Annotated in this window: 436 protein-coding genes, 3 tRNA genes, 1 other RNA gene, 5 pseudogenes and 1 riboswitch; of the genes and pseudogenes, 261 read left to right on the forward strand and 184 right to left on the reverse strand. The window is 68.4% G+C overall.

Annotation, left to right across the window (positions count from 1 at the left end):
• Window positions 1-16 precede the first annotated feature (16 nt).
• Together K8940_RS06275 and K8940_RS06280 are read left to right on the forward strand one after the other, a co-directional pair.
• The gene (locus K8940_RS06275; RefSeq protein WP_223393841.1) at window positions 17-433 is read left to right on the forward strand and encodes a host attachment protein; all 417 of its coding nucleotides are present in this window, start codon (window positions 17-19) and stop codon (window positions 431-433) included.
• Between the two features lie 108 nt (window positions 434-541).
• Complete coding sequence (locus K8940_RS06280; protein WP_223393843.1) at window positions 542-1,825, forward strand: DUF1254 domain-containing protein; 1,284 nt, start codon at window positions 542-544, stop codon at window positions 1,823-1,825.
• Here K8940_RS06280 and K8940_RS06285 read toward each other — a convergent pair.
• A complete protein-coding gene (locus K8940_RS06285) occupies window positions 1,822-2,712 on the reverse strand; it encodes a LysR family transcriptional regulator (RefSeq protein ID WP_223393845.1) in 891 nt (296 codons plus the stop codon). The genes K8940_RS06280 and K8940_RS06285 overlap by 4 nt on opposite strands.
• A gap of 116 nt (window positions 2,713-2,828) precedes the next feature.
• On the opposite strand from K8940_RS06285, the gene K8940_RS06290 reads away from it, so the two are divergent.
• The 4 genes from K8940_RS06290 to rpsD all read left to right on the forward strand — a co-directional run bounded on the left by K8940_RS06290 (window position 2,829) and on the right by rpsD (window position 5,850).
• Complete coding sequence (locus K8940_RS06290) at window positions 2,829-3,938, forward strand: S-(hydroxymethyl)glutathione dehydrogenase/class III alcohol dehydrogenase (RefSeq protein ID WP_223393847.1); 1,110 nt, start codon at window positions 2,829-2,831, stop codon at window positions 3,936-3,938.
• 4 nt (window positions 3,939-3,942) lie between these two features.
• Window positions 3,943-4,776, forward strand: a complete 834-nt coding sequence (gene fghA, locus K8940_RS06295) for an S-formylglutathione hydrolase (protein ID WP_223393849.1) — start codon at window positions 3,943-3,945, stop codon at window positions 4,774-4,776.
• The gene (locus K8940_RS06300) at window positions 4,773-5,081 is read left to right on the forward strand and encodes a hypothetical protein (protein WP_223393851.1); all 309 of its coding nucleotides are present in this window, start codon (window positions 4,773-4,775) and stop codon (window positions 5,079-5,081) included. Before fghA ends, K8940_RS06300 begins: the two co-directional genes overlap by 4 nt.
• A 151-nt stretch (window positions 5,082-5,232) precedes the next feature.
• Complete coding sequence (gene rpsD, locus K8940_RS06305) at window positions 5,233-5,850, forward strand: 30S ribosomal protein S4 (RefSeq protein WP_223393853.1); 618 nt, start codon at window positions 5,233-5,235, stop codon at window positions 5,848-5,850.
• A gap of 95 nt (window positions 5,851-5,945) precedes the next feature.
• Here the strand turns inward: rpsD and K8940_RS06310 are convergent, their stop codons facing one another.
• Window positions 5,946-6,251, reverse strand: coding sequence for a TM2 domain-containing protein (locus tag K8940_RS06310; protein WP_223393855.1), 306 nt, complete (start codon window positions 6,249-6,251; stop codon window positions 5,946-5,948).
• 362 nt (window positions 6,252-6,613) lie between these two features.
• Between K8940_RS06310 and K8940_RS06315 the strand changes: the two genes are divergently transcribed.
• Both K8940_RS06315 and htpX read left to right on the forward strand, forming a co-directional pair.
• Complete coding sequence (locus K8940_RS06315; RefSeq protein WP_223393857.1) at window positions 6,614-6,934, forward strand: zf-TFIIB domain-containing protein; 321 nt, start codon at window positions 6,614-6,616, stop codon at window positions 6,932-6,934.
• 11 nt (window positions 6,935-6,945) lie between these two features.
• The gene (gene htpX, locus K8940_RS06320; protein WP_223393859.1) at window positions 6,946-7,899 is read left to right on the forward strand and encodes a zinc metalloprotease HtpX; all 954 of its coding nucleotides are present in this window, start codon (window positions 6,946-6,948) and stop codon (window positions 7,897-7,899) included.
• Window position 7,900: 1 nt separating this feature from the next.
• Here the strand turns inward: htpX and K8940_RS06325 are convergent, their stop codons facing one another.
• Window positions 7,901-9,040 carry a serine hydrolase domain-containing protein gene (locus K8940_RS06325; protein ID WP_223393861.1) on the reverse strand — a complete coding sequence of 380 codons (1,140 nt, stop codon included), beginning with the start codon at window positions 9,038-9,040 and terminating at the stop codon, window positions 7,901-7,903.
• A gap of 93 nt (window positions 9,041-9,133) precedes the next feature.
• Between K8940_RS06325 and K8940_RS06330 the strand changes: the two genes are divergently transcribed.
• A complete protein-coding gene (locus tag K8940_RS06330) occupies window positions 9,134-9,511 on the forward strand; it encodes a hypothetical protein (protein ID WP_223393863.1) in 378 nt (125 codons plus the stop codon).
• On the opposite strand, the gene K8940_RS06335 is transcribed toward K8940_RS06330, so the two are convergent.
• The 4 genes from K8940_RS06335 to K8940_RS06350 all read right to left on the reverse strand — a co-directional run bounded on the left by K8940_RS06335 (window position 9,495) and on the right by K8940_RS06350 (window position 11,515).
• A complete protein-coding gene (locus K8940_RS06335) occupies window positions 9,495-9,914 on the reverse strand; it encodes an acyl-CoA thioesterase (protein WP_223393865.1) in 420 nt (139 codons plus the stop codon). The two genes, K8940_RS06330 and K8940_RS06335, sit on opposite strands and share 17 nt — an antisense overlap.
• Before the next feature lie 73 nt (window positions 9,915-9,987).
• Window positions 9,988-10,329, reverse strand: a complete 342-nt coding sequence (grxD, locus tag K8940_RS06340; RefSeq protein ID WP_223393867.1) for a Grx4 family monothiol glutaredoxin — start codon at window positions 10,327-10,329, stop codon at window positions 9,988-9,990.
• 50 nt (window positions 10,330-10,379) lie between these two features.
• Window positions 10,380-11,270: a hypothetical protein gene (locus tag K8940_RS06345; RefSeq protein ID WP_223393869.1), complete on the reverse strand. Its 891-nt coding sequence runs from the start codon at window positions 11,268-11,270 to the stop codon at window positions 10,380-10,382.
• A gap of 8 nt (window positions 11,271-11,278) precedes the next feature.
• Window positions 11,279-11,515: a BolA/IbaG family iron-sulfur metabolism protein gene (locus tag K8940_RS06350; protein WP_223393871.1), complete on the reverse strand. Its 237-nt coding sequence runs from the start codon at window positions 11,513-11,515 to the stop codon at window positions 11,279-11,281.
• A gap of 142 nt (window positions 11,516-11,657) precedes the next feature.
• On the opposite strand from K8940_RS06350, the gene K8940_RS06355 reads away from it, so the two are divergent.
• Both K8940_RS06355 and K8940_RS06360 read left to right on the forward strand, forming a co-directional pair.
• A complete protein-coding gene (locus K8940_RS06355) occupies window positions 11,658-12,590 on the forward strand; it encodes a M20/M25/M40 family metallo-hydrolase (RefSeq protein ID WP_223393873.1) in 933 nt (310 codons plus the stop codon).
• Window positions 12,591-12,711: 121 nt separating this feature from the next.
• Window positions 12,712-14,529 carry a PAS domain-containing hybrid sensor histidine kinase/response regulator gene (locus tag K8940_RS06360; protein ID WP_223395786.1) on the forward strand — a complete coding sequence of 606 codons (1,818 nt, stop codon included), beginning with the start codon at window positions 12,712-12,714 and terminating at the stop codon, window positions 14,527-14,529.
• A 10-nt stretch (window positions 14,530-14,539) separates the two neighbouring features.
• Here K8940_RS06360 and K8940_RS06365 read toward each other — a convergent pair whose 3' ends face one another.
• The 3 genes from K8940_RS06365 to purL form a co-directional block, all read right to left on the reverse strand.
• Complete coding sequence (locus K8940_RS06365; protein WP_223393875.1) at window positions 14,540-16,027, reverse strand: hypothetical protein; 1,488 nt, start codon at window positions 16,025-16,027, stop codon at window positions 14,540-14,542.
• 103 nt (window positions 16,028-16,130) lie between these two features.
• Window positions 16,131-16,475, reverse strand: coding sequence for a hypothetical protein (locus K8940_RS06370; protein WP_223393877.1), 345 nt, complete (start codon window positions 16,473-16,475; stop codon window positions 16,131-16,133).
• A 17-nt stretch (window positions 16,476-16,492) separates the two neighbouring features.
• Window positions 16,493-18,700 carry a phosphoribosylformylglycinamidine synthase subunit PurL gene (purL, locus tag K8940_RS06375; protein WP_223393879.1) on the reverse strand — a complete coding sequence of 736 codons (2,208 nt, stop codon included), beginning with the start codon at window positions 18,698-18,700 and terminating at the stop codon, window positions 16,493-16,495.
• 65 nt (window positions 18,701-18,765) lie between these two features.
• Between purL and K8940_RS06380 the strand changes: the two genes are divergently transcribed.
• Window positions 18,766-19,380, forward strand: coding sequence for a peptidylprolyl isomerase (locus tag K8940_RS06380; RefSeq protein WP_223393881.1), 615 nt, complete (start codon window positions 18,766-18,768; stop codon window positions 19,378-19,380).
• 87 nt (window positions 19,381-19,467) lie between these two features.
• Window positions 19,468-19,635: a hypothetical protein gene (locus tag K8940_RS06385; protein ID WP_223393884.1), complete on the forward strand. Its 168-nt coding sequence runs from the start codon at window positions 19,468-19,470 to the stop codon at window positions 19,633-19,635.
• A gap of 66 nt (window positions 19,636-19,701) precedes the next feature.
• On the opposite strand, the gene K8940_RS06390 is transcribed toward K8940_RS06385, so the two are convergent.
• A complete protein-coding gene (locus K8940_RS06390) occupies window positions 19,702-21,633 on the reverse strand; it encodes a CocE/NonD family hydrolase (protein ID WP_223393886.1) in 1,932 nt (643 codons plus the stop codon).
• Window positions 21,634-21,739: 106 nt separating this feature from the next.
• Between K8940_RS06390 and K8940_RS06395 the strand changes: the two genes are divergently transcribed.
• Both K8940_RS06395 and K8940_RS06400 read left to right on the forward strand, forming a co-directional pair.
• Window positions 21,740-22,000: a type II toxin-antitoxin system VapB family antitoxin gene (locus tag K8940_RS06395; protein WP_223393888.1), complete on the forward strand. Its 261-nt coding sequence runs from the start codon at window positions 21,740-21,742 to the stop codon at window positions 21,998-22,000.
• Window positions 22,000-22,395, forward strand: a complete 396-nt coding sequence (locus K8940_RS06400; protein ID WP_223393890.1) for a type II toxin-antitoxin system VapC family toxin — start codon at window positions 22,000-22,002, stop codon at window positions 22,393-22,395. Before K8940_RS06395 ends, K8940_RS06400 begins: the two co-directional genes overlap by 1 nt.
• Here the strand turns inward: K8940_RS06400 and purQ are convergent.
• The 4 genes from purQ to K8940_RS06420 form a co-directional block, all read right to left on the reverse strand.
• A complete protein-coding gene (gene purQ / locus K8940_RS06405) occupies window positions 22,392-23,054 on the reverse strand; it encodes a phosphoribosylformylglycinamidine synthase subunit PurQ (RefSeq protein ID WP_223393892.1) in 663 nt (220 codons plus the stop codon). The genes K8940_RS06400 and purQ overlap by 4 nt on opposite strands.
• Before the next feature lie 56 nt (window positions 23,055-23,110).
• Window positions 23,111-23,596, reverse strand: a complete 486-nt coding sequence (locus K8940_RS06410; protein WP_223393894.1) for a DUF3291 domain-containing protein — start codon at window positions 23,594-23,596, stop codon at window positions 23,111-23,113.
• Between the two features lie 85 nt (window positions 23,597-23,681).
• A complete protein-coding gene (locus K8940_RS06415; RefSeq protein ID WP_223393896.1) occupies window positions 23,682-23,861 on the reverse strand; it encodes a rubredoxin in 180 nt (59 codons plus the stop codon).
• A gap of 7 nt (window positions 23,862-23,868) precedes the next feature.
• Window positions 23,869-25,143, reverse strand: coding sequence for a cytochrome P450 (locus tag K8940_RS06420; protein ID WP_223393899.1), 1,275 nt, complete (start codon window positions 25,141-25,143; stop codon window positions 23,869-23,871).
• A gap of 83 nt (window positions 25,144-25,226) precedes the next feature.
• Between K8940_RS06420 and K8940_RS06425 the strand changes: the two genes are divergently transcribed.
• Entirely contained in the window at window positions 25,227-25,850 is a 624-nt protein-coding gene (locus K8940_RS06425) for a TetR/AcrR family transcriptional regulator (RefSeq protein ID WP_223393900.1), read from the forward strand.
• Window positions 25,851-25,858: 8 nt separating this feature from the next.
• On the opposite strand, the gene purS is transcribed toward K8940_RS06425, so the two are convergent.
• Window positions 25,859-26,098 carry a phosphoribosylformylglycinamidine synthase subunit PurS gene (purS, locus tag K8940_RS06430; RefSeq protein ID WP_223393902.1) on the reverse strand — a complete coding sequence of 80 codons (240 nt, stop codon included), beginning with the start codon at window positions 26,096-26,098 and terminating at the stop codon, window positions 25,859-25,861.
• Window positions 26,099-26,151: 53 nt separating this feature from the next.
• Window positions 26,152-26,910, reverse strand: coding sequence for a phosphoribosylaminoimidazolesuccinocarboxamide synthase (purC, locus tag K8940_RS06435; protein ID WP_223393904.1), 759 nt, complete (start codon window positions 26,908-26,910; stop codon window positions 26,152-26,154).
• A gap of 298 nt (window positions 26,911-27,208) precedes the next feature.
• On the opposite strand from purC, the gene K8940_RS06440 reads away from it, so the two are divergent.
• A complete protein-coding gene (locus K8940_RS06440; RefSeq protein WP_223393906.1) occupies window positions 27,209-27,526 on the forward strand; it encodes a DUF1476 domain-containing protein in 318 nt (105 codons plus the stop codon).
• Between the two features lie 69 nt (window positions 27,527-27,595).
• Here the strand turns inward: K8940_RS06440 and K8940_RS06445 are convergent, their stop codons facing one another.
• From K8940_RS06445 to K8940_RS06460, 4 genes are all read right to left on the reverse strand, one after another.
• Window positions 27,596-29,086 (reverse strand): amino acid permease, encoded by a 1,491-nt coding sequence (locus K8940_RS06445; protein WP_223393908.1) that lies wholly within the window; start codon window positions 29,084-29,086, stop codon window positions 27,596-27,598.
• 112 nt (window positions 29,087-29,198) lie between these two features.
• Window positions 29,199-30,005 carry an ethanolamine ammonia-lyase subunit EutC gene (gene eutC / locus K8940_RS06450; RefSeq protein WP_223393910.1) on the reverse strand — a complete coding sequence of 269 codons (807 nt, stop codon included), beginning with the start codon at window positions 30,003-30,005 and terminating at the stop codon, window positions 29,199-29,201.
• Window positions 30,002-31,375, reverse strand: a complete 1,374-nt coding sequence (locus tag K8940_RS06455; protein ID WP_223393912.1) for an ethanolamine ammonia-lyase subunit EutB — start codon at window positions 31,373-31,375, stop codon at window positions 30,002-30,004. Before K8940_RS06455 ends, eutC begins: the two co-directional genes overlap by 4 nt.
• A gap of 111 nt (window positions 31,376-31,486) precedes the next feature.
• Window positions 31,487-33,481: a M13 family metallopeptidase gene (locus K8940_RS06460; RefSeq protein WP_223393914.1), complete on the reverse strand. Its 1,995-nt coding sequence runs from the start codon at window positions 33,479-33,481 to the stop codon at window positions 31,487-31,489.
• 209 nt (window positions 33,482-33,690) lie between these two features.
• On the opposite strand from K8940_RS06460, the gene K8940_RS06465 reads away from it, so the two are divergent.
• Genes K8940_RS06465 through K8940_RS06475 form a run of 3 tightly spaced genes read left to right on the forward strand, consistent with a single transcriptional unit; the run spans window position 33,691 to window position 36,652 of the window.
• On the forward strand, window positions 33,691-34,839 hold the full coding sequence (locus tag K8940_RS06465; protein WP_223393916.1) for a Gfo/Idh/MocA family protein: 1,149 nt from the start codon (window positions 33,691-33,693) through the stop codon (window positions 34,837-34,839).
• A 9-nt stretch (window positions 34,840-34,848) separates the two neighbouring features.
• Window positions 34,849-36,201, forward strand: coding sequence for a Gfo/Idh/MocA family protein (locus K8940_RS06470; RefSeq protein WP_223393918.1), 1,353 nt, complete (start codon window positions 34,849-34,851; stop codon window positions 36,199-36,201).
• A gap of 10 nt (window positions 36,202-36,211) precedes the next feature.
• Window positions 36,212-36,652: a cupin domain-containing protein gene (locus K8940_RS06475; protein ID WP_223393920.1), complete on the forward strand. Its 441-nt coding sequence runs from the start codon at window positions 36,212-36,214 to the stop codon at window positions 36,650-36,652.
• 12 nt (window positions 36,653-36,664) lie between these two features.
• On the opposite strand, the gene K8940_RS06480 is transcribed toward K8940_RS06475, so the two are convergent.
• From K8940_RS06480 to K8940_RS06495, 4 genes are all read right to left on the reverse strand, one after another.
• On the reverse strand, window positions 36,665-37,153 hold the full coding sequence (locus K8940_RS06480) for a DNA-deoxyinosine glycosylase (protein WP_223393923.1): 489 nt from the start codon (window positions 37,151-37,153) through the stop codon (window positions 36,665-36,667).
• A gap of 7 nt (window positions 37,154-37,160) precedes the next feature.
• The gene (purB, locus tag K8940_RS06485; RefSeq protein ID WP_223393925.1) at window positions 37,161-38,471 is read right to left on the reverse strand and encodes an adenylosuccinate lyase; all 1,311 of its coding nucleotides are present in this window, start codon (window positions 38,469-38,471) and stop codon (window positions 37,161-37,163) included.
• Window positions 38,472-38,525: 54 nt separating this feature from the next.
• A complete protein-coding gene (locus tag K8940_RS06490; protein ID WP_223393927.1) occupies window positions 38,526-40,028 on the reverse strand; it encodes a spinster family MFS transporter in 1,503 nt (500 codons plus the stop codon).
• 108 nt (window positions 40,029-40,136) lie between these two features.
• Window positions 40,137-41,471 (reverse strand): spinster family MFS transporter, encoded by a 1,335-nt coding sequence (locus K8940_RS06495; RefSeq protein WP_223393929.1) that lies wholly within the window; start codon window positions 41,469-41,471, stop codon window positions 40,137-40,139.
• A gap of 104 nt (window positions 41,472-41,575) precedes the next feature.
• Here K8940_RS06495 and K8940_RS06500 point away from each other — a divergent pair, with 104 nt between their 5' ends.
• The gene (locus tag K8940_RS06500) at window positions 41,576-42,202 is read left to right on the forward strand and encodes a glutathione S-transferase family protein (protein WP_223393931.1); all 627 of its coding nucleotides are present in this window, start codon (window positions 41,576-41,578) and stop codon (window positions 42,200-42,202) included.
• Here the strand turns inward: K8940_RS06500 and K8940_RS06505 are convergent.
• From K8940_RS06505 to K8940_RS06520, 4 genes are all read right to left on the reverse strand, one after another.
• On the reverse strand, window positions 42,199-42,804 hold the full coding sequence (locus K8940_RS06505) for a VOC family protein (protein ID WP_223393933.1): 606 nt from the start codon (window positions 42,802-42,804) through the stop codon (window positions 42,199-42,201). The genes K8940_RS06500 and K8940_RS06505 overlap by 4 nt on opposite strands.
• Before the next feature lie 112 nt (window positions 42,805-42,916).
• On the reverse strand, window positions 42,917-43,375 hold the full coding sequence (locus K8940_RS06510; protein WP_223393935.1) for a hypothetical protein: 459 nt from the start codon (window positions 43,373-43,375) through the stop codon (window positions 42,917-42,919).
• Between the two features lie 21 nt (window positions 43,376-43,396).
• Window positions 43,397-43,879, reverse strand: a complete 483-nt coding sequence (locus K8940_RS06515; protein WP_223393937.1) for a hypothetical protein — start codon at window positions 43,877-43,879, stop codon at window positions 43,397-43,399.
• Between the two features lie 72 nt (window positions 43,880-43,951).
• A complete protein-coding gene (locus K8940_RS06520) occupies window positions 43,952-45,553 on the reverse strand; it encodes a winged helix-turn-helix domain-containing protein (protein ID WP_223393939.1) in 1,602 nt (533 codons plus the stop codon).
• Window positions 45,554-45,631: 78 nt separating this feature from the next.
• Here K8940_RS06520 and K8940_RS06525 point away from each other — a divergent pair, with 78 nt between their 5' ends.
• The 4 genes from K8940_RS06525 to K8940_RS06540 all read left to right on the forward strand — a co-directional run bounded on the left by K8940_RS06525 (window position 45,632) and on the right by K8940_RS06540 (window position 50,342).
• A complete protein-coding gene (locus K8940_RS06525) occupies window positions 45,632-46,375 on the forward strand; it encodes a hypothetical protein (RefSeq protein WP_223393941.1) in 744 nt (247 codons plus the stop codon).
• A gap of 129 nt (window positions 46,376-46,504) precedes the next feature.
• A complete protein-coding gene (locus K8940_RS06530) occupies window positions 46,505-48,007 on the forward strand; it encodes an NAD(P)/FAD-dependent oxidoreductase (protein WP_223393943.1) in 1,503 nt (500 codons plus the stop codon).
• A gap of 29 nt (window positions 48,008-48,036) precedes the next feature.
• Window positions 48,037-48,444 carry a GtrA family protein gene (locus K8940_RS06535; RefSeq protein ID WP_223393945.1) on the forward strand — a complete coding sequence of 136 codons (408 nt, stop codon included), beginning with the start codon at window positions 48,037-48,039 and terminating at the stop codon, window positions 48,442-48,444.
• Window positions 48,441-50,342 (forward strand): hypothetical protein, encoded by a 1,902-nt coding sequence (locus K8940_RS06540; protein ID WP_223393947.1) that lies wholly within the window; start codon window positions 48,441-48,443, stop codon window positions 50,340-50,342. Before K8940_RS06535 ends, K8940_RS06540 begins: the two co-directional genes overlap by 4 nt.
• Here the strand turns inward: K8940_RS06540 and K8940_RS06545 are convergent.
• A complete protein-coding gene (locus K8940_RS06545) occupies window positions 50,312-50,479 on the reverse strand; it encodes a hypothetical protein (protein WP_223393949.1) in 168 nt (55 codons plus the stop codon). The two genes, K8940_RS06540 and K8940_RS06545, sit on opposite strands and share 31 nt — an antisense overlap.
• Window positions 50,480-50,691: 212 nt before the next feature.
• Between K8940_RS06545 and K8940_RS06550 the strand changes: the two genes are divergently transcribed.
• The gene (locus K8940_RS06550) at window positions 50,692-52,047 is read left to right on the forward strand and encodes a sugar MFS transporter (protein WP_223393951.1); all 1,356 of its coding nucleotides are present in this window, start codon (window positions 50,692-50,694) and stop codon (window positions 52,045-52,047) included.
• 89 nt (window positions 52,048-52,136) lie between these two features.
• Here the strand turns inward: K8940_RS06550 and K8940_RS06555 are convergent, their stop codons facing one another.
• Complete coding sequence (locus K8940_RS06555; protein ID WP_223393953.1) at window positions 52,137-53,717, reverse strand: DHA2 family efflux MFS transporter permease subunit; 1,581 nt, start codon at window positions 53,715-53,717, stop codon at window positions 52,137-52,139.
• Window positions 53,718-53,780: 63 nt separating this feature from the next.
• Here K8940_RS06555 and K8940_RS06560 point away from each other — a divergent pair, with 63 nt between their 5' ends.
• The gene (locus K8940_RS06560) at window positions 53,781-54,374 is read left to right on the forward strand and encodes a TetR/AcrR family transcriptional regulator (protein ID WP_223393955.1); all 594 of its coding nucleotides are present in this window, start codon (window positions 53,781-53,783) and stop codon (window positions 54,372-54,374) included.
• Window positions 54,371-55,495 carry an HlyD family secretion protein gene (locus K8940_RS06565; protein WP_223393957.1) on the forward strand — a complete coding sequence of 375 codons (1,125 nt, stop codon included), beginning with the start codon at window positions 54,371-54,373 and terminating at the stop codon, window positions 55,493-55,495. Before K8940_RS06560 ends, K8940_RS06565 begins: the two co-directional genes overlap by 4 nt.
• Here the strand turns inward: K8940_RS06565 and K8940_RS06570 are convergent.
• Window positions 55,492-56,505 (reverse strand): AraC family transcriptional regulator, encoded by a 1,014-nt coding sequence (locus K8940_RS06570; RefSeq protein WP_223393959.1) that lies wholly within the window; start codon window positions 56,503-56,505, stop codon window positions 55,492-55,494. The two genes, K8940_RS06565 and K8940_RS06570, sit on opposite strands and share 4 nt — an antisense overlap.
• Before the next feature lie 122 nt (window positions 56,506-56,627).
• Here K8940_RS06570 and K8940_RS06575 point away from each other — a divergent pair, with 122 nt between their 5' ends.
• From K8940_RS06575 to K8940_RS06600, 6 genes are all read left to right on the forward strand, one after another.
• Window positions 56,628-57,422, forward strand: a complete 795-nt coding sequence (locus K8940_RS06575; protein WP_223393961.1) for a DUF2306 domain-containing protein — start codon at window positions 56,628-56,630, stop codon at window positions 57,420-57,422.
• 107 nt (window positions 57,423-57,529) lie between these two features.
• The gene (locus K8940_RS06580; RefSeq protein ID WP_223393963.1) at window positions 57,530-58,876 is read left to right on the forward strand and encodes a dicarboxylate/amino acid:cation symporter; all 1,347 of its coding nucleotides are present in this window, start codon (window positions 57,530-57,532) and stop codon (window positions 58,874-58,876) included.
• Between the two features lie 87 nt (window positions 58,877-58,963).
• On the forward strand, window positions 58,964-61,276 hold the full coding sequence (locus K8940_RS06585) for a glycoside hydrolase family 3 N-terminal domain-containing protein (RefSeq protein ID WP_223393965.1): 2,313 nt from the start codon (window positions 58,964-58,966) through the stop codon (window positions 61,274-61,276).
• 380 nt (window positions 61,277-61,656) lie between these two features.
• Window positions 61,657-69,066 carry an ice nucleation protein gene (locus K8940_RS06590; protein ID WP_223393967.1) on the forward strand — a complete coding sequence of 2,470 codons (7,410 nt, stop codon included), beginning with the start codon at window positions 61,657-61,659 and terminating at the stop codon, window positions 69,064-69,066.
• A 188-nt stretch (window positions 69,067-69,254) separates the two neighbouring features.
• Window positions 69,255-71,273, forward strand: coding sequence for an N-acetylglucosamine transferase (locus K8940_RS06595; protein ID WP_223393969.1), 2,019 nt, complete (start codon window positions 69,255-69,257; stop codon window positions 71,271-71,273).
• Window positions 71,252-73,687 carry an FkbM family methyltransferase gene (locus K8940_RS06600; RefSeq protein WP_223395787.1) on the forward strand — a complete coding sequence of 812 codons (2,436 nt, stop codon included), beginning with the start codon at window positions 71,252-71,254 and terminating at the stop codon, window positions 73,685-73,687. Before K8940_RS06595 ends, K8940_RS06600 begins: the two co-directional genes overlap by 22 nt.
• 7 nt (window positions 73,688-73,694) lie before the next feature.
• On the opposite strand, the gene K8940_RS06605 is transcribed toward K8940_RS06600, so the two are convergent.
• From K8940_RS06605 to K8940_RS06640, 8 genes are all read right to left on the reverse strand, one after another.
• Complete coding sequence (locus K8940_RS06605) at window positions 73,695-74,495, reverse strand: hypothetical protein (RefSeq protein WP_223393971.1); 801 nt, start codon at window positions 74,493-74,495, stop codon at window positions 73,695-73,697.
• Window positions 74,495-75,658, reverse strand: coding sequence for an acyl-CoA dehydrogenase family protein (locus K8940_RS06610; RefSeq protein ID WP_223393973.1), 1,164 nt, complete (start codon window positions 75,656-75,658; stop codon window positions 74,495-74,497). The genes K8940_RS06605 and K8940_RS06610 overlap by 1 nt, the downstream gene beginning before the upstream one ends.
• The gene (gene pcaF, locus K8940_RS06615; protein ID WP_223393975.1) at window positions 75,658-76,857 is read right to left on the reverse strand and encodes a 3-oxoadipyl-CoA thiolase; all 1,200 of its coding nucleotides are present in this window, start codon (window positions 76,855-76,857) and stop codon (window positions 75,658-75,660) included. The genes K8940_RS06610 and pcaF overlap by 1 nt, the downstream gene beginning before the upstream one ends.
• Window positions 76,858-76,922: 65 nt before the next feature.
• Window positions 76,923-78,353, reverse strand: a complete 1,431-nt coding sequence (locus K8940_RS06620; protein ID WP_223393977.1) for an efflux transporter outer membrane subunit — start codon at window positions 78,351-78,353, stop codon at window positions 76,923-76,925.
• The gene (locus K8940_RS06625; protein ID WP_223393979.1) at window positions 78,350-81,553 is read right to left on the reverse strand and encodes an efflux RND transporter permease subunit; all 3,204 of its coding nucleotides are present in this window, start codon (window positions 81,551-81,553) and stop codon (window positions 78,350-78,352) included. The genes K8940_RS06620 and K8940_RS06625 overlap by 4 nt, the downstream gene beginning before the upstream one ends.
• On the reverse strand, window positions 81,550-84,681 hold the full coding sequence (locus K8940_RS06630) for a multidrug efflux RND transporter permease subunit (RefSeq protein WP_223393981.1): 3,132 nt from the start codon (window positions 84,679-84,681) through the stop codon (window positions 81,550-81,552). Before K8940_RS06630 ends, K8940_RS06625 begins: the two co-directional genes overlap by 4 nt.
• A 15-nt stretch (window positions 84,682-84,696) precedes the next feature.
• Window positions 84,697-85,962 (reverse strand): MdtA/MuxA family multidrug efflux RND transporter periplasmic adaptor subunit, encoded by a 1,266-nt coding sequence (locus K8940_RS06635; RefSeq protein ID WP_223393983.1) that lies wholly within the window; start codon window positions 85,960-85,962, stop codon window positions 84,697-84,699.
• 276 nt (window positions 85,963-86,238) lie between these two features.
• A tRNA-Lys gene (locus K8940_RS06640) sits at window positions 86,239-86,314 on the reverse strand.
• Between the two features lie 84 nt (window positions 86,315-86,398).
• Between K8940_RS06640 and K8940_RS06645 the strand changes: the two genes are divergently transcribed.
• Window positions 86,399-86,737: an Hpt domain-containing protein gene (locus K8940_RS06645; protein ID WP_223393985.1), complete on the forward strand. Its 339-nt coding sequence runs from the start codon at window positions 86,399-86,401 to the stop codon at window positions 86,735-86,737.
• Between the two features lie 63 nt (window positions 86,738-86,800).
• On the opposite strand, the gene K8940_RS06650 is transcribed toward K8940_RS06645, so the two are convergent.
• Window positions 86,801-89,905 (reverse strand): TonB-dependent receptor, encoded by a 3,105-nt coding sequence (locus K8940_RS06650; RefSeq protein WP_223393987.1) that lies wholly within the window; start codon window positions 89,903-89,905, stop codon window positions 86,801-86,803.
• Between the two features lie 401 nt (window positions 89,906-90,306).
• Here K8940_RS06650 and K8940_RS06655 point away from each other — a divergent pair, with 401 nt between their 5' ends.
• Window positions 90,307-91,134 (forward strand): TIGR00266 family protein, encoded by an 828-nt coding sequence (locus K8940_RS06655; RefSeq protein ID WP_223393989.1) that lies wholly within the window; start codon window positions 90,307-90,309, stop codon window positions 91,132-91,134.
• A 34-nt stretch (window positions 91,135-91,168) separates the two neighbouring features.
• Here the strand turns inward: K8940_RS06655 and K8940_RS06660 are convergent, their stop codons facing one another.
• Together K8940_RS06660 and gcvA are read right to left on the reverse strand one after the other, a co-directional pair.
• Entirely contained in the window at window positions 91,169-91,498 is a 330-nt protein-coding gene (locus K8940_RS06660) for a chorismate mutase (protein WP_223393991.1), read from the reverse strand.
• A gap of 48 nt (window positions 91,499-91,546) precedes the next feature.
• A complete protein-coding gene (gcvA, locus tag K8940_RS06665) occupies window positions 91,547-92,503 on the reverse strand; it encodes a transcriptional regulator GcvA (protein ID WP_223393993.1) in 957 nt (318 codons plus the stop codon).
• 210 nt (window positions 92,504-92,713) lie between these two features.
• Here gcvA and cobA point away from each other — a divergent pair, with 210 nt between their 5' ends.
• Genes cobA through K8940_RS06690 form a run of 5 tightly spaced genes read left to right on the forward strand, consistent with a single transcriptional unit; the run spans window position 92,714 to window position 96,855 of the window.
• Window positions 92,714-93,598 carry a uroporphyrinogen-III C-methyltransferase gene (gene cobA / locus K8940_RS06670; RefSeq protein WP_223393996.1) on the forward strand — a complete coding sequence of 295 codons (885 nt, stop codon included), beginning with the start codon at window positions 92,714-92,716 and terminating at the stop codon, window positions 93,596-93,598.
• Window positions 93,595-93,960: a DUF2849 domain-containing protein gene (locus K8940_RS06675; protein WP_223393997.1), complete on the forward strand. Its 366-nt coding sequence runs from the start codon at window positions 93,595-93,597 to the stop codon at window positions 93,958-93,960. The genes cobA and K8940_RS06675 overlap by 4 nt, the downstream gene beginning before the upstream one ends.
• 12 nt (window positions 93,961-93,972) lie before the next feature.
• Window positions 93,973-95,631, forward strand: coding sequence for a nitrite/sulfite reductase (locus K8940_RS06680; protein WP_223393999.1), 1,659 nt, complete (start codon window positions 93,973-93,975; stop codon window positions 95,629-95,631).
• Window positions 95,615-96,121 (forward strand): DUF934 domain-containing protein, encoded by a 507-nt coding sequence (locus tag K8940_RS06685; protein WP_223394001.1) that lies wholly within the window; start codon window positions 95,615-95,617, stop codon window positions 96,119-96,121. Before K8940_RS06680 ends, K8940_RS06685 begins: the two co-directional genes overlap by 17 nt.
• A complete protein-coding gene (locus K8940_RS06690; protein WP_223394004.1) occupies window positions 96,121-96,855 on the forward strand; it encodes a phosphoadenylyl-sulfate reductase in 735 nt (244 codons plus the stop codon). Before K8940_RS06685 ends, K8940_RS06690 begins: the two co-directional genes overlap by 1 nt.
• 131 nt (window positions 96,856-96,986) lie before the next feature.
• On the opposite strand, the gene K8940_RS06695 is transcribed toward K8940_RS06690, so the two are convergent.
• Window positions 96,987-99,158 carry an acylase gene (locus tag K8940_RS06695; RefSeq protein ID WP_411675584.1) on the reverse strand — a complete coding sequence of 724 codons (2,172 nt, stop codon included), beginning with the start codon at window positions 99,156-99,158 and terminating at the stop codon, window positions 96,987-96,989.
• Window positions 99,159-99,318: 160 nt separating this feature from the next.
• Window positions 99,319-99,840 carry a 3D domain-containing protein gene (locus K8940_RS06700; RefSeq protein WP_223394006.1) on the reverse strand — a complete coding sequence of 174 codons (522 nt, stop codon included), beginning with the start codon at window positions 99,838-99,840 and terminating at the stop codon, window positions 99,319-99,321.
• Window positions 99,841-100,040: 200 nt separating this feature from the next.
• On the opposite strand from K8940_RS06700, the gene K8940_RS06705 reads away from it, so the two are divergent.
• From K8940_RS06705 to K8940_RS06715, 3 genes are read left to right on the forward strand one after another with little or no spacing between them, the layout of a single operon-like run.
• Window positions 100,041-100,628 carry a glutathione S-transferase family protein gene (locus K8940_RS06705; RefSeq protein WP_223394008.1) on the forward strand — a complete coding sequence of 196 codons (588 nt, stop codon included), beginning with the start codon at window positions 100,041-100,043 and terminating at the stop codon, window positions 100,626-100,628.
• 32 nt (window positions 100,629-100,660) lie between these two features.
• A complete protein-coding gene (locus tag K8940_RS06710; RefSeq protein WP_223395789.1) occupies window positions 100,661-101,689 on the forward strand; it encodes a S1/P1 Nuclease in 1,029 nt (342 codons plus the stop codon).
• Window positions 101,690-101,696: 7 nt separating this feature from the next.
• Complete coding sequence (locus tag K8940_RS06715) at window positions 101,697-102,143, forward strand: NUDIX domain-containing protein (protein ID WP_223394011.1); 447 nt, start codon at window positions 101,697-101,699, stop codon at window positions 102,141-102,143.
• Here K8940_RS06715 and K8940_RS06720 read toward each other — a convergent pair.
• From K8940_RS06720 to K8940_RS06735, 4 genes are all read right to left on the reverse strand, one after another.
• The gene (locus K8940_RS06720; protein WP_223394012.1) at window positions 102,140-102,487 is read right to left on the reverse strand and encodes a UrcA family protein; all 348 of its coding nucleotides are present in this window, start codon (window positions 102,485-102,487) and stop codon (window positions 102,140-102,142) included. The two genes, K8940_RS06715 and K8940_RS06720, sit on opposite strands and share 4 nt — an antisense overlap.
• Before the next feature lie 357 nt (window positions 102,488-102,844).
• Window positions 102,845-105,376 carry an ATP-binding protein gene (locus K8940_RS06725; RefSeq protein ID WP_223394014.1) on the reverse strand — a complete coding sequence of 844 codons (2,532 nt, stop codon included), beginning with the start codon at window positions 105,374-105,376 and terminating at the stop codon, window positions 102,845-102,847.
• Between the two features lie 225 nt (window positions 105,377-105,601).
• Window positions 105,602-108,193, reverse strand: a complete 2,592-nt coding sequence (gene pepN / locus K8940_RS06730; protein ID WP_223394016.1) for an aminopeptidase N — start codon at window positions 108,191-108,193, stop codon at window positions 105,602-105,604.
• A 48-nt stretch (window positions 108,194-108,241) separates the two neighbouring features.
• The gene (locus K8940_RS06735; protein WP_317847027.1) at window positions 108,242-108,943 is read right to left on the reverse strand and encodes a hypothetical protein; all 702 of its coding nucleotides are present in this window, start codon (window positions 108,941-108,943) and stop codon (window positions 108,242-108,244) included.
• Window positions 108,944-109,265: 322 nt separating this feature from the next.
• Between K8940_RS06735 and K8940_RS06740 the strand changes: the two genes are divergently transcribed.
• The 3 genes from K8940_RS06740 to K8940_RS06750 all read left to right on the forward strand — a co-directional run bounded on the left by K8940_RS06740 (window position 109,266) and on the right by K8940_RS06750 (window position 112,683).
• A complete protein-coding gene (locus K8940_RS06740) occupies window positions 109,266-110,195 on the forward strand; it encodes a CPBP family intramembrane glutamic endopeptidase (RefSeq protein WP_223394018.1) in 930 nt (309 codons plus the stop codon).
• Between the two features lie 133 nt (window positions 110,196-110,328).
• A complete protein-coding gene (locus tag K8940_RS06745; RefSeq protein ID WP_223394020.1) occupies window positions 110,329-111,444 on the forward strand; it encodes an acyl-CoA dehydrogenase family protein in 1,116 nt (371 codons plus the stop codon).
• 15 nt (window positions 111,445-111,459) lie between these two features.
• Window positions 111,460-112,683 (forward strand): acyl-CoA dehydrogenase family protein, encoded by a 1,224-nt coding sequence (locus tag K8940_RS06750; protein WP_223394023.1) that lies wholly within the window; start codon window positions 111,460-111,462, stop codon window positions 112,681-112,683.
• A 5-nt stretch (window positions 112,684-112,688) separates the two neighbouring features.
• Here K8940_RS06750 and K8940_RS06755 read toward each other — a convergent pair whose 3' ends face one another.
• From K8940_RS06755 to K8940_RS06770, 4 genes and pseudogenes are all read right to left on the reverse strand, one after another.
• Window positions 112,689-114,458 (reverse strand): vWA domain-containing protein, encoded by a 1,770-nt coding sequence (locus tag K8940_RS06755; RefSeq protein ID WP_223394025.1) that lies wholly within the window; start codon window positions 114,456-114,458, stop codon window positions 112,689-112,691.
• A gap of 98 nt (window positions 114,459-114,556) precedes the next feature.
• A pseudogene (locus tag K8940_RS06760) lies at window positions 114,557-116,102 on the reverse strand (amidase).
• A gap of 51 nt (window positions 116,103-116,153) precedes the next feature.
• Entirely contained in the window at window positions 116,154-116,945 is a 792-nt protein-coding gene (locus K8940_RS06765) for a thioesterase family protein (protein ID WP_223394027.1), read from the reverse strand.
• Between the two features lie 58 nt (window positions 116,946-117,003).
• Window positions 117,004-117,885, reverse strand: coding sequence for a LysR substrate-binding domain-containing protein (locus K8940_RS06770; protein WP_223395791.1), 882 nt, complete (start codon window positions 117,883-117,885; stop codon window positions 117,004-117,006).
• Between the two features lie 147 nt (window positions 117,886-118,032).
• On the opposite strand from K8940_RS06770, the gene K8940_RS23845 reads away from it, so the two are divergent.
• Window positions 118,033-118,161 (forward strand): hypothetical protein, encoded by a 129-nt coding sequence (locus K8940_RS23845; RefSeq protein WP_263285793.1) that lies wholly within the window; start codon window positions 118,033-118,035, stop codon window positions 118,159-118,161.
• 75 nt (window positions 118,162-118,236) lie between these two features.
• Here the strand turns inward: K8940_RS23845 and K8940_RS06775 are convergent, their stop codons facing one another.
• Window positions 118,237-119,178, reverse strand: coding sequence for an electron transfer flavoprotein subunit alpha/FixB family protein (locus tag K8940_RS06775; protein ID WP_223394029.1), 942 nt, complete (start codon window positions 119,176-119,178; stop codon window positions 118,237-118,239).
• Window positions 119,178-119,924, reverse strand: a complete 747-nt coding sequence (locus K8940_RS06780; protein WP_223394031.1) for an electron transfer flavoprotein subunit beta/FixA family protein — start codon at window positions 119,922-119,924, stop codon at window positions 119,178-119,180. The genes K8940_RS06775 and K8940_RS06780 overlap by 1 nt, the downstream gene beginning before the upstream one ends.
• Window positions 119,925-120,142: 218 nt before the next feature.
• Between K8940_RS06780 and K8940_RS06785 the strand changes: the two genes are divergently transcribed.
• The gene (locus tag K8940_RS06785; RefSeq protein WP_223394033.1) at window positions 120,143-120,421 is read left to right on the forward strand and encodes a hypothetical protein; all 279 of its coding nucleotides are present in this window, start codon (window positions 120,143-120,145) and stop codon (window positions 120,419-120,421) included.
• Window positions 120,422-120,424: 3 nt separating this feature from the next.
• On the opposite strand, the gene K8940_RS06790 is transcribed toward K8940_RS06785, so the two are convergent.
• Together K8940_RS06790 and K8940_RS06795 are read right to left on the reverse strand one after the other, a co-directional pair.
• Complete coding sequence (locus K8940_RS06790) at window positions 120,425-121,003, reverse strand: cob(I)yrinic acid a,c-diamide adenosyltransferase (protein WP_223394035.1); 579 nt, start codon at window positions 121,001-121,003, stop codon at window positions 120,425-120,427.
• 39 nt (window positions 121,004-121,042) lie between these two features.
• On the reverse strand, window positions 121,043-121,246 hold the full coding sequence (locus K8940_RS06795; RefSeq protein WP_223394037.1) for a twin transmembrane helix small protein: 204 nt from the start codon (window positions 121,244-121,246) through the stop codon (window positions 121,043-121,045).
• 399 nt (window positions 121,247-121,645) lie between these two features.
• On the opposite strand from K8940_RS06795, the gene K8940_RS06800 reads away from it, so the two are divergent.
• From K8940_RS06800 to K8940_RS06810, 3 genes are all read left to right on the forward strand, one after another.
• A complete protein-coding gene (locus K8940_RS06800) occupies window positions 121,646-121,870 on the forward strand; it encodes a hypothetical protein (RefSeq protein ID WP_223394039.1) in 225 nt (74 codons plus the stop codon).
• Window positions 121,867-122,514, forward strand: a complete 648-nt coding sequence (locus K8940_RS06805) for a TetR/AcrR family transcriptional regulator (protein ID WP_223394041.1) — start codon at window positions 121,867-121,869, stop codon at window positions 122,512-122,514. The genes K8940_RS06800 and K8940_RS06805 overlap by 4 nt, the downstream gene beginning before the upstream one ends.
• 82 nt (window positions 122,515-122,596) lie before the next feature.
• The gene (locus tag K8940_RS06810; protein WP_223394043.1) at window positions 122,597-123,205 is read left to right on the forward strand and encodes a TetR/AcrR family transcriptional regulator; all 609 of its coding nucleotides are present in this window, start codon (window positions 122,597-122,599) and stop codon (window positions 123,203-123,205) included.
• 91 nt (window positions 123,206-123,296) lie between these two features.
• On the opposite strand, the gene K8940_RS06815 is transcribed toward K8940_RS06810, so the two are convergent.
• From K8940_RS06815 to K8940_RS06825, 3 genes are all read right to left on the reverse strand, one after another.
• Window positions 123,297-123,794: an SRPBCC domain-containing protein gene (locus K8940_RS06815; protein WP_223394045.1), complete on the reverse strand. Its 498-nt coding sequence runs from the start codon at window positions 123,792-123,794 to the stop codon at window positions 123,297-123,299.
• Window positions 123,791-124,129 (reverse strand): ArsR/SmtB family transcription factor, encoded by a 339-nt coding sequence (locus K8940_RS06820; protein WP_223394047.1) that lies wholly within the window; start codon window positions 124,127-124,129, stop codon window positions 123,791-123,793. Before K8940_RS06820 ends, K8940_RS06815 begins: the two co-directional genes overlap by 4 nt.
• A 97-nt stretch (window positions 124,130-124,226) precedes the next feature.
• Window positions 124,227-125,270, reverse strand: a complete 1,044-nt coding sequence (locus K8940_RS06825) for an NAD(P)-dependent alcohol dehydrogenase (RefSeq protein ID WP_223394049.1) — start codon at window positions 125,268-125,270, stop codon at window positions 124,227-124,229.
• A 210-nt stretch (window positions 125,271-125,480) separates the two neighbouring features.
• On the opposite strand from K8940_RS06825, the gene K8940_RS06830 reads away from it, so the two are divergent.
• On the forward strand, window positions 125,481-126,389 hold the full coding sequence (locus tag K8940_RS06830; RefSeq protein ID WP_223394051.1) for an AraC family transcriptional regulator: 909 nt from the start codon (window positions 125,481-125,483) through the stop codon (window positions 126,387-126,389).
• Between the two features lie 10 nt (window positions 126,390-126,399).
• On the opposite strand, the gene K8940_RS06835 is transcribed toward K8940_RS06830, so the two are convergent.
• The 6 genes and pseudogenes from K8940_RS06835 to K8940_RS06860 all read right to left on the reverse strand — a co-directional run bounded on the left by K8940_RS06835 (window position 126,400) and on the right by K8940_RS06860 (window position 133,224).
• Entirely contained in the window at window positions 126,400-126,606 is a 207-nt protein-coding gene (locus tag K8940_RS06835) for a hypothetical protein (RefSeq protein WP_223394053.1), read from the reverse strand.
• Between the two features lie 118 nt (window positions 126,607-126,724).
• Entirely contained in the window at window positions 126,725-128,941 is a 2,217-nt protein-coding gene (locus tag K8940_RS06840) for a S9 family peptidase (protein WP_223394055.1), read from the reverse strand.
• A gap of 73 nt (window positions 128,942-129,014) precedes the next feature.
• Window positions 129,015-129,917 carry a polysaccharide deacetylase family protein gene (locus tag K8940_RS06845; RefSeq protein ID WP_223394057.1) on the reverse strand — a complete coding sequence of 301 codons (903 nt, stop codon included), beginning with the start codon at window positions 129,915-129,917 and terminating at the stop codon, window positions 129,015-129,017.
• Window positions 129,918-129,920: 3 nt separating this feature from the next.
• Window positions 129,921-131,078: pseudogene (locus tag K8940_RS06850) on the reverse strand (SGNH/GDSL hydrolase family protein); the annotation flags it as partial.
• 326 nt (window positions 131,079-131,404) lie between these two features.
• Complete coding sequence (locus K8940_RS06855; RefSeq protein ID WP_223394061.1) at window positions 131,405-132,619, reverse strand: CynX/NimT family MFS transporter; 1,215 nt, start codon at window positions 132,617-132,619, stop codon at window positions 131,405-131,407.
• A gap of 56 nt (window positions 132,620-132,675) precedes the next feature.
• Complete coding sequence (locus tag K8940_RS06860) at window positions 132,676-133,224, reverse strand: helix-turn-helix domain-containing protein (RefSeq protein ID WP_223394063.1); 549 nt, start codon at window positions 133,222-133,224, stop codon at window positions 132,676-132,678.
• A gap of 118 nt (window positions 133,225-133,342) precedes the next feature.
• Here K8940_RS06860 and K8940_RS06865 point away from each other — a divergent pair, with 118 nt between their 5' ends.
• From K8940_RS06865 to K8940_RS06875, 3 genes are read left to right on the forward strand one after another with little or no spacing between them, the layout of a single operon-like run.
• On the forward strand, window positions 133,343-135,499 hold the full coding sequence (locus tag K8940_RS06865) for a TonB-dependent receptor (protein WP_223394065.1): 2,157 nt from the start codon (window positions 133,343-133,345) through the stop codon (window positions 135,497-135,499).
• Entirely contained in the window at window positions 135,499-136,617 is a 1,119-nt protein-coding gene (locus K8940_RS06870) for a PepSY-associated TM helix domain-containing protein (RefSeq protein WP_223394067.1), read from the forward strand. The genes K8940_RS06865 and K8940_RS06870 overlap by 1 nt, the downstream gene beginning before the upstream one ends.
• A 57-nt stretch (window positions 136,618-136,674) precedes the next feature.
• Complete coding sequence (locus K8940_RS06875; protein WP_223394069.1) at window positions 136,675-136,821, forward strand: hypothetical protein; 147 nt, start codon at window positions 136,675-136,677, stop codon at window positions 136,819-136,821.
• A gap of 79 nt (window positions 136,822-136,900) precedes the next feature.
• Here the strand turns inward: K8940_RS06875 and K8940_RS06880 are convergent, their stop codons facing one another.
• The gene (locus K8940_RS06880) at window positions 136,901-139,207 is read right to left on the reverse strand and encodes a TonB-dependent receptor (protein WP_223394071.1); all 2,307 of its coding nucleotides are present in this window, start codon (window positions 139,205-139,207) and stop codon (window positions 136,901-136,903) included.
• Window positions 139,208-139,434: 227 nt separating this feature from the next.
• Here K8940_RS06880 and ettA point away from each other — a divergent pair, with 227 nt between their 5' ends.
• A complete protein-coding gene (ettA, locus tag K8940_RS06885) occupies window positions 139,435-141,102 on the forward strand; it encodes an energy-dependent translational throttle protein EttA (RefSeq protein ID WP_223394073.1) in 1,668 nt (555 codons plus the stop codon).
• A 183-nt stretch (window positions 141,103-141,285) separates the two neighbouring features.
• Window positions 141,286-145,239 (forward strand): hypothetical protein, encoded by a 3,954-nt coding sequence (locus K8940_RS06890; RefSeq protein WP_223394075.1) that lies wholly within the window; start codon window positions 141,286-141,288, stop codon window positions 145,237-145,239.
• A gap of 40 nt (window positions 145,240-145,279) precedes the next feature.
• Here the strand turns inward: K8940_RS06890 and K8940_RS06895 are convergent, their stop codons facing one another.
• Window positions 145,280-145,696, reverse strand: coding sequence for a hypothetical protein (locus K8940_RS06895; protein ID WP_223394077.1), 417 nt, complete (start codon window positions 145,694-145,696; stop codon window positions 145,280-145,282).
• 290 nt (window positions 145,697-145,986) lie between these two features.
• Between K8940_RS06895 and K8940_RS06900 the strand changes: the two genes are divergently transcribed.
• On the forward strand, window positions 145,987-146,949 hold the full coding sequence (locus K8940_RS06900; RefSeq protein WP_223394079.1) for a 2-hydroxyacid dehydrogenase: 963 nt from the start codon (window positions 145,987-145,989) through the stop codon (window positions 146,947-146,949).
• On the opposite strand, the pseudogene K8940_RS06905 reads toward K8940_RS06900, so the two are convergent.
• Together K8940_RS06905 and K8940_RS06910 are read right to left on the reverse strand one after the other, a co-directional pair.
• Window positions 146,946-147,187, reverse strand: a pseudogene (locus tag K8940_RS06905) (hypothetical protein); the annotation flags it as partial. The gene K8940_RS06900 and the pseudogene K8940_RS06905 overlap by 4 nt on opposite strands.
• Before the next feature lie 13 nt (window positions 147,188-147,200).
• Window positions 147,201-147,488 (reverse strand): annotated as a pseudogene (locus tag K8940_RS06910) (carboxymuconolactone decarboxylase family protein); the annotation flags it as partial.
• Between the two features lie 115 nt (window positions 147,489-147,603).
• Between K8940_RS06910 and K8940_RS06915 the strand changes: the two are divergent.
• From K8940_RS06915 to K8940_RS06955, 9 genes are all read left to right on the forward strand, one after another.
• Window positions 147,604-147,873, forward strand: coding sequence for a winged helix-turn-helix transcriptional regulator (locus tag K8940_RS06915; protein ID WP_223394081.1), 270 nt, complete (start codon window positions 147,604-147,606; stop codon window positions 147,871-147,873).
• Window positions 147,874-147,875: 2 nt separating this feature from the next.
• Window positions 147,876-148,250: a VOC family protein gene (locus K8940_RS06920; protein ID WP_223394083.1), complete on the forward strand. Its 375-nt coding sequence runs from the start codon at window positions 147,876-147,878 to the stop codon at window positions 148,248-148,250.
• A 43-nt stretch (window positions 148,251-148,293) separates the two neighbouring features.
• Window positions 148,294-149,271, forward strand: a complete 978-nt coding sequence (locus K8940_RS06925; protein ID WP_223394085.1) for an ArsR/SmtB family transcription factor — start codon at window positions 148,294-148,296, stop codon at window positions 149,269-149,271.
• Window positions 149,268-150,212, forward strand: coding sequence for a methylenetetrahydrofolate reductase [NAD(P)H] (gene metF, locus K8940_RS06930; RefSeq protein WP_223394087.1), 945 nt, complete (start codon window positions 149,268-149,270; stop codon window positions 150,210-150,212). Before K8940_RS06925 ends, metF begins: the two co-directional genes overlap by 4 nt.
• On the forward strand, window positions 150,209-151,081 hold the full coding sequence (blaCAU, locus tag K8940_RS06935; RefSeq protein WP_223394090.1) for a CAU/MBL1b family subclass B3 metallo-beta-lactamase: 873 nt from the start codon (window positions 150,209-150,211) through the stop codon (window positions 151,079-151,081). The genes metF and blaCAU overlap by 4 nt, the downstream gene beginning before the upstream one ends.
• Window positions 151,081-152,157, forward strand: a complete 1,077-nt coding sequence (locus K8940_RS06940; protein WP_223394092.1) for a homocysteine S-methyltransferase family protein — start codon at window positions 151,081-151,083, stop codon at window positions 152,155-152,157. The genes blaCAU and K8940_RS06940 overlap by 1 nt, the downstream gene beginning before the upstream one ends.
• Before the next feature lie 6 nt (window positions 152,158-152,163).
• Window positions 152,164-154,836: a methionine synthase gene (gene metH, locus K8940_RS06945; protein WP_223394094.1), complete on the forward strand. Its 2,673-nt coding sequence runs from the start codon at window positions 152,164-152,166 to the stop codon at window positions 154,834-154,836.
• A gap of 107 nt (window positions 154,837-154,943) precedes the next feature.
• Window positions 154,944-157,115, forward strand: coding sequence for a putative bifunctional diguanylate cyclase/phosphodiesterase (locus K8940_RS06950; protein ID WP_223394096.1), 2,172 nt, complete (start codon window positions 154,944-154,946; stop codon window positions 157,113-157,115).
• 64 nt (window positions 157,116-157,179) lie between these two features.
• A complete protein-coding gene (locus tag K8940_RS06955; RefSeq protein WP_223394098.1) occupies window positions 157,180-158,643 on the forward strand; it encodes a GH1 family beta-glucosidase in 1,464 nt (487 codons plus the stop codon).
• Between the two features lie 21 nt (window positions 158,644-158,664).
• Here the strand turns inward: K8940_RS06955 and K8940_RS06960 are convergent, their stop codons facing one another.
• A complete protein-coding gene (locus tag K8940_RS06960; protein WP_223394100.1) occupies window positions 158,665-159,480 on the reverse strand; it encodes a hypothetical protein in 816 nt (271 codons plus the stop codon).
• A gap of 269 nt (window positions 159,481-159,749) precedes the next feature.
• On the opposite strand from K8940_RS06960, the gene K8940_RS06965 reads away from it, so the two are divergent.
• The 5 genes from K8940_RS06965 to K8940_RS06985 all read left to right on the forward strand — a co-directional run bounded on the left by K8940_RS06965 (window position 159,750) and on the right by K8940_RS06985 (window position 163,726).
• On the forward strand, window positions 159,750-160,445 hold the full coding sequence (locus K8940_RS06965; protein ID WP_223394102.1) for a J domain-containing protein: 696 nt from the start codon (window positions 159,750-159,752) through the stop codon (window positions 160,443-160,445).
• A 115-nt stretch (window positions 160,446-160,560) separates the two neighbouring features.
• Complete coding sequence (locus tag K8940_RS06970; protein ID WP_223394104.1) at window positions 160,561-160,860, forward strand: hypothetical protein; 300 nt, start codon at window positions 160,561-160,563, stop codon at window positions 160,858-160,860.
• 179 nt (window positions 160,861-161,039) lie between these two features.
• A complete protein-coding gene (locus tag K8940_RS06975; protein ID WP_223394106.1) occupies window positions 161,040-161,330 on the forward strand; it encodes a putative quinol monooxygenase in 291 nt (96 codons plus the stop codon).
• A 4-nt stretch (window positions 161,331-161,334) separates the two neighbouring features.
• Entirely contained in the window at window positions 161,335-162,546 is a 1,212-nt protein-coding gene (locus K8940_RS06980; RefSeq protein ID WP_223394108.1) for an acyl-CoA dehydrogenase family protein, read from the forward strand.
• Between the two features lie 88 nt (window positions 162,547-162,634).
• Window positions 162,635-163,726 carry an NADH:flavin oxidoreductase gene (locus K8940_RS06985; RefSeq protein WP_223394110.1) on the forward strand — a complete coding sequence of 364 codons (1,092 nt, stop codon included), beginning with the start codon at window positions 162,635-162,637 and terminating at the stop codon, window positions 163,724-163,726.
• A 44-nt stretch (window positions 163,727-163,770) separates the two neighbouring features.
• On the opposite strand, the gene K8940_RS06990 is transcribed toward K8940_RS06985, so the two are convergent.
• Both K8940_RS06990 and K8940_RS06995 read right to left on the reverse strand, forming a co-directional pair.
• On the reverse strand, window positions 163,771-164,550 hold the full coding sequence (locus K8940_RS06990; protein WP_223394112.1) for an SDR family NAD(P)-dependent oxidoreductase: 780 nt from the start codon (window positions 164,548-164,550) through the stop codon (window positions 163,771-163,773).
• A gap of 95 nt (window positions 164,551-164,645) precedes the next feature.
• Window positions 164,646-165,557: an SMP-30/gluconolactonase/LRE family protein gene (locus K8940_RS06995; RefSeq protein WP_223394114.1), complete on the reverse strand. Its 912-nt coding sequence runs from the start codon at window positions 165,555-165,557 to the stop codon at window positions 164,646-164,648.
• 351 nt (window positions 165,558-165,908) lie between these two features.
• Here K8940_RS06995 and K8940_RS07000 point away from each other — a divergent pair, with 351 nt between their 5' ends.
• A complete protein-coding gene (locus K8940_RS07000; protein WP_223394116.1) occupies window positions 165,909-166,928 on the forward strand; it encodes a hypothetical protein in 1,020 nt (339 codons plus the stop codon).
• 63 nt (window positions 166,929-166,991) lie between these two features.
• The gene (locus K8940_RS07005; RefSeq protein WP_223394118.1) at window positions 166,992-167,474 is read left to right on the forward strand and encodes a hypothetical protein; all 483 of its coding nucleotides are present in this window, start codon (window positions 166,992-166,994) and stop codon (window positions 167,472-167,474) included.
• 22 nt (window positions 167,475-167,496) lie between these two features.
• Here K8940_RS07005 and K8940_RS07010 read toward each other — a convergent pair whose 3' ends face one another.
• Window positions 167,497-168,015 carry a dihydrofolate reductase gene (locus tag K8940_RS07010; protein WP_223394120.1) on the reverse strand — a complete coding sequence of 173 codons (519 nt, stop codon included), beginning with the start codon at window positions 168,013-168,015 and terminating at the stop codon, window positions 167,497-167,499.
• A gap of 105 nt (window positions 168,016-168,120) precedes the next feature.
• Between K8940_RS07010 and K8940_RS07015 the strand changes: the two genes are divergently transcribed.
• Window positions 168,121-169,143: a medium chain dehydrogenase/reductase family protein gene (locus tag K8940_RS07015; RefSeq protein WP_223394122.1), complete on the forward strand. Its 1,023-nt coding sequence runs from the start codon at window positions 168,121-168,123 to the stop codon at window positions 169,141-169,143.
• Here the strand turns inward: K8940_RS07015 and K8940_RS07020 are convergent.
• From K8940_RS07020 to K8940_RS07030, 3 genes are all read right to left on the reverse strand, one after another.
• Complete coding sequence (locus K8940_RS07020) at window positions 169,140-169,979, reverse strand: thymidylate synthase (RefSeq protein WP_223394124.1); 840 nt, start codon at window positions 169,977-169,979, stop codon at window positions 169,140-169,142. The two genes, K8940_RS07015 and K8940_RS07020, sit on opposite strands and share 4 nt — an antisense overlap.
• Before the next feature lie 220 nt (window positions 169,980-170,199).
• Window positions 170,200-171,147: an SH3 domain-containing protein gene (locus K8940_RS07025; protein WP_223394126.1), complete on the reverse strand. Its 948-nt coding sequence runs from the start codon at window positions 171,145-171,147 to the stop codon at window positions 170,200-170,202.
• A gap of 197 nt (window positions 171,148-171,344) precedes the next feature.
• Entirely contained in the window at window positions 171,345-171,905 is a 561-nt protein-coding gene (locus tag K8940_RS07030) for a DUF924 family protein (RefSeq protein ID WP_223394128.1), read from the reverse strand.
• Window positions 171,906-172,018: 113 nt separating this feature from the next.
• Between K8940_RS07030 and K8940_RS07035 the strand changes: the two genes are divergently transcribed.
• From K8940_RS07035 to K8940_RS07045, 3 genes are all read left to right on the forward strand, one after another.
• Window positions 172,019-172,924, forward strand: coding sequence for an RcnB family protein (locus K8940_RS07035; RefSeq protein ID WP_223394130.1), 906 nt, complete (start codon window positions 172,019-172,021; stop codon window positions 172,922-172,924).
• 270 nt (window positions 172,925-173,194) lie between these two features.
• Complete coding sequence (gene ilvC / locus K8940_RS07040) at window positions 173,195-174,214, forward strand: ketol-acid reductoisomerase (RefSeq protein WP_223394132.1); 1,020 nt, start codon at window positions 173,195-173,197, stop codon at window positions 174,212-174,214.
• Window positions 174,215-174,389: 175 nt separating this feature from the next.
• Entirely contained in the window at window positions 174,390-174,665 is a 276-nt protein-coding gene (locus K8940_RS07045; RefSeq protein ID WP_223394134.1) for a hypothetical protein, read from the forward strand.
• 71 nt (window positions 174,666-174,736) lie between these two features.
• Here K8940_RS07045 and K8940_RS07050 read toward each other — a convergent pair whose 3' ends face one another.
• Entirely contained in the window at window positions 174,737-175,546 is an 810-nt protein-coding gene (locus K8940_RS07050; RefSeq protein WP_223394136.1) for a CAP domain-containing protein, read from the reverse strand.
• A gap of 53 nt (window positions 175,547-175,599) precedes the next feature.
• Between K8940_RS07050 and K8940_RS07055 the strand changes: the two genes are divergently transcribed.
• Window positions 175,600-176,160, forward strand: coding sequence for a nucleoside 2-deoxyribosyltransferase (locus tag K8940_RS07055; protein WP_223394138.1), 561 nt, complete (start codon window positions 175,600-175,602; stop codon window positions 176,158-176,160).
• Window positions 176,161-176,174: 14 nt separating this feature from the next.
• Complete coding sequence (locus K8940_RS07060) at window positions 176,175-176,525, forward strand: DUF2200 domain-containing protein (protein ID WP_223394140.1); 351 nt, start codon at window positions 176,175-176,177, stop codon at window positions 176,523-176,525.
• A 500-nt stretch (window positions 176,526-177,025) separates the two neighbouring features.
• Here K8940_RS07060 and K8940_RS07065 read toward each other — a convergent pair whose 3' ends face one another.
• Window positions 177,026-177,769 (reverse strand): tRNA1(Val) (adenine(37)-N6)-methyltransferase, encoded by a 744-nt coding sequence (locus K8940_RS07065; RefSeq protein ID WP_223394142.1) that lies wholly within the window; start codon window positions 177,767-177,769, stop codon window positions 177,026-177,028.
• Between the two features lie 134 nt (window positions 177,770-177,903).
• Between K8940_RS07065 and K8940_RS07070 the strand changes: the two genes are divergently transcribed.
• Window positions 177,904-178,914 carry a polyprenyl synthetase family protein gene (locus K8940_RS07070; protein ID WP_223394144.1) on the forward strand — a complete coding sequence of 337 codons (1,011 nt, stop codon included), beginning with the start codon at window positions 177,904-177,906 and terminating at the stop codon, window positions 178,912-178,914.
• A gap of 126 nt (window positions 178,915-179,040) precedes the next feature.
• Window positions 179,041-179,436, forward strand: coding sequence for a YccF domain-containing protein (locus K8940_RS07075; protein WP_223394146.1), 396 nt, complete (start codon window positions 179,041-179,043; stop codon window positions 179,434-179,436).
• Here the strand turns inward: K8940_RS07075 and K8940_RS07080 are convergent.
• Window positions 179,433-179,879 (reverse strand): GNAT family N-acetyltransferase, encoded by a 447-nt coding sequence (locus K8940_RS07080; RefSeq protein WP_223394148.1) that lies wholly within the window; start codon window positions 179,877-179,879, stop codon window positions 179,433-179,435. The genes K8940_RS07075 and K8940_RS07080 overlap by 4 nt on opposite strands.
• The gene (fumC, locus tag K8940_RS07085) at window positions 179,879-181,270 is read right to left on the reverse strand and encodes a class II fumarate hydratase (RefSeq protein WP_223394151.1); all 1,392 of its coding nucleotides are present in this window, start codon (window positions 181,268-181,270) and stop codon (window positions 179,879-179,881) included. Before fumC ends, K8940_RS07080 begins: the two co-directional genes overlap by 1 nt.
• Before the next feature lie 58 nt (window positions 181,271-181,328).
• On the opposite strand from fumC, the gene K8940_RS07090 reads away from it, so the two are divergent.
• Window positions 181,329-181,895 (forward strand): DUF1697 domain-containing protein, encoded by a 567-nt coding sequence (locus tag K8940_RS07090; protein WP_223394153.1) that lies wholly within the window; start codon window positions 181,329-181,331, stop codon window positions 181,893-181,895.
• On the forward strand, window positions 181,892-182,293 hold the full coding sequence (locus K8940_RS07095; protein ID WP_223394155.1) for a RusA family crossover junction endodeoxyribonuclease: 402 nt from the start codon (window positions 181,892-181,894) through the stop codon (window positions 182,291-182,293). Before K8940_RS07090 ends, K8940_RS07095 begins: the two co-directional genes overlap by 4 nt.
• 15 nt (window positions 182,294-182,308) lie before the next feature.
• Here the strand turns inward: K8940_RS07095 and K8940_RS07100 are convergent, their stop codons facing one another.
• The 7 genes from K8940_RS07100 to K8940_RS07130 form a co-directional block, all read right to left on the reverse strand.
• The gene (locus K8940_RS07100) at window positions 182,309-184,468 is read right to left on the reverse strand and encodes a serine hydrolase domain-containing protein (protein ID WP_223394157.1); all 2,160 of its coding nucleotides are present in this window, start codon (window positions 184,466-184,468) and stop codon (window positions 182,309-182,311) included.
• A 79-nt stretch (window positions 184,469-184,547) separates the two neighbouring features.
• Entirely contained in the window at window positions 184,548-185,321 is a 774-nt protein-coding gene (locus K8940_RS07105) for a C13 family peptidase (protein ID WP_223394159.1), read from the reverse strand.
• Window positions 185,322-185,349: 28 nt separating this feature from the next.
• A complete protein-coding gene (locus K8940_RS07110) occupies window positions 185,350-185,823 on the reverse strand; it encodes a PaaI family thioesterase (protein ID WP_223394161.1) in 474 nt (157 codons plus the stop codon).
• Window positions 185,820-186,305 carry an SspB family protein gene (locus K8940_RS07115; RefSeq protein WP_223394163.1) on the reverse strand — a complete coding sequence of 162 codons (486 nt, stop codon included), beginning with the start codon at window positions 186,303-186,305 and terminating at the stop codon, window positions 185,820-185,822. The genes K8940_RS07110 and K8940_RS07115 overlap by 4 nt, the downstream gene beginning before the upstream one ends.
• A 126-nt stretch (window positions 186,306-186,431) precedes the next feature.
• Window positions 186,432-186,797, reverse strand: a transfer-messenger RNA (tmRNA) gene (gene ssrA, locus K8940_RS07120).
• Window positions 186,761-187,036 (reverse strand): Atu4866 domain-containing protein, encoded by a 276-nt coding sequence (locus K8940_RS07125; protein WP_223394165.1) that lies wholly within the window; start codon window positions 187,034-187,036, stop codon window positions 186,761-186,763. The genes ssrA and K8940_RS07125 overlap by 37 nt, the downstream gene beginning before the upstream one ends.
• A gap of 2 nt (window positions 187,037-187,038) precedes the next feature.
• Window positions 187,039-187,206, reverse strand: coding sequence for a hypothetical protein (locus tag K8940_RS07130; protein WP_223394167.1), 168 nt, complete (start codon window positions 187,204-187,206; stop codon window positions 187,039-187,041).
• A gap of 186 nt (window positions 187,207-187,392) precedes the next feature.
• On the opposite strand from K8940_RS07130, the gene K8940_RS07135 reads away from it, so the two are divergent.
• Entirely contained in the window at window positions 187,393-188,301 is a 909-nt protein-coding gene (locus K8940_RS07135; protein WP_223394169.1) for an AraC family transcriptional regulator, read from the forward strand.
• 3 nt (window positions 188,302-188,304) lie between these two features.
• On the opposite strand, the gene K8940_RS07140 is transcribed toward K8940_RS07135, so the two are convergent.
• The 5 genes from K8940_RS07140 to K8940_RS07160 all read right to left on the reverse strand — a co-directional run bounded on the left by K8940_RS07140 (window position 188,305) and on the right by K8940_RS07160 (window position 192,580).
• Entirely contained in the window at window positions 188,305-189,081 is a 777-nt protein-coding gene (locus K8940_RS07140) for a hypothetical protein (RefSeq protein ID WP_223394171.1), read from the reverse strand.
• Window positions 189,082-189,162: 81 nt separating this feature from the next.
• Window positions 189,163-190,002: a hypothetical protein gene (locus tag K8940_RS07145; protein WP_223394173.1), complete on the reverse strand. Its 840-nt coding sequence runs from the start codon at window positions 190,000-190,002 to the stop codon at window positions 189,163-189,165.
• 12 nt (window positions 190,003-190,014) lie between these two features.
• On the reverse strand, window positions 190,015-190,572 hold the full coding sequence (gene ilvN / locus K8940_RS07150) for an acetolactate synthase small subunit (RefSeq protein ID WP_223394176.1): 558 nt from the start codon (window positions 190,570-190,572) through the stop codon (window positions 190,015-190,017).
• A 41-nt stretch (window positions 190,573-190,613) separates the two neighbouring features.
• On the reverse strand, window positions 190,614-192,419 hold the full coding sequence (locus tag K8940_RS07155; RefSeq protein WP_223394178.1) for an acetolactate synthase 3 large subunit: 1,806 nt from the start codon (window positions 192,417-192,419) through the stop codon (window positions 190,614-190,616).
• 113 nt (window positions 192,420-192,532) lie between these two features.
• A complete protein-coding gene (locus tag K8940_RS07160; RefSeq protein WP_223395793.1) occupies window positions 192,533-192,580 on the reverse strand; it encodes a hypothetical protein in 48 nt (15 codons plus the stop codon).
• A gap of 174 nt (window positions 192,581-192,754) precedes the next feature.
• Between K8940_RS07160 and K8940_RS07165 the strand changes: the two genes are divergently transcribed.
• Window positions 192,755-193,822 (forward strand): serine hydrolase domain-containing protein, encoded by a 1,068-nt coding sequence (locus K8940_RS07165; protein WP_223394180.1) that lies wholly within the window; start codon window positions 192,755-192,757, stop codon window positions 193,820-193,822.
• On the opposite strand, the gene K8940_RS07170 is transcribed toward K8940_RS07165, so the two are convergent.
• Window positions 193,819-194,316: a CinA family protein gene (locus K8940_RS07170; RefSeq protein WP_223394182.1), complete on the reverse strand. Its 498-nt coding sequence runs from the start codon at window positions 194,314-194,316 to the stop codon at window positions 193,819-193,821. The two genes, K8940_RS07165 and K8940_RS07170, sit on opposite strands and share 4 nt — an antisense overlap.
• Before the next feature lie 95 nt (window positions 194,317-194,411).
• Here K8940_RS07170 and K8940_RS07175 point away from each other — a divergent pair, with 95 nt between their 5' ends.
• Window positions 194,412-194,975 (forward strand): hypothetical protein, encoded by a 564-nt coding sequence (locus tag K8940_RS07175; RefSeq protein ID WP_223394184.1) that lies wholly within the window; start codon window positions 194,412-194,414, stop codon window positions 194,973-194,975.
• Here K8940_RS07175 and miaA read toward each other — a convergent pair.
• Window positions 194,962-195,870, reverse strand: coding sequence for a tRNA (adenosine(37)-N6)-dimethylallyltransferase MiaA (gene miaA / locus K8940_RS07180; RefSeq protein WP_223394186.1), 909 nt, complete (start codon window positions 195,868-195,870; stop codon window positions 194,962-194,964). The two genes, K8940_RS07175 and miaA, sit on opposite strands and share 14 nt — an antisense overlap.
• Between miaA and serB the strand changes: the two genes are divergently transcribed.
• From serB to K8940_RS07195, 3 genes are all read left to right on the forward strand, one after another.
• The gene (gene serB, locus K8940_RS07185) at window positions 195,851-196,756 is read left to right on the forward strand and encodes a phosphoserine phosphatase SerB (protein WP_223394188.1); all 906 of its coding nucleotides are present in this window, start codon (window positions 195,851-195,853) and stop codon (window positions 196,754-196,756) included. The genes miaA and serB overlap by 20 nt on opposite strands.
• Window positions 196,753-197,418, forward strand: a complete 666-nt coding sequence (locus K8940_RS07190; protein ID WP_223394190.1) for an HAD family hydrolase — start codon at window positions 196,753-196,755, stop codon at window positions 197,416-197,418. The genes serB and K8940_RS07190 overlap by 4 nt, the downstream gene beginning before the upstream one ends.
• An 82-nt stretch (window positions 197,419-197,500) precedes the next feature.
• A complete protein-coding gene (locus tag K8940_RS07195; RefSeq protein WP_223394192.1) occupies window positions 197,501-198,613 on the forward strand; it encodes an Mrp/NBP35 family ATP-binding protein in 1,113 nt (370 codons plus the stop codon).
• Between the two features lie 58 nt (window positions 198,614-198,671).
• Here the strand turns inward: K8940_RS07195 and K8940_RS07200 are convergent, their stop codons facing one another.
• The 6 genes from K8940_RS07200 to K8940_RS07225 form a co-directional block, all read right to left on the reverse strand.
• Complete coding sequence (locus tag K8940_RS07200; RefSeq protein WP_223394194.1) at window positions 198,672-199,961, reverse strand: outer membrane protein transport protein; 1,290 nt, start codon at window positions 199,959-199,961, stop codon at window positions 198,672-198,674.
• 230 nt (window positions 199,962-200,191) lie between these two features.
• On the reverse strand, window positions 200,192-201,097 hold the full coding sequence (locus tag K8940_RS07205) for an SDR family NAD(P)-dependent oxidoreductase (RefSeq protein ID WP_223394196.1): 906 nt from the start codon (window positions 201,095-201,097) through the stop codon (window positions 200,192-200,194).
• 710 nt (window positions 201,098-201,807) lie between these two features.
• Window positions 201,808-203,835 (reverse strand): DUF3857 domain-containing protein, encoded by a 2,028-nt coding sequence (locus K8940_RS07210; protein ID WP_223394198.1) that lies wholly within the window; start codon window positions 203,833-203,835, stop codon window positions 201,808-201,810.
• Window positions 203,836-203,951: 116 nt separating this feature from the next.
• Window positions 203,952-204,959 carry an HlyD family secretion protein gene (locus K8940_RS07215; RefSeq protein WP_223394200.1) on the reverse strand — a complete coding sequence of 336 codons (1,008 nt, stop codon included), beginning with the start codon at window positions 204,957-204,959 and terminating at the stop codon, window positions 203,952-203,954.
• A 20-nt stretch (window positions 204,960-204,979) separates the two neighbouring features.
• Entirely contained in the window at window positions 204,980-205,729 is a 750-nt protein-coding gene (locus K8940_RS07220; RefSeq protein WP_223394202.1) for an ABC transporter ATP-binding protein, read from the reverse strand.
• Window positions 205,726-206,925, reverse strand: a complete 1,200-nt coding sequence (locus K8940_RS07225; RefSeq protein WP_223394204.1) for an ABC transporter permease — start codon at window positions 206,923-206,925, stop codon at window positions 205,726-205,728. The genes K8940_RS07220 and K8940_RS07225 overlap by 4 nt, the downstream gene beginning before the upstream one ends.
• Before the next feature lie 125 nt (window positions 206,926-207,050).
• Between K8940_RS07225 and K8940_RS07230 the strand changes: the two genes are divergently transcribed.
• The 4 genes from K8940_RS07230 to K8940_RS07245 all read left to right on the forward strand — a co-directional run bounded on the left by K8940_RS07230 (window position 207,051) and on the right by K8940_RS07245 (window position 212,349).
• The gene (locus tag K8940_RS07230; protein WP_317847028.1) at window positions 207,051-209,165 is read left to right on the forward strand and encodes a S46 family peptidase; all 2,115 of its coding nucleotides are present in this window, start codon (window positions 207,051-207,053) and stop codon (window positions 209,163-209,165) included.
• Between the two features lie 99 nt (window positions 209,166-209,264).
• Window positions 209,265-210,176 (forward strand): EF-hand domain-containing protein, encoded by a 912-nt coding sequence (locus K8940_RS07235; RefSeq protein ID WP_223394206.1) that lies wholly within the window; start codon window positions 209,265-209,267, stop codon window positions 210,174-210,176.
• A 208-nt stretch (window positions 210,177-210,384) separates the two neighbouring features.
• The gene (locus tag K8940_RS07240) at window positions 210,385-211,665 is read left to right on the forward strand and encodes a NupC/NupG family nucleoside CNT transporter (RefSeq protein ID WP_223394208.1); all 1,281 of its coding nucleotides are present in this window, start codon (window positions 210,385-210,387) and stop codon (window positions 211,663-211,665) included.
• Window positions 211,666-211,731: 66 nt separating this feature from the next.
• A complete protein-coding gene (locus K8940_RS07245; protein ID WP_223394210.1) occupies window positions 211,732-212,349 on the forward strand; it encodes a glutathione S-transferase family protein in 618 nt (205 codons plus the stop codon).
• A 64-nt stretch (window positions 212,350-212,413) separates the two neighbouring features.
• Here the strand turns inward: K8940_RS07245 and K8940_RS07250 are convergent, their stop codons facing one another.
• Window positions 212,414-212,869 (reverse strand): PaaI family thioesterase, encoded by a 456-nt coding sequence (locus tag K8940_RS07250; protein ID WP_223394212.1) that lies wholly within the window; start codon window positions 212,867-212,869, stop codon window positions 212,414-212,416.
• Window positions 212,870-212,977: 108 nt separating this feature from the next.
• Here K8940_RS07250 and K8940_RS07255 point away from each other — a divergent pair, with 108 nt between their 5' ends.
• From K8940_RS07255 to K8940_RS07275, 5 genes are all read left to right on the forward strand, one after another.
• Window positions 212,978-213,268 carry a DUF3253 domain-containing protein gene (locus tag K8940_RS07255; RefSeq protein ID WP_223394214.1) on the forward strand — a complete coding sequence of 97 codons (291 nt, stop codon included), beginning with the start codon at window positions 212,978-212,980 and terminating at the stop codon, window positions 213,266-213,268.
• Window positions 213,269-213,309: 41 nt separating this feature from the next.
• Window positions 213,310-213,894 (forward strand): uracil-DNA glycosylase family protein, encoded by a 585-nt coding sequence (locus K8940_RS07260; RefSeq protein ID WP_223394216.1) that lies wholly within the window; start codon window positions 213,310-213,312, stop codon window positions 213,892-213,894.
• Window positions 213,891-214,949: an alpha/beta hydrolase gene (locus K8940_RS07265; protein WP_223394218.1), complete on the forward strand. Its 1,059-nt coding sequence runs from the start codon at window positions 213,891-213,893 to the stop codon at window positions 214,947-214,949. The genes K8940_RS07260 and K8940_RS07265 overlap by 4 nt, the downstream gene beginning before the upstream one ends.
• 61 nt (window positions 214,950-215,010) lie before the next feature.
• Entirely contained in the window at window positions 215,011-216,072 is a 1,062-nt protein-coding gene (locus tag K8940_RS07270) for a Leu/Phe/Val dehydrogenase (RefSeq protein WP_223394220.1), read from the forward strand.
• A 48-nt stretch (window positions 216,073-216,120) separates the two neighbouring features.
• The gene (locus tag K8940_RS07275) at window positions 216,121-216,321 is read left to right on the forward strand and encodes a UvrB/UvrC motif-containing protein (protein ID WP_223394222.1); all 201 of its coding nucleotides are present in this window, start codon (window positions 216,121-216,123) and stop codon (window positions 216,319-216,321) included.
• Here the strand turns inward: K8940_RS07275 and K8940_RS07280 are convergent.
• Window positions 216,296-217,717: an MFS transporter gene (locus K8940_RS07280; protein ID WP_223394224.1), complete on the reverse strand. Its 1,422-nt coding sequence runs from the start codon at window positions 217,715-217,717 to the stop codon at window positions 216,296-216,298. The genes K8940_RS07275 and K8940_RS07280 overlap by 26 nt on opposite strands.
• Window positions 217,718-217,812: 95 nt before the next feature.
• On the opposite strand from K8940_RS07280, the gene K8940_RS07285 reads away from it, so the two are divergent.
• On the forward strand, window positions 217,813-218,970 hold the full coding sequence (locus K8940_RS07285; RefSeq protein WP_223394226.1) for a hypothetical protein: 1,158 nt from the start codon (window positions 217,813-217,815) through the stop codon (window positions 218,968-218,970).
• Between the two features lie 12 nt (window positions 218,971-218,982).
• On the opposite strand, the gene K8940_RS07290 is transcribed toward K8940_RS07285, so the two are convergent.
• Genes K8940_RS07290 through K8940_RS07300 form a run of 3 tightly spaced genes read right to left on the reverse strand, consistent with a single transcriptional unit; the run spans window position 218,983 to window position 220,742 of the window.
• Window positions 218,983-219,129 (reverse strand): hypothetical protein, encoded by a 147-nt coding sequence (locus K8940_RS07290; RefSeq protein WP_223394228.1) that lies wholly within the window; start codon window positions 219,127-219,129, stop codon window positions 218,983-218,985.
• Between the two features lie 27 nt (window positions 219,130-219,156).
• Window positions 219,157-220,032, reverse strand: coding sequence for a transglutaminase N-terminal domain-containing protein (locus K8940_RS07295; protein ID WP_223394230.1), 876 nt, complete (start codon window positions 220,030-220,032; stop codon window positions 219,157-219,159).
• 44 nt (window positions 220,033-220,076) lie between these two features.
• Window positions 220,077-220,742: a TetR/AcrR family transcriptional regulator gene (locus K8940_RS07300; RefSeq protein ID WP_223394232.1), complete on the reverse strand. Its 666-nt coding sequence runs from the start codon at window positions 220,740-220,742 to the stop codon at window positions 220,077-220,079.
• A 132-nt stretch (window positions 220,743-220,874) separates the two neighbouring features.
• Between K8940_RS07300 and K8940_RS07305 the strand changes: the two genes are divergently transcribed.
• Window positions 220,875-221,396, forward strand: coding sequence for a surface-adhesin E family protein (locus K8940_RS07305; protein ID WP_223394234.1), 522 nt, complete (start codon window positions 220,875-220,877; stop codon window positions 221,394-221,396).
• Here K8940_RS07305 and K8940_RS07310 read toward each other — a convergent pair.
• Window positions 221,393-221,887, reverse strand: a complete 495-nt coding sequence (locus K8940_RS07310) for a hypothetical protein (protein WP_223394236.1) — start codon at window positions 221,885-221,887, stop codon at window positions 221,393-221,395. The genes K8940_RS07305 and K8940_RS07310 overlap by 4 nt on opposite strands.
• Before the next feature lie 60 nt (window positions 221,888-221,947).
• Window positions 221,948-222,907 (reverse strand): glycosyltransferase family 2 protein, encoded by a 960-nt coding sequence (locus tag K8940_RS07315; protein WP_223394238.1) that lies wholly within the window; start codon window positions 222,905-222,907, stop codon window positions 221,948-221,950.
• Between the two features lie 155 nt (window positions 222,908-223,062).
• On the opposite strand from K8940_RS07315, the gene K8940_RS07320 reads away from it, so the two are divergent.
• Together K8940_RS07320 and K8940_RS07325 are read left to right on the forward strand one after the other, a co-directional pair.
• A complete protein-coding gene (locus K8940_RS07320; protein ID WP_223394240.1) occupies window positions 223,063-223,410 on the forward strand; it encodes a helix-turn-helix domain-containing protein in 348 nt (115 codons plus the stop codon).
• A gap of 11 nt (window positions 223,411-223,421) precedes the next feature.
• On the forward strand, window positions 223,422-224,873 hold the full coding sequence (locus tag K8940_RS07325) for a calcium-binding protein (protein WP_223394242.1): 1,452 nt from the start codon (window positions 223,422-223,424) through the stop codon (window positions 224,871-224,873).
• A gap of 12 nt (window positions 224,874-224,885) precedes the next feature.
• Here K8940_RS07325 and K8940_RS07330 read toward each other — a convergent pair whose 3' ends face one another.
• The 3 genes from K8940_RS07330 to K8940_RS07340 are packed head-to-tail and all read right to left on the reverse strand — an operon-like array spanning window position 224,886 to window position 227,687.
• Window positions 224,886-226,064, reverse strand: coding sequence for a vWA domain-containing protein (locus K8940_RS07330; RefSeq protein WP_223394245.1), 1,179 nt, complete (start codon window positions 226,062-226,064; stop codon window positions 224,886-224,888).
• A 57-nt stretch (window positions 226,065-226,121) separates the two neighbouring features.
• The gene (locus K8940_RS07335; protein ID WP_223394246.1) at window positions 226,122-226,637 is read right to left on the reverse strand and encodes a GNAT family N-acetyltransferase; all 516 of its coding nucleotides are present in this window, start codon (window positions 226,635-226,637) and stop codon (window positions 226,122-226,124) included.
• A 42-nt stretch (window positions 226,638-226,679) separates the two neighbouring features.
• On the reverse strand, window positions 226,680-227,687 hold the full coding sequence (locus K8940_RS07340; protein ID WP_223394248.1) for a zinc-binding alcohol dehydrogenase family protein: 1,008 nt from the start codon (window positions 227,685-227,687) through the stop codon (window positions 226,680-226,682).
• A gap of 120 nt (window positions 227,688-227,807) precedes the next feature.
• Here K8940_RS07340 and K8940_RS07345 point away from each other — a divergent pair, with 120 nt between their 5' ends.
• The 6 genes from K8940_RS07345 to dxs all read left to right on the forward strand — a co-directional run bounded on the left by K8940_RS07345 (window position 227,808) and on the right by dxs (window position 232,956).
• The gene (locus K8940_RS07345; RefSeq protein WP_223394250.1) at window positions 227,808-228,149 is read left to right on the forward strand and encodes a winged helix-turn-helix transcriptional regulator; all 342 of its coding nucleotides are present in this window, start codon (window positions 227,808-227,810) and stop codon (window positions 228,147-228,149) included.
• A gap of 3 nt (window positions 228,150-228,152) precedes the next feature.
• Window positions 228,153-229,073 carry a histone deacetylase family protein gene (locus tag K8940_RS07350; protein WP_223394252.1) on the forward strand — a complete coding sequence of 307 codons (921 nt, stop codon included), beginning with the start codon at window positions 228,153-228,155 and terminating at the stop codon, window positions 229,071-229,073.
• Window positions 229,070-229,738: a histidine phosphatase family protein gene (locus K8940_RS07355; protein ID WP_223394254.1), complete on the forward strand. Its 669-nt coding sequence runs from the start codon at window positions 229,070-229,072 to the stop codon at window positions 229,736-229,738. Before K8940_RS07350 ends, K8940_RS07355 begins: the two co-directional genes overlap by 4 nt.
• An 89-nt stretch (window positions 229,739-229,827) precedes the next feature.
• On the forward strand, window positions 229,828-230,082 hold the full coding sequence (locus tag K8940_RS07360) for an exodeoxyribonuclease VII small subunit (RefSeq protein WP_223394256.1): 255 nt from the start codon (window positions 229,828-229,830) through the stop codon (window positions 230,080-230,082).
• A 34-nt stretch (window positions 230,083-230,116) separates the two neighbouring features.
• Entirely contained in the window at window positions 230,117-231,016 is a 900-nt protein-coding gene (locus K8940_RS07365; protein WP_223394258.1) for a polyprenyl synthetase family protein, read from the forward strand.
• Between the two features lie 17 nt (window positions 231,017-231,033).
• On the forward strand, window positions 231,034-232,956 hold the full coding sequence (gene dxs, locus K8940_RS07370) for a 1-deoxy-D-xylulose-5-phosphate synthase (RefSeq protein ID WP_223394260.1): 1,923 nt from the start codon (window positions 231,034-231,036) through the stop codon (window positions 232,954-232,956).
• Here dxs and K8940_RS07375 read toward each other — a convergent pair.
• The 5 genes from K8940_RS07375 to flgF form a co-directional block, all read right to left on the reverse strand.
• The gene (locus K8940_RS07375; protein WP_223394262.1) at window positions 232,953-233,420 is read right to left on the reverse strand and encodes a hypothetical protein; all 468 of its coding nucleotides are present in this window, start codon (window positions 233,418-233,420) and stop codon (window positions 232,953-232,955) included. The two genes, dxs and K8940_RS07375, sit on opposite strands and share 4 nt — an antisense overlap.
• 116 nt (window positions 233,421-233,536) lie before the next feature.
• A complete protein-coding gene (gene flgH / locus K8940_RS07380; RefSeq protein ID WP_223394264.1) occupies window positions 233,537-234,271 on the reverse strand; it encodes a flagellar basal body L-ring protein FlgH in 735 nt (244 codons plus the stop codon).
• Window positions 234,272-234,286: 15 nt separating this feature from the next.
• Complete coding sequence (flgA, locus tag K8940_RS07385) at window positions 234,287-235,066, reverse strand: flagellar basal body P-ring formation chaperone FlgA (protein ID WP_223394266.1); 780 nt, start codon at window positions 235,064-235,066, stop codon at window positions 234,287-234,289.
• A 4-nt stretch (window positions 235,067-235,070) separates the two neighbouring features.
• Entirely contained in the window at window positions 235,071-235,859 is a 789-nt protein-coding gene (gene flgG, locus K8940_RS07390; RefSeq protein WP_223394269.1) for a flagellar basal-body rod protein FlgG, read from the reverse strand.
• A gap of 13 nt (window positions 235,860-235,872) precedes the next feature.
• On the reverse strand, window positions 235,873-236,610 hold the full coding sequence (gene flgF / locus K8940_RS07395) for a flagellar basal-body rod protein FlgF (RefSeq protein ID WP_223394271.1): 738 nt from the start codon (window positions 236,608-236,610) through the stop codon (window positions 235,873-235,875).
• Window positions 236,611-236,836: 226 nt separating this feature from the next.
• On the opposite strand from flgF, the gene fliL reads away from it, so the two are divergent.
• From fliL to glk, 9 genes are all read left to right on the forward strand, one after another.
• Window positions 236,837-237,460 carry a flagellar basal body-associated protein FliL gene (gene fliL, locus K8940_RS07400; protein WP_223394273.1) on the forward strand — a complete coding sequence of 208 codons (624 nt, stop codon included), beginning with the start codon at window positions 236,837-236,839 and terminating at the stop codon, window positions 237,458-237,460.
• Window positions 237,461-237,487: 27 nt separating this feature from the next.
• A complete protein-coding gene (gene fliM / locus K8940_RS07405) occupies window positions 237,488-238,624 on the forward strand; it encodes a flagellar motor switch protein FliM (RefSeq protein ID WP_223394276.1) in 1,137 nt (378 codons plus the stop codon).
• Window positions 238,621-239,190 carry a DUF6468 domain-containing protein gene (locus tag K8940_RS07410; RefSeq protein WP_223394278.1) on the forward strand — a complete coding sequence of 190 codons (570 nt, stop codon included), beginning with the start codon at window positions 238,621-238,623 and terminating at the stop codon, window positions 239,188-239,190. The genes fliM and K8940_RS07410 overlap by 4 nt, the downstream gene beginning before the upstream one ends.
• Entirely contained in the window at window positions 239,187-239,999 is an 813-nt protein-coding gene (locus K8940_RS07415) for a MotE family protein (protein WP_223394280.1), read from the forward strand. Before K8940_RS07410 ends, K8940_RS07415 begins: the two co-directional genes overlap by 4 nt.
• 9 nt (window positions 240,000-240,008) lie before the next feature.
• Window positions 240,009-242,882 carry a tetratricopeptide repeat protein gene (locus tag K8940_RS07420; protein WP_223394282.1) on the forward strand — a complete coding sequence of 958 codons (2,874 nt, stop codon included), beginning with the start codon at window positions 240,009-240,011 and terminating at the stop codon, window positions 242,880-242,882.
• 233 nt (window positions 242,883-243,115) lie between these two features.
• Window positions 243,116-244,579, forward strand: a complete 1,464-nt coding sequence (gene zwf / locus K8940_RS07425) for a glucose-6-phosphate dehydrogenase (RefSeq protein WP_223394284.1) — start codon at window positions 243,116-243,118, stop codon at window positions 244,577-244,579.
• Window positions 244,580-244,581: 2 nt separating this feature from the next.
• On the forward strand, window positions 244,582-245,280 hold the full coding sequence (pgl, locus tag K8940_RS07430; protein WP_223394286.1) for a 6-phosphogluconolactonase: 699 nt from the start codon (window positions 244,582-244,584) through the stop codon (window positions 245,278-245,280).
• A gap of 6 nt (window positions 245,281-245,286) precedes the next feature.
• Window positions 245,287-247,095: a phosphogluconate dehydratase gene (gene edd, locus K8940_RS07435; protein ID WP_223394288.1), complete on the forward strand. Its 1,809-nt coding sequence runs from the start codon at window positions 245,287-245,289 to the stop codon at window positions 247,093-247,095.
• Window positions 247,096-247,109: 14 nt separating this feature from the next.
• Window positions 247,110-248,105: a glucokinase gene (gene glk / locus K8940_RS07440; protein ID WP_223394290.1), complete on the forward strand. Its 996-nt coding sequence runs from the start codon at window positions 247,110-247,112 to the stop codon at window positions 248,103-248,105.
• Window positions 248,106-248,115: 10 nt separating this feature from the next.
• On the opposite strand, the gene K8940_RS07445 is transcribed toward glk, so the two are convergent.
• The gene (locus K8940_RS07445; protein WP_223394292.1) at window positions 248,116-248,880 is read right to left on the reverse strand and encodes a hypothetical protein; all 765 of its coding nucleotides are present in this window, start codon (window positions 248,878-248,880) and stop codon (window positions 248,116-248,118) included.
• A gap of 106 nt (window positions 248,881-248,986) precedes the next feature.
• A complete protein-coding gene (locus K8940_RS07450; RefSeq protein WP_223394294.1) occupies window positions 248,987-249,748 on the reverse strand; it encodes a hypothetical protein in 762 nt (253 codons plus the stop codon).
• A 178-nt stretch (window positions 249,749-249,926) separates the two neighbouring features.
• Here K8940_RS07450 and K8940_RS07455 point away from each other — a divergent pair, with 178 nt between their 5' ends.
• From K8940_RS07455 to pyk, 3 genes are all read left to right on the forward strand, one after another.
• Window positions 249,927-250,946 (forward strand): LacI family DNA-binding transcriptional regulator, encoded by a 1,020-nt coding sequence (locus K8940_RS07455; protein WP_223394296.1) that lies wholly within the window; start codon window positions 249,927-249,929, stop codon window positions 250,944-250,946.
• Between the two features lie 307 nt (window positions 250,947-251,253).
• On the forward strand, window positions 251,254-253,731 hold the full coding sequence (locus K8940_RS07460; RefSeq protein ID WP_223394298.1) for a glycoside hydrolase family 3 protein: 2,478 nt from the start codon (window positions 251,254-251,256) through the stop codon (window positions 253,729-253,731).
• A gap of 19 nt (window positions 253,732-253,750) precedes the next feature.
• Window positions 253,751-255,181, forward strand: a complete 1,431-nt coding sequence (gene pyk, locus K8940_RS07465; RefSeq protein WP_223394300.1) for a pyruvate kinase — start codon at window positions 253,751-253,753, stop codon at window positions 255,179-255,181.
• On the opposite strand, the gene K8940_RS07470 is transcribed toward pyk, so the two are convergent.
• The 4 genes from K8940_RS07470 to K8940_RS07485 all read right to left on the reverse strand — a co-directional run bounded on the left by K8940_RS07470 (window position 255,182) and on the right by K8940_RS07485 (window position 259,163).
• The gene (locus K8940_RS07470) at window positions 255,182-255,865 is read right to left on the reverse strand and encodes a Crp/Fnr family transcriptional regulator (RefSeq protein ID WP_223394302.1); all 684 of its coding nucleotides are present in this window, start codon (window positions 255,863-255,865) and stop codon (window positions 255,182-255,184) included.
• Window positions 255,866-256,194: 329 nt separating this feature from the next.
• Window positions 256,195-257,343 carry an acyl-CoA dehydrogenase family protein gene (locus K8940_RS07475; RefSeq protein WP_223394304.1) on the reverse strand — a complete coding sequence of 383 codons (1,149 nt, stop codon included), beginning with the start codon at window positions 257,341-257,343 and terminating at the stop codon, window positions 256,195-256,197.
• On the reverse strand, window positions 257,343-257,954 hold the full coding sequence (locus K8940_RS07480; protein ID WP_223394306.1) for a 2-hydroxychromene-2-carboxylate isomerase: 612 nt from the start codon (window positions 257,952-257,954) through the stop codon (window positions 257,343-257,345). The genes K8940_RS07475 and K8940_RS07480 overlap by 1 nt, the downstream gene beginning before the upstream one ends.
• 3 nt (window positions 257,955-257,957) lie before the next feature.
• Window positions 257,958-259,163 carry an acyl-CoA dehydrogenase family protein gene (locus K8940_RS07485; RefSeq protein WP_223394308.1) on the reverse strand — a complete coding sequence of 402 codons (1,206 nt, stop codon included), beginning with the start codon at window positions 259,161-259,163 and terminating at the stop codon, window positions 257,958-257,960.
• A 174-nt stretch (window positions 259,164-259,337) separates the two neighbouring features.
• Here K8940_RS07485 and K8940_RS07490 point away from each other — a divergent pair, with 174 nt between their 5' ends.
• Window positions 259,338-261,002, forward strand: a complete 1,665-nt coding sequence (locus K8940_RS07490) for a bifunctional lysylphosphatidylglycerol flippase/synthetase MprF (protein WP_223394310.1) — start codon at window positions 259,338-259,340, stop codon at window positions 261,000-261,002.
• Here the strand turns inward: K8940_RS07490 and K8940_RS07495 are convergent.
• On the reverse strand, window positions 260,999-261,214 hold the full coding sequence (locus tag K8940_RS07495; protein WP_223394312.1) for a hypothetical protein: 216 nt from the start codon (window positions 261,212-261,214) through the stop codon (window positions 260,999-261,001). The two genes, K8940_RS07490 and K8940_RS07495, sit on opposite strands and share 4 nt — an antisense overlap.
• A gap of 208 nt (window positions 261,215-261,422) precedes the next feature.
• Between K8940_RS07495 and K8940_RS07500 the strand changes: the two genes are divergently transcribed.
• The 4 genes from K8940_RS07500 (at window position 261,423) to K8940_RS07515 (ending at window position 266,592) form a co-directional block, all read left to right on the forward strand.
• The gene (locus K8940_RS07500; RefSeq protein ID WP_223394314.1) at window positions 261,423-264,347 is read left to right on the forward strand and encodes a peptidoglycan-binding protein; all 2,925 of its coding nucleotides are present in this window, start codon (window positions 261,423-261,425) and stop codon (window positions 264,345-264,347) included.
• A gap of 83 nt (window positions 264,348-264,430) precedes the next feature.
• Window positions 264,431-265,354, forward strand: coding sequence for a sulfite exporter TauE/SafE family protein (locus tag K8940_RS07505; RefSeq protein WP_223394315.1), 924 nt, complete (start codon window positions 264,431-264,433; stop codon window positions 265,352-265,354).
• Between the two features lie 23 nt (window positions 265,355-265,377).
• A complete protein-coding gene (locus tag K8940_RS07510; RefSeq protein ID WP_223394316.1) occupies window positions 265,378-266,127 on the forward strand; it encodes a TIGR02186 family protein in 750 nt (249 codons plus the stop codon).
• Between the two features lie 3 nt (window positions 266,128-266,130).
• Window positions 266,131-266,592, forward strand: coding sequence for a DUF3429 domain-containing protein (locus tag K8940_RS07515; RefSeq protein WP_223394317.1), 462 nt, complete (start codon window positions 266,131-266,133; stop codon window positions 266,590-266,592).
• A 16-nt stretch (window positions 266,593-266,608) separates the two neighbouring features.
• On the opposite strand, the gene pdeM is transcribed toward K8940_RS07515, so the two are convergent.
• Both pdeM and K8940_RS07525 read right to left on the reverse strand, forming a co-directional pair.
• On the reverse strand, window positions 266,609-267,316 hold the full coding sequence (gene pdeM, locus K8940_RS07520; RefSeq protein ID WP_223394318.1) for a ligase-associated DNA damage response endonuclease PdeM: 708 nt from the start codon (window positions 267,314-267,316) through the stop codon (window positions 266,609-266,611).
• On the reverse strand, window positions 267,313-269,757 hold the full coding sequence (locus K8940_RS07525; protein ID WP_223394319.1) for a ligase-associated DNA damage response DEXH box helicase: 2,445 nt from the start codon (window positions 269,755-269,757) through the stop codon (window positions 267,313-267,315). Before K8940_RS07525 ends, pdeM begins: the two co-directional genes overlap by 4 nt.
• A gap of 58 nt (window positions 269,758-269,815) precedes the next feature.
• On the opposite strand from K8940_RS07525, the gene K8940_RS07530 reads away from it, so the two are divergent.
• The 4 genes from K8940_RS07530 (at window position 269,816) to K8940_RS07545 (ending at window position 274,435) form a co-directional block, all read left to right on the forward strand.
• Entirely contained in the window at window positions 269,816-272,641 is a 2,826-nt protein-coding gene (locus K8940_RS07530; RefSeq protein ID WP_223394320.1) for an ATP-dependent DNA helicase, read from the forward strand.
• A gap of 32 nt (window positions 272,642-272,673) precedes the next feature.
• Window positions 272,674-273,138, forward strand: a complete 465-nt coding sequence (locus K8940_RS07535; protein ID WP_223394322.1) for a hypothetical protein — start codon at window positions 272,674-272,676, stop codon at window positions 273,136-273,138.
• Window positions 273,139-273,250: 112 nt separating this feature from the next.
• Complete coding sequence (locus tag K8940_RS07540; RefSeq protein WP_223394323.1) at window positions 273,251-273,517, forward strand: helix-turn-helix domain-containing protein; 267 nt, start codon at window positions 273,251-273,253, stop codon at window positions 273,515-273,517.
• 168 nt (window positions 273,518-273,685) lie between these two features.
• Window positions 273,686-274,435 (forward strand): hypothetical protein, encoded by a 750-nt coding sequence (locus K8940_RS07545; RefSeq protein WP_223394326.1) that lies wholly within the window; start codon window positions 273,686-273,688, stop codon window positions 274,433-274,435.
• 4 nt (window positions 274,436-274,439) lie between these two features.
• Here K8940_RS07545 and K8940_RS07550 read toward each other — a convergent pair whose 3' ends face one another.
• Window positions 274,440-276,080 carry a pectate lyase gene (locus tag K8940_RS07550; protein WP_223394328.1) on the reverse strand — a complete coding sequence of 547 codons (1,641 nt, stop codon included), beginning with the start codon at window positions 276,078-276,080 and terminating at the stop codon, window positions 274,440-274,442.
• Window positions 276,081-276,631: 551 nt separating this feature from the next.
• Here K8940_RS07550 and K8940_RS07555 point away from each other — a divergent pair.
• Entirely contained in the window at window positions 276,632-276,814 is a 183-nt protein-coding gene (locus tag K8940_RS07555; RefSeq protein WP_223394330.1) for a hypothetical protein, read from the forward strand.
• On the opposite strand, the gene K8940_RS07560 is transcribed toward K8940_RS07555, so the two are convergent.
• The gene (locus tag K8940_RS07560) at window positions 276,811-277,485 is read right to left on the reverse strand and encodes an aspartate/glutamate racemase family protein (RefSeq protein ID WP_223394332.1); all 675 of its coding nucleotides are present in this window, start codon (window positions 277,483-277,485) and stop codon (window positions 276,811-276,813) included. The two genes, K8940_RS07555 and K8940_RS07560, sit on opposite strands and share 4 nt — an antisense overlap.
• 11 nt (window positions 277,486-277,496) lie before the next feature.
• Window positions 277,497-278,498, reverse strand: coding sequence for a D-cysteine desulfhydrase (locus tag K8940_RS07565; RefSeq protein WP_223394334.1), 1,002 nt, complete (start codon window positions 278,496-278,498; stop codon window positions 277,497-277,499).
• 147 nt (window positions 278,499-278,645) lie between these two features.
• On the opposite strand from K8940_RS07565, the gene K8940_RS07570 reads away from it, so the two are divergent.
• The 3 genes from K8940_RS07570 to K8940_RS07580 are packed head-to-tail and all read left to right on the forward strand — an operon-like array spanning window position 278,646 to window position 280,509.
• On the forward strand, window positions 278,646-279,206 hold the full coding sequence (locus K8940_RS07570; protein WP_223394337.1) for a tetratricopeptide repeat protein: 561 nt from the start codon (window positions 278,646-278,648) through the stop codon (window positions 279,204-279,206).
• Between the two features lie 43 nt (window positions 279,207-279,249).
• Window positions 279,250-279,645, forward strand: coding sequence for a hypothetical protein (locus K8940_RS07575; RefSeq protein ID WP_223394339.1), 396 nt, complete (start codon window positions 279,250-279,252; stop codon window positions 279,643-279,645).
• A gap of 15 nt (window positions 279,646-279,660) precedes the next feature.
• Window positions 279,661-280,509 carry a neutral zinc metallopeptidase gene (locus K8940_RS07580; RefSeq protein ID WP_223394341.1) on the forward strand — a complete coding sequence of 283 codons (849 nt, stop codon included), beginning with the start codon at window positions 279,661-279,663 and terminating at the stop codon, window positions 280,507-280,509.
• A 3-nt stretch (window positions 280,510-280,512) separates the two neighbouring features.
• Here the strand turns inward: K8940_RS07580 and K8940_RS07585 are convergent, their stop codons facing one another.
• The gene (locus tag K8940_RS07585) at window positions 280,513-281,031 is read right to left on the reverse strand and encodes a RidA family protein (protein WP_223394343.1); all 519 of its coding nucleotides are present in this window, start codon (window positions 281,029-281,031) and stop codon (window positions 280,513-280,515) included.
• 124 nt (window positions 281,032-281,155) lie between these two features.
• Window positions 281,156-281,261: riboswitch (TPP riboswitch) on the forward strand.
• A 72-nt stretch (window positions 281,262-281,333) separates the two neighbouring features.
• Between K8940_RS07585 and thiC the strand changes: the two genes are divergently transcribed.
• The 8 genes from thiC to K8940_RS07625 all read left to right on the forward strand — a co-directional run bounded on the left by thiC (window position 281,334) and on the right by K8940_RS07625 (window position 290,709).
• The gene (thiC, locus tag K8940_RS07590) at window positions 281,334-283,172 is read left to right on the forward strand and encodes a phosphomethylpyrimidine synthase ThiC (RefSeq protein ID WP_223394345.1); all 1,839 of its coding nucleotides are present in this window, start codon (window positions 281,334-281,336) and stop codon (window positions 283,170-283,172) included.
• Window positions 283,173-283,240: 68 nt separating this feature from the next.
• Window positions 283,241-284,311, forward strand: a complete 1,071-nt coding sequence (locus K8940_RS07595; RefSeq protein ID WP_223394347.1) for an Acg family FMN-binding oxidoreductase — start codon at window positions 283,241-283,243, stop codon at window positions 284,309-284,311.
• A gap of 46 nt (window positions 284,312-284,357) precedes the next feature.
• On the forward strand, window positions 284,358-285,734 hold the full coding sequence (locus tag K8940_RS07600) for a S41 family peptidase (protein WP_223394349.1): 1,377 nt from the start codon (window positions 284,358-284,360) through the stop codon (window positions 285,732-285,734).
• Between the two features lie 63 nt (window positions 285,735-285,797).
• Complete coding sequence (locus K8940_RS07605; RefSeq protein ID WP_223394351.1) at window positions 285,798-286,151, forward strand: DUF1428 domain-containing protein; 354 nt, start codon at window positions 285,798-285,800, stop codon at window positions 286,149-286,151.
• Between the two features lie 334 nt (window positions 286,152-286,485).
• Window positions 286,486-289,248: a TonB-dependent receptor gene (locus K8940_RS07610; protein WP_223394353.1), complete on the forward strand. Its 2,763-nt coding sequence runs from the start codon at window positions 286,486-286,488 to the stop codon at window positions 289,246-289,248.
• A 104-nt stretch (window positions 289,249-289,352) separates the two neighbouring features.
• Window positions 289,353-289,742: a hypothetical protein gene (locus tag K8940_RS07615; RefSeq protein WP_223394355.1), complete on the forward strand. Its 390-nt coding sequence runs from the start codon at window positions 289,353-289,355 to the stop codon at window positions 289,740-289,742.
• Between the two features lie 74 nt (window positions 289,743-289,816).
• Complete coding sequence (locus K8940_RS07620; RefSeq protein WP_223394357.1) at window positions 289,817-290,152, forward strand: GIY-YIG nuclease family protein; 336 nt, start codon at window positions 289,817-289,819, stop codon at window positions 290,150-290,152.
• Window positions 290,152-290,709 carry a DUF2239 family protein gene (locus K8940_RS07625; RefSeq protein WP_223394359.1) on the forward strand — a complete coding sequence of 186 codons (558 nt, stop codon included), beginning with the start codon at window positions 290,152-290,154 and terminating at the stop codon, window positions 290,707-290,709. The genes K8940_RS07620 and K8940_RS07625 overlap by 1 nt, the downstream gene beginning before the upstream one ends.
• On the opposite strand, the gene K8940_RS07630 is transcribed toward K8940_RS07625, so the two are convergent.
• On the reverse strand, window positions 290,706-291,740 hold the full coding sequence (locus K8940_RS07630; RefSeq protein WP_223394361.1) for a ThuA domain-containing protein: 1,035 nt from the start codon (window positions 291,738-291,740) through the stop codon (window positions 290,706-290,708). The genes K8940_RS07625 and K8940_RS07630 overlap by 4 nt on opposite strands.
• Before the next feature lie 7 nt (window positions 291,741-291,747).
• Window positions 291,748-292,134, reverse strand: a complete 387-nt coding sequence (locus K8940_RS07635; RefSeq protein WP_223394362.1) for a VOC family protein — start codon at window positions 292,132-292,134, stop codon at window positions 291,748-291,750.
• 105 nt (window positions 292,135-292,239) lie between these two features.
• On the opposite strand from K8940_RS07635, the gene K8940_RS07640 reads away from it, so the two are divergent.
• Window positions 292,240-292,743 (forward strand): hypothetical protein, encoded by a 504-nt coding sequence (locus tag K8940_RS07640; protein WP_223394364.1) that lies wholly within the window; start codon window positions 292,240-292,242, stop codon window positions 292,741-292,743.
• Window positions 292,744-292,759: 16 nt separating this feature from the next.
• On the opposite strand, the gene K8940_RS07645 is transcribed toward K8940_RS07640, so the two are convergent.
• Entirely contained in the window at window positions 292,760-293,785 is a 1,026-nt protein-coding gene (locus tag K8940_RS07645) for an SDR family oxidoreductase (protein WP_223394366.1), read from the reverse strand.
• A gap of 112 nt (window positions 293,786-293,897) precedes the next feature.
• Here K8940_RS07645 and K8940_RS07650 point away from each other — a divergent pair, with 112 nt between their 5' ends.
• Complete coding sequence (locus K8940_RS07650; RefSeq protein ID WP_223394368.1) at window positions 293,898-295,313, forward strand: MATE family efflux transporter; 1,416 nt, start codon at window positions 293,898-293,900, stop codon at window positions 295,311-295,313.
• Here K8940_RS07650 and K8940_RS07655 read toward each other — a convergent pair.
• Entirely contained in the window at window positions 295,310-296,206 is an 897-nt protein-coding gene (locus K8940_RS07655) for a cobalamin biosynthesis protein CbiG (RefSeq protein WP_223394370.1), read from the reverse strand. The genes K8940_RS07650 and K8940_RS07655 overlap by 4 nt on opposite strands.
• 89 nt (window positions 296,207-296,295) lie before the next feature.
• The gene (gene mdoH, locus K8940_RS07660) at window positions 296,296-298,287 is read right to left on the reverse strand and encodes a glucans biosynthesis glucosyltransferase MdoH (RefSeq protein ID WP_223394372.1); all 1,992 of its coding nucleotides are present in this window, start codon (window positions 298,285-298,287) and stop codon (window positions 296,296-296,298) included.
• A gap of 287 nt (window positions 298,288-298,574) precedes the next feature.
• On the opposite strand from mdoH, the gene K8940_RS07665 reads away from it, so the two are divergent.
• Entirely contained in the window at window positions 298,575-298,922 is a 348-nt protein-coding gene (locus tag K8940_RS07665; RefSeq protein WP_223394374.1) for a copper-binding protein, read from the forward strand.
• Window positions 298,923-298,928: 6 nt separating this feature from the next.
• Here K8940_RS07665 and K8940_RS07670 read toward each other — a convergent pair whose 3' ends face one another.
• Entirely contained in the window at window positions 298,929-299,954 is a 1,026-nt protein-coding gene (locus K8940_RS07670; RefSeq protein WP_223394376.1) for an NADP-dependent oxidoreductase, read from the reverse strand.
• A gap of 114 nt (window positions 299,955-300,068) precedes the next feature.
• Here K8940_RS07670 and K8940_RS07675 point away from each other — a divergent pair, with 114 nt between their 5' ends.
• Both K8940_RS07675 and K8940_RS07680 read left to right on the forward strand, forming a co-directional pair.
• Window positions 300,069-300,986 carry a Gfo/Idh/MocA family protein gene (locus K8940_RS07675; protein WP_223394378.1) on the forward strand — a complete coding sequence of 306 codons (918 nt, stop codon included), beginning with the start codon at window positions 300,069-300,071 and terminating at the stop codon, window positions 300,984-300,986.
• Window positions 300,987-301,016: 30 nt separating this feature from the next.
• Window positions 301,017-301,661, forward strand: a complete 645-nt coding sequence (locus tag K8940_RS07680) for a LysE family translocator (protein WP_223394380.1) — start codon at window positions 301,017-301,019, stop codon at window positions 301,659-301,661.
• Here K8940_RS07680 and K8940_RS07685 read toward each other — a convergent pair.
• From K8940_RS07685 to xth, 4 genes are all read right to left on the reverse strand, one after another.
• Complete coding sequence (locus K8940_RS07685) at window positions 301,651-303,618, reverse strand: potassium transporter Kup (protein WP_223394382.1); 1,968 nt, start codon at window positions 303,616-303,618, stop codon at window positions 301,651-301,653. The genes K8940_RS07680 and K8940_RS07685 overlap by 11 nt on opposite strands.
• Window positions 303,619-303,732: 114 nt before the next feature.
• Window positions 303,733-304,725, reverse strand: coding sequence for a hypothetical protein (locus tag K8940_RS07690; RefSeq protein WP_223394384.1), 993 nt, complete (start codon window positions 304,723-304,725; stop codon window positions 303,733-303,735).
• Between the two features lie 42 nt (window positions 304,726-304,767).
• Complete coding sequence (locus K8940_RS07695) at window positions 304,768-305,307, reverse strand: hypothetical protein (RefSeq protein WP_223394386.1); 540 nt, start codon at window positions 305,305-305,307, stop codon at window positions 304,768-304,770.
• Between the two features lie 63 nt (window positions 305,308-305,370).
• Window positions 305,371-306,159 carry an exodeoxyribonuclease III gene (xth, locus tag K8940_RS07700; protein WP_223394388.1) on the reverse strand — a complete coding sequence of 263 codons (789 nt, stop codon included), beginning with the start codon at window positions 306,157-306,159 and terminating at the stop codon, window positions 305,371-305,373.
• A 131-nt stretch (window positions 306,160-306,290) separates the two neighbouring features.
• Between xth and K8940_RS07705 the strand changes: the two genes are divergently transcribed.
• Window positions 306,291-306,953, forward strand: coding sequence for a cation transporter (locus K8940_RS07705; protein ID WP_223394390.1), 663 nt, complete (start codon window positions 306,291-306,293; stop codon window positions 306,951-306,953).
• Window positions 306,954-306,962: 9 nt separating this feature from the next.
• Here K8940_RS07705 and erpA read toward each other — a convergent pair whose 3' ends face one another.
• The gene (gene erpA, locus K8940_RS07710) at window positions 306,963-307,295 is read right to left on the reverse strand and encodes an iron-sulfur cluster insertion protein ErpA (RefSeq protein ID WP_223394392.1); all 333 of its coding nucleotides are present in this window, start codon (window positions 307,293-307,295) and stop codon (window positions 306,963-306,965) included.
• 88 nt (window positions 307,296-307,383) lie between these two features.
• On the opposite strand from erpA, the gene K8940_RS07715 reads away from it, so the two are divergent.
• The 5 genes from K8940_RS07715 (at window position 307,384) to scpB (ending at window position 312,059) form a co-directional block, all read left to right on the forward strand.
• Window positions 307,384-308,568 (forward strand): deoxyguanosinetriphosphate triphosphohydrolase, encoded by a 1,185-nt coding sequence (locus K8940_RS07715; protein WP_223394394.1) that lies wholly within the window; start codon window positions 307,384-307,386, stop codon window positions 308,566-308,568.
• Window positions 308,569-308,714: 146 nt separating this feature from the next.
• Complete coding sequence (locus K8940_RS07720) at window positions 308,715-309,530, forward strand: SPOR domain-containing protein (RefSeq protein ID WP_223394396.1); 816 nt, start codon at window positions 308,715-308,717, stop codon at window positions 309,528-309,530.
• Complete coding sequence (gene nagZ, locus K8940_RS07725; RefSeq protein ID WP_223394398.1) at window positions 309,527-310,567, forward strand: beta-N-acetylhexosaminidase; 1,041 nt, start codon at window positions 309,527-309,529, stop codon at window positions 310,565-310,567. The genes K8940_RS07720 and nagZ overlap by 4 nt, the downstream gene beginning before the upstream one ends.
• Window positions 310,564-311,388: a segregation and condensation protein A gene (locus K8940_RS07730; protein WP_223394400.1), complete on the forward strand. Its 825-nt coding sequence runs from the start codon at window positions 310,564-310,566 to the stop codon at window positions 311,386-311,388. The genes nagZ and K8940_RS07730 overlap by 4 nt, the downstream gene beginning before the upstream one ends.
• The gene (scpB, locus tag K8940_RS07735) at window positions 311,385-312,059 is read left to right on the forward strand and encodes an SMC-Scp complex subunit ScpB (RefSeq protein WP_223394402.1); all 675 of its coding nucleotides are present in this window, start codon (window positions 311,385-311,387) and stop codon (window positions 312,057-312,059) included. The genes K8940_RS07730 and scpB overlap by 4 nt, the downstream gene beginning before the upstream one ends.
• A 177-nt stretch (window positions 312,060-312,236) precedes the next feature.
• On the opposite strand, the gene K8940_RS07740 is transcribed toward scpB, so the two are convergent.
• Window positions 312,237-312,548 carry a hypothetical protein gene (locus tag K8940_RS07740; protein ID WP_223394404.1) on the reverse strand — a complete coding sequence of 104 codons (312 nt, stop codon included), beginning with the start codon at window positions 312,546-312,548 and terminating at the stop codon, window positions 312,237-312,239.
• 272 nt (window positions 312,549-312,820) lie between these two features.
• On the opposite strand from K8940_RS07740, the gene tatA reads away from it, so the two are divergent.
• From tatA to tatC, 3 genes are all read left to right on the forward strand, one after another.
• The gene (tatA, locus tag K8940_RS07745; protein ID WP_223394406.1) at window positions 312,821-313,045 is read left to right on the forward strand and encodes a twin-arginine translocase TatA/TatE family subunit; all 225 of its coding nucleotides are present in this window, start codon (window positions 312,821-312,823) and stop codon (window positions 313,043-313,045) included.
• Between the two features lie 89 nt (window positions 313,046-313,134).
• A complete protein-coding gene (gene tatB, locus K8940_RS07750) occupies window positions 313,135-313,755 on the forward strand; it encodes a Sec-independent protein translocase protein TatB (RefSeq protein ID WP_223394407.1) in 621 nt (206 codons plus the stop codon).
• Complete coding sequence (tatC, locus tag K8940_RS07755) at window positions 313,752-314,660, forward strand: twin-arginine translocase subunit TatC (protein ID WP_223394409.1); 909 nt, start codon at window positions 313,752-313,754, stop codon at window positions 314,658-314,660. Before tatB ends, tatC begins: the two co-directional genes overlap by 4 nt.
• A gap of 121 nt (window positions 314,661-314,781) precedes the next feature.
• Here tatC and K8940_RS07760 read toward each other — a convergent pair whose 3' ends face one another.
• Window positions 314,782-315,237: a hypothetical protein gene (locus tag K8940_RS07760; protein WP_223394411.1), complete on the reverse strand. Its 456-nt coding sequence runs from the start codon at window positions 315,235-315,237 to the stop codon at window positions 314,782-314,784.
• A gap of 369 nt (window positions 315,238-315,606) precedes the next feature.
• Here K8940_RS07760 and serS point away from each other — a divergent pair, with 369 nt between their 5' ends.
• The 4 genes from serS (at window position 315,607) to K8940_RS07780 (ending at window position 320,316) form a co-directional block, all read left to right on the forward strand.
• Entirely contained in the window at window positions 315,607-316,902 is a 1,296-nt protein-coding gene (gene serS / locus K8940_RS07765) for a serine--tRNA ligase (protein ID WP_223394413.1), read from the forward strand.
• Entirely contained in the window at window positions 316,899-317,690 is a 792-nt protein-coding gene (gene surE / locus K8940_RS07770; protein WP_223394415.1) for a 5'/3'-nucleotidase SurE, read from the forward strand. The genes serS and surE overlap by 4 nt, the downstream gene beginning before the upstream one ends.
• Complete coding sequence (locus K8940_RS07775) at window positions 317,687-318,355, forward strand: protein-L-isoaspartate(D-aspartate) O-methyltransferase (RefSeq protein WP_223394417.1); 669 nt, start codon at window positions 317,687-317,689, stop codon at window positions 318,353-318,355. Before surE ends, K8940_RS07775 begins: the two co-directional genes overlap by 4 nt.
• Before the next feature lie 92 nt (window positions 318,356-318,447).
• Complete coding sequence (locus K8940_RS07780) at window positions 318,448-320,316, forward strand: LysM peptidoglycan-binding domain-containing protein (RefSeq protein ID WP_223394419.1); 1,869 nt, start codon at window positions 318,448-318,450, stop codon at window positions 320,314-320,316.
• A gap of 59 nt (window positions 320,317-320,375) precedes the next feature.
• On the opposite strand, the gene K8940_RS07785 is transcribed toward K8940_RS07780, so the two are convergent.
• From K8940_RS07785 to K8940_RS07805, 5 genes are all read right to left on the reverse strand, one after another.
• Window positions 320,376-320,840 carry a GNAT family N-acetyltransferase gene (locus K8940_RS07785; protein ID WP_223394421.1) on the reverse strand — a complete coding sequence of 155 codons (465 nt, stop codon included), beginning with the start codon at window positions 320,838-320,840 and terminating at the stop codon, window positions 320,376-320,378.
• Window positions 320,841-320,843: 3 nt separating this feature from the next.
• Window positions 320,844-321,431: a helix-turn-helix domain-containing protein gene (locus K8940_RS07790; RefSeq protein WP_223394423.1), complete on the reverse strand. Its 588-nt coding sequence runs from the start codon at window positions 321,429-321,431 to the stop codon at window positions 320,844-320,846.
• Window positions 321,432-321,470: 39 nt separating this feature from the next.
• Window positions 321,471-322,217 (reverse strand): AraC family transcriptional regulator, encoded by a 747-nt coding sequence (locus tag K8940_RS07795; RefSeq protein WP_223394425.1) that lies wholly within the window; start codon window positions 322,215-322,217, stop codon window positions 321,471-321,473.
• The gene (locus K8940_RS07800) at window positions 322,214-322,591 is read right to left on the reverse strand and encodes a VOC family protein (RefSeq protein WP_223394427.1); all 378 of its coding nucleotides are present in this window, start codon (window positions 322,589-322,591) and stop codon (window positions 322,214-322,216) included. Before K8940_RS07800 ends, K8940_RS07795 begins: the two co-directional genes overlap by 4 nt.
• Before the next feature lie 100 nt (window positions 322,592-322,691).
• Window positions 322,692-323,543, reverse strand: coding sequence for an ATP-binding protein (locus K8940_RS07805; protein WP_223394429.1), 852 nt, complete (start codon window positions 323,541-323,543; stop codon window positions 322,692-322,694).
• A gap of 119 nt (window positions 323,544-323,662) precedes the next feature.
• Here K8940_RS07805 and yajC point away from each other — a divergent pair, with 119 nt between their 5' ends.
• Genes yajC through K8940_RS07825 form a run of 4 tightly spaced genes read left to right on the forward strand, consistent with a single transcriptional unit; the run spans window position 323,663 to window position 326,935 of the window.
• Window positions 323,663-323,968, forward strand: coding sequence for a preprotein translocase subunit YajC (gene yajC, locus K8940_RS07810; RefSeq protein ID WP_223394431.1), 306 nt, complete (start codon window positions 323,663-323,665; stop codon window positions 323,966-323,968).
• 53 nt (window positions 323,969-324,021) lie between these two features.
• A complete protein-coding gene (secD, locus tag K8940_RS07815) occupies window positions 324,022-325,623 on the forward strand; it encodes a protein translocase subunit SecD (RefSeq protein ID WP_223394433.1) in 1,602 nt (533 codons plus the stop codon).
• An 11-nt stretch (window positions 325,624-325,634) separates the two neighbouring features.
• Window positions 325,635-326,582, forward strand: a complete 948-nt coding sequence (secF, locus tag K8940_RS07820; RefSeq protein WP_223394435.1) for a protein translocase subunit SecF — start codon at window positions 325,635-325,637, stop codon at window positions 326,580-326,582.
• Window positions 326,582-326,935 carry an Mth938-like domain-containing protein gene (locus K8940_RS07825; protein WP_223394437.1) on the forward strand — a complete coding sequence of 118 codons (354 nt, stop codon included), beginning with the start codon at window positions 326,582-326,584 and terminating at the stop codon, window positions 326,933-326,935. Before secF ends, K8940_RS07825 begins: the two co-directional genes overlap by 1 nt.
• 2 nt (window positions 326,936-326,937) lie before the next feature.
• Here the strand turns inward: K8940_RS07825 and K8940_RS07830 are convergent, their stop codons facing one another.
• On the reverse strand, window positions 326,938-327,408 hold the full coding sequence (locus tag K8940_RS07830) for an SMI1/KNR4 family protein (protein ID WP_223394439.1): 471 nt from the start codon (window positions 327,406-327,408) through the stop codon (window positions 326,938-326,940).
• 172 nt (window positions 327,409-327,580) lie between these two features.
• On the opposite strand from K8940_RS07830, the gene K8940_RS07835 reads away from it, so the two are divergent.
• On the forward strand, window positions 327,581-328,195 hold the full coding sequence (locus K8940_RS07835; RefSeq protein WP_223394441.1) for a urate hydroxylase PuuD: 615 nt from the start codon (window positions 327,581-327,583) through the stop codon (window positions 328,193-328,195).
• 67 nt (window positions 328,196-328,262) lie between these two features.
• The gene (locus K8940_RS07840; RefSeq protein WP_223394443.1) at window positions 328,263-328,976 is read left to right on the forward strand and encodes a squalene/phytoene synthase family protein; all 714 of its coding nucleotides are present in this window, start codon (window positions 328,263-328,265) and stop codon (window positions 328,974-328,976) included.
• Window positions 328,977-329,121: 145 nt separating this feature from the next.
• On the opposite strand, the gene K8940_RS07845 is transcribed toward K8940_RS07840, so the two are convergent.
• Window positions 329,122-331,215: an alpha/beta hydrolase family protein gene (locus K8940_RS07845; RefSeq protein WP_223394445.1), complete on the reverse strand. Its 2,094-nt coding sequence runs from the start codon at window positions 331,213-331,215 to the stop codon at window positions 329,122-329,124.
• A 286-nt stretch (window positions 331,216-331,501) separates the two neighbouring features.
• Here K8940_RS07845 and lpxC point away from each other — a divergent pair, with 286 nt between their 5' ends.
• The 6 genes from lpxC (at window position 331,502) to K8940_RS07875 (ending at window position 338,784) form a co-directional block, all read left to right on the forward strand.
• Window positions 331,502-332,398: a UDP-3-O-acyl-N-acetylglucosamine deacetylase gene (gene lpxC, locus K8940_RS07850; RefSeq protein WP_223394447.1), complete on the forward strand. Its 897-nt coding sequence runs from the start codon at window positions 331,502-331,504 to the stop codon at window positions 332,396-332,398.
• 97 nt (window positions 332,399-332,495) lie between these two features.
• Window positions 332,496-333,425, forward strand: a complete 930-nt coding sequence (locus K8940_RS07855; RefSeq protein WP_223394449.1) for an outer membrane protein assembly factor BamD — start codon at window positions 332,496-332,498, stop codon at window positions 333,423-333,425.
• A 95-nt stretch (window positions 333,426-333,520) separates the two neighbouring features.
• A complete protein-coding gene (recN, locus tag K8940_RS07860) occupies window positions 333,521-335,215 on the forward strand; it encodes a DNA repair protein RecN (protein ID WP_223394451.1) in 1,695 nt (564 codons plus the stop codon).
• Between the two features lie 70 nt (window positions 335,216-335,285).
• The gene (gene ligA, locus K8940_RS07865) at window positions 335,286-337,637 is read left to right on the forward strand and encodes an NAD-dependent DNA ligase LigA (RefSeq protein WP_223394453.1); all 2,352 of its coding nucleotides are present in this window, start codon (window positions 335,286-335,288) and stop codon (window positions 337,635-337,637) included.
• The gene (locus K8940_RS07870; RefSeq protein ID WP_411675585.1) at window positions 337,613-338,248 is read left to right on the forward strand and encodes a 3'-5' exonuclease; all 636 of its coding nucleotides are present in this window, start codon (window positions 337,613-337,615) and stop codon (window positions 338,246-338,248) included. The genes ligA and K8940_RS07870 overlap by 25 nt, the downstream gene beginning before the upstream one ends.
• 119 nt (window positions 338,249-338,367) lie before the next feature.
• Window positions 338,368-338,784 (forward strand): DUF2147 domain-containing protein, encoded by a 417-nt coding sequence (locus tag K8940_RS07875; protein ID WP_223394457.1) that lies wholly within the window; start codon window positions 338,368-338,370, stop codon window positions 338,782-338,784.
• 137 nt (window positions 338,785-338,921) lie between these two features.
• Here K8940_RS07875 and K8940_RS07880 read toward each other — a convergent pair whose 3' ends face one another.
• From K8940_RS07880 to K8940_RS07895, 4 genes are all read right to left on the reverse strand, one after another.
• Entirely contained in the window at window positions 338,922-340,733 is a 1,812-nt protein-coding gene (locus K8940_RS07880; protein WP_223394459.1) for an aminopeptidase P family protein, read from the reverse strand.
• A gap of 42 nt (window positions 340,734-340,775) precedes the next feature.
• A complete protein-coding gene (locus K8940_RS07885; RefSeq protein WP_223394461.1) occupies window positions 340,776-341,210 on the reverse strand; it encodes a hypothetical protein in 435 nt (144 codons plus the stop codon).
• A 61-nt stretch (window positions 341,211-341,271) separates the two neighbouring features.
• Window positions 341,272-342,138, reverse strand: a complete 867-nt coding sequence (locus K8940_RS07890) for a 50S ribosomal protein L11 methyltransferase (protein ID WP_223394463.1) — start codon at window positions 342,136-342,138, stop codon at window positions 341,272-341,274.
• 39 nt (window positions 342,139-342,177) lie between these two features.
• Window positions 342,178-342,678: a hypothetical protein gene (locus K8940_RS07895; protein ID WP_223394465.1), complete on the reverse strand. Its 501-nt coding sequence runs from the start codon at window positions 342,676-342,678 to the stop codon at window positions 342,178-342,180.
• Between the two features lie 87 nt (window positions 342,679-342,765).
• Between K8940_RS07895 and K8940_RS07900 the strand changes: the two genes are divergently transcribed.
• Window positions 342,766-343,938: a low temperature requirement protein A gene (locus tag K8940_RS07900; RefSeq protein ID WP_223394467.1), complete on the forward strand. Its 1,173-nt coding sequence runs from the start codon at window positions 342,766-342,768 to the stop codon at window positions 343,936-343,938.
• A gap of 116 nt (window positions 343,939-344,054) precedes the next feature.
• Complete coding sequence (gene arr / locus K8940_RS07905; protein WP_223394469.1) at window positions 344,055-344,465, forward strand: NAD(+)--rifampin ADP-ribosyltransferase; 411 nt, start codon at window positions 344,055-344,057, stop codon at window positions 344,463-344,465.
• A 3-nt stretch (window positions 344,466-344,468) separates the two neighbouring features.
• Here arr and K8940_RS07910 read toward each other — a convergent pair whose 3' ends face one another.
• The 3 genes from K8940_RS07910 to K8940_RS07920 all read right to left on the reverse strand — a co-directional run bounded on the left by K8940_RS07910 (window position 344,469) and on the right by K8940_RS07920 (window position 348,071).
• Window positions 344,469-344,735, reverse strand: a complete 267-nt coding sequence (locus K8940_RS07910) for a hypothetical protein (RefSeq protein WP_223394472.1) — start codon at window positions 344,733-344,735, stop codon at window positions 344,469-344,471.
• Window positions 344,736-344,746: 11 nt separating this feature from the next.
• The gene (plsY, locus tag K8940_RS07915; RefSeq protein ID WP_223394474.1) at window positions 344,747-345,430 is read right to left on the reverse strand and encodes a glycerol-3-phosphate 1-O-acyltransferase PlsY; all 684 of its coding nucleotides are present in this window, start codon (window positions 345,428-345,430) and stop codon (window positions 344,747-344,749) included.
• Window positions 345,431-345,650: 220 nt separating this feature from the next.
• A complete protein-coding gene (locus K8940_RS07920) occupies window positions 345,651-348,071 on the reverse strand; it encodes an ATP-dependent helicase (RefSeq protein ID WP_223394476.1) in 2,421 nt (806 codons plus the stop codon).
• A 147-nt stretch (window positions 348,072-348,218) separates the two neighbouring features.
• On the opposite strand from K8940_RS07920, the gene K8940_RS07925 reads away from it, so the two are divergent.
• Window positions 348,219-348,428 carry a hypothetical protein gene (locus tag K8940_RS07925; RefSeq protein ID WP_223394478.1) on the forward strand — a complete coding sequence of 70 codons (210 nt, stop codon included), beginning with the start codon at window positions 348,219-348,221 and terminating at the stop codon, window positions 348,426-348,428.
• 8 nt (window positions 348,429-348,436) lie between these two features.
• On the forward strand, window positions 348,437-348,694 hold the full coding sequence (locus K8940_RS07930; RefSeq protein ID WP_223394480.1) for a hypothetical protein: 258 nt from the start codon (window positions 348,437-348,439) through the stop codon (window positions 348,692-348,694).
• 1 nt (window position 348,695) lies between these two features.
• On the opposite strand, the gene K8940_RS07935 is transcribed toward K8940_RS07930, so the two are convergent.
• The 3 genes from K8940_RS07935 to K8940_RS07945 are packed head-to-tail and all read right to left on the reverse strand — an operon-like array spanning window position 348,696 to window position 349,997.
• Window positions 348,696-348,905, reverse strand: coding sequence for a ribbon-helix-helix domain-containing protein (locus K8940_RS07935; protein WP_223395797.1), 210 nt, complete (start codon window positions 348,903-348,905; stop codon window positions 348,696-348,698).
• A 4-nt stretch (window positions 348,906-348,909) separates the two neighbouring features.
• On the reverse strand, window positions 348,910-349,086 hold the full coding sequence (locus K8940_RS07940) for a DUF4169 family protein (RefSeq protein ID WP_223394482.1): 177 nt from the start codon (window positions 349,084-349,086) through the stop codon (window positions 348,910-348,912).
• Between the two features lie 8 nt (window positions 349,087-349,094).
• Window positions 349,095-349,997 (reverse strand): DUF6807 family protein, encoded by a 903-nt coding sequence (locus K8940_RS07945; RefSeq protein WP_223394485.1) that lies wholly within the window; start codon window positions 349,995-349,997, stop codon window positions 349,095-349,097.
• Between the two features lie 134 nt (window positions 349,998-350,131).
• On the opposite strand from K8940_RS07945, the gene K8940_RS07950 reads away from it, so the two are divergent.
• The 4 genes from K8940_RS07950 (at window position 350,132) to K8940_RS07965 (ending at window position 351,868) form a co-directional block, all read left to right on the forward strand.
• On the forward strand, window positions 350,132-350,368 hold the full coding sequence (locus tag K8940_RS07950; protein ID WP_223394487.1) for a DUF2171 domain-containing protein: 237 nt from the start codon (window positions 350,132-350,134) through the stop codon (window positions 350,366-350,368).
• A gap of 121 nt (window positions 350,369-350,489) precedes the next feature.
• Window positions 350,490-351,125, forward strand: coding sequence for a glutathione S-transferase family protein (locus tag K8940_RS07955; protein WP_223394489.1), 636 nt, complete (start codon window positions 350,490-350,492; stop codon window positions 351,123-351,125).
• Between the two features lie 91 nt (window positions 351,126-351,216).
• A complete protein-coding gene (locus tag K8940_RS07960) occupies window positions 351,217-351,669 on the forward strand; it encodes a hypothetical protein (protein WP_223394491.1) in 453 nt (150 codons plus the stop codon).
• A complete protein-coding gene (locus K8940_RS07965) occupies window positions 351,662-351,868 on the forward strand; it encodes a helix-turn-helix transcriptional regulator (RefSeq protein WP_223394493.1) in 207 nt (68 codons plus the stop codon). The genes K8940_RS07960 and K8940_RS07965 overlap by 8 nt, the downstream gene beginning before the upstream one ends.
• Window positions 351,869-351,932: 64 nt before the next feature.
• On the opposite strand, the gene K8940_RS07970 is transcribed toward K8940_RS07965, so the two are convergent.
• Window positions 351,933-353,135: a pyridoxal phosphate-dependent aminotransferase gene (locus K8940_RS07970; protein WP_223394495.1), complete on the reverse strand. Its 1,203-nt coding sequence runs from the start codon at window positions 353,133-353,135 to the stop codon at window positions 351,933-351,935.
• Window positions 353,136-353,401: 266 nt separating this feature from the next.
• On the opposite strand from K8940_RS07970, the gene K8940_RS07975 reads away from it, so the two are divergent.
• On the forward strand, window positions 353,402-353,992 hold the full coding sequence (locus K8940_RS07975) for a carbohydrate binding domain-containing protein (RefSeq protein ID WP_223394497.1): 591 nt from the start codon (window positions 353,402-353,404) through the stop codon (window positions 353,990-353,992).
• Here K8940_RS07975 and K8940_RS07980 read toward each other — a convergent pair.
• A complete protein-coding gene (locus K8940_RS07980) occupies window positions 353,989-354,528 on the reverse strand; it encodes an NADPH-dependent FMN reductase (protein ID WP_223394499.1) in 540 nt (179 codons plus the stop codon). The genes K8940_RS07975 and K8940_RS07980 overlap by 4 nt on opposite strands.
• A gap of 137 nt (window positions 354,529-354,665) precedes the next feature.
• On the opposite strand from K8940_RS07980, the gene K8940_RS07985 reads away from it, so the two are divergent.
• From K8940_RS07985 to K8940_RS07995, 3 genes are all read left to right on the forward strand, one after another.
• Entirely contained in the window at window positions 354,666-355,385 is a 720-nt protein-coding gene (locus tag K8940_RS07985) for a TVP38/TMEM64 family protein (protein ID WP_223394501.1), read from the forward strand.
• A gap of 176 nt (window positions 355,386-355,561) precedes the next feature.
• Window positions 355,562-355,618 (forward strand): hypothetical protein, encoded by a 57-nt coding sequence (locus K8940_RS07990; protein ID WP_127847010.1) that lies wholly within the window; start codon window positions 355,562-355,564, stop codon window positions 355,616-355,618.
• A gap of 85 nt (window positions 355,619-355,703) precedes the next feature.
• Window positions 355,704-357,278: a 2-isopropylmalate synthase gene (locus K8940_RS07995; RefSeq protein WP_223394503.1), complete on the forward strand. Its 1,575-nt coding sequence runs from the start codon at window positions 355,704-355,706 to the stop codon at window positions 357,276-357,278.
• A gap of 52 nt (window positions 357,279-357,330) precedes the next feature.
• On the opposite strand, the gene K8940_RS08000 is transcribed toward K8940_RS07995, so the two are convergent.
• On the reverse strand, window positions 357,331-357,807 hold the full coding sequence (locus tag K8940_RS08000; protein ID WP_223394505.1) for a hypothetical protein: 477 nt from the start codon (window positions 357,805-357,807) through the stop codon (window positions 357,331-357,333).
• A gap of 131 nt (window positions 357,808-357,938) precedes the next feature.
• Between K8940_RS08000 and K8940_RS08005 the strand changes: the two genes are divergently transcribed.
• The 8 genes from K8940_RS08005 to K8940_RS08040 all read left to right on the forward strand — a co-directional run bounded on the left by K8940_RS08005 (window position 357,939) and on the right by K8940_RS08040 (window position 366,169).
• Window positions 357,939-358,514, forward strand: coding sequence for an O-methyltransferase (locus tag K8940_RS08005; protein ID WP_223394508.1), 576 nt, complete (start codon window positions 357,939-357,941; stop codon window positions 358,512-358,514).
• Complete coding sequence (locus K8940_RS08010) at window positions 358,511-359,389, forward strand: DMT family transporter (RefSeq protein WP_223394510.1); 879 nt, start codon at window positions 358,511-358,513, stop codon at window positions 359,387-359,389. Before K8940_RS08005 ends, K8940_RS08010 begins: the two co-directional genes overlap by 4 nt.
• Window positions 359,390-359,742: 353 nt before the next feature.
• A complete protein-coding gene (locus K8940_RS08015; protein WP_004623009.1) occupies window positions 359,743-360,786 on the forward strand; it encodes a rod shape-determining protein in 1,044 nt (347 codons plus the stop codon).
• 51 nt (window positions 360,787-360,837) lie between these two features.
• Entirely contained in the window at window positions 360,838-361,917 is a 1,080-nt protein-coding gene (mreC, locus tag K8940_RS08020; protein WP_223394512.1) for a rod shape-determining protein MreC, read from the forward strand.
• The gene (locus K8940_RS08025) at window positions 361,914-362,429 is read left to right on the forward strand and encodes a hypothetical protein (protein WP_223394514.1); all 516 of its coding nucleotides are present in this window, start codon (window positions 361,914-361,916) and stop codon (window positions 362,427-362,429) included. Before mreC ends, K8940_RS08025 begins: the two co-directional genes overlap by 4 nt.
• 4 nt (window positions 362,430-362,433) lie before the next feature.
• Window positions 362,434-364,467, forward strand: coding sequence for a penicillin-binding protein 2 (gene mrdA / locus K8940_RS08030; RefSeq protein WP_223394516.1), 2,034 nt, complete (start codon window positions 362,434-362,436; stop codon window positions 364,465-364,467).
• Window positions 364,464-365,621 carry a rod shape-determining protein RodA gene (gene rodA / locus K8940_RS08035; RefSeq protein ID WP_223394518.1) on the forward strand — a complete coding sequence of 386 codons (1,158 nt, stop codon included), beginning with the start codon at window positions 364,464-364,466 and terminating at the stop codon, window positions 365,619-365,621. The genes mrdA and rodA overlap by 4 nt, the downstream gene beginning before the upstream one ends.
• On the forward strand, window positions 365,621-366,169 hold the full coding sequence (locus tag K8940_RS08040; protein WP_223394519.1) for a GNAT family N-acetyltransferase: 549 nt from the start codon (window positions 365,621-365,623) through the stop codon (window positions 366,167-366,169). Before rodA ends, K8940_RS08040 begins: the two co-directional genes overlap by 1 nt.
• Before the next feature lie 7 nt (window positions 366,170-366,176).
• On the opposite strand, the gene pip is transcribed toward K8940_RS08040, so the two are convergent.
• The gene (gene pip, locus K8940_RS08045; RefSeq protein ID WP_223394520.1) at window positions 366,177-367,166 is read right to left on the reverse strand and encodes a prolyl aminopeptidase; all 990 of its coding nucleotides are present in this window, start codon (window positions 367,164-367,166) and stop codon (window positions 366,177-366,179) included.
• A gap of 89 nt (window positions 367,167-367,255) precedes the next feature.
• Between pip and K8940_RS08050 the strand changes: the two genes are divergently transcribed.
• Window positions 367,256-367,519 (forward strand): low temperature requirement protein A, encoded by a 264-nt coding sequence (locus K8940_RS08050; protein ID WP_223394521.1) that lies wholly within the window; start codon window positions 367,256-367,258, stop codon window positions 367,517-367,519.
• Here the strand turns inward: K8940_RS08050 and K8940_RS08055 are convergent.
• Window positions 367,516-368,508, reverse strand: coding sequence for an alpha/beta fold hydrolase (locus K8940_RS08055; RefSeq protein WP_223394522.1), 993 nt, complete (start codon window positions 368,506-368,508; stop codon window positions 367,516-367,518). The genes K8940_RS08050 and K8940_RS08055 overlap by 4 nt on opposite strands.
• 112 nt (window positions 368,509-368,620) lie before the next feature.
• Between K8940_RS08055 and K8940_RS08060 the strand changes: the two genes are divergently transcribed.
• Entirely contained in the window at window positions 368,621-369,838 is a 1,218-nt protein-coding gene (locus tag K8940_RS08060; protein WP_223394523.1) for a multidrug effflux MFS transporter, read from the forward strand.
• Here K8940_RS08060 and K8940_RS08065 read toward each other — a convergent pair.
• Window positions 369,835-370,224, reverse strand: a complete 390-nt coding sequence (locus K8940_RS08065; RefSeq protein WP_223394524.1) for a DUF423 domain-containing protein — start codon at window positions 370,222-370,224, stop codon at window positions 369,835-369,837. The genes K8940_RS08060 and K8940_RS08065 overlap by 4 nt on opposite strands.
• 119 nt (window positions 370,225-370,343) lie before the next feature.
• On the opposite strand from K8940_RS08065, the gene K8940_RS08070 reads away from it, so the two are divergent.
• From K8940_RS08070 to K8940_RS08080, 3 genes are read left to right on the forward strand one after another with little or no spacing between them, the layout of a single operon-like run.
• Window positions 370,344-371,450 (forward strand): hypothetical protein, encoded by a 1,107-nt coding sequence (locus tag K8940_RS08070; protein WP_223394525.1) that lies wholly within the window; start codon window positions 370,344-370,346, stop codon window positions 371,448-371,450.
• A 14-nt stretch (window positions 371,451-371,464) separates the two neighbouring features.
• On the forward strand, window positions 371,465-372,475 hold the full coding sequence (locus K8940_RS08075) for a phosphotransferase family protein (protein WP_223395799.1): 1,011 nt from the start codon (window positions 371,465-371,467) through the stop codon (window positions 372,473-372,475).
• Entirely contained in the window at window positions 372,472-372,897 is a 426-nt protein-coding gene (locus tag K8940_RS08080) for a hypothetical protein (protein ID WP_223394527.1), read from the forward strand. Before K8940_RS08075 ends, K8940_RS08080 begins: the two co-directional genes overlap by 4 nt.
• An 81-nt stretch (window positions 372,898-372,978) precedes the next feature.
• Here K8940_RS08080 and K8940_RS08085 read toward each other — a convergent pair whose 3' ends face one another.
• Together K8940_RS08085 and rlmB are read right to left on the reverse strand one after the other, a co-directional pair.
• Window positions 372,979-373,716 (reverse strand): TerC family protein, encoded by a 738-nt coding sequence (locus tag K8940_RS08085; RefSeq protein WP_223394529.1) that lies wholly within the window; start codon window positions 373,714-373,716, stop codon window positions 372,979-372,981.
• Between the two features lie 118 nt (window positions 373,717-373,834).
• Window positions 373,835-374,671 (reverse strand): 23S rRNA (guanosine(2251)-2'-O)-methyltransferase RlmB, encoded by an 837-nt coding sequence (gene rlmB, locus K8940_RS08090; RefSeq protein WP_223394530.1) that lies wholly within the window; start codon window positions 374,669-374,671, stop codon window positions 373,835-373,837.
• A gap of 174 nt (window positions 374,672-374,845) precedes the next feature.
• On the opposite strand from rlmB, the gene K8940_RS08095 reads away from it, so the two are divergent.
• The 5 genes and pseudogenes from K8940_RS08095 (at window position 374,846) to K8940_RS08115 (ending at window position 379,192) form a co-directional block, all read left to right on the forward strand.
• Window positions 374,846-374,931, forward strand: a tRNA-Tyr gene (locus tag K8940_RS08095).
• A 92-nt stretch (window positions 374,932-375,023) separates the two neighbouring features.
• Window positions 375,024-375,097 (forward strand) — tRNA-Gly (locus tag K8940_RS08100).
• A 53-nt stretch (window positions 375,098-375,150) separates the two neighbouring features.
• Entirely contained in the window at window positions 375,151-376,341 is a 1,191-nt protein-coding gene (tuf, locus tag K8940_RS08105; RefSeq protein ID WP_223394531.1) for an elongation factor Tu, read from the forward strand.
• Between the two features lie 106 nt (window positions 376,342-376,447).
• Window positions 376,448-378,532, forward strand: coding sequence for a DUF3857 domain-containing protein (locus tag K8940_RS08110; protein WP_223394532.1), 2,085 nt, complete (start codon window positions 376,448-376,450; stop codon window positions 378,530-378,532).
• Window positions 378,533-378,565: 33 nt separating this feature from the next.
• Window positions 378,566-379,192 (forward strand): annotated as a pseudogene (locus K8940_RS08115) (YdeI/OmpD-associated family protein).
• Window position 379,193: 1 nt separating this feature from the next.
• Here K8940_RS08115 and K8940_RS08120 read toward each other — a convergent pair.
• Window positions 379,194-379,496, reverse strand: a complete 303-nt coding sequence (locus tag K8940_RS08120; protein WP_223394533.1) for a UBP-type zinc finger domain-containing protein — start codon at window positions 379,494-379,496, stop codon at window positions 379,194-379,196.
• Between the two features lie 10 nt (window positions 379,497-379,506).
• On the reverse strand, window positions 379,507-381,165 hold the full coding sequence (locus K8940_RS08125) for an FAD-dependent oxidoreductase (protein ID WP_223394534.1): 1,659 nt from the start codon (window positions 381,163-381,165) through the stop codon (window positions 379,507-379,509).
• 151 nt (window positions 381,166-381,316) lie between these two features.
• Between K8940_RS08125 and fdhD the strand changes: the two genes are divergently transcribed.
• The 3 genes from fdhD (at window position 381,317) to K8940_RS08140 (ending at window position 385,364) form a co-directional block, all read left to right on the forward strand.
• Window positions 381,317-382,099, forward strand: a complete 783-nt coding sequence (gene fdhD / locus K8940_RS08130) for a formate dehydrogenase accessory sulfurtransferase FdhD (protein ID WP_223394536.1) — start codon at window positions 381,317-381,319, stop codon at window positions 382,097-382,099.
• Window positions 382,099-384,417, forward strand: a complete 2,319-nt coding sequence (locus K8940_RS08135) for an FdhF/YdeP family oxidoreductase (RefSeq protein ID WP_223394537.1) — start codon at window positions 382,099-382,101, stop codon at window positions 384,415-384,417. The genes fdhD and K8940_RS08135 overlap by 1 nt, the downstream gene beginning before the upstream one ends.
• A gap of 92 nt (window positions 384,418-384,509) precedes the next feature.
• Window positions 384,510-385,364 carry a GIN domain-containing protein gene (locus tag K8940_RS08140; protein ID WP_223394538.1) on the forward strand — a complete coding sequence of 285 codons (855 nt, stop codon included), beginning with the start codon at window positions 384,510-384,512 and terminating at the stop codon, window positions 385,362-385,364.
• A 92-nt stretch (window positions 385,365-385,456) separates the two neighbouring features.
• Here K8940_RS08140 and K8940_RS08145 read toward each other — a convergent pair whose 3' ends face one another.
• Entirely contained in the window at window positions 385,457-386,215 is a 759-nt protein-coding gene (locus tag K8940_RS08145) for an outer membrane protein (protein WP_223394539.1), read from the reverse strand.
• Window positions 386,216-386,834: 619 nt separating this feature from the next.
• On the opposite strand from K8940_RS08145, the gene rpsJ reads away from it, so the two are divergent.
• From rpsJ to rplQ, 27 genes are all read left to right on the forward strand, one after another.
• Window positions 386,835-387,143, forward strand: a complete 309-nt coding sequence (gene rpsJ, locus K8940_RS08150) for a 30S ribosomal protein S10 (protein WP_004616952.1) — start codon at window positions 386,835-386,837, stop codon at window positions 387,141-387,143.
• A gap of 13 nt (window positions 387,144-387,156) precedes the next feature.
• Entirely contained in the window at window positions 387,157-387,924 is a 768-nt protein-coding gene (gene rplC, locus K8940_RS08155; RefSeq protein ID WP_223394540.1) for a 50S ribosomal protein L3, read from the forward strand.
• Entirely contained in the window at window positions 387,924-388,562 is a 639-nt protein-coding gene (gene rplD / locus K8940_RS08160; protein WP_223394541.1) for a 50S ribosomal protein L4, read from the forward strand. The genes rplC and rplD overlap by 1 nt, the downstream gene beginning before the upstream one ends.
• A complete protein-coding gene (locus K8940_RS08165; protein WP_004616934.1) occupies window positions 388,562-388,858 on the forward strand; it encodes a 50S ribosomal protein L23 in 297 nt (98 codons plus the stop codon). The genes rplD and K8940_RS08165 overlap by 1 nt, the downstream gene beginning before the upstream one ends.
• Before the next feature lie 3 nt (window positions 388,859-388,861).
• Window positions 388,862-389,701, forward strand: coding sequence for a 50S ribosomal protein L2 (gene rplB, locus K8940_RS08170; RefSeq protein WP_223394542.1), 840 nt, complete (start codon window positions 388,862-388,864; stop codon window positions 389,699-389,701).
• Between the two features lie 3 nt (window positions 389,702-389,704).
• Window positions 389,705-389,983: a 30S ribosomal protein S19 gene (rpsS, locus tag K8940_RS08175; protein ID WP_099442405.1), complete on the forward strand. Its 279-nt coding sequence runs from the start codon at window positions 389,705-389,707 to the stop codon at window positions 389,981-389,983.
• 2 nt (window positions 389,984-389,985) lie between these two features.
• Entirely contained in the window at window positions 389,986-390,366 is a 381-nt protein-coding gene (gene rplV, locus K8940_RS08180; RefSeq protein ID WP_010919132.1) for a 50S ribosomal protein L22, read from the forward strand.
• Window positions 390,366-391,118: a 30S ribosomal protein S3 gene (gene rpsC / locus K8940_RS08185; RefSeq protein WP_223394543.1), complete on the forward strand. Its 753-nt coding sequence runs from the start codon at window positions 390,366-390,368 to the stop codon at window positions 391,116-391,118. Before rplV ends, rpsC begins: the two co-directional genes overlap by 1 nt.
• 13 nt (window positions 391,119-391,131) lie before the next feature.
• Entirely contained in the window at window positions 391,132-391,563 is a 432-nt protein-coding gene (gene rplP / locus K8940_RS08190) for a 50S ribosomal protein L16 (protein WP_223394544.1), read from the forward strand.
• Between the two features lie 5 nt (window positions 391,564-391,568).
• The gene (rpmC, locus tag K8940_RS08195) at window positions 391,569-391,760 is read left to right on the forward strand and encodes a 50S ribosomal protein L29 (RefSeq protein WP_047413099.1); all 192 of its coding nucleotides are present in this window, start codon (window positions 391,569-391,571) and stop codon (window positions 391,758-391,760) included.
• 10 nt (window positions 391,761-391,770) lie between these two features.
• On the forward strand, window positions 391,771-392,010 hold the full coding sequence (gene rpsQ / locus K8940_RS08200) for a 30S ribosomal protein S17 (RefSeq protein WP_172265576.1): 240 nt from the start codon (window positions 391,771-391,773) through the stop codon (window positions 392,008-392,010).
• A 17-nt stretch (window positions 392,011-392,027) separates the two neighbouring features.
• Window positions 392,028-392,396 (forward strand): 50S ribosomal protein L14, encoded by a 369-nt coding sequence (gene rplN, locus K8940_RS08205; RefSeq protein WP_010919137.1) that lies wholly within the window; start codon window positions 392,028-392,030, stop codon window positions 392,394-392,396.
• The gene (gene rplX, locus K8940_RS08210; protein ID WP_223394545.1) at window positions 392,396-392,710 is read left to right on the forward strand and encodes a 50S ribosomal protein L24; all 315 of its coding nucleotides are present in this window, start codon (window positions 392,396-392,398) and stop codon (window positions 392,708-392,710) included. Before rplN ends, rplX begins: the two co-directional genes overlap by 1 nt.
• Window positions 392,703-393,260: a 50S ribosomal protein L5 gene (rplE, locus tag K8940_RS08215; protein ID WP_223394547.1), complete on the forward strand. Its 558-nt coding sequence runs from the start codon at window positions 392,703-392,705 to the stop codon at window positions 393,258-393,260. Before rplX ends, rplE begins: the two co-directional genes overlap by 8 nt.
• 21 nt (window positions 393,261-393,281) lie before the next feature.
• Entirely contained in the window at window positions 393,282-393,587 is a 306-nt protein-coding gene (rpsN, locus tag K8940_RS08220) for a 30S ribosomal protein S14 (protein ID WP_223394549.1), read from the forward strand.
• Between the two features lie 10 nt (window positions 393,588-393,597).
• Window positions 393,598-393,996, forward strand: a complete 399-nt coding sequence (rpsH, locus tag K8940_RS08225) for a 30S ribosomal protein S8 (protein WP_223394551.1) — start codon at window positions 393,598-393,600, stop codon at window positions 393,994-393,996.
• Window positions 393,997-394,014: 18 nt separating this feature from the next.
• Window positions 394,015-394,548 carry a 50S ribosomal protein L6 gene (gene rplF, locus K8940_RS08230; RefSeq protein WP_223394553.1) on the forward strand — a complete coding sequence of 178 codons (534 nt, stop codon included), beginning with the start codon at window positions 394,015-394,017 and terminating at the stop codon, window positions 394,546-394,548.
• Between the two features lie 3 nt (window positions 394,549-394,551).
• Entirely contained in the window at window positions 394,552-394,902 is a 351-nt protein-coding gene (rplR, locus tag K8940_RS08235) for a 50S ribosomal protein L18 (protein ID WP_013078658.1), read from the forward strand.
• Window positions 394,903-394,912: 10 nt separating this feature from the next.
• Window positions 394,913-395,518 (forward strand): 30S ribosomal protein S5, encoded by a 606-nt coding sequence (gene rpsE, locus K8940_RS08240; protein WP_010919144.1) that lies wholly within the window; start codon window positions 394,913-394,915, stop codon window positions 395,516-395,518.
• Between the two features lie 3 nt (window positions 395,519-395,521).
• Window positions 395,522-395,707: a 50S ribosomal protein L30 gene (rpmD, locus tag K8940_RS08245; RefSeq protein ID WP_058348448.1), complete on the forward strand. Its 186-nt coding sequence runs from the start codon at window positions 395,522-395,524 to the stop codon at window positions 395,705-395,707.
• 184 nt (window positions 395,708-395,891) lie between these two features.
• Complete coding sequence (rplO, locus tag K8940_RS08250; protein WP_013078660.1) at window positions 395,892-396,377, forward strand: 50S ribosomal protein L15; 486 nt, start codon at window positions 395,892-395,894, stop codon at window positions 396,375-396,377.
• Between the two features lie 234 nt (window positions 396,378-396,611).
• Window positions 396,612-397,967: a preprotein translocase subunit SecY gene (gene secY / locus K8940_RS08255; RefSeq protein WP_223394555.1), complete on the forward strand. Its 1,356-nt coding sequence runs from the start codon at window positions 396,612-396,614 to the stop codon at window positions 397,965-397,967.
• Between the two features lie 134 nt (window positions 397,968-398,101).
• Entirely contained in the window at window positions 398,102-398,671 is a 570-nt protein-coding gene (locus K8940_RS08260; protein ID WP_223394558.1) for an adenylate kinase, read from the forward strand.
• A 175-nt stretch (window positions 398,672-398,846) separates the two neighbouring features.
• A complete protein-coding gene (rpsM, locus tag K8940_RS08265; protein ID WP_010919149.1) occupies window positions 398,847-399,215 on the forward strand; it encodes a 30S ribosomal protein S13 in 369 nt (122 codons plus the stop codon).
• 13 nt (window positions 399,216-399,228) lie between these two features.
• On the forward strand, window positions 399,229-399,618 hold the full coding sequence (gene rpsK / locus K8940_RS08270; protein WP_013078663.1) for a 30S ribosomal protein S11: 390 nt from the start codon (window positions 399,229-399,231) through the stop codon (window positions 399,616-399,618).
• A gap of 77 nt (window positions 399,619-399,695) precedes the next feature.
• Window positions 399,696-400,712: a DNA-directed RNA polymerase subunit alpha gene (locus K8940_RS08275; RefSeq protein WP_047413138.1), complete on the forward strand. Its 1,017-nt coding sequence runs from the start codon at window positions 399,696-399,698 to the stop codon at window positions 400,710-400,712.
• Between the two features lie 200 nt (window positions 400,713-400,912).
• A complete protein-coding gene (rplQ, locus tag K8940_RS08280) occupies window positions 400,913-401,326 on the forward strand; it encodes a 50S ribosomal protein L17 (protein WP_066684384.1) in 414 nt (137 codons plus the stop codon).
• 274 nt (window positions 401,327-401,600) lie between these two features.
• On the opposite strand, the gene K8940_RS08285 is transcribed toward rplQ, so the two are convergent.
• A complete protein-coding gene (locus K8940_RS08285; protein ID WP_223394560.1) occupies window positions 401,601-403,520 on the reverse strand; it encodes a M61 family metallopeptidase in 1,920 nt (639 codons plus the stop codon).
• A 60-nt stretch (window positions 403,521-403,580) separates the two neighbouring features.
• On the reverse strand, window positions 403,581-406,388 hold the full coding sequence (locus tag K8940_RS08290) for a TonB-dependent receptor plug domain-containing protein (RefSeq protein WP_223394562.1): 2,808 nt from the start codon (window positions 406,386-406,388) through the stop codon (window positions 403,581-403,583).
• A gap of 279 nt (window positions 406,389-406,667) precedes the next feature.
• Here K8940_RS08290 and K8940_RS08295 point away from each other — a divergent pair, with 279 nt between their 5' ends.
• The 6 genes from K8940_RS08295 (at window position 406,668) to K8940_RS08320 (ending at window position 411,689) form a co-directional block, all read left to right on the forward strand.
• A complete protein-coding gene (locus K8940_RS08295; RefSeq protein ID WP_223394564.1) occupies window positions 406,668-407,678 on the forward strand; it encodes a cyanophycinase in 1,011 nt (336 codons plus the stop codon).
• A 37-nt stretch (window positions 407,679-407,715) separates the two neighbouring features.
• A complete protein-coding gene (locus K8940_RS08300) occupies window positions 407,716-408,729 on the forward strand; it encodes an isoaspartyl peptidase/L-asparaginase family protein (RefSeq protein WP_411675586.1) in 1,014 nt (337 codons plus the stop codon).
• A 30-nt stretch (window positions 408,730-408,759) separates the two neighbouring features.
• Window positions 408,760-409,209: an Lrp/AsnC family transcriptional regulator gene (locus K8940_RS08305; RefSeq protein ID WP_223394568.1), complete on the forward strand. Its 450-nt coding sequence runs from the start codon at window positions 408,760-408,762 to the stop codon at window positions 409,207-409,209.
• A 100-nt stretch (window positions 409,210-409,309) separates the two neighbouring features.
• A complete protein-coding gene (locus K8940_RS08310) occupies window positions 409,310-409,663 on the forward strand; it encodes an Lrp/AsnC ligand binding domain-containing protein (RefSeq protein ID WP_223394571.1) in 354 nt (117 codons plus the stop codon).
• A 14-nt stretch (window positions 409,664-409,677) separates the two neighbouring features.
• Window positions 409,678-410,703 (forward strand): DUF1611 domain-containing protein, encoded by a 1,026-nt coding sequence (locus K8940_RS08315; RefSeq protein WP_223394573.1) that lies wholly within the window; start codon window positions 409,678-409,680, stop codon window positions 410,701-410,703.
• Entirely contained in the window at window positions 410,703-411,689 is a 987-nt protein-coding gene (locus tag K8940_RS08320; RefSeq protein WP_223394575.1) for a dipeptide epimerase, read from the forward strand. The genes K8940_RS08315 and K8940_RS08320 overlap by 1 nt, the downstream gene beginning before the upstream one ends.
• On the opposite strand, the gene K8940_RS08325 is transcribed toward K8940_RS08320, so the two are convergent.
• The gene (locus tag K8940_RS08325) at window positions 411,686-412,195 is read right to left on the reverse strand and encodes an Lrp/AsnC family transcriptional regulator (RefSeq protein ID WP_223394577.1); all 510 of its coding nucleotides are present in this window, start codon (window positions 412,193-412,195) and stop codon (window positions 411,686-411,688) included. The genes K8940_RS08320 and K8940_RS08325 overlap by 4 nt on opposite strands.
• 265 nt (window positions 412,196-412,460) lie before the next feature.
• On the opposite strand from K8940_RS08325, the gene K8940_RS08330 reads away from it, so the two are divergent.
• On the forward strand, window positions 412,461-413,903 hold the full coding sequence (locus K8940_RS08330; RefSeq protein WP_223395800.1) for an N-acyl-D-amino-acid deacylase family protein: 1,443 nt from the start codon (window positions 412,461-412,463) through the stop codon (window positions 413,901-413,903).
• A gap of 172 nt (window positions 413,904-414,075) precedes the next feature.
• Window positions 414,076-415,347 carry an alanine racemase gene (gene alr / locus K8940_RS08335; RefSeq protein ID WP_223394579.1) on the forward strand — a complete coding sequence of 424 codons (1,272 nt, stop codon included), beginning with the start codon at window positions 414,076-414,078 and terminating at the stop codon, window positions 415,345-415,347.
• Window positions 415,348-415,439: 92 nt separating this feature from the next.
• Here the strand turns inward: alr and K8940_RS08340 are convergent, their stop codons facing one another.
• The 4 genes from K8940_RS08340 to K8940_RS08355 are packed head-to-tail and all read right to left on the reverse strand — an operon-like array spanning window position 415,440 to window position 420,521.
• A complete protein-coding gene (locus K8940_RS08340) occupies window positions 415,440-416,456 on the reverse strand; it encodes a 2-oxoadipate dioxygenase/decarboxylase family protein (RefSeq protein ID WP_223394581.1) in 1,017 nt (338 codons plus the stop codon).
• 12 nt (window positions 416,457-416,468) lie between these two features.
• Window positions 416,469-417,992 (reverse strand): aldehyde dehydrogenase family protein, encoded by a 1,524-nt coding sequence (locus K8940_RS08345; protein ID WP_223394583.1) that lies wholly within the window; start codon window positions 417,990-417,992, stop codon window positions 416,469-416,471.
• Entirely contained in the window at window positions 417,989-419,434 is a 1,446-nt protein-coding gene (locus K8940_RS08350; RefSeq protein ID WP_223394585.1) for an FAD-binding oxidoreductase, read from the reverse strand. The genes K8940_RS08345 and K8940_RS08350 overlap by 4 nt, the downstream gene beginning before the upstream one ends.
• Complete coding sequence (locus K8940_RS08355; protein ID WP_223394587.1) at window positions 419,421-420,521, reverse strand: saccharopine dehydrogenase family protein; 1,101 nt, start codon at window positions 420,519-420,521, stop codon at window positions 419,421-419,423. The genes K8940_RS08350 and K8940_RS08355 overlap by 14 nt, the downstream gene beginning before the upstream one ends.
• Window positions 420,522-420,641: 120 nt before the next feature.
• Here K8940_RS08355 and K8940_RS08360 point away from each other — a divergent pair, with 120 nt between their 5' ends.
• Window positions 420,642-421,073 (forward strand): Lrp/AsnC family transcriptional regulator, encoded by a 432-nt coding sequence (locus K8940_RS08360; RefSeq protein WP_223394590.1) that lies wholly within the window; start codon window positions 420,642-420,644, stop codon window positions 421,071-421,073.
• A gap of 81 nt (window positions 421,074-421,154) precedes the next feature.
• Here K8940_RS08360 and K8940_RS08365 read toward each other — a convergent pair whose 3' ends face one another.
• From K8940_RS08365 to K8940_RS08375, 3 genes are read right to left on the reverse strand one after another with little or no spacing between them, the layout of a single operon-like run.
• The gene (locus K8940_RS08365) at window positions 421,155-421,703 is read right to left on the reverse strand and encodes a sugar O-acetyltransferase (RefSeq protein WP_317847029.1); all 549 of its coding nucleotides are present in this window, start codon (window positions 421,701-421,703) and stop codon (window positions 421,155-421,157) included.
• A gap of 2 nt (window positions 421,704-421,705) precedes the next feature.
• Entirely contained in the window at window positions 421,706-422,533 is an 828-nt protein-coding gene (locus K8940_RS08370; protein ID WP_223394592.1) for an ABC transporter permease, read from the reverse strand.
• Window positions 422,533-423,429, reverse strand: coding sequence for an ABC transporter ATP-binding protein (locus K8940_RS08375; RefSeq protein ID WP_223394594.1), 897 nt, complete (start codon window positions 423,427-423,429; stop codon window positions 422,533-422,535). The genes K8940_RS08370 and K8940_RS08375 overlap by 1 nt, the downstream gene beginning before the upstream one ends.
• Window positions 423,430-423,595: 166 nt before the next feature.
• Here K8940_RS08375 and K8940_RS08380 point away from each other — a divergent pair, with 166 nt between their 5' ends.
• Window positions 423,596-424,846, forward strand: coding sequence for an ectonucleotide pyrophosphatase/phosphodiesterase (locus tag K8940_RS08380; protein WP_223394596.1), 1,251 nt, complete (start codon window positions 423,596-423,598; stop codon window positions 424,844-424,846).
• Here the strand turns inward: K8940_RS08380 and K8940_RS08385 are convergent.
• Window positions 424,843-425,499 carry a class I SAM-dependent methyltransferase gene (locus tag K8940_RS08385; RefSeq protein WP_223394598.1) on the reverse strand — a complete coding sequence of 219 codons (657 nt, stop codon included), beginning with the start codon at window positions 425,497-425,499 and terminating at the stop codon, window positions 424,843-424,845. The two genes, K8940_RS08380 and K8940_RS08385, sit on opposite strands and share 4 nt — an antisense overlap.
• Window positions 425,500-425,582: 83 nt before the next feature.
• Here K8940_RS08385 and K8940_RS08390 point away from each other — a divergent pair, with 83 nt between their 5' ends.
• The 10 genes from K8940_RS08390 to K8940_RS08435 all read left to right on the forward strand — a co-directional run bounded on the left by K8940_RS08390 (window position 425,583) and on the right by K8940_RS08435 (window position 433,389).
• Window positions 425,583-426,287: a helix-turn-helix domain-containing protein gene (locus tag K8940_RS08390; RefSeq protein WP_223394600.1), complete on the forward strand. Its 705-nt coding sequence runs from the start codon at window positions 425,583-425,585 to the stop codon at window positions 426,285-426,287.
• Window positions 426,288-426,333: 46 nt separating this feature from the next.
• Entirely contained in the window at window positions 426,334-426,792 is a 459-nt protein-coding gene (locus tag K8940_RS08395) for a VOC family protein (RefSeq protein ID WP_223394602.1), read from the forward strand.
• 10 nt (window positions 426,793-426,802) lie between these two features.
• Window positions 426,803-427,138, forward strand: a complete 336-nt coding sequence (locus tag K8940_RS08400) for an MmcQ/YjbR family DNA-binding protein (protein ID WP_223394604.1) — start codon at window positions 426,803-426,805, stop codon at window positions 427,136-427,138.
• Window positions 427,135-427,476 (forward strand): ArsR/SmtB family transcription factor, encoded by a 342-nt coding sequence (locus K8940_RS08405; RefSeq protein WP_223394606.1) that lies wholly within the window; start codon window positions 427,135-427,137, stop codon window positions 427,474-427,476. The genes K8940_RS08400 and K8940_RS08405 overlap by 4 nt, the downstream gene beginning before the upstream one ends.
• Window positions 427,473-427,967, forward strand: a complete 495-nt coding sequence (locus K8940_RS08410) for an SRPBCC domain-containing protein (RefSeq protein WP_223394609.1) — start codon at window positions 427,473-427,475, stop codon at window positions 427,965-427,967. Before K8940_RS08405 ends, K8940_RS08410 begins: the two co-directional genes overlap by 4 nt.
• Window positions 427,964-429,214, forward strand: a complete 1,251-nt coding sequence (locus K8940_RS08415) for a TCR/Tet family MFS transporter (RefSeq protein WP_223394611.1) — start codon at window positions 427,964-427,966, stop codon at window positions 429,212-429,214. Before K8940_RS08410 ends, K8940_RS08415 begins: the two co-directional genes overlap by 4 nt.
• Window positions 429,215-429,292: 78 nt before the next feature.
• Window positions 429,293-430,717: a Do family serine endopeptidase gene (locus K8940_RS08420; RefSeq protein WP_223394613.1), complete on the forward strand. Its 1,425-nt coding sequence runs from the start codon at window positions 429,293-429,295 to the stop codon at window positions 430,715-430,717.
• A gap of 34 nt (window positions 430,718-430,751) precedes the next feature.
• The gene (locus K8940_RS08425) at window positions 430,752-432,053 is read left to right on the forward strand and encodes a replication-associated recombination protein A (protein ID WP_223394615.1); all 1,302 of its coding nucleotides are present in this window, start codon (window positions 430,752-430,754) and stop codon (window positions 432,051-432,053) included.
• On the forward strand, window positions 432,050-432,865 hold the full coding sequence (locus K8940_RS08430) for an RluA family pseudouridine synthase (protein WP_223394617.1): 816 nt from the start codon (window positions 432,050-432,052) through the stop codon (window positions 432,863-432,865). Before K8940_RS08425 ends, K8940_RS08430 begins: the two co-directional genes overlap by 4 nt.
• A gap of 11 nt (window positions 432,866-432,876) precedes the next feature.
• Window positions 432,877-433,389, forward strand: a complete 513-nt coding sequence (locus K8940_RS08435; RefSeq protein ID WP_223394619.1) for a CC0125/CC1285 family lipoprotein — start codon at window positions 432,877-432,879, stop codon at window positions 433,387-433,389.
• A gap of 29 nt (window positions 433,390-433,418) precedes the next feature.
• On the opposite strand, the gene K8940_RS08440 is transcribed toward K8940_RS08435, so the two are convergent.
• Entirely contained in the window at window positions 433,419-434,648 is a 1,230-nt protein-coding gene (locus tag K8940_RS08440; RefSeq protein ID WP_223394621.1) for a hypothetical protein, read from the reverse strand.
• Window positions 434,649-434,811: 163 nt separating this feature from the next.
• On the opposite strand from K8940_RS08440, the gene crcB reads away from it, so the two are divergent.
• The 8 genes from crcB (at window position 434,812) to K8940_RS08480 (ending at window position 443,271) form a co-directional block, all read left to right on the forward strand.
• Window positions 434,812-435,195 (forward strand): fluoride efflux transporter CrcB, encoded by a 384-nt coding sequence (gene crcB, locus K8940_RS08445; protein ID WP_223394622.1) that lies wholly within the window; start codon window positions 434,812-434,814, stop codon window positions 435,193-435,195.
• The gene (locus K8940_RS08450; protein ID WP_223394624.1) at window positions 435,192-436,187 is read left to right on the forward strand and encodes an RluA family pseudouridine synthase; all 996 of its coding nucleotides are present in this window, start codon (window positions 435,192-435,194) and stop codon (window positions 436,185-436,187) included. Before crcB ends, K8940_RS08450 begins: the two co-directional genes overlap by 4 nt.
• A gap of 60 nt (window positions 436,188-436,247) precedes the next feature.
• Window positions 436,248-436,988: an ATP12 family chaperone protein gene (locus K8940_RS08455; protein ID WP_223394626.1), complete on the forward strand. Its 741-nt coding sequence runs from the start codon at window positions 436,248-436,250 to the stop codon at window positions 436,986-436,988.
• 8 nt (window positions 436,989-436,996) lie between these two features.
• Window positions 436,997-437,323 (forward strand): YnfA family protein, encoded by a 327-nt coding sequence (locus K8940_RS08460; RefSeq protein ID WP_223394628.1) that lies wholly within the window; start codon window positions 436,997-436,999, stop codon window positions 437,321-437,323.
• Between the two features lie 120 nt (window positions 437,324-437,443).
• Window positions 437,444-438,976 (forward strand): acyl-CoA carboxylase subunit beta, encoded by a 1,533-nt coding sequence (locus K8940_RS08465; RefSeq protein WP_223394630.1) that lies wholly within the window; start codon window positions 437,444-437,446, stop codon window positions 438,974-438,976.
• Window positions 438,977-438,992: 16 nt separating this feature from the next.
• Complete coding sequence (locus tag K8940_RS08470) at window positions 438,993-440,270, forward strand: MgtC/SapB family protein (RefSeq protein WP_223394632.1); 1,278 nt, start codon at window positions 438,993-438,995, stop codon at window positions 440,268-440,270.
• 90 nt (window positions 440,271-440,360) lie between these two features.
• Window positions 440,361-442,070, forward strand: a complete 1,710-nt coding sequence (gene metG, locus K8940_RS08475) for a methionine--tRNA ligase (protein ID WP_223394634.1) — start codon at window positions 440,361-440,363, stop codon at window positions 442,068-442,070.
• Between the two features lies 1 nt (window position 442,071).
• The gene (locus tag K8940_RS08480) at window positions 442,072-443,271 is read left to right on the forward strand and encodes an MFS transporter (protein WP_223394636.1); all 1,200 of its coding nucleotides are present in this window, start codon (window positions 442,072-442,074) and stop codon (window positions 443,269-443,271) included.
• On the opposite strand, the gene cysN is transcribed toward K8940_RS08480, so the two are convergent.
• Entirely contained in the window at window positions 443,259-445,166 is a 1,908-nt protein-coding gene (cysN, locus tag K8940_RS08485; protein WP_223394638.1) for a sulfate adenylyltransferase subunit CysN, read from the reverse strand. The two genes, K8940_RS08480 and cysN, sit on opposite strands and share 13 nt — an antisense overlap.
• Window position 445,167: 1 nt before the next feature.
• On the reverse strand, window positions 445,168-446,133 hold the full coding sequence (cysD, locus tag K8940_RS08490) for a sulfate adenylyltransferase subunit CysD (protein WP_223394640.1): 966 nt from the start codon (window positions 446,131-446,133) through the stop codon (window positions 445,168-445,170).
• Window positions 446,134-446,182 lie beyond the last annotated feature (49 nt).

Genomic DNA, 446,182 nt, shown 5'->3' on the forward strand with positions numbered 1-446,182 from the left:
GCCAAGGAGCCTCTGCATGACCCCCGATGCAACAACCCTGATCGTCGTCGCCGACGGGCATCGCGCCCGCTTGCTGGAGCAGCCGCGCATCGGCGGCCCGCTGCACGACCGCCCCGAATGGCTGTCCGGCCTGAAGGAGCACCATGAGCATGACGGTCCCAGTCACATCACCCATCCGGGCGACGCGCGCGACCGGGCCGAGAAGGCGTTCCTGCGCGACTTGGCCAAGCGCCTCGACGACCTGAACGCCCGCCACGGCTTCGACCAGGTGATCCTGGTGGCGCCGCCCAGGGCCCTGGGCCACCTGCGCCGGGGCCTGTCGACGGCCGTCGCCCGCAAGGTCATCGGCTCGGACGCTCACGAGCGCGTCGACGCCACCATCATCACCCTGCAGAGCGTGGTCCAGGTCGCGCGCTACGCCAGCGCCGCCTGACCTTGTGGGGGCGGGGAGGGGCGTGGCCCTTCCCCGATCTCCGCCGACTTGCGCCCCGGGCGGTTCGGGCGTTCACTCCTGTCCAAACAAATGTTCGGGGAGGGTGGCGTGAACCGTCGGGAATGGCTGGCGATGGCCGGCGCGCTGGGATTGGTCCCGAGCCTGGCGCGCGCCCAGAACGCCGGCGGCGACGCCACGGCCGCGCGCGACGCCTATCTCTACGCCTTGCCGCTGATCGAGATGGCCACCACCCGCGAGCGGATCCTCAAGATCCCGGGCGGGGCGGTCAACACGCTGCGGCATACCCGCACCCTATCGGACCACACGGCCCGCTGGGTCACGACGCCCAACAACGACACGCTCTATTCGCCGGCCTTCCTGGACCTGAGCAACGGCCCGGCCACCCTGACCATCCCGCCGATGGGCAAGCGCTACTATTCGGTGGCGGTGATGGACATGTTCACCAACAACAATGTCGTGCTGGGCACGCGGACGATCGGCGGCGAGGGCGGGACCTTCACCCTGGTCGGGCCGGGCCAGGCCTCGACCGGACCAAACCCCATCCGCATCGCTACGCCCCACGCCTGGCTGCTGATCCGGATCCTGACCGATGGCGGCGACGACATGCCCTCCACCCACAAGGCCCAGGACGGCTTCATGCTGAAGGGGGCGGCCGGCGAGCCGGTCGCGACCTACGCCCATCGCGACGCCAAGCCGGCCGACTATTTTGCCGCCGCGCGCAGCCTGCTGGCCAGTGACCCGGCCCCCGCCACCGACCAGAAGCTCCTGCGCCGCACGGCCGCCTTCCTGGGTGGCGGCGCGTTCGACGAGGCCGCCGCCGCCGCGGGCGTCGACCAGGCCCGGATGATCGCCGTCTTCGCCAAGGAGCGGATGGTCTATACCGGCGGCTGGTCCTATCCGCGGCCCAACCTGGGCGACTTCGGCCAGGACTATCTGTATCGCGCGGTGGTTGCCCAGCAGGGGCTGGGCGCGCTGCCGGTGGCCGAGGCCATGTACATGAAGGCCGCCGGCGACGACGGGGCCGGGAACTTCACCGGCGATGGCCTCTATCGCCTGAGCCTGCCCGCCCATCTGCCGCTGGACGGTTTCTGGTCGCTGTCGATGTACGAGGCGACGGCCGACGGGCAGTTCTTCTTCACCGACAATCCGATCAAGCGCTACACGATCGGCGATCGCACGCCAGGCCTATCGCGCAAGGCCGATGGTTCGCTGGATCTGTGGATCGGCCGGACCGACCCCGGCGGCGACAAGAGCGCCAACTGGCTGCCCGCGCCCAAGGCGGGACCGTTCGCCCTATACCTGCGCGCCTATCTGCCGAGGGCCGAACTGCTGGACGGCCGTTTCCGTTTTCCGGCGGTGGTCAAGCTCTAGCCCGCCACGGCGAGGCTGCGTTCCAGGTGCTCGACCAGCAGTCGGACCTTGGCCGGCAGCAGCCGCAGGTGCGGATAGACGGCCCAGACGCCCTCGTCGGCGGGGCGGTTGGCTTCCAGTAACGGGACGAGGCGCCCGTCGGCTATGGCGGCGTCGACATAGAAATTCGGCAGCTGGCAGACGCCCAGCCCCTGCAACGCCGCGTCCAGCACGGCCTGGCCGCTGTTGCAGCGCCAGCGGCCCTGCGGCTTGAAGGCGATCTCGCGTTCGCCATCGGGACCTGGGTCGCGGAACGGCCAGGTCTCGGCCGCGCCCAGCACGCAGGCGTGGCTGGCCAGGTCGGCGATCGTGCGCGGCGCGCCGGTGCGGGCCAGATAGGCCGGGGCGGCGACGAGGCGACGGGTGCGCGAGGCGAGGCGCTTGGCGATCAGGCGGCTGTCGGTTAGCCGTCCAAAGCGGATGGCCAGATCGAAGCCCTCGCTGACGATGTCGCGGACCGCGTCGTCCAGGTCGATCTCGATCGACAGCTTGGGGTGGGCAAGGGCGAAGGCGTTGACGGCGGGCGCGACGAACCGCTCGCCATAGGCCGTGGAGCAAGTCATCCGCAGTTGGCCCTTCAGCTCGCCGTCCTCCTCGCCGACCACGGCCAGGGCCTCGTCGCGGTCCAGGATGAGCTGCCGGCAGCGGGCCAGGAAGGCGCGGCCAGCGTCGGTCAGGCTGACCCGGCGTGTGGTGCGGTAGAGCAGGCGGGTCTGCAGCCGCTCCTCCAGCGCCGCCACCGCCCGACTGACGCCCGAGGTCGACAGCCCCAGCCGCCGCGCGGCCTTGGAGAAGCTCTCGGCCTCGGCCGTGGCTGCGAATTCGTCGATCCCGTCCCAACGGCTCATGCGCTCAGCGATGCGCCGATTGTTCAAACTGAGCAACGATGTTTTGCACGGTTCGGGATTATCGACGCGGGCGGCTCGGCGTACCAAGATCACGCAAATCCGCTGGAGACCTGACGATGAAGACCCGCGCCGCCGTCGCTTTCGAAGCCAAGAAGCCGCTGGAGATCGTCGAGGTCGACCTGGAAGGCCCCAAGGCCGGCGAGGTCCTGATCGAGATCAAGGCCACCGGCGTCTGCCATACCGACGCCTACACGCTGGACGGCCTGGACAGCGAGGGCCTGTTCCCCTCGATCTTGGGCCACGAGGGCGCGGGCGTGGTGGTCGAGGTCGGCGCGGGCGTCACCTCGGTGGCGGTCGGCGATCACGTGATCCCGCTGTACACGCCCGAATGTCGCCAGTGCAAAAGCTGCCTCAGCGGCAAGACCAACCTCTGCACGGCGATCCGCGCCACCCAGGGCAAGGGGCTCATGCCCGATGGGACGAGCCGCTTCTCCTACAAGGGTCAGACCATCCACCACTACATGGGCTGCTCGACCTTCTCGAACTACACCGTTCTGCCCGAGATCGCGGTGGCCAAGATCCGCAAGGACGCGCCGTTCAAGACCGCATGTTATTGTGGGTGTGGGGTCACGACGGGGGTTGGAGCCGTGACCAACACCGCCAAGGTCGAGCCGGGCGCCAACGCCATCGTCTTCGGCCTGGGCGGCATCGGCCTGAACGTCATCCAGGGTCTGAAGCTGGTCGGCGCCAACATGATCGTGGGCGTCGATCTCAACCCGGCCCGCGAGGAATGGGGCCGCAAGTTCGGCATGACCCACTTCGTCAATCCGAACGACGTGCAGGGCGATCTGGTCCAGCACCTGGTGGCCCTGACCGACGGCGGCGCGGACTACACCTTCGACGCCACGGGCAACACCGGCGTCATGCGCACGGCGCTGGAGGCCTGCCACCGCGGCTGGGGTGAGAGCATCATCATCGGCGTGGCCGAGGCCGGCAAGGAGATCGCCACCCGCCCGTTCCAGTTGGTCACCGGTCGCGTGTGGCGCGGCACGGCCTTCGGCGGCGCGCGCGGCCGCACCGATACGCCCAAGATCGTCGACTGGTACATGGACGGGAAGATCCAGATCGACCCGATGATCACCCACGTCCTGCCGCTGGAAGACATCAATAAGGCCTTCGACCTGATGCACGCCGGCGAGAGCATCCGCACGGTGGTGACGTTCTAGTCCGATGACCGTCGAAACCCTCGCCACCCATCGCGTCCACGGCGGAACCCTGCGCTACTGCCGGCACGCCAGCACCAGCACCGGCACGCCGATGAAGTTCACGGTGTGGACGCCCGACGGGGACGGGCCGTTCCCCTATCTCGTCTGGCTGTCGGGCCTGACCTGCACCGAGGACAATTTCACGGTGAAGTCGGGTGTCTACGCCTACGCCGCCCAGCACGGGATCGCCATTGTCGCACCCGACACTTCCCCGCGCGGCGAAGGCGTCGCCGACGATCCGGCCTATGACCTGGGGCAGGGGGCGGGCTTCTATGTCGACGCCACCCAGGCCCCGTGGGCGCCGCATTTCATGATGCATTCCTATGTCACCGGCGACCTGCTGGCGGCTGTCGATGGCGCGTTCCCGCTGGATCCGGCCCGGCGGGGGATCTTCGGCCACTCGATGGGCGGCCATGGCGCCCTGACGATCGCCCTGAAGCATCCCGAACTCTTCAAGTCGGTCAGCGCCTTCTCGCCGATCGTATCGCCGCTGAACTGCCCGTGGGGCGACAAGGCCCTGACCGCCTATCTGGGTCCTGATCGCTCGGCCTGGCGCGCCCACGACGCCTGCGCCCTGATCGAGGACGGCGCGGGAGAGAGCTTCGACGAGATCCTGATCGACCAGGGCCTGGCCGACACTTTCCTGGAAAGCCAGCTGAAGCCCGAGCTGATCGAGGCCGCCGCCGCCGAGGCCGGCCGCAAGGTCACGGTCCGCCGCCAGGATGGCTACGACCACAGCTACTTCTTCATCGCGACCTTCATCGGCGATCACTTGGAGTGGCACGCGGCGCGGTTGTGAGCTTTCATGGGCTCATGCGCCAAGACCATTTCGACAGCAACGAAGACCTCATCAATCCGCTGACGCCCTGGCGGTCGATGGCGGTGATCTTTGTCGGCGCTTGTGGCGCGGTCTTGCTGGACGCGCTGGACGTTCCCGGGCGCTATGGCGGGCGGCCGGGCTTCAATCCGATCTTCCTGGCGCTGCCTTTCGTTGCGGTCGTGGCCTATTCGGCCCTCTGGACGGCGTGGCGGCTGGCTCAGCATCGATACCGGCGACAGTCCCGCGAGCGGCGGGGCATGCTCGGGCGCGGCCGCCTGGATTGACTCCCCAGGCCCATTCCCCCATAAACCGCGCCTTCACGCCGCCGGCTCGCCGCGCGGCGCGATGACCTTATGACGGATTGACCCGAAGCCGCCGTTGAGATCGCACCTCTTTCGAGGGGAGCCGGCCCGGATCGATGTGAAAGACTGACCTATGTCGAAGCGCCATAGCGCCAAGTACAAGATCGACCGCCGCATGGGTGAAAACCTGTGGGGCCGTCCGAAGTCCCCGGTCAACTCGCGCTCCTATGGCCCGGGCCAACACGGCCAGCGCCGCAAGAGCAAGGTTTCGGACTTCGGTCTGCAGCTGCGCGCCAAGCAAAAGCTGAAGGGCTACTACGGTAACCTGACCGAGAAGCAATTCTCGCGCACCTACGAGGAAGCCGCCCGCCGCAAGGGCAACACCTCGGAGAACCTGATCGCCCTGCTCGAGTCGCGCCTGGACGCCATCGTCTACCGCGCCAAGTTCGTGCCGACCGTGTTCGCCGCCCGCCAGTTCGTGAACCACGGCCACGTGACCGTGAACGGCAAGCGCGTGAACATCCCGTCGTACCGCTGCAAGCCGGGCGACGTGATCGCGGTCCGCGAAAAGTCGCGCAACATGGCTCTCGTGCTCGAAGCCGTCGCCTCGAACGAGCGTGACTTCGCCGAGTACGTCTCGGTCGACGCCAAGGGCCTGTCGGCCACCTTCGTCCGCGCTCCGGAACTGTCGGAAGTTCCGTATCCGGTGAAGATGGAACCGAACCTGGTCGTCGAATTCTACGCTTCGTAAGCGTCGGATCCGAACTCAGATACGGAAAAGGCCCCGGAGCGATCCGGGGCCTTTTTTGTATCTGGCGCTTGGGCTTTCGCCCGGCGCGGAGCCTGTCAGCCGTACTTCTTGGCGAAGGCCTGGTCGCTCATCGTGATGTAGATGATCGCCTCGACGAAGGCGACGATCGACGGGATGAAGGTCCAGCAGAACAGCAGGTACAGGATGCCCGTGCCGACGCGGCCCAGATAGAACTTGTGGCCGCCGATGCCGCCCAGCAGCAGGGCCAGCACGATGGCGACGACGCGGCTCTTGTTGCCCGCCGGGGCGACATCGGCCTGCGGCGCGCCGCAGTGCGGACAGGTCGGCGCCGACTTGTGCAGGGTCTTGCCGCAGCCCAGGCAATACTTCTGGTCAGTCACGTTCGGCGACGATCCAACATCGGCGCTCGGCTTGGGTACTTCGATAGTGTCTGGTCCGCTCATACAGCCCCCCAATCAAAACAGAGGCGAAGCTTATTCGATCGCTCCACTTAAGCTAGCGTGAATGTGGCGGGAAAGGGGCGCGTCCTTAAGGGACGAGGCCCCCTTGAAACCCTCTTGGACCCATCCCAGGTTAGTTCTGCGGGACCGGGCCCCTCTGGCGAGCGATGCAAGCGCTCGTGATGTCGGACCGCATCGGGTGTTCTCGATGTCACTGGGTCCGGCCGCCTCAGCCCCCCCTCCCAAGGCGCCGCCTCCGACACGAGAACACCCGATCCATCCCTTTGGACCGGAGGTTCCGCATGCCCCTTCTGATGTGCCCCAACTGCGACGGCTCCATGCAGGCCGTGCAGCGCGCCGGCGTCGAGTTCGACATGTGCCCGCGCTGCCGCGGCGTCTGGCTGGACCGTGGCGAGCTGGAGAAGCTGATGGCGTTCGAGCGCGAGGAGACGCAGGCGACCTACAACGCGCCGCGACCCTATACGCGTCCCGACCACCATGCCGACAACCACAAGCGCGAGCATGGACGTCATGGGGACGATGACGACGACCGCTATCGCCGCCATGGCCAGTACGGCCATCACAAGAAGAAGCGTTTCGACCTCTTCGACATCTTCGACTGACGATGAAAGCGATGAACCACTTCAAGACCTACATGCTGCTGGCGGGCCTGACGGCCCTGTTCATGGGCGCGGGCTATCTGATTGGCGGACCGACCGGCATGCTGATCGCCCTGGCGTTCGCCTTGGCCCTGAACGCCTTCTCCTACTGGAACGCCGACAAGATCGTGCTGCGGACCTACGGGGCGCAGGAGGTTGACGAGAGTCACCCCGAGCCGCTGATCCGCAACTACGTCGTCGACGTGGTCGAGATGGCGGTCAAGGCCGGCCTGCCGCGCCCGCGCGTCACGGTCATCCATAGCGACCAGCCCAACGCCTTCGCCACCGGCCGCGACCCGGCCCACGCCGCCGTCGCCGCGACGACGGGCCTGCTGCAGCTGCTGACCCGCGACGAGATCCGCGGCGTGATGGCCCACGAGCTGGCCCACGTGAAGAACCGCGACACCCTGACGATGACCGTGACGGCGACCATCGCCGGCGCGATCTCGGCCCTGGCCAATTTCGCGTTCTTCTTCGGCGGCTCGCGCGACGAGGACGGCAATTCGAACGGCATCGGCGGAATGATCGGCGCGATCGCCATCGCCATCCTGGCCCCGATCGCCGCCATGCTGGTGCAGATGGCCATCAGCCGCGCCCGCGAGTACGAGGCCGACCGTATCGGCGCCCAGATCGGCGGCGATCCGGAAGCCCTGGCCCGCGCTCTGGAGAAGATCGAGGCCTATGCGCGTGGCGGCTATGTGAACTACGACGCCGAGCGCAATCCGGCCACGGCCCACATGTTCATCATCAACCCGCTGAACGGGAAGGGAGCGGACAACCTGTTCTCGACCCACCCGGCGACCCACAACCGCGTCGAGGCGCTGATGCGCCTGGGCGTGGGGCAGGGGACGCAGCGGGCGGCGGTTCCGGTTTCCGAGCCGGCGGTGCGCCCCATCAGCGGCGGACGCGATCTGGGGCCGTGGGGCTGATCTAAGGCGCGATCGGCGGCAGGCGGCCGTATTCCCAGGCCCATGGCGCGCCGGTCTCGCCCAGGGCCGCCTTGACCAGGCGCGGGAAGATCCGCTGTCCGAACCCGCTGTTGGTCAGGATCACCACGCAGCGTCGGCCGGTCTCGACGCAGACCAGGATGTTGTCGGTGATGTCGTTGTGGCCGCCCTTCATGAAGGCGTGGCCCTGCGGGCCATCGAAAGCCACGACGCCGATCCCCGCGCCCAGGCCGATCCTGGCGTTGTCCGGGTTCTCTTCCGTCGCGAAGGGCGGAAACTCGTGGGCGCTGGAGATCGGCAGGCTGACCTTGGCGAACTCGGCTCGCGCCTGGGTCGACAGGCCCCAGCCCGAGGCCATGGCCGCCGCCAGCTTGCCCATGTCGGCGATCGTCGTGTCCAGCGAGCCGGCGGCCTTGACGCTGGAGCGGTCGTCGTGGGCTTCCCACTTGCCGTCCTCGTGCTGGCCGTCGGCGAGGTCACCCGCGAAGTCGTCCCGCCAGACCATGCTGGAGCGGGTCATGCCCAAGGGCTGGAACAGGCGGCGGTTCATCTCTTCGCCGACCTTGAGACCCAGGCCCTGCTCGATGACGAACTGCATCAGATTGATGCCCTCGCCGGAATAGGCGTAGCGGGTCCCGGGATCGAGCTTGATGTCCAGCTTCTCGTCCGGGTTCAGCCAACGGAAGTTGGGAAAGCCCGCCGAGTGGGTCATCAGCATGCGCGGGGTGATCGCGCGCCAGCGCGGGTCGCCGGCCAGGTCGGCATAGGCCTTGTACTCGGGCAGGGGCTTTGGGAGGTACTCGGCGATCGGCCTGTCGAGCTCCAGCTTGCCCTCGTCGACCAGCATCATGACGTAGTAGGCGAAGGTCGCCTTGGTGATCGAGGCGGCGTACATGACGGTCTGGGGCGTCAGCGGATCGCCCTTCTCATTGCGCACGCCCTTGGCGACGACGCGGGCGACCTTGCCGTCCTCGATGAGGGCCACGGCGACGCCGGGGATCTTGCCCGCCGTTCTCAGCCGCTCGATCTCGGCGTCCAGCTTTCGGTCGTTTGGCGCGGCGAGCGCCGGGGTCGCCAGGACGCCGGCCAGGGACGCGGCCAGCAAAGCGGAACGAAGACGCACGGAACACTCCCCAGACGATAGGCTCTCGAGGCTGGTCAGGTCGCCAGCGGTAGGCGATCTTCAGCGCAGTTTGGGCGGTTCGTACAGAGGTCGATGGACGCTGTTCTCTCGCGCAGAGGTTTCGTGCTCGCCGGCGTGGCCCTGGGGCTGGCCGGCTGCGCGACCACGCCCGTCCTGACGGCCGCCGCGCCCGGCGAGACCTTCCCGGAACTGGAGCCGCTGCTGGCGGTCGAGGCGCGGTCCGACGCCCTGGTCATTCGGGTGAGCTCGCGAGGCTGCGCGGCGAAGGCCGACTTCGTGTTTCGCGTCGATCGTGGGCGAGGCCGCGCCGTGGTCGCCTTCGCGCGCCGGCGGCTGGAGACCTGCAAGGGTCCGGCGGGGATCGCGGAGCTGCGGTTCGGCTATGACGAACTTGGCGTGAGGCGCGGCGAGCGCATCGTCATCGCCAATCCCGTCACCCCTTTGGCGTGAAGCGCTCGATCATCCACGGCAGGACGCGGGCGGGGCGCTTGGCGGCGATGTCGATCAGCACCCAGTCGGTGCGGCTCTGGGCGCACATCTCGCCGTCCGGGCCGTCGATGCGGACATAGCGCTCGAAGCGCGGGCCCTTCAGCTCGCCGACCCAGGTGTAGCCCGTGGCGATCTCGCCCGGCAGCAGTTCGCGGCGATAGTCGATCTCGTGGCGGCGCGCGACCCAGCTCCAGGGCGCGCGCTGCTCGTCGCTGGCCCAGGCTTCCCAGTGGGCGATGGCCAAGTCCTGGGCCCAGGCCAGGTAAACCACGTTGTTGACGTGGCCGTTGGCGTCGATGTCCGACGCCTTGGGCTCGAAGGTCAGGGAATAGGCGTCGCTTGGCGGAACGAAGAGCCGACTCACGCGCGTCGCCGCGCGTTCTTTTTAGAGAGTGAGCTCTCCGGGCGGCGAACCGCTACACACTTCGCCTGGGGGCTCACGCGGCGATGAGGCCCTGCTCGACGAAGAGGGTCTTCAGCTCGCCAGACTGGAACATCTCGCGGACGATGTCGCTGCCGCCCAGGAATTCGCCCTTCACGTACAGCTGCGGGATGGTCGGCCAGTCGGTGAAGGTCTTGACGCCCTGGCGCAGGTCGTCGTCCTGCAGCACGTCGACGCCGACGAACTCGACGCCCAGATGGTCGAGGATCTGAACGACGACCGACGAGAAGCCGCAGCGCGGCTGGTCCGGGACGCCCTTCATGAACACCACCACCGGATGCTCGGCGACGGTCTTGGCGATGAAGTCCAGGGCGGGGGAGGAGGCGACGTCGGTCATGGGCATGGTCCTAGGAGGAAGCTTTCAGCTAGGCGCCATGGGGCTTCGGGTCAAGTGCGGGCGGCGGCCTTCTCGCGTTCCTGGGCCGAGAAGCGGGCCATCTCGATCTGCGCGCAGACGCTATTGGGCAGGTCGCGCTCGACCACGGCGGCCAAGCGCTCGACATCGGCGCGAGTGTCGGCGGTGATGCGCACGGTGGCCAGCGAAGGCTCGGTCAGGGCGTAGGCCAGGCAGATGTCCTCATCGCTCCAGCCGGGCGTGTCGCGCAGGAACGCATAGCCGCCGACATCGGCCAGCGGGTCGGTGCGCCGCCGCCACAGCGACGGCCTGGGCGCGGCCAGTTCGCCGCCCTCACGCAGGGCCTGGGGCCAGTAGTCCTCGCCGATCACGGCCAGATCGGCCTGCGCGGCCTGGCGGATGCGATGGCGGTCGACCCAGCCGGAGGACAGGCTGAACGGCGAGGAGATCGCCGTGACCAGGCCGTTCTCGAGCAGGCGCGGATCGATATCGGCGCGGCTGGCGACGCCGAGACCCCGCAGGGCGCGGCTTTCGTGCAGCGATCGCAATCCGGCCTCGAAGGCCGGCGGCAGGGCCGGACCTTGCGGATCGTTGACCAGGATGAGGTCGAGATACGACAGGCCCAGCCCCTCGAAGGCGGCGCCCAGCAGGTTGTCGACAGCCTGCTGGCCCAGGGCTGTGGCGTCGCCGCGCACGTGCCAGGTCAGGAACAGAAGATGGCGTTCGACCGACGCGAACGCTTCGCCGGCGCCGCGCAGCAGTTCGGGGGAGTCGCCCTCGACCTGGAAGCTGTTGATCCCGTTCTCCAGCGCCGTGAAGATCAGGGCGCGCCAATCCTTGGCCCTCAGGCGGGAGCTGTCGGCCAGACGCAAGGTCAGCGCCGAGATCGACATGCCGGATGCGCCGAGGGGCCGATAGCGCAAGGCGTCTCCTATTCGGCCGGGGCGGCGGTTTCGAGGGCCAGGGCGTGCAGGGTTCCGCCCAGCACGTCGGCCAGAGCCTTGTTGACCAGCTGGTGCTGGCGCACGCGGGGCAGGCCCTTGAAGGCGGGCGAAACGATGCGGGCCTTCCAGTGATCGTTGTCGCCGGCCAAGTCGGTCAGCACGATCTCGGAGTCGGGAAAGGCCGCGGTGAGGCGAGCCTCGAGTTCGGCATGGGACATGGGCACGGGAAACGCTCCGATCCTTGGAGGACGATGTGGCCGCGATTCCTTAAGAACGAACGTATTGCGAGAGTGCTCGTCCGAGGTCGCGCAGCGAATGTCGGAGATTTAATTGAATTCGCCACGGGCTGCACGGCATGTAAGCGGGATGAACGCTCTTTCTCGTCCACTGGCGCTGATCGCCGCCGCCGTCCTCTCCATCGCCGCCGCGCCCGCCTTCGCGGGGCCGGGCGACAAGGCCCTGGAGGACGTCCGCATCCTCTCGGCCGACGACATGCAGGGCCGCCTGGTCGGCACGCCGGGTTCGGAGAAGGCGCGGGCCTACATCCTGTCGCGCTTCGCCGAGATCGGCCTCTCGCCCATCGGCGAACGGTTCGAGCAGCCGTTCGAGTTCGCCAAGCGTGACGGGACCAAGGTCCGGGGGACCAATCTGGTCGCCCGTATCAAGGGGACCGAGGGTGGCAAGGCGCTGGTCGTCTCGGCCCACTACGACCACCTCGGCGTCCGCGACGGCCAAATCTACAATGGCGCGGACGACAACGCCTCGGGCGTGGCCGGCTTGCTGGCCGTGGCCGAGGCCTTCCAGGCCAAGCCGCCGAAGCACGACGTGATCCTGGCGGTGGTCGACGCCGAGGAAGGCGGCCTGCGCGGCGCCAGGGCGTTCGCGGCCGCCCCACCGGTCCCGCTGACGACCATCGCCCTGAACGTCAATTTCGACATGCTCAGCAAGAACCCGAAGAACGAGCTCTACGTCGCCGGGACCGCGCCGTTCCCGTATCTGAAGCCGATCCTGGTCAAGGTCGCCACGACCGCGCCGGTAACCTTGAAGCTGGGTCATGACACCGACGCAGACGGCAAGGAGAACAACTGGACCAATCAGTCCGACCACTACGCCTTCGGCGAGAAGGGCGTGCCATGGGTCTATTTCGGGGTCGAGGATCACCCCGAGTACCACAAGCCGACCGACGACTTCGCGACCGTGCCGCAGGACTTCTTCAAGCGCTCGGTGGCCACGGTGGTCCAGGCCAGCCTGGCCCTGGAACGCGAGCTGGACGGCGTGGCCAAGGCGTCGGGGCGCTAAACTCTCGGTTTCATTGTGCATTCACGTCGCGACCAATTGTCGCCGCGACTGGCGGACCGGCGTCACGTCTCCTTAAAGTGAGAGGCGTCACCGTGAGTCTGACAGCCCGAGGAGCCGCGCGATCAACCCGGCCATCGTGAAAGACCGGATCTTCAAGACCGCGCCGACGGTTGCTCTGATCGTGGGCGCGGCCCTGGCGGCTGACTACGTCCTGAACGTGCTCCTCCTGCGCCGTCCCGAGCACTTCACGCCGCTCACCACCCTGGCCATCGCCGCCGTCGTCGCCACGCCCCTGGCCTATTGGCTGACCAGCCAGAGAATGCGGGTCGAGCGGATGCGCGACGACCTGGCCGATAGTGTCCGGGCCAAGCAGAAGGCGATCGAGGATGCCGAGGAGGCTCTGGCCAAATACCGCGAGGCCGACCGCCTCTACCGGCTGCTGGGTGACAACCTGACCGACCATGTGGCGCTTTGGTCGCCGAAGGGCGAGCGCCTCTACAGCTCGCCCAGCATCTATCGGATCACGGGTTACGGGGCCGAGGAGTTCATGGCCCTGCCACCCTCGGCCATGGTCAGCGCGGCCGATTTCAAGCGCGTCCAGGGCATTATCCGGGGCCTGACGCCGGGCGGCCCGCCGGTCAGCGCCGACTACGAGTGCTTCCGCAAGGACGGGACGGCGATCTGGCTCGAAAGCTCGTATTCGCTGCTGGGGGATGGTTCGAAGATCCTGCTGGTCACCTCGCGCGACATCACCGAGCGCAAGCGCCTGGAGCTGGACATCGCCAAGGCCCTGGAACTGGCGGAGGGGGCCTCGGCGGCCAAGTCCGACTTCCTGGCCAACATGACCCACGAGCTGCGCACGCCCCTGACGGCGATCATCGGCTTCGCCGAGGTGCTGCGGCGCTCACGCGGGCTGAACAAGACCGCCGCCCGCCAGGTCGGCCACATCCTGGACGCCAGCCATACCCTGCTCAGCGTCGTCAACGACGTGCTGGACTTCTCGCGGCTGGAGGCGGGCGGGCTGGAGCTGGATCCGGGGCCGTTCGATCCGGCCGCCATGGCCTCGTCCTGCGCGGCCCTGGTGGAGGAACGCGCGACGGCCAAGGGCATCCAGGTGGTCGTCCGGACGAGCGAGTCCCTGCGCCCCATGAACCTGGACGGGCCGCGCCTGTCCCAGGTGCTGCTGAACTTCCTGTCGAACGCGGTGAAGTTCACCGCCCATGGCGCCATCACCGTGGCGCTGAGCCAGGTGGTCGAGGGCGACCAGGCCCTGTTGCGCGGCGAGGTGATCGACACCGGCATCGGCATCTCGCCCGACAATCGCGAGGCCATTTTTGACCGCTTCTCGCAGGCCGACGCGGCGGTTTCGCGCCGGTTCGGGGGCACGGGCCTGGGCCTGGCCATCTCGCGACGGATCATCGAACGGATGGACGGCAGGATCGGCGTCGACAGCGTCGAGGGGGAGGGTTCCACCTTCTGGTTCGAGGTGCGCGGCCCACTGGCCGAATTGCCCACGCTCGAGGCCGAGGCGGTCTCACCCTTGAGCGCCGAGGCGGGCGTGCGCTTGCTGCTGGTCGAGGACAACGCCGTCAATCGCGAGCTGATCCACGTCATGCTGGAGCCATTCGGCGTCGAGGTGGAGACCGCCAACGATGGCGTGGCCGGCGTCGAGGCCATGCGCCAGGGCCACTACGACCTCGTGCTGATGGACGTGCAGATGCCGGTGATGGACGGCTTGACCGCCACCCGCGAGATCCGCGCCATGGAAGGCGCGCGAGGCGCGGCCACCCCGATCGTGGCCATGACCGCCAATGTCCTGCCCGAGCAGATCGCCAATTGCCTGGCGGCCGGCATGGACGACCACCTGGGCAAGCCGATCAACCCGACCAAGCTGCTGGAGGTGGTGGCGCGGTGGTCGGGCCGGGTTCACGCGACCTAGACGGGCTTCCTTACGGCTTCGGAGGCTGTTTAGGGGAGCCGATCTTGGCCAACATCTCGCGCGCCAGCTTGGCCTCGTCGCTCTCGTGCGGACTGTTGGCCAGAGGCGTCAGGATGACGATGGCGTCTCGATCGCGGCCGCGGGCGACCAGCGCGTTGGCGGCCTCGAGCCGCGCGGCGCCGACCTGCGGCGCCAGCTTGACCGTCGTGAGCAGGGCGGTGAGCGTGTTGTCGCTGGGATAGTTGCTCTCGACGATACGACTATGGGCGAAGGCCAGCAGGGTCTGGTAGCGGCCAGGATCCAGCTTGAACGCGGCCGCCAGGACGGAGCCAGCCTGATTATAGTAGTCGATCCTCTTGGGGGGTGTCTTGTCGCCCAACGCCATCAGCAGGCCGGCTTGCAGCGCCAGGGCCTCCACGTCGCGCGGATTGGCCGTGAGCTGCTTGCGCAGGATGGGCGCCGCCGCCATCGGGTCGCCTAGATCGATCTCGGCGCGCGCCAGGGCCAGCTGCGCGAATGGCTCCTCGGGATACTGGCCGGCCTTCTCGCGAATAGCGGCCAGGAGCGGCGCCTTGGCCTCGGCGCCGACGCCCGAACGGACATGCAGATCGTCCAGCAGCAAGGCGGACACGACAGGGGTAAGGCGTGTCACCTCGACCTTTGTCTGGGGGAACTGCGTCTTCTTGAACTGAACATAGGGCGTTTGCCCTTTCAGGTAGGCCAGCAGACGACGCTGCCAGGCGTCGGCCTTGACGCCCGTCGCGGCCTCCATGGCCGCCACGGAGTCTTCGCCCTTGCCGATCGCCGTCAGGTAGGCCTGCAATTGCTGCGCCCGTTTGGGGTCGCTGACCAGATAGTGGGTCAGCAGCCAGGACTGGGCGTAGAAGGTCTCGCGCTGGGCGTAGGGGATCTCGCCGACGCGCTTGGACAGCACGTCCTGCATCGGCAGCCAGGTCTCGAACGTGAGGCCCTCGGCCCGTCCGCTGGCCAGGCCCACCTTGATGTCGGACTCGTCCACGGTGGTGGTCATGAAGTACTCGGCATAGCCCTCGACGAACCAGGCCGGGTAGCCGAACGGGAAGTTCTGGAACGTCAGGTGGTGCACGTACTCGTGCAGCAGGACGTAGTCGTTGCCGCGTCGGGCCAGGGCCATGGCGAAGGTCTCGCCGGCGTCGGCCGAATAGAAGCCCACGGCGGTCCCGAGGAGCTTGGGCGCCACGGTCCGCAGGCCGCTGATGTCGTTGACCAGGTAGATCGGCAGCTTGCGCGGCGGCGGAGGCGGGCGCGGGAGGCCGTACACCTCCCAGAAGGTCGCATCCAGCAGTTCCAGCCGCTCGGCGTAGTCACGCAACGTCTGCTCGCCGCCGTTGCTGTACAGAACAAAGCGTGGCGTTTCCGTGCGAAGCCAAGTCTCGGCGGAGGCGGGCGCGGCGATGGCCAAGCACAGGAATACGATCGTCGAGGCCAACCTCGCACGCAGATCAACAAGCAGGCGCAACTTGAACGGCCTCCCCCGAGAAACGACAAGGTGACGTTTATCGCCCGCTCGCAAGCATGCAAGCCAGGTCCACGCGGTCGGCCTGGGTTTTGACGCTCGGGCGTCAGTCGACGCAGATCGCGCCGGTGGACTTGCCGTTCACCACGCGGGCGTAGCAGCCGAACTGGCGGTTAGTCTTCTGGCAGGTCCCCGTGACGTCGCCCTGGGCTTCCAGATTGCCTTCCAGCACGCACTGGCCCTCGCACTGGCTCTTGTCGGTGCAGGCCTTGCCGGCGTCGGCGTAGGGGATGACGCAGGTCGGGATCTGGGCCTTGCCGACCGGCTGGATCGTCCCGCCCTTGGCCGAGCAGGCAGAGGCCAGGGTTTCCGCCGTCGGCGCGGCCGGCTGAGCGGTGGGGGCGCAGCCGACCAGCAGGGCGGCGACGGCGGCCAAGGCAAGGAGACGCATGCTGTCGAACCTTTCGATCAGGCCTTGGGCGCGTTCATGTAGCCCGGCAGCCAGGCTTCGTGGGCCGTGCGCAGAGCCTCCAGGGAGACGCTGAAAAGGTCCTTCGAGGCGAAGTCGTTCCCGCCGGCGACGCCGGCCACGTTGGCATGGACTCCGGCTTCCTTGGCCGCTTCCAGCACCGCGTCGGGATCGGGCGTGGCGATCAGGTAGCGGGCCTGGTCCTCGCCCAGCAGGTACGGGTGAGCGTGAGCCTGGCTGGTGGCGTTCAGGGTGACGCCGACCTTGCTGGCCAGGGCGATGTCGGCCGCGGCGACCAGCAGGCCGCCATCCGACAGGTCGTGGACGCCAGCCACCAGGCCCGAGCTGATCAGCCCGCGCACGAAGTCGCCGTTCTTGCGCTCCAGCGCCAGGTCGACCGGCGGCGGGGCGCCGTCCTCGCGGCCCAGGATCTCGCGCAGATAGATGGAGGCGCCCAGCTCGCCGTGCGTCTCGCCGATCAGCACCAGGGTGTCGCCCTCGGTGACTCCGCCGAAGCCGGTGCGCAGGTCGTAGTCTTCCAAGAGGCCCAGGGCGCCGACGGTCGGGGTCGGCGGAATGGCGACGCCGTTGGTCTCGTTGTAGAGGCTGACATTGCCGCTCACGACCGGGAAGTCCAGCGCGCGGCAGGCCTCGGCCATGCCGTCGGTGGCGCGCACGATCTGGCCCATGGTCTCGGGCTTCTCGGGGCTGCCGAAGTTCAGGTTGTCGGTGATGGCGATCGGCAGGGCGCCGGCGGCGGTCAGGTTGCGCCAGGCCTCGGCGACGGCTTGCTTGCCGCCCTCGTACGGATCGGCCTGGACGTAGCGCGGGGTGCAGTCGCTGGTCACGGCGATGGCCTTGCCCGAGCCGTGGATGCGGACGATGCCGGCGTCGCAGCCCGTGGCGCTGTCTTCCAGGGTGTCGGCCATCACGTGGCGGTCGTACTGCTCCCACAGCCAGCGCTTGGAGGCCATGTCGGGGCAGCCGACGATCTTCAGGACCGCCTGGTTCCAGTCGATCGGCGCCGGGATCTGGCCGGGGTCGAGGCGGGCGTCCAGCTTGGGCTGGACCCACGGACGGTCATACAGCGGCGCGTCGTCGAACAGCGGGGCCAGCGGCACGTCGCAGACCGTCTCGCCGTGGTGCTTCAACACCAGGCGGCCGGTGTCGGTGGTGTAGCCGATGACGGCGGCGTCCAGGCCCCACTTCTCGAAGATGGCGTGGCCGTCCTGCTCGCGGCCGGGCTTCAGGACCGCCAGCATGCGCTCCTGGCTTTCCGACAGCATCATCTCGTAGGCGCTCATGCCGGTTTCGCGCTGCGGGACCATGTCCATGTTCAGCTCGATGCCGACGCCGCCCTTGCCGGCCATCTCGACCGACGAGGAGGTGAGGCCGGCGGCGCCCATGTCCTGGATGGCGGCGACCGCGCCGGTCGCCATCAGCTCCAGGGTGGCCTCGATCAGCAGCTTCTCGGCGAAGGGGTCGCCGACCTGGACGGTGGGGCGCTTCTCTTCGGAGTCCTCGGTGAACTCGGTCGAGGACATGGTCGCGCCGTGAATGCCGTCGCGGCCGGTCTTGGAGCCGAAATAGACGACCGCCAGGCCCGGGCCGGGGGCGGCCGAGTAGAAGATGCTGTCAGCCTTGGCCAGGCCCACGCACATGGCGTTGACCAGGATGTTGCCGTTGTAGCCCTTGTGGAAATTGGTCTCGCCCGCGACCGTCGGCACGCCCACGCAGTTGCCGTAGCCAGCGATGCCGGCGACCACGCCGTCCACCAGGCGCTTGGTCTTGGGATGTTCCGGATCGCCGAAGCGCAGGGCGTTCAAGAGAGCGATCGGTCGCGCGCCCATCGTGAAGACGTCGCGCATGATGCCGCCCACGCCCGTCGCCGCGCCCTGATAGGGCTCGATGTACGAGGGGTGGTTGTGGCTCTCCATCTTGAAGATGATCGCGTCGCCGTCGCCGATGTCGATGACGCCGGCGTTCTCGCCCGGACCGCAGATCACGCGTGGCCCGTCGATCGGGAACTTCTTCAGCTGGTTCTTCGAGGACTTGTACGAGCAGTGCTCGGACCACATCACCGAGAACACGCCCAGTTCCACGAGGTTGGGCTCGCGGCCCAGTCGCTTCAGGACGACGTCATATTCGGCGGGTTTCAGGCCGAACTCGGCGGCCAGTTCGGCCATGGGCTTTTGGGGCGTGCTCATGGGCGCGCCTTCTAACCCGGTCGGTCAGATTCCGCTACATGGGATGATCATCGCAGGAGAGCCGAATGAACCTCGATCGCCGCACCGTCCTGGCCGGGTTGGGTGTCCTTGGGGCGGCTGCGCCGCTGACGGCCGCCGCTCGCGAGCGGACAGTGCGGGTCCGGCTGGTCACTGAGCGAGGAACGATCATCCTGGCCCTCTATCCCGACCGCGCGCCGATCACCGTGGCCAACTTCCTGGCCTATGCCGACAAGGGCCTGATGAAGGGCGGGAGCTTCTACCGGACCGTTTCGCCGAAGAACGACAATAACCCGGCCACCATTAGCGTCATCCAGGGCGGGCTGGGCGCCGGCGGCGAACGCCTGCCGCCGATCCCGCTGGAGACGACCCGGCGCACCGGTCTGCGGCATACGGACGGCGTGATCTCGATGGCGCGCGACACGCCCGGCTCGGCGACGTCGGAGTTCTTCATCTGCCTGGGCGACAGTCCGGCGCTGGACTTCGGCGGCGCGCGCAACAAGGACGGCCAGGGCTTCGCGGCCTTCGGCAAGGTGGTCGAGGGCATGGACGTGGTCCGGTCCATCCACGACGCCGCCACCGAAGCGCAGGCCGATGATCCCTATATGAAGGGGCAAATGATCGAGAAACCCGTGAGAATCCTTGAGCTTAGCCGGAATTAAGGCGACGCCGCCGTAGGAACGGGGCGAGTCCGGGCCCGTTTTGTCATTGTGCGCCCATCAGAGCGCGCGGTGAAAAGGAGAAGCCCGATGGCTGACAACAACCGGAACCCGCAGCAGCAACAGAACGACCAGCAGCGCCGAGCGCCCGGCCAGCAACAGCAGCAGCAGGGTCAGCCGCGCCAGAACGAGCAGGGCCGCAACCCCGGCGGCCAGGCCAACCCGCAGGAAGAGAACGTCAGGCGCGGCGAACGCTGACCTGACACATTTCCTCTCCGTAGACAGGAAGGGCCGGCGGATGGTCACCGCCGGCCCTTTTCGTCCCTATTTCGCGTCCACCACCGGCAGCTCGATGAAGCTGGCCGTGTCGCCCGCGTGAAACACCCGCTGCGTCGCCTTCACGTAGTCGGTCGGCTTGGCGAAGAAGATGTTCGGCACGAAGGTCTGCGGGTTGCGATCGTAGAGCGGGAACCAGCTGGACTGGACCTGCACCATGATACGGTGCCCCGGCTGGAAGGTGTAATTCGCGGTCGGCAGGATGAACTGGTACTTCAGCGGCTTGTTGGGCGTCAGGGCCTTGGGCTCGCTGAAGCTCTCGCGATAGCGACCCCGGAAGATGTCCATGCCCACGGCCAGCTGATAGCCGCCCAGTTCGGGCTGGCTGGGGACCTCGTCGGGGAAGACGTCGATCAGCTTGACGACCCAGTCGCTGTCCGTGCCGCTGGTCGAGGCGAACAGGTTCACCTTGGGCACGCCGGCGATCTTCAGCGGCTCCTTCAGCGGCTCGGTGACATAGGTCACGACGTCGGTGCGGCTCTCGGCGTGGCGCTGGTCGCTGACCAGCCAGGCCTTCCAGCGGTCGCCATCGGCGAACTGCACCGGGCGCTGCACATAGGGCACGGGCTTGGCCGGGTCCGAGACGTACTCGTCATAGGCCGCCGCGCCCTTGGCCGCCGCCGGCGCGGTGAAGGACAGAGCGCCCTTGGCATCGAGATAAAGGGCCTTGCCGGCCTTGGCCTGGGCGCCGCCCTGCGGCCAGGACGCGTAGCGGTTCCACTTGTTTTGGCCCGGGTCGTAGATCAGCACGGGCGGGGTGTCGGCCTTGGGGCCGTCCTTCAGGTACTGGTCGAAGAAGGGCTTCAGCACGTCGCGGCGGAACTGCAGGGCGGTGTCGCCGTCCCACTTGAACGGACCCAGGTTGTAGCCGTCGTAGTTGACCTGGCTGTGCCGCCAGGGGCCCAGCACCAGGTAGTTCTTGTCGTTGCCCGTGTCCTTGGACTCCAGCGCCGGGTACGAATGCACCGCGCCCCAGATGTCCTCCTGGTCCCACAGGCCCTGGATCCACATGGTCGGCACCTTGAGCGGCGTCTTTTCCATGGTCTTGTCGAGGGCCTGCTCGCTCCAGAAGCTGTCATAGGCCGTATGCTCGGCCAGCTTCTTCCACCAGGGCAGCTGATCCAGACCGTGGTTCTTGGCGTAGTCGCCGGCCGAGCCCTCGCGTAGGAAGTTGGAATAGTCGTCATAGCCCTGGCGCTGGACGCCTTCGCCCGCGCCGCGCACGGTGGTCTGGCGGGCGAAATAGTCGAAGTTGATCTGGCGGAACGCGCCGTACTGGAACCAGTCGTCGCCCATCCAGCCGTCGACCATCGGGCTCATCGGCGCGGCGACCTTCAGGGCCGGGTGCGGGTTCACCAGGGCCATCACCACGGTGAAGCCCTCGTAGGAGCTGCCCAGCATGCCGACCTTGCCGTTGGTCTCGGGCACGTTCTTCACCAGCCAGTCGATGGTGTCGTAGGCGTCGGTGGAGTGATCGACCTCAGAGCTGTTCAGCGGCCCCTTCAGCGGACGCGTCATCACGTACTCGCCTTCCGAGCCGTACTTGCCGCGGATATCCTGGAAGACGCGGATGTAGCCGCCGTCGGCGACGAACGGCTCGTCGCCCTGGGGCATGGCCGCGACCATGCGCGGGCTGTCGGCGCGCGCCGCGCGCTTGGCGGCGTTGTAGGGCGTGCGGGTCAGCATGATCGGCAGGTTCTTGCCGCCCTTGGGGACCACGATGACGGTGTACAGCTTGGTCCCGTCGCGCATCGGCACCATCACCACGCGCTTATCGTAGTCGTAGTTGACCTTGGCGGCGACATACTTGCCGTCGATGTCCGGCGTCATGGCCGTGACTTGCGCGTGGGCGGCGGCGGCGAACGCCGAAACGGCCACGGCGGCCAGCAGGCCGCCGCGCAGCTTGGAAACGAGACTCATGGATGGCCCTCCTACAATGGCGGGCACCTTAGGAGCGGTTGCGAGCTAGTGCTATAGTGTAACGCCCGCAAGGCGTGCTACTGTCTAGAAATTGGGAGTTTTCTGGATGGCCTTCAGCATCAAAGATCCTGGCACCGATCGTATCGTCCGAAACCTGGCTCGCCATACGGGACTCGGTTTGACTGAAACCGTACGCGTCGCGGTGGAGAATGAGCTCAAGCGGCGAGGCGCGGACACTCGCACGATCGATGAGAAGGTCGCCGACTTCGTGCGTCGGCTCGACAGGCGGGACCTTGGGCCAGATACCGGACTTAGCCGCGAAGAGATCGAAGCCGAGATGTACGACGAGTATGGGCTGCCGCGCTGATGGTCATCGACAGTTCGGCGATGATCGCGATCGAGAGCGGGGAACCCGAACGTGAAGCTTTCCTGAGCGCCATTCTGTCGGCGGACACGCGTCTCATCTCAGCCGCGAGTTATGTGGAATGCGTCGCGGTGATGGCGCGTCGCCGTCCAAAGTCGGCGGCCGCGGTGACGGTCGCGGCGACTTTTCGGGATCTCGAACTCGTCATTGTCGAGGTCACCGTGGAGCAATCGCGGATCGCCGCCCAGGCGCTGGAAGATTACGGCCGCACGCGCCATCCCGCCGGCCTGAACTACGGCGACAGCTTCGTCTACGCCCTGGCCAAGGTCACGGGCGAGCCATTGCTGTTCAAGGGTGACGACTTCGCGCTGACCGACGTGGTCGCCGCCGCCTACTAGGCGCTCTGGAAGATGCTCCGGAACAGCACCGCGCCGTCTTCCGAGCCCAGGTCCGCGTCGAAGGCGCGGTCGGGGTGGGGCATCAGGCCCAGGACGTTGCCGCCCGCATTGACGATGCCGGCGATGTTGCGGGCCGAGCCGTTGGGGTTTTCCTGATAGCGGAACACCACCTGGCCCTCGCCCTCGAGGCGGTCCAGGGTCTCCTCGTCGGCGAAGTAGTTGCCCTCGCCGTTGCCGACGGTCATGACCGCTTGGCGCTGCTCGCCGTAGCCGGCGGTGAAGCGGGTCTGGCCGTTGACAATGTCCAGGCCGACGGGCTTGCAGACATACTTCAGGCCGGCGTTGCGCAGCAGGGCTCCGGGCAGCAGGCCGACCTCGGTCAGGACCTGGAAGCCGTTGCAGATGCCGACGACGGCCACGCCCTTGTTCGCGGCCGAGACCACTTCCTTCATCACGGGGCTTTGGGCCGCCATGGCGCCGCAGCGCAGGTAGTCGCCGTAAGAGAAGCCGCCTGGCAGGACGATCAGGTCCAGGTCGTCCGGCAGGGCCGTCTCCTGGTGCCAGACCATCTCGACGCGGGCGCCGGCTGAGCGCTCGATGGCGACCTTGCAGTCGCGGTCACAGTTCGAACCGGGGAAAACGACGACGGCGGCTTTCATGGCGCGGGCCTGTAGCACCGTTCGCGCGCGATGTCAGGCCCGTGCGAACGGGAAACTCAGGCGCATTCGTCCAGTTCGGGTTCGACGGGCTCGCCGGTCGGCGGCGGGAAGGGCGTCTTGAAGGTGAAGGCGGCGGGCGTGGGGCCGTGAGCCTCGATCAGGGCCAGCTTTTCCAGCGCCTCCTCGACGGTCGGCACATGGCCGGCGGGGACCCACCAGAGCGCCATGTAGAGGTCCATCTGCTCGAACCACTCGCGCCGGCGGCGCATGATCTCGACGTGGCCGCTGCGATAGACGTAGGCCCCGAGCGAGGGGATATCCTCCCAGACAGACAGGTTCGGAATGAACAGAGGGTCGCCGTTGATCGCCAGGTCGGTGGCGTTGTTGCCGTCGCCCTTCAGCCGCCAGACAAAGCCTGGCGAGCCTTCGGCCAATGCGTTGATGCGGTCGAGATTGTCGGCGAAGTCCTTGATCATCGGATGATCGATCGCGGCCTTCAGGCGTCCGACATTGACCTCAGCCAGGTGGAACTTCGCGCTCATCGACGGTCTCTCCCTCTCGTCCGTGGCCAACGAACATCGTGCGGCCAAGTTCGATCCGAAAGGGGAGGACGCCGTTACTTTTTCGTCAAATCTCCACCATGTCGAAGTCAGACTTGGGCGTGCCGCACAACGGGCAGATCCAGTCTGCGGGGAGGTCGGCCCAGCGCGTGCCGGGGGCGAGCCCTTCGTTCGGGTCGCCCTGCTCCTCGTCGTAGAGGTAGCCGCACGTACGGCACTGCCAGACCTTGTAGGGCGCCGCGTTCATCGCCGCCTCAATACATCTTGAAGCGGATCGGCACCGATTTGGGGCCGCAGACGAAGTTGGCGACCATGCGCGTGGGCGCGCCGTCCAGCTCGACCTTGTCGAGGCGCGCGAACAGCTCTTCCCACAGCACCCGCATCTCCATCCGCGCCAGGTGCTGGCCCAGGCAGATGTGCGCGCCGTAGCCGAAGGCCACATGCTTGTTGGGCGACCGGTCGACCCGGAAGGCGAAGGGATCGTCGAATACGGCCTCGTCCCGGTTGCCGGAGGGGTAGGACAGCATCATCCAGTCGCCCTTGGCGATCTTGCGGCCCGCCAGTTCGGCGTCGGCGGTGGCCGTGCGCATGAAGTGCTTGACCGGCGTCACCCAGCGGATCGACTCCTCGATCAGGCCGGGGATAAGCGACGGGTCGGCCTTGATCCGGGCGAACTGGTCGGGGTTCTCGGCCAGGGCCCACAGGGCGCCGGCGGTGGTCGAGGACGTGGTGTCGTGGCCGGCCGTGGCGGCGATGATGTAGTAGCTCATCGCCTCCAGGTGACCCATCGGCTCGCCGTTGATCTTGCCGTTGGCGATGATGCTGGCCAGGTCCTCGCGCGGGTGGGCCCGGCGGTCCTCGGTGATGGCGTTGAAGTACATCATGAAGTCCATGACGACCGACTGCAGGCTGTCGATGCCCTCGTTGACGTCGGTGACCGACTTGCCCGACCGGTTCAGCTCGGGGTCGGCGTTGCCGAACAGCTCCTGGGTCAGTTTCAGCATCCGCGGCTCGTCGGCCTCGGGCACGCCCAGCACCTCCATGATGACGTGCAGGGGGTAGAGGAAGGCCACGTCGCGGGCGAAGTCGCACCGGTCGCCGTGCTGGGCCATGCGGTCGATGAAACCGCGCGCGATCTCGCGAATGCGCGCCTCCAGCGCCCGCAGGTTCTGGGGCAGCAGCGCGCCCTGGGTCACCTTGCGATAGGCGAAGTGGTCGGGGTTATCCATCTGGACCAGCGACCGGACCAGGTGAGGCGAGCCGCCCATCATCTCGCGGACCTTCTTGTCGGCCTCGATCGTGGTCACCACCGTGGCGCGGTCGCCGTTGTGGAACAGCTCGGCCTGGCGCTCGACCTCCAGGATGTCGGCGTGGCGTGTGACCACCCAGAACGGATCGAAGCCGTCGGGCTGGGCCATCTCCAGCGGAGCCTCCCGCCGCAGCTGGGCGAAGGCGCGGTCGACGCGGTCGCCGTCGGCATAGGCCGTCGGGTCCACGATGGTGTTGGCGATATCGGTCGAGATCGTCATGGCGCTTCCTCGTTCCTCCCGCAGCGGCTCTTTGTCCGCTCTGTTATTTGCTTGTTGTCCAACAAATAACTATGGTTCGCAAGATGAGCTCGACCCTTAAGGCGCCCGCGCGCCGCACCCAGATCGATCGCCGCCTTCAGTCCGAGAACGAACTGCTGCGCGCCGCCGCCGAGCTGATCGCGGAACACGGCGTGGCGGCGGCGACCTTCGAGAGCATTGGCCTGCGCGCCGGATACAGCCGAGGGCTCGTTACCCAGCGCTTCGGGTCCAAGCATGGGCTGATCGAGGCCCTGATCGCCCGCCTGCAAGCGCGGATGGAGGCGCTGCTGGACGCGCGCCACCTGGACCAACTGGACGGGTTGGAGGCGGTGCTGGGCTTCGTCGACATCTTCCTGCGCAACCTGGTCGAGGACGGGGAGATGCGGGCCTATTTCGTGCTGATGGCCGGGGCGGTGGCCGACGTCTCGGAGCTGCGCGGGCCGTTCGCGGCCGCGCACAAGGAGGTCGAGGTGCGCCTGGAGGCCTTGGTCCTGCGCGGGCAGGCGCAAGGCGTCATCCGCGCCGGGCTGAACGCCGACGCGGTCGCGCTGATGGTAGGGGCGTTGCTGCTGGGCCTGTCGACCCAGCTTCTGGTCGATCCCGGCATGGACCTGGAGCCCATCCGGGAGACCAGCCTGGCGGCGCTGAGAGCCAGCTTCGCCGCCTGAACCGCCTATCAGGCGATGTCGATGCGGTAGCTCTCGATGACCGTGTTGGCCAGCAGCTTGTCGCACATGGTCTTGACCTCGGCCTTGGCGGCTTCGGCGTCCGTGGCGTCGAGGTCGAACTCGATCACGCGGCCCACGCGGGCGTCCTTGACCGACGGCCAGCCCAGGCCGTGCAGGGCGTTTTCGACGGCCTTGCCCTGGACGTCGAGCACGCCGGGCTTCAGGAACACGTGGACGGTGGCTTTCACTTACAGATTCTCCCTCACCGCGCGCGGCGCCGCGATATTCCCTATCCGGAAAGTTAGTGCACGCCGCCTTGGATGACGGTCGGCATTTCCTTCATGATGCCAAGGCGGCGGGCCACCTCGGTATAGCTCTCGATGACGTTGCCCAGGTCCCTACGGAAGCGGTCCTTGTCCAGCTTCTCGTTGGTGGCGACGTCCCAGAGGCGGCAGCTGTCGGGGCTGATCTCGTCGGCCAGGATGATCCGCGAGAAGTCGCCCTCGTAGACGCGGCCGAACTCGACCTTGAAGTCCACCAGCGTGATGCCGACGCCGCTGAACAGGCCCGACAGGTAGTCGTTCACGCGCAGGGCCATGGCCATCATGTCGTCGATCTCCTGGGTGGCGGCCCAGTTGAACGCGGTGATGTGCTCCTCCGAGACCATCGGGTCCCCGAGCTTGTCGTCCTTGTAGTAGAACTCGATGATCGAGCGGGGCAGGGGCTGACCCTCGGTCAGGCCCAGGCGCGTGGCGATCGAGCCGGCGGCGATGTTGCGCACCACGACCTCGAGCGGGACGATCTCGACTTCCTTGATCAGCTGCTCGCGCAGGTTCAGGCGACGGATGAAGTGGTTCTGGACGCCGATCCCGTTCAGTCGAGTCATGATGTACTCGCTGATGCGGTTGTTGATGACGCCCTTGCCTTCGAGGATCGCCTTCTTCTGGGCGTTGAAGGCGGTCGCGTCGTCCTTGAAGTACTGGATCAGAGTGCCGGGCTCGGGGCCCTCGTACAAGATCTTGGCCTTGCCTTCGTAGATCTTCTTGCGACGGGTCGTCATGGCTCTCGTCGAGGCCCTTCTGGAAGCGCGCGCGCCCTTGCCCGGAAAACTCTTCCGGAAAGAAAACTTCCCGGAGAAACGAAAAGCGCGCGCGGCGGATAGCTGCGCGCGGCGTTCGACTCAAGGCCGCTCACTAAAAAATGTCCTGTGGAACCTACCTGAATGAGCGCGACCGCGCAAACAAACCTGGGTCTTTTGGTCTATGGTTGGGCCGGAAACGTCGCCTGCGGCCTATCCGCCGATTGCGGCGGAGACCGCCACGATATATGCAGCCGGCTCAGACGCTTTTGGGGCCTTCATGACCACCTTCGACGAACGCGAGCAGGGTTTCGAACGCAAGTTCGCGCACGACCAGGAAATCGAGTTCAAGGCGACCGCGCGCCGCAACCGCCTGCTGGGCGAGTGGGCCGCCGGCCTGATGGGCCTGGCGACGGTCGAGGAATACGCGCGTGCCGTGGTCAAGTCCGACTTCGAGCAGCCCGGCGACGAGGACGTGCTGCGCAAGGTCTTCGAAGACTTGAAGGGTTCGGGCGTTTCGACGACCGAGGGCGAGGTTCGCATGAAGATGCAGGAACTGCTGGCCGTGGCCCGCGAGCAGATCAAGGCCGGCGAATAAACCCCAACGCCTTAGCGCCTTGAACGAGGCCGCCCCGAGGGGCGGCCTTTTTCATGCCTGCGACGAGCCTTAATGCGTCTCGTAGGCCGTCTTGCCGCCGCTCATGGCGAAGGCTTCTTCCGGCGACAGCACCAGCTTCTTGCGGCCGAAGGCGGCGAAGTAGGCGATGCCGACCGCGAACCAGATGGCCACGCCGATGACGCCGGTCCGATAGACCGGGTCCTTCAGCTGGTAGAAGATCGTCACCAGCGAAATGATCACGGTCAGGGCCGCGCCGCCGACGCCGAACACGCTCTTGTAGGGGCGTTCCATCAGCGGGAACTTCCGGCGTAGCAGGATGTAGGACAGGCCCTGCGCCACGTAGGACAGCATGGCCCCGAACACGGCCATGTTCAGCAGGGTGCCGCCGATCACCGCCGCGCCCTTCTCGGCGCCCAGGGCGAACCAGACGACCAGCATCACGGCCAGGCCGGCCAGCGAGCCGGTGATCAGCGCCACGTCCGGCGTCTTGCGTACGCCGTGGGTCACTGACAGGGCGCGGGGGAAGTAGCCGGCCCGTGACAGCGAATAGATCTGCCGGCCATAGGCGAAGATGATCGCGTGGAAGCTGGCGATCAGGCCGGCCACGGCCACCGCCGACAGAACCTTGGCCAGCGAGCCGCCGTAGATCGCCCGGAAGCCGTCCAGGATCGGCTCGCCCGACTTGGAGAGAGCGAAGGTCCCGGCCGGGATCGAGCTGTTCAGCCACAGCACCAGCAGGGCCGAGACGATCAGGGTCAGCATGCCCAGGATGATGCCCTTGGGCAGGTCGCGCTGCGGCGTGTGGGATTCCTCAGCGGCCAGCGGCAGTTGCTCGATGGCCAGGAACAGCCAGACCGCGAACGGCAACTGGGCCAGGGCCCCGCCGACGCCCGCCGGCAGGAACGGACCGTGGCCGTCCTTCAGCTCGGTCCCGCCGGGGCCGACGTTCAGGGCGTACTTGCCGAAGTCGGCGTGGGGCAGGGCGCTGATCCAGAACACCGCCAGGCAAGCCAGGGCCAGCAGGGTGATGAACACCGTGAAGCGGAACGACATCGCCACCCCGCCGGCGTTCAGCCCCACGAACACCACATAGGCCCCGATCCAGTACAGGGGCTGGGCCCAGCTGGGCGTCTCGAAGATGCCGCCCAGATAGCTGCCGATGAAGAAGCAGACGACCGCAGCGGTCAGCACGTATTCGACGTTCTCGCAGAGGCCGGTGACGAAGCCGCCCCACGGGCCCATCGCCGATCGCGCGAAGGAATAAGCCCCGCCTGTGTGCGGCTGGGCCGCCGCCATCTCGGCGATCGAGAAGGTCAGGCCCAGATACATGACGGTGATGATCAGGGTGGCGACGAACATGCCGCCCCAGCCGCCGGTCCCCATCCCCAGGTTCCAGCCCGAGAACTGGCCCGAAATCACCGCCCCGACCCCCAGCGCCCACAGCGAGAACACCCCCGCATAGCGCTTGAGGCCGCGTTTTTCGAAGTAGCCGTCCTCGACCTTCTCGTAGCTGACGCCGCCGCCCACCGGTTCGCTCATGATCGTCCCTCCGCCATGGCCATGGACGCCAAGGTTGCGCCCCGCGTTCGTCGGGAGACGAGTCCTGGAAGATGTGTTCGAAGCCCGGCCCCGACGGCCGGTCACTATTTCATCACGTCGAACGCGGTTCGTCCAAATCGCGGGCGATCGCCGCGCTGGATGCGGCGTGAGGCAGGACATCGGTGTCGCTCTCGTCCTTCAAGGCCACGCCGGTAATCGACAGGCGCAGCGCCTCGCGCATCAACCAGGCCAGCTTGAAGGCGGCCTGGTCATAGGTCAGGCCCTCGCCGCGGATGTTGGAGACGCAGTTGCGTTCGGCGTCCGTGCGGCCGACGCGCGGCTGGAAGGTCAGATAGGCGCCCAGGCTGTCGGGCGAGGATAGGCCCGGTCGCTCGCCGACCAGCAAAAGGACGAGCCGTGCGCCCAAGAGCTCGCCGACCTCGTCGCCCAGGGCCACCCGCGCCTGGCCGGCGACGGTGACGGGCGCGAGGCTCCATCCCTCGGCGCGCGCGAAGGGCAGCAGGGCCGCGATCAGCGGCGCGGCGTGGGCGTGGACGGCGGTGCTGGACAGGCCGTCGGCGACGACGATGGCCAGGTCGCACGGGCCGCGCCGGGACGCCATGGCGATGCGGCTGGCGTCGCACAGGCGGCGGCCCAGGTCCGGTCGGCGCAGATAGGTGGCGCGATCGCCGGCGGCGCTGTCGACCTGGACGGCGGCGAGGTCCAGCGCCTCGATCGCCTCGGCCACGCCCCGCGCGTCGAACGGCGTGTGGACCGCGTCCCGCGCCTGGGCGTGGGCCAGGGAGAAGGCCAGAACCTCGCGGGTGGGCAGGCTGGCCCCCGAGCGGCCGATGGCGATGCGGGCCGGGGTGCGGGCGCGCAGAGCGCTCCATGGATCGGGTGGGACCGGCTGGCTCATGCGCTGGCCAGCAGCGGGTGGCCGGCGCGCGGCGGGGCCAGGCGGCCGTCGGCGCTGGTGATCTTCAGTCGCTCCAGCCAGGCCTCGAACTCGGGCGCGCGCTTCAGGCCCAGGAGCTCGCGGACATAGAGGGCGTCGTGGAACGAGGTCGACTGGTAGTTCAGCATCACGTCGTCGGCGCCCGGCACGCCCATGACGAAGGTGACGCCCGCCGTGGCCAAGAGGGTCAACAGGCTGTCCATGTCGTCCTGGTCGGCCTCGGCGTGGTTGGTGTAGCAGACGTCCACCCCCAGCGGCGCACCCAGCAGCTTGCCGCAGAAGTGGTCCTCCAGTCCGGCCCGGATGATCTGCTTGCCGTCGTAGAGGTATTCGGGGCCGATGAAGCCGACGACCGAATTGACCAGCAGCGGCTGGAAGGCGCGGGCGACGCCGTAGGCGCGGGCCTCCAGGGTCTGCTGGTCGACGCCGTGGTGCGCGCCCGCCGACAGGGCCGAGCCCTGGCCGGTCTCGAAATACATGACGTTGTCGCCGACCGTCCCGCGCTTCAGTGAGCGGCCGGCGTCGAGGCCCTCTTTCAGCAGGGCCAGGGTGACGCCGAAGCTGGCGTTGGCGGCCTCGGTTCCGGCGATCGACTGGAAGACCAGATCGACTGGCGCGCCGCGCTCGACCAACTCGACGGCGCTGGTCACGTGGGTCAGGACGCACGACTGGGTCGGGATCTGGAACCGCTGGATCAGGTCGTCCATCAGCCGCAGCAGGTCGCCCAGCACCGACAGGTTGTCGCTGGCCGGATTGATGCCGATCACGGCGTCGCCGCACCCGTACAGCAGGCCGTCCAGGATCGAGGCGGTGATCCCGGCCGGGTCGTCAGTGGGATGATTGGGCTGCAGCCGCACGGCCATGGTCCCGGGCAGGCCGATGGTGTTCCTGAAACGGGTCGTCACCCGGCATTTGCTGGCGGCCAGGATCAGATCCTGGTTGCGCATGATCTTGCTGACGGCGGCGGCCATCTCGGGGATCAGGCCAGGCGCCAGCCGGGCGAGGGCGGCGGGGCTGGCGGCCTCCGACAGCAGCCAGTCGCGGAACTCGCCGACGGTCAGGGATGACACCGGCGCGAAGGCCGCCGCGTCGTGTTCGTCCAGGATCAGGCGGGTGACCTCGTCGGTCTCGTAGGGAACCAGGGCTTCGGACAGGAAGGTCTTCAGCGGGACATCGGCCAGGGCCTGCTTGGCGGCGACGTTTTCCTGGGCGCTGGTCGCGGCGATCCCGGCCAGGGCGTCGCCCGAGCGCGGCGGCGAGGCTTTGGCCATCAGATCGGCCAGGCCGTCGAACCGCCACGTCGTCGCGCCGATGGTCGAGGCGAAGCTCATGCTTCCTCCGTGATCACAGGAGGATGCCCCGGAACGACCTGGCCGCAAAGCCGAAGCGGGGACGCCGATGGGACGCCCCCGCCTGTGCTCTCGCGTTGATCAGTCCGTCGCCTACCAGATGCGCGAACGGTTCTCCGGCGGCAGGTAGAACTTGTCGCCCGGCTTGACGCCGAAGGCGGCGTACCAGGCGTCGACATTGCGGGTCGGGCCGATGACCCGGAAGTTCGACGGCGAGTGCGGGTCCGAGGCCATCTGCTGCTTCAGGGAGTCGTCGCGCGACTTGTCCTGCCACGATTGGGCAAAGGCCAGGAAGAAGCGCTGGTCGCCGGTCATGCCGTCGATCACCGGGGCGGGCTTGCCCTTCAGCGCGGCGTGGTAGGCGTCATAGGCCACCTGCAGACCGGCCAGGTCGGCGATGTTCTCGCCCATGGTCAGGGCCGGATTGATTTTCATGCCCGGCACCGGCTCGTAGGTCCCGTATTGGCCGCCCAGCACGGCGGCCTGGGCCTCGAAGCGCTTGGCGTCCTCGGCGGTCCACCAGTCGCGCAGCTTGCCGGTGTCGTCGATCTTGCGGCCCTGGTCGTCGAAGCCGTGGCTGATCTCGTGGCCGATCACCGCGCCGATCGCGCCGTAGTTCACCGCCAGGTCGGCGGCCGGGTCGAAATAGGGCGCCTGCAGGATGCCGGCCGGGAACACGATCTTGTTCTCCAGGCCGCCGTTGTAGGCGTTCACGGTCTGCGGGGTCATACCCCACTTGCCATGGTCGACCGGCTTGCCCAGGTCGTTCAGCTGGTAGGCCCACTCGAAGGCGCCGCTGCGGCGGACGTTGCCGTAGAGGTCGCCGGCGTCGATCTTCAGGCCCGAATAGTCGCGCCACTTGTCGGGATAGCCGACCATCACCGACATCTTCGACAGCTTGGTCAGGGCCGCCTGCTTGGTGGCCGGGGCCATCCACGGGGCCTTGTTGATGCGCTCGGCCATGGCGACCTTCAGATTGGCGATCAGCTCGACCATCTGGGCCTTGGATGACGGCGGAAAGTACTTGGCGACATAGGCCTGGCCGACCAGCTCGCCCAGGCTGCCGTCGACCAGGGTGACGCCGCGCTTCCAGCGGGGACGCAGCTGGGTCTGGCCGCTCAGCACCTTCACGAACTCGAAGCGACTGTCGACGAAGCGCTTGGAGAGATAGGGCGACATCTCCTGCACGCCCTGCACCGCGCGCCAGGCCTTCAGGGTCTCCAGCGGCGTATCGGCGAACAGCTTGGCGATGTCGCGGACGGCGGTCTTCTCGCCCAGCACCACCTGGCTGCGCCCGGTGATCCCGGCGGCGGCCAGGTAGTCCGTCCACGGAATCTCGGGGGCGTAGGCCTGCAGCTCGGCCAGGCTGACGGGATTGTAGATCTTGTCGATGTCGCGGCGGTCGGCCACGGGCCAGCTGACCTTGGCGATGGCGGTCTCGAAGGCGACGACGTCGGCGGCCGACTTGGCCGGATCGGCGTAGCCGGCCATCTTCAGCGCCCGCTCGGCGAAGGCCTTGTAGGCGTCCAGCTGCGGCTTGAAGTCGGCGGTCAGATAGTAGTCGCGATCGGGCAAACCGAGGCCGGACTGGCCGATATAGAGGGTGTTGAGCTCGGGGTTCTTGGCGTCCGGATAGATGTCCAGCGAGAACAGGTCGGGGCCGAATCCCCCGTGGGCCTGGCCCAGGGTCTTGGCCAGTTCGGCCTTGGACGAGACGGCGGCGATGGCGGCCAGGTCGGCTTTCAGCGGCGCGTCATCGATCTGCTCGACCTTGGCCTCGTCGAAGAAGCTCTTGTACAGGCCGCCGATGGGCGTCGAGGCGTCGGCGGTCTCGATCAGGGTGCGTAGCTGGTCCTGCGAGCGGTTGAAGACGTCGTATCCGACGCCGGCCGAGGCCTGGTCGGCGGGGATGGTCGTCTTCTTCTCCCAGGCGCCGTTGGCGAACTTGTTGAAGTCGTCGCCGGGTTTGACGGTCTTGTCGCCGGCCGTCAGGTCGACGCCCCAGGCGCCGTACATCGGCTTGTCGGCGGCGAAGGCCGCGCCCGAGATCGCGGCGACCGAAACGGCGGCCAGCAGGAAGATGCGCATGTGTTGGATCCCAAACCCCTCAGAAGGCGGGGATGCTGCCCCAAGCGCGGGCCGGGCGCAGATGAATTTCCCGTAATGTGAGATGAGGCCGCCGTCGCGACCACCGGTTGGGCGACTACGACTTCGAGAGGTATTCTCATGCCCGGGTTTTGGTGGTCTGATCACCATCAATAAGTGGTCAGGCAAGCTGGCGCGTGGCGGAGGAAACGATGAACGATCTTGCGAGCCGTCGTACATTCATGATGGCGGCCGGTGTGGGCGGCGCGGCCTTGGCCGGCGGCGGGGCGATGGCCCAAACAGCCACCACCGAGGTCGCCGCGCCGGGGCCGGCCCTAACGCCCAAGCACAAGATCAAGTTCGCGGTGATCGGCCTCGACCACTACCACATCATGAGCATGACGGCGGCCGTGAAGCGGGGCGGCGGCGAGTGCGCCTGGGTCTATGCCTATGGCGATGACGCCAAGCAGCTGGCCGACTTCAAGGCTCAGCACGGCGACGTGCCGGTGGCCGCCAGCATCGACCAGATCCTGAACGACAAGTCGATCCAGCTGGTCGCCGCCGCGCCCATCCCCGACCAGCGCACGCCGCTGGGCCTGAAGGTGATGGCCGCCGGCAAGGACTACCTGGCCGACAAGCCGGGCATCATCACCCTGGAGCAGCTGGCTCAGGTCCGCGCGGCGGTGAAGAAGACCGGCCGCAAATACGCGATCATGTACTCCGAACGGCTGGAAGTGCCGTCGGCGATCAAGGCTGGCGAGTTGGTCAATGCCGGCGCGATCGGCAAGGTGGTGCAGACGGTGAACCTGGCGCCGCACCGCATCGGCACGGGACGTCCGGACTGGTTCTGGGACAAGGCCCGTTACGGCGGCATCCTGACCGACATCGGCTCGCACCAGGCCGACCAGTTCCTGTTTTACACCGGCAGCAAGACCGCCAAGGTCGTGGCCAGCCAGGCGGGCAACTTCGCCAACCCCGACCATCCCAATTTCGAGGACTTCGGCGACATGACCTGCGTCGGCGATGGCGGCACGGGCTATGTGCGGGTCGACTGGTACACGCCCGACGGCTTGGGCGTCTGGGGCGACGGGCGGCTCTTCATCCTCGGGACCGAGGGCTATATCGAGCTGCGCAAATATATCGACCCCACGGGCCGCCCCGGCGGCAATCACCTGCTGATCGTCGACAGGAAGCAGGCTCGCCACATCGACTGCAGTCAGGTCCAGATGCCCTTCGGGCCGCAGTTCGTCACCGACATCGTCGAGCGCACTTCCGTCGCCCAGGACCAGGACCAGGCCCTGTTGGCCGCCGAGCTGGTGTTGACGGCGCAGAAGACCGCGACCCGTCCGGTGCTGGGCTAGGAGGGAACGATGAGCAAGCTCACCCGTCGTGGGATTTTGGCCGCCGGCATCGCCTTCCCGACCATCGTACCGGCCACGGTCCTCGGCCAGAGCGCGCCGTCGAACCGCATCAATATCGGCGTCATCGGCGTCGGTCGCATCGCGCGCGGCCACGACATGGTCGAGACGTTCAAGTACGACCACGCCCAGATCCTGGCGGTCTGCGACGTCGACTCCAAGCGCCTGGCCCTGGGCAAGCAGCTGGTCGACGAGACCTATACGAAGAAGTTCGGCCGCTCCTGGGACAGCGCCCGGATTTATGGCGACTATCACGAGTTGCTGGCCGCCAAGGACCTGGACGCGGTGATCATCGCCACGCCCGACCACCAGCACGCCATCCTGGCCGTCCACGCGGTCAGGGCCGGCAAGGACGTCTATCTGCAGAAGCCGGCCTCGCTGACCATCGCCGAGGGCCGGACCATGGCCGACGCCGTCGCCGCCACCGGCCGCATCCTGCAGATCGGCTCGCAGCAGCGCTCGGACAGGCCGTGGCCGCAGTTCCGCCGCGCCTGCGAACTGGTCCGCAACGGCCGCATCGGCCAGCTCAAGCATGTCGAGGTCGGCCTGCCGGGCGATCCCTCGGGTCACCAGGCGCCGGAGCAGCCGATCCCGGCCAATCTGAACTACGACGCCTGGCTGGGCTCGACGCCGGAGGCCTACTACACCGAGATGCGGGTGCATCCGCAGGGCTCCTTCGACCGTCCGGGCTGGCTGCGTTGCGAGCAGTTCGGCGCGGGCATGATCACCGGCTGGGGCGCGCACCATGTCGACACCGCCCACTGGGGCATGGATATGGAGCACTCGGGTCCGGTCGAGATCTGGGGCTCGGCCGAGTTTCCCAAGAGCGGCCTGTGGAACGTCCACGGCAAGTTCCTGACCCATGCCCGCTACGCCAACGGCGTGACCATGGACATCTCGGGCGACTTCCCCAACGGGGTGAAGTTCATCGGGACCGAGGGCTGGATCTTCGTCGCCCGCGACGCCGCCGTGACGTCCAGCGATCCCAGCTTCGGCGGCAAGCCGACTCCAGCCCTGGCCGCCAGCAACCCCAAGATCCTGGACAGCGTGATTGGGCCGAACGAGATCCACCTGCGCAAGTCCGAGGAGCAGCACGGCGACTGGCTGGACTCGATCCGGACGCGCAAGTCGCCGTCGGCCCCGGCCGAGGTCGGCCACCGCGCCTGCACCACCTGTCTGCTGCATCATGCGGCCATGAAGACCGGCCGGCGGCTGCGCTGGGACCCCAAGGCCGAGCGCTTCATCGGCGACGATGAGGCCAACGCGATGATCAGCCGTCCGCAGCGCAAGCCGTACACGTTCTAGGAGCCTGGCGATGATCACCAGACGAGACCTCGCCATCGCCGCCGGGGCGGTGGCGCTGACCTTGGCCGGCGTCGCCGTCGCCCAGGCGCCCAAGCCGGCGTTGCTGGGCCCGTCGGTCTGGCGCTGGGACGAGATCAAGTCCCACGACACCGACGTCGGCGCCTACGCCCAGATCGTCCGCGCGCCGACGGCGACGCTGGAGGAGTTGGAGATGCACGTCACGACGTTGAAGCCGGGACTGAGTTCGCACGCACCGCATACGCATCCGAACGAGGAGCTGGTGATCATCCGCGAAGGCGAGGTCGAGGTGCTGTCGGGCGGGGTCTGGAAGAAGGTCGGCCCGGGCGGGGTGGTGTTCAACGCCAGCAACAGCCCGCATGCGTTGCGGAATGTGGGGACCACGGATGCGGTCTATCACGTGATCAATTTCAAGACGGAGAAGTCGCACTAGAAATCCCTCTCTCTAAGAGAGAGGGTTTTTGAGAGCGGCCCAAGCCTGCGCCTTATGCTCGAACGTCCGCGCCGCATGCGCTGGAGAAGACGAGGGTAGGGCGATCGTCGGGATCCGCCCGCCGATCAGCCGCTCGCCCAGCTTGGCCGCCGTACCGCCATTGAAGGCGACAACCCGAAGCGCCGGCAGCGTCTCCACCAGCGCCAGCAGGTCATTCGCCGCCGGATCGCGGATCGCCGCATCCAGGCTGCCGGGGCGCTCGGCCTCGGCGATGACGTCCCACAGGCCGACGCCGTGGGCGAGCAGCGCCGTCAAGCGCGCCTCGTAGTTCAGCGCCACGAGCGCCACGCCCAGCACGCCTTCCATCAGCCGCCAGAAGGCGTTCCTCGGATTGCCATAGTACTGCTGGACGGCCAGCGAGGCCTCGCCCGGCAGGCTGCCCAGGATCAGGACGCGTGTGTTCGCGTCGACGACCGGAGGGAAGCCCGCCTTGCGGGTCATGGGCGAATTAGGCCTGTTCCCCGAAGACGCGCTTGAAGATCACGTCGACGTTCTTGGTGTGGTAGCCGTAGTCGAACAGCTCCTCGAGCACGCTGTCGGACAGCGCCTTCGAGACCACCGGATCGGCCTTCAGGAAGTCGATGAACCGGCCTTCGCCGCGCCAGACCTTCATGGCGTTGCCCTGGACCGCCGCATAGGCGTCCTCGCGGCTGACGCCTTCCTGGGTCAGGGCCAGCATGACGCGCTGCGAGAAAACGAGGCCTCCCAGCTTGTCCAGGTTCTTGGCCATGTTGTCGGGATAGATGTTGAAGCGCTCGATGACGCCGGCCAGGCGGCGCAGCGCGAAGTCGAGGTGGATGGTGGCGTCGGGGCCGATGCCGCGCTCGACCGACGAGTGGCTGATATCGCGCTCGTGCCAGAGGGCGACGTTCTCCATCGCCGGGACCACGGCCGAACGGACCAGGCGGGCCAGGCCCGTCAGGTTCTCGGTCAGGATCGGGTTGCGCTTGTGCGGCATGGCCGACGAGCCCTTCTGGCCCGGATCGAACGGCTCCTCGGCTTCCAGGACCTCGGTGCGTTGCAGGTGGCGAATCTCGGTGGCCAGGCGCTCGACCGACGAGGCCACGACGCCCAGGGCCGCGAAATAGGCGGCGTGGCGGTCGCGCGGGATCACCTGGGTCGAGACCGGCTCGACGGCCAGGCCCATCTTGTCGGCCACGTGCTGTTCGACGCGCGGGTCGACATTGGCGAAGGTGCCGACGGCGCCCGAGATCGCGCAGGTGGCGATCTCGAACTTGGCCATCGCCAGGCGCTCCTTGGCGCGCTGGAACTCGGCGTAGTAGCCGGCCAGCTTCAAGCCGAAGGTGATCGGTTCGGCGTGGATGCCGTGGCTGCGGCCGACGCAGACGGTCATCTTGTGTTCCATGGCCCGGCGCTTCAGCGCCTTCAGGACCAGGTCGACGTCTTCCAGCAGGAGGTCGGTGGCGCGCGACAGCTGCACGGCGAAGCAGGTGTCCAGCACGTCGCTGCTGGTCATGCCCTGGTGCAGGAAGCGGGCTTCGGGGCCGACGATTTCCGACACGTGGGTCAGGAAGGCGATGACGTCATGCTTGGTGACGCGCTCGATCTCGTCGATGCGGTCGCTGTCCCAGACCGCGTCGCGGCCCTTTTCCCAGATCGTCTCGGCGGCGAGCTTCGGGATGGTCCCGATCTCGGCCATGGCGTCGGCGGCGTGGGCCTCGATCTCGAACCAGATCTTGTACTTGGTCTGGCTGGACCAGATGGCGGCGGCTTCGGGGCGGGCATAGCGGCTGATCATGGGGCGGCCGTTTCGGCCCGACCGCCCCGGGAGTCAAGGGAAGAGGCTTATTACTTATGCTCCAGCCCGTTCCCTCATGTGCTTGGCCAGGCCGATGGCGGCCAGGCCGTAGTGGACGCCGGCCCAGGCGTAGAAGCATAGCGAGACGATGATGCCCTGCTGGGTCGAGCGGGCCATGGCGCCGGCGCAGGCCTTGGCCAGTTCGGGCGCGGAGCCCTTGGGGGCCAAGCCGCCGGGGCAGCTGGCCCCGAAGCTCTGGGCGCCGGGATCGCCGAACGATCCGGCCAGGGCGTGCAGGATGCCGGTCGAGCCGGGGTTGTTGAAGTTGAACTGCGCCAGGTGGTCGATCAGCCAGCCGGTGAAGACCGGCCCGCCGCCCAGGGCGATCAGGTTCAGGAAGAAGAACAGCAGGGCCGTGGCGGTGGCGCGGCGGCGCGGCTCGACCGAGTTCTGGACCACGGCGAAGGTCGGGGCCAGGTAGGTGTAGTGGAAGATGCCGGGGATCAGCAGGATCAGGGCGGTGGTCTGCCAGTGGGTCTGCAGATAGGCGCTGATATAGATCGGCGTGCAAACGATCAGGCCGATGGCCGGGGTCAGGGCGTACCACTTGAAGCTCTTCTTGCCGGCCCAGTCGGTCAGGAAGCCGCCGACCAGGGTACCGATCCCGGCGGAGAACCCGCCGATCAGTCCGACGATCAGTCCCACCTGCGCCAAGCCCAGGCCGTAGGTGCGCACGAAGTAGGGCGGTACGAACGCGCCCGAGCCGTACGAGCCGAACGAGGCGATGGTCACCCCCAGAACCATGTGCAGCACCGGCCACTTGCCGAACAGGATTTTGGTCACGGCCCAGAGTTCGGAGAACTCGTTGGCCATGGAGAAGGCGGGCTTCGGCGCGGGCTCGACCACCAGGTTCTCGGCTTCCAGGGGGCGCTCGATGATCTCGGAGTGACCGCGCGGCGGTTCCTTGATCACCAGCTTGACGATCAGGGCCAGGATTACGCCGGGCAGGCCGACGATCACGAAGGCCACGCGCCAGCTGAACTCCTGGGCCAGCCAGCCGCCGGCCACTGCGCCAAACATGGTGCCCAGCGGGATGCCGAACGAGTAGATCGACAGGGCCGAGGCGCGCTTCTTGGGCTCGTAATAGTCGCTGATCAGAGAATGGCTGGGCGGCGAGCAGCCGGCCTCGCCGACCCCGACGCCGAAGCGGAACAGGGCCAGCTGGGCGAAGCTCGTCGCCGCGCCGCACAGGGCGGTGAAGCCCGACCAGATGACCAGCGACAGCGAGATGATGGTCACGCGGTTCCAGCGCTCGGCCAGGCGGGCGATCGGGATGCCCAGGATCGTGTAGAGCAGGGCGAAGTAGAGGCCGCCCAGCAAACCCAGCTGGGTGTCGGTCAGCTTGAGGTCGACCTTGATGGCCTGACCGATGGTGGCGATGATCGTCCGGTCGATAAAGTTGAAGGTGTAGGCGGCCAGCAGGAGCCCCAGCACTGTCGCCTTATAGCCATTCGAATAAAGCGGCCGATCGCCGCCGGACGCACGCGCGTCGGCCATCCTGACTCTCTCCCTTCAAACATTTGTTCTAATCTTTGAAGGGACTGTGACGGAGCGGAAGGCAAAGCGCCAGGGGCTAAATTTCGAGCCTCCGGCGCGCCCCGGAAACTAGGCGACCATCTCTTCGCGGATGCTGTTGCGGGCCGCCCAGAACAGGCCGAACGCGGCCAGGCCCAGCGTGGCCGAGGCGATCAGCGCCCAGCGCACGCCCTGGGCTTCGCCAAGACCCATGTGGCCAGACAGCACGTCGCTGAGGATGCCTACGGCCAGCGGGCCCAGACCCAGGCCGATCAGGTTGATGATCAGCAGCAGCACGGCCGAGGCCGTGGCTCGCAGGGCCGGATCGACGATGCTCTGGGCGGTGGCGTAGACCGGGCCGTACCACAGGGTTCCCAGCAGGGCGTTGATCGCCAGCAGACCGATGGCGGTCATCGGCGCGTCCAGGCTGACGGCGGTGATGTAGATCGGAATGGTGATTACCGAGGCGATCGCCGGCACGGTCACATAGGCGCGCAGATCCTTGGCCCCGAGGCGGTCGGCGAAGACCCCGCCCAGCCAGGCGCCGATCACCCCAGCCGTGCCGCCAATCAGGCCGAGGGCCAACCCCAAGAACCCCGCCGACTTCAGGCCGAAGGTCGAGGCCAGCTGAGCCAGTTCCGGTCCGTGGTTGCGGAAGAAGAACGAAGCGGTGAACGGCGCGTGGCCATAGCCGATGAAAGCCTTGATCGAGGCGGCCAGGGCCACCAGCCAGAAGGTCTTCTTGGTCGCTAGCACCGCGAGCGCGGCGGCGAAGCTGATCTGCGAACTGGCGCGGGCGGCCATCTCGGCGGCCAGTTTCTTGCGCGGCTCGACCAGGGTGAGGGCCGCGACCAGGGCGAAGAGGACGCCCGGCGCGCCGGCGACCATGAAGGCCGCGCGCCAGCCATAGGCGTCAGCGACCAGCCCGCCCATCGCCATGCCGGCCAGGGTGCCCAGCGGCGTGCCAATCGAATAGAAGGCGATGGCGCTGGCCCGCTTCTCGCGCGGCACGTAGTCGGTGATCAGCGAGTGGGCCGGCGGCGTGCAGCCAGCCTCGCCGACGCCCACGCCGATGCGGGCCAGGATCAATTGCCAGAAGTTCTGGGTGAAGCCGCACAGCACCGTGAAGGCGCTCCAGGCCGCGACGGAGGCGCCGATGATGACGGGCCGGTTCTTCGTCTCGGCGATCCGCGCGATCGGAATGCCCAGCACCGTATAGAAGACCGCGAAGGCCAGGCCCGTCATCATGCCCAGCTGCCAGTCGGCCAGACCCAGGTCGCGCTTGATCGGCTCGGCCAGGATGTTGACCACCTGCCGGTCCAGGAAGTTCAGGGTGTAGATGATCAGCAGGACCCACAGGGCGTAACGACGATAACCCGTCGAGACCGGGTTGATGACCGGCGACGGCGTGGCCGCTTCCGCCATGGGCGCTCTCCCTCGAACAGTTGTTCTAATCGTTGAGGTCACCTTAGACGCAGGCTAAGCCCGATGGCCATCCGGCATTTTCGCCGGGGATGAGGGAGAGCGCCATGGAACTCGTGATCGGCACCAAGGCTTGGTCCACCTGGTCGCTGCGTCCGTGGCTGGCCCTGAAGCGTACGGGGGCGTCGTTCAAGGAGATCGAGATCGCGCTGCGTCGAGGCGACGCCACCACGGCCGACATTGCCGCCTACTCGCCCAGCAGGCTGGCTCCGGCGCTGAAGGACGGCGACCTGGTGGTCTGGGACTCGCTCGCGATCTGCGAGTACCTGGCCGAGAAGTTCCCCGACGCCAAGCTGTGGCCTGACGATCCGGCGCTCCGGGCGCTGGGCCGGTCGGCCGCCGCCGAAATGCACTCGGGCTTCCAGTCGCTGCGCGGCGAATGCCCGATGGCGCTGGAGGAAGCGCCGCGCAAGCTGGACATCTCCGAGGCCACCCAGAAGGACGTGCGCAAGATCGTCGAGCGCTGGAACCAGTTGCTCGAGCGTTCGGGCGGCCCGTTCCTGCTGGGCGAGTGGTCGATCGTCGACGCCTTCTACACGCCGGTGGCGACGCGCTTCCGCGGCTACGAGATTCGCCTGTCGGACTACGGCGACACCGGCGCGGCCGGGGCCTATGCCGAGCGCCTGCTGGAGACGCCGGAGTTCCTGGAGTGGGAGCGCGCCGCGAAGGGCTAGTCGGCGCGCCGCCGAGCCAGCTCGGCGCGGATCAGCGTCTGGATGTCCATGCCGAAGATGGTCAGCCCGTCGATCTTGGCGTCGTCGATCGAGACGCCGCTGAGATTGACGTTGGTCAGGCGCGCGCCGCTCAGGTTGGCGTTGCCGAAGTTCGCGTTCGCCAGGTTCACGTCGTCGAAGATCGCGCCCGCCATGTCGCGGTTCTCGAAGCGCATCGGCTCGGCGGGCGTGAGCGGCTGACCGACGTCGATGCGGTTGCCATCCAGGTCCGCGAAGACGAAGGCCCGCAGGCCGTAGTCCTTGTCGGCCAGCGACTTGATGATCCGGACGCCGGCGGCGACCAGGCGGTCATGCAGGGCGTCGACATCGTCGACCAGCAGGTGGGCGATATTGGTGGTCGAGGACTTGTGGTCCCTGACCAGGCTCAGATGCAGCTCGGCCGCGTCCTTCTCCAGGATCATGAAGCCGACGGGATCGCCGTTCTGGAAGGTTTTCTCAAAGCCCAGGACGTCGCGGTAGAAGGCGCAGGACGCCTGGATGTCGCGCGTGAAGGCGGACGCGGCCAGGCGGCCGAACCTGATGTTCGAGATCGATGCGGTCATCGCTCGTGAAATCCCTGTGGAGGCGGGCAGGGGCGGCGGTGCGCTTGCCCGATGCGGAGCGGCGTCCGGCTCCGACCCTGCCACAGGGAGATGACGAGTCCTAGAGGCCCTCTCAGAGGCCTTCCGGAACCCCGTTCTTGGCCGGCGGCGGGCTGCAGCGGCCGGCGCGGGCCTGGACGACGTAGAACAGGGCGCGGCCCTGGGCGAAGGCGCTGTGCTCGGCCAGCGGGTTGGTCGGCTGGCCGGTGGTCAGGCTCAGCGCCTGCTCGCCGCTGCCGGGCGCGGCCTGGCCCAGCGAGGCCTGGTTCCACTTGCTCAGCTGGGCGGCGCAGGCGGCGACCACGGCGTCGGCCACCACCTCGGCGCCGTCCTTCGAGCCGGCCAGGCTATAGGCCCAGCGGCGCGTGCATTCCTCGACCGGCGTCGACGGGTCGGCCGCGGCGGTGGCGCCGGGATTGGCCTTGAAGTCGGCGCAGATCTTCGGGTTGACCATCGCGTCGTGGCGGTTGTCGCACGCGGCGAGACTCAGGGCGGCGAGGGCCGCGACGGCCATCACGGGTTTGCGGATCATGTTTTTGATTTCCGTCTGTTCTTAGCGGGGGCAGATCTGGACGGCGCGCGAGTTCAAGCGACCGCGGTCGTCGTAGTAGGAAATGTTGGCGTCGCGACAGACGCCGCCGACCGGAGCAGACACCTGCTGGAAGGTCCCGTTCTGGACCTGCCCGCTGGCGACCGGATTGCCCATGTGATCGTAGTAGACTTGGCGAACCGGAGCCGGTTGGGCGGCTTGATAGGAAGCGCCGCGCGAGCCGCCTTCGTAGTAGACGGTGCGGGTGCGATGGCAGCCGCTCTTGCCGATCTGGCGGCCGACCAGCGCGCCGCCGACGCCGCCGATCAGCAGGCCGCCGCCGCCCTTGGAGATCGCGTTGCCGACCAGGGCGCCCCCCAGGCCGCCGATGACGGTCCCGGTGGCCTTGCGGCTGCGGCAGGACGCGGCGTTCGCGTCGGTGGGCGCCATGACGGCGGGAAGAGCCATGGCGCCGACGGCCAGGCCAATGATGATGAGACGGGGCATGTCGATCCTCGCCAGTGAAGGTCCCTCGGCCTCCACAACGCGCCTCGCGCCCAGAAGGATGCGAAATGTCGTCTAGGCGACTTGATAGTCGGGCCGCGTCTGCGTCTCGCGCCAGTAGGCGTCCAGGCCGAGGGCCTCGGTCAGGGATGCGAACGCCGGCTGAGCGCGCAAGGCCGCCGTCGACGGGAGGAACAGGAAATGCGTGCGGCGATTGTTGGCGTGGGTGTAGACCTTCAGGCGCGCCGAGAAGCGCACATCCGCGACCTTGAACCCCTTGCCGAAATAGTAGGCTTCGCAGATCCGGACGGCAGTTTCGGGCCGACCCAGGCCGCAGGCGTACTGGATCGCGTTCTCGGCATGACCCGCGCCTTGTCCGGCGGCGGCCAGCACGTATGCGATGGCGCGATCCACGTCGGCGGGAGCGCCGCCCAGCATGGCTCCGGCGACCAACTGGGCCTGCTTGAAATTATCCTCGTCGACGTTCTCGGGCCGGCTTTCGACATTGTCGGCCTGGGCCAGGGCCTCGCGAATCCGGCCCGTGTAGAGCAGTAGGTGGAAACGGGTGAACCAGACCCCGAAGTGCGTCGGGTAGAGCGAAAAGGCCCTGGTCATGGCGCGGTCGGCCTCTTCCAGCCGACCGGCGGCCCACAAGGCCTGGACGTGACGATGGGCCATGGCGGGCGGTGGCGGATCGACGGCCGTGGCTGAGTCGGCCAGGGTCGCGGCCTCGCGCCAGCGGCCAACGCAGCCCAGGAGATCCGATAGCATTATGTCGACGAAACGGTTCTCGGGATACTTGGCCAGCAGGTCGCGAAGGGCTCGCTCGTTCCGCGCCCACTGGCCCAGGCGCGGGGTCATGAAGATCCGCGCCGCGCGGGCATAGGCCTCGCCGGGCTCCAAGGCCTCGGCGCGCCGAGCGGCTTCGTCGGCGCGGGTGGTGAGGTCGGCCTCGAATTGCGGCGCCCGGCTCTGGGATGCGGCCGCGTAGCAGAAGGCTAGCAGGCCCCAGGCCTCGGCATGGTCGGGGCGCAGCTCGACGGCGCGTTTGAGCAGGCCGATCGCCTGATCGTTGCTTTCGGCGGTGCCCTGCTGCAGGGCGGTGGCGGCCTGGGCGATCAGCGGCGCGATGTCGGGCTTGGCGGGCGCCAGCCAGCGGCGGCCCAGCAGCAGTCCGGCGCCGGGGACGGCGGCGGCCAGGACGGCGGCCCCGACCACCCAGCGGCGGTCGAAGCGGGGAGGGGGTCTTAGCGTCGCGGCCGAAGCGCCTTCGCCTGCGCCTTCGACCAGCAGCCGGTAGCCGACCTTGGTGATGGTCTCGATGCGGAAGGCGCGGGTGTCGTCGGCCAGGCGTCGCAGACGCGAGATCACACGATGGATGGCGTCCTCGCCGACGATCCGGCCCGACCAGCAGGCCGTGATCAGGTCGTCGCGGCTGACGATGGCGCCGTCCGCCCTGGCCAGGGCGACCAGCACCTGCATGACGCGCGGCTCCAGCAAGGTTTCGCGGTCGTCGGCGTCGATCACCTGGCGCAGGGACGGACGAACAAGGACGCGGCCCAGCGCCAGGTCGGGCGCGCGCGCCAGATCGATCGGCTGAATGCTCTCGCCCACGTGGTCGTCCCCGGTCCCCTCGCCAGCCCCATAGCGCGGCTTGATCGGCGTTTCATCAGGCAATCATCGGTTCGACGTCCTGTCCATCAGGCGGCCTCGCTGCGATCCCGACCACCGGCGGCCAACGGTCAGGAGACACGCATGCCCATCGACATCGCTATTCCCTCAGGCAGGGCTTCCACGCGGAAGCTGTCCGGTGAGCAGGTCTTCTTCACCGCCTTGGCCGCCAGCCTGCTTCTGGCGGTGCTGATCGGCTTCGGCCGCACCTACTATTTCCGCGCCCTCCTGCCGTCGCAGGCCACCGTCCTGCCGCCGTCGCCGCTGGTCCATGCGCACGCGATGCTGTTCAGCGCCTGGATCCTGCTGTTCGTCGTCCAGACCAGCTTCGTCGCGGCCGGACGGCGGGACCTGCACATGAGGCTGGGCCTGATCGGCCTGCCGATGGTGCTGTCGATGCTGGTCGTCGGGACTCTCACCGGCCTGAACCTGAGCAAGCGGTTGGCCGGCCTGCCGATCGATCCGTACATGATGATGGCGCTGCCGCTGATCGCCATGGTCGGCTGCGCGATCCTGTTCCTGACCGCTCTGGCCCTGCGCCGCACGCCCGGTGCGCACAAGCGCCTGATGGTCCTGGGCATGGCCGCGATGATCGGCGCGGCCTTCGCCCGCATGCCCTTCATCCCGTTCCTGATCGGGGCGTTCTTCCTTCCGAACATCTACACGGTGGCGCTGATCGCCTGGGACTTGGTTACCGACCGGCGTCCGCATCGCTCCACCCTGCTGGGCGGCGTGGTGGTGCTGAGCGCCACGGTGGGCATCCTGTTCGTCTGGCAAAATCCGGTCTGGCTGGCCTTCGCGCGGTGGGCGTCGGGCCTGGTCGCCTGATCGCCGCGGCCAATCGTCCCGCATTCACGATTAACCGGGATTCACCACGCGCGGGGAGCCAGCCTTAACCATCGCCCCCCATCCTGCGTCGCAACGAGATTTGCCCAGAGCGGGATTGGAGGGGCGCAGATGGCCCAGCACGTGGAAACCCTGGTGATCGGCGCCGGTCCGGCCGGCCTGACGACCGCCTACGCCCTGGCCAAGGCGGGCCGCGAGGTGACCGTGCTGGAGATGGATCCGACCTATTTCGGCGGCATCAGCCGGACCGTCGACTACAAGGGCTTCAAGTTCGACATCGGCGGTCACCGCTTCTTCTCGAAGAGCAAGGAGATCGTCGACCTCTGGAACGAGATCCTGCCCGACGACTTCATCGACCGCCCGCGCCTGTCGCGGATCTATTACCGCGAGAAGTTCTACGCCTATCCGCTGAAGGCCTTCGAGGCCCTGGCCAACCTGGGCGTCTGGACGGCCGCCAAGTGCATGGCCTCGTTCGGCTGGGCCAAGTTCAAGCCGATCGACAATCCGACCACCTTCCACCAGTGGGGCCGCAACCAGTTCGGCGAGAAGCTGTTCTCGATCTTCTTCAAGACCTACACCGAGAAGGTGTGGGGCATGAGCTGCGACGAGATCTCGGCCGACTGGGCCAGTCAGCGCATCAAGGGCCTGGACCTGGGCGCGGCGATCATCGACGGCGTCAAGCGCTCGCTGGGCGTCAAGGCCAAGACGGGGGGAAAGGGCGCGCCCAAGACCCTGATCGAGAGCTTTCGCTATCCCCGCAAGGGCCCCGGCATGATGTGGGAGGCCTGCGCCGAGAAGATCACCGCCCTGGGCGGGCAGGTGCGCATGGGCCGCAAGGTCGATGGCCTGCACTACGACAAGCTGGCCCGGATCTGGACCGTCTCGGTGACCCGCGCCGACGGCGGCAAGGAGATCTACACGGCCGACGACGTGGTCTCGTCCGCGCCGATCCGCGAGCTGATGCAGTCGATCAGCCCGACCCCGATCAGCGTCTTCCATGCCGGCGAACTTATGTACCGCGACTTCCTCACCGTGGTGCTGATCGGCAAGCCGCAGAAGGAGCTGCCGGACAACTGGATCTACATCCATGACCCGTCGGTGAAGGTCGGCCGTGTGCAGAACTTCCGCTCGTGGTCGCCGGAGATGATCCCGGACGGCGTCTCGACCTGCCTGGGCCTGGAGTACTTCTGCTTCGAGGGCGACGGCCTCTGGACCACCTCCGACGAGAATCTGGTCGCCCAGGCCAAGCGCGAGATCGGCAAGATCGGCCTGATGGATCCGGCCGACGTCTACGACGCCTGCGTGGTGCGCCAGCACAAGGCCTATCCGGTCTATGACGACGCCTATGCCGAGCACATCAAGATGATCCGCCTGGATCTGAAGATGCACTTCCCGGGCCTGCACCTTGTGGGCCGCAACGGCATGCACAAGTACAACAACCAGGACCACGCCATGATGACCGGCCTGCTGACGGCCGAGAACATCATCGCCGGAGAGACGGTCCACGACGTGTGGGAGGTCAACGAGGACGCCGAGTACGGCGAGGCCGGCGTCTCGGGCGCCCGCGAGGCCCTGCGCAGCGAACGCGCGGTTCCCAAGAAGGTCGCCGCCTGATCATGCATCGGCTCTGGCGGCGCCTGCCAATGGGGCTTTCTGGGGGGCTGCGCGAGCTCGTGCTCTACGGCATGGCCAGCGCCCTGGCGCTGGGCGTCGACTGGGGCCTGCTGCTGCTCCTGACCCGGTTCGGCGTGAACTATCTGGTCGCCTCGGCGACGGGCTTCGCCAGCGGCATCGGCGTCACCTATCTGCTCTCGGTCTCGGTGGTGTTCCGTCACCGCCCGATCGTCGACCGACGGCGTGAATTCATCGGCTTTTTCGGCGTGGGCCTTGCGGGCCTGGCCCTGACTCAGGGATTGATGGCCCTGTGGGTGGAGATGTTCCGCATGTCGCCGGGCCTGGCCAAGATCCCGACCGCCGGGATCGTCTTCGTGTTCAACTTCGCCGTCCGCCGGGCGCTGCTCTTCCGCGCCCCGACCGCCGTCCAGCCTTGAGCCGGTTGGACCGCTTCGTCGGCGGACGCGGGCTGGGCCTGCTGGCCGCCTTCGGTCTGTTCCTGCTGAGCCGGCCCTATCAGGGCGTGCGCCACGACGGTCGCCTCTATGTCGCCGACGCCCTGGCCAAGCTGGATCCTGGCGGGGTGGGGCGGGACCTGCTGTTCGTGCATGACGGCCAGTTCGGCTTCAGCCTCTACACCCCGATGCTGGCCCGGTTGATACACGCCCTGGGCTTGTCGGCCGGGGCGATGGCGATCGTTGCAGTCACGCTCGTCCTATGGTTCGCGGCCCTGGCCTTGATGATCGAACACCTGCTGGCCGAGCGGCCGCCGGCCGTTCGCTGGACGGCGCTGGTCTTCGCCGCGACGCTGCCGTCGCTGTACGGCCCGCTGGACGTCATCGGCTTCGGCGAGCCTTACGCCACGCCGCGCGCCCTGGCCGAGGCGGCCGGCTTCGCGGGCATGGCGATCTATTTGTCCGGACGCCGGGTGCTGGGCCTGGCGGCCTGCGTACCCGGCATGCTGTTCCATCCGATCATGGGGCTGTGCTCGGCGGCGGCCATCGCCTTCGCACTCTGCCTCGAGGATCGCCGCTGGCTCTGGGCGGGGCTGGCGGCGATCGCGGCGGTCACCGTGGCGGGGCTGCTGCGCCTGCCGCTGGCCGATCGCATCGTCACCGTGATGGACCCCGTCTGGCGGGCGGTGGTCGAGGCGCGCAGTCCGATCCTCTTCCCGTCGCTGTGGCCGGCCGAGACCTGGGGCCGTCTGGCCGTCCACCTCTGCACCCTGGCGGCGGCGGCCTGTCTGCTGAAGGACGCGCCTCGCCGCCTCGCGCTGGGCGCGCTGATCGCCGGTGTCGCGGGCGTCGCGGTCGTGGCGGTGCTGGGCGACTGGCTTTCGCTGCTGCTGTTCCTCCAGGCGCAGAGCTGGCGGATGTTGCAGCCCGTCTCCGTCCTGGCCGTCGCGAGCCTGGCCCTACTGGCTTTCGAGCTGCCCAGGCGCGGGCCCTCGGGCTTGCTGGGCCTGGCCTTTCTGGGCGTGGCCTGGATGTTCCGCGACGTCGCGAACCTGGGCCTGCTGACCGCGCCGGTCGGTCTGCTGTTCGTGCTGGCGGGCGACAAGATCCGCTTCAGCCGTCCGGCGCTGTTCTCCGGCGTGGCGATGGTCCTGCTGGTCGTGGGGGCGGCCGGCGATGGCGCGCTTCGCGGCTTGGCCCTGGCCAGGACGCTGGCGCAGACGTCGCCGGCCTGGGGCTTCAGCCAGAGTGTCATCTGGAGCAGCGAACTGCCCGGCTTGGTCCTGGCCCTGGCGCTCGGAGTCTGGTTGGCGCGCGGCTGGTCGGCGCCGCCCGTCGTCGTCCGTGTGGCGCTGACCGCCGCCGTCGGCCTCGCGGCGGCGCTGTCTTGGGACGACCGTTCCGACTTCGTGAAGGCCCGCGACGCTGGCAGGGATCCGGCGCTGGTGGCCATGACCGCCGCGCGGCAGGGGGAGGTGCTGTGGCTGGTCGGCGATGTCGAGCCCTGGACGCTGCTGGGGCGACCCGGCTGGTCCAGCAAGGTGCAGAGCGCCGGCGTCGTCTTCTCTCGGCCCTTGGCCCTGAAGCTGTGGGATCGCGCCGAGCGCCTGAAGGCCGCGGGGTTGGTCGGCGACGACTGGATGCGAGGCCTGACCCTCGAGCCCAAGCGGCCGGCGCGGCCGCGACCCGATCGCGTCAGGGCCTTCTGCGCCGCGCCGGACGCGCCGGCCTGGATCATCTGGGCGCGCTGGAACGACATGCCGGTCGATCCGGCGCTCGGCGCGCTCGACTGGGTGCCGAAGGCGGCGTTCGTGTATCGTGTCGATGAGGGCTGGCTGACGGCCAGCCGCTACGCGGTGATTCCCTGCGCCGGCGGCTGAACCGGTTCGGCGGCGGCTTCGCGCGCGGTCAGGCGGCCGATGCTCCAGAAGACGAAGTGCACGAAGGCGTCGGCCAGGCCGACCATCGCCGCCAGCACGAAGAAGCTCGAAATCACCAGGATCGCCACAACCGACATCGTCATCTCCTGTTCGTTCGACTTAGCGACGGGGAGGCGTTTCGGTTCCGCTGGCAGCGCTTCCAGACGGCCAAAAGTAATCTAATTGGTTGACAACGTTGTCACGCTTCCGGTGAATGTCGCGTCCGCGCAAAGACGGACTCACGAATATCGTCACTAGGGAGTGGTGCAGTGATTGCGGTGCTGAAGTTCAACCTCGCAGGTGTCGGCCGATGACCGACGCCGCGATCGCGAAATCCACGACCAAGGGCAACGGCGTCAAGCTGGCCGTCGTCTATGTGACCTGCCTGTTCTTCATCTGGGCCCTCGTCACCAACCTGCTCGATCCGCTGCTGAAGACCTTCAAGACGGTCTTCACGCTGACCCCCGTCGAGGCCAGCCTGACCGGCTTCGCCTTCTTCATCGCCTACGGAATCATGTCGCTGCCGTCGGCGGCGTTCCTGTCCAAGTTCGGCTACGCCAAGTCGGTGATGGTGGGGCTGAGCGGCATCGTCGCGGGCTGCTTCATCGCCATCGCGGCCGCCAAGCTGCACGTGTTCGGCGTGTTCCTGGTCGGCCTGTTCGTGATGGCTTCGGGCGTCACCCTGCTGCAGGTGGCCGCCAACCCGCTGATCGCCTCGATGGGCAAGCCCGAGGAGTCCTCGTTCCGCCTGAACCTGTCGCAGGCCTTCAACTCGCTGGGCGCGGCCTGCGGCCTGTGGTTCGGCGCCAACTTCCTGCTGAAGGGCGACATCTTCAAGAAGGACATCGTGATCACCGATGTCCTGCGCGAGCAGGCCCTGGGCTTCGTCTCGAACGTCTATTTCGCCATCGGCGTGGGCCTGGCCCTGTTCATCCTGTTGATCTTCCTGGTCCGCCAGAAGATCACCGACGCCGCGCCGAAGACCGGTCACCTGGTCAATCCTTTCACCGCCCTGACCTCGAAGTGGGCGAACCTGGGCGCGATCGGCATCTTCCTCTATGTCGGCGCCGAGGTGGCGATCTCGCTGCACCTGCTGCTGTTCCTGGAGCAGACCCGCATCCTGGACATCCCGTCGGAGCAGGCGGGCAAGCTGACCACCTTCTACATGGTCTTCGCCATGATCGGCCGCTTCAGCGGCTCGGCCCTGCTGAAGGTGTTCAAGGACTACTTCCTGCTGGCTCTGGTGGCCGTCGGCGCCATCGCCCTGAGCCTGGTGGTGATCCTGACCAAGGACATGACCCCGACCGCGCACGCCGGCACGGTGAACCTGCTGCTGGCCTCGGCCCCGGTGACGACCGGCCTGATACCGGCCTTCGCGGCCCTGCTGATCGGCCTGTTCAACTCGATCATGTTCCCGACCATCTTCACCCTGACCCTGCAACGCTCCTCGGCGCCGACCTCGGCGACCTCGGGCCTGCTGTGCATGGCCATCGTCGGCGGCGCCTTCCTGCCGCTGGCCTTCGCCAAGATCGAGGAGCTGACCGGCTCGATCTCGATGGGCTTCATCGCCCCGCTGGTCTGCTACGTCTACGTCCTGTGGTTCGCGATCGTGGCCAAGAAGGCCCCGACGCACGAGATCGAGGAAGGCGTGGCCGGCGGCCACTAAGCCTTCCCAGGACTTTCAAGGAACTACCTGCAAGCGCCCCCGGGAGGTCCGTCCTCCCGGGGTTTTTTTGTCGTCAGTGCGCGTCCTTTTCAGTGAGCATCCGGCGGCGGCTTGGCGCCGGCCAGGGGCGGGGGCTTGCAGAACGGGGCCATGACCAGGGCCGCCAGGAACAGCACCGCCATCACCCGGAAGACGTCGTTGAAGGCCAGGGTCAGGGCCTCGCGCCCGACCACCTTGGCCAGCTCGCCCTGCATGATCAGCGCCGCCTGGGCCGCGTCGGGCGTGCGCTCGGCGATGCGGGCGGCGAGGGCGGACAACGCCTCCGTCCCGGAGCGGCCGCCCTCGCCCAGGGCCTCGCCGAAGCGGGCGGCGTGGATGCGGGCGTTGTCGCCCAGCCAGGTGTTGACGACCGCAATGCCAATGGCTCCCCCCAGGTTACGCATCAGGTTGAACAGGCCCGAGGCGTAGCGCAGCTCGGCCATCTCGAAGCCGCCCAGGGCCAGGGTCACGCTGGGCACGATGCACAGCATGATGGCGAAGCCGCGCAGAGCCTGCGGGCCCAGCAGGGCCATGAAGCCCCACTCGCTGGTCATGTGCGAGGTCAGCCACAGGGCGGTGGCGAACAGGGTCAGGCCCACGCTGACGACGATGCGCGGATCCACGCGCGTGGACAGGCGCGCGGCGATCACCGTCGACAGGATCTGGGCGATGCCCGTGACGAAGACCGTCGTGCCGATCTCCAGGCTGTCGTAGCCGCGCACCCGGCCCAGGAACACGGGGATCAGATAGGTCGAGGCATAGAGCCCGAAGCCGATCACCAGGTTGAACAGGCAGGCGAAGGCGAAGGTCGGCTTGCGGAATGGCGACAGCCGCACGATCGGTCCGCCCGACCGGAACGAGCGCTCGATGAAGAGGGCGAAGGCCACCAGCGTCACCCAGGCGGCGATGGCGATGCCGGAGTCCTCGAACCACTGCTTTCGCGGACCTTCCTCCAGCACATATTCCAGCCCGCCCAGGGCGACGGCCATGGCCACGAGGTGGGAGTAGTCGATGGTCTTCAGCATCGACAGCTTGGGCCGGTCGACCTTAATGACGCCGATCGCCAACAGGGTGACCAGGGCGCCGGGGACGATGTTGATGTAGAAGATCGAGCGCCAGCCGACGGCGTCGGTCAGCCAGCCGCCGACCGTGGGGCCCAGGGTCGGGGCCAGCACCGAGACCATGCCCAGGATCGCCGGGATCATCGCCCGCTGCGGTCCCGAGAACATGGCGAAGCCCGTGGCGAAGACGGTCGGCACCATCGCCCCGCCGGTGAAGCCCTGCAGCACCCGGAACAGGATCATCGAGTCGATGTCCCAGGCCATGCCGCACAGGGCCGACGACAGGGTGAAGAGCCCGGCCGACAGGGCGAACAGCCACCGCGTCGACATCGCCTGGGCCAGGAAGGCCGCGAACGGGATCATCACCAGCTCGGCCATCAGGTAGCCGGTCTGCACCCAGCTGATCTCGTCCGGTCCGGCCGAGAGGCCCGCCTGCACGCTGTTCAGCGAGGCGGCGACGATCTGGATGTCGATCAGGGCCATGAACTGGCCGAAGGCCATCACCGCGAAGATCAGGAACTTGGTGCGCGTGGGCAGGGCGCCCGGGTCGATCGGCAGCTGGTCCGCCATGGGGCGCCCCTTGAAAGTATGATGGCCATAATATTATATGCGTCATGTAATCGAGGCCGCAAGATGCGCTACGACAACGAGCACAAGGCGCGCACCCGCCAGAAGGTGTTGGACGAGGCCGCCAAGGCCATTCGCGAGGACGGGCCGCACCGTCTGGGCGTGGCCGGGGTCATGGCCCGCGCGGGCCTGACGCACGGCGGCTTCTACGCCCACTTCCCGTCGAAGGAGGCGTTCGTCGCGGAAGCCATCGCCCACATGTTCGAGGGCGGACCGACGGTCATGCTGGAAAAGATCAAGGGCGCGCCGCCGCGCGAGGCCTTGACCGGCTACATCGACTTTTACCTGTCGGCCCGCCACCGTGACACGCGCTCGGGCGGCTGCCCGCTGCCGTACCTGGCGGTGGACGCGCCGCGCCTGTCGGAGACTTCGCGCGAGCGCTATGCCAAGGGCGTGGCCCACCTGACCGGGATCATCGCCACACACCTGGCCGCCCTGGGGCGCGACCACGCCGAGGACGAGGCCAGCTCGACCCTGGCCGAACTGGTCGGGGCCCTGACCCTGGCTCGGGCCGAGCCCGATCCTGGCCGCTCCGACGCCATTCTCGAACGCTCGCGCGCGCATCTGAAGCGCCGCCTCGACCTGGAGGCCGCCCAATGACCGACGCCACGTTCAAGGAGGGGCTCGTCGAGGCCCCCGCCGCCAAGGTCCGCAAGGCGCCATTCTCGCGCAAGACCGTGCTGGCGGTGGGCGGGGCGATCGCCGTGGCCGCCGGCGGCGCGGCGCTGATCGCCATGCCCAAGAGCTCTGTCTCGACCGACGCGGCCTATCTGCAGGCCGACAGCTCCAGCGTCGCCCCCAAGGTGCGGGGCCTCGTCGCCCAGGTGCTGGTCGGGCACAACCAGGTCGTCAGGCGCGGCGACCCGCTGGTCCGCATCGACCCTGAGGAGTTCGACGCCCGCGTCGCCTCGGCCGACGCCGACATCGCCAACGCCGAGGCCGCCGCCGCCAGCGCCCGCGCGGCCCTGATCTCTCTGGACGCCGAGCAGCGTCTGGCCGGTTCCAACATCCGCGCGGCGCGGACCGCCATCGCCGCCGCCGACGCGGAAAACGTCCGCGCCCAGGCCGACCGCAAGCGCTACGAGGACCTCGCCGACAGTGGCGCGGTGGCCCGGCGTGACGTCGAGCGCTTCCGCGCCGCCGCCGTCGGGGCCCAGTCGGCCGCCGAGCGCAGCCGCGCCCAGCTGGCCGTCAGCGAAGACCAGGCCGCCGTCACCGCCGCCAAGCGCGCTACCCTCTCGGCCAACCTGGCCCAGGCCGAGGCCGCGGTGGCCCGCGCACGCGCCGCTTTGGTGCTGGCCCGCCAGGACCAGGCGCATACGGTCATCGTCTCGCCGATCGACGGCGTCGTGGGCGATCGCCAGGCCGAGCCGGGCGACTACGTCCAGCCCGGCACGCGGCTGATGACCATCGTGCCGGTGAAGGCCCTCTACGTGGTCGCCAACTTCAAGGAGACCCAGGTCGAACGGATGCTTCCGGGTCAGACGGCGGCGATCAAGGTCGACGCTCTGGGCGGCAAGGTGCTGAAGGGCCATGTCGAGAGCTTCGCGCCCGGCTCGGGTTCGCAGTTCTCGCTGCTGCCGTTCGAGCCGGGCACGGGCAACTTCACCAAGATCGTCCAGCGCGTGCCGGTGCGCATCCGCATCGACCCGGGTCAAGCCGACGTCGCCCGCCTGCGGCCCGGCCTGTCGACGACCGTGAAGGTGAGGCTGAAAGACTAGCCTTTGCGGCCGCGCGGGCTGGCGCCGGTCCAGCGCTTGAAGGCGCGGGAGAAGGCGCTGGTCTCGGAAAAGCCGACCAGATAGGCGGTCTCGTTGACCGACAGCTTTTCCAGATAGGCCTCGGCCATCCGCTGGCGCAGGGCGTCCAGCACCTGCTCGAAGCTTACGCCCTCGGCCTTCAGGCGGCGATAGAGGGTCTGGCGTGACAGCCCCAGGGCCCGCGCGACATCGTCCATGGCCAGTTCGCCGGTGTGGAGCAGGGGGATCAGCAGCGCCTCGACCCGGCCGCGCGTGGTCTTGGAGTCCTCCAGGCTCTTCAGCAGCGCGTCGGCGTGGCTGTTGAACATGCCGAAGGCGTAGCGGTTGGGCCGGTGGATCGCGAGGTTCAGCCAGGCGGGCTCGATCTTCAGGGCGTTCCAGGCCGCGCCGAAGGTCACCGGCGCGCGCAGGATCGGTTCGTATTCGGCCGCATGGGCCGGGCGCTGGCGCTTGAGGTGCGCCGCCAGCACGAACGTGAACTCCGGATAGTGCCGGGCCATCTCGCAGGTGAAGCGCGCCAGCGCCGCCTCGACCAGTTCGGGGAAGTCCTCCACGGCGCAGCGGTCCTGCAGCCACAGGCCGTCCTCGCGCGGGACCAGCTGGAAGCGCGGGCCGTCCGAGACGCCGTCGACCTCGACCACCAGGCGCGAGAAGCGGTTCAGCTGCTTCAGCGCCCCGCCCATGGTGTCGGCGGACTGGCAGATCAGGCCGACGATCGAGATCTGCTCGAAGCGCGTGGCCTCGGGGAACTTCAGGGGCAGGGCCGGGTCGCCGGTCAGGATCTCGCCCGTCCGATAGAGGGCCTTGTAGGCCGCCAGCGGCACGCGGGCGTCCTGATCGGCGAAAGCGTCCGGCGCGACGCCGGCGCCCGCCAGCAGCGCGTCCCGGTCCGCGCCCAGCGACACGGCGAACTCCAGCAGGGCTCTGAAGAACCCGCCCGACACCGTCGCCTGCGTCTGCACGCTACCCATGCCCGAGCGGTAGCAGCGTGATCGCCAGGGTCAAGTTCGTGGCGCCGCGCGTCATGGCCGATCGGGCGGGCGCGGCCCTAAGCCTTGTGGTCGAGGGATGCGTCGATCGAACGAGTACTGACATGGAAAAGACCGCCGCCCGGGCGCTGAGCGTCTCGGCCGCCGCCTGGTTCGCCGCCCTGGTCGCGGGGCTCTGGGCCTTCGGGATCTATATCGTCGCCCTGTACGGCGTCGGCGCGGCGACTGGCGACTGGGAGCGCTGGAACGTCGTGCTGCCCGCCGGCCACGGCTACAATCCCGGCGACGCGGCCGGCAACCTGGCGCTGGGCGTCCACCTGCTGCTGGCGGTGTTCGTCACCTTCCTGGGCGCGATGCAGCTGGTCCCGGCTATCCGGGCCAGGGCGCCGGCCTTCCATCGCTGGAACGGAAGACTATTCGTCGCCGTGGCCTTCGCCATCGCCGGCTCGGGTCTCTTCATCGCCTTCACGCGCGGGGCGGTGGCCGGGACGTACATGGCGGTCGGCAACACGCTGAACGCGGTGTTGCTGATGGTCTGCGCGGCCCAGGCCCTGCGGTTCGCTCGGAAGCGGCGTTTCGACGTCCATCGGCGCTGGGCGCTGCGGGCCTTCGTGCTGATGCTGGGCGTGTTCTTCTATCGCTTGGGCATGATGCTGTGGTTCGTCGCCAACCGTGGACCCGTCGGGCACACCGATGCGTTCAATGGTCCGTTCGACATCTTCCTGGCCTTCGCCCATGTGCTGGGGCCGCCGGCGATCCTGGAGCTCTATCTGCTGGCCCGTGACCGGGGCGGGACCTTCGCCAAGTTCGCCATGGCCGGCGGCATGGCGGCGGTCGCGCTGGCGACGGCGGCCGGCGGGCTCTTCGCCATCGTCGGGATGTGGCTGCCACGTCTTTAGGCACAGCGGCCGTTTCAGTTTTCCTGAGGGGGTGTTTAGGAAAGTCGCGGTCGTAATTCCCAGCGCGGGACACGACATTAAACGCTCAGTTTTTCGAGGAACCGAGCATGGCCGCCGCACCGTCCAAGAGCAGCCGCTTCATCAGCGGGTTCGGGAGCCAGGTCCTGGTCGCCATGGCCCTTGGTTTGGGCCTGGGCCTCTTGGCGCGCAACCTGGGACCGGCGGAAGGCCAGGCGGGCTACGCCCTGGCCGAGACCCTGCACCAGATCGGTTCGATCTTCGTCCAGTTGCTGCGGGTCCTGGTGCCGCCGCTGGTGTTCACGGCCATCGTCGCCTCGATCGCCAACATCGCCCAGCTGCAGAACGCCGCCCGCCTGGTCTGGCGCACCCTGTTCTGGTTCGCGGTCACCGCCCTGATCGCGGTGCTGATCGGCATCGCGCTGGGCTTGATCCTGCAGCCGGGCCTGCACACCACGGTCGAGGCCGCCGCCGCCAAGGCGCCGAAGACCCACGGTTCCTGGCTGGACTTCCTGACGGGCCTGGTCCCTGGCAACATCCTGGGCCTGGCCGCCTCGACCAAGATCTCGGACGCCGGCGCGGCCTCGACCTCGCTGTCGTTCAACGTGCTGCAGATCGTGGTCATCTCGCTGGTCACCGGCGTCGCGGCCCTCAAGGTCGGCGAGGCGGGCGAGGCCTTCCTGAAGTTCAACGCCTCGGCCCTGGCGATCGTGCGCAAGGTGCTGTGGTGGGTGATCCGCCTGACGCCGATCGGCACGGTCGGCCTGTTCGGCAACGCCGTGGCCCAGTACGGCTGGACCACGCTGGGCCAGCTGGGCGCCTTCACCGGAGCGATCTACATCGGCCTGGCCCTGGTGCTGCTGGTCGTTTACCCGACCATCCTGGCCCTGAACGGCCTGAACCCCGTGAAGTTCTTCCAGGGCGCCTGGCCGGCGATCCAGCTGGGCTTCGTCTCGCGCTCGTCGGTCGGCACCCTGCCGGTGACTGAAGCCGTGACCGAGACCAGCCTGGGCGTGCCGCGCGCCTACGCCGCCTTTGCCGTGCCGTTCGGCGCGACCACCAAGATGGACGGCTGCGCGGCGATCTATCCGGCGATCTCGGCGATCTTCGTGGCCCAGTTCTTCGGCGTGCACCTGGGCTGGTCGGACTATTTCCTGATCGTCTTCGTCTCGGTAATCGGCTCGGCCGCCACCGCGGGCCTGACGGGCGCGACGGTGATGCTGACCCTGACCCTGTCGACCCTGGGCCTGCCGCTGGAGGGCGCGGGCCTGCTGCTGGCCATCGACCCGATCCTGGACATGGGTCGCACCGCCGTGAACGTCGCCGGCCAGGCCCTGGTCCCGACCATCGTGGCCAAGCGGGAAGGGATCCTGGATCTGGACGTCTACAACGCCGCTCGCGTTCCGGCCGAGGCGACCCTGCACCCCGCCGAATAGTCGAGCGCCGTTACGCCTAAGTTGGTTGCCAGGGGGCGCTTTAGCGGCAATTTTGCCGGCCTTGTGAAAGCGTCCCCGGGGGATTCCATGACTTTGAAGACGACGGGCGGCGCCCCCGCCGGGGCCAGCCGACGCGCCTTCCTGTCCGGCGCTGCGGCCTTGGCCGGCCTGGCCGTGGCGACCCCGCGCGCCTTCGCTCGCGCTTCCGATCGCGTCGAGGGCCTGCTGGCCCAGATGACGATCGAGGAGAAGGCCGGCCAGCTGTCGTGCTTCGCCGACATGATCCGTCCGCCGATCGGCGACATGAATCCGCTGGTCAACATCCGCAACGCCCAGACCCTGACCGCCGAGATCAAGGCGGGCCGGATCGGCGTGCTGATGAACGGGGTAGGGGCCCAGGCCGCGCTCGAGACCCAGCGGGCCGCGATCGAGGGTTCGCGCCTGCGGATCCCGCTGCTGTTCGCCGCCGACGTGATCCACGGCTTCCGCACCGTGTTCCCGATCCCGCTGGCCGAGGCCGCCAGCTTCGACCCGCATCTGGCCGAGCGCACCGCCCGGGCCGCCGCGATCGAGGCCACCGCCTCGGGCCTGCACTGGACCTTCGCGCCGATGGTCGACGTCGCCCGTGACCAGCGCTGGGGCCGGGTGGCCGAGGGCTCGGGCGAGGACGTCTTCCTGGGCGAGGTGCTGGCCGCCGCCCGGGTGCGCGGCTTCCAGGGCAAGGATCTCAAGGCCGACGACAGCATGCTGGCCACGCCCAAGCACTTCGCCGCCTATGGCGCGGTGACGGCGGGCCTGGAGTACAATTCGGTCGAACTCTCGGAAGCCACCTTGCGCGAAGTGCACCTGCCGCCGTTCCAGGCCGCGTTCGCCGCCGGGGCCATGACCGTGATGTCGGCCTTCAATGATGTGAACGGCGTCCCGGCCACGGCCAACAAGCGTCTGCTGACCGATCTGCTGCGCGGGGAGTGGGGCTTCAAGGGCGTCGTCATCTCGGACTACACGGCCGACCAGGAACTGGTGGCCCACGGTTTCGCCGCCGACGACCGCGACGCCGCGCGCCTGGCCATCCTGGCCGGGGTCGACATCAGTATGCAGAGCGGCCTCTACATCCGCTACCTGCCGGAACTGGTCGCCTCGGGCGCGGTGCCGGTGGCGGTGGTCGACGCGGCCGTGCGCCGGGTGCTGGCGCTGAAGGAGGCGATCGGCCTCTTCGACAATCCCTACCGCTCGCTGGATCCCAAGGCCGAGGCCTACCACACCGCCACGCCGGCGATGCGGGCCCTGAGCCGCGAGGCGGGCGCGCGCTCGATCGTGCTGCTGAAGAACGACCTACTGAAGAACGGCGGGGCGCTGCTGCCCCTGCCCAAGGCCGGCAAGCGCCTGGCGCTGATCGGTCCATTCGCCGACGACCGCGACAACGTGCTGGGCGCGTGGGGCGGCTTCTTCGCCGACCGCCGCCTGAACGTCGACCTGGCGAGCGGCCTGCGCGCCCAACTGGCCGATCCGGCCAGCCTGATCGTCGAGCGCGGCTGCGATGTCGAGGCCATGATCGCCGGCGGCTTCGAGCGCGCCGTGGCCGCGGCGCAGGGCGCGGATATCGTCCTCCTGGCCATCGGCGAGAGCCAGGACATGACGGGCGAGGCCAAGTCGCGCACCGACATCCGCATCCCCCCGGTCCAGATGCGTCTGGCCGAGGCTGTCGCCGCCACGGGCAAGCCGGTGGTCGTCCTGCTGCGCCACGGCCGCGCCCTCCAGCTGGAGGGCGTCGTCCGCGACGCGCCGGCCATCCTGGCGACCTGGTTCCTGGGCAGCGAGATGGGCAATGCGGTGGCCGACGTGCTGTTCGGGACCGTGAACCCCTCGGGCCGCCTACCGGTCAGCTTCCCGATCGACAGCGGTCAGGAGCCGTTCTTCTACAACGGTCGCACCACGGGTCGCCCGGCGCCCGCCGATCCGAACGGGCAGGAATACAAGGCCCGCTGGCGCTCGATCCGCAATGACGCGCTCTATCCGTTCGGTTTCGGCCTGACCTACACGCGCTTCGACGTCACGGACATGAAGCTGTCCACCTCGCGCCTGGCGTGGAACGAGACGCTGCACGTGACCGCCAAGGTCAGGAACACCGGCGAGCTGCATGGCGAGCACGTCGTGCAGCTCTACATTCGCGACCGCGTCGCCAGCCGCACCCGGCCGGTCCGCGAGCTGAAGGGCTTCCAGCGCGTGTCCCTGGCTCCCGGGAGCGAGCGCGAGGTGCGGTTCGAGCTGAAGCGCGAGAACCTGATGTTCGTCGGCGACAACGACTACTGGCTCGTCGAGCCGGGCGTCTTCGACGTCTGGATCGCCAACTCCTCGGTGGACGGCTTGGCGGCCGAGTTCGAACTGCTCCCGGCTGGGTAGAGAGGGTGTCGCGAATCGCGAGCGCCGCCGCAATCGCCCTCGATCAGCGAAATAAAGCCTTCGAAGACTCTCTGCATTAGTCGCCTATTGGGTGAATCTTGGTTCGGCAGGCATAGGCGCCGTGTCTCTAAAGATTACCAGCCGCCCTTGTCTTGTAACGATTTTTCGGGATTTCAGGTTCCGTAACGTCGGCCCTTCCGGGCGGGCGGGCGCACGCATCTGGTCTGCGGCCGCATGTCTCGTTGAAACGTCTTGGAAAGGAAATAGGGTTACGTCGGTCGGGCCGTAGTGTGGCTAGATTGAGGCGCTCGCGTTTGGGGGGGCGTCTTCATGTTGCTCCGGACGCGCGTAAGGGCGCGTTCATCAGCAAGGATGAATGTATGGCGATCTCGAGTCTCTCCGCCGCGCAGATCACGGCCCTCTCGATCACCGCGATCCAGGGCCTGTCGACGACGGACATCCAGTCCCTGAATGGGACGCAGATCGCCGCGATCAGCGCGACGGGTATCGGCGCGCTCGCCGACACCCAGGTCGCCGCTCTCAGCACGACGCAGGTCAAGGCGCTCACCGCGACCCAGATCCCGAAGTTCGCCACTTCGGTGACCTTCGACGTCACGCAGCTGCAGCAGCTTTCGACTAATCAGGTCTCCGCGCTCACCTCCACCCAGCTGGCGGCGCTCGACACCTCGCACATCGCCGTCCTCAGCTCGACCCAGATCGGGGCGCTGTCGGCGACCAACTTCTCGGGCCTGGTCAATACGCAGGTCGCGACCCTGTCCGAGACCCAGGTCAAGGGCCTGACCGTCGCTCAAGCCAAGGGCCTGACGACCACCGACATCGGCGAGCTCGCCGGCACCCAAGTCGCCGCCCTTTCCGGCGATCGCCTGGCCGCGCTCAGCAACGCCGCGCTCTCGGCGCTGGACGGCACCCAGGTCTCCGCGCTCGGCACGACCCAGATCGCCGCCCTGACCACCAGCCAGATCAAGAGCCTCTCGACCACCGACGTCGGCGAGCTGTCGGCCGCGCAGGTCGGCGCGCTTTCGGCCGCCCAGGTCGGCTCGCTGACGCCGGCCAACTTCTCGGCCCTGGCCGATACGCAGGTCCAAGCCCTGACGACGACCCAGCTGAAGGGCGTCACGGTCGACCAGCTCAAGGGCCTGACGACCACCGACATCGGCGAACTGGCCGGCACGCAGCTTGGCGCGCTGAGCAACTCGCAACTGGCCGCCCTGGCCACGACCCAGACCGCGCAACTTTCGACCACCCAGCTTGGCGCCCTGTCGGCGACGCAGGTGGGCGCGCTGACGACCGCGGCCTTCTCGGCCCTGGACGCCACCCAGGTCGGCTCGCTGACCGAAACCCAGATCAAGGGCCTGACCACCCAGCAGGTGGCCGCCCTGAACGCCACCGACATCGGCGAACTGGCCACCACGCAGGTGGGCGCGCTCAGCGCCGCTCAAGTGGGCGCGCTGAACACCACGGCCTTCTCGGCGCTGAGCACCACGCAGGTGGCGGCGCTGAGCGAAACCCAGGTCAAGGGGATTTCGGCCAGCCAACTGAAGGCCCTGACGAGCACCGACGTCGGTGAACTGGCGACGACCCAGATCTCGGCCTTGACCGGCGCGCAACTGGCCAATGTCAGCTCCGCCAACGTTTCGGCCCTGAGCCAGACCCAGGTCGCGGCCCTGTCGACGACCCAGATCAAGGCCTTGACGGCCGACCAGATCAAGGGTTTGACCACCACCGACATCGGCGAGCTGGCCGATACCCAGATCGCGGCCCTGACGGCCGATCAGGTCAAGAATCTGTCGGCGGCCAACGTTTCGGCCCTGAACCAGACCCAGGTCGGCGTCCTGGCCAATACCCAGATCGCCGCGCTGACCACCGCGCAGGTGAAGGGGCTGTCGACCACCGACATCGGCGAGCTGTCGTCGACCCAGCTGGGCGCTCTGACGACCGCTCAGGTCAACGCCTTGGCCTCGACCCAGGTGCAGCAGCTGTCGACCACCCAGATCGGCGGCCTGACGTCGACCCAGATCGGCGCGATCAGCTCGACCAACGTCACCCTGCTGGACGCCACGCAGACGGGCGCCCTTTCGACGACCCAATTGAAAGGTCTGACCAGCAGCCAGCTGCTTGGCCTGACCACGACGAACATCGGCAACATGGCCGACACTCAGATTGGCGCCCTGTCGGCGAGCCAGCTGGGCGCCCTGTCGACGACCGGCTTCTCGGCCCTGAACCAGACCCAGGTCGCGGCGCTGAGCGAGACCCAGGTCAAGGGTCTGACCGCCAACCAGCTGAAGAGCCTGACGACCACCGACATTGGTGAGCTGTCGACGACCCAGCTTTCCTCGCTGACGACCGCCCAGATCGGCGCTCTGACGGCGGGCAGCGTCTCGGCGCTGAACGCGACCCAGACCGCCGCCCTGACGACGACGCAGGTCAAGGCCCTGACGGCCGACCAACTGAAGAATCTGACGACCACCGACATCGGCGAACTGGCCGATACGCAGGTCCAGGCCCTGACGGCGACCCAGCTGGGTCAGCTGTCGACGACGGGCTTCTCGGCCCTGAGCCAGACCCAGGTCGCGACCCTGACGTCGACCCAGCTGAAGGGCCTGACGACGGTCCAGCTGCAGAATCTGACGACCACCGACATCGGTGAGCTGGCCGCCACCCAGATCGGCTCGCTGGCGACCTCTCAGATCGCCGCGCTGAACCAGACCAACGTCAAGACTCTGTCGACCACGCAGATCGGCGCGCTCACCGCCACGCAGGTGGGGTCGCTCTCGGCGGCCAACTTCTCGGCCCTGGACGCCACCCAGGTCGCCGCCCTGAGCGAGACCCAGGTCAAGGGTCTGACCAGCGCCCAGATCGGCGCGCTGTCGGCCGCCGATGTCGGCGAACTGGCCACGACCCAGATCGCAGCCCTGTCCTCGAGCCAGGTCGGCGCCCTGTCGCAGACGGCCTTCTCGGCGCTTGACGCCACCCAGGTCGGCGCGCTGTCGACGACCCAGGTCAAGGGTCTGACGCAGTCGCAGCTGAAGAACCTGACGACGACGGATATCGGCGAACTGGCCGACACCCAGATCGGCGCGCTGTCGGCCGCCCAGGTCGGCTTCCTGTCGTCGACCGGCCTCTCGGCCTTGAACAGCACCCAGTCGGCGGCTCTTTCGACCACGCAAATCAAGGGTTTGACGGCCGATCAGATCAAGGGTCTGACGACCACCGACATCGGCGAGCTGGCCGACACCCAGGTCGGCGCCCTGACCGCCGACCAGGTCAAGAACCTGTCGGCCGCCAACATTTCGGCCCTGAACCAGACCCAGGTCGCGGCCCTGAGCAACACCCAGATCCAGGCGCTGAACGCGACGCAGGTGAAGGGTCTGTCGACCACCGACATCGACGAGCTGTCGTCGACCCAGATCGGCGCGCTCTCGGCGGGCCAACTGAGCGCCCTGGCCTCGACCCAGGTCCAGGAGCTGTCGACCACCCAGATCGGCGGCCTGACGTCGACCCAGATCAGCGCGATCAGCTCGACCAACATCAGCCTGCTGGACGCCACGCAACTGGGCGCCCTGACGACGACCCAGCTGAAGGGGCTGACCAACAGCCAATTGGCGGGCCTGACGACCACCAACGTCGGCAATCTGGCCGACACCCAGATCGGGGCGCTGTCCGCGACCCAGCTGGGCAATCTGTCCTCGGCCGGCTTCTCGGCCCTGAACCAGACCCAGGTCGCCGCGCTCAGCGAAACCCAGATCAAGGGTGTCTCGACGAGTCAGCTGAAGGCCCTGACGACAACCGACATTGGCGAACTGTCGACGACCCAGCTGTCGGCCCTGTCGACCGCCCAGATCGGCGCGCTGTCGACGACCGGCTTCTCGGCCCTGAGCCAGACCCAAGTCGGCGCCCTGTCGGCGGCCCAGATCAAGGGGGTCACGGCTGACCAGATCAAGAGCCTGACGACCACCGACGTCGCCGAGCTGTCGTCGACCCAGATCGGGGCTCTCAGCGCCGATCAGATCAAGAACCTCTCGGCCACCAACCTGTCGGCCCTGGACGCAACTCAATCGGCGGCTCTGACGGTCACGCAGGTCAAGGCCCTGACCACCCAGCAGATCGCTGGCCTGAGCACGACGGACATCGGCGAATTGGCCGACACCCAGGTGGCCGCGCTGTCGGCGGCCCAGGTGGCCTCGCTGAACGTGCAGGACCTGACCACGACCCAGATCTCGGGTCTGAGCTCGACCCTGATCGGGGCGATCGGCGCGACCAAGTTCTCGGCTTGGGACGCCACCCAGGTCAGCGCGCTGAGCGCGACCCAGATCAAGGGCCTGACGACCGACCAGCTGAAGAGCCTGACGACGACCGACATCGGCGAGCTGGCCGACACCCAGGTCGGGGCCCTGACGGCGACCCAACTGGGCGCGCTGTCGATCACCGGCTTCTCCGCCCTGAACCAGACCCAGGTCGCCGCGCTGAGCGAGACCCAGGTCAAGGGCATGACGGTCACGCAGCTGAAGAACCTGACGACCACCGACGTCGGCGAGCTGTCGACGACGCAGGTCAGCGCCCTCAGCGCCTCGCAGATCGGCGCGCTGTCGACCACGGGCTTCTCGGCCCTGAGCCAGACCCAGGTGGGGTCGCTGTCGACGACCCAGATCAAGGGCCTGTCGGCTGACCAACTGAAGAACCTCACGACGACCGATGTCGGCGAGCTGTCGACGACCCAGATCGGCGCTCTGACGGTCGATCAGGTGAAGAACCTGTCGGCGGCCAGCGTCTCGGCCCTGTCCGAAACCCAGGTTTCGGTTCTCAGCAACACGCAGATCGGCGCCCTGACGGCCACCCAGCTGAAGGGTCTGTCGGTCACCGACATCGACGAGCTGTCGTCGACCCAGATCGGCGGGCTGTCGGCCATCCAGATCGGCGCCCTGGCCTCGACCCAGGTGCAGGAGCTGTCGACCACCCAGATCGGCGGTCTCTCGGCCTCTCAGATCTCGGCGATCTCGACCACCAACCTGCCGCTGCTGAACGCGACGCAGATCGGCGCGCTGTCGACCACCCAGGTCAAGGGCCTGTCGAACGCCCAGGTCCAGGTCCTGTCGACGACCAACATCGGCAACCTGGCGGACACCCAGGTCGGCGCGCTGTCGGCGACCCAGCTGGGCAACCTGTCGACTTCCGCCTTCTCGGCGCTGAACCAGACGCAGGTCGCCGCGCTGAACGAGACCCAGATCAAGGGGGTCACGACCGGCCAGCTGAAGGCTCTGACGACGACCGACGTCGGCGAGCTGTCGACCACCCAGGTCGGCGCTCTGACGGCCGCTCAGGTCGGCGCGCTCTCGACCACGGGCTTCTCGGCGCTTAACGCCACTCAGGTGGGTTCGCTGTCGACGGCCCAGATCAAGGGTCTGACGGCCGACCAGCTGAAGAACCTGACGACGACGGACATCGGCGAACTGGCCGACACCCAGATTGGCGCGCTGACCGCTGATCAGATCAAGAACCTGTCGACGACCAACCTGTCGGCCCTGTCGGGCACGCAGTCGGCCGCGCTGACGGTCACCCAGGTCAAGGGCCTGACGAACGACCAGATCAAGGGTCTGTCGACGACCGACATCGGCGAACTGGCCGACACCCAGATCGGCGCCCTGACGAGCGCCCAGCTGGGCGTGCTGGCCACGACCCAGGCAGCGCAGCTGTCGACCACCCAGATCGGCGCTCTGACGCCGACCCAGGTTGGCGCGCTGACGGCCGGGGCCTTCTCGGCTCTGGACGCCACCCAGGTCGGCGCCCTGTCGGGCGCCCAGATCAAGGGCCTGACGACCTCGCAACTGGTTGCTCTGAGCACGACGGACGTCGGCGAACTGGCCGACACCCAGGTCGGCGCCCTGACGGCGACCCAGCTCGGCGCGCTGAACGCCACGTCCTTCTCGGCGCTGAACGCGACCCAGACCGCCGCGCTGTCGACGACCCAGATGAAGGGTCTGACCGTCAGCCAGCTGAAGAACTTGACGACGACCGACATCGGCGAACTGGCCGACACCCAGGTCGGCGCGTTGGCGGGCACGCAGCTGGCGGCTCTGACCCCGACCGGCTTCTCGGCCTTGAACCAGACCCAGGTGGCGACGCTGACGGCGACGCAGATCAAGGGCCTGGCGACCAGCCAGATCGCCGCGCTGACCACGACTGACGTCGCCGAGTTCTCGGCCACGCAGATCTCGGCCCTGACCGCGGATCAGCTGAAGCAACTGTCGGCGACCAATGTCTCGGCCCTGAACAACACCCAGGTCGCGGCGCTGGCGAACACCCAGATCCAGGCGCTGAACGCCACGCAGCTGAAGGGCCTGTCGGTCACGGATATCGACGAGCTGTCGTCGACCCAGATCGGCGCGCTCTCGGCGGCCCAGATCGGCGCCCTGGCCTCGACCCAGGTGCAGGAACTGTCGACCACCCAGATCGGCGGCCTGACATCGACCCAGCTCGGGGCGATCTCGTCGACCAACATCAGCCTGCTGAACGACACCCAGATCGGCGCGCTGTCGACGACCCAGATCAAGGGTCTGACGGCCAGCCAGATGGCCGGCCTGACCTCCACCAACATCGCCGCCCTGGCGGATACGCAGGTGGGGGCGCTCAGCTCGACCCAGCTGGCGGGCATGACGCCCGCCGGGTTCTCGAACCTGGACGCCACCCAGGTCGCGACGCTGAACGCCACGCAGATCAAGGGTCTGACGGCGGCTCAGCTGAAGGGTCTGACGTCCACGGACATCGGCGAACTGGCCGACACCCAGGTTGGCGCCCTGTCGGCGGCCCAGATCGGCTCGCTGTCGACGACCGGCTTCTCGGCCCTGAGCCAGACCCAGGTCGCGATCCTGTCGGCGACGCAGATCAAGGGCATGTCGACCGATCAGATCAAGGCGCTGACGACGACGGACATCGGTGAGCTGGGCGCGACCCAGATCTCCGCCCTGACCACCGCCCAGCTGAACGCGCTGTCGACGACCAACCTGTCGGCCTTCAGCGCCACGCAGACGGGCGCCCTGACCACCACCCAGGTCAAGGCCCTGACGAGCGACCAGGTTAAGGGTCTGTCGACCACCGACATCGGCGAACTCGCCGACACCCAGGTGGGCGCGCTGACCAACTCGCAGATCACCGCCCTGGCCACGACCCAGGCGGCGCAGCTGTCGACCACCCAGATCGGCGCTCTCAGCGGCGCCCAGCTGGGCGCGCTCTCGACCACGGCGTTCTCGACCCTGGACAGCACCCAGATCGCGGCGCTGAACTCCACCCAGGTCAAGGGCATCGCCACGACCCAGCTGGCGGCGTTGACCGCCGGGGATGTCGGACAGTTCGTCGACACCCAGATCGCGGCGCTGAGCATCCTGCAGCTGGCGGCCCTATCGGCGACCAACCTCTCGAGCCTGGACGCCACCCAGACCGCCGCGCTCTCGACGACCCAGGTCAAGGGTCTGACGGCGACGCAGCTGAAGGGCCTGTCCGCGACCGACGTGGCCGACTTCGCCGACACCCAGATCGCGTCGCTGGCGAGCACCCAGCTCGGCGCGCTCTCGACGACGGTGGTGGCCACGCTGAGCACGACCCAGATCGGCCAACTGCAAGCCTCGCAGCTGTCCGGCCTGACCTCGACCCAGCTGGACTATCTCTCGACCACCAACATCGAGTCGATGTCCACGACCCAGGCCAACGCCCTGACCGCCAGCCAGGTGCAGAGCCTGAGCGACGATCAGATCGCTTCGTACCTGAAGGTGACCTGATCCGGGGCGCGCTCCGGGATCTAGACGCCAGACTCGCCGCTCGCGCTTACCGCGCGGGCGGCGGACCGCTTCTCGGCCATTGGTCGAGGACCCAGCCTCATGCCATCATCGCGCTGCGCTGACTCGCGCCGCTTCCGCGCGCGCCTGTCCGTTGCTTCGCCGAACGCTCCATCGGTTTCAGGAAGACAATGGCCGACGTCGATACGCTGGATCTGCTCAGCAAACTGACCGCCGAAGGGGCTCCGCTCGGCGACGTGATCACCCTTGCTGCGAGCCTGAGCGGGGGAGGGCAGGTCGCCCTGGCGGACCAAGCCTACAAGGTGTGGATCCGCTTCAACGCCGAACATCCCCAGCTGTGCGTGGCCTTGTTCAATCGCTCGATCCTGCAGGCGGTCCTGGGCGATAACGCCGGCGCGGCCGCCTCGCTGGAGCAGGCGATCACGCTGAACGGCGATTTCATGCCGGCCTACGTCAATCTGGGCGGCCTGCAGGAGCGGGCGGGGCTGCATGAGCCGGCCGTCGCCACCTGGGAAGCCGGCGCCAACCGCGCCGTGGTCATCAATGGCGTGGGCGTCGGCTATGCCTTCACCTGCCTCAAGCAGATCGCGCGTCTGCTGGGCGACATGCACCAGCCGGCGCGCGCCGAACTGGCGCTGCAACGTGCCGCCGACATCGATCCCAACGCGATGGACGTGATCGGCCAGCTGGTCGCCAATCGCCTGACGCAATGCAAGTGGCCCGCCGTCCAGCCTACCGAGCGCGTGCCGCGCGAGAAGATGCTGGAGGGCGTCAATCCGCTGTCCATCGCCGCCTATACCGACGATCCGCTGCTGCAGCTGGCCGCCGCCAACCGGTTCATCGAGCGCGAAGCCAAGACCACGCCCGAACAGGTCCGCGCCGACCGCCGCGATGCGCCGATCGACTTGACGGGCCGCCGGCCGCGCATCGGCTACATCTCGTCGGATCTGCGCGACCACGCCGTCGGCTACCTGATGGCCGAGCTGTTCGAGGTGCACGACAAGTCCAAGGTCGAGGTCTTCGCCTACTACTGCGGGCCGGAGTCCAGCGACGGCCTGAACACCCGCATCCGCGCGGGGGTCGAGCACTTCACCGACATTCGTCCGATGACGGACGACGAGGCCGTCCAGCGCATCGTCGACGACGGCATCGACATCCTGGTCGACGTCAACGGCCACACCCGCGACGCCCGTACAGCCGTCTTCGCCCGCCGCCCGGCCCCGATCCTGGTCAATTGGCTGGGCTATCCGGGCTCGATGGGCAGCGACTACCACCACTACATCATCGGCGATCCGTGGGTCATTCCGCCGGAGATGGAGCTCTACTACTCCGAGGCCGTCCGCCGGATTCCTTGCTACCAGCCCAATGACAGCCGGCGGAAGGTCGAGGAGACCAATCCGACGCGGACCGAGGTCGGCCTGCCCGAGGACGCCTTCGTGTTCTGCTGCTTCAACGGCCCGCAGAAGATCACGCCGCACGTGTTCGACCGCTGGATGGAGATCCTGAAGCGCACTCCAGGCAGCGTGCTGTGGCTGCTGGACAGCGTTCCGGAGACCAACGCCCGCCTGCGCGAGGCCGCCGAGGCGCGCGGCGTCGATCGCACGCGCCTGGTCTTCGCCCAGAAGCTCCAGAACTCCCACCACCTGGCGCGCTATCGCCTGGCGGACCTGTTCCTGGACACGACCCCCTACGGCGCCCACACCACCGCGTCGGACGCGCTGTGGATGGCCGTGCCGGTCCTGACCTGGTCGGGCCGCTGCTTCGCCTCGCGTGTCTGCGGCAGCCTGGTGCGCAGCGCCGGGTTGCCCGAGCTGGTGGTCGACAGCGCCGAAGCCTATGTCGAGAAGGCCGTCGAGATCGGCGTCGACCGCGAGAAGGCCAAGGCCCTGCGCGCGACGCTGGAGGCCAATCGCGACACCTGCGTGCTGTTCGACATGGACCTGCTGGCCGGCAAGCTGGAAGAGCTCTACGGCGAGATGATCGCCGAACATCAGGCGGGCCACCGGCCGCGCCCGAACCTGGCCAATCTTTCGGCCTACATGGAGATCGGCCTGTCGCTGGATCGTGACGAGCGCGAGATGCAGGCCGAACCCGACCTGCATGAGCTCTATCGCCAGCAACTGGCCCGGCGAGACACCGTCAAGGCCATCCCCGCCGACGGCCGGCTCTGGGAGGGTGGAGCTTCGTGAACCGCCACCAGCTGGAGCCCCTGAAGCTGGACGGCTACGCGCCGCGCACGGTCCTCGACATCGGCGCGAACGTCGGCGACTTCACCAGGGGCTTCCTGAAGGCGTTCCCCGACTGTGTCCCGACGCTGATCGAGCCCAATCCATTCTGTGAGGACGCGCTGAGCCAGCTGCCGTTCGAGCGGCACATGGTGGCGGCCTCGGACGAGGCGGGCGAGGCTGAGCTGTTTCTCAGCGAGGGCTGGCTGCAGTCGACCGGCGCCTCGCTCTACCGCGAGAATTCGCAGTATTTCACCGACGAGCAGCTGCTCCGACGGACGGTGTCCAAGGTCCGCCTCGACGATCTGTTCGCCGGCCGCCGCTTCGACTTCGTGAAGATCGACACCCAGGGCTCGGAACTGGACGTGCTGCGCGGCGGCGAGACCGTGCTGCGCCAGGCGGACTACATCCTGATCGAGATCTCGGTCGTCGATTTCAACGAAGGGGCGCCGCGGGCCGAAGAGGTGCTCAAGCAGCTGGGCGCCATGGGCTTCGCGCCGGCCGCCGTCACCGACGTCCATCGCTTCGATGATCTGCGCGACGGCGCGGTCCTGCAGATGGACCTTCTGTTCAAGCGCCGCGCCGCGCGGCCCTCGCAGTTCGGCCGCCTGACCGCCCTGAACGATCTGACGGGCATCGTCGGCCACCTGCGCTGGCGCAAGACCCAGAACCCGGCGTGCCGGATATTGCTGATCGGGGGCGGTCCGTCGGGCTGGCCCGAGGACCTGTGCGACGGCGTCCTGGGCGGCGCGACGGGGCCGTTCGCCGGCGATCTCTCCGATCCGGACACCTACCGCGCCATCCTGACCCACGTGGCGCGCGAGGGGCGCTTCGACTACGTGGTCGCGCCGCACGTGTTGCAGACTCTGACGCGGCCCTCGACCCTGCTGGAGCGCCTGCCGCTGGTCGCCGAGGCTGGCTGGATCACCACGCCCTCGCGCTATCTCGAGGTCCTGAAGATCGAGGGCGCGCACCGGGGTTTCGCCCATCACCGCTGGGGCGTCGATCACGTCGGCGACGTGCTGTCGCTGGCGTTCAAGTCGCCGATGATCGAGCATCTGACCTTCCCGCAGGAGGCCGCCTGGGAGCAGGGCGAGCAGCGCTTCGAGCTGCAGGTCGGCTGGCGGGGCGGTCTGCGCTTCGAAGTCCTGGGCGAGGGCGCCTTGCCGGGGCGCGCCGAGACCCTGGCCATGACGAGCCGCTTCTTCGAGGGCGTCGTGCCGGACGCGCCGCGCGACGCCGCGCCGGAAGCGCCCAAGCCGGACATCGCCGCCGAGCTGGCCAAGGCCATCACCACTGCCCGCGATCCACGCTCGGGCCTGCATGCGCTGGGGCGCATGAAGTACTACCACGACGCCGTCAGCCTGATCCTGTGCGAACCCGTGACGCCCGAGCGGCTGGCGCTGTTCGACACCCTGACGGCCGAGGCCCTGGGTATGGACATGGAGTCCCCGGGCGAGGAATGGGACGCCTGGATCAATCACTATCGCGTGGTGCTGGAAGCGCTGCATGGGTCCAACGTGGCCGCTCCGACGCCGCCCGCGCCGGATGACGGTCCGCAGACCTTCCTGACCGGCGACGGCCAGACCCTCGACGCCGAGGGGCTGAAGGCCCACGCCGACGCCCTGGGCGCCCAGGTCGTGTTCTTCGCCGCCGCCGATGAGCGCTACGTCGAGCTCTACGCGCGCTGGCTGGCCCTGTCGGTGATCAAGCACAGCGATGTGCCGTTCCTGGTGGTGATCCACGTGATCGGCGGCGCCGACCGCCTGGCCGAGGCCGCCGCGACCGTCGCGATCGACGATCCGCGCGTGATCTTCACCGGCGACCACTTCGACGCCTCGACGGTGACGACCCTGTGCTACGAGGCCCCGCCCAAGGGTCTTATCGAAATCCCGGTCGCCCACTACCAGTCGGTGCGCTTCCAGCGCTTGGACGGCCTGCTGGATACGCTGCAACGGCCGGTCTTCGTGTCGGACATCGACCTGCTGCTGCAACGCGGCGTCTCCGACCTGCTGGAGCGGTGGGCCGACGCCGATCTCGTGATCAACGAGAATGACCGCAACATCCAGGCCGGCTCGCGCATCACCGCCAACCTGCTGCTGGCCCGCCCGACGGCGGCCACCTCGGTGATGCTGCGCTGGCTACGGGCCTATCTGGACGAGCGATTGTCGCGCGAGACGGTGACCCGCTGGATCGACCAGGTAGCCCTTAACCTGGCTCGCCACCACCTGGCGCTGCACGCGCCCGGCGCGATGGTCGGGACCTTCGACACCTTCAGCGACATCAACAACGTGATGTTCAGCGAGTACGTCCCGGGCCACCCGTTCCGCTTCCTGTCGCTGTACCACGGGTTCGATACGTCGACGCTGGAGGAGTAGGGGGCGGCTAGAAGGCGGCCTTCGCCTTCATCAGCACGTCGCCGCCGCTCTGCGCCCACAGTTCCGCGCCGCCGTCGACCAGGCGGCCCTTGGACATGATCGTCTCGCCGGCGAAGGCGGGCTTCAGCGCGCGGAACGAAAAGCGCGTGAGCGGCCGGGCGGGCATGGCCTCCAGCATCAGCAGGGCGATCAACGGCCCGTGGACGACGAGGCCGGGATAGCCCTCGACCTCCGTCGCATAGGCTTGGTCGTAGTGGATGCGGTGACTGTTCGAGGTCGCGGTGGAGAAGGCGAACAGCAGGACCGGATCGGTCAGTGTTTCTCGGCTCCAGTCGCCCGGCGGTGCGGGGGCTTCGTCCGGTGCGCGCGGCGCGGGCGGGGCGGCGGTGTAGACGATCGTCTGGCGCTCGCTGACGCGCGGTTCGCCGTCCTGGCTGAAGACGCGGTCGAGCGTGACGAAGGTCAGGGGCCCGCTGGCGCCGGCCTTCTCCTCGATGGCGGCGATCGTCTCGATCAGCTCGGTCTCGAGGCCCGTGCGCAAGGGACCGAAGAAGGTCATGTCCGCAGCGGCGAACATCCGTCGGGGCGCCGCGATCGGCGGCAGGAAGAGGCCTCGCTTGGGGTGACCGTCAGGACCGAGGTCCGCCCGCGAGACCGCATCGGCCAGGCACGCCCAATGCCAGGCGGGGGGGACTTCGGCGGGCGGCCCGGGCCGGTCCAGAACCGCCGCCAGCCGCGCCAGATCCGACGCCGCCAGGACCGACACGCGCCGCCGTCGCCGGCCCGTCCAGTCCTTGGCCCAGTCCATCAGTACGACCGGGGCAGGCCGAGCACATGCTCGGCGACGTAGGCCAGGATCAGGTTCGTCGAGATCGGGGCCACCTGGTAGAGGCGCGTCTCGCGGAACTTGCGCTCGATGTCGTACTCCTCGGCGAAGCCGAAGCCGCCATGGGTCTGCAGGCACATGTCGGCCGCCGCCCACGAGGCCTCCGAGGCCAGCATCTTGCCGATATTGGCCTGCTCGCCGCACGGCTGGCCCGCATCGTAGCGGGCGGCGGCGTCATAGATCGTCAGGCGCGCGGCGTGGGCCTGGGCGTAGGCGCGGGCGATCGGGAACTGCACGCCCTGGTTCTGGCCGATCGGGCGACCGAACACGACGCGGCTGTTGGCGTAGTCCCGCGCCTTGCCGATCAGCCAGGCGGCGTCGCCCAGGCACTCGGCCCCGATCAGGATCCGCTCGGCGTTCATGCCGTCCAGGATGTAGCGGAAGCCCTTGCCCGCTTCGCCGATCAGGCTGTCGGCGGGGATCACCAGGTTGTCGAAGAACACCTCGGTCGTGGCGTGGTTCAGCATGGTGGCGATCGGACTGATCGTCAGGCCTCGTCCCTTCGCTTCGCGCATGTCGACCAGGAACACCGACAGGCCGTCGGCCTTGCGGGCGACCTGGTCCTTGGGCGTGGTGCGGGCCAGCAGGACCATCAGGTCGGAATGCTCGGCCCGGCTGGTCCAGACCTTCTGACCGTTGATGACATAGGTGTCGCCCTCGCGGCGGGCGAAGGTCGAGATCGATGTGGTGTCGGTGCCGGCCGTGGGCTCCGTCACGCCGAAGGCCTGCAAGCGGATCGAGCCGTCGGCGATCCTGGGCAGCCAGGTCTCCTTCTGCGCCGTCGAGCCGTGCCGCAGGACCGTGCCCATGGTGTACATCTGAGCGTGCAGGGCCGCGGCGTTGCCGCCGCTGGCGTGGACCTCCTCCAGGATCGCCGCCGCCGCCGTGAGGCCCAAGCCGCCGCCGCCGTACTCTTCCGGGATCAGGACGCCCAGCAGGCCGGCCTTGGTCATGGCGGCCACGAACTCGGTCGGATAGGCCTTCTCGCGATCCAGGGCGCGCCAGTAGGCGGGCGGGAAGTCGCGACACAGGGCCCGCACCGTCTGGCGCAGGGCTTCGATCAGCTCGGGATCGGCCGTCGACACTAGACGCGCTCGAAGGCCAGAGCCGCGCCCTGGCCGACGCCGATGCAGAGGGTGGCCAGGCCGCGCTTGCCGCCGGTCGCCTCCAGCTGGCGCAGGGCGGTCAGCACCAGCCGCGCGCCCGAGGCGCCCAGCGGGTGGCCGAGAGCGATGGCGCCGCCGTTGGGATTCACGTGCGCGCCGTCGTCGGGCAGGCCCAGTTGGCGCAGCACCGCCAGGCCCTGAGCGGCGAAGGCCTCGTTCAGTTCGACAGCATCGAAGTCGCCGATCGAGAGGCCGGTCTTGGCCAGCAGCTTGCGCACCGCCGGGACCGGGCCGATGCCCATCACGCGCGGCGCGACGCCCGCCGTGGCGTAGCCGGTGATGCGCGCGCGCGGCGTCAGGCCGTGACGCTTCACAGCCTCTTCGGAGGCGACGATCAGCGCCACCGCGCCGTCGTTGACGCCCGAGGCGTTGCCGGCGGTGACCGTGCCGCCCTCGCGGACGACGGGCTTCAGCTTGGCCAGGGCTTCAAGAGTGGTCTCGCGCGGATGCTCGTCGCGCTCGACGATCGTCGGGCCGGCCTTGCCGGGAATCTCGACCGGGGTGATCTCGCCGGCCAGGAAGCCGTTAGCCTGCGCGGCCGCCGCCCGCTGCTGGCTGCGCAGGGCGAAGGCGTCCTGGTCCTCGCGGCTGACGCTATGGTCCGTGGCGACGTTCTCGGCCGTCTCGGGCATGGAGTCGACGCCATAGGCCTTGCGCATGGCCGGATTGACGAACCGCCAGCCGATGGTGGTGTCGAAGATCTCGGCGTTGCGTGAGAAGGCGCTGTCGGCCTTGCCCATCACGAACGGGGCGCGGCTCATGCTCTCGACGCCGCCGGCGATGACCAGGTCGTTGTGGCCGGAGAGGATGGCGCGAGCGGCGTAGCCGACGGCCTCCAGACCCGAGGCGCAGAGGCGGTTGACGGTGACGCCCGGGACCTCGACCGGCCAGCCGGCCAGCAGCAGGGCCATGCGGGCGACGTTGCGATTGTCTTCGCCGGCCTGGTTGGCGCAGCCCAGCGCCACCTCGTCGATGGCCGCCAGATCCAGGTCCGGGTTGCGCGCCGCCAGGGCTCTCAGCGGAATCGCCGCCAAGTCGTCGGCCCGCACCTTCGACAGCGCCCCGCCATACCGTCCGAAGGGCGTGCGGATCCCGTCACACAGATAAGCGGTCGTCATGCGAAGGCTCCCATTTAGCGCTCAAACGACTGTTAGAGTCGCTGGGGCGGAGCCTCAACAAGTTTTCAGCGCCAGCCGCCGCCCAGGGCCTGGACCAGGGCCACCGCCGTCGTCTGACGGGAGACCGCCGTCGTCACCAAGGTGCGTCGAGCCGACAGGGCGGAGGCCTGGGCCGTGACCACGTCCGTATAGGCGACCTGGCCGGCCTTGTACTGGTTCAGCAGCATCTGCTCGGTCTGGTCGGCGGCCTGGGAGGCGGTCAGCTGCAGGGCGTACTGCCGCTCCAGGGTGCGGGCGGCGGTCAGCTGGTTTTCGACGTCCTCGAAGGCCTGCAGGGCGGTCAGGCGATAGTTGGCGGCGGCCTGGTCGTAGGCCGCACGGCTCTGGGCGACCTGGGCCCGACGGGCGCCGGCGTCGAACAGGGTCTGGGCGGCGCTCAGGCCCAGCGACCAGGTGTTGGCCGAGGTCGCGAACAGGTCGCCCAGCCGGCTAGCCGTCGAGTTGCCATCGGCGCTGAGGTTGAAGGTCGGGAAGAAGGCGGCGCGGGCTACGCCGATGTCGGTGTTGGCGGCGGCCACGCGGCGCTCGGCGGCGGCGACGTCCGGGCGGCGCTCCAGCAAGGCCGAGGGCACGCCGACCGGGATCTCCGGCACGACCGGCTTCCAGCCGGCGTCGGCCGCCAGGCGGAAGCCGCTGGCTGGCTCACCGACCAGAACGGCGATGGCGTTCTCGAAGGCGGCGCGATCCTGAACCAGGCCTTCCAGGGTCGACTGGGCGTTGGCCAGCTGGCTCTGGGCCTGCAGCACGTCGGACTTAGGCGCGATGGCGGCGTTATAGCGGTTGGTGGTGATCTGCAATGCGCGCTGGTAGCCCTCGACCGTAGCCTGGACCATGGCGATCTCGGCGTCGGCGCGGCGCAGGCCCAGATAGTTGGTCGCCAGCTCGCCTTGCGACGAAAGGCGGGCGGCGGCGAGATCGGCCTCGCTGGCCTCGGCCGAGGCTTTGGCCCCGCTGATCCCAGCGCGAATGCGGCCCCAGACGTCGGGCTCCCAGCTGGCGCCGATGCCGACCTGATAGCGCTGGGTGTCGCCGGCGCTGGTGCTGCCGCCAGCGGAGGTCGTCGTCTTCGTGCCGCCGCCGCCCGACTTGGTCCCCGAGCCCGAGAGGTCGATGGTCGGGAACAAGCTGGAGCGCTGCTCGCGCACCAGAGCGCGGGCCTGGCGATAGGCGGCCTCGGCGGCGGCGATGGTCTGATTGTCCACCTTCACCCGCTCGGCCAGGGCGTTCAGTTGCGGATCGCCCAGCAGCGTCCACCAGTCGCCGCGATCGAGGTGGTCGGACGGCGTGGCGGTCTTCCAGCCTTCCAGGGCCTTGAACTGGGCTGGCGGGGCGGACTTCAGGGCGGGGGTCTCGTAGGCCGGCGTCAGCGAACACGCGCCGAGCAGGACGAGCAGGGAGGCGGCACCGATCAGGCGAGTTTGGCGGGCGAACATCATGCGGGTTCCGGCGTCGTCGGGTGGTGGGCCAGATGCCGCTCGTCCTTGTCGCGCGCCTTGCCGCGCAGACGGTCGAGATAGACATAGACCACGGGGGTGGTGATCAGGGTCAGGAGCTGGCTGGCGATCAGGCCGCCGATGATGGCCACGCCCAGCGGGCGGCGCAGCTCGGCGCCCTCGCCAAAGCCGATGGCCAGGGGCAGGGCGCCCAAGGCGGCGGCCAGGGTGGTCATCAGGATCGGGCGGAAGCGCAGCAAGCTGGCCTCGCGGGCCGCTTCCTGGGCGGACAGGCCCCGGCTGCGCTGGGCGTCCAGGGCGAAGTCGATGATCAGGATGGCGTTCTTCTTGACGATGCCCAACAGCAGGAAGACCCCGATCAGGGCGATGATCGAGAACTCCATCTTGAAGATCAGCAGGGCGATCACCGCCCCGACGCCGGCGGCGGGCAGGGTGGACAGCACCGTGATCGGGTGGACGTAGCTCTCGTAGAGAATGCCCAGCACGATGTAGATCGCCACGATGGCGGCCAGGATCAGCAAGGGCTGCTGGTTGTTCTGTTCGGCGGCCTGGCGGGCCTGGCCTTGGAAACTGCCGCGCACGGTGGTCGGCATGCCGATCTCGGCCTCGGCCTGGGTCACCGCGGCGCGGGCGTCGGCCAGGGTCTTGCCGTCGACCAGGTTGAACGAGACCGTCGTGGCCAGCTCGCCGTTCTGGTGGTTGACCGATGTCGGGGTGGCGTTCTGGGCGACGCTGGCGATGGTCGGCAAGGGCGCCATGGCCGTGGCCGAGGTGTTGAGGGCCGAGCCGGTCGAGGCGTCCCGCAAGGCCGGATTGACGCTGGTCGTGCTGGACGTGGTCTCGGTCGTCGTCGAGCTGGTCGACGTGGTCGGCACATAGACGTCGTTCAGCGCCTCGGGACCCTGGGCGAACTTCTGCTGCCATTCCAGGATCACGGCGTACTGGTTGACGTCCTCGTAGATCGTCGCGACCTGACGCTGGCCAAAGGCGTTGTAGAGCGCATTGTCGACGGCCCGGGGCGTGACGCCCAGGCGGGAGGCGCTATCGCGGTCGATGGTGACCAGGGTCTCGACGCCGTTTTCCTGCTGGTCGGAGTCGACGTCGGTCAGCACGTCGTCGTGCGCCTTCATCGCCTCGGCCAGCTTGGCGGACCATGCCTTGAGGTCGGCGCTGTTATCGCTGGTCAGGGTGTACTGGTAGGTCGAGTTGCTGGATCGGCCGCCCATGCGCAAGTCCTGCACGGGGTTCAGGAAGATCGACACCCCCGTCACCTTCTGCAGTTTCGGGCGCAGGCGAGCGATGACGGCCGAGCCCTTCTCCTTGCGCTCGCCGACGGGCTTGAGGTTGACGAACATGAAGCCGCCGCCGGCGCGATTGCCGCCGGTGAAGCCGACCACGGTGTCGACCGCGGGGTCCTTGCGGATGATGTCGACCACGGACCGGAGCTTCTGCTGCATGGCCTGGGACGAGACGCTCTGGTCGGCGCGGATGCCGGCCATCAACTGCCCGCTGTCCTGCTGAGGGAAGAAGCCCTTGGGGACGGCGATATAGAGCCAGGCGGTCATGGCGATGACGGCGACCAGGATCAGGATCACCAGCGGCTTGGCCGCCAGCGCCCAGTCCAGGCTGTGCTCGTACATCCGGTGGACGAAGGTGAAGGCGCGCTCGAAGAACCGGGCGACGCGCCCCTCCTTCTCCTTGCGCTCGGGACGCAGCAGATAGGCGCACATCATCGGCGTGGTGGTCAGGGAGATGACCAGCGAGATCATCACCGCCGCCGACAGGGTGACGGCGAACTCGCGGAACAGCCGCCCGACCTGGCCGCCCATGAACAGCAACGGGATGAACACCGCGACCAGCGAGATGCTGATCGACAGCACAGTGAAGCCGACCTCCCGCGCGCCCAGCAGGGCGGCCTGGAAGCGGTCCATGCCCTTTTCGATGTGGCGCTGGGTGTTCTCCAGCACAACGATGGCGTCGTCGACCACGAAGCCGGTGGCCACGGTGATGGCCATCAGGCTGAGGTTGTTCAGCGAGAAGCCCATCAGGTACATCACGCCGAACGTGCCCAGCAGCGAGATGATCGTCGCCGTCGCCGGGATGAAGGTCGCCCGGGCGCTGCGCAGGAAGGCGCTGACCACCAGCACCACCAGCACGATGGTGATCAGCAGGGTGATCTCGATCTCGTGCAGCGAGGCGCGGATCGAGTTGGTGCTGTCGCTGGCCACCTGGACGTTGATGTCGCCGGGCAGCTGCGCGCGCAGCTCGGGCAGGGCGGCGCGGACGCTGTCGACGGTCTGGATGATGTTGGCGCCGGGCTGGCGGGTGATCAGCACGATGATCGCCGGCTTGCCGTTGAACAGACCCAGGGTGCGGGTGTCGGCGACGCTGTCGGTGACCTCGGCGACGTCGGACAGCTTGATGCCGGCGTCGCCACGCCAGGCCACGATCAGGCCGGCGTAGTCGGCGGCCTTGCGGCCCGCGCCGCTGGTGTAGATCTGATAGCGCTGGCCGCTGCCCTCCAGCGCGCCCTTGGGGCGGTTGGCGTTGGCCGACTGGATGGCGGCGCGGACGTCTTCCATGCTGACGCCGTACTTGTTCAGCAGGAACGGGTTGGCCGAGATCCGCACCGCCGGCAGCGAGCCGCCGCCGATCTCGACGTCGCCGACGCCGTTCACCTGGGCGATGCGCTGGGCGACGACGTTCGACACCGCGTCATAGATCTGGCCGGGAGTCTTGGTGTCGGAGGTCAGGGCCAGGATGATCACCGGCGCGTCCGACGGGTTCATCTTGCGATAGGTCGGGTTGCTGCGCAGCGTGGCCGGGAGATCGGCGCGGGCGGCGTTGATCGCCGCCTGCACCTCGCGTGCGGCGCCGTCGATCTTGCGGTTCAGGTCGAACTGCAGGGTGACCCGGGTCGAGCCGCTGGAGCTCTGCGAGGTCATCTCGTTGACGCCGGAGATCACGCCCAGCCGGCGCTCCAGCGGCGTGGCGACACTGGAGGCCATGGTCTCGGGGCTGGCCCCCGACAGGCTGGCCGACACCGAGATGGTTGGATAGTCCACCTGCGGCAGGGGCGAGACCGGCAGCACGAAGAAGGCGAAGACGCCGGCCAAGGCCAGGCCGATGGTCAGCAGGACCGTGGCGACCGGCCGCCGGATGAAGGGACCCGACAGGTTCACGACGGCGCCCCCGGGATCGGATCCGGATCGACGCGGTCGGCGTGCGGTTCCTCGTTGGTCCGCCTGTGGCGCGCGGCCGGGGCCAGGCGGTCGAAGGCCAGGTAGACGACCGGGGTCGTGAACATGGTCAGCAGCTGGCTCAGCAGCAGGCCGCCGAAGATGGCGATGCCCAGCGGACGACGCAGCTCGGCGCCTTCGCCGAAGCCCAGCATCAGCGGCACGGCCGCGAACAGGGCCGCCAGGGTGGTCATCAGGATCGGCCGGAAGCGCAGAATGGCCGCCTGGAAGATCGCGTCCCGAGGGCTCTTGCCCTGCTCGCGCTCGGCGTCGATCGCGAAGTCGATCATCATGATCGCGTTCTTCTTGACGATGCCGATCAAGAGGATGATGCCGATGATCCCGATGACGCCCAGGTCGTTGCCGGTGATCCACAGGGCCAGCAGCGCCCCGACCCCGGCCGAGGGCAGGGTCGACAGGATGGTCAGCGGGTGGATGTAGCTCTCGTAGAGCACGCCCAGCACGATGTAGACGCAGACCACGGCCGCCAGGATCAGCCACAGCTGGTTGGACAGCGAGTTCTGATAGGCCCCCGCCGCGCCCAGGTAGGTGGTGGTCACCGAGGCCGGCATATCGATCGCCTTCATGGTCTTGCGCACCTCGTCGACCGCGTGGCCCAGCGAGACGCCCGGCGCGGTGTCGAAGCCGATCGTGGTGGCCGGGAACTGGGCGACGTGGGTGACCTGCAGCGGCGACTGCTGGGTCTTGATGGTCGAGAAGGCCGCCAGCGGGGCGGGCGAGCCGCCGCCGGTCTTGAGGTTCAGGTTGCCCAGGGTGGTCGGGTCGGTCAGGACGCCCGGCTTGGCCTCCAGGATGACGCGGTACTGGTTGGTCTCGGTGAAGATGGTCGAGACGATCCGCTGGCCGAAGGCGCTGTACAACGCGTCGTCGACGTCGGAAGCCGTGATCGACAGGCGCGCGGCGGTGTCGCGGTCGATGTCGACATAGGCCGCCTGGCCGGTCGCCGAGGCGTCGGAATAGACGTTGCGGACCGCTTTGACCTTGGCCAGCTGGGCGGTCAGCTTGCCGGCCCATTCCTTGATCGTGGCGGTGTCGGCGCCTTCCAGCGACAGGCGGTACTGGGTGGGTCCCGTCTCGGCGTCGATGGTCAGGTCCTGGGTGGGCTGGAGATAGAGGGTCACGCCCGGGACGTTGGCCACGCGCTCGCGCAGCCGCTGCATGATCTTGTCCTGCGAACCCGAGCGGTCGGCCTTCAGGTTGATCTGCATCTGGCCGGTGTGGAGCATGGCGTTGTTGGCGCCGTCGACCCCGATGAACGAAGCGACGTTCTCGACGGCCGGGTCGTCCAGGATCGCCTCGGCCGCCCGTTGCTGCAGGTCGGCCATGCGGTCGTAGCTGACCGACTGGGCCATCTCGGTGCGGGCCTGCAGCTGGCCGGTGTCCTGGGTCGGGAACAGGCCCTTGGGGATCACCAAGTACAGCAGGCCGGTCAGAGCCAGGGTGGCGACGGCCACGACCAGGGTCGCGGTCTGGCGCTCCAGCACCCAGGCCAGGGCGCGCTCGTAGCGAGCCTCGACCTTCTCGAACAGGTCCTGAGCCTTCTTGCCGACGCCCTTGGCGTCCTCGCCCTCGTGCGGCTTCAGCCAGCGGGCCGACAGCATCGGCGTCAGGGTGAGGGAGACCACGGCCGAGATCAGGATGGTGATGGCCAGGCTGATGGCGAACTCGCGGAACAGGCGGCCGACCACGTCGCCCATGAACAGCAGCGGGATCAGCACCGCGATCAGCGAGATGGTCAGCGAGATGATCGTGAAGCCGATCTCCTTCGCCCCCTTCAGCGCCGCTTCCATGGGTTTTTCGCCGCGCTCGAGATGGCGGCTGATGTTCTCGATCATGACGATGGCGTCGTCGACGACGAAGCCGGTCGCGATGGTCAGGGCCATCAGGCTCAGATTGTTCAGCGAGAAGTCCAGCAGGTACATCACCCCGCACGAGCCGATCAGCGAGATCGGCACGGCCAGGCTGGCGATCACCGTGGCGCGCAGGCTGTGCAGGAAGAAGAAGATCACCAGCACCACCAGCACCACGGCCAGCAGGAGCTCGATCTCGACGTGGTGCACCGAGGCGCGGATGCCGGTGGTGCGGTCGGCCAGGACCTTGACGTCCAGAGTGGCCGGAAGGCCGGCCTGCAGCTCGGGCAGCTTGGCCTTGATGGCGTCGACGGTCTTGATGACGTTGGCGCCGGGCTGGCGCTGGACGTTGACGATGATGGCCGGGGTCTTGTTGGCCCAGGCGCCCAGACGGGTGTTCTCGGCGCTCTGCACGACCTGGGCGATGTCGCTCAGGCGGACCGGGGCGCCGTCCTTGTAGGTGACGATCAGGTTCTTGTAGTCGTTGACGCTCAGCAGCTGGTCATTGGCGTTGATCGTGTAGCTGCGGGTGGGACCGTCGAAGCTGCCCTTGGCGCTGTTGGCGTTGCTGTTGCTGATCGCCGTCTGCACGTCCGACAGGGTCAGGCCGTAGCTGGACATCGCCTGGGTGTCGGCCTGGATGCGCATGGCCGGGCGCTGCCCGCCCGACAGCGACACGAGGCCGACGCCGGAAACCTGGCTGATCTTCTGGGCCAGGCGCGTGTTGACCAGGTTCTGCACCTCGGTCAGCGGCAGGGTGTCGGAGGTGATGGCCAGGGTCAGGACCGGCGCGTCGGCCGGGTTGACCTTGGCGTAGACCGGCGGAGCGGGCAGGTCGGCCGGCAGCAGGGAGTTGCTGGCGTTGATGGCGGCCTGCACCTCCTGCTCGGCGACGTCCAGGGTCTCGCCCAGATCGAACTGCAGGGTGATCACCGAGGCGCCGGCCGTGCTGACCGAGCTCATCCGCGACAGGCCCGACATCTCGCCCAGCTGGCGTTCCAGCGGAGCGGTGACGGTCTGGCTCATCACCTCGGGACTGGCGCCCGGATAGAGGGTCTGGACCTGGATCGTGGGGTAGTCGACCTGGGGCAGGGCCGACAGCGGCAGCAGCCGGAAGCCGACCAGGCCCGCCAGGACGATGGCGGCCATGAACAGGGCCGTGGCGACCGGCCTCTGGATGAAGGGACGCGAGGGGTTCATCGCGGCTGGGCCCGACTATTCCGGACGCTGCTGGCGCTGGCGACGGGCCTTGCCGTCGCCCTTGCCTTGCCCCGCCGGCTTGGCGCCGGGCAACTGGACCTTGCCGCCGTCGCGCAGGCGGTCGCCGCCCTCGGTGATGACCTTGTCGCCGGCCTTGAGGCCTTGCGTGACCTGCACCTGGACGCCGGTGGCCTGGCCGGTCTTCACCGAAGTCTTCTTGACCGTCTGGTCGCTGTTCAGCAGCCAGACGAAGGAGCCGTCGCTGCTCTGGCGCACGGCGGTGGCGGGCACGACGATCGCGCCCTTGATGGTGTCCAGCTCCATGCGGACATTGACGAACTGGCTGGGGAACAGGGCGGCGCCGGTGTTTGGGAAGCGGGCCTTGGCCTTCACGGTGCCGGTGCCGGTGTCGACCAGGTTATCCAGGGTCGAGAAGCTGCCGCGGTCCAGGGTCTGGGCGCGGGTGCGGTCCAGCGCGGTGACCGGGACGTTGGCGCGGCCCTGGCGGGCGGCGATGCGCGGCACGTCATCCTGTGGGACCGTGAACTCCACGTCGATCGGCGAGAGAGTGGTGATCACCGCCACGCCGTTGGTGTCGCCCGCGCCGATATAGTTGCCGACATCGACGACGCGCAGGCCCACGCGGCCCGAGACCGGCGCGGTGATGCGGGCGAAGCCGAGGTTCAGGCGCGCGGTGCCGACGGCGGCGCGGTCGGCCATCACCGTGCCTTCCAGCTGCTTGACCGTGGCGGCCTGGGTGTCGACCTCCTGGCGGGCGATCGAGTCCTGGGCCAGCAGGGTCTGGTAGCGGGTCAGGGTCAGGCGCGCGGCGGCGAGCTGAGCCTCATCGCGCGTCTGGTTCCCCTGCGCCTGCAGCAAGGCCATCTGGTAGGGACGGGGATCGATCTGGACCAGGGGCTGGCCGCGCTGGACTGTCTGGCCCTCGCGGAACATCACCTCGGTGATCACGCCCGAGACTTGGGGGCGCACCGTGACCGTCGCGGCCGGCTTCACCGTGCCCAGGGCCTCGATGATGATCGGCAGGTCGGTGGCTGTCGCCGTGGCCACCGCCACGGTGCTCGCCGGACCACGCCGCCCGCCGCCGCCCGGGCCTCCGGGACCGCCGGGGCCGCCCATGTCGCCGGCTGCGCTCTTCGTGTCGCCATGCAGCAGCGCCCAGGCCAGCCAGACGACGCCGACCAGCGCGAGGATGGCGATCAGTCCGCCGAGGATCAGCGTCCGGCGGCGCGGGGGCGTACGCGGGGCGTGAAAGTCAGTCATCGTCAGCCTTCGAGCGGGCCGCGACCGGGCGCGGCGTGAGCGGGCGGCGACAGGCCGCCCCTGGAAAAGCCGTCGGGTTAAGCTGACGGTCCTCCGACCCGTAGAGGCCGATCGTGTGCGCCGGTTTTCAGAGCTGAAATGATCTCGCCGCGATATGGCTCCGCTTGCGTGTCGGAAAGCCGTCTTTTCGTGGGCGGAAAGGCGCGCCGATCACGACGCGCAGGCGGTTTCGGCCGCTTGCGCGGCTTCATCCAACCTACTGAATTTTCGAGAGAATGGTGGGTGTAGTAGGATTCGAACCTACGACCCGCTGATTAAGAGTCAGCTGCTCTACCAACTGAGCTATACACCCATTCGCGGTTCCGAAGCACTTGCGAGCCCCGGCGGCGAGGCGCGGAACATACGCAATGATTTTGGCAGCGCAAGAGCTTTTTTCATGGCCAGACGAGATATTAGCGGAGCCGTGGATTTCGCTTACCTGGAAGGGTTCGCGGCGGGAGATTCCGGGGTGATCGACGAGGTGTTGGCGCTGTTTCGCGAACAGGCCGCGCTGTGGACGCCGATGCTGGATCCCACCCATCCCGGCTGGAAGGACGCGGTTCATACTGTGAAGGGTGCCGCGCGCGGCGTGGGGGCCTTTCCGCTGGGCGAGGTCTGCGAGCGCTGCGAAGCGGGGGAGGAGGGGCTGGACGCGGTCAAGACCGCCCTGGACGCCGCGCTGCTGGACATCGCCGCCTACGCCCACGAACAGGCCCTTCGGTCGCTGAAAGGCTGAGCTCAAAAAGAGGGGCCGAAGCGAACTTCGGCCCCATGAGGAGGAGAGGGGGAGCGTGAAGCCCTAGAACTTCGCGCGCAGGGTCAGCTGATAGGTGCGGCCGTCGTAGTCGATGCGGCGGGGCAGCATCGGGTCGTTCTCGTATTCCGAACGGGTCGCGTCGGTCAGGTTGAAGGCGTCGGCCGAGACCGTCAGACTTTCGGTGATCTGGTACGAGGCCGAGGCGTCCAGCTGGCTGCGGGCCTTGACCGTCCGGGCGTCGCCGACGAACGAGTTGCCGGCGGCCAGGTCGTACTTGTCGCGCCAGTTGTAGACCAGGCGAACGCCCCACTTCTTGGCTTCGTAGTAGCCGATGAGGTTGAGGTTGTTCTTCGACACGCTGGGCAGGGTGATCTTGTTGCCCGCTGTGTCCTTGCCGTCGATCTTCGTATACGAATAGTTGAACGCGCCGCCGAAGTTCTTCCAGAAGCCCGGCAGGAAATCCAGGTTCTGCTGGATATTGAACTCGAAGCCAGTGACGGTCATCGGGTTCTGGTTGGTCTTGCCGCTGATGTTGACCTGGGCGTTCTTGAGGACGCCGCCAGCGCCGACGAACTTGTTCGAGCTGACGCAACGCGGTGTGCCGGCCGAGTTGTCGATGCTCAGCGTGCCGAGGTCGACGTCGATCCCGTCGATCTTGCCGCTGGACGGGCAGAGGACCGACTGGTCGGTGATCGGGCCGATATAGCCCTTGATCTCCTTGCGGTAGGCCGCGATCGAGATCAGGCCGCCCGGACGATTGTACCACTCCAGCGACGCGTCATAGGAGTCCGACGTGTAGGGTTTGATGTCCGTAGCGCCCAGCGTGACGGTGTAGACGGGGTCAGTCGGCGGGTTCACGTCGACGGGGACCTGCACGAAGGTGGTCGGCACGTTGTCGCGCGGCTGCGGGCGGACATAGGTGCGGTAGGCGGCGGCGCGGAACACCAGGTCGTCGCGCAGGTCGGCCACCACGATCGCCGAGGGCAGCCAGTAGTCGAAGTCGTTCTTGCGGGTCGAGGTCGTCAGCGTGTGGTTGACCGCGCCGGCCTGGTTCGACAGCGCCGTGGTGCAGTTCTTACAGTTCAGGGCGACGATCTTCTGCTCGGTATACTCGTAGCGCGTCCCCACCGTGCCGCGCACGGGCACGCCCAGCAGCTCGGTCTTGAACTTGGCCGCCAGATACGCAGAGAAGACGTCGTTCTGGTTGCTGAAGTTGTTGTTCCAGTAGTTGCCGTCCGTGTAGTTGTTGACGACGCCGTACGGGGTCAGGAACACGCCAGGCGCGCCCAGCAGGAACTGGTCTGGCAGGCCATTCGGATTGAGCGGCGTGCGCAGGTTGGTGTTGACCGGCGTGATCGCCTTCAGCACTCGGGCGATGTCGACGTTCATCCAGTTCGACGTGGCGCCGGCCGCCTGGCCGCCGAAGAAGTCACGGGCGTACGACAGCTGCGAGGCCATGTCCGGCGTGATGTTCTGGGTGTTGGCGCCCAAGGCGGTGTTGCGCGAGCCGCTGGAGGTGAACTTGTTGTGCTCGGCGCGGCCGCCGAACGTCAGGTTTGTGACGAACCCGCCGTCCAGCGCGCGGTCGAAGTCCAGCTGGAACGCGTCCAGCACGTTGTCGGCTTTGCCGTTGGTGCCTGTGACGCCGAAGCGGTCGGCGGCGACGGTCGCGGCCTGGCCGGGCATGACGGCGCCGGCCTGGGTCGCGGCGGTGGCGGTGGCCGGGATCACGAAGCCGCCCGAGGGCAGGTGGGTGGCGTGCGGCGTGTTGAGGATCGCCGTGTAGTTCGACAGGTCCGAGCCGCCCAGGTTCACCGAGGTGGTGATGCCGTTCAGCCCGGCCGAACCGAGGTTGCGGTAGGGGTTCTGGACGACGTCCAGCTCGATCTGGTTGGCCTGGGCCTTGGCGCGCGAGACGGTCAGATTGGCCGTGGCCTTCCACGTGTCGTTCTTGAATTCCAGGGTCGGGTTGATGGCCCAGGTCTGGTTCGTCGCCGGCTCGGAGCGGATCGAGTCGAACGTGTTGATGTTGGCGGCCGAGAACTTGTTGATGTAGGCGCGGTCGCCGTTCGGGGTCTTGACGATGTAGGGCGTGCCGATGTCGCTGATCACGGCCACGGCCGAGGTCGCCGTCAGGGCGGTGTTCGTGCCCTGGCCGCCGCCGGCGTCGATATAGAGCAGGTTGTTGGTGGCCTCATCCAGCTTGCGCTTGGTGATGAAGCCGTTGGCCCCGAACTTCCATTCGTCGTTGATCCGCCACTCGAAGCCGGTCGCGGCCGACAGGGTCGTGCCGCGGTTGAACTTGACCAGCTGGCGGGTCTGGCTGGGGTAGTAGACGCCGCCCGGATACTTGGCGATCAGCGCGTCGTAGGTCGGGTTGTTGCCCGGCGTGGCCTGGTTGCCGACCTGGATCGAGCCCAGCTTGTTGGCCCACGAGTTCACGGTGATCGAGTCGCGGCGGAACTTCTCGTCCTTCCAGGCCACGACGCCGAACACAGCGAAGTCGTCGGTCAGGTGCTTGTTGTAGCCGATCGAGGCGAGCGGGCTGCCCAGGTCGCCCAGCTCGTTGTACTCGTAGGACAGCTTGGCGAAGCCGCCGTCCTTACGCGCCAGGGCCGGGTTGATGCGCAGGTCGATATTGCCCGACAGGCCGCCGGCCAGGTTCGAGGCGGACGGCGACTTGATGACGTTGATCGCCGTGAAAATGTCGGAGTTGAACGCGCCTAGCGGGGTCGAGCCGTTCAGGATCGGATCGGCGAACGCGCCGCCGTTCAGGGTGGTGCGGGCGAAGGTGCCCGGCAGGCCGCGCAGGCTGATCGTGGCGTTGCGGCTGTCGGCCTCGCGATTGATCTGCACGCCGGGGATCCGTTGGATGGCTTCACCCACGTTCAAGTCGGGGAAGCGGCCCAGGCCGTCCGAGGAGATGCCGTCCGAGATCTCCAGCGTCTCGCGCTTGGTGGCGATGGCGTTGGCGTAGGCCTGGCGGAAACCGGTGACAACAACGGCTTCGACGGTCTCCGTCTCGGGCTTTTGCTCCGTCGGTGCGGGCGCGGCCTGACGGGCGTGGGCGGCCGAGCCGACGGCCAGGGCCGCGCAGGACGCCATCAAGGCGGCGCGAAGAGCAAAGGTGGTGCGTGCATGGATCATGAGAGTGCCTCCCCCGGCGCACTGACTTGGCGCCCTTGGGGTGACTTATCCGACCAGTTCGGATCGTTGTCAAGAATTGGTAATGCCACTTAAGAAGATGTGGCGACCACTTGGTCAGGCCAAACCTAGGGATGCGGATTTACCGCCCTGGAATGGAAGCGCGCTCATCCCGGAAAAGGCGATCGAACTCGAATCGAGCGGGAAAATCCAAGCGTTCAGCCACAACCCGCGTGCGTGTATGGCTGTCCGGTTGATGCTATTTGTCCGACCAATGGTATGACCAGATTGGGCGCCCCACTTTGGCGGCGCTTCGATCGGGCCGGACAATTTTAAGGAAGCGTAATTGGCGGCGCGCGCGCGGCCTCGCTAGAACGGTGTTCTAGACACGAGGAGACGTCCCTATGCCCCCCAGCCCCTGGAGCCACCAACGCAGCGCCGGCGTCGCCGACGACATCGATTTCGAGATCAAGGGCGAGGACCTGCAGTTCGTCGAGATCGAGCTTGATCCCGGCGAGAGCGCCGTGGCCGAGGCCGGCGCCTTCGTGTGGAAGGACGCCAGCGTCCAGATGACCACCATCTTCGGCGACGGCTCGGCCGACCAGGGCGGCGGCTTCATGGGCAAGCTGCTGGGCGCGGGCAAGCGCCTGGTGACCGGCGAGAGCCTGTTCACCACCGTCTTTACCCACACTGGCCAGGGTAAGGCGCGTGTGGCCTTCGCCTCGCCGACGCCGGGCACCATCCTGCCGCTGAACCTGGGCCAGCTGGGCGGGACGCTGATCTGCCAGAAGGACAGCTTCCTGGCGGCCGCGCGTGGCGTGTCGATCGGCATCCACTTCCAGAAGCGGATGATGACCGGCCTGTTCGGCGGCGAGGGCTTCATCATGCAGCGCCTGGAAGGCGACGGCTGGGTGTTCGTCCAGATGGGCGGCACGCTGGTCGAGCGCACCCTGGGCCCCGGTGAGGAGCTGCACGTCGATACGGGCTGTCTGGCGGCCTACACGCCCGGCGTCGACTTCGACCTGGTCATGGCCGGCGGCGTGAAGAGCGTGCTGTTCGGCGGCGAGGGCCTGTTCTTCGCCCGCCTGCGCGGTCCGGGGAAGGTCTGGATCCAGTCGCTACCGTTCGCGCGTCTGGCCGGTCGCATGATGCAGGCCGCGCAAGGCCAGGGCGGCAACCAGGGCGAGGGCTCGATCCTGGGCGGCCTGGGCCGGATGATCGACGGGAACTAGGAGCGGAAGCGCCCCCGTGAGGGGGCGCTTATCCTCAGCCCTTGGTCTTGTCCCAGCTGTCGTATTCGTACGCGATGCAACGGTCGATCAGCGTGCGCCAGACCGGTTCGGCGATGGCTTCGGACAGGCCCGAGGCGCGCGCGGCGGCCTTGACCTTGTCGACCACGTCCTCGATCCGCGCGCGGTCGAACACCTTGGAGCGGTCGGCCTTGATGCGGGCCGCGGCGTCCATGTAGCCCTGACGCTCGGTCAGGAGCTGGACCAGGGCCCGGTCCAGGGCGTCCACGCCCTGGCGCACATCGACCATGGTCTGGCAGTCGACGGGGGCGAGCCGCTCGTCGACCGTGAGAGTCGTCGTTTTCATGGGCCCCTTTAAGCCGGTTCCGCGCCCTAAAACCAGAGGCGTGAGGGCTTAGATTCCCGAGCCGTTGTCCATGGTCTGCAGGGCGGCCTCGTGCGCGTCGGCCTCGGCCTTGAGCCAGGTCACGAAGGCCTTCACCTGGGGCAGGCGGCCCTTGACCTTGGGGTGGACGACGTAATAGGCGAAGTCGACCGCCGTCGACGCTTCGAACGGGATCACCAGGCGACCGGAATCAAGGTCGGCCTGGGCCAGGGTGCGCTTGGCCAGGGCGATGCCGCGGCCGTTGGCGGCGGCCTCGATGACCAGGCTGGACTGGTTGAAGCGCGGACCCCGCGCGCCGTCGACGCCCTTGATGCCCCGCGCGGCCAGCCACATCGCCCAGTCGGGGCAGCTGTCGTCGGCGTCGGGCGAGCCGTCGTGCAGCAGGATGTGGTGGGCGAGGTCCTCGGGACGCTCGAGGGCGTTCTGTTCCAGCAGCTCGGGGCTGGCGACGGGCACCACCGACTCCTGCATCAGGCGGATGACCTCCAGGCCCGGATAGCGGCCCGAGCCGTAGCGGATGGCCATGTCGACCTCGCCCGTGGCGAAGTCCACGACCTCCATGCCGGCCGACAGCCAGACGTCGACCTGCGGATGGGCCTGCTCGAACTTGCCCAGGCGCGGCACCAGCCACTTGGCGGCGAACGAGGGGGCGGCGGTCAGGGTCAGGCGGCGGCCGTCGACGGCGGCGGTCAGCAGGGAGGCGGCCTCGGCCAGACGATCGAAGGCCTCGCGCAGGGCGGGCAGGGCGGTCTGGGCCGCGTCGGTCAGCAGCAGACCCTTGGGCGTGCGCTTGAATAGGGCCGCGCCGACATAGTCCTCGAGGTTCTGGATCTGCTGGCTGACGGCGCCCGGCGTCACCGACAGCTCGTCGGCGGCGCGGCTGAAGTTCAGGTGCCGTGCGGCGGCCTCGAAGGCGCGAAGGGCGTTCAAGGGCGGCAGGCGACGGCGCTCGTTCGGTCTTTCCATGAGTTTTACTGAACGCCCCGGCAGAAGTCCTTGTTTGCGAATTGGACCGCCAGCGCCGAGTTTGCAAGCGTTCGCTGACGGATTGGCCCTTTTCGTCAGCTTGCGCTAACGGGGTGGTTCGCAAGAGCCGCCCCGTATTGCGTTGATAAACTTCAAGGGTCGCGTGGCGGCGGAGACGTCGCTCCGCGCTTTTAGAGGACCTGATCGCCGATGGCCCCTCGCAAGGCGCCGCCTAGCAACTTCGGCCGCAAGCCCGGTCTCGTCGTCGTGGGCGGGACGCGGGCCAAGCGCGCGCTGGGCGCGGTGTGGCTGGTCGGCGCGGGTCCCGGCGATCCGGATCTCCTGACATTCCGCGCCTTCAACGCCCTGCGCGGCGCCGACGTCGTGGTCCATGACGGCCTGGTCTCCGACGAGATCCTGGACCTGGCGCCGAGCCGCGCCCGCCGGATCAATGTCGCCAAGCGCAAGTCGCGCCATACCCTGCCGCAGGATGACATCAACCAGCTGATCGTGGCCCTGGCCCTGGACGGCCTGAACGTGGTGCGCCTGAAGGGCGGCGATCCGTTCCTGTTCGGCCGCGGCGGCGAGGAGCTGCTGGCCTGCCGCGAGGCGGGCGTGGAATGCCGCGTCGTACCGGGGGTCACCGCCGCCCTGGCCGCCAGCGCCGGCGCCGGCGCGCCTCTGACCCATCGCGGCAGCGCCCAGGCCGTCACCTTCGTCACCGGCCACGCGGCGCACGGCGATCCCGACCTGGACTGGGTCGCGCTGGCGCGTCCGAACCAGACCGTCGTCGTCTATATGGGCGTCTCGACCGCGGGGCTGATCGCTGAGCGCCTGACGGCCGCCGGCCGCGCGGGCTCGACCCCGGCCTTGGTCGTCGAGAACGCCAGTCGCGCCGACGAGCGCCGCATCCTCACCACCCTGGCCGACCTGGCCCAGGCCGCCGAGGGCCTGACCGGCCCAGCGCTGCTGATGGTCGGCGAGGCGATGGCGATGGCGCAGGAAAATCCCGCTCATTCCCGTAAAAGCGGGGACCCAGGCGGCGACTCGGAATGGATCCCCGCCCTGGTTGGGATGAGTGGAGTTATTGAGTGAAAGCGATCACCGCCAACCGCCTGATCGACGGTGACGTCGTGTTCTGGAAGTCCGGCCAGTGGGTCGAGCGCTTCGGCGACGCGCAGCTGTTCGACGAGAACGAGGCCTCGGACGTCGAAGCCGCCGTCGCCACGGGCAAGGGGCAGCCGACCGTGGTGGTCGACGTCTATCCGATCGACCTGATCGAGTCGGAAGGCCGCTGGGCTCCTGTCAGCTATCGCGAACGCATCCGGGCCCTGGGCCCTACCAATGAACTCACCCACGGCAAGCAGGCCGAGGGCGGCGATGTCGTCGAGGCCCTGCGCCACGCCTCGGGCGCGGCGCGCTCGACGGGCCGCGTCGACCTGATCCGCAGGAAGTAGGGCGGAAGACCCATGTACCAGTACGACATCATCGACAAAGAATTCCTTGTCGACCGCTCGAACGAGTTCCGGGGCCAGGTCGCCCGCCGCCTCGCCGGCGAGATCACCGAGGACCAGTTCAAGCCGCTGCGCCTGATGAACGGCCTGTATCTGCAGCTGCATGCCTACATGCTGCGGATCGCCGTGCCGTACGGTTCGCTGAACCCGACCCAGGTGCGCCGCCTCGCCGAGATCGCCCGCGACTACGACAAGGGCTACGGCCACTTCACCACGCGTCAGAACATCCAGTTCAACTGGATCAAGCTGAAGGACGCGCCGGACATCCTGGACAAGCTGGCCGAGGTGGACCTGCACGCCATCCAGACCAGCGGCAACTGCATCCGCAACACCACGTCCGACCCCTATGCCGGCGCCACGGCCGAGGAGATCGACGATCCGCGCGTGTGGTCGGAAGTGATCCGCCAGTGGTCGACCCTGCACCCGGAATTCTCGTTCCTGCCGCGCAAGTTCAAGATCGCCATCACCGCCTCGGCCAAGGACCGCACGGCGGCCAAGGTCCACGACATCGGCCTGCTGCTGCGCCAGGGGCGTGACGGCTCGCACGGCTTCGAGGTGATCGTCGGCGGCGGCCAGGGGCGCACGCCCTATGTCGGCCCGACCATCAAGCAGTTCCTGCCGACCGACCGGCTGCTGAGCTATCTGGAAGCCGTGCTGCGCGTCTACAACCGCCACGGCCGCCGCGACAACATCTACAAGGCCCGCATCAAGATCCTGGTCGCCGCTCTCGGCGCCGAGGAGTTCGCGCGCCAGGTGGAAGAAGAGTGGAGCAAGATCGACGCAGCCCGCGCCGACCTGCCCGCAGCCGAACTGGCCCGCATCCGCGCATCGTTCGCCAAGACGCCTTTCGAGATCCTGCCGGCCCGTTCGGAAGCATTCGAGCTGGCCAAGGCCAACGACAGCGCCTTCGCCCGCTTCGTCCGCAACAACGTCCGGGCCCACAAGCAGCCGGGCTATGCGATCGTCGAGATCTCGCTGAAGGCCCAGGAGCAGACGCCGGGCGACGCCACGGCCGAGCAGCTGGAAGTCGCCGCCGACCTGGCCGAGCGCTTCGGCTTCAACGACCTGCGCGTCACCCATGCCCAGAACCTCGTTCTGCCGCACGTCAAGCTGGACGACCTGCCGACCGTGTTCGCGGCCCTGCAGGCGGCGGGCCTGGCCACGCCGAACATCGACCTGATCAGCGACATCATCGCCTGCCCGGGCCTGGACTACTGCGCCCTGGCCAACGCCCGCGCGATCCCGATCGCCCAGGACATCGCCCGCCAGTTCGCCGACCTGGATCGCGCCGAGAACGTCGGCGAGCTGAAGATCAAGATCAGCGGCTGCATCAACGCCTGCGGCCACCACCACGTGGCCCACATCGGCGTGCTGGGCGTCGATAAGAAGGGCGAGGAATTCTACCAGCTGTCGCTGGGCGGTTCGGGCGCGGAAGACGCCTCGATCGGCAAGATCCTTGGCCCGGCGCTCCCCGCGGACAAGGTCGCCACGGCCGTCGACCAGCTGGTCGGCGCCTATCTTTCCGTCCGCACCGACGGCGAGCGCTTCCTCGACACCTATCGCCGCGTCGGCCTCGAGCCCTTCAAGGAGGCTGTCTATGCCCAAGCTGATTGAGCTCGCTGACGGTCAGGCCCGCTGGGCCGAAGACGCCTTCGTTCACGTCACCGACGAGGACGCGATCCCCGAGAGCGGCGACGTGATCCTGTCCCTGGCCCGCTTCGAGGCCGAGGGTGACGCCCTGCTGTCCTCGAACAGCCGCCGCGTCGGCGTGCGGATCGAGTCCGATCAGGAGGTCGAGGTCCTGGCCTATGACCTGCCGCGCATCGCGGTGGTGGCCCTGGCCTTCCCGAAATACCGCGATGGCCGCGCCTACACCTCGGCCCGCCTGTTGCGCGAGCGCTTCGGCTACCAGGGCCAGGTTCGCGCCGTGGGCGACGTCCTGCAGGAGCAGGCCGGCTTCATGGTCCGCTGCGGCTTCGACGCCTTCGAGGCGGCCGACGGCGCCACGCCCGAGGCCTGGACCAAGGCCGCCAGCCGCTTCCGCCACGTCTATCAGCGCGCCGCGGATGACCGCGTGGTCGCGTTCGAGGAAAGGGCCTCCTGATGGCCTACGACCAGACCAGCGCCACGGTGCCGGGCCTCGCCGCGCGGCTCGACGCCGAGCTGCGTGACGCCCATCCGCTGACGATCCTGCGCGCCGCCTATGCGCAGTTCGGCGACAAGCTGGCCCTGGTCTCGTCGTTCGGCGCGGAGTCGGCGGTGCTGCTGCATCTGGTTTCGCAGGTGTCGCCCACCATTCCGGTGCTGTTCCTCGATACCGGCATGCTGTTCGGCCAGACCCTGGACTACCGCAAGTCCCTGGCCTCGCGCTTCGCCCTGACCGACGTGCGCGACCTGCGCCCGGCCTTTGCGGACCTGGCGACCCAGGACCCCAATTCGGACCTTTGGCGCACCAGCGTCGATGGCTGCTGCCATATCCGCAAGGTGCTGCCACTGGACCGCGCCCTGGCGGGCTTCGACGGCTGGATCACCGGCCGCAAGCGCTTCCACGGCGGCGATCGCCTGTCCCTGCCGGTGGTCGAGGAGGCCGAGGGCAAGATCAAGTTCAACCCGCTGGCCAACTGGGGCAAGGCCGAGCTGGAGGCCTATGTGGCCGAGCACCAGCTGCCGGCCCACCCGCTGGTCGCCCAGGGCTACGCCTCGATCGGCTGCTGGCCGTGCACCCAGCCCTCGGACGATGGTCGCTCGGGTCGCTGGCAGGGCCAGGAAAAGACCGAGTGCGGCATCCACGTCGCCCGCGCGCCGGGCGCGGCGCCGAACGTCGGCGGGGATATCTGATCTTTTTCCTTCCCCCTTGATGGGGGAGGGCAGGGAGGGTGTGATGTGGCGGTTGATACCGTGCACCGCCGCCACTTCAGCAGTCACCCCATCCCCAACCCTTCCCCCATCAAAAGCGGGAAGGGGGCTATCTATTCCCCCGGCCGATACGTCTTCACCGCGTGCTTCTTCACGTCCTCCGGATAGAAATACACGTCCCGCAAGTTCCCCAGGCTGTAGCGAAGGGCCTGGTCGTTGAAGTGGGGGGAGGCGGGATCGCCGCTTTCGCCGCCGGCCGAGACGGCGCGGGCGCGGACCTTGTCGCCGAACTCCACGACCGCCACGAAGCTGTTGCCTAGCGTGCCGTAGTACTTCTTGGTCCCCGGCCAGCGCTTGGCCCCGAACGAGGCCAGCGAGCCCCACTGGGCCGAGGTGAAGGCCACCGGGATGCTGGGCTTGGCGTCATCGAACGTCTGGACGATCGCGCCGTCGTTGCGCTGGAAGCGGTTGATCTGGCCCCACGGCGTCTTCCAGGAGCCGAAGTCGGTGGTCAGGCGATCCGAGGCCTCGGCCAGGGCGGCCAGCTTCTCGGCGGGCGTCAGCCTGTCGGCCATGTAGTCGTAGGTGTTCAGCCCCTGGGCCTTGGCCGCCGGCGCGGCCTTGGCCCACATGGCTTCGCCCCAGAACACGGCCAGCGAGGTCTGCGTCGAACGCGCCGACCACTTCCTGTCCCAGGCGCTCAGCGTCGCGACCTGCTCGGCGACCTTGGCCTTCGTCGGATCGCCGTCGGGCGTGGCGGCATAGGCCGCCTCCAGCGTCGGGATCAGGCGCGCGAAGGCGGTCAGGTACGGGTCGTAGGCCTTGTCGATCAGCCCGCCCAAGGTGAGGTTCTTCGCGTCCCTCAGCACGAGGTCGGCGTGGATCCCGCGCGGGTTCTCACCGGCGCTGTCCATGTACTTCGGATAGTCGGCCTTCTTGGGGCTGTAGGGCCCGGCGGCCGTGTAGGGCCAGTTGTTGGTGTTGAAGGCCCAGCCGTTCGGCGGGTTCAACACGCGCGGCGCGTCCTTCAGGGCGTGCAGGCCCTTCCAGTCGGTGGCGGGGTCCGAGCCGTCGACCGGCTTGGTGTAGTCGAAGCGGTCGTCGCGGATCGGAATGAACTGCGGGTGCAGATAGGCGATCTCGCCCCTGCTGTCAGCGAACAGGGTGTTGTTCGACGAATTGGCCTTGAGTTCGGCCACCTTCATGAAGCTGGCGTAGTCGGTCGCCTTGGTGCGCAGGAACGACTGCTGCAGGGCCGCGACCGGCTTGTTCATCAAGGCGATGCTGATCCACTTGCCGTCGGCCTCGCGCACGATCGGGCCGTGGTGGGTCTTGAAGACGGTGAAGCGCTTTTCGGCCATCGCGCCGTCGGCGGCGCGGTACGGGACGGCGATCACCTCGCTCTTCAGCGGCCGCAGGTCCTTGCCGTACTTGTAGAAGCGCTGGCCATCCTTCTCGACGATGGTCTCGGCGAACTCGTCGACCACGTCCACGCCGCTGGAGGTGTGCATCCAGCCGGCCTTGGCGTTGAAGCCCTGGTAGATGAAGAACTGGCCCCAGGTCGTGGCGCCATAGGCGTTCAGGCCCTGGTCGGACGAGACCTGCATTTCCGACCTGAAGAAGAAGCTGGTGTGCGGGTTGATCAGCAGCAGGGCGTGACCGTCCAGCGTCAGCTTGGGCGCGATGGCGAAGCCGTTCGAGCCCTTGGGCTCTTTGAAGAGGAGGCCCCGTTCGTCCGCGGTCATGGCCAGCTGGCGCTGGCCGTAGAAGGCCTCCAGCTGGGTCAGGGCCACGCGCTCGATATCGCCGCCGATGCTGCCTTCCGAGAAGCTGAGCGCCATCCACGGCTCGAACCGGGTGATGACCCTCGGCTTCACCTCCGGATGGGTCGCCAGATAGAAGTTCAGCCCGTCGGCCCAGCCATTCATCAGCGCCTTCAGCCAGGCCGGGGACTTGGCGTAGTCGGCCTTCAGCACGGTCGGGTCGATGAACAGCTTCTGGCGCAGGTCGGCCCAGATCGCCTTCTCGCCCTCCGCCTCGGCCGTGCGGCCCAGCGCGGTCATGAAGTTGGTCTCGACGCGGTTGAAGTCGTCCTCGGCCTGGGCGTAGGCCATGCCGAACACCGCGTCGGCGTCGGTCTTGCCGTGGATGTGGGCGATGCCCCAATCGTCGCGGGTGATCGAGACCGCCGCGGCGCGGGCCTTCAGTCGGGAGAGGTCGTCAGCGTGGGCGGGCGCGGCGCACAGGACGGCGGCAGACACCAAGGCCATCGATAGTTTGCGCATACGCCCCTCAAACCGCTCATCCCCGCCCACGGGTCGCGCAGAGCGCGCCCGAGGATAAACTCCACCGGGGATCCAAGCCGAGTTTGAAAGGAAATTCCAGTCCGCGCCGCAAGCCCAAAGTCAGCTTGGGTCCCCGCCTTCGCGGGGATGAGCGGATTTGTTACTGCGGCGGGCAGCCCTTGAATTCGCCGACCGTGCTGACGGACAGGCTGGACAGGTCCACGCCGCGCAGAGCCTTCATCGAGGCGGCGCCGAAGCCGCTGAAGAGGTCGAGCTTGAGGCCCTTGATCGCGCCGCCGATGTCGGAGGCGTACCAGTAGCCGTCGTGCGTGCCGCCGTCGGGCATGGGCAGGCCGACGGTTTCCTTGATGAAGATGACGGTGCGGCGCGGGATCACCTTGGGATCGACCGCGACCGTGCGCATGGCCGCGACCTTGCAGCCCAGCGAGTCGAACGCCCGGATGCCCTTGGCGCCGGCGTGATACATCGTCGCCCGCATCTTGAAATCCACCGAGCCGGGCAGGGCGCCGGTCAGGGCCGAGGTGATCAGGTCGCCCAGGGGATCGACGCGCGTGGCCGAGGCGGGCGCGGAGTCCGCGCCGGTGGCGGCTTGAACAGGAGCGGCAATGGCGAATGCGGAGATGACCGCGGTGGCCAAAATTCCGGCGAGTTGGCGTCGCATCGAGGGGGACCTCTTATCGGCGTTGTCTGTCGGGCGGCGTCTGGGTAGCCCGATCACGGCCCTGTGACAACCCTGGGAGTCGATCCGGCCGTGGCCAGGCTCGCTTGGTGCGCGAAAAAGCGGCAAGGATTCAGAGGGTTGAAACTGCGCTGTAAAGACTCAGTTTTTTCGCATCTGGAAGCTTCACGGAAGGAACCCGCATGGCGCTGCGCATCTACGGCGACTCGATTTCGGGCAATTGCCTGAAGGTGAAGTGGACGGCCGAGCGCCTGCATCTGCCTTTCGAATGGATCGAGACCAGTGTCCTGAAGGCCGAGACGCGAACGCCTGACTTCATGGCCCTGAACCCGGCGGGGCAGGTGCCGATGGTGATCCTGGAGGACGGCCGGCCGCTGTCGCAGTCCAACGCCATCATGCTGCACCTGGCCGAGGGCTCGGTGCTGATCCCGGTCGACGCCTACGAGCGGGCCAAGATGTTCGAGTGGCTGTTCTGGGAGCAGTACAGCCACGAGCCCTATGTCGCCGTGGTCCGCTTCCAGGTCGCCTATCTGGGCAAGACCCGCGAGAGCCTGGAAACCCGGCTGATCGAACGGGGCGACACGGCCTTGGCGCGCCTGGAAACACAGCTGCAACAAACGCCCTTTCTGGTCGGCGAGCGGCTGACCCTGGCGGACATCGCCCTGGTGGCTTACACCCGCGTGGCGCACGAGGGCGGGTTCGACCTTTCGCAGTATCCGGCCGTGAAGGGCTGGGTGGGGCGGATGGAAACAGCGCTCGGCATTATCTGATCCTTCGGAGTTCTTCCTTGCGCCATTACCGTTTGGGCCTCTCGACCAGCCTGAAAGTCCTCGCCCTCGCCGCCGCCCTATCGACGCCCGCCGCCTCGGCCTTCGCCTGGGGCGCTGGCGGCCACCGTGTCGTCGGCGTCGTCGGCGCGGCCAGCCTGCCGTCCGACGTGCCGGCCTTCCTGCGCACGCCGGAAGCCATCGCCGCGATCGGCGAGTACGCCCGCGAGCCGGACCGCTGGAAGGGCTCGGGCAAGATCCACGACACCGACCGCGACAGCGCCCACTTCCTGGACATCGACGACCAGGGGAAGATGTTTGGCGGCCCGGCCTTCACGGTGGCGACCCTGCCACCCACGCGCGCCGACTACGAGAAGGCCCTGCAGGCCGCCGGCGTCGATAGCTGGAAGGCCGGCTACCTGCCGTACGCGATCATCGATGGCTACCAGCAGCTGGTGAAGGACTTCACCTACTGGCGGATCCTGAAGGCGGTGGTGAAGACCGAGAAGGACCCCACCAGACTGGCCTATTACAAGGCCGACCTGACGCGTCGCGAGGCCCTGCTGCTGCGCGACCTGGGCGTCTGGGCCCACTATGTCGGCGACGGCAGCCAGCCGCTGCACCTGTCGGTGCACTACAACGGCTGGGGCGACTATCCCAACCCCAACGGCTACACCAATTCGCGCTCGATCCACTTCCAGTTCGAGGGGCCGCTGGCCAAGGCGTTGGGCGACGAGGCGTCGGTCAAGGCTCTGGTGCCGGCTTACAAGGCCTGCGAGTGCTCGATCGAGACGCGGGTCGTCGGCTACCTGACCGACACCTGGAAGCAGACAGAGCCGCTGTATCAGCTGGAAAAGGCCGGCGGCATGGTCGAGACCGATCCGCGCGCAAAGACCTTCGTCCAGACCCGCATCGCGGCCGGCGCCACGGCGCTGCGCGACCTGATTGTCGACGCTTGGCGCGAAAGCGCCAACGGCAAGATCGGCTATCGCCCGGAGATCAGCGTGGCGGACGTCGAGGCCGGCAAGGCCGACCCGTGGTTCGATCTCTACGGCAAGGACTGAGGCCGCGATGCTGGCGTTCGGGACGCCCGTCGAGGGGCTGACCTATCGCGACCGTCGCGCCGCGTTCGGCGTGGCCGAGAACGGGCGGGGCCAGATCGCCCTGGCCCAGGTCACCAAGCCCGGCAAGGCGCCGTACTTCGACCTGCCCGGCGGGGCGGTGGATGGCGATGAGAGCGAACGCGAGGCTGTCGCCCGCGAGTTCGGCGAGGAGACCGGCCTCGTGGTCGAGGCCGGGTCCCTGATCGAGACGGTGTCCCAGCACTTCCTGAAGTCCGACGGTGAGCCGGTGCGGAACTTCGGCGGGATCTATGTCGTGAAGGTCACCGGTGAGAAGCCGGGCCTCAAGGTCGAGGACGACCATGCGCTGGTCTGGCTGGACCCGCGCGACGCGGTGGTCGCCCTCCGCCACGACGCCCATGCCTGGGCGGTCGCGGCCTGGATGCGCAGGGGCTAGTTCGAGGCGAGCGCGATGTTGGCGCCGGCGCGCTGGGCGATCTGCAGGTCGGCGGCCTGCTTCTCGGTCATGGCGTCCTTCAGGTCCTCGGCGAAGTCCATGCGGCAGGCGCGGGCCGACAGGCCGCGCAGGCCGCGATCCGAGCAGACGCGATGGGCGGCGACATCGACGCGGTGGGCGAACTCGCGGGCGTCGGCCGGCTCGGCCAGGCGCAGGTCGCCGACGGCGATGCGGGCCACGGGCTGGACGCGCTCGCCGGCGTGGGCGGCGGTCAGGCCGATGATCGGGGTGGCGGCCAGGGCCAGGGCGGCGATGGCGGCGATGCGGTTGACGGTCTTGCTCATGATCTTGTCCCTCTCTCTTGGTGTGGTCGCCCGGGGCGATCCGTTGAGCGAGGGTGTAGACTTGGCGTGGGCCGAAAGCCCGTTACGAGTGCTTCATGACGTCGAATTAAGTCTATGAAACACAAGTAATATTTCCGAAAATTTAGGATTGGGGGAGAGAGCGCGTCTCTTGAGCGACGGCTTTCGACCCTAGTCGGACTCCGCTCCCCTCTTGGGGGAGCTGTCGCGGAGCGACTGAGGGGGCAATGCGGCTTAGGCCGAGCTGCCCCCTCCGGTCCTCTGGGCCACCTCCCCCAGAGGGGGAGGAGAGAGATCCGTATTACACCCTCGCCGACGACACGCCGTGTCAGCACGCCCCTACGCCGCCGCGAAATCCCGCGTGGCCTTGTGATCGCTCTGGCGGACGGGAAGGGTGAAGGTGACCGTGGTGCCTTCGCCGGGCTGGGAGTGCATCTCCAGCCCGCCGTCGTGCATGGTGATCAGCGACTTGGTCAGGGCCAGACCCAGGCCGGTGCCCTGGGTGGTCTTGGAGAACTGGCTCTCGACCTGTTCGAATGGCCGGGCCAGGCGCGCCAGGTCTTCCTTGGCGATGCCGATGCCGGTGTCGATGACCGACACCCTGACCACGTCGCCGAACGGATCGCGGCGCATCTCGGCGCGGATCGTGACGCTGCCGGCGCGGGGCGTGAACTTGATGGCGTTCGACAGCAGGTTCAGCAGCACCTGCTTGATCGCGCGGTAGTCGGCCTCGACCTCGGGCAGGTGTGGGAAGTCGATGCTGAGCTTCAGGCCGGCGGCCTCGGCGCGGTTGCGGATCAGGCGGACGGCGTCCTCGGCCACGTCCTCCAGGTGCATCGGCTCGAACTTCAGGTTCATCTTGCCGGCCTCGATCTTCGACATGTCGAGGATGTCGTTGATCAGCGCCAGCAGGTGCTGGCCCGACGAGTGGATGTCCTGGCTGTAACCCTTGTAGCGGGGGTCGCCGAGCGCGCCGAACATCTCGTTCATCATGATCTCGGAGAAGCCGTTGATGGCGTTCAGCGGCGTGCGCAGCTCGTGGGACATGTTGGCCAGGAACTCGCTCTTGGCCCGGTTGGCGCCCTCGGCCTTGACCTTCTCGGTCTCGTACTTGCGGGCCAGCTCGGCCAGTTGCTCCTGGCTGCGCTCCAGGCCGGCGACGGCGTTCTGGAGCTGCTCCTCGTTGAGGCGGCGCGCCTCCTCCTGGTTCTTGATCGCGGTGATGTCGGCGGCGGTCATGACGAGGCCGCCCTCGGCCGTGCGCCGTTCGCTGATCTGGATCCAGCGGCCGTCCATCAGCTCGGCCTCGCGCACGCCCTTGGCCCCGTCGGGCGCGGGATGCTCCTGCCGGATGGCCCGGGCCGCGAAGCGGTTGACCTCGGCGCGGGCGGCGCCGGGCTTGAGGATCTTGGGCTCCAGCGAGAAGACGTTGCGATAGTTGCGGTTGCACATCAGCAGGCGACCTTGGCGGTCCCACAGCACGAAGGCTTCCGACACGCTTTCGATGGCGTCGCGCAGGCGGTTCTCGGCGGCCTGGGCGCGGGCCTGGGCGACGCGCTCCTCGGTGACGTCCAGGGCCACGCCGATGATCCGCACGAAGCCGTCGGCGCCGGGCCTGCCGAAGCCCTGGCCGCGGGCGTCGACCCACAGGGAGCGCGCGCCCTGCTCGGCGGCGGGGACGCGGAACGAGACGTCGAAGGCGCCGTACATGGCCGCGTTGGCCAGGGCCTGGCGAACCCGTTCGCGATGATCGACCGAGATGCGCTCCAGCAGGTCCTGGCCGGACACGACGCCGCCCCCGCCCCAGCCGAACATCGCGCCGGTGACGTCGGAGAGGAACACCTGGTCGCTGTTCAGGTCCCATTCCCAGATGCCGCAGCGGGCGGCCTCGACGGCCAGGCGGAAGCGCTGCTCGCTGTCGATGAACTCGCGATGGGCGTTCTCGACCTTGCGGCTCTGGATCATCAGCAACAGGGCCAGGGCGATGCCGATGGCCAACGGGGCCATCATGTTGAAGGCGCCCTGCATGACCTGGCGCTCCAGGGTGGCGGCCGAACGCATCGGCGCGGCGGACACCACCAGCAGGGCGCCCTCGGCCATGGGGCGCACGGCGATGTCGAGCCGGGCCCCGTCGACGGCTCGGCCGCGCACGGCGACGCGGCGGCCGCCCAGGGCCTCGGGCGGCAGGGCGAAGGCTTCGCGCAGGGTCGTCGCGCCCCGGACGTCGCGTCCGCGCACGGTGATCAGCTCGCCGTTGGGAAGGGCCAGGGCGCCGCTGTCGCCCATCTCCGGATTGGCGATCAGCCGCGAGGCGTCGCCGCTGGCGATCACGAAGGCGGGGGCCTGGCCCACGGTGGCGGCGGTGGCGACATAGAGCCGGCCCGCGTGGCCGACCGAGCCGGTCCAGGTGGTGCGGCCGGAGAGGGCGGCGGCGTGGGCGGCGGCCTTCCAGTCGGCGACGTCGTCGCGGCCGGACACGGCCACGACATCGCCGGAGCCGGCGACGATGGCGACGGCGGCGGCCTCCCCGCCGGCGGCGCGCAGGGCGGTCTCGGCCGCGTCCATCGGCCGGGCCGGGTCGTGCTTGAGCATGTCGGCGGCGGCCGACAGGCCGGCGCGCTGGGCGGCGAGATTGGTCTCGACTCGGCCGGCGATCAGCCCGGCCTTGGCCGCCAGCGAAGCGCCGCCCGGATTGGCCGAGACCTCGTTCTGCAGCCGCCGGACGCCGAAGGCGGTATAGATGGCCAGTAGCAGCAGGGCCGACAGGATGGCGATGCGGACGAAGGCCTGGGAGGGCGCCCTGGCTGACTTGGCGCGCACGGCTGCGGGCGCGGCTGGTCCGGCAGCCGCCGGCCCCCCGTGTCTCGCCATGCCTTTGTCCAAACCGCCCGGCTCCCGTGAGATCCCCCGAAGCGCGCCAGCGCGCTCCGACCATTGAACCAAGGCCTGTCTCGGACAGGCCTTGGGGCGAGTCACTTCGCCAGATGGTGAATCTAACTTACCGGCCGGGACCGCGTCACCGCCGGAAAGGCGGATTCCGTGCTTGTGAGCCCATTGGTCGCAACCTCAGCGGCTACGACTCGTGGAATGCTGGCCTCAGCCCAGGGCCTTGGTCGCCAGCTCCAGGACGTTCTTCGACAGGTCCGGGTGGGCGGTGATGCGTTCGAGCTGCTCACGCATCAGCTGGCCCAGCTCCGGCTTGTAGCGCCGCCAGCCGCCCAGGGGCTCGATCATGCGGGCCGCCGTCATCGGGTTGAAGGCGTCCACCGCCAGGATCTGGTCGGCCAGGAAGCGATAGCCCGCGCCGCTGGGATCGTGGAACCGCGCCGGATTGTAGTTGGCGAAGGTCGAGACCAGGGCCCGCAGGCGGTTGGGATTGGTCGGCTCGAAATCGGGATGCGTCGTCAGGGCGATCACGCGTTGCAGGGCGCCGTCCGACGGATCCTGAGCCTGCACGGCGAACCACTTGTCGAGCACCAGCGGCTCCTTGCGCCAGGCGCCGTGGAAGTTGGTCAGGGCGATGTCGCGCTGGTCGTCGCCGCTGACCACCAGGGCGTGCAGGGCGCCGATCTGGTCGGTCATGTTGCCGCCAGCGGTGTAGTGACCGACCAGGCGCGCCAGGTTCTCGGCGCTGGGATCGGCCGAAAGCACGTCGGCGCAAGCGTTGCGCAGGGCGCGCCGCCCAGCGGCCTGGGCGCTGGGCGAGAACTCGCCGCCGCTCTGCATCTCTCCATGCAGCCGCCGCAGCAGGTCGCCCAGGTGGACGGCGATACGGGTCCGCAGCAGGCCGCGCGCGTCGTGCAGGGCGGCCGGGTCGGCGGGCTCGGACGCCAGGGCCAGGTCCGGCTCGGTGGGCAGGGCCAGCAGCAGGGCCTTGAAGGCCGGCTCGGCCGCGTCGTCGATCAGGGCCTGGCCCAGGGCCTCGGCGTAGCGCTCCTCGCCGACCTCGTCCGGCGCGCCGGACGCGCGGGCCAGGATCAGCTGGCGCGCCAGGGTCTGGCCCGCTTCCCAGCGGTTGAACAGATCGGGGTCCGAGGCGAACAGGACGTAGCGATCGGCGGACCGCGCGTCGGTCGTCAGGTTCACCGGGGCCGAGAAGCCGCGCAGGGCCGAGACGACCGGCTCGCTGGCCACGTTTTCCCAACGGACGGTGGTCGTGGCCTTGTCCAGCAGCACCACCTCGGTGTCGCGCAAGACCTCGCCGCTGCTCGACAGCAGGCCGATCGCCACCGGGATCGGCACGGCGCGCTTGGTAGGCTGGCCGGGCGTCGGGGCGGTGGTCTGGGACAGGGTCAGGGTCACGGCCCGGCCCTCGGCGTTGTAGGCGCTCTCCAGCGTCACCGACGGCGTGCCGGCCTGCTCGTACCAGCCAAAGAAGTCGGTCAGATCGCGGCCCGAGGCCTCGGCGAAGCAGGCGATGAAGGCCTCGACCGTGGTCGCCTCGCCGTCATGGCGCTGGAAGTAGAGGTCGCAGCCCTTCCGGAACGCGTCCGCGCCGAGGATGGTCTTGAGCATGCGGATGATCTCCGAGCCCTTCTCGTAGATCGTCGCGGTGTAGAAGTTGTCGATCTTCAGATAGCTGGACGGGCGCACCGGGTGGGCGAGGGGGCCGGCGTCCTCGGCGAACTGCCGGGCGCGCAGGGCCCTGACCTCCTTGATCCGCTGCACCGCCGCGTCGCGCATGTCGGCGCTGAAGCTCTGGTCGCGGAAGACGGTGAAGCCCTCCTTCAGGCACAGCTGGAACCAGTCGCGGCAGGTGATGCGGTTGCCGGTCCAGTTGTGGAAGTACTCGTGGGCGACCACGGCCTCGATGCGCTCGTAGTCCAGGTCGGTGGCGGTCTGCGGATCGGCCAGCAGCAGGGAGCTGTTGAAGATGTTCAGCCCCTTGTTCTCCATGGCCCCGAAGTTGAAGTCGCGCACGGCCACGATCATGAAGAGGTCGAGGTCGTACTCGCGGCCGAAGGTGTCCTCGTCCCACTTCATCGCCCGCTTGAGGCTGTCCAGGGCGTAGGCCGCGCGCGAGGCCTGGCCGGGGTCGACGAAGACCCGCAGGGCGACCTCGCGGCCGCTCATGGTGACGAACTTGTCGGCCAGGACGTCCAGGTGGCCGGCCACCAGGGCGAACAGGTAGCAGGGCTTGGGGAAGGGGTCCGTCCACTCGGCGAAGAAGCGATCGTCGCCCAGCGCGCCGCTGTCGACGAGATTGCCGTTGCTCAGCAGATGCGTGAACGCCCGGTCGGCCTCGATGCGCACGCTGTAGCGGGACAGCACGTCGGGCCGGTCGGGGAAATAGGTGATGGTCCGGAAGCCCTCGGCCTCGCACTGGGTGCAGAAGCGGCCGCCGGACATGTAGAGGCCCATCAGAGCCTTGTTCGAGGATGGATCGATCTCGACCTCGGTGGTCAGGACGAACTGGTCGGGGACGTCGTGGATCGTCAGGTGCTCGGGATCGATCGCGTACTGGTTGGCGCTCAGCGCCTGGCCGTCGATCGCGATCGACAGCAGCTTCAGCCGCTCGCCGTTCAGCACCAGCGCCTCGCGCTGGTCGCCCGTTCGGCGCACGGAAAGCTCGGCCTTCACCCGCGTCTGCGTCGGGTGCAGTTCGAAGACCAACCGCGTGGTCTCGATGGCGAACGGGAAGGGGCGATAATCAGCCAGCCGGATGGGCTGCGGCGTGTCGGTGCGCATGATCACTAGCTAAGGCCGCGAGGCGGATTTCGCCAGCGCCCAGCGCGATTACTTGGGGCGTCCGCGCAGGAAATTGGCGGCCGGCGGGCTGGGCGGAGCTTCGCGTTCCGTTCGGGGCGGGACCGGATCGGCGCGTGTGAAGGCCGGGGCGCGCTGGCTCAGCTCGCGCTCGAGGGCGGCCATGCGCTCGCTGAGCGAAGGGGACCTGAGATCCGGCGAGGCGGGCGGAACGTCCGTCTTGGCCGGGAGAGGCGGCTCCTTCGCCGCGGCGTCCTGCATGTCCTGCAGTTCCAGTTCGATGGTCGCCGCGCGCCGCGCCAGGCCGCGCAGCGCCTCGGGTCTGGCGCCGTCGGCGACCAGGGTGATCAACTCCTGGGCCAGGGCGCGCAGCCGGGGCGCGGCGGCGATGATCCGCGCCTGGGCCTCTATGCGCGCCGGATCGCGGTCGTACTCCGCCCGAGGCACGCGCCAGCCGCCCCAATCTTGCGGGTCGGTCATCACCACCGGATGCGTGCCGGGGATCGGATGTTGGGATGTTTCCTCGCGGCCGCGCCATTTGTTGCGATCGCGCACGATGCGCCAGGCCTCGCCGTTCGCGCCGGCGGCGTCACGAGGATCGAGCGTCAGTTCGGCCGCGTGGAACATTCGGCCGAGGCCGACGTCGTAGGTGATGCGGACCGGCTCGGACAAACCACCGGTCCAGGCGGGGACGACGCGTTCGACGGTCGCCCACGCGCCGACGCTGTCCACCCAGACTCTCTGGTTTTTCTTGAACTGAGCCTTGGTCATTGCTCTGAGCGAATCGCGTTCGCCGAACATGACGCAACAGAAGTAATACAGTAAGGTAAATATTCAGCGTGTGAATGCACGGTTTCAACTATGGAGCGCATCGGTACAACCGATGAGTTCACCTTCGAAACCTTGGTTGCTTTAGGTTAAGCGCAAGTCGCGTCACCGCCGCCCGCGAGCGTCCGGAGAAATCGACGCCCGCGTTCATTCCGCCGTCGATTGACATACCGGGCCAAAGCAATGGCGAGTTTTCCCTCGGCCTGGACCAAGGGGAGGCGGCGTCGTGGCGCGAGATCAGGGTGGACTGGAAGTCGGACAGAGGCGGTTCCTGCATCCTGGGCCGCTGCGCTGGCTGCGCGCGACCGGCTGGATGGCGCTGCTCTTCATCGTGTTCGCGATCGTCTATGCCGGCGCCCAGACGGTGGGAAATCCCTTGTTCAGCAAGGGCGGCCACCTGCTGGAAGTGCTGGAGGTCGCGGCCATCTGCGCGGTGGGCCTGGGCCTCTACGCCGGGATCGTCCGTCTGGCCGAAGGGCGCTGGCCCGAGGAGCTGAGCCCGCGCCAGGCGCCGGCGGACCTGGCCATCGGGCTCGTGGTCGGCGCGGCCATGCTCAGCGCCGTCGTGGGCGGGCTCTACGCCCTGGGCGTCTACGAGATCAGCGGACCGCGCCCGGCCTCGGCCTGGGGGACGATCGCCATGGCGATCGAGTCCGGCGTGATGGAGGAACTCCTGATGCGCGCCATCGTCCTGCGCCTGCTGATGCGGGCCTTCGGGATCTGGCCCGCCCTGGTCCTGCAGGCGGCGCTGTTCGGCGCGCTGCACCTGGCCAATCCCAACGCCAGCCCGACCGCCGCCGCGGCCATCGCCATCGAGGCGGGGCTGATGCTGGCGGGCTTCTACCTGCTGACCGGGCGCCTGTGGATGTCGATCGGCGTCCACGCGGCCTGGAACTTCACCCAGGGCTGGGTGTGGGGCGCCTCGGTCTCGGGGATCCCCGTTGTCGAGAGCTGGCTGGTCAGCAAGCCCAAGCCCGGCGCGCCGGAATTCCTCAGCGGCGGCGCCTTCGGTCCGGAGGCTTCGCTGCCGGCCATGGTCGTCGGCACGCTGACGGCGGTCGTGGTGCTGTGGCTGGCCTGGAGGAAGGGGAACTTCAAGGCGAAGGCGGATGCGGTCCAGACCTCGGGACCGCCGGCGTCGGATGCCGTGGGGTAACGCGCCACGAGGCGGGAGCGCCAGCGTAAGAACCTGAAATTCTTGACGCCGGGTCAATCTTTCCCTTCGCGTGAACGTCGTTCAGTGTGCGTCCCGAGACCGGCCGACAGAGCCGTGTCCTGGGAGGATGCCCGTGGATTTCGACTATTCGGACGACCAGAAGTTCCTGAAGGACGAGGCGCGCAAGTTCCTCGCCGCCCACTGCGACGTGGCCGTCGTGCGAGGCGTCCTGGACAACGCCGACCGCTCGTTCGACGAGAAGCTGTGGAAGGGCGTGGCCGAGCAGGGCTGGCTGGGCGCCTCGATCCCCGAGGAGCACGGCGGGCTGGGCCTGGGCCGTGTCGAGCTGTGCGCCATCGCCGAGGAGCTGGGCCGCGTCGTCGCGCCGATCCCGTTCGCTTCCACAGTCTATTTCCTGGCCGAGGGGGTCCTGGCCCACGGTACGGACGGCCAGAAGGCCGCGATCCTGCCGCGCATCGCCGCCGGTCAGTTGATCGGCTGCCTGGCGACCTCGGAAGGTCCCGGCGTCGTGGGGCCGGCGACCCTGACCACCCGCGTCGAGGGCGGCAAGCTGTTCGGGACCAAGATCCCGGTCACCGACGGCGATGTCGCAGACACCGCCCTGGTGCTGGCCAGCGAGGGCGGGCGTCCTGGCCTCTATCTGGTGGACCTGAAGCAGGCCGGCGTGGCGCGCGAGACCTTGAAGAGCCTGGATCCCACGCGCGGCGTGGCCAAGCTGACCTTCGACGGCGCGGTCGCCGAGCGGCTGGGCGCGGCGGGCGCCGGCTTCGACATCGTCCAGGCGATCCTGGACCGCGCGGCCGTGCTGCTGGCCTTCGAACAGCTGGGCGGCGCCGACCGCTGCCTGGAGATGGCCAAGGAGTACGCCCTGGGCCGCTACGCCTTCGGCCGGGTGATCGCCGGCTACCAGGCGATCAAGCACAAGCTGGCCGACATGTACGTCAAGAACGAGGTCGCCCGCTCCAACGCCTACTACGGCGCCTGGGCCCTGAACGACGACGCGCCCGAGCTGCCGATCGCGGCGGCGGCGGCGCGGATCGCGGCTTCGGAGGCCTTCTGGTTCGCCAGCAAGGAAAGCATCCAGGTGCACGGCGGCATGGGCTTCACCTGGGACGTCGACTGTCACCTCTACTACCGCCGCTCGCGGCAGCTCAGCCTGGTCGCCGGCGCGCCCAAGGTCTGGAAGGAACGGCTGGTCAGCCAGCTCGAACAGAAGAACGCGGCTTAAGGGAGCGCGAGGACCATGGATTTCAACGACTCCCCCGAAGAAGCCGCCTACCGCGAGAAGGCCCGCACGTGGCTGGCGCAGAGCGCCGCCGCCCACCGCGCCAAGTGGGGCGAGCTGAAACCCAACACCCCCGAGCACATGGCCGCCGCCAAGGACTGGCAGGCGACCAAGGCCGGGGCCGGCTACGCCTGCATCACCTGGCCCGCGGCCATCGGCGGCGGCGGCGGCACGCCGATCCAGTCGGTGATCTTCGGCCAGGAAGAGACCAAGGCTGGCCTGGGCTACGGCTATTTCACCATCGGCCTGGGCATGTGCGTGCCCACGGTCATGGCCTTCGCCGATAGCGACACCAAGAAGCGCTTCGTCTCGCCCGCCGTGAAGGGCGACGAGATCTGGTGCCAGCTGTTCTCGGAACCGGCCGGCGGGTCGGACGTGGCCGCGCTCCGTACGCGCGCCGTGCGTGACGGCGATGACTGGGTGATCAACGGCCAGAAGGTCTGGACCACCGGCGCCCACTATTGCGACTACGGCATCCTGCTGACGCGGACGGACCCGGATGTGCCCAAGCACAAGGGCCTGACCATGTTCTGGATCGACATGCGGGACACCGCCGTCGAGTGCCGGCCGATCCACCAGATGTCGGGCGGCCGCGAGTTCAACGAGGTCTATTTCACCGACCTGCGGGTCAAGGATAGCCAACGCCTGGGCGAGGTCGGCGACGGCTGGAAGGTGGCCCTGGTCACCCTGATGAACGAGCGTCTGGCGGTCGGGGGCTCGGCCGGCCCCAACTATCGCGAGATCATGAAGCTGGCCCGCCAGTTGTCGGGGACGACCGGTCCGGCGCTGAAGGACCAGGCGTTCCGCGAGAAGCTGGCCGACTGGTACGTCCAGTCCGAGGGCCTGAAATTCACCCGCTTCCGCACCATGACCGCCCTGTCGCGCGGCCAGACGCCGGGACCGGAGAGCTCGATCGGCAAGATCATATCGGCCAACCAGCTGCAGGAGCTGGCCAACACCGCCGTCGAGATGGAGGACCAGTACGGCATCCTGGTCGATCCCGACCAGGCGCCGGCCGAGGCGGTCTTCCAGCAGAGCCTGATGTGGGCGCCGGGCCTGCGCATCGCCGGCGGCACGGATGAGATCCTCAAGAACATCATCGCCGAGCGGGTGCTGGGCCTGCCCGGCGACGTGCGGGTCGACAAGGACGTGGCGTTCAAGGACATGCCGACGGGGCGCTAACCCGGTCAGCGCGCCTTCACGTCGCGGGCGGCCTTCGTGAGCTGAACGAACTCCGCCCGCAGGCCGTCCGGATCCGCCCCGCGCGCGCCCTGCGCCAGGGCGGTGACCGCCGGCCAGTCGAAGCGCTCGTCCACCCAGGGGTCGCCACGCAGCTTCTGGCCATAGGCGGCGACCGCGACGGCGAAGCGCGTCGCTTCCGGCGCGGCGGCGAGGCTGGCGTAGCGGTCGCCGGCTCCGATCGGTCGCTCGATCAGCTTCGAGGTCGTTCCGCCGGGCAGCTTGTAGCGGATCTTCAGGAAGGCCAGCTCGCCCGGGCCTGCGGCGGGCGTCGCGGAGGCCTTGTCGCCATAGCGTAACGGGTCCGAGGACGGCCGCGCGCCGGCCGGGGTGATCTCGTACAGCGCCGTCACCGACGCTCCCGCCCCGACCTCGCCGGCGTCGACCTGGTCGTTGTTGAAGTCCTCGCGGTTCAGCAGGCGCGTCTCGTAGCCGATCAGCCGGTACTCGCTGACCTGCCGGGGATTGAACTCGACCTGGATCTTCACGTCGTCGGCGATGGGAAAGAGGCTGGCCTGGAAGTCGTCGCGCAGCAGCTTGCGGGCCTCGTTCAGGGTGTCGACATAGGCGGCCACGCCGTTTCCGTTCTGGGCCAGGGCCTGCATCATGGTGTCGTTGTAGTTGCCGCGCCCGAAGCCGTAGACCGACAGGTAGACGCCGCTCTTGCGCTGGTCGGCGACGTAGTCCTTCAGGCGGGACGGGTCGGCGATGCCGACGTTGAAGTCGCCGTCGGTAACCAGGATCACGCGGTTGACCGCGCTCTTGGCGAAGTTCTGCTTGGCCAGGGCGTAGGCCAGCTCCAGGCCCGCGCCGCCGGCGGTCGAGCCGCCCGCGCGGAGGGCACCGAGGGCGCAGCGCATCTTCAGCTTCGAGCGGCCGTCGGTCGGCGCCAGCACGGCCCCGGCCGAACCGGCATAGGCGACCATCGCGACGCGGTCCTGAGGACGCAACTGGTCGATCAGCACGTTCAGCGCCTTTTGCGCCAGCGGTAGGCGGTCGGGACCCATCATCGAGCCCGAGGTGTCGACCAGGAAGACGAGGTTCAGCGGCGGCGCGTCGGCGCGCGGGGCGGCGTAGCCCTGCAGGCCGATGTGCAGGATCTGGCGCTGGCTGGACCAGGGCGACGGCGCCACCGCCACGGTGGCGCGGAACGGTGTCTGGGCGCTGGCCGGGCGGGCGTAGCCGTAGTCGAAATAGTTGATCAGCTCCTCGACCCGGACGGCGTCGCGCGGCGGGGCGACGCCGTCGTTGAGGAACCGGCGGGTGTTGGCGTAGGCGGCTGTGTCGACGTCGATCGAGAAGGTCGAGACCGGCTCGTCGGCCACGCGCTTGACCGGATTGGCGGCGGCGCCGGGATAGCGCTCGGTGTCCATCGCGGTCGGCACGTGCGGCGAACCGCTGATGATCGGCGGCGCGCTGCGCTGGACCGGCGGGAGCGGCAGCGGCGGCGGAGGCGTCATGTTGGGCGGCGGCGGTGGCGGTGGCGGCGGAGCGCCGGTCGGCGCCGCATAATTCATGACGGACGCTCGACTTGGGGCGGCGCGCATGCCCGAGACAACGACGTCGCCGCCTTGGCTCGTCCGGAAGCCCAGCGCCTCACAGGCCGCTGGCGTGACCACGCCGTCGCCTGGCTGAGGCGCGGCCCAGGCTGGCGGCGCGCCGACCATGGCCAGGGACAGCAGGCTGACGCCCGCGACGTGAAGCCCTCGACGAACCATGGCCGATCTCCCTACTTGCGACCCTTTCCAATTACGCGCGTAATATGACGGAAGCTGGGCGTCGCGGAAATCAACTTAAGGGTGATCGATCGGGCGGTCTACGGCGCGATCGTGCGAAGGAAGGTCGGCAGCTTGCGATGGTGCGTCGCCTGCTCGTAGGCGTAGCCCAGGTTCAGCAGCAGCTTCTCGCTCCAGGCCGGGCCGATGAAGGACAGGCCCACCGGCAGACCGGTGACGTCGCCCATCGGTACGGTCAGGTGCGGATAGCCGGCCACGGCGGGCAGGGTGGTCGATGAGCCGCCGTAGTTGTCGCCGTTCAGCGGATCGATGGTCCAGGCCGGGCCAGTGGTCGGAGCGACGATGGCGACCGCGCCGGTGGTCTTCAAAATCCTGTCGATGCCCTCGGGGCCGGCCAGGCGCTTGGAGTCCGCCAGGGCTTTCAGATACTCGGGATCGGCCAGGCCCTTGGTCTTCTCGGCCTTCTCGAAGCTCTCCTGGCCGAACCATTCGAACTCCTTCGGCGTCGCCTTGTTGAAGGCGATCAGGTCGGCCAGGGTGCGGCTCGGGACCTTCTTCGGATCGGTCGAGGACAGGTAGGCGGCCATGTCGGCCTTCAGCTCGGTATAGAGCACCACGCCCTCGGCCTTGCCGATCGGGCCCTCGTCGAACGCCGCCACGTCGACTAGGACCGCGCCCTGGGCCTGGAGCTCTTTCAGGGCCCGCTCGAACACCGCGTCGGTCTTGGGCGAATAGCCGGTGTAGAACCGCGCCACGGCCAGTTTCACGCCCTTCAGCGCGTCCTTGGAGAGCCCAGCCGCGTAGTCGGTCTTGCGGGCGTCGGCGTCCTTGGTAGCGGGGTCGGCCGGGTCGCCGCCGGCGATGACGGTCAGGACCTTGGCCGCGTCGAGGACCGTCGTGGTCATCGGGCCGGCGGTGTCCTGGCTGTGGCTGATCGGCACGATGTGGGTGCGCGAGACCAGGCCGACGGTGGGCTTGAGGCCGACCAGGCCGTTGATCGCGGCGGGACACGTGATCGAGCCGTCGGTCTCGGTGCCGATGGCCAGGGGCGCCAGACCCGCCGCCACCGACGCGCCCGAGCCGCTGGACGAGCCGCAGGCGCTGCGGTCCAGGACGTAGGGGTTGCGCACCGTGCCGCCCACCGCGCTCCAGCCGCTGATCGACTTGCTCGAGCGGATATTGGCCCATTCCGACAGGTTGGCCTTGCCCAGGATGACCAGGCCGGCGTCGGTCAGGCGCTTGACGATCGGCGCGTCGCGATTGGTGACATTGTCCTTCAGCGCCAGCGAGCCGGCGGTGGTGGCCGTGCCGTCGGCGCTCTCGATATTGTCCTTCAGCAGGATCGGGACGCCGTGCAGGGGAGAGCGCACCTTGCCGGCCTTGCGCTCGGCGTCCAGGGCGCGGGCGTCGGCCAGGGCGTGCGGGTTGGTGGCGATGACCGCGTGCAGGACGGGATTCTTGTCCTTGATGACGGCGAGGTAGCTCTTGGCCGCCTCCTCGGCGGTCTGGGCCGCCGCGCTCCCGGCGATGAGGGCGATGGCGGCCGCGCCGGCCAGGCAGGCGATCTTGGTCATGGACGTTTCCCCGAACGCGGTCGCGACTCCCGCGCGGACCGGAGCGGAGCATGGGGTCAAAATTCAGCGTCCGCCAGGGGCTGGCCGGAACGTCCGTGCGCGATCAGACGAAGATCGCCACGTTCTGTCGCGCCAGGACCAGCGGGCGACCCTGGCTGTTCCACAGGTGCATCTCCTGAGTGGAGTAGCCGTCGCCGATGGTCTCGGCCCGGCTGCGCAGCAGACGCCAGCCGTCGTCGTCCTCTCCCGGCAGGCCGACCACGTCCAGGGCCCAGGTCATGGTCGAGATCGGGCCGAATGTCCGGAACAGGGTCATGGCCGGCGGCGGCGGAGCATCCGCCAGGGCGACCAGGGCCGACAGCGAACGGGCCGCTTCGTCGCGGTGGCGGATCCACAGCAGGTATTCCGGAGGTTCGCCCGTCCCCGGCCGGCCGCCGCCGGCGACGCGGAAATCGAACTGGCGGATGAAGCTGGGCGCCTGGCTGGTGTCGCCCTTGTGGAAGGGCTCGCACTGGTCGGGCGGGGCCACGACGGGGCAGGGGATGTCGGCGTGGGCGGGCACGTGCGACTCGCGGGGCGTCCCGAACGTCAAGGTCCCGTGGGTGGCCACGCCCTGCTCGCCGACCAGGTCGACGGCCGCGAACAGGGTCGACTTGCCCTGGCGCAGCGCCTTGACCCCGATCGACAGCTCGCCCGCCGCCGGCCCGACGAAGGCGAACTGGGCCGAGCGCAGGGGCGGGGCCTCGGGGAAGGCGCGCTGCGCCGCCTCGACGCACAGCGCCGCCGACAGGCCGCCATAGGTGGTGCGCCCCTGTTTCCAGTCATCGGGGACATGGGCGGCGTAGCCCGCATCGGTAGCGGCGACGGCGGCGACGAGGTCGGTGTAGCGGGTCATGACCTCGAGGTTCGTTTTCTTTCGCTACGGAAGTCAAGCGACCCGCGACGTGAAAGCGTCACCGCGCGCGTTCGCCCTGCGTCTCCTTCAGGAACCAGTCCCGCAGCTTGAGGATGCGGGGCAGCTTGGGGTTCTCGGCGCGCCAGACGAAATGGTGGCCGGTCTTGACGTCGACCTCGCCAGGCAGGGGGCGAACCAGGCGGCCGTCGCCCAGGTCGCGGCGGGCGATGCCGCTGCGGGCCAGGGCCACGCCCAACCCTTGCGCGGCGGCGTCCAGCATCATCGACGAATCGTCGAAGCCCAGGGCCGGCGGCAGTTCCGGCGGCTCGACGCCCATGGCCCGAAACCAGATCGCCCAGGGCAGGCCGGTGTGGCGCAGCAGCGGGGCGCTGAGCAGGTCCTCGGGCTTCTCGATCCTGTAGCGCTCCAGCAGGGCGGGGCTGCAGACCGGAAACAACACCTCGTCGATCAGGCGCGCCGAGTCCACGCCCGGCCAGGGACCCTCGCCGAACCGCAGGGCGACGTCGGCGCCATCGGTGGCCAGGTCCGACATGCGGTCCTCGACGCGGATGGTCAGGTCCAGTTCGCCGGTCTCGGCCGACAGGCGGGCCAGCTGGGTGACCAGCCAGCGGGTGGCGAAGGCCGCGCCGGTCGAGATGACGATCGGTCCGCTGGCGGCCCGGCGGGCGCCGTCGACGCCCTGGCGCAGCGTGGTTATGGCCTCGCCGACCCGGGCGGCCAGGGCCGCGCCGGTGGCCGTGGGCTCCATCTGGTTGCCACGCCGGGTGAACAGCTGGACTCCCAGTTCTTCTTCCAGCTTGCGGACCTGCTGGCTGACCGCGCCATGGGTCACGAACAGCTCCTCCGCCGCGCGGCTGTAGCTCTTGTGGCGGGCGGCGGCCTCCAAGGCGACCAGCGAGGAGAAGGGCGGCAGGCGCATGGTCAAGATGTAAGGATGTTAGTCCAGCTCACAAGTGCCCGCAGATACCATCGTTCGTAAAGCCAAGGTGGCTTTGGCATTGTCCTTATCGCGGCGCCGCACCTGCCACCCAGATCTTTCCCACCTTCCTCCTTAGGGGACGAAACGATGAAGACCCTGCTTGTCGCGGGCGCGCTGGCGCTCGCCCTGTTCACCGGCGCGGCCGTCAAGGCGCCGCTGCTGACCCACGACGACTTCCGCTGGGCCGAGGGCATCACCCCCCACACCGTGCGCTAGACCGGTGTTCAGTCCAACAAAAAGGCCCGGAGAGCGATCTCCGGGCCTTTCGTATTTTCCGCGATGGAGGAGGGCTTACTTGCCCGCCGCCGTCAGGGCGTCCATCAGCTCCGGCACGGCCGTCTTGTAGTCGGCGACCAGGCCGTAGTCGGCCACCTGGAAGATCGGCGCGTCGGCGTCCTTGTTGATCGCGACGATCACCTTGGAGTCCTTCATGCCGGCCAGGTGCTGGATCGCGCCCGAGATGCCGATGGCGACATAGAGCTGCGGGGCGACGACCTTGCCGGTCTGGCCGACCTGGTAGTCGTTCGGGGCGTAGCCGGCGTCGACGGCCGCGCGCGAGGCGCCGACGGCGGCGCCCAGCTTGTCGGCCAGCGGCTCGATCACGCGCTGGAACTCCTCGGCCGAACCCATGGCGCGACCGCCGGAGACGACGATCTTGGCCGCGGCCAGTTCGGGACGGTCCGACTTGACCATCTCTTCGCTGACGAAGCGGGTCTTGCCGGCGTCGGCGCCCGCGACGGTCTCGACCGAGGCCGAGCCGCCTTCAGCGGCCGCCGCGAAGGCGGTCGGACGGACGGTGATCACCTTCTTGGCGTCCGACGACTGGACGGTCTCCAGCGCGTTGCCGGCGTAGATCGGGCGCGTGAAGGTGTCGGCCGAGACGACCTCGACGATGTCCGAGATCGGAGCGACGTCCAGCTTGGCGGCGACGCGCGGGGCGAAGTTCTTGCCGCCCGAGGTGGCCGGAACCAGGATGGCGTCGTAATTGCCGGCCAGGGCCAGCACCGCGTCGGCCTGGGCTTCGGCGACGCCGTGACCCAGGGCGTCGGACTCGGCCAGCAGCACCTTGCGGACGCCGGCGATCTTGGCGGCGGCGTCGGCCACGGCCTTGGCGCCCTTGCCCAGGACCAGAACGTCCACGTCGCCCGAGATCTTCTGGGCGGCGGTGACGACCTTGTGGGTGCCGTCGCGCAGGTGCGCGTTGTCGTTATCGGCGACGACGAGAACAGCCATTACAGCACCCCCGCGGTGTTGAGTTTCGAAACCAGGTCGGCGGCGGTTTCCACCTTGATGCCGGCCGAGCGCTTGGCCGGCTCGGTGACCTTGATCACCTTCAGGCGCGGCGCGATGTCGACGCCGTAGTCGGCGACCGCCTTCTGGGCGATCTCCTTCTTCTTGGCCTTCATGATGTTGGGCAGAGACGCGTAGCGCGGCTCGTTCAGGCGCAGGTCGGCCGTGATGATGGCCGGCAGGTCGACGTCGAGGGTCTGCAGACCGCCGTCGACTTCGCGGGTCACCTTGGCGCTGGAGCCCGACACCTCGATGGCCGAGGCGTAGGTCGCCTGCGGCCAGCCCAGCAGGGCCGACAGCATCTGGCCGACGGCGTTGTTGTCGCCGTCGATCGCCTGCTTGCCCATCAGGACGAGGTTCGGATTTTCCTCGGCTACGACGGCCGCCAGCAGCTTGGCCACGGCCAGCGGCTCGGGGTCGGCGTCGGTGGTGATCAGGACGCCGCGGTCGCCGCCCATGGCCAGCGCCGTGCGGATGGTTTCCTGAGCCTGCGCGGGGCCGATGCTGACGATGACGACCTCGGTCGCCACGCCCTTTTCCTTGAGACGCACGGCTTCTTCGACCGCGATCTCACAGAAGGGGTTCATCGACATCTTGACGTTCGCAAGGTCGACACCGGTCTGATCCGCCTTCACGCGGGCCTTCACGTTGTAATCGATAACCCGTTTAACCGGGACTAGGACCTTCATCGGTTTCCACCGCCTCCAGGCTGCTTTTTATCCTGCTTGGCAATCGACTTACCCTTTCGGCGCCGCAATGCAAGTTTCCCTTTGCGTAAGCGTAATGCGATAACTCGGGTCTGGTTCAAACGGTTGTACGATTTTCCCGGGCTTGTGGTCGGCGCGCCTCGCGGGCGTGGCTTCGGGGCCAATTCCCTTAAGGGCCGAAAGGCGCTAAGGGGCCGCCCATGAACAAGACCTTCACCCGCTTGAAGTACATCTTCCTGGGCCTGTTCCTGCTCGGAAGCGCCGGCGTCCTGGCCTATCACGGCCTGTGGGTCTGGCCGAAGGAACGCTGCGAGGCGCGCGGCGGGGCCTGGGCCGGTAAGTGGCTGAAGTGCGGGACGGTCTATTCAATCGAGACCCTGACGCGCCGTCCGACGAACGTGCCGCCGATCAATGGCGAGAAGCCGGAAGCGGCCGCCGCGACCCCCGCGCCGGCCGCCGCTGCGCCGCAGAAGAAATAGCCGCTACCGCGTCGCGCCGGGCTTCCACAGCACGTCCGCCTTTCCCTTGTCGTTGCTCCAGCGGGCGGCGACGAACAGCAGGTCCGACAGCCGGTTCAGATATTTGATCGCTGGCTTGCCGACGATCTCGCCCTCGGTCTCCGACAGCGCCACGCAGGTCCGCTCGGCCCGGCGGCACACTGTGCGCGCCTGGTGCAGGGCCGCGGCCGCCGGCGACCCGGCGGGGAGCACGAACGAAGTCAAAGGACTCATCTCGCCGTTCAGCAGGTCGATCTCGCGCTCCAGCCGCTCGACCTGGCCGTCGAGGATGCGCAGGGGCTCCCACTCGGGCTTGCCGTGCTGTTCGGGCGTGGCGAGATCCGCACCGAGATCGAAGAGGTCGTTCTGGATCCGCTCCAGGATCGCGTCGAGCACGGCGTCTCTTGCCGTGTGCTGCCGCGCCAGGCCGACGGCGGCGTTGGTCTCGTCGACCCCGCCATAGGCCTCGACCCGCAGCGAGGCCTTGCTGACCGGCGCGCCGGTGGCCAGCCGCGTCGAGCCGCCATCGCCGGTGCGGGTATAGATGCGGTTCAGCGTGACCATGCGTCGCGGACTCCCGTTATGCGAACAGGCTTACAGTTCCTAAGCGCCCTTGCGCCACCAGAAGGCGGCGGCGACCAGGACGATGATGGCGATGAACTGCAGGAGCACGCGCAGCCGCATCAGCTTGTTCGAATAGGAGCGGCCGAAGTCGCCGCCCCGGAACAGGGCGTAGAGGCCCGCCGCCAGGGCGACCAGAACCGCGAGCAGCGCGGCGGGGACGAGAAAGTCGAACAGGTGGTTCATGGGCGCGGAAGATAGGCTGGGCGGGCCGCTCGCGCCATAGAGCCCGGAGCCGTAAGGGCGTTGTCACGTTCGCGCCGCTTCAGGGCCTTATCGCCGCCCGATCGAGGCCTAGCCTTAAGGGGGCGACTCGGTTCGCTGACCATCGTCCGTTGAGTCAATTCGGCGAACCTGTTCGGTGAGCGCATTTGTCGCAGTGACGCTTTGAGAGCGCTCTCATATGTACGAACCGCGTCGTTGTTCGACGATTTTAGTTCGATTTCGCGGTTGCAATAGCCTCCCCCTAGCGTTATTGCGCCCGCTTCCTATTTCTCAGTGCGCGTTCGTTGAACACGATCAACCTCCCCCACCGCGGATCGGTTCGACGCTTTTCCACCCCAGCGGGGAGCAGGAGATAACCGCATGAGCGCTCGCCTAGCGAACGCCGCCGCGCTCTCCGCGTCCGATCGCGAAGAAGCCATGGCTGAAGTCCGCCAGCTGATCACCGACCTGCGCGACGCCGCGCAGGACGGCCGCCAGCTGGCCCGCCGCTACGCCGGCGTCCTTCAGAACGTCGTCGATGAATATTGCATTGAATTCGAGAAGCGCGCCGAGGCCGCTCTCGCCCGCCTGGAGGCCGCCGCATGAGCTTTGTGTCCGTCAACATCGAGTCCGCCACCGACTCTCCGGTAAAGCTGACCCGCCGGGCCCTCGCCAAGCAGCGCACCCGTGAGCGTGTCCTGGCCGCCGCCCGCCGCCTGTTCAGTGAGCGCGGCTACGAAGGCGCCACCATTCGTGACATCGCCCAGGCCGCCGGCATGTCGACCGGCGCCGTGTTCGCCAGCTTCGCCGACAAGTCGGAGCTGTTCGAGGAAATCCTGACCGCCGACTACGAAGTCATCTACGCCCAGATGACCCAGGCCTCGCGCAACGCCAAGACCGTCGACGAAGCCCTGATGGGCCTGTTCGGCGTCGCCTATGGCTTCCACGTCGAGCAACTGCCGCTGCTGCGCGCCAGCATCGCGGTGTCATGGACCCGTTCGGAAGCCGCTGAGCGCCGCGCCCGCACGGACCTGAAGCACATCTTCCGCCTGATCGCCGACGCCCTGCAGCGCGGCGTCGACGAAGGTCAGTTGAAGAAGGATATCGACGCTAAGCTCTTGGCTGAGATCACCTGGGACGTGTATGTCGCCAACTATCGCCGCGCCGTCTATGACGGTTGGTCGGTGGAGGCTCTGCTGGCGCGGCTTTCGGAACAACTGAAAGTCATCTTCGCGGGCGCTCGCGCTTAACCAAGTCCGGAGACCGCTCCGTTCGGGGGAACGGAGCGGCTTCGATTCAACAATGACGCTGGCGTGTTCGAGGGGGACGTGCGTGGGCGTAAGAGATGATCAAAAGGCCGCGACGCGCGAGAAGGTTCTCGACGCCGCGCGTGACCTGTTCAACGAGGTTGGCTACGACGAGACCACCATCCGCGCCATCGCGGAGCGGGCGGGGGTCTCCGTCGGCAGCGTGTTCACCACCTTCGCCTCCAAGGCGGAGGTGCTGAGCCATGTCATGGATCATCGCCTGAGCGAGCTCTACGCCGAGTTCGATCGGGTGGTGCCGTTCCTGCGCGGCAGCACGGCCGATCGCCTGTGCTCGATCTTCGCCATCCATTACGAGTTCGAGACCCGGCGGGTGAAGCTGTTCCTCGCCCACGTGGCCGCCTCGTACAATCCCAACAACGATCCGGGCGTCACGCCCTACGGCCGCAATCCGCGCCTGACCCAGATGCTGCTGGACGTCCTGGAGGACGGAGTGCGCAAGGGCGAGGTGCGCGACGACCTGGACCTGCGCCTGATCGTCGACACCCTGAAGGCCGCCTACGCCTGGAACTACCGCATGACCGCGGCGGCCGGCGGAACCCTGCCGGCGGCCGAGATGTCGGCGGTGATGGACAAGCAGATCGCCGTGATCGCCGAGGGCTGGAAGCCTCGGTAGGGGCTGGCTCCAAAGCTCATCCCCGTGTCATCCCGGATAGCCTCTTCGCTGGGGCCGGGATGACACTCGAGCGCTGCTTAAAGGAGGGCGTTCAGGCCTCCTCCCACCCGTACTTCCGATCCAGCTTGGTCAGCTGGCTGGCGAAGCCCTGGACCGCCATCTTCGTCCAGTGCGGGTCGCGGTGCGGGTGGATGGTGACGACCATCCGGGCGTCGTCGCCCTTGGGGTAGAAGTCGACCTCGATGATGCTCTCGTAGGTCTCCATGCCCGGCACGAAGTCGATGTCGTGGACCAGGACGAGGCGCGTGTGCGGCCGGAACTGCGTGTAGCGGCCGTGGGTGCCGTGCGAGATCGGTTGGCCCATCTGCTTCATCGCCGCGATCGTCTCGGGCGCGTCGGCGATCATGTCGTAGTCCAGCTTGCCGCCCTCGCGCGGCTCCAGGGCGTGGACCTCGACGCGGAAGCCTTCCGGCCCCCACCACGACTCGAAGCCGTCCTTGGTGGCCCACAGGGCCCAGAGGTTCTCGACGCCCGCGCGGTAGGTGCGTTCGACGACCACGATGGCTTGCGGTTCCTGGGTGTCGGTCATGCCTTGGGTTCCTCTGATTGCGTTTTCTGGCGTTGCTCGAGCGCGGCCCCGAAACGGTCGAGGCGGGCCTCCCACAGCCGCCGGTAGGCGGCGAGCCAGGCCTCGAATTCCTGGAAGGGTTCGGGCCGCAGGGCGTAGAGGCGGCGCTGGCCGCTGGGGCGCACCGACACGAACCCCGCCTCGTGCAGGATCCGCAGGTGGCGCGAGACGCCGGACTGGTGGACGCCCGCCGCCTCGACGATGTCGCCCACCGGGCGCTCGCCATCGCGCAGCGCCGCGAGGATGCGGCGGCGGGTGGGGTCGGCGAGCGTCTCGAACGGATCTATCTGTGTCATCGTGTATATGCATATTCATGCATATATCTGACGTCAAGAGACCGCCGCGGACTCGGGGCCCGCAGCGGTCGGTTCTAGGATCGGAAGAGGCGAGGCCCTACAGCGTCGCCATGTCGATCACGAAGCGGTAGCGCACGTCGCTCTTGTGCATGCGCTTGTAGGCCTCGTTGATCTGGTCGATCGAGATGACCTCGATGTCGGCGACGATGTTCTTCTCGCCGCAGAAGTCGAGCATCTCCTGGGTTTCCTTGATCGAGCCGATCATCGAGCCGGCCAGGGTGCGGCGGCCGGGGATCAGGGCGAAGGCGTTCAGCGGCACGGGCTCTTCCGGCGCGCCGACGATGACCATGGTCCCGTCCACCTTCAGCAGGCTGAGATACGCGCCCCAGTCCAGGGGCGAGGAGACCGTGCAGATCAGCAGGTCGAACGTGTCGGCCAGGGTCTCGAAGGTCTTCGGGTCATTGGTGGCGTAGTAGTGGTCCGCGCCCATCTTCAGGCCGTCGGCCTGCTTGGACAGGGTCTGGCTCAGCACCGTCACTTCCGCGCCCATGGCATGGGCCAGCTTGACGCCCATGTGGCCGAGGCCGCCCATGCCCAGGATTGCGACCTTCTTGCCGGGACCGGCGTTCCAGTGGCGCAGCGGCGAGTACAGGGTGATGCCGGCGCACAGCAGCGGCGCGGCGGCGTCCAGCGGCAGGTTTTCCGGAATCGACAGGACGTAGTCTTCCTTGACCACCATGTGGTCGGAATAGCCGCCATAGGTCGGAGTGTCCGAGCCCGGCTCGAAGGCGCTGTAGGTCAGGACGAGGCCCGGCTGGTACTGCTCGCGATCCAGGTCGCGGGCGGCCTTGCAGGTGACGCAGCTGTCGACGAAGCAGCCGACGCCGACATGGTCGCCTTCCTTGAACCTGGTGACGTTGGCGCCGACGGCGGTGACCACGCCGGCGATCTCGTGGCCGGGGACGATCGGATAGACGCTCTGGCCCCAGCCGTTGTCGACCATGTGGATGTCGGAGTGGCAGACGCCGCAGTACTTGATCGAGATGACGACGTCGTCGGGATTGGGCTCGCGGCGTTCGAAGCTGAACGGAGCCAGGGGCGCGCCGGCGGCGGGCGCCGCGTAGCCTTTAGCGGTGGCCATTCGGATGTTCCTTGGATCTTTGTAGAGCATTTGGGGCAGGACGATCGGGGAGGATCGAACGACAGGAGATTTGCCACGCCTCGCGGCGCCGGCGTTACGCCAATCCTGCAAAGCTCATGCACGATCCTGCAAAAGGCGCCGGGAACGGTTTTCCCGCTAGCCGCCTAAGCGTAGAACCAGGATGTCCTGAAAGCCTGGAAAACCAAGCCGTTGAGATCGCCCGACACCGCCGACGCCTATGCCGAGATCGCCAGTCTCGTCGCCCGTTACGCCGACGACGAGCGTCCGGAGTCCGCGATCGAGGGGCTGTACCTGACCCGTCGTTGCTCGCCCAGCGGTCGGCTGCACGTCGACCAGCGGCCCTCGTTCTGGCTGGTGGCCGGCGGGCGCAAATGCCTGACCGTCGGGGACGAGGAACTGCACTACGGTGTCGGCGACTGCCTGCTGGTGGCCGTGGACCTGCCCGCCACCGCGCGGATCCTCCAGGCCAGCGACGCCGATCCGCACCTGTGCGTGGGCGTGATGATCAATCCCGCCCGGCTGGCCGAGCTGATCGGCCGGCTGCCGGAGCAGATCTCGGCGGCCCCGGCCGGCGTGCGGGGCGTGGCGGTCAATCCGGCCTCGCCCGAGCTGCTGGACGCCACTCTCCGTCTGCTGCGACTGCTGGAGCGACCTCGTGACGTCGCAGCCATGGCCCCGCTGATCGAGCAGGAGATCCTCTACCGCCTGCTGAGCGGGCCGCAGGGCGCGCGGCTGCTGCACATCGCCGGGACCGAAGGGCAGGGGCGGCGGGTCACCCGCGCCGTGGCCTGGCTGCGCGAACACTTCGCCCAGCCGCTGCGCATCGAGGCCCTGGCCGAGCACGTGGGCATGAGCGAGAGCTCGCTGCACCACCACTTCAAGGCCGTCACCAACATGACGCCGATGCAGTACCAGAAGCAGCTGCGGCTTTACGAGGCGCGGCGGCTGATGCTGGCCGAGGGGCTGGACGTCGGCGCGGCCGGCTTCAGCGTCGGCTATCAGAGCCCGTCGCAGTTCAGTCGAGAATATCGCCGCCTCTACGGCCTGTCGCCGGCTCGCGACGTGGAGGCCCTGCGCTCGCCGCTCGCGGCGGAGTAGTCGCCGCCTCCTAGTGGAGCGTGGCCCCCGGCGGCATCCAGCTGGTGAAGGCGCGCGCCTCCAGGGCGTCCTGCTCCTCGGCGTGGGCCAGGTCCTCCAGCGCCATCGCGGCCAGCAGCCATTCCTCGAGTTCGGCGGCCGTGGCCTGGCCTTGCTCGATCGCCTCCTGGACGACGTCGATCAGCCATTCGACGGCTTCATCGGTGGTCTTGGTCATGGCGCTATCCTCGTTAACCACGAAGATAGCGACTGCTTGGCTTGAAGGCGCTGCGACATAAGGTCGGAGGGCGTGCGCCCTTCGCGGCGAGGTCGCAACGAAGGGCGCTGCGCGTGGACTATTCGCCCTTCAGCTTGCGGCCGAAGAACTCCAGGTGCGTCTTCAGCACGCTGAGGCCCTTGGTCTTGCTGCGCGGCGCGCTGTGGCGCTCGCCGGGATACAGCGCCATCTCGAACGGGATCGCCTTGGCCTGCAGGGCCGACATCAGCCGGGTGCTGTTCTCGAAGATCACGTTGTCGTCGGCCATGCCGTGCAGCAGCAGCAGGCTGCCGGGCTTGAGCTTGTCGATCCGGTTGTTGATGTCCGAATAGGCGTAGCCGGCCTTGTTCTCGTCCGGCTTGCCCATGTAGCGCTCGGTATAGGCCGTGTCGTACAGGCTCCATTCAGTCGGCGGCGCGCCGGCCGCACCGGCCTTGAACGGCGTGTTATCGGCCGTCAGCAGCATCAGGGTCATGAACCCGCCGTACGACCAGCCCATCACGCCCAGCTTGTCGGAGTCGACATAGGGCAGGCCGGCCAGGAACTTGGCCCCCAGCAGCTGGTCCTCGACCTCGACCGTGCCGAGGTTGCGATCCAGGGCTCGCATGAACTTGGCCGAGCGATTGCCGCTGCCGCGGTTGTCCACCCGGAAGACGACGTAGCCGGCTTCCAGATAGGTGCGCTCGGACGGGCTCTGCCAGGTTCGCTTCACCTGCTGGGCGTGGGGCCCGCCGTAGACCGCCAGGATGGCCGGATACTTCTTGGCCGGATCGAAGCCCTGGGGCTTGAGGATCTCGTAGTACAGGGTCTCGCCGTCCGAGGCTTTCAGCGTGCCGTATTCCGGCGTCGGCAGGGTCGGGGCATAGGGCCAGTAGGGGTGACCCTCGGCCAGCCGGTTCTCCTCGATCCAGCGCACACGCTTGCCGGCGGCCGTGTAGAGGGCCGTCTGGGGCGGGGTCTTGGGATCGTCATAGGTCGCGGCGAAGGCGCCGCCGGTGTCGGCCACCTTGGCCGTCCACCAGCCGCCGGCCGGGGTCAGGGCCTTGGGCTCGCCAGGCTTGGAATAGCTCACCTCGTAGATGCGGCGCTCCAGGGGCGTGTCCTTCGAGGCGGCGAAGATGGCGACCTTGCGGGCCTCGTCCACGCCTTCCAGCCCGGCCATCGGCCAGTCACCCTTGGTGATCTGGGCGATCAGCTTGCCGTCGGCGGCGTGGCGATAGAGGTGGCGGTTGCCGTCCTTCTCCGACGACCACAGGAACGAGCCGTCCTTCAGCGGACGGAAGTCGTCGCTGATCTCGATATAGTGCGGGTCGGTATCGGTCAGGATCGTCTTGCCCGCGCCGGTGACTGCGTCGAAGGCGATCAGGTCCAGGGTCTTCTGGTCGCGTGACAGGCGCTGGGCGTAGACGGTCTTGCCGTCGGCCGACCAGTCGACGCGGGCCAGATAGATGTCCTTGTTGGCGCCCAGGTCCAGCTTGCGGATCTGGCCTGAGGTCAGGTCGCGGACGAAGAGCTCCACCACGGCGTTGGGACGGCCGGCGCGCGGATAGCGCTGCTCGACCACGGTGGCGCCGCGCGGGCCGATGTCGGCGCGCGGCACGACGTCGACGGTGCTCTCGTCGACGCGGGTATAGACAATGCGGCTCTCATCGGGGCTCCACCAGTAGCCGGTGAAGCGGTCCAGCTCTTCCTGCACGACGAACTCGGCGACGCCGAACGACAGCGTATCCTTGCCCTCGGTGGTCAGGGCCGTCTCGGACCCGCCGGAGACGGGCTTGATGTAGAGGTTCTGGTCTCGGACGTAGGAGACGAAGCCGCCCTTGGGCGAGACCTTGGCGTCGACCTCGTCGCCGGGCGTTTCAGTCAGGCGGGTGACCTTGCCGTCGGCGACGCTGTCCAGATAGAGGTCGCCGTCCAGCGGGACCAGGATGAAGCGGCCCTGCTTGTCCCAGCTGTATTCGACGATGCCGCGCGCCGAGACGCGGGCCCGTTCGCGGCGGGCCTTCTCGGCTTCCGACAGCTCCTTGGCGCCCGACGACAGGGCCGCCGAGTCGATCAGGCGGTAGGGCTCGCCGCCCTTCACGTCGGCCGCCCACAGGTCCTGGACGTTGGCCGCTTCCGGCTTGGCCTTCAGGTAGGTGACGCGCTTGCCGTCCGGCGACAGGGCCACGCCCTTGGCCGTCGGGCCCGACAGCGCCGGATCGGCGAAGATGCGTTCCGGGGTGAGTTTTTCCGCCATGGCCGGCGTCGAGAGGGCGAGGACGGCCGCGAGCGCCGTCAGCGAGGGGCTTTTCATGGCGCGGGACGCTATGCGCCAGCGTCGCCGTTGTCAGCAGGGAAGTTGTTTCAGCGCCGCAACGACGGACCCGTTACCGGCAGACGCTCTCCAGCGCCTTCAGGTCGATCGGCAAAGGCGGAACCGGCAGGCCCTTTGCGCGCAGGGCGTCCTCCAGGGTGGTGGGCTGCGGCGGCAAACTGGGATCGACGTCGGTTTTATAGAACGGATGGCTCTCGGCCTTTTCCAGGGTGGTGAAGCCGTAGCCCTTGTCCTGGTAGAGCTTGAACAGCCGGGTCGCCATGCGGGCCTCGAAGGCGCCGCCGTGCATCAGCAGGACATAGGGAATGTCCTCACCGTACAGGGTCTTGGCCATGTCGCGCGAGCGGTCGGCGACGGCGGCCGCGCCGTCCAGGTAGCGCCTTTCCAGGTCGGCGATCGCGGCCTGGTCGCCCTTGGCCACGCAGCGGGCGTAGGGATCGCTGAAGGCCCAATCGCCGAAGCTCATGGTCACGCTGGCGATCCTGTAGTGGTTGGCCGCCAACCAGCTTCGCACTGCCAGGCGCTTCTCGGGCGTGTCGCCCTCCGACAGGAACGGATAGCGCAGCCAGCGCCAGTCCTGGCCCGCCATCAGGTCCTTCAGCATGGGCTCGTTCTGGGCGGTCTCGGCGATGAACTGCTCGGCCGTCAGGCTGGCGATGTTCTTGTGCGACCAGGTGTGGTTGCCCAGCGGCTGGCCGGCCTCGCGCCACAGCTTCAGGGCCGCGTCCGAGCCGGGCTCGCGCTCGGTCTGGACGCCGTTGATGAAGCCGAACGCCGGCGCCTTGGCGTCGGCGGAGGCCTTCAGCAGGTCGGCGGCGACCTGGACGCGGGTCACGCCCGGCGGCAGGGCCGCGTGGGCGGGCAGGTCGTCCCAGGTGAAGGCGATTACGGGCTTTTCAGCAGCTTGGGCGGTGGTGGCGATCAGAGCGAGGGCTGCGGCGAGCACGATGCGCATGGACTATTTGCTCTCGAACAGGCTGAGCGGAATCGCGTCCGCCATGGCCTTGTAACCGGCCAGGTTGGGGTGAAGGCCGTCATTGTCATAGGCCGGCAGCAGGAAGGTGGGGCGGCCCGGATCGCGCAGGGCCTTGTCCCAGTCGATGACGCCGTCGAAGGTCCCCGGCGCGCGGATGAAGGCGTTGATCGCCTGGCGGTCGGCCTCGCTTTCGGGACCGGGGTGGTAATAGGCCGAGCCGGCATAGGGCAGGATGGTCGCGCCGATGACCTTGATCCCGCGCGCGTGGGCTCTGGTGATCATCTGGCGATAGGCGGCGATGACCTGCGCGACCAGGACTTTGTGCGCCTCGGGCGTGGCGGGGGCGTCGCGGGTCAGGGTCCCCAGGTCGTTGACGCCTTCCAGCAGGATCACGTGGGTGACGCCTGACTGCGAGAGCACGTCCCGCTCGAACCGGGCCAGGGCGTTGGGGCCCAGGCCGTCCAGCAGCACGCGGTTGCCGCCGATGCCTAGGTTCAGCACGCCGATGTTCCGGCCCTTCAGCCGCTCGATCAGACCGTCGGTCCAGCGCAGGTTGGTGTTGGGCTGGACGCCGTAGCCGTCGGTGATGCTGTCGCCGAACGCGACGATGGCGGCGGCCTTCCTGGCGGAGACCACGTCGACGCTGGCGATCTGGAGCCAGCGGTCGGCGGTCTTGGCCCCCGGCAGGTCGGCGTCGGCCGTGTGGTCGCCGGCCAGGACGTACGAGGTCGCCCGCGAGCCGGGGTGGCCGGTCTGGATGCTGGGCGCGGCGGCGTAGTGCAGGCTGATGGCCAGGCTGGTCAGCGGCGCGACCTTCAGCGCGACCGGATCCGACCAGTAGTCGGCGCCGGCCGGAATAGTCACCTCGGTCCGGCCCGAGAACGTCAGGGCGCGGTCGGTGGCCGGGTCGATGCGGGCGGAGTTCAGCGCCGCCGAGACCGCGACCCGCGCGGCCTTGAGGGTCAGGGGCTGGGTCCCGAAGGCGTTGGACAGACGGACCCGGATCTTGTCGCCGCCGATCGACAGCCGCACGACCTGGCGCAGGGTGGCGTCTGGGTAGTCCTGCGGATCGAGGCTGTTCTTGGCGTCCGGCGCCATCTGGGCGCTGGCCCAGGCGCCGACCCACTTCGGCGTCTCGGCGTGGACGGGCAGGGCGAGCGCCAGGGCCAGACCAAAGGCGGCAAAAGCCGGCCGCGCGAACATCTTCATCGACGCTTCTCTCCCGCTCCGACTTGCTGCCGGTAGCGGTAACATTGGTATGACCTCTAGGCCGCGTCGTAAAGCGTCGAGCACGAAAACCGCGTCAAGTCGCCGCGCTCGATAGGAATCGCTTGCATCTACACCTGTGTTAGCGCTACCAACATCCCGTGAGGCGCCGAGCGCCTCTGCCCTTCCTGGGCGTTTCCTCCCTATAACTTTCAGCCCGGTCGTTTTGGCCGGGCTTTTCTTTTGCCCCAGACTCGGCTTCAGGCGGTGGTTTCCGGGGCGAGAAAGGCCGTGTCCTCGGCCTGTTTCGCGCGGCCCAGCCGCTCGGCGGACAGGATCGCCGCCAGCATGGCCAGCGCCAGGACGCCGACGCAGACGCCCAGCCCCTGCCAGCCCCATCGCCCCACGACCAGCCCGCCCAGCGGCGGTCCGATCAGCGCGCCGCCGGCCCCGAACTGGGTCAGGAGGCCGTTGGCGGCGGCGATGCGGGGATCGTCGGGCGACGTCGCGCCGGCCAGGCTGGGCAGGCGGGCGAAGACCAGCGGCGAGGCGACCCCGCTCAGCAGCAGGGCCAGGCCGGCGACCAGGGTGACGGCCACGGCGTTTCCGGCGACGGCCGGGTGGAAGATCAGCGGCGCGATCGCGGCCGTGGCCAGCAGCGCCGGGATGACCGTGGCGACCACGCGGCGCGGCGCGGAGGGCGCGCCGTGCAGGATGCGCACCGCGATGGCCGAGGCGGGCAGGGCGGTCAGCGACACCAGGCCCGTGGCCAGGCTGGCGCTCGCCAGCGACGCGCCGACGCGCTCGATCAGGAAGCTGGGCAGCAGCATGGTCAGGGCGCAGACGAAGACGGTGTATATGCCAAAGCCGAAGGTCACCACCACGGCCGCCGGATGCGGCAGGACCATCCTGGCCGCGCCGCGGCCGCTGGTCCTCTGCCGGGCCGCCGAGACCAGGCCCAGGGCGCAAAGGCCCGCCCACAGGAGAAGCGCGATCTTCGGGCTGGTCAGGGCGACGGCCACGCCGGTCACGCCGCTGCCCAGGGCGACGCCGACGGGAACGAAGGTGCTCCACAGCGCCAGGGCGGGACCCCGGATGCGTTCGGGCGCAATGGCGACGATCATGGTCGGGGCGGCGATGACCACCAGGACATAGCCCAGCCCCTCGACCGCCCGGGCGGCGAACAGCAGGGCGACGTTCGGCGCCAGGGCCTCGACGACGCTGGCGGCCAGCAGAACCGAAAGGCCCGCCAGCAGGAAGCGGCGGCCGCCGAAGCGGCCCAGGGCCAGGCCGCCGACGACGCCGAACACCGCGCCGCCGATCTCCAGCAGCGACACCAGCAGGCCGACCTGCGCCAGCGACAGGTGGAAGGTCTCGCGCAGCACCGGCGCCAGGACGGCGATCTTGGGCAGTTGCGCGGCGGCCAGCACCCCGATCAGCCAGAGCGCGACGATGTTTAGCCATGTCCGGATCATGCCGCTGCATAGGGCGGTCCGCCCGCGCGCGACACGTAAAAATTATACGCGCGGGCTTAGCCGGCGATCGTGGTCGCCAGGCGTCCGATACGGCCGTCTGAGAGCGGGATGGTCTCCCATTGCAGCAGGCCGGGCTGGACCGGGACCTCGGCGCTGTCGTTGGCGCCGGTGCGGAAGCAGGTCCGCTGATAGGGCCGCTCGAACCAGCCGCTGTCGGCCAGGCCGTCCTCGGCCATGGCGATCTCGGGACTGGCGAAGCGCCAGAGCGAGGTGTCGAGATAGGTTTCCAGGTCGATGTTCCAGGTGGCCGCGCGGCTGGGTGAGGCGGCCAGCAGCCGGTGGGTGGCGTCGCAGACCAGGTGCACGGGCAGGGTCGAGGTCGTGACCAGCCGCTTGAGAACGGCGTCGCCGCCATGGTCGGCGCGCGCGGCGATCATGGCGGTGATGCGCTGGCGATGGGCCTCGTCCGGCTCCTGCGCGCCGCTTTCCCAGCGCGACACGGTCGCCTGCGAGACCGCCAGCAGCTCGGCCAGGTGGCCCTGCTTGACGCTGTTGAGGCGACGGAACCGGCGCAGCGCTCGCCCGACGGGAAGATCGTGCAACATGTCCAAGGTTAGCCGGGACGCACGGTCGGGCCAAGCATCGCCTTATTTGATCTGCGATATTGCAAATCAGTCGCAAAAGCTATACCCGCCGCCGGACCTTCGCTGTCCGGATCCGCCCATGTCGTCTCAAGTCCTCCGCGCCCATCGCCTGGCCGCCGTCTCCCTGCTGGCCCTGGCCTGCGCTGGTGCCGCGCACGCCCAATCGGGAAGGGCCGACACCGACGTCGACCAGATCGTGATCACCGCCGCGCGCACCAACCTGCCGGCCAGCGCCCTGCCGCTGACGGTGGACGTGGTCGATAACGAGGCCCTGTCGCAGCAGGTGGCGGTCAGCGGTTCGATCGTCGACGCCATCTCGACCCTGTCGCCGTCGTTCTCGCCCACGCGCCAGAAGCTGTCGGGCTCGGGCGAGACCCTGCGCGGCCGCTCGCCGCTGTACGCCATCAACGGTATTCCGCAGTCGACCCCGATCCGCGACGGCTCGCGTGACGGCTATACGATCGACCCGTTCTTCATCGACCGCGTCGAGCTGATCTACGGCTCCAACGCTCTGCAGGGCATCGGCGCCACCGGCGGCGTGGTCAACCAGGTGACGGTCGGCCCGCCCAAGGACGACGGCGTCTCGGGCAAGGTGCTGGTCCAGTCGACCCTGGCCGGCAAGCTGGGCGACGCGGTCGGCGGCAAGGTCGCGGGCCTGGTCGGCTGGCGGGAGCAGGCCTTCGACGCCACGGTCGGCGTCGCTTATGACGCGCGCGGCGCCTTCTACGACGCCCACGGCCGCCGCATCGGCATGGACAACACCCAGGGCGATGTCCAGGATTCCAAGACCCTGTCGATCTTCGGCCGCTTCGGCTGGCAGGTCTCGCCCAGCACGCGCCTGGACGTGGTGGCCAACCGCTTCGAGCTGAAGGGTGACGGCGACTACGTGACCATCACCGGCACGGCCGCCGCCCCGACCGACGGCAATCGGACCACCCGCCTGCCGTCGACGGCCTATCGCGGCGTGCAGCCCGGCACGCCGGCCTCGGGCCGGGTCGAGACCCTGTCGGCCGCGCTGGTCAACGACGATCTCTACGGCGGCGTGCTGAACGCCCAGGTCTTTTTCAACCGCACGCGCGACACGTTCGGCGGCGACAAGAACGCCACCTTCCAGGACGTCAGCATCGCCCCGTCGGGCACGCTGTTCGACCAGTCCTCGAACCGCTCGCGCAAGCTGGGCGCGCGCGCCAGCTACGAGCGCGCTGTGCCGGGGATTGAGGGCCTGACCGCCACCGCCGGCCTGGACGCCCTGACCGACACGACCTCGCAGGTCCTGACCGCCACCGGCCGCGCCTGGGTGCCGCCGACCAAGTTCAACAGCGTCGCGCCCTTCGTGCAGGGCAACTATGCTCTCTTCGACGGCAAGCTGCGCCTGGCCGGCGGCGTGCGTTTCGAGAACGTCGAGCTGAAGGTCAACGACTTCACGACCCTGGCCTTCTACGGCTCGCGCAAGGTCGGCGGTGGCAATCCCGACTTCAAGGCGACCCTGGCCAATGGCGGCGTGGTGTTCGAGCCGGCCAAGGGTGTGCGCGTTTACGGCAGCTACGCTGAGGGCTACACCGTGCCGGACGTCGGCCGCATCCTGCGGGCCATCAACGTCGCCAATGTCGACGTCGACACCTATCTGGCCGTCGAGCCGATCGTGTCGAACAACCGCGAACTGGGCGCGGAGCTGAAGCGCGGCCCGTTCGACGCCAGCGTCGCCTATTTCTGGTCCTCGTCGAAGCTGGGCCAACTGCTGGTCAAGAACGCCGGCGGCATCTTCGACGTCCAGCGCCAGCGCGTGGCGATCGAGGGCCTGGAGGTCAATGTGAAGGCCAGGACCCCGATCCCGGGCCTGGAGGTCTCGACCGGCTACGCCCGCCTGCGTGGCGAGACCGACACCAACGCCGATGGCAAGGTCGACACCGACCTGGACGGCGCCAACATCTCGCCCGACCGCCTGAACCTGGCCGCCGACTACCAGACGGGCAAGTGGGCGCTGCGTGTCCAGGCGCAGAAGTATATCTCGCGGAACATGCAGAACGCGCTCGTGAAGGACGACTTCGAGGGCTACACGGTCGTCGACGCCTTCGTGCGTTACGCCCTGCCGGTCGGGGCCGTGTCGCTGGGCGTCCAGAACCTCTTCGACAAGCAGTACCTGACCTACTATTCGGACACCGTCCTGCCGACCAAGGACAAGATCTACGCCGGCCGGGGCCGCACCGCGACGATCGGCTGGGAAGCCCGCTTCTGATGAAGACCCTGCGCCTGCTGCACCGCTGGACCGGCGGCCTGATCGGCCTGCTGCTGGCGCTCCTGGGCTTCACCGGCGCGCTGCTGGTGCACGAGGACGCCTTCCTGCGCGCCACCGTGCCCCACGCCGCCGACGCCCAGCGGCAGGACACGGCGACCCTGGCGGCGATGGCCACCAAGGTGTTCGCCGAGCGGGACCGTCCGCGCTCGATCGTGCTGGCGACGGAACGGATGGGCCTGAACAAGCTGTCCTACAAGACGGCGGAGCAGGCGGCCTACGCCGACCAGGACGGAAACATCGTCCAAGCCTGGACCTCGAACTGGGCGCGGCCCGAGGCCTGGCTGTTCGACTTCCACCACCACCTGTTCAACGGCGACACGGGCGAGATCATCGGCGGGATCGCCGGCCTGGCGGGCCTGGGCTTCGTGGTCACGGGCCTCCTCCTGTGGTGGCCGACGCGGCGGATGTTCCATGTCCGCCTCTGGCCCCGGGTGATGAAGCGGGCGGCGATCGTCCACCATCACCGCGACCTGGGCGTGCTGATCGCGCCGCTGCTGATCCTGTCGCTGACCACCGGCGCGGCCATGAATCTGAAGTGGTTCTCGCTAGGCCTGCGCGCGCCGTTCACGTCGCCGGCGGCGATGGACAAGGCCTCGGCCGCGCCCAAGATCAAGGGCGGCAAGCTGGCCAAGGATCTCGACTGGCGCGGGGTGATCGGCCAGGCCCAGGCGCGTTTCCCCGGCGCCGAGGTGCGGACCATCGGTCTGCCGCAGAAGGCGGGCGGGCTCGTCTCGATCCGCCTGCGCCAACAGAAGGAATGGCTGCCCAACGGCCGGAGCATGGCCTGGTTCGATCCGGCGACCGGCGCGATGGTCGCCAGCCGCGACGCCCTGGCCCTGCCGCTGGGCTCGCGGATCGCCAACGCCGACTATCCGCTGCACGCGGCCAAGGTCGGCGGGCTGGCCTATCGCCTGGTGATGACGATCTCGGGCCTGACGCTCACCCTGCTGGGCACGCTGGCGGTGGTGACCTTCTGGGGTAATCCGGCCGGGACTCCCAAGCGCAGGAAGCTGAAGGCGAAGGCCGCCGCGAAGCCGGTCGGCGAGGCCTTGACCTGAGTCACCGCTTCGCCGTTCATGACATCTCCGGCCATGCCGAAATCGCGAGGACGCCTGATGAACAAGACCGCCGTCCTCGGGGGACCTATTGGGATCATCGCCGGAATCATTCTCGGCGCGCTGATCGACAACATGGCGATCGGCGTTCTGGTCGGCTTGGCCCTTTGCTTCGGCATCGTGAAGATAAGCCGCGACAAGTCGTAGGTTCGGACGTCCCCGTCGCGCACGAAAAAGGCCGGGAGGTTCCCCTCCCGGCCTTCGTCGTTTCGATCCCGAAGGATCCCTAGAACTTCTTCTTCACCGACAGGTAGAACTGACGCGGCGGAGCGGGCAGCACCGTCATGGCCTCGCCGGTCGGGTCGCTGTTGACGAAGCCGCCCGAGCCGATGGTCGACAGGTAGTCCTTGTCGGTCAGGTTGGTGATGTTGGCCTGGACCTCCAGGCCCTTGCCCCAGCCTTCGCCCTCGAAGCGGTAGCCCAGGGTCAGGTCGGCCACCGTGGTCGAGGGCGCCTGGCCGCCGACGTTCTCGTAGGTGTAGTAGCGCTTGTCGGTATAGGCCACGCCCAGCTTGCCGAAGAAGCCGGCCTGGTCGAACGCCAGCTCGCCCTTGAAGATGTTCTTGGGCGTGTTGACGACGGTCTTGCCCTTGGTGCGGACCGTGACCTTGCCCGTGCCGTCCAGCACGTCGTCCTCGTACTTGGAGTCGTTGTAGGTGTACGCGCCGTAGAGGCTCCAGGCGTCGGTCAGGCGGAACGTGCCGGCCAGTTCGACGCCCTTGGTCTCGACCGAGCCGACGTTCGACAGCACGGCCGGCAGGCCCAGGATCGGCGAGGCGGTGTTGGCCGCCAGCAGGCGGTTGTCGAAGGCCACGTGATAGACGGCGGCCACGCCCTGGAAGCGCTGGGTGCGATAGCGCGCGCCCAGTTCGAAGGTCTTGGAGCTTTCCGGCTTCAGGGTCTTGGCGACGTAGTCGACCACGGTCTGGCTCTGCGAGCCGAACGGACCGGCCGTCGCCGCCGAAACGAAGGCGCCCATGTTCTCGGTGTAGCCGCCGAAGGCCTCGAGGTCGGGGCTGATCTTCCAGACGAAGCCGGCCTGCGGCAGGAAGGTGTCCTTGCTCTCGATCTGACCCGACAGGGCGCTGCCGACCACGGTCTTGACGTTGTTGGTGACCTTGATCGACTTGAAGCCGAAATTGACCTTGAAGGCGTCGCTGATCGTCCACTCGTCTTCGAGGTGGCCGGTCGTGGTCTTGGTCTCGAAGCGGTACTGCCACTGGGTGAAGAACGGGTTGTCCTGGAAGTCCAGCGGATCGCGCGACGGGGCGGCGGCCGTCTCGGCGTAGAAGCGGCGGGCCTGGTTGAAGTTGTTGACCTCGTGCCAGAAGCCGCCGCTCAGGCGGTGGGCGCCGACATCGACCGTCAGGCCGGCGATGATCCCGCCTCGGTCGATGTCGTACTCGGTGGTGCGGATCGACAGCGGGGCGGCGGTCGAGCCGGCCACGCCAAAGCCGGGGCTGGCCAGGTACGGCGTGTACCACAGGCCCTGGCCCTTGTTCTTGTGCTGGTAGGCGGTGGCGTCCAGCTTGATGTGGTCGGTTACGTCCAGGTTCAGCGCCGCGCCGTAGAGGTCGTCGTCACGCACGCCGGCGCCGGCGTAGTAGGCGTCGTCCACCGTCTTGAACGGGGCGGGCAGGGCGGTCCCGGTCTGGTAGGCGCGGGCGGCGGCCACGGCCAGGGCCCAGTTCGGCTGGGTGTTGTCCCAGTCGCGGCCGAGACGCTTGATCATCTCGAACGACATGTCCTGGTAGTCCTGCTCGCGGCGTTCCGAGCGGTGGTAGAAGCCCGACAGCTCGCCGCGATCGCCCAGCGGCATGACCAGCTTGGCGTCGTACTGGCGCTGCTTCTGCTCGCCGCCGCCCTTCCACTTGTCGGCCTTCTGGTCGGCGATCGAGACGTAGCCGCGCAGGCCGCCCAGTTGCTCGATCTCGCCCGTCTCGAAGCGGCCGAACACGCGGTGCATGCTGTCCGAGCCGCCGGTGACGTCGATCTCGCCGCCCAGCGTCGACTGCGGGTCGCGCGAGAAGAACTGCAGCGTGCCGCCCAGGTTCGAGGTCGAGGCCGTGCCGAGCGCGCCCGCGCCTTGGGCCAGGTCGACGCGGCCGATGTTTTCCGAGGCGATGGCGCGGCTGATGTGCAGGCCGTTGTGGTTGCCGTAGCTCATGTCGCCCAGCGGCACGCCGTCCAGGGTGAAGCCCAGCTGGTTCTGGTTGAAGCCGCGGATCGAGATGCGGGCCGACCACTCGTAGGCGCCGAACGCGTCGGCCGACTGGAAGGTGACGCCCGGCAGCTTGTCGATCGCCTTCAGGGCGCTGGTCCCGGCGGCTTCCAGGCCGATGGCGTCGTCCTTCAGCGTCTGGATCTGGCGGCTCTGGCCCTGGCCGATGACGATGACGGCGTCGACGTCGGTGTTCTCGGCGGGCGCGGCGGCCGGCGCGGCGTCGGCGGCGGTCTCGGCGGAGAAGGCCGGAGCGGCCGTCACAATCAGGAGCGCGCCGGCGGCGGCGCCCAGCATCAGGTGGTTCTTCATCGATTTTTCCCCATGCCGACGCGGAGAGTCGCCGACCTGGGAAGCTCGGCTAACAGCGGTCGACGACGAGGCGGCGACGGTTCCGTGTCGCCTGTTCGACACTGACGCGACGGCTCGATGACGGTCGGCCGCGACGGAACTGTCCGCCGCGATTGCGCGAAGCCGCCCGGACCGCTATTTCAGCGCCCAATCCCCGAAACCCTCGTCCAGCGAGAACGCGAGCCCTCATGGCGCAGCAATACATTTTCCAGATGCAGGGCCTGACCAAGGCCTATCCCGGCGGCAAGAAGGTCTTCGAGAACATCTGGCTGTCGTTCTATTCCGACGCCAAGATCGGCGTGGTCGGCGTCAACGGCTCGGGTAAGTCCACCCTGCTGAAGGTCATGGCGGGCCTGGACAAGGAATTCTCGGGCGAGGCCAAGGCCGCCGACGGCATCAAGCGCGGCTATCTCCCGCAGGAGCCGGTGCTGGATCCGACGCTCGACGTCTGGGGCAACGTCATCGCCGACTGCGAAGACAAGAAGATCTTCGACAAGTACAACGCCCTGGCGGCCCAGCTCGGTGAGGAATACACCGACGAGCTGATGGAGGAGATGACCAAGCTCCAGGAGATCATCGACGCCCGCGACCTGTGGGACATCGACTCCAAGGTCGAGATGGCCATCGACGCCCTGCGCTGCCCGCCCAACGACGCCAACATCGAAAGCCTGTCGGGCGGTGAAAAGCGCCGCATCGCCCTGGCCCGCCTGCTGCTCAGCAAGCCCGACATGCTGCTGCTCGACGAACCGACCAACCACCTGGACGCCGAGTCGGTGGCCTGGCTGCAGCACCACCTGGAAGAGTTCCCGGGCTGCGTCATCCTGGTGACCCACGACCGCTACTTCCTGGACCAGGTCACCAAGTGGACCCTGGAGCTGGATCGCGGCAAGGGCATCCCCTACGAGGGCAACTACTCCGGCTGGCTGGAGCAGAAGCAGAAGCGCGTCGTCCAGGAGCAGTCGGAATCGGAAGCCCGCCAGCGCGCGCTCACCCGCGAACTGGAATGGGTCCGCAGCTCGCCCAAGGCTCGTCAGTCCAAGTCGAAGGCCCGTCTGGCCAGCTACGAGGAAATGGTCGCCGCGCAGGAGAACGCCCGCGCCGCCCAGACCCAGGCCCACATCCAGATCCCGCCCGGCCCGCGCCTGGGCAACCTGGTGCTGGAAGTCTCGGGCCTGGAAAAGGAATATGGCGAGAAGGTCCTGTTCAAGGACCTGTCGTTCCGCCTGCCGCCGAACGGCATCGTCGGCGTCATCGGTCCGAACGGCGCCGGCAAGTCGACCCTGTTCAAGCTGATCACCGGCCGCGAGCAGCCCGACGCCGGCACGGTCAAGGTCGGCGAGACCGTCAAACTCTCGTACGTCGACCAGTCGCGCGACGCCCTCGACCCGAACAAGACCATCTGGGAAGAGATCAGCGGCGGCACCGACGTGATGATCGTCGGCAAGCGCGAGATCAACTCCAGAGCCTATGTCGGCAGCTTCAACTTCAAGGGCGGCGACCAGCAGAAGAAGGTCGGCCTGCTGTCGGGCGGTGAGCGCAACCGCGTCCACCTGGCCAAGACCCTGGCCACCGGCGGCAACCTGCTGCTGCTCGACGAACCGACCAACGACCTGGACATCGAGACCCTGCAGGCCCTGGAAGAGGCGCTCGAAGAGTTCGCCGGCTGCGCCGTGGTCATCAGCCACGATCGCTGGTTCCTGGACCGCCTGGCGACCCACATCCTGGCCTTCGAGGGCGACAGCCACGTCGAATGGTTCGAGGGCAACTTCGAGATGTACGAGGAAGACAAGAAGCGCCGCCTGGGCGCCGACAGCCTGATCCCCAAGCGCATCAAGTTCCAGAAGTTCGCGCGGTAAGCGGCGCTTCCATCAATCGACGACGAGGGCGGCTCGCAAGAGCCGCCCTTTGTCATTTTAAGGCGTCTGCGCCGCTGGCGCGATTGACGATAGACTACAATCCTGGGCAGATCGTGATTCAATTTTAGGTGGCGTTCGCTTCTTGCTCGATCCGCGCGCGCCCACAGCAATTGGGGGTCCGACGTGGCGGAACTTGTTGGCACGACAGGCAACGACACGCTGGTCGGGACCTTTGCCGCCGACAGCCTTTTCGGCCTGGAAGGCGATGACACGCTCAAGGGCGGTGATGGCGCGGATGTCCTGGATGGCGGCGATGGCGGCGACCTGCTGGATGGTGGCGAAGGCTACGACTACGCCAGCTACGCGGCGGCTTCCTCCGGCGTCACGGTCAGCCTCGCGCTCACGGGGCCCCAGGTCACGGGAGGCGCCGGCGCCGACACGCTGACCGGCATCGAGGGGCTGAGGGGATCGGCCTTCGACGACCGGCTGACCGGCGATGACGGCGCCAATGTCCTGCGAGGGAATGCAGGGAACGACACCCTGGCGGGAGGCGCCGGAGACGACACGCTGATCGGCGGCGCGGGCGACGATGTGCTCGATGGCGGCGCGGGATTCGACTATGCCGAGTACAGCGACGCCAGAAGCGGCGTGACGGTCAGCCTGGCGCTGACAGGACCGCAGGCGACGGGCGGTTCGGATACCGACACTCTGATTGGTGTCGAAGGTCTCAAGGGATCGAACTATGCCGATACGCTGACCGGCGACGCCGGCGCCAACAAGATCTTCGGCGGCTATGGCGACGACACCTTGCGCGGAGGCGCGGGGGACGACTTGGTGGATGGTGGTCAGGGCGCGGACGTCATCGATGGGGGCGACGGCTTCGACTGGGTCGATTACAGCGCGGACTTCGACCACTACGCGCTGAACATCGACCTATCCTTGACCGGGCCACAGACGGCCGATCGGGAACGCGACACGCTCCTCAATATCGAGGGCGTCATTGGGACCAATTCCAGTGACGTACTGAAGGCGGGGACGGGGGGATCGACCCTCCTGGGACGCGGCGGCGCGGACACTCTTTATAGCGGCGTCGGCGACGACACGCTGGACGGTGGGGACGGCGACGACGTTTTCTATCTGAGCATCGGGGCCGACAAGGTGACCGGCGGGGCCGGGACGGACACGATCCACTTCGTCGCCAGCTCGGCGGCCCTCAACCTTGATCTTTCCGCGCTATGGTCCACTGGCCAGTTCATCCAGGGCGGCCTGTCGATCACACAGGTCGAGGCCCTCGGCTCGGTCACCGGCGGAAACCTCAACGACACGGTCGTTGTCGGCGATGCCTATACGGGCGTGGTGACGCTTGCGGGTGGCGGTGGCGATGATGTCCTGACGGGCGGTGGCGGCAACGATACGCTGACCGGCGGCGCGGGCGATGACGTGCTCAAAGGCGGCCTGGGGCAAGACACCCTGACGGGAGGAGGGGGGCGAGACAGCCTGGATGGCGGGGCGGGCGACGACACGCTGATCATCGATCTCGCCGACGGCGCGATCGACGGCGGCGCTGGAAACGACACCCTGACCTTCGACTGGACCGGCGCGGCCGCCCTGGCGCTGGACATCGACCTTACGAACATGTGGTCGGGCGGCGCAGGCTTGGTGAACGGGATGCAGATCCGCGGGATCGAGCACGTCTCCCGCTTCACCGGCAGCGCTTCGGCTGACCGCGTTGTCTTCGGCGCCGGGATCAGCGACGGACTGGTCGGCCTCAGCGTAGACCTGGCCGACGGTGACGACTACGCCTCGGGCGGCGTGGGCAATGACAATCTGGCCGGCGGCAACGGTGACGATACCCTGTACGGCGGTGCGGGCCACGATAGCCTCAGCGGCGGCGCCGGCGCGGACAAGCTGTACGGCGGTGACGGCAATGACACGCTGGTCGCCAGCAGCAATGACACGATTGACGGCGGGGCTGGCTTCGATCTGCTCTTCTTCGCCACCGACGTCACCGGCCCGGCCATGAACCTGGACCTGCGCGCGGTCTGGGGCGGCGGCGTAGGGACGTACAACGGCGGCACGATCGTCAATGTCGAGAACGTCCACGACATCAACGGCACCAATAGCAACGACGTCCTTCTGATCGGCAGCGGCGTCATCCCGGTGGACGACTACTACGCCTATGTCGGTCGGGAGACCTTCCTTGGCATGATCATCCACGGTTACGGCGGCGACGACACGATCGAGGGATCGGGCGGCGGCGACAAGATCTATGGGGATGTCGGGAACGACAAGCTGTCGGGTCTGCACGGTGATGACACGCTGGTCGGCGGTGCGGGCGATGACATCCTGGATGGCGGCGACGGCACGGACACCGCCGATTATTCGCAGAACTACGGGACGGCCTCGAACTATACTTGGAGCCAGAACAGCGACGGTTCGTGGACGGTCAGGGACCTGCGCGCCAACGAATATTCGTCGGGTGTCGACACGCTGAAGGGCATTGAGCGCCTGAGGTTCGAGGACAAGATCGTCGATCTGCTGTCGTCCGGCGTGATCGCCGGGTCAGATGGTCCGGACGGTCTCGTCGGTACGTCCGGCAACGACGTCTTCCGGGCCGGCGGCGGCGCGGATTGGATCAACAGCAGCGCTGGCGATGATATCTATGACGGCGGTGACGGCGTCGACATCGTCGGCTTCAGTAGCGCGCCTGTCGGCGTCGCCGTCGATCTGGCCCTTGCCGGGGCGCAAGACACCGGCGAGGGGCGGGATACCTTCATCAGCATCGAGAGCCTCGCGGGAGGACGTTTCAACGACGCCCTGCGCGGTGATGGCGGCGCCAACCAGTTGGATGGTTACGCCGGTGACGATGTCATCGAAGGGCGCGGCGGCGACGACAATATCAATGGCGGAGCAGGCAACGATATCCTGCGCGGAGGCGCTGGATATGACATCCTGACAGGCGGCTCGGGGAACGATCAGATCTCCGGGGATGAGGGTGACGACTTCATCTCGATCTCCTCCGAAACCACCTACGAGCCAGGGGGCGACAATGTCGTCGATGGCGGGGACGGTTTCGACACCCTCGCCGCGATCTATTTCAGGGAAGGCGTCTCTATCGATCTAAGCCGCGCCGACCGGCAGGCGGTCGCCACCGGCACCTGGGTGACGCTCAACAGCATCGAGAACCTGACTGGCTCCGTTGGCGCCGACCACCTGACCGGTAATGCTGTTGGCAATGTGATCTCTGGATGGGATGGCGACGACATTATCGATGGCGGCGCGGGCTACGATCTCGTCGTGATGCGCGGACGCAGCACCGACTTCCTCATGACCTGGACAGGCGACAGCTGGAAGATTTCCGACCAGCGCGCCCAGGCCGGAAATGTGGATTTCGATGGCGTCGATACGGTGCGGAACGTCGAGGTTATCCGCTTCAGCGACAAGACGATCGATCTCACGACGTTCGCAGGCGGGAACATCCTCCGCTCGACAGGGAGGACCACCGAGACGTTTCTGGGCGACGTGACCACGCGGTTGTCGGCCAATACGATCACCGGCGGCCAGGCGATCGGCGAAATCATCAAGGCCGCCGGGGCCACGACCTCGGTCGCGACGCTGTCCTACGAGTTCTTCACCGGCACGGTTCCGAGCCAGGGCGGCGTAGACTATCTGGTCTCGCCGACCGGGCCGAACGGCAACAATCTCAACAGCGCCTACTACCAGGGCTTCAACCTGGAGAACCGCTACATCAACTTCGCGGTGAACCTGGGCAAGATCGGCGAGGGCAAGGAGGCGTTCACGGCCAAGTACGGCGGCCTGAGCCTCTTCGACGCCACGCGCGAGGCCTACAAGACCATTTTCGGCGCCGCGCCGACGGACGCCAAGATCCACGCGATGATCGACACGCGCGCGGACTATTTCGCGGTCTATGGCGGCGATGGCCCGAACGGCGTCGGGACGAAGGCGGCGATGGTCGGCTGGCTGCTGGCCGAGGCGCAGAAGGCCGACCTGGGCGTCATGGTCCGGTCCAATGACGCCTGGCTCACCGACCTGGCGGACGGCTCGGCGCCGTTCGCGATCGACATCCTCGATCCGGCCAAGGGCTACTACAAGGCCGACTTCATCTTCGGCGGCTAATCGCCCGGGACGGCGCGAGGCCGTCCCGGTGCGTGCGCGTCTACTTCGGCTCGGTCGGTGTCGCCGCCGGCGGGGTCGGCGCGGTGGGATCGCCCGGCTGCGGCGCGGCGTCGGTCGGCGGGGTCACCGGCAGGCTGGGCGGGGCGGCGGTAGGCGCGGGGTTCACCGAGGTGTCGGTCGACATGCTTGGCGCCGGGGCGCTGGTCGCCGGATCGCTGGCCGTGGCCGGCGCGGTCGCGGCGGCGTCGGTCGTCATGCCGGTCGAGGCCGAGCCGGCCCACCAGTCCTTGCTGGCCCGCGCCTTGGGCGAGGCCTTCAGATAGGCGTTCAACTGGTCGTAGGGCACCGGCGCCTTGGGGCCGGCGACGGTGGGGGACTTCTTCTGGGCGGCGAGGGCCGAGCCGCCGGCGACCAGCATCGAGAGCGCCGCGGTCGCGGCGAGCGTCTTGGTCAACATGGAGGTTTCTCCGGGCCTGGAAAGCGCCGTTATGGCGCCGCAAGCAAAACCCCCGACGGCCTGGGTTGTTCACAGCTTGGCCATGCGAACGGAACCGTCGCGCGCCGGACCGGTTTTCGTGGCAGGCGTGATGTCGCCGCGCGAGGGCGTCACCACAGCGTGATCAGCCTTCCGCTGGCGGCGGACGGGCCCGCTGCTTAGCTCTGGATAAGCGCTCCGAGAGGAGTAGCTTGGTCTCGCAAAGTCGATTGTCCCGCCGGCCCGCGCGCCGGCCTCCATGGAGGACACGGATGCCGCAAACCACCGCCGCCGACAAACCGCGCGTACTGCTGTCGCACGAGATGCTCATGCCGCTGCAGCCGTTGTTGGAGAGCGCCTACGAGGTGCATCGGCTGTGGGACTATCCCGACCCCATGACCTTCCTGGAGGGGCCGGGGCGCCAGGTGCGGGCCATCGTCCACGCCGGCGAGATGGCGCTCAGCCGCGACATGCTGTCGGAGATGAACCAGCTGGGCCTGATCGCTTGTGTCAGCGTCGGCTATGACGGCGTCGACGTGCCCTGGTGCAAGGCGCACGGCATCGCCGTGACCCACTCCACCGGCCTGAACGCCTCGGACGTCGCCGACCACGCCGTGGGTCTGGTCCTGGCCGCCTGGCGCGGCATCGTCGAGGGCGATCACCGCCTGCGCTCGGGTCACTGGACCCATGCCGAGCGGATGGCCCCGCGCCACGGCCTGCGCGGCCGCAAGGTCGGGATCGTCGGCCTGGGTTATATCGGCGAGGCGGTGGCCACCCGCCTGCGGGCCTTCGAGATGAAGGTGGCGTGGTGGGGGCCGCGGCCCAAGGAGAGCGACTATCCCCGCGCCGACAGCCTGATGGCCCTGGCCCGCGACAGCGACGTGCTGGTCGTCTGCGCCCGGCCCGACGCGAGCAACCGGCACATGATCAACAAGGCCGTCATCGAGGCGGTCGGGCCGCAAGGTCTGATCGTCAACGTGGCGCGCGGCTCGCTGATCGACGAGGACGCCCTGATCGAGGCGCTGAAGACGGGAACCCTGGGCATGGCGGCCCTGGACGTCTTCGACCACGAGCCGACATCGCCCGCCCGCTGGGTGGGCGTGCCCCACACGGTGCTGACGCCGCACACGGCCGGGGCCACCCTGGACAGCATCCCGGCCATGGTCAGCCTCACCCTTGAGAACCTGCGCCGCTACTTCCACGGGGAACCGCTGGCCACGCCGGTCGCGGCCTAGGCGGGGAAGGGCGCGGCGAACGCCTCGGGCTCCAGCCGCAGGCCGTTGGCCAGCAGGCTGACGGTCCGATAGAAGCCGGTCAGCATCATCAGCTCGATCCGGGCTTTGTCGGAGAAGGCTTCGGTCAGGCGCGCCCACAGGCCGTCGTCGATGTCGGCGCGGGCGTGGACCGCGTCGCAGAAGGCGATCAGCAGCGCCTCGCGCGGGCTCCAGCAAGGCGCGATCCCCGGCGCGATGGTGGCCGCCAGCTGCTCGCCGTCGAGACCGGCGGGCCCCGCGAAGATCGCCGCGTGCACGCCCCACTCGTAGCCGCAGCCGTTCAGGGCGCAGGTGCGGTGGATGACGATCTCGCGCTCGCGCAGGCTCAGATGACCGGGATCCAGCAGGCCGCCGCCGGTGAAGCGGGAGAACAGGCGCTCGTCGCGGGCCAGGGTTCGGAACAGCGACAGCGGCTGCTCGCCGGGCGTCTTCAGCTGTTCGAGAGTGCGGGCGACAGCGGGCGCGTAGGGCTCAAGCGCGGGTTCGATCCTGGGCGACATGCGAAATCCTCCATGCTACAAAATTTGTATCATGCGAGATCGTGAAAGCGCTACAAAAAATGAAGCACCCCTTCCTGGGCGCGTCGTACGGGGTTCAGAGACCGGCCGGCCGATCATGGCGGCGCTGGACCTGCTGGGCCGCCGCGGGGCGCTCAGGGTCGTCTGGGAACTGCGCGAGGGCCGGATCCTGACCTTCCGCGCCCTGCAGGCGGCGGCCGAGCTGCCGCCCGGGACCCTCAACGCGCGCCTGGCCGAACTGCGCGCCGCCGACGTGGTCGCGGCGGAGGACGGTTACCGGCTCAGCCCGCGCGGAGCGGACTTGATCTCGGCGCTCTGGCCTCTGCTAAGGTGGTCGGAGGAATGGGCTGACGCGCTAGGAAGTTGAGCATGGCCAAGGTGCTGGGTCTGGGCGGGATTTTCTTCAAGGCCGAGGATCCGAAGGCGGTGCGCGACTGGTACGCGCGGGTGCTGGGGTTCGACGTTCACGACTGGGGCGGGGCGATGTTCAAGCAGCCGAAGAGCACGACCAACTGGTCGCCGTTCGCCGCCGACACCCAGTATTTCGCGCCGTCGTCCGCGCCGTTCATGATCAATTTCATTGTCGATGATATCGACGGGGTGCTGGCCAAGGCCGCCGCTGAGGGCGTGGAGCCTCTGGGCCAGCAGGACGAGGGCGGAATGGGCCGTTTCGCCTGGCTTCTGGATCCCGCCGGGGTCAAGATTGAGCTCTGGGAGCCCGCCAGGGGCGACCCCGAGGCATAATATCCTCTTGCCAAATCGGACATAAAGATATCTTTATGTCCTTATGAAGCTATCCGCCGAACAGGTCGTCGAGGTGCTGCGCGCCGCCGGCGAGTCCACGCGCCTGCGACTCCTGGCCCTGCTGGCGGCCGAGGAGCTGTCCGTGCTGGAGCTGTGCCGCATCCTCGACCAGAGCCAGCCGCGTGTGTCGCGGCACCTGAAGCTGCTGGCCGAGGCGGGGCTGGTCGAGCGCTTTCCCGACGGGGCCTGGGTGTTCTACCGCCTGGCCGCCAAGTCCTCGGGCCGGTTCCTGGTCGAGCAGGCCCTGGACCTGATCGACGACACCGACGAGATCGTGCGCGCCGACGCGGACAAGCTGGCGACCGTGCGGGCCGAGCGCTCGATGGACGCCCAGGCCTATTTCGCCCGCAACGCCGCGCGCTGGAACGAGATTCGCTCGCTCTATGTCGACGAGGCCGAGGTCGAGGCCGCCATCCTGCGCGCGACCGGGGAGGGCCCGTTCGACGAACTGGTCGACCTGGGCGCGGGCGCGGGCCGGATGCTGACCCTGCTGGGCAGGCGCGCCAGTAACGCCCTGGGCCTGGACCTCTCGCAGCAGATGCTGAACATCGCCCGCGACGAGGTGGCCAAGGCCGGTCTCGCGCAATGCGAGCTGCGCCACGGCGACATCTTCCGCACCGGCCTGCCGGGCGGCTGCGCCGATCTGGTGACCGTCCACCAGGTGCTGCACTACCTGTCCGATCCCGCCAACGCCGTGGCCGAGGCGGCGCGGCTGGTGACGCCGGGCGGCCTGCTGCTGATCGCCGACTTCGCGCCACACGATCATGAGTTCCTGCGCGAGGTGCATCAGCATCGGCGCCTGGGCTTCGACGACGTCGAGATCGTCACCTGGCTGCAGGCCGCCGGACTACAGCTGGAGAGCAACATCGCCCTGCCGCCGGCCACCGACGAGGGCCTGACCGTCAAGATCTGGACCGCGCGCCGCCCCGGTAGGGCCGCCGCCGAAAGGAACGCCGCATGACCCTTCCGCCCACCCGCCGCGTGATCGGTCCCGTCGCCCGCGCCGGCGAGCGCACCTATCGTCCGCGCGTGTCGTTCGAGTTCTTCCCGCCCAAGACGCCGGCCATGGAAGAGAGCCTGTGGCAGGCGATCACCCGCCTGGCCCCGCTGGATCCAGCGTTCGTCTCGGTGACCTACGGCGCCGGCGGCTCGACGCGGGAGCGCACGCACCGCACGGTCAAGCGCATCCTGGACGAGACCCGCCTCAAGCCCGCCGCCCACCTGACCTGCGTCGGCGCCAGCCGCGAGGAGGTCGACGAGGTGATCCGCGAGTACTGGGAGACGGGCGTTCGCCACATCGTCTCGCTGCGCGGCGATCCGCCGCCTGGCGAGGGCGGCATCGGCGGGGTCTATGTGCCGCGCGCCGACGGCTACGCCAACGCCACCGAGCTGACCAAGGCCATCCGCGGCGTGGCGCCGTTCGAGGTGCTGGTCGGGGTCTATCCCGAGAAGCACCCGGAAAGCCCCTCGCTGGAGCACGACATCGATGTGCTCAAGCAGAAGGTCGACGCCGGCGCGACCCTGGGCATCAGCCAGTTCTTCTTCGATCTGGACGCCTTCCTGCGCTACGTCGACAAGGTCCGCGCCGCCGGGATCACCATCCCGATCGTGCCGGGGATCATGCCGGTGACCAATTTCAACGGCCTGAAGAAGATGTCGGCCGCCTGCGGCACGGCGATCCCGTCGTGGCTGGCCAACCTGTTCGAGGGCCTGGACGACGACGCCGAGACCCGCCGCCTGATCGCCTGCTCGGTCGCCGCCGAGATGTGCGCCAAGCTGCAGGAGCAGGGCTTCGAGGACTTCCACTTCTACACCCTGAACCGGGCCGACCTCGTCTATGCCATCTGCCGCGTGCTGGGCGTGCGCGAGACCTCGCCGGCCCCGGCGGAGGCCGCCGCATGAAGCGCGTTCTGATCTCCCTGGCGTTCGCGCTGACGGCCGTCGCGTCGCCGGTCCTGGCCGACGACAACAGCAACTGGGTTAAGCCGATCAAGCCGTATCGCGTGGTCGGCAACATCTACTATGTCGGCTCCGAGGGCCTGTCGGCCTGGCTGATCACCTCGTCGGAAGGCCATATCGTCCTGGACGGCGGCCCGTCGGCGCAGGGCGGCAAGCTGATCGAGCGCAACATCCAGTCGCTGGGCTTCCAGCTGGCGGACGTGAAGGTGCTGATCAACACCCACGCCCACTACGACCACGCCGGCGGCCTGGCCCAGCTGAAGGCCGACATCCCGACCGCCAAGGTCTGGGCCTCGCGCGGCGACGAGCCGGCCCTGGAGGCGGGCCATCACATCGGCGGTAACAGCAACGGCCCGACCCCGTTCCCGGCGGTCAAGGTCGACAAGGCGTTCGGCGACGGCCAGAAGCTGAAGGTCGGCGAGACCACCCTGATCGCTCACCTGACCCCCGGCCACTCGATCGGCTGCACCAGCTGGACCACCCAGGTGACCGAGAAGGGCCGGCCGCTGAACGTCACCTTCAGCTGCTCGCTGTCAGTGGCCGGCAACCAGCTGGTCGGCAACAAGGAACATCGCAACATCGTCGCCGACTATCGCCAGAGCTTCGCCATGCTGCGGGCCTTGCCGACCGACGTGATGCTGCCCAGCCACGAGGAGCAGGGCGACCTCTTGGCCAAGCGCCAGAAGCTGCTGCGCGGCGATCCCAACGCCTTCGTCGATCCGACCGAACTGGCGCGTTTCGTCGATGCGCAGGAAGCCAAGTTCAACCAGGAGCTCGCGCGCCAGCAGGCCGCGAACCCGGGAGCCAAGTGATGACCGACCTCTCCATTCGGGCCAAACGCGTGGCCGCCCTCAAGGCCGCCGCCAAGCAGAAGATCCTGATCCTGGACGGCTCCTGGGGCGTGATGTTCCAGAAGAAGGGCCTGTCGGAGGCCGACTACCGGGCCGAGCGCTTCGCCGCCTACAACGGCCAGATGAAGGGCAACAATGACATCCTGTGCCTGACCCGGCCGGATCTGGTGGCCGAACTTCATGACGCCTATTTCTCGGCCGGCGCCGACATCTCCGAGACCAACACCTTCTCGGGCACCACCATCGCCCAGGCCGACTATCACCTGGGCGAGCAGGACGTCTGGGACATCAACTACGAGGGCGCGCGCATCGGCCGCTCGGTCGCCGATCGCTGGAACGCCGAGAACCCGGCCTCGCCCAAGTTCATCGCCGGCTCGATCGGGCCGCTGAACGTCATGCTGTCGATGTCGTCGGACGTGAATGATCCGGGCGCGCGCAAGGTGACCTTCGACCAGGTCTACGCGGCCTATCGCCAGCAGGTGGACGCGCTCTATCAGGGTGGGGTCGACCTCTTCCTGATCGAGACCATCACCGACACCCTGAACTGCAAGGCGGCCATCAAGGCCATTCTCGACTGGCGCGACGAGGGCCACGAGGACCTGCCGATCTGGATCAGCGGCACCATCACCGACCGCTCGGGCCGCACCCTGTCGGGCCAGACGGCCGAGGCGTTCTGGAACAGCGTCAAGCACGCCAAGCCGTTCGCGGTGGGCTTCAACTGCGCCCTGGGCGCTGATTTGATGCGCCCGCACATCGCCGAGATGGCCCGTATCGCCGACACCCTGGTCGCGGCCTACCCCAACGCCGGCCTGCCCAACGCCATGGGCCAGTACGACGAGCAGCCGCACGAGACCGGCCACGCCCTGCACGAATGGGCCAAGGACGGCCTGGTCAACATCCTGGGCGGCTGCTGCGGCACCACGCCGGACCACATCCGCCACGTGGCGGACGAAGTCCGCGGCGTGTCCCCTCGTCAGATCCCCGAGCGTCCCAAGGCCATGCGCCTGGCGGGCCTCGAACCGTTCGAATTGGCCTAAGCGATTATGAGACCCGTCTTCGTCAACATCGGTGAGCGCACCAACGTCACCGGCTCGGCCAAGTTCAAGAAGCTGATCGTCGAGGGGAACTATCCCGAGGCGCTGTCGGTCGCGCGCCAGCAGGTCGAGGCCGGCGCCCAGGTCATCGACGTCAACATGGACGAGGGCCTGCTGGACAGCCAGCAGGCCATGGTCACCTTCCTGAACCTGATGGCCGCCGAGCCGGACATCGCCCGCGTGCCGGTGATGATCGACAGCTCCAAGTGGGAGGTGATCGAGGCGGGCCTGAAGTGCGTTCAGGGCAAGGCGATCGTCAATTCGATCTCGATGAAGGAAGGCGAGGAGAAGTTCCTCGAACAGGCCAAGCTGTGCCTGCGCTACGGCGCGGCGGTGGTGGTCATGGCCTTCGACGAGGTCGGCCAGGCCGACACCGAGGCCCGCAAGGTCGAGATCTGCGAGCGGGCCTACAACATCCTGGTCGGCAAGGTCGGCTTCCCGCCCGAGGACATCATCTTCGACCCCAACATCTTCGCCGTGGCGACGGGGATCGAGGAGCACGACAACTACGCCGTCGACTTCATCGAGGCCACGCGGCGCATCAAGCAGATGCTGCCCTACGCGCGGGTGTCGGGCGGGGTGTCGAACGTCTCGTTCAGCTTCCGCGGCAACGAACCGGTGCGCCGGGCGATCCACTCGGTGTTCCTGTACCACGCCATCAACGCTGGCATGGACATGGGCATCGTCAACGCCGGCGACCTGCCGGTCTATGACGACATCGACCCCGTCCTGCGCGAGGCCGTCGAGGACGTGATCCTCAACCGTCCGCAGCGCGATCCGGTCCAGACCAACACCGAGCGCCTGGTCGACATGGCCCCGCGCTACAAGGGCGAGAAGGGCGCGGCCCAGCAGGTCAACCTGGCCTGGCGCGAGGGCACGGTGGGCGAGCGCATCACCCACGCCCTCGTCAACGGCGTCACCGAGTTCATCGAGGCCGACACCGAGGAGGCGCGTCTGGCCGCCGAGCGGCCGCTGCACGTGATCGAAGGCCCGCTGATGGACGGCATGAACGTCGTCGGCGACCTGTTCGGCGCGGGCAAGATGTTCCTGCCCCAGGTGGTCAAGTCCGCCCGCGTCATGAAGCAGGCCGTGGCCTGGCTGATGCCGTTCATGGAGGCCGAGAAGGAAGGCCAGGAGCGCAAGGCCGCTGGCAAGGTGCTGATGGCTACCGTCAAGGGCGACGTTCACGACATCGGCAAGAACATCGTCGGCGTCGTGCTGCAGTGTAACAATTACGAGGTCATCGACCTGGGCGTCATGGTTCCGGCCGACCGCATTCTCGACGAGGCCAAGAAGCACCAGGTCGACATGATCGGCCTGTCGGGCCTGATCACCCCCTCGCTGGACGAGATGGTTTTCGTAGCCGCCGAGATGGAGCGCCAGGGCTTCGACATCCCGCTGCTGATCGGCGGCGCCACCACCAGCCGCACCCACACGGCGGTGAAGATCGAGCCGGCCTACCGCCGGGGCCCGACCACCTATGTCGTCGACGCCAGCCGCGCCGTCGGCGTGGTCTCGGGCCTGCTGTCGGAAGGCGAGCGCGACCGGATCATCGCCGAGACCCGCGCCGAATACGTTAAGGTCCGCGAGCAGTACGCGCGCGGCCAGACGACCAAGGCCCGGACCTCGATCGGCGAGGCCCGCCAGCGCGCCTACGACATCGACTGGAGCGGCTATGTCCCGCCCAAGCCGTCCTTCATCGGCACGCGCGTGTTCGAACCGAGCCTGGCAGAGCTGGAGCCGTTCATCGACTGGTCGCCGTTCTTCGCCAGCTGGGAGCTGGTCGGCCGCTATCCGCAGATCCTGGAGGACGACGTCGTCGGCCAGGCCGCCACCGACCTCTATCGCGACGCCCGCGCCATGCTGGACAAGGTCATCGCCGAGACGTGGTTCGGAGCCAAGGGCGTGATCGGCTTCTGGCCGGCCCAGGCCCAGGGCGACGACATCGTGCTCTACACCGACGAGAGCCGCACGGCCGAATATTCGCGCTTCCACACCCTGCGCCAGCAGATGGACAAGGGGGCGGGCAAGACCAATGTCGCGCTCTCGGACTTCGTCGCGCCGGTCGGCGAGGGAGCGGATTATGTCGGCGGCTTCGCTGTCACCGCAGGCCATGGCGAGGACGAAATCGTCAAGACATTCAAGGACGCCGGCGACGACTACAGCGCCATCATGGCTTCGGCCCTGGCCGACCGCCTGGCCGAGGCCTTCGCCGAGTGGCTGCACTACAAGGCCCGTGTCGAGCTGTGGGGCTACGCCCCCGACGAGGCGGCCGACACCGAGGTCATGATCGCCGAGAAGTACCAGGGCATCCGCCCCGCGCCCGGCTATCCGGCCCAGCCCGACCACACCGAGAAGGGCACGCTGTTCAAGCTGCTGGACGCCGAGGCGGCCACCGGCCTGAAGCTGACCGAGAGCTACGCCATGACCCCCGGCGCGGCGGTCTCGGGCCTCTATTTCAGCCATCCGCGCGCCCACTATTTCGGGGTCGGCAAGATCGACGCCGACCAGGTCGAGGACTACGCCCGCCGCAAGGGCTGGGACCTGGCCACGGCCGAACGCTGGCTGTCGCCGATCCTCAACTACGATCCGGCGGCGAGGGCGCGCGACGCGGCCGCCTGAGGCGGAGCGCCAATACCCAAATCGCGTAGCGGCGTGCGGTAGAGCTTACGGAATAAGGATTTCCGCAACCCGTTCGGGGGAAGGATGCGCCATCTCAGGGGAGTGGGATGGACCGTAGGAACATCGAGCTGAAGATCTTTGGCCTGATCGCCGGCATGGCGGCGGGCATGATCCTGCTCGCGGGTTTCGCCCTGGCCGTCGCGGCCCGTCACGCAGACCTGCGTGAGCGCGAATACGAACAGACCCTGGTCGGCAACGGCCTGCGCCAGCGCGCCAAGGAAATCCAGGTCGCGCTCAATCCCTACATCATCTGGGACGAGGCGGTCATCAAGCTGGACAACCGGTACGACCCGGCCTGGGCCAGCCAGAACATCGGCCAGTCGGTCGGCGGCGCCCTCGGCAACGAGGTGGTGTTCGTGCTCGACGCCGACAACCAGCCCATCTACGGCCACGTGTCCGGCAAGGACGTCTCGCCGACCGCCTTCGCCCGCTATGGCGGCCGGGCCGTGCGGCTGATCGAGAAGGTCCGCGAGATCGAGGCCGATCCGAAAAGGGTGGCCGAGCTGCGCGCCGTGCATCGCAGCCGCGTCACCCTGATCGGCGACGACCCGATGTTGATCACCGTGTCGCTGGTCCGGCCGGACCTGAAGGCCAAGACGCGCGGACCCCGGGCGCCGCTGCTGGTCACCGGCGTGCCGGTCGCCAACAGCGTGGTGAAGGCGTTCTCGGACCGCTTCCTGCTGCACGACGCCCGCATCCAGGTGATCAAGGCCGCGCAGCTGGAGACGTCCGCCGCCCAGCGCGTGATCGGCAAGACCGCCGACGGCCGCCGCATCGTGATGCGCTGGACGCCCCGCAAGCCGGGCGAGGAACTGCTGCGATCGGCCTCGCCGATCCTGGGCGTGGCCCTGCTGGCCGCGGTGGTCGGCTCGGTCCTGCTGTTCCGGACCACCCGCCGCGCCGTCAAGAAGCTGCTGCTGAGCGAGGCCGAGGCCAAGCACCTGTCGCTGCACGACCCGCTGACCGGCCTGGCCAACCGCACCCTGTTCACCGACCGCCTGGTCCACGCCCACGCCCTGCTGCGTCGCAAGCCGGGCCTTCTGGGCGTGCTGTGCATCGACCTCGACCGGTTCAAGGAGGTCAACGACAGCTACGGCCACGACGCCGGCGACCAGCTGATCCGCGAGGTCGCCCGCCGACTGAAGACCATCTGCCGCGACACCGACACCATCTGCCGCCTGGGCGGCGACGAGTTCGCCATCATCCAGCCCGACACCACCCCGGCCGGAGCCGCCGCCCTGGCCCAGCGCGTGGTCGAGGGCCTGTCGGGAGAGGTCGACCTCTCCATCGGCCGCGCCGAGCTGTCGTGCTCGGTGGGCGTGGCGGTGGTCTCTGACGCCGAGCAGGGTCAGGCCGAGCTGCTGCGCCAGGCCGACGTCGCCCTGTACCGCGCCAAGGAAGGCGGCCGTGGTCGCTACTGCTTCTTCGAGCCCGAGATGGACGCGGCCCTGCGCTTGCGGAAGGGCCTGGAGCGCGACCTGCGCGCGGCGCTCGACAACGACGCCCTGAAGGTGGCCTACCAGCCGCTGACCGACGCCAGGGGACAGATCATCGGCGTCGAGGCCCTGGCCCGCTGGACCCATTCCGAGCGGGGTGAGATCGCGCCGGCCATCTTCATCCCGCTGGCCGAGTCCTGCGGCCTGATCGGCGCGGTCGGCTCGGCCGTGTTCCGCCGCGCCTGCTACGACAGCCTGCGCTGGTCGAGGCTGGAGGTGTCGGTCAACATCTCGGCGCTGCAGCTGTCGGATCCGGGCTTTGTCGACGACATGGTCGCCGTGCTGGCCGAGACCGGGGCCCGCGCCGACGTCTTCATGCTGGAGATCACTGAGACGGCGCTGCTCAAGGACAGCGACGGCGTCCACGAGGCGCTGCGCCGCCTCAAGCGCCTGGGCTTCCGCCTGGCCCTGGACGACTTCGGCACCGGTTACGCCAGCCTCGCCTATCTGCGCCGCCACCCGATCGACAAGCTGAAGATCGACCGCTCGTTCGTCTCCAGCCTGCCGGGCAACAGCGAGAGTCTGGCGGTCGCCAGCGCCATTATCAGCCTGGCCAAGTCGCTGGGCCTGAAGGCCACGGCCGAGGGGGTCGAGACCCAGGGTCAATTCGACGCCCTGATCAAGCTGGGCTGCGCCGAGTTCCAGGGCTTCCTGCTGGGCCGCCCGATGCCGGCCGACGCCATCGGCGACGTCATCGCCGGCGCGCGCGAGATGGCGCGCTAGCTTTCGCTAGCCAAACTCAAAACCCCACAGCATCCTCCCTCCCAACGATAAACGGGAGGGGACGATGGAACGGTCAGGCGTCAGCCGCCGGACCCTGGGCGCGCTCGTGCTCGGCGGGGCCTTGGGCGGCGCGGGCATGGGGCTTTCGGGATGCGAGGGTCCGGGCGAGACCGACCTGACGCCCAGGAGCCGCCAGTTTCCCAAGGACTTCATCTGGGGCGTGGCCAGCGCCGCCTTCCAGACCGAGGGTGCGCAGGATGCCGACGGGCGCGGGCCCAGCGTCTGGGACGTGTTCGAGAAGGTCCCAGGTCACGTCAAGGACGGCTCGGACGCGAGCGTCGCGACCGACAGCTACCGCCGCTTCCAGGATGACGTCGACCTGATCGCCGGGGCGGGGCTGGACGCCTACCGCTTCTCGATCAGCTGGTCGCGGATCCTGCCCAACGGCGAGGGCGCGGTGAACCCGGCGGGCCTGGACCACTATTCGCGGCTGGTCGACGCGCTGCTGGCCAAGGGGATCGCGCCGTACGCCACCCTGTTCCACTGGGACCTGCCCCAGGCTCTGCAGGAGAAGGGCGGCTGGGCGAACCGCGACACCGCTCTGCGTCTGGCCGACTACGCTCATGCGGTGGTCGATCGGCTGGGCGACCGGTTGAAGAACTATATCATCCTGAACGAGGCTGCCGTCCACGCCGTCGTCGGCCACGTGCTGGGCGAGCAGGCCCCGGGGCTGAAGAACGTCAACCTGCTGGGCAAGGTCGTCCACCACATGAACCTGGGCCAGGGGTTGGCGATTCAGGCGCTGCGGGCGGGGCGAGGGGACCTGAACATCGGCACCACCCTGGCGCTGCAGCCCTGCCGGCCGGCGGGCGGGCCCTGGGCGGTCTGGAACCGCCTGGCCTCGGACGGCCTTGACGCCCTCTGGAACAAGGCCTGGCTGGATCCGCTGCTGAAGGGGACCTACCCGAAGGCGATGGACGACTTCCTGAAGGGCGGCGTCGTCCAGGACGGCGACCTGGAGACCATCCGCCAGCCGGTCGATTTCCTGGGGGTGAACTACTACGCGCCGGTCTATGTCCGGCTGGACCTGGCTGCGCCCGGCAAGATCGCCATGGCCGCCCCGCCCAAGGGCGCGGAACTGGACGCCTTCGGCCGACACATCGACCCGTCGGGCCTCTACGAGATGCTGGACCGCGTCCGCCGCGAGTATGGCGCGCCCAAGACGCTGGTGACCGAGAACGGCTGCTCGGACCCGTTCGGGACCGGCCCCGCGATCCTGAACGACCAGTTCCGCATCACCTATCTGCGCCGCCACCTGGAGGCGGTGTTGGCCGCCCGCGAGGCCGGCTGCGACGTGCGCGGCTATTTCGAATGGACCCTGATCGACAATTTCGAATGGGACCTGGGCTACACATCCAAGTTCGGCCTGGTGGCGATGGACCGGACGACCGGCGCGCGCACGCCCAAGGCGTCGTACCAATGGTTCAAGGCGCTGGCGGCGAGCGGAGCGCTGCCATCCTCCCCCTAGCGGGGGAGGATTTGAGTACGCCTAGTCCGCCTTGCAGATCAGCACGTCGCGGCCGCCGCGCTTGGCGGGGACCAGCGTGCCCGCGCAGGGGACGGGATTGACCGGGTCGACGATCACCTCGTTGCCTCCGATCGGCGGCAGCTTCTTGGCCGGGGCAGGAGCGGCCGGCTTGGGCTGAGGCTTGGCGGTCTTGGCCGGAGTCGTCTTAGCGGGCTCGACCTTGGCGGGTTCAGGAGCCGCGACCGGTTCCGGCGTCGGTGCGGCCGGCGGCGCGGCCTCGGCGGCCGGCTGGGGCGCGGGCGTTTCCGGCTGAGGCGCTGGGGCCTGGTTCGTGGCCGAGGCGCTGTTGAAGTTCAGCGCCTTGCCCAGGATGGTCGACTTGGTCTCCAGGGTCTTGGCCCGCTTCTCGCAGTCGCCGGGCGGGCTCCAGCTCATCCACATCTGGGCCAGGCGCGCCTTGCTCACCGAGTCCGAGCCCTGCCAGATGGCCGCGCCGCGCTTGACCTGGGCGCCGCCGTATTCCGAGATCGGACGCGGGCTGGCTTTCTCGGCCGCGGTGATGGCCGAGGCGAAGGTCTTGAGGTCCTTCTGGGCCTGGGCGCGCATCTCGGGATAGGTCTTCAGCGAGGCGGCCACGCCGTCCGGACCTGGAAACGCCTTCTCGATCCGCGTCACCTCCGGCATCACCTTGTCGTAGAGATTGGCGTAGCCGCCCAGGGCGCCGTAGCACCAAGCGACATAGCCGTACTCGTCGGTCGGCGGCGCGTTCGGGCCTTGGGCGGCGGCTTGGCCGTCCTGGGCGAAGAGAGCGAGAGCGAGGAAGAGGGCGTTCGCCATGCGGGCGGAGGTCCTTTCGAATAACTGGGCGTACTGACTAGAGCATTTCTGTCTGGATTGGGACCTTAGCGTGGCCGATCCGGAGCGAAGCGGAGCCATAAACGAGCGAGCCGTCGAATGGCTCCACCTTAAGGGTCGGACCGTTCGCCGCATTGCCGTAAAGTCATGTGAACGATCATTCTCATTGTGCTAGAAGCACCGTGACGAGGTGATCCGCTTCGCCCCGTCATCCGTATTTCTGCCATTCGTCGCTGGTTTCGAGGCGCTCCATGACTTTCTGGCGCAACATCGCGAGCATCGCCGCCCGCCGTCTGGATCTGGCCGACTGCACCGAGTGCCCGGCCGGCCTGCCTGGCGAGGATCCGGCCTTCTCGACCGCGGTGACCGCCCTGGGGGCCAAGCTGGCCAAGGTCGACGGCCGCGCCGATGGGCATGAGTTCACCGCCTTTACCGAGGTGTTCCAGCCCGACCCGGCGTCCGAGCCGAACATCCACCGCTTCTACGAACTGGCCCGCCAGACCACCCACGGCTTCGAGAGCTACGCCAAGCGGCTGGCCAAGCGCTATTCCAGCTGCCCGCAGTTGCTGGAGGACGTGGTCGACGGCCTGTTCCACATCGCCAAGTCCGACGGGATCGTGACCCAGGACGAGCTGGACTATCTGGAGCGCGTGTCGGACCTGTTCGGCATGTCGCCGCTGGCCTTCCGTCGCCTGCGCGCCACTCACCTGGGCGTCGGGGCCGACGATCCCTACGCCATCCTGGAAGTGCCGGCCGACGCCGACGACGCCACCGTGCGCAGCGCCTGGAAATCGGCCCTGTCCAGCGCCCACCCCGACCGCGCCCGCGCCCGGGGTCTGCCCAGCGAGTTCATCGAGGTGGCCGAGGCCAAGGCGGCCGCCATCAACGCCGCCTTCTCGACGGTCATGCGCGAACGGCGGGAACTGGGTCTGGCCGCAGCAGGTTAAGCGAGACAATCTGTCTCGGCCGCGTCCCGTCCCTAAGGGCCGGAAAAGACTTTTCATCCGCGCCCGGCGGGTGTTCAGTTATCATTCAGCGCTTGTGAACCATCCTCACTGAACCATGAGCGCCGACGAAAGGATCACGATGAGCACGGTCGCTGCTTCGCCCCTGCGGAACCTGGCTTGGATCGCCGGCGCCCTGGCGACGTCGGCCGCGGTGGTGATCGGCGCGGTGCTCGCGGTGGTGTTCGCCGCCACCGTGGTGGTCGTCGGCTTCATCGGCAGCGCCCTGTTCGGCGTGGCGGCCTTCGCCCTGCGCGGCCGCAAGCCCGGCAAGCCACAGGCCGACGACGGCCTGATCGAGGCCCGCAACGTCGGCGGCCACTCGTGGGTCGCCTATGGCTGGAACGAGCGGCCTTAGGGCCAAACTCCGCCCATCCCCGCGAAAGCGGGGTTCCAAACTGACTTTGAATCGTCCCAACGCCGTTCATGCGTTCGGCGCCGCATGGATCCCCGCTTTCGCGGGGATGAGCGGTTAGGGGTTGCTCGCGGCGGCGCGCTATCCCATCCTCCCTTTCAAACAAACGTTGGGAGGCAAGCATGATCGGTGTCGTCGCGACCTTGAAGGTCCAGCCCGAGAAATCCGCGGACTTCGAGAAGGTGTTTCTCGACCTCCAGAACAAGGTGAAGGCCAACGAGCCGGGCTGCCTGATGTACCAGCTGACCCGGTCCAAGACCGAAGCCGGCGTCTACAAGGTTCTGGAGCTCTACGCCTCGACCGATGCGCTGAAGCACCATGGCGGCACGGACTATTTCAAGGCCGCCGGCGCGGCGATGGGGCCGACCATGGCCGCCGCGCCCGTCATCGAGTATCTCGACGCGGTGGAGTAGGGCGATGGATCTGGCCTTCTCGCCCGAGGACCTGGCCTTCCAGAAGGAGGTCCGCGACTGGATCGCGACCGCCTATGACGACGGCCTGAAGACGCAGCTCAGCCAGTCCAAGAATGGCTATCTCGACAAGGCCGGCCAGGTGGCCTGGCAGAAGAAGCTGGCCGATCGGGGCTGGGCCGCTCCGGACTGGCCAGTCGAGCTGGGCGGGGCGGGCTTTACGCCCTCGCAGCGCTACATCTTCAACATGGAGATGAGCCTGGCCGGCGTGCCGACCTCCTCACCGATGGGGCTGAAGATGGTCGCGCCGGTGATCATGGCGTTCGGCTCCGACGCGCAGAAGGCCCAGCATCTGCCGCCCATCCTGAAGTCCGACATCTGGTGGTGCCAGGGCTATTCGGAACCGGGGTCGGGCTCGGACCTCGCCAGCCTGCAGATGAAGGCGGTTCGAGATGGTGACGACTACGTCCTGAACGGCTCGAAGATCTGGACCACCCACGCCCAGTGGGCCGATTGGATGTTCTGCCTGGTCCGCACCTCCAGCGAGGGGCGGCCGCAGGAGGGGATCTCGTTCCTGCTGCTGCGCATGGACACGCCGGGGATCCAGATCAAGCCGCTGCCCACCCTGGACGGCCCGCCCGACAACGAGCAGGAGATCAACCAGGTCTTCTTCGACAATGTCCGCGTGCCCGTCGCCAACCGCATCGGCGAGGAGAACAAGGGCTGGACATACGCCAAGTACCTGCTCGAGTTCGAGCGCGGCAACGCCTATGCGCCGGGCCTGATGCACATGCTGAAGAAGGTCAAGCGCATCGCCGCCCTGGAGCGGGCCGACGACGGCGGGCGACTGATCGACGACGCGGCCTTCCGCGAGAAGATCGCCAATCTGGAGATCCAGGTTGCGGCGCTGAACGCCACGGAGCTGCGGATCTTCTCGGGCCGCACGACCGGCAAGGCGATCGGCCCGGCCTCGTCGATGCTCAAGTGCGTGGGCTCCGAGCACCAGCAGGCGATCACCGAGCTGACGCTGGAGGCGGTCGGAACCTACGCCGCGCCGTTCGTCCAGGATCCGTGGAGCCAGACCAACGAGGGGCGGGCTGGACCCGACTACGCCGCCCCGGCCGCGCCGGCCTATTTCAACTATCGCAAGGCCTCGATCTACGCGGGCTCGAACGAGATCCAGCGCAACATCATGGCCAAGATGGTGCTGGGGCTTTGAGGCGGGCGCCGCCCTAGTTTTTCTGTGTGGCGTCGGGTGCGAACAAGTGTTTGGATCGCGCGCAACCTATTCTGTTCCGGAACGCTCCATGTCCCTCGACGCCCTGTTCAAGCCCTTCGAGTTCAAGTCGCTGAAGCTGCCCAATCGGGTGGTCATGGCGCCGATGACGCGGTCGTTCTCGCCGGGCGGCGTGGCCACCGACGACGTCGCCGCCTACTACCGCCGCCGGGCGGAGGGGCAGGTGGGCCTGATCGTCACCGAGGGCACCGGCGTGGCGCGTCCCGCCTCGCTGAACGACGCCAACGTGCCGCGCTTCCACGGCGACAAGGAGCTGGCCGCCTGGAAGAAGGTGGTCGACGAGGTCCACGCCGCCGGCGGCTTGATCGCCCCGCAGCTGTGGCACGTCGGTTCGGCCCAGGGGAAGGACAAGCTGGGCAAGGTCGACAGCCCCTCGGGCATCTCCAAGGCGGGCGGTGATCCCTTCACCACGCCGATGACCGACTCGGACGTGGCCGACACCATCGCCGCCTTCGCCACGGCCGCCGCCGACGCCAAGCGCCTGGGCTTCGACGCCATCGAGCTGCACGGCGCCCACGGCTACTTGATCGACCAGTTCTTCTGGAACGGCACCAATGTCCGCGATGATCATCTGAATGGCCCGACCATCGCCGAGCGCAGCAAGTTCGCCGCCGAGATCCTCAAGGCCGTGCGGGCCGCCGTCGGCCCGGACTACCCGGTGATCATCCGCCTGTCGCAGTGGAAGCAGCAGGACTTTTCGGTCAAGAACGCCGAGACCCCGCAGCTTTTGGAGGCCTGGCTGCAGCCGCTGGCCGACGCTGGCGCCGACATCTTCCACTGCTCGCAACGCCGCTTTTGGGAGCCCGAGTTCGAGGGATCCGACCTCAACTTCGCCGGCTGGGCCAAGAAGCTGACCGGCGCCCCGACCATCACGGTCGGCTCGGTGGGCCTATCGGGCGAGTTCATCGCCGCGTTCGGCGGCGAGGGCAGCCAGCCCGCCTCGATCGACGGCCTGCTGGAACGCCTGGAGCGCGGCGAGTTCGACCTGGTCGGCGTCGGCCGGGCCCTGCTGCAGGACCCCGAGTGGGTCGTGAAGATCCGCGAGGGGCGCAACGACGAACTGAAGAACTTCGAACGCGCGGCGCTCGGGACGCTGTATTAGGCGGTGATGAAAATCCTCCCCCGCATCGCGGGGGAGAATCTTGGTCAAGCGATCGTCGTGACCAGGCCGCCCTCGGCCTTCAGCGACGCGCCGTTGGTGGCCGCCGACAGGGGGCTGGCGACATAGGCGACCAGGCTGGCGATTTCCTGGGGCTCGATCATCCGCTGCAGCAGCGACGACGAGCGGTGCTTGGCGAAGAACTCGGCCTCGTGCTCGGCCGTCGTGCCCTCGGGATTGCTCGACACGCTCTTGAGGAAGTCGGCGATGGCCTCGGCGCGGGTCGGGCCGGGAAGGACCGAGTTGACCGTGACGCCGGTGCCCTTGGTCTGCTGGGCCATGCCGCGCGCGACCGCCAACTGGGCGCTCTTGGTCATGCCGTAGTGGACCATCTCGCCGGGGATCGCCAGGCCGGACTCCGACGAGATGAAGATCACCCGGCCCCAGTTGCGTTCCAGCATGCCGGGGAAGTAGCCGCGCGACAGGCGCACGCCGCTCATCACATTGACCTCGAACAGGTGCAGCCAGTCCTCGTCGGGGATGTCGGCGAAGGCCTTCATCTCGTAGATGCCCAGGTTGTTGACCAGGATGTCGACGTTGGGGACGGCCTTGAGGATCGCCGCCGCGCCCTCGGCGGTCGCCGCGTCGGCCAGCACGCCCTCGACCTTGCCGCCGATACTGGCGACGGCCTTGTCCAGCTTGCCCTGGCTGCGGCCGGTGACGAACACCTTGGCGCCCTCTGCGGCGAGGGTGCGCGCGATCTCCAGGCCGATCCCGGCCGTCGCGCCGGTCACCAGCGCGGTCTTGTCGTTCAGTTTCAGGTCCATCGCTGGGCTCCATTGTTTGACGGAGCTTCAGATGGGGCCCCGGCGCCGCCAGACTACGCCGCCGCCAGGACCAGCTCTTGTGAATTCAAGTCATCCTAGGCGTTGAAGTTCAGCTTCAGCCCCGGGCGCGGCCAGCGGGTCTTGTAGAGCTTGCCGGTGCCCGAGGCCGTGATCCAGGCGTCGCGCATGTCGGCCCCGCCGAAGCAGATGTTGGTCACGATCACGTCCGGGAAGGCGTAGTGCTCGGTCGAACCGTCCGGGTCGAAGGCGGTGATGCCGCCGTTGATGATCGTCGCCACGCAGACCTTGCCGCCGGCCTCGACCGCCAGGCTGTCCAGCAGCTGGTAGCCCGGCAGGTTGCAGACCACGTTTCCCGGCTGCAGCGGCGCGGGGTCGGCCAGGACGCCGGGCGCGGTCACGTCGAACGACCACAGTCGCCCCAGCATGGTGTCGGCCATGTAGACCGTCTTCTCGTCGGGCGAGAGGCCCACGCCGTTGGGCGAGACGAAGTGGTCGCGCCAGCGGACGATCTTCGAGCCGTCGGGCAGGGCATAGTAAAGAGCGCCGTACTTCTTGCCGTCGGGCGTCGAGCAGCCGTGGTCGGTGAACCAGAAGCCGCCCTGCTTGTCGAAGACCAGGTCGTTGGGCCCGACCAGTTTCTTGCCGTCGCACTCGGTGTAGAGCGTCGTGACCGCGCCAGTCGCGAGATCCACGCGCTGGATCGAACCCCCCTCGTGTGTCGGCGGGGTAGGACCGGGGATGTTCAGTCCGTTGGCCTCGAAGAAGGCGAAGCTGCCGCCGTTGTTGGTGACATAGATCGCACCGTCCGGGCCGATCGCCGCGCCGTTCGGGCCGCCGCCCGTCTGGGCCACCGTCTCCTTGCGGCCGTCGGGCCAGATCCGGGTCAGGCGCTGGCCCTGGATCTCGGTGAGGATCACCGAACCGTCGGCCATAGCGATCGGACCCTCGGGGAATTGCAGACCGTCAGTGACCAGTTGGATGTCCATGATGCGTCTCCTCCGCGCCTCTGGTGGGCGTTGGCGAAGACTATAAACGCCCGTTTGAACCTGGCGAGGGTTCCGTTCGGCGAACCGTGTCGCGCGAGCCACAGCAACCGGCGCGCGTGCGAGAACGGTGTTCGCGGGCCTTGTCGCGAGTCGGGGATCGTGGGATCAGCCCGCCTCCACCTGAGCTCCAGGAGCCGATCCGCCGCATGACTCTCGCCGCCGCCCAGACCAACGCACCGCCGAAGGCGGGTTGGCGCGCGCCGTCGAAGTCGCGTTGCCGCCGATCCGCCGCCCGCACCCCGCGCACCTACCGCTAGCCGCGGCCGCTCCGGCCGCCGCCGGAGCTCTTCGATGACCGTCCAGTCTCTCGCGAGTTCGACCCTGGTCGCCTCGCCCCTGCTGCGCCTGATCGCGCCGCCCTATGCCGAGGTGCTGGCCGCCCTGTGGCCCGCGCCGCACGCGCCGTTCGTCACCGCGACGGCGGCGCGACGCCACCTGATCTGCCTGATGCTGGCCGCTGAACCGTTGGGCGGTCCGCCGATCGACGTCACACGACTGATGGACCTGCCGATGCGTAAGGCCATCCGCCTGGCCCTGGAGGACGTCGCTCCCGACGGTCTGCGCCGAGCGCTGGAGCATCTGGGCGAGATCGCCTGGGCGCCCGAGGACTATCGCGCCCTGGTCCATCTGCTGGCCGACCCGGCGCCGGCCAAGACCCTGCGCCACGCCGAGGCGATCACGCCCGATCTCGTGCGCGCCCTGGCGGCGTTGCCCGCGGACCTGCGCGAGGTCGGCGGCGTGGCCCTGCGCGTCACCCCGGCCCAGGCTGCGCTGCTGGCCGAGGCCCACGCGGTGCTGGCCAGGCGGCTGACGCCCGATCTGTTGGCCCAGCGCGTGGCGGCCTGGGGCCATGTCCCGACGCCCAAGGCGCTGTTCAGCCTGGTCGCCGACGACTTCCGCCGCGAACTGCCGCCGCCGCCCCATCCGGGCACCGAGCGTCTGCGGCCGCTGGAGACCGCTGCCGCCATCCGCGATGCGGCCCGCCGCTACCGCAACTGCCTGGCCAACTATGTCGACTACGCCGTCGACCGGCAGAGCGCGATCTACGAGTGGCTGCCCGCGCCGGGCGCCGTCGTCGAGCTGACGCCCGATGCGTTCTTTGGTTGGCGGCTGGACCAGGCGCGGCTGGAGAACAACAAGTCCGTCGACGAGGCTACTCGCGAGGCGATCGTCGCTGAACTGCGCGGCATGGGCGTCCATGTCGGCCGCAGCGCCTGGCAGATCCGCCGGGCCCTGGAGCGCGCGGCTTCGCCGAAGTTCGAACTGGAGACCGTGGACGCGGCCATCGCCGACTACTTCACGGACGACTAGGCCTTGCGCCCGCCACGTTTTCGCGGTGAGCGTGGGCCAAAGTACCGATAGGGGATTCTAGTGATGCGGAGATCAATGGCGGCGATCGCGGCGGTAGGCCTGATGACCACAGGCTGCGCGGCCTTGCCCTCTGCTCCGTGGTCCAAACCCGCGGCCATGCCGACGCGGCCCAGCTGCCCGGCGATGAAGACCGAGACCTGGAAGCCGGTCGTCGACGGCGCGGTCCACAAGACCTTCGATCGCGATCTTCAGAAGCGGTTCGGCGACACGGCGGTCCATACGCGGATCGCCTGGAGCAAGAACGACAAGGGCGACACCGTGATCACCGCCCTGCGCATCGGTCCGGCCAAGTACGCCATGCCCGAGCCCGGCAAGGGCGGCGAGGTCGAGGTCGTGTTCAAGCCCTGCACGGGCAAGCACCTGAAGACGCGCAAGCTGGCCAATCTGGAGAAGCAGCCCAAGCTGGTGTCGGGTGGAGGCGTTTCGACTCCCGAACAGCGTCCATCCCCGCGAAAGCGCGGACTGAAATGGCCTTGGAAATCGTAGGGGCGCGGCGCTAGCGCCGCACTCAGCGGCGCTCCAACACCCGGAATACGAAGGCGTGGTCGTCGCCTTCGCCGGCGGGGTGCTCCTCGCGGCGGACCTCGGTCCAGGCGCTCTCGTCGAAGTCGGGGAAGCGGACGTCGCCCTCGACCTCGGCGGCGACCTCGGTCAGGTACAGGCGCTTGGCTTTCGGCAAGGCCAGCTCGAACAGGGCGCGGCCGCCGATCACGCAGACCTCCTCGACGCCGTCGTCGGCCGCCTGTTCCTTGGCGATCTCGACGGCCTCCATCCAGGTCTCGCAGGCCAGCGCGCCCTGCGGTTCGAAGCTCTGGTCGCGAGACAGGACAATGTTGGTGCGGCCGGGCAGGGGCTTGCGAGGCAAGCTGTCCCAGGTCTTGCGGCCCATGATGATCGGCTTGCCCAGGGTGCAGGCCTTGAAGATCGCCAGATCGGACTTCAGCCGCCAGGGAAGATCGTTGTCCCGACCGATCACGCCGTTGGCGGCGCGGGCGACGGGGCCGACGGTGAGGATGGGAGCGCTCATGCGTCCTGATTAGCGGGCCGTCCGCGCCGGCGCCAGACGTCGTGGCTTGATCGAAACCTTATCAGTGATCACTCTCGTCCGGGAAGAGAAACCTGGGAGGGCGTGATGTCGACCACGGCGTTCGAGATGCACATGGCCCGCACGGGCGGCGCCGAGGTCCTGAAGGGGCGCGAGGTCAGCTTGCCGCCGCCGGGGCCGGGCGAGGCGCGGGTGGCGATCGAGGCCGCAGGCGTCGCCTTCGCCGACATCGTCATGCGCACAGGATTCTATCCTGGCGTGAAGGCCCCGGCGACGCCGGGCTACGACTTCGTGGGTCGGATCGAGGCGCTGGGACCGGGCGTCGAGGGCTTCGCGGTCGGCCAGCGCGTGGCGGCCCTGACCGTGACCGGCTCCTACGCCACGCGCCGCAACATCGAGGCCCGCTTCCTGGTCGCCGCCCCCGAGGACGCGCCGGCCGAGGTCCTGGTCGCGGGCGTGCTGAACGGACTGACGGCGTGGCAGATGTTTCACCGTGTCGCCGGTTCGGTGGCGGGCGAGTGGGTGCTGGTGCACGGCGCGGCCGGCGGCGTCGGCGGCCTCCTGCTGGAGCTGGCGCGGCTGGCCGGCGTCAAGGCGATCGGGACCGCCTCGGCGGGCAAGCGCGCCGAGGTCGAGGCCAAGGGCGGCGTCCATGTCGACTACCGCGCCGAACCGGTGGCCGAGCGGGCGATCGCCTTGTCGGGCGGCGGGGTGGTGGCGGCCTTCGACCATGTCGGCGGTCCGCACCTGAAGAAGGCGTCGCTGGCCGCCCTGCGCGCGGGCGGGACGGCGGTGCTCTACGGCGGCTATGACGCCACCCGGGGCGGCAAGGCGCGGCCCGACGCCATGCTGAAGATGCTGCTGGCCGACCGGCTCTCGGCCCTGGGCCTGTTCAGCGGCAGCCGGGGCGTGGTGGGCTATAACGTGACGTCGTGGCGCGATGCGCGGCCCGAGGCCTACCGCCAGGACCTGACCAAGGTGCTGGGCCTGATCGGCGAGGGCGTCATCCAGCCGAGGGTCGCCAAGGTGCTGCCGCTCTCGGAGGCGGGCGAGGCGCAGGCGCTGCTGCAGTCGGCCAAGCTGGCCGGGAAGATCGTGCTGAGGCCCTAGACCGAGACCTCGGCCTTGATGTGCGGGTGGGCCTGGTAGCCCTCCAGCGTGAAGTCCTCGTAGTCGAAGCCGAACAGGTCGCGCTTGTCGGCGATCTTCATGGTCGGGAAGTCGAACGGCTCGCGCTTCAGCTGCTCGCGGGCTTGGTCGAGGTGGTTCAGATAGAGGTGCGCGTCGCCGAAGGTGTGGACGAACTCGCCCGGCTCCAGCCCGACGACCTTGGCGACCATCAGGGTCAAAAGGGCGTAGGACGCGATGTTGAACGGCACGCCCAGGAAGACGTCGGCGCTACGCTGGTAGAGCTGGCAGCTCAGCTTGCCGTCCGCGACGAAGAACTGGAACAGGCAGTGGCACGGCGGCAGGGCCATATCGTCGACATCAGCCGGATTCCAGGCCGTGACGATGTGGCGGCGGCTGCTCGGATTGGTCTTCAGGTTCTCGACCAGGGCCGAGATCTGGTCGATCACCCGGCCATCGGGCGTCGCCCACGAGCGCCACTGCTTGCCGTAGACGGGGCCGAGGTCGCCGTTCTCGTCGGCCCACTCGTCCCAGATGCGCACGCCATTGTCCTTGAGATAGGCGATGTTGGTGTCGCCCTTCAGGAACCACAGCAGCTCGATGATGATCGAGCGCAGGTGCAGCTTCTTGGTGGTCAGGACCGGGAAGCCCTTGGCCAGATCGAAACGGATCTGCCGGCCGAACACGCCCAGCGTGCCGGTGCCCGTGCGGTCGCCGCGCTGGACGCCGTTCGCCAGGATGTCGGCGAGAAGGGCCAGATACTGCCGCTCGGGATGATCGGCGGCGGCTTTCGGGGCGTCGAGGACGGCGGTGGTCATGGGGGCAATGTGGGGGCGAATCACGCCCTTGAACACTGCGGCGCCCGGAGGAGTCCACAAGCTGGCGCCAACTATCCTCCCCTTTGGGGGAGGGGGACCGCCGAACGGCGGTGGAGGGGGCTTTGGGGCGGGGCCTCTCAGCACCGCTTCGCGGACCCCCTCCGTCTCGATGCGTATCCGCATCGATCCACCTCCCCCTAATGGGGAGGTGGCCCTAGTCCTACTTCGGCGCCAGGCCGGTGTTCAGCACCCAGCCGACATTGTCGTTCTCGTCGGCCACTTCCCACCACAGTTCCTGCTTGTTGCCGGTCGGGTAGACGGCGGCGCCGGCGGGCAGGGTGCGGATCAGCTTGCCGGCGGCGGCCGGGGTGGCGCGCAGGGCGATCGGGCGCAGGGCCGCGAAGGTCTTCTGCGGCGCGGCCGCGGCGGCCGGACCGGCTTCCGACAGCAGGCCCAGGTCGCCGATCATCTTCGAATAGGCGTTGATGAACGACAGGGTGACGATGCGGCCGATGTCGGTGTCTTCGTAGCCGCCGCCGACGGCGCCGCCCCAGCCGATGCCGCCGCCGGCGCCCCAGCCGATGTCGTTCTTCACCGCGTAGCCTTCCGACACCGACATGGTCTCGGTGGTGCGGACATTGGTCAGCGACAGGACGGTGTTGGCTTCCAGCTTCTTGGTCTTGATGCCGCCGACCAGGCCGCCGACGCGCCCGCCGATGATGCCGCCGATGGCGCCGGCCACCGCGCCGCCGCCGACATTGCTGTTGCTGCCCGCGACCTCGGCCACCAGCACGTAGTCGGCCGCCTTGACCTGGCCCTGGCCGACGTTGGAGCCGCGCTGCAGGCCCAGGTTGCCGCCGATGTCACGTTCCTTCTGGGCCGCGCCCAGGCCAGCGCCCCGGTCGACCAGGTTGAAGCAATTCGAGCGCTGGACGATGGCGCGCAGCACCTTCTGCGGCGAGGCCAGGTTGTACTGGGTCCAGCCGCTGGAATCGTCGCCGTCGACGATCGACAGCGTGCCCAGCTTGCGGGCGCAATGCGGCACCTCGCCGGAGGCCTGGGTCTGCATCTGTTGGCCCTTGCTGGCCTTGGCCTGGGCTAAGGTCGTGGCCGGCGTCAGGGCGGTAAGCGCCAGGCCCATGGCCAGCGCGCTGCGGATAGCTTTCATACGTTGGTATTCCCCGAATTATCCCCGGACTTGATGGGCGCCACCCTACAGGCGAGGTCCGGTCGCGCCAAGATTGAGCCGTCGGTTACAGCGTGGCAGCCAAAAGTGTGATCGGTTTTGGCGGCCGCCACGCTCTAAATGTTTGAATTAGAGCCTGTTTATCCGTCTCTGATGTTTCCATCAGAGACGGACAGGCTCTACCCCGCGAACCCGCCCTCGTCGAGGAATTCGCGCTCGGCGTCGGTGGTTTTGCGACCAAGGCCGGCGTTGCGATGCGGAAACCGGCCGAACCGGGCGATGATGTCGCGGTGGATCAGGGCGTACTTCATCGACTCCTCGTCGCCGGTGTCGGCCTGCAGGGCGGCGAACAGCTGGACGCTGAACTCCTGGTCGACCAGCGACTCCGAGTGCTCGAACGGCAGGTAGAAGAACGGCCGCAGGTCCGCCTCGATGGCCGGATCGGTGTCGTGGCCGGCGGCGATGGCCTCGTGGGCGAACATCCGCGCCAGCGGGTCGGTGGCGAAGGCGTGCGGGGTGTTGCGGTACATGTTGCGCGGAAACTGATCCAGCAGGATCAGCAGGGCCAGCGACCCCTCGGCCGTTTCGGCCCAGGCGTCATAGCGGCGCATCGAGGCGCGGTAGTGGGTCTGCTCGAACTTCAGGGCGATGGCCGCGTCGAAGGCCTGGTCCTTGGCGAACCACTTGCGGGGACCGGCCTGGCGCCAGAAATGGACGACATCGTTGGGATGCGCGCGCATCGGGGGCCTCCTCAGGCGCTTTTCTTCCGTTCAAGCCCGGTTCATCCGGCGAGTCCGAGACTGCTATCAAGGGACAAGCCCGGGCCGCGCTTCAAGGCCCTTCGGAGCAAGAAATGAAACGTCTGATCACGACCGCCATGCTGCTTTCCCTGCTTGGCGGCGCGGCGGCGGAGGCTGGCGCGGCCGGTGCGGCGGTGGCTATGCGGCAGGCGCAGCGCGAACAACGCGACGACGGCGCCCCGCGCGCCGATCGCGGCGGCGACCGCAGCGACAGGGGTGATCGTGGGGGCGACCGCGGCGGTGATCGCGGTGGCGGTGATCGCGGCGGCTGGAACCGTGGCGGCGGCGAACAGCGTCCGCAGCCTCAACCTCAGCCCCAGGCTCAACCGCAGAACAACGGCGGCGGCTGGGATCGCGGCGACCGTGGGGACCGTGGCGGCGACCGTGGCGATCGCGGCGGCCGTCCGGACTGGAACCGGGGCGGCGAGCGCCCGCAACAGCCTCAGCCGCAGGCCCAGCCCCAACCTCAACCCCAGAACAACGGCGGCAGCGGCTGGAACCGCAACGACGCCCGCGACCGCAGCGGCTGGAACCGCGACGACCGCCGGGGTCCCGACAATCGCGGCCCCGACCGGGGCGGCTGGGACCGCAACGATCGCAACGACAATCGCGGCGGCTGGGATCGCGGTGACCGCCGGCCGGGCCAGGGCCAGTACCGCGATCGCGACCGGGGCCGTCCGCAGTACGACCGCAACCACTATCGCCCCAGTTTCCGGTCCGTTCAGCGCTATCGCGCCCCGGCCTACCGTTATCCGCGCGGCTGGTATGTCCACAGCTGGTCGTTCGGCGACTACCTGCCGGGCGGCTGGTATAGCAGCTCTTATTATCTCGACTGGTGGCGCTTCGACCTGCCGCAGCCGCCGATCGGTTGCGAGTGGGTGCGGGTCGGCGACAACGCCGTCCTGGTCGACGTCTGGAGCGGCCAGGTCCTGAGCGTCTACTACGATCTCTTCTGGTAGGCGGCCTTACAGGGCGTCCTGAGCGGGGCGGGGGAGTGATCCTCCGCCCCGTTTTGTTCGCGCCTCCGCGCAAGCGCCGGACGTGGTTTTCCGGCGCGGTGATGGCGTCCGACCGTGCGAGCGATTAAAACGTGGCCGCCAAGGCCTCGGCATTTCGGCGTTCTGTCGGCTTCACCTTGACGAAACGGCAAAAAAACGCTCAAACGCCCGGCCTTTGTCGCTCCGCCGTTGCGTTGGGCGACCTTGATTGACCAGTCCTGGAGAAAAAACATGCGCGTCTACTACGACCGCGACGCCGACATCGCCCGCATCCTGGACCGGAAGATCGCTATTGTAGGCTACGGCAGCCAAGGCCACGCCCACGCCCTTAACCTTCGTGACTCGGGCGCCAAGAACGTCGCCGTCGCGCTGCGCGCCGGCTCGCCGACCGCCAAGAAGGCCGAGGGCGAAGGCCTGAAGGTCATGACGGTGGCCGAAGCCGCCGCCTGGGCCGATCTGATCATGATCCTGGCGCCCGACGAGCACCAGGCCGCGATCTACAAGAACGAGATCGCTCCGAACATCCGCGACGGCGCGGCCCTGCTGTTCGCTCACGGCCTGAACGTCCACTTCGGCCTGATCGAGCCGAAGGACACCATCGACGTCCTGATGGTCGCCCCGAAGGGCCCCGGCCACACGGTGCGTGGCGAGTACCAGAAGGGCGGCGGCGTTCCCTGCCTGATCGCCGTGCACCACAACGCCACGGGCAACGCCCTCGACCTGGGCCTGGCCTACGCCTCGGCCATCGGCGGCGGCCGCTCGGGCATTATCGAGACCAACTTCCGCGAAGAGTGCGAGACCGACCTGTTCGGCGAGCAGGCCGTCCTGTGCGGCGGCACCGTCGAGCTGGTCCGCGCCGGCTTCGAAGTGCTGGTGGAAGCCGGCTACGCGCCGGAAATGGCCTATTTCGAGTGCCTGCACGAGCTGAAGCTGATCGTCGACCTCATGTACGAGGGCGGCATCGCCAACATGAACTACTCGATCTCGAACACGGCCGAGTACGGCGAGTACGTCACCGGTCCGCGCATCATCACGCCGGAAACCAAGGCCGAGATGAAGCGCGTGCTGGAAGACATCCAGTCGGGCAAGTTCGTCCGTGACTTCATGCTCGAGAACCAAGTGGGCCAGCCCAGCTTCAAGGCGACCCGTCGCCGCTCGGCCGAGCACCAGATCGAGGAAGTCGGCGGCCGCCTGCGCGGCATGATGCCCTGGATCGCCAAGAACAAGCTGGTCGACCAGGCCAAGAACTAAGGCCTCCGGGCCATCCAAGCTTAGTACCCAAGCTTAAATCCCACAGTGAGACGGCGGGTCCCCCAAAGGCCCGCCGTTTTTCGTTTCACGCGCATGTCCAGTGACTCAATTGTAGATTGTTTAAATCTATGATTGAGTGCGGTTGCGCGATTTCGCGCTCAGGGAGGTCAACGCCATGTCGAAGTTGTTCCGCCTCGCCCTCGCTTCGGGCGCCTTGCTTTCCACCCTCTATGTCGAGGCGCCGGCCCAGGCCAAGCCGCCGATCTGCCTGCAGTGGGCCTGGTCCCGCTGCAATCCGCACTACGAGCCGGGCACGCCCGAGTGGGGCGCCTGTATCGACGAGATGGAAGCGGCGTGCGAAGCGACCCAGCCGGGGCCGCCGCCCCACTTCCCGCCCGAGGCGCCGCCGTTCCCCTGGCCGACTCCGCCCACCCCGCCCGGCGACAACTGAGTGTTCAGCCCCGGGCGTCCGCGCCGGGGGCTCTTCATTTGAAGGCGGCGCTCCGGGGGAAGGTCGCCGGTTCACCCCAGCACGAACACTGGCCCCCAGGCCACCTGGTAGCGGTGCTCGCCCGAGGAGAGGTGCGGGCGCAGCTGCCAGGCTCCGGGCTGCAGCACGTTGGGCGAGCGGCCCTCGACATAGGTCGTGGTCAGCACCTCGCCGCCGGGTTCGGAGACCGAGAACTGGCGGATCGCCGGGGCGGCGTTCGAGAGGGCGCGGGCGATCTCGTCCACGGCGCGGACGCGCAGCGGGGCGGGGCCGGCCAGGCGCGCGGCGACCTCGGCATAGGCCCCGACGGCGATCACGCGCGGGCCCTGGCGCAGCACGCCGTAGCCCACATGGGTGAAACCCGGCGCCAGCAGGTTGGCGCGGTGGCCGGGACTGGTGCGCCACTGGCCCATGATCTGGTCCGCCGTCACCGCGCCGGAGGCGTTGAGACGCATGGCGATGTTCTCGCCCGGCGCGCCGACCAGGTCGCGGGCCAGCAGGCCGACGCGGCTGGCTGGCGAATAGCCCTCGTGGGTCACATGGTCGAACACCTCGGTCCGCGCCATGTCGGCGGCGTGGGCGCGGGCGGCCAGGCACAGGCCCCGATCCCACGCCAGCGGGGCCGGCCCCTGGCGGCGGCGGAAGATGTTGTTGAGGTCCAGCAGGGTCTCTTCGAAGTCCGGATCGAAGTCGCCCCCGGGCGGATCGTCCAGCAGGCCGCGCAGGCGGCGCTCATAGGCGATCCAGGGCTGGGGCGGGGCGGCCCAGAGGCGCGTCGAGACAGACGTGGAGGCCAGGGCCGCGCCACCGGCCAGCAGGGTTCTTCGCGCGATCAACTTCATTCCGTCGTCCAGTAGACATTGACACCGTCGCCTCGGAACCAGACGTAAGACGCATGCGTCCTGTCCGTTCCCTATGGCTGGCCGGCCCCGAGGCCTGGCTCCCCGACACCGAGACCCACGCGGCCCGGCAGAGAGCGCTCTGCCTGGAAGCCGGCTTCGAGCCCCTGATCCCGGCAGTCCCGCCGCCCAGCCAGGGCGGGGACGAGCTGGAGGCCCGCCAGTTCTACGCCGCCCGCATGGCGCAATTGCGCCAGGCCGACGCGGCGGTGATCAACCTGACGCCGTTCCGAGGCCCCTCGGCCGACACCGCCGCCGTGTTCGAGGCGGGGGTGTTGGCGGGACTGGGCAAGCCGACCTTCGCCTATCTGAATGTCACCAGCGAGGTCCAGGCCGAGTACGTCGCCCGCGTGGACACGATCCTGGGCGCGACCCTGGACGAGACCGGCGTCTGGCGCGACGGCGACGGCTGCGTGATCGAGGACCACGGCCTGCCCGAGACGGTCATGCTGTGGGGCGAGGCCCGCCGCCTGTTCGTGATCGTCACCGCCGACCCGCTGCGCGACCTGACGGGCCTGGAACTGTGCCTGCAGGCCCTGGCGCTGTACGCGGAGTAGGGGCGGGAAGCACGATGGTCGAACACCGGATCTACGCCACCAGCTTCGCCAGCGTGTACCCGATCTATGTCGCCAAGGCCGAGCGCAAGGGCCGCACGCGGGCCGAGGTCGACCGGATCATCCTGTGGCTGACGGGCTTTAGTCCCGAGGCGTTCGAGGCCCAACTGGCTCGCGAGACCGACTTCCGGACGTTCTTCGCGGAGGCCCCCGCGCTGAACCCCGCGCGGGCCGAGATCAAGGGCCTGGTCTGCGGCGTCCGCGTCGAGGCGGTGGCCGAACCGCTGATGCGCGAGATCCGCTACCTGGACAAGCTCATCGACGAACTCGCCAAGGGCAAGGCGATGGAGAAGATCCTGCGGAGGTGAAGGGCGGCTTGGGGTGGATCGCGGACCTTTAGTTTCCTTCTCCCCTTGCGGGAGAAGGTGGCCCGAAGGGCCGGGTGAGGGGTCGAAAGGCTTGTCCGGATAGCGGAGCGCAACCCCTCACCCGACCCGCTTCGCGGGCCACCCTCTCCCGCAAGGGGAGAGGGGGCGAACGCCCGCAACGGGTCGCAAGACGACCCCGGGTCCCGGATCGCGCCCTTGGCGCGTCCGGGATGACACGTTGATTTCGAGCAAAGGTACGGGGATTGAGCGCGCTCTATCCGCGGAATTCGCAAGATCGAAGCGAGATCAATCGCTTGTCGATTCTACACGCCGCTGAATGATCCGCGTTCAGCTTTGTCGCACAATCAACTCGTCCCCGTCGCCGGGGGAGGGCGCCTGGATCCGGCCCGAAGCGGTGATGGGGTAGGCTGAGCGGGGCCGTTCCGTCGCCTCCCCACATGCCTTCAGCGGTCAGCCGCGTGAAGTGGCGGACGCATGGCTCACCAGTCCAGCGCCGCTTCCCCCCGCAGGATCGCCTCGGCCCGCGCCGAGTGCTTGCCGCCCTCGCGGTCGTGCAGGACCAGCGGCGGCAGCAGGACCAGCGGCGCCTTGCCCGTCTTGACCGCCCGGACGATCACCCGCTTGGCCGGGGCGTCGGCGAACGGGGCGATCGGGCGGATCTTGAACGAGCCGGCCTTCGGCGCCAGCAGCGCCAGGATGTCGGCCAGGCGGTCGGCGCGGTGGATCAGGGTGATCGTCCCGCCCTCGCGCACGGCCTTCAGGCAGAAGCTCGTCCAGGCCGAAAGGCCGCCGTCGGCCATCCAGGCGCCGCTCTTGGCCGGGGCGGGGGCGCGCAGGACGGCGGGATCGTCGAAGAAGGGCGGATTGGTCATCACCGCGTCGAACACCGGCAGGGCCAGGGCCCGGAAGCCGGCCTCGACGTCGCCCTCGCGGATCGCGACTCGGTCGGCCAGGCCGTTCAGCGCCGCGTTGCCGGCGGCCAGGGCGGCGGCGGCGGAATCACGCTCCACGCCCTGGAAAAGCGCGTCGGGCCGGCGAGTCGCGGCGGCCAGCAGGGCGCCGCCCACACCGCATCCGGGTTCGAGGACGCGCTGGTCGGGCAGGGCGTCGCAGGCGGCCGCCAGCAGGGCCGCGTCCATGCCGGCCCTGTATCCGTCGGGCTTCTGACGCAGCCGTACGCGGCCGCCCAGAACCCGATCCTCCGTCACCTGTTGGTCGTCCAATGCTTCTAGGCCTTGTGCTCGCCTTGACCGTGACCTATCCCGCCACCATTGTCCCTCGCAACGGTTCGTCCCCGGCTGGCTTTCCGCCGGCCGAGCCGGATAGTAAAGGGGGGCGCCGCAAGGAGACGATGGTTTTGGACGCAGCGACAGCGACCCTCCCCCGGACGTCGGGCTCGGTGGATCGTCTCGTGCGCCTCGCCGAGGCCGACATGAAGGGCGTCAACGCCCTGATCACCGATCGCATGCAGAGCGACGTGCCGATCATCCCGGCCCTGGCCGAGCACCTGATCGCCGCCGGCGGCAAGCGCCTGCGTCCGTTGCTGACCGTGGCCGCCGCGCGCCTGGCCGGGTCGGATAACGATCACTGCCTGAAGCTGGCCGCCGCCGTAGAATTCATCCACACCGCCACCCTGTTGCATGACGACGTCGTCGACGGCAGCCAGCTGCGCCGCGGCAAGGTCGCCGCGCACCTGATCTGGGGCGCGGCCCAGAGCGTGCTCGTGGGCGACTTCCTGTTCGCCCGCGCCTTCGAGCTGATGGTCGAGACCAACTCGATGAAGGCGCTGGAGATCCTGGCCCGCGCCAGCCGCGTCATCGCCGAGGGCGAGGTGCTGCAGCTGATGCGCAGCCACGACCTGAACCTGTCGCAGGCCGTCTATCTGGAGATCATCCAGGCCAAGACCGCCGAGCTGTTCGCCGCCGCCTCGGAGGCCGGCGCGGTCTCGGCCGGGGTCGACACGGCCAAGGCCGAGGCGCTGAAGGCCTATGGCCTGAACCTGGGCCTGGCGTTCCAGCTGGCCGATGACGCCCTCGACTACGGCGGCGCGACCGAGACCCTGGGCAAGAACGCCGGCGACGACTTCCGCGAAGGCAAGGCGACCCTGCCGCTGCTGCTGGCCATCGCCCGCTCGGGGCCGCGCGAGGCCGAGTTCTGGGAGCGCGCCATCGGTCGCCGCGAACAGACCGAGGCCGACTTCCGCCGCGCCCGCGAACTGATCATCGGCACGGGCGCCCTGGACGCCACCCTGGATCTGGCCGCCGACTACGCCGACAGGGCCAAGACGGCGCTGGCGATCTTCCCGGCCAACGACTGGCGGGGCGCGCTGGAAGAGCTGGCCGACTTCGCGGTCAGCCGCCGGGCCTAAAGGCCGACGCCGCGTCGAGCGGGGCGGTGAATTCGGCGTAATCCGCGCCGTCCGGCCTTCACAGCGCGGCGAGACCGGGCCACCTACGCATCGTGAGGCCATCGGGCCTTCCTAGAGGGCAAGGCCGTGATCCGTTTCATCCTGAACGTTCTGTGGTTCGTCTGCGGCGGTCTGGTCACCGGCCTGGGCTGGTTGCTGGCCGGCGTGCTGCTGGCCATCACCATCGTGGGCCTGCCCTATGCCGGCGCGGCCTTCCGGATCGCCGGCTTCGCTTTCTGGCCGTTCGGCAAGGAGATCGTCCACCGCGAGATCCTGGGCCGATCGGACATCGGCACGGGCCCGCTGGGGACCGTGCTGAACGTGATCTGGTTTATCCTGGCCGGCTGGTGGCTGGCCTTGGGGCACGTGGTCGTCGCCGTCGCCGAGGCCATCTCGATCATCGGCATCCCGTTCGCGATCAAGGACCTGCAGCTGGCCTACATCGCCCTGGCCCCGATCGGCCGCGACGTGGTGCGGCGCTAGCGCCGCAGGACGTGCGTCCACGGCCCGCTGCTGTCGGGGCAGAATCCTTGAGCTTCCCAGAAGGGCTGGGCGATGGCCGAGGCCTGGGCGTTGACCGTCAGCAGGTCCACGCTGTCGAAACCCTCGTGGATCAGGGCCGAGGCGAGGGCGGTGGCGACGCCGCGGCGGCGCATCGCCGGGCGGACGTAGAAGCGGCGCAGGCGGCGCGCGGGCCCAAAGCCTAGGGAGGCGGCGGCGGGTTCGACGGTCATGCCGCCGATCCCCGCCAGTTCTCCGGCCAGGAAGGCGACGAGGAGCGCCTCGCCGTCGTCCTGGAAGCATGCGCCCTTCGACCAGCCGTCAGCCAGCAGGGCCATGTTGCGCACGCCTTCGCCGGAGGCCTCGGCGACGAGGTCGTCGAAGCCGTCCGGCAGTTCGTCGAACAGACGAACCAGCTGGAGCATCAGCCCGGCGACACCATCTTCTCCGGGCGGACGTACTGGTCGAACTCTTCGTTCGTCAGATAGCCGCCGCCGACGGTTTCCTCGCGCAGCGTGGTGCCGTTCTTGTGGGCCGTCTTGGCGATCTTGGCGCAGATGTCGTAGCCGAGGCGGCCGTTCAGGGCCGTGACCAGCATCAGGCTGTTCTCGACGCCCTTCTTGATGTTGTCGATGCGCGGCTCGATGCCGACCACGCAGTTGTCGGTGAAGCTGATCGCCGCGTCGGCCAGCAGGCGGACCGACTGCAGGAAGTTGTAGGCCATCACCGGGTTGAAGACGTTCAGCTCGAAGTGGCCCTGGCTGCCGGCGAAGGTCAGGGCGGCGTGGTTGCCGAACACCTGGACGCAGACCTGGGTCAGGGCTTCGCACTGGGTCGGGTTGACCTTGCCGGGCATGATCGAGCTGCCCGGCTCGTTCTCCGGCAGGGACAGCTCGCCGAGGCCGGCGCGCGGGCCCGAGCCCAGGAAGCGGATGTCGTTGGCGATCTTGAACAGGCTGGCGGCCACCGTGTTGATGGCGCCGTGCGAGAACACCATGGCGTCGTGGGCGGCCAGGGCCTCGAACTTGTTCGGGGCGGTGGTGAACTCCAGGCCGGTGATCGCGGCGATGGCCTCGGCCACGCCCTCGGCGAAGCCGATCGGGGCGTTCAGGCCGGTGCCGACGGCGGTGCCGCCCTGGGCCAGCTGCATCAGCTTGGGCAGGGTGCTCTCGATGCGCTCGATGCCGTTGGCGACCTGCTGGGTGTAGCCGCCGAACTCCTGGCCCAGGGTCAGCGGGGTGGCGTCCTGGGTGTGGGTGCGGCCGATCTTGATGATGTCTGCCCAGGCCTTGGTCTTGGCTTCCAGGGCCGCGTGCAGGTGCTTCAGAGCCGGCAGCAGGTCATGGACGATCTGTTCAGCGCAGGCCACGTGCATGGCCGTCGGATAGGTGTCGTTCGACGACTGGCTCATATTGACGTGGTCGTTCGGGTGGACGGGCTTCTTGCTGCCCATCACGCCGCCCAGGATCTCGATCGCGCGGTTCGAGATCACCTCGTTGGCGTTCATGTTCGACTGGGTGCCCGAGCCCGTCTGCCAGACGACCAGCGGGAAGTGGTCGTTCAGCTTGCCGTCGATGACCTCGTTGGCGGCCTGGACGATGGCGTCCTTCAGGCCGGCGTCCAGCTTGCCGAGCTTGAAATTGGTCTCGGCGGCGGCGCGCTTGACGATGCCCAGGGCCCGGACGACGGGAAGAGGTTGCTTCTCCCAGCCGATCTTGAAGTTGCCCAGGCTGCGCTGGGCTTGCGCGCCCCAGTAGCGGTCGGCGGCGACTTCGATGGGGCCGAAGGTATCGGTCTCGGTGCGCGTGGCGGTCATGCGGCGATCTCCGGAAAAACGGTCGAGCGCGGTCTAGACCTTGAGCGGCGGGAGGGCAATGTTCGCAAGCGCGAAGGAGACCCAGATGAATGCGTACGTGGCCCTGCCGCGCTCGATCAACACCGGCAAGCGCAAGGTGCTGAAGGAGGATCTTTTGGGCGTCGCCCAGGACCTCGGCTTCAAGGAGGCCCGGACTTACCTGGCCAGCGGCAACCTCGTGCTCTGGGGCGACCAGCCTGGCGGCGTGGCGCTGGAAGGCAGGCTCGAGGACGCCCTGGAGGCCAGGATGGGCCTGCGCACCGATTTCATGGTCCGTTCGGCGGCCCAGTTGAAAGTGATCATCGACGGCAATCCCTTTGCGGCCGAGGCGCTGGACCATCCCAGCCACGTCATCGTCAACTTCCTGAAGTCGCCGCTTCCGGACGAGGACGAAACGATCCTGCGCGCCGCGGTTTCCGGGCCGGAGCGCTTTGCGGTCGGCGCCTGCGAGCTCTATCTGGATTTTCCGATCAGCATCGCCGACTCGGTGTTGGATCGGGACTGGAAGAAGACCAAGCGTTCGCCCGTCGGCACCACGCGCAATTGGAACACGGTGATGGCCTTGGCCGGGATGATGGGCGGGTGACCCAGGTTTTAGACGGCGCCGACTGGACCCACCACGGCAAGGTCCGCGCCCGCGAGGCTGGGGGGGAGCTGACCCTCGTGGTCGACGGCCTGACCACCCAGGGCAAGTACTACAAGCCGCTGATCTACGAGTTCTTCCGCAAGTCCTGGCGTGGCTCGCGCCCAGCGTGGGGCGAGTTCAGCGTCGAGATCGGCATGGAATATGTCGGTGAGCCGCCGTGGATGGACCTGGACAACCTGGCCAAGGCCCTGCTGGACGCAATCAAGGGCTATGCCTTCCATGACGACGCCCAGGTCGCCCGGCTGCTGGTCGAGCGCCGGCCGGGCGAGCGCGAGCGGATCGTCATCCAGGTGCGGAAACTGGACACGAACCGCATGCGCCGTACGCTTGAGGGCTGAGCCGATCCCGGCCGGTCAGCTCCAGGGCAGCAGATAGCCCCAGAGGCCTAGCAAAACCGCCAGGAACACGAACAGCAGGGCGGTGAAGGTGAAGGCCACCTTGCGCCAGCCGCTCCAGCTATCGACCCGACGTCCGCCGCGCCAGACCATCGGCAGGGCGCCCAGGGTCAGGACGCTCAGCACCGCCGCGACCAGGGCGCAGGCCGAACCGCTGAGCAGCCAACCGCTGGGCCAGCCGAAGAAGACGTTGGTCTGGTCGGTCGCCTTGGCGGCGAACACGCCCATGCAGGCGGCCGAGATCAGCCACAGCACAGCCTGCATGGTCTGCATCTGGCTGGCGCGGGCCTGGACCGGGGTCTGGCGAGCCTCGCGGCGGTTGCGGACCATCGCGCCCAGGATCGTGGCGGCGCTGGCCAGGCCGGCGATCGCCGCCGTCCAGGTCAGCAGGCTGGCCGAGCGGAAGAAGCCGATCCGCTCGTAGGTGGACCAGCCGCGCGCGGCGTAGAAGCGCGAAGGGCGGTCACCATTTTGATCGAAGACCAGGGTCAGCGGGCTGTCGACGGCCTTGAACACGCCAGGACGGTCCGTGCCGTTGAACAGGGCGCCGACGCCGCCTTCGATGATGCTGAGGCGGCCATCGGGCGTGGCCCGCACCGCCGCGCGGCCGATGATGCGGTTGGTGAAGCCCTCCAGCCCGCCATAGGCCCGGCGGGTGGTCAGATAGTCGCCCTCGTAGGCGCGGGCCTGGTCATAGGTCAGGGTGCTGGCGGGCGGCACGGCGGGGGCGTCGGCGTAGAAATGCTCGATGATCGTCGAGGGCAGGGTGGCGGGCAGATTCGCGCCGCTGTCGGTGTTGGCCGAGACGAAGATGCCCAGGCCCAGGTCCGGAACGATCACCAGGTTCGAGTGGAAGTACAGGGTGGCGCCGCCATGGCCGAAACCGCGCCGGCCGCCGGGCAGGGCGATGTCCATAAAGCCGGCGTTCCAGCCGGCCGCCTCGGGCGCGGGCCGGTACATCGGCGTGCGGAAGGCCAGGGCGGTCTTTGGCGAGAAGATGGTCCTGCCGTTGAGGGTGCCGCCGTTCAGCAGCAGGGTCATGTAGCGGGCCATGTCGCCGGCGGTGCTGGAGGCCGAGGCGGCGGGCGCGATCTGGCCCATGAACTCGCGGGGGCGGGTTTTCCAGCCCATCGGTGTCCACGAGAAGCCGTCCGACAGCTCGGCGGCCAGCGCCTCGTTCATCGGCGCGGGCAGCCGGTCGTTCCACGGGCGGGCTTCGCGGAAGGTCGTGTGGGTCATGCCGGCCGGCAGGATGATCTCCTCGCTGACCAGCTGCTCGTAGGGCTTGCCGACGACGTTGGCGACCGCCGCACCGGCCAGGGCCGCGCCGTAGTTGGAATAGCTGGGCAACAGGCCCGGCTCGCGCACCCGGCGCGGACGTTCCTGGCGCAGATAGTCGTTGAGCGGCCGCACGCGGTTCGGATCGCGCTCGAACAGCTGGCCCAGCGCGCGGTCCTCGAAACCGCCCGTGTGGGTCATCAGGTCCTGCAGGCGCACCGGCGTCTTCTTGCCCTGGTCCTTCAACTGCAGAGGCTCGGGCAGGTAGAGGTTGACCGGGCCGTCCAGGCGCATGCGACCGGCCTCGATCTCGTTCATCAGGGCGATCCAGGTGAACGTCTTGGAGATCGAGGCGACCCGGAACAGGGTCTTGTCGGGATCGACGGGCCTGCGCTGGTCAAGGTTGGCGAAGCCGTAGCCCTTCTTCAGCACGACCTGGCCGTTCTGGACCACCGACAGGGTGACGCCGGCGATGTGGTCGCGACTCATGGCGCGGCGGACGACGCCGTCGACGAAGGCTTCCAGCTGCGGCCCGGGCAGGGGCGCAGCGGCGGCCAGGACGGGCGCCGGCGTGGCGGCGGTCGGCGCCGGAGCCTGTGCGGCGGCGGGCGCGGGCGTCGCGGGCGTCGCCGCGGCGACGGGACGGGCCGCCGGCCGAGTCCGGCGCGGACGCAGGCTGTTATAGGGGCGCGGCGCGGAATTCAGGACCGGCTCGGCGGGCGGTTCGGACGCGGCGGGCGGCGGCGAAGCGTCCTGCGCCCGCGCCTCCGGTCCCCCCCAGGACCAAAGTGCGATGAAGGCCGCCGCGAAGGCGGCTGCGGACGAAACGCGCAACGTCAACGATGTCCCCTGGGTGAAGCGGAAAACTTCCAGGGTTTTGTGTAGCGCGCTGGCGGCCAGGGTCAAACCCGATCACCGATCAAGGCGTCGAAGCCTTGGCGCGATCGAAGGCGTATAGCGGCAGGATCGGCCGCAGGGCGGCGCCGATCCACACCTGGGGTTCGGACGCGGGTTCAGCGCCGGTCTCCTTCTCCTTGCGCGCCACGCAGGCCTGGACGCCGGTTCCCAGGGCCGCGAAGTCGCGGGCGCTGGGGATGGTGGAGAGGAAGCAGTCGTCGAAATACGGGTATTTGTCGTCCTCGCCGCAGCCGAACGAGGCCCGGTCGGGGCGGGCGGCGGTCAGGACCAGGCGGTCGCTCTTCTGCAGCGGCGGAATGAACACGCCCGAAAAACAGGCGGAGATCACCACCACGCTGGGACGTCCGGGGCAGGCGTCGTTCAGCATGGCGGCCAGCAGGTGGGGGCGCAGCACGTCCTCGCCGAGAATCGCCCCCTCGGGGCTGCCGTGCGAGCTGATGTAGAATAGGCAGCCGGCCTTGGCCGTCTGGGCTCGGATCCGCAGGGCGTCATAGATGGCGCGGGCGTCGGCGCGGCCGGGCGAATCGACGGGATAGCGTTCGGGGCGCACCGAGAACTGCTGGACCGCCGCCTTGTCGAAGCCCAGCGCGACCAGCGCCTTGGAGACGTCGCGGCGGGCGTTGTCGAAGGCCTCGGTCGGGCCGCCGGAATGGGCGTGGAAGTCGCCGGCCACCACCACGGCCGTCCAGTTGGAGAATGGGCCGGCGGCGCGCGCGAGCTGCGGCGGCGTGAAGAGCAAAGCCAGAAGTCCGATGACCGCCGCCGCTCTCCGCATGGCTCCGACCTTTCTCTGAAAAAGGGCCTTATTTCTTCTTGAAGCTGGCGAAGGGCGTCGGGATCGCCGTGCCTGTGGACTTGGCCAGTAGTCGTCCCTCGGCGTCGTAGAGCTCGCCCTCCATGAAGCAGACCGTGCGGCCCCACTTCACGACGCGGCCCACGCCGCGCAGCGCGCCGGGCATGGCGGGACGCAGGAAGCTGGTCTTCATCTCCAGGGTGGGGACGACATGGGTCATGCCCGATGTGACCAGACCGGCCACCGACATGCACTCGTCCAGCATGGCGCAGACATATCCGCCCTGGATCTGCCCCATCGGGTTGCAGAGCAGCTCGGCGCGCGCCGTGAAACCGACCTCGATCTCGCGATCGGCCTGGCGCACGGCCAGCAGTTCGAAGCCCAGGGTCTGGGATCCGGTCGGCTGGTTCCTGGATGCGCGGAAGCGCGCGAGGATCGCCTCGTCGCTCAGGGTCTGGGGAGCGTCCGAGGCGATGTCGCTCATTTTTTCCGGAACTGGTCCAGGGAAACGATCTTGGGACCCTCGTCGCCCGCCGGGGCGGGGGCCTTGGCCTCGGGTTCGGCTTCAGGCTCCGGCTCGTCCTCGATGACCTCGGGAGCGGCGAACTGCAGGGCGAACTGCACCGACGGGTCGTAGAAGCGGGTCACCGCCGCGTAGGGCACCGACAGGCGCTTGGGCTGACCGCCGAACTTCAGCGTGACCGAGAAGAAGGCGTCGCCCGGCGCGAGGTCCCAATACTGATGCTGCAGGACGATGGTCATCTCGTCCGGGTACTTGCCCAGCAGGTCCTGCGGACCCGACACGCCGGCCGCCTTGGTCTTGAAGGTGATGTACAGGTGATGCGGCTCGGGCAGGCCGCCCGGAGCGGCGGCCTTCTTCAGGGCCGCCTTGACCACGCCGCGCAGGGCGTCCTGGGCCATGGCCTCGTATTGCATGAGGTCTTCGGGCGGTGGGGTCTGGGACATGCGCTGGGGTCGATACTTCGAACTGAAAAACGAAGCCGGGAACGTAGCGCGTTGGAGGCTTCCCGCAAAGCGGGCGCCTGCGGAATCCGGAGAGCTGCAATCGATGGCGTGGCGATGTAGGGGTAAAGTGGAGGGATTCTGTTGGCAGGCTCCCTCCGGGCCCCGCCTAGGGATCTGAACCCCTAGGACTTAAGAGGCGAATTCACCTGCACCGCATTACGCGGCGACGGCGAACTCTTCAGCGAAGTTATCGTTCGCATTTAGAAAAATGACCCGAAACGGTGGATCAAGCCGAGGGAAAGCAGACACCTTTACACGTCTGTCGATGCTGATCGGCCCCATGCAGTCCCATGATAACTTGGGAGAGATTTGGTGGAGCCGCCGGGAATCGCACCCGGGTCCAGTCCGCTTATTACGTGCGCGTTTATCCCCATAGTTCGGCCGAAGCCGGACAATCACAATATAGGGGCTTCGACCTCGGTATGGAAGGCCGGGTGTTCGACTGTCCCCAGGCTGAGGCGGCCGTTGGACAGGGTGCCGCTGACGACCGCGCCGTGGTCCTCGAACAGCTTCAGGGTTTCGCCGACCAGCACATACACGCCGGTGAACACATCGGCGAAGTCGTCGCGGGTCTCGATGAAGCGGCCGTCGGCGCGCAGCTCCAGGCAGATGTGGCCGTCGGGCGAGGTCCAGACGCCGGCGACGGGGATGTGGGGAACGATGGCGGACATCATCATCGGGCGATGCTCCCAATCTGGAAGTTTTGGGTCTGGGTGGCCGGGGCGGGCGAGGCGGAGGGGAGCGCGGCGGTCGCGGCGGTCAGCGCGGCCGTGCCGCCCAGCAGGACGGCGACGAACCAGCGCGGAGCCGTCACGCCGCGTCGGGGCGTGTAGCGTCTCATCACGAGCTCTGATTTTGGGAGTTGCCGCGTCGGAGAGCGGAACGAGGCCACTATGGGGCATGGGGGCGTCCAGCCGGTAGACCGATGCTCCGACATGATTGCACGATCCTCCGGAACCGAACGGCGTCACGTGACGGAGGATCGTGCAAGGCCTACAAATGGCTCTGTTCCAACAAGAGAAATCCCATGAGCACGCGCGAGGCGCTGGCCGCCCTGATTGAACGATTCGCACCGGACGAAGGGCCGGTCGACACCTGCTGCCCCAGGGTCAACCTGTACCGCGTGCATGCGCCCAGCGAGCCCATGCACGCCGTGCACGACCCGTCCTTCTGCGTGCTGGCCCAGGGGCGCAAGCGCGTGCTGGTCGGCGACACCGTCCACGAATACGACGACGTGAACTTCTTCCTGTCGTCGATCGACGTGCCGGTGGCGGGGCAGGTGATCGAGGCCTCGGTGGAGAAGCCGTACCTGGCCTTCCGCATCGTCCTGGACGCCAACCTGATCAGCGAGATGATGATGGAGTGCGGCCTGGTCGCACGCCTCGACGCCGCCGCGCCGCTGGTCGGCGGCATGTCGGCGGGGGCGATGACCCCGCAGTTGTTCGATGCCGCCTGCCGGATGGTCAGCCTTATGGACTGCCCCGAGGACGCGCCGATCCTGGCCCCGCTGATCGAGCGCGAGATCCTCTATCGCCTGCTGACCGGCCCGCAGGGGCCGCGCCTGGCCCAGATCGCCCGCCGCGACGGCCGTCTGCGCCAGGTCAACCGGGCCATCGGCTGGATCAAGCGCAACTTCGACCAGCCGTTCAGCATCGACGCCGTCGCCGAGGAGGCGCGGATGAGCGCCTCGGCCCTGCACCAGCACTTCAAGGCGGTGACCTCGCTGTCGCCGCTGCAGTACCAGAAGCAGATCCGCCTGCAGGAGGCGCGGCGACTGATCCTGGTCCAACGGCTGGACGCCGCCACGGCCGGCCACACGGTCGGCTATGACAGCGCCTCGCAGTTCAGCCGCGAATACGCTCGGCTGTTCGGCGCGCCGCCGCTTCGAGACGTGGCGCGCCTGCGGGAACAGCCCGAGCAGATGGCCGGCGCCTAGGCGCTAGGGCAGGGCCGACCAGGGCACGGTCACCTTGGCGTCACCCTGACCCCAGAAGCTGACGGTCTGGGCGTTGGAGTCCACGGTGATCTTGTAGACGTAGCGCGCGCCGTTCTGGGTGTTGTTGGCCAGCACCTGGTTGTTGGGACCATAGGTGACGACGCCGTAGGAGACTCGGTTGTCGATGAAGCTGAAGGCCCAGGTCGTGTGGCCCTTGTACTGCACCACCGGGCAGGTTGGGCTGGACTCCAGCGTGTTCGGCCCCTTCAGGCAGGTGACCTTCAGGCCGCCCGGAACGGGCGGAGGCGCGTTGGCCGGAACCTGGGCCACCTGCGGCGCGGCGCTGGGCAGGCTGCTCCAGGCGACGTCGACCTTGGCGTTGGCCTGGCCCCAGACGCTGACGGTCTGCGAAGCCGGATCGACCGTCATCTTGTAGACGTATCGGGCGCCGTCGCGGGTCGTATTCTTGATGAGATTGGCCTGGCCGTCGAACGTGGCGATCCCGTAGGACACCCGGTTGTCGATGAAGCTGAAGGCCCAGGTGTAAAGGCCCTGATACTGGATCACGGGGCAGGTGGGGCTGGACTGCAGGCTGTCGGGGCCCACCAGGCAGGTGACCTTCATGCCCGCGGGCGGCGGTGGAGCGCCGGTCGCCGGGATTTGAATGATGGTCGGCGTGGACTGGGCCCAGCCCGTCGTGGGCGCGAGGATGGCGCACAGCGCGCCGGCCCCGATCAGAGTGGTCTTCAACGCACGGGTGACTGCGATACGCGTGGTCATGGCGTCCCTCCCAGGATCGATGGTGGCGGGAAGATAACGCCGTTACGCGAATAAAACTGTGAGCTGTATCACATTAGAATTCTAGCGAGGGTCGTCGCCGTCCGCGGTGGCCTCGTCCGGCGCTACGGGGACGGCGGGCGGCTGGGGACGACTGGAGTCCCCGGCCTTCAGAACGCCGCCGCTGGCCAGCAGATCGTCATAGGCTCTCTGCTGGCGGGAAAAGTCCGCGCCCCTGGGCAGGACGGCGTCGAAGCGTGGATCGCGGCCGACCGCCGCGCCGACCGCCGCCGCCAGGATCCGCGCGATCGAACCGACCTCGGCGTCGTCGCAGGCGCGGCGCAGGTGGCGGGCCTGGCCGGGGACCAGCAGGGTGACGTCCCACGAGACGCCGTCGACGCACAGGGCCGAGACCGCCCCGCCGCCATAGTCGACGATGACCGAGCGCGGCTGGCTCCAGGCGGGGTCGGCGACAAGGGCCCTGAGCGGCGGGATCTGGACCCCGGCCAGCTCGGCGTCGATGTCGACCCGGCGGCCGATCTCGGGCGTACAGCAGCCCAGGCCCGCGCGGGCCTGGACGAAGGCGCGGCCGTCGCGGCGCAGGGTGGCGCGAATGACGGCCTGGCGCACGCCGCGCGCGGGCCGGGCCCAGACCTCGACGATCAGCTCGCCCCTGCGCAGCACCTGGCTTTGCAGCGGCTGCAGGCCCCAGAGGCGGTAGAGCAGGGGCTCGACACCGTTGTCGATCGGAATGGGGCGCTCATCGCGGGCCGGCCGGCGATTGTACAGCGGCTCGGCTTCGGACGGCGGGCGGGGAACCTCGGGCGACCACCAGGTCGCCGGGTCAGGATAGGGCGAGGGCGGCGTGGCCTGCTGACTGGCGGCGAGGACGAGGCCCGCGATCAGTCCGGTCAGGCCGCTCATCGCCCAGCTCCCTTACATGCCTTCGACGCCCCGCTCGATGGAAAGGACGCCCGTGCGGGAAAGTTCCACCAGGCCCAGGGGGCGCATCAGGTCCAGGAACTTGTCGATCTTGGACGGCGCGCCCGAGATTTCGAACACGAAGCTTTCCAGCGTGGTGTCGACCGGCTTGGCCCGGAAGATGTCGGCGACGCGCAGGGCCTCGACGCGATCGGCGCCCGAGCCGCGCACCTTGACCAGGGCCAGCTCGCGCTCGACGCCGTTGGGGTCGCGGGTCACGTCGTGCACGCGGCGGACGTTGACGACCTTGTTCAGCTGGGCCTCGATCTGGTCCAGCACCTGGCGAGTGCCGCGCGTCACCACGGTGATGCGGCTGGTGTGGGCCTTGCGGTCGGTCTCGGCGACCGTGAGGCTCTCGATGTTGTAGCCCCGCGCGGCGAACAGCCCGACGATGCGGTGCAGGACGCCGGGCTCGTTGTCGACGAGGAGGGCGAAGGTGGCGGTCTGCTCGGCCTGGCCCGTGGGGCTGAGGTCGTAGGCCGAGGCGGGAGCGGGTTGGACGTTGGCGGTCATGGATCGCTTCTATGCCAAAGGGATGGTGGAGGGCGAGGGCCTTAGACCAGCCCCGCGCCATCCTCGCCGATGACGTTACCGATGTCCTCGACCTCGCCCATGATCATCTCGTTGTGGGCCTTGCCCGAGGGGATCATCGGCAGGCAGTTCTCGTGCTTCTCGACGCGGCAGTCGAAGATCACCGGCTTGTCGCTGTTGATCATCTCCAGGATCTTGCCGTCCAGCTCGGCCGGGTCGTCGCAGCGGATGCCGTGGGCGCCGTAGGCCTCGGCCAGCTTCACGAAGTCGGGCAGGCTGTCCGAATACGAGTGGCTGTAGCGCTCGCCGTGCAGCAGCTGCTGCCACTGGCGGACCATGCCCATCCATTCGTTGTTCAGGATGAAGATCTTGACCGGCAGGTCGAACTGGATCGCCGTCGACAGCTCCTGGATGCACATCTGGATCGAGGCTTCGCCGGCGATGTCGACGACCAGGCTCTTGGGGTGCGCCAGCTGCACGCCCAAGGCGGCGGGCAGGCCGTAGCCCATGGTGCCCAGGCCGCCGGAGGTCATCCAGCGGTTCGGCTCCTCGAAGCGGAAGAACTGCGCGGCCCACATCTGGTGCTGGCCGACTTCGGTCGTGATGTAGACGTCCTTGTCCTTGGTCAGCTCGTACAGGCGCTCGATGGCGTACTGCGGCTTGATGACCGTGTCCGAGCGTCGATAGTTCAGGCACTGGCGGGCGCGCCACTGGTCGATCTGGGCCCACCAGTCCGACAGGGCGGCCTTGTTGGGCTGGTGGCCGCCGGCCTTCCAGGCGGCGATCAGGTCTTCCAGCACGCTGCCGGCGTCGCCGACGATCGGCAGGTCGACGCGGACGTTCTTGTTGATCGACGAGGCGTCGATGTCGATGTGGATCTTCTTGCTGCCCGGCGAGAAGGCGTCCAGGCGCCCGGTGACGCGGTCGTCGAAGCGGGCGCCGACGCAGATCATCACGTCGCAGTCGTGCATGGCGTTGTTGGCTTCGAACGTGCCGTGCATGCCCAGCATGCCCAGCCACGCCGGATCCGCCGCCGGGAAGGCGCCCAGGCCCATCAGGGTCGAGGTGACCGGCGCGCCGGTCAGGGCCGCGAACTCGCGCAGGGCTTGGCTGGCCTTGGGGCCGGCGTTGATGACGCCGCCGCCGGTGTAGAAGATCGGCCGCCGCGCGCCCGCGATCATCCTGGCCGCCTCGGCGATGCGACTGGCGTCGCCCTTGGTCTTTGGCGCATAGGCGTGGCTCGAGGCGACCTCGGTCGGGCCGTAATATTCGCCCTTGGCGAACTGGACGTCCTTGGGGATGTCGATCAGCACCGGACCCGGACGGCCGGTGGTGGCGATCTTGAAGGCCTCGTGGATGATCTGGGGCAGGTCGCGGACGTCTTTGACCAGGTAGTTGTGCTTTGTGCACGAGCGGGTCATGCCGACTGTGTCGGCTTCCTGGAAGGCGTCGGTGCCGATCAGGTGGGTGGGGACCTGGCCAGTGATGACGACCATCGGGATCGAGTCCATCAGGGCGTCCATGATGCCGGTGATGGCGTTGGTCGCGCCGGGGCCCGAGGTGACCAGGACGACGCCCGGCTTGCCCGAGCTGCGGGCGTAGCCCTCGGCGGCGTGGGTCGCGCCCTGCTCGTGGCGGACCAGGATGTGCTGCAGGCGCGGCTCGTGGAACAGCGCGTCGTAGATCGGCAGGACCGCGCCGCCCGGATAGCCGAACAGGACCTCGACGCCCTGATCCACGAGGCCGCGAACCACGATCTCGGCGCCAGTCATGGCGCGATCTGCGGTGTCGGCGGGAGCCTTGCTCTCGATGGTCTGATGGGCGGTCATGGGACGGATCCGATGGGGAAGGGGCGGGAAGCGGGAAAAGGTGAAGCTGGAAAAGAAAAAAGGTCCCGAAGGACCTTTGCGCGCGCGACCGAACTACGTCGTGACTTCTAAGGTCACGCCGCGGACGGCCGCTCCATAAGTACGATCATGGTTTTGCGCACGAGTCTTGCTCCAAAGCTACGGAACGGGTCATGACATGCGCCAGTCGGAGCGTCAAGGCGCGCTTTGCCGCAAGGATGTGCCTTTTCTAGACGGTGTGACCTTACCGGACTTTCACGTGACAGGGGCAGGTTTTCCCTCTCACGGTCGCGCTCCCGCAATCGAGGAGCGTCTCAGTGTTCGGACGGCGTGAATTTCTGGCCGGCGCGGCCGCGTTCGGTCTGGCCGAAAAGGCGTCTGGGGCCGTGCTGTCGGGCGGCGCGGCGGACCAGGCGGTCGACGCCTTCCTCAAGATCCAGCCGTTCCAGGGCGTGGTGCTGATCGGCAGAGCCGGCAAGCCGATCTATTCGCGCGCCGTCGGATCCGCCGACATCGAGGTCGGGAAGCCCGTGACCCTGACCACGCCCTATGTGATCGCCTCGATCTCCAAATGGCTGACCTCGACCGCGCTGCTGAAGCTGGTCGAGGCGGGCAAGCTGGACCTGGATGCGCCGATCTCGACCTGGCTGCCCGACTACCGCGCCGACACCGGAGGCAAGGTCAAGTTGCGTCACCTGATGACCAACATCAGCGGCGTGCCGAACGGCTTCTCGACCTGGACCAAGGCCAATCCGGACCCCGACCTCTTCAAGAAGGCCTTCACGACCGCCGAGGCGGTGAAGCTGTGGTGCTCGGGCGACCTGGCCTTCGAGCCGGGGACGAAATTCGACTACGCGATGACCAACTGGATCATCGTCACCGCGATCGTCGAGACGGTGACGGGCAAGTCTTACGCCCAGGCGATGACCGACCTCCTGATCGGACCCCTGGGCCTTTCGCGCACCACGCCGAGCGACCCGCCGGACATCGCGATCTCTTACCGGACGCTGGAGCCGCTGGTCCGACAGTCCAATGACCGTTTCCCGTTCATGGCCGCCAGTGGCGGTTACGTCAGCACGGCGGGCGACTTGTTGAAGGCGGCGCACGCCGTGTTCGACGGCGGGTTCCTGGCTCCGGCCAGCAAGAAGGCGCTGCTGACGGTGGGCTGGCCGGACCAGGACTACGCCCTGGGCGGCCGGGTGAAGAGCCTGTTCGCCGACGGCCTGCCGCGCGTCTTCGCCTGGGAGACGGGCAGGGCGGCCGGCTATCGCTCGGTGCTGGGCCATCGCTTTGACGACCAGACCACCGTCGTGCTGCTGAACAATACGAGCATCACCCAGAAGGCGATGGACGAGTTCGCCTACAGCCTGTTCGGGACGGTCTAGGCGTCCGGCTGGGCTTCCAGCGTCCGCGCCAGTTGCTCCAGCGCGAAGGCGGCGAAGGCCTGCATGTTGGCGGGGCGCTGATCGCTGCCGGTCTCCAGAGTGGCGCTGACCGAGACCTCTTCACCGACCACGGCCGAGCAGCAATGGCCGGGCGCGTCGCCATAGCGGTTGCCGTCGGGGCCGGCCGCGCCGGTTTCCGACAGCGCCCAGCTGGCCTTCAGGTTCTTGCGGGCCACACGGGCCAGCATCACCGCATAGGGCTCGCTGGCCGAGCGCAGGCCGTCCATGGCCTTTTGCGGGATGTCCATCAGGGTCAGGCGCGCCCGGGCCGTGTAGACGACGGCCCCGCCGACATAGAACTTCGACGCCCCGGGCACGGCCAGCAGGGCCGCCGAGATCAGGCCGCCGGCCGAGGACTCGGCGATGGCCACGGTCTCACCCCGAGCGATCAGGCGCTGGGCGACGCGTTCGGCGAGGGCGTGGAGGTCGGGCATCGGGGCTTCCTTCGGGCTGGTCGGCCCTCTCCATAGGGGCAAGTCGCGAGCCTGCAAACACAGGCTATCGCCAAGATTGAGCCGGTGTGCTCACCATGGCCAAGCTCAACCTGGAGATCGTCGTGCTCGTCCAAGCCGCCCCACCACCCGCGACTCCTCCCGCCGCGACCGCGCCGGCGCCCGCCGCGCCCCAGCCTCCGCAGCTGCAACGGCTGGCGCCGGTCGCGCAGAAGGCCAAGCCGCTGACTCTGGCCAAGGGCGGCAAGACCGAGAGCGCGGTCGTGCGCTACCAGATCTTCCTGCGCACCATCGCCAAGCCGGGCGCGGTTCCGGCGGCGCCCGAAGGCGTGACGGTGTCGGCCATTCCCTGTGCCTGGACCGTCGAGTCCTATCTGCAGCGCGATCTCTGCTTCTATTCGATCACCGGCCTGCTCGGCTGCGAGGAGGGCGCCACCAAGCCACTAATGGCCGTGGAAAACGGCCAGGCCGATTTGCCGGCCGGGACGGCCTGCGAGGTCTTCGCCAAGCCCGTGACCGCCGCCGAGGACCGGGTGATCGCGACCCTGGACCGCATCAAGGACCAGATGTTCGACGAGGACTATCAGCTGGCCGTCAAGCCGCGGCTGGTCCGCGGCGGGGCGACCGTCACGGAGCGCTGACCGCTCCTCCCGGTGTCCTGGCCCAATCGGGCGTCTGGTTCCGGAACCAGGTCAGCTGGCGCTTGGCGTAGCGGCGGGTCTCCTGCCGCGCGGCGTCCAGGGCCTGCTCCAGCGTGGTCTCGCCGCGCAGATGGGCGGCGAACTCGCGGTAGCCGACCGCCTTGAGGGCGGGCAGGGAAGGATCCAGGCCCCGCGCCTCCATGGCCCGCACCTCGTCCAGGGCGCCTTGCTCGACCATCACGGCCAGGCGCGCGTCGCAGCGGGCATAGAGCTCGGCGCGCGGCGGATCCAGGATGACGCCTTTCCAGCTGCCGGGCGCCAGGGCCGGCTTGGTGTCGGTCTGCCAGGCGGTCAGCGACTTGCCGGTGGCGACGGCCACGGCATGGGCGCGGACCAGGCGCTGGCGGTCGCCGGTCTCGATCCGCGCCTCGGCCTCCGGGTCGAGGGGCTTGAGGATCTCGCGGAAGTCCTCCTCGCCCCGGGCGGCGTACAGCAGGCCGGAGATCTCGCGCTGGGTTTCGGGCACGGGCGGCACGTCGGCCAGGCCGTGGGTCAGGGCGCGGAAATAGAGGCCCGTGCCGCCGACCACGATGGCGGGATTGCCGCGCGCCTCGATCTCGGCCAGGGCCTTGGTCGCCGCCTCGAGCCAGCGGCCGACCGACCAGGCGACGGCGGCGTCGACCACCTCGAACAGATGATGCGGGGCGCGAGCGGCTTCCTCGGGCGAGGGCCCGGCGGTCAGCACGCGCAGACCCGCATAGATCTGCATGGAGTCGGCGTTGACGATCTCGCCGCCGATCCGCTCGGCCAAATCCAGGGCGTAGGCGGACTTGCCGCTTGCGGTCGGGCCCGCGATCAGCCAGATGCGGGGCGCGATGTCCGAACTCTCCGTCATTCCGACTGTTCTCACCCTCGTGGGGGCTGATCCCGAAGCCTACGATGAAGCCGTGTCGCGCGTCGAAAGGCTGCTGTCTAGACGCCGCGAACACCTCGGGCCGTTAGCCTCGGATTTCCTCTTGGAAACCGCCAAGGCGCAGGTCATGGCGCGAATGACCGACATGGCCAAGGATACAAATCTCCTCGCCGATCTGCCGGTCGACTTCGCGATTCAGCCTGTCGAGAACCGCAAGAAGCGCCTGCTGATCGCCGACATGGACTCGACGATCATCAACGTCGAGTGCCTGGACGAACTGGCCGATTTCGCCGGCGTCAAGGAACAGGTCTCGGAGATTACCGAGCGCGCCATGCGCGGCGAGCTGGCCTTCGAGGGCGCCCTGCGCGAGCGGGTGGGCATGCTGAAGGGCCTGGGCGTCGAGGCGCTGCAGTCCTGTTACGACCAGCGGGTTCGCCTGAACCCGGGCGCGGAGACCCTTGTCCGCACCATGGCCAAGCACGGCGCGCGCTGCGCCCTGGTCTCGGGCGGCTTCACCTTCTTCACCAGCCGGGTGGCGGAGGCCGCGGGCTTCCACCTGAACCGCGCCAACACCCTGATCGAGCTGGACGGGGCCCTGACCGGCCATGTGGGCGACCCAATCCTCGGCAAGGAGGCCAAGCTGGCCGCCCTCGAGGAGGAAACCGCCGCCCTGGGCCTGACGTCGGCCGACGCCCTGGCCGTGGGCGACGGCGCCAACGATCTGGCGATGATCGCGGCCGCCGGCCTGGGCGTGGCCTACCGCGCCAAGCCGATCGTGGCGGCCCAGGCCGACGCCAAGGTCGACCACACCGACCTGACGACCTTGCTCTACTTCCAGGGCTACAAGACCGAGGACTTTTATCAGTGAGCTTTCCCCGCCGCGTCGACGCGGTCGTCTTCGACATGGACGGCCTGCTGCTGGACACAGAGATCGTCTATCGCGCGGCGATGATCGAGGCGGGTGAGGTCTTCGGGGTCCAGTTCACGGGCGAGACCTACGCCTCGATGGTCGGCAAGACGACGCCGGAATGCGGCGTCATGCTGCGGGGCCTCTATGGCGAAGAGTTCCCGGTCCAGTCCTATTTCGAGCGGGTCTGGGCCGACGTCGAGGACCTGCTGGCGGCCGAGACCAAGCTGAAGTCCGGGGTGATCGAGATCCTCGACTATCTGGACGACCTGGGCCTGCCGCGCGGCATCGCCACCTCGAACGGCCTGCCCGCCGTCCAGCGCTATCTGGGCCGTTTCGACCTGCTGCACCGGTTCAACGCGGTGGTCGCCCACCACGATGTGAGCAAACACAAGCCGAACCCGGATCCCTATCTGTTGGCCGCCCAGCGCATCGGCGTCGACCCGGTCCACTGCCTGGCGCTGGAGGACAGCCACCCCGGCGTCCGCGCCGCCCACGCGGCCGGCATGATGACCGTGATGGTCCCCGACATCCTCGATCCGAACGAGGAGATGCATGAGAAGTGCATTCACATCGCCGACAGCCTGCATCACGTCATGGACCTGCTGAAGGCGTCGGTCTGATCTCCCTAAGGGCGGTCCCTGGCTTGTAAATACCGCCCGGCGCGCGGATATGAGGGCCCCCTGCAGACGAGGCCCGACTGACGTGACCGGCGCAAATCCCGCTACCCTCGACGACGCCCGCGCGGTCTTGGACCGCATCGCCGACCCGGCCAGCGGGCAGGGGTTGGTCGCCGCCGGCCTGGTGCAGGGCTTGGTGGTTCGCAACGGCCGCGCCGGCTTCATGCTGGAGGTCCCGGCCAGCCGCGTAGCGTCCTACGCTTCGGTCCGCGAGGCGGCCGAGAAGGCCCTGGCGGCGCTGCCGGGGATCGAGACCGCCCAGGTCGTGCTGACCGCCCAGGCCGCCGAGGGCGCGACCCGGGTGCGCAAGGGCGCCAAGGTCACCGAGGATCCTCAGGCCCGCATGGTCCCGCCGCCGGAGGCCGAGAAGCCCGCCCACGTCCGTCACGTGATCGCCGTGGCCTCGGGCAAGGGCGGGGTGGGCAAGTCCACCGTCTCCACCAACCTGGCCGTCGCCTTCGCCAAGCAGGGCCTGCGCGTCGGCCTGCTGGACGCCGACATCTACGGTCCCTCGGCCCCCAAGATGATGGGCGTAGACGGCGACCCGCTGTTCGAGAATGACAAGCTGCAGCCGCTGCTGGCCCATGGCGTGAAGGTGATGTCGATCGGCTTCATCGTCGACGAGGGGCGGGCGATGATCTGGCGCGGCCCGATGGCCTCGTCGGCCGTGCGCCAGCTGATCCACGACGTGGCCTGGGGCTCGGAGAGCGAACCGCTGGATGTGCTGGTCGTCGACCTGCCGCCCGGCACCGGCGACATCCAGCTGACCCTGGTCCAGAAGCTGCGCATCGACGGCGCGGTGCTGGTGACCACGCCGCAGGAAATCGCCCTGATCGACGCCCGCCGCGCCGCGGCGATGTTCGAGAAGACCGCCACGCCGATCCTGGGCCTGATCGAGAACATGGCCTTCTTCGCCGATCCCTCGACCGGCGCGCCGATCCCGATCTTCGGCGAGGGGGGCGGCGTGGCCGAGGCCGAGCGCCTGAAGGTCCCGCTGCTGGGCCGCGTGCCGATCGAGATCGCCGTGCGCCTGGGCGGCGACCAGGGCGTCCCGGCGGTGATCTCCGAGCCCAAGGGGCAGGCGGCCGAGGTCTTCGGCGAAGCGGCCAGGATCCTGTGGAAAACGATCGGCGACTGACGAAAAAGCCCGCCCGGATCGCTCCGGGCGGGCTTCTCGTTTCAGCGATGCGTCAGCCTTAGAAGCTGAAGCGGGCGCCCGTCGACAGCACGACGGCCGAGCCGGTCACGTCGCCGTTCAGGCGAACGACCGAGCTGGTCGCGGTCGTGTCGGTGCGGGCGATCTTGGTGTCGTCGAAGCTGATGTAGTTGATCGCCGCGTCCAGCTTGATGTTGTCCGTCGCGGCCCAGGTGGCGCCGGCGGCGTACATCATGCGGTCGCCGTCCGGCACGCGGGCGGTGCGGCCGACGTCCGGCGTCGGGGTCGGGTCGTACTGGACGCCGGCGCGCAGGGTCAGGCGCGGCGAGGCCTGGTAGTCGACGCCGACGGCGTAGGTCGTCACGTCCTTATAGTCCTGGACGCTGGTCGACGAGCCGCCCGGGAAGGTGACGCGGATGGCGTCGAACTCGCCCCAGCCCACGCGGCTGATCGAACCGTTCAGGGTCCACTGGTCGTTCACCGCCCAGCGGGCGCCGAAGTTGGCGATCCAGGGCAGGGTAATCTTGGCCTGGCCGTCGACCGTGAAGTTGTTGGCGGCGGGGATCGGGGCCAGCAGGCCGGCGACCTTCACGGTGCCGTCCAGCTTCTGGTCGATCTTGCTGCGATAGCTGGCGCCGATCGTCAGGCTCTTGGATGGGTGGATCTGGGCGCCGACCGTGTAGCCGTAGGCCCAGCCGTCGCCCTTCAGCGACTGCGAACCGTCGGGCTGCAGCGGCGAGATGTTGGGCAGGGCGTTGGTCAGCTCGGCGTCGGCGTAGAGGGCGGTGACGCCCACACCCAGGTCGATCATGTCGTTGACGCGGTAAGCGACGACGCCGTCGACATTGACCGTGCGCAGCTGCGACTTCAGCGCGTCGTAACGGGTCCAGCTGTTGGCGTTGTATTCGGTGGTGAAGTTGTACGGCGCGGCGACCGAGACGCCCAGCGACAGCCTGTCGTTGACGCGGAACGCCACGCCGGCGTTCGGCACGACGCCGTCATTGATCGGGTCGAAGGCGGTGTTGTCGCCGCCGATCGCCGTGGTCACCGGGACCGGACGGGTGATGGTCGAGCCGTTGTTGACGACCTTGGAGTCCACCTGGATCAGGTTCAGGCCGAAATAGCCTTCGCTTTTCTCGATGCCGGCGATCGAGGCGGGGTTCCACCACAGGCTGCCGACGCCCTTGTCGGCGACTTCGCCGGAATAGGCGCGACCGGTGCCGCGCACCGACTGTTCCTGCAGGTAGAAGGCCGAAGCGGAGGCCTGGGAAGCGGCGGCGAGGGCCAGCAGAGCGACGCCGGCGGCGAGGCTGGTACGCGAGAGAGACATGTGACTACGACCTTCTGGGGGACGGAGAGGCGGGTCGAACGCCCGTTCGGGCGCTCGAGAAGCGCCGCGTTTAACGCATCTGTTCAAAGAGCGTTGCTATAAATTGTCCAGAACGTGAATTTTGTCAGTTCTGTTAAAGAAACGGGGGCGCAAGGCCCCCGTATCAATCGCTGTTATGTCAAATACTGGCCGAACGTAGGTATTCGAGTCGATCTGTTCTTTCCCTAGCGTCAGCCTCCGGCCATCTTTCGGAAGAACTTCTGACCCTGTTCGCCGCCGTTGAAGTAGGCCTTCTGGCCCGCCTCATCGGTGATCTTGTCCCAGCTGTCGCGAACCTCTTCGGCCGAGAGGCCGCCTTCGCCCAGATAGACGCCCTCGGTCTCGTAGATGCGCGACAGGGCGAAGGCGCCGGCGCCGGCGGTCAGGATCGCGCCGGTCGGGGCCTCGTCCGAGGCCAGGTAGACGACGCCGGGGGTGACGTATTCCGGGGCCAGCTTGGCCAGCACTTCCGGCGGCATCAGGCCTTCGGTCATGCGGGTGGCCGCGACCGGGCTGATGGCGTTGATCTTCACGTCGTTCTTGGCGCCCTCGAGCTTCAGGGTGTTCATCAGGCCCAGCACCGCCATCTTGGCCGCGCCATAGTTGGACTGGCCGAAGTTGCCGTACATGCCCGACGACGAGGTGGTGACGACGATGCGGCCGTAGTTCTGGGCCTTCATGATGTCCCAGACCGCCTTGATCGGCTTGAAGGTGCCGAACACGTGCACCTGCATGACCAGCTCGAAGTCGGCCAGCTCCATCTTGGTCAGGGTCTTGTCGCGCAGGATGCCGGCGTTGGCGATCAGGATGTCGATGCGGCCCCACTTGTCCATGGTCGTCTTGACCATGTCGGCGACGCCGGCGTCGTCGGTCACCGAGGCGCCGTGGGCGATGGCCTCGCCGCCGAAGGCCTCGATCTCGGCGACCACCTTCCGGGCCGCTTCGGACGAGCCGCCCGAGCCGTCGACGCTGCCGCCCAGGTCGTTGACCACGACCTTGGCGCCGCGACGCGCCAGTTCCAGGGCATGCTGCCGGCCCAGGCCGCCGCCGGCCCCCGTCACGATCGCCACCTTGCCGTCGAAGCGGATGTCCGCCATGCCGAAGTCTCCCTCAAACGCGTGTTTGGTTTGGCCGTGTTGTGCGGCGCGGGAGGAGGGGCGTCAAGGGGAGCCCGCGCGCACGGTTCTTCGCCTTCACGCGGCTGGCCCGCTGAAGGGATGAAAGGGACGCGGAGCGCCCGGGCGACGCCCGGAGTGTGAGTATTGAGTACCGTTTCGACGAAGCCAGAGCGCTCCGCGCAGCCGTTGTCCGAAAGCCTCCGGGTCGCGGGGTGTTAGCCCGCTCCCGAACGCGCCTCCGGCGGGCGGACAGGCCGGCTAAGCCTGGTCCGGACCGCACGGGCGATTTCAGCCCGCGCCTGTAGTGTCGCCAGCCCGCGCCCGAGGTCGTTTCTGTGTTCCAGGGTCGACTACCTCGGGGAAGGACGCGGTTGCGGAGTTTCCCCCGCACTGGCGAGCGCGACCCGCTCGACCACCCCTGACAGCCGTCACGATCGCCGGCGGACGTCCCTTTCAAGCCATCAGGTGCAGCTAGTATGGGGGCCGGATTCAACGCGGATCATTCAGCGGCGTCTAAAATCGACAAGCCTTTGAATTCGCCGGATTCGATCTCGCGAATTCCGAGGATAGAGGCCGCTCAATCCCCGTAAGCGGTCCGAGCACGATCGATCTCTCTGCCCGGAAGCGTACGACGTTCAGAGGGTGCGGTAAGACCGCCTTGAGGCATCCAATCCTGGCGCTCCATGGATCTATGGACGTTTCGTCGCTACCGCGCACGGAACGTCCTTGGCCGTCCAATCGAAATCATAGGTCGCCGGTACGGTCGCTCCGTCGCCGACAGAGGCCTTTCGTCCAGTCGGCTTGTAGGAAATCCAACCCATGCTGTTATCGAATCCGGCGATGCGGGCATTGTCACGCTGGGCGGTCGCGGCGTCGATCTCCGCCTGTTCGATCCGCGATCCGCGGACCATGCGAACGGCTCCGTCGCGCAGCTCCCACGCGCGGTAGTAGTTGCGACCAAACAAGTGCGCGTCGTAGCTCGCCGCCGACGACCATTGTCTTGGCTGTGTCGAACTGGGCAACTGTACTGTCGTGACGTGGCAGATGTATTCGGGCGCGGTATAGAAGGGGAGCTCCTTGTTCTGGTCGTCCGCCCGGACGCGCCGCTCGGGCGGACTGAAGCCGCCGCCGGGAAGCGACAGCGACTTCGCACCGTCACCATCGTCATCCCAGTCGATCGCGCCGACGCCGCTGATTGTCAGGATGCTTGCCTCGGCCTTCTCGTCATAGCGCCACCGGACGTCATCGATCGTCTGCCAGGTCTCCCCGACGGCGCGCTGACGGAAGGCCTCCAGCAACTGCCCGGAGGTCACAGTTGAAAACTGCAACTGCTCCTGAAGGCCCTGCACGCCACGGACGATATGAGTCGACACGATCCGCGCCGGCTTGTCGAAGCCGGCTCGCGCGTCGATTTCGAACAGGTTGATCTCGTCGGGCGTTGTCAGGGGCTTTGGCGGCAGCCTTTCCAAGTTGCTGCCTTCGGCTGTCAGGGGGAGGCCCCAGTTCACCGGGAAGATTGGCCGCGCGCTTGGCTGCGCGACAGGAGGCAGCGTTCCATCGAGCCAGTAGGTCGCGCCATCAATGTGCGCACGCACAAGAACATGATCGAAGAACTGCGGGATCGGCAAGCGCTGTTCCAAGCCGTCATCGCCGCCTGAGCTCACGATCACTGGCTCGGCTTCGATCCCAAGCTCCTGCAGAAGCGCCAATAGGAGCGAGGTCTTACCCTTGCAGTCTCCATACCGGCGCTGCCAGGTCTCGTCCGCGGAAGACGGGGTGAGATTGCCGCTATTGAGGCCTACATAGATGTACCTGACGTCCTGCTGGACCAGCTTCAACGCGGCGCGCGCACGGTCAAGCGGACCTGCTTGAGCCGCCGCGATACGTTTCGCCTCGCGCTTGACAGAGGAGTCGGGGGCGAGCGTCGCCGCCTTTGCATAGAGGGGAGCGAAGTGACGTGAAATGGACGCCCAATCGGTGAAATCGGTGAACTCGACCGTGCGCTGCCACTGATAGCGAGGCGGCGCGTCCTTCGGCGGCGAGACGGTCGCCGGATTGTCGAACCGAAAATCGACAGAACGCTCGCCCTTCACCATGGCCGCGGCCATATCGGGCGTCATCTTCAGCTTGGGCTCGCGCCCCTGATCCCAGCTAAGCCCCAGATGATACCGCCCCGGCGAAGGACTGGGCGCGATGATGAGAAGCCCAGATTGATTGCGTTTTAGGGTGGGATCGCTCACGAAGGTCGTGAATTCGATCTCGAGCTCGTCTCCTACCCGGAGGTCCGGCACGCGGAGGACGGCCGTCAGGACGCCGTCGAGCCGAGCTTCTTCAAGTTGTCCCTCGCGACGCAGGACCTCGAACGAGGCCTGGCTCAAAACGTCCGTGACTTGGCCGTCCCGGATGACGTCTATTTTATGCACGATCGGTGCGCCGGCCTGCGGGTTCCAGGCGATCGAGATGTTGCCGAGCTGCAGTGCGGCCGATTGCAGGATCTTGATGCGGGAGGCGATATACTGCGCCTGTCCCTGATCACTGAGATGTACTTCCGCATCCTGGCGGCGGACGAACATCGGACCATCGACGACTTCGGGTACAGGCAAGAGCCCGGACTGCGTGGCCCATCCCGGCGCAGGTCCGCGACGGACCTGTTCAGATTGCGCGTACGCCGGACTTCCGACGAGCACGGACGTCAACATCAACAGCAGTACGCGCACCAAGCCTCTCCCCCCCGCTCTCGCGCCATTGTGGCATCGACAACCTAAGGTTCAAGGGGGCTTTTATGTCGCGAGCTGCGGGCGGGGCTCGCCGCCCGCTCTCTTACTGACCGCCCCTACGTCTTCTTCTTCGTCATCCCGCCGGCCACCGGCTGGGTCGGCTTGTCGCGCTTTACGCCGGCCTTCTGGCCGGGCTTCATGAACTTGACCAGCACGCGCTGGCCGACCAGCAGCGGGGCGCCGTCGGCGCTGACCACCACCTCGACGACGCGCTCGTCGCTGCGCTGGCTGGGATCGTCCGAGGCCAGCTTGCGGGCGCCGAAGACGGCGGCGCGGCGCAGGACGCGGCCGACATAGGTCAGGTCCGGGTTGCTCTCGGGCTGGATCTCGACCTCCTGGCCGATCTTCACGTTCGGGATGTCGGCCTCGACGATCTCGGCGCGGACGATGCGCTGGGTGTTCGGCTCGAGGTCGAACATGGCGGTCACGTTCAGGGTCGAGGCGCCGGCGCCCGGATTGGCCTGGCGGCGGGCGATGCGGCCGTCGGCCGGGGCGCGGATGATCGTCAGTTCCTGATTGTACTGAGCCTGGGCGACCTGGGCCGAGGCGACCTGGATGGCCGCCTGCTGGGCGCCGATATTGGCCTGGGCCGAGGCGATCTGATCCTTGGCGGCGTCCAGGCGCTGGGCCGCGACGAAGTTCGAGGCGCTCAGGGCCTGCAGACGGTTGTACTCGCGCTGGGCGGTGCGCAGCTGCACCTGGAAGAGCTGCAGCTGGGCCTTGGCCGAGGCCAGGCTGGCGGCGGCGGTCTGCGAGGCCAGGCGGACGTCGTCGTCCTCCTGCTTGGCCAGCGGCTGGCCGGTCTTCACGATGTCGCCTTCCTGGACATAGACGTCGCGGACGATGCCCTGGCGGCGCGCGGCCACCTGGATCACGCCGCCCTCGACATCGGCCTTGCCCTGGGCGATGGCCGCGTAGGGGGAGGGCTCCTCCTGGGCGGCGGCGGCTTCGAGCTTCTTCTTTTTCTCGGCCGCCTGGCCCTTCATGTAGAAGACGCCGCCGCCGAGCAGCAGCGCGACGACGAGGACGATGTAGAAGGCGGGTCGGCGCAGGAAGCCGGGCATCGTGAATTTCCCCCAGAAAATCAGTGGCTGAGCGACGCAGGATTGGCGTCGGGCGTTCTCCGCACGTCGTCCAGGATCTTGCCGTCCTCGATGTGGATGACGCGGTCGGCATAGGCCTCCAACCGCGGGTCGTGGGTCACGCAGATCACCGCCGCGCCGCGGTCGGTGGCGGCTGCGCGCAGCAGCTTGATCACCGTCTCGCCGCTCTTGCCGTCGAGGGCCGAGGTCGGCTCGTCGGCGAAGATCAGGTTCGGGTTCTTGGCCAGGGCGCGGGCGATGGCGACGCGCTGCTTCTCACCGCCCGACAGCTCTGACGGGCGCTGGTTGACGCGGGGGCCGAGGCCCACCGACTCCAGCGCCGCCTGGGCGCGGCGGGCCTGCTCGGCCTTGCCGACACCCTGATACTTCAGGGCGGTCATCACCTGCTGCTTGGCCGTCAGGGCCGGGAACAGGTTGAAGCCCTGGAAGATGAAGCCGCAGTGATCGAGGCGGAACTTGTCGATCTTGCCGTTCGACAGGGCCCAGAGGTCCTTGGCTTCCAGGGCCGCGACCTTGCCCTCGTCGGGCTTCAGCAGGCCCGAGAGCGCGGCGACCAGGGTCGACTTGCCCGAGCCCGACGGGCCCATGACCATGGTCACGTCGCCGTGCTTGGCGTCGAAGTTCACGCCCTTGAGCACTTCGATATAGGTGCGGCCGGTCTTGAACCGCTTGACTAGGCCCTTGGCCTCGAGCGCGGTCTCGCCGCGTTTGTGCGCGTTATCACCGGTCATCGCAGCAGGTCCGCGGGTTGGCTGTTCTTGAGGATGCCCAGCGACAGGAAGCCCGACACCATGGAGATCACCACCAGGAAGACGGCGACCACGCCGATCAGCGTCGGCGGGAAGTACATCGGCACCCCGCCGGCGACGGCGACCAGCGAGACCAGCCAGGTCAGCAGGCCCGCGGCGAAGACGCCGACGATGCCGACCCAGAAGCTGAGCTCCATGACGATGTTGCGCAGGTCGCCCATCGACACGCCCAGGGCGCGCAGGGAGGCGAACTCCTTGATATTGGCCATGATCGCGCCGCGCAGGGTCTGCCAGGTGATCACGATCCCGATCAGCAGGCCCAGGAAGGCCGAGAAGCCCAGGATGATGCCGATGATCTGGTCGTCCAGCATGGCGTTGGAGTTGGCGTCGGCCAGCTCCTGGCGGGTCCAGGCGCGGAACTTGCCGTCGGCCTTCTTGTTCAGCTGGGCCGCGACGATCTCGGCGCGGGCCGGATCCTGGATCTCGACCATCAGGGGGCCGACGCGCTGACCGGTGTCGGCCTCGCCCAGCATCCGCAGGGTGTCGCGCGACATGACCAGCGTGGGCTGGATGATGTTGGGATAGCCGCGGGTGACGACGGCCACATAGACGGTCTTGCCGTTGTAGAGCGCCTTGTCGCCCTTCTTGACGCCCAGGCGCTTGAGGGCCGTTTCGTCGACCGCGATGGCGTAGGGGCGACGCAGGGCCTCGATCATCGACTGCATGTAGTCGGTCGGCACGGTCACGTAGCCGGGGATCGCGTCGATCACCGTGACGTTGACGAACTCGCTCTTGCGGGCCGAACCGCCGCCGCCCTTGCCCTTGCCGGCGCGCTTGGCGCGGGCCTCTTCCTTGGCCTGCTGCTCGGGCGACAGGATGTTCTGGAAGCGGCCGCCCGAGCCGTCCAGCGGCGCGACCTGGGTCACTTCCGGGTGGCTGTAGACCAGCGGGATCATCCGGCGCGGCAGGCCCGAGGGACCGCCGAACAGGGCCTTGGCGCCCGGGCCCAGCACCATGATATCGGCGCGGGCGCGGTCGATCTGCGCGGTAAAGCCCTTGCCGATGCCGACGAAAATGCCGACCTGGGCCAAGATGAGCAGGCCCGAGAAGGCCAGGGCGACCACGGCCGCCATGTAACGTCGCCACTCGTAAAGAAGAGTGGCCAAGGCCAACGACATTCGGACTCTTGCTCCCCCAAACCGATAGTTGCAGCAATGAACGGCGATCGGCGAACGTCCAAGTTAAATCGGGGTAAGGCGCATTTCAGGGACGAAATATCCACCTGGAGCGATGAAGGGGGTGGTTGGGCGCCCCTGTCGGGTCTAACCACGATCCAGTGCAGCGCTCGAACACGCCCTTCACGATCCTTGGCGCCGCGTCTGGCCTGGCGCTGGCGCTGGCCGCGCCGCCGTCGGCGCGGGCGGACGAGGGCATGTGGACCTTCGACGCGATCCCGGTCGAGCGGATCAAGGCCGCCTATGGCGTGACCCTGGATCGCGCCTGGCTGGACGCGGCCCAGGCCTCGGCCGTGCGGCTGACCAACGGCTGTTCGGCGGGGCTGGTCAGCGGCGAGGGTCTGGCCCTCACCAACGGGCACTGCGTCGCCGACTGCGCCCAGGTCCTGTCGGGCGACGGGCGTGACTACGTCCAGGACGGCTTCCTGACCGACGCGCGCGAGGACGAGCGCAAGTGCGCCGGGATGCAGGCCGAGGTGCTGCTGACCATCATCGACGTCACCGACCAGGTGCGCGCAGCCGCCGAGGGCAAGGCCGGTCGCGATTTCGTGCGAGCGCGCGACGGGGCCCTGGCGGTGGCCGAGCTGGCGGCCTGCGGCCAGGACCAGACGCTGCGCTGCCAGGCGATCGGTTTCTTCCGGGGCGGCCAGTACAAGGTCTACAAGTATCGCCGCTACAACGACGTTCGGCTGGTCTTCGCGCCGGAGACGGCGTCCGCTTCGTTCGGCGGCGATCCCGACAACTTCAACTTCCCGCGCTACGCCTTCGACGTCGCCTTCGTGCGGCTCTACGCCGACGACGCGCCGGCCGCGACGCCGAACTTCCTGCCCTGGCGCGGCAAGCCACCGGCCGAGGGCGAGCCGACCTTCGTCGTCGGCAATCCGGGCTCGACCGAGCGCCAGCTGACGGTCGCCCAGCTGGAGACCCAGCGCGATCTGGTCCTGCCGATGCTGCAGCTGCAGCGGGCCGAGCTGCGCGGTCGGCTGATCCAGTTCGGGCGGGACGACGCCGAGCGGGCCCGCGCCGCCAGCCAGGCCCTGGCCTGGGTCCAGAACAGCTACAAGCTAGGCCTGGGAAAGCAGGCGGCGCTGAACGACAAGGCCTTCCTGGACGCCAAGCGGGGCGACGAGGCCGCGCTGCGCGCCAAGGTCGCCGAGGATCCGGCGCTGGTCGGCTTCGCCGGCGCCTGGGACGACATCGCCAAGACCCAGCACGCGGCGGCCGAGCTGTTCCCGGCCATGCGCATGCTCGAGGCCGGCGCGGGCGGCGGTTCGGAGCTCTACTACTACGCCCGCCTGCTGGTCAGGGCCGCGCTGGAACGGGCCAAGCCCGAGGCCGAGCGCCTGCCGGAATTCGCCGACGCCCGCCTGCCGCTGATCGCGCGCAAGCTGGCCGACGCGCCGCCGATCGATCCGGCGCTGGAGCGGATCTATCTGGAGCACTGGCTGCTCAAGACCCGCGAGGCCCTGACCGTCGACGCGCCCCAGGTCCGGGCGCTGCTGGGCCGCGACAGCCCAGAGCGGGTCGCCGAGGCGCTGTCCGGGAGCGCGCTGGCCGATCCCGAGGTCCGGATGGCGCTCTGGAAGGGCGGTCTGGCGGCGGTCGAGGCCTCGGACGATCCGATGGTCCGCTTCGTCCTGCGCACGGATCCCGTCGCCCGCGCGGCCCGGGCCGCCTATGAGGCCGAGGTCTCGGGACCGGTCGACATCGCCGCCGAGAAGATCGCCAGGGCCCGCTTCGCGATGCTGGGCGACAATGCTTATCCCGACGCGACGTTCTCGCTGCGCCTGTCCTACGGCAAGATCGCCGGCTGGGAGGCGCGCGGCGCCGCCGTCCCGGCCGCGACCACCTTCGCCGGCTTCTACGACCGGGTGACCGGCGTCGAGCCCTTCGCCGCCGCGCCGCGCTGGCTGGAGGCTAGGAGCCGGCTGAAGCCCGACACGATCTTCGACTTCGTCAGCACCAACGACATCATCGGCGGCAATTCCGGTTCACCGGTGCTGGACGCCTCTGGAAGGCTGATCGGCGTGGCGTTCGACGGCAACCTGCCGTCGCTAGGCGGCGCCTACGGCTACGAGGGGGCGCGGAACCGGACCATCTCGGTCTCGGCCGCGGCGATCGTCGAGGCCCTGGGCAAGGTCTATGAGCGCGAGGCCCTGGTGGAAGAGCTGACCGGCCGCTGAGGCTTCGTTTCAGGTCGGCAACAGACGGCAACCTGGAACACTTTTGGCTCCCTCTCTCCGGCGTCGGCCTTTCGACGCCTTCAACCAAGGGAGAGCGATATGAGCGTCACAAGCCTCACGTCCTCTACGAACCTGACGCAGCTGCGTCAGCTCCAGCAGGCGGCGGTGTTCAAGACCGCCGACGCCGACGGCGATGGGCAGCTGTCGCAGAGCGAATTCTCGTCCATCGGGCAAAATGTGCAGGGCTCGGGCCAGCAAAAAGGTCCGCCGCCCATGCGCGGCGGCGGCGGGCCGGGCGGGAATTTCAGCGGCGACACGCTGTCGGCGCTGCTCTCGACCCAGTCGGTCGACGACGTCGCCAGCTCGGTGATGGCGGCGGGCGACACCGACGCTGACGGCCTGCTCAGCGCCAGCGAGATCTCCACCGCCCTGGCCGCCAACGCGCCTTCGGACGCCCCCGCGGACGCGAGCAGCAAGATGGCCTCGGACATCGTGTCGGCCCTGGACAGCGACGGTGACGGCAGCCTGTCGACGGCGGAAATCTCGACCGCCATCTCCAACGCCGCCTCCAGCGATTCTTCGACCCAGGCCATGCGCGGTCCGCCGCCGGGCCCGCCGCCCAGCGGCGGCGCTGGTGGGGCCAGCGGCTCGAGCGGCTCCAGCGGCGTATTCGAGAGCCTGGACACCAACCAGGACGGCGTCGTCTCGGCCGAGGAACTGGCCGCCGCCAACGACTCCGACAGCACGGACGCGACCAGCGCCGCCTCCGACCTGATCAAGGCCGCCGACCAGGATGGCGACGGCTCGCTGAGCGGCGGCGAGTTCTACGCCATGCTCGACCAAGGCCAGTCGACCGGGACCGACTCGTCGTCGAGCTCGCTGACCAGCTTGATCTCGGGCTCCACGGCCGCCGCCGACCTGATGCAGAAGCTGCTGGCGCAGCTGGACACGGCGCTGACCGCGTCATCCTCGTCCAGCACGGCGAGCAGCGGAACCAGCGTCACGGCCTAGCATCGTCTCACTTGCCATCCCGGACGGCTTTCCGAGCCGCCCGGGATGACGGGCGACCCGCGGTAAGAAGGTTCTGACTTAGGCGCCTGGCGCCTTCCTTAACTATTCCTTACGCAAGGCGCTTGCGTGCGACGGCTGACTTGGTGTCATTCTTCGCCCCTTGGTCGGCGTCGCGGGGGCGTCGCCTCTTTGTAAGGTCTTCGTCTTGATGTTCCGTCCCGAGAACGTTCAGGCCCTGGCGGGTCTGGCGCTCACTTTGGGCCTATGCTGGCTCGTTTCCGAGAATCGCAAACGATTCCCGTGGGTGCTGGCGATCGCCGCCATCGTCGTCCAGGTCCTGTTGGTGCTGGTGCTGTTCGGCCTGCCCCAGGCGCGTCAGCTGCTGCAGGGCGTCAACGGCGCCGTCGAGGGCTTGGCCAGCTCGACTCAGGCTGGCACGGCCTTCGTATTCGGCTTCCTGGCCGGCGGCGACCAGCCCTATCCGGTCAGCAATCCGGGCGCGGGCTTCATCTTCGCCTTCCGTGTCATGCCGGTGATCCTGGTGGTCTGCGCCCTGTCGGCGCTGCTGTGGCACTGGAAGATCCTCAAGTGGGCCGCCCAAGGCTTTGGCTTCTTGTTCCAGAAGACCCTAGGCCTGCGCGGCCCGCCGGCCCTGGCCACCGCCGCCACCATCTTCATGGGCCAGATCGAAGGCCCGATCTTCATCCGCGCCTATCTGGACAAGCTGAGCCGCTCCGAACTCTTCATGCTGATCACGGTCGGCATGGCCTGCGTCTCCGGCTCGACCATGGTCGCCTACGCCACCATCCTGGCCGGCGTGCTGCCCAACGCCGCCGCCCACGTGCTGACCGCCTCGATCATCTCGGCCCCGGCCGGCGTGCTGCTGGCTCGCATCATCGTGCCGTCCGATCCGATGGAGAAGGGCGCGGACCTGGATCTGGCCGCCGAGGACAAGACCTATGGCAGCGCGATCGACGCCGTCATGAAGGGCACGACCGACGGCCTGCAGATCGCCTTGAACGTCGGCGCGACCCTGATCGTGTTCGTGGCTCTGGCCACCATGGTCGACAAGATCCTGGGCGTCATGCCGCCGGTCGGCGGTCAGCCGCTGAGCATCGCGCGCGGCCTGGGCGTGGTCTTCTCGCCCCTGGCCTGGTCGATGGGCGTGCCCTGGAAGGAGGCCGGCACCGCCGGCGGCCTGCTGGGCGTGAAGCTGATACTCACCGAGTTCACCGCCTTCATCCAGATGTCGAAGGTCGGCGGGGCGCTGCTGGACGAGCGCACGCGCATGATCATGACCTATGCATTGTGCGGCTTCGCCAACATCGGCTCGGTCGGCATGAACGTGGCCGGCTTCTCGGTGCTGGTGCCCCAGCGTCGCCAGGAAGTGCTGGGCCTGGTGTGGAAGGCCATGATGGCCGGCTTCCTCGCCACCTGCCTGACCGGCTCGCTGGTCGGCCTGATGCCCCGGGCGCTGTTCGGGCTTTAAGCCCACGCTTCCGTTCCGCTGCGGAATGAGATCATCCTCCCGGCCAAAAGCCGGGAGGATTTTTGTATGAAATTCTACGACAGCCGCCGCGCGCCCAATCCTCGCCGGGTCCGCTGGTTCATGGCCGAGAAGGGGATCGAGGACGTCGAGATCGTCGACATCGACATCTTCGGCGGTCAGCATCGCCAGCCGGACTACCTGGCCAAGGCGGGCCTGCCCAACGTGCCGGCGCTGGAGATCGACGAGGCGACGACCATCACCGAGTCGGTGGCGATCTGCCGCTATCTGGAGAGCGTCTATCCCGAGCCGAACCTGTTCGGCCGTGACCCGCGCGAGATCGCCGTGATCGAGATGTGGACGCGGCGGGCCGAGATGCTGCTATCGACGCCCCTGATGATGGCCGTCCGCCATGGTCATCCGGCCCTGGCGGCGATCGAGACCCAGATCCCCGAGGTGGCGGACTCGAACCGCAAGGCGGCCGAGCGGGCCCTGAAGGTCTTCGACCGCCGCCTGGCCGAGAGCGAGTTCATCGCCGCCGACCGCCTGACCATCGCCGACATCCTGGCCGTCACCGGCCTGGATTTCGCGCGGATGGTGCGCTTCCGGCCGGACGCCGAGCTGGTTCACGTGAACCGCTGGCTGAAGGCGATGATGGAGCGGCCGGCGGCGAAGGCGGGGGTTTGAAAGGGTTGTGCGCGCCCCTCCGTCTCGCTGCGTATCCGCGCCGTGACGGAGTGGGCGTTCAGCCTTAAGCGCGCGCCCGGATCTTCTTGATCACGCCCGAGAAGTTCAGCATCGGGCCGGTCCCCGTCGAGATGAGGCCGCGGATGAATAGCAGAGAGCCGCCGGCCTTGATCACCTCGCCCGTGGAGGTGACGAGGTCGCCGGGCCTGGCGGGGCCGATGAACTCGCCGTTCAGGCTGACGGTCACGGCGCGGCTGTCGGCCAGGGCCTTCCAGCCGATCGCGAACAGGGAGTAGTCGGCGAAGGTCATCATGCAGCCGCCGTGCATGAAGCCGCCGCCGTTCATGTGCTTGGTCTCGGCGCGGAAACCGGCGGTGACGCGGCCCTCGGCGTCTTCCTTGAAGTAGAAGGGGCCGGACTGGTCCTCGAATGGATCCATGCCCTGCCAGGTCCGCCAGCCGGCCCACTCGCCGTCCTCGACAAGGCGTGGACCGCTCCAGATGTCGTTTCCGCCGTCCATTCCCCATCCCCTATGCCTGTTCTTATCGGTGTTCAGTTAGAGGGGCGCGACTTTCGACGCAAGCTGGCGGGCTCGCGTCTGCTGACAATCCGTGGCAAGTGAGCGCCCATGAGCTCCCCGATCCAAGACACCATCCTGTCCCAGCTGGCGGCGCTGCCTGAGGGCAAGTCGATCGATCCGATGAACGTGGCCAAGGCGATCCAGCCCGAGCGCTGGCAGCAGATCCTGGGCCACGTGCGCACCAACGCCATCGAACTGGCCCGTGAGGGTAAGGTCGTGATCCTGCGCCACAACAAGCCGGTCAATCCGGAGAAATTCCGGGGCGTCTATCGCATCCGCACCCGCCTGGAAGGCGATCCGACCAGCTTCGAGGAAGAAACGGGCGGCGACGAAGACTAGTCGAGCTTGGAGTTTGGAGCGCGACGCCTAAATCCTGGCCGATGCCGCTCGACACGATCCTTTCCGACATCGCCGCCTGCCGGGCCTGCGCGCCGTACCTGCCGCATGTTCCCAGGCCGGTGGTGCGGGTGCGCGAGGAGACCCGCATTCTGATCGCCGGCCAGGCGCCGGGGCGGATCGTCCACGAGACCGGCCTGCCATTCAACGACCGCTCGGGCGACCGCCTGCGCCAGTGGATGGGCGTCGACCGCGAGACCTTCTACGGCAGGCCCGAGATCGGCGTGGCGGCCATGGCCTTCTGCTTTCCGGGCACGAACCCTAAGGGCGGCGACTATCCGCCGCCGCCGCGCTGCGCGGCGGCCTGGCGCGCGCCGCTTCTCGCTGAATTGCCCAATGTCGAGCTGACCCTGCTGGTCGGCGGCTACGCCCAGGACTGGGCGCTGCCGGGGCGGACCGGCAGGACGATGACCGAGACCATCGCGCGCTGGCGCGAGTTCGGGCCCAACGTACTGCCCATGCCGCACCCGTCCTGGCGCAACACCGCCTGGCTGAAGCGCAACCCGTGGTTCGAGGCCGAGGTCGCGCCCTATCTTCGTGGGCGGGTCGCGGACATTCTGAACCGATGAACCGCCGGGCCCTGATCCTGACCGCGTCCGCCGCCGCGCTGTCGGCCTGCGCGCCGCTACGGCAGGGGCCGGGCCTGGCGGCCCTGGGCTTTCGCGGTCCCCGGATCACCGACGACGGCTTCGTCAGCTTCGACGGGGCCGAGCTGGGCCTGATGCGCTGGCTGCCGGCCGGGGAGCCGGAATGGGTGATCGTCGGGCTGCACGGCATGAACGACTATTCGAACGCCTATCACCTGGCGGCTGGGTGGTGGGCCAGCCGGGGGATCGCGACCTACGCCCTGGATGTCCGGGGTTTTGGCCGCTCGCCCGAACGCGGCGTCTGGGCGCCGACAGCCCTGGTGCTGGACGATGTCCGCGCCTTGGTGACGGTCTTGCGCGAGCGGCATCCCAACGCCCGGATCGCCCTGGCCGGGATCAGCATGGGCGGGGCGCTGGCCATCACCGCCATGGCCTCGGACAATCCGCCGCCGGTCGACAAGCTGATGCTGTTCGCTCCGGCCGTCTGGGGCTGGTCGAACCAGCCTCTGCCGAACCGGATGAGCCTGTGGGTCACCGCCCATACGGTCGGCCAATGGGTGGTCAAGCCGCCGGACTGGCTGGTGCGCAACATCGCCGCCTCGGACAATATCGACGAACTGCGCCGCATGGGGCGCGACCCGCTGATGATCTGGGGCGCGCGCTCCGACACCATCTACGGCCTGGTCGGGCTGATGGAGCGGGGCTGGAGGTCGACGGGGGGGATCGATGTCCCGACCGCCTGGTTCTACGGCGCGCGCGACCAGGTCATCCCGCGCGAGCCGACCGTCGAAGCGGTCGGTCGCCTGAGGCCCGGCGCGCGGACGGCCTACTACGCCAAGGGCTATCACCTGCTGCTGGTCGACAGGCAGGCCTCCACCGTCTGGGCCGACGCCGAAGCCTTTCTGCGCGACGCGCCCGGTCCCTGGCCCCCGTCGGGCGCGCCGCCGATCCCGCCGACGGTCGCGGCCATGACAGCGCTGGACCCGCCCAAGCCCAAGAAACGCAAGTCGTCGCAGCGTCAAAGCGCGGGCTTGTGAGACGTCGCGCGGCGGCGTACACCGCCGCCACGTTCATTCTGGCCAAGGCGAGACCGACAGCATGACCTTGTTCGATTCCCCCGATTTCGAGGGACACGAAGGCGTCCACGCTTTCTTCGATGAAAAAACTGGCCTGAAGTCGATTGTCGCGATCCACTCGACCGCGCGCGGTCCGGCCGCCGGTGGTTGCCGCATGTGGGACTATTCCAGCAGCGATGCGGCCCTGACCGACGCCCTGCGCCTGTCGCGCGGCATGTCGTACAAGAACGCCATGGCCGACCTGGACTTCGGCGGCGGCAAGGCCGTGATCATCGGCGACAGCCGCAGCCAGAAGACGCCGGAACTGTTCGAGGCCTTCGGCCGCGCCGTCGAAACCTTGAGCGGCCAGTACTGGACGGCCGAGGACGTCGGCGTCTCGCCGGCCGACCTGGAAAACACCCGCAAGACCACCCGCTTCGTCGCCGGCCTGGAAGGTCATGCGGCCGCGTCGGGCGATCCGTCGCCGGTCACCGCCGAGGGCGTGTTCCGGGGCGTTCGTCTCTGTGTCGAGCGCGCCTTGAAGCGCGACCTGAACGGCGTCCACGTCGCGATCCAGGGCGTCGGCCATGTCGGCGCCTATCTGGCCGAGAAGCTGCACGCCGCCGGCGCGGTCCTGACCATCGCCGACGTCAACCAGGCCGCCCTGAACGAGGTGGCCGCCAAGACCGGCGCCACGATCGTGCCGGCCGACGCCATCTTCGATGTCGAGGCCGACGTCTTCGCCCCCTGCGCCCTGGGCGGCGCGATCTCGGCGACGACCCTGCCGCGCCTGAAGGTCAAGGTCATCGCCGGCGGGGCCAACAACCAGCTGGCCGACGCCATGATCGGCCAGACCGTGTTCGATCGCGGCGTCCTCTACGCCCCCGACTACGTCATCAACGGCGGCGGCATCATCAACGTGGCCGCCGAGATCCGCGCCCTGGAAGCCGGCAGCGCCTTCGACGGCGCGTGGGTGGCCGGCAAGCTGGACCGCCTGGCCCAGACCCTGGCCGAGGTCATCGACCAGTCGATCGCCGAGAAGCGCCCGGCCAACCTGGTCGCCGACGAGATCGCCCGCGCCCGCATCGCGGCGGCGCGCGGCTAAACCCGGCCTCGCGCGTTCTCCATGGGACTCGTTCCCATGGAGGCGCCGATGTCCCATCTCGACGAACTGAAGGAACAATTGGGCGAGGCGGTCGCCGCCCAGGACTTCGACACGGCCGTCCGCCTGCGGGCCGAGATCGACTCCATCCAGCACAGCGCCAAGGTGCGAGGCGTCGAGGAACCGGCCCAGGCCGCCTATTTCCAGCGACGGGAAGAGGAAAGCCTCAAGCCGTCCGGCTCCGCCCGCTGATCGCCGCGCCGGCGTCCTTGTCCAAGGCGAGATAGACCGGCAGGGCCAGCAAAGTCACCAGGCCGATCGCCACGAACGGCAGAGTGAAGCGGTCCGGCGTCAGGGCGCCGTCGGCGCCGCGCGCCAGGTGCAGCATGACGCCGCCGAAGCTGACGCCCAAGGCCAGGCCGACCTGCTGGGTCACGGCCGACAGGGTCGAGGCGGCGGCCGTCGAGGTCTCCGGCACGTCGGCATAGGCGATGGTGTTGGCGGCGATGAACTGGTTCGAGCGACAGAACCCGCCCAGGGTCAGGATCCCCATCATCAGCCACATCGGCGTCGCCGGCGCGAAGAAGCCTGGCGCGGCCGTGAACAGCGCCGTCAGAGTGACGAATACCGTCAGCGCGGTGCGGAAGCCGAACCGCTTGAGGCCCGCCGCCGCGAACGGGCGGGCGACCAGCACGCCGACGCCGGTCGTCAGGGTGACGAAGCTGGCCTTCAGCGGGCTCCAGCCCAGGGCCACCTGCAACAGCAACGGCATCAGGAACGGACTGGCGCCGATGCCCAGCCGCACCAGCGTCCCGCCCAGAAGACTGGCGCGGTAGGTCGGATAGCGCAGCAAGCTGAGGTCCAGGATCGGGCGGCCCGTGCGCTTGCAGATCCGCAAGTAGAGCAGGCCGCAGGCCAGGGACAGCGCCAGCAGCGCGACCTGGGCCCAAGGCGGCAGCAGGTCGACGCCGGCGGTCTCGGCCACGACCACCAGGCCGCTGATCGCGAGGGCGGACAGCATGAAGCCGGGCGTGTCGAAGCGGCCAAGGTCTCGCTTGGGCTCGCTCCGGGGCACGAAGCGCATGACAGCGGTCATGCCCAGCAGGCCGACGGGCAGGTTGATATAGAAGATCCACGGCCAGTCGGCGACGCTGAGCACAAGCCCCGCGATCGGCGGGCCGATCAGCGGGCCCACCAGGGCGGGCATGGTGAACCAGCCCATGGCGGTCAGCAGCTTGTCCTTGGGCGTGGCGCTGACCACGATCAGCCGCGCCACCGGCGTCATCATCGCCCCGCCCAGGCCCTGGACGATCCGCGAGGCCACCAGGCCTTCGAGGTTCCGAGACAGGCCGCAGAGCGCTGACCCCAGCAGAAACACGATCATGGCCGACAGGAAGACCCGGCGCGCGCCGAACCGCTCGGCCGCCCAGCCGCTGGCCGGGGTGAAGACCGCCAGGGCCAGGATGTAGGAGGTCAGGGCTAGCTTCAGGTGGATCGGGTCGACCGCGAAGGCGCGCGACAGGGTCGGCAGGGCGGTCGAGAGCGCCGTGGAGTCGATGAACTCCATCAGAAGCGCGCTGGCCACCGCGATCGAGACGAGACGCGTCGACAGCGGGGAGGGGGAGGGCTCTGAAGGCGGCTCGGACACGAGGGGGCTTTACGCCGATGGCGCGCGGGGGTCCAGACGCGCGCCGGTCACATCCTTTCAAGACCGAAACAGCCGGGGCGGCGAAGCTCCGCGCCATGAACCGACGCCAGCTTTTCCTCACCGCCGCCGCGCTCTCCTTGAGTGGACTGGCGGCTGTTTCCGCCTCTCCGGTCCTGGCCGCGCCGATCCGCACCCGGTGGACGGTCAGCCTGTCCGAGGGTTTCGACGCCCTGTGCTTCCTGGGGCCGCTGTCGGGCAAGGACTTCTACGCCCGCTACTACAAGGACGAACTGGCGCAGATCCTGCCGCGCATGCCCAAGGCGGCGATGGCGGCGATGGCCAGCCTGCAGGCCGAGGCCGACAAGGAAAGCCAGCTGCTGGGGCCGGGCCTCTGCACCCTGATGTCGGGCGGGCCGACCGAGACGCTGGACGCGGTGATCGCCGCCCTCGACGCGGCCGAGACGGCGCTGCTGCCGGCCTACAAGGCCAGCGCCTACTGGGACGCCAAGGACTGGGATCAGTTCGTTGCCCGCCGGCCGCGCCTGCGGCTGGTGCTGGACGGCCTGCGCCAGGCGGGCTTCCCGGACCTGCGCCGACGGATGCTGGCCCCGACGGCCGAGACCCGCCTGCCGGCCCTGCGCCAGACGCTGGCCGGCTATGACGTGATCGCCGAGCAGGAGCGCCTGCTGGGCCGGTCGCTGGACGCCTCGCTGGAGATCGTCCTGCTGTGGTTCAACAAGCCCCATGGCATCCGCGTGCAGGGGCAGCGCTTCATCACCGGCATCGCCTGGCCCGACGAGATCGTGTTGCGCAACGCCGCCCACGAGGTGCTGCATCCGCCGTTCCCGATGGATGGCCCTGCCGCCAAGGCGGCGCTGGCGGTGCTGGAGAAGGACGCGCTGCTGACCAGGATCGTCGCCGAGCACGACCCGGCCTTCGGCTACAACAGCCTGGAGGGTTTGCTCAACGAAGACATGGTCGAGGCGCTGGAGCAGATCGTCAGCGAGCGCCTGGGCTTCGCGGTCGAACCGCATACGCGCTGGGAGCAGGCCGACGATGGGATGCACGTGCTGGCGGCGGGGCTGTACGGCCTGCTGAAGGCCGACGGCTATGATCGGACGGGCGGCGACATCGAGGCCTGGACGATCGCCGCGGCCAGGAGCGGCAAGCTCTCGCCCGCCAGCCTGCACGCCAAGGCGGCCGAGGTGACCCGGCGGCCGGTCGATCAGCTCTGGCCGTTGAAGAAGGCCTGAGGGCGGTTGTTCCTAGTGGCCCGGCCTGGGCTCGAAGGTGCGCTTTTCCTTCATCTTCACGCAGTCCTTGTCAGGCTTCTGACCGTGCTGGGCCTTGGGCTCCGACTTCGGGAAGCAGAGGCCCTGCATGGGGTTCTGGTTCTGAAAGCCGCTCGTCATGCTTCTTCTCCCGTACGCTTCAGACTATCACGCCGCGCGATCGATTTCGTCGACCAAACGCACGTCCACGGAGACGTGAAGACGCGAGGTCCCGGGATCGCCGATGATCGCGCCCGAGACGGGTAACGCCTGGGCGGGGGTCCGGGTGGCGGCCACGCGGATCAGGTCGGGCGACTCGACGAGGCCGTTGGTGGGGTCGAATTCCAGCCAGCCCAGGTCCGGCAGGAACACCTCGCACCAGGCGTGGGTCGCGCCAGCCCCGCGGATCTGGGTCCCGGGCGAATGGATGTAGCCCGTGGCGAACAGGGCCGCGTAACCCAGACGGCGCAGGCCCTCGACCATCAGCCAGGCCAGGTCGCGGCAGGCGCCGCTGCGCTTCCGCAGGGTCTCGACGGGGGTCTGGACGCCCTGCTCGTGGCGGGTGCGATATTCGAACTGCTGGTGGATCAGCTCGTTGACGCGCAGCAGGAAGGCCAGGGCCGGCTCGTCGCGATGGGCCTGCAGGCCGCGCAGCCAGCGCAGCAGCACCGCGCCCTCGTCGTCGGTGACGGGGGCGATGAACGGCTCCAGGGTCGCGCGGTCCTCGCGGGAGTAGACGATCGGCGTCAGGGTGTCGGGGTTCTCGACCCGCTGCGGGACCAGCGGGGCGGGATAGCGGTCGATGACCAGCTCGCTGGCCACCCGCATGGCGTCAGACTTGCCGTCGGGCTGGAAAATGCAGATGCAGTTGCCGTTGGCGTCGTAGCTCCAGCGCGTGCCGCCGGGCGGAAACAGGCGGAGCGAGGCCTCGACGATGCGCAGCGCGTGGCTGTCGCGCGGCCGGATCATCAGCCGCTGCGGTCCGAACCGCACCGGCCGTTCATAGTAGTACCGGGTCTCGTGAAGAATCCGCAGCCGTCCCATGCCGGAGCCTCAACGCGCCGGCATGGCCCAGGTTCCGGGAAGCCTCAGGCGCGGAAGCCGGCCTCGGCGAAGGACAGCATGCGCTCCAGCAGGGCGACGACGTCGGCCTCGCTGGTCTGGCCTTCCGACAGCACGTTCAGGCGGTCGAACTCGGCGAAGCGGTTGTTGTGCAGCATGCCCAGGGTGAAGTGCAGCCGCCAGTAGACCTCTTCCGGCGACAGGTCCGGGCGGGCGCGCAGCAGGGCGTCGGAGAAGCGGCGCAGGTGCGAGACGTCGGTCTTCAGCACCTGGCGGATCTCGTCGGTGCCCTCGCTGCGGGCGCGGATCACGAACTGCAGCGAGATGCGGCGCTCGTGGTCGGGCGCCAGCCAGCGCAGGGGCGGGGTCAGGAGGGCGGCCAGGATATCGCGCAGCGACGGGGTCCCGCCGCTGCGGTCGTTGGCCTCGTGCAGCATCTTGGCCCGCTCGCGGTTGAGCTCGGCCGTGCGGCGCTTGAAGATTTCGAACAGCAGCGCGTCCTTGGACCCGAAGTGGTAGTTCACCGAGGCCAGGTTCACGCCGGCGGCGGCGGTGATGTCGCGCACCGACACGTTCTGGAAGCCGTGAAGCGCGAACAGGCGCTCGGCGGCGACGAAGACCAGGTTCTTGGTGGCGGCTTCGGTCTCGGCGGCCTCGACTTCTTGCGAGGCGGCGTCGGTGGTCGGACTCACTACGTATTCCCCTTTACCCGTAGGGAACTCTTACGGCTGTTCGAATTTGGCGCAAGCGTCAAGATCACCGCCGGTGGCGTATGACCGCGTTCGCGTTTAGGCTTTTCGCGGCGAATGCGCGGGGAGCGGGCAATGATCGGCATGCTGACGGCCTTGATGCTGCTGGCGGGGCAGGCGGCTCCTCAAGGGGCGGCGCCGGCGCCGACCGAGCCGAGCGCGTCGTCCAAGGTCGATTCCGTGACGATCACCGCGCCCGGCCAGAAGGCGGCGCCGCTTCCGAAATGGTCGACGCGGATCGAGGGGATCGGCTGGCCCTATCTGGGCGTGGGCGAGGACAAGGGGATCATCACCTTCGCCAAGACCGGCAAGACGCCCGCCGGCCGGGCCTGGCAGCGCGTCTGGGTGCGCCATGAGTTCCGCGCCCCGCGGACCGAGGCCGGCCTGACCTTTCGCTCCGAACGCATGGCGCAGGACGTCGATTGCCAGGCCCGGGCCTTCCGCAGCCTGGCGGTCTATCGCTATCCCGAGAACAACCTGAAGGGCGCGGAGACGGCCTATGCGTTCGAGGAGCGCGGCTGGACGAAGCCCGAGCCCGGCGCCTTCGACGAGAGCGTGATCGAGGCCGCCTGCATGAAGCCCCTGGCGGCGGGCTAGCGGCGCACGACCTGGCGCTGCTGGACCTTGGGGTCGACCGCCAGGTTCCAGAGGTAGACCTGCCGGGCCTTGGACCCGGGCGACAGGGACCTCAGTTCCCGCACCTGGTCCTTGGTGAGACGGAAGCGGCGATAGCCGCGTTCGCCCAGACATTTGGCCAGCGGCTCCTGCAACTGGCTGGAGATTTCTCGCCAGGGCCGGGTCATGCGTTGCGGATTGGGGGCGGCGGCGTCGACCATCTCGCGCGTCGGCATGTCGACGTCCTTCTCGGCGTCGGGGATCACGATGTTGCTGGTGAAGACGAGGTCGACAAGCGGGTACTCCACCGACGCGTCCTGCCCCACGCGATAGGCGCATTCGACCGCGTCGGTGCGGTACTGCAGGAACGAGACGCCCGGCTGGCCCCAGCTCTCGTCGCCCCGTTGGCGCTGGGCCAGGGCTGGCTGGGCGACCAGGATGGCGGTCACGGCGAGCAGGGCGAGGCGGGACATGGGACGCTCTCCGGCGGTTCGCGTCCAGAGATAGCGGTAACGCGGTTCGCCGAGAAGCCGTCAGCCGGCGATCGGGGCCAGGCGCTCGACCGGACGGCCCATCTGACCCCGGCGCAGCTGGCGCAGCAGCGGTCGGCCGACGGCCACGCCCAGGATCAGCGGAGCCAGGGCCAAGGCCAAGGCCTTGCGGCGCTTGCTATCGGCGCGCTTGAGGAAGTAGCGGACCAGGCCGCGACCCTTGTGCCACTCGACGACCAGGGGGTTTTCCTTGCTGGTCGAGCCGACGTGGACGATGCGGGCGTCGGGCTGGAAGAGCACGGAGCCGCCTTGCTTGCGCGCGCGCCAGCACAGGTCGATGTCCTCGACGTGCAGGAAGTAGCCTTCGTCGAAGCCGCCCAGCACGTGGAAGTCGGCCGCCGACATGTAGAAGCAGGCGCCCGAGATCGTAGGGGTGTCCACCGGGTAGGGCGGCGGGGGCTCACCCTCCCGGTGGATCTCGAAGCGGCGCAGCGGGGGCAGGGTGGCGCTAAGCTTCGAGAGGGTAAGCAGGGTCGTGACGGGCGTGATCTCGCCGCGTCGCGCGCCCCGCTGTTCTGTGCCGTCCGTGTTGAACACCCGCGCCCCGATGATGCAGGGCGAGGGGCGATCGCGCGCGGCGTCGGCGAGGGCCGCGATCGCGCCGGGGGTCAGGAAGGCGTCGGGATTGAGGAAGACAAGGGCCTCGCCCTTGGCGGCGGCCGCGCCCAGGTTGGCGGCGCGGGCGAAGCCGATATTGCCCAGGCCCTGCAGCAGACGCACGCGAGGCTCGCGTCGGGCCAGCTCGCGCAGCCAGGCCGCGTCGGCCAGGGACGAGCCGTTGTCGACGATGATGAACTCCTCGACCCGGGGTTCGGCCAGGACGTGGCGTACGCTCTCCATCAGGGCGGGACCGGTCATGTAGACGACCATCACCAGCGACAGGCGCGGCGTGATCGCTAAAGCGGCGGCCCTGGAATGGGCGGGGTCGATCGAAACGTACATGCGTCTGCTTCGTTCAAAATAGTTGCGTAAAAACTGTATGTGGAATGATGATGGTCCGCAAGGCCTCGCGAGCGGCCGACATTCGATTGTTGCGTTTTTATGCAATGTGTAACAACTAGGGAGCGCCCGCTGGTGGGCGCGGAAGCGGCTGTGCGATGTCAAGAACGGCGATGAATCCCGCCAAGGCGGCGTTGACCAAGTCCCTTCGTCGCGAGGCGGGGCGCTGGCTGAAGGCCGCGCGCGAGGCCGCGGGCCTCACCCAGGCCGAGCTGGCGGAGAAGACGGGCCTGCGATACTACACCTTCGTTTCCCAGGTGGAGAACGGTCTCGGACGCGTGCCGATCGAGGCTCAGGCCGTCTGGGCCGAAAGCCTGGGACTTGATCCAGGGCCTTTCGCCCGCACATTGCTGAGATATTACGAGCCCGAACTGCATCGCTTGCTGTTCGACGGCCTGACCGAGGAGGTCGAGCCGATCGCCACCGAGCGGGCCGCGCAGGCCTGACGAGACGATAGATGGGTGAGATCCTAGCCTTCAGCCCGCGGCCGCCGGCCAGCGACTGGTCCGCCAACGAGCGGGGCCTGCTGATGCTGCTCACCCAGCAGCTCGCCGCGACCTATGGCGAGGTCGACGGCGTGTTCGGCCAGACCGATTCCGGCGATCCCTGGTACGTGGTCACCGACGCCAACCAGGACGTGCTGGTCCACATCGCCCGCATCGACGGCCAGTTCGTGGTGCACGACGCGGCCGTCGACATGTTCCATCAGGTCGGCAGCCTGTGGGGCGCCCTGCGCCAGGTGCTGACCTCCAACATCGACGACCAGGGCGGCGTGGTCGTGGCCTTCAACCCGTCCAGCCGCGAGGCGCAGTCCTTCCTGTCGCTGGTCATCGCCGTGGGCCTCTATCTGGAGCTTCGCGGCGTCGAGCTGGGCGAGGCCGGCCGCCTGAACTTCGAGAACCTGCCGCGTGTCGACGACCCGGCGATCGAAGGCGTGGCCTCCAAGCTGATCGCGGCCCTGAACCTCGAGGCGGACCGCACCCAGGACCATCCGGCGGCGTCGGTCGCCGCCGGCGCCGTGTCGGGCCAGGTCGCCAGCGCGCCGCCGGCGAAGTCCGTCGTCGTCGAGGGCGTCGCCGTCGAGACCCTGGCGCAGGGCCACGATGGCCTGGCGCCGGTTCAGGTGTCGCATCTCGCGCAGGCCGAGGCTTCGCCGTCCCCGACCCCTTCCGCCTCGCCCGACTCGGCGCCGCAGGCCGAGGAGGCCCGTGAAGGCCTGTACGAGCTGACGATCACCGGGGGGAGCGACATCGCCGCGCCCGGGACCGGCTTGACCGGCGCCAAGTACACGATGGCCGGTACGGCCGGCGACGACGTTCTGGTCGGCACGGCCGAGGGCGACACGATCGCCGCCGGCGCGGGCGACGACTATGTGGACGGCGGCGGCGCCCAGAAGGGGCAGATCGATCGCATCGACGGCGGCGCGGGCGACGATCGCATCGTCATGAACGCCCGGGTCGTGGCCTCCGGCAGCGCGGGCGCCGACACCTTCCTGATCTCGGCCAACGAGCCGACCAGCAAGGCCGAGATGCTGCTGGGCGTGGTGCTCGACTATTCGGCCGCCAGGGGCGACCACCTCGCCGTTCTCGGCAGGGGCCAGATGACGGTCGTGAGCACGGCCACGGTCAGCGACGTCCTGGCTGTCCAGGGCGCGACTCTGGGCGAGGCGACGGCCAGCCAGGTGGCCGACGTGAACACCGCCGTGGCCGGCACGCGCGTCGGGTTCGACCTGAACGGCGACGGTGCCGAGGACGTCTTCATCCTGCTGGGCGGCGCGACGACCTCGAACTTCAAGATCGGCGCGACGATCGCCAATGACCACGCCGAGGTGAAGGTGCCCCTGGTCGGCCAGGCGTCGACCGCCGACATCAGCGGTCACGCGGGCGATCCGCCCGCGACCACGCACTAAGCCGCTGAGCCTTTAGCCCCGGACCAGCTCCCGCATCGCCTTGTCCAGGCCCTCCAGGGTTAGCGGATACATGCGGTCGGACAGGATCTGCTTCATCACCCCGATCGACTGGGTGTAGTCCCAGTGCCGCTCGGGCGTCGGGTTCAGCCAGATGCAGCTCTGGTAGATGTCGGTGACCCGCTGCATCCAGATCGCGCCCGGCTCCTCGTTCCAGTGCTCGACGCTGCCGCCCGGATAGGTGATCTCGTACGGGCTCATGGTCGCGTCGCCGACGAAGATCACCTTGTAGTCGGCCGGGAACTTGTGAAGCACGTCAAAGGTCGGGATCTTCTCGGTGTGGCGGCGCTTGTTGTCCTTCCAGACGGTCTCGTAGAGGCAGTTGTGGAAGTAGTAGAACTCCAGGTTCTTGAACTCGGTCTTGGCGGCGCTGAACAGCTCCTCGCAGAGCTTGATGTGGCCGTCCATCGAGCCGCCGATGTCGAAGAAGATCAGCACCTTGATGGCGTTGCGGCGCTCGGGGCGCAGCTGGATGTCGAGGTAGCCCTTCTCGGCCGTGCCCTTGATCGTGCCGTTCAAGTCCAGCTCATCGGCCGCGCCGGTGCGGGCGAACTTGCGCAGGCGCCGTAGGGCGACCTTGATGTTGCGGGTGCCCAGCTCGACCGAGTCGTCGAGGTTCTTGTATTCGCGCTTGTCCCAGACCTTCACCGCCCGGCCGTGGCGGCTCTTGTCCTGGCCGATGCGTACGCCCTCGGGATTGTAGCCGTTGTTGCCGAACGGACTGGTCCCGCCCGAGCCGATCATCTTGTTGCCGCCCTCGTGGCGCTTTTTCTGTTCGCGCAGGCGCTCCTGCAGGGTTTCCATCAGCTTCTCGAAACCGCCCAGGGCCTCGATCTGGGCCTTCTCCTCGTCGGTCAGGAACCGCTCGGTCAGGGCCTTCAGCCACTCCTCCGGGATGTCGGCGGCCAGGCCCTCATTGACCGTCTCCAGGCCCTTGAACACGTGGCCGAACACGCGGTCGAACTTGTCGAGGTTCTTCTCGTCCTTCACCAGGCTGGCGCGCGACAGGTAGTAGAAATCCTCGACCGAGCGATCGATGACCTCCTTGTCGAGGGCCTCCATCAGCAGGAGGTACTCGCGCAGGCTGACCGGCACCTTGGCCTGGCGGAGCTCGGAGAAGAAGCGAAGGAACATCGGCGCGGCTTTCGAACAGATGTTCGAGAGAATGGAGGGTTCTGAAAGCGGACGCAATCACCCCCGTCGCAGGATGAACTCCAGGTCCCGCGTCTCGCCGACCGGGAAGTGGTACTCGCCGACCTTCGCAAAACCCATGCGGCCATAGAGCTTCTGCGCGCCGAAGTTCTCGGACCAGACGCCGATCCACAGGCGGCGCGGGCCGTCTTTTTCCAGCCAGTCCAGCGCCGTGTTCAGCAGTCGCGAGCCGCGGCCGCCGCCCTGGTGGCTCTTCAGCACGTAGATCCGTTTCAACTCGCCGTCGCCCGGCGCGACCTCGTCGTGCGGCAGGTCGCAGGGGCCGGCCAGGGCGTAGCCGATGGCCTCGCCGTCCTCGTCCTCGAGCAGCCAGGTCGCCTTGTCGGGATGGGCCAGGTCGCCCCGCGTCCGTTCCAGGCCATAGGCGTAGGCCAGGAAGGTCTCCAGATCCTCGGGCGGGTAGAGGTGGGCGAAGGTCTCGGTGAAGGTGCGCGCGCCCAGGCTGGACACGGCGCCGGCGTCTTCGATGGTGGCTCTACGGAGGGTGTCGGTCATGGCGACTTGGTAGCCGCCAGGACCGGACCTTTGCAACGCGCTCTAGAAGCCTTCCAGCGCCACCTTGCCGACGGTGCGGGCGCGCTCGACGATGCGATGGGCCTCCAGCAGGTCGGCCGCGCGGATCTTGCCGACCACCTGGGTGAGGGTGGTGCGCAGGACGCCGCGGTCGACCAGGTCGGCGACCTCGGTCAGCAGCCTGTGCTGCTCGATCATGTCCGGCGTGCCCTGCGGGCGAGCGAACATGTATTCCCAATGGATCGAGGCGGCCTTGGCCTGCAGCGGGCGGATATTCAGATCGCCGTCGGCCTCGATGACGCCGATCTTGCCTTGCAGGGCAATGGCCTCGGACACCTGCGGGAAGTGCTGGGCGCTGTGGGTCAGGCAGGCGATGTAGGCCGGGGCGTCCAGGCCTAGGCGCTTCAATTCTTCGACTAGCGGCTTGGTGTGATCGAAGGTGTGGTGCGCACCGAGTTCCTCGACCCACCGCCGGGTCTCGTCGCGCGAGGCGCTGGCGACGACGGTCAGCTTCGTCAGCTTGCGGGCCAGCTGGATCAGGGCCGAGCCGACGCCGCCGGCTCCGCCGATGATCACCAGGGTCTGGCCCTGGCCGCCCTCGCGCTGGACGCCGAAGCGGTCGAACAGCAGCTCCCAGGCGGTGATGAAGGTCAGCGGCATGGCGGCGGCCTGGGCGAAGTCCAGGCTGGCGGGCTTCCTGCCGACGATGCGCTCGTCGACCAGCTGCAGCTCGGCGTTGGAGCCCTGGCGCCCGATGGCGCCGGCGTAGAACACCTCGTCGCCGGGGGCGAACAGAGTCACCGACTCGCCCACCGCCTCGACCACGCCGGCGGCGTCGAAGCCCAGCACGCGGACCTCGCCCGGCGCCGGCTGGGCGCGGCCGCGCACCTTGGTGTCCACCGGGTTCACCGAGACGGCCTTCACCCGCACCAGGATGTCGTGACCGGTCGCCACGGGATCGGGCGCCTCCAGGTCGAGCAGGGCGTTGGGATCGGTGGCGGGCAGCAGCTCGCGGAAGCCGACGATCTTCATGTTGATCTCCAAAGAAACGGCGGTCTCGAACCGCGAGCAGGAGATCGCGCTAGGCTACGATCTTAGCAAGTACGGTCATTTTCTGTATGTAGTACCCATTTGTATACCGTGAGGCAGTCGATGGACGATCCCAAGGAGTGCGGCGTGGAGGCCGCGCTGAACCTGATCGACGGCAAGTGGAAGGGCGTGATCCTGTTCCACTTGCTGAAGGGGCGGATGCGCTTCAACGCGCTGGGGCGGAAGCTGGGGGCGGTGACCCAGCGCATGCTGACCAAGCAACTTCGCGAACTCGAGCGCGACGGCCTGATTGTCCGCACGGTCTATGCGGAGGTGCCGCCGAGGGTCGAATATGCGCTGTCGGCCAAGGGGCGCAGCCTGGAGCCGGTGATCTCGGCGCTCAAGGCCTGGGGCGACGCCAACGTCCTGGGCGTGGCGGCCGAGCCGGCGCGCAAGGCGGGCTGAGCCATGACCCTGGCGCTTTACACCCATCTCGACATGCTGGATCACCAGCCGGGTCACGGCCACGTGGAGAGCCCCGAGCGCCTGCGGGCGGTGATCGACGCGCTGAACGACGATCCGAACCTGGCCCTGGAGCCGAGGGACGCGCCGCTGGTCGATGTCGAGGACCTGCTGCGGGTGCATCCCCAGGGCTTCGTCGACGCCGTCTTCGCCGCCGCGCCCAGCAACGGCCGGCGGTCGCTGGACCCCGACACCGTGTTGTCGACCGGCAGCCTGACGGCCGCGCGGCGGCCGGCGGGGGCTTGCGCGGCGGCCGTGCGGGCCGTGGCCGTCGGCGAGACCGAGCGGTCATTCTGCGCCGTGCGGCCGCCGGGCCATCACGCCGAGCCGGGCGTGGCGATGGGCTTCTGCGTCTTCTCCAACGTCGCCGTGGCGGCCCGCGCGGCGCAGGCGGCGGGCCTCAAGCGGGTGGCGATCGTCGATTTCGACGTCCACCACGGTAACGGCACCCAGGCGGTGTTCGAGAACGACCCGACCGTGTTCTTCGCCTCGATCCACCAGTCGCCGCTGTATCCCGGCACGGGCGACCCGTCGGAGCGCGGCGTGGGCAACATCGCCAACGCCACCGTCGCGCCCCATGCGCCGCGCGAGACTTGGCGCGCGCGATTCGAGGGGCTGATGGACAAGGTCGACGCCTTCGCGCCCGAGCTGCTCATCGTGTCCGCCGGCTTCGACGCCCACGCCCGCGATCCCCTGTCCGCCCAGAGCCTGGAGGAGGACGATTTCGCCTGGGCGACGCGGGCGATCGTCTCGGTGGCCAAGGCCCGCGCCAAGGGCCGGGTTGTGTCCTCGCTCGAGGGCGGTTACGACCTCCAGGCGCTGGGGCGGTCCGCCGCCGCGCATGTACGCGCTCTTCAGGAGGGGTGAGGGGACGGAACGGCTCTCGGGCCCACCGCCTTCTCTTCAACATGGCCGACGTCACCACCGCCGACCAAGCGACCCCGCCCGTACGACCGGGCGTCATCACCCTGGCCCGCCACGGCGAACCCGCCCTGTCGCGCCAGATCCGCCTCAATGCGCCCGAATACGGCGAGTGGTGGGCGCGCTACGAACTGGGCGGCCTCAAGGACGGCCAGGCGCCGCCGGACCAGCTGATCGAGATCGCCCGCGAGGCCGGCGTCATCATCGCCTCGACCCGCCGTCGCTCGATCGAGACCGCCCAGGCGGTGGTCGCCGGGCGCGCCTTCGCCACCGACCCGACCTTCATCGAGGCTCCGCTGCCGCCGCCGCCCTGGCCGCTGTGGCTGAGGATGTCGCCCAAGCGCCTGGGCTTCTTCGCCCGCTTCTGGTGGTGGTTCTTCAACAACCACGGCGGCCAGGAGACCCGCGCCGAGGCCGAGATGCGGGCCGGCAAGGCCGCCGACCTGCTGGTCGAGCTGGCGGACGGGGGGCAGGACGTGCTGGTGGTCGCGCACGGCTTCTTCAACTGGATGATCGCCGCCGCCCTCAAGAAGCGTGGGCTGGCGAAGCTGGTCGACGAGGGTCACGGCTACTGGAGCCTAAAGCGCTTCCGCCGAACCCAGGCCCAATAAGCCTCTTCCCTTAACCGCGCCTAGGCTCTAGGCCGTTGCCCGCGCCGCCCGTCGCCACTAGGCTGACGGCCGTTCACCCGAGAGCAGAAATGACCGACGCCGCGAGCATCCCCGCTGACATCTCCGCCCTCAGCTTCGAGGAAGCGTTGGCGCAGCTGGAGCGCATTGTTCAGGAACTGGAGTCCGGCCAGGCGGCGCTGGAACGCTCGATCGACATCTACGAGCGCGGCGCGGCCCTGAAGGCCCACTGCGAGAAGAAGCTGGAGGCCGCGCGCCTGAAGGTCGAGAAGATCGTCCTGGGGCAGGGCGGGGCCGTCGCGGCCGAAGCGGCCGAGTTCAACTGATGGGGGGCGTCCGTCCGACCAGGGGGAGCCGCCCTTGACCGACCTCGCCCCTCCTGACCTGGCCAGGCGGATCGTCCAGGCCGCCGACATCGTCACCGTGGCGCTCGACGAGCTGCTGCCGCGCGCCGACGGCCCCGAGACCCGCCTGACCGAGGCCATGCGCTATGCGGCGCTGGGGCCGGGCAAGCGCCTGCGTCCGTTCTTCGCGCTCGAGACCGGCAAGATGTTCGACCTGCCCGAGCGGCCGGTGCTGCGCGCGGCCTGCGCGCTGGAGTGCATCCATGCCTACAGCCTGGTGCATGACGATCTGCCGGCCATGGACGACGACAACGTCCGTCGCGGCCGTCCGACCGTTCACAAGCAGTACGACGAGGCCACCGCCATCCTGGCCGGCGACGCCCTGCAGACGGCGGCCTTCGAGATCATGGCCCACCCAGACACCCATGACGACGGCCATGTCCGTTCGGAACTGGTGCGCAAGCTGGCCATCGCCTCCGGCGCCAAGGGCATGGCCGGCGGCCAGATGATCGACATCCTGGGCGTTCGCGACGACCTGGGCGCGGTGGCGCGCATGCAGCGCCTGAAGACCGGCGCCCTGATCGCCTTCGCCTTCGAGATCCCGTTGATCATCGGCCGCGCCAAGGAAGCCGAGCGCGCCGCCCTGATGGCCTTCGCCCAGGATCTGGGGCTGGCCTACCAGATCGTCGACGACATCCTGGACGCCGAGGGCGACGAAAAGACCCTCGGCAAGGCCGCCGGCGGCAAGGACGCCGCCAAGGGCAAGGCCAACTACGTCACCCTGCTGGGACTGGATGCGGCCAAGGAGCGCGTGGCGCTTTTGGCCGAGCAGACGCGTTCCCATCTCGAAATCTTTGGCGAACGAGCCGAACATCTGCGCGAAAGCGTTGATTTCGTGCTGGACCGCCGCAACTGACCGCGCTTTCTTCCGACATGTCCTCCAAAACGCCTCTGCTCGACACCATCGCCTCTCCGGCCGATACGCGTGAGCTTTCCGTCTCCGACCTGAAGCAGTTGGCCGCCGAGGTCCGCAGCGAAACGATCGACGCAGTGTCGGTGACCGGCGGCCACCTGGGCGCGGGCCTGGGCGTGGTCGAGCTGACCGTGGCCCTGCACCACGTGTTCGAGACTCCCCGTGACATCGTCATCTGGGACGTCGGCCACCAGGCCTATCCGCACAAGATCCTGACCGGGCGGCGCGACCGCATCAAGACGCTGCGCCAGGGCGGCGGTCTGTCGGGCTTCACCAAGCGGACCGAGAGCGAATACGACCCGTTCGGCGCGGCCCACGCGGCCACCTCGATCTCGGCGGCCCTGGGCTTCTGCGCCGCGCGCGACGCGAAAGGCGAGGACAACCACGTCATCGCCGTGATCGGCGACGGCTCGCTGGGTGCGGGCATGGCCTACGAGGCCATGAATGCGGCGACCGACACCACCAAGCGCCTGATCGTCATCCTCAACGACAACGACATGTCGATCGCCCCGCCGGTGGGCGGCATGAGCGCCTACCTGGCCAACCTCGTCTCGGGCGGCGCCTATCGCTCGGTCCGCAAGCTGGGCAAGACGGTGGTCGAGAAGCTGCCGACCCCGATGCGCGAAGCTGCCCGCAAGGCGGAAGAATATGCCCGGGGCATGGTCACCGGCGGCACCTTCTTCGAGGAACTCGGCTTCCACTATGTCGGCCCGATCGACGGCCACGACATGGACGCCCTGGTCAGCGTGCTCAAGAACGCCAAGGCCTTCGGCGACAAGCCGGTGCTGGTTCACTGCGTCACCCAGAAGGGCAAGGGCTACGCCCCGGCCGAGGGCGCGGACGACAAGCTGCACGCGGTGGTCAAGTTCGACGTCGTCACCGGCCAGCAGCAGAAGTCGGCCGGCGGCCCGCCCAGCTACACCAAGGTCTTCGCCCAGGAGCTGATCAAGCAGGCGGAAAAGGACGACAAGATCGTCGCCATCACCGCCGCCATGCCCTCGGGCACGGGCCTTGATCTGTTCGGCAAGGCCTTCCCGGACCGTACGTTCGACGTCGGCATCGCCGAGCAGCACGCGGTGACCTTCGCCGCCGGCCTGGCCGCCGACGGCATGAAGCCGTTCACGGCGATCTATTCGACCTTCCTGCAGCGCGGCTACGACCAGGTGGTGCACGACGTGGCCATCCAGGGCCTGCCGGTGCGCTTCGCCATGGACCGCGCCGGCTTGGTCGGCGCCGACGGCCCCACCCACGCCGGCAGCTTTGACATCGGCTTCATGGGCGCCTTGCCGGGCATGGTGTTGATGGCCGCCGCCGACGAGGTGGAGCTGGCCCGCATGGTCGCCACCGCCGCCGCCATCGACGACCGTCCCAGCGCCTTCCGCTATCCGCGCGGTGAGGGCCTGGGGCTGGAGATCCCGGCCCATGTCGACCCGCTGGAGATCGGCAAGGGCCGCATCGTCCGCGAGGGGACCAGCGTCGCCATCGTCTCGTTCGGCACGCGCCTGGCCGAAAGTCTGAAGGCCGCCGACCTGCTGGCCGCGCGCGGCCTGTCGGCCACGGTCTGCGACGCCCGCTTCGCCAAGCCGCTGGATATCGACCTGCTGCTGCGCCTGGCGCGCGAGCACGAGGCGATCGTGACAGTGGAGGAGGGGGCCATGGGCGGCTTCGGCGGCTTCGTGCTGCAGGCGCTGGCTGAGCATGGCGCCTTCGATCGCGGCCTGAAGATCCGCACCCTGTGCCTGCCCGACGTCTTCCAGGACCAGGACAAGCCCGACGCCATGTACGCCCAGGCCGGTCTCGACGCCGAGGGCATCCTGCGCGGCGCGCTGTCGGCGCTGGGCATGGACAATGTCAGCGCTGCGGGCGCGGGTCGCCGGGCCTAGACCCCGCAGGCCGCGAAGAACGCGCGGACGTAACCGCGATCGGCTGACGCCGCCGCCAGGCTGTAGCGATCGCCCTTGGCGAGCAGCGCCAGGTCGCCGGACTTTTGAAAGCCTTTCAGGGCTGGCGCGCTGGCCTTGCCACGCGCCTCGAGCACGCCGCTTTCGCTGATCGCGTCCTCGATCCTGGCGCCGGCGAAGCGGCTTTCGGTACGACCCGACGCCAGCACCAGTTCCTGACCTTGCAGGCCCACGGCCGAGACGTCGACTCGATCCTGGCCTGGCTGGCAGCTCATCATCAGGACCACGTCGTCGCTGTTGGGACGCCCGTAGGCCAGGCGAGGGACGTCGCTTCCGTCTTCCAGATAGGACCAGCGATAACCTGTCATGCCGGCCTTCTCGTGCGCGCAGCCTGCCAGGGCGGCGGTCAAGAGCGCCAAGGCGGCGAGGGCGATGCGGGACGCCATGGATGGTCCTCCTCGCCCGATCAACGCGGCGCGGACCTGAATGGCTCCTGAAAGCACATCGGGCGCGGAAGCCTCACGGCCGCCGCGCCCGACGATCTTGTCCGAAGACGTCCCGCCTAGAAGGGCGAGAACTTCTCGACCAGCGACTGGCCGGCCGGGGTCTTCTGCACGCGGCTGATGTCGCCGCGGCCGCCGTAGCTGATGCGGGCTTCGGCGATCTGGGTGTGCTTGATGGTGTTGGCCGACGAGATGTCCTCCGGACGCACGATGCCGGCCACGGTCAGCTGGCGCAGCTCGGCGTTGGTGCGGACTTCCTGGGTGCCCTGGATGACCATGTTGCCGTTCGGCAGCACCGAGCTGACCACGGCGGCGATCGTCAGGCTGATCTTTTCCGAGCGCTGGACGCTGCCGGCCCCGGCGTTGGTGGTGGCCGAGTTGGTGTTCAGGGCGTTGGCGGGGTCGAAGCCGCCCGGCAGGACCTTGCCCAGGCTCGATTCCAGGCCCAGCAGGTTCGGGATGCCGGCCTTCATGTTCGAGGTGCGCGAGGACGCGGTCTGGTTCTTGGTGTTGGCGCTGTCGTCGATGTCGATCATCACGGTCAGGATGTCGCCGACGCGGCTGGCGCGCTGGTCGTTGAAGAAGGCGCGGGCGCCGACGCGCCACAGCGAGTTGGCCGAGGCCGACTGCGGGGTCGGCTCGCGGGCCGAGACGTACTGCTGCTGCATCGGGGCCAGTTCGGCGGGATAGCCGACCGGGGCCAGCTGCGGGCCCTTCACGGCCTCTTGGACGGTGGAGCAGGCGGCCAGCGGCGCGAGCAGGACGGCGGCGGCGATGATGGCGGGGCGACGCATGGGGTGGGCTACCTCTTAGCGAGCGGCGAAACGGACGGGTTGCGAACGGGCTTGCAAGCTCTGGGCCTGCGGGCCGACGGCGGCGGCGCCAGGACCGGTGGCGACGGCCTGGATGATCTTCTTCGAGAGCGTGTTCTGGACGGCGAAGACCTCGCCGGTCGAAGCGGCGGCCATGGCTTTCCCTTGAAGCGAAAGGGAAATTCCGCCGTCGTCATAGGTGACGGTGACCAGGTCGCCGCTCTTGATGACCTGGGCGGCGCCCACGTCGCGGGTCTGGGCTGCGGCGCCTTCACGCAGGGGGCGCTTGGCGGCCAGGCCGATGATGGCGTCGGCGTCGCGCGGAGCGTCGGCCGGGGCGCCGGCCATCTTCACCCAGATCAGGTCCTGCGGCTGGACGATTTCGCCGGCCGTGATGCTGCGGGCGTAGGCAAGAACTTCCACGTTGCCGCGGGCGGCGCCGGCCACGCCGCGGCCGTTGGCCGAGACGCCGCCGTTGTCGACGCCTTCGCGGACGATGATGCGGCGGATGCCGTTGGTGTTGGCCCAGTCGAAGCCCGCGCGGCGGGCCGAGACCTGCACCTGGCCGGCGTCGAGCACGGCCGTCGGGCCCATGCGGGCGGCGACCACCATGTCGGCGGCCGGGCCGGTGACGCCGTCGAACAGGTCGCCCAGCGTGACGCGGCCGTCGGCGTCGGTGGTGTCCATGCGCAGGGTCACCGGGGCGCCGGCGAAGGCGGGGGCGGCCAGCGCGGTGATGACGACGGTCGCGGCGGCGGCGAGGAGGAAGGCCTTCATGAGCTTACGACCGCAGCTGCGAGGTGGCTTGGAGCATCTGATCGGCCGTGGTGATCACCTTCGAGTTCATCTCGTAGGCGCGCTGGGCCGTGATCAGCGAGGTGATTTCCGTGACGGCGTCGACGTTCGACGCTTCGGTGTAGTGCTGCAGCAGGGTGCCGAAGCCCGGCTCGCCGGGGGCGGCGAGGTTGGCCGCGCCCGAGGCGGCGGTTTCCAGCAGCAGGTTGTCGCCGATCTGTTCCAGGCCGCCTTCGTTCATGAAGGTGGCCAGCTGGATCTGGCCGATGGTCTGCGGGTCGGTCTGGCCGTCCAGCTTCACCTGCACCAGGCCGGTCTTGCCGATGATGATGTCGGTGGCGTTCTGCGGGACCGTGATGCCCGGCTGGACGGTGTAGCCGTCCTCGGTGACGATCTGGCCCTGGTCGTTGGTCGAGAAGTTGCCGGCGCGGGTATAGGCCGTCTCGCCCGAGGGCAGCAGGATCGGCAGGTAGCCCTTGCCCTGGATGGCGATGTCCAGGGGATTGTCGGTCAGGGTCGGGGTGCCCTGCTCGGTGATGCGGTAGACCGAGCCGGCCTTGACGCCGCCGCCGACCTGCACGCCGGTCGGGACGACATTGCCGTTGCTGGACGACTGCGAACCCGCGCGCTCCACCTGCTGGTACAGCAGGTCCTGGAACTCTGCCCGTTGGCGCTTGAAGCCGACGGTGTTCATGTTCGCGATGTTGTTCGAGATGACTTCGACGTTCAGCTGTTGCGCTGACATGCCCGAAGCGGCGGTGCGGAGAGCTTGCATGGGCTAGCGTCCCTTAGTTGACTTTGCCCAGCCGCTCGACGGCGGTCCGGGACAGTTCTGCGGTGTTGTCCATCATCTTGGCGACGCCTTCGTAGGCGCGCTGGATCTCGATCAGCTTGGTGATCTCGATGACTGGCTGGACGTTCGAGGATTCGAGCATGCCCTGGTGGACGCGAGCGTCCGGCGCGGCTTGCAGGGTGGTGTTGGTGGTGTTGCGGTAGAGGTTGTCGCCGTCCTTGGCCATCGAGGCCATGTCGTCGGGGCGGACCACGGCGATGCGGCCGACGCGGACCGCGCCCTGGCTGACGGTGCCGTCCTTGCCGATCGAGACGGGGCCCAGCGTCGGGTCGATGGTCATCGGACCGCCGCCCTCGTCCAGGACCGGATTGCCCTGCTCGGTGACCACCTGGCCTTCCGGGTTGGTCGTGAAGCGGCCGTCGCGGGTGTAGCGGTCGCCGGAGGCGGTCTGGACGTGGAAGAAGCCCATGCCCTCGATCGCCAGGTCGAAATCCCCGCCCGTCTTGGTCATCGCGCCCTGCGTGAAGTCGCGGGCGACGCCGGTGTCCATGACGAACTTGACCGGGGACTTGCCGTCCAGGGTCTTGGCCGGCTTGGCCTGTTCCGTGGCGACCATCAGGTCCTCGGTCTTGAAGCCGGTGGTGTTGGCGTTGGCGATGTTGTTGGCCACGATGTCGAGCTGGCGGCGCAGCGTCATCTGACGCGAAAGGCCGACGTAGAGCGCGTTGTCCATGGCGAGTTAACTCGGGCGGCTGGCGCGACAAATGCGCCGCATCCCCTGAAGCAACCTTCGTGCCAGTCCTAAAACGCGTTATAAATCAACAAATAGGAAGGTTAACGCGGGGGTGTTGGTCGGAGTCTGCCGGGCAGATTCAGCCTGCGACCAAATGGCCTCCAAAACACATCGTTAACCATGTCCCCCGCATGTGTACGGGCATAGATTCCAAGGAACCGCGCGCGTGGCCAAGAAACCTGAAAAGGAAGCTCCCGCTCCCGAAGGCGAAGAGGGCGCCGAGGGCGAAGCTCCGGCTAAGAAGAAGCCTCCGATCCTGATCATCGCGATCGCCGCGGGCGTCCTTGTGCTGGGCGGCGGCGGGGCCGCGGCGTTCTTCCTGATGAAGCCGAAGCCGGCCGCCGAGGGCGACGCCGAGCACGGCAAGGAAAAGAAGGAAAAGAAGAAGGAAAAGAAGGAAGAGGGTGGTCACGGCGAGAAGAAGGAAGGCGAAGGCGCGGCCGCCGCGGCCGGCCCCGCGCCCGTGATCAAGGAAGGCCCCGACGGGATCTTCTTCTACACCCTGCCCGATATCGTCGTGAACATGCAGACGGCCGACGGCAAGTCGACCTTCCTGAAGCTGAAGCTGACCTTCGAGCTTCCCGACGAAGAGACGGGCGATGTCCTCACTGAGAATCTGCCCAGACTGCAGAGCATGTTCCAGGTCTTCCTTCGCGAACTGCGTCCGGAGGACCTGAACGGCAGCCAGGGCACCTTCATGCTTCAGGCCGAACTGGTGCGCCGTGTGCACATGGTCGCCGCGCCGGCCAAGGTGAATGCGGTCCTCATCGAGGAGATGCTGATCAACTAGGTCCTCGGGCTGGTTGGGCGAAACGACATGGCGGACGAATTCGACGATCAGGAGGCGATGGCCCAATGGGCTTCGCAAAATCCCCCCGGCGCCTTCGAGGGCGGCGGCGAGGGCGCCAATGAGTTCGGCGACTTTTCCGGCGGCATGGGCGGCTGGGACGACGGCGGCGGCGAAGGCGGCTCCGAGCGCATCCTGAACCAGGACGAGATCGACAGCCTGCTGGGCTTCGATCTCTCCGGCGACGGCGGCGAGGACCGCACGGGCATCCGCGCCATCATCAACTCGGCGCTGGTCTCGTACGAGCGCCTGCCGATGCTGGAAATCGTCTTCGACCGCCTGGTGCGGTTGATGACCACCAGCCTGCGGAACTTCACCTCCGACAACGTCGAGGTCAGCCTCGACAACATCAGCTCGATCCGCTTCGGCGACTACCTGAACTCGATCCCGCTGCCGGCCATCCTGGCCGTGTTCCGGGCCGAGGAGCTGGACAATTACGGCCTGCTGACGGTCGACTCGAACCTGATCTACTCGATCGTCGACGTGCTGCTGGGCGGTCGTCGCGGCACGGCGGCGATGCGCATCGAGGGCCGTCCCTACACGACGATCGAGCGCGTGCTGGTGCAGCGGATGATCGAGGTCGTGCTGCACGACCTGAAGAGCGCCTTCGAGCCCCTGCACCCGGTCAGCTTCTCGCTGGACCGCCTGGAGACCAACCCGCGCTTCGCCGCCATCGCGCGTCCCGCCAACGCGGCCATCCTGGTCAAGCTGCGCATCGACATGGAAGACCGCGGCGGCCGCATCGAACTCCTGCTGCCCTACGCCACGCTGGAACCCATCCGGAAGATGCTGCTGCAGCAGTTCATGGGTGAGAAGTTCGGTCGCGACAACATCTGGGAAGGCCACTTGGCCACCGAGCTGTGGACCACCCAGATGGAGGTCCGCGCGGTCCTCGACGAACAGCAGGTGCCGCTCTCGCGGGTGCTGAACATGCAGGTCGGCGACACGCTGATGCTGAACGCCACGCCCGACAGCCTGGTCGAGCTGCGCGCCGGGGCCATCCCGCTGACGCGCGGCCGCATGGGCCGTCGCAACCATTCCATCGCCGTGCGGGCCGAAGCGCCGCTGACGCCCGCCGCCAAGAAGGCCGTGCAGAAGCTGAAATGAGCCTCGTCGCCTTCGCCATGAACGGATTCCTCGCGGTGCTGCTGATCGCGGCGCTGGCCTTCGGCTGGCGTCTCGAGCGCCGTCTGAAGGCTCTGCGCGACAGCCACGAGGGCTTCGCCAAGGCCGTGGCGGAACTGGACCAGGCCGCGGCCCGCGCCGAGCAGGGCCTGGCCGACCTGCGCGCGGCCACCGACGAGGCGGCCGACACCCTGGCGGTGCGCATCGAGCGAGCCCAGGCCCTGGCGGCCCAGCTGGACGAACGGATCCACCGCCCGTCGGCGACGCCCCAGGCCCGCCCTGACCGTGTCGAACGCGAAGAGCGGCCGTCGCCGGCGCGCGGCGAGCCCAAGCCCGCGTCGCCGTCGGAGCGTCGGCTGAAGGCCGAGGATTTCGAGCGCCTGCTGGATCGCGAGGACCGCCTTCCGCCGACCGCTCGCCCGACCCTGGGAGCGCCTGGCGCCTCCCGCGAAACCCCGCGTTCACGGGCGCGGATCGATGATGACCTCTTCGACGGGCCGGGCGATGGCTCGCGTCTTGGAAGCAACCCCCGAGTTCCCCGCCGATGAAGAACGTTCCGCGCATCCTTCCCCTGGTCGGCATCGCCGTTGGCGGCGTGCTGGCGGTCAACGCCATGGCCGGCGCCAAGTCGCTGCCGGACCTGCTCAGCGGGGCCAAGGCCTTCGCCGAGGGCGTCGCCAAGCCGGAAGGCAAGAAGGGCGGCGAACAAGCGGCTTCGGCGGAAGCCGCGGGCCAGCCGGCCGCCGCCAACGCGCCGCCGCCGCGCGTCTGCGCCCCCTCGGCCGACGCCCTGGCCAAGGAGGCCGGCCTCTCGCCCGCCGAGCTGCGCATCCTGCAGAGCCTGGGCGCCCGTCGCGGCCAGCTGGACCAGCGCGAGCAGGACATCGACGTCCAGCTGCAGCTGCTGGCCGCCGCCGAGGCCAAGCTTGACGCCAAGATGAAGGCCCTGACCGGCCTGAAGGGCGACATCCAGGGCCTGTTGGGCCAGGTCGACGCCCAGAAGCAGGCCGAGGTCGACCGTCTGGTCACCGTCTACGCCGGCATGAAGCCCAAGGACGCCGCCGCCCGCATGACCCTGCTGTCGGACGAGGTGCGCCTGCCGATCGCCGCCAAGATGAAGGAACGCACCCTGGCGATGATCCTGGCCAACATGGCTCCGGGCGAAGCCAAGATCCTGACCGAGCGCCTGGCCTCGCGCCTGAGCAATCCGGCCGTGGAAAAGGGCAAGGCCGCGATCGCCGACAACGCCGCGGCCGCCCCGGGCGCCGCGCCGGCCCAGCAGGCCGATGCGGGCCTGGCCGGCAGCGCCCCCGACGCCGCGCCGAAGGCGAAGGCCGCTCCCAAGAAGGCTGGTTAAGGGAGGCCCATGACGCTTCGCCAGTTCCTGCGCTCCAGCGTCGCCGCCGCGTGCATCGCGGCCACGCTGGCGCCGTCCGGCTACGCCGCGCCGCCGCCCGTCGCGGCGCGCGGCGCGCTGGACGTGCGCGTCGCGCAGGCGGCTGACTTCTCGCGCGTCGAGTTCCACTGGTCCGGCGGCGCGCGCATGGTCTCGCATCGCGAGGGCCAGACCCTGGTGATGCGGTTCAGCCGCGACGCCAATCCCGACCTTTCGACCCTGAAGATCGCCCCGCCGCGCTGGGTGAAGTCGTCCGAGGCCCGCCGCGTCAACGGCGTGCTCGAGATCGTCCTGAACCTGACTGACGACGCCGACGCGCGTCTCGGCAACGCCGACGGCGTCGACTTCGTCAACATCTTCGCCCGTCCGGGCGCGCCGCCGGCCAGCCAGACCTCGGCGTCGGCCGCGCCGGTCGGCCGTCCCAACCCGATGCCCGCCGGCGGCGTGGTCAAGGTCGAGTTCGCGCGCCAGGACCAGCAGGTCACCTTGAGCTTCAACTGGGCCGCGCCCGCCGGCGCCGCCGTGTTCCGACGCGGCGAGGCGGTGTGGATCGTGTTCGACACGCCCGCGCGCCTCGACATCGGCAAGCTGCCGGCGTCCAGCATCCGCTATTCCAAGCTCCAGGCCTTCCAGGGCCCGGACTACACGGCGCTGCGCATCGTCGCCCAGTCGGGCACGCCCTACGTGGCCGAAGGGCAGGGCGGTCTCTGGAAGATCAGCCTGGGGCCCGGCTCGCAGGAGAGCCCGGACGTCATCAAGGTCGCGCGCGACGAGAGCGTCCAGCCCGCAACGTTGTCGGCCGCCGTCTCGGGCGTGACCAAGGCGGTGTGGGTCGCCGACCCGGCCGTTGGCGACAAGATGATCGTCGCCCCGGCCTTGGCGCCGTCCAAGGGCCTGCCGTCGCGTCGCGACTATGTCGAGATGGCGCTGCTGCAGTCCGTGCAGGGTCTGGCGATCGAGACCTACGCCGCCGACCTGCTGGTGCAGGCCGACGGCGACCTGCTGCGCATCGGCCGGCCCAAGGGGCTGGCCCTGTCGCCGGTCTCGGCCTCGACGCCGCCGGAGGAGGCCGCCGCCGGCGCGCCCCAGCCGATGTCGATGCCGGCCCTGATCGACCTGGACAACTGGCCCAAGACCGGCTCGGGCGGGTTCCTGGCCCGCTACAACGCCCTGCAGAACGCCATCGCCGCCGCGCCGGAAGGCGACGGGAAGGACAGCGACACCGGGGCCCGCATGGCCCTGGCCCGCTTCCTGGTCGGCTCGCAGATGTCGTTCGAGGCGATCGGCGTGCTCAACGCGGCGGGCCGCAAGCACCAGGTCCTGCTGGGCGACGCCGAGTTCCGGGGTCTGCGCGGCGTGGCCAAGGTCCAGGCCGGCCGCCTGACCGAGGCCGACGCCGACTTCTCCTCGCCCGTCCTGTCCGACGACCCGTCCAGCGCCCTTTGGCGCGGCTACATCTCGGCCAAGCAGGGCCAGTGGGCCGACGCGCGCGCCAAGTTCGTGGGCGGCGGCCGGGCGCTGGACCTGTTCCCGCCGATCTGGCGCGCGCGTTTCCTGCACGCCCAGGCCCAGGCTGCCCTGGGCGTCGGCGACCTGACCGGCGCGATGCAGGTGATCGCCAAGGCCCTGGCCCAGCCCAAGATCCCGGTCGAGGACCAGCTGGACATCCGCCTGACCCAGGCCCGCGTCTTCGAGGCCAAGGGCGAGAAGGTCCGGGCCCGCCGCATGTTCGAGGCCATCGCCCGCGCGCCGATCGACCGGATCGCCGCGCCGGCCATGCTGCACGCCACCCAGCTGGGCTACGCCAAGGGCCAGATCAGCGCCGCCAAGACCGCCGAGACCCTGAACCAGCTGCGCTATCGCTGGCGCGGCGACGGCGTCGAACTGGAGGTCATCCGGGCGCTGGGCAAGCTCTATATCGACCAGGGCCGCTACCGCGAGGCGCTGGAAGTGCTGCGTTCGGCCGGCCGCCAGCTGCCGGACCGCCCCGAGGCCGTGGCGCTGCAGAACGACCTGTCGAACACCTTCCGCCAGCTGTTCCTGCAAGGCCTGGCCGACGGCATGCAGCCGATCCAGGCCGTGGGCCTGTTCTATGACTTCCAGGACCTGACCCCGATCGGCGCCGACGGCGACCAGATGGTCCGCAACCTGGTGCGCCGCCTGGTCGACGTCGACCTGCTGGACGACGCGGCCAAGCTGCTCAAGTACCAGGTCGACAACCGCCTGAACGGCGTCCCCAAGGCCCAGGTCGCCACCGACCTGGCCTGGATCTACCTGATGAACAAGAAGCCCGAGGACGCGCTGGACGCGATCAACGGCACGCGCACGACCATCCTGCCGCCGGCCCTGAACGCCGAGCGTCGCCTGGCCACCGCCCGCGCCCTGATGAGCCTGGGCCGCTATGACGACGCCCTCGAGCTGATCGAGCGGGACAGCAGCCGCGACGGCCAGGAGATCCGCGCCGAGATCGCCTGGAAGCAGCACACCTGGCCGACGGCGGGCGCGCTGTACGAGCGCGCGCTGGGCGACCGCTTCAAGGCCCCGGGCGCGCTGGCGCCGGGCGACGAGGCGCGCCTGCTGCGCGCGGCCGTGGCCTACAGCCTGGCCGACGACGACAAGTCCCTGGCGCGCCTACGCCAGCGCTGGTCGGGCTTCATCGACTCGGCCGGCAATCCCGACGGCCTGCGCGTGGCCCTGCAGGGGCTGAGCGTCGAATCGTTGTCGGCGTCCGACTTCAGCCGCGTCACGGCCGACAACGAGGCCTTCAACGGCTGGATCGGCCGGATGAAGGACAGGTTCCGCACCGGCCAGCCCGCCGGCTCGCCGGCGCGCGCCTCCCGGTAGGGCAGAGCCTTTCGCGCCAACGCCCGTTCGCTGAGCTTCGAGGCATGATCGGCCTTCGAGCGAGCCCCCGTCACCTAAAATTCACCCGTCGAAAGCCGATTGGTCTTATGGCGGCCTCCAGACGTTTAGCCTAGTTAAGGCGCGTCCTCCGTCCCACATGACGGGAGGAAGCTGGAGCGCTTGCCTTTCTGCCGCAGGCATGTCATGACAACGTTGTCATAGGGTGGACGACATTGGTGAAGAAGAAAGACGACGGCGAGAACGGCCGCGAGGTCCTGGTGCTGCTGGGCGGCGCGGGTGATCTGGCTCTGCGAATGCTTTTGCCTTCGCTGTACTTCCTGGAACTTGATCGGCTGCTGCCGCACGACTTGCGGATCATCGGCGTAGCGCGCGCGGACCATGACGCCGCCGGCTACAAGGCCCTGGTGCGCGAGCAACTGGGCAAGCGCGCGACGGTGGAGGAGGCGGTCTGGAACCGCCTGGCCGCCCGCCTCGACTACGTGCCCGCCAACATCACCAGCGAGGACGACACCAAGAAGCTGGCCGAGCGGATCGGCGAGCACGGCGACCTGGTCATCTTCTTCTCGCTGTCGCCCAGCCTGTACGGCCCGGCCTGCCAGGCGCTGCAGGCGGCCGGCCTGACGGGGCCCAAGACCCGCCTGATCCTGGAGAAGCCCCTGGGGCGCGACCTGGAAAGCTCAAAGGTCACCAACGCCGCCGTCGCCGCCGTGGTCGACGAGAGCCAAGTCTTCCGGATCGACCACTATCTGGGCAAGGAGACGGTCCAGAACCTGACCGCCCTGCGCTTCGCCAATGTGCTGTTCGAGCCCCTGTGGGACCGCAACACGATCGACCACGTGCAGATCACCATCGCCGAGACCGAGAAGGTCGGCGACCGCTGGCCCTATTACGATGAATACGGCGCGCTGCGGGACATGGTGCAGAACCACATGCTGCAGCTGCTCTGCCTCGTCGCCATGGAGGCGCCGTCGGGCTTCGACCCCGACGCGGTCCGCGACGAGAAGGTCAAGGTTCTGCGCAGCCTGCGCCCCTTCACCAAGGAGAGCGTGGCCCACGACACGGTGCGCGGCCAGTACGTGGCCGGCGTGGTCGAGGGCGGCGCCCGGCCGGGCTATGTCGAGGAAGTCGGCAAGGCCACCAAGACCGAGACCTTCGTGGCGATGAAGGTGGCGATCGACAACTGGCGCTGGGACGGCGTGCCGTTCTTCCTGCGCACCGGCAAGAACCTGCCCGACCGCCGCACCCAGATCGTCGTCCAGTTCAAGCCGCTGCCGCACAACATCTTCGGCCCGCTGACCGACGGTGAACTGTGCGCCAACCGCCTGGTCATCGACCTGCAGCCGGACGAAGACATCTCGCTGACGATCATGAACAAGCGTCCGGGCCTGTCGGAAGAGGGCATGCGCCTGCAGTCGCTGCCGCTGTCGCTGTCGTTCGGCCAGAGCGGCGGCCGTCGCCGCATCGCCTACGAGAAGCTGTTCGTGGACGCGTTCCGCGGTGACCGCACCCTGTTCGTGCGCCGTGACGAGGTCGAGCAGGCCTGGCGGTTCATCGACGGCGTCTCGGCCGCCTGGGCCGAGGCCGGCATCGAGCCCGCGCCTTACGCCGCCGGCACCTGGGGGCCGCAGTCCTCGCAGGGCCTGATCTCGCCCGGCGGCCGGTCCTGGAAGGCTTGAGCATGGCCCAGGAACCAGCAAAGCTGGAAGCCTTCGGCTCGCGCGAAGCCCTCTACGACGCCGCCGCCTCGATCCTGGTCGGGGCGCTGACGACGGCCGTGGCGACCCACGGCAAGGCCGGCTTCGCCGCGACCGGCGGTTCGACCCCGGCCCCGGTCTATGACCGCATGGCCGGCATGACCGCGCCCTGGGACAAGATCACGGTCACACTGACCGACGAGCGCTTCGTCCCGCCGACCGATCCCAGCAGCAACGAGGGCCTGGTCCGTCGTCACCTGCTGAAGGACGAGGCTGCCAAGGCCGAGTTCGCGCCGCTGTTCATCGAAGGCGTCAGCCACGAGGAAAGCGCCTATCTGGCCCAGGACGGCGTTGACGCCGCCGCGCCGTTCGGCGTGGTGCTGCTGGGTGTGGGTCCCGACGGCCACTTCGCCTCGCTGTTCCCGGGCAATCCGGTGCTGGCGCGCGGCCTGGATCTTCACTCCGAGCGCTCGGTCCTGGCCGTGCCGCCGGGCGATCCGGCCCCGGACATCCCGCGCCTGTCCCTGACCCTGGCCGCCCTGACGCGCACGGATTTGATCGTGCTGCTGGTCACCGGCGCGGCCAAGAAAGCGTTGTTGGAAGGCGACGTCGATCCGGCCCTGCCGGTCGCCGCCATCCTGAAGCAGGACCGCGCCAAGGTCCGCATCCTCTGGGCGGAGTAGATCGCCATGAGCCTGAACCCGGTCATCGCCGAAGTCACCGCCCGCATCGTGGCGCGCAGCAAGGACAGCCGCGCCGCGTACCTGGCCAACATGCAGCACGCGATCGAGAGCCAGCCTGGCCGCGCCAAGCTGTCCTGCGCCAACTGGGCCCACGCCTTCGCCGCCTCGCCGGGCGTCGACAAGGTCCGCGCCCTGGATCCGAACGCGCCGAACATCGGCATCGTCTCGGCCTATAACGACATGCTGTCGGCCCACCAGCCGCTGGAAGAGTATCCGGCGCTGATCAAGGCCGCCGCGCGCGAGGTCGGGGCCACCGCCCAGTTCGCCGGCGGCGTGCCCGCCATGTGCGATGGCGTCACCCAGGGCCGTCCGGGCATGGAGCTGTCGCTGTTCTCGCGCGACGTCATCGCCATGGCCACGGCCGTGGCCCTGACCCACGACGCCTTCGACTCGGCCCTGTATCTGGGCGTCTGCGACAAGATCGTGCCGGGCCTGGTGATCGGCGCCCTGACCTTCAGCCACCTGCCGGCCTTGTTCGTGCCCGCCGGCCCGATGACCTCGGGCCTGCCCAACAGCGAGAAGGCCCGCATCCGTGCGCTCTACGCCGAGGGCAAGGTCGGCCGCGCCGAACTGCTGGAGGCCGAGAGCGCCAGCTACCACGGCCCGGGCACCTGCACCTTCTACGGCACGGCCAACACCAATCAGATGCTGATGGAGCTGATGGGCTTCCATCTGCCCGGTTCGGCTTTCGTGCATCCCAACACGCCGCTGCGCGAGGCCCTGGTTAAGGAAGCTGCGCGCCGCGCCGCCGCCGTGACCAACAAGGGCAACGAATTCATCCCAGTCGGCCGGATGATCGACGAGAAGTCGATCGTCAACGGCGTGGTCGGCCTGATGGCTACCGGCGGCTCGACCAACCTGGCCCTGCACATCGTCGCCATGGCCCACGCGGCCGGCATCCAGCTGACCCTGGAGGACCTGGACGACATCTCCAAGGCCACCCCGCTCTTGGCCCGCGTCTATCCGAACGGCTCGGCCGACGTGAATCACTTCCAGGCCGCCGGCGGCATGGCCTTCGTGATCCGCGAGCTGCTGAAGGCCGGCCTGGTCCACGAGGACGTCCAGACCATCGCCGGCGCCGGCCTGTCGCTCTACGCCCAGGAGCCGATCCTCGAGGACGGCGTCCTGACCTGGCGTGAGGGGACGCAGGAAAGCCTGGACACCGCCATCGTCCGTCCGGTCTCCGACCCGTTCAGCAAGGAGGGCGGCCTGCGCCTGCTGTCCGGCAACCTGGGGCGCGGCGTCATGAAGATCTCGGCCGTGAAGCCCGAGCACCACGTGATCGAAGCGCCCTGCGCCGTGTTCCAGGAGCAGGAAGACTTCATCGCCGCCTTCAAGCGCGGCGAGCTGGATCGCGACGTCGTGGTCGTCGTCCGCTTCCAGGGGCCGTCGGCCAACGGCATGCCCGAGCTGCACAACCTGTCGCCGTCGATCTCGGTGCTGCTGGACCGCGGCTACAAGGTGGCCCTGGTCACCGACGGCCGCATGTCGGGCGCCTCGGGCAAGACCCCGGCCGCCATCCACGTGACGCCCGAAGCCGCCAAGGGCGGGCCCCTGGCCTATGTCCAGGACGGCGACGTGATCAGCGTCAACGCCGAAACCGGCGAACTGAAAATCCTGGTGGACGAGGCGGCCCTGCTGGCTCGCACGCCAGCGAACGTCCCGGCGTCCAAGCCGGGCTTTGGCAGGGAACTGTTCGGATGGATGCGAGCGGGGGTCGGCGCGGCCGACGCCGGCGCGTCCGTCTTTGCTTGAGGAAGCATCAGGTCATGGACGGCAATCACAGCGGGGGTCTCGGCCTCGTCGGCGACATCGGGGGCACCAACGCCCGCTTCGCCCTGGTCGAATTCGACGGTCAGGACCCGCGCCTGATCGAGCCCACCGCCTTTAAGGGCGAGGACTACGGCACGGCCGAGGCCGCCATTGAAGCCTATCTGCAGAAGGTCGGGGTCAGGCATCCCGACCAGGCGGTGGTGGCGGTGGCGGGGCCCATCGACCACGGCCAGGTTCACATGACCAATCTCGATTGGCGGATCTCCGAGGACGGCCTGCGCCGGGCCGGCGGCTTCCGCGCCGCCAAGCTGATCAACGACTTCACCGCCCAGGCCCTGGCCGCGCCGCGCCTGGCGCCCAAGGACCTGCGCCAGGTCGGCCCGCTGCCGACTTCGGGCGAGGGGGATCTGGCCATCCTCGGTCCGGGCACCGGCTTCGGCGTCGCGGGCCTGGTGCGTCGTCACGGCCAGGAGATCCCGCTGGCCACCGAAGGCGGCCACGTCGCCTTCGCGCCGCTGGACGAGGTCGAGATCGAGGTGCTGCGCCTGCTGACCAAGCAGCTGAACGGCGGCCGTGTCTCGGTCGAGCGCATCCTGTCGGGTCCGGGCATGGAGGACCTGCACGTCGCGCTCGGCGAGGCCGAGGGCCGCAAGGTCGAGACCCTGACCGCCAAGCAGATCACCGAACGCGCCGTCGAAGGCTGCGCCGACAGCTTGGCGACCGTGAACCGTTTCTGCGCGGTGCTGGGCTCGACGGCCGGCGACGCCGCCCTGACCCTGGGCGCGCGCGGCGGCGTGTTTATCGCCGGCGGCATCGCCCCCCGGATCATCGACATCCTGGAAAAGAGCCCGTTCCGCGAGCGCTTCGACGCCAAGGGGCGCCTGTCGGGCTTCACCCAGGCGATCCCGACCCACGTCATCCTGCACCCGCACACGGCCCTGATCGGCGCCGCTGTGGCCCTGACGCCGGAGGGCCGGGCGGCGGTCTCCTGATCGCGTCCGGTCAGTAACCGGCCTTCTGCATGTCCATCGTCTTCTTCGCGATGAGCTTCTGGCACTGGGCGGCGCTCAGGCCCAGCGGCTTGTCGCGGCCGGCCGCCTGACGCTTGGCGAAATAGGGCTTCACCAGCTCCAGCACATCGGGGGCGAAGAGGAAGGGCTGGTTCAGCGGCGCCAGCGCGGACTGGACCTGGGCCCGCGTCAGGCGCGCCTGACAGGCCCCGACGGTCCTGGCCAGTTCGCCGCCGCCCAGGATGAAGGGCGTCTGCCATCCGGCGCGTCCCTTCGGCTCCAGCAGGCTGTCGACATAGCGCCGCACGACCGTCGGGATGTTGCCGACCGGCGGAGTCATCAGGGTCGAGCCGATGGGATCGTCGACCGCGCGGCGGCATTTGGTGGCCAACTCCTCGACCGCGTCCCTCAAGGCCCGATCGGCGCTGGGATCATCGAGGCGCGCCTGGGCGGCGTCCATCTTGGCGCGCATGGCCTGGTTTTCGTCGGCCTTGGCGGCGGCCACGGCGGCGGCGGCGTCCTGGGCCGAGACCCCTACGCGCTCGCCGTACCGGGCCACCGCCTCGTCGAAGGCCTTTCCGTCCTGGTCGCGAAGGCCGTAGCCGAGAACCTGGCAGGAGGGCGCATCGCCGGCGAGGCGGCCCAGGATGTCGAAGCGACCCATGATCTCGGGCGGTATCGACGGGGATTGCGCGAAGGCCAATGGCGGCGCGATCGACATGATCGCCATGGCCGCCAGCACACCGGACAGTTTCATTCGAGCAGCCCTCCGCCCCGAGCGTTGATCATGGCCATACACGCGCGCAGCTTTGGCGTTTTTGGGGCGCGGGTGGCGGTTCGCCGGGCGGCCGCCACCCCGTCCGTTACCTTGCCGCCTTCAGCTTATCGGCGCGGGCGGTCAGCAGGCGGTTGCACTGCGTGGCGTCGAGGCTCACGTCGGACATCTCATCGCGGCGTTTCCAGAACTCGAAATAGGCGCGCGCCTTGTTCTCGACCGCCGCCGGGAAGCGATTGGGCGCGTAGAGTTCGGCGACATAGGCGTCGGACTGGGCGCGTGTGAGATGGGTCTTGCAGACGGTGACCGCCTGGATCATGTCCGCCCCCGCGCGCATGTAAGGGGTCTGCCAGCTGGCGTAGCCCGTGGGCATCAGGAGCTCATCGGTGGCGTTGCGGAGCAGGATGTCGTCGCTCAGCGAGGAGTCGGTGACGATGGTGCGGCCAGCCGGATCGCGGGCGACCTCGCGACAGGCTGCGATGATCTTGCGGGCCTGGCCGCGGACGTTCTGGGCGAGGCTGGCTTCATCTTCGTTGTCGCCCTGGGACATCGCCGCGATGTCGCGCTGAGCCTGCCGCATCGCATTGTCCATGGCGTTCTTGACGTAGGTGTACGACAGGGTTTCCGAGAAGCCGGCGCGCGCACCCAGGGCGATGGCGCTGTTCGCGTAGGATTCGACCCTCTCCTGGTGGACCTTGAAGCCGAACTCCCCGCAAACGGTCGCCTGGCCGGCGTAGCGGCCCAGCTGGTTGAGTCGCGCGACGGGATCCTGCTCGACCTGGGCCTGCGCGGTGTTTGCGCCCATCAGGCCGAGCGTGGCCACCAGGGCCAATGCGTTCCGCTTGAACATTTCTCTTCCCCGAACGCCATTCGCGGCGCTGCAACCTCTGGATACTCGGCTCGATTTGAGCGTGTAAAGCCGGCCCGTTCCCAGTTTGGGCGTCGTGGTCGTAGGGGGCTCGCCATGACAGCCTTGTCATGCCTTAGTATTCGCCACACCGAACGAATCGGGGCGGCGAGGGACGGAATTGAGCGCCAAGATCACGATCCACGACGTGGCGCGCGAGAGCGGCGTCTCGATCAAGACCGTTTCGCGGGTCCTCAACCGTGAGCCCAACGTCAAGGCCGACACCCGCGACCGGGTGCAGGCCGCCGTGGCCGCGCTGAACTACCGGCCCAACATCTCGGCCCGCAGTCTGGCGGGCTCGAAAGCCTATCTGATCGGCGTCTTCTTCGACAATCCCAGCCCCGGCTACGTCACCGACGTGCAGTTGGGCGCGATCGCGCGGTGCCGTCAGGAGGGCTATCACCTGATCGTCGAGCCTATCGACTCCACGATCGACGTCGAGGACCAGGTCGCGCCGATGCTGGCCACCCTGCGCATGGACGGGGTGATCCTGACGCCGCCGCTCAGCGACCATCCGATCGTGCTGGCCGCGCTGGAGCGGGAAGGGGTGCCCTATGTGCGCATCGCGCCCGGCGGCGACCTGGATCGCGCGCCGTGGGTCAGCATGGACGACCGGCTGGCGGCCTACGAGATGACCCGGCACCTGATCGGCCTGGGCCATCGAGACATCGGCTTCATCATTGGCCACCCGGACCACGGCGCCTCGCACCGCCGCCACGCGGGCTTCGTCGACGCCATGCGCGACGCCGGCCTGGTCGTTCGTGACGATCGGGTGGCGCAAGGCTTCTTCTCGTTCCGCTCCGGCTTCGAAGCCGCCGAGAGGCTGCTGAGCGGGGCCGATCGCCCGACCGCCGTCTTCGCCTCGAACGACGACATGGCGCTGGGCGTCATGGCCGTCGCCAACCGCCTGCGCCTTGACGTGCCGGCCCAACTGTCGGTCGCCGGTTTCGACGATACGCCGGGCGCCAAGATCACCTGGCCGCAGCTGACCACCGTGCGCCAGCCGATCTTCGCGATGGCCGGCGCCGCCGCCGACATGCTGATGCATGGCGTCGAGCAGGAGGAGGGCGCGCCGCCGCCGTCGCGCCTGCTGGATTTCGAGCTGGTGGTCCGGGAATCCACGGGAACAGCGCCCCGTTAGGGCGTTTTCGCCGAGCCCACGGATGTTACCGCAATCATATTGTGCTTGACAGCGCTGTCCAATCGACGTGAGATCGGTGCGATCAAGACGGTCGCCCACGGAAAGGCGGCGTCAGGAGGAAACGCCATGACCCCGCCTGGCCTGACCAGCGCCCGTCGCGCCATCCTGTGCGCACGATCACTCCCCTCCAAGCGGCCCTGACCGCTTTTCTTTCGCTCGGCGCGGTCACCCCGCAAGCGCCGCGCCGAGCGTCTTTCTCGACATTTCACATGGTCCGCCGGGGGGCGGGCGTATCCTGGGAAACAACATGTCCGCATACGGTCGTCTCGCCGCCGCTTCCGCCCTGGCCTTGATCCTCGCCGGCGGTCTGGCGCAGGGCGCGCTCGCCCAGACCCAAGGCGCCTCGGCGGCGACGGCTCACCCGGAGGCCTGGCCCAAGGCCCACAGCCCGGCGACGATCACCGACGCATCGACCGAGGCCTTCGTCACCAAGCTGATGAGCCAGATGACCGTCGAGGAGAAGGTCGCCCAGACCATCCAGGCCGACGGCGCCTCGATCACGCCGGAGGAGCTGAAGACATATCGCCTGGGCTCGGTCCTGGTCGGCGGCAACAGCGCTCCGGACGGCAATGACCGCGCCACGCCCCAGCGTTGGGTCGAATGGATCCGCGCCTTCCGCGCTGCGGCGCTGGAAAAGCGCGGCGGTCACCAGGAGATCCCGATCATCTTCGGCGTCGACGCCGTGCACGGCCACAACAACGTCGTCGGCGCGACCATCTTTCCGCACAACATCGGCCTGGGCGCGGCGCGCGATCCCGACCTGATCCGCCGCATCGGCGAGGTCACGGCGCTGGAGATGGCCGCCACGGGCGCGGACTGGACCTTTGGCCCGACCGTGGCCGTGCCGCGCGACGAGCGCTGGGGCCGCGCCTACGAGGGCTATGCCGAGGATCCTGAGGTGGTGAAGGCCTATTCAGGCCCGATGACCCTGGGCCTGCAGGGCGCGCTGGTCGCCGGCAAGCCGCTGGCCCCCGGCCATGTCGCCGGCTCGGCCAAGCACTTCCTGGCCGACGGCGGCACCGAGGGCGGCAAGGACCAGGGCGACGCCAAGATCTCCGAGGCGGAGCTGGTGCGCCTGCACGCCGCCGGCTACCCGCCCGCGATCGACGCCGGCATCCTGTCGGTGATGGTCTCGTTCTCCAGCTGGAACGGGGTCAAGCACACCGGCAACAAGAGCTTGTTGACCGACGTGCTGAAGGGCCGGCTGGGCTTCGAGGGCTTCGTGGTCGGCGACTGGAACGCCCACGGCCAGGTCGAGGGCTGCACCAACACCAACTGCGCCCAGGCCTACCTGGCTGGCATGGACATGATCATGGCCCCCGACAGCTGGAAGGGGCTTTATGACAACACCCTGGCCCAGGTGAAGTCGGGCCAGATCCCGATGGCGCGGATCGACGACGCGGTGCGCCGCATCCTGCGGGTCAAGGTCAAGGCGGGTCTCTTCGCCGACAAGCGGCCGCTCGAAGGCAAATATGAGCTCCTGGGGTCGGCCGCCAACCGCGCGGTGGCTCGCGAGGCGGTCCGCAAGTCGCTGGTGCTGCTGAAGAACCAGGGCGTGCTGCCGCTGAAGAGCTCGGCCCACGTGCTGGTGGCCGGCGACGGCGCCGACGACATCGGCAAGGCCGCCGGCGGCTGGACCCTGACCTGGCAGGGCACCGGCAACAAGAACAGCGACTTCCCGCACGGCCAGTCGATCTATGGCGGCATCGCCGAGGCGGTGAAGGGCGGCGGCGGCAGCGCTGAACTGGCGGTCGACGGCGCCTTCAAGACCAAGCCCGACGTGGCCGTCGTGGTGTTCGGCGAGAACCCCTATGCCGAGTTCCAGGGCGACATCGCCAGCGTCGAGTATCAGGCCGGCGACAAGACCGACCTGGCCCTGCTCAAGAAGCTGAAGGCGGCGGGCATTCCGGTGGTGTCGGTGTTCCTGAGCGGCCGGCCGCTGTGGACCAATCCCGAGATCAACGCCTCGGACGCCTTCGTCGCGGCCTGGCTGCCGGGCTCGGAAGGCGGCGGGGTTGCCGATGTGCTGGTCGGTGATGCGGCCGGCAAGCCGCGCAACGACTTCACCGGCAAGCTCTCGTTCAGCTGGCCCAAGCGCGCCGACCAGGAGCCGATCAATGTCGGCGATCCGGGCTACGATCCGCTGTTCGCCTATGGCTATGGCCTGAGCTACGCCAAGCCGGGCAAGGTCGCGCAGCTGTCGGAAAACCCGGGCTCCGCCTCGGCGGCGGTCAATGTCGACCGCTACTTCGTGGCCGGCCACGTCCCCGCGCCGTGGACGATGAACGCGGCTGGCGCGGTGTCGGTGAAGGCGGTCGACGCCGGGGCGCAGGAGAACGCGCGCCAGGCTGTCTGGAGCGGCGAGGGGGCGGGCGCCTTGAGCGTGCTGGGCCAGCCCGTCGACCTGTCGCGCCAAACCACCGGCGATATGGCCGTCATGATCCGTTACCGCGTCGATGCGTCCCCAGAGAAACCCGTTTCCCTTGGGATAGTCTGTGGCGAATCCTGCGGGGCGGCGGTAGACGTGACGTCAACGTTGTCAGGTGCGAAAATCGGCGAATGGCGTACGGCCAAGATCAAACTTTCCTGCTTCATGGCCAAGGGCGCGGACGTGGCGCATGTTTCGTCCCCGTTCTCCCTGTCCACGTCGGGGCGCATGACGCTCACGTTCACGGAACTGCGGTTGGCGTCCAACGAGGGCGACGCGTTCTGTCCATCGAACTAGCTAAAGAAGGAGCGACGGCATGATCCGCGCCCGTCGCTCCCGCATCGTCGCCACGATCGGTCCGGCCTCCAGTTCGCTCGACATGATCGTCACCCTGGCCAAGGCCGGAGCCGACGTGTTCCGCCTGAACTTCAGCCACGGCGCCCACGAGACCCACGCGGCCGTCTACGCGGCGATCCGCGAGGCCGAGACGATCGTCGGCCGTCCGCTGGGCATCCTGGCCGACCTGCAAGGCCCCAAGCTGCGCGTCGGCAAGTTCGCCAACGGTCCGGTGATCCTGCAGGCGGGCCAGGCCTTCCGCTTCGACAGTGACCCGACCCCGGGCGACGAGACGCGGGTGCATCTGCCGCATCCGGAGATCCTGACCGCCATGCGGCCGGGCGCGACCTTGCTACTGGACGACGGCAAGCTGCGCATGACCGTGACCGAGGCTGGTCCGGGCTACGCCAACACCACCGTCGTCAACGGCGGCAAGCTGTCCGAGCGCAAGGGCGTGGCCGTGCCGGACGTCGTCATCCCGATGTCGCCCCTGACCGCCAAGGACCGCGAGGACCTGGCCTTCGCCCTGCGCCTGGGCGTCGACTGGATCGCCCTGTCGTTCGTGCAGGCCCCCGAAGACATGGCCGAGCTGCGTCGCATCGTCGAAGGCCGCGCGGCGGTCCTGGCCAAGATCGAGAAGCCCCAGGCCCTGAAGGTGCTGGGTCCGATCCTCGACCTCTGCGACGGCGTCATGGTGGCCCGCGGCGACCTCGGCGTCGAAATGGCCCCCGAGGAGGTGCCGGTGGCCCAGAAGGTCATCCTGCGGGCGGCGCGCGAGCGCGGCATCCCGGTGATCGTCGCCACCCAGATGCTGGAGTCGATGATCAGCTCGCCGACGCCGACCCGCGCCGAGGCCTCGGACGTGGCCAACGCCGTCTACGAAGGCGCGGACGCGGTGATGCTGTCGGCGGAATCGGCGGCCGGCGAATATCCCGAAGAGTCGGTGTCGATGATGAACCGCATCATCGAGCGGGTGGAGCGCGACCCGCGCTGGCCCGAACTGATGCAGGCCGAGCAGAAGCACGACGACGACGACGCCGACGTGCTGGTGGTCGCCGCCGCCGGCGCGGCCAAGGCCGGCTCGACCAAGTGCCTGGTGGCTTTCACCACCACGGGGGCGACCGCGCGGCGCCTGTCTCGGGAACGCCCGCTGCAGCCGGTCCTGGCCCTGTCGCCCGAGATCAACGCCGTGCGTCGCATGGCCCTGGTCTGGGGCGTCGAGCCTCGCGTCAGCGCCCAGCCCGACAGCCTGGAGGTCGTCACCACCGACGCCTCGAGCAAGGCGCTGGAGTTGGGCCTGGTCGCGCCGGGCGAGCGCCTGCTGGTCGTGGCCGGGACGCCATTCGGCGCGCCGGGCGCGGCCAACCTGCTGCGCCTGGCCCATGCGCCGGGCGCAGCGCGCCGCCGCTAACTAGCCGAACGAAGCCGGCAGCAGCCGCTCGTAGCTCTTGCGCACCGCGCCGTAGCACTCGCAGGCCATGGCCTCGAGGCCGGCGCGGTCCAGGATGTCCACAACGCCGCGACGATAGCGGATCAGCCCCTTGGCCTGCATGGAGCCGGCGACGGCCGTCACGGTCGTGCGCTGGACGCCCAGCATGTCGGCCAGGAATTCCTGTGTCAGGCTGACCGTGTTGCTGTCGATGCGGTCGTGACACGACAGCAGCCAGCGGCAGAAGCGCGCCTCCACCGCGTGCAGGGCGTTGCAGGCCACCGACTGGATGGCGTGGCCGAACAGGGCCTCGTTGTGGCGGTCGACCAGGTCGCGCAGGACGGCGCTGCGGGTCCAGGCCTCATGCAGCGGGCTGGCGGCGATGCGCAGGGCCGAGCCGGGCGCCTGGACGATGGCGCGGCTCAGAGACTGGCGCGGCGCAACGGCCGCCATCAGGCCCAGCGCGCCCTCGCGACCGATGGTGGCGGATTCGATGGCCGCGCCATTCTCCATCAGGGTCATCAGCGAGATGACGCAGTCGTTCGGGAAATAGACCTGATCGATCAGGTCGCCCGGATCGTAGAGAAAGCGGCCCTTCTCGAGATCGACCGTGGAGAGATGAGGCGTGAGCAGGGCCCTGTCTTCGGACGGCAATGCGGAAAGCAAGCGGTTCTTCAAGGTCGCTAACGGCCCAGTCATGCCGAATCGAACGCCGTCTCACGGCAAGGGTTGCAAGCTATAGGTTGGCGGCATGGGAGGCGCCGTCGCTTAGCCGACACAATCCAGTCAGGAGCGCGGCAAAAATAGAAGAGTCCTCGAAACTCTCTGTTTTCGCCCTCCATTTGGCGCTCCAGGTCTTTGTCGACTCCCCGACATAACTACTCAATCAAGGTGAGGCGCAACTTAAGGTGATCTGATATCGGCAAGAAAAAAGGCCGCCGAAATCGGCGGCCTCAGATCTGGGGCGCGTCAAGCGTCCCTCTTGTCCAGCGGTGTCAGAAGCCCATCAGGCGGGCGTAGCGATCGCGGTGGAAGCTGGCGCCGCCGAACAGGGCCTCGGTGACGCGGGCGCGTTTCATATAGAGGCCGGCGTCGTGGGCGTCGGTCATGCCGATGCCGCCGTGCATCTGGACCATTTCGTTGGACGCCAGGTGCACCAGGTCGCTGGCCTTGGCCTTGGCCAGGGAGGCGAGGGCGCGGCTGTCGGCGCCCCCTTTTGTATTTTGGGCGTCCAGGGCCTCCAGCGCGGCCTCGACGCACGAGCGGGTGGTCTCCAGGTCTGTGAACCACTTAGCGGCGCGATGCTGCAGGGCCTGGAACGTGCCGATGACCTGGCCGAACTGGGTGCGGGTCTTCAGATAGTCCAGGGTGACGTCGAAGGCGGCGCTGGCGCTGCCCAGCATTTCGGCCGCGAGGCCGGCATAGGCGCGGTCCAGCACCGGCTCCAGGACGGCCCAGCCCTTGTCGACCTCGCCCAGCACCGCGTCCGCGCCGACCTCGACGCCGTCGAAGGCGATCCGGGCCGCGCCGCGCGAGTCCAGCAGCGACAGGTGCGTACGGGCGACGCCCGGCGCGTCGCCGGCGACCAGGAACAGGGTCAGCCCGTCGGTCGAGCCCGGTGCGCCGCCGGTGCGGGCGACGACGATCAGCAGGTCAGCGGCCTCGCCGTCCAGCACGAAGGTCTTGGTCCCGTTCAGCACGTAGCCCGAGCCGCTCTTGGTCGCGGTCAGGGCCGTGCGGGCGGGGGCGTGGTGCGAACCCTCGTCGACGGCCAGGGTGGCGACCGCCCCGCCGGTGGCGATCCTGGGCAGCCAGGCCGACTTCTGGTCGTCCGAACCGCCCAGTTGCAGGGCCGAGGCGGCGATCATGGCGGTGGAGAGCAGGGGAGAGGCCGTCAGGGTGCGGCCGGTCTCCTCCAGGATCAGGCCCAGGCCCAGATAGCCGAAGGCCGAGCCGTCATAGTCTTCCGGGACGATCACCCCGGCCCAGCCCATCTCGCCCATCTCGGCCCAGGCGGCCGGATCGAAGCTCTGCTTGGACTTGCCGTCGCGCAGCTTGCGCAGGGCGCCGACGGGGGCGCTTTCGCTGGTCCAGCCCTTGGCGGCGTCGCGCAGCATCGTCTGTTCTTCGGTCAGGACGGCCATCAGGCGTGCTCCCTGGATTGATGACGGAGGGCCCAGTCGAGGGCCTGTTCCAGACGGTCGTTGCCCCAGAAGAGCTCGCCGTCGGCGGTGAGAAAGCTGGGCGCGCCGAACAGGCCGCGTTCCTTGGCCTGGCGGACATGGTCCTTGAGCCTGGCCTTGATCGGATCGGACTGGGCGGCGGCCAGGACGTGCTCGGGGCCCGCGCCGACCTCGGCGATCAGGGCGCTGAGAACCTCGGGACTGCCGATGTCGAGGTCGTCGACGAAATTGGCCTGGTAGACCGCGCGGCTGAAGGCCGGGGTCCAGCCGTCTTCCAGTCCGACGATCGCCACGCGGGCGGCCAGCAGGCTGTTGCGCGGAAACTGGCTGGGGTGATGCAGCGGCAGGCCTTGGCTGTCGCAGACCCGTTGCAGGTCACGCCACATGTACTCGCCCTTCACGGGGAAGGCGTTGAATGGACTGTCGTTCAGCCCCTGCTGCTCATGGAACAGCGGGCCCAGCAGGAAGGGCCGCCAGGCCACGGCCACCCCCTTGTCGGCGGCCAGCCGCTCGATGCGCATGGCCGCCGGATAGGAATAGGTCGAGGCGAACTCGTACCAGAACTCGATCATGGCTTACTGATGGTCCAGCAGGCCCAGGACGCGCTTGGCGACCACATTGAGGTTCACCTCGCTGGTGCCGCCCTCGATCGAGTTGCCCTTGGCGCGCAGCATGGCGCGGGGCGCGGCCAGTTCCTCGGCGGCGAAGCCTTGGCCCTCCCAGCCCAGGCCTTGCAGGCCCAGGGCCTCGACCAGCAGCTCGGTGCGATCCTGGTTCATCTTGGCGGCGGCGTACTTGATGATCGAGACGGCGGCGCTGGGGCCCGAGCCCTGCTTGGACTCGGCTTCCGCCCGGCGCACGGTCAGCATGAAGGCGTGGGCGTCCATCGAATGGGCCGCCAGGCGCGCCCGGAAGTCGCCGTCGGCGATCCGGCCCTCGGCGTCGACGCCGATCTCGGTCTTGGCCGCCTCGACGGGGGAAAGGCCGCCGCCGCCGCCGAAACCCGAGGCGCTGATGTTCTGGCGCTCGTACTGGAGCAGGCGCTTGGCGATGTCCCAGCCGCCGTTCAGCTTGCCGACCAGCTGCTCCTTGGGGACCTTCACATTGTCGAAGAAGGTCTCGCAGAAGGGCGAGGAGCCGCTGATCAGCTTGATCGGGCGGGCCTCGACGCCGGGCGAGGTCATGTCGAACAGCACGAACGAGATGCCCTCGTGCTTCTTGGCCGTGTCGGTGCGCACCAGGCAGAAGATCCAGTCGGCCTGGTCGGCGTAGCTGGTCCAGACCTTCTGGCCGTTGATCAGGTAGTGGTCGCCCTTGTCCTCGCACTTGGTCTGCAGGGACGCGAGGTCGGAGCCGGCGCCGGGCTCGCTGTAGCCCTGGCACCAGCGGATCTCGCCGCGCACGATCTGCGGCAGGTACCGCTGCTTCTGCTCTTCGGTGGCGTATTCCAGCAGCACCGGGCCCAGCATCCAGACGCCGAAGCTCATCAGGGCCGGGCGGGCCTTCAGGCGGCGAAGCTCCTGCTCCAGCACCTTGTTCTGGGCCTTGGAGAGGCCGCCGCCGCCGTATTCCTTGGGCCACATCGGGGCGGTCCAGCCCTTCTGGGCCATGCGGTCCAGCCACAGCTTGGCGTCCGGGTTCTTCCAGACCATCTTGCGGCCGCCCCAGGGGGCCTCGTCCTCGCCCATCGGGGCGCTCAGGGATTTCGGATAGTTGGCCTCCAGCCAGGCGCGGGTCTCGGCGCGGAAGGCGTCGAGCTCGGTTCCCCCGAAATCGGCCATCGTCTCATCTCCCTAAGCGGACGGTTATTGCGGCCCACACTACGCCAGCCGACGGCGGCGGCAAGTCGATTCAAACGATCGTTCGCGTCATCGCCCGCGACCCTGTCATGCTTTGCGCGCTATACGAGGACCCATTGCTGGATCCCGTGAGGGATTCGTCTGTTCGGGATCTGGATGTCCTCGACCGTTTTCAGGCCCGCGGCCCTGGCGATCGCCCCGACCCTGGCGGCGATCCTGACCGCGTCGGCCGGGGTCATGCTGCTGGCCTCGGGGGCCACCCCTTCCGAGCCGACCCGCTTCCTGCTGCTGCTGGCCTTCGCGCCGGACCTGCTGATCGAGATCAGCCACTTCTTCTCCTCGATCATGGGCCTGCTGCTGCTGCTGCTGGCGTTCGGCCTGCGCGCGCGGCTGGGCGCGGCTTGGTGGGCGGCGCTGACCGTGCTGGCCGCCTCGGCGGTGCTGGCGATCTTCAAGGGCCTGAACTGGGAGGAGACGGCGATGCTGACCGTCTGCTTCCTGGCCATTGTTCCGTTCCACGACGCCTTCCCGCGCAAGGCGGCCCTGACCAAGATGGAGATCACCCCCGGCTGGCTGCTGTCGGCCGGCGCCGTGATCGCCGGGGCGGGCCTGCTGGGCTGGTGGTCGTTCAACCACACCGAATTCGCCGACAAGTCGTGGATCCGCGTCCTGCAGGACCACGACGAGGCCGCCCGCGCCATCCGCTCGTCGGTGGCCGCGGCCATCGTGCTGCTGGCCGTCGGGGTCTGGCGCCTGATCGCCACGGCCGCGACGCCCGCCGTCGTCGACGACACCGACCCTGAGTTCGACCGCGTCCGCGCCATCCTGGCCAAGGCCGAGGACGCCGAACCCAGCGCCAACCTGGCCCTGCTGGGCGACAAGCGCTTCCTGTTCTCGGCCTCGGGCGAGAGCTTCCTGATGTTCGGCGTGCGGGGGCGGTCGTGGATCGCCCTGGGCCCGCCGGTCGGCAAGGACGAGGAGCGCATGGAGCTGTTCTGGCGCTTCCGCGAGCTGGCCGACGCCCACGCCGCCCGGGCGGGCTTCTATGGCCTGGGTCCCGAGGATCTACCCGACACCGTCGATTTGGGCCTGGCCATCCAGAAGACCGGCGAGAGCGCGGCTGTGCCGCTGGAAGCCTTCAGCCTGGTCGGCCGCCGTCGCGAGGTCCTGCGCCGCAACTGGCGCAAGGCCGGGGAGGGCGGGGCGGCGTTCGAGGTCCTGCCGGTCGGCGCGGCCATTGGCATCATGGATGAGCTGAAGGCCATCTCAGACGCCTGGCTCAGCCACCACGCCGGCGGCGAGAAGAGCTTCTCGATGGGCGGCTTCGACCCGCGCTACGTGGCTGAGTTCCCGGTCGCGGTGGTGCGTGGCGAGGAGGGCAAGATCGTCGCCTTCGCCACCCTGTGGCTGACGGCCTGCAAGACCTCGTTCTCGATGGACCTGATGCGCTATTCCGACGAGGCGCCCAAGAACGTCATGGACTACCTGTTCGTCGAGCTGCTGCAGTGGGGCAAGGACGAGGGCTACCAGGCGTTCGAGTTCGGCATGGCCCCGCTGGCCGGGCTGGAGGACCGTCCCCTGGCCCCGATCATGTCGCGCGTGGGCCGGCTGCTCTACGAGCGCGGCGAGGAAATCTACAATTTCCAGGGCGTGCGCCGGTACAAGGACAAGTACGACCCGGTCTGGCAGCCGCGCTACATTGCCGCGCCCCACAAGTGGGCGATCCCTTTTCTGCTCGCCGATATCGGTCTGTTGTCCTCCGGCGGCATGTCGGGACTGACCAAACGGCCCAAGAAGGCCCCCGCGCCGGCCGCGACCTAGTAGCGCGGCGGGTTGCCGGTCTGGACGCCCAGCAGGTTCACCAGATGCACCATCATCAGCATCAGGGCGACCACGCAGACCATCATCAGCGGGCGCCACGGAACCAGGCGCGGGCCCTTTAAAACGTTAATGGGACGGGCGCCCAGCCAGCCGAACAGAACGGCGAGAACGAGAAACACGGCCGTGGCGGCGGCGGTCAGGGGCAGGTCCATGGCCGCTTCTAGGCCTGCGACAATCCGCCTGGCAAATGGTTAACCCGCGTTAACCCTCTTGCATTTGAAGCGCGCTACAGAACCTTGGGACTCTGTTCCGATTCCTCCACAGTGAATCGCCAGGCCACTAGATCTGGCGTTTTCGTCGCGTTTACACCCCAGGAATCGCTGACTAGCGTTTTCCCCAGATGCGGGGAGATCGATTCGCATGACGGCGGCGTCGCCATGGAGCGTAAAGGGGATCGACCCCAAGGCACGGGAGGTCGCCAAGGACCTCGCGCGTCGCTCCGGCATGACTCTGGGCGAATGGCTCAATCGCATGATCATCGAGGGCGATGGTCAGGGGGCTGAGCACCATGCCGGCTCCGGGAACACGCCGAGCCGCGCCTATCTGGAAATCGTCAAGGATAACGCGCCGTCGCGCATCGAGGTCGCCGAGCATCCGGCGGACGAGGTCGGCCGCGTGGCCGCGGCCCTGGACCGCCTGACCAAGCGCATCGAGGCCGCCGAAGGCCGTAACGCCGCCGCCATTTCCGGCATCGACCACTCGGTCCGCGACGCGCTCACGCGATTGGGACAGGCCGAGCGTGAACAGATCGCCGTCGCCGCTCGTTTCGAAGGTGCTGTGGACGAGCTCAAGACCGAGCAGGCCCGCGCCGGCGAGCGCGTGCGCCGCATCGAATCCGAGGCGGCGGGGCCGCGTTCGGCCGAGGCCCTGCGCGCCCTGGAAGGGGCCCTGGGCAAGGTCGCCAGCCATCTTTACGACGGCGAGGCCCGCACCCGCGAAGCGATCGCGGCGCTGGAAGCCCGTCTGAACGAACAAACCTCCGCCGCTCCGCAAGATCCGTCCGCCCTGGTCGACGCCGTCGTGGCGCGTCTGGGCGAGCGTCTCGAAGCCGCCGAAACCCGCACCAGCGAGGCTCTGCGCGAATTGGGCTCGTCGTTCTCGGCGCTGGATCAGCGCTTGGGCGCCGTCGAAGGCGCCAACCCCGCTGCCGGCGTCCAGGAACGCCTGGGCGGCCTGGCCGCCAGCCTCAGCGAGAAGATGGAGGCCGCCCGTCTGGAAATGGCCGCCAAGCTGCGCGAGAGCGCCGACGGCCGCTTCGACCGCATGGAGCGCAAGCTGGGCGAGATGGCCGCTCACGTGCAGGCCGCCGAGCAGCGCTCGGCCCAGGCCATCGAGCGCATGGGCCGCGAGTTCGTCGGCGTCGCCGACGCCTTCAACCGCCGTGTCCAGGCCGCCGAACAGCGCAACACCGCCGCGATCGAGCAGGTCGGCGGGGAAGTCGCCCGCATCGCCGCCTCCGTCGAGCACAAGCTGACCCGCAACGACAATGTCCAGGCTCAGGCGCTGGAGAAGCTGGGCGGCGAGATCGCCCGCATCACCGAGAAGCTGGCCGAGCGCATCGGCAGCGCCGAACGCCGCAACGCCCTGGCCATCGACGAGGTCGGCGAGCAGGTCTCTCGCGTCACCGAGCGCCTGAACCAGCGTCACGAGCGTTCCAGCCAGGAACTGGTCGACCGCATCCGCCAGAGCGAGGAGCGTACGCTCCGCATGCTGGAGGAAGCGCGCGAGAAGATCGACACGCGGCTGCACGACGCTCAGCGCAAGCTGGAGCAGGCTCCTCCGGCCCCCGCGCCCGAGACGGCGCCGGCCGCCGAACCGATTGGCGCCGCGCCGCCGGCGGCTTCGCCGTTCGAGGAAAGCTATTTCAGCCAGGCCGCCTCGTTCAGCGGCCACGACGACATCGTCGATGACGAAGACGACGTGTTCGGCGCCGCGGCGCTGTCGCCCGCCTCGCCCTTTGACGACGACGAGTTCCCGGCTGCCGAGCTGGACGAGCGCGGCTTCGGCCAAGACGACTACGCCATGGCCGACGACTTCGAGCCGGATGCGCCGCGCTACGAGGCCGAGCCCGAAGCGGCCGATGTCGCGCCCGCCGAACCGCCCCGTCCGATGTCGACCCGCGAGATCATCGAGCAGGCCCGCGCCGCCGCGCGCGCCGCCGCGGCCGCCGAAGCCAAGGGCGGGATCAAGCCGGAGAAGAAGGCCAAGGGCGCCAAGTCCGGTTCGCTGTTCGGCGGTTTTGGCGGCTTCACCAGCAAGAGGGCTAAGAACCGCCTCGGCGCAACGGTAGCTACCGTCGCGGTCGCGGTCGGCACCGCCTCGGCGCTCGGCGCCGGCGTGGGCGGGCTGCTGCTCCTGAACAGCGACGGTTCGGGCGCCGCGTCGCCGCGTGTCGCCTCCGCCATCGTTGGCCGTCAGGCCGATGTCGCGGTCAACGGCGCCGAAGCCGGCCCTGCCGCGCCGCGCGCCGCCGTGGCCCTGACGACCGGCCAGGCGACCGCCGTCCAGGGCGAGGTCATCCCGGCCCAACCCTCGGACAACGCCAAGGCCCTGTTCGAGGACGGCGTCCGCAAGATCGAAGCCGGTGACCGCTCGGGCCTCGACGCCCTGAAGCAAGCCGCCAACGGCGGCTATCCCACCGCCCAGTTCTATCTCTCGAAGCTGCTGGAAAGCGGCAAGGGCGGCCTGAAGCAGGACATGCCGGAGGCCCGCCGCTGGAGCGAGCGCGCCGCGGCCGGCGGCGATCCGCGCGCCATGCACAACCTGGCGCTCTACGCTTTCAACGGCGAGGGCGGTCCGCGCAACGTGACCACCGCCGCCGTCTGGTTCCGCAAGGCCGCGGACCTTGGCCTGGTCGACAGCCAGTACAACCTAGCCCAGCTCTACGAGAGCGGCTACGGGGTCATCCGGAATCCGGCCGAGGCTTACAAGTGGTATGTCATCGCCGGCCGCGCCGGTGACGCCAAGGCGCGCAGCCGCGCCGCCGTCCTGCGCGCCCAGCTGACCGCCGAGGCCCAGCAGACCGCCGACCGTTCCGCCGAGGCCTTCCGCCCGCAGACGCAATCGACGGCCAGCCTGTCGACCGCCGCGCCGGCCGCCAACGCCAATCTGGGCCTGGCCCAGGGCGTGCTGTCGCAACTGGGCTACTACCAGGGGCCGCGCGACGGCGTCGCTTCGCCGGCCCTGCGCATGGCCATCGCCGCCTACCAGCGCGACCAGGGCCTGCCGGCCTCGGGCACCGTGGACGGCGAGACGCTGAACCGCCTGTCGGTCTACGCGCGCTAAGCCGAACGTCCGCTCCGCGTTGACGCCCGCGCGCCCAGCCGGCAATCAGGGTAACCCTGAATCCGCAAGGGGCCGCGCGAAGCTTGCACTTTTACCTTCCCATCGCCGAGGTCTCGGTGAATGCGCTGCTGCTGGTGGCGTTGGGCGGACTCGTGGGCTTCATCTCGGGACTGTTCGGCATCGGCGGCGGCTTCCTGATGACGCCGGTGCTGGTGTTCATGGGCATCCCACCCGTCGTGGCCGTGGCCAGCGAGGCCAACCACGTCGCCGCCTCGTCGGTCTCCAGCGTCATCGCCTACAGCAAGAAGCGCGTGGTCGACTTCAAGATGGGGGCGGTGCTGGCCAGCGGCGGGGCGATCGGCTCATTCGTCGGGGTCGAGGTGTTCCGCTGGCTGCGGCTGATCGGCCAGGCCGACCTGGCCGTTTCGGTCTCGTACCTGCTGTTCCTGGGCGTGATCGGCGGGCTGATGCTGATCGAGTCCGTCGGGGCGATCCTGCGCCGCCGCAGCGGCCAGCCGCCCAAGCCGCGCCGCGATCGCCGACCGCTTCTGCTGTACGCCCTGCCGTTCAAGGTCCGCTTTCCGCGTTCCCGCCTCTATATCAGCGTCATCCCGCCGATCCTGCTGGGCGTGTTCGTCGGGATCCTGTCGGCGGTGATGGGCGTAGGCGGCGGCTTCATCCTGGTGCCGGCCATGATCTACCTGCTGCGCATGCCCGCGCCGGTGGTGGTGGGCACCAGCCTGTTTCAGATCGTCATCACCACCTCGCTGACCAGCGTGCTGCAGGCGGGCCGCAACCAGACCGTCGACATCGTGCTGGCGACCCTGCTGCTGATCGGCGGGGTGATCGGGGCCCAGCTGGGCGCGCGAGCCTCGGGTCGCTTCCGCGCCGAGGAACTGCGGGCGCTGCTGGCCCTGCTGGTGCTCGCCGTCGGCCTGCGCATGGGCGCGGACCTGTTCCTGAGGCCCGAGGAAGCCTTCGTGCTGATGACGGGGACGGCGCGATGATCCCGCCCCCCACGATTCCGTTGGTGGAGGCTCCTCCCGCGCCCGCTGTGTCGGCCGCCCTGACCGACACCGAGATCCGGGTCAGCTCCGGCTTCCGGGGCGCGCGGATCGTGCTGTACGGCGCGGTCTTCGATCCCAAGGACCGGCCCAGCGACATCGTCGTCATCGTGCGCGGTCCCGACACGCCGCTGCGCATCGCCCGCAAGACCCAGGTCGCGGGCCTGTGGCTGAACAGCCGCCCGGTGGTGTTCCGGGGCGCGCCGGGCTTCTACCGCGTGGCCTCGACCCGGCCGCTGCAGGACATCGCCGGCTTCGCGCCGCTGCGCCACCTGGGGGCGGGGCTGGAGCACCTGGCCATCGCCGCGCCGCTGGAGCAGCGGGTCGAGACGACCTACGGCGTCCGCGACGTCGTGGTCAGCCGCCTGGGCGCGGACTATCTGGACTGGCGGCGCGCGGTGCTGCGCCTGAAGGAGAAGGCCGGGCTCTACGCGGCCGACCCGCAAGGCGTCCGCTTCGTCGACAAGGGCCTGTTCCGCGCTCAGCTGGACCTGCCCGCCGAGGCGCCGATCGGCCGGTACACCGCCCGCATCGTGCTGTTCCAGGACGGCAAGCCGGTCTCGATCCGCGACCGGGAATTGATCGTGGAGAAGGCCGGCGCGGAGAGAGCGCTGTATCTGTTCGCGAAAGATCGTCCGTGGACCTATGGGCTCGTGTCGGTAATAGTCGCGCTCGGGGCAGGGTGGGCGGCTTCGGTCGCCTTCCGAAGGAGTTGATTGATGAACGAGTCCGTTGCGGGGCGGACGCCGGTGCCGCCGGCGGTGTGGGTTTTTGGTCTGTCGACCATCATTCCCTTCTTCATTGCATCGGGCCTGTTCTGCTACGGCCCGGCCGCCATCCAGAAGTCGTCGCTGGTCGCCCTGCTGGCCTATTCGGCGGCGATGGTCTCGTACTTCGGGGGCGTGCGTAGCGGCCTGGAAATCGAGAACCCCAGCCCGCGCTGGTCGGTGCTGGGCCTGTCGCTGCTGTTCCCCCTGGCCGGCTTCGGCCTCCTGCTGGGCGAGTTGAAGTTCGACCCGGCCTGGCAACTGTCGGGCTTCTTGCTGGTCTTCCTGCTGCAATGGGTCTGGGACGTCACCGACCACGACGGCCCCACCTGGCGCCCGCGCATGCGCACCCTGCTGACCGCCGGCGCCGCGATCTCGCTGGCCTTCTCCCTGGAGCAGGCGCTGCATATGTAGCGCCGCCCGTGGCCCTCTAGTCAGGCCGCAGCGACTTCATCCCCACCGCGTGCACACGGCTGGGCCCCAGGGCGCCGGCCAGCATAGGGCCGGCGAATAGGTTCGAGAACGCCGCGTCCAGGATGTTCAACCCGCCCGTGAAGGCGCCGAAGGCTGGGAGCACGAGGCGCTGCCCATCGGTGACGAAGCAACGCCGGCGCGTGGTGGCGCGGCCGCTGGTGATCTTGGCCGCCGGATGCAGGTGGCCGGCCACCTCGCCTAGCTGGACGCCGGGCAGGGGCTCGTGGCGCAGGGTCAGACCGGCGATCGCCGCCTCGTCGATGATCTCGCCGGGCAGGACCTTGGGGCCGTCGGCGTCGTGGTTGCCGACCGCCCAGACCAGTTCGCGACCCAAGGCCAGGCTCTCCACCCGGTGGTAGTCGTCCTCGGCTAACCGCGCCTCGCCGTCGCCGTCGTGGAAGCTGTCCCCCAGGAAGATCAGACGCCTGGGCGCCAGCAGGGCGATTTCGCGGTCGAGCCGGTCCAGGGTCTCGCGGGTGTCGTAGGGCGGCAGCATCTGGCCGAAGCGCGCGGCGTAGCTGCTGCCCTTCTCGAAATGCAGGTCGGCGACGATCAGCGCGCCCTCGCGCTCCAGCCACAGGGCGCCGGACCAGCGCAGCATGACCTCGACATTGGCCAGGGCGACCCGCAGGCCGCCGCACGCGGAGGACTGGAAGCGGGTCATGGCATCGCCTCGGCGATCAGGTCGCTCTCGGCCTCGGCCAGGATCATCTCGCCGGCGGCGTCGCCGGGCGCGCGCTCGCGGCCGATCTCCAGCATGATCGGCACGGCGAACGGCGAGACGCGGTCCAGCGGCATGTGGCGGATATGACCCTTCACGCGGGTCAGCATGTCGCCGAGCCGGGCGATGTCGAGCATGCCCGTGGCCGCGTCGTGGCGGGCGCAGCGGAGCATCAGGTGGTCGGGTTGGTGTTTGCGCAGCACGTCGTAGATCAGGTCGGTCGAGAAGGTCACCTGCCGTCCGGACTTCTCGGCGCCGGGATGGCGGCGCTCGATCAGGCCGGCGATCAGGGCGCAGTGCTTGAAGGCCCGCTTCATCATGAAGCTCTCGTCGAGCCAGGCCTCCAGGTCGTCGCCTAGCATGTCCTGGGCGAACAGTTCGTCGAGATCCAGACCGTCCATCGGCCGCAGCGACCATAAATTCAGGGCGTAGTCGTTGCAGACGAAACCCAGCGGCCCGACGCCCAGGCGGTCCAGCCGCCGGGTCAGCAGCATGGCCAGGGTGGTGTGGGCCAGGCGCCCGTCGAACGGATAGCAGACCATGTGGAACCGCTTTCCGTTCGGAAAGGTCTCCAGGAGCATCTCGCCATCGCCCGGGACGGCCGAACGGATCTTCTGCCAGGACAGCCATTCCTGGACGTCCGGGGGCAGGGCGATCCATTCGCGCTCGTCGTGCATCATCTGGCGCACGCGGCTGGCCAGATAGGTCGAGAGCGGGAACTTCGAACCGCCCCAGCTGGGCATCTTCGGGTCGTCGTTGGGGGCGGGCGAGACGAAGGCGTCGGCCCCGACCAGGCTGTTGTAGCGCCAGACCTGGCCGGCGAAGATGAAGGTGTCGCCCGGCGTCAGCTGCTCGAAATAGCCTTCCTCGGCCTCGCCGATCTTGCGGCCGCCCATCGGACGGCGACCGCCGCCGATGCGGATATTGATCATGCCCGGCGAGACGATGGCCCCGACGTTCATCCGGTGCTGCTGGCGAGCCTGGGCGTTGCGGGCGGTCCAGAAGCCGCCTTCGGTCTGCACGATGCGGCGGAACTTGTCGTAGGTGCGCAGGGCGTAGCCGCCGGTCGAGACGAAGTCGACGACGGTCTCGAAATCCTCCCACGACAGCTCGGCATAGGGGCCGGCCGAGCGGATCTCGTCATACAGCTCGGTCAGCTTGAAGGGCTCGGAGCAGGCGCAGCCCATGATGTGCTGGGCCAGGACGTCCAGGGTCCCGACGCGGGGCGGATCCCCGTCCAGGTGGTTCTCCAGGATGGCGTCGGCGGCGGCGCGGCACTCCAGCATTTCGAAGCGGCTGGCGGGGACGAAGAGGGCGCGGCTGGGCTCGTCCAGGCGGTGGTTGGCGCGGCCGATCCGCTGGACCATCCGCGAGGCCCCCTTGGGCGCGGCCAGCTGGATGACCAGATCGACGTCGCCCCAGTCGATGCCCATGTCGAGCGTCGAGGTGCAGACCACGGCCCGCAGTTCGCCGCGCGCCATGGCCGCCTCGACCTTGCGGCGCTGCTCGGCCGACAGGCTGCCATGGTGCAGGGCGATCGGCAGGCCCTCGTCGTTCAGCTCCCATAGCCGCTGGAACGCGAACTCGGCCTGGAAGCGGGTGTTGACGAAGATCAGCGCGGTCTGGGCCTGCTTGATGATCTCATATACCTCGGCCATGGCGTGCTCGGCCGTGTGGCCCGCCCAAGGCACGCGGCCGCCGGAGACCAGCACCTCGACGACCGGCTGGGCGCCGCCCGAGCCGAGGACGAGATCGACCGCCTCGCCCGCGCCCAGCCACTTCCGCACCAGGTCCGGATCATCCACCGTCGCCGACAGCCCGACCCGCCGCATCGCCGGCGCGAATTTCTGCAGGCGCGCCAGGCCCAGGGCCAGCAGGTCGCCGCGCTTGCTGGGCCAGATGGCGTGGGCCTCGTCGATGATCACGCAGCGCAGGTCGGCGAAGTACTCGCGCGCGCCTTCCCAGGCGCAGAACAGGGCCAGTTGCTCGGGCGTGGTCAGCAGGATGTCCGGCGGTCTCACCTTCTGACGCGCTTTCCGGCTCTCGCCGGTGTCGCCGGTGCGGCTCTCGGCCACGATCGGCAGGCCCATCTCGCGGATGGGGGTCAGCAGGTTGCGCTCGACGTCGACGGCCAGGGCCTTCAGCGGCGAGATGTAGAGCGTGTGGACCCCCGCCGGCGCGTTGCGCGGCGGACGCTCGGACAGCTCGATCAGGCTGGGCAGGAAGCCGGCGAGGGTCTTGCCGCCGCCGGTCGGGGCGATCAGCAGGGCGCCGCGCCCCTGGCGGGCCTTCTCCAGCATGGCCAGCTGGTGCTCGCGTGGGCTCCAGCCGCGGGCGGCGAACCAGTCTCGAAACCTGGGAGGAAGGGCGTCAGCCGCGAGCATCGACCGCGATATAGCATGTTCCCTTTCTGTTTCACCCGGCTTTTGCTAACAGACTCGCGTGACCGCATTCCCGCCGACTCTGGACCTGGCCCCCGCCCTGGTCGTCCTGCCCGGGCCGCGCGCCGGCATGGCCGATGGCGGCGGCGAGAGCCGGATGCTGCGCGCGCCGGACGCCCGCGACCTGTTCGAGCACGGCCCGGTGCTGGTGGCCCACGCGGCCATGACCGCTCGACGCCTGAACCTGTCGCCGCCCTCGCGGAACCCGCGCCTGTTCGACGTGCTGGAGCTGCACGCCTTCGCCCGTCCGGCGACCTTCTGCGCGCCCTCGGCCGTGGGGCTGGCCATGGCCCTGGGCCTGGCCGAGCCGCATGGTGCCCCCGACCAGGCCCAGAGCCTGCGCGAGAGCGCCGACGCCTTGTTGCGCGAGCTGGCCCTGACGCCGGTTCCGTCGCGGGAGGAGGCCCTGGCCGTGGCCGAGACCCTGGCCAAGGCTGGCTGGTCCTGGGGACCCGCCGTGATCGGCGCGCTGCGCTCGGTCCCGGTCGGCAACCAGTTCCGGGGCTCGGGCCTCGACGTCTGGGCCCGCCTGCCCGAGTGGGAGGACCAGGCCCCGCCCGGCGAGGCCGGCTCGCGTCCCATCGATCCGGAACGCGCCGGCCAGCGCCTGACCGAGCTGCTGCAACGCTCGGGCCTGGAAGAGATCCGCGAGGCCCAGGCCACCTTCGCCAAGGAGGCGGCCTACGCCTTCCAGCCGCGCGAGCGTGAGGGCGAGCCGCGCATGATGCTGGCCGAGGCCGGCACCGGCGTCGGCAAGACCCTTGGCTATCTGGCGCCGGCCTCGCTGTGGGCCGAGGCCAACGGGCCTTCGGTCTGGGTCAGCACTTACACGCGCGCCCTGCAGCGCCAGATCGAGCGCGAGAGCCGGTCGATCTATCCCGACCCCAAGGAGCGGGCCAAGAAGGCGGTGGTCCGCAAGGGGCGCGAGAACTACCTGTGCCTGCTGAACTTCCAGGAACAGATCAACGGCGCCCAGCTGGGTAATGGCGACCTGATCGGCCTGGCCCTGACCGCCCGCTGGGCGCGCGCGACGCGGGACGGGGACATGACCGGCGGCGACTTCCCGGCCTGGCTGCCGACGCTGTCCGCGGTTCCGCCGTCGGCCCAGGCCAGCCCCTCGAACCTGGTCGACCGACGCGGCGAGTGCATCCACGCCGGCTGCCAGCATTATCGCATCTGCTGTATCGAGAAGGCCGTGCGGGCGTCCAAGCGCGCCGACATCGTCATCGCCAACCACGCCCTGGTCCTGACCCAGGCCGCCTTCGACGGCGCCCGGACGGCGCGGGGGCTGAAGGGCGACAACGAGACCACCAGCCTCAAGCGCATCGTCTTCGACGAGGGCCACCACCTGTTCGAGGCCGCCGACAGCGCCTTCTCGGCCGCTCTGTCGGGCGCGGAGGCTGCGGAGCTGCGCCGCTGGATCCGCGGACCCGAGGGGCGCGGCCGGCGGGGACGGGGCCTGGAGGCGCGCCTGCTCGACATCCTGGGCGACCGTGAAGGCGCGCGGCAGGCGATGGGCCAGGCGATCCACGCCGCCGCCGCCCTGCCGGGCGAGGGCTGGTCGGGCCGGGTCGCGCCGCCGGACGGCCAGATCAATCCGATCGGGCCGATCGAGAACTTTCTGGTCGCGGTGATCGAGCAGCTGCGGGCCCGCACCAGCGACCGTGGCGGGGCCGATCTTGGCCTGCAATGCGACGCCCGCCCGCCGATCGACCTGGTCCGCGAGCGCGCGCCGGAAGCGGCCAAGGCCCTGGCCGCGATCGAGGCCCCGCTGCTGGCCCTGGCCCGCGCCCTGGAGGACGTGCTGGACGAGGAGGCCGAGCACCTGGCCCCGTCCGAACGCGCCCGCATCGAGGGCGCGCTGCGGGGGCTGGACCGTCGCGCCCGCATGACCCTGCCGGCCTGGCGCTCGATCCTGAAGGCGATCGAGGAGGACGACGTCGATCCCAGCGAGACCGACCCGGACTTCGTCGACTGGTTCGAGGCGACCTTCCTGTACGGCCGCGTCGTCGACGCCGCCTGCCGCCGCCACTGGGTGGATCCGACCGAGCCGCTGCGCGCGGCGGTGCTGTCGCCCGCCCACGGGGTGCTGGTGACCAGCGCCACGCTGGTGGACCCTGCCCTGGAGGATCCGTTCGCCCTGGCCGAGATGCGCACTGGCGCGGCCCGCTTGCCGACCGCGCCCAAGGTCCTGCGGCTGGTCTCGCCGTTCGACTACGAGAACCACGCCAAGGCCTTCGTCGTCACCGACGTCAACAAGGAGGACCCGCGCCAGGTCTCGGCCGCCATGCGCGAGCTGTTCCTGGCCGCCGGGGGCGGGGGACTGGGACTGTTCACCGCCATCCGCCGGCTGAAGGCCGTGCACGAACGCATCGCCGCGCCCCTGGCCGACAATGGCCTTGCTCTCTATGCGCAGCACGTCGACCCCCTGGAAGTGGGCGCGCTGGTCGACATCTTCCGCGCCGAGGAGGACGCCTGCCTCCTGGGCACCGACGCTATCCGCGACGGCGTGGACGTACCGGGCCGGTCCCTGCGCCTGCTGGTCTTCGATCGGGTGCCGTGGCCGCGTCCGGACGTACTGCACAAGGCCCGCCGCCTGCGCTTCGGCGGTAAGGGTTATGACGACGCCGTGGCCCGCGCCCGTATCAGCCAGGCCTTCGGGCGCCTGATCCGCCGGGCCGACGACCGGGGCGTCTTCGTCATGCTGGACGCGGCCGCGCCGACGCGTCTGTTCTCAAGCTTGCCCGAGGGTGTATCCTTGGAACGGGTAGGCTTGGTCGAGGCGATCGAGGCCACCGCCGCATTTTTGTCGAAGGATCGCTCTTAAGAACGGCTCCGATTGTCTCAGGGTTTCGTTTCTTGATCCGTCTGTCCGGTCCGATCTTCGCCGCGGCGCTCCTGGCCGCCGGCGCCGCCAACGCCGCCACGAGCGCCCAGGAGTTCGTGCGAGGCGATTGCCGAGGCGTGGTCGCCCCCAGCGTGGGCCTGAAGTACGACACCGCCGAGCACACCCGCTGGTACAAGCGCTTCTGGACCGGCGACTGCGATCATCTGCCGTTCTGCATGCCCGGGGCGCCGAACTGGAACGACATCGTCGGCAAGCTGCTGACCAAGGGCGGCGCCAAGGAGCAGTCCGCCCTCTTGCCCAAGGCCTGCCGCCTGGGCCAGCTGATCGGGCTGGAATGGTCGCGCGACAAGAAGGTCAAGCACATCACGACCGGCGACCTGAAGGTGTTCAACACCATGTTGGAGGCGTCCGGCGATCCGCTGCGGGGCGTGGACCAGGTCGACGCCAAGGCTCGCGCGCTGGCGACGCCGCGCTAGGCGCTGTCCGTGTTCGCGGGTTTGACGCCCTATGACTCAAAGCCGTCGAATTTCTGCAATCGGGACGTCCTAAAAGACCGTCAGAGGGGAGGCCGCCAGTAGGAGCGTACCGATGATGACCCGACCCGCCGACCCCGCGATCGACGAAGCCGCCGCCCCCTCCCGCGCGCGGTCCGCCCGCGCCCTGGTCCAGGCGGTGCGCTGGCGCACCGGGCTCTGCCAGGCCGATTTCGCCCGGGTCTTCCACATCGACCTGACCCTGCTGGAAGACCTGGAGCATGGCGACGTGCGCCCTGACGCCGCCCTGACCGCCTATCTGACGGTGATCGATCACGCGCCGGATGTCGTGCGGGCGGCCCTGAGGCGCGCCGACTCCTGACGTTGCGGATTGTGCGTGTTCGTTCCGGATGCGGATGTTTTCCGGCGCGACGCAAAAAGCCACGTTTTTCACAAGGTCGTCGCCGGATTGGCGACGGAATGGCAGCGCTTCCTCGTTCGACACCCTGAGGCGCCGTGAATCGGCGCCTCTTTAGCGTCGAGGCGTGGATTGGTCGAGCGGCTGTTCTTCTTTCACAATCCGAAGGCCGGCGGGACGTCGGTCGTCGGGGCCTTGAGCCGTCTGTTCACGGCCGAGCGCCGCTGTCCGCGCATCGAAGACGACGCCACCGAGCACGCCCAGCACGCCGGCCGCTACGAGGCGTTCGGCGGCTACGACTTCTATGCCGGCCACTATGGCTTCGACATCTATGACGCGGTGGGCGAGGGAATTTCGGCGGCGACCAACTTCCGCTGGCCGGTCGATCGCGTGGTCTCGGTCTATCGCTATTTCCGGCACGTGGTGGAGATCTCCGACGTCCAGGCGCGCGACCCGCGCTTCCGGGCGGTCAGCCTGGCCAAGACCCTGTCGCTGAACGATTTCGTGACCTGCGACGACCCGGCGGTGGTGCTGCACACCTACGACCACCACTTTCGCCAGCTGACGGGCTCGGGGTGGTCGCCGGTCTACGAGCGGGACCTGGCGGCGGCGCGAACGCTGGTCGACCGCATGGTCTGGTTCTATGTCTGCGAGCACCCCTACGAGTCCCTGGCCTGGGCCGACATGGCCTTCGAGGGACGACTGTCGCGGGTGGAGCGCCTGAACGTCACCCGCGCCGAGGATTCCGCCGAGACGCAGCTGAGCCCCAAGGCCCTGCGCCAACTGCTGGCGCAGAACCAGAGGGACATCGCGATCTATCAGCACGCGCTCGGCCGGCTGCTGGCCGAGGTGATCCCGGCCGAGACGCGTCTGATCGCCTAACCCGCTAGGCGTCCACGAACTTGATCAGCGTGGCCATGTTGGCGATGAACGCGCCGGTCGAGATGCCGATCGCCGGGTGGGGGTCGGGGTAGGGCGAGGTGTCGTACTTGTCGCCGACCTTGGTCTCCGAGAAGTCGCCCGGGGTCGGCGTGGCCGGACCGTCGCCGATATAGGGCTGGCTGGTCTGGGTCAGGGGCGTGGGCCACCAACCCTCGGCGTTCAGCTCGGCCGTCAGCTTGGCGACCTTGGCCGGATCGGCGCTGACGCCCTTGGTCGCCGAACTCGAGAGGTCGCCGCCGACGGTCAGGTCGTCGACCGAGAGGTCCTTGACCATGAAGTACTTGGGCAGCGGGCGCTGGCCCTTCAGCGGCGAGTGCTTGCTGGCCTCCTCGGGCGGCGTGGCCTTCAGCTTCTCATAGCGGGCGCGCAGGCCGGCCACGTCCACGTTCCGGAACGACGAATAGTGGGTGACCGTCTTCTGCGGGTTCTCGTCCGTGTAGTAGCGGCCATTGACCACGTTCGAGCCAGTGCGGTGCACGTAGAGCGGCTTGTTCGAGCCGATCTGGACGAAGGTCGGATAGCGGGCCTTGCCGGGCATGACGTCGTTGGGCAGCCGCGTCGAGGCCAGCCAGTCCAGGGCCTCGGGCACGCGGGCCAGGTACTTCGGGTCGCCCGTCAGCTGGTAGAAGGTCAGCAGCTGCGACACGCAGCTGGCCGAGGCGTGGGTGGCGAAGGCCTTGGGCTCGTAGGTGCGGGCGCTGGCCGGCTTCAGGTCGGCCACGGTGTGCTGCAGGCCCCAGCCGGCCTGCGGCGCGGGCTGCTGGCAGGCGACATAGCAGTCCATGGCCCGGCGGATCGGCTCCAGGACGGTTTTGTCGCCCAAGGCCTGGTAGACCATGATCAGGAACTCGATGTTCTCGCCGACCACGTCGTCATTGAAGGTGATGAAGCTGGTGTAGTCCGGGTTGCCGTGGTGGTGGAATTCGTCCTTCAGCGGATAGCGCTGGGGCCAGCCGCCGACCGGGTACTGGCTCTCCAGGACGAACTTCAGGGCCCTCTCGAAGGCGGCCTTGTACTTCGGGTCCTTCTTCTCGACGTACATGCGCAGCATGAACTTGCAGCACTCGGCGGTGCCCTCGTCGTCGAAGGTGCAGTTGCCGTAGTAGTGCTGGAATTCCTCGAGCCGCCAGCCGTTCTTGCCGATGGTGTCGTACCACTTCTTCAGCGACGCCTCGCCGGCCATGTCGCCGATGTAGTTCCAGCCGCCGGCCGGGTTCTGGATGGCGATCAGGGCGTCGGCGGCCTTGCAGGCGGCGTCGTAGTAATACTCGTCCTTGGTGGCGTGATAGGCGTCCAGGAACAGGTGGCCGACCGTGCCGGTGCCGGGCGGCTGCACCCAGATCATCGTCGGGAAGGCTTCCATCTCGCCCCAGCGGCGCGAGAAGTCGGGCAGGTAGCTCCAGACGTAGCCGCCCTTGTAGGCGGCCTTCTCGACCATGAACGTCGAAGCCTTCTTCATGACGTCCAGCGCCTGGGCCTTGCTGGTCTGGGCCAGGGCCTGCAGTGGTCGGAGCGTCCCGGCGGCGGCGAAGGCGGCGGCCGTGGTGGCCATCAGGCGGCGGCGGGAGATGGGGCTGAGCGGCATTCAAGGACTCCGACGGACGCGGAGCCGGCAGCGTACCGGAAGGGGCAAGCCTTTAGCGTTCCTCCCGGGCCGACGCGGGCCCCGTCGTCTTGCGCGACGATCTGATTGTAGTTTGCTACCGGTGTCATCGATTTGGCCATCCATTTTTGTGACGGCCCCGGCGATGCGTCTCGTGCGGCGTCTCGTCGCGGCGGAGGCGGGTGGGCTCCGAGCGCGGGATTGAACGCAAACGACTTCTAACTTGGCCGATTCCCCGAAACGGGGCCTGCGACAGGCGGACGCGTTGCCTGGCGATCCTGGTTCGGCGAAATGACGGCCATCAAGTTTTTGAGGCGACGCCGCCGCGCTCGAAGTTCAGCGCTGCCGACGCCGTCCTGTTGGGGAACAGGACGACGCCCCTGGACCCAAGGTCCGGGGGCGTTTTCATTCATGGCTATGCTTGGCTTTGACAGGCCCGTGACAATCGGGCGCACGCTATTCCTCGAACAACGTGCGCCGTGCGTCCAGCGGTCGCATGGCGGGTGCTTTCATCTTCTGTAAATCTTTACGTTATGGGAAGCCAAAGCCACCATCTCAGCGAAGCCGAGCGTCTAGAGCGACAGGCCGAGATCGCCGACACGCCTCCCGCGCGGGCGGCGCTGCTGCGCATGGCCCGGAACTCGCGTGGCGTGGCGGCGCTGGTCGGCATGTTCGAAGCCTCGCGTGACGAGACGCGACCGACACTGACGCGCTAGAGCGCCTCGCCCAGGCACACGGCCACGCAGCGCCTGGCCAGTTCTTCCGTCGCATCCAGGAACGGAACCGACAGGTCCGCCGCCGACAGCACCAGCGGCACCTCCGTGCAGCCCGCCACCACGCTCTGAGCGCCCTTGCCGACCAAGCGGTGGGCCAGGGCGGCCATGGTCTCGCGCGAAGCCTCGCCCAGGTCGCCCTGCTTGATCCGATACAGCAGGGCCATGAACTCGACCTGCTCGTGGTCATCCAGCATCACCACCTCCAGCCCCATGGACGAGAAGCGGTCGCGGTAGAGGCTTAAGGCCAGGCTGGTGCCCAGCACCCCGACGACGCTGGCGCCCTTGGCCCGGGCGGCCAGGCCCGCCGTCTCCAGCATGTCGACGAGGGGAAGGCCCGACGCGCGAACCGTCTCGGCATAGGCGTGGGCGGTGTTGCAGGCGATGGCCAGCACCTCGGCGCCGCTGTCGCGCAGTCCCGTGGCCATCGCCGCCAGCACGGGGCCGGGATCGGACGTGCTGACATTGCGGTCGGGCACCTTGGGATTGATGTCCACCAGCACCCGCAGATGGTCCTGCTCGCGCTTGACCGGCGTGGCGGCCTGCAGCTTGGCCAGGAAGTCCAGGGTGGCGGCCGGGCCCATGCCGCCGAGAACGCCCAGAACCTTGCTCATGGTGTGGTCCCTCAGCCCAGCGCCGGTTCCAGCACGCTCTGGTAGCCGAACAATCCCTGGGCGCCGCCGGTGTGCAGGAACACGACCCGTTCGCCCTTGAACGCGCCCTTGCGAGCCTGGTCGATCAGGCCCTTCATCGCCTTGCCCGAATAGACGGGATCCAGCAGCAGGCCCTCGGTGCGGGCGGCCAGGGCCAGGGCGTCGATCACGCCCTGGTCGACCAGGCCATAGCCCTCGCCGACATAGTCGCAGTCGGCGACCACGGCCTCGCGCCTGACCCGACCGGGGGCGCCGATCGTCTCGGCGGTGGCGACGGCCAGGTTGAAGACGTTCTCTTCCTGCTTCGGCTTGGGCGCGCGGACGCCGAAGCCCAGGATCGGGATGTCGACCGACAGGGCCGCGAAGCCCGCGACCAGCCCCGCATGGGTGCCGGCGCTGCCGGTGGCGGTGACCAGGCGGTCGATCTTCAGGTCCATCTGGTCGGCCTGAACCACCAGTTCGCGGGCGCAGTCGACATAGCCCAGCGCCCCCACCGTGTTCGAGCCGCCGCCGGGAATGACATAGGGCTTGCCGCCGCGCTGGCGGACGCTCTCGGCTGTGGCTTCCAATTCGGCGACCATGTCCGCGCCGCCGGGAACGTAACGGATCGTCGCGCCCATCAGCTTGTCCAGCAGGACGTTGCCATTGCCCATGTAGTCGGACGTCTTGGAGCCGGTGCGCTCTTCCAGGATCACTTCGGTCTTCAGGCCGAAGCGGGCGCCGGCGGCGATGGTCTGGCGCACGTGGTTGGACTGGACCGCGCCCTGGGTCACCAGGGTGTCGGCGCCCCGGGCCAGGGCTTCGCCCAGCAGGAACTCCAGCTTGCGGGTCTTGTTGCCGCCGCCGGCCAGGCCCGTGCAGTCGTCGCGCTTGACCCAGAGGTCGATCCCGAGCTCGGCGCCGAGGCGGGGCAGGGGCTCCAGCGGGGTCGGCAGGTGGGCGAAGCGGGCGCGGGGAAAGCGGGCGAGATGCATGCCAAAAACCTTGTGGACGCGGGTCCTGAAGGGACTCGCCGCCTCTGTTACCACGGCCCGCGCGCGATGCGAGCGTGTCGGGCGCGATGGTGGTATGATGCCTCATCGAGAGCCGGCGCACGTACGTCCGGCTCCAGGGAGGACGACATGACCCGAGCGATTCCGCTCGCCGCGCTGGGCGCGGCGGCGCTTCTGTCCTTTGCCGGTGCGACGGAAGCCTCGACCCTGATCATCGGCAGCGGCGCGGCCCAGGAGTGTTCCGACGCCGCCCTGAAAGGCCGCGAGGACAGCCGCGCGGTGCTGGCCTGCACGACGGCCCTCGAAGTCGAGACCCTGAACTTCCGCGACCGCGCCCGCACCTATGTGAACCGCGGTGTCCTGCAGATGCGACAGCGCCAGTTCGCCGCCGCGCGCGCCGACTTCGACCAAGCCGCCAGCATCGATCCAAACCTGGGCGAGGCCTATGTGAACCGCGGTGCGACCTTCGTCGGCGAGGAGCGCTACAGCGAAGGCGTCGAGCAGATCGACAAGGGCCTGTCGCTGGGCGTCAAGGATCCGGAGAAGGCCTTCTTCAACCGGGGCCTGGCCAACGAGGGCCTGGGCGACCTGACGGCGGCCTACAAGGACTATTCGCGAGCGTCAGAACTGAAGCCCGACTGGCTGGCGCCGAAGACCGAGCTCGCGCGTTTCACGGTCAAGCGGCCCTAAGCGCTCCACGCGTCGTCGGGCCGTCCATGGCGAGGTGTGCCCGATGAGGCGTGGCGTTCTTCTGTTGTCGGTCAGCCTGGCGGCGCTGGGCGGCGTCGCGCGGGCCCAGGACCTGCGCGCCCTGCAGGCTCGCAACGCCGCGGCCCACGCCCTGGAGGACGCCCGGCGCGACCTGCTGGCCAGCCAGATCGAGGCCTCGAACGCCAACGAGCAGGCTCGGAGCGCGGCGAGGCTGCGGGCGCTGGACGCCCAGCGGGGCGCGCCGAGCGCGGGCGCCCTGACGGTCCCGCCGCCGCGCGTGATCGAGAACGAGAACCGGCGCGACGCCGAGCTTTCCGCCTCCGCCAGCCAGCTCGACCGCTTGACGCAGGCCGCCCTGGCCGAGAGCAATGCGCGCATGCGGGCCATCCGGCCGGCCAGCGAACCGAAACAACGCTAGCAGCGAGGATCACCCATGGAGTGGCAAGGGGGCCGTCGGTCCGGCAACATCGAGGATCGGCGCGGTCTGGGACCGGTCGGGATCGCCGGTGGCGGCATCGGGGCGGTGGTGCTGGCGGCCATCGGCTACTTCGTGTTCGGCATCGATCCGCGCACGACCATGGAAGCGACGCAGAGTCTGCAGCAGCCCGTCCAGCAGGAGGGCGTGCGCGGCGAGGTCACGGACAAGGACGGGCAGTTCGTCGACGTGATCGAGACCTCGAACCGCGAGGTCTGGTCGCCGATCCTCCGCAACGAAGGCGTCGACTACCGGCCGCCCGAGGCGATCGTGCTCTACAAGCAGGCCACCGGCACCGGCTGCGGCACGGGCCAGTCGGCCATGGGGCCGTTCTACTGCCCGGCCGATCAGAAGGTCTATCTGGACCTGTCGTTCTGGCAGGACCTGGAAACCCGCTTCGGCGCCCAGGGCGAGTTCGCCCGCGCCTATGTCATCAGCCACGAGATCGGCCACCACGTGCAGCACCTGCTGGGCGCCGACCAGCAGGCCCGTCGCCTGGGCGCGCGCGGCGAGGAAAGCGGCTCGGTACGGTCGGAGCTGCAGGCTGACTGCTACGCCGGCGTCTGGGCCGCGCACGCGGGCGAGACCTCCGGCGGCCGGATCGTCATCAACCGGTCGGACATCCAGGACGGCCTGGGCGCGGCGGCTGCGGTCGGCGATGACACCATCCAGAAGCGCAGCCAAGGCCAGGTCGTGCCCGACAGCTTCACCCACGGAAGCAGCGCCCAGCGCATGCGGTGGTTCACGCGCGGCTACGACCAGGGCGATCCGAGCGCCTGCGACACCTTCTCGGCGTCGCGGCTTTAGCCGCTACTTGCCGGGGACGTGGGCGATCAGCTGGATCTCGACGATCCCGCCGGGCGCCAGCAGACCGGTCGTGCCCACCGCCGTCCAGGCCGGGTTCGGACCCTTGATGAACTCGCTCTTCACGGCGTTGATCATGGCGATCTGCTCCCGGCGCGGGGCGGGCTGATCAGGACCTTCCCAGACGTGGAAGCTGTTGATCATCACCACGTCGTCGAAGCTCGCCCCCGATGTCTTGAGGATGGTGTCCAGCGCCGTGAAGGCGCGGCGGACCTGCTTCTTGAACGACTCCGGGTCCGTGCCCTCGTCCTTGGCTCGCCCGACGATGACGCCCGAGACGTAGAGGGTGTCGCCGACCCGGCGGGCGGGAGCGTATTTGATCTCGTCATAGGACTTCTGGTGACGCTCGGTCGGAATGATCACCTCGCCGCCGGCGGCGGGGATCTTCCGGGGATAGGCCTCCTGCGCCAGGGCGGGCGTGGCGACCAGGGCGCAGAGGACCGGCAGGATCAGGCGGCGGACCATGGGGATCTCCAGGAGAACATGGGTCTCTGATCGGCGGTCGCGGCGCGGATCGGCAAGTGAAATTCCTGTCACCAGGCGCTGTCATTGCGCCTTGACCTCCGCGTCAACGCGCCTAGTGTCCGACCCTTGTTCACCGGGGGGTCGCTCGCGCGGCTGAGATTGGGCTTTCGCCCTGACCCGTAGAACCTGATCCGGGTCATGCCGGCGAAGGGAGGGAACGCGGATCGGGGCTTATCGTCCGTCCGTAAACCGACTTAAGCACGACACGTCCGGGTCTCCTTGAAGCTTGAGGAGCGCCCGAAATGAATATCCAGACCACCATCAAGTCCGTGGCCGAGACCATCTCGACCGGCCCGATCCCCGGCTCGCGCAAGGTCTACCAGGCCGGCGAGCTGTTTCCCGATATTCGCGTGCCGTTCCGCGAGGTGGCCGTCCACCCGTCGGCCAACGAGCCGCCGGTGACCATCTACGACCCGTCGGGCCCCTACAGCGACCCAAGCGTGGCCATCGACATCGAGAAGGGCCTGCCGCGCACCCGCGAGGCCCTGGTCGTGGCGCGCGGCGACGTCGAGCTAGTCACTCAGCCCCGCCTGGTGAAGCCCGAGGACAATGGCTTCGCCCAGGGCAAGCACCTGGCTCCCGAGTTCCCGGATCAGGGGCGCAAGATCTATCGCGCCAAGCCGGGCAAGCTGGTCACCCAGCTGGAATACGCCCGCGCGGGGATCATCACCGCCGAGATGGAATATGTCGCCATCCGCGAGAACCTGCGCCGCGAGCAGGACCGCCCGTGCGTGCGCGACGGCGAAGACTTCGGCGCCGCGATCCCCGACTTCGTGACGCCCGAATTCGTCCGCCAGGAAGTGGCCCGCGGTCGCGCCATCATCCCGGCCAACATCAACCACGGCGAACTGGAGCCGATGGCGATCGGCCGCAACTTCCTGGTCAAGATCAACGCCAATATCGGCAACTCGGCGGTGCTCTCCACCGTCGCCGACGAGGTCGACAAGCTGGTCTGGGCCACCCGCTGGGGCGCCGACACGGTCATGGACCTGTCCACGGGCCGCAACATCCACAACATCCGCGACTGGATCATCCGCAACTCGAGCGTCCCGATCGGCACGGTGCCGATCTATCAGGCGCTGGAGAAGGTCAACGGCGTGGCCGAGGACCTGAACTGGGAGGTCTTCCGCGACACCCTGATCGAGCAGTGCGAGCAGGGCGTCGACTACTTCACGATCCACGCCGGCGTGCGCCTGCCGTTTATCCCGATGACCGCCAAGCGGGTCACCGGCATCGTCTCGCGCGGCGGCTCGATCATGGCCAAGTGGTGCCTGGCGCACCACAAGGAGAACTTCCTCTACGAGCGCTTCGAGGACATCTGCGAGATCATGCGCGCCTACGACGTGTCGTTCAGCCTCGGCGACGGCCTGCGCCCGGGTTCGACCGCCGACGCCAACGACGAGGCCCAATTCTCGGAACTACGCACCCTGGGCGAGCTGACCAAGGTGGCCTGGAACCACGGCGTCCAGGTGATGATCGAGGGGCCGGGCCACGTGGCCATGCACAAGATCAAGGCCAACATGGACGAGCAGCTGAAGCACTGCCACGAGGCCCCGTTCTACACCCTCGGCCCGTTGACCACGGACATCGCGCCTGGCTACGACCACATCACCTCGGCCATCGGCGCGGCGATGATCGGCTGGTTCGGCACGGCGATGCTCTGCTACGTCACGCCCAAGGAGCACCTGGGCCTGCCGGACCGCGACGACGTCAAGACCGGCGTCATCACCTACAAGCTGGCCGCCCACGCCGCCGACCTCGCCAAGGGCCACCCCGGCGCGGCCATGTGGGACGACGCCATCAGTCGCGCGCGCTTCGAATTCCGCTGGGAGGACCAGTTCAACCTGGGCCTGGACCCCGAGACCGCCCGCAAGTTCCACGACGAGACCCTGCCGAAGGAAGCGCACAAGACCGCCCACTTCTGCTCGATGTGCGGACCCAAGTTCTGCTCGATGAAGATCAGCCAGGAAGTCCGCGACTTCGCGGCCGGCAAGGCGCCCAACAGCGCCGAGCTGGGCATGGCCGAGATGAGCGAGAAGTTCAAAGAGCAGGGGAGCGAGATCTACCTGAAGACCGAGTAGACCGGTTGACGCGCCGCAAGGTCGGGACGAGGAGGATCGGCTAGGGCTAGGCTTTCGGAGCCGCCGCCATGCCGACCCGCCGCGCCCTGATCGCCGCCACGCCCTTGCTGGTCGTGGGATGTTCCGGCGGCGCGTCACCTTACGATCAAGCCGTCCGGGACCTGTGGCGTCTGCCGGACCTGGACGGCGGGACCGTGCCGATGATCGCCCTGGTTCGCGCCGCGACCCTGGCGGCGAACGGGCACAACACCCAGCCCTGGCGCTTCCAGCTCGGACCGCGCGCGATCGAGATCCTGCCGGACTTTTCGCGGCGTACGCCCGTCGTCGACCCGGACGACCATCACCTGTTCGTCAGTCTGGGCTGCGCCCTGGAGACCCTGCTGCAGGCCGGGCTCGGCTACGGCTGGGCGGGCGAGCCGGAGATCCTGCCCGACGGCGGCGTGCGGATTGCGTTCTCCAGCCTGTCGCCTCGCAAGACCGCGCTGTTCCAGGCCATACCGCGCCGCGCGTCGACGCGAACCGCATATGATGGAAGACCCGTGGGCGCGGCCACGCTCCGACAGCTGGAGAGCGCCGTCGGACAGGGCGTGGGCCTTCGCTGGGTGCTGGACGCTGACGCACGCACCCATCTGACCGACATGATCGTGGCCGGAAACGACGCCCAGCTCGCCGATCAGGCTTTCATGCGCGAACTCACCGACTGGATCCGCTTCGACGCGGGGGAGGCCTTGGCGCGACGGGATGGCCTGTTCACCGCCGCTTCCGGCAACCTCTCCGCGCCGCGATGGTTGGGGGAGCGCCTGCTGCCGGTGGTCATGACGAAGACGGGCGAAGCCGATCGCGTCATGCGCTGGATGAGAAGCTCGGCGGGCGCGGCGATCTTTACCGGTCCGACCGAAACGCCCGCCGGCTGGATCGCCGTGGGGCGGGCTTTCACCCGCTTCGCGCTGACGGCGACGGCCGTCGGCCTGAAACTGGCCTTCCTGAACCAGCCGGTCGAGGACCCGCCGACGCGCCGCCGGATGGCCGCGTGGCTGGGCGAGCCAGCACGCCGCCCAGACCTTGTCGTCCGTTTCGGCTATGGACCGGAATTGCCGCGCTCTCTGCGCCGCCCGCCGCAGGCCGTCCTCATAGGCTAGGCGATTTCACTGGCGTGCGGGCAGGCGGCCCGTCACCGTCGCGCCCATGAAGCGTCTGAGTCTCCTGGCGGCCGCCGCCGTTCTGTCAATCGCCGCGCCGGCCTTGGCCGAAAGCCCCTTCTGGCCCGTCCAGCCCAAGGGCGGATCGGTCGCCGCCGAGCTGCGTGGGGCGTGGAAGGCGCAGGGGTATGGCTGGATCGTGCAGTTCGGGCCCGAGGGCGCGCAACTGTTCCAGACGGCGGGCGACGCCTGCTACCCCGATCCGCGCCGCGAGCCCGATCCCGACGGCGTAATGACCTCGTGGCGGGCCGAGGGACAGGGGACCATCACCCTGACGGGGGATCCCGACGGGGGGACGCGCTATGTCTTCGACCGCCTGCCCAACCTGCCGAACGCCTGCATCAGCGCGGCCGGCTGGACCCCCGACCGCATCGTCGCCTTCGCCGCCGACAGCTTCGCCGAGCTCTATCCCCGCTCGGCTGAGCGCAAGCTGGACTGGCCGGCGCGCAAGGCCGCCGCCCTGGCCAAGGTCTCGCCGACCGCCACCGACTTCCAGCTGTGGACCGCGCTGTCGGGCCTGCTGGCGGGGCTGGACGACCCGCATGTCGACCTGCACGGCATGGTGGACGGGGCGCGCCGCGACCTGGAGCCCGGCGACGCGGCGACCCTGACCCGCGTCCGCGCCGCCGATCCGGCGGGCGATGAGAAGGCCTGGCTGCAGGCCTATCGCGAGGGGATCCTGACCCAGGTGCTGCAGGGACGCGGGCGACAGGCCGCCAACAACCGCGTCTTCTGGGGACGGGTCGACGACATCGGCTATCTGAACCTGGTGACCATGGGCGCCTTCGCCCGCAACGCCGCGCCCGACGATCCTCGGCCCCTGGATGCGGTGCTGGACGAGGCCCTGGCGGCCTTCGCCGGCACCAAGGCCGTGATCGTCGACGTCAGCAACAACCGCGGCGGCTACGACACGATCAGCCAGCATGTCGCCGCCCGCTTCGCCGAGCAGCCGCGCCTGGCCTATTCCAAGGTCGCCGTCGGGGCCAAGGCGCCGCCGCAGCCGTTACGGATCGAGCCGGCCAGCGGCGTGCGCTTCACGGGGCCGGTCTATCTGGTGACCAGCGACGTCACCGTCAGCGCCGGCGAGACCTTCACCCTGATGATGAAGGCGCTGCCCAACGTGAAGCAGGTGGGCGGGACCACGCGCGGCGCGTTCTCGGATCAGCTGCCCAAGCCGCTGCCCAACGGCTGGCTGATGGCCTTGCCGGCCGAGCTCTACAAGGGGCCTCGGGGAGAAGACCTGGAGGGCCGGGGCCTCGTCCCGGACATGCCGCTGACCGTCTTCCCCGAGAACGACCTGATGGCCGGCCACGCCAAGGCGATCCAGGGGCTGATGGAAAAAATCCGCCAGGACGCCCGCTAGGCTGTCGGAACCGTCCGGGCCCGAGCGTCCTTGGTCCGTCAAAGACGATCAAGGAGGAACGTCATGGCCTATGTCGATGGTTTCGTGCTCGCGGTGCCGAAGGACAAGCTGGACGCCTACAAGGCGATGGCCCGGCTCGGGGCCGAGGTCTGGATGGAGTATGGCGCGCTGTCCTACGTCGAGTGCTTCGGCGACGACGTGCCCTATGGCGAGCTGACCTCGTTCCCGCGCGCCGTCCAGGCCAAGGAGGTCGAGATCGTTGTCTTCTCGTGGATCACCTACAAGGACCGCGCCAGCCGCGACGAGATCAACGCCAAGGTCATGGCCGATGAGCGCCTGAAGGCCTATCAGTCCGACATGCCGTTCGATGGCAAGCGGATGATCTACGGCGGCTTCCAGGCCTTCCTGGAGCGGTAGCGCGCCTAGGTTGCGTCGCTCGGCGGCGGGCCCCGGCGAGCGATGCCCGACTCTGGTCTTTCGGGCGGGCCGCGTCGTAACAGCGCAGTTTGTTTCGTATTTGTAACATCATTTCCGCTGCAACACCTCGTCGCCGAAAATGTGACGATATTTCAATGCTTCGCCCGAGATATCGGCGTTCGAAGACACACCAGTGTGCGCTTTGTGCTGCATTGCCTTCTCTTAACGCCGGGGGGGCGTTGCGACGCGGGGCGGGGCCCCGTAAGAGCGACAACTCAGCGTTGGCGCCGGCAAGGGCCGGCGTCCTCCGTCACTCGTGTTTTCGTGGGCCTGAATGACCCTTTCGACCATCCTTCTGTACGGGCTGGCCGCCGCCGCGCTCGATCCGACGATCGCCGCCTCGGCCGCGCCGGCGCCCTTGGCGACACCGCCCGAGGTGGTCGCCGAGGACGACCAGAAGAAACCCCAGGTCAAGGAGGACGGGCCCAACGAGGTGGAGGGCCTGACCATCCAGGCCGACCCGCGCGGCAAGGTCGAGGGCAATATCGAGCCCGAGATCGAGCTGAACGAGGCCGAGATCCAGAGCTTCGGCGCCGCCAGCATCGGCGAGCTGCTGACCATGCTGACGCCCCAGACCACCAGCACGCGCGGCCGCGACGCCAGCAGCGGACCGGTGCTGCTGGTCAACGGCCGCCGCATCTCGGGCTTCCAGGAAATCCAGGGCGTCCCGCCGGAAGCCATCGAGCGCTTCCAGATCCTGCCCGAGGAGGTCGCGCTCAGCTACGGCTACAAGGCCGACCAGCGTGTCGTGAACATCATCCTGAAGAAGAACTACAACGCCCTGATGACCCAGGCCCAGGCGACGGTCGCGACCGACGGCGGTCGCGTCGCCCCGGGCGTCGGCGGCAACCGGGTGCATATCGACGGCGATCGGCGCTGGAACCTCGACCTGCAGCTGTCGCACGATCCCTATCTGCTGGAGAAGGACCGCGACATCGTCCGCTCGCCGAACGGTCAGCCATTCGATCTGGTCGGCAATGTCAGTGGCGTGAACGGCGGCGAGATCGACCCCGCGCTCTCGGCCCTGGCGGGGAGCACGGTGACCTTTGCCGGCGCGCCCACCGCGGCCCAGGCCGGCAAGGCCAGTCTGTCGGACTACGCCTCGAACGCCAACGCCTACAACACCGGCGACCTGACGCGTGACCGCTCGCTGATCTCGCGCTCCGACAAGGCCACCCTGCGCGGGTCCTACAGCCGCGACCTCAACAAGCAGACCCAGCTGACCATCAGCGGCAATCTCGAGGACACCAGCAGCCGCGCGCTGCTGGGCCTGCCCGGCGTGACCTTCACCCTGCCGGCCGGCAGTCCGTTCTCACCGTTCTCGAACGCCGTGACCGGCTATCGCTACATCGACGCGGCGGGCTCGATGGCGCGCGACGTCGACACCCTGCGCACCCAGCTCAGCGCTGCCGCCAACGGCCGGGTCAGGGACTGGCGCTGGAACCTGACTGGCGACTTTGACCGCACCGCCACCGACACCACGACCGGGCGGGGTGTCGACGCCTCGGCCTTCCAGGCGGCCGTGGCCGCCGGCGACCCGACCGTCAATCCGTTCGGCGCCATCTCGTCCAGCCTCTACAAAACGGCCGCCGCGGACACCGCCCACTCGGTCTCGACCTCGGCCAGCGCCGAGCTGGTGCTGAACGGCAATCTGTTCCAGCTGCCGGCCGGTCCGCTGCAGACCACGTTCAAGGTCGGGGCCAACAGCAAGGGCCTGGACTCCAAGACCGTCCGTTCGGGCGTGACGACGACGCGCGACATCACCCGCACCACCGAGAGCTTCCAGGGCAGCTTCAACCTGCCGCTGACCAGCACGCGCCAGGACTTCCTGGCCAAGGCCGGCGATCTCTCGGCCAACTTCAACGTCGGCTACGACGACCTGTCGGACCTGGGCGGGCTGACCACCCTGGGCGGCGGCCTGAACTGGAGCCCGATCAAGAAGATCAGCTTCATCGCCAGCTACACCGACGAAGAGGGCGCGCCGACCACCAACCAGATCAACGATCCGCTGGTGGTGACCCCGAACGTCTCGGTGTTCGATTTCACGACCGGCCAGACGGTGCTGATCACCCGCACCGACGGCGGCAACGCCGCCCTGCGCAACGACAACCGCCAGGTCCAGAAGCTGGGGGTGAACTACAAGCCGATCGACAAGGTCGAGCTGACCTTCAACGCCACCTACACGCGGTCGCAGACCAAGAACATGATCGCCTCGTTCCCGGCCATCACCCCGGACCTGGAGGCCGCGTTCCCCGAGCGCTTCACGCGCGACTCCACGGGACGCCTGCTGGCGATCGACGCCCGGCCGGTGAACTTCGCCAGCGCCGAGAGCGAGAACATCCGCTGGGGCTTCAACCTGTTCAAGCCGGTCGGCCAGCCGACGCCGGGCGCGGCGGGACCCGGCGCGGGTCGTTTCGGCGGCGGGCCCGGTGGTCCGGGCGGCGGGGGCGGCATGCGCTTCGGCGGTCCTCCCGGCGGCGGTCCTGGCGGCCCGGGCGGTGGTCCGGGCGGCGGCGGCCCGCCGATGGGCATGATGCGGCCGGGGCAGGGGATGTTCCAGCTGTCGGTCTACCACACCTGGCGCCTGACCGATGAGCTGACCATCCGCAAGGGCCTGCCGGTCCTCGACCAGCTGGACGGCGCGGCGATCAGCTCGCGCACCGGCCAGGCGCGGCACGAGGTCCAGGTCCAGGGCGGCTATTTCAAGGACGGCCTGGGCATGCGCTTCAACGGGACCTGGAAGGCCTCGACCTGGGTGGACGGCGGCTCGACCGGCGGCCAGACCCTGTACTTCTCGGACCTGGCCACCGTGGGCGTGAACTTCTTCGCCAACTTCAGCGTCCCGGCGCGCAAGAAGGCGGTCGACAAGTTCCCGATCCTGAAGGGCGCGCAGGTGTCGCTGAACTTCGAGAACCTGCTGGACGCCAAGCAGACGGTTCGCGACCAGAACGGCGCCACGCCGCAGGCCTATCAGAAGGACTACCTGGACCCGCTGGGGCGCACGGTTCGGATCAGCTTCCGCAAGCTGCTCAGCTAGGGGATGGGCAAGGGGGACGGGGGCGGCAAGGCTAACCCGTCCTTAAACTGTCTGGCGCAGGCTTCTTTTCCCAAACGGCCTTCTTGGCCGGATCGGAGACCGTCATGGCGATCATGACATCCAGCACCCGCCGCGTGGGCGACCACTTCGAGCCCAGCGACGTCGATCCCCAGGTCCAGCGCCGGCTGCGCGGCTATCTGGAGCAGATCGACTACACCGCCTTCGCCTCGAACAGGGCCGTGCTGGGCGCGACCGTCGCCCATGTGGACGCCGAACGGTTCCAGCGCCTGGCCGTCGCCGCCGCCACCGCCCGCGCCAAGTGGGTGGCCGAGGCCGCCGCCATGACCGAGGCGGGGACCACGCTGTCCGAGGCCCAGGTCGCGCGCCTGGCCCACCTGCACTCGGCCTATGACGAGCTGTCGGCGGTATACGAGGCCACGCGGCGCATGGTCGAGCGCGGCTACATCGCCTATCGGCCGTCGGTCCAAGGGTAATTTACCCGGATATTATTGACTTCGTATTCCGTCCGGGTAAAAGGCGCGTTTCGGGATTCCCCTGGGAGGTCGCCATGTCCGGACGCAAGGCGCTGCTGCGCGCATACAAGGAACGCGAGGTCGAGGCCGGGATCTACGCCGTGCGTTGCGCGGCGACCGGTGAGGCCTGGGTCGGCGCGACGCCGGACCTCTCCACCCGCCAGAACGGCGTCTGGTTCTCTCTGCGCCAGGGTTCGCACCGCGAGAAGAGCCTGCAAGCGGCCTGGAACGCGCATGGCGCGGAGGCCTTCGTCTTCGAGACGGTCGAGGCCGTCGACACCGAGGGGCTGGACAGGTTCGGCCGCGACAGCCGACTGAAGGACCGCCGCGAGCACTGGATCGCGACGCTGAGCGCCAGAGGGCTGATGTGATGGACAGCGGCGATGAGGCCTATGTGGTCTTCCACGGCCAGCGGCGCGTGGCGGTCGGTTCGCGCCTGGACGCGGCCCTGGCGGCCCAGCGCCTGGCGGGGGAGGCGGGCGTTCTGATCTTCGGACCCGACGGCCGGGGCGTCGACTTCGACCTCAGCGGTGGGCCCGAGGCGCTGGCCGCGCGCCTTGCCCCGCCCCCCGAAGCGCCACGTGGACGCGGTCGGCCCAAGCTGGGCGTGACGGCCCGCGAGGTCACCCTGCTGCCGCGCCACTGGGACTGGCTGGCCAGCCAGCCGGGCGGAGCGTCGGTGGCCCTGCGCAAGCTGGTCGAGGCCGCCCGTCGCGAGAGCGAAGGTCCCGACCGCATCCGCGCCGCCCGCGAGGCCGCCTACCGCTTCGCCTCGGCGATCGGCGGCGACCTGCCGGGCTTCGAGGAGGCCATGCGGGCCCTGTTCGCCGGCGACGGCGCGGGGTTCGAGGCGCGGATCCTGGCCTGGCCGGAAGATGTCGCCGCCCTGCTGCGGACCTATGCGGCGGAGGCCTTCGGGACGGACTAGCCGCCGGACTTGGCCACCACCTCGTCCAGCACCGCCTTGTAGGCCGCTTCGAACGGCGCCTTGTCGCTGTCCGGCTTGGCCGGCCACAGCGGACGCAGGGCGGCGGTGCGGGCGGCGGCGTCGCGCAGCCAGGCCGGATCGGCCTTGGCCAGCCTGGCGACGCGGGCCTCGACCTCGGCCTTGGGGCGGCCGTCATAGGCCAGCAGCGAGCGCAGGGCCCACAGGGCCTGCTCGTCCGGGTTGGGCTTGGCTGAACCCGCGGCGCGATGCGCCGTCCAGCGGATGGCGTCGACAAGTTGGGCCCGATAGCGCGGATCGTCCCAGGTGCTGGGCGTGTGGCCCAGATTGGTGTGATAGAGCCGCCCCTGGCCGATCTGCCGGGTCCAGGTGATCGGCACGAACCACGGGCGCTTCAGCGGCGTCTCGGTGAAGTCCAGGGCCTGCAGCGCGCGGACCTTGGCGGGGTCGTAGTCCGAGTACTGATAGATCTCCTCGGCGAAGGTGAAGCGGGCCGGCCAGGCGGCGTTCAGCGGGTCCTTGCCGCCCAAAGCCTGGACCGTGATCGGCGTCCCCTGCGTCCATGGATGGCCGGCGAACTTGCCGTTGATGAAGGCGGTGTAGGTCTGGCCGGGCCCGGTGTAGTCCCAGTGGGTGTCGGTCGAACTGTGCAGGCCGATGAACCCGCCCTTGCCGCTCTCGACCCACGCCTGGATGGCGGTCCAGGCCTGCGCCGAAATGGGCAGTTCGCCGGTGGTGTAGAAGGCCAGGACGTCGACGTCCTTCAGCTTCTCGGGCGTGATCACCCGCGCGTCCTGGGTGGACTCGACGGTGAAGACGCCGGTCTTGGCGGCGACCTCGGCCAGGGCGATCTCGGACGGCGAGGGGCCGTTGCTGTTCTCGGGGCGGGCGACCGGTCGGTGCACGAAGCCGACCGACTGGTCGAGATATAGCACGCGGATCTTCGGCGCGGCTTGGGCGGCGGAAACGGAAAGCGCGGCTGCCGCCGCGATCAGGGTCAGCAGGCGGGCCATCTTGTACTCAGCTCTTGGGTTGCAGCAGGTCCCAGCGATTGCCGGAGAGGTCCTCGAACACCGCCACCGTGCCGTAGGCCTCGTGGCGAGGCTCTTCCAGGAAGGTGACGCCGGCGGCGCTCATGCGGGCGTGGTCGCCGGCGAAGTCGTCGGTGTGCAGGAACAGCCAGACGCGGCCGCCGCCTTGCTGGCCGATCGCCCGGGCCTGGTCGCCGACCGCCTGGGCCAGCAGGAAGTTCGTGCCGTCGCTGCCCGCCGAGACCACCACCCAGCGCTTGCCGTGGCCCATGTCGGTGTCTTCCACCAGGGTGAAGCCCAGCTTGCCGACATAGAAGGCGATCGCCTCGTCGTAGTCGGCGACGAGCAGGGACACGAGGGCGACGCGGCGGGCCATTTGCGACTCCGTATTGGGCGCTGATTGCATAGCATGCGTCAGGCGGGTGTCAGCGTCGGGATTCTAGAACCAGCGCCTTCCTTCCCGAGTTCAAAGGAGAACGCCATGAACCGCTCTCTCGTCCTGACCCTCGCCGTTCTGGCCCTGGCGCCGCTGCCGGCCCTGGCCGACGGCCCCAAGACCAAGGTCACCGAGGTCGCGCCCAAGAACCTGCCGCCCGCCGTCGTCTCGGTGGTCAAGGCCGCCGCGCCCCAGATGATCATCAAGGAGGCCGAGCTGAAGGAACGCGCCGACCGCCGCTACTACGACATCGAGGGCGTGATGCCGGACGGCTCGGAGATCGAGTTCGACCTGCTGGAGAAGAACGGCCGCTGGGAGATCGTCGAGACCCAGCGCGACATCGCCTGGTCGACCGCGCCCAAGCTGGTGCGCGACACGGCCGCCGCCTCGGCCAAGGCCATCACCCCGGTCCGCGTCATCGAGAGCAAGCAGACCGACGGCATGGTGATCTACGAGCTGTTCGCCGCCGGCAAGCCGGACGAGCCGTCGATGGAGGTCAGCCTGAAGGACGGCAAGGCCAAGGTGCTGGCCGAGGTGTGGCCGCACTAGCGCGCCTTACCGAGCATCAGCCCCCGTTGTAGCCGCCGATGATCGGCAGGATTTCGCCAGTGATGTAGCTCGAGGTCTGGGGCGAGGCGAGGAAGACATAGGCCGGCGCGATCTCCTCGGGTTGCGCCGCCCGCTTCATCGGCGTCCTGGCCCCGAACTCGGCGACCTGCGGACCCAGCTTGTCGGCCGGGTTCAGCGGGGTCCAGACCGGGCCGGGGGCGACGGCGTTCACGCGGATGCCCTTGTCGATCAGGTGCGTGGCCAGCGACCGGGTGAAGGCGTGGATGCCGCCCTTGGTCAGGGAGTAGTCCAGCAAGTCCTTGTTGCCCAGGAGGCCGGTGACCGAGCCGGTGTTGATGATCGAGCCGCCGTTGGGCAGGTGCTTCACCGCCGCCTTGGCCATGTGGAAATAGCCGTAGAGGTTGGTCCGCAGGGTGCGGTCAAAGTGCGCCTCGGTCAGGTCCTCGAAGTCGAGGACATGCTCCTGGAAGGCGGCGTTGTTGACCAGGATGTCCAGTCGGCCCAGCTCGGCCACGGTCTTTTCGACCGCCGCCTTGGCGTAGGCCGGGTCGGCGACGTCGCCGGGCAGCAAGATGGCGCGGCGGCCCTCCTTCTCGACGGCGGCCTTGGTCTCCTCGGCGTCCTTGTCCTCGCTGAGATAGCCGATGGCCACGTCCGCGCCCTCGCGGGCGAACAGCACCGCCACGGCCCGGCCGATGCCGCTGTCGGCGCCGGTGATCAGGGCGACCTTGTGCTCCAGCTTGCCCGACCCCTTGTAGAAGGGCGCGTCGTACATCGGGGCGGGATCCAGCTTCCATTCCTCGCCCGGCTTGGCCTGGTGCTGCTCGGGGAAGGGCGGGGCGGGATAGGGACGGGCGCCCGCCTGCATGGCGTGGGCGCGCCTATCGTCCTTCTCCGCCGTCTCGTCCTTCGACTTGAAGGATCGCGCCTCCTTGGCGTCCAGCGGGGCCTGGATGTCGCGCTCGGCCTGGGCGACGCGGTCGGCGCTGTTCTCGAACTCGGGGGTCTGGGTCTGGGCCATGGCGCGCTCCTGAGGACTGCGCCCGGAAAACCACTGGGCTGGCGCGATGTTCCAAGCGTGACTAAATGCGGGTTGCCCGGAAAACGGGCATGCGCCACCTTGCGCGCCTTCTTTGACATTGGTGATGACCATGCCGCGCGACGCGGCCGAAGCGGCGCTTCCCTCGGAGCGGCCGCGCGGCCCCATTCTGACCGACCTCATCGACCTGCTCCGCCTGGCGGGGCCGGTGGTGCTGTCGCGCCTGGGCATCATGGTCATGGGCCTGACCGACGCCATCGTCGTCGGCCACTTCTCGGCCCGCCAGCTGGGCTTCCACGCCATGGCCTGGGCGCCGTCCTCGATCTTCATCACCATGAACGTCGGCCTGCTGGTCGGGGTGCAGGTGATGACCGCCCGCGCCATCGGGGCGGGCAAGCGCCACGAGACCGGCGCGGTGCTGCGGCGGGGGCTGAGCTATGGCCTGTGGCTGGGCCTGGGGTCGATGGCGCTGCTGGCGCTGTTCGGGCCGCTGTTCCTGCACAGCATGGGGCTGAAGGACGGGCTGGCCGACGGCGCGACCCTGCCGCTGATCGTCTTCTCGCTGTCGCTGCCGATCTATTCGGTGTCGGTGGCCCTGACCTTCTGGCTGGAGGGTCTGGGGCGGCCGGGACCCGGCGCGGTGTTCATGTGGCTGGCCAACATCGTCAACCTCGCGGCCAACCTGCTGTTCGTGCCGGGAACCTTCGGCCTGCCGGCCCTGGGCGCGACGGGCGGCGCCTGGTCGACCTTCGTGGCCCGCCTGGCGCTGGCGACGGCCCTGGCGATCTATGTGACCCGGATGAAGGAGGCCCGCGAACTGGGCGTCTTCGACAAGCCGGTCCGCGACAGGCCGGCCGAGGCCGAGCAGCGGCGCATCGGCTACGGCGCCGGCGCGTCGAACTTCTTCGAGGTCTCGGCCTTCGCCGGCATGAACCTGATCTGCGGCTGGATCGGCGGTCTGGCCGTGGCCGCCTACGCGGTGGTGCTGAACGTCTCGGCGATCGTCTTCATGGTGCCGCTGGGCGTGGCGACGGCGACCGCCGTGCAGGTGGGCCGGGCCTATGGCGCGCGCGACCCGGCGGGCATGAAGCGGGCCGGCTGGATCGCCTTCGCCGTGATCGCCGTGATCGGCACGCTGTTCGGGCTGCTGCTCTATCCGACCAAGCACTGGGTGGCCCTGGCCTACACCACCGACCCGGCGGCCCTGACCCTGATCCTGCCGGCCATGGCGCTGAGCTGCCTGTTCTTCGCGCCCGATGCGGTGCAGGTCGTGGCGGCCCAGGCGCTGCGGGCGCGCGGCGAGGTGTGGATCCCCACCATCACCCACCTGATCAGCTACGCCCTGGTCATGGGACCTTTGGCCTGGTGGCTGGCCATCCCGCGCGGCATGGGCCTGAACGGGGTGCTGATCTCGATCATCATCACCAGCTTCCTGGCGGCCGCGTTCCTGCTGACCCGGTTCCGGATGCTGGACTGGCGGGATCGCAGGCTGGCGGCCGAGGCGGCTTAAGCCCCCAGGATCCAGCCTTCCTCGGTCTCGGCCGCCGCCACGGCCTCTTCGGTCAGCCCCTTCGGCGCGGCGAAGATCGCACCCAGTTTGCCGGCCTCGTCCAGCTTGGCGAAGTGCTCGGCCAGGCCCCGCACCTGGGCCAGGTCCTTGACCTCGCCCGCCGCGGGGACGGCCTTGACCAGCGACGGATAGACCTCGGCCACCACCACGGCCACGCCGTCCAGGTCGGCTTCGGTCAGGGCCTTGAAGCCGGTCTCGAAGGGCCAGGCCCGCACGGCCTCGCCGCGCGCGTCCTTCAGGCGGCGCACGGCCGGGATGCCGACGATCGCCTGACCGCCGACCGAGCCGTTGTAGTAGAGCTTCCAGATCGAGTGCGCGCCTTTCGCGGCCTCGTCGGCGTAGCGGAACTCGGGCAGATCGTCCGGGCCATGGTCGCGCGGGCGCTTGGGTTGCAGCGTCGTCAGGGCGTCCTTGGGCGGGCAGCCCCAGAACGGGAAGGGGCCGCCGGTCAGGCGACGGTTGATCTCCGACCCGACGCCGAAGCGGTTGTTGGTGTTATCGACCTTGTCCTTGACCATCTTGGCCAGCTGGTCCCAGACCGCGCGCCAGGGCGTCTCGCCCGGCAGGGCCAGGGCCTTGCTCAAGCCGCGCGGGAAGCCCAGCGGGAAGTCGAAGCCCACCAAGGCGCGCTCGCCGCGCTTCTTCAGGTCGTCGAGGATCGCCGCCAGCCGGGTCTCGGCCTCGGCGCGGGTGGCGGGGTTGTAGCTCTCGAAGGTCAGGCGGAAGCGCACGTCGCGCTTGAGGACGCCGATCCAGATGGAGTCCGCGCCCGTCGTCGGCTTGGCCGCGGCGCTCCAGTCGACGATCACATAGGCGCTGAACAGACGCGACACGGCACGCGGCTCCGTCGAGGGAAAGAAGCCGCGCTTCTACTCCGCCGAGAGCGCGCCGAACAGTCCAGGAAAGCGCTTGACGGGGCTTATCAGGCGGCGTCGCGGATCTTGGTGGTGGGGCCGATCGGACGGCCGTTGCGGGCGAACCAGCGGATCGGCGGCTCGCACGACGGGCCGAGGGCCGCGCGGACGATGGCCGGCGGGCGGCGCTCTTCCGGGGTCATGAACAGGCCGTTGGTCTTCAGCTTCAGGCCGGCGACCTTGTGGGCGCCCAGCATGGTCAGCGGCACGGCCAGGACGAGACCCAGCAGGATCGGGGCGGTCGAGGTGAACAGGTCCGGCGTGAACCAGAAGATCCCGCCCAGGACCAGGCCCGTGGCGCTGACCCAGCCCATGGCGGCGCAGGCCTCCTTGAAGGCGACCTTGTCTGCGTCGCGGCGCTGGGTGGCCCAGCCGCCGACCTTGCCGGCCAGGATCTCGACGATGGCGCGGGTCTGGGTGAACATCAGCATCGGGGCGACCAGAGCCGAGAGCAGCATCTCGACGGCGAGGCCGGCGGCGATGCGGCGCTTGCCGCCGAAGCCCTTGGTCTCGTGCTTGCGCGAGAAGACCAGGATCGAACCCATGATCTTGGGCCCGAACAGCAGCAGGAAGGTGATGATCATCGCCCAGGCGGTGGCCTGGATCTCGCGCCAGTCGATCAGAGCGTGCGCGGCGGCCTGCAGGTCGGCCATGGTGAAGGCCGCCTTCTTCAGCTCGGGCATCAGGGCGCGCGAGGTGATGCCGGCCGACAGGGCGATGAACCACAGCGGCGACAGGGCGTAGCTCAGCACGCCGATCACCAGGTGCAGGCGGCTCATCCAGTGCAGGCCGGGCAGAGCGACCAGCGGCACGTGCTGGACGTTGCCCCGGCACCAGCGGCGGTCGCGGGTGGCGAAGTCCAGCAGGTTCGAGGGGCTCTCCTCGTACGAGCCTTCCAGATAGGGGGCCAGGTGGACGCTCCAGCCGCCGCGGCGCAGCAGGGCGCTTTCCAGGGCGTCGTGGCTCATCACCTCGCCGCCGAACGGCTTGGGGCCGGCCAGGTGCGGCAGGCCGCAGGTCTCGGCGAAGGCGCGGGTGCGGACGATGGCGTTGTGGCCCCAGAAGGAGCTCTCCGAACCCGACCACCAGGCCAGGCCCGTCCAGGCGACGCGGCCGTACAGGCGCGTGGCGAACTGCAGGGTGCGGGCGAAGATCGTCTGGGCGTTGATGATCATCGGCATGGTCTGGATCAGACCTGCGCCCGGGTGACGCTCCATGGCGTCGGCCAGGCGGACCATGGCCTCGCCGGTCATCAGGCTGTCGGCGTCCAGAACCAGCATGTGCTCGTAGGCGCTGCCCCAGCGGCGCACCCAGTCGGCCACGTTGCCGGCCTTGCGGCCCGTGTTTTCCTTGCGGACGCGATAGAAGACGTTGCTGTGGGCCTCGCGGCGGAAGCGGGCGAAGCAGGCCTGCTCGGCCAGGGCCACCTGGGCGTCGCGGGTGTCGCTGAGGACGAAGATGTCGAAGTGCCGGCTCATGCCCGTCTCGGCGATCGAGGCGTCCATGGCGCGCAGGCGGGCGAAGACGGCGGCGGCGTCCTCGTTATGGACCGGCATCAGGATGGCGGTGCGGGTGTGCAGCTTGGGCATCGGCGCCTCGCTGTCGATACCCAGCGGGTCCTTGGGCTTGCCCAGCAGGATCACGAAGCCGGCCACAGCCGTGCAGAACCACAGCGACAGGGCCAGGAACAGCGGGGCCAGCAGGGTCAGGACCACGCCTTCCAGGCGGGTGACGCCGCCCAGGGCCACGGTGTCGAAGGTGGCCTTCCAGCCGGCGAAGCCCATGACGATCGTCGCCAGGGCCACGATCCAGCGACGCATGGTCATGTCGGCGACCAGGGCGGCGGCGCGGCGCGAGCCGCCCTGCCAGAAACCCAGCGGCTGGACTGGCATGGCCAGCGGCGCCTCGGCCGGGATCTCGACGGTTTCGCGGCGGACGACCTGATCGAGGGTCACGCTCGTGGAGGAGCGCACGTCGAAGAGGGCGGAGCGATCGCTCATATCGTCAGATCTCGGACTTTTCCGGCGAGCCGGGCTCTCTCCGCGTGTTTCGACGCCTAGAGCCTCTTTCCGCCCCGCCGCGCCTCCGCTAGGGGAGGGTGATGGGGTGTGTGACGGCTCCGTGACGGTCGAAAACCGGCGTGGAGAGCCGCCGGTTGTTTCTTAGAGTAAAACTTCGATCACAAATTCGCTACCAGAAATCACGTCGATTTCGCAGGTGCGAGAAAAAACATTGCAAACGCGCCGCGCGAGCGGCGCTCGCCCATCTGGGGAATTTCTGTAAGGCTATGAATTTCCGACACTTTATCGCAATTATCGCCATGTTGGGCTTGGCCGGGTGCGGAAAAGCTTCACAGGAAGGCCATTCAAATCCGACCGTGGTTCAGGCCATGCCGTCGACGGAATCGCTGCCGGCCTATGACGCTCAGGGGGTGGTTTCGAGCCTGGACGGCCAGATTCTCACGCTCGATCACGACGGCGCGAGCGCGGCGGGCCTCAAGCCTGGCCGCGACCAGTTCAAGGTCTATGCCGACGTGATCGCCGAAGCGCCGATCACGCCCGGCGCGCGGGTGAAGTTCCAGTTCAAGAAGACCTCGACGGGGCTCGAGGTGTCGAAGCTCGAGCCCCGCGGCTGACGGGCCCTACGCCAGCTTCACCAGCATCTTCCCCAGGTTCTCGCCCGAGAACAGCTTGAGGAAGGCGTCCGGGGCGCGCTCGACGCCGTTCTCGACCGTCTCCTTCCAGGTGATCTTCCCGGCCTTGATCCACTCGCTCATGTCCTTGGCGAACTGCGGGAACAGGTCGTAGTGGTTGGAGACGATGAAGCCCTCCAGGCGCAGGCTCTTGCCGACGGCCAGGATGATGTTGGGCGGGCCTTCCGGCTTACCGGTCTCGTTGTACTGCGAGATCATCCCGCACAGGGCGAAGCGGGCGAAGGGACGGGCCGAATTCAGCGCCGCCTCCAGGTGCACGCCGCCGACGTTCTCGAAATAGACGTCGATGCCCTTGGGGGCGACCTTGGCCAGTTCGGCGACGACGTCGGGCGTGGCCTTGTAGTCGATGACATGGTCGACGCCGATCGACTTGAGGAACGCCACCTTTTCGGGCCCGCCGGCCGAGCCGATCACAGTGTGGCCTTTCAGCTTGGCGACCTGGCAGACGACCGAGCCCACCGCGCCGGCGGCGGCCGAGACGAAGACCACGTCGCCGTCCTTCAGTGCGGCCACGCGCAACAGGCCGACATAGGCGGTCATGCCCGGCATGCCGGCCACACCCAGGAAGGCCTGGGGCGGGATGCCGTGGGTGTCGATCTTGGTGATCGCGCCCATGCCGGCGGCGGCCAGCGACTTCGGATGGGCGTTGAAGGCTTCACGCCAGCCGAACATCGAGTTGACGATGTCGCCCGGCTTGAAGTCCGGGTCGTTGGAGGCGGTGATCTCGCCGATCGCGCCGCCCTGCAGGGCCTGGCCGATCTGGAACGGCGGCACGTAGCTGGGCCGGTCGTACATGCGGCCGCGCATGTAGGGGTCGACCGACATCCAGAGGTTTTTCACCTGCACCTCGCCATCGCCCGGGGCGGGCAGTTCGACGCTGGCCACCTCGAAGTCCGAGGCCTTGGGCAGGCCCACGGGACGGCTTTTCAGACGGATCTCGCGCGACGTGGTCATGACGTTCCTCCCCTTGGCTTGGCCAAGCGTTGCTAATTTAAACGGATGTTTAGCGCGCCCTTACGGAAGGCTCCAGTCCTTCTATGCGATGACGAAGCGCGGTAGACAGTCGGCATGACTCAAGACCTGAAGGCGGGCGTCGTCGGCGCCGGAGTGTTCGGCGGCTATCACGCCAAGAAGTACGCCGAGCTGGAGGGCGTGACCCTGGTCGGCGTGTACGACGTCGACCTGGCCCGCGCCCAGGCCCTGGCCGGCCCGCTGGGCGCCCAGGCCTTCGACGACATGGACGCCTTCCTGGCCGCCGTCGACGTGGTCACGGTCGCCGCGCCAGCCGTCCACCACGCCGCGCCCGCCCTGGCCGCGCTGAAGGCGGGCAAGCCGGTCTATTCCGAAAAGCCCCTGGCCGTGACGCCGGAGGACGCCGACAAGATGGTCGCCGTCGCCGCATGGGCGGGCCTGCCGCTGGCTTGCGGCCACCAGGAACGGGTGGTGTTCCAGGCCATGGGCCTCTTGGACATTCCCGAGCAGCCGCTGCGCCTGGAAGCCGTCCGCCGGGGTACGCCCTCGGACCGCAACCTGGACGTCTCGGTGGTGCTGGACCTGATGATCCACGACATCGACCTGGCTCTGGCGCTCTGCGACGGCGAGCCGATCGCGGTGGAGGCCGAGGGGGCGATCACCCGCTCGACCTCTCTGGATTGGGTGAAGGCCGAGGCCACTTTCGACAACGGCTTCACGGCCGTGTTCGACAGCTCGCGCGTGGCCGAGGCCCGCGAGCGGACCATGAAGGTCGTCTATCCCTCGGGCGAGGTCGAGATCGACTTCCTGGCCCGCACCTTCCGCAACACCACCCCATTCCCGCTGATCGAGAACTTCACCGAGACGCCGGCCGGCAAGGACCCGCTGGGTCTGTCGGTGGCGGGCTTCCTGAAGGCCGTGCGCGGCGAGGCCCCCCGGCCGGTGGTGAGTGGCGAGGAGGCCGCCCGGGCGCTGGACCTGGCCCTGGCCGTCGAGCAGGCGGCGGAAGCCTAGCGGGCGATCCTCTCGTGAGCGGAGCCGCCGATGCCGCATGAGGCCTGGCCCGTCGATCCCGGCGCGATCGCGCCGTTCCTCGCGGCGGTGATCCTGATCGAGCTGACGCCCGGTCCCAACATGGGCTACCTCGCCGGGCTGTCGGCCGTCGAGGGACGCCGCGCGGGCCTGGTCACCGTGGCCGGGATCACCTGCGGCCTCCTGGTCTACATGCTGGCCTCGGCGGCGGGGGTGACCAAGGTCCTGGGCGCGCATCGCCCGCTGTACGAACTGCTGCGCTGGGCGGGCGTGGCCTATGTCGCGTGGCTAGCGCTCGACGCCTGGCGCGGCGGCGAGAAGGCCGAGACCGTCCCCGGCCGCGTCACGGACTGGACCCTGTTCCGCAATGGGCTGTTGGCCAATCTCCTGAACCCGAAGGCTGCCCTGTTCTACGTGACCCTGCTGCCGGGGTTCGTGCAGCCGGGGCACGCCTCGCCCATGGCGCAGGCCCTGATCCTGGGCGGGATCCATATCCTGGTCAGCATCGCTGTGCACGGCGGCATCGTGCTGTCGTCCGACGGCCTGGCCCGGCGGATCGCCGCCGTCGGCGACGGCGTCCGGGCGCGGCGGATCTTCGCGATCGCCCTGCTGGCCACCGCCGTCTGGATCGCCTTCGAGACGCGCCCTACAGGCTGACCTGGGTCCCCAGTTCGACCACGCGGCCAGGCGGCAGGTGGAAGAAGGTGGTCGGGTCGGCGGCGTTGCGGGTCAGGAAGGTGAACAGCTTGCGCTTCCAGCTGGGCAGGGCGTCGCTGGCCGTCGACGGCACGATCGTGCGGCGGCTGACGAAGAACGACGTGCTCATGATGTCGAACTTCAGGCCCTGCTTGCGGCAGGCGGCCAGGGCCTGCGGGATGTTCGGGCTCTCCATGTAGCCGTAGCGCAGCGAGATCAGCCACCAGCGGTCGTCTAGGGCGCGGGTCTCGATCCGTTCGTCGTCGGGCACGTAGGGGCGGGTCTCGTTGACGATGGTGAGAAGCACGTTGCGCTCGTGCAGCACCTTGAAGTGCTTGAGGCTGTGCATCAGGGCCGGCGGGGTGGTGTCCGGGTCCGAGGTCAGGAACACGGCCGTGCCGGGCGTCGAGGCCGTCGAGCGGCGCAGGATCATCTCGCGGAAGTCGGCGAAAGGCAGGCCATCCTTGCTGAGCTTGGCCCGCAGGCGCTCGGTGGCGGTGACGAAGATCGACATCAGCAGGCACAGGCCCGCGCCCAGGGCCAGCGGGGCCCAGCCGCCGGTCAGCACCTTGAGCAGGTTGGCGGTGAAGAAGGTCAGGTCCAGCAGCAGCAGCGGCACGATCAGCGCCAGGGCCGCCCACAGGCTCCACTTCCAGACGTGGCGCACGACGATGAAGGCCAGCAGGGTAGTCACCACCATCGTGCCCGTCACCGAGATGCCGTAGGCGTGGGCCAGCGAGGACGACGAGCGGAACGACAGCACCACCAGCACGACGCCGACGAACAACAGCCAGTTGATCGGGGCGACATAGATCTGGCCGGCCTCGGTCTTCGAGGTGATCTTGATGTCCATGCGCGGCAGCAGGCCCAGCTGGATCGCCTGCTGGGTCAGCGAGAAGGCGCCGGTGATCACCGCCTGGCTGGCGATGACGGTGGCGACGGCCGAAAACAGCACCAGGCCCAGGCGCCACTGGTGCGGGGCCATCAGGAAGAACCAGTCGGCGTTGGGCAGGGCGTTTCCGGAGGCCTCGGCGACGGCCAGCGCCTTCGAGGCCAGGGCCGCCTGGCCGAAATAGTTCAGGGCCAGCATCGGCAGGGCCAGGGCGAACCACGACAACTGGATCGGTCCCCGGCCGAAGTGGCCCATGTCGGCGGTCAGGGCCTCGGCCCCGGTCACGGTCAGGAACACCGCGCCCATCACCAGGAAGCCGGTCAGTCCGTGATGGGTCAGGAAATAGACGGCGTAGGTCGGCGAGATCGCGCCCAGCACGCTGGGGTCGTCCTTGATGTGCCAGACGCCCATCGCGCCCAGGCACAGGAACCAGCAGACCATGATCGGCCCGAAGATCCCGGCCACCTTCGCCGTCCCCTTGGCCTGGAACGAGAAGAGGGCGGTCAGGATCACCAGGCTGACGACGATGACCTCCTGGGTCCCGAACCAGTGCTCGAAACCCCTGACCGACTTCAGACCCTCGACGGCGGAAAGCACCGAGACCGCCGGGGTGATGACGCCATCGCCGTAGAACAGGGCCGCGCCGATGGCGCCGAGGGCGAAGATCAGGCCGGTGCGACCGGCCGCGCCCTGCTGGGCCAGGGCCATCAGCGACAGCACCCCGCCTTCGCCCTTGTTGGAGGCGCGCATGAGGAACAGGACGTACTTGACCGTCACGACCAGGATCAGCGCCCACAGGGCCAGGGACAGCACGCCCATGATCTCGGGGCGGACCAGGCCGTCGCGGGCGGCTTCGGCCAGCGCATCGCGGAAGGCGTAGAGAGGGCTGGTGCCGATGTCGCCGAACACGACGCCCACGCTGCCCAGCGCCAACGGCCAGAAACGCGAGGCCGCGTGACCGGTGTGGTGGGTTTGGGTTGTGGGGGTGTCGGAGACGGATGCGGCGAGGGGGTCTTGGCCCGCCATTTAAAGCTCGAGGCTCCAAAGCGCCGGCTCACGTCCGGCCGGCGGCGCTTTACGCTCGTGTGTGCGTCGCAGCAATCGAAAAGGCGAAGTTCCCGAAAGCGTGATCGTCATGGATCAGTCGTCCAGGTCGAACGGCAGCTCGTCCTGGTCGCTGGGGGTTTCGCGCCGAGCCTTCGAGACGGGCTTGTAGCTCGGTTCCGGGGGCGGGACGGGCGCGACGTCCTCGTCGTCCCAGGGCGGATCGCCGAACATGTCCAGCTCGGCCTCCCGGGCGGGCGGCGGCGGCGGGACGGGCGGCGCCGGAGGCGGGGTGGTCGGACGCGAGACCGGCCGGGCGGCGGTCAGCGGGATGTCGTCGAACGACGAGCGGCGCGACAGCGGTGGCGGGGTGTCGGGCAGGGGCGGCGGCGACTGGAAGTCGTCGTCCTCGATCTCGTCATCGAACGGTTCGACGAAGGGCTGGGGGGGCGGCTCGTGGGGCGGCTCGGGGCGTGGCGCGGGCGCGGCGGCGGCCGGACGCGGCGTGACCGGCGTCGAGGCCTGAGCGGCGGCGGGCGGCGCGGCGGGCGCGGGGCGCGGCGGCAGCGGGCGGCGGACGATGGCCTCGCAGCGGGCCAGCCAGCGGTTGGCCTCCTGCACCAGCTCGGCCGGCGAGCGGCTCTCGCGGCGCAGTTCGTCGCCGGGGACCCACAGCTCGAGCGCGAAGTCGGGATGGCGCGGATCGTCGAACACCAGGCGCAGAGTGACGGTCTCGGCCTGAGGCGACACATGGTCGATGGCCCGGCGGCTTTCGCCCCGGAACACCCGGCCCATCACCTGGCCGTCGATCAGCAGTTCGGCGCCCACCAGCTCGTCGAGGCGGTAGAGCAGGCACCAGCCGCCCCGGTCCCACGCCACGGCCATCAGGTTGGTGGCGAACGAGAAGCCCGCGCCGCGTCCGCGTCCTCGGGCGACGACCACCCCTTCCGGTTCGCCCTTCAGGACGTTGCGCAGGGCCCGGCGGATGCGCCGGTCCTCGTCGCCGTACCAGATGGCCAGGCTGCCCAGGAACGTCACCGCCGACCCGGCGATGGCCACGAACAGCAAAAGACGCGCGAGCTCGCTCATAGTGGACGCAGGCTAGCGAGAGTCCTGATTCCGAAACAGGGGTCAGGGGCGAGCGTTTCCGACGCAGGCGTCGCCGGCGTTGGGAACCAGCGATAGCTGCATCTTGGGCCGGCGGGGCGCGCTCGAGGTCGAGATCAGCACCGCCATACGGCGACCGCCGATCGTGACGCAGTGGCTCTCCTGCCGGAACGAGCCGACGGAATCACGCGAGCCGGGGCCGCTGTCGACCAGCGGGGTCGTCGGGGCCTCGGTGGCCAGGAGCAACAGGGCCATCTCGCGCAGCCGTTCGGGGTCGCCGTCCATGACCCGCATGTAGCACCCGACCTGGGGCGGCGTGTCGCTCATCAGCACCGTGCCCGCGCCGTTCATCCGGTAGATCCCGCGCTTGCGATCGACCAGGAGGATGAACGCGTTGGGCGTGTCAGCCAGCTTGGCCTTGCGGCGTACGGCGGCCAGGCATCCGTGGGTGAGGGCGTACCGTGCGGACTCCGTCGGAGAGACCAGGGCCGAAAAGGGCGGGGTGGGGCTTTTCGGCGGCGCGGCCGGCGCGGCCTGGGCCAACATCAGAAGAACAGCGAGCATGCGAACCTCCGAAGTGAGTGCTCACATACTTCTCGCTAAACCTGAGGTTTGTCGAGGTCGCTTCTAGTCTCGGAAGTGGCCGACCACGGGAACGTGATCCGAAGGCTTTTCCTTGTCGCGCTCGTCGCGATGGATGACGACGTCGGTCAGGCGGTCTGCGGCCTGGGACGACAGCAGCAGGTGGTCGATGCGGATGCCGAGATTCCGCTGCCAGGCGCCGGCCTGATAGTCCCAGAAGGTGTAGCCGCCCGGCGCGCCGTCGGCCTGCATGTAGCCGTCGGTGAAGCCCAGGTTCTTCAGGGCCCGGAACGCCCCCCGGCTTTCGGGCTGGAACAGGGCGTCGCCCAGCCAGGCCTCGGGATTGGCCACGTCCTCCGCCTCGGGAATGACGTTGTAGTCGCCCAGGATCACGAGGGGCTCCTCGAAGGCCAGCAGGCCCTGGGCGTGGGCGTGCAGCCGGCGCATCCACGAGAGCTTGTAGTCGAACTTCTCGGTGCCGATCGGATTGCCGTTGGGCAGGTAGATGCCGACAACCCGGAACGGGACTGGCGCGCCGATCACCGCCTCGACATAGCGCGACTGCTCGTCGACCTCGTCCTCGGACAGCAACGGCAGGCCCTTGCGGACGTCCTCGACCGGGAACTTCGAGAGCAGGGCCACGCCATTATAGGTCTTCTGGCCGTGGACGACGACGTTGTAGCCGAGCCGCTCGAAGGCCTCGGCCGGGAACTTCTCGTCGACGCACTTGATCTCCTGCAGCACGGCGACGTCGGGCGCTTCCGATTCGAACCAGGCCAGCACGCCCTCCAGGCGGGCGTTGATCGAATTGACGTTCCAGGTGGCGATGCGCATCGACGGCTCCAAACAGCGGCGCGAGGCTAGGGCCCATGAGGGGCGCGCTCAAGTCGGCGCGCGCCTAAGAACCCACTTGACCCCGTCGTCGCGACGCGGTGCAGGCTGTCGTTCGCATCCAGAGGTGAGACATGGCCAACTGCTGCGGCGACGATCTCTGCAAGACCGACCAGCCCCCGGCCGGGCGCTGGCGGCTGGCTCTGTGGCTGGCGCTGGCGATCAACGCCGGCATGTTCGCGGTCGAGGGGGCGGCGGGCCTGATGTCGGGCTCGGCCTCGCTGCAGGCCGACTCGCTGGATTTCCTGGGCGACGCGGCGAACTACGCCATCAGCCTGGGCGTGGTCGGCCTGGCCCTGACCTGGCGCGCCCGCGCGGCGCTGCTGAAGGGCGCGACCATGCTGCTGTTCGGCGGCTGGGTCGCGGGCATGACTCTGTGGGGCGTCTGGAAGGGCGCGACGCCCGAGGCGCCGGTAATGGGCGCGGTCGGCCTGGCCGCCCTGATCGCCAATGTCGTGACCGCCGTGATGCTGTTCAGGTTCCGCAATGGCGACGCCAACATGCGCTCGGTCTGGATCTGCTCGCGTAACGACGCGATCGGCAATGTGGCGGTGATGCTGGCGGCGCTGGGCGTCCTGGGGACCGGCACGCGCTGGCCCGACCTGGCGGTCGCCGCCGTGATGGCCGGCCTGGCGCTGCAGGGCGGCGTCCAGATCGTCCGCCACGCGCTGGCCGAGCTGAAGGCGGCCAAGGCCCAGCCGCCGCGTTTCCAGGTCGCGGCCCGTCACCGGGCCTGACCCGCGACCCTAGATCGAGAAGCTGACCCCGCAGCCGCAGCTGGACTTGGCGTTCGGGTTGCGGACCCGGAACTCGGCGCCGGCCAGTTCGTCGACGAAGTCAATCTCCGAACCCTTCAGCAGGGCCAGGGAGACGACGTCCACCAGGGCAACGGCGTCGTCGCGCTCGACCTTCAGGTCGTCGTCCTCGACGGTGTCGACCAGGTCGAAGCGGTACTGGAAGCCCGAGCAGCCGCCGCCGTCGACGGCGACGCGCAGCATCAGCGGCCGGCCCTCGCTGCTGGCGATGGCCTTGATCCGACGGGCGGCGTTTTCGGAAAGCGTTAAGTCTACTTGGGTCATGGCTGTGGAAAAGTCACCTTCAGCCTATATGAGGGTGTCGCGGCCTCTTCGGAAGGGGCCAAATCGTCCAAAGCGCTAAAGGCGGTTCATGTCCTCCACCCCGTACTTCGTTCCTCGCGCGCCCTACGCCGAAGATCCGTTCAAGTCGAAGGGGCGTCGTTTCAAGGAAGAAGAGAGCCGCACCCGGACCCCGTTCGCCCGCGATCGCGACCGCATCATCCACACCTCGGCCTTCCGCCGCCTGAAGGAGAAGACCCAGGTCTTCGTGGCGCACGAGGGCGACAACTTCCGCACCCGCCTGACCCATTCGCTGGAGGTGGCGCAGGTGGCGCGCTCGCTGGCCACGGCCCTGGGCCTGGACGCCGACCTGGCCGAGACCATCGCCCTGGGTCACGACCTGGGTCACCCGCCGTTCGGCCACGCCGGCGAGGACGAGCTGGAAATCCAGATGAAGCCGTACGGCGGCTTCGACCACAATGTGCAGACCTTCCGCGTGGTGACCGAGCTGGAGCACCGCTATCCGGACTTCCTCGGTCTCAACCTGACCTGGGAGACCCTGGAAGGCATCATCAAGCACAACGGTCCGGTGACCAACAAGCTGGGCAAGCCGTCCTGGAAGGCGATCCAGAAGTACGACGACGAGTACAAGCTGGGCCTGGACACCTGGGCTTCGGCGGAAGCACAGGTCGCGGCCCTGGCCGACGACATCGCCTACAACAACCACGACGTCGACGACGGCGTCACCGCCGGCCTGTTCAGCCTGGACGAGCTGATGGACGTGCCGCTGATCGGTCCGATCCTGGCGGCCGTGAAGAGCGAGCGTCCCGACCTCGACGCGCGCCTGACCCACCTGGAGGCCGTGCGCCGGATGATCGGGGCCATGGTCGACGACGTGATGGGCGAGACCCTGCAGCGCGCCGCCGCCACCGGCGTGTCGTCGGCCGACGACGTCCGCGGCCTGGATCACGCGCTGGTCGCCTTCTCGCCGGACATGGCCGAGGACCTGGCCCGCCTGCGCGGCTTCCTCTACGAGCGCATGTACCGCCACTGGAAGGTCAACCGCACCCGCAGCCAGGCGCGCCGTATTCTGGGCGAAATGTTCGCGCTATTCCTGCGGGAGCCGGAGGTCCTGCCGACCGTCTGGTTCAACAAGTCGCAGAACCGCGACGAAGCCGGCCGGGCCCGCGTGGTCTGCGACTATATCGCGGGCATGACCGACCGCTTCGCGATAGAAGAGCACCGCAAGCTGTTCCACCTCGACGTCTGGAACTGAGCCTTAAGGCTACGGACTCCTGGTCGGGTGGACGCTTCTGAGACGGGCCGCCGTTGGGGTAACCTCGGGGCGCGCGCGTCTGATTCGATCGTTCGATCCGTGCGTCCCCTGTTTGGGGCTTTAAGAGTATCTGGAGCCTGCCTGAGATGTCCGATCCGCACCGCGGGGCCTATACGCCGCCCACCGACGCGCCGCTGTCCTTCGACGCGCGTCAGCCCGTGCGGGGCGCGCGCCCGCTGCCCATGACCCTGATCATCAGCGCGGTGGTGCTGGTGACGCTGGTCGTCGCCGTCGTCATGATCTATCGCGGCGGCGTTCGCGGTCCGAACGAGCCGCCGCAGGCGGTCGGGACCGAGGTCGCCCAGATGAAGACCCCGCCGCCGGCCGGCAGCCAGCCCCAGGATCCCGCCGCGGGCCTGCAGATCTATCACAGCGACGAGGCCCAGCCGTCGGCCACCTTCGCCGCGCCGCCGGAAGAGCCGCAGGCGCGTCCGGCGATTCCGCTGCCCACCGCGCCGGTCCAGACCGCCGCCCTGCCGGCCGCCGCGCCCGCGCCGACGGCTCCCCCGGCCGCCAAGCCGGCGCCCACCATCGAGTCCCTGGCCACCGCCGCCAACCAGAAGCCTGTCGCCGCTCAGCCCAAGCCGGTTCAGGTCGCCGCCGCCACGCCGGCGCCCGTCGCGACCAAGCCTGTCGCCCCGAGTTCTGTTTCGGGGGCCACGGGGCCGGCCTCGGTGCAGATCGGCGCGCTCTCGTCGCCCGCCCTGGCCGACAAGGCCTGGACCGAAGCCACGCGCCTGGCTCCCGGCCTGGCCGCCGGCAAGGGCAAGAAGGTCGAGGCGATCGACAAGAACGGCTCGACCCTCTACCGCACCTCGGTCACGGGCTTCGCCAGCCGCGAGGCCGCCAAGGCCTTCTGCGAGGCGATCTCGGCCTCGGGCAAGTCCTGCTTCGTCAAATGAGCCTGCTGATGGGCGCCTCTTCATCCGCCGCCATCCTCGGCTGCGCCGGGACCACGCTGACGGCCGAAGAGGTCGCCTTCTTCAGGGACGTGAAGCCCTGGGGCTTCATCCTCTTCAAGCGCAACATCGCCGACCCCAACCAGGTCCGCGCCCTGACCGCCGCGCTGCGCGAGACCGTCGGGCGGCCGGACGCGCCGATCCTGATCGACCAGGAGGGCGGCCGCGTCGCCCGCCTGCAGCCGCCGCACTGGCGGACCTATCCGCCGGGCCGCGCCTATGGCGAGCTGGTCGCCAATGACCCGCTGGTCGCCCGCGAGATCACCCGCCTGGGCGCGCGCCTCATCGCCCATGACCTGCTGTCGCTCGGCATCAATGTCGACTGCGTGCCGGTGCTGGACGTGCCGGACCCCAAGGCTCACGAGATCATCGGCGACCGCGCCTATGGCGACACGCCCGAGCAGGTGGCGAGCCTGGGCCGCGCGGCGGCCGAAGGCCTGCTGGCCGGCGGCGTCCTGCCGATCATCAAGCACATTCCCGGCCACGGCCGCGCCCTGAGCGACAGCCATCTGGAACTGCCGGTGGTCAAGGCCAAGCTGGCCGAGCTGGACGCCCGCGACTTCGCGCCGTTCCGGGTGCTGTCCGACATGCCGATGGCGATGACGGCCCACGTCGTCTACACGGCCATCGACCGCAAGAACCCGGCCACGACCTCGAAGAAGGCCATCAAGAAGATCATTCGCGAGTCCATCGGCTTCGACGGTCTCCTGATGAGCGACGACCTGTCGATGAAGGCGCTGTCGGGCGACTTCAAGCAGCGCGCCAAGGACAGCCTGTCGGCCGGCTGCGACGTCGTCCTGCACTGCAATGGCGACATGGCCGAGATGAAGGCCGTGATGTCTGGCGTCGGCCGGATGGGCAAGGAGGCGCGCCGCCGGGCCCAGGCCGTGATGGGCCGCCTGGTCAGGGTTCCGGAGCCCTTCGACGTGGCCGAGGCCAGGGCGCGCTTCGACGCCGCCTTCGACGGCAAGTACGCTTGAGCACGGGCTTCCAGCCCACATTCGACTTCGAGGCCGCCAACGAGGCGGCCGAGGACGGCGCCGCGCTCGTCATCGACATCGACGGCTACGAAGGCCCGCTGCACGTCCTGTTGGCGCTGGCTCGCAGCCAGAAGGTCGACCTGCTGCAGCTGTCGATCACGCGCCTGGCCGAGCAATACCTGGCGTTCGTGCAGCAGGCCCGCCGCGTGCGCTTCGCCCTGGCGGCCGATTATCTCGTCATGGCCGCCTGGCTGGCCTACCTGAAGTCGCGCCTGCTGCTGCCCAAGCCCGAGCGCGCCAAGGCCGAGGAGCCGCCGGCCGAGGAGATGGCCGCGCAGCTGGCCTTCCGCCTGGCCAAGCTGGACGTGATGCGCAAGGCCGTCGAGGCCCTGAAGGACCGGCCGATCCTGGGCCGCGACGTCTTCATGCGCGGCGACCCCGAGGCGGTGAAGATCGTTTCCTCGACCCGGCTGGAGGGCGACCTCTACGGCCTGATGAGCGCCTATATCGAGCAGCGCAAGCGCGAGCACAGCCGCCACTACGCCCCGCGTCCGCCGACCGCCTATCCGCTGGAAGACGCCCGCGACCGCCTGCGCAGCCTGCTGCCGAAGATGGAGGACTGGACGGTCCTGTCGACCATCGCCCCGATCGAACGGGTGCTGGAGGAGGAGGACGGCCCCACGCCGGCCTCGTACCTGGCCTCGACCCTGTCGGCGTCGCTGGAGCTGGTGAAGGAGGGCGTCCTAGAGGCGCGCCAGCTGGAGCACTTCAAGGACATCTACTTGCGGACTCGGGCCGAGCCGCTGGAAATCACCGAATGACCGTCGAACTCGAACCCCTCTTCGTCGAGCGCTGCATTGAGGCCCTGCTGTTCGCGGCGGCCGAACCGCTCAGCGACGTCGACCTGGCCAAGCGCCTCCCCGAGGGCGCGGACATCGCCGCCGCCCTCGAGGCCCTGCGCCTGCGCTACGAGGGCAGGGGGATCGAGCTGGCCTGCGTGGCCGGGCGCTGGCGCTTCCAGACCGCCAACGACCTGTCGTTCCTGATGACGGAAGAGCGGGAAGAGCCGCGCCGCCTGTCCAAGGCCGCCCAGGAGACTCTGGCCATCGTCGCCTACCATCAGCCCGTGACCCGGGCCGAGATCGAGGCGGTGCGGGGCGTGCAGGCCAGCCGGGGCACGATCGACGTGCTGCTGGAGCTGGGCCTGATCCGCATGCGCGGCCGCCGGCGCACGCCGGGCCGGCCGGTGACGTTCGGGACGACGGACGCGTTCCTGGAGCACTACGGCCTGGCCAACCTGGGCGACCTGCCCGGCATCGCCGAGATGAAGGCCGCCGGCCTCCTGGAAATGAACCTGCCGCCGGGCTTCAACGTGCCCGATCCGCTGGGGCTGCGCGCCAGCGAGGACGAGGATCCGCTGGACCTGGAAGACGGCGAGACGCCGGAATTCGCCCAGGACTTCCTGGGCGAGCCGGAGAAGGCGGACGGCTAGGCTGATTTTCAGCAAATAGCGCGGTCCTCCTCATCCGCTCATCCCCGCGAAAGCGGGGACCCAAGCGGCGCGGGGGGGCTGGTAAAGCCGCGACCAATCCTCTGACTCGGCTTGGGTCCCCGCTTTCGCGGGGATGAGCGGTGGTTGGAATACCGAGCTAACAGAGCTTGGCTGAACCTAGGCCAGGATATCCGCCACCAGGCCCTTCTGACCCTTCTTGTCGGGATCGTTCTGGACCTGCTGCTTGATCATGTCCTTGAGCTTGTCCTCGACCTTCTTGCGCTCTTCGGGCGACATCGCCTTCAGCTGCTCCTCGGTGACGCCCAGCTTGGCCAGCATCATGGCCCGCATCTTCTGGGCCGGGGTCATGGCCTGGAACTTGAGGAACTCGTCCTTGGCCGAGGTCTCGCCGACCGGCGAGGACGTCGAGGCGCCGACACCGCCATAGGGGCTGTAGACCGAGGAAGAACCGATCGCGGAAATCGACATGCGGACGCGCTCCCGAACTCAAAGGGTGCGACATCCTGGCAAGAAGCGCGCCAGCCAAGCTAAGCGCGACTTTTCAAAGGCTTGTGGCGCAAGGGATCCGGGGAAGCTTCACCAGGCGGTCAACTTGACCGAGCAGAACTTGCCGCCGCTCACGCAACCTGTCGCCTCATGGGCGAACGATGGTCGGCGGCCCCGCGAGCGCCTATATTCTCCGACATGTTGTAACGACGCGTCGCAGCGGCTATCTGGCGCTGTCGCAAGGAGTCTCGGTTATGGGAAGTTTCGGTCCTATTCACTGGATCATCGTCGCCGTCGTCGTGCTGCTGCTGTTCGGCGGCCGCGGCAAGCTGTCGGGCATCATGGGTGACGCGGCCAAGGGCATCCGGGCGTTCAAGGACGGCCTGAAGGATGACGTCAGCACGGAAGTCGCCGACAACAAGGCCAAGGGCTCGCTGCCGCGCACCGAGCAGGAAGCCGAAGAGCTTCGCAAGTCGTAAGGCTTTGAGGCGCGCGGGGAGGGGTTCTCCGCGCGCGACGATCCAACCACGCGGGGGGCCTTCGCGCTCCGCCGCTCTAAGGCGCGTCCATGCTTCCTGATATCGGCGGCACAGAACTCCTTGTCATCGCCGCCGTCGCCCTGATCGTGGTCGGACCCAAGGACCTGCCCGTTCTCCTGCGAAAGCTCGGCCAGTTCGTCGCGCGCATGCGCGGCATGGCCTCGGAGTTCCGGGCCAGCTTCGACGAGATGGCGCGCCAGTCCGAACTGGACGAGCTGCGCCGCGAGGTCCAGGCCATGCGCTCGGGCCAGTTCGCCAATCCCGTGCAGGAAGCCGCCGACGCGGCCAAGGATGTGGGCGTGGACCAGGTCTTCGCCGACATCGACGCCTCGCTGTCCAGCGGCGCGACCCAGATGCATCCCTATGCCGGCGGCGAGATCCACAATCCGGCGCTGACCACCGACAATTCGATCCTGCCCCCCGTGGACACGGCGCCCGAGCCGAAGGCGGAAATCGTCGAGAAGCCCAAGCGCGCGCCGCGCAAGAAGACGGTCGCCGCGGCCGAGCCCACGCTCGTCGAGCCGGCCAAGGCCCCGCGCAAGAAGGCGGCTGGAAACAAGGACATTACCGTCGAGACCCCCAAGGCCAAGCCGGCGCCGCGTAAGCGCGCGGCCAAGGCCGGCTCGACCGCTTCGGACATCGTCTCGTGAACGACAAGACCATCGGATACGACACCGAGGACGAGATCGAATCCTCGCGCGCGCCCCTGCTGGACCACCTGATCGAGCTGCGCACGCGCCTGATCATCTGTGTCGCGGCGATCGCCGTGGCGTTCGGGATCTGCTTCGCCTTCGTCAAGCCGATCTTCCTGTTCCTGGTCCGCCCGTTCACGGTGGCCGAGGGGCTGAAGGCCGTGCAGGACGCCGGCGGCCATCACGGCTCTTTCGACCTGCTGCTGGCCCTGGTCGGTATCAAGAAGGTTCCGGCCGCCTCGCTGGCCGACATCACCCTGCAGGCCACCGCGCCGCTGGAGCAGTTCTTCACCAACATCAAGCTGGCGGCGTTCGGGGCCATCATCCTGGCCTTCCCGATCATCGCCTGGCAGCTGTACCGCTTCGTCGCGCCGGGCCTGTACAAGAAGGAGCGCAACGCCTTCCTGCCGTTCCTGATCGCCTCGCCGCTGCTGTTCTTGATGGGCGCGTCGCTGGTCTACTACGTGATGCTGCCGTTCGTGCTGTGGTTCTCGCTGAGCCAGCAGATCGTCGGCGAGGGCGTGAAGGTCGTGCTGCAAACCCGGGTGTCGGAATACCTGACCCTGGTCACCACCCTGCTTCTGGCCTTCGGGCTCAGCTTCCAGCTGCCGGTGGTGCTGTCGCTGGCCGGCCTGGCGGGACTGGTCGATTCCAAGATGCTGCGCGCGGGCCGTCGCTACGCCATCGTCGCCGTCTTCGTGGTGGCGGCCATCGTCACCCCGCCGGATCCCATCAGCCAGATCACCTTGGCCGTGCCGCTGTGCCTGCTCTATGAGGTCTCGATCTGGTGCGTGTGGCTGATCGAGCGCCGCCGCAAGCGGGAAGAGGACGAGGAAGCCGGCACGGACGTCGTGGCGGTCTGACGTCTCCCACGTTGCGGGCAAGGAAAAAGGCCCCGCGGCTTGAGCCGCGGAGCCCTTCGTTCCACTCAAATACGCGAGTGAAAGTCCAGAGCGTGGCGTCCGCCGCGCTCTGATGTTTGGTTTAGGCGGCGTCGCCGATGCGGGCTTGCAGCTGGGCCTTGGCGGCGCGGACCGTGTCGGTCACGCAGGCCTGGTAGCTGACGACGCTGAAGTTCGGCTGGGCGCGGCAGACCGTGGCGGCGGCCGTGCGGATTTCGGCGTGGATCTGGTCGCGGGTCTTGCCCTTCAGCGAGATGCGGACGACCGAGACGGTGTCGGTGGCCGGAGCCTTGCCGGCTTCACGGGTGCGCAGGATCGAGGCCAGCTGGCGGTGGGCGCTCATCAGGGCGCCGTCGATGCAGTCCTGGCCGCCATTGCCGGCGCAGACCGAGGCGGCGGCCGACTTCAGCTCGTTTTCGATCTGAACCGAGTTCTTGCCCGAGATCGAGACGCGCACTTCGGCGGCGGTCTTGGCGCTGGCCGGAACGGCGACAGCGGCGGCGATGGCGAGGGCGGCGAAAGCGGCGAACGTCTTCATGGTTTGGGTAGTCCTGTCTATATCGGGGAGGGCCTGGATGGCCGCTGAAAAGGACGCGTACTGAATTGGGCGCGGCTTTTCCGTCATCGGGATTAAGCCCGCGTGTGGAAGCGCGCCTAATCGCCGTTAACAGTTGGGTATTTCGTGTCGTTTGGCCTCTAGGCGGGCAATAAGGCGCCTTTTCGACCCTCGTGATCCGGTCGCACCGTTCGAATTTCGCCGATTTCGAGCAATGCGACGCTGGCGATCGCTCCCCCGCTCGGGATCACGAAGCCGTGGAGAGCCCGGCGGGCCGTCCGGAAAGCTTGGCGCCCCCGCCGACGCGCCTTAGAGAGGGCGTTTCTCCTACCTCTCCCGAGCTAGCGTTCGATGCACGACATCAAGGCCATCCGCGACAATCCCGAAGCTTTCGACCGCCACTGGTCGGCCAAGGGGCGGTCGGGCGCGGCCGCCGAGGCCGTCAAGCTTGACGCCCAGCTGCGCGCGGCCCAGACGGCGCTGCAGGAAGCCCAGGCCAAGCGCAACGAGAGCTCGAAGCTGATCGGTATGGCCAAGGCCAAGAAGGACGAGGCCGAGGCTGCCCGCCTGATGGCCGAGGTCGAGGCGCTGAAAGGCGTCATGGCGACCGCCGCCGAAGAGGAAGGCCTCGTCGGCGGCAAGCTGAAGGACCTGCTGGCCAGCCTGCCGAACATGCCCGCGCCGGAGGTTCCGGCGGGCGAGGACGAGCACGGCAATGTCGAGCAGCGCAGCTGGGGCGACGCCAAGGCTCTGCCGGCCGGCAAGCTGAACGCGCCCAAGGACCACGTCGACCTGGGCGCGGCCCTCGGCGGCATGGACTTCGAAGCCGCCGCCCGCATGAGCGGCGCGCGCTTCGTGGTGCTCAAGAAGGAGATCGCCCGCCTGGAGCGCGCGATCGGCCAGTTCATGCTGGACCTGCAGACGGTCGAGCACGGCTACACCGAGATCAGCCCGCCGCTGCTGGTGCGCGACGAGGCGCTGTTCGGCACCGGCCAGCTGCCGAAGTTCGCCGATGACCTGTTCCACACCACCGACGAGCGCTGGCTGATCCCGACCGCCGAGGTTTCGCTGACCAACATCGTCCGCGAGCAGCTGGTGGCCGAGGAAGAGCTGCCAATGCGCCTGACGGCCCTGACGCCGTCGTTCCGCGCCGAGGCCGGTTCGGCAGGCCGGGACACGCGCGGCATGATCCGCCAGCACCAGTTCTACAAGGTCGAGCTGGTTTCGATCACCACGCCCGACCAGTCGGACGCCGAGCATGAGCGCATGGTCGAGTGCGCCGAGGCCGTGCTGAAGAAGCTGGAGCTGCCGTTCCGCACCATGCTGCTGTGCACCGGCGACATGGGCTTCGGCGCCCGCAAGACCTACGACCTCGAGGTCTGGCTGCCGTCGCAAGACATGTATCGCGAGATCAGCTCGTGCTCGAACTGCGGCGACTTCCAGGCCCGCCGCATGGAGGCCCGCTACCGCAAGACCGGCGAGAAGGGCGGCCACTTCGTCCACACCCTGAACGGCTCGGGCTTGGCCGTCGGCCGCACCCTGGTGGCCGTGCTGGAGAACTACCAGGACGAGGCCGGCCGCATCCACATCCCGGCCGCGCTGCAGCCCTATATGGGCGGCGTGACGCACATCGGGGGCGCTGCGTGAGGATCCTCCTCACCAACGACGACGGCATCAACGCGCCGGGCCTGAAGGCCCTGGAGACGATCGCCCGCGCCCTGAGCGACGACGTCTGGATCTGCGCGCCGGAATACGAGCAGTCGGGGGCCAGCCGGGCCCTGACCCTGTCTGACCCGATCCGCGTGCGGAAGCTGGACGCCCGCCGCTTCGCCGTCGAGGGCACGCCGACCGACTGCGTGATGATGGCCGTGCAGCAGCTGATCGACGGTCCCCAGCCGGATCTGGTGCTGTCGGGCGTCAATCGCGGCCAGAACCTCGCCGAGGACGTGACCCTGTCGGGCACCGTGGCCGGCGCGATCGAGGGCATGGCCCACGGCATCCCGTCGATCGCCCTGTCGCAGACCATGACCTTCTTCCACGAGGAGATCGTCGCCCACTGGGAGACGGCCGAGCATTTCGGCCCCGGCATCGTCCGCCGCCTGCTGGAGGTGGGCTGGCCCGCCGACGTGGTGATGAACGTCAACTTCCCGGCTCTGGCGCCCGAGAAGGTCACCGAGGTCGAGGTCACCCGCCAAGGTTTCCGCGACGGCCTGCTGCGCAACATGGAAAAGCGCACCGACCTGCGCGGCCGCGACTACTACTGGATGGGCTTCTCGGCCAAGGCGTCGGAGCCGGCCGAGGGCACCGACCTGCGCGCCATCTACGAGGGCCGCATCTCGGTCACGCCGCTGCACATCGACCTGACGCACCATGAGACCGTCCACGCGTTGAAGGGCGTGCTGGGAGGCGCTCCGCCCAAGGTGAAGGACGCATGAGCGGACGGACGACCAAGGCCGCCGAGAACGCCAAGGCCGACCTGCCGCGCCTGATGCAGGCCCTGCGCGACCAGGGGGTGACCGATCCTCAGGTGCTGAAGGCCATCGAGACCACGCCGCGCGACCTGTTCACGCCCGACCTGTTCAAGGACCGCTCGTGGGAGGACTCGGCCCTGCCGATCGCCTGCGGCCAGACCATCAGCCAGCCGTTCATCGTCGGCCTGATGACCCAGGCCCTGACCGTCGAGCCGCGCGCGCGCGTGCTGGAGATCGGCACGGGCTCGGGCTACCAGACCACGATCCTCAGCAAGGTCTCGCGCCTCGTCTACACGATCGAGCGCTACCGGACGCTGATGAAGGAGGCCGAGGGGCGCTTCCACAAGCTGGGCCTGACCAACGTCATCACCAAGTTCGGCGACGGCGGCGAAGGTTGGGCCGAACAGGCGCCGTTCGACCGCATTATGGTCACGGCTGCGGCCGAAGATGATCCCAAGAAGCTGCTTTCGCAGCTGAAACCCAACGGCGTGCTGGTCGCGCCGGTGGGCAAGGGGCCAGTGCAGAGCCTTCGCCGCTACGCCGGCGACGGCAAAGGGGGCTTCCGGGTCGAGATCCTGTGCGACGTGCGCTTCGTGCCCCTGCTGGCCGGCGTCGCCAAGGACCAGTGAGTTTGGAGGGCGCGGCTTCCGTGTCCTTCGGTGTTAAAGATTGATTCACCCTGGCGGAGCCCTCTGGTGGCCCCGGCGGGAAAGGAGACGTTATGAGGCAGTTGTGGACGCAAGCGGCGGTGATCGCCCTGACGGCTGGAACGCTCTCCGCTTGTGCTACCGAGGCGCCGCAGTATCCGGCGCGCGAAGGCCAGACCGCGCCGCCGCCGCGCAGCATGCCGACGCCGAACTTCCCGATCAGCCAGGGCCCGGCCAGCCAATCCCAGTCCGCGCCCCAGGCCACGGCGCCCGCGACCGAAACCGACGCCGCCGAGGCCTTGCCGCCGGCCCAGCCGATCCCGACCCAGTCCCTGCCGCCGGTGACCCGTTCTGAGCTGCCGCCCGCGCCGGCGCCGCGCCCGGCCCCCGCGCCGCAGCCCGTGCTGCGCGCGGTTCCGCCCAGGACCGTGGTCACCACCAGCGTCACCGGTCCGGTGGTCGACGCGGCGGGCAAGCCGCAGGTGCATGTCGTGAAGTCCGGCGACACCCTGACCTCGATCGCCAAGCGCTTCGGCGTCAACGTCAACGACCTGGCCAAGGACAACGACATCAAGAAGGGCCAGACCCTGCGTCTGGGCCAGAAGATCAACGGCCCCGCCAGCGAGCAGAAGGCCTATGTCGTCCAGACCGGCGACACCATCTTCGCCATCGCCAAGCGCTTCAACGTCACCGCCGCGGCCCTGGCCGACGAGAACGATCTGAAGACTGGCTCGGCGATCCGCAAGGGTCAGAAGCTGGTCCTGCCGGACGGCTACAAGGACAAGGGTCCGATCAAGACCACCACGGTGGTTCCGGGGGCGCCGGGGTCTTCGACGGTCGTGGCGGACGAGACGCCCGCTCAGACCACGACGCGTCCGAGGGCGTCCACCCGCCCCGCGCCGATCGACGAGGAGCCCGCCACCGTCAGCACCACCACGCTGAGCGTGACCGGATCCGTCGTCTCGGTGGCCGGGCCGCGCCAGGTCCACACGGTGAAGTCGGGCGACACCCTGACCTCGATCGCCCGCAAGTTCGACATGAGCGTCAGCGAACTGGCCGACGCCAACGACCTGAGCACCAAGAAGACCCTGCGTCCGGGGGCCAAGATCCGGGGGCCGGCGACCACCAACAAGGCCTATGTCGCCCAGAGCGGCGACACCCTGGGCGACATCGCCAAGCGCTTCAACGTCAGCGTCCGGTCGCTGGCGGCCGAGAACAACCTGCGCTCCACGGCCTCGGTCAAGAAGGGCCAGAAGATCGTCCTGCCGGACGGCTACAAGGACAGGGGCCCCATCAGGACCACGACCACGGCGGCCCGTCCGTCCGAGCCGTCGAACACCTACGCCCGGGCCGAGACGCCGACCCCGCGCCCCGCGCCGACGCCCAGCACGCCGTCCGGCCCCGTGCCCTACACGCCCAGCGGCAACAGCTATCCGCGTCCCAGCGCGCCCGTCGCCGCCCAGCCTGTCACCCCGCCGCCGTCGGCCACGCGCCCGATCATCGAGAGCAGCGCCGCCCCGACCGAGGCCGAGATCATCGCTTCGGGCAAGGGCAAGTTCGCCTGGCCGGTGCGCGGCGAGATCATCTCCGGCTTCGGCTCCAACGGTCCGGGACAGCGCAACGACGGCCTGGACATCCGCGCGCCGCAGGGCACGCCGGTGCTGTCGGCCGCCGACGGCAAGGTGGCCTATGCCGGCAACCAGGTGCCGAGCTTCGGCAACCTCGTGCTGGTCAAGCACGCCGACGGCTGGGTCACCGCCTACGCCCACCTCTCCAGCATCAACGTCAAGATGCAGCAGGACGTGCGCCAGGGCGAACCGCTGGGCGCCGTCGGCGCCACCGGCGGGGCCAACGAGACCAAGCTGCACTTCGAGATGCGTTACGCACCGACGGTCAAGGACAAGGCCAAGCCGGTCGATCCGGGCCTGGTGCTGCCGCGCTAAGGTTTCCGCGCCGCTGCATTCGGGACGGCCCGCTTCGAGAGAGGCGGGCCGTTTTCCGTTCAGAGCGCCCGGGTCATGAAGACGCTGTTCGGGTCGGGCCTGTAGTCGCCGAACGGTTCGCATTCCGAGAAGCCGTTGCGGGCGTACATCGCCCGGGCTGGGACGAAGAAGTCGCCGGCCCCGGTCTCCAGGCTCAGGCGGGTCAGGCCCAGGGCGACGGCGTGGGCCACCAGGTGGTCCAGCGTCGCCTGACCCACGCCCCGGCGGCGATAGGCGGCGGCCGTGTGCATGGACTTGATCTCGCCGTGCCCGCCGCCCAGCCGCTTGACCGCGCCGACGCCTGCCAGGGTCTCGCCGTCCCAGGCGGCGAAGAAGTCGAGGTCGGCCTCGCGCATGGCGTTCAGCGGCATGACGTGGCAGCTCTCTTCAGGCCCGGTCGAGCGCATGGCGGCGAAGTGGCCGGCCAGCAGGGCGGCGACCCGGGCGTCGTCGAAGTCGCCGGGAACGATGCGGAACGCGGTCATGGCTCAGGTCGTCGTGCTGTTGATGATCAGGTAGCGGGCTGGGACGGCGCCCGGATTGCCGATGCGGGTGGCGTCGACACCCCGGTGGCGCAGGCAGTCGCCGGGCGTCAGCGCGTAGGTCTCGCCCTCGACGTCCAGGCTGAGCGCGCCTTCCAGCAGGTAGAAGAACTGCTCGCGCCCCGGCGCCTGGCGGCCGTCATAGTGGATCTCGGCCCCAGCCGGCAGATCGCCCAGCGCCAGCTCGGTGGCGTAGTCCACGTTCGGCGGCGCGATCAGGGTGCGCAGATAGCCGCTCTCGGGATCGCGCCAGCGGGCGGCCTCGGCCCCGCGCAGCAGGCGAGGGCTGTTTTCCTCGACGGCCGCCATCAGCCGCGACATGGTCAGGCCATAGGCGCCGCACAGCCGGCCCAGGGCGTTGGCGGTCGGGCTGGTCTCGCCGCGCTCGATCCGCGAGATGGTGGCGCGGCTGAGGCCCGTCAGGCTGGCGGCGGTGTCCAGCGACAGGCCGCGCTCATGACGCAGCGCCTCGAGGCGCCCGGCCAGGGCCAGGTCGGAGGCGTCCGAGGGCGCGGGATCGGTTGAGAATCTCATAATCGAGAAATATTCTCGAATTTGATCGTGGCGCAAGCCCTATCGCTTGAACCGCCCCGGCGACACGCCGAACTGCCGGACGAAGGCCTCGCTGAAGGCCGCCTGGCTCTGGTAGCCGCAGTCCAGGGCCGCCTCGGTGACGCTGGCCCCGGCCGAGAGGCGCACCACGGCGTGGACCAGCCGAGCCTTCTGCCGCCAGGCCTCCAGGGTCAGGCCGGTCTCGCGCGGGAAGAGGCGCTGCAGCGTCCGCAGGCTGGCGCCGGCGGCGCGGGCGGCTTCGGCGAGGTCGCGGGCGTCGGCGGGGCTTTCGCGCCAGGCCTCGGCCAGCCGCAGGGCGCGAGGATCGCGGGGCAGGGGCAGCGCCAGGTCCTCGGTCCGCGCCGCCAGCAGCAGGTCGACCAGCAGGCCCGCCAGGCGGTCGTGCTCGGGGCGATCTGGAGTCAGCATGCCGACCGACAGGATGTGCAGGATCAGCTCGCGCAGCAGCGGCGCGACGGCGATCACGCGCGGCTGGGCGGGCAGGGGATCGGCGCGCGGCCGGTCGATATAGAGCGTGCGCATGGCCACCTCGCCACGGGCGACGATGGCGTGGCGCACGCCGGCGGGAGCCCAGATGGCCCGGGTCGGCGGCACGGTCCAGGCGGCGTCCTCGGTGATCACCTGCATGACGCCCGAGGCGGCGAAGATCAGCTGACCCCAGCCATGGGCGTGGGCGGGCAGCACGGTCCCGGCGTGCAGTCCCGCTGCGTAGGTGCGGACGTCGAAGCCGTCGCCGCCCGAGGTCAATCGAACACCCCGGGGTCGTACTGCATGGCCCCGACCAGATTGCCCTCGGTGTCCTCGAAATAGATCAGCTCGCCGACGCCCTCGATGCGATAGGGCGGCATGACGATCTTGCCGCCGCCGGCCTCGATGGCGGCGATGGTCGCCTTCAGGTCCTCGACGCCGAAGCTGGCCTCGTAGCCGGCCATGCGGACGCCCGGGACCAGTTCGCGCCGGCCCTGCAGGGCGCCCAGCAGGCCCTGGCCGGCGTTCTTGACCTGGTAGAAGTCCGGCGGCCCCCACGGGTCGAAGCGCCAGCCGAACACGCCTTCGTAGAAGCGCCTGGCGCGGGCGGTGTCGTCGGCGTTGATGGCGAAATGTCTGAACGTCGCGGGCATGGCGCTCTCCTGGGGTCGCGAGGAGCCCAGTTAAGCGCGGCTTGCGCTGGCGCGCTTCAGGTCAAACGCCAAAATCCGACGACTACGCGCCACATTACGGTCAGGCGGGCAGCTTGACGCCCAGTTCGCCCGCCAGGTCGCGCACGAACTGCCAGGCCACGCGGCCCGAGCGGGCCCCGCGCTGGGTCGACCACTGCAGGGCGCGCCGCTCCAGGTCGGGCGCCGAGAGCCCGAACTGCTCGACATAGCCCCGGATGGCGGCCAGGTAGGTGTCCTGATCCATCGGCGGGAAGCCGATCCACAGGCCGAAGCGGTCGGAGACGCTCATCTCCTCCTCGGCGTTCTCGGCGGCGGCGATGGCGCCCTGGCGCTCGACGTGGTCGCGCGGCATCAGGTGGCGGCGGTTCGAGGTGGCGACGAACAGGACGTTCTCGGGCGGACCCGAGACGCCGCCCTCCAGCGCGGACTTCAGGGCCTTGGCGGCCGCGGCGCCGTCCTCGAAGGAGAGATCGTCGCAGAGCACCACGAAGCGCTCGGACCGGGCGCGCAGCAGGTCGAACAGCGGCGGCAGGGCCGCAACCTCGTCGCGATCGACCTCGATCAGCTTCAGGTCGGGGAATTCACGGGCCAGGGCGACGAAGGCGGCCTTGGTCACCGAGCTCTTGCCCGTGCCGCGCACGCCCCACAGCAGCACGTGGTTGCAGGGCAGCCCCACGGCGAAGCGGCGCAGGTTCTCGACGAAGCGCGTTTTCTGGCGATCGATCCCGACCAGCGAATCCAGCGGCAGCGGATAGTCCGGCGCGGGGACGAAGGCGCCGTCCCGGGGCTCGTGCCGGAAGAGGCGCGCGGCCCCGAAGTCCGGAGCGGGCGGGGGCGGCGGCGCCAGGCGTTCCAGGGCGTCGGCGATGCGGGCGAGCAGGGGCCCAGTGGAGGACGAGATCGCGTCAGTCATGGGCACGCTGCATACCGGGTGCGCTTGCATTGCAAAAGGGGAGGCGAACGCATAGCTTCCGCCGACTTGGCGCGACCCTATCTAAAGGCGGCGCGCCTTACGGAATTCTCGGAGTCCCTATGAACAACCTGAACGCTCAGATTATCCAGATCGCGCCCATCCTCCTGATGGTCGTGCTGTTCTACTTCATGCTGATCCGTCCCCAGCAGAAGCGCGCCAAGGAGCACCAGAACATGCTCTCCAACCTGAAGCGCGGCGACAGCGTCGTGCTTTCGTCGGGCGTGCTGGGCAAGATCGTGCGCGTCGAAGACAAGGAAGTGGGCGTCGAGATCGCCCAGGGCGTCACGGTGAAGGTCGTGAAGGGCATGATCACCGAGGTCCGCGCCAAGGGCGAGCCGGCCGCCGCCAACGACGCCAAGAACTAAGGCGCTAACCCGTTCGCTAGGCGTTTTTGGCGCCGCCTGAAAAGTCCCGATCCATGCTGACCCTTTCCCGCTGGAAGATCATCGCCGTAACCCTGTCGGTGATCTTCGGCATTCTGTTCTCCCTGCCCAACGTGCTTCCGCAGAAGACGTTGGACGCCATGCCCAGCTGGCTGCCGCACCAGAAGCTGAATCTCGGCCTCGACCTGCAAGGCGGTTCGTATCTGCTGTACGAGGTCGACACCGACGCCCTGCACCGCGAGCGCCTGTCGAACCTGGTGGAAGACGTTCGCACCCAGCTGCGCAACGAGCAGATCCCGTTCGGCGAGCTGGTTCAGCAGGGGGAAGTGGTCAGCGTCCGCATCGGTGACGCCTCGCGCTACAACGACGCCCTGAACCTGCTGCGCAAGAACATCGGCGCGCCGATGACCGGCGTGATCGGCGGCAAGGACGTCTCGATCTCGAGCAAGGGCGACCAGCGCATCGAGATCCGCTACGTGCCGGAAGCCATCCGCGCCGACGCGGCCAAGGCCGTCGAGCAGTCGATCGAGACCATCCGTCGCCGGATCGACAGCCTGGGCACCAAGGAGCCCTCGATCAACCGCCAGGGCGACAACCGGATCATGATCCAGGCGCCCGGCGAGAGCGATCCGGAGAAGCTGCGCAGCGTCATCGGCAAGACCGCCAAGCTGACCTTCCAGATGGTCGACGAGACGGTGACGCCGGAAGACGTCCAGGCCGGCCGCATCCCGCCCGGCTCGGAAGTGCTGCAGAGCGAGGACGCGTACTCCCCGTACTACGTGCTCAAGAAGCGCGCCCTGGTCTCGGGCGAGGAACTGACCAACGCCCAGCAGCAGTTCGACCCGCAGACCGGCCACCCGGTCGTGCAGTTCACCTTCAACGGCGTGGGCGCCCGCAAGTTCGGCGACGCCACGGCCCGCAACGTCGGCAAGAAGTTCGCCATCGTCCTCGACAAGAAGGTGATCTCGGCGCCCGTGATCAACGGCGCGATCACCGGCGGCACCGGCATCATCACCGGCAACTTCACGGTCGACAGCGCCAACGAGCTGTCGCTGCTGCTGCGCTCGGGCGCTCTGCCCGCGCCGCTGAACGTGGAAGACCAGCGCACCGTGACCGCCGAGCTCGGCGCCGACGCCGTCAAGGCCGGCTCGATCTCGCTGGCCATCGGCGCGGCGGCCATGTTCGTGTTCGTGATCCTGGCCTACGGCCTGTTCGGCGGTTTCGCGGCCATCGCCCTGGTCGTCAACGTGCTGCTGATCATCGGCATCATGTCGATGACCCAGGCGACCCTGACCTTCCCGGGCATCGCCGGTCTGATCCTGACCCTGGCTGTCGCCGTCGACGCCAACGTGCTGATCTATGAGCGCATGCGCGACGAGGCCAATGCGGGCAGGACGCCCATGGCGGCGGCCGACCACGGCTATCGCCTGGCCCTGACCTCGATCCTGGACGCCAACATCACCAGCCTGATCTCGGGCCTGATCATGTTCAGCTTCGGCTCGGGCCCGGTGAAGGGCTTCGCCTGGACCCTGGTGATCGGCGTGTTCACGTCGCTGTTCACCGCCATCTTCATCACTCAAGTGCTCATCGGCTGGTGGTTCAAGACCACGAAGCCGAAGCAGCTGCCGATCGCATAGGAGACCCGACCATGCGTTGGCCCCTCATTCGCTACATCCCGCGCTCGACCCACTACCAGTTCGTGCGCTGGGCGCCCGTCGCGGCCGTCCTCTCGGCGATCCTGATCGTCGGGGCGATCGCCTCGCTGTTCCTGCAAGGCCTGAACCTGGGCATCGACTTCAAGGGCGGCGTCTCGCTGGAGATCGCCATGTCCCGCCCGGCGCCGCTGGCGCAGCTGCGCACGACGCTGGACGAGATCGGCGCCCATGACGGCCAGGTCCAGGGCTTCGGCGAGCCGAACACGGCGATGGTCAAGTTCCTGCCCGCCAAGGGCGAGTCGGCCAGCGCCGCCTCCAAGCAGGTCGAGGCCGAGCTGGTGAAGCGCTTCCCGGACCTTAAGGTGACCAGCCGCTCGGAAGTGGGCGCCAAGGTCTCGGGCGAGCTGCTGATGTCCGGCTTCAAGGCCCTGGGCGTCGCCCTGCTGCTGACCCTCGGCTACATCTGGTTCCGTTTCGGCCTGTCGTACGGCACAGGCGCCGTCGTGGCCGTGATCCACGACATCGTCCTGACCCTGGGCCTGCTCTCGGTGACGCGCATCGAGTTCTCGATGACCGAGATCGCGGCCCTGCTGACGGTCATCGGCTACTCGATGAACGAGAAGGTCATCACCTTCGACCGTCTGAAAGAGAACCTGCGCAAGTACAAGACGACCCCGCTGCGCGACATCATCGACCTGTCGGAAAACGAGCGTCTGTCGCGGACGATCATCACCGGCTCCACGGCCCTGCTGGCCTTGGGCGGCACGCTGCTGTTCGGCGGTCCCGTGCTGAAGCCGCTGGTCACCACCATGATCTTCGGCATCGTCATCGGCACCTATTCGTCGATCTATATCGCCCTGCCGATGATCCTGATCTGGGGCGTCAAGCGCGGCGACGAGGAAGCCACGCCGATCAAGCTCGGCGCGGCCTCGCGGCCCTGATGCGGCAGCCGCCGTCCATCGACGCCTGGGGCGGCGGCGGCTTTCGGGTCGCCGGCGACTGGCGGCCCGGCTCGCTGCTGGTCCTCGACGACCAGCCGCGCGACTGGCATGTGACGGCCCTGGCCGACCTCAAGCCCGAGGACTTCGCCGAGGTCCTCGCGGCCGGCGCGGCGGTGGAGTTCATCCTGCTGGGCACGGGCCTCGTCAACGCCCTGCCGCCGCGTCCCGTGCGCGACGCGCTGAAGGCCGCGGGCGTGGGCCTGGAGTTCATGAGCACCGAGGCCGCCGCCCGCACCTATAACGTCCTGGCCAGCGAGGGCCGCCGGATGGCGGCGGCGCTGATCGCGGTCTAAGACTAAGGCTCCCAGCCCTCAGGGGCGGGCTCGATGGCCGTATATCGCTCGATCCAGGCCGTGAAGCTGTCGGCGGCGACCGTCACGCTGCCATCGTCATGATCCCAGAACCATACGGCCGATCGGTCCGCACCGGGACGGGAGTCGAAGCAGAAAAGGTTGCCGCCGCAATCGTTGGCGAAAGCCACAAGATGGTCCGGCATGCCGCCGCCCCGCCAATCGTCGGTCAGCCGGATTATCTCCTCGGGATTGAAGAAGCCCGACACGTCGGCGAAGTCCGCGTTGGCCGCGAGTATGCCGTCGAGCAGGGCGATGCCCGGCCGAGGGAGGCCGTACGCCAGGACCGCCTGCCGGTAGTCCGGTGGTAGCATGAAGCCGAACCGCGCTTCGACGGCGTCCAGGTCGGGCTCTGCGACCTTTTCCGGCGGATAGTCCGGGTGGGTCCACTTTCCGGTGAACTGTTCAAGGGACAAGCGACGCTCCCATCTTCGCGGCGTAGAAGCCGGACGGTAAACCACACCGCTTTAGCCGAGGCCGCAACAGCCTCGAGTCGCCTTGGAAGACCCCCGTTTCCCGGAACTTTGCCGACTCCCCCGAACAGTCCTATGGTCGCGCCCAAGCAATAGGGATCCGAGGGGGAAACCGATGTCTGGACTGCTTTCGAACTTCCGCAACACCATCATCGTCAGCGTCATCCTGGCGCTGGTGATCGTCATCGGCTACGGGCACAGCCCGCACGGCCATGACAGCAGCTACTTCCAGGCCATCTTCCGCCTGCTGCACGTCTGGTTCGGCATCCTGTGGATCGGGCTGCTGTACTATTTCAACTTCGTGCAGATCCGGGTGATGCCGCAGATCCCGGCCGAGCTGAAGCCGGCGGTCAGCAAGTACATCGCGCCCGAAGCGCTGTTCTGGTTCCGCTGGGCGGCCCTGGCCACCTGGGTGATGGGCGTGATCCTGGCGTTCAGCCGCGGCTACCTGCTGGAAGCGGCGACCCTGGGCCTTGCCGGCGGCTATACGCCCGGCGTCGACATGGGCTTCACCTTCATCGGCACCGGCATGTGGCTGGCCACGGTGATGTTCTTCAACGTCTGGGTCTTCATCTGGCCGAACCAGAAGATCGCCCTGGGCCTGGTCGAGGCCGACGCCGACGCCAAGGCCAAGGCGGCCAAGACGGCGATGCTGTTCTCGCGCACCAACACCCTGCTCAGCATCCCGATGCTGGCGACCATGGCGATGAACCAGACGCTGTTCGGCTGACGCCGGAGAAAATTGGTGTAAGGGGAGGGCCCGCCGCGATCCGGCGGGCCTTCTTCGTTTCGAGACCATGGCCGACACCGAAACCCTCGACGACCTCGTCCGCCGCGTCGATCCCGACCGCTGGCTGGCCAGCCGGTTCATCGGCGACGCCGCCGCCCGGGCCGACGTCATCGCGCTCTACGCCATGAACTACGAGCTGGCCCGGGTGGCCGGCGGGGTCTCCAACGCCCTGATGGGCGAGATCCGCCTGACCTGGTGGCGCGAGGCCATGGAAGAGATCGCGGCCGGCAAGACCCCGCGCAAGCATCCCAATGTCGAGGCGCTGGCCGCCTCGGGCCTCGATCCGAACGTCTTGGCGACCCTGGCCGACGCCCGCTTCACCGACCTGGACGAGGGCCCCCTGAGGGACGAGGCGGCGGTGCTGGCCTATGTCGACGGCACGGCCGGGGCGCTGGCGGTGCTGGCCGCCCGGCGGCTGGACGCGAGCGCCGACCCGCACGCGGTCAAGGGCGCGGCGCGGGCCTGGGGGCTATCGGGCCTGTGGCGGCTGAAGCAGGCGGGCCGCGACCGACTGCCGGCGGACTGGACGCAGGCCGACCTGAAGCGCCGTGTCGAGGCGCAGCTGAAGGCCGCGCGAGGCGAGGTGAGGGGGCTGCCGGTGGCGGCCTTCCCGGCCGTGGCCCCGGCGGCCCTGGCGCGCGCCTATGTCGGCGGCCGCGAGATGGGCGAGCTGGAGAAGAAGGCGCGGCTGACGTTCGCGGTGGCGACCGGAAGGCTGTAGCTCGCCCATACTCCAACACCGCTCATCCCCGCGAAAGCGGGGACCCAAGCTGACTCTCGGGCTATGGCGAGGCGGTGACTAAGATCCAACCTCGGCTTGGGTCCCCGCTTTCGCGGGGATGAGCGGATAAGGGGAGGTCAGGCGATCACTTCCCCGGCCGCGTGTTCCCCGTCCACTGATCCAGCCAGTCCAGTACTTCCTTGTGCCACTGGACCGAGTTCTGGGCCTTCAGGACCCAGTGGTTCTCGTTGGGGAAGTACAGCAGCTTGCTGGGCACGCCCTTGCGCTGCAGGGCGGTGAAGGCCGAGAGGCCCTGCTCGACCGGGATGCGGTAATCCAGCTGGCCCTGGATCACCAGCTGCGGCTTGGTCCAGTTGGCCACGTGGTCGACCGGGTTGAAGGTCTGGAAGGTGTTGCCCGGCGTCCAGGGCGTGCCGCCGTTCTCCCACTCGGTGAACCAGAGCTCCTCGGTGGCGTAGCCCATCGAGCGGGTGTCGAAGACGCCGTCGTGGTCGACCAGGCACTTCCAGGGCGCGTTCCAGTTGCCGGCGATCCAGTTGATCATGTAGCCGCCGTACGAGGCGCCCAGGGCGCAGGCGCGGTCGGCGTCCAGGAAGCCGTACTTCTGGGTCGCGAAGGCCCAGCCCTTCTGCAGGTCCTCCAGCGGGCGGTCGCCCCAGTGCTGGCTGATCGCGTCGGTGAAGGCCTGGCCGTAGCCGGTCGAGCCGTGGAAATCGACCATCACCACGGCGTAGCCGGCGTTGGCGTAGACCTGCGGGTTCCAGCGGTACGACCAGCTGTTGCTGAACGAGCCCTGCGGACCGCCGTGGATCAGGAAGGCCACCGGATACTTCTTGGCCGGGTCGAAGTTGGCGGGTTTCAGCACGAAGCCGTGCACGGTCTCGTCGTTCCAGCCTTTGAAGTCGAACTGCTCGGGCTCGCCCCAGGCGACGTCTTTCAGCGTCTCGCTGGAAACGCTGGCGATCTTCACCGGCGGGCCCTTCTTGGCCAGCAGGAACAGCTCGGACGGGCTTTTCAGCGAGTCGGAGGCATAGACGACGCCGGCGGGCGAGACGTCGAAGGCGGTGACATGGCCCTCGCCGGTCAGGGCGGTGACCTTGGCGGTCTTGACGTCGATGGCGAACAGCTTGCCCTGACCGACGTCCAGGGCCGTGGCGTAGATCGTCTTGCCGTCGGCGCTCCAGGCGATGGAATCGGCCGAACGATCCCAGGTCGGGGCCAGCTCGCGCACCTTCTGGGTCGTCTCGTCATAGATCATGATCGCGAAGCGGTCGGCCTCGAAGCCCGGCCGCTTCATGGCGCGATAGGCGATCAGCTTGCCGTCCGGCGACGCGATCCCGGTCGTGTCCCAGGCCTTGTTGTCGGCGGTGTAGTTGACCGGCTTGGCCGAACCGTCCAGCGGGACGCCCCACATGTCGTAATTGGTGGTCCAGGGCTCGTCCTTGCCCGCCACCTTGGCCGAGAAGACCACGGTCTTGCTGTCGAAGCTGACCGTGAAGTCCTCGTCGCCGCCATAGGGCTTGGTCGGGGTGTCGCCGTCGAAACCCTTCATCAGGTCGACCGGCTGGCCCATCGCCACGCCGTCCGGGCCCAGGGTCCAGGCGAAGAGGTGATTCTTGGTCCCGTCGTTCCACGTATCCCAGTGGCGGACGAACAGGCGGTCATAGACCACGCCGGTGGCCTTGGTCGCGGTCTTGGCCGCCAGCTTGGCCTCGGTGCAGGCGAAGTCGGCGCAGTCGGGGAACACGGCCTGGGCGACGACGATGGTCTTGCCGTCCGGGGCGACCTTGTAGGCGAGGACGTCGAACGGAGCCTTGGTCACCTGGGTCGCCGTCTCGCCCGTCACGTCGGTGCGGAACACCTGCTCGGTCCCGCCCGCGCGGCCGGACGAGAAGTAGATGGCCTTGCCGTCGGCGCTCCAGCGGCCGCTCGACGCGCCGCCGTCCGAGATCTTCAGCCGACGCGGGGCCATCTTGGTCTTCAGGTCGGCGACCCACAGCGACATCGAGGCCTTGTTGGCCGGATAGTCCAGGGTCCGCACCGTATAGAGCACGTAGCGGCCGTCCGGCGAGACCCGCGGATCGCTCAGCCGGTCCAGGCTGGCCATGTCCTTGGCGGTGAAGACGTGAGGCTTTTGGGGAGCCTGGGCGTGGGCCGCGCCGGCCAGGGCGACGGCGAGGACGGCGGCCGAGGCCGCGAAACGCAAGCTCTTGATCATGAAACCCAATTTCCCGGAAACGGTTATCCCATCTGGCGGCGGAGCCTAGTCCGGCTTTTCGCCACCCGCTAGGGGAGCGAGGCAAGAGAATCCCGAGCACGGATCGCCGATCGGCGTTCTGTTTCGACGCATGCGCGATCGTAATAAAAGTGAAACAAAGTCAGTCGCTTAGCGCGTAACAATCCGAAACAGGACTTGCTTTGCCGCGACGCAGCATCCTTCCTACATGGTTAGCCGGGGCGATAGGATGGCCGTAGAGCCTTCCGTCCAACGATAAGGGTCTCTGGTGTCGGCTTCGGGTTATTTTCAGCACACGGTCGCAGGACCGGTGATCTTCGCGGGGATCGGCCTGCACACCGGCGCGCACGTGCGCGTCGCGGTGCGTCCGGCGGCTCCCGACGCGGGGATCGTCTTCGTGCGGACCGACGTGCACGACCGTGACAATCGCGTCCCCGTCACCGCCCAGGCGGTCTGCCAGACGCAACTGGGCACGGTCATCGGTAACGGCGACGACGTCCGCGTCTCGACCATCGAGCACCTGATGGCGGCCCTGGCGGCCCTGTCGATCGACAACTGCGTCGTCGAGTTGGACGGCCCGGAAGTGCCGATCATGGACGGCTCGTCCGAGCCCTTCGTCCAGATCCTGGACCGAGCCGGCCGCCGCAAGCAGGAAGCCGTTCGCCAGTACATCGAGATCCTGGCTCCGATCACGGTCGAGGAGGGCGACAAGCGCGCCAGCCTGCTGCCGTCGGACCGTTTCGAGGTCGCCTTCGAGATCGCCTTCGGCAGCAAGGCCATCGGTCGCCAGGCCGTTGACCTGACCGTCGACGAAGAATCGTTCCGCGCCGAGCTTTCCGAGTGCCGGACCTTCGGCTTCGTCCGCGACGTCGAGGCCCTGCGCGCCATCGGCCTGGCCCGCGGCGGCTCGATGGAGAACGCCGTGGTCATCGACGGCGACCGCGTGCTGAACCCGGAAGGCCTGCGCCGCCCGGACGAATTCGTGCGCCACAAGGCCCTGGACGCCATTGGCGACCTCTATGTGCTGGGCAAGCCGATCCTCGGCCGCTTCGAAGGCGTTCTGGCCGGTCACGGCCTCAATAACGCCGTGGTTAGAGCGTTGCTGTCCCAGCCGCGCGCCTGGCGCCTTCGCGCTCTCGCGTCGGAACTGGCTGAAGCGGTCTAGGGGGCTACCCGGCTCCGCGTTCGGCCTTCGCATTTGCGCCTTTCACGGCGTGGTGTAGAAGCCTTGCACGGCGCTGGGGCGCGCGTTTGCTTCGAAGGTGAGAGACTCCGTGCTTCGTAATTTTTCGGGACGTTCGGCCGTCACCATCGCCGCTGTGCTCGCCGCCGTGTCGGTGGCGGGCTGCGCCGGCAAGTCCAAGAAGCCGACCCTCGCCTACGAAGAGCGTCCCGTCGAACTGCTGTATTCCACGGGCGCCGATCGCCTGGACCGCGGCAACTGGAACGAGGCCGTCGACTATTTCCGCGAGGTCGAGCGCCAGCACCCCTATTCGGAATGGTCGCGCCGTTCGATCCTGATGACCGGCTACGCCCACTACATGGGCAACCAGTACAACGACGCCATTGGCGACGCCGACCGGTTCATCTCGCTGTATCCGGGCAATCCGTCGGCCCAGTACGCCTTCTATCTGAAGGCCATCTGCTACTTCGAGCAGATCGTCGACGTGAACCGCGACCAGGCCGCCACCGAGCAGGCCCTGGCGGCCTTGCGCGACGTGGTCCAGCGCTATCCGAACACCGAATACGCCACCGACTCGCGCCTGAAGATCGACATGGTCAACGACCAGCTGGCCGGCAAGGAAATGGCCATTGGTCGCTACTATCTGAAGAACGGCCAGACCCTGGCCGCGATCGGCCGGTTCAAGACCGTGATCGAGCGCCACCAGACCACCTCGCACACGCCCGAGGCCCTGTTCCGCCTGGTCGAGGCCTATCTGACCCTGGGCCTGAACGAGGAAGCCAAGCGCAACGGCGCGGTCCTCGGCTACAACTTCCCGGGCGACCGCTGGTACGCTGACGCCTACAAGCTGCTGAACGACAACGGTCTGCGGCCCGCCGTCGAGCCGCTGAAGGCCGGCGCCAAGCGCAACGCCCTGGAGCGCGCCCTGTCGCGCGACAAGAGCAGCACCCTGGCGCCTCCCGGCGAAAAGAAGGCCAAGAAGGGCCTGATGGGCGTCCTGGGCATGTAGCCGCGACGGGGCCGACGCCAGTATCGGACGGTCGGTCCTGTTTCGTTCTACCTTTGCGCTTTCAAAAACCCTGATTCCCGGCGATCTTGCGCAACATGCTGATCGGCCTCTCCATCCGTGACGTCGTGCTCATCGAGAGCCTGGACCTGGCCATCGGCGAGGGCCTGACCGCGCTGACCGGCGAAACCGGGGCCGGCAAGTCGATCATTCTCGACGCCCTGGGCCTGGCCACCGGCGCGCGCGCCGACGCCGGCCTGGTGCGCCGAGGGGCCGCCGGCCACGCCTCGGCCACGGCGATCTTCGCCCTGCCGGCCGACCATCCCGCCTTCGCCTATCTGGACGACAAGGGCCTGGACTACGCCCGCGACGAGGACCTGGTCCTGCGCCGCCAGCTGTCGCCCGACGGCCGCTCCAGAGCCTTCGTCAACGACCAGGCCACCAGCGTCGGGGTGCTCAAGGACCTGGGCGGCCTGCTGCTGGAGGTCCACGGCCAGCACGAGACCGTCGGCCTGCTGGACCCCAAGACCCACCGGGGCCTGCTGGACACGTTCGGCGGCGTCAGCGTGGGCGCGGTCGCCTCGGCTTGGAGCGCGTGGCGCGCCGCCCGCGAGAAGGCCGACGCCCTGCGCGACCTGGCCGGCCGCGCCGCCGCCGAGACCGAGGAGCTGACGCTCCGTCTGTCCGAACTCGACCGCCTTGATCCTCGCGAGGGCGAGGAAGAGGCGTTGGCCGAGGAGCGGGCGCTGCTGAGTTCGGCCGAGAAGGTCATCACCGACGTCGCCTCGGCCCAGGACGCCCTGGGCGGCGATTTCTCGGGCAAGCTGGCCCAGGCCTATCGCGCGCTCGAACGCGCGCGAGATCGGGCCCTGCAGGCTGGCGCGCCCGCCGACGGGGCGGCCATGGTCCGGCTGCAGGCTGCCTGCGACGCCGTCGACCGCGCCCTGGTCGAGGCCCAGGAAGCCAGCGCCGCCATCGACGCCGTGGCCGAATCCTTCGAATTCGAGCCCGACCGCCTGGAAAAGGCCGAGGAGCGCCTGTTCGCCCTGCGCGGCATGGCCCGCAAGCTCAACGTCCTGGTCCAGGACCTGCCGGCCAAGCGCGCCGAGTTCGCCGCCCGCCTGCAGGCCATCGAGACCTCCGAGGACGCCCTCAAGGCCGCCGACCAGGAGGCCGCCGAGGCCCGCGAGGCCTATCTCTACGCCGCCGAGGCCCTGTCGGCCGAACGCCGCGCCGCCGGCGACACCCTGGCCAAGGCCGTCGAGGCCGAGCTGGCGCCGTTGAAGCTGGAAAAGGCCAGGTTCCGCGTCGCGGTCGAGGCTCTGCCCGAGGATCGCGCCGGTCCGACCGGCCTGGACCGCATCGCCTTCGAGATCTCGACCAACCCCGGCGCGCCGTTCGGTCCGATGGAGACCATCGCCTCGGGCGGCGAACTGGCCCGTTTTGCTCTTGCGCTGAAGGCCGCCCTGGCTGGTCGCGGCGGCGGTCCGCAGCCCTTGATGATCTTCGACGAGGTGGATCAGGGCGTCGGCGGCGCCGTGGCCGACGCCGTGGGCCTGCGCCTGCAGCGCCTGGCGGCCAACGCCCAGGTTCTGGTGGTGACCCACTCGGCCCAGGTCGCCGCGCGGGGCGACGCCCACTGGCGGATCTCCAAGTCCGGGGACGACACCTCGACCCGCACGCGGGTCGAGCCGCTGAGCCCCGCCCAGCGCGAGGAGGAGATCGCCCGCATGCTGTCGGGGGCCGAGGTCACCGAGGCCGCGCGGGCGGCCGCCCGGGCCCTGATGGCCTGATCCCGACCTCGCGCGGTCCGGGCGAGGTTGCTAACGTCCCGGCATCTTCCTGCCTTCGGATTCGCCGCCCGTGTCTCAGATCCCCGTCGCCGACCTCACCGAAGCCCAGGCCGTCGAGGAACTGGAAGCCCTGGCCGACGCCCTGGCCGCGCACGACATCGCCTACCACCAGCAGGACGCGCCTACGATAAGCGACGCCGAGTACGACGCGCTGAAGCGCCGTAACCTCGACATCGAGACCCGCTTCCCGCACCTGGTGCGCGACAACTCCCCGTCCATGCGGGTCGGCGCGGCGCGGGCCGAGCAGTTCGCCCCGGTCGAGCACGGCGTGCCGATGCTCAGCCTGGACAACGCCTTCTCCAACGACGAGGCGACCGAGTTCGACGCCCGGATCCGCCGCTTCCTGCGGCTGTCGCCCAGCGACACCGTCGCCTACACCGCCGAGCCCAAGATCGACGGCCTGTCGGCCTCGCTGCGCTACGAGAAGGGCGTCCTTGTGCAGGGCGCGACGCGGGGCGATGGCCGAGTGGGCGAGGACGTCACCGCCAACCTGCGCACCATCGCCGACATCCCCCACCGCCTGAAGGGCTCGGGCTGGCCCGACGTCATCGAGGTGCGCGGCGAGGTCTATGTCGAGCTCGCCGCCTTCGCCGCCTTCAACCAGGCCGCCGAGGAGGCCGGCCAGCGCACCTACGCCAACCCCCGCAACTTCGCCGCCGGTTCGCTGCGCCAGATCGATCCGAAGATCAGCGCCCAGCGGCCGCTGCGCTTCTTCGGCTATGCCTGGGGCCTGGTGTCCGAGCCATTCGCCGAGACCCAGTGGGGCGCGCTGGAGAAGCTCCAGGAATGGGGCTTTGTGACCACGGCTCCGCCGGCCCGTCGCGTCGACAACGCCCAAGGGTTGCTGGATGTCTACGCCGAGTTCGAGACTCTGCGTCCGACCCTGGGCTTCGACATCGACGGCGTCGTCTACAAGGTCGACGACCTGGAACAACAACGCCGCCTGGGCTTCGTCTCGCGCTCGCCGCGCTGGGCCATCGCCCGCAAGTTCCCGGCCCAGCGGGCTCGCACCATCCTCGAGGCCATCGACCTGCAGGTGGGCCGCACGGGGGCCATCACCCCCGTGGCCCGGCTGAAGCCCGTCACGGTCGGCGGCGTCTCGGTGACCAACGCCACGCTGCACAACGGCGACGAGATCGCGCGCCTGGACGTGCGCATCGGCGACACCGTGGTGATCCAGCGGGCCGGCGACGTGATCCCGCAGATCGTCGAGGTCGCCCTGGATGCGCGGCCCGATCCGGCGCCAGAGCCGTACGAATTCCCGCACGTCTGCCCGTGCCCGCTCCAGACGCCCCTGGCCCGCGAGGTCACGGCCTCTGGCCAGGAGTCGGTGGTGCGCCGCTGCACCGGCGAGTTCGCCTGTCCGTTCCAGCGGGTCGAGCACCTGCGCCACTTCGTCTCCCGCCGGGCCTTCGACATCGAGGGCCTGGGCGAGAAGCAGCTGCAGGCCTTCTTCGACGAGGGCTGGATCACCGAGCCGGCCGACATCTTCAAGCTGGCCAAGGACGAGGAAAAGCTGGCGGGCCTGCGCGAGCGCGACGGCTATGGCGAGACCTCGGTGAACAACCTGGTGAAGGGTATCGAGGCGCGCCGCACGATCGGCATGGACCGGATGATCTACGGCCTGGGCGCGCGCGATATCGGCGAGACGACCTCGACGGTGCTGGCTCGCAACTTCGACCGCTTCGAGGACCTTCAGGCCGCCGCCGAAGCCGCCGCCAAGGGCCTGCCGGGCGAGACCTATCTGGAGCTGTCGACCGCCCAGGGCGTCGGACCCAAGGCGCTGGAGCTGCTGGTCGAGGCCGGGAAGGGCGGCCTGGTCGCCGACCCCTGGCCCGAGGCCGCCGACCTGGAGATCAAGATCGGCCACGCGGTCCCCAAGCTGACCAAGCCCGCGCGCGCGGCCCTGGCCCAGCGCTACGGGACCTGGGACGCCTTCGCCGAGGGCCTGGCCGCCGCCGCCTCAGGCGCGCCGGGGGAGGACTATCTGCACCTGGCCGCCGTCGACGGCGTCGGTCCGGTGGCGGCCCAATCCTTGGCTCGCTTCTTCGCCGAGGAGCACAACCGCGCCAAGGTCGCCAATCTGGTCGCCGAGCTGGACATCCAGCCGGTCGCCAAGCCCAAGACCGACACGGCCGTGGCCGGCAAGACCATCGTCTTCACCGGCGCGCTGGAGAAGATGACCCGCGACGAGGCCAAGGCCCAGGCCGAAGGCCTCGGCGCCAAGGTCGCCTCGTCGGTGTCCAAGAAGACTGACCTGGTGGTGGCCGGGCCGGGCGCTGGCTCCAAGCTGAAGACCGCCACGGAGCTAGGCGTCCAGGTGATGACCGAGGACGAGTGGCTGGCGATGGTGGCCCCATGAAGGTCATCGCCCTCGACTTCGAGACCGCCAACGAGCAGCGGTCCAGCCCGTGCTCCATCGGCCTGGCCTGGATCGAGGACGGAGAGGTGGCGCGGATCGAGCACCACTACATCCGTCCGCCGGGCAACCGCTTCGCGTCGTTCAACATGGCCTTTCACGGCATCCGGCCCGAGCATGTCGCGGACGCCGACGAGTGGCCGGACGTGCTGGAGCGTCTGCGGCCCGAGCTGGAGGGCGCGCTCGTCCTGGCCCATAACGCCTCGTTCGACATCAGCGTGATCCGCCGGACCAGCGAGCACTACGGCGTCCGGCCGCCGGGCTTCGACTACACCTGCACGGTGCAAGTGGCGCGCAGCGTCTGGCCGGACCTGCCGTCACACAAGCTGAACGTGGTCTGCGGCCATCTGGGCGTCGACTTCGCCCACCACGACGCGGCGGCCGACGCCTATGCCTGCGGACGGGTGGCCCTGGCGGCGGCGTCGGTGAACGCGGTGACCCACGTGCGTGACCTGCCGGGAAGGCTGGGCATGACCCTGGGCCGGCTGGATTCCGACGGCTACACGCCGCCCAAGGGCGCGCCGCGCTATCGCCGACCCGCCTTCGCGCGCTGAGGCGCATCGCCGCAAGTCGAAATCCCGCCTCGTTTTCGCCTTCGGCCTTGTCCTGACTGGGCGGATCGCGCAACGAGGGACCCAAACGCGCGTTTCAACCGCGCACTAGGGAGACACATATGCTTCGCACCGCCTTGATCGCCGCCGCCTTGACCTTCGCGTCGGGCTCGGCCTTCGCCGCCGACGTCACCGGCCTGTGGGCCACGCCCAGCAATGGCGGCCAGGTCGAGATCGCCCGCTGCGGCAACAGCCTGTGCGGCAAGCTGGTGACCTCCGATCCCATCAAGGCCGATCCGGGCCGCAAGGACGCCAAGAACAAGGACGCCGCCCAGCGCGGGCGACCGCTGAAGAACCTGCAGATGCTGTACGACTTCACCGGCGGCCCGACCAAGTGGACTGGCGGCAAGGTCTATAATCCCGAGGATGGCGGCGTCTATTCGGGCACGATCGAGCTGCTCAGCGACAACGAACTGAAGCTGAAGGGCTGCATCGTCGCCCCGCTGTGCAAGACCCAAAAGTGGACGCGGTTGAAGTGACAGATTTCCTTCTCCCCTTGCGGGAGAAGGTGTCATCCGCAGGATGACGGATGAGGGGTTTCTCGGCGCGCCCGACGCGACCCCTCACCCGACCCACTCGTGGGCCACCCTCTACCGCAGGGGGAGAGGGATTTAGGTCATAGCGGCGCGCAGGCTTCTTCCATCCACGCCCGCACTTCCGGCTCCACCCGAGGCCCGATCTCGCGCAGCACGCGCGCGTGATAGGCGTCGAACTGCGCCACCTCCTCGGGCGTCAGCAGGGTCTTGTCGACCAGGCGGCGATCGATCGGGGCCAGGGTCAGGGCCTCGAAGCGGTGCATCGGACGGTCACCGTCTCCGACCGGCTCGGCCGGCATGACGACCTCCAGGTTCTCGATCCGGATGCCGTATTCGCCGTCCTTGTAGTAGCCGGGCTCGTTCGAGACGATCATGCCGGGCTGCAGGGCGATGACGTTCGGGGCCTTGGAGATCCGCTGCGGGCCCTCGTGGACGCCTAGATAGACACCGACGCCGTGGCCGGTGCCATGATCGTAATCCAGGCCGTGGGCCCACAGCGCCATCCGCGCCAGGGCGTCGATGGCCGACCCGGTGGTGCCGGCCGGGAAGCGCAGGCGGGCGATGGCCAGGTGGCCCTTCAGGACCAGGGTGTTGCGCTGGACCATCTCGGCGCTGGGCTGGCCGATCGCCACCGTGCGGGTGACATCGGTGGTGCCGTCCAGGTACTGGCCGCCGCTGTCGACCAGCAGCAGCGAGCCCAGGGCGGCGCGCTGGTTGCTGCGCTCGGTCGGGCGATAGTGGGGCAGGGCCCCATGGCCGTTGGCCGCGCCGATGGTGTCGAAGCTGAGGTCCTTCAGCACGCCCGTGGCCTCGCGGAAGGCCTCCAGCTTGGCGACCGCCTCCTTCTCGTCCGGCGGATTGACCTGGCCCTCGGTGGCCAGCCAGTGCAGGAAGCGGGTCAGGGCCGCGCCGTCGCGCCTGTGCGCCTCGCGCGTGCCGTCCAGCTCGATGTCGTTCTTGCAGGCGCGGGGCAGGGTGCAGGGGTCCATGGCCCGCACGATCCTCGACCCGGCGGCGGCCAGCATGTCGAAATACCAGGCCGAGGACTGGCCAGGATCGACCAGCACGCTCTTGCCCGAGAGATCGCCTAGCGCCTCGGCCAGCTTGTCCGGCGTTTCCAGAGAGACCTGGTTGCCCAGCCAGGCGGGCAGGTCGGTGGTGACCTTGGCCGGCTCGATGAACAGGCGGGCCGTGCCGTCGGCGTTCAGGATGGCCTGCGACAGCGGCAGGGGCGAGCGAATGACGTCGCCGCCGCGGATGTTGAACAGCCAGGCGATCGAGGCCGGGGCGGTGATCACCGCCGCGTCCGCGCCCAGGGCCGCGACCGAAGCGCCGACGCGGGCGCGCTTGGAGCTCGACTCCTCGCCGGCGTATTCGACGAAGTGCGGCACGATGGGGGCCATCGGCTGGGCGGGGCGGGCCTCGCCCCAGGCCTGGTCGACGGGATTGGCGGCGACGGGCTTGAGCACCGCGCCGGCGCGGCTGGCGGCGGCCTTCAGACCCTCCAGGGCGGCAGGGCTGTGCAGGCGGGCGTCGTAGCCGATGATCGCGCCCTGCTCGGCGGTCTCGAGATAGGCGGGCACGCCGCCCTCGACGAGGTCGCGGATCTCGAACACGCCCTGGTCGACCTGTTCGCGGACCTGCAGGGTGTAGCGGCCGTCGACGAAGACGGCGGCGCGGTCCTTCAGGATCACGCCCGCGCCGGCCGAGCCGGTGAAGCCGCTGGCCCACGCCAGGCGGTCGTTGGCGGCGGGCAGGTATTCGTTCTGGTGCTCGTCCTCGTGCGGCACAAGGAAGCCGTCCAGCCCCTGCGCGGCCATGGCGGCGCGGATCAGCGGGACGTGCTTGGGGCCGAAGGACGGGTCGGTGGATTCATCGAAGGTCTGGCGCATGCCTCGATGTAATCCCCCGACCCGGCCCTGCAAAGGGGACGTTTATTGCTGCGGTTGGGTCGGCGGATTGTCCGGCGAGGCCGCCTGGTTGTTGGGGCTGGACGTGGCGCGGTCGGCGGCGTCCTGGGCCGACTGGTTGGCGTTGGCGGCGGCCCGCTCGGTGTCGCGGCGCACCTGGTCGGCGGTCGAGCGCGCGTCGCGGGCGGCGTTCTCGGCGGCGACCTGGGCGGCCTGGGTGGCCGACTGCGCGCCCTCGACCAGACCGGCCTGGCGGCCCTGCTCCTGGGCTTGCTGGATCTGGTTGGGATCGGTCCCGGCCGGGCGCATCAGCAGGAAGCCGACGGCGATCACGGCCACGATGGCGATCATGCCGGCGATCAGCCAGCCGGCGCTGCCGCCGCTGCTGCGCTCGCGAATCTCGACATGACGCTCCACGGGGCGTTCGGGCGGCGGGATGTTCGGGTCGGTGTAGGTCATCGAGGCGGCTCCTCCAGCCATTGTTCTGGCTGGAGAAACGTGAGCCCCGAGGCGGAGGTTCCTACGGCCGCTGCAGGACCAGGGTCGCCCAGGCGTCGCGGTGTATGCGGCTCACGACCTTGAAGCCGCGCGACAGGTAGGCGGCCTTGACCATCCGCTCCTGGGTGCGCAACAGGCCCGACAGGATGACCGTGCCGCCAGGGACCAGGGCATGCTTGATGTCCTGAGCCAGGCTGATCAGCGGACGGGCCAGGATGTTGGCGAACACCAGGTCGTAGGGCGCGTTCTGGGCCACCAGCTTGTTCGACAGGCCCGAGGCGTGGACGAAGCGGGCGTTGGCCTTGTTGACCTGGGCGTTTTCCTTGGCGATCCGGACGGACGGCTTGTCGATGTCGGTGCCGACCGCCAGCTTGGTGCCGGTGCGGGCGGCGGCGATGGCCAGCAGGCCCGTGCCGGCGCCGACATCCAGCACCTTGTTGAACTTGCGCGCCTTGATCAGGCGGTCATAGGCCTGCAGGCAGCCGACCGTGGTGCCATGGTGGCCCGTGCCGAAGGCCGCCCCGGCCTCGATGCGCAGGTTGACCGTGCTGGCCGGCAGGCGGCCACGATCGTGCATGCCGTAGACGAAGAAGCGGCCGGCGCGCACCGGCGGCAGGCCCGACAGCGCCATGGCCAGCCAGTCGGCGTCGGCCAGGGTGTCACGCGTGACCTTCAGGTCGTACCCGGCCAGCAGGGCCATCAGGCCCTCGTCTTCCTCCTCGGTGGTGGGGAAGGCGTCGATGCGCCAGACGTTCTTGTCCTCGTCCTCTTCCAGGATCGAGTAGGTCGCGCCTTCCAGGCCGGGATGGTTGTCGATGGCGTCGGCGGCGGTCTCGGCGTCGGCGCGCGCGCCGCGGGCGACGATCTGCTGGGGCGTATAGTCGGTCATGCCGCCCCGTTAGCGGCAAAGGGCCGAAAAAGCGAGCCTTCAGCGCGTGGTCATGCCCACCGCCGCCGCATCGGCCAGCACCGTCGGGACCGGTTGCGGCGCTCGATCCTCCGGCAGGGAGACGTCGAGGATGTCGCCGCGCTCGGACGCCCAGTGGGATGCGTCGTCGGACGGTGGCGGCGTGGCGGGGCCATGGCGGCCGGACACATAGGGCGGCACGTCGGGCGCGGGCGCCGGCGCGTAGTCAGGCTCGTACGACACCATCTGAACCGGCGGCGGTCGCGTCGCCTCCAGGAAGTCGGTGCCGACGACATAGTCGGGGACCTTGCCGGCCGGCCAGGCGATCGGCTCGGCATAGTCCTGCTGGGCGACGCGCGTGGGCTCCATCTCCGGATTGTATGGCTCCAGCTGCGGGCCGGGACGCATGGCCAGCCCGGCCAGGACGCCCACCACGGCGAAGGCCGGCGCGCCATAGGTCACGGGCCGGGTGACGGCGAAGGTCTTCAGGCTTTCCAGGATCTGTTCGAGGCGCTGGTCCATATCGCGATAGCGCGCGAGGCTGGCAATTGGTTCTAAGCGGGACGAAAGCCCTCGCGGGACTCGGGGCGACGGCTCTAGGTTGCCGCCATGACCAACCGCCGCCCGCTGCTGCGCGAACGCCACGCGCACGAACACGCCCGCGTCACCTATGTGGAGCTGTTCTTCGACCTCGTCTTCGTGTTCGCGGTCACCCAGCTGTCGCATGGCCTGATCGCCCATCCCACGGGCCTGGGCGTGCTGCACACAGGCCTGCTGCTGCTGGCCGTCTGGTGGGCCTGGGTCTACACGGCCTGGGTCACCAACTGGATGGACCCCGAGCGGACGCCGGTGCGGATCATGCTGTTCGTGATGATGGCCGCCGCCCTGGTGCTGGCCGCCGCCATTCCGGACGCCTTCGAAGGCCGGGGCCTGGTCTTCGCCTGCGCCTATGTCTTCATCCAGGTGGGGCGGACCCTGTTCTTCCTGGTCGGCGTCTGGCGCGAGCCCGCGCACCGGGTGAACTTCGTCCGCATCCTGTCCTGGTTCGTGGTTTCCGCGGTCTTGTGGATCGCGGGGGCCTTCCAGCAGGGCGAGGCGCGCCTGCTGGTCTGGGCCGTGGCCATGGCCATCGAGTACGCCGCGCCGGCCATGGGCTATTGGACGCCGGGAATCGGACGCTCGAACGCCACGGACTGGAGCGTCGAAGGCGCGCATCTGGCCGAGCGCTGCGCCCTGTTCACGATCATCGCCCTGGGCGAGTCGATCATCGTCGCGGGCGCCACCGTCGTCGGCCTGCCCTGGAGCGCCGAGGTCATCGCCGCCTTCGCCAGCGCCGTGGTCTGCAGCATAGCCATGTGGTGGATCTACTTCTCGGCCACGGCCGAGGCGGCCAGCGAGGCCATCGCCCATTCAGCAAATCCCGGCGCCATCGCCCGCGTGGCCTATACCTACAGTCACCTGCTGCCGGTCGCGGGGATCATCGTCACGGCGGTCGGCGACGAGTGGGTCATCCACCATCCGCTGGGCCACGCCGACTTCAAGACCGCCGCGGCCGTGATCGGCGGGCCGGCGCTGTTCCTGTTCGGCTCGCTGGTCTTCAAGCTGGCGGTGTTCAGGCGCTGGTCGCCGACGCGGATCTCGGGACTGGCCCTGCTGGCGGTCCTGGCGCTGGCGGCGGGATATCTGAGCCCGCTGGTCCTGTCGGTCCTGACGACCCTGGTCCTGGTGCTGGTGGGGGGCTGGGAGACGGCGCTGTCGGCGCGTCAGAAGGCCCCTGCCTGAAAGGGATTTGGGGCCGAAAAACCTGAATTCAAGAATTGGCGAGCGGCCAATTGTGCGCAGTCTGTAGCGCCTTCGCAGGGGACTTTGGGGTCCCGCCACGCAAGGGCCGTTGACCGATGACCGCTACGCCATTCGCCCCGTCGTTCTTCCACGGCGCCAAGGCCGACCTGAAGGAAGGCGACCTGATCGGGTCTGGCTTCGCCTCCAACTATGGAGCGCGCAAGCAAGCCGCCTTCGTCTACCTGACCGCCACCCTGGACGCCGCCGTCTGGGGCGCGGAGCTGGCGGTCGGGGAGGGGGCGGGCAGGATCTACGTCGTCGAGCCGACCGGGCCACTGGAGGACGACCCGAACCTGACCGACCAGAAGTTTCCCGGCAATCCGACCCGGTCGTATCGCTCGCGCGATCCGCTGCGGATCATCGGCGAGGTGATCCACTGGCGGGGGCATGCGCCGGAGCAGCTCCAGGCCATGAGAGACGGCCTGGCCGAGCTGGACCGGCGGGGCGTCGAGGCGATCGAGGACTGAGCCTTAATAGGCGGCGGGATCCCGGGTCTTCACGGCCCGGCGATCCAGCTTCTCGATCCGCCCGGCGGCGCTCACCTCTATGGTGGTGACGTCCATCGAGGCCAGCAGGCTGTCGTGCACCTTGATCCAGCGCAGGCGTTCACGGCCGTCCGGCAGCGGCTGGCGCAGGGTGGGCTGACCATACGGCTGAAGCGCTTCGGCCAGAGTACGGGCTGGAGCCGCGGGCGTCGCCAGGGACTGGGCTTCCTGTACGGGCAGGTCAAGGACCATCGCCAACCTCCTTAAGAGCCTCGCGAATGCTGCCGCACATTGAGCGCGCTGTCGCCTCCCAGGCGTGGCTCGGTTCCGGCCAGCAGCCGCTGGATGTTGGCGCGGTGGCGGGCGATCACATAGACGCCGCCGGCGATGACCAGCAGGCGATAGGCCAGCGGATGCTCCAGGCCGCAGACTAGGGCGATGGCGGTCACGGCGGCCAGCATCGAGCCCAGCGAGACGATCCGGAACGCCGCCACCACGACGATGAATACCGCCGCCGCGCCGAGGCCGACGGGCCAGGAGATCGCTAACAGCACGCCCAGGCCCGTTGCCGCCGACTTCCCGCCGGTAAAGCCCAGCCAGATCGAACGGGCGTGTCCGAGCAAGACGGCGAGGCCAGCCAGGCATATTCCCCAGGGTGTCCATGTCTGCAGGGCGGTCGGCGTGACGGTCGGCAAGCCGGAGAGCCCATGATAGAGCGCGCGGGCCAGCAGCACGGCCGCGACGCCCTTCAGGATATCGACCGTCAGCACGATCAGCCCGGGACCGACGCCGAGCGTGCGCAGGGCGTTGGTGGCGCCGGTGGACTTCGAGCCCAGCTCCCGGATGTCGACGCCTTTCACCAGCCTACCGGCCCAATAGCCGGTGGGCGTCGCGCCGAGCAGATAGGCGGCCGCCAGGAGAGCGAGGCTCGCGAGCCAGACGGTCATGACGCTTCCCCCCGAGGCTTTGGAGGAGCTTGCGCCCAAAACTCCCGCGCTCATAGAGAGAGGGGAGAGCGCGTCTGTCCTCGGCGTTCGCGAGGTTGAATGCAGCGAAATCAACGCCTTGTCGATTTCGGGCGCCGCTGATGATCCGCGTTCAGCCTCGCCCCATATTCAATGCGCGTGGCTAAAATCCTCCCCCAGCGGGGAAGGATTGGATTGAGCCTCAGCCCTTCTCGACGAAGCTGTCGATGACCTTTTTCTCGCCGGCCTTGTCGAAGGCGACGGTCAGCTTGTTGCCTTCGATCCCCGTCACCTTGCCGTAGCCGAACTTGACGTGGAACACGCGGTCGCCCCGCGAATAGGCGCTGTTGGTCGGGGCCGAGACGGCGACCAGGCGGCCTTCGCCCTCGATCGGCGCCGAGCGGGCCGACGAACCGGCGCGCGCGGTGTTCGCGCCGCGCCAGCTGTTGCCGCCGCGTTCGCCGAAGCCCGCCGTGCGTTCCTGGGCCCGTTTCCAGCCGGGGCTGTCGTAGCTGCCGGCCTGGAAGGCGCTCGTGCCGGGATCGTCCCAGCGCGAGGCGGCTGTCGACTGCATGCCCGGGCCGCCGCCGTAGTAGCCGGTCTCGGACGCCGCATCGACGTGGGCCAGGGGCAGCTCGTCGACGAAGCGGCTGGGCAGCTGGCTGGTCCAGCGGCCATAGACCTGCCGGTTGGCCACGAAGCTGATCCGGGCCTCCTCGCGGGCGCGGGTGATGCCGACATAGGCCAGGCGGCGCTCTTCCTCGAGGCCCTTCTCGCCCTTGTCGTCCATGCTGCGCTGGCTGGGGAACACGCCTTCCTCCCAGCCAGGCAGGAAGACCAGCGGGAACTCCAGGCCCTTGGCCGAGTGCAGGGTCATGATCCAGACGGCGTCGCCGGTGGCTTCGCGGTCCAGGTCCATGACCAGCGACACGTGTTCCAGATAGGCCTCCAGCGTGTCGAAGGCGCCCATCGACTGGACCAGTTCCTTCAGGTTCTCGAGCCGCGTCTGGCTGGTCGGACCCTTGTCGAGGCGCAGGGCGTCGGTATAGCCGCTCTCCTCCAGCACGGTCTCCAGCAGCCGCTGGTGATGCGTCGAACCGATCAGCGAGCGCCAGCGGTCCAGGTCGCGGATGAAGTTGGAGAGCGCGGTGCGTGTGCGGGCCGGCAGTTCGTCGCTGAGGATGATCTGGCGGGCCGCCTCGGTGGTCGAGACGCCGTTCAGCCGGGCGATCTGCAGCAGCTTCTGCACGGAGGTGTCGCCGATGCCGCGCTTGGGGGTGTTGACGATGCGCTCGAAGGCCAGGTCGTCGTCTGGCGACTGGATCAGGCGCAGATAGGCGTGGGCGTCGCGGATCTCGGCCCGCTCGAAGAAGCGCGGGCCGCCGACCACCTTGTAGGGGATCTGCAGCAGCACGAAGCGCTCTTCGAAGGCGCGCATCTGGAAGCTGGCGCGGACCAGGATGGCCATCTGATTGTACTTGCGGCCGGCCTTCTTGGCCCGCTCGATCTCGTCGGCGATCAGGCGGCTCTCGGCCTCGCCGTCCCAGACACCGCTGACCTTGACCTTCTCGCCGCCCTTGGCCTCGGTCCACAAGGTCTTGCCCAGGCGGCCCTTGTTGGTGGTGATCAGGCCCGAGGCGGCGGCCAGGATGTGCTCGGTCGAGCGGTAGTTGCGCTCCAGCCGCACGACCTTGGCGCCGGGGAAGTCGCGCTCGAAGCGCAGGATGTTGTCGACCTCGGCTCCGCGCCAGCCGTAGATCGACTGGTCGTCGTCGCCGACGCAGCAGACGTTCTGGCGGCCCTGGGCCAGCAGGCGCAGCCACAGGTACTGGGCGACGTTGGTGTCCTGGTACTCGTCGACCATCACGTATTTGAAGCGGCGCTGGAACTCCTCCAGCACGTCCGGATGGCCGGTGAACAGGCTGATATTGTGCAGCAGCAGGTCGCCGAAATCGCAGGCGTTCAGGATGCGCAGGCGTTCCTGGTACTGGCGATAGAGGCTGATTCCCTTGCCGTTGGCGAACTCGCCGGCCTCGCTGGCCGGGACGCGGTCGGGCGTCCAGCCGCGGTTCTTCCAGCCGTCGATGATCTGGGAGAGAATCCGCGGCGTCCAGCGCTTGGCGTCGATGTTCTCGGCCTCGATCAGCTGCTTGAGCAGGCGCTCGTTATCGTCGGTGTCGATGATCGTGTAGTTCGACTTCAGACCCACCAGTTCGGCATGGCGGCGCAGGATCTGGGCGGCCACCGAGTGGAAGGTGCCCAGCCAGCGGAGCCCTTCCGCCTCCGGGCCGATGATGTGGGTGATCCGCTCGCGCATCTCGCGGGCGGCCTTGTTGGTGAAGGTGACGGCCAGCAGCTCCCAGGGGCGGGCCTTCCCCGTCGCCAGGATGTGGGCCAGGCGGGTGGTCAGCACGCGGGTCTTGCCGGTGCCGGCGCCGGCCAGGACCAGCAGCGGGCCCTCGGTCGTCTCGACCGCCTCGCGCTGCTCGGGGTTCAGGCCGTCCAGATAGGCCGGCGCGCCGCCCTGTCCCATTGGGGGCGCCGGCGGGCGGGCGCGGGCGAGGTCGGAGATGCGGGGAGAGGGGAGGTCGCCCGGAAAGGTCGAGTCGTCGTCGGGATACATGGAACATATGTAGCACAAAGCGCGCGGAGCTTAAGCCCCCACGGGCGGCCGGGGGACCGTCGAAGCGGAACCTCCAGCGTCGCGTACCGTTGATCCGCCAACAGCAACGGAGCCGGCCAAACGGAGCCGGACAATGCGGAGACTCTCATGGCCGAAGGAACCAGCAACAGCGGCGGGGGCAACAGTGGCTTGGCGTTCATCGTGGGCGGACTTGTCGTCATCGTCGCCGTGCTCGCCTTCTTCATGATGTCCGGCGGCTTCACCCACAAGAAGCAGGTCGACGTGAACATCTCGGCCTCGGCGCCCAAGCTGCCCGACGCGCCGAAGCTGCCTGACGCGCCCAAGGCGCCGGGTTGAGGCCGGCGATGAAGACGCTCGCGCATAATGGACACCCGGCGGCGCCTGGCGACGGCGCCGGCGGCGTCTGGGCCGCGCTGCTGGTCCTGATCGTGCTGGGCCTGGCGGTCTGGGGCGCTTGGCGCCTGGGCGTCATGGCCGGCGACAAGGTCGACCTTCGTGAGGGCCTGGCCAATATGCCCTCGGTCCTGCGCCAGGCGCCCAATCCGCAACCGATGCCGATCCCGACGCAGCGGCGTCCGGCGGTGGCGGCGGAGCGGCGCTAGCCTAGCCGGCGGCCCGCGCCAGGGCGAACACGCGGCAGGCCGAGGCGAGGGGGCGATCCCCGCGCTCCAGGTCGATCCTTTGGATCAGGCCGGCGAGGCTCAAGGCCTCGTCGGCCGCCGCGCGTTCCAGGGCCGCCCAGAACTCCGGCTCCAGGGCCAGCGAGGTCGCGTGGCCGGCCAGGTTCACCGACCGCTTCTTCAAGCCAGCCAGGGTCTCAGTCCTCGCGCTTGGCGCCGTCGAGGTCGCGCTTGAGCTTGTCGGCGCGAGCGGCCTCGATCGTCTTCTCGCCCTTGGTGCGGCCGAACTTGGCGCGGTTCTCGGCCGCGCGGGCCTTGTCGTCGGCCTTGGCCTTGGCCTTCCGGGCTTGGTTCAGATTGACGATGTCGGCCATGGCGGGACTCAGGGTTTCTTCTTGGCGCTGAACGGACGGATCACCACGGTCTCCTGCAGCCGCAGCGCCTCGCCCTTCTTCAGGACCAGCGGCGCGCGGCCGGGGAAGACGCAGTTCTGCATCGAGCGGTCATTATACAGCATCCAGCGCGTCACCGCCTGGCCGTTCGCCTTGCAGGCCAGGCCGACCGTCCAGGCCGGAGAGGCCTCGCCGGTCCAGGCGAAGCCCATCGACGCGCCGGCCGTGATCGCCCCGCCGTTCGGCGTGATCGTCTTGCCGCCCGAGGAAAAGGTCAGGTGCTCGGGATCCACCAGACGCATCGAGAAGCCGCCGAAGCCCCGATCGTCCTCGCTGCCGCCCAGGCCCAGGGCGTCGACGCGCGAGGTGATCGTGGTGTCGAACTCCACCCGCCGCGCCCCGGCCTTGAGCGGACGCACGGTGACCTTGGTGGTCTCGGTGGCGACATAGACGAGTTCCGGACCGGAATTGACCATCCAGTCGACGTCGACCGTCAGGGTCCCGCCGCCCTCGGCGTCGCCCAGGAAGCGCTTCTCGCGGACGAAATAGCTGAGGCCCTTCATGTACCAGCCGTCGGCGACGGTCTTGCCGCCCGCCTGCACCTTCATCCAGGCCCACCAGACGCCGCGCTGGTGCGGGTGGTCGCCGGGCCTGTCCTCGATGAGGGCCGTACCGTCCGGCGCGTAGAGCGCCCCGACATAGTTGGCGCGCCCGGGCTCGGCCGTCGGGTCCAGCGGCTTGGTCCGGTACGCCAGTACGGTCTTGCCGGCCTCGGTCAGGGTCACCGAGTCGTCGGCCAAGACGGCGTCGACGCGCTTGCCGATCGCCGGATCGGCCAGGGCGGGTCCGGCGATCACGATCAGGGCGGCGGCGAGAAAGGCGCGGAAGCTCATGCCTCGGTCCTCGGAAACGTTCGGAACGTATCAAGAACAATCTTGGCGTGCATGCAAGCTGAAACTTGGCCGCGGGCGCGACCGTTGTTGGCGCGAGGGGTCACGCCGATCCCGCTCAACCCTGGAGACGACGGATGATCGACCTCTCGCAGATCAAGGAACACCACGAAGTCGTCGGTTCAGACGGCGGCCATGTCGGCCGCGTCGATCACATCGCCGGCGGCGATATCGAGCTGACCAAGCTGGACCTGGGCTCGGGCTTCAAGCACCACCTGATCCCGCTGTCGTGGGTGGAGTATATCGACGACGACAAGGTCCACCTCAGCGTCACCAAGGACGACGCCAAGGCCCAGTGGCGCGAGAAGCACTGAGCCTGACCGGCTGGTGATTTCGAAGGCCTCCGCTCCAAAGGGCGGGGGCCTTTTTCTTGCGCGCTTGACCGTCCGCCAGAAGCAGCCGCCTATCCGCGCCACCAAAGCGGAGGGGTCTGGCATGTACACGCTCTACGGTTCGCCCAGCACGGCCGGCACGGCCATCCATTGGATGCTGCTGGAGCTGGAGGTCCCGTTCGACCTGAAGCTGCTCGACTTCGACAAGGGCGAGCACAAGACGCCGGAATACCTGGCGCTCAATCCCGACGGCGTGGTGCCGACCCTGGTCGTCGACGGCGCGCCGGTCACCCAGATGGCGGGCATCGCGACCCTGCTGGCCGAGCGCCACCCCGAGGCCGGCTTCGCGCCGCCGCCGGGCTCGCCGGCCCGGGCCGAGTATCTGACCTGGACCCTGTGGCTGGCCAACAGCTTCCAGCCGCACTTCCGGGCCTGGTTCTATCCGCACGAGCCCGCCGGCGAGGCGGCGCAGGAAGGCGCCAAGGCCGCCGCCCGCGAACGGATCGAGGCCGGCCTGGCGCGGCTGGACGCCCGTCTGGCCGATCGCGACTGGCTGGTCGGCGACCACTTCACGACGGTCGACCTCCTGGCCACGATCCTGTGCCGCTGGAGCCGCAACATGCCCAAGCCGGCGACCGCGTGGCCGAACCTCAAGCGCTATCTGGACCGCGTCCGCCAGCGCCCGGCGCTGCGCGAAGTCCACGCCCGCGAGGGCCTGACCGACTGGATCGACGGCTAGCTCGGAAGCCTCGACGCCAGGGCTCTTGTCTTCGTGTAACTTAAGGGTTACATGTAACCTCAACGTTACATGATCGTTGGGGCAAGAACCGATGCGTGGAGTGGGTCTGGTCGGCAAGGCCGAGCGGTTGGCCAAGCGGCGGGCGCGAATGTTCGCGGTGCTGGCCGTGGCCTTCCTGGGCCTGCAGACGGTCTACATCTCGAGCGGCGCGCTGCACGAGAACACCGCGCTGGCGCATTTCAAGATCGGGGCATGGGCGCTGAACGCCCTGGGGCTGCTGATCGCCCTGGCCACGGGCGGCGTCTTCTTGACGGGGCGCGACGTGCGCCACCTGATGAATGACGAGACGACCCTGGCGCACCGCCGGATCGCCATCGCCTGGGGCTTCTGGGCGATGATGGCGACGGGCTTTGGCCTTTACTTCCTGAGCCAGTTCGAGGCGGTGACGACCCGCGAAGCGCTGCACATGGTGATCACCTTCGGGACCGCCGCGCCGCTTCTGGTGTTTTCGTATCTGGAGCGACGCGCTTACCGCGATGCATGAACGGCTGAACAACCGCCTGCGTGACGCCCGGACGGCGAAGGGGCTGACCCAGGCGGACCTGGCCGAGCGGGCCGGCGTCTCACGCAAGACGATCAACACCGTCGAGAACGGGGTCTTCGTACCCTCGACCATCCTGGCGCTGACCCTGGCCAGGGTGCTGGAAACCAGCGTCGAGGACCTGTTCCAATTGCCGGAGTAGCGGCAAGGAAAAAGGGGACCGGCACGGGCCGATCCCCTTCGTCGTTTCAACAGCTTGGCTGCGCCTACTTCACGCTGGCGCAGAAGCGCTGGATGCGCTCGCAGGCGTCTTCCAGCACGTCGGTGCTGGTCGCGTAGCTGATGCGGAAGAACGGCGACAGGCCAAAGGCCGCGCCGTGCACGACCGCCACGCCCTCGGCTTCCAGCAGTTCGCCGGCGAAGTCCTCGTCGGTCTCGATGACCTTGCCCGAGGGCGCGGTCTTGCCGATCAGGCCGGCGCACGAGGGATAGACGTAGAACGCGCCTTCCGGCGTCGGGCAGTGCAGGCCGGTGGCCTGGTTCAGCATCGACACGACCAGGTCGCGGCGCTCCTGGAACAGCTTGGCGTTCGGCTTGATGAAGTCCTGCGGGCCGTTCAGGGCCTCCAGCGCCGCCCACTGCGAGATCGAGCAGGGGTTGGACGTCGTCTGGCTGATCATCTTGCCCATGGCCTTGATCAGCGCTTCGGGGCCCGCGGCGTAGCCGATGCGCCAGCCGGTCATCGAATAGCCCTTCGAGACGCCGTTCATCGTCAGGGTGCGGTCATAGAGCTTGGGCTCGACCTGGGCGATGGTGGTGAACTCGAAGTCGTCGAACACTAGGTGCTCGTACATGTCGTCGGTCAGCACCCAGACCTGCGGATGGCGCAGCAGCACGTCCGCGATCGCCTGCAGCTCGGCGCGGGTATAGGCGCCGCCCGAGGGGTTCGAGGGGCTGTTGATGATCAGCCACTTGGTCTTCGGCGTGATCGCCGCTTCCAGGGTCGCCGGCGTGATCTTGAAGCCGCTCTCGGCGGTGGTCTCGACCGAGACGGGCGTGCCGCCGGCCAGCAGGGTCATGTCGGGGTACGACACCCAGTACGGCGCGGGGATGATCACCTCGTCGCCGGGGTTCAGGGTGGCGACCAGGGCGTTGTAGATCACCGGCTTGCCGCCCGGGGCGACGTGGACCTGGCTGGGCTTGTACTCCAGGCCGTTCTCGCGCTTGAACTTGGCGCAGATGGCGGCCTTCAGCTCGGGCATGCCGTCCGGGTCGGTGTACTTGGTCTTGCCAGCCTTGATGGCCTCGATCGCGGCGTTCTTGATATTGTCCGGCGTGTCGAAGTCCGGTTCGCCCGCGGAAAGAGCGATCACGTCACGACCGGCGGCTTTCAGCGCGCGCGCCTTGGCGCTGATGGCGATGGTGGCCGACGGTGCGATACGCCGCAGTGCGGCGGACTCAAGCGACATCTTGCAGGACTCCCCTGTGCTTGCATGGCCCTTCAAGCGGGCCGTTTCAGGATTGCGGCGGTCTTTACGCCCCCGTTCGCCGCGGTGCAACGCGGCATGGCGCGTTTCCTCGACGTTTTGGCGACGCTTGGGGAAAGTAGCGTTCTTGCGCCGGGCCGGTCGCCGAGATAGCGCTAACATGCGTGGGGTCGATCACCGGCAAGGTGACGGTCCTCGCGGGGGAAACGCTGGCCGCTCGAACGGCCAAAAGGGGGAGGAACACCACCGTGAAGCTGAGGATTCTGTACATCGCCCTGGCCGTGCTGGCGCTGGCGGTGGGCGCGGCCTCGCCCGGCTTCGCCCGCCAGTCGGGCGACGGCGACATCATGCAGAGGGCGATCAACAAGCCCTCGGCCAACTGGTCGGTCTACGGCGCGGGCCAGCAGACCAGCGCGATCAAGGACAAGTCCGTCCAGGGCGGCGGGGCGATGAAGGTCGAGGTGCAGGCGGCCAGCGACAAGCCCTGGGGCGTCGGCGCCGCCCAGCCCATCACGGGCAAGGTCACCAAGGGCGACGTGCTGCTGGTGGCGTTCTGGGCCAAGGCCGAGAGCGTCGACGGCGGTCCGGCGACCGCCGACATCTCGGCCGTGCGCGTGCAGCAGTCGGCCGCGCCTTACGACGCGGCGATCCAGGGCGGGGTCAAGGTCGGCGGCGAGTGGAAGATGTACACCGTGCCCGGACGGGCCGCGATCGACATCCCGGCGGGCGAGGGCAGCGTCGGGCTGCACCTGGGGGCGGCCAAGCAGACGGTGCTGTTGGGCGCGGTGTTCGTGCTGGACTTCGGGCCGGACTACGACCTGAACAAGCTGGCCAACTAACCCCGCGCGCGGAGGGCCGCCGCGAAGCTGGCCAGGTGACGCGCGATCGCCTGGCGAGTGCGCTCGTCGGTCAGGACGCCGTTCTCGAACTTGGTGTGGGCCTGGCCGACCAGGATGTCCGACAGGGGCGTCAGGTCGCAGCCGGCCCGCTTGAGGTTCAGGCGCAGGGCGTCCTGGGCGCGGACCGTGCCGGTGATCCCGGGGCTGGCCCCAAGGGCGCAGGCCAGCTTGCCGTCCAGCGGCGCGGGCTTGCCGCGCGAAGCCCAGTCGATGGCGTTCTTCAGCACCGCCGTTAGGCCGCCGTTGTATTCGGGGCAGGCGATCAGCAGGCCGTCGGCGGCGCGGACGGCGTCCTTCCAGGCGGCGACCGGCGCGGGATCGCCCTGGTCCTCGACGTCCTGGTTGAAGAACGGCAGCTCGCCAAGGCCGAAGACCTCGATCGTCAGTTCGGCGGGGGCCAGGTCACGCGCGGCGTGGAGCAGGGCGGTGTTGTACGAGGCGGCCCGCAGGCTGCCGGAGACGGCGAGAATCTTCATGCGGCCTAGTTAGCCGGGCGGGCGACCGGATGTCTCGCCGGGCGGGCGCCGGAAAAACGCCGTGATCGCGGCGGATGTCCGCCCGTCGTTTCCGCGGCGCCGCTTGACCCTGGACGGCGCTTGCGCGAGGAGAACCCGTGATCCGCCGCCTCATCGACTTCGTCACCAACATGGACGCCCGCGCCTGGCGCACGGTGGCGGTCTCGTTCGTGCTGTTCGGCGGGGTGGGGCTGGTCTTCCTGTTCGGGGCGCAGCTGCTGGGCGTCAACGGCGAGACCGCCGTCGAGCACTGGCTGGGCGCGGCCAGCGGGCCGTGGGCCCTGCCGATGGCCGTGGCGGCCTTCGCGGTCATGGCGTTCCTGGGCGTGCCGCAGTTCGTGCTGATCGCCGCGGCGGTGGTGGCCTTCGGGCCCTGGACCGGCTTCGCCTACAGCTGGATCGGCACCCTGGTCTCGTCGCTGGTCGGCTTCTGGCTGGGCCGCGCCTACGGCGCGCGGATCCTGCGCGACTTCGCCGGCGAGGGCGTCAACAAGTTCATGCGGATGATCGGCAAGAACGGCTTCATGGCCAGCCTGATCGTGCGCCTGGTGCCGTCGGCGCCGTTCATCGTCGTCAACATGGCCGCCGGCGTGACGCCGATGAAGCTTCGCTACTTCGCCGCCGGGACCGCCATCGGTATCGTGCCCAAGATCGCCCTGACCGCCTTCGCCGGCAATTCGATCGTCCAGGCCATGAAGGGCGGCGGCAAGCAGCACATCGTCATGATCGTGCTGGCCATCGTCATCTGGCTGGGCATGGGCCTGGTCAGCCGCGCCTGGCTCAAGCGGCGCGAGGCGGGGGACGATGCGCAGGACTAAAAGGCGCCCGTCGATGTCGCATCCCGCGAACGGATCATCGGTCTTTCGCTCTGGTTTTGATGCGCCTGTCGCAGGTAAAGCGGCGATCCTGGAAGAAATTTGCGCGACCTGCGGCGGATCGCGCCGTCGGCGCAAATTGCTTGCTCGATTCCGGGGCGCTGTGTAGAAAGTCGGTCATGACTGTCGCGCGCGACCTGCTTTCGCTTCGGCTTATCAGCCCCTGGGCGCTCTAGGGGCCGCGCATCGTCGTGGCCGGGCGCACAGGGGACATTTGACCCGCAGCCCGCACGCCACACACCCCATTCGACGAGTACTTCCATGACCTCCGTATCCGCTAGCGCTTCCGACAAGCGCGACAACGTCGTCATTTTCGACACCACCATGCGCGACGGCGAGCAATCGCCCGGCGCGTCGATGTCGCTGGAAGAGAAGCTGGAACTGGCCAAGATCCTCGAGGAGATGGGGGTCGACATCATCGAGGCCGGCTTCCCGATCGCCTCGAACGGCGACTTCGAGGCCGTCCGCGAAGTGGCCAAGATCGTCAAGAACTCGACCATCGCCGGCCTGTGCCGCGCCCACCAGGTCGACATCGACCGCTGCGCCGAGGCCCTGAAGCCGACGCAGCGCGGCCGGATCCACGTGGTCATCGCCACGTCCGACCTGCACATGAAGCACAAGCTGCAGATGGAGCCGGATGCCGTCATCGACGTGATCGCCCGCTCGGTGGCCCACGCCCGCAACCTGCGCGACGACGTCGAGTGGTCGGCCGAGGACGCCACCCGCAGCGACCGCCAGTTCCTGCGCCGCGCGGTCGAGACCGCCATCAAGGCCGGGGCCACGACGATCAACCTGCCCGACACGGTGGGCTACACCTATCCGTCGGAATACGCCGACCTGTTCAACTGGATGGTCAGCAACGTCGAGGGCGCCGACAAGGTGATCTTCTCGACCCACTGCCACAACGACCTGGGCCTGGCCGTGGCCAACAGCCTGGCCGGGGTGCAGGGCGGCGCCCGCCAGGTGGAATGCGCCATCAACGGCCTGGGCGAGCGCGCCGGCAACGCCGCGCTGGAAGAGATCGTCATGGCCCTGAAGGTGCGCGGCGACCGCCTGCCGTTCCGCACGGGCATCGACACCACCCACATCACCCGCGCCAGCCGCTACGTCTCGGCCATCACCGGCTTCCCGGTGCAGTACAACAAGGCCATCGTCGGCAAGAACGCCTTCGCGCACGAGAGCGGCATCCACCAGGACGGCATGCTCAAGAACCGCGAGACCTACGAGATCATGACGCCGGAGTCGGTGGGCCAGGCCCCGTCGAGCCTGGTCATGGGCAAGCACTCGGGCAGCCACGCCTTCCGCGCTAAGCTGAAGGACCTGGGCTACGAGCTGGGCGAGAACGCGCTGAAGGAAGCCTTCGGCCGCTTCAAGGACCTGGCCGACCGCAAGAAGCATGTCTACGACGACGACATCATCGCCCTGGTCGACGACGCCCTGGCGCGCGGCTCGGAGAAGATCCGCGTCGCCCACCTGCGCGTCGTGGCCGGCACCGAAGGCCAGTCGGCCGAGCTGACCCTGGACGTCGATGGCGTCTCCAGCACCGCCGAGGCCACCGGTGACGGTCCGGTCGACGCCGTGTTCAACGCCATCCACAAGATCGTGCCGCACAGCGCCGCCCTGCGCCTCTTCCAGGTGCACGCGGTGACCGAGGGCACCGACGCCCAGGCCCAGGTCTCGGTGCGTCTGGAGGAGGACGGCCGCATCGCCACCGGGGCGGCCGCCGACACCGACACCCTGACGGCCTCGGCCAAGGCGTACGTCAACGCCCTCAACAACCTCTTCGCCCGCAAGGAGAAGAGCCGGCCCGAAGCGGCGATCGCCAGCGGCTTCTAGAGCGCGATAGCCAAAAGTGGCTGCCGGTTTTGGCGGCCATCGCGCTCCAGAGTTAAGCGGCTTCGCGACGCGAGCTGAAAGGCCGCGTCGCCAGGATCTCGGCCCCCAGGTGCGCATGGGGCTGAACCTCCAGGCCCAGTTCCCGCAAACTGTCGGCGAGCGCCCTGCGGGGCGTCTCGTCCAGCAGGGCGCCGGCGTCCACGACCAGCGTCCCGCCGGGGCGCAGCATCGTATAGGTCGCGGCGATGACGGCGCGTGCGTCCGGCAGGGTCTGGCAGCCCAGCACCAGCAGCAGATCGCTGCGTTCGTCGGCCGCCCCGCAGGTGGCCCGGCGCGCGGCCTCGACGCGCTGGTAGCCGCGCCGCCACAGCTGGCACATGGCTTCACCGGCTCCAGGGCCGGCGACGGCCACGAAGCACAGCGGCGTGGCCTGGGCCAGCTCCAGCATGCGGTCCAGGGCGGGATTGATCCCCTCGGTGGGCACGCCCAGCAGGAACTGGGCGGCTTGCCTAAGCGGATGGGGTGACATGGTCGGTAAGCCTTCTTCTGACGCGGCCCGCCACGCGGCGAGCCCGCGTCCATGCTTCTGCGCGCAAGGCCCGCAAGGGCTCCATTCGGAAACAGGCCCTTCGACATAAGGGCCGCGTAAGGAACGACATGATGTTCGGCGACCATGAACACGCCGCGCCGCCGGCCTGGACCGAGATCCGGGCGCGCTCGACCGCGCTGGGCTTCGACATGCCTTCCGAGGCGAACACCGGCGCGCTTCTGCGCCTCCTGGCGGCCTCCAAGCCCGGTGGGCGGATGCTGGAGCTGGGCACTGGGACGGGCCTGGCCACCGCCTGGCTGATGGACGGCCTGGACGCCTCGGCCAGCTTGGTCAGCGTCGACGTCGATCCGGCCGTGCAAGACGTCGCGCGCGGACATCTGAAGGACAGCCGCCTGCGCTTCGTGCTGGCCGACGGACTGGACTATGTCCGCGAGCAGGCGCCGGAGAGTTTCGACCTGATCTTCGCGGACGCCTGGCCCGGCAAGTACGAGGGGCTGGACGAGACCCTGGAGCTGCTGAAGCGGGGAGGGCTGTACGTGATCGACGACATGCTGCCCCAGCCGAATTGGCCTGAGGGGCATCAGGCGCGGGTTGACGATCTGGCGGCGCGGCTGGAAAGCCGTCCGGACCTGATCGTGACGCGTCTGGCGTGGGCGTCGGGCCTGATCGTCGGGGCGAAGGCATGATCTGGATTCCCATCACCGTGGGCGCGGCCGCCCTGCAGGTCGCCCGCAACGCCGCCCAGCGCTCGATCATGGGCGGGGCGGGGCCCTGGGGCGCGACCCTGGTCCGCTTCCTGTTCGGCCTGCCGTTCGCCACGCTGTTCGCCCTCGTCGCCTGGCTTGCGACACCGGGCGCGGTCGCCCATCCCACGCCGACCTTCTGGCTGGCCTGCGCGGCCGGAGCGGCGTTGCAGATAGGCGCGACGGCGGCGCAGCTGACGGCCATGCACCGCTCGACCTTCGCCCTGGGCACGGCCATGCAGCAAAGCGGCCTCCTGTTCGCCCTGGGGTGGGGCGCGCTGTTCTTCGGCGACAAGGTCGGGCCGGTGACCTGGTTGGGCGCCCTGGTCGCCACGGCGGGCCTGGCCGCCCTGACCTGGCCGCGGGGCGAGATGGCGATGCGCCGGGGCGCGGTGACGGCCGGGCTGGGGGCGGGGGCGATGTTCGCGCTGTGCGCCAACTGCTTCCGCCAGGCCGGTCTGGCCTTCGAGCCCGCCCATCCGGCCGCCTCGGCCTTCGTGACGGTGATGGTGGTGCAGGCCATGCAGACGGTCGCGCTGAGCGCCTGGCTGGCCTGGCGGAATCCAGACGCCCTGAAGGCGGTGGTCGCCGCTTGGCGCCAGTCGCTGGGCGCGGGCTTTTGCGGCGCGGCGGCCTCGGGCCTGTGGTTCACGGCGATGACGCTCTCGCCGGTCGGGCCGGTGAGGGCGGTCGGGGTGGTCGAGATGCCGATCGCCGCCATCGCCGGACGTCGTCTGTTCAAGGAACGTCTGTCGACGCTTCAGATGATCGCGGGACTGATAACCGCCGTCGGGGTCGCCATGGCCGCGCTCGGCTAGATTTCGCCACTTTGGGATGCTTGGCCAACTTGACCGCAAAAGCCTGGGAAGAGCCCGCGAATAGACCTTGAAATCAACGCTTTCGCAGTGCAAACGGGCGGCGTCGGCGCGCCTCTCGGCCGTTTTGACGACGGCGCGGCCAGGCGGCGGCGCACCGGTCAAGCGACGAGGCGTGCGGACTGGGGCGAAATCCCCTAAATGCGGGAATCATGTTGTCCTCGCATTAACTGAAGTAGGAGCCATTTCTTCTCCGCCGATCCTGTCCTCGGGACGGAAAAGGCTCCGCTTCTTCGATCTGCTACTTCGACCTGCCCGTCCGTAACGCCCCTCCTACCCTTCAGTCAGGGCCTTCAATGTTCTCTTCCCTCTTCGGCGTGATCTCGAACGACATCGCCATCGACCTCGGAACGGCCAACACCCTCATCTACATGAAGGGCAAGGGGATCGTTCTGAACGAACCGTCGGTGGTGGCTCTGCGCAATGTTGGCGGTCGAAAGATCGTCCACGCCGTGGGCATCGAGGCCAAGCAGATGCTGGGCCGCACCCCGGGCCACATGGAAGCCATCCGCCCGATGCGCGACGGCGTCATCGCCGACTTCGAAGTCGCCGAGGAGATGATCAAGTACTTCATCCGCAAGGTTCACAACCGCAAGGGCTTCGTGAACCCGAAGGTGATCGTGTGCGTGCCGTCGGGCGCCACCGCCGTGGAACGCCGCGCCATCAACGACAGCTGCCTGAACGCCTCGGCCCGTCGCGTCGGCCTGATCGACGAGCCGATGGCCGCCGCGATCGGCGCCGGCCTGCCGATCCACGAGCCGACCGGCTCGATGGTGGTCGACATCGGTGGCGGCACCACCGAGGTGGCCGTGCTGTCGCTGTCGGGCATCGTCTATTCGCGCAGCGTCCGCGTCGGCGGCGACAAGATGGACGAGGCGATCATCAGCTACATGCGTCGCCACCATAACCTGCTGATCGGCGAGACGACCGCCGAGCGCATCAAGAAGGAAATCGGCACCGCCCGCGCGCCGGCCGACGGCGAGGGCCTGTCGATCGACGTCAAGGGCCGCGACCTGATGCAGGGCGTGCCGCGCGAAGTCCGCATCTCGGAAAAGCAGGCCGCCGACGCGCTGGCCGAACCGGTCGGGCAGATCGTGGAAGCCGTGAAGGTGGCCCTGGAAGCCACCCCGCCGGAACTGGCCTCGGACATCGCCGACAAGGGCATCATGCTGACGGGCGGCGGCGCGCTGCTGCGCGGCCTCGACGCCGAGATTCGCGACCATACCGGCCTGCCGGTTACCGTGGCCGACGACCCGCTGTCGTGCGTGGCCCTGGGCTGCGGCAAGGTGCTGGAGCACCCGAAGTGGATGAAGGGCGTCCTGGAATCCACGCTCGCCTAGTTCTAGGGTCCCTCTAGAGGCGCCTCGGGGGGCGCCGGGAGACGAAAGTTCGTGCCCTTTCGCGAAGGTCCCCTCGGCGACCTGAAAGTGCCGCTTACCTGGACGGCGGCGGTGGCCCTGGTCGTGGCGGCCGTCATCGCCGTCGCCTTCCTACTGGCCGATCGCCGCGAGACCCTCCAGGACCAAGCGTACGGCGTGACCCGCCAAACCGTCGACGTGGTGGCCAAGCCGGTCAGCGGCGCTATTTCGGCGCCGGGGCGCTGGACGGGCCTGGGGCTGGACTACGTCCGCAGCTATTTCTTCACGGCCAGCGAGAACCGCCGCCTGAAGGTCGAACTGGCCGAGATGCGACAGTGGCGTGACCGCGCCCTGGCCCTGCAGGACCAGAACGAGCGCTTCAAGTCGCTGATGGGTCTGCGGACGGATCCGCCGATCCCGATGGCCGCCGCCCGCGTGGTCAGCGACAGCCGCGGTCCCTTCGCGAACACTCGCCTGGCCGACGCCGGGGCCGAGCGCGGCATCCAGGTCGGCAATCCGGCGCTGAACGAGCGCGGCCTGGTCGGCCGCGTGGTCGGCGTCTCGCATGGCGCCAGCCGCATCCTGCTGCTGACCGACATCGCCTCGCGCACGCCGGTGATGATCGACCGCACCAACGCCCGCGCCATCCTGACCGGCGACGGCGGTCCCAATCCCAAGCTGGAATACCTGCGCGGCGTCGATCCGATCCAGCAGGGCGATCGCGTCGTCACCTCCGGCGACGGCGGCGTGGTGCCGCGCGGCCTGCCGGTGGGCGCGGCCGTGAAGGGCCTGGATGGCCGCTGGCGTGTGGTGCTGTTCGCCGACCAGTCGTCGATCGACTACGTCCGCATCCTGTTGTTCAAGGACTTCGCCCAGCTGGCCGACGAGAAGGAGCTGCAGGCCAAGACCCTGCCGCCGGTGACGACCGAGGATCCGCAGACCTCGATCCTGTCGGCCCCGCCACCGCCGGCGACGCCGCCCGCCGCCGTGCCGACCCCGACGACGCCCCCGGCCGCAGCGACCGCGCAACCCAAGCCAGCCGCGCCGAAGCCGGCCGCGCCCAGGCCGGCCGCCGCCACGCCGCCGCCGGCGTCGACCGGAGCGCCCCGATGAGCGTGGGCGGCGCGCGGCCTCTCAATCCTGGCCGCTGGCTGGGCGTGCCGATGCTGCTGAGCGTGGTGGCGACGGTCCTGTTCGCCGCGCCGATCCGCGTCTGGGGCCTGCAACTGCCCGAGCCGGTGTTCGCCATGGTCCCGGCCTTCGCCTGGGCCATGATCCGCCCCTCGATCCTGGCGCCGTTCGCGCTTCTGCTGCTGGGCCTGTTCCTCGACATCTTCTGGGGCGGACCGACCGGCCTGTGGGGCCTGTCGCTGCTGGTCGCCTACGCCGTGGTGCTGATCCTGCGCAACGCCGTGAGCGGCCAGAGCCGCCCGATCATGTGGGTCTGGTTCGCCGGTGTCACGGCCATCGCCATGACCGCAGGCTTCCTGTTCACCATGCTCGACAGCCTGGCCATGCCCAGCCTGCTGGCCGTATTCTGGCAGTTCCTGGTCACGGCGCTGCTCTTCCCGTTCGCCCACCGCCTGGTCGATCGCTTCGAGGACGCCGACGTGCGGTTCCGGTGAGGCCATGAGCGAACCGTCCATCTTCTTCTTCGAGGTCAACGAGCGTCAGGGGGTCTTCCACCGGCGCGCGTTCCTGCTGGGCGGCTTCACGGGCGCGGGCCTGCTGGCCCTGGGCGGTCGCCTGGCGCAGCTGCAGCTGGTCGAGGCCCAGCGCTACCAGAAGCTTTCGGCCGGCAACCAGTTCAACTACCGCCTGGTCCCGCCGCCGCGCGGCCTGATCCTGGATCGCAACGGCGTGTCGCTGGCGTCCAATCGGCCCAACTTCCGGCTGATGATCAACAAGGACAAGGGGCTGGATGCCGAGGCCGTCATGGACGACCTGGCCAAGCTGGTCCCGATCGACGGCAGTCGTCGCGCCCGCGTGCTGAAGGAGCTGGACCGCGCGCCGCGCAAGGCCCCGGTCGTGGTCATGGAGGACCTCTCCTGGGAGGAGTTCTCGCGCGTCAACATCCGCGCGCCGGAACTGCCCAACGTCACCGCCGACATGGGCGAGGTGCGAGTCTATCCGTTCGGCGGCGCCTTCGCCCACGTGATCGGCTACGTCGCCAAGGTTTCGGACCGCGACCTTGACGCGGCCAAGGACGACGCGACCCAGGACCAGGAGCTGCTGCACCATCCGGGCTTCCGGATCGGCAAGCAGGGGGTCGAGAAGGCCTTCGACAAGGATCTGCGCGGTCGCGCCGGCGCGACCAAGGCCGAGGTCGACGCCCAGGGCCGCGTCGTGCGGCTGGACCCGGCCGGCGACATCCCGCCGGCGCCGGGCAAGGAGATCCGCCTCACCCTGGACGCCGACATCCAGAACCGCGCCCTGGAGGTGATGGGCGACGAGAGCGGCGCCATCGTCGTGATGGACGTGCGCAACGGCGACCTGCTGGCCATGGTCTCGGCTCCCAGCTTCGACGCCAACCGCTTCGTCAAGGGCCTGTCGGGCGCGGAGTACAAAGCCCTGGCCGAGTACGAGCGCAAGCCGCTGCTGGACAAGTCGATGACCGGCCTGTTCCCGCCGGGCTCGACCTTCAAGCCCACGGTGGCCTTGGCGGCGCTGACGGCGGGCATCGACCCGGAGCTGCGGATCAACTGTCCCGGCAGCTGGTACTATGGCGGCCGCGTCTGGCGCTGCTGGGAAAAGGGCGGCCACGGCCCCCAGAACATGCACGACGCGATCAAGAACTCCTGCGACGTCTATTTCTACCAGACGTCGCTGAAGGTCGGTCCCGACGCCATCGCCAACGCGGCGCGCGCCATGGGCTTCGGCCAGCTGTTCGACATCGGCATTCCCGGCCAGAAGAAGGGCAACGTTCCCGACCGGGCCTGGAAGAAGCGGGCCTTCAAGAAGAATCCGGCCAACCAGATCTGGTTTCCCGGCGAGACCCCCAGCTACGGGATCGGGCAGGGGGCCCTGACGGTCAACGCCCTGCAGCTGGCGGTGATGACCTCGCGCCTGGCCAACAGCAAGAAGGCGCTGGTGCCGCGCCTGATCAAGTCCGTGGGCGGCAAGGAGCAGCCCAGCGGCGCGGAAGTGCCCGACCTGCCGTTCTCGCAGGAGCACCTGAACTATGTGCGCGGCGGCATGGCGGCCGTGGCCAACGACGTGCGCGGCACGGCCTACAAGCAGAGCCAGCTGGGCCTGGGCGACGTGCAGATGGCCGGCAAGACCGGCACCGCCCAGGTGCGCAGCTATGACGGCGTCGCCAACCGCAAGGGCGCCGGCACCATCTGGCGGCTAAAGGACCACAACCTGTTCGTGGCCTTCGCGCCCTACGACGACCCGCGCTACGCCGTGGCGGTCATCGTCGAGCACGGCGGCATGGGCGGCGCCACGGCTGGCGCCCCGCGCGCCCGCGAGGTGATGCGCGTGGCCCTGCTGAAGGATCCGGAGATCCGCGCCCGCATCGAACGCCCCGCGCCCCTGCCCGAGGCCGCGCCCGAGGACGTGATGGAGGGCGTCGCGCCGGAGGATCCGATCGAGACGCCGACGCCGCAGCCGGACGTCGCGCCGACCCCCACGCCCGCCACGCCTCAAGGAGGCCCGAGATGACCCTGAGCGGCGGCCTGACCCGTCCGGGCGAACGCGATCGCCCGATCATCAAGTTCATGGAGATCGACTGGACCTTCTGCCTGGTCCTGGCCCTGATCGCGGGGACGGGCGCGCTGATGCTGTTCTCGATCGCCGGGGCCTCCTGGGAGCCCTGGGCCGACAAGCACCTGCTGCGCTTCGGCGTCTATTTCATCATCATGATCATCCTGGCCCTGTGCGACCTGCGCTGGTGGTTCAACGCGGCCTATCCGGTCTATGTGGTCGGGGTGCTGCTGCTGGTCGCCGTCGACTTGGTCGGGGACATCTCGCTGGGCGCCCAGCGCTGGCTGCAGGTGGGGCCGCTGCGCTTCCAGCCGTCCGAGGTGATGAAGATCGGCCTCGTGCTGGCGCTGGCCCGCTTCTATCACGGGCTTTCGGCAGACCGGGCCCGGATGTCGTGGTGGCTCCTGATCCCGGCGGCGATGATCGGCGTGCCGTTCCTGCTGGTGGCCAAGCAGCCCGACCTGGGCACCGCCATCCTGCTGGGGGCGACGGGCGCGGCGATCATGGTCCTGGCCGGCCTGTCCTGGCGGATCATCGCGGCCATGGCCGGCGCGGCGGCCCTGGCCATTCCGCCCTTCATCATGTTCGGGCTGCACGACTACCAGCGCAACCGGATCCTGACCTTCCTGAACCCCGAGCAGGACCCGTCCGGCGACGGCTATCACATCCTGCAGTCCAAGATCGCCCTTGGCTCGGGCGGCCTGCTGGGCAAGGGCTTCGGCCTGGGCTCGCAGAGCCAGCTGAACTTCCTGCCCGAGAAGCAGACCGACTTCATCTTCGCCACCCTGGCCGAGGAGTTCGGCTTCATCGGCTGCTTCGGCGTGCTGTTCCTGTACGGCGCGGTGATCTTCATGGCCCTGCGTATCGCCTCGATCAGCCACAGCCACTTCGGACGCTTGGCGGCGGCCGGGGTGACGGCGACCTTTTCGCTGTACGTGCTGATCAACGGGGCCATGGTCATGGGCTTGGCCCCCGTGGTGGGCGTGCCCATGCCGATGCTGTCGTACGGCGGCACCGTCATGCTGACGGTCATGGTCGGCTTCGGCCTGGTGCAGTCCGTGCGCGTGCACCGCTACACCGAGGTGACCAGCGGCAAGGGCTCGCTGGTCTGATGACCGCCGAGGACGAGGACGGGGCCGAGCTGCTGCCGGTCCTCGTCACGCCGCGCCTTCGCCTCCGCTGTTTCCGGCCCGAGGATGCTCCGGCCCTGTCCGCCAACCTGACGCCGCCGGTGATCCGCTGGCTGACCTCGTGGCCGGATCCCGTCACGGTCGAGGTCGCCGCCCGCCGCATCGCCGAGGCGCGCGAGGGCGCTCGTCAGGGCTGGCACGTGGGCTACGCGATCGAGCGCCTGTCGGACGGTCGGCTGATCGGCGGCTTCGGCGGCGGCGCGCCCGACGGCGGGGTCGAGATCGGCTATCATCTGGCCGAGCACGCCCAGGGCCAGGGCTACATGCTGGAGGCGGCCCGGGCGGGGCTGGCGGCGATGTGGGATCTTCTGCCGACGCCAACGATCGTGGCCCAGGCGCATCCGGACAACGCCGGCTCGCGGGCGATCCTGACCCGGCTGGGCATGCGCATGACGGGCGAGGGGCCGGCCTATGCGCCGGCGCGCGGGATTTGGGAGCCCGGCTGCTTCTACGAGATCGCCCGGCCCTGAGCCGACCCTAGCGGAGCAGCGCCGCCTCGGTCGCCCGCACCAGGCCGTCGATGACGCCCGGCTCGGTCGAGGCATGGCCGGCGTCCCAGACGATGTCGAACCGCGCCTCGGGCCAGGCCTTGTGCAGCCGCCAGGCGCTGTCCAGCGGCGTGACCACGTCGAAGCGGCCCTGGACGATCCAGCCGGGGATGTGGCGGATCCTGTCGATGTTCTTCAGGATCCAGTCGTCGTGATCGAAGAAGCCCTTGTTGGTGAAGAAGTGGCACTCGATCCGCGCGAAGGCGATCGCGAAGTCCTCTTCATTGAATTTCGGGGGGCGGGCCTCCGGCCCTCGCAGCGAGATGGTGTCGCCTTCCCACTGGCTCCAGGCCGAGGCGGCTTCCAGCTGCACGCGGCGGTCGGGAGACACCAGCCGGCGGTGATAGGCGGCCATCAGGTCGCCGCGCTCGTCCTCGGGGATCGGGGCCAGGAACCGCTCCCAGGCGTCCGGAAACAGCATCGAGGCGCCTTCCTGGTAGAACCAGCGCAGCTCGCGCTCGGTCAGCAGGAAGATGCCGCGCAGGACCAGGCCGTCGACCCGGTCGGGGTGGGCGATGGCGTAGGCCAGGGCCAGGGTCGATCCCCACGAGCCACCGAACACGGTCCACTTCTCGACGCCCAGGTGCTCGCGCAGGCGCTCGATGTCCTCGATCAGACTCCAGGTGGTGTTGTCGTCCAGGCTGGCGTTCGGCCGCGAGCGGCCGCAGCCGCGCTGGTCGAACAGGGTCATGCGCCACTTGGCCGGGTCGAAGAACCGCCGCATGGTCGGATTGACCGCGCCGCCCGGACCGCCGTGCAAGATCACGCAGGGCTTGCCGCGCGGGTTGCCGCATTCCTCGTAATAGATCTCGTGCGGACCGCCGGTCCGCATCCAGCCGAACGAGAACGGCTCGACCTCGCGAAAGAGGCCGCGACGACCGACGGAACTCATGGCGGCGGCGGAAGCGTTACGATCCATGACGCGAACCCTAACTTGGTTTGCATTGGCCTGTGAACGGCGGATCGAGCCGGCTTCATGCTTTCGTCTGGTTCTGTATGTTGGCGATCATGACTCAGTCGCTTCCGCCCGAAGACTATTCCGACGACGAACTGCTCGCGATGCTCAATCCCGTGCAACTGGCCGAGCTGGACCGCCAGATCGGCGAGATGTTCGGGGCCGAGGGCGTTGACCGGGTCGAGGCCCTGATCGCTATGGCCAATGTCTACAGCCTGCGCGCCGCCGAGCGTGACGAGGTCTCGGCGCTGGCCATGCTGCAGCTGGCGGCCGCCATGCGCCGTCGCGCCGACGCGATGCTGGCCTCGCGGAATTAGAGCGGGAACTTCCGGTCCAGCCACCCCAGGATGGCCGCGTTGACCTCGGCGGGCTTCTCCTGCTGAGTCCAGTGGCCGCTGCCCTCGATCAGCACCTTCTCCAGATCCTCGATCTGCTCGCCCATGCGGTCGGCCATGGCCGGCGGCAGGACGACGTCCAGTTCGGCCATGATCATCAGGCAGGGGACGCCGTCGATCCGCCGGGGCAGGCTCTCGGCCTTCTCCCAGTTGCGGGTGAAGTTGCGGTACCAGTTGATGCCGCCGGTGAAGCCCGTGCGCCGGAAGGCCTGGACGAAGACGTCCAGCTCCTCGGGCGACAGGAACTGGTGCTGGTCGGTCGCTGGATTGTAGCTGGCCAGGGCGTCCTGCAAGGCCAGGTTCCGGCGTTCGGCCGGCCGGGCCTCGAACTCGGCCAGCGCGCCCTTGGGCAGGCGCATGAAGAAGCGGAGGGTCTTCTCGGCGTCCGCGCCCAGCTGGGCGTCGGCGACGCCGGGCTTCTGGAAGTGGACGATGTACATGTCCTCGCCATAGGCGTTGCGGAACATCTCGATCGGGTCCAGCGGCAGGCGCGGCGTGAAGGGGGTGTTGAGGCCGATGACCCCGGCCACGCGGTCCGGATGCAGCAGCGGCATGGCCCAGACGACGATGCCGCCCCAGTCGTGGCCGACGAAGATCGCCTTCTCGACGCCGAGATGGTCCAGCAGGCCGACGAGGTCGCCGGTCAGGTGGTCCATGTCGTAGGTCTCGACCGCCTCCGGACCGGGGGTGAGGCCATAGCCCCGCTGGTCGGGCGCGATCACCCAGCGGCCGGCGGCGGCCAGGGCGGCGATCTGGTGACGCCAGGAAAAGGCCAGCTCGGGGAAGCCGTGGCAGAAGACGATGGGGACGCCCTGGCGCGGACCGGCCTCGTAATAGGCCAGGCGGATCCCGTTGACGTCCGCGAACTTGGGAGCCGGCAGGGGCGGGGCCTTGGGATGCTCAACCGTCATGACCGTTCGTCCTCCCGCCGTTTATATGATTGGCGATAACCTGAAGGTCGCCCGCCATGCGGGCAAGCATCATTTGAGGTTTCCGTAGGGTCGAACGGGCGTAAAAGGCGCCATGACCGACGCCGCCCCGCCGCCCGCCGCCGTTCCATGGCGTCTTGTTCTGCTCCTGGGCGCGCTGACGGCCTTCGCGCCGATGTCGATCGACATGTATCTGTCCAGCCTGCCGTCGATCGGCCGGACCCTGCACGCGGGGCCCGACCAGACCCAGGCGACCCTGGCTGCGTTCTTCGCCGGCATGGCCATCGGCCAGTTCGTCTATGGCCCGGCCTCGGACCGGTTCGGCCGCCGCCTGCCGCTGCTGATCGGGATCGGCGTCTTCGTCGCCGCCTCGGTGGTCTGCGCCCTGGCCCCGAACATCGAGACCCTGATCGCCGCGCGCTTCGTCCAGGCCCTGGGCGGTTGCGCCGGGCCGGTGATCGCCCGCGCCGTGGTCCGCGATCGCTTCAGCCACGCCGACACCGCCCGGGTGCTGTCGCTGATGACCCTCATCATGGGCCTGGCCCCCGTGCTGGCCCCGCAGCTGGGCGGCGTGGTGCAGTTCTTCGCCGGCTGGCGCGGCGTGTTCTGGAGCCTGGTGATCTTCGGCGCGCTGATCGGCCTGTGGGTCATCGCGAGCCTGGCGGAATCCCGCTCGGCCGAGACCGAGGCCCACGCCCGGAGCGAGAACCCGTTGAGGGCCTATGTCGCCCTGTTCGGCATGCGCCGGCTGATGGGCTACGCCCTGGCCGGGGCTCTGAACGGCGCGGTGCTGTTCACCTACATCTCGGGCGCGCCGGACCTCGTCATGGGGACCTATGGCCACACGCCGCTGGTCTTCAACATCATCTTCGCCTTCAACGCGGTCGGCATCATCGGGGCCAGCCAGGTCAATCGCTGGCTGCTGCGCCGCTCGACGCCGGATCAGGTGCTGAGCAAGGCCAGCATCGCCTCGATCGTCGCGGCCTTCCTGCTGACCGTGGCGGCCTGGACCGGCTGGGGCGGCCAGTGGACGGTGATGCCGCTGCTGTTCGCGGCCCTGTCGATCTATGGCCTGATGGGCGGCAACACCATGGCGGGCGCGCTCAGCGTCGACCCGCGCCGGGCCGGCTCGATCTCGGCGCTGATGGGTTCGGCCTCGTTCGGGGCGGGGGCGCTGGCCTCATGGGCCGGCGGCCTGCTGCACGACGGCACGCCCAGGCCGGTGGCGGGCGTGATGTTCGCCTGCCTGGTCGGTTCGGCCCTGGCCATCTTCTTCCTGGCCCTGCCGGGCGCGAAGAAGGTCTCCGCCTAGAGGGCTGGAGCCTGATCGTTCCAGCTGAAGCCGCGCCAGGCCAGCACGGCCCAGCCGATCATGAACGACAGCCCGCCGATCGGCGTGATCGCCCCCAGGATGCGCGGCGCGCCCAGGGCCATGGCGTAGAGCGAGCCGGAGAAGACCAGGGTCCCGAACAGGAAGAGGCCGGCGGCCAGTCCCATGCCCTTGATCCCGACCCGGTGCAGCGCGACCGCGCCGATCACGGCCAGGGCGTGGACCATCTGGTAGTGCGAACCCTTGGTCAGCCACTCGACGGGCTTGGGCTCGGTGACGCCGTGCGCGGCGAAGGCGCCGAAACCCACGGCCAGCAGGCCGCTGATCGCCGCCAGGCCGGTCCAGATGCGGGGAGTCCACGCCTTCATCCGCTTTACGTCCCGTCACCGTTGCAATCGCGAGTCATGACCCTAACGTCGGCGGTCTGGACGTAAAGCGACGCCGCCTCCTTACGCATCAGAGCGCCGCGAGTTCAGGGGAGGACGGCATGGCGCTCACCTGGGGCGACGACTACCCGATCCATCAGACGCCCGAGCCCGTGGCCTACGCCGGGACGGATCGGAACTTCTACGACCGCTATTTCTTCAACGGCTACGCGCCGCAAGGCGACGGGAACGACCTGTTCTTCGCCGCCGCCTTCGGGGTCTATCCGCACCTCAACATCGCCGACGCGGCCTTCTGCGTGATGAAGGACGGCCGCCAAGTGAACCTCCACGCCAGCCGCTGGCTGCGCCTGGAGCGGATGGACCTGACGGTGGGGCCGATCGCCATCGAGGTCGTTCAACCCCTGCAGCGCCTGAAGCTGACGGTGGCTGCGCCCGAGCAGGGTATCGCCGCCGAGATCGTCTTCGAAGGGCGGTCCTTCCCGATCGAGGAGCCGCGCTTCGTCCGCCGCAACGGCCCGCGCACCTTGCTCGACTACACCCGCCTGACCCAGAACGGCCGCTATGCCGGCTGGATCGAGGTCGACGGCGTGCGCACTTCGGTCGACGGCTTCGTCGGCACCCGCGACCGCTCGTGGGGCGTGCGGCCGGTGGGGGCGCGCGACCCGCAGGAACTGGCCCCGCCGGCCCTGCCGCAGTTCTTCTGGCTGTGGGCGCCATGCAATTTCGAGGACGGCAGCCTCTTCTTCCACACCAATGACGACGAGCTGGGTCGGGCCTGGAACCGCCGCGCCGTCTGGCTGGCGGACGGCGAGCGCGAGGACGACTTCGGCGGCTTCGCCGAGGCCGCCTGCGCCATCGCGTGGAAGAGCGGGACCCGGCACGCGTCCGGGGCGACCCTCGACCTCGGCGCCGATGGTTCGGTGACCATCGCGCCGAAGACCGAGTTCTTCATGCTGGGCCTGGGCTACAACCATCCGGTCTGGGGGCACGGCCTGAACCACGGCGAACTGAAGGTCGAGCGCGAGGACTTCGCCGCCGCCGACCTCGACCGCAAGATGCCGCACCTGCTGCACGTCCAGGCGCTCAGCGACGTGACCTGGGTCGACGGCAAGGGCCGCGCGCGGAAGGGCAGGGGCGTCTTCGAACAGCTGGCCATCGGCCCGCACGCGCCGTCCGGCTTTACCTCGATCCTGGACATGGCGCCATGAGCGGCCCCCTCACGATGAGCTTGGCTGAACGCCTGGAGGCGTATCTCACGCGGATCTGGCAACAGCCGGTGACGGTCGCCGACCTGTCGCGCATCCCCGGCGGGGCCAGCCGCGAGACCTATCGCTTCGTCGCGAAGGTGGACGGCGAAGCCAGGCCCCTGATCCTGCGCCGCGACCCGCCCGGCAGCCTGATCGAGACCGACCGCAGCCTGGAATACCTGGCCCTGGAGAGCTTCCATCCCCTGGTCCCCGCGCCACGTCCGGTGGCCATGGACGCCGAGGGCGCGGAGCTGGAGCGGCCGTTCTTCATCATGGAGCGGATCGAGGGCGGGGCGGTGGCCTCGCCGTTCACGGTCATGCCCTATGGCGACCACGCCCGAACGATCGGAGAGGCGTTCTTCGACATCCTGGGGCGGATCGCCGGCGCCGACCCCGCCGGCCTGCCGCTGGCCAGGGCCGCCGAGACGCCGGCGCCGGAAGATTGCTGGCGGATCGCGGTGGACCACTGGGCCGGCGTCATCGAGGCCGACGAGCTGCATCCCCAGCCGATCGTCCGCGCCGCCATCCGGGCCCTGCGCCGCAAGCCGCCGCCGCCGCCCCGCGCGGTGCGGGTGGTCCACGGCGACTATCGCGGCGGCAATTTCCTGCACGGGCCCGACGGCGCGATCCTGGCGGTTCTGGACTGGGAGATGGTCCACCTGGGCGATCCGCTGGAGGACCTGGCCTGGGCCATCGACCCGCTGTGGAATCCCTTCGACGCGACCACCGTCGCCGCCATGATCCCGCGCGACGAGGCCCTGGCGATCTGGTCGCGGGCCAGCGGCCTGGCGGTCGACGAGGCGGCTCTGGCCTGGTGGTCGCTGTTCGCCGCCGTGAAGGGCCAGGCGATCTGGACCTCGGCGGCCAAGGAGTATCGCGACGGCGGCTTCAAGGAGCCGATCCTGGCGGTCTCGGGCTGGTACACGGCCCGGCGGCACGACGAGATCCTGGCCGCCGCCCTGATGCGCCTGGAGGGCCTATCATGACGCCCAGCCTTCCCGACATCCTGGTCGGCAACTTCATGTGCATGGCCGATCCCGGACCGCCCGAGCAGCAGGGCGAGTTCATGGCCGGCAAGGTCGGCTTGGTGGCGCTGCTGTCGCTGCTGGCGGCCCAGGAGGCCGAGCGCGGCGTGGCGGCGCGGGTCGAGGAGAACGCCCTGATCCGGGCGATGCTGGACGAAGCCGCGGCCGACCATGGGCTGGATGTCGCCGGTCTCCCCGCGACGGACGCGCTGACCATCTCGGCGCTGGACGGGGGCAACGCCGTCCTGCGCAAGGCCCTGATCGGCCTGCACGAGGCGGTCGAGGCGAGGGACGACACCGCGCGTCACCACGCGATCTTGCGACTGTACGTGAAGATGGCGGAGCTGCGCCGGCTGGATTTGCCGCCCCTGCCGGCGCGCTGAGCGCGCCGGTCGGTGCTGGAAGACGGCGCGCTAGGCGCGCCGGTCGGTGCTTGAAGACGGCGCGCTAGGCGCGCCGGTCGGCTACTTGTGCTTGTTGTGCTGGGCCAGTTCGTCGGGGCTGATGTCCAGCGGGGCCGGGGCGGCGGCGTTGTAGGCGGCGGTCTTGTGCAGGTCCATGACCACGCTGCGGTGACCTTCCCAGATCATGTGCAGGGCGACGTACAGCACGATCGCCAGGCCGACGAAGCCGATCCAGCGGTGCTTGTGCAGCAGGTTGGCGATGGCGCTGGCGGCCAGGCCCATCAGGATGATCGACAGCAGCAGGCCGAAGATCAGGATCCCCGGGTGTTCGCGCGCGGCGCCGGCGACGGCCAGCACGTTGTCCAGCGACATCGAGACGTCGGCGATCAGCACCTGGATGAAGGCCTGTTTGAACGACTTGGGCTGGCGGACGGTCGTCGGCTCGGTGTTGGGATCGCCGTCGACGCAGGCCACGGCGTCGGCCTCGGCGGCCTGCTCGCGCAGCTCGCGCCACATCTTCCAGCACACCCACAGCAGCAGGAAGCCGCCAGCCAGCAGCAGGCCGATGACGCCCAGCAGCCAGGTGGTGATCAGCGCGAAGCTGATGCGCAGCACGACCGCCGCGCCCAGGCCGTACAGGATGACCTTCTTGCGGTCCTTGGCCGGCAGGCCGCCGGCGGCCAGGCCCACGGCGACGGCGTTGTCGCCGGCCAGGACCAGGTCGATCATCAGGACTTGCAGCAGAGCCGTCAGCGGACCTTGCAGGCCGGCGAGGTTGGCGGTCAGGGCTTCGAACATGGGTCCTCAATGCGGTGACGCGCGCGGCGATGCAAGGCGCAATAGGCGCGGGCGGGGCGCAAAATCAAGAACGCTTCGCAACCCCGCTCGCGACGAAATCAGAACGCCGGGAGAAGCTTCACGACCCCGGAACGTCTCGCGTGCGGACCCGCGCGGCCTCGTAGAGCGCGACCGCGGCCGCGGCCGAGACGTTCAGGCTCTCGAAGCCGCCCGGCATCGGGATCTTGCCCAGGGCGTCGCAGTGCTCGGCGACCAGCCGGCGGACGCCTTCGCCCTCCGAGCCCAGCACCAGCACGGTGGGCTGGTGGTCGAGGACCTCCTCGAGGCTCTCTTCGGCCTCGCCGGCCAGGGCCACGGCCCGCCAGCCCAGTTCGGCCAGTTCCTCCAGCGCGCGGGACAGATTGACCACGCGCGCGTGCGCGACCTTGTCGACCGCGCCGACGGCGGTCTTGGCCAGGACGCCCGACAGCACCGGCGCATGGCGATCCTGCAGGATCACCCCCTTGGCCCCGAACGCGGCGGCCGAGCGGAAGATGGCGCCGATGTTCTGCGGGTCGGTGATCTGGTCCAGCATCACCAGCAGGCCTTCGGCCGGCGTCCCCATCTCGGCGATCGACAGCGCCTCGGGTTCGTCGATCTTCAGGGCCAGGCCCTGGTGCACGGCGCCCTGCGGCAGCTGCTTGGCGATCTCCTGGCCTTCGATCACCTGGAGACAGGCCAGTTTCTGAAGATTGGGGCTGAGTCGCTTGGCCCGGTCCGGAGTCGCTAGGAGGCGCTTCGGGGCCGGCCGAAGCGGGTTGGAAAGGGCCGCCTCTACGGCGTGAATCCCCCAGATCCAGTCCTTGGCGTCGCCTTGGCCGCGAGAAAAGTCGTTCTGTTTCCGTGGCTTGGAACGAAAATCGCGTCCTTGTGCAGAAGGGCGTTTCCGGTCGTTGCGTTCGGAATGAGAGGACACTATAAGACGCGCTCCGATTTGGGGCCCCAAGGGTTTCTCGGGCCGGCCGGCGCTGCTCTTAGCACTGTCCGTCACCGGCCAAAGAAGCTTTTGTTCCACTTCGAAGTTCAACGGCTTGCCGTTGGTCGTCGAAACGGATAAAGGCCGCCGGCTTCGGAACTCCGTCGCGTGCTTGGGGGAATGTCCCGAGTGGCAAAGGGGGGGGACTGTAAATCCCCTGGCGTAAGCCTTCGTAGGTTCGAGTCCTACTTCCCCCACCATGCACGCGACGAGTTCGGAAGGCAGGCGCTGTCTGAGGCAAGGGGGCGTCCCAGAGCCAGAGACCGGGAGCCGACGCGACCCCGCAAGCTTGGCGGGTATAGCACAATGGTAGTGCAGCAGCCTTCCAAGCTGAGGATGCGGGTTCGATTCCCGCTACCCGCTCCAGCTCCCCGAGAATTACTTCCCAACAACCAGCCGCCGGCGCGAAGGTAGAGACGATGGCCAAGGAAAAGTTCGAACGTACTAAGCCGCACTGCAACATCGGCACCATCGGTCACGTTGACCATGGCAAGACGACGCTGACGGCCGCGATCACGATCACGCTGGCGAAGTCGGGCGGCGCGACCGCCAAGAACTACGCTGACATCGACGCCGCGCCGGAAGAAAAGGCCCGCGGCATCACGATCAACACGGCTCACGTCGAGTACGAGACGGCCAACCGTCACTACGCGCACGTCGACTGCCCCGGCCACGCCGACTACGTGAAGAACATGATCACGGGCGCCGCCCAGATGGACGGCGCGATCCTGGTCGTGTCGGCCGCCGACGGCCCGATGCCGCAGACCCGCGAGCACATCCTGCTGGCCCGTCAGGTCGGCGTGCCGGCCCTGGTCGTGTTCATGAACAAGGTCGACATGGTCGACGACGAAGAGCTGCTCGAGCTCGTCGAAATGGAAGTGCGCGAGCTGCTCAGCTCGTACCAGTTCCCGGGCGACGATATCCCGATCACCAAGGGTTCGGCCCTGGCCGCCGTCGAAGGTCGTGACGCCGCTATCGGCGAAGACAAGATCCTGGAGCTGATGGCTTCGGTCGACGCCTACATCCCGCAGCCGGAACGTCCGGTCGACCTGCCGTTCCTGATGCCGGTCGAAGACGTGTTCTCGATCTCGGGCCGCGGCACCGTGGTCACCGGTCGCGTCGAGCGCGGCATCGTGAAGGTCGGCGAAGAAGTCGAAATCGTCGGCATCCGTCCGGTCCAGAAGACGACCTGCACGGGCGTCGAAATGTTCCGCAAGCTGCTGGACCAAGGTCAAGCCGGCGACAACGTGGGCGTGCTGCTGCGCGGCACCAAGCGTGAAGACGTCGAGCGCGGCCAAGTGCTGTGCAAGCCGGGTTCGATCACGCCGCACACCAAGTTCGTGGCCGAAGCCTACATCCTGACCAAGGAAGAAGGCGGCCGTCACACCCCGTTCTTCACCAACTACCGTCCGCAGTTCTACTTCCGCACCACGGACGTCACCGGCATCATCAAGCTGCGCGAAGGCGTGGAAATGATCATGCCGGGCGACAACGCCGAGCTGGACGTCGAGCTGATCACCCCGATCGCCATGGAAGAGAAGCTGCGCTTCGCCATCCGTGAAGGCGGCCGCACCGTCGGCGCCGGCGTCGTCGCCAAGATCGTCGAGTAATCGACCTTCTTCAGCACACGCTGAACTGATCTAAGCGAAGGCCCCGGAGAGCAATCTCCGGGGCCTTTTGCTAAGGCGGTTGGGCCGACTTAAGGTTGTAAAGTCCGTGTCGGCGTGCTGCTATCACGCTCCGGCGGTTGCGCTGGCGGGGGAAGCTTGGGGCGCGCGCGTGTTCGGTGAAGAGAGTTTGGGAGGGCGGTTCGAGATCGCCGCTCCTGCAGCGTGGGTGCTTGCCCCGCCATTCGTTCGTAACCTGGAGCCGCCGGCCGACAGCATCGACGGCGGCCGACGTTTCTGGCTTTCGGACACCCAGATAGACCTGCGTGGCGGCGGCCAGGCCTGGTTCTCGCGCGTGGTGTCCGAGGTGGTCACCGCCGACGGCCTGCAGCCGATCGGCCAGATCAGCGTCGACTTCGATCCCTCGTACGAGCGGCTGGTGCTGCACCATGTCCGGATCATCCGCGGCGACGAGACGCGTGAGATCGAGCTGCGCCCGTTGGTGAACGTCTTACGGCGCGAACGCGATCTCGAGCGCGCCATGTACGACGGCCGCTACACTGCCCACTTGGTCGTCCCGGATGTCCGGGTCGGCGACATCGTCGACTACGCCTATACGCTGCATGGCGCCCATCCCAGCTTCCAAGGCCTGTTCAACGCCGAGTTCGGCTTGCAGTGGTCCTGCTGGATCGCCCTGACCCGCGTCCGCCTGCTGGCCGATGCGGCGCGCGTGCTCGACACACGGACCTGGAATGACGCTCCCGCCGCCGAAACGCGCACGCTTGAGGACGGCGCCGTGGAAAGGCTCTGGAGCGCCCTGAACCAGGTGGGCGCGCAATCGGAGCGGGACGTGCCGGGTTGGGTGCGTGACCGCAAGGCGCTGCGCGTCGCCGACCGCGCGACCTGGAGTCAAATCGCCGACTTGTACGCCTCGGGATACGAGACGTCCCAGCCGCTGCCGGAGGATCTTGAAGCGCGAGCCGCCGAGATCGAGGCGGAGGCGAGCGATCCGGCGGTCCGCGTCGTGACGGCTCTGCGGCTGATCCAGCACGGCCTGCGCTATCACTCCATCAGCCTGGGCGACGGCGGGTTCGTGCCCCGTAGCCTGGACCGCATCTGGACGGTGCGGGCAGGGGACTGCAAGGATTCCAGCCGGCTGCTGGTCGCGCTGTTGCGCCGTCTGGGCATCGAGGCCGATCCGGCTCTGGTCCATACTTGGTTGGGCCAGAGCCTCGAGGCCGATCCCCCTGCCGCCAACGCCTTCAACCACTGCATCGTCCGGGTGCGCGTCGCCGGCCAGATCTATTGGCTGGACCCGACCCGCTATCCGCAGGGCGGCGCGCTGGAGAAGGTATCCCAGGCGCGCTATGGCTGGGCCTTGCCCCTGGTCGATGGCGCCGTGCTCGAGGCGATGGGGCGCGACACCCCGACGCCCATATATGAAGCCAAGGAACGCTTCGAGCTGGATCCGGCGCCCGAGGGGCGTGGCCGGCTGACCGTCAACACCTATTACAGAGGCTGGCGTGCTGACGACATCCGCCGTCGCCTGGCTTCCGAGGGGCCCGACACGGTGGCGCGCAGCTACCGGGAATACTACGAGCGGGTCTACGGCGCGGCGATGGAGCAGTCGCCGATGACGGTCGAGGACGATCTCGAAGCCAATGTCATCCGCATCGGCGAAAGCTATGAGCTCGCCAAGCCCTGGGAAAAGCTGGACGAGACACGCGGTCGCTTTCAGCCGCTGGACGACATCTTCGCGCCGCATCTGACGACCCAGAGGTCAGCGCAGCGCCGTCATCCGATCGATCTGGGAACGCCCAGGAGTATTTCGGTCGAGACGCTGATCAAGATGCCGAAGGCCATCACGATCACGGGGTGGGACGACGAACATGAGGCGCCGGGCATGCGGGCTTCGTCGCGGTTCGAGGCCGCCGACCAGACAGGCACGTTGTTCCGGCTATCGCGCGGGCTGACGATCTCCCGGACCGAAATCTCGCCCGAGGATGCGGAGGCGTACTTCAGTCTGCGCGAGGGCGCGCTGAATGGATCTGTTGTCATCACGGACAGTAAGGACGCGCCGAAGCCCAAGTCCGAGGGCTTCATGCTCGGTGACTTCCACTTCGACTACCGCACGATCTGGGTCATCGTCTGGCTGGTGCTCATGTTGCTGGGCGCGATCGCCCGATCACGCTAGCCCTTCGCCCGCAAAAGATGGAAGGAGAGGGGCATGGCGATGATCACCGACCCCGACGACTTCTTCACCAAGGGCTGCGGCCGGTGCGACCGTTCGCGACGCCGGATTGCTCGACCCGGCCGTGGATCGAGGGCTTGAACGCCCTGCGCCGGATCTGCGTGGACATGGGGCTGGAGGAGACGGTGAAGTGGGCGCACCCTTGCTACATGCACGCCGGGCGCAACATCGCGCTGTTCGGGGCGTTCCGGGGGCGACTTCCGGCTGACGTTCCTGAACGCCGGGCTGCTGGTCGATAACGAGGGCGTGCTGGAGCCGCAGGGGCCCAACAGCCAGACGCCGGGCATGATCCGCTTCACCGCCAATGACCGGGTCGCCGAGCTGGAGCCGGTGATCCGGGCCTATCTGCGCCAGCTGATGGACCACGCCGAGGCCGGGACCAAGCCGCCGAAGACCGAGCGCGAGATCGATACGCCCGACGAGCTGACCGAGGCGCTGGACGCCGATCCGGAGCTGGCCGAGGCCTTCCACGCCCTGACGCCGGGCCGGCAGAAGAGCTACCTGTTCGCGCTGAACCAGGCCAAGCAGCCGGCCACCCGCTTCGCGCGGATCGAAAAGTTCCGCGACAAGATCATCGCCGGAAAGGGCGCGCTGGAGCGGTAGTTCAGCCCACGAATCTCGGGATCGGCCCGACCTGCGGCGTCTGGTCGGGCAGCTCGACGAACTCCTCGTCGACGAAGCACCAGCCCCAGCCCTCGGGCGGGTCATAGCCCTCGATGATCGGGTGCTTGGTCGCGCGGAAGTGGGCGGTGGCGTGCTTGCTGGGGCTGTCGTCGCAGCAGCCGACGTGGCCGCAGGTCCGGCACAGGCGAAGGTGGACCCACCAGCCGCCGGACTTCAGACATTCCTCGCAACCCTTGGAGCCGGGCGTGACCGGGCGGATGGCGTCGCCGTGCGTGCAGGTCATCGGGGTCTCCTCAGGCCTCGGCCAGATAGGCGTGGATGGCGGCGACCGCCTGGGCGCCTTCGCCGACGGCGGCGGCCACGCGCTTGACCGAACCGGCCCGGACGTCGCCGATCGCGAACACGCCCTTGCGGCTGGTCTGCAGCAGCGGATGGCCGGGGGCCAGGTCGGTTCCGGTGCGGACGAAGCCGTGGTTGTCCAGCTCGACATGGCAGTGGGTCAGCCAGGCGGTGTTGGGCGCGGCGCCGATGAACAGGAAGAGGTGGCTGATCGCCTGGGTCGTCTCGACGCCGTTCGGGCCGCGCCAGCGGACGGCCGACAGCTGGCCGCCCTTGCCCTCGTGGTCCTGGCCCTCCAGGTCAACGATCTGGCTCCTCACCACGACCTCGATATTGGGCGTGCTTTCGATGCGGTCGATCAGGTAGCGCGACATGGTCGCCGCCAGGCTGGGACCGCGGACGATCATCCAGACCTTCTTGACCTGGCTGGCCAGGTACACCGCCGCCTGGCCGGCCGAGTTGCCGGCCCCCACGAGGGCGACCTCCTGGCCGGCGCACAGCTTGGCCTCCAGCGGCGAGGCCCAGTAATGGACGCAGGCGCCTTCGAAGCGGTCCAGGTTCTCAACCTCCAGCCGGCGGTAGCGGGCCCCGCTGGCGATGACCACGGTTCGGGCCTGGGCGGTCTCGCCGCTGACCAGGCTGAGGCGGTAGCGATGCTTGCCGTCGTCCTCGCAGACCAGGGAGGCGACCTCGTCGGGGATGGCCAGCTCGGCCCCGAACTTCTGGGCCTGGCCATAGGCGCGGCCCATCAGGGCCATGCCGGTGATGCCGGTGGGGAAGCCCAGATAGTTCTCGATCCGCGCCGAGGCGCCGGCCTGGCCGCCGAAGGCGCGGGTGTCCAGCACCAGCACCGACAGGCCCTCGGACGCGGCGTAGACGGCGGTGGCCAGGCCGGCCGGGCCCGCGCCGACGACGGCGACGTCGTAGATCCGGTCGGAATCGATCGGGCCGACCAAGCCGATGCAGCGGCCCAGCTGATGGTTGGTCGGCTGGCGCAGGATCTCGCCGTTCGGGCACAGCACGATCGGCAACTCGCTGTCGTCGACCGCGAATCGCTGGATCAGCACCTTGGCGCAGTCGACCTGGTCGGGATCCAGCTGTTGGAAGGGGTGGCCGTTGCGGGCCAGGAAGCCCGACAGACGGATGACCTCGGCGTCGGATTCGCGGCCGAGGATGATCGGGCCGCCGGCGCCGGTCTCGATCAGGCTGACCCGGCGCAGGATCAGGGCGCGCATGATCCGCTCGCCCAGCTCGGCCTCGGCGACCAGCACGGCGCGCAGGCGTTCGGGGGCGATCAGCAGGGCCTCGACGCTGGTGAGGGCGGTGACGTCGACCAATGAGGGGCGGCCAGACAGCTGGGCGATCTCGCCGATGAACTGGCCGGCGGCGTGCTCGACGATCGGCTGGCTCTCGTCGTGGGCGTCGCGGCGGCTGATGGCCACCCGGCCGGCCAGGACCACGAACAGGCCCGGCGAGGGGACGCCGGCGGTGGCCAGGGCCGCGCCGGCCTCGGCGTGGATCACCTGGCCGAACCGGCGCAGGCGGTTGATCTCGGCCGGCTCCAGCCGGGGAAACATCTGAGCGCGTCGGGTGTCGAAGGTCGTGCCTGCCATGGTCTAACATTGCTACGGGATCGCGCGGCGGTCACCCATCGAACGATGACGGTTTTGAACATTCCTGTCGTAACGTCACCGGCTGTACCGCTGGGCGCCTCGGGAGTAGGCTTTCGGCATGTCGCGTTCCCCCTCAGAAAGACGTCCGGCCGTGCAATGGCGCGCCGGACGCGCGCCGGAAGCCCTCGCCCGCGACCTGCCGCGCGAGACCGCCGTGGGCCTGTCGTTCGACGGTCGTCCGCACACGGTGCTGATGGCGACGCCCCGGGACCTGGAGGAGCTGGCCCTGGGCTTCGTGATCACCGAGGCGGTGGCCAGAGCCGCCGACGTCCTCGAGATCACCACGAAGGAAGAAGAGCAGGGGGTCCTGGTCGACGTCCGCCTGGCGCCGGGCGCGGTGACCCGGAAGGCCAGGCCGCGCAATCTGGAAGGCCGGTCCAGCTGTGGGCTGTGCGGCGTGCAGCGCCTCGCCGACGCGGTGCGGCCTCTGCCGGTGCTGGGCGAGGGCGTCCGCGTCCGGCATGCGGCGATCCCGCGCGCCCTGGCGGCGCTGGAGCAGGAGCAGAGCCTGGGCCGCCTGACCCGCGCCACCCACGCCGCCGCCTTCTTCGACGCCGGCGGGACGCTGGTCCTGGTGCGAGAAGATGTCGGCCGCCACAATGCGCTGGACAAGCTGGCCGGGGCGATGGCCCGCGAAGGCGTCGAGGCTGCCACGGGCTTCGTCGTCGTCACCAGCCGCTGCTCGTTCGAGATGGTCGAGAAGGCCGCGCGGATGGGCTGTCCGATCCTGGTCGCGGTCTCGGCCCCGACCGAACTGGCGATCAGCAAGGCCCAGGAGGCCAACCTGACCCTGGTGGCCCTGGCCCGCGCCGACGGCCACGCGGTGTTCGCCGGCGGCGAGCGCCTTGTCGAATCCGAGCTGGAGCCGGCCTGATGTCCGACAAGAAGGTTCCCGGCGTTCGCGCCTACCACCAGCCGGCCGGCGGCTGGGGCGCGCTGAAGGCCGTGGCCGGCGCCCTGGCCGATCAGGAGACGATCGTCGAGGGCGGCAAGACCCTGATGCGGGCCAACCAGCCCGAGGGCTTCGACTGCCCCGGCTGCGCCTGGCCCGATCCCAAACACACCAGCTCGTTCGAGTTCTGCGAGAACGGGGCCAAGGCCGTGGCCTGGGAGGCGACCTCCAAGCGCGCCACGCCCCAGGTCTTTGCCGACCATACGGTCAGCGAGCTGTTGACCTGGACGGACCACAAGATCGAGGACCTGGGCCGGCTGACCGAGCCGATGGCCTACGACCCGGCCGACGATCGCTACAAGCCGATCACCTGGGAGGCGGCCTTCGCCCGCACGGCGGCGGGGCTTAAGGCCCTCAAGGATCCGAACGAGGCCGAGTTCTACGCCTCGGGACGGGCCAGCAACGAGGCGGCCTTCCTGTACCAGCTGATGGCGCGCCGGTTCGGGACCAACAATTTCCCCGACTGCTCGAACATGTGCCACGAGCCGACCAGCGTGGGCCTGCCGGACTCGATCGGCCTGGGCAAGGGTTCGGTGACGCTGGAAGACTTCGACCACGCCGACCTGATCATGTGCTTCGGGCACAACCCGGGCACCAACCATCCGCGGATGATGGCCACCCTGCGCGAGGCCAGCCGGCGCGGGGCGACGATCCTGGCCTTCAATCCGCTGAAGGAGCGGGCCCTGGAGAAGTTCGCCTCGCCGCAGGACCCGGTCGAGATGGCGACCTTGAGCTCGACCCCGATCGCCTCGGCCTATTTCCAGGTCCAGGTCGGCGGCGACGCCCTGCTGGTGCAGGGGATGATGAAGGCGCTGCTGGCGATGGAGGCGCGCGACGGCGGCGTCCTGGATCATGACTTTATCCTGGAGCACACCGCCGGCTTCGAAGCGCTCGCCGCCAGCGTCGAGGCGCTGGACTGGGCGACGATCGAGGCGGGCAGCGGCCTGCCGCGTTCGCGGATCGAGGCGGCGGCGGCGATCTACGCCAAGGCCGAGGCGGCCATCCTCTGCTACGGCATGGGCCTGACCCAGCATCGCGACAGCTCGGGCGCGGTGCAGCAGCTGGTCAACCTGCTGCTGCTGAAGGGCAATATCGGCCGGCCGGGGGCGGGGATCTGCCCGCTGCGCGGCCACTCCAACGTCCAGGGCAACCGCACGGTCGGCATCGCCGAGAAGCCTTCGGCGGCGATGCTGGACTCCATAAGAGACGTGTTCGGCTTCGAACCGCCGCGCGCCCACGGCCACACCGTGGTCGAGGCGATCGCGGCGATGGAGCGCGGGCAGGCCAAGCTGTTCATCGGCCTGGGCGGCAATTTCGCGGTGGCCGCGCCCGATCCGGTGCGGACTTTCGCGGCCATGCGCAAGCTGGACCTGGCCGTCCACGTCGCCACCAAGCCCAACCGCACGCACCTCCTGGTCGGCAAGGAAGCCATCCTGCTGCCGTGCCTGGGGCGGACCGAGATGGACATGCGGGCCGGCGTGCGCCAGTCGGTGACGGTCGAGGACTCGATGTCCATGGTCCACGCCTCGCGCGGGCTGAACCCGCCGGCGTCAGAACACCTGATGTCCGAGCCGGCCATCGTGGCGGGGATCGCCTCGGCGGTATTCGGCGAGGACCCGCTGGTCGACTGGCCGGGCCTGGCCGACGACTACGAGGCCATCCGCGACCTGATCGCCCAGGTCTTCCCCGGCGCGTTCGACGACTACAATGACAGGGTCCGGGTTCCCGGCGGCTTCCGCCTGCCGGTCGGGCCCTCGAACCGGGTATGGAAGACCACGACGGGCAAGGCCAACTTCATCGTCCACGACCCCAAGGGCGGCGACCCGCGCCGGGGCGATCCGGACGTGATGATCCTGACCACCCTGCGCAGCCACGACCAGTACAACACCACGATCTATGGCAACGACGACCGCTATCGCGGGGTGTTCGGGCGGCGCGACGTGATCTTCGCCAATCCCGACGACATGGCGCGCATCGGTCTCTCGCAAGGCGACCTGGTGGACCTGGGCGCGGCGTTCGACGAGACGGGCGAGCGGGTGGTGCGGGCCTTCACGGTGGTGGCGCGGGACATCCCGCCGGGCTGCCTGGCGGCCTACTATCCCGAGACCAATGTCGTGGTGTCGCTGGATGACCATGACCAGCGCTCGGGCACGCCGGCCTACAAGTCAGCTCCGGTGCGGCTTCGCAAACACCAGGCGCCGTGGCCGGAAGGCGCGGCGACGGCGACCGCCGTTCCATGACTTCGGGGTCATGACCTCGAATTAAGTCGAAGAAGTGGCGAACCGCCGTTAGCTTCCCCTCATCGAATTGAACGCATCCGAGGGAGTTACCGATGCGCGCTCTGACCGCCATGGCCGTGCTGGCCGCCGCCGTTTCCGCCGCCTCCTTGACGAGTGGGGCCGTCGCCCAGGCCGCGCCCTCCGTGAAGATCAAGGACGCCGTCGCCCGCGTGGTGGTGATCCCCGAGAACCGCTCGGACGTGAAGGTCGAGTTCCTGACCACCAACGCCAGCCTGCCGCTGGAAGTCCGCAACGAGGGCGACGAGGTGGTCGTCGACGGCGACCTGCGCATGAACAAGATCAACGGCTGCAACAACCGCAATGGCAAGATCTGGGTGAAGGTGCGCGGCGTGGGCGAGGTGTCCTACGACAACTTCCCGCAGATCGCGGTCCGCGTGCCGATGGACGCCAAGGTCAAGGCCGGCGGCGCGGTGTTCGGCGACATCGGTCGCTCCAGCAACGTCGACCTGGCCAACGCCGGCTGCGGCGACTGGACCGTGGCCAACACCAAGGGCGAGCTGAAGGTCGGCCTGGCCGGCTCGGGCGACGTCAAGACCGGCTCGGCCGCCTCGGCCGAGATCAGCCTGGCCGGTTCGGGCGACGTCAGCGCCCAGGCCATCGGCGGCGACCTCGAGGTCAACATCGCCGGGTCGGGTGACGTCACGGTCGCCAGCATCGCCGGCAAGCTGGAAGGCAATATCGCCGGCTCGGGCAACATCACCGTCGCCGGCGGCCGCAGCCGTGCGGTCGAAGTGAACGTGATGGGCTCGGGCGACGTCACCTTCAACGGCGAGGCCGGTTCGGTCGACGTCTCGGTGGCCGGCTCGGGCGACATCCGCATCGCCAAGGTCACCGGCCCGGTCAAGAAGCATGTGGCCGGCTCGGGCGACGTGATCATCGGCCAGTAAGCGCCGCCGCGATCACTCTATATATTAGAGCGAAGGCTCCGGGATCGCTCCCGGGGCCTTCTTCATGTCCGGACCTTGGGTCCTCGACGTCCTTAGCGGACGCCGAAGCCGAACAGGTCGCTAGCCGTGGCCAGGTCGGCGCCGGCGCGGTCGCGGTCCTTCAGGCTGCCGCCGAAGGTGTAGCGGACGCCGACCCGGACGGCGTCCGAGTTCAGCTTGGCCAGGTCCTTCGATTCCGCGTGGGTGTACTTGGCGAAGGTCGACCAGCCGCTGTTCGCGAACTTGTACTCGCCGCCGGCATTCACGTCCCACAGGTCGGCATTGACGTTGGTGTCGATGCGCGACCAGCCGGCGCCGGCGTTCAGGCGGAAGTTATCCGACACGAAGTAGCGGGCTTCGCCGCGGACCGAGTACAGGTCGGCGTCCAGGTCGTTCGACTGGCCGTAGGCGACCAGGCCCGTCAGGGTGACCTTGTCCAGGTACTTCTGGGCTTCGGCGCCGACGGCCCACAGGGTGTCGTTCGACGGACGCGACAGGGCGGTGAAGCCGCCGACGCGAACGGTGTCGCCGATCTTGGTGGTCAGGTGGACGGCGCCCGAGGCGACGGTTTCGTCCGACAGGTCGTTGTCCGAGATCGAAACGTCGCCGTTGGCGGTCACGGTCCAGGCGCCTTGCAGCGGGATGGCGACCGAGCCGTCGAGCACGGCCGAGGTGCCGTCGGCGCCGCCGAGGCGGGTGTTCAGGTCGGTATAGTTCACGGCTGCGCCGACCGAACCGACGTTCTGGGCGAAGGCCGGGGCCGAGACGGCGGCGGCGATCAGGGCGGCGGTGGCGAAGAGCTTGGTATTCATTGGGTCTATCCCCTTACACAACAGTGGCTCCTCCGACTGGCTGGACGGTCGTTGTTGGGGGGAGGGCCGCCCAGTCCGTCGGGGAGGAGCGGCATCTATGGAGGTTCGACCGGGCGCTCAAGGCGAACGGCGGCGCTTGTGGGCCGAATAATGCATTTTTGTGACACTTGCGGAGGCGCGCTTTTCGCCTACGCGCCAGCGTGCGCACGTTCTTGCTTTGCTTGGCCGGAAAGTCGTTAAAAGCGGACCGACGTTATGTTTGCGCGGGCCTTGCGCCCGGCGGGGAGGGCGCCTATTCAGAACCCGCCCGACGACTCGAGTCCTTCCCGGACGAGATGAACCGGACAGAGCGCTTGACGAAACCGATTCCGGAACGTACAAGCGCGCCTCTGTTGGACCGGCTGTGAACTTTCGAGTTCAAACGCGGTTCGCGAGACGCCCGGACATAGCGCCGCCAACCTTCTCTCGAGAAGGGGCGCAATATCTGGACAACCACCCCGGCGGGCGACCGCAGGGGTATTTTGTTTTGCGGACGCTGCGTACGAGCTCTCTCGGGAGTTCGAGTTGGTCTTTGAAATGGTTCGAGACGCGGGCGCAGCCCACTAGGAAACCGAGCGATATGGATCGTCAGAACATCCGCATCCGGCTCAAGGCCTTCGATCACCGCGTGTTGGATCATTCCACGCGCGAGATCGTCAATACGGCCAAGCGCACGGGCGCGACGGTGCGGGGCCCCATCCCCCTGCCCACGCTTATCGAGAAATTCACCGTCAACCGTTCGCCGCACGTCGACAAGAAGTCGCGCGAGCAGTTCGAGATCCGTACGCACAAGCGCGTCCTCGACATCGTTGACCCGACTCCGCAGACCGTGGACGCGCTGATGAAGCTCGACCTGTCGGCCGGCGTTGACGTCGAAATCAAGCTGTAAGGAGGGCCCGCTTATGACTCTCCCCACCCAACGCACTGGCGTCCTCGCCAAGAAGCTCGGCATGACCCGCTTCTTCGACGAAGCCGGTCAGCACGTGCCGGTCACCGTCCTGTCGCTCGACGGTTGCCAGGTCACGGCTCAGCGCACCGTTGAGAAGGACGGCTACACCGCCCTGCAACTCGGCGCCGGCGCCAAGAAAGCCAAGAACACCTCGAAGGCCCTGCGCGGTCACTTCGCGAAGTCGGCCGTCGAGCCGAAGCGCGTCGTCGCCGAGTTCCGCGTCGAAGAGGCCGCTCTGATCGAAGTCGGCGCCGAACTGACGGCCGACCACTTCGTCGCCGGCCAGAAGGTCGACATCCAGGGCCTCACCGTCGGTAAGGGTTTCGCCGGCGCCATGAAGCGCTGGAACTTCGGTGGTCTGCGCGCCACCCACGGTGTTTCGGTCTCGCACCGCTCGCACGGTTCGACCGGTAACCGCCAGGACCCGGGCCGTACGTTCCCGGGCAAGAAGATGGCCGGTCACCTGGGTCAAGAAACCGTCACCACGCTGAATGTCACCGTCTGGAAGGTGGACGTCGAGCGCGGCCTGATCCTGGTCAAGGGCGCCGTCCCGGGCCACGAAGGCAGCTACGTGAAGGTTCGCGACGCCGTGAAGAAGGCTCTCCCCGCCGACGCTCCGCGTCCGGGCGCCTTCCGCAAGGCTGGCGAAGCCGCTCCGGCCGCCGCTGAGACCCCCGCTGAAGAGGCCCCCGCGGCTGCGACCGAAGAGGGCGAAGGCTAATGAAACTCGACGTCATCAAACTGGACGGCGGCAAGGCCGGCTCCGTTGATCTCGACGACGCCATCTTCGGCATCGACGACATCCGCGGCGACATCCTGCAGCGCGTCGTGACCTGGCAGCTGGCCAAGCGCCGCTCGGGCAACCACAAGATTCAAGTTCGTAACGAGGTCTCTCGTACGAGCAAGAAGATGTACAAGCAGAAGGGCACCGGCGGCGCCCGTCACGGTTCGCGCCGTGCGGCCCAGTTCGTCGGCGGCGCCAAGGCCCACGGCCCTGTCGTCCGCAGCCACGCTTTCGACCTGCCGAAGAAGATCCGGGCCCTGGCTCTGCGCCACGCCCTGTCGTCGAAGGCCAAGTCGGGCGCGCTGGTCGTTCTGGACAGCGCCGTTCTGACCGAAGCGAAGACGGCCGCCCTGCGCGCCAACTTCGACAAGATCGGTCTGAAGAACGCCCTGGTCATCGCCGGTCCGGAAGTGGACGCGAACTTCAAGCTCGCCGCCCGCAACATTCCGAACGTCGACGTCCTGCCGAACGCCGGCCTGAACGTCTACGACGTGCTGCGTCGCCAGACCCTCGTCCTGACCAAGGACGCGGTCGAAGCGATCTCGGCTCGTTTCGCTGAGAAGGAAGCCGCCTAATGGCCGCCACCGCTCGCCACTACGACACGATCCTGTCGCCGGTGATCACCGAAAAGACGACCCTGCTCTCGGAGCAGAACAAGGTTGTCTTCAAGGTGGCCAACGACGCGACCAAGGACGAAATCGCCGCCGCCGTCGAAGAGCTGTTCAAGGTCAAGGTGACCAAGGTCAACACCATCGTGACCAAGGGCAAGACCAAGCGCTTCCGCGGCATCGTCGGGCGTCGCAACGACGTCAAAAAAGCTATCGTGACCCTGGCCGACGGCCAGTCGATCGACATCACGACGGGGCTCTAAGACATGGCCTTGAAGCACTTTAACCCGACCAGCCCCGGCCAACGCGGCCTGGTGCTGATCGACCGCAGCGAACTTCACAAGGGCAAGCCCGAGAAGAAGCTCGTTGAAGGCCTGACCAAGTCGGGCGGTCGCGGCGGCAATGGCCGTATCGCGGTCCGTTTCCGCGGCGGCGGCGCCAAGCGCCTGTACCGTCTGGTCGACTTCAAGCGTCGTAAGCAAGGCACGGCCACGGTCGTTCGTCTCGAGTACGATCCGAACCGCACCGCCTTCATCGCCCTGATCAAGTATCAGGCCGACGGCGAGCTGGCCTACATCCTGGCCCCGCAACGCCTGAAGGTTGGTGACGAAGTCGTCACCGGCGAGAAGGTCGACGTGAAGCCGGGCAACGCCTCGCCGCTGCGCACGCTGCCGATCGGCACGATCATCCACAACATCGAGCTGAAGCCCGCCAAGGGTGGTCAGATCGCCCGTTCGGCTGGCGCCTACGCCCAGCTGGTCGGTCGTGACGCCGGCTACGCCCAGATCCGCCTGAACTCGGGCGAACTGCGCATGGTGCTCGACTCGTGCATGGCCACCGTCGGCGCCGTGTCCAACCCCGACCACATGAACCAGAACCTCGGCAAGGCCGGCCGTTCTCGTCACATGGGCCGTCGCCCGCACGTCCGCGGTGTCGCCATGAACCCGGTCGACCACCCCCACGGTGGTGGTGAAGGCCGTACCTCGGGCGGTCGCCACCCGGTGACCCCGGCTGGTAAGCCGACCAAGGGCGCCAAGACCCGCGTCAACAAGGCCACGGACAAGTTCATCATCCGTTCGCGCCACAAAGCGAAGAAGGGCCGCTAAGCCATGACCCGCTCCGTCTGGAAAGGCCCGTTTGTCGACGGGTACCTCCTGAAGAAGGCCGACGCCGCTCTGTCGTCGGGCCGCAAGGACGTCATCAAGACCTGGTCGCGTCGCTCGACGATCATGCCGCAATTCGTCGGCCTGACCTTCGGCGTCCACAACGGCCACAAGCACGTCCCGGTCTCCGTGTCGGAAGACATGGTCGGCATGAAGTTCGGCGAGTTCGCTCCCACGCGTAACTTCCCGGGCCACGCCGCCGACAAGAAGGCCAAGAGGAAGTAATCATGGCCAAGCAGAAGCAAGAACGCCGCCTGCCGGCCGCCGAAGCGATGTGCAAGGTGCGCACCCTGCGCACCAGCCCGCGCAAGCTGAACCTGGTCGCTCAGTCCATCCGTGGCCTGAACGTCCAACGCGCTCTCAACGAGCTCGAGTTCAGCCACAAGCGCATCGCTCAGGACGTCCGCAAGGCGCTGTACTCGGCGATTTCGAACGCCGAGAACAACCACAACCTCGACATCGACTCCCTGGTCGTCGCCGAGGCCTATGTGGGCAAGAACCTGATCATGAAGCGTTTCTCGCCCCGCGCTCGCGGTCGCGCGACGCGCGTTGAGAAGCCGTTCTCCGAGATCACGATCGTGGTCCGCGAACTGGGTGAGGCCGCCTAATGGGTCAGAAAGTCAATCCGGTCGGGCTGCGGCTCGGCGTAAACCGCACCTGGGACAGCCGTTGGTTCGCCGACGGCGCCCAGTACGGCAAGATGCTGCACCAGGATCTCGCGATCCGGGCCGCCCTGAAGAAGCGCCTGTACCAAGCCGGTGTCTCGCGCATCATCATCGAGCGTCCGCACAAGAAGTGCCGCATCACGATCTATGCCGCCCGTCCGGGCGTCATCATCGGCAAGAAGGGCGCTGACATCGACAAGCTCCGCAAGGACCTGTCGATCAAGACCGAGGGCGAAGTCCACCTGAACATCGTCGAGATCCGCAAGCCGGAAACCGACGCTCAGCTGGTCGCGGAGTCCATCGCTCAGCAGCTGGAACGCCGGATCGCCTTCCGTCGCGCCATGAAGCGTTCGATCCAGTCGGCCGTGCGTCTCGGCGCCAAGGGCATCCGGATCAACGTCTCGGGTCGCCTCGGCGGCGCTGAAATCGCCCGCATGGAGTGGTATCGCGAAGGTCGCGTGCCGCTGCACACCCTGCGCGCTGACATTGACTTCGGTTTCGCCGAAGCCAAGACCACCTACGGCATCATCGGCGTGAAGACCTGGATCTTCAAAGGCGAGGTGCTGGAGCATGATCCGATGGCGCTCGACAAGCGCCTGGCCACCGAGTCCGGCCCGGCCGGCGAAGGTGGCGGCCGTGAGCGCGGCGATCGTCCCGACCGGGGCGACCGTCGTGACCGTCGCGATCGCGCCTAAGGATTAGATCGCCATGCTGTCTCCGAAAAAGACCAAATTCCGCAAGCAGTTCAAGGGCCGCATCCACGGCACTTCGAAGGGCGGCACCCTGCTGAACTTCGGTTCGTACGGCCTGAAGGCCGTCGAGCCGGAGCGCATCACGGCTCGTCAGATCGAAGCCGCCCGTCGCGCCATCACCCGCCAGATGAAGCGTCAAGGCCGCGTCTGGATCCGTATCTTCCCCGACGTGCCGGTCACCGGCAAGCCGGCCGAAGTCCGGATGGGTAAGGGTAAGGGCGCCGTGGATTACTGGGCCGCTCGCGTGGCTCCGGGCCGCATCATGTTCGAAATCGACGGCGTGCCGGACGATATCGCGCGTGAAGCTCTCCGCCTGGGCGCCGCCAAGCTGCCGATCCGCACCCGTGTTGTCACCCGCATCGATGCGGGCGTGGCCGTGGAGGCTTGAGGCTCATGAAGATCGCTGACATCCGGGGCCTGACCCCCGACCAGCTGGCCGACACCCTGATCAGCCTGAAGAAGGAGCAGTTCAACCTGCGCTTCCAGGCCGCCACGGGCCAGGTCGAGAAGACCCACCGCGTCAACGAGATCCGCAAGGATATCGCGCGGATCAAGACCGTGCTGCGCGCCAAGGCCGCGGCTTAAGGAGAACGATATGCCCAAGCGTATCCTCGAAGGGGTCGTCGTCTCCGACAAGGGCGATAAGACCGTCGTGGTGAAGGTCGAACGGACTATCGTTCACCCGATCCTGAAGAAGATCGTGCGTCAGTCGAAGAAGTACCACGCGCACGACGAATCCAACGCGTACAAGGCCGGCGAAGCAATTCGCATCGTCGAATGCGCTCCGAAGTCCAAGCTGAAGACCTGGGAAGTCCTTCCCAAGGCTTCCGCTTAATCTGGAAGGTTTAGACCATGATCCAGATGCAAACTAACCTGGAAGTCGCCGACAACTCTGGCGCTCGCCGGGTCATGTGCATCAAGGTGTTGGGCGGCGCAGGCCGTCGCTACGCCAGCGTCGGCGACGTTATCGTCGTCTCCGTGAAGGAAGCCATCCCGCGTGGTCGCGTGAAGAAGGGTGACGTGCTTCGCGCCGTCGTCGTTCGCGTGAACCAAAACCTGAAGCGCAAGGATGGCTCGGTCATCCGCTTCGACAAGAACGCCGCGGTGATCGTGAACAAGCAGAGCGAGCCGGTCGGCACGCGGATCTTCGGCCCGGTTCCTCGTGAACTGCGCGCCAAGAACCACATGAAGATCATCTCCCTCGCTCCGGAGGTGCTGTAATGGCCGCTAAGATCAAGAAGGGCGACCGCGTCGTCGTTCTGGCCGGCAAGGACAAGGGCAAGCAAGGCGCTGTCCTGCAAGTCCTGCCGAAGGATAGCCGGGTTGTCGTGGAAGGCGTGAACATGGTTTCGCGTCACACCAAGGCCACCCAAGCCGACCCGCAAGGCGGCATCAAGCAGAAGGAAGCCGCGCTGCACGTCTCGAACGTCGCCGTCGTGGACTCCAAGGGCAAGCCCACCCGCGTCGGCTTCAAGATCGAAGGCGACAAGAAGGTGCGCGTCGCCAAGACGACCGGCGAGGTGATCAATGGCTGATCAAGCTTACGAGCCCCGGCTGAAGACCGTTTATCGCGAGCGCATCCGCGCCGCGATGAAGGAGCAGTTCGGCTACACCAACGAGATGCAGATCCCCAAGCTGGACAAGATCGTCCTGAACATGGGTATCGGCGAGGCCGTGGCCGACTCCAAGAAGGCCCAGACCGCGCTGAAGGACCTGCAGGCGATCGCCGGCCAAAAGCCCGTCGCCACCAAGGCCCGCAAGTCGATCGCCGGCTTCAAGCTGCGCGAAGGCATGGTGGTGGGTGGCAAGGTCACCCTCCGCAAGGACCGGATGTACGAATTCCTGGACCGCCTGGTCACGATCGCGCTGCCGCGCGTGAAGGACTTCCGTGGTCTGAACGGCAAGAGCTTCGACGGCCGTGGCAACTACGCCATGGGCCTGAAGGAGCACCTGGTGTTCCCGGAAATCAACTATGACCAGATCGAACAGATCTGGGGCATGGACATCATCGTCTGCACCACTGCGAAGTCCGACCAGGAAGCCAAGGCTCTCCTGAAGGAATTCCAGTTCCCGTTCGTCAACTAAGAGCGGGAAGGGAAAGAAACCATGGCCAAGAAAAGCGCCGTCAACCGCAACGAAGCCGTCAAGGCTCTCGTCAAGAAGTTCGCCGAGAAGCGCGCCGCGCTGAAGGCGATCGCCAACGACGAAAGCCTGCCGCTCGAGGAGCGCTTCGACGCTCGCCTCAAGCTCGCCAAGCTGCCGCGTAACAGCGCCGCGATCCGCATCCGCAATCGCTGCGAAGTCACGGGCCGTCCGCGCGCCTACTACCGCAAGCTGAAGATGAGCCGTATCGCGCTCCGCGAACTGGGTTCGCAGGGTCAGATCCCCGGCCTCGTCAAGTCGAGCTGGTAAGGACGATCAGATGTCGATGAACGATCCCCTGAGCGACCTGATCGCTCGCATCAAGAACGCCGCCACGCGCAAGCGCAGCAAGGTCTCGACGCCGGCTTCCAAGCTGCGCGCCCGCGTCCTCGACGTGCTGGCCGACGAAGGCTACATCCGCGGCTACTCGCTGATCGAGAAGCCCGGTGCGTTCCCCGAATTCGAGATCGAGCTCAAGTACTTCGACGGTGAGCCCGTGATCGCCGAGATCAGCCGCGTGTCCAAGCCTGGCCGTCGCGTCTATTCGTCGATCAAGGACCTGAAGCCGATCAAGAACGGCCTGGGCATCTCGATCCTTTCGACGCCGAAGGGCGTCATGTCGGACACCGCCGCACGCGACGCTAACGTCGGTGGCGAAGTCCTCTGCCGCGTCTACTAGGCGCGGGAGGGAAAGAGCATGTCACGTATCGGTAAGAAAGCCGTCGCAATCCCCTCGGGCGTGCAAGTCACGCTCTCGGGTCAGACGGTCACGGTGAAGGGCCCCAAGGGTCAACTGTCGTGGACGATCGCCGACGAAGTCGAAGTCAAGCAAGAGGGCTCCGAGCTCCTGCTGACTCCGCGCGTCGACACGAAGCGCGCCAAGGGCATGTGGGGTCTGTCCCGCACGCTGGTGGCCAACATGGTGCAGGGCGTCACCGCCGGCTTCGAGGAAAGCCTCGAACTGGTCGGCGTCGGTTACCGCGCGGCCATGAAGGGCACCGCCCTCAGCCTCCAACTCGGTTTCAGCCACGATGTGGACGTTGCGGCCCCGGCCGGCATCACGTTCGCCACTCCGAAGCAAACCGAAATCAAGATCGCCGGCATCGATAAGCAGGCGGTCGGCGAGATTGCCGCGAAGATCCGCCGCATTCGTCCGCCTGAGCCGTACAAGGGCAAGGGCGTGCGTTATGCTGGCGAGAAGGTTCGCCGCAAGGAAGGCAAGAAGAAGTAAGCCATGGCGCTCTCTCCTCGTGAATCGGCGGCCAAGCGCGCTCAGCGCGTTCGCACCCGCCTCAAGAGCCTCGCTAACGGTCGTCCGCGTCTGTCGGTCTTCCGTTCGTCGAAGAACATCTACGCCCAGGTCATCGATGATGAACGCGGCGTGACCCTGGCGTCGGCTTCCACTCTGGAAGCCGAAGGCAAGGGCGCGGACAAGGATGCCGCCGCCGCTGTCGGCAAGCTCGTCGCCGAGCGCGCCATCGAAAAGGGCGTCAAGGACGTCGTGTTCGATCGTGGCGGTTACATCTTCCACGGCCGGGTGAAAGCCCTGGCCGACGCCGCGCGCGAAGCCGGCCTGAACTTCTAAGGGAACAGAAATGGCTCGTGGTGAACAACAGCGCGGTGAAGGCGGTCAACGCCGTGACCGTCGCGACCGCAACGCCCCCGAAGAGCGGGTCGACAGCGACATCGTCGAAAAGCTCGTCCACATCAACCGCGTCGCCGCCACCGTGAAGGGTGGCCGTCGCTTCAGCTTCGCCGCTCTGATGGTCGTTGGCGACCAAAAGGGCCGCGTCGGCTTCGGTCATGGCAAGGCGCGTGAAGTGCCGGAAGCCATCCGCAAGGCGACCGAAGAAGCCAAGAAGACGATGATCCGCGTTCCGCTGCGCGAATCCCGCACCCTGCACCACGACGGCGCTGGCCGTTGGGGCGCTGGCAAGGTGATGATGCGCGCGGCGCCTCCCGGCACCGGCGTCATCGCCGGCGGTCCGATGCGCGCGGTTCTCGAAACCCTGGGCGTCCAGGACGTCGTGGCCAAGTCGACGGGTTCCTCGAACCCGTACAACATGGTTCGCGCCACGTTCGAGGCCCTGAAGGTCCAGTCGTCGCCCCGCCAGATCGCCGCCAAGCGCGGCAAGAAGGTTGGCGACATCCTCGGCCGTCGCGCCGACGGCGCCTCGGCGCCGGAAGCCATCGAGGGCTAAGTCATGGCTGAAGCTAAGCAAGTCACGGTGCGCCAAACCGGCAGCCCGATCCGTCGTGAGAAGGACCAGCGCGCCACGCTCGCCGGTCTGGGTCTGAACAAGCTGGGCCGCGTGTCCACGCTGGAAGACACTCCGTCGGTCCGCGGCATGATCCGTAAGGTCGCGCACCTGCTGGAGATCGTCGAGTAAGTCTCTTACCCGACGCGAAATACGCCACCCCGGAGTGATCCGGGGTGGTTTTCGTTTGAAATCGTCCCTAATCGCGCCTTCGCCCCATTGAGTTTTCTCGCGTTTTGGGGTTTTAAGCGCGCTCTCATTTTCACAAGCCGAGTCCAGCCGCTGGCTGGGCGCAGATCTCCAAGGAGAGGCATATATGACCAAGCTGAACGAACTGGCCCCGCAGGAAGGCTCGACCAAGAACCGCATGCGCGTCGGCCGCGGCCCGGGTTCGGGCAAGGGCAAGACCGCCGGTCGCGGTGTGAAGGGCCAGAAGGCGCGCTCGGGCGTCGCCATCAACGGCTTCGAAGGCGGTCAAATGCCGCTGCACATGCGCATGCCGAAGCGCGGCTTCAACAACCCCTTCCGCCTGGAGTTCGCCGAAGTGAACCTGTGGCGCCTGGAGCAGGCCGTCGCCGCTGGCAAGTTCAAGAAGGGCGCAGAACTGGGCGCTGCTGAACTGGTCGCCGCCGGCGTCATCCGTCGCGAACTGGACGGCGTGAAGCTGCTGGGCAAGGGCGAGATCAAGACCGCCCTGAAGCTGACCGTCTACTCGGCCACCGAAGCCGCCATCAAGGCCGTCGAGGCCGCCGGTGGTTCGGTCACCGTGACCAAGAAGGCCAAGGCGCAAGCCGAAGCCTAAAGGCATATGTCATCCCGGTGAGCGCCTGGCGCTTTTCCGGGACTTCGTTTCGACCGGGATGACAGAATTAAGGGGCTCGCCGTGACAACACGGCGAGCCTCACCTATTTGTGGCCTCTACTCGGGCCTGCCCTTTTCAAATCGCTTGAAACGGATAAGCAGGCTCGGCGCCAAATTTCGTTGGAGTCGCCGGATCGGTATCCGGCCGTAGCGCTCCTGAGTCGTGGGGATCTGAATGGCCTCGGCCGCCGAACAACTCGCAGCCAACATGAATTTCGCGTCGTTCCAAAAGGCGACCGAACTTCACAAGCGTATCTGGTTCACGATCATCGCCTTGGTCGTCTACCGCCTTGGCACCTACGTTCCGATCCCTGGCGTCGATCCGGCCGCGTTCTCGCGCCTGTTCAGCGGCAGCGCCGAGGGCATCCTCGGCATGTTCAACACGTTCTCGGGCGGCGCCGTGCAGCGCATGGCCATCTTCTCGCTGAACGTGATGCCCTACATCAGCGCCTCGATCATCGTGCAGCTGATGGGCACGGTGTATCCGCCGTGGGAAAAGCTGAAGAAGGAAGGCGGGGAGGCGGGTCGCAAGACGCTCAACCAGTACACCCGCTACCTAGCCGTGGTGCTGGCCGTCGTGCAGTCGGCCTCGATCGCCATGGGCCTGCAGGCCCAGCCCGGCATTGTCGCCGGCGGCGTGGGCCCGGCCTTCTTCGTCGTCTCGACCGTCGTCACCCTGACCGGCGGCACCCTGTTCCTGATGTGGCTGGGCGAGCAGATCACCAGCCGCGGCGTCGGCAACGGCGTCAGCTTGATCATCTTCGCCGGCATCGTGGCCCACCTGCCGATCAGCCTGGGCCAGCTGCTGGTCCAGGCCCAGACCTCGGGCAACTACACCCCGCTGTTCCTGATCCTGATCGGCGCCGTGGGCGCCATCCTGGCCATCGTCTTCATGGAGCGCTCGCAGCGCCGCCTGCTGGTCCACTATCCCAAGCGCCAGCAGGGCAACCGCATGATCGGCGGCGAGAGCTCGTTCATGCCGCTGAAGATCAACACCTCGGGCGTCATCCCGCCGATCTTCGCCTCCAGCCTGCTGCTGCTGCCGACGACGGCCCTGCAGTTCGTGCAGACCGCCAACCTGCCGGCGTGGGCCTCGTGGCTGCCGGGCGTGGTCGGCGCGCTGCAGCACGGCCATCCGGCGTTCCTGATCTTCTACGCCCTGCTGATCATCTTCTTCTCGTTCTTCTACACCTCGGTCGTGTTCAACCCCGAGGAGACGGCCGAGAACCTGCGCAAGTACGGCGGCTTCCTGCCGGGCATCCGCCCGGGCAAGCGCACCGCCGAGTACCTGGACTACGTGCTGACCCGCCTGACCGTGATCGGCGCGGCCTACATCACCGCCGTCTGCGTCGCGCCGGAACTGGTGATGATGGCGATCAAGTCGAACCAGTTCGCCCTGGGCGGCACCTCGATCCTGATCGTCGTGACGGTGACCATGGACACCGTGGCGCAGATCCAGTCGCACCTCCTGGCCCACCAGTACGAGGGCCTGATCAAGAAGTCGAAGCTGCGCGGCGGCCGTAACCGCTAAGCCGGGCTTCAATTTAATTAGAAGCGTCGGAAGCCGGTTTGTCACAAAACCGGCTTCCGTTTTTATTCCCGGGGCTCTAGGTCTGCTCCGGGAGATAGCCGGGCGCAGACTCGGTGACGCGCGAAGGGGCTTTCATGAACTTGATCCTGTTCGGTCCGCCGGCGGCGGGGAAGGGCACCCAGGCCAAGCGCCTGGTCACCGAGCGTGGCATGGTCCAGCTGTCGACCGGCGACATGCTGCGCGCCGCCATCGCCTCGGGCTCGGAACTGGGCCGGCGCGTCAAGGGCGTGCTGGATCGCGGCGAGCTGGTGACCGACGAGATCGTCATCGCCCTGATCGAGGAGCGCCTGCCCGAGGCCGAAGCGGCCGGCGGCGCGATCTTCGACGGTTTCCCGCGGACGGTCGCCCAGGCGCAGGCCCTGGATAAGATGTTGGCGGCCCGGGGACAGAAGATCGACTCCGTTCTCCGACTCAAGGTAGACGAGCCGGCCCTGATCGAACGGATCAAGAAGCGGTTCGAAGAGCAGGGACGGCCCGACGACAATCCCGAAGTGTTCGTGACCCGGTTGGCCGCCTACAATGCCCAGACCGCGCCGCTGCTGCCCTACTACGAAGGGCAGGGGAAGCTGACGGAGCTGGATGGAATGGGTTCGGTCGAAGCCGTCGCCAATTCCATCGACGAAGCTCTGAGCGTCGTCGCTTAAGAAAAGCCCGAATTCACTGGAACCCCGGTGGATTCAGTTGTTGACGGAAGCGAAACGATCCCTATAACGGGGCGCTTCCGCGAAAGGGCGCGATCCGTGCGCGCCGGTTTTGGTCTTCGGACCGAGCCGGGCGCGCCGTTCGCGTCTTTAGTGCGTGACTAGGAGAACATTAGACGTGGCCCGTATCGCAGGCGTCAACATCCCGACGAACAAGCGCGTTCTGATCGCGCTTCAGTACATTCACGGCATCGGCCAAAAGTCCGCGCGTGAAATCATCACGAAGGTGGGCATCGAGGATGCGCGTCGGGTCAATCAACTGACCGACGCCGAAGTCCTGCAGATCCGCGAAACGATCGACCGCGACTACACCGTCGAGGGCGATCTGCGCCGCGAGAACTCGATGAACATCAAGCGTCTGATGGACCTGGCCTGCTACCGCGGCCTGCGTCACCGCAAGGGCCTGCCGGTCCGCGGTCAGCGCACCCACACGAACGCTCGTACCCGCAAGGGTCCGGCCAAGCCGATCGCCGGCAAGAAGAAGTAAGGTAGCCTGACCGATGGCCAAGGAACCGGGTCGCGTTAAACGTCGCGAACGCAAGAACATCACCTCGGGCGTGGCGCACGTGAACGCCTCGTTCAACAACACCATGATCACCATCACCGACGCCCAGGGCAACACGATCTCGTGGTCCTCGGCCGGCATGATGGGCTTCAAGGGCTCGCGCAAGTCGACCCCGTACGCCGCTCAGATGGCTGCGGAAGACGCGGGCAAGAAGGCCGCTGAACACGGCGTCAAGACGCTGGAAGTCAACGTCTCGGGTCCTGGTTCTGGCCGTGAATCTGCCCTGCGCGCTCTGCAAGCCGCGGGCATGACCATCACGACCATCCGCGACGTCACGCCGATCCCGCACAACGGCTGCCGTCCGCCCAAGCGTCGTCGCGTCTAGTACTTTTTAGACCACTAATCTCCTTCGCCGGCTGCGCAAAACGCGGCCGGCGAGCCGCGTTCAAGGGACCCGACCACGTGATCGAAAGAAACTGGAACGAGCTGATCCGTCCTGAGAAGCCGCAGATCGAAACCGGCGCCGATGCGACCCGCAAGGCCCGTATCGTCGCCGAGCCGCTCGAGCGCGGTTTCGGTGTGACGCTCGGCAACGCCCTGCGTCGCGTTCTGCTCTCGTCGCTGCAAGGCGCCGCCGTCACCGCCATCCAGATCGATGGCGTGGTGCACGAATTCTCTTCGCTCGAAGGCGTCCGCGAGGACGTCGTCGACATCGTTCTGAATATCAAGCAACTGGCCGTTCGGATGCACGCCGAAGGCCCGAAGCGCATGACCCTGCGCGCCACGGGCCCCGGCCCGGTGACCGCCGGTCAGATCGAAACCCCGGCCGACATCGAAATCCTGAACCCCGACCACGTGCTCTGCACGCTGGACGACGGCGCTTCGGTGCGCATGGAGTTCACGGTCAACAACGGCAAGGGCTACGTCCCGGCCGACCGTAACCGTCCGGAAGACGCGCCGATCGGCCTGATCGCCGTCGACGCCCTGTACTCGCCGGTCAAGCGCGTCGCCTATCGCGTCGAGCCGACCCGTCAAGGCCAGTCGCTGGACTACGACAAGCTGGTCCTGGAAGTGGAAACCAACGGCGCCGTCACTCCGGTGGACGCCGTGGCCTACGCCGCCCGGATCCTGCAGGATCAACTGCAGATTTTCATCACCTTCGAGGAACCGAAGGCCAAGTCGGCCGACGAGTCCAAGCCGGAACTGCCGTTCAACCCGGCCCTGCTGAAGAAGGTCGACGAGCTGGAACTGTCGGTCCGTTCGGCCAACTGCCTGAAGAACGACAACATCGTCTACATCGGCGACCTGATCCAGAAGACCGAAGCCGAGATGCTCCGCACCCCGAACTTCGGCCGCAAGTCGCTGAACGAGATCAAGGAAGTGCTCGCCGGCATGGGTCTGCACCTCGGCATGGACGTGCCGAACTGGCCGCCGGAGAACATCGAAGACCTGGCCAAGAAGTTCGAAGACCAAATCTAAGAACCTCGAAGCCTATCGCGCTTAATCCGGGCCGCTTCTCCTCTCTTCGGAAGGGAAGGCGGCCTGGGCCTTTTGAAGCCGCAACCGCGGTGGAGGGCCCCGGCGCTTCGCTCTGACCCGGTCGGGAAAGACCAGGATTGGTGACAATCAGGCGCTCATTCGTTTGGCGCCGCTCGGGCTGATCGCCCAGGAGATACAAAATGCGTCACGGTAAGGCTCACCGTAAACTCGGCCGCACCTCGGCTCACCGCACCGCCATGTTCGCCAACATGTCGGCCTCGCTGATCAAGCACGAGCAGATCGTCACCACCCTGCCCAAGGCCAAGGAACTGCGTCCGATCGTCGAAAAGCTGGTCACCCTGGCCAAGCGCGGCGACCTGCACGCGCGTCGTCAGGCCATCAGCTCGGTTCGCGACGTCGAACAAGTCGGCAAGCTCTTCGCGGTCCTCGGCCCGCGCTACAAGGACCGTCAGGGCGGCTACATCCGCGTCCTGAAGGCCGGCTTCCGCTACGGCGACAACGCCCCGCTGGCCGTCATCGAGTTCGTCGACCGCGACGTCTCGGAAAAGGGCAAGGACTCGGGTCCGGTCTACACGAACGAAGCCGAAGACTAAGCCTGGCCGTCGCCAGACAAAAAAGTTCAGCGTATGCTGAGACGAGAGGCCCCGGAGCGATCCGGGGCCTTTTCGTTGGGCGGTTGAAGCGGCGCAGCCGAGGGCGACTAACGACCCTTGGCGGACGTTTGCGATGGTCGCTACGCGACGCGATCATCCGCGCGCCAAGGCGCTCTGAATAGTCGTATCGCGACGAACGCTGGTGCGCCCATCGGGAGCCGGTGTGAGTGTCGTCATCGGCGACATCACTGCCCCGTCTCGCTGCGGACCCCGCCTATCGGGCCGAGAGGATTTGCCCCAGTTGGTCTGGCGTCCGCGTCAGACGCCTCAAGCGCGGATATTTCAGGCCTCCGCGATAGGCGATCTGAACGAGGCGAACCTGGCCATCGGCCTTCACGCTGAGCGCGATCGGGGGGGAGCCCGACTTGGCGGCCGAGGCGATCGCGGCGGTTAGCATCTCCGGGGTGTAAGGCTTGCCAGCGACTTTGACGATCCGCGTTCCGGCGATGACGCCGGCCCGGAAGAGCGGGCCGCCCCAGAGCACCTCCTTGACCACGCCGTCCCAGCCGATCTCCGCGCCCAGCGAGAAGGTCAACAGGCTGGCCTCGGCGTCCTTCTCATAGGCGGTGACATAGGCCGACGGTTGGGCCTCGAAGACCAGGCGCCAGCCCGAACGGGTCAGGCCGTCGAGCGGTGGGCGATCATGGGAGTCGAGGCGGGCGTTGAGGAAGCCGGCCCAGTCGTAGGGCGCGACCGCGTTCAAGGCGGTCACGACGTCCTCGAAGTCGTAGGTCGAAACGTTCATGTCGCCGTCGTCGACGCCGAAGAAGGCGCGGGCGAAGTCGTCCAGCGACCTGGCGCCGTTGGTGCGCTCGCGGATCAGGGTGTCGACGTCCAACCAGAGTAGCTGGCCTTCCTCGTAGTAGTCGAGCGCGCGCAGCCAGCTGGTGGAGCCGGTCCCGCCGGCCGAGTTCATGATGTAGGCGTTCGTCGTGTCCCGCAGGCTGCGCCAGCTGCGCCCTGGCGTGGCCTGGGCGTTGGCCGCGATCAGGGCCAGGCGCTGGCGCATCTGCTCGGGCGAATATAGGCCCGACCGGGTTGCCAGCGTGTCGCCGTAGTACTCGGTCAGGCCCTCGTAGACCCAGAGCAGGCTATTGCGCATCGGCGTCGTATAGTCCGGCGTCCAGAGGTCGGCCGGACGGCGGTGCTTGCCGTTCCAGGCGTGCACATACTCGTGGGCCAGGATGTCTCGACCGGTGAACACCGTGTCCCAGGCCGTGAAATAGCCCGCCGAACTGTAGCCGTTCTCGCTGGACCTCTGATGTTCGGCGCCCAGATAGCCGACCGTGGGATTCAGGCTGAGCAGAAAGTCGTAATGGTCGAAATTGCGCGCGCCGCCGAACAGCCTGTCGGCCTGCTGGACGAGGCGGCGATGGATCGCGACCTGGGCTGGGGTCGCCTTCAGATCCTTGGGCGAGTCGGCGAACACATTGAGCCGGACCGGGCGCGGCGATCCGGGATCGAGGTCGAAGCTGGCCTTGTGGCGGCCGGCGTAGACGGGCGAGTCCATCAGGGTTTCGAAGTTGGTGGCGGCAAACCGCGTGGTCCCGCCATTCGTCTCCGCGCCGTCCAGGGCGGTGGCGATGCTCCAGCCAGCTGGAACGGTCAGGGTGGGGCGGATGCGAATACGGCCGACCTCATAGCCGGCGGGATAGAGGGCGACGGCGGTCCATTTCAGCAGGACCAGGTTCGGTGTCACCGCGATGCGCACCGGACCGCCGGGCTGGGCCGTGGGCTGCTCCAGCTGGATGGTCAAGGACCGGACGCCGGCCGGAACGTCCAGGTGGAAGGCGGTCATCTCGACCGGATCGCGCCGCCAAGCCAGGCGGCGGCCGTCGTCGGCGGTGACCATGAAACCGCTCATCAGCACGATCTGGGCGCTGGGCGAGTGTTCCCCGGGAATCCATTTGGGCAGGGACAGCACCAAGGGGCCGGGCGTCACCGGGATGGTCTCGGTGACCTTGAACACCTTCCGCGTCGTGTCGCTGACGTCGACCTTCAGGTCGATGACGCCGGGATAGTCGATGGCGCGCGCCGCGGGGATCGGCGGCGAGGGTGGGGCTGGCCTGGGGTCGCCCAGCGCTGAAGACGCCGACATCGCCAGGCACGCGGCCAATACTAGCTTCAGCGTCATGCGGGCGTCTCCTCGCGAGCATAGCGGAGCGGTCGCGACGCGACCGCTCCGGTCCTGGCGTCACAGGCCGCTGGCGCCGCCGAACTTGTGGGTCAGCTGCAGGAAGTAGCTGCGGCCCGTCGAGGAGAACCACGAGGTGTCATAGTACGGATAGCCCGAATAGGTCGGGTCGCGCGGCGGGTCCTTATCCAGCAGATTGTCGATGGCCAGGCTCACGCGCGTGCGGTCGTTGATCTCGTACTGGACCGTGGCGTTGACCATGTAGGTGGCCTTGGTCCAGCCGTCCTCGTTGTAGTTCGGGATACGATCCAGGCGTTGGCCGTGCAGGCCGACGCTGAGGCCGTCTAGCGTCCAATTGATCGCCGCGCTGCTCTTGGTGCGCGGGATGTCGTAGCCGCTGTCGAAGGCCAACTGGTTCTCGATCGGGTCGCCCGGATACTGGCGGCTGGTGTGGTTGTGCACCCAGGTGTGGGCGAGGCTGAAGCTGAACGTCCCCAGGCTGCTGGTCGGCAAACGATAGTGGGCCGCGACGTCGACGCCGGTCGTCCGCTCGGTGGCGACATTGATCGGGTTGATCGTCACGCTGCTGATCTGGCCCGGATTGATGGCCGCGCTCAGCGGATTGCGCTTCACGCGCGCCAGGGCGTCGACACAGGTCGGCGAGGTGATGCTGACGGCGGTGCCCGCCGACGTCTTTCCGATCCGGCAGTCGGCTTCCTGGCGCAGGACGCTGTCCAGGCTCATGTCGAGCACGGCGTTGTCCAGCTGGACGCGGAAGTAGTCCACCGAGATGTCGAAGTTGCGGACAGGCGACCAGACCGCGCCATAGTTGAACGACTTCGAGGTCTCGGGCTTCAGCTTGGCGTTGCCCAGACGCACCTTGACCAGCCCTTCGTCGGCGTAGCTGCAGTCGCCCACGTCCTCGTCCGGCTCCTCGGTGCGGCAGCGGTAGTAGTCGGTGCCCGAGGGGTGGCTGATGCCCTCCTTGGCGAACACGTAATGCAGGTCCGGCGCGCGGAAGCCGGTGCCGTAGGCGGCGCGCAGCAGCAGCGTCTTCATCGGACGCCACTCGACGCCGCCGTTGTAGGTGAACTTGTCGATCGTGTTGCCGCCGTACTTGTAGCTGTCGTAGCGGCCGGCGGTGGACAGCTCGAGGCTGCGCAGCAGAGGCGCGCGGAACTCGTAGCCGGCGCCCCAGTGGTCGCGGGAACCCGAGCCGTCCGCATCGCGCAGGCCGTAATAGTAGTTCACCGTGGCCAGCGGATCGAGGCCCAGCTTGTAAGACTGGCGGCCGTACTCGGCGACCGCGGCGAAGCCCACCGGACCGGCGGGCAGATGGAACAGTTCCGCCTGGTTGATCTGGAACGACACGCCCTGCTGGCGGGCGACGGGCTTGTAAGTCGTGCGCGCGGTGATCGAGTCGAACTCGGCCGTGGTCAGGGGCTTGTAGAGACGCGCCGGGTCGGCGTTGAAGATCGGATAGCCGCTGTCGGCGTCGACGCCCAGCTGCGAGCCCAGGAACAGGGCGGTCGCCTTCGAGGTCACCACCTTGGGCCAGCTGATCGACGAGCGGTATTGGCTGAAATTGTAGAAGGCCTCGTAGTCCCAGCCGCCGCCCAGCGAGCCCTTCACGCCCGGCGTGATGCTGAAGGTCTTAGAGACGTTCTTGATGAAGCCCTTGTTCAGCCCGCCCATCTCCTCGGGCGTGAAGTTGCGGTGCCAAAGATCCAGCGCGCCGGTGAACTGGTTGTAGAAGATCCCGTCCTCGCTGCCGTTGGCGTCCTGGTACTCCCAGTTCAGGACGTCCTGGAACTGCCGGGTGCGGCTGTAGCCCGCCGAGATGTCGGCGAAGAACGAGAGCGTGTCGCGCGGCGCGTAGTTCAGCGAGGCTACGACATTGGCGCTCTTGCGCTCGCTCACGATCGTGCCGTAGCCGATCGAGCTGTAGCTGCCGCAGTAGTAGCCGGGGCCGTAGTCGTCGAGATCGGCGTCGTAGGCGCCCCAACCGGGGCGGCTGACATATTCGATCGACCCGCCGTTCAGTTTCGACAGAGCCTTGCAGGTGCTTGCGCCGGGGTCGACATAAACGTCTTCGGACGGATCCATGCGCAGGAAGTCCCGCCGCGCGATGGCGGTGCGGCTGCTGGGGCTGTCCTTGGTGCTGTCCTGGATATCCCGGTCATAGGCCCACATCGGGCGCTGGTTGACGAACTCGCCGCCGATCACCAGGTCGAAATCGTTCTTCGAATAGCCGCTCGAGATGTTGACGCGCTGGCTGGCGCCGCCGCCATGCTCATAGCCGCCGAAGGTCACGTCGACGGTCGTGCCGTCGACCTTCTTCTTCAGATTGAAGTTCACGACGCCCGAGATGGCGTCGGAGCCATAGACCGCCGAGGCGCTGCCGCTCAGCACCTCAATGCGATCGATCATGCCCAGCGGGATCGACGAGGTGTCGGTGAAGGCGCTCTTGCCGTTATAGGGTAGAGGGAAGTCAGCGATCCGACGACCGTTGACCAGCACCAGCGTGTGGTTGGGGCCAAGGCCGCGCAGGTCAACCTGTTGGGCCCCCGGGGTCCAGTCCATGCCGCTGGACGACTGCTGGGTCTGGGTCTCGCCGCCATTCTGGGTCAGCGAGCGCATGACGTCGGGGACGCTGTTGAAGCCGGCGGCCTTGATGCTGTCGCTGGTGATGACCGTGACCGGGGCGGGGCCTTCGGTTGCGATGCGAGGGATGCGCGAGCCGGTGATCACCAGCGCTTCGACGGTGTCGTCGCTGGTGGTCGACGTCGTCTGCGCGGCGGCCTGGCCGACGATCAGAAGGCCCGCGGCGCCGGCCAGCGCGCTGGCGCGAAGAAGATGCGTCTTCATCAATATCCCCCTTATTTGTTGCGCCGACGGTCCTGTCCTGGGTGCTCAGCACCTCGGCGTTACTCCGAGATTGCATCCATTTGGACCGCGACTTTCTCAGAGTGAAAGTCGGAAATGACAAATTGTCAAAACTTATGGACATATTGTGCATGCCGTGCAGCAATTTGGTCATTGCGCCGCGATGTTGGGCGATTGGGCTGTTCCTGTCGGCGAAACGTGTTGTCCCCGATCGCGAAAATTCGCGGGACGGTTAGGCTTGGCCCGAACGGAGGAAGCCAAATGGTTCGATTGGCATCGGCGATGGCCACGGTCGCGCTGCTGATGGGCGTGACCGCCGCGCGGGCGGCGACGCCCGCTGGACCCGACGCTGTCGGGCCGGGCTACGAGTACTACATGATCGGCGACGTGAACGCGCCGACGCCGGGCAAGACCGGGCCGTTGCTGGGTTTGTTCGGCGGCGGCGACTGGCCGATCGAAGCTTTCCGGACCTTCGTCAAGCAGTCGGGCGGCGGCCACATAGTCGTGCTGCGCGCCCGCGGCGGCCGCGAATTGCAGGACGAGATCTATAACGATGTCGGCGGCGTGGCCTCGGTCGAGACCCTGGTGATCCATGACGAGGACGCCGGCGAGGACCCCAAGCTCCTGGCGATCATCGCGCGCGCCGACGGCATCTTCTTCGGCGGCGGCGACCAGAGCAATTACGTGCGCGCCTGGAAGGGCACGGCGCTGAACAAGGCGCTGGACGCTCACATCAAGGCGGGCAAGCCGATCGGCGGCACCAGCGCGGGGCTGGCGGTGTTGGGCGGCTATGTCTACGGCTGCCTGGATTCGATCAGCCTGACCTCGCCAGACGCGCTGAAGAACCCCACCGGGCCCAGCGTCACGCTGGTGCGCGACTTCCTGCACCTGCCGTATCTCTCCAAGGTGATCACCGACACCCACTTCGACAAGCGCGATCGCCAGGGGCGGCTGGTGACCTTCGTCGGGCGGCTGATCCAAGAGGAGAACGACACGGCGATCACTGGCCTGGGCGTGGACGAGGCTGGCGCCATGCTGGTCGACGGGCAGGGTATTGGCCGCTACTACGGCCCTGGCCATGCTTGGCTTGTGCGTCCGCTGAAGAAGCCGGCCACCATCATCGCCGGACAGCCGCTGACCTATACGTCGTTCCCGATCATCGGGCTGGGTCCCGACAGCACGCTCGATTTCAAGACGTTTGCAGTCACCAAGCCCGACTTCACCATCACCGCGCGTGTCGACAAGGGCGCGTTCGTCCGCAGCGACCGATAGATCCGCCCGACTGTCCGTTACCACCGAGATCAAGATGATGTTTCAGACGCTTCGCCGCTTTACCGTTCTCGCCCTTTTCGGCGTAACCCTTTCCACGCCGGCGTTGGCCGACCAGGCGCCCAAATGGTCTCTGGCCGTGCATGGCGGCGCCGGCGTGCTCGAGCGCGGTGAACTGACGCCCGAGAAGGACAAGGCCTTCCGCGCCGGCCTGGACGCGGCGCTCGAGGCGGGCGCCAAGGTTCTCAAAGCGGGCGGCTCCAGCCTCGACGCCGTCGAGGCGGCCGTGCGGGTGCTGGAAGACAACCCCCTGTTCAACGCGGGTAAGGGCGCGGTCTTCACCGCCGAGGGGCGCAACGAACTGGACGCGGCGATCATGGACGGCGCCACCTTGAAGGCCGGGGCGGTCGCGGGCGTGACGCGCACGCGCAACCCCATCAGCCTGGCTCGCGCGGTCATGGAGAAGTCGCCCCATGTCCTGCTGGCGCGCGAGGGCGCGGACCAGTTCTCCAAGGAGCAGGGCCTGGAACAGGCGCCGCCGGAGTACTTCTATACCGAGGAGCGCTGGAAGCAGTTGCTGGCCTGGCGCAAGGATCACCAGGCCATGTTGGATCCCACGCACCTGTTCGGCACGGTCGGCGCGGTCGCCCTGGATCAGGCCGGACACGTGGCCGCGGCCACCTCGACCGGCGGCATGACCGGTAAACGCTGGGGCCGGATCGGCGATAGCCCGATCATCGGCGCGGGGACCTATGCGCGTGACGGGGCCTGCGCGGTGTCGGCTACGGGCTCTGGCGAGTATTTCATTCGAGAGACCGCCGCGCGCCAGGTCTGCGACCGGGTGACCTGGAAGGGAGAGACCATCCAGCAGGCCGCGGACGGAACCATGGCTTCGATCACCAAGATCGGGGGCGACGGCGGGCTGATCGCCATCGACGGCCAGGGGCGGGCGGCGTTCGGCATGAACGACCTGGGCATGTATCGTGGCGCGATTTCCTCGGCGGCGCCCACGCCGCGGACGGCGATCTATGCCGACGAGCCGTCACCGCGTTGATTTGGAACGCCAGCAGGGGGGAGGCAAGGCTTGACGAAATCGGATGACCGGGGACTGAGCGATCTGGACCGGCGTCTGCTGGCCATGCTGCGGGAGGACTCCCGTCAGCCGGTGACCAAGCTGGCCACCGACCTGGGCCTTTCCCGCGCCAATGTCTATGCGCGCCTCAGCCGGCTGGAGGAGGAGGGGGTCATCGGCGGCTACACGGTGCGTCTTGGCGACCCCTACGACCGGCGGCTTATCCGCGCCCAGGTGATGATCAAGGCTTTGCTGAAGCACGGCAAGACCATCGAGGAGGCCCTTGCCGCCATCCCCGAGCTTTCGGCCTTGCATGCGATCAGCGGCGAGTACGACCTGATCGCGGTGGTCGAGGCCGAAACCGTCGGCGAGCTCAACGCGCTGATCGACCGGATCGGCGAGATCGAGGGCATCGAGCGGACGACCTCGTCGATCCTGCTGGCGACGAAAGTCCTGCGTTAGGGCTGCTCGCGGCGGTTTCTCCCGCCAGATCCGGCCAAGTCGGCGGTTTCCTGGGCGCGCGCCGGCTTAAGCTGCCGCTGAGCTTCAGCGGAGAAACGTCTTGAGCCTCCAGCGGATCGACACCGGACCCGGATTTCTGGGCGTGGCGGCCGACGCCGGTCATCACGATACCTTGCTGCGCGCCCACGTGATGTTGCGGCTGGCGCGGTGCGACATGGCCGAGGCCGAGCGCGCCCTGGCCGAGATCGCCGGCCTGACCGCCCTGCACCAGATTTCGGGCGACTATGACCTCGTCGCGGTGGTCGAGGCTCCCCACGCCGAGGCGCTCGACGCGCTCGTCGCCAGGATCGCGCGCCAGCGCGGCGTCAGCGCGGCCATGACCTCGCGCCTGCGCGCGTTGGTCAGTCCTTCTCGCGCCCGATCCTTCGCCTCGGCGACGCCCGCGACACGCTAACACGGGAGCTTGCCGTGGACTTTCCCTATCCGAGCCTGATGTTCCTGGCCGATGTCGATCGGGTCAGCGCCAAGACCGCCTTGGGCGTCGCCTATTGGCGGCCAGAGGCCTGCATCGGCCAGCTTCGCCTGCAAGGCTGCGAGGTCGATCTGGGTTTGCCCGACATGACCCCAAGCGCCGCGAGGGCGGCAGGGGCGCGCTCGCTACTGATCGGTGTGGCCAATGCCGGCGGCTATATTCCTCCGCACTGGGAGGCCGTGCTCATCGAGGCGCTGGAGGCTGGATTGGACCTGATCTCGGGCCTCCACACGCGTCTGGCCAGCCTGCCGCGTGTTCGCGAGGCGGCCGAGCGGCGGGGACGGCGACTGTTGGAGGCGCGCGAGCCCGATCCCCGGTTCAACGTGGTTGGCGAGGGTGTCAAACGCAGCGGCCAGCGTCTGCTCACGGTCGGCACCGACTGCGCCGTGGGCAAGATGTACGCGGCCCTGGCCATCGCCAGGGAACTCGAGGCGCGCGGCGTGAGCGCCGATTTTCGCGCCACGGGTCAGACCGGGATCTTCATCGCCGGATCCGGCGCGCCGATTGACGCCATCGTCTCGGACTTCGTGGCCGGCGCGGCCGAGGTCCTCAGCCCGGCGGCGAGCGAGGATCATTGGGATGTCATCGAGGGGCAGGGATCGCTGTTCCACCCGGCCTATGCGGGGGTCTCTCTGGGGCTGCTCCATGGCAGCCAACCGGACGCCCTGGTGGTCTGCCATGACGCCACGCGCACGGCGATCGACGGTCTGGAGGCCTTCCCCACGCCCAGCCTCGCCGAGGCGATCGACCTGAACTTGCGGCTCGCCCGACTGACCAATCCGGCGGCGCGAGTCGCGGGCGTCTGTATCAACACCTCGCGCCTGTCGCCGGAGGCGGCGGCCAGGCGCTTGGCCGAGACGGCCTCGGCTCTGGGCGTTCCGTGTTGCGATCCGGTGCGCACCGGCGTGTCGACGATCGTCGACGCCCTGCTGACCAGGCCGTCCCGGCGCGGCGCGGCCTGATGCGCCTGACCGCGCGAGAGCGGGTCCATGCCCTGATCGAGCCGTTCGTCATCGCCCGCAAGACCTATGCCGAGGCCCTGGTCGTAGAGGTCGAGGTGGAGGCGGACGGTGTCATCGGGCGCGGCGAGGCGGCGGGCGTCGACTATCGCGGCGACACGCCCGACCGGATGCTGCGCCAGTTGCGAGAGGCCGCCGAGCGGCTGGATCGCGGCGAGAGCCTGGATCGCGCCGATCTGGCGACCCGCCTGCCGCCTGGCGGTGCGCGCAACGCGATCGACTGCGCGCTCTGGGATCTTGAGGCAAAGCGATCCGGGACGCGCGCGGCTGCGCGCGCGGGCCTCGCACCGCTGCGCGCCATCGAGACCTTTGTCACCCTGGGCATGGATACGCCGCCGGCCATGGGCGCCAAGGCCGCGCGCTGGGCCGAGCGCTACGGGGCGCTGAAGGTCAAGCTGGGCGACGCCGACGACATGGCGCGCCTGGAAGCTATCCGATCGGCTGCGCCGCGGGCGCGCCTGATCGCCGACGCCAACCAGGGCTGGACGCTGGCGCAACTGAATGACCGTGCTCCGCGCATGGCACAGATGGGTGTGGAACTGCTGGAGCAGCCGCTGCCGGTCGGCCGTGACGACGAGCTTTTCGACTATCGCGGCGCCGTGCCCCTGTGCGCCGACGAGTCGTTCGATGATCGCGCCGACCTCGACCGGATCGTGGGCCGTTACGCCTTCTGCAACATCAAGCTGGACAAGGCCGGGGGGCTGACCGAGGCGCTGGCCCTCGCCAAAGCCGCCCGCGAACGGGGCTTGCGGTTGATGGTCGGCTGCATGGAGGGGACCTCGTTGGGGATCGCCCCGGCGCTGCTGCTGGCCCAGGACTGCGAGATCGTAGACCTGGATTGCCCCATGCAGCTGGTCCGCGACGTCGACGGCGGCTTCGGCTACCGGGATGGCTGGTTGCGCCCAAACGGGCCGGACCTCTGGGGCTAGGCTTCGAGATCCCGCGCCGTCGCCAGCAGCGCGGCCAGATCCAGGCTCGCTTCGCCTTTCAGCTTCTTGGTGACCGGCAAGGTGACGTAGTCAAACGAGACGTTCAGATGATCGAGCATGTGCTCCATGATCGTCTGGTAGTGTTCGATGCCGAAAGCGGCCACCGTGATCAGATAGTCGATCCCGCCCAGCACTGCCTGACAGCCAATGACATTGGGCAGGTCGGCGATCCCGGCCTCGAAGACCTTGGCCTTGGCGTACGAATAGTCGGTCAGCTTGATCTGCACGACGAAGGTCGACAGCTTGGCCAGCCGGCCAAGGTCGACCTCGGCGTGGTAGCCCCGGATGATCTTGGACTTTTCCAGTCGCTTCATGCGTTCCCAGCACCGCGAAGCCGACAGGCCGACCAACTCGCCCATCGCGGCCTTGGTGACCCGCCCCTGGCGTTGCAGCAGCGCCAGGATCTTGAGATCGATGCGGTCGAGGTCCTTGCGCTGGTCGGTCATGAGCGGTCCTTGCTGATCGTCGTTCCCAGCCTTAGCGCAAGGCCGGCGGGGAGGGTGAGCGCGAGCGCCCGATATTGGGAGAGCTACGAGCGTCGACGATGTCCGAAACGGCGGAAACCCCCGTCGCCGCCCGGCTAGACTCGCCAGGTGACAAGAGAAGGCGGGGCTCGTGAGATCCTATCTATTCCGATCGGTCCTTGGCGTCGCCGTCGCGGGATTGCTGGGATCCGGCGCTTGGGCCTCGACGCTCATTATCAACGCCAGGGTGATCGACGGCTCCGGAACGCCGGCCCGTTCGGTCAGTGTCCGGATCGATAAGGATCGCATTGTCGCTGTCGGGCGCCTCAGGCGCGTTCGGGGCGAGGCCATTGTCAACGCCAAGGGGCTGACATTGGCGCCGGGCTTCATCGACGCCCACAGCCACCACGACCGACAGGCGGAAAAGACGCCAGACATGACGGCCGTGACCGCTCAAGGCGTCACCACCATCGTGGTTGGGCAGGATGGGGAATCCGCGCTTCCCCTGAAGACCTATTTCGAACAACTGGCGCGCTCGCCGCTGGCCGTCAACGTCGCGTCCTACACCGGACACGGCAGCTTGCGCGCGCGCGCCATGGGCCAGGACTACAAGCGTCCGGCCACGCGGTCCGAGATCGCGCGCATGCAGGACCACCTCGCCGCGGATCTGCGCGCCGGCTCCCTGGGCCTGTCCACCGGGCTGGAATACGACCCCGGGATCTACGGAACGCCGCAAGAGGTGGTCGCCCTGGCCAAGACAGCCGCGGCCGGCGGCGGGCGCTACATCAGCCATATGCGCAGCGAGGACGTCCGGCTGGATGCGGCGATCGACGAGATCATCGCCATCGGCCGCGAGGCCAGGTTGCCCGTTCAGATCTCGCACCTGAAGATCGGCCTGGTCGACCGTTGGGGCGACGCGCCCGCGATCCTGGCCAAACTGGACGCCGCCCGCGCCCAGGGCGTGGACATCACCGCCGACGTCTATCCCTACAGCTATTGGCAGAGCAATCTGTCGGTGCTGCTGCCGGAGCGGAACTTCGAGGACCGGGCCGCCGCGCGCTTCGCCCTGACCAAGCTAACCACGCCCGAGGGCCTGCGGATCGCGGTCTTCGCGCCTGACCCGTCCCTGGTGGGCAAGACGATCGCCCAAATCGCGGCCGAACGGCATGCCGATCCGGTCGAGACTTATTTGGCGCTGACGCGGCAATCAGAGGCCTACGGCGCGGCGCATCCGCAGGTCGAGCGCGTGGACGCCGTGATCGGCTCGGCCATGGCCGAGCCCGACATCGCCGCCTTCATCGCCTGGAAGCACGCGGTGATCTGCTCCGATGGCATGACGCACGGCCTGCATCCCCGAGGCTTCGGCGCCTTCGCCAAGATCCTGCGTGTCTATGTTCGGGAAAAACATCTGCTGACCCTGGAGCAGGCCGTGCACAAGATGTCGGCCCAGACCGCCGCCCAGCTTGGCCTGGCCGACCGAGGAACGATCGCGCCGGGTCTTTATGCCGACCTGGTGTTGTTCGATCCCGCGCGCATCGGCGACCGTTCGGATCTGGACCACCCTAACGCCCTGGCCGCGGGCGTCGCCACCGTCTGGGTCAACGGCGTGATCGTCTTCGAAGAGGACGCGGCGACCGGAGCGCGGCCTGGCCAGATCGTGCGCCGAGCCGGCTGGCGGCCGGTCGACTGACGGCCAAGACCATCACGAGCCCCGATTGAGCAGAGACCCGCCGGCCTCGAAGTTTCCGGCGCTGAACCTCATGGCCGAGCGGGGCCGATGAACACCTGAACCGACCTGTCGAATTCGATCCCGACGTCAGGTCGAACGGCCCCAAAGGCGCCATTTCTGAAGTGGAGTCGGAATGATGCAGCGGCGCGCATTTCTGGCGGCGGGAGCGAGTCTGGCCGCCGCATCCACGACGCGGGGCGTGGCGGCGCCGATCCTCTCCGCCGACAATTTCGGTCTCACCCTGGAGCAGGCCAGACGGCGCAACGGCTGGATCGAGATCGACGCCGCCGCTTTCGAGGCCAACATCGACACCGTGCGGACGCTGATCGGCGCGGTGCGGCTATGCGTGGTGATGAAGGCTGACGCCTATGGCAACGGCGTCGCGCTCCTGATGCCGTCCGTCTTGAAGAAACGGATTGGCGAACTCGCCATAGCCTCGAACGACGAGGCCAGGGTCGCGCGTCGACTCGGCTATCGCGGCCGTCTGGTCCGTGTCCGCGCCGCGACGGCGGCGGAAATGGAGGATGGTGTTCCGTTCGCCGTCGAGGAACTGATCGGAAACCCCGACGCCGCCGCGCATCTGCAGGCCCTGGCGCGGAAGGCGGGGCGGCGGCGGTGGCCCGTGCACCTGGCGCTCAACAGCGGCGGCATGTCGCGCAACGGGATCGAGCTTTCGAGCGACTATGGGAAGGTCGACGCCCGCGCTCTGCTGGGGTTCGACAGGCTCGCGATCAAGGGTGCGATGACCCACTATCCGAGTGAGGAAGAAGCCGACATTCTCGGCCAACTCCATCGCTACCTGGAGGACCTTGCTTGGCTGCGATCGCTGGGGCTGAGCACGGACGGCCTCCTGCGCCACACCGCCAACAGCTTCGCCACGCTCAAGCACCGGGAAACATGGCTCGACATGGTGCGGGTCGGGGGGCTGCTTTACGGCGATCCGGGCTCGGTGGCGGTCGACGCCTATCGGCCGACCATGGCGATCAAGTCGCGCATCGCGGCGATCAATCACTACCCAGCGGGCCAAACGGTAAACTACGATCGCACCTTCCGGCTCGAAAGGGAGAGCTGGCTCGCCAACATTCCGCTCGGCTATTCGGACGGCTATAGGCGCGGCTTCAGCCATGCCAATCGTCTGGAGTTTCCGGCGGAGAGCCGTAATCGAACACAGATATTGATCCGAGGACGCCGCTTCCCCGTGGTGGGGCGCGTGACGATGAACACCATGATGGTCGACGTGACGGACGGGCGGGGCCTGGTGCGTCCTGGCGACGAGGTCGTGCTTTTCGGCGCGCAGGGCGGCGAGAGGATCACGCAGGCCGAGTTCGAAGCCAATAGCTCCGCCTATGGTCCAGAGATGCTCGCCGTGCTGGGCGCCACGCTCCCGCGCGTACTCGGATCCTAGGCGTATAGGGGCCTGTCTTCCGAGCCGCCGGGAACAGCCGAACGAGCGCCGGAGAGTTCGCCCGGGATCGCGATCGGCGGGCAAGGCCGCGCTCATGCGACCCTGGTCATCTTGAAGATGCCTTGAGCGTTGGCGCTGTCGAACCGCAGGTCCAGGCGTGTGGCGCCTGTGTCGTCGACGAAGGTGTCGCGGGTGATGAACTCGTGGAAGGAGCCTGGCACGCCGCGGGTTTCCAGCCCCGCGTCGGTGACAAAGTCGCGCGAAACGGGTTGAGCCTTGAAGGCGGTCTGGCGCACACGCCCCGAGGCCGACACTTCCACGGCGTCCTTGATCGGCCGTCCCAACGCCTTCTGGGCGTCGGCGATGGCGTCGACATCGGGAACGCGGTCCGTGGCATGGTTGAAGGCTTGGCCTTCGGTGGCGATCCACGCGGCCTCCGCCGATTCCGCCTTCAGCGCCTCGTAGTGTTCGAGCCGGACCGGACCGTGCGTGCGCGCGAAGGCGGCGACAAGTTCAGGCAGGGCGGCGCGGGCGTCGTCCAGATCGCATCCGCCCGTTGAGGAGAAGGCTTGCAACGCGGCCTTGGCGGCGGGGCCCAGGGGGTCGGCGGAGGAATCGAACACCGCGTGGGCGATGACCTGGAAGGCCGGGGAAAAGCGCTCGACGTGAAGCTCGCTGACGAAGAACTGTGGGATCATGTCGGGCTTGTCCGCGTGGGCATAGGCGCGACCGGTCATCTTCAGGCCGTCGAGCGGATAGACATCGGCGACCTCATAGCCCAGCGGTTCGAGAATCCGGGCGAAGGCCTTGTGGCCGCCTGGCAGCGAGCCGGTCGGGCCGGCGCCGAAATCGATCGTCCGCAAGGCGCCGTGGTCGAACAGGATCTTGTGACCCTCGGCGCGGCGGTCGGCGACATAGGCGGCGCCCATGGGGACTCTGTTCATGACGTCGTGAAACAGGACCGCATTCAGAGCCATGGCGAAGACGGCGCGCGAGACCGGACCATCGGTTTCGGCGCTGAGGGCGGGGTCGATCTCCAGGATATCCAGGATCGTGGCCGCGGCCTTCTGGCCCACGGCCGAGGCGGCCAGCGTGGAGAGGTGAGACATGGTTTCAGGTCCTCAGACGTCGAAGGTCACGCCCTGCGCCAGCGGCAGGGTGGTCCCGTAGTTGATGGTGTTGGTGGCGCGGCGCATGTAGGCCTTCCAGCTGTCGGAGCCGGCCTCGCGCCCGCCGCCTGTCTCCTTCTCGCCGCCGAACGCCCCGCCGATCTCTGCGCCCGAGGGGCCGATGTTGACGTTGGCGATGCCGCAGTCGCTGCCCTCGGCGGACACGAAGAGCTCGGCTTCCCGAATGTTCAGCGTGAAGATCGATGAAGACAGGCCCTGGGCCACGTCGTTCTGGGCGGCGATGGCGTCGCTCAGCTCCGCATAGCGCATGACATAGAGGATCGGGGCGAAGGTCTCGTGCTTGACGATCTCGGCCTGGCGATCGATCTCGACCAGGGCGGGGGCCGCGTAGAAGGCGTCGGGCCCGGCCGCGTCGACGCGCGCTCCGCCGGTTACGCGACCGCCGGCCGCCCGGGCCTGGTCCAGCGCCGACTGCATGGCGTCGAAGGCCGTCTTGTCGATCAGCGGCCCGACCAGCACGCCGGCCGCGCGTGGGTCGCCCACCGGAACGGCCGGGTAGGCGGCCTTAAGCCGGGAAACGAATGTGTCGTAGACGCTCTCATGCACGAACAGCCGGCGGAGCGTGGTGCAGCGCTGGCCGGCCGTCCCCATGGCGGCGAACGCCACGCCCCGAACCGCCAGATCCAGGTCGGCCGAAGGCGTGATGATCGCAGCGTTGTTGCCGCCCAGTTCGAGCAGCGCGCGGGCGAAGCGGGCGGCGAGGCGCGGCCCGACTTGACGGCCCATTGCGGTCGAGCCGGTGGCCGAGACCAGAGGAACCTGGGGATGATCGACGAGGACCTCTCCCAGCGCCCGCCCGCCGATCAGCAGCGTGGAAAGCCCCTCGGGCGCGTCCGGCCCGAACTTGGCGCGGGCCTTCTCGAACAGCGCCTGCACGGCCAAGGCGGTCAGCGGCGTCTTTTCGGACGGCTTCCAGACCACGGTGTCGCCGCAAACGAAGGCCAGGGCCGCGTTCCAGGACCAGACGGCGACGGGGAAGTTGAAGGCGCTGATCACGCCCACCACGCCCAGGGGGTGCCAGGTCTCCATCATGCGGTGCGACGGGCGCTCGGTGGCCAGGGTCAGGCCGAACAGCTGTCGCGACAGGCCGGTGGCGTAGTCGCAGATGTCGATCATCTCCTGTACCTCGCCCAGGCCCTCGGAGGTGACCTTGCCGGCCTCCAGGGTGACCAGCGCGGCGAGGTCGGCCTTGGCGGCGCGGAGCTCTTCGCCCAACAGGCGGACCAGTTCGCCCCGGCGTGGCGCGGGAACCTTGCGCCAGGCCAGATAGGCCTCGTGGGCGGCGCCGATCGCGACGGCGGCCTCGTCGGTGGTGTGTTCGCGCAGGTTGGCGAGGGTCTCGCCGGTGACCGGCGAACGGGCCTTCAGCGCGCCGGCGTCGAGGATGGCGGGGGTGACGCCGAGGCGTTCCAGCAAGGCGCGCGCGTCGGCGAGGGCGGAGGGCAGGTTGCTCATAGGGATCCTGAGGGCAAAGACGTGGTGGGGGCGAGCCGGACGCTGGCCGACCCTTGTCCGAAGACGGCGGCTACGGCGGCGGAATAGTCCTGGATGGCGCGGGGCGTGAACCGGTCGTAGGCGTCCTGAAAGGCGCGCCCCAGGCCGTGTTCGCCGCTGAAGCTGGCGCCAAAGCCGTCGATGGCGAGCGTCAGAACCGCCTCGCGCAAGGCAGCTCGACGTTCGGGCGTGGTCGGACCGACAAGGTTGAAATGGATCCCCCCATCGGCGACATGGCCGAAGTCGCAAAGGGCATAGTCGGGGAAGCTCGCGTCGAGCATCTTCGTGGCCTCGGCCCGGAAGCGGGCGAGATCCCGCCGCCGGAAGCTGAGATCGAAGCCGACGACCGGACCGCTCGCGCGCAGTCCTTCGGACAGGGCGTGGCGCAAGGCCCACATTTTCGCCGCCGAGCCGAACAGAGCGTCCGTCAGCGGACCGTCGTCCAGTTCCAGCAGGCGGCCGGCGATCAGCTGGAGGGTTTCGTCGAGAGAGTTCTCGCCCTCACGCGGCGCCCAAGGGCGGGTCAGTTCAACCAGGACGGCATAGTCCGCCATTCCCCCGGAGAAGGGGTTGGACAGGGAGGGAACATGAGCGACGGCGCGTTCCATCGCGGCCTTGGACATGCCCTCGAATGCGGTCAGCAAGGGGCCGGCCTCGGCCTCGAAAGCTAAGAGCAGCGAGAGAACCGCCTCCATGTCGCGCGGGATGAGGAGGGCGGCGGCCGTCTGCCGCGGGCGATGGTGGACCTCAACGGTGGCCTTGGTGATCACGCCGAACGCGCCGCAGCCGCCGACGAACAGTTGCCGGAGGGCGATCGCGGCATTGTCCTTGCGAAGGCCGTGTGAAAGCGTCAGCACCGTGCCGGCGGGATCGGGAAGCACGACCTCCAGCCCCAGTACGTGGCGGCGCATATCGCCATAGCGCAGGAAGCGCGCGCCGCCCGCATTCGTGGCCGCCATGCCGCCCACGGTAGGGTCGGCGCCAAGGTCGATCGGCAGGAACAGGCCATGGGGCTCGAGCGCGGCGTTCAGGGCCGAGAGGCGAACGCCGGCGCCGACCTCGGCGGTCCGATCAGCGACATCGATCTTCAGTGGCGCGCCCAGGCGGTCCAGGGACAAAACCAGATGCGCGCCGCTCGCGTCCGGTGTCGAGCCCTCGGCCAGGCCTGTGTTCGCCCCCTGCGGAACGAAGGTCAGGCCGTGCCGCGCACAGTAGCCGACCACGGCCGAGACCTCGCTGGTGCTGGCGGGACGCAACACCGCCGCCGCCACGCCGGCGGCGTAGCGCGCGGGCGTCTCGTAGCGGGCGCGATCGGCCGGATCGGTCACCAAGCCGGTGGGGCCGACCAGAGTCTCCAGGGCGGCCAGATGGGCGGCGAGGCCTGACAGATCAGGCTGCGACATGTTCGACCTGGGCCGGGGCGTAGCGCCGCCCGAACCGGTTGGCCAGGAAATCGGCCAGGGCGACATCCTCTTGTCGCACGAAGCCGGTCGAGGGCAGCTTGCCTTCGGCCAGAAGGTCGAGCACGGCGCAGATGCCGGCCGCGGTCGTGATCTGGATCGCGCTGCGGGGCCGGCCGCCGATATGAGCGCCGTAGATCTTCTGGGCGTAGGTCTCTTGCATCAGGCGACCGCCGCGCAGACCGCTCACGCTGGCGAACACGATCACCACGTCCTGCAGTGTGGCGGGCAAGGCGTTTTCCAGGATATCCTTGAGCACCTCGCGCCGATCCCGCAGGCGCAGATCGTTCAGCAGCGCCCTCATGAAGACCGCGTGGCCCGGATAGCGGATCGTGCGGTACGACAGGTTTCGCACCTTGCCGTCGAGCGTCTCGCACAGCGTGCCGAGACCGCCCGAGGTGTTGAAGGCTTCGTAGAGGACGCCGTCCAAGGCGAACTCCTCGCGGTCCTCCAGCGGCTGGGTCTCACGACGCACGCCGCCGACGATCGCTTCGCACGGCTCGCAGTACTCGTTGATCAGGCCGTCGGTCGACCAGGTCAGGTTGTAGTTAAGCGCGTTGGATGGAAACTGCGGCAGGGCGCCCACGCCCATCCGCACGTCGTAAAGTTCGTCGAACCGCTGCGCCAGATCGAAGGCGGCGATCGTGATGAAGCCTGGCGCGAGGCCGCATTGGGGAACGAATGCGCTCTTGGCGTCCTTGGCCAGCGCCTTGACCGCCCGGGTGCTGGCCACGTCTTCGGTGAGATCCAGATAGTGGGCGCCGGCGGCCTTCGCGGCTCGGGCGATGGCGACGGTCAGATGGAAGGGCGCGGCGCTCAAGACCGCGAACTTGCCGGCCATCAGCGCATTCAGGGCGACCTCGTCGGTGATATCGACAGCGACCTTTTTCACGGGGGCGCTGGTCTCGAGCCGCTCCAGCGCCTGGGCCGACGCATCCGCCACGGTCAAGGCGTAGTCGCCGCACCCCGCCAGCATCTCGGCGATCATGGACCCGATCTTGCCGCCGCCGACGACCACAACCTCTTTCATGTCTTCCATTCTCCGGTGAAGAGCGCGGATCCATGATGCCGGTCGCATAAACGATTTATAGTGGCGCTATTGTCGAAATGCAGGGAACATGCCGTCGAAATGAAGGGGAGTTTCGGCGGAATGCCGATCGACGCCGTTGACCAGAAATTGCTCGCCGCCCTGCAGGAAAATGGGCGGGCCTCGACCGCCGACCTAGCTCGGCGGGTCGGTCGATCGCGGACGACGGTCCAGAGCCGCATCGAGCGTCTCGAAAGAGACGGGATCATCATGGGGTACGCCGTCCGCTTGTCGCCGGACCACGCGCATGGCGCCGTGCGCGCGCATGTCATGATCAAGATCGCCCCCAAGGAAAGCCGCGCCGTGGAAGCGGCGCTCAGGGCCATTCGCGAGGTGCGAGTCCTGCATTCCGTCAGCGGCGATTTCGACATGATCGCGGTGGCGGCCGCCACATCGGTGGCGCGAATGGACGAGATCATCGACAGCATCGGCCATCTGCCGGGCGTCGAGCGCACGACCTCGTCGATAGTGCTGTCGACCAAGTTCGACCGATAGGGTCCGGAAGGGCTGACGCGGGCCAATGGCCCCTTTCCACCCGTTGCCACACTCCGGAAGTCCGTTCGCGGATTGTCGTGACTACCCCTTCGACCTCACCGGCCGCGCCGGATTGCCGACCACGGTCGCGCCTGGGGCCACGTCGCGGGTGACCACCGCGCCGGCCCCGACCACCGCGTCGTCGCCGATCGTCACGCCGGGCAGGACGATCGCGCCGCCGCCGATCCAGACATTGGCGCCGATGTGGATCGGCTTGCCCGACTCCAGGCCCGCGCGCCGCTCGACCGGATCGCGCGGATGGTCGGCGGTCAGGATCTGTACGCCCGGACCGATGGCGGTGGCCGCGCCGATGGTGACCTCGACCACGTCCAGGATCACGCAGCCGAAGTTCATGAAGACGCCGTCGCCCAGCTTGATGTTGTAGCCGTAGTCGACGTGGAAGGGCGCGCGGATGGCGACGTTCTCGCCCACAGCGCCCAGGCGCTCGGCCAGCAGGGCGGGGCGCTCGTCGAGGTCGGAGGCGTTGTAGCGGTCCATCCAGGCCTGGGCGGCGCGCTGGTCGGCCTGGATCTCGGGATCGGCGGCGCTGTAGGGCTCGCCGGCCAGCATCCGCTGCTTCTGGGTCTTCACGCTCACTCCTTGGTCAGGTCCTGGCGGCGGAACAGGAACACTGCGCCGGCGGTCAGCACTGTCGTCCAGGCGAGCAGGGCGATGAAGGCGGCGCCCGCCGAGTTGGACGCCTGGCCCAGCTGGGCGGGATCCAGCAGGGCCGCGCGCAGCAGGTCGGCGTCGAAGACCGGCAGGACCAGGAGCTTCCAGCTTGGCTGGCCTTCCTCCATCAGGCGCAGCGAGCTGGCCAGCACGGTCTGGACGAAGCGCACGCCCAGGCAGGCGATCACCACACCCATGGTCGAGCGCGACAGCACGCCCACGCAGGCCGCCAAGGCCGCCAGGGTCATGGCCTCCAGCCAGGTGATGGCCAGGACGCCCAGGATGTCGAACGGTCCGCGCCCGAACATCGAGAGCGACAGGGTCTTGCCGTTGATCCCCGCGCCGATCACGCCCGCCGCCGCCGACAGCGCGGCGGTCAGGACCAGGCTCCAGAACATCGCCTCGCCCACGACCACCAGCTTGGCCAGCAGGAGGTTCTGGCGGGTGTTGCGTGGGGCCAGCAGCCGCCAGGTCTCCCAGCGGTAGTCGCCGGCCAGGACGGCCGCCGCGCCGATCATCAGGAACAGTGCGTCGAAGGTCGAGAACCCCGTGGCCAGCGCCTTGATCACCTGGTCGATCAGGCCGATCCCGATACCGGGCATCGGCTTCTTGATCACATGGCGCATGAAGAGGTCGCCGCCGACGCTGAGGATGAACCCCACCAGCGGCGCGAAGCAGAAGCCCCAGAACAGCGCCGAACGGTCACGCAGCAGGCGGAAGCGTTCAGCGGCGATGGCGTCAGCGAGCATCACGCGGCTCCTTCTGTCTGAAGGGTCTTCAGGTAGACGCCCTCGAGGTCGACCTCACGCCAGCGGGCCTCGACGATGTCGACCCCGGCCTCGACCAGGCTCCGGATCAGGGCGGGGGCCTCCTCGCGGGCGATGTCGGCCAGGACCGCGTCTGGGCCATCGGCCGCGCCTCGGCCGCCCAGCACCGCGAGCACCTGGGCGACGGGCGAGGCGATAGTGATGCGCAGGCGGGCCTCGCCGGCGGTCAGTTCGGCGACGCCGCCCTCGGCGACCACCTTGCCGCGCGACAGGATGGCGACCCGGTCGCAGACGCGGCGCACCTCGTCCAGCTGGTGGCTGGCCAGGATGACCGTGACGCCCTCGCGCTTGGCCAGGTCCACGATCAGGGCGCGGATCTCCTGGATGCCGGCGGGATCCATGCCGCTGGTCGGCTCGTCCAGGATGACCAGCTGGGGCTTGGTCAGGAAGGCGGCGGCCAGGCCCAGGCGCTGCTTCATGCCCACCGAGAAGCCGCTGGTCGAGCGGTCGGCGGCGTGGGTCAGGCTGACCCGCTCCAGCCAGCCGGCGACGTCGGCGCTTTTTGCGCTGCTCTCCAGGGCCAGCATCGTCAGGGTGTCGCGGGCGGTCAGATAGGCGGGATAGCGCGGCGTCTCGATCATCGAGCCGACCTTGCGAAGGGCGGTGATGTCGCCGGCCGGCGCGCCGAACAGGCGGGCCGAGCCGCTGGTCGGCCGCACCAGGCCGAGCGCGATGCGGAACAGGGTGCTCTTGCCCGCGCCGTTGGGGCCCAGGATTCCGAACACGCCGCCGGCGGGAATGGCGAGGGAGAAGTCGTCGAGGGCGCGCACCGCCCCGTAAGTCTTGGTGAGGCGGTCGGCCTCGAGGGCGATCGACATGCGGGTTTCCCGGGCGCCGAACGACTCGGCTCGACGCGGGGACTATGGCGAGGCGCCGGGCATGCGCCAAGTTAAGAGCCGGTCATGGGGGCGGAGGGCGGTTGTCATACGCGTGCAACCTCGCGCCGTGATCAGGTCGGGTCGTTCCGCTTTCGTGAGTCCCTCGATGTTCGTCCGTCGCTTCGTTTCCCGTGTTCTTGGCCTTGCCCTGGCGCTCGGCCTCGCCTTTGCGGGCGGCGTCGCCTCGGCGCGGGAGAAGGCCCCGCATCTGACGGTCCTGGTTTCGCTGGACGGCTTCCGCGCCGACTATCTGGATCGCGGCGTGACGCCGAACCTGAAGGCCCTGGCCGACGATGGCGCGCGCGGGGCGATGCGGCCCTCGTTTCCGAGCCTGACCTATCCCAATCACTACACCCTGGTGACCGGCAAGCGGCCGGACCACAGCGGGGTGGTCGGCAACGAGATGGAGGACGCCGTGATCGGCGGGCCCAGGTTCAAGATGAACGGCCCGAACGCCAACGACCCGCGCTGGTGGAACCAGGCCAAGCCCTTCTGGGTCTCGGTCGAGCAGCAGGGCAAGAGGGCCGCCGCCATGTTCTGGCCGGGCTCGGAAACCGAGATCGACGGCGTGCGGCCCGCGCACTGGATCAAGTACGACAGCGCATTCCCCTACGACGCCCGCGTGGACCAGATCCTGGCCTGGCTGGACGCCGCCGCCGGCCCGCCCCTGGCCTTCACCACGCTCTATTTCGACGCCGTCGACACCGAGGGCCACCACTACGGCCCGGACTCGCCGGAGCTGCGAGCGGCCCTGGTCGAGGTCGACCGACAGCTGGGACGCCTGGTCGAGGGCCTGAAGGCGCGCGGGCGGTTCGAGGCGACCGACATCATCGTGGTCGCCGACCACGGCATGGCCCCGCTGCCGGCCGCCCACCGCGTGGTGCTGGACGACCTGGTCGACATGGCCAAGGTCCGTCTGGTCACCAAGGGCGCGGTGACCAGCCTGTCGGCGGAGCCGGGTCACGAGCGAACGGTGGAGACGGCGTTCCTGTCCAAGCCCCTGCCGCACATGACCTGCTGGAAGAAGGCGGCGATCCCGGCCCGTTTCCACTACGGCCGCAACAAGCGCGTGCCGGCCATCGTCTGCCTGTCGGAGACCGGCTGGTACTCCACCACGCGCGAAGCCAAGGCCAAGCCAGGCAAATGGGACAATGTCGACGGCGGGGCGCACGGCTTCGACCCCTACGATCCGCTGATGCGCGCGGTGTTCGTCGCCCATGGACCGTCGTTCAAGCCGGGCGTCACGCTGCCGCTTTTCGACAATGTCGACGTCTATCCGCTGCTGGCGCGGATCACCGGCGTGAAGCCCGAGAAGGGCGACGGCTCGCTAAAGGTGGTGGGAGCGGCCCTGCGCTAGCCGGCGCGGGTCGTGTAGATCGAGATCGATCCCGTCGGCGTGGCGAACCGGTCCCGTTCCGTCACCGCCGTGAGGCCGCTGGCGCGCATCAGGCCGGGCAGGGCGCCGATGGCGTTGAACTCGGTGCGCTCGAAGCCGTCCACCGCCTGGACCATCCGGAACAGCAGCCGCATCAAGCCACGCTGGCGGCCGTAGTCGGCGATCAGCACCCGCGCGCCGGGACGGGCCAGGCGCGCCATGGCCTTCAGGATTTCACCCTTCACGGGTTCGTCGCACTGGTGCAGGACCAGACTGGAGATCACCGCGTCGGCGACGCCGCGGCCGACCAGGGTGTCAGCCCGGTCGCCCAGGCCCAGGATCCACTCGATCGACACACCCGCGCGTTCGGCCTTGGCCTCGGCGATGGCCAGCACCGCCGGATCCGGATCGATCCCGACGACCCGCGCGCCCGGCCGCGCGCGCTTGATGGCGATGGCCTGCGAGCCGGTGCCGCAGCCTATGTCGACGATCGTCTCGCCGTCCCGCGGGGCCAGGGCCGCCAGCAGGGCCGCGCGCCAGCGACGTTCACGGGTCGCCAGCGAAACGACGAGGTCATAGGCTCCTGTCAGTTCGGGCCGTCCCAGGGCGGGCACGTATTGGGCTTGCTGCGTCATCCGAGGTCCTCCAGATCTTCAGCATGGCGGGCGCCGCGACGGAGCGTCTTGGACTGAACGCTTGCGTGCGTTGGGGAGGCGGCATGGGCGAGCCCGGATGGTCCGGAAAGGTCTGGATCGGCCGCGACTGGTGGTGCTTCGAGGGCGTCAGCGGCGACTCGCGCGCCCATGGCCATCTCTGCGGCCAGGTCGTGGCGGGGCTGGAGGGAGCCGTGCGGGTGGAGGGCGAACACGGCGTCGTGGCCGCGCCCGTGATCATCATTCCGCCAGGGGCGCGGCATCGGCTGCTCGGCGCCGACGGGCCGTTGCGGGCGATCTATCCGCGGCCGCTGGGACGGCTGGCGCGGCGCTGGGACCTGACGCGCCGATCCGCCGTGGCCCCCGCGCCGGCCGCCTGGACGCCGATGCTAGCAGGCGAAGACCCCGTCGCGGCGCTGAATGCCGAGGCGTTGCTGGGCGAAGCCTCGGCGATCGATCCGCGCCTGAAGCTCGTGCTGGACGACCTGGGCGGCGAGCTCAGTCTGGCGGATCTGGCCGCCCGGGCGGGCCTGTCGACGGCGCGCCTGCGAGCCTTGGCCCAGGCCGAGCTGGGCGCCCCGCTGGCGCATTGGCGGCTGTGGCGGCGGCTGGAGGTGGCGCTGTTGCGCCTGCGGGCCGGCGAGGGATTGGCGATCGCCGCCGCCGAGGCGGGCTTCGCCGACCAGTCGCACCTGAACCGGGCCATGAACCGCTTCTTCGGGATCACGCCCCTGACGATCGCCCGACTGTTGAGCCCCTTGCCTAGATAGTTGCAATATGCGTTAAATATTGTCGATCTTCGAAAAGGATTTCGCCATGTCCGACTCCCGCCCCGGCCTGGTCTCGGCCCTCAGCTATCGCGATCCCAAGGCGGCGATCACCTTCCTGGAAAAGGCGTTCGGCTTCGAGCTGAGCCTGCTGATCGAGGACGCCGACGGCAACCTGGCTCACTCGCAGATGGAATATGCTGGCCACCGGATCATGATCGGCAACGAGTGGAGCGAGAACCACGCCAGCCCGGCCTCGGTGGGGCTCAAGAACACCCAGTCCGTGCACATCTACATCGCCGCCGACGTCGACGGTCATTGCGCGCGGGCCCAGGCGGCGGGCGCGGAGATCATGGCCTCGCCCGAGACCCAGTTCTACGGCGCGCGCACCTACCGCTGCCGCGATCCCGAGGGCCACATCTGGACGGTGTCGGCCGATGTCGAAGTGGTCTCGGTCGAGGAGATGGAACAGCGCAGCGGCCTGAAGATCGCGGTCGGGGCGGGATGATCGCGCCGCCATGATCACTCAGGACGACTTTCGGCGCCTGGCGCTGTCGATGCCCGGGGCCATCGAGAGCGCGCACATGGGCACGGTCGATTTCCGGTGCGGCAGGATCTTCGCGACCCTGGGCAATCCTGACGCCGCCTGGGCGATGGTCAAGCTGACGCCGGACCAGCAGGAGATCCGCGTGGCCGCCGAGCCCGCGATCTTCGTCCCCGTGCCTGGCGGCTGGGGCCGGGGCGGGGCGACCCGCCTGCGCCTGGCCAACTGCGACGAGACCACGGCGCGCGGCGCGTTGCTGGACGCCTGGCGCAACGTCGCGCCGAAGAAACTCTTGGACGCCCAGCCGTGAGCGAAGCCCTAGATCGCACCCTGGCGGCCCTGGCCGACCCGCACCGGCGGCGCACGGTCGACCTGCTGCGCGAGCGCCCGCGCCGGGCCGGGGAGCTGGCCGAGAGCCTGGGCCTTACCCCGCCGGCCATGAGCCGACACCTGCGGGCGCTGCGCCAGTCGGGCCTGGTCGAGGAGAGCCATCCGGCGTTCGACGCCCGCGTCCGGGTCTACCGTCTGCGGGCCGAACCGATGGACCAACTCAAGGCCTGGCTTGAGGCGGCTGAGGATCACTGGGCCGACCAGCTATCGGCCCTGAAGGCGCATGTGGAGCGCAAGACGCCGGGGGATGGCGAGTGAGTTCCCGGATCCTGGTCGCCGTGCGCATCGCCGCGCCGCCAGAGGTGGTGTTCGACGCCTTCACAACCGATATCGCGCTGTGGTGGAAGCCCAGCAGCCTGTTCTCCTTCACCCCGCGCTCCCCGGGGGGCATGGCCTTCGAGGACGGCCGGCTGGTCGAGCGTCTGCCGACCGGCAAGGTGTTCGAGGTCGGCAAAGTCCGGATCTGGGAACGCGGCGCGCGCCTGGTGTTCGGCTGGCGTCAGGCGGCCTTCGCGCCGGGCATGGACACCGAGGTCGAGGTCCGCTTCGAAGCGGTGGAGGCAGGGACCCGCGTCACCGTCGAGCATCGCGGCTGGGACAGCGTGCCGGCCCCGCACGTGGCGCGGCACGGCTTCCCGGACGCCGTCTTCCTGCAGCGGCATGGGGAATGGTGGCGGGCGCTGCTGGCGGGTCTTGCGAGCCGGGCGAACAGCGTCCAACTAGGAGCCGCCGGGGAGGGCGAGCCATGAACCAACCGATTACCGGAGCCAAACGTCAGGCGGCGCTGGGCTTCATCTTCGTCACCGCGATCATGGACGTGCTGTCGCTGGGCGTGATGATCCCGGTCCTGCCCAACCTGGTGAAGCAGTTCGGCGGCGGCGACACGGCCGTGGCGGCCGACTGGAACATCCTGTTCGCCACGGTCTGGGGCGTGATGCAGTTCTTCTGCTCGCCGATCCTGGGCCTGATGTCCGACCGCTTTGGCCGCCGGCCAGTGATCCTGACGTCGATCTTCGGCCTGGGCGTCGACTTCCTGTTCATGGCCTTCGCGCCCAGCCTGTGGTGGTTGTTCGTCGGCCGGATCTTCAACGGCATGACGGCGGCCAGCTTCTCGACCGCCTCGGCCTATGTCGCCGACGTCACCACGCCGGAGAACCGGGCCAAGGGTTTCGGTCTGATGGGCGCGGCGTTCGGCGTCGGTTTCACCTTCGGTCCGGCCTTGGGCGGCTGGCTGTGGCAGTTCGACCATCGCGCGCCGTTCCTGGTCTGCGCGGGCCTGGCGCTGTGCAACTGGCTCTACGGCTTCTTCGTCCTGCCGGAATCCCTGCCGCCCGAACGTCGCCAGCCGCGCTTCGACTGGAAGAAGGCCAATCCCGTCGGTTCGCTGCAGCTGCTTAACCGCCATCCGGGCCTGCTCGGTCTGGCCGGCGTGGGTTTCCTGTTCCAGCTGGCCCACAACGTCCTGCCCAGCGTGTTTGTGCTCTATATGGGCTTCCGCTACGGCTGGTCGCCGGCGACCATCGGCCTGACTCTGATGGCCAGCGGCATTTCCAGCATCATCGTCCAGGCCCTGGTGGTCGGGCGGGTCGTCAAGGCGGTGGGCGAGCGGGGCGCGCTGATGATCGGCCTGTTCTCGGGCTTCGCCGGCTTCATGATCTACGCCCTAGCGCCGACCGGAATGCTGTACCTGTGCGGCCTGCCGCTGTTCGCGCTGTCGGGCCTGATCCAGCCGGGCCTGCAAGGATTGATGACCCGCCGCGTCGCGCCCAACGAACAGGGCCAGCTGCAGGGCGCCAATTCGGCGATGATGGGCATCGCCTCGATCATCGGCCCGCCGCTGTTCCTGTTCCCGTTCGCCTTCGCCATCCGCCACGACGCGACCCTGCACCTGCCGGGCCTGCCGGTGCTGATCGCCGCAGCGTTGATGCTGGCTTCGACGGTCCTGGCCTACGCCAAGGCCCGTCCCCAGCCGCCGCCGGAACCGCAAGCGGCCTGAAGCCTTACCATCGCGCCAGACGCCATAGACTCGCCCGAAAGCTCGGCTGAATTCGTCGGTAAAGTTTAGGAGCCTTTCTTGAAGACCATCCGCGCCCTGTTGCCCGTCGTCGTCCTGCTGGCCGCCTGTTCGAACCCGACCGGGCAGTCCAACGCCCAATCGGTCGCCGTCCCCGACATGCCGCAGCCGACCCGCCGCGCGCCGGCCGATGCGGCGTCGATGAAGTTGTCCTTCTCGCCCGTCGTGAAGAAGGCCGCCCCGGCGGTCGTCAACGTCGCCAGCCGCCGGGTGGTGCAGCGCCGCGTCGATCCGTTCTGGGACTTCTTCATGGGCGGCGGCCAGGGCGGCAGCCAGGTGCAGGGCTCGCTGGGCTCCGGCGCCATCGTCCGCGCCGACGGCGTGATCATCACCAATCACCACAATATCGACGGGATGAGCGACATCACCGTCCAGCTGGCCGACCTCCGCGAGTTCCCGGCCACCGTGCTGCTGGACGACCCGCGCGCCGACCTCGCCGTGCTGAAGATCGACACCAAGGGCGAGAAGCTGCCCGTCATGGCCATCGACGATCAGGACCAGATGGAGGTCGGCGACCTCGTCCTGGCTCTGGGCAATCCGTTCGGGGTGGGCCAGACCGTGACCAACGGCATCGTCTCGGCACTGGCCCGGACTGACGTCGGCGCGGCCAATTTCGGCAGCTACATCCAGACCGACGCCGCCATCAATCCCGGCAATTCGGGCGGCCCGCTGGTCGACATGGACGGCGACCTGGTCGGCATCAACACCTTCATCATCTCGCGCTCGGGCTCGTCCTCGGGCGTCGGCTTCGCCATCCCGGCGGCCGTGGTCCGTCAGGTCGTCTCGGCGGCGCTGGGGGGCGGCCATAGCGTCGTGCGGCCCTGGCTGGGCGTGAAGGGCCGACCGGTGACCGGCGATATCGCCAAGACCCTGGGCATGAGCGCCCCGCGCGGCGTGCTGGTGGCCCAGGTCTATCCCGGCTCGTCGGCCGACCGCGCCGGCCTGAAGAAAGCCGACGTCATCCTGTCGATCGACGGCCGGCCGGTGAACGACGAGGGCGGCGGCGCCTTCGCGATCGGCACGCACAAGGTCGGCGACCGGGTGCCGATGCAGATCCATCGCAACGACCGCGAGCAGACACTGACTGTCCGCGCCGAGGCCGCGCCGGAAGTTCCCGCCCGCGACGAGCGCACGCTTTCGGGCGCCAACCCGTTCAACGGCGCCACCGTGGTCAACCTGTCGCCGGCCGTCGCCCAGGACCTGGACGTCGACCCGTTCGCCGGCAGGGGCGTGCTGGTGACCAAGATCGGCGGCGGCTACGCGGCCAATATCGGCCTGCAGCCGGGCGACTTCATCCGCGAGGTCAATGGCCGCGCGGTCAATACGGTGGCCGATCTCAACGCCGCGGCGAAGCTGCCGACCCGCAATTGGGTGGTGACGATCGAGCGCAACGGTCAGCGGATCACGGCCCGCTTCTCGGGCTGACGACTTGCGCCCGGCGGCCTGCTAGAAGAGTCGCATGTCCGATCTCTTCCAGGCCGCCGGCCTGACGCCCCATGCGCCGGCGCCGCTGGCCGACCGCCTGCGGCCCCAGAGCCTCGACGAGGTGGTGGGCCAGCAGCATCTCCTGGGTCCCGAAGGCCCCATCGGCCGGATGGCCGCGGCCCATCGCCTGGCCTCGATGATCCTGTGGGGCCCGCCCGGCACCGGCAAGACCACCATCGCGCGCCTGCTGGCCAAGGCCGGCGGCTACGAGTTCCAGCAGATCTCGGCCGTCTTCTCCGGCGTCGCCGACCTGAAGAAGGCCTTCGAGCAGGCCCGCATGCGCCGCGCGGCCGGCCAGAGCACCCTGCTGTTCGTCGACGAGATCCACCGCTTCAACCGCGCCCAGCAGGACGGTTTCCTGCCGTTCGTCGAGGAGGGGATCGTCACCCTGGTTGGGGCCACTACCGAGAACCCTTCGTTCGAGTTGAACGGCGCTCTGCTGTCGCGCTGCCAGGTCTTCGTGCTCAAGCGCCTGGGCGAGGACTCGCTGGACCAGCTGCTGCAACGCGCCGAGGCCGCCGAGAGCCGGCCGCTGCCGATCGACGCCGAGGCGCGCGGGGCGTTGGTGGCCATGGCCGACGGCGACGGCCGCTACCTGCTGACCCTGGCCGAGACCCTTTTTTCGATCGGGACCGACACGCCGCTCAACCCGACCCAGCTGGGCCAGTTCCTGCAGAAGCGCCGCCCGGCCTACGACAAGGATCGCGAGGAGCACTACAACCTCATCTCGGCCCTGCACAAGTCGGTGCGCGGCAGCGATCCCGACGCGGCGCTCTACTGGCTGGCGCGGATGCTGGAGGGCGGCGAGGATCCGCTGTTCATCGCCCGCCGCCTGGTGCGGATGGCGTCGGAGGACATCGGCGCGGCCGATCCGCTCAGCCTGCTGCTGACCACGGCGGCCAAGGACGCCTACGACTTCCTGGGCTCGCCCGAGGGCGAGCTCGCCCTGGCCCAGGCCGTGGTCCACATGGCGTCGGCGCCCAAGTCGAACGCCGTCTACAACGCCTACAAGGCCGCCCGCCGCGCGGCCAAGGAGACCGGCAGCCTGATGCCGCCGTCGCACATCCTCAACGCCCCGACCAAGCTGATGAAGTCGCTGGGCTATGGCGACGGCTACGCCTACGACCACGATGTCGAGGGCGGCGTCTCGGGTCAGAACTACTTCCCGGACGGCATGGAGCGCCGGCGTTTCTACGAACCCAAGTCGGTCGGCGCGGAAGCGAAAGTGCGCGAGCGCTTGGAAGCCTGGAGCCAGGTGCGTAAGGACGGCCGATGAGCAGTCCGAAATTCCGCCGTCCGCCCGGCGTCGCCAAGCCCAAGGCCGTTGAATGCCCGATCACCCTGACGCCCGAGGAGATCGAGGCGGCGCGGTCGTGGGTGCTGTACGAGGACGAGGCGATTATCGTGCTGGACAAGCCCGCCGGCCTGTCCAGCCAGGGCGGGCGGATCAAGGCCCATACGCTGGACGACCTGCTGTGGGCGTTCGCCAAGCCGGGAAAGGCTCGGCCGCGCCTGATCCATCGGCTGGACCGCGACACCTCGGGCGTGATCCTGACGGCCAAGACCAAGCCGGGCGCGGCCTTCCTGGGCGAGGCCATGATGGCCAAGCGGTTCCGCAAGTCCTACCTGGCCATCGTCGCGCCGGGCGCGCCGGAGCCGAAGGGCGGCATGATCGACAGCCCTTTGCGCCGTGAGTCGATCGGCCGCGAGGCCTATATGCGGGTTTGCGCGCCCGATCATCCGGACGCCGAGACCGCCCGCAGCCGCTATCGCACCCTGGCCAGCAACGGTGTCGCAGCGCTGGTCGAACTGTCGCCGGACACCGGCCGCATGCACCAGCTGCGGGTCCATATGGCGTCCATCGGCCGGCCGCTGGCGGGCGACAGCCGCTATGGCGGGGCGCTGATGCTGGGAGGCGCGGTCGCGCCGCGCCTGATGCTGCACGCCGCCCGCCTGACCTTCCCGCATCCGCTGGGCGGCGAACGCAAGGTCACGGCCCCGCTTCCGTCCGATTTCAAAGCCATGCTCGAGGCCCTGGGCCTTCCGATTCCGGAACAGCCAGGTTCCGAGGCCGTTGATCAGGTCTGAAGAGGTTCGCCATGAAGATCTCGAAACCCCTGGTCGCCGCCGCCCTGTCGGGCCTGCTGCTGGCCGCCTGCGCTACCGCCGCTCCGACCACCTATCGCGCCCAGCTCGGCTCGCCCAACGACGTCGGCTATTCCGAATACCGGCTGGAGGCGGGGCGCTATCGCGTCACCTTCCAGGGCGGTCCCGGCGCGCCGGAGGCCCAGGTCGCCGACTACGCCCTGCTGCGGGCGGCCGAGTTGGCCCTGCGCGACGGATACGACTGGTTCCGCGTCGCCGACCGCTCGACCACCTCCAGCGGCTATGATCGCGGTCCGCGCATGTCGGTGGGCGGCGGCTCGGCCAGCTTCGGCCGTCGCTCCAGCGTCGGCCTGGGCGTGGGCACCAGCTTCAACCTCGGACCGGGCCCGTCCTTCTCGCGCTCGATCGAGGTGGTGTTCGGCAAGGGCGCGACGCCGCGCGACCGCGACGCCTATGACGCGCGGGACGTGGTCAAGAACGTGGGATACGGACGCCAGCGGACCTGAGGTCCGTCGGACCTAGGCCGCCATCTGGTCTAGGCCGCGGCCTGCTTGGCCAGCGGATAGTTGGCGCGCAGCGAGGCGTGCGTCAGGCCGGCCGTCTCGGCGGCGGCGAAATAGCCTTCCTGCGGCAGACCCTGCAGGATGGTCATCGGCGCCAGGCCACGGGCGTCGCGGCCGAAGGCCATGATGTCCATGGCGATCTTGGCGGCCTCGCCCGACAGGTCCGAGGCGTCCAGGGCCAGGCCCGCCAGGCGGGCGTCGCGCAATACGCGCAGGGCTTCCTTGTCCGGCGGCACGCGGGCGATGACGCCGCGGGTCAGGGCGCGCAGCAGGCCCACCACTTCCAGCAGCCGGCCGGCGGGGGTGCCGCGGGTGATGTCCACGAGCTCGATTTGGATGCCGCCCCGCAGCAGGCCCAGCGAGAGGCCGGCCGTGCCGGTCAGCAGGTCGCGGCCGCGCTGGGTGCCCAGGGTGCGGAACGAGGCCGGCAGGATCAGTTCGGGCGTGTTGGGCCCTTGCGCCGAGCGGGCGAAGACCGCCGCGTACTTCAGCGTCGACTCGTCGATGAAGGCGACGTCGCGGTCCGACAGCTTGGTCAGGGCGCGGGCCGAGGCCTGGCGACCGCTGGCCAGGTGCGTGACCATCGGCTCGATGCGCACGGCGGTGGTGACGTTGCGGCGCAGGTTGATGACGTGTTCCAGCGTGAAATCGACACGCAGGGCCGCGCCGCCGGCGGTGGTGAACGCCACCGGCGTGCGGCGGGTTTCGTCGGCCGGGTCGACCGCGACGCGCACCGGCGACCGGGCGCTATCACGACGGGCGCGGGCGGCCAGGACCACCGACGCGTCGATCGGCCTGCAGACAGCCTCGCCGCCTTCGACGCCGATCACCGACCGGATGCCCAGATCCATCGGCGAGGCCGCGCCCAGCAGATGGGTCAGCACGTCTTCCAGGATCCTGACGCTGGTCGCCTGAGCGGCCAGGCCTTGATCATTGTTCATGGCGATCAGGAATTCGCTGTCGGAGATGCGGGCGCGCATGTCCAGGCGATCCAGATGCTCGTTCAGCTTCAGCTCGACATAGGTCCAGACGTCGCCGCGCTTCTGGCTCCACCACTCGCCAGCCCACTGGCGGATGGCCTTGATGCTGATGACGTTGACCGAACCGCGCGCCACCAGGTCGTTACCCGTCAGGCGCTGAAGCACAGGCCCCGGGAGGGCCACGCGTTCGGTCGCATCTGAAGGTTGAGTGTCGAGGGGCATGGTTCTGGCGCTGTTTTGACGCACCCAGAGTGCCGCCAGTGCGCTTAACCGGGGGTTTTGAAAGAAGGTTTACAACCGCGTTTACCTTGAAAGAAATCGGGGAAAATCAAGGGAACTTCGGTGGGCGCTTGGCGTTAAGGCCGGCTCGGCGCATAAGGCGATCATGAATAAGCTGCTCCTCGTGGCCGCCGGCGGGGCCGTCGGCTCGGTCGCCCGCTATCTGGTTGGCGTGGGCGCCATGCGGGTCATGGGGCCGGGGTGGCCGTACGGCACCTTCACCGTCAATATCGCGGGTGGTTTCCTGATGGGTTGCCTGGCCTCGTGGCTGGCCCATCGCGGCAACGGCTCGCAGGAACAATGGCGCGTCTTGCTGGGCGTCGGGGTCCTGGGCGGCTTCACCACCTTCTCGTCCTTCTCCCTGGAAACCGCGCTGATGATTCAGAAGCGCGCCTATGGCCAGGCCTTTTCCTATTCGGCCGCGAGCGTTCTTCTGTCGATCGCCGCCCTGTTCGCGGGCCTTCTGGTCGCCCGCAAGGTTTTCGCATGAGCATCAAGGAAGTCCGCACCCTGTACGTCGACGCCGGCGAGGACGGGGTCCGCCTCGATCGCTGGTTCAAGCGTCGCTGGCCGCACCTGAATCACATCCAACTGAACAAGCTGTTCCGCTCGGGCCAGGTCCGGGTCGACGGCTCGCGCGCCAAGGCTGACACCAAGCTGGCCGCCGGCAGCCAGATCCGCGTGCCGCCGCTGCCCGACGCGCCCGATCCCTCCGACAAGAACAAGCTGTCGGCGCGCGACGTCGCCTACGCCAAGTCGCTGGTGCTGTACGAGGACGAGGAGGTCCTGGCCCTCAACAAGCCCGCCGGCCTGGCCGTGCAGGGCGGCACCAAGACCACCAAGCATGTCGACAAGCTGCTGAGCGCCTGGGGCGAGGGCGTCGATCGTCCGCGCCTGGTCCATCGCCTGGACCGCGACACCTCGGGCGTGCTGCTGCTGGGCAAGACGCCCAGCGCCGCGGCGCGCCTGTCGGGGGCCTTCGCCAAGCGCAAGGCGCAGAAGACCTACTGGGCGATCGTCGCCGGTAATCCGCATCCGACCGAGGGCGTGATGGAGCTGCACCTGGCCAAGCGCGGGGTCGGCGACCGCGAACTGGTGGTGCCGGCTCAGCCCAAGGACCCGGACGCCCAGCCGGCCGAGACCGAGTTCGTGACCATCAGCCGCGCCGGTCCGCGCGTCACCTGGATGGCCCTGCGCCCGCACACCGGCCGCACGCACCAGTTGCGCGCCCACATGAAGGCCATGGGCCACCCGATCCTGGGCGACCCCAAGTACGGCGACGAGAAGTCCGCGCCGCTGTCGGAAGGGCTGAAGCTGCAGCTGCACGCCCGTTCGATCCTGCTGCCGCACCCCTCGGCCGGCATGCTGCACATCGAGGCCCCGCTGAGCCCCGAGATGAAGGAAGGCTTCCGCAAGTTCGGCTTCTCGGAAGACGAAGCCGAGTCCGAGCCGTTCGCCCGCCGCCAGACCAAGCGGCGCTAGACCAAGCCCGTCACCGGCATGGCGGCCGCGCTCCGCCGTGCCTCTGAAAAGAGTGCTTCCGTGTCCGACAAATCCGAGCTGCTGCTTAAACCCAAGCGCTTCTACAAGGCCGCCGCCGCCGCGCCCTTCCTTGGCGAAAACGGGGAGGGCGGTTTCGCGGTCCAGCTGGATGGCCGCACGCCCAAGTCGCCGGCCAGGAAGCCGCTGATCGCGCCGACCAGGCTTCTCGCGGACATGATCGCCGCCGAGTGGGACGCCCAGGTCGAGTACATCGACAACAGCCTCATGCCGGCCACGCGCCTGGCCTTCACGGCCATCGACCGCATCGCCGAGACCCGCGCCGAGGTGGCCGGCGAGGTCACGGCCTACGCCGCCTCGGACCACCTGTGCTACCGCGCCGAGCATCCGACGCCGCTGGTCGAGCGCCAGGACCGCGAGTGGGGGGCGATCCTGGACTGGGCCAGGGCCGAGTTCGGCCTGGTGTTCACGCCGGTGGCCGGGATCATCCACCAGCCGCAGCCGTCGGCCACCCTGGCGGCGGTCGAGGCCCTGGCCCTGACGATGGATGACTTCACCCTGGCCGGCGTGGCCTTCGCCGCCGGTCTCTACGGCTCGACCGTGCTGGCCCTGGCCGTGCGGGCCGGCCGCCTGACCGGCCGCCGGGCGCTGGACCTGTCGCGGCTGGAAGAGGTGTTTCAGGCTGAGCAGTGGGGTCAGGACGCCGAGGCCAAGGCCCGCGCCGAGGCCTTGGCGATCGAGGCCGAGATGATCGACCGCTGGTTCGCCGCGCTCAGGAGTTAAGAGGGACGATGAAGGCCTTCGCGATCTATGCCCTGGTCGCCCTGGCCGAGATCGGCGGTTGCTTCGCCTTCTGGGCCTGGCTGCGGTTGGGGCGTTCGCCCTGGTGGGCCGGAGCGGGGACCCTGTCGCTGATCGCCTTCGCCCTTCTGCTGACCCGGATCGACGCCAGCGTCGCCGGCCGGGCCTTCGCCGCCTATGGCGGAATCTACATCATCGCCTCGATCGCCTGGATGCGCGTCGTCGAGGGCGCGCGGCCCGACCGCTGGGACCTGATCGGCGGCGCGGTCTGCCTGGCCGGCGCGGCGATCATCCTGCTTGGTCCGCGTACGGCCTGAAACCGGCCCATGCCGTCCCGTCGCCAGGTCCGCCTTGTGTGGCGCCCCTGGCCTCGCTAGGCCTAGCTCCATAAGGTGGTTCAGCCGCCAGCATAAAGAACCGGGCAGGGGAGTACGCGCGTGCAGCACATTCTGGAGGAACTGGACCGTCGCCGGGCGCAGGCCAAGGCGGGTGGCGGGGTCAAGCGGGTGGAGGCCCAGCACGCCAAGGGCAAGCTGACGGCGCGCGAGCGGATCGACCTGCTGCTGGACGAAGGTTCGTTCGAGGAGTTCGACATGTTCGTCGAGCACCGCTGCGCCGACTTCGGGATGGAGGACCAGAAGGTGCCCGGCGACGGGGTGGTGACCGGCTGGGGCACGATCAACGGCAAGGTGGTCTACGTCTTCTCCAAGGACTTCACGGTGTTCGGCGGCTCGCTGAGCGGGGCTCACGCGGCCAAGATCGTCAAGGTCCAGCGCCAGGCCATGAAGGTCGGGGCGCCGGTGATCGGCCTGTTCGACGCGGGCGGGGCGCGCATCCAGGAGGGCGTCGACAGCCTGGCCGGCTATGCCGACATCTTCCTGGAGAATGTCATGGCCTCGGGCGTGGTGCCGCAGATCAGCGTGATCATGGGCCCCTGCGCCGGCGGCGACGTCTATTCGCCGGCCATGACCGACTTCATCTTCATGGTGAAGGATACGAGCTACATGTTCGTGACCGGTCCTGACGTGGTCAAGACCGTCACCAACGAGGTGGTCACCGCCGAGGAGCTGGGCGGGGCCCGGGTCCACGCGGCCAAGTCGGGCGTGGCCGAGGGAGCGTTCGAGAACGACCTGGAGGCCCTGACCCAGGTGCGCCGCCTCGTGGACTTCCTGCCCTCGTCCAACCGCGAGGCCGCCCCCGAGCGCGAGACCTTCGACGAGGCCTATCGCGAGGAGGCCAGCCTCGACACCTTGATCCCGGCCGACCCGACCAAGCCCTACGACATGAAGGAGCTGATCCTCAAAGTCGTGGACGAGGCCGACTTCTTCGAGATCAGCTCGGAATGGGCCAAGAACATCATCGTCGGCTTCGCGCGGATGGACGGCGAGACGGTGGGGGTGGTGGCCAACCAGCCGCAGGTGCTGGCCGGGGTGCTCGACATCGACAGCAGCCGCAAGGCCGCCCGCTTCGTGCGGTTCTGCGACGCCTTCAACATCCCGATCCTGACCTTCGTCGACGTGCCGGGCTTCATGCCGGGGACCAAGCAGGAGTACGGCGGGCTGATCAAGCACGGGGCCAAGCTCTTGTTCGCCTATGCCGAGGCCACGGTGCCCAAGATCACGGTGATCACCCGCAAGGCCTATGGCGGGGCCTATGACGTGATGAGCTCCAAGCACCTGCGCGGCGACCTCAACTACGCCTGGCCCACGGCCGAGATCGCGGTGATGGGGGCCAAGGGGGCGGTGGAGATCATCTTCCGCCAGGAGGCCAAGGACCCCACCGCCCTGGCCGCCCGCGAGGCCGAGTACAAGGACCGCTTCGCCAACCCCTTCGTCGCCGCCCAGCGCGGCTATATCGACGACGTCATCATGCCCCATGGCACCCGACGTCGCATCGTCCGCGGCCTAAAGAGCCTTAAGGGCAAGGAACTCTCCAACCCCTGGAAAAAGCACGATAACATCCCGCTCTAGCTGCGGAGGTTCGCCCTTGTCGGAATGGATCCAGGCCCTATCGCCCTTTGCCGGCGTAGGCCTGGCCTTCGCGCTGGGGCTGCTGATCGGCGTCGAGCGCGGCTGGTCGCATCGGTTGGAGCCAGACGGCTCGCGGGTGGCGGGTATTCGGACCTTCGCCCTCCTGGGCCTGGCCGGCGGCGTGGCGGCGGAAGCGACGGCGCGGGTCTCGCCGCTGATCGGCGCGGCGATCCTGATCGCGGCGGCCGCGGCGCTGCTGATCGGCTATGCGCGCGCCGCCGCCAAGGATGATCTCAGCGCCACCACCACCGTCGTCGGGATCATCACCTTGGGCCTGGGGGCCCTGGCCGCCGCCGGCCAATGGACCCTGGCCTGCCTCCTGGCGGCGTTGACCACCTTGATCCTGGCGCAGCGCAAGCGGCTCCACGCTTGGGTCGAGGGGCTGAGCGAGCTCGAACTCCAGGCCATCGTCCGCTTCGCGCTGATCTCTCTGGCCGTGCTGCCGCTGCTGCCCAACCGCGAATTCGGGCCGCTGGACGCCTGGAACCCGCGCGAGATCTGGATGGTGGTCGTGCTGGTCTCGGGCCTCTCGCTGCTAGGCTATGCGGCCAGCCGTAGGCTGGGCGCGGAGCAGGGGGTTCTGGCCACGGCGGGTGTCGGGGCGGTGGTGTCCTCGACCGCCGTCACCGCCGCCATGGCGGCCCGGATCCGCAATTCGGACGGTGAGGCGAGGGTTCTGGTCGCCGGGATCGCCCTGGCCTCGACGGTCATGATCGTGCGGGTGCTGGTCCTTGTCGCGGTGTTGGCGCCGTTCGCCCTGTCGGCCTTCGCGCTGGTTGCAGTTCCGGCAGGTCTGGTTGGCGCGGCATATGTCGGCTGGGCGCTGAGAGTGAAGTCCGCGCCGGCGAGCGCTGGCCCCGCGCCGTCGGTGCGCAATCCCTTCGACCTAGGGCCGGCCTTGCTGCTGGCGGGCCTCGTCATGGTGATCTCGCTGTCCGGCCGCTGGGCCATGCAGGCCTTCGGCGGCGCGGGCCTAGCCACCGTGCTGGGGATCTCCGGCATGGTCGACGTCGACGCGGCGATCATCGCCATGAGCCGCCTGCCGGAAGGAAGCCTGACCCCCAAGCTCGCCGGCCTGATCCTGGCCGCGCCGATCCTGGCCAACACCCTGGTCAAGGCCGGCTTGGCCTTCACGATCGCGCGGGGCTCCACCGGCGCGAAGGCAGCCACCCCGCTGCTGGTGACCTTCCTAGCCGGCTTGGCCGGCGTGGCGACGCTGGCGGTGGTGTTCTAGGCAAGGCCAAACCTTTCCCTTCCCGTCCGACCCTTCTATATGCGGACGCTTCTTCGCGTTCCGCAGACTCCCCCGAAAGGCCGCGCCCGCATGGCTCGCATCCTGATCACCTCGGCCCTGCCGTACATCAACGGCATCAAGCACCTGGGCAACCTGGCGGGGTCGATGCTGCCGGCGGACGTCTATGCGCGCTTCCAGCGGGCTCGGGGGAACGAGACCCTCTATATCTGCGCCACCGACGAACATGGCACCCCGGCCGAGTTGGCGGCGACCGCCGCCGGCCAGGACGTGGCCACCTACTGCGCCGAGCAGCACGTGCTGCAGCACGACGTGGGCCGCGCCTTCGGCCTGTCGTGGGACCATTTCGGCCGCTCGTCCTCGCCGCAGAACCATCGCCTGACCCAGCACTTCTGCCAGGCCCTGGAGGATCACGGCCTGATCGAGGAACGCGTCGACCAGATGGTCTATTCGGTCGACGACAAGCGCTTCCTGCCCGACCGCTATGTCGAGGGCACCTGCCCGCACTGCGGCTTCGAGAAGGCGCGCGGCGACCAGTGCGACAACTGCGGCAACCTGCTGGACCCGACCGACCTGAAGGATCCGTACTCGGTGATCTCGGGCTCGCGGAATATCGAGGTGCGCGACACCCGTCACCTCTACCTGCTGCAGACCAAGATGCAGGACAAGATCCGCGCCTGGGTCGACAGCCACGGCGACTGGCCGCAGCTGGCCCGCTCGATCGCCTACAAGCACCTGGACGAGGGCTTGATCGACCGGGGCATCACCCGCGACCTGGCCTGGGGCATCCCGGTGGCTCAGGACGGCGTGCCGCGCCTGGGCTTCGAGGACAAGGTGTTCTACGTGTGGTTTGACGCCCCGATCGAATATATCGCCGCGACCCAGGAGTGGGCCGAGGGCTCGCCCGACCGCGACTGGAAGCGCTGGTGGCGCACCGACAGCGGCGCGGAAGACGTCCGCTACGTCCAGTTCATGGGCAAGGACAACGTCGCGTTCCACACGGTCAGCTTCCCGGCCACCATCCTCGGCTCGGAAGAGCCGTGGAAGAGCGTCGACATGCTCAAGGCCTTTAACTGGCTGAACTGGTACGGCGGCAAGTTCTCGACCTCGAACAAGCGCGGCGTGTTCATGGACGCGGCCCTTGAGATCCTGCCGCCTGACCTGTGGCGCTGGTACCTGACCGCCAACTCGCCGGAAGGCAGCGACACGGCCTTCACCTGGGAGCAGTTCGCCAGCGCCGTGAACCGCGACCTGGCCGACGTGCTGGGCAACTTCGTCAACCGCATCCTGAAGTTCAACGAGAGCAAGTTCGAGGGCGTGGTCCCGGCGGGGGGCGAGCCTGGCCCGCTGGAAGCGAAGCTGTTCGCCGACGTCTCAGCGCGCCTGGCGGACCTGGCCGAACAGATGGACGCCATCGAGATCCGCAAGAGCGCCCAGGCGCTGCGGGCGCTGTGGGTGGTCGGCAACGAGTACCTGCAGGAGGCCGCGCCGTGGACCGCGATCAAGACCGATCGCGACCGCGCCGCCGTCATCGTCCGCACGGCCCTGAACCTGGCGGCGCTGTACGCCAGGATCTCGGCTCCGTTCATCCCGTTCGCCGCCGAGAAGATCGGCGAGGCGTTCGGCCTGGACTTCCCGGCCCAATGGCCGTCGAACGACGCCAAGGCCGAGCTGGACACGCTGACCATCGGCCAGGCGGTGACCGTGCCGGAGGTCCTGTTCAAGAAGATTGAGGACGAGCAGATCGCCGAATGGACGGCCCGCTTCGGCGGCGCGGAGTAAGGTGGACGCGGGGGCGGACACGGCGAAGGAGCAGGGGCTCCCGACCCTTGTCCGCCTCTGCCTGTTCTACGCCGCGATCTATCTGAGTTCGGGCGTCAGCCTGCCCTATATCGGCACCTATCTGCGTTCGCGCGGCATGACCGGCGGCGAGATCGGCCTGATCCTGGCCGTGCCGCTGCTGCTCAAGCCCTTTACCGGCGCCTCGCTGGCGGTGTGGGCCGACGGTTTCACCCTGCGGCGCACGCCGATGGTGCTGCTGCTGGTCGGGGCGGGGCTGGGCTATGCGGGCCTTTTGGCCACGTCGAACCTGCTGTGGCTGATCCTGGCCTGGTTCATCGGCCAGACCTTGCTGTCGACCGTCTCGCCGCTGATTGACGTGATCACCCTGCGCCGGGCGCGGACCGAGAGTTTCAACTACGGCGTTCCGCGCGGCACCGGTTCGAGCACCTTCATCGCGGCCAACCTCACCATGGGCGTGATCCTGACCTTCGCCGCGCCCACGATCATCGCCATCTGGATCGCCGCCGCCTGCTTCGTCGGCGCGGTCGCCGCCGCCATCCTGGTGCCGCCCGAACGCGTCCACGCCGAGGGCGCCAAGCCGGCCCGATCAGAGCGCTGGAAAGGGCTGGGCGACCTGCTGCGCAACCGCACCTTCGTGCTGGCGGTGGTCACGGCCGGCCTGATCCAGGGGGCGCACGCCTTCTACTACGGCTTTTCGGCCATCCTCTGGCGCAAGCAGGGGATCGCCGAGCCGATGATCGGGGTGCTGTGGGGCGTGGGCGTCGCGGCCGAGGTCGGCTTCATGTGGTTCCTGGAGCCGCTGCGCCGCCGCTGGGGGCCTGAGCGGTTCCTGATCCTGGGCGCGTCCGCCGCCGTGCTGCGCTGGACCTGCTACGCCTTCGAGCCGCCGCTGTGGGCGCTGTTTCCGCTGCAGATGCTGCACGCGATGACGTTCGCCGCGTCGTTCCTGGCCTCGTTGCGCCTGATCGAGAAGCTGGCTCCGGCGTCGGCGGCGTCGCCCGCCCAGGCGATCAACTCGGCGCTGTCGTCCGGATTCACCCTGGGCGTGGCGACCCTGGCTTCGGGGCCGCTGTTCGACGCCCTGGGCGCGAAGGGCTACCTAGCCGTCGCCTTCATGGCCGGGCTGGGGCTGATCGGCGCGATCATGCTCTCGCGCCGATCAAGACATCAGATCGTGTAGTCGATCTCTTGCCCTTCCAGCCACGCCACGATCCGTTCCGCCGCCTCGACGGGATCGATCGCGGTGGTGTCGATGCGCAGTTCGGGGGCTTCCGGCGCTTCATACGGGCTGTCGACGCCCGTGAAGTTCTTCAGCTGGCCCGAGCGGGCCTTCTTGTAGAGGCCCTTGACGTCACGGGCCTCGGCCACGGCCAGGGGCGTGTCGACGAAGACCTCGATGAACTCGCCGGGCTCCAGGATGTCGCGCGCCAGCCGGCGTTCGGCCCGGAACGGCGAGATGAAGGCGGTCAGCACGATCAGGCCGGCGTCGACCATCAGCTTGGCGACCTCGGCCACCCGGCGGATGTTCTCGACGCGGTCCTCCTCGGTGAAGCCGAGGTCCTTGTTGAGGCCGTGGCGGACGTTGTCGCCGTCCAGCAGGTAAGTGTGGCGGCCAAGCGCGTGCAGGCGCTTCTCGACCAGGTTGGCGATGGTCGACTTGCCCGCGCCCGACAGGCCCGTCAGCCAGACGACCTGGCCGCGTTGGCTCTTCAGCGCCGCCCGCGAGGCCTTGCCGACGTCGGTGTGCTGCCAGTGGATGTTGTCGGCCCGGCGCAGGGCGAAGTTGATCATACCCGCGCCGACGGTGCGGTTGCTGATCCGGTCGATTAGGATGAAGCCGCCCATCTGGCGGTTGTCGGCATAGGCCTCGAACGGAATGGCCTGGTCGAGCGACAGGTTGCAGACCCCGATCTCGTTCAGCTCCAGGCGCTTGGCGGCCGTGTGCTCCAGGGTGTTGACGTTCACGCGATGCTTGATGTCGGTGACGCTGGCGCTAACCGTCCTCGTTCCCAGCTTCAGGAGATAGGTGCGGCCAGGGGGCAGGGGCTCGTCGTCCATCCAGACGACGGTGGCCTCGAACTGGTTGGCGACCGGGGCGGGCGCGTCGGCGGCGGCGATCACGTCGCCGCGCGAGATGTCGATCTCGTCTTCCAGCGTCAAGGTCACCGACTGGCCGGCGACGGCCTGGGGAAGGTCGCCCGGCAGGGTGACGATGCGGGCCACGCGGCTTTCGCGACCCGAGGGCAGGGCGCGGATGCGGTCGCCCGGCTTGATGGTCCCCGAGGCGATCAGGCCCGAGAAGCCCCGGAAGTCCAGGTTCGGGCGGTTGACCCACTGCACCGGCATGCGGAACGGCTTGGACTGCAGATCGTCCTCGACCTCGACGCCCTCCAGCCAGTCCATCAGGATCGGGCCCTGGAACCAGGGCGTGGCGTCGCTGCGCGCGGCGATGTTGTCGCCGCCCAGGCCCGAGATCGGGATGGGCGTGAACACCGTCAGGCCGATCTGCTCGGCGAAGGCGCGATAGTCGGCGACGATCCGGTCGAACACCGCCTGGTCCCAGCCGACCAGGTCCATCTTGTTCACCGCCAGCACCACGTGGCGGATGCCCAGCAGGCTGACGAGATAGCTGTGGCGGCGCGTCTGGGTCAGCACGCCCTTGCGCGCGTCGATCAGGATCACGGCCGCGTCGGCGGTCGAGGCGCCGGTGACCATGTTGCGCGTGTACTGCTCGTGGCCGGGGGTGTCGGCGACGATGAACTTGCGCTTCTCGGTCGAGAAGAAGCGGTAGGCGACGTCGATGGTGATGCCTTGCTCGCGCTCGGCGGCTAGGCCGTCGACCAGCAGGGCGAAGTCGATCGCGCCGCCCTGGGTGCCGACCTTCTTGGAGTCGGCTTCCAGCGCGGCGAGCTGGTCCTCGAAGATCATCTTGCTGTCGTACAGCAGGCGGCCGATCAGGGTGGACTTGCCGTCGTCGACGCTGCCGCATGTGATGAAGCGCAGCAGCGACTTGTGCTGGTGCTGGTGCAGGTAGGCGTTGATGTCTTCGGCGATCAGGGCGGACTGGTGAGCCATCTCAGAAGTACCCTTCCTGCTTCTTCTTCTCCATCGAGGCGGACTGGTCATGGTCGATGACCCGGCCCTGGCGCTCGCTGGTGGTGGTCAGCAGCATTTCCTGGATGACCTGGGGCAGGGTGGCGGCGGTGCTCTCGACCGCGCCGGTCAGCGGATAGCAGCCCAGGGTGCGGAAGCGGACACTCTTCAGCTGCGGAACTTCGCCGTCGCGCAGGCGGAAGCGATCGTCGTCGACCATGATCAGCGCGCCGTCGCGCTCGACCACCGGCCGTTCGGCCGCGAAGTACAGCGGCACGATCGGGATGTTCTCCAGGTGGATGTACTGCCAGACGTCCAGCTCGGTCCAATTGGAGATCGGGAAGACGCGCAGGCTTTCACCCGGGTGCTTGCGGGTATTGTAGAGGTTCCACAGCTCGGGGCGCTGGTTCTTGGGGTCCCAGCGGTGCTCGGACGAGCGGAACGAGAAGACGCGCTCCTTGGCCCGGCTCTTTTCCTCGTCGCGCCGGGCGCCGCCGAAGGCCGCGTCGAAGCCGTACTTGGTGAGAGCCTGCTTGAGGCCTTCGGTCTTCCAGAGGTCGGTGTGCAGGGCGCTGCCGTGGTCGAACGGGTTGACGCCGCGCGCCTCGGCGTCGGGGTTCTTGTGGACGATCAGGTCGAAGCCCAGCTCGGACGCCACCTTGTCGCGCAGGGCGTACATGTCCCGGAACTTCCAGGTCGTGTCGACGTGCAGCAGCGGGAAGGGCGGTTTGCTGGGGTAGAAAGCCTTGGCGGCCAGGTGCAGCATCACCGCGCTGTCCTTGCCGATCGAATACAGCATGACCGGGCGTTCGCACTCGGCCGCCACTTCCCGCAGGATGTGGATGCTCTCGGCCTCCAGGCGCTGGAGGTGCGTCAGACGGGCCGGCGAGATCTGTGTCGTCATCGGTTCCGGCGAGTACGCGGCGGGTGCGAAACGGGTAAGGGCCAAGGCGAAGATCCGCAAAGGGAAAATGTCCGGGCTCGTCTCGTCGAGAAGG

Source organism: Caulobacter segnis, from assembly GCF_019931575.1.
In the GTDB taxonomy this organism is placed as follows: domain Bacteria; phylum Pseudomonadota; class Alphaproteobacteria; order Caulobacterales; family Caulobacteraceae; genus Caulobacter; species Caulobacter segnis_C.

Bases quoted from the DNA above. Each gene is read 5' to 3' on its own strand.
- K8940_RS06275 (WP_223393841.1), top strand. From the start codon at position 17: ATGACCCCCGATGCAACAACCCTGATCGTCGTCGCCGACGGGCATCGC.
- K8940_RS06285 (WP_223393845.1), bottom strand. From the start codon at position 2,712: ATGAGCCGTTGGGACGGGATCGACGAATTCGCAGCCACGGCCGAGGCC.
- K8940_RS06290 (WP_223393847.1), top strand. From the start codon at position 2,829: ATGAAGACCCGCGCCGCCGTCGCTTTCGAAGCCAAGAAGCCGCTGGAG.
- fghA (WP_223393849.1), top strand. From the start codon at position 3,943: ATGACCGTCGAAACCCTCGCCACCCATCGCGTCCACGGCGGAACCCTG.
- rpsD (WP_223393853.1), top strand. From the start codon at position 5,233: ATGTCGAAGCGCCATAGCGCCAAGTACAAGATCGACCGCCGCATGGGT.
- K8940_RS06315 (WP_223393857.1), top strand. From the start codon at position 6,614: ATGCCCCTTCTGATGTGCCCCAACTGCGACGGCTCCATGCAGGCCGTG.
- htpX (WP_223393859.1), top strand. From the start codon at position 6,946: ATGAACCACTTCAAGACCTACATGCTGCTGGCGGGCCTGACGGCCCTG.
- K8940_RS06330 (WP_223393863.1), top strand. From the start codon at position 9,134: ATGGACGCTGTTCTCTCGCGCAGAGGTTTCGTGCTCGCCGGCGTGGCC.
- grxD (WP_223393867.1), bottom strand. From the start codon at position 10,329: ATGACCGACGTCGCCTCCTCCCCCGCCCTGGACTTCATCGCCAAGACC.
- K8940_RS06355 (WP_223393873.1), top strand. From the start codon at position 11,658: ATGAACGCTCTTTCTCGTCCACTGGCGCTGATCGCCGCCGCCGTCCTC.
- K8940_RS06370 (WP_223393877.1), bottom strand. From the start codon at position 16,475: ATGCGTCTCCTTGCCTTGGCCGCCGTCGCCGCCCTGCTGGTCGGCTGC.
- purL (WP_223393879.1), bottom strand. From the start codon at position 18,700: ATGAGCACGCCCCAAAAGCCCATGGCCGAACTGGCCGCCGAGTTCGGC.
- K8940_RS06380 (WP_223393881.1), top strand. From the start codon at position 18,766: ATGAACCTCGATCGCCGCACCGTCCTGGCCGGGTTGGGTGTCCTTGGG.
- K8940_RS06385 (WP_223393884.1), top strand. From the start codon at position 19,468: ATGGCTGACAACAACCGGAACCCGCAGCAGCAACAGAACGACCAGCAG.
- K8940_RS06390 (WP_223393886.1), bottom strand. From the start codon at position 21,633: ATGAGTCTCGTTTCCAAGCTGCGCGGCGGCCTGCTGGCCGCCGTGGCC.
- K8940_RS06395 (WP_223393888.1), top strand. From the start codon at position 21,740: ATGGCCTTCAGCATCAAAGATCCTGGCACCGATCGTATCGTCCGAAAC.
- K8940_RS06400 (WP_223393890.1), top strand. From the start codon at position 22,000: ATGGTCATCGACAGTTCGGCGATGATCGCGATCGAGAGCGGGGAACCC.
- purQ (WP_223393892.1), bottom strand. From the start codon at position 23,054: ATGAAAGCCGCCGTCGTCGTTTTCCCCGGTTCGAACTGTGACCGCGAC.
- K8940_RS06410 (WP_223393894.1), bottom strand. From the start codon at position 23,596: ATGAGCGCGAAGTTCCACCTGGCTGAGGTCAATGTCGGACGCCTGAAG.
- K8940_RS06415 (WP_223393896.1), bottom strand. From the start codon at position 23,861: ATGAACGCGGCGCCCTACAAGGTCTGGCAGTGCCGTACGTGCGGCTAC.
- K8940_RS06420 (WP_223393899.1), bottom strand. From the start codon at position 25,143: ATGACGATCTCGACCGATATCGCCAACACCATCGTGGACCCGACGGCC.
- K8940_RS06425 (WP_223393900.1), top strand. From the start codon at position 25,227: ATGAGCTCGACCCTTAAGGCGCCCGCGCGCCGCACCCAGATCGATCGC.
- purC (WP_223393904.1), bottom strand. From the start codon at position 26,910: ATGACGACCCGTCGCAAGAAGATCTACGAAGGCAAGGCCAAGATCTTG.
- K8940_RS06440 (WP_223393906.1), top strand. From the start codon at position 27,209: ATGACCACCTTCGACGAACGCGAGCAGGGTTTCGAACGCAAGTTCGCG.
- K8940_RS06445 (WP_223393908.1), bottom strand. From the start codon at position 29,086: ATGAGCGAACCGGTGGGCGGCGGCGTCAGCTACGAGAAGGTCGAGGAC.
- eutC (WP_223393910.1), bottom strand. From the start codon at position 30,005: ATGAGCCAGCCGGTCCCACCCGATCCATGGAGCGCTCTGCGCGCCCGC.
- K8940_RS06455 (WP_223393912.1), bottom strand. From the start codon at position 31,375: ATGAGCTTCGCCTCGACCATCGGCGCGACGACGTGGCGGTTCGACGGC.
- K8940_RS06460 (WP_223393914.1), bottom strand. From the start codon at position 33,481: ATGCGCATCTTCCTGCTGGCCGCCGTTTCGGTCGCCGCGATCTCGGGC.
- K8940_RS06465 (WP_223393916.1), top strand. From the start codon at position 33,691: ATGAACGATCTTGCGAGCCGTCGTACATTCATGATGGCGGCCGGTGTG.
- K8940_RS06470 (WP_223393918.1), top strand. From the start codon at position 34,849: ATGAGCAAGCTCACCCGTCGTGGGATTTTGGCCGCCGGCATCGCCTTC.
- K8940_RS06475 (WP_223393920.1), top strand. From the start codon at position 36,212: ATGATCACCAGACGAGACCTCGCCATCGCCGCCGGGGCGGTGGCGCTG.
- K8940_RS06480 (WP_223393923.1), bottom strand. From the start codon at position 37,153: ATGACCCGCAAGGCGGGCTTCCCTCCGGTCGTCGACGCGAACACACGC.
- purB (WP_223393925.1), bottom strand. From the start codon at position 38,471: ATGATCAGCCGCTATGCCCGCCCCGAAGCCGCCGCCATCTGGTCCAGC.
- K8940_RS06490 (WP_223393927.1), bottom strand. From the start codon at position 40,028: ATGGCCGACGCGCGTGCGTCCGGCGGCGATCGGCCGCTTTATTCGAAT.
- K8940_RS06495 (WP_223393929.1), bottom strand. From the start codon at position 41,471: ATGGCGGAAGCGGCCACGCCGTCGCCGGTCATCAACCCGGTCTCGACG.
- K8940_RS06500 (WP_223393931.1), top strand. From the start codon at position 41,576: ATGGAACTCGTGATCGGCACCAAGGCTTGGTCCACCTGGTCGCTGCGT.
- K8940_RS06505 (WP_223393933.1), bottom strand. From the start codon at position 42,804: ATGACCGCATCGATCTCGAACATCAGGTTCGGCCGCCTGGCCGCGTCC.
- K8940_RS06510 (WP_223393935.1), bottom strand. From the start codon at position 43,375: ATGATCCGCAAACCCGTGATGGCCGTCGCGGCCCTCGCCGCCCTGAGT.
- K8940_RS06515 (WP_223393937.1), bottom strand. From the start codon at position 43,879: ATGCCCCGTCTCATCATCATTGGCCTGGCCGTCGGCGCCATGGCTCTT.
- K8940_RS06525 (WP_223393941.1), top strand. From the start codon at position 45,632: ATGCCCATCGACATCGCTATTCCCTCAGGCAGGGCTTCCACGCGGAAG.
- K8940_RS06530 (WP_223393943.1), top strand. From the start codon at position 46,505: ATGGCCCAGCACGTGGAAACCCTGGTGATCGGCGCCGGTCCGGCCGGC.
- K8940_RS06535 (WP_223393945.1), top strand. From the start codon at position 48,037: ATGGGGCTTTCTGGGGGGCTGCGCGAGCTCGTGCTCTACGGCATGGCC.
- K8940_RS06545 (WP_223393949.1), bottom strand. From the start codon at position 50,479: ATGTCGGTTGTGGCGATCCTGGTGATTTCGAGCTTCTTCGTGCTGGCG.
- K8940_RS06550 (WP_223393951.1), top strand. From the start codon at position 50,692: ATGACCGACGCCGCGATCGCGAAATCCACGACCAAGGGCAACGGCGTC.
- K8940_RS06555 (WP_223393953.1), bottom strand. From the start codon at position 53,717: ATGGCGGACCAGCTGCCGATCGACCCGGGCGCCCTGCCCACGCGCACC.
- K8940_RS06560 (WP_223393955.1), top strand. From the start codon at position 53,781: ATGCGCTACGACAACGAGCACAAGGCGCGCACCCGCCAGAAGGTGTTG.
- K8940_RS06565 (WP_223393957.1), top strand. From the start codon at position 54,371: ATGACCGACGCCACGTTCAAGGAGGGGCTCGTCGAGGCCCCCGCCGCC.
- K8940_RS06570 (WP_223393959.1), bottom strand. From the start codon at position 56,505: ATGGGTAGCGTGCAGACGCAGGCGACGGTGTCGGGCGGGTTCTTCAGA.
- K8940_RS06575 (WP_223393961.1), top strand. From the start codon at position 56,628: ATGGAAAAGACCGCCGCCCGGGCGCTGAGCGTCTCGGCCGCCGCCTGG.
- K8940_RS06580 (WP_223393963.1), top strand. From the start codon at position 57,530: ATGGCCGCCGCACCGTCCAAGAGCAGCCGCTTCATCAGCGGGTTCGGG.
- K8940_RS06585 (WP_223393965.1), top strand. From the start codon at position 58,964: ATGACTTTGAAGACGACGGGCGGCGCCCCCGCCGGGGCCAGCCGACGC.
- K8940_RS06590 (WP_223393967.1), top strand. From the start codon at position 61,657: ATGGCGATCTCGAGTCTCTCCGCCGCGCAGATCACGGCCCTCTCGATC.
- K8940_RS06595 (WP_223393969.1), top strand. From the start codon at position 69,255: ATGGCCGACGTCGATACGCTGGATCTGCTCAGCAAACTGACCGCCGAA.
- K8940_RS06605 (WP_223393971.1), bottom strand. From the start codon at position 74,495: ATGGACTGGGCCAAGGACTGGACGGGCCGGCGACGGCGGCGCGTGTCG.
- pcaF (WP_223393975.1), bottom strand. From the start codon at position 76,857: ATGACGACCGCTTATCTGTGTGACGGGATCCGCACGCCCTTCGGACGG.
- K8940_RS06620 (WP_223393977.1), bottom strand. From the start codon at position 78,353: ATGATGTTCGCCCGCCAAACTCGCCTGATCGGTGCCGCCTCCCTGCTC.
- K8940_RS06630 (WP_223393981.1), bottom strand. From the start codon at position 84,681: ATGAACCCCTCGCGTCCCTTCATCCAGAGGCCGGTCGCCACGGCCCTG.
- K8940_RS06635 (WP_223393983.1), bottom strand. From the start codon at position 85,962: ATGACTGACTTTCACGCCCCGCGTACGCCCCCGCGCCGCCGGACGCTG.
- K8940_RS06645 (WP_223393985.1), top strand. From the start codon at position 86,399: ATGGCCAGACGAGATATTAGCGGAGCCGTGGATTTCGCTTACCTGGAA.
- K8940_RS06650 (WP_223393987.1), bottom strand. From the start codon at position 89,905: ATGATCCATGCACGCACCACCTTTGCTCTTCGCGCCGCCTTGATGGCG.
- K8940_RS06655 (WP_223393989.1), top strand. From the start codon at position 90,307: ATGCCCCCCAGCCCCTGGAGCCACCAACGCAGCGCCGGCGTCGCCGAC.
- K8940_RS06660 (WP_223393991.1), bottom strand. From the start codon at position 91,498: ATGAAAACGACGACTCTCACGGTCGACGAGCGGCTCGCCCCCGTCGAC.
- gcvA (WP_223393993.1), bottom strand. From the start codon at position 92,503: ATGGAAAGACCGAACGAGCGCCGTCGCCTGCCGCCCTTGAACGCCCTT.
- cobA (WP_223393996.1), top strand. From the start codon at position 92,714: ATGGCCCCTCGCAAGGCGCCGCCTAGCAACTTCGGCCGCAAGCCCGGT.
- K8940_RS06680 (WP_223393999.1), top strand. From the start codon at position 93,973: ATGTACCAGTACGACATCATCGACAAAGAATTCCTTGTCGACCGCTCG.
- K8940_RS06685 (WP_223394001.1), top strand. From the start codon at position 95,615: ATGCCCAAGCTGATTGAGCTCGCTGACGGTCAGGCCCGCTGGGCCGAA.
- K8940_RS06690 (WP_223394004.1), top strand. From the start codon at position 96,121: ATGGCCTACGACCAGACCAGCGCCACGGTGCCGGGCCTCGCCGCGCGG.
- K8940_RS06695 (WP_411675584.1), bottom strand. From the start codon at position 99,158: ATGCGCAAACTATCGATGGCCTTGGTGTCTGCCGCCGTCCTGTGCGCC.
- K8940_RS06700 (WP_223394006.1), bottom strand. From the start codon at position 99,840: ATGCGACGCCAACTCGCCGGAATTTTGGCCACCGCGGTCATCTCCGCA.
- K8940_RS06705 (WP_223394008.1), top strand. From the start codon at position 100,041: ATGGCGCTGCGCATCTACGGCGACTCGATTTCGGGCAATTGCCTGAAG.
- K8940_RS06715 (WP_223394011.1), top strand. From the start codon at position 101,697: ATGCTGGCGTTCGGGACGCCCGTCGAGGGGCTGACCTATCGCGACCGT.
- K8940_RS06720 (WP_223394012.1), bottom strand. From the start codon at position 102,487: ATGAGCAAGACCGTCAACCGCATCGCCGCCATCGCCGCCCTGGCCCTG.
- K8940_RS06725 (WP_223394014.1), bottom strand. From the start codon at position 105,376: ATGGCGAGACACGGGGGGCCGGCGGCTGCCGGACCAGCCGCGCCCGCA.
- pepN (WP_223394016.1), bottom strand. From the start codon at position 108,193: ATGCGCACCGACACGCCGCAGCCCATCCGGCTGGCTGATTATCGCCCC.
- K8940_RS06750 (WP_223394023.1), top strand. From the start codon at position 111,460: ATGGATTTCAACGACTCCCCCGAAGAAGCCGCCTACCGCGAGAAGGCC.
- K8940_RS06755 (WP_223394025.1), bottom strand. From the start codon at position 114,458: ATGGTTCGTCGAGGGCTTCACGTCGCGGGCGTCAGCCTGCTGTCCCTG.
- K8940_RS06765 (WP_223394027.1), bottom strand. From the start codon at position 116,945: ATGACCCGCTACACCGACCTCGTCGCCGCCGTCGCCGCTACCGATGCG.
- K8940_RS06770 (WP_223395791.1), bottom strand. From the start codon at position 117,885: ATGCGCCTGCCGCCCTTCTCCTCGCTGGTCGCCTTGGAGGCCGCCGCC.
- K8940_RS23845 (WP_263285793.1), top strand. From the start codon at position 118,033: ATGAAGACCCTGCTTGTCGCGGGCGCGCTGGCGCTCGCCCTGTTCACC.
- K8940_RS06775 (WP_223394029.1), bottom strand. From the start codon at position 119,178: ATGGCTGTTCTCGTCGTCGCCGATAACGACAACGCGCACCTGCGCGAC.
- K8940_RS06780 (WP_223394031.1), bottom strand. From the start codon at position 119,924: ATGAAGGTCCTAGTCCCGGTTAAACGGGTTATCGATTACAACGTGAAG.
- K8940_RS06785 (WP_223394033.1), top strand. From the start codon at position 120,143: ATGAACAAGACCTTCACCCGCTTGAAGTACATCTTCCTGGGCCTGTTC.
- K8940_RS06790 (WP_223394035.1), bottom strand. From the start codon at position 121,003: ATGGTCACGCTGAACCGCATCTATACCCGCACCGGCGATGGCGGCTCG.
- K8940_RS06795 (WP_223394037.1), bottom strand. From the start codon at position 121,246: ATGAACCACCTGTTCGACTTTCTCGTCCCCGCCGCGCTGCTCGCGGTT.
- K8940_RS06800 (WP_223394039.1), top strand. From the start codon at position 121,646: ATGAGCGCTCGCCTAGCGAACGCCGCCGCGCTCTCCGCGTCCGATCGC.
- K8940_RS06805 (WP_223394041.1), top strand. From the start codon at position 121,867: ATGAGCTTTGTGTCCGTCAACATCGAGTCCGCCACCGACTCTCCGGTA.
- K8940_RS06815 (WP_223394045.1), bottom strand. From the start codon at position 123,794: ATGACCGACACCCAGGAACCGCAAGCCATCGTGGTCGTCGAACGCACC.
- K8940_RS06820 (WP_223394047.1), bottom strand. From the start codon at position 124,129: ATGACACAGATAGATCCGTTCGAGACGCTCGCCGACCCCACCCGCCGC.
- K8940_RS06825 (WP_223394049.1), bottom strand. From the start codon at position 125,270: ATGGCCACCGCTAAAGGCTACGCGGCGCCCGCCGCCGGCGCGCCCCTG.
- K8940_RS06835 (WP_223394053.1), bottom strand. From the start codon at position 126,606: ATGACCAAGACCACCGATGAAGCCGTCGAATGGCTGATCGACGTCGTC.
- K8940_RS06840 (WP_223394055.1), bottom strand. From the start codon at position 128,941: ATGAAAAGCCCCTCGCTGACGGCGCTCGCGGCCGTCCTCGCCCTCTCG.
- K8940_RS06845 (WP_223394057.1), bottom strand. From the start codon at position 129,917: ATGCGCATCGTGCTCGCCGCAGCCCTCGCTCTGATCGCCACCACCGCC.
- K8940_RS06855 (WP_223394061.1), bottom strand. From the start codon at position 132,619: ATGATCCGGACATGGCTAAACATCGTCGCGCTCTGGCTGATCGGGGTG.
- K8940_RS06860 (WP_223394063.1), bottom strand. From the start codon at position 133,224: ATGTTGCACGATCTTCCCGTCGGGCGAGCGCTGCGCCGGTTCCGTCGC.
- K8940_RS06865 (WP_223394065.1), top strand. From the start codon at position 133,343: ATGTCGTCTCAAGTCCTCCGCGCCCATCGCCTGGCCGCCGTCTCCCTG.
- K8940_RS06870 (WP_223394067.1), top strand. From the start codon at position 135,499: ATGAAGACCCTGCGCCTGCTGCACCGCTGGACCGGCGGCCTGATCGGC.
- K8940_RS06875 (WP_223394069.1), top strand. From the start codon at position 136,675: ATGAACAAGACCGCCGTCCTCGGGGGACCTATTGGGATCATCGCCGGA.
- K8940_RS06880 (WP_223394071.1), bottom strand. From the start codon at position 139,207: ATGAAGAACCACCTGATGCTGGGCGCCGCCGCCGGCGCGCTCCTGATT.
- ettA (WP_223394073.1), top strand. From the start codon at position 139,435: ATGGCGCAGCAATACATTTTCCAGATGCAGGGCCTGACCAAGGCCTAT.
- K8940_RS06895 (WP_223394077.1), bottom strand. From the start codon at position 145,696: ATGTTGACCAAGACGCTCGCCGCGACCGCGGCGCTCTCGATGCTGGTC.
- K8940_RS06900 (WP_223394079.1), top strand. From the start codon at position 145,987: ATGCCGCAAACCACCGCCGCCGACAAACCGCGCGTACTGCTGTCGCAC.
- K8940_RS06915 (WP_223394081.1), top strand. From the start codon at position 147,604: ATGGCGGCGCTGGACCTGCTGGGCCGCCGCGGGGCGCTCAGGGTCGTC.
- K8940_RS06920 (WP_223394083.1), top strand. From the start codon at position 147,876: ATGGCCAAGGTGCTGGGTCTGGGCGGGATTTTCTTCAAGGCCGAGGAT.
- K8940_RS06925 (WP_223394085.1), top strand. From the start codon at position 148,294: ATGAAGCTATCCGCCGAACAGGTCGTCGAGGTGCTGCGCGCCGCCGGC.
- metF (WP_223394087.1), top strand. From the start codon at position 149,268: ATGACCCTTCCGCCCACCCGCCGCGTGATCGGTCCCGTCGCCCGCGCC.
- blaCAU (WP_223394090.1), top strand. From the start codon at position 150,209: ATGAAGCGCGTTCTGATCTCCCTGGCGTTCGCGCTGACGGCCGTCGCG.
- K8940_RS06940 (WP_223394092.1), top strand. From the start codon at position 151,081: ATGACCGACCTCTCCATTCGGGCCAAACGCGTGGCCGCCCTCAAGGCC.
- metH (WP_223394094.1), top strand. From the start codon at position 152,164: ATGAGACCCGTCTTCGTCAACATCGGTGAGCGCACCAACGTCACCGGC.
- K8940_RS06950 (WP_223394096.1), top strand. From the start codon at position 154,944: ATGGACCGTAGGAACATCGAGCTGAAGATCTTTGGCCTGATCGCCGGC.
- K8940_RS06955 (WP_223394098.1), top strand. From the start codon at position 157,180: ATGGAACGGTCAGGCGTCAGCCGCCGGACCCTGGGCGCGCTCGTGCTC.
- K8940_RS06960 (WP_223394100.1), bottom strand. From the start codon at position 159,480: ATGGCGAACGCCCTCTTCCTCGCTCTCGCTCTCTTCGCCCAGGACGGC.
- K8940_RS06965 (WP_223394102.1), top strand. From the start codon at position 159,750: ATGACTTTCTGGCGCAACATCGCGAGCATCGCCGCCCGCCGTCTGGAT.
- K8940_RS06970 (WP_223394104.1), top strand. From the start codon at position 160,561: ATGAGCGCCGACGAAAGGATCACGATGAGCACGGTCGCTGCTTCGCCC.
- K8940_RS06975 (WP_223394106.1), top strand. From the start codon at position 161,040: ATGATCGGTGTCGTCGCGACCTTGAAGGTCCAGCCCGAGAAATCCGCG.
- K8940_RS06980 (WP_223394108.1), top strand. From the start codon at position 161,335: ATGGATCTGGCCTTCTCGCCCGAGGACCTGGCCTTCCAGAAGGAGGTC.
- K8940_RS06985 (WP_223394110.1), top strand. From the start codon at position 162,635: ATGTCCCTCGACGCCCTGTTCAAGCCCTTCGAGTTCAAGTCGCTGAAG.
- K8940_RS06990 (WP_223394112.1), bottom strand. From the start codon at position 164,550: ATGGACCTGAAACTGAACGACAAGACCGCGCTGGTGACCGGCGCGACG.
- K8940_RS06995 (WP_223394114.1), bottom strand. From the start codon at position 165,557: ATGGACATCCAACTGGTCACTGACGGTCTGCAATTCCCCGAGGGTCCG.
- K8940_RS07000 (WP_223394116.1), top strand. From the start codon at position 165,909: ATGACCGTCCAGTCTCTCGCGAGTTCGACCCTGGTCGCCTCGCCCCTG.
- K8940_RS07005 (WP_223394118.1), top strand. From the start codon at position 166,992: ATGCGGAGATCAATGGCGGCGATCGCGGCGGTAGGCCTGATGACCACA.
- K8940_RS07010 (WP_223394120.1), bottom strand. From the start codon at position 168,015: ATGAGCGCTCCCATCCTCACCGTCGGCCCCGTCGCCCGCGCCGCCAAC.
- K8940_RS07015 (WP_223394122.1), top strand. From the start codon at position 168,121: ATGTCGACCACGGCGTTCGAGATGCACATGGCCCGCACGGGCGGCGCC.
- K8940_RS07020 (WP_223394124.1), bottom strand. From the start codon at position 169,979: ATGACCACCGCCGTCCTCGACGCCCCGAAAGCCGCCGCCGATCATCCC.
- K8940_RS07025 (WP_223394126.1), bottom strand. From the start codon at position 171,147: ATGAAAGCTATCCGCAGCGCGCTGGCCATGGGCCTGGCGCTTACCGCC.
- K8940_RS07030 (WP_223394128.1), bottom strand. From the start codon at position 171,905: ATGCGCGCGCATCCCAACGATGTCGTCCATTTCTGGCGCCAGGCCGGT.
- K8940_RS07035 (WP_223394130.1), top strand. From the start codon at position 172,019: ATGAAACGTCTGATCACGACCGCCATGCTGCTTTCCCTGCTTGGCGGC.
- ilvC (WP_223394132.1), top strand. From the start codon at position 173,195: ATGCGCGTCTACTACGACCGCGACGCCGACATCGCCCGCATCCTGGAC.
- K8940_RS07045 (WP_223394134.1), top strand. From the start codon at position 174,390: ATGTCGAAGTTGTTCCGCCTCGCCCTCGCTTCGGGCGCCTTGCTTTCC.
- K8940_RS07050 (WP_223394136.1), bottom strand. From the start codon at position 175,546: ATGAAGTTGATCGCGCGAAGAACCCTGCTGGCCGGTGGCGCGGCCCTG.
- K8940_RS07055 (WP_223394138.1), top strand. From the start codon at position 175,600: ATGCGTCCTGTCCGTTCCCTATGGCTGGCCGGCCCCGAGGCCTGGCTC.
- K8940_RS07060 (WP_223394140.1), top strand. From the start codon at position 176,175: ATGGTCGAACACCGGATCTACGCCACCAGCTTCGCCAGCGTGTACCCG.
- K8940_RS07080 (WP_223394148.1), bottom strand. From the start codon at position 179,879: ATGCTCCAGCTGGTTCGTCTGTTCGACGAACTGCCGGACGGCTTCGAC.
- fumC (WP_223394151.1), bottom strand. From the start codon at position 181,270: ATGACCGCCACGCGCACCGAGACCGATACCTTCGGCCCCATCGAAGTC.
- K8940_RS07090 (WP_223394153.1), top strand. From the start codon at position 181,329: ATGTTCGCAAGCGCGAAGGAGACCCAGATGAATGCGTACGTGGCCCTG.
- K8940_RS07105 (WP_223394159.1), bottom strand. From the start codon at position 185,321: ATGCGGAGAGCGGCGGCGGTCATCGGACTTCTGGCTTTGCTCTTCACG.
- K8940_RS07110 (WP_223394161.1), bottom strand. From the start codon at position 185,823: ATGAGCGACATCGCCTCGGACGCTCCCCAGACCCTGAGCGACGAGGCG.
- K8940_RS07115 (WP_223394163.1), bottom strand. From the start codon at position 186,305: ATGTCCCAGACCCCACCGCCCGAAGACCTCATGCAATACGAGGCCATG.
- K8940_RS07125 (WP_223394165.1), bottom strand. From the start codon at position 187,036: ATGTCCGCCATCGTTCCCCACATCCCCGTCGCCGGCGTCTGGACCTCG.
- K8940_RS07130 (WP_223394167.1), bottom strand. From the start codon at position 187,206: ATGAGACGCTACACGCCCCGACGCGGCGTGACGGCTCCGCGCTGGTTC.
- K8940_RS07135 (WP_223394169.1), top strand. From the start codon at position 187,393: ATGAGCACGCGCGAGGCGCTGGCCGCCCTGATTGAACGATTCGCACCG.
- K8940_RS07140 (WP_223394171.1), bottom strand. From the start codon at position 189,081: ATGACCACGCGTATCGCAGTCACCCGTGCGTTGAAGACCACTCTGATC.
- K8940_RS07145 (WP_223394173.1), bottom strand. From the start codon at position 190,002: ATGAGCGGCCTGACCGGACTGATCGCGGGCCTCGTCCTCGCCGCCAGT.
- ilvN (WP_223394176.1), bottom strand. From the start codon at position 190,572: ATGACCGCCAACGTCCAACCCGCTCCCGCCTCGGCCTACGACCTCAGC.
- K8940_RS07155 (WP_223394178.1), bottom strand. From the start codon at position 192,419: ATGACCGCCCATCAGACCATCGAGAGCAAGGCTCCCGCCGACACCGCA.
- K8940_RS07170 (WP_223394182.1), bottom strand. From the start codon at position 194,316: ATGCCCGACCTCCACGCCCTCGCCGAACGCGTCGCCCAGCGCCTGATC.
- K8940_RS07175 (WP_223394184.1), top strand. From the start codon at position 194,412: ATGGCCAAGCTCAACCTGGAGATCGTCGTGCTCGTCCAAGCCGCCCCA.
- serB (WP_223394188.1), top strand. From the start codon at position 195,851: ATGTCCGAACTCTCCGTCATTCCGACTGTTCTCACCCTCGTGGGGGCT.
- miaA (WP_223394186.1), bottom strand. From the start codon at position 195,870: ATGACGGAGAGTTCGGACATCGCGCCCCGCATCTGGCTGATCGCGGGC.
- K8940_RS07200 (WP_223394194.1), bottom strand. From the start codon at position 199,961: ATGTCTCTCTCGCGTACCAGCCTCGCCGCCGGCGTCGCTCTGCTGGCC.
- K8940_RS07205 (WP_223394196.1), bottom strand. From the start codon at position 201,097: ATGGCGGACATCCGCTTCGACGGCAAGGTGGCGATCGTGACGGGGGCC.
- K8940_RS07215 (WP_223394200.1), bottom strand. From the start codon at position 204,959: ATGCCCGGCTTCCTGCGCCGACCCGCCTTCTACATCGTCCTCGTCGTC.
- K8940_RS07220 (WP_223394202.1), bottom strand. From the start codon at position 205,729: ATGACCGGTGATAACGCGCACAAACGCGGCGAGACCGCGCTCGAGGCC.
- K8940_RS07225 (WP_223394204.1), bottom strand. From the start codon at position 206,925: ATGTCGTTGGCCTTGGCCACTCTTCTTTACGAGTGGCGACGTTACATG.
- K8940_RS07235 (WP_223394206.1), top strand. From the start codon at position 209,265: ATGAGCGTCACAAGCCTCACGTCCTCTACGAACCTGACGCAGCTGCGT.
- K8940_RS07240 (WP_223394208.1), top strand. From the start codon at position 210,385: ATGTTCCGTCCCGAGAACGTTCAGGCCCTGGCGGGTCTGGCGCTCACT.
- K8940_RS07245 (WP_223394210.1), top strand. From the start codon at position 211,732: ATGAAATTCTACGACAGCCGCCGCGCGCCCAATCCTCGCCGGGTCCGC.
- K8940_RS07250 (WP_223394212.1), bottom strand. From the start codon at position 212,869: ATGGACGGCGGAAACGACATCTGGAGCGGTCCACGCCTTGTCGAGGAC.
- K8940_RS07255 (WP_223394214.1), top strand. From the start codon at position 212,978: ATGAGCTCCCCGATCCAAGACACCATCCTGTCCCAGCTGGCGGCGCTG.
- K8940_RS07260 (WP_223394216.1), top strand. From the start codon at position 213,310: ATGCCGCTCGACACGATCCTTTCCGACATCGCCGCCTGCCGGGCCTGC.
- K8940_RS07265 (WP_223394218.1), top strand. From the start codon at position 213,891: ATGAACCGCCGGGCCCTGATCCTGACCGCGTCCGCCGCCGCGCTGTCG.
- K8940_RS07270 (WP_223394220.1), top strand. From the start codon at position 215,011: ATGACCTTGTTCGATTCCCCCGATTTCGAGGGACACGAAGGCGTCCAC.
- K8940_RS07275 (WP_223394222.1), top strand. From the start codon at position 216,121: ATGTCCCATCTCGACGAACTGAAGGAACAATTGGGCGAGGCGGTCGCC.
- K8940_RS07285 (WP_223394226.1), top strand. From the start codon at position 217,813: ATGAACCGACGCCAGCTTTTCCTCACCGCCGCCGCGCTCTCCTTGAGT.
- K8940_RS07290 (WP_223394228.1), bottom strand. From the start codon at position 219,129: ATGACGAGCGGCTTTCAGAACCAGAACCCCATGCAGGGCCTCTGCTTC.
- K8940_RS07295 (WP_223394230.1), bottom strand. From the start codon at position 220,032: ATGGGACGGCTGCGGATTCTTCACGAGACCCGGTACTACTATGAACGG.
- K8940_RS07305 (WP_223394234.1), top strand. From the start codon at position 220,875: ATGATCGGCATGCTGACGGCCTTGATGCTGCTGGCGGGGCAGGCGGCT.
- K8940_RS07310 (WP_223394236.1), bottom strand. From the start codon at position 221,887: ATGTCCCGCCTCGCCCTGCTCGCCGTGACCGCCATCCTGGTCGCCCAG.
- K8940_RS07315 (WP_223394238.1), bottom strand. From the start codon at position 222,907: ATGTACGTTTCGATCGACCCCGCCCATTCCAGGGCCGCCGCTTTAGCG.
- K8940_RS07320 (WP_223394240.1), top strand. From the start codon at position 223,063: ATGTCAAGAACGGCGATGAATCCCGCCAAGGCGGCGTTGACCAAGTCC.
- K8940_RS07325 (WP_223394242.1), top strand. From the start codon at position 223,422: ATGGGTGAGATCCTAGCCTTCAGCCCGCGGCCGCCGGCCAGCGACTGG.
- K8940_RS07330 (WP_223394245.1), bottom strand. From the start codon at position 226,064: ATGTTCCTTCGCTTCTTCTCCGAGCTCCGCCAGGCCAAGGTGCCGGTC.
- K8940_RS07335 (WP_223394246.1), bottom strand. From the start codon at position 226,637: ATGACCGACACCCTCCGTAGAGCCACCATCGAAGACGCCGGCGCCGTG.
- K8940_RS07340 (WP_223394248.1), bottom strand. From the start codon at position 227,687: ATGAAGATCGTCGGCTTCCGCGAGCTGCTGCCCGCCACCGATCCCAAC.
- K8940_RS07345 (WP_223394250.1), top strand. From the start codon at position 227,808: ATGGACGATCCCAAGGAGTGCGGCGTGGAGGCCGCGCTGAACCTGATC.
- K8940_RS07350 (WP_223394252.1), top strand. From the start codon at position 228,153: ATGACCCTGGCGCTTTACACCCATCTCGACATGCTGGATCACCAGCCG.
- K8940_RS07360 (WP_223394256.1), top strand. From the start codon at position 229,828: ATGACCGACGCCGCGAGCATCCCCGCTGACATCTCCGCCCTCAGCTTC.
- dxs (WP_223394260.1), top strand. From the start codon at position 231,034: ATGTCCTCCAAAACGCCTCTGCTCGACACCATCGCCTCTCCGGCCGAT.
- K8940_RS07375 (WP_223394262.1), bottom strand. From the start codon at position 233,420: ATGGCGTCCCGCATCGCCCTCGCCGCCTTGGCGCTCTTGACCGCCGCC.
- flgH (WP_223394264.1), bottom strand. From the start codon at position 234,271: ATGCGTCGCCCCGCCATCATCGCCGCCGCCGTCCTGCTCGCGCCGCTG.
- flgA (WP_223394266.1), bottom strand. From the start codon at position 235,066: ATGAAGGCCTTCCTCCTCGCCGCCGCCGCGACCGTCGTCATCACCGCG.
- flgG (WP_223394269.1), bottom strand. From the start codon at position 235,859: ATGCAAGCTCTCCGCACCGCCGCTTCGGGCATGTCAGCGCAACAGCTG.
- flgF (WP_223394271.1), bottom strand. From the start codon at position 236,610: ATGGACAACGCGCTCTACGTCGGCCTTTCGCGTCAGATGACGCTGCGC.
- fliM (WP_223394276.1), top strand. From the start codon at position 237,488: ATGGCGGACGAATTCGACGATCAGGAGGCGATGGCCCAATGGGCTTCG.
- K8940_RS07410 (WP_223394278.1), top strand. From the start codon at position 238,621: ATGAGCCTCGTCGCCTTCGCCATGAACGGATTCCTCGCGGTGCTGCTG.
- K8940_RS07415 (WP_223394280.1), top strand. From the start codon at position 239,187: ATGAAGAACGTTCCGCGCATCCTTCCCCTGGTCGGCATCGCCGTTGGC.
- K8940_RS07420 (WP_223394282.1), top strand. From the start codon at position 240,009: ATGACGCTTCGCCAGTTCCTGCGCTCCAGCGTCGCCGCCGCGTGCATC.
- pgl (WP_223394286.1), top strand. From the start codon at position 244,582: ATGGCCCAGGAACCAGCAAAGCTGGAAGCCTTCGGCTCGCGCGAAGCC.
- edd (WP_223394288.1), top strand. From the start codon at position 245,287: ATGAGCCTGAACCCGGTCATCGCCGAAGTCACCGCCCGCATCGTGGCG.
- glk (WP_223394290.1), top strand. From the start codon at position 247,110: ATGGACGGCAATCACAGCGGGGGTCTCGGCCTCGTCGGCGACATCGGG.
- K8940_RS07445 (WP_223394292.1), bottom strand. From the start codon at position 248,880: ATGAAACTGTCCGGTGTGCTGGCGGCCATGGCGATCATGTCGATCGCG.
- K8940_RS07450 (WP_223394294.1), bottom strand. From the start codon at position 249,748: ATGTTCAAGCGGAACGCATTGGCCCTGGTGGCCACGCTCGGCCTGATG.
- K8940_RS07460 (WP_223394298.1), top strand. From the start codon at position 251,254: ATGTCCGCATACGGTCGTCTCGCCGCCGCTTCCGCCCTGGCCTTGATC.
- pyk (WP_223394300.1), top strand. From the start codon at position 253,751: ATGATCCGCGCCCGTCGCTCCCGCATCGTCGCCACGATCGGTCCGGCC.
- K8940_RS07475 (WP_223394304.1), bottom strand. From the start codon at position 257,343: ATGGCCGTCCTGACCGAAGAACAGACGATGCTGCGCGACGCCGCCAAG.
- K8940_RS07480 (WP_223394306.1), bottom strand. From the start codon at position 257,954: ATGATCGAGTTCTGGTACGAGTTCGCCTCGACCTATTCCTATCCGGCG.
- K8940_RS07485 (WP_223394308.1), bottom strand. From the start codon at position 259,163: ATGGCCGATTTCGGGGGAACCGAGCTCGACGCCTTCCGCGCCGAGACC.
- K8940_RS07490 (WP_223394310.1), top strand. From the start codon at position 259,338: ATGTCCTCGACCGTTTTCAGGCCCGCGGCCCTGGCGATCGCCCCGACC.
- K8940_RS07495 (WP_223394312.1), bottom strand. From the start codon at position 261,214: ATGGACCTGCCCCTGACCGCCGCCGCCACGGCCGTGTTTCTCGTTCTC.
- K8940_RS07500 (WP_223394314.1), top strand. From the start codon at position 261,423: ATGACGGCGGCGTCGCCATGGAGCGTAAAGGGGATCGACCCCAAGGCA.
- K8940_RS07515 (WP_223394317.1), top strand. From the start codon at position 266,131: ATGAACGAGTCCGTTGCGGGGCGGACGCCGGTGCCGCCGGCGGTGTGG.
- pdeM (WP_223394318.1), bottom strand. From the start codon at position 267,316: ATGACCCGCTTCCAGTCCTCCGCGTGCGGCGGCCTGCGGGTCGCCCTG.
- K8940_RS07525 (WP_223394319.1), bottom strand. From the start codon at position 269,757: ATGCTCGCGGCTGACGCCCTTCCTCCCAGGTTTCGAGACTGGTTCGCC.
- K8940_RS07540 (WP_223394323.1), top strand. From the start codon at position 273,251: ATGATGACCCGACCCGCCGACCCCGCGATCGACGAAGCCGCCGCCCCC.
- K8940_RS07550 (WP_223394328.1), bottom strand. From the start codon at position 276,080: ATGCCGCTCAGCCCCATCTCCCGCCGCCGCCTGATGGCCACCACGGCC.
- K8940_RS07555 (WP_223394330.1), top strand. From the start codon at position 276,632: ATGGGAAGCCAAAGCCACCATCTCAGCGAAGCCGAGCGTCTAGAGCGA.
- K8940_RS07560 (WP_223394332.1), bottom strand. From the start codon at position 277,485: ATGAGCAAGGTTCTGGGCGTTCTCGGCGGCATGGGCCCGGCCGCCACC.
- K8940_RS07565 (WP_223394334.1), bottom strand. From the start codon at position 278,498: ATGCATCTCGCCCGCTTTCCCCGCGCCCGCTTCGCCCACCTGCCGACC.
- K8940_RS07570 (WP_223394337.1), top strand. From the start codon at position 278,646: ATGACCCGAGCGATTCCGCTCGCCGCGCTGGGCGCGGCGGCGCTTCTG.
- K8940_RS07575 (WP_223394339.1), top strand. From the start codon at position 279,250: ATGAGGCGTGGCGTTCTTCTGTTGTCGGTCAGCCTGGCGGCGCTGGGC.
- K8940_RS07580 (WP_223394341.1), top strand. From the start codon at position 279,661: ATGGAGTGGCAAGGGGGCCGTCGGTCCGGCAACATCGAGGATCGGCGC.
- K8940_RS07585 (WP_223394343.1), bottom strand. From the start codon at position 281,031: ATGGTCCGCCGCCTGATCCTGCCGGTCCTCTGCGCCCTGGTCGCCACG.
- thiC (WP_223394345.1), top strand. From the start codon at position 281,334: ATGAATATCCAGACCACCATCAAGTCCGTGGCCGAGACCATCTCGACC.
- K8940_RS07595 (WP_223394347.1), top strand. From the start codon at position 283,241: ATGCCGACCCGCCGCGCCCTGATCGCCGCCACGCCCTTGCTGGTCGTG.
- K8940_RS07600 (WP_223394349.1), top strand. From the start codon at position 284,358: ATGAAGCGTCTGAGTCTCCTGGCGGCCGCCGCCGTTCTGTCAATCGCC.
- K8940_RS07605 (WP_223394351.1), top strand. From the start codon at position 285,798: ATGGCCTATGTCGATGGTTTCGTGCTCGCGGTGCCGAAGGACAAGCTG.
- K8940_RS07610 (WP_223394353.1), top strand. From the start codon at position 286,486: ATGACCCTTTCGACCATCCTTCTGTACGGGCTGGCCGCCGCCGCGCTC.
- K8940_RS07615 (WP_223394355.1), top strand. From the start codon at position 289,353: ATGGCGATCATGACATCCAGCACCCGCCGCGTGGGCGACCACTTCGAG.
- K8940_RS07620 (WP_223394357.1), top strand. From the start codon at position 289,817: ATGTCCGGACGCAAGGCGCTGCTGCGCGCATACAAGGAACGCGAGGTC.
- K8940_RS07625 (WP_223394359.1), top strand. From the start codon at position 290,152: ATGGACAGCGGCGATGAGGCCTATGTGGTCTTCCACGGCCAGCGGCGC.
- K8940_RS07630 (WP_223394361.1), bottom strand. From the start codon at position 291,740: ATGGCCCGCCTGCTGACCCTGATCGCGGCGGCAGCCGCGCTTTCCGTT.
- K8940_RS07635 (WP_223394362.1), bottom strand. From the start codon at position 292,134: ATGGCCCGCCGCGTCGCCCTCGTGTCCCTGCTCGTCGCCGACTACGAC.
- K8940_RS07640 (WP_223394364.1), top strand. From the start codon at position 292,240: ATGAACCGCTCTCTCGTCCTGACCCTCGCCGTTCTGGCCCTGGCGCCG.
- K8940_RS07645 (WP_223394366.1), bottom strand. From the start codon at position 293,785: ATGGCCCAGACCCAGACCCCCGAGTTCGAGAACAGCGCCGACCGCGTC.
- mdoH (WP_223394372.1), bottom strand. From the start codon at position 298,287: ATGAGCGATCGCTCCGCCCTCTTCGACGTGCGCTCCTCCACGAGCGTG.
- K8940_RS07665 (WP_223394374.1), top strand. From the start codon at position 298,575: ATGAATTTCCGACACTTTATCGCAATTATCGCCATGTTGGGCTTGGCC.
- K8940_RS07670 (WP_223394376.1), bottom strand. From the start codon at position 299,954: ATGACCACGTCGCGCGAGATCCGTCTGAAAAGCCGTCCCGTGGGCCTG.
- K8940_RS07675 (WP_223394378.1), top strand. From the start codon at position 300,069: ATGACTCAAGACCTGAAGGCGGGCGTCGTCGGCGCCGGAGTGTTCGGC.
- K8940_RS07680 (WP_223394380.1), top strand. From the start codon at position 301,017: ATGCCGCATGAGGCCTGGCCCGTCGATCCCGGCGCGATCGCGCCGTTC.
- K8940_RS07685 (WP_223394382.1), bottom strand. From the start codon at position 303,618: ATGGCGGGCCAAGACCCCCTCGCCGCATCCGTCTCCGACACCCCCACA.
- K8940_RS07690 (WP_223394384.1), bottom strand. From the start codon at position 304,725: ATGAGCGAGCTCGCGCGTCTTTTGCTGTTCGTGGCCATCGCCGGGTCG.
- K8940_RS07695 (WP_223394386.1), bottom strand. From the start codon at position 305,307: ATGCTCGCTGTTCTTCTGATGTTGGCCCAGGCCGCGCCGGCCGCGCCG.
- xth (WP_223394388.1), bottom strand. From the start codon at position 306,159: ATGCGCATCGCCACCTGGAACGTCAATTCGATCAACGCCCGCCTGGAG.
- K8940_RS07705 (WP_223394390.1), top strand. From the start codon at position 306,291: ATGGCCAACTGCTGCGGCGACGATCTCTGCAAGACCGACCAGCCCCCG.
- erpA (WP_223394392.1), bottom strand. From the start codon at position 307,295: ATGACCCAAGTAGACTTAACGCTTTCCGAAAACGCCGCCCGTCGGATC.
- K8940_RS07715 (WP_223394394.1), top strand. From the start codon at position 307,384: ATGTCCTCCACCCCGTACTTCGTTCCTCGCGCGCCCTACGCCGAAGAT.
- K8940_RS07720 (WP_223394396.1), top strand. From the start codon at position 308,715: ATGTCCGATCCGCACCGCGGGGCCTATACGCCGCCCACCGACGCGCCG.
- nagZ (WP_223394398.1), top strand. From the start codon at position 309,527: ATGAGCCTGCTGATGGGCGCCTCTTCATCCGCCGCCATCCTCGGCTGC.
- scpB (WP_223394402.1), top strand. From the start codon at position 311,385: ATGACCGTCGAACTCGAACCCCTCTTCGTCGAGCGCTGCATTGAGGCC.
- K8940_RS07740 (WP_223394404.1), bottom strand. From the start codon at position 312,548: ATGTCGATTTCCGCGATCGGTTCTTCCTCGGTCTACAGCCCCTATGGC.
- tatA (WP_223394406.1), top strand. From the start codon at position 312,821: ATGGGAAGTTTCGGTCCTATTCACTGGATCATCGTCGCCGTCGTCGTG.
- tatB (WP_223394407.1), top strand. From the start codon at position 313,135: ATGCTTCCTGATATCGGCGGCACAGAACTCCTTGTCATCGCCGCCGTC.
- K8940_RS07760 (WP_223394411.1), bottom strand. From the start codon at position 315,237: ATGAAGACGTTCGCCGCTTTCGCCGCCCTCGCCATCGCCGCCGCTGTC.
- serS (WP_223394413.1), top strand. From the start codon at position 315,607: ATGCACGACATCAAGGCCATCCGCGACAATCCCGAAGCTTTCGACCGC.
- K8940_RS07775 (WP_223394417.1), top strand. From the start codon at position 317,687: ATGAGCGGACGGACGACCAAGGCCGCCGAGAACGCCAAGGCCGACCTG.
- K8940_RS07780 (WP_223394419.1), top strand. From the start codon at position 318,448: ATGAGGCAGTTGTGGACGCAAGCGGCGGTGATCGCCCTGACGGCTGGA.
- K8940_RS07785 (WP_223394421.1), bottom strand. From the start codon at position 320,840: ATGACCGCGTTCCGCATCGTTCCCGGCGACTTCGACGACGCCCGGGTC.
- K8940_RS07790 (WP_223394423.1), bottom strand. From the start codon at position 321,431: ATGAGATTCTCAACCGATCCCGCGCCCTCGGACGCCTCCGACCTGGCC.
- K8940_RS07800 (WP_223394427.1), bottom strand. From the start codon at position 322,591: ATGCCCGCGACGTTCAGACATTTCGCCATCAACGCCGACGACACCGCC.
- K8940_RS07805 (WP_223394429.1), bottom strand. From the start codon at position 323,543: ATGACTGACGCGATCTCGTCCTCCACTGGGCCCCTGCTCGCCCGCATC.
- yajC (WP_223394431.1), top strand. From the start codon at position 323,663: ATGAACAACCTGAACGCTCAGATTATCCAGATCGCGCCCATCCTCCTG.
- secD (WP_223394433.1), top strand. From the start codon at position 324,022: ATGCTGACCCTTTCCCGCTGGAAGATCATCGCCGTAACCCTGTCGGTG.
- secF (WP_223394435.1), top strand. From the start codon at position 325,635: ATGCGTTGGCCCCTCATTCGCTACATCCCGCGCTCGACCCACTACCAG.
- K8940_RS07825 (WP_223394437.1), top strand. From the start codon at position 326,582: ATGCGGCAGCCGCCGTCCATCGACGCCTGGGGCGGCGGCGGCTTTCGG.
- K8940_RS07835 (WP_223394441.1), top strand. From the start codon at position 327,581: ATGTCTGGACTGCTTTCGAACTTCCGCAACACCATCATCGTCAGCGTC.
- K8940_RS07840 (WP_223394443.1), top strand. From the start codon at position 328,263: ATGGCCGACACCGAAACCCTCGACGACCTCGTCCGCCGCGTCGATCCC.
- K8940_RS07845 (WP_223394445.1), bottom strand. From the start codon at position 331,215: ATGATCAAGAGCTTGCGTTTCGCGGCCTCGGCCGCCGTCCTCGCCGTC.
- recN (WP_223394451.1), top strand. From the start codon at position 333,521: ATGCTGATCGGCCTCTCCATCCGTGACGTCGTGCTCATCGAGAGCCTG.
- K8940_RS07875 (WP_223394457.1), top strand. From the start codon at position 338,368: ATGCTTCGCACCGCCTTGATCGCCGCCGCCTTGACCTTCGCGTCGGGC.
- K8940_RS07880 (WP_223394459.1), bottom strand. From the start codon at position 340,733: ATGCGCCAGACCTTCGATGAATCCACCGACCCGTCCTTCGGCCCCAAG.
- K8940_RS07885 (WP_223394461.1), bottom strand. From the start codon at position 341,210: ATGACCTACACCGACCCGAACATCCCGCCGCCCGAACGCCCCGTGGAG.
- K8940_RS07890 (WP_223394463.1), bottom strand. From the start codon at position 342,138: ATGACCGACTATACGCCCCAGCAGATCGTCGCCCGCGGCGCGCGCGCC.
- K8940_RS07895 (WP_223394465.1), bottom strand. From the start codon at position 342,678: ATGGACCAGCGCCTCGAACAGATCCTGGAAAGCCTGAAGACCTTCGCC.
- K8940_RS07900 (WP_223394467.1), top strand. From the start codon at position 342,766: ATGACCAACCGCCGCCCGCTGCTGCGCGAACGCCACGCGCACGAACAC.
- arr (WP_223394469.1), top strand. From the start codon at position 344,055: ATGACCGCTACGCCATTCGCCCCGTCGTTCTTCCACGGCGCCAAGGCC.
- K8940_RS07910 (WP_223394472.1), bottom strand. From the start codon at position 344,735: ATGGTCCTTGACCTGCCCGTACAGGAAGCCCAGTCCCTGGCGACGCCC.
- plsY (WP_223394474.1), bottom strand. From the start codon at position 345,430: ATGACCGTCTGGCTCGCGAGCCTCGCTCTCCTGGCGGCCGCCTATCTG.
- K8940_RS07920 (WP_223394476.1), bottom strand. From the start codon at position 348,071: ATGTATCCCGACGACGACTCGACCTTTCCGGGCGACCTCCCCTCTCCC.
- K8940_RS07925 (WP_223394478.1), top strand. From the start codon at position 348,219: ATGGCCGAAGGAACCAGCAACAGCGGCGGGGGCAACAGTGGCTTGGCG.
- K8940_RS07930 (WP_223394480.1), top strand. From the start codon at position 348,437: ATGAAGACGCTCGCGCATAATGGACACCCGGCGGCGCCTGGCGACGGC.
- K8940_RS07940 (WP_223394482.1), bottom strand. From the start codon at position 349,086: ATGGCCGACATCGTCAATCTGAACCAAGCCCGGAAGGCCAAGGCCAAG.
- K8940_RS07945 (WP_223394485.1), bottom strand. From the start codon at position 349,997: ATGAGCTTCCGCGCCTTTCTCGCCGCCGCCCTGATCGTGATCGCCGGA.
- K8940_RS07950 (WP_223394487.1), top strand. From the start codon at position 350,132: ATGATCGACCTCTCGCAGATCAAGGAACACCACGAAGTCGTCGGTTCA.
- K8940_RS07955 (WP_223394489.1), top strand. From the start codon at position 350,490: ATGTACACGCTCTACGGTTCGCCCAGCACGGCCGGCACGGCCATCCAT.
- K8940_RS07960 (WP_223394491.1), top strand. From the start codon at position 351,217: ATGCGTGGAGTGGGTCTGGTCGGCAAGGCCGAGCGGTTGGCCAAGCGG.
- K8940_RS07965 (WP_223394493.1), top strand. From the start codon at position 351,662: ATGCATGAACGGCTGAACAACCGCCTGCGTGACGCCCGGACGGCGAAG.
- K8940_RS07970 (WP_223394495.1), bottom strand. From the start codon at position 353,135: ATGTCGCTTGAGTCCGCCGCACTGCGGCGTATCGCACCGTCGGCCACC.
- K8940_RS07980 (WP_223394499.1), bottom strand. From the start codon at position 354,528: ATGAAGATTCTCGCCGTCTCCGGCAGCCTGCGGGCCGCCTCGTACAAC.
- K8940_RS07995 (WP_223394503.1), top strand. From the start codon at position 355,704: ATGACCTCCGTATCCGCTAGCGCTTCCGACAAGCGCGACAACGTCGTC.
- K8940_RS08000 (WP_223394505.1), bottom strand. From the start codon at position 357,807: ATGTCACCCCATCCGCTTAGGCAAGCCGCCCAGTTCCTGCTGGGCGTG.
- K8940_RS08005 (WP_223394508.1), top strand. From the start codon at position 357,939: ATGTTCGGCGACCATGAACACGCCGCGCCGCCGGCCTGGACCGAGATC.
- K8940_RS08010 (WP_223394510.1), top strand. From the start codon at position 358,511: ATGATCTGGATTCCCATCACCGTGGGCGCGGCCGCCCTGCAGGTCGCC.
- K8940_RS08015 (WP_004623009.1), top strand. From the start codon at position 359,743: ATGTTCTCTTCCCTCTTCGGCGTGATCTCGAACGACATCGCCATCGAC.
- K8940_RS08025 (WP_223394514.1), top strand. From the start codon at position 361,914: ATGAGCGTGGGCGGCGCGCGGCCTCTCAATCCTGGCCGCTGGCTGGGC.
- mrdA (WP_223394516.1), top strand. From the start codon at position 362,434: ATGAGCGAACCGTCCATCTTCTTCTTCGAGGTCAACGAGCGTCAGGGG.
- rodA (WP_223394518.1), top strand. From the start codon at position 364,464: ATGACCCTGAGCGGCGGCCTGACCCGTCCGGGCGAACGCGATCGCCCG.
- K8940_RS08040 (WP_223394519.1), top strand. From the start codon at position 365,621: ATGACCGCCGAGGACGAGGACGGGGCCGAGCTGCTGCCGGTCCTCGTC.
- pip (WP_223394520.1), bottom strand. From the start codon at position 367,166: ATGGATCGTAACGCTTCCGCCGCCGCCATGAGTTCCGTCGGTCGTCGC.
- K8940_RS08050 (WP_223394521.1), top strand. From the start codon at position 367,256: ATGACTCAGTCGCTTCCGCCCGAAGACTATTCCGACGACGAACTGCTC.
- K8940_RS08055 (WP_223394522.1), bottom strand. From the start codon at position 368,508: ATGACGGTTGAGCATCCCAAGGCCCCGCCCCTGCCGGCTCCCAAGTTC.
- K8940_RS08060 (WP_223394523.1), top strand. From the start codon at position 368,621: ATGACCGACGCCGCCCCGCCGCCCGCCGCCGTTCCATGGCGTCTTGTT.
- K8940_RS08065 (WP_223394524.1), bottom strand. From the start codon at position 370,224: ATGAAGGCGTGGACTCCCCGCATCTGGACCGGCCTGGCGGCGATCAGC.
- K8940_RS08070 (WP_223394525.1), top strand. From the start codon at position 370,344: ATGGCGCTCACCTGGGGCGACGACTACCCGATCCATCAGACGCCCGAG.
- K8940_RS08075 (WP_223395799.1), top strand. From the start codon at position 371,465: ATGAGCTTGGCTGAACGCCTGGAGGCGTATCTCACGCGGATCTGGCAA.
- K8940_RS08080 (WP_223394527.1), top strand. From the start codon at position 372,472: ATGACGCCCAGCCTTCCCGACATCCTGGTCGGCAACTTCATGTGCATG.
- K8940_RS08085 (WP_223394529.1), bottom strand. From the start codon at position 373,716: ATGTTCGAAGCCCTGACCGCCAACCTCGCCGGCCTGCAAGGTCCGCTG.
- tuf (WP_223394531.1), top strand. From the start codon at position 375,151: ATGGCCAAGGAAAAGTTCGAACGTACTAAGCCGCACTGCAACATCGGC.
- K8940_RS08120 (WP_223394533.1), bottom strand. From the start codon at position 379,496: ATGACCTGCACGCACGGCGACGCCATCCGCCCGGTCACGCCCGGCTCC.
- K8940_RS08125 (WP_223394534.1), bottom strand. From the start codon at position 381,165: ATGGCAGGCACGACCTTCGACACCCGACGCGCTCAGATGTTTCCCCGG.
- K8940_RS08135 (WP_223394537.1), top strand. From the start codon at position 382,099: ATGTCCGACAAGAAGGTTCCCGGCGTTCGCGCCTACCACCAGCCGGCC.
- K8940_RS08140 (WP_223394538.1), top strand. From the start codon at position 384,510: ATGCGCGCTCTGACCGCCATGGCCGTGCTGGCCGCCGCCGTTTCCGCC.
- K8940_RS08145 (WP_223394539.1), bottom strand. From the start codon at position 386,215: ATGAATACCAAGCTCTTCGCCACCGCCGCCCTGATCGCCGCCGCCGTC.
- rpsJ (WP_004616952.1), top strand. From the start codon at position 386,835: ATGGATCGTCAGAACATCCGCATCCGGCTCAAGGCCTTCGATCACCGC.
- rplC (WP_223394540.1), top strand. From the start codon at position 387,157: ATGACTCTCCCCACCCAACGCACTGGCGTCCTCGCCAAGAAGCTCGGC.
- rplD (WP_223394541.1), top strand. From the start codon at position 387,924: ATGAAACTCGACGTCATCAAACTGGACGGCGGCAAGGCCGGCTCCGTT.
- K8940_RS08165 (WP_004616934.1), top strand. From the start codon at position 388,562: ATGGCCGCCACCGCTCGCCACTACGACACGATCCTGTCGCCGGTGATC.
- rplB (WP_223394542.1), top strand. From the start codon at position 388,862: ATGGCCTTGAAGCACTTTAACCCGACCAGCCCCGGCCAACGCGGCCTG.
- rpsS (WP_099442405.1), top strand. From the start codon at position 389,705: ATGACCCGCTCCGTCTGGAAAGGCCCGTTTGTCGACGGGTACCTCCTG.
- rplV (WP_010919132.1), top strand. From the start codon at position 389,986: ATGGCCAAGCAGAAGCAAGAACGCCGCCTGCCGGCCGCCGAAGCGATG.
- rpsC (WP_223394543.1), top strand. From the start codon at position 390,366: ATGGGTCAGAAAGTCAATCCGGTCGGGCTGCGGCTCGGCGTAAACCGC.
- rplP (WP_223394544.1), top strand. From the start codon at position 391,132: ATGCTGTCTCCGAAAAAGACCAAATTCCGCAAGCAGTTCAAGGGCCGC.
- rpmC (WP_047413099.1), top strand. From the start codon at position 391,569: ATGAAGATCGCTGACATCCGGGGCCTGACCCCCGACCAGCTGGCCGAC.
- rpsQ (WP_172265576.1), top strand. From the start codon at position 391,771: ATGCCCAAGCGTATCCTCGAAGGGGTCGTCGTCTCCGACAAGGGCGAT.
- rplN (WP_010919137.1), top strand. From the start codon at position 392,028: ATGATCCAGATGCAAACTAACCTGGAAGTCGCCGACAACTCTGGCGCT.
- rplX (WP_223394545.1), top strand. From the start codon at position 392,396: ATGGCCGCTAAGATCAAGAAGGGCGACCGCGTCGTCGTTCTGGCCGGC.
- rplE (WP_223394547.1), top strand. From the start codon at position 392,703: ATGGCTGATCAAGCTTACGAGCCCCGGCTGAAGACCGTTTATCGCGAG.
- rpsN (WP_223394549.1), top strand. From the start codon at position 393,282: ATGGCCAAGAAAAGCGCCGTCAACCGCAACGAAGCCGTCAAGGCTCTC.
- rpsH (WP_223394551.1), top strand. From the start codon at position 393,598: ATGTCGATGAACGATCCCCTGAGCGACCTGATCGCTCGCATCAAGAAC.
- rplF (WP_223394553.1), top strand. From the start codon at position 394,015: ATGTCACGTATCGGTAAGAAAGCCGTCGCAATCCCCTCGGGCGTGCAA.
- rplR (WP_013078658.1), top strand. From the start codon at position 394,552: ATGGCGCTCTCTCCTCGTGAATCGGCGGCCAAGCGCGCTCAGCGCGTT.
- rpsE (WP_010919144.1), top strand. From the start codon at position 394,913: ATGGCTCGTGGTGAACAACAGCGCGGTGAAGGCGGTCAACGCCGTGAC.
- rpmD (WP_058348448.1), top strand. From the start codon at position 395,522: ATGGCTGAAGCTAAGCAAGTCACGGTGCGCCAAACCGGCAGCCCGATC.
- rplO (WP_013078660.1), top strand. From the start codon at position 395,892: ATGACCAAGCTGAACGAACTGGCCCCGCAGGAAGGCTCGACCAAGAAC.
- secY (WP_223394555.1), top strand. From the start codon at position 396,612: ATGGCCTCGGCCGCCGAACAACTCGCAGCCAACATGAATTTCGCGTCG.
- K8940_RS08260 (WP_223394558.1), top strand. From the start codon at position 398,102: ATGAACTTGATCCTGTTCGGTCCGCCGGCGGCGGGGAAGGGCACCCAG.
- rpsK (WP_013078663.1), top strand. From the start codon at position 399,229: ATGGCCAAGGAACCGGGTCGCGTTAAACGTCGCGAACGCAAGAACATC.
- rplQ (WP_066684384.1), top strand. From the start codon at position 400,913: ATGCGTCACGGTAAGGCTCACCGTAAACTCGGCCGCACCTCGGCTCAC.
- K8940_RS08285 (WP_223394560.1), bottom strand. From the start codon at position 403,520: ATGACGCTGAAGCTAGTATTGGCCGCGTGCCTGGCGATGTCGGCGTCT.
- K8940_RS08290 (WP_223394562.1), bottom strand. From the start codon at position 406,388: ATGAAGACGCATCTTCTTCGCGCCAGCGCGCTGGCCGGCGCCGCGGGC.
- K8940_RS08295 (WP_223394564.1), top strand. From the start codon at position 406,668: ATGGTTCGATTGGCATCGGCGATGGCCACGGTCGCGCTGCTGATGGGC.
- K8940_RS08300 (WP_411675586.1), top strand. From the start codon at position 407,716: ATGTTTCAGACGCTTCGCCGCTTTACCGTTCTCGCCCTTTTCGGCGTA.
- K8940_RS08320 (WP_223394575.1), top strand. From the start codon at position 410,703: ATGCGCCTGACCGCGCGAGAGCGGGTCCATGCCCTGATCGAGCCGTTC.
- K8940_RS08325 (WP_223394577.1), bottom strand. From the start codon at position 412,195: ATGACCGACCAGCGCAAGGACCTCGACCGCATCGATCTCAAGATCCTG.
- alr (WP_223394579.1), top strand. From the start codon at position 414,076: ATGATGCAGCGGCGCGCATTTCTGGCGGCGGGAGCGAGTCTGGCCGCC.
- K8940_RS08340 (WP_223394581.1), bottom strand. From the start codon at position 416,456: ATGTCTCACCTCTCCACGCTGGCCGCCTCGGCCGTGGGCCAGAAGGCC.
- K8940_RS08345 (WP_223394583.1), bottom strand. From the start codon at position 417,992: ATGAGCAACCTGCCCTCCGCCCTCGCCGACGCGCGCGCCTTGCTGGAA.
- K8940_RS08350 (WP_223394585.1), bottom strand. From the start codon at position 419,434: ATGTCGCAGCCTGATCTGTCAGGCCTCGCCGCCCATCTGGCCGCCCTG.
- K8940_RS08355 (WP_223394587.1), bottom strand. From the start codon at position 420,521: ATGAAAGAGGTTGTGGTCGTCGGCGGCGGCAAGATCGGGTCCATGATC.
- K8940_RS08360 (WP_223394590.1), top strand. From the start codon at position 420,642: ATGCCGATCGACGCCGTTGACCAGAAATTGCTCGCCGCCCTGCAGGAA.
- K8940_RS08370 (WP_223394592.1), bottom strand. From the start codon at position 422,533: ATGCTCGCTGACGCCATCGCCGCTGAACGCTTCCGCCTGCTGCGTGAC.
- K8940_RS08375 (WP_223394594.1), bottom strand. From the start codon at position 423,429: ATGTCGATCGCCCTCGAGGCCGACCGCCTCACCAAGACTTACGGGGCG.
- K8940_RS08380 (WP_223394596.1), top strand. From the start codon at position 423,596: ATGTTCGTCCGTCGCTTCGTTTCCCGTGTTCTTGGCCTTGCCCTGGCG.
- K8940_RS08385 (WP_223394598.1), bottom strand. From the start codon at position 425,499: ATGACGCAGCAAGCCCAATACGTGCCCGCCCTGGGACGGCCCGAACTG.
- K8940_RS08390 (WP_223394600.1), top strand. From the start codon at position 425,583: ATGGGCGAGCCCGGATGGTCCGGAAAGGTCTGGATCGGCCGCGACTGG.
- K8940_RS08395 (WP_223394602.1), top strand. From the start codon at position 426,334: ATGTCCGACTCCCGCCCCGGCCTGGTCTCGGCCCTCAGCTATCGCGAT.
- K8940_RS08400 (WP_223394604.1), top strand. From the start codon at position 426,803: ATGATCACTCAGGACGACTTTCGGCGCCTGGCGCTGTCGATGCCCGGG.
- K8940_RS08415 (WP_223394611.1), top strand. From the start codon at position 427,964: ATGAACCAACCGATTACCGGAGCCAAACGTCAGGCGGCGCTGGGCTTC.
- K8940_RS08425 (WP_223394615.1), top strand. From the start codon at position 430,752: ATGTCCGATCTCTTCCAGGCCGCCGGCCTGACGCCCCATGCGCCGGCG.
- K8940_RS08430 (WP_223394617.1), top strand. From the start codon at position 432,050: ATGAGCAGTCCGAAATTCCGCCGTCCGCCCGGCGTCGCCAAGCCCAAG.
- K8940_RS08435 (WP_223394619.1), top strand. From the start codon at position 432,877: ATGAAGATCTCGAAACCCCTGGTCGCCGCCGCCCTGTCGGGCCTGCTG.
- K8940_RS08440 (WP_223394621.1), bottom strand. From the start codon at position 434,648: ATGCCCCTCGACACTCAACCTTCAGATGCGACCGAACGCGTGGCCCTC.
- crcB (WP_223394622.1), top strand. From the start codon at position 434,812: ATGAATAAGCTGCTCCTCGTGGCCGCCGGCGGGGCCGTCGGCTCGGTC.
- K8940_RS08450 (WP_223394624.1), top strand. From the start codon at position 435,192: ATGAGCATCAAGGAAGTCCGCACCCTGTACGTCGACGCCGGCGAGGAC.
- K8940_RS08460 (WP_223394628.1), top strand. From the start codon at position 436,997: ATGAAGGCCTTCGCGATCTATGCCCTGGTCGCCCTGGCCGAGATCGGC.
- metG (WP_223394634.1), top strand. From the start codon at position 440,361: ATGGCTCGCATCCTGATCACCTCGGCCCTGCCGTACATCAACGGCATC.
- cysN (WP_223394638.1), bottom strand. From the start codon at position 445,166: ATGGCTCACCAGTCCGCCCTGATCGCCGAAGACATCAACGCCTACCTG.